Origin of the sequence: Variovorax sp. AB1(2024) (assembly GCF_037482385.2) — a bacterium.
Taxonomy (GTDB): Bacteria; Pseudomonadota; Gammaproteobacteria; order Burkholderiales; family Burkholderiaceae_C; genus Variovorax.
In genome coordinates this window covers 294,203-731,932 of sequence record NZ_JBBHKP020000001.1, presented here as the reverse complement: position 1 = coordinate 731,932, position 437,730 = coordinate 294,203, and the positions used below count along the sequence as shown (strand labels likewise).

The window sequence follows — 437,730 nt, the reverse complement described above, 5'->3', positions numbered from 1 at the left end:
TACTGGGCGCCGACCGTCGGGTATTCCACCGACAGCGCCAATGCCAGAGTCGGCTTGTCGCCGGACGTGGTGGCATAGAGCGGGTCGCTGGCCAGCGCAACGGGCTTGATGTTGGGGGCTGTGCTGGAGATGGCTGCGAAAGACAGCGCAATCGTTGCGGCCACCAGCGGGAAGGCAAGCCACGCGAGCGTGCGCGGCTGCGCGAACCATGGACGGGCTTTGGTGTTGGACGTTTTCATGGAAGGCGGTTCGCGTCAGTCGCGATAGATGATCTGGACGACGCCCTGGATGTCGTCCCGGGGGCCGAAGCCCATGGCTGTCACGCGGTAGATGTAGCTGGTCGTCGAGCCCGAGATATCGCGGTTGGCGGGATCCTCGATCGGCTCGATCACGTAGCGCGGCGGCTTGGAGGGCTGGATGCCGGTCGGCTGGCTGCCGGTCGAGCCTGACTGGAAGCTTCGACCCGTGAAGTCGCCATAGGCGGCCGTCTTGGCCCCGGTCGTCGCTGTGAAGTCCACGGTCAGCCATGCGGGCTTGGCCGTCGTTTCAAGTGCGCACAGGCCCTTGCTGTTGCCGGAGCTGCCGCACCCGCTGACGAAGGCATTGGTGTTGGCCATGCGGGTGAACACCGTCCGCCGGCTGGAGTCCACAGGGCCGTGGATGTCGAACTCGGCATCCATCAGCGCAGCTTCGGCCGACTGCCAGGCCACCTGCATGTCCCTGTCATTCCGTGAACTGCGTTCGCCCATGGTCGCGATCTGCGCTGCGCCCACGCCCAGTATGGAAACGATCACCAGCAGCAGCAGCACGATGATCAAGGACACGCCGCGCTGGCCTGCGGAACGGTAAGAAGAGCGTGTGTTTTTCATGTCAGAGCCCCTGGTCGTTGCGCAGGTGGATCGTGAAGGTCAGCGTCTGGCGAAGTCGACCGTCCGGCGTGGGCTGGAAGACCGTGTTGACGTCGTTACTGGAGGCGAAGGCGCTTCCGAGCGCGCCGTTCGCGCTGCTCTTGGTCGGGCCGAACGGGTAGAAGGTCTGCGACTGCGAATCCTGGGCGGCGCCCTTGGCGCTGCGCAGCACCATGCCGATGCGCACGCTGCGCACCCTGCGCCAGTTGGCGTTGGTGGCGGCACTGTTGCCGGTCACCGTGATCTGGTCCGCGCGCAGATAGGCGTTCGGAACGTTGGGCGCGAGGAGGCTCGCCGCCGGCGCCGCTCCGGCCGTGACGCCATCGACGCCATACAGCACCTGGAAATTCTCGACACCTTGCACGATGGGGCTGGACAGCCATGAGCTGGTCGCGGTGTCGTAGTAGGTGCACAGGAGCGAAGGTTCACCCTGGCTCAGGCCCACGGAGAAGATGCTTGCCAGAAGCGTGTCTCGCGCAGCGGCGGTGTTGATGTCCGCGACGGTGGCCTGCGCGTTGCCGGCACAGTCGATCATCGTCTTGTCCGCGTCCGTGGAGCCGGCGACCATGGTGTGGGCCTGCGCGGATTGGTAGCGCAGTATCAGCACATCGCTGCCGGTGCCCGCTTCGGTGCCGGGCCGCGTGGTGGACGTCGTCAGCGGGTTGGTCAGGTTCACCTTGGCGTTGTCGAACCCCATGATGCTCGGCGCCGGATCGGTCGCTGTCGCCTGGCGGGGGGTGGCCGCGAAGAACACGTCCCGGTAGCCGGTCTGCACACCGATGCGCTGGATCATGTCTGCGGCAAACCGGCCGTTGTCGCGCAGTTGCGAGGCTGCGTCGACCGTGGTGAAGCCACGGCGCGCGACCGTCAGGGCCGATACCGCCGCGGCCACCACGATCAGGCCGACGGCCATGGCAACGAGCAGTTCGATCAGGGTCAAGCCGCGAACACTGTCGCGGCTGCGTGAACGGACGATCACAGAGTGCTCCCAGGCGTGACCGGCAGGACGATGGACGGCTGCGCCGCCTGGTCGACCGTGGTGCCGGTCTTCGTGGAGGGGCGGCTCCAGCCGATCTTGACGAGGATCGGGTCGGTGGTATCGGTCGAGGTGCACGCCCACACGGCCCTGCCGTCCGACCCGTACGGCGCGCTGTCGCGGCAGATGCGCACGTGTGCACCCGGCAGCGCGTCATCCAGCCGTGCCAGCCAATCGGTGAGCTCGGCTTGCGCGACGGCGGTCGTGCTCGCGCAGTTCTGGCCGACGGACAGGCAGTAGGACGCGGTCGGGGCCACCAGGGGGCTGGTCAGCTCAGCCGTCAGGTACGGATTGTTCGTAGCAAGCAGCGCCTGGTCCTTGTTGCCCCGCATCATCTCGGCAAGCTCGCGCGCCAGCACCACGGCTGTCGACTGAAGCCGCGCATCGCGGTTCGCCTGCAGCGAAGCCGCCTGCAGGCCGACCATGCCGAGCAGCCCAAAGGACAGCACGACGATGGACACCAGGACTTCGAGCAGCGTGAAGCCGCTGGTTTTCTGGGCTTGCCGGATCCGGAAATTTGCAGAGTTCATCGTTCCAGTGCGCGGGCCGAGTTGTGAACAAGATTTTTCAAATGTGAACGGAGATGATGCCGGGGGCGCTCTTGCAAGGGCGCGCCGCCTGTCGGACCTGAGCAACCATTCGGAACATTTGTTACTCGATTGTTAGTGCCCATCGAACGGTCGCAGCCAGGTGACAAACGGCAATTGAGTACTTTCAAACTCACCTAGCATCCAGGACACATATAGAAACAGTGATGCAAGGGAGAGGTGCCACACATGGCTTGGAGGCGCAAAGCATTGCGTTGCGGCGGGTTCACGCTCGTCGAAATGGTGGTCGTCGTCGCGATGCTCGGGATACTGCTGGCGCTGGCCGTGCCGGGTTTTGTCGCGATGCAGCGGAACTCGGCAGCGGCGACGCTGGGCAATGAGTTCGTCATGGCGGTGGGCTTCGCGCGTTCCGAAGCCATCGCGACGAACAAGTGCGTCACCGTCTGCGTGCCGGCGGACATCACCGTCGCCGATCCCACCTGCGCCGGCAGAGGGGTCGAGTGGAGCGGCGGGTGGATCGTGTTCTCCAACCCCAAGTGCGACAGCGTTGCCGACGACGACACGGCGCGGCTGCTGAAGTTCTACATCGGCAAGGCCAACGGTCCCACGCTGACCGCGCCCACCGGCAAGGTCGCGGCGCTGCGCTTCGACGCGCGCGGGCGCTCGAGCCTCACCGCCCAGCAGTCGCTGGGGCTCGCGCCTGTGGGCGCCTCCGCCACCAAGGTGGTGTGCCTGGACGTGATGGGCCGCGCCCGCGTCGGCAACGTCGGCGGCATCAGCTGCGACGACAGCAATCGAAACTAGGCGGGAAGGCGAATGATGAATCGCGCTCGGCAGTCGGGTGTGGCGCTGATCGAGGCGCTGGCTGCTCTACTGATCTTCTCGTTCGGGCTGCTGGGCATCGCTGGCCTGATGGCCGCGGCGACCAGGTACCAGACCGGCAACGAAGCCCGGCTGAATGTTTCGGCGGTCATCGACGACCTGTCCGAAAGGATCCGCATCAACGTACCCGGGGCAAACGGCTATTCGGGCCTGGTCGGCGGTGTCGCCGCTTCCGGGTCGGGCTATCAGCTGACCGACGACTATTCGACGCAGGCCGCCGAGGCGGTGACCGTACCGTCGAAGAATTGCCTGACAGCGGTCTGCAGCCCGGCGGAACTGGCGGCCTACGACCTCGCGGCCTGGAAAAACATTCTTCGCACGGCTTTCCCGGGCGGGGCGGGCTACATCACCGGCAACATCTCGTCCGGCTTCGTCGTCAGCGTAATGTGGTTCGACAAGAGCGCGACAGACAAGGCCGGCGATGCGGTCGAACCGGCCGTCTGCACCGACGAGGCCGACGACCGGCAGACGGCGTCGGCCCGCTTCTGCTGCCCTGAGGGAGCCTCGGCGCCTGCCGGCGTGCGTTGCTACACCACGAGCGTTCTGCCATGAAGGCGCGTGCCCACAGGTCGCGCGGCCTCACATTGGTCGAGCTGCTGGTTGCGATCGCGCTCGGGCTGCTGCTGGCCGCCGTGGCCGGCTATCTGCTTGTTTCGACGAACCGGGTGGCTAGGGCCATCGACGCCCGCGCCGAGCAGCAGGAAGCCGCCAACATCGTGCTGGACATCATCGGCCGCGACCTGAAGAACGCGGGCTTCTATCCGGCCAGCTTCGCGGCCTCGGCCGGCTCTTCGCGCTTGCCCGGCGCCTACTCGAACATCGTGTCGAGCTCGAAGAACGCGTTCGACCAGGGCATCTTCGGCTGCAGCGCGTCGCTGTTCGACGTGGCCAGCGGAACCTGCCCGGCAGCCAGCACCTCGGCGCCTGATTCGCTCGTGGTCAATTACTTTTCCGCGGACAACTTCGGGATAGAAGGCGTCGGCACGCGGAAGGATTGCCTGCGCCAGGACGTGGAACTGGCCACTTTCGAGGGGGCCGAATACAACAAGGACCGCGCCGGCTCGGGCGACAAAGGCACCGGAACCGTGGTCTTGCCGCTGTTCATCAGCAACGTCTACGGCCTGGGCGACAGCTACACCCACACGCAGGACGGCAGGTCCATCTCCACCCGCAGCTTTCGCTGCGCGGGGAACGGGCCCAACACCAAACCGCACCAGCCCATCGTCCCGGGCGTCGTCGAATTGAGGTTTCGCTACGGGGTTGCCGAGGCGAACACGCTCGAGTCGCCCGCGCGCTTCTTCACCGCAACGGAGGTCAGCGCACAGCCGGCAGCCACCATCGACGGACAAAGCAAGACCGCCTGGCAGCGCGTGGTCGCCGTGCAGGTGTGCGTCGTGACCAAGACGCTCGATGCATCGGTGCGGCAGACCTCGAGCGGCAGCTATGTGGACTGCGACGGCGTCTCCCGCAGCTTCTCCGGCGCCGATCGCGCGATCTACAAGCAGCAGACCCGCGTCTTCGGCGTCCGCAACAATCTCACGAGGACGTTTTGAGCAGCTTGCACCGCCCCGCCGCCCAGCGCGGACTCGCATTGGTCATCGTGCTGGTGTTCATCGTGATCCTGTCCGGCGTGGCCGCCTTTGCCGTGCGGCGCGTGATGTTCGGCGAGCACATCGCACGCAACGTGCTCGACATGGAAGTTGCCAGGCAGGCCGCCGAGGCCGCGCTGCGCGACGCGGAGCGAGACATTTCGCTGGCGGACGACGTGACGGGCGCCGCCTGCCCACGCGGGGACGACCGCCCCATCAAGTCGGCCTACAGCGAGCCGAACTTCGGCACCGACTGCCCCCGCGGGCAGTGCCGCTTCGGCGAGCAGACGCCTGCTTCCTATTACGCGGACAGCAACGCCAAGTCGAAGACCAACCCCGAACCGTGGTGGCCCGCGGACAGCGGCGGCGTCGGCTGGAAGGCGAGCCCGCCTTCCGGCTGCGCTTTCACCGGGGGCGTCCCGCTGGGCACCTTCACCGGTACGCCGGGCGTCAAGGGCGTGTCTCGCCAGCCCGAATACCTGATCGAGTACATGCAGCGCGGCGAAGAAATCTATTTCAGGAACACCGCGCGCGGCTGGGGGCTCGACCCGAATACGGAAGTCGTGCTGCAAAGCTATTTCAAGCGAAGCTGAAAATGAAAAAAGCAATCATCGAATTTGCGGCAATGTTGTTTCTGGCCGTGGCGGGTGCTGCCAATGCCCAGATCCAGGCGGTTCCGCCCAATGTGAATCCGGATCCGAATCTGCCCATGGTGGTGTTGAACGTGTCCAAGGACTACAGCATGTTCAGCCGCGCCTATACGGATTACGAGGACCTGAATTTCGACGGCAGCATCGATTACTATTTTCTGCCGTATTTCAAATACTACGGATATTTCGATCCGACGAAATGCTACAGCTATGGCGGCACCGGAGTAGCCGGCAATTTCGTTCCGGAGAAATTGGCCGAAAAGGTGACTGTGGCCGGAGACCCGGCAGGTTCGCCGAGATACTACTGCGCCGAAGCGGGTGCCAGGTCATCCAGCCTCTGGAGCGGCAATTTCCTGAATTGGGCCACCATGTCCCGCATGGACGTGCTTCGCAAGATTCTTTACGGTGGATTGCGCTCCACCGACGAAGCCGGGTCTTCGCAGAATCCTGGAAAAACCGTGCTCGAAATGGCTTTCGTCCCGCGCAACAGCCAGGCCTACGCCAAGTACTACAACGGCCCCGACCTGATTCGCCTCACGCCGTTTTCATACGCTACAGGGCTCACGCTGTGCCGCCGGCACGAGAATCCGACCAATGCTGAAGAATCGCAGATATCGAAGTTGAACCCGGTGATTCGTGCGGCCGAAGGCAACTACGTTCTGTGGAACATGACGGAAGTCCGCAGCTGCAACTGGTTGAACGAGGAAAAATACGATTGGCAGGATTCGACCGTCGCATTCATGACCGCGAATTATGTGGGCGCTGGTGGCGCATCGGCGCACCAAGGCAGCAATCCGGCGAAGGCCAATGAATACATGGCCCGAGTGGAAGTCTGCCGAAAAGATCTGATCGGGGAAGAGCGTTGCAAGCAATATCCGAATTCAAATCTGAAGCCGATCGGCCTGCTGAATGAATTCGGAGAAAGCAGCAATTACGGGCACAGCGCAGCCAAGGCTGAATTTGCGATGTTCCTCGGCTCCTTCGACACCAATCTCGATGGCGGCGTGCTTCGCAAGAACATGTCCGAGATCAATGATGAAATCGATGCGCAAACAGGGGTGTTCAAGGTTTTCTCCAATGCAAACGATCGCGGCATCATCTATTCGCTGAATCGGCTGAGGCTTTTCGGATACGACCCTTCCTTGGGAAGATATTCGACGAGCTGCACTTCCGACACCATCAAGAACGGAGCTTGCCCGTCATGGGGCAATCCCATCGGAGAAATCATTCTGGAGGGGCTGCGTTATTACGCTTTCAAAGAGGCGCTCTACCGTGGCGGAGAAAAAGACGCAACGCTGGGCCTGCCGTCCCCCGCCTGGATCGATCCGCTCGAGGCAAATCCGCAGTACGCGGGTTCTGGAAAGTCGCGTGAGTCGCTCTACGGAAAGAGCATCTGCCGACCGCTCAACATGGTCACCATCTCCAGCGGCGTGGGCACGTTCGATGGCGACAGCATGGGCGCGCTGAACGACATCAAACTTGGGATCGGCGCAGCGCACGACGCGGCTTACTACACGAGGCTGATCGGCGACGCCGCGAATGAAGGTATCTCGGGCACGGTGCGCTTGGCCGGCTCCGTCGACGCGAGCACCGAGAGGGAAGGCATAAAAGGCATCTGCACCGGCAAGCTCATCGGAGACCTGAGCATGGTGTCGGGCCTGTGCCCCGAGGCGCCGAACATGCGGGGCACCTACCTCGGCGCCGGGGCCGCCTATTACGCCCACGTGAACCGCATCCGCCCCGAACTGACCGTGCCCAAGGACGCGAACGCCAACGTGCTGAAGGTCCGCCAGTACGCGGTGACGATGTCGGGCGGGTCCGCCTCCATCCGCATCCCGGTTCCGGGGTCCAGCCCGAAGCGCTATGTCTTCATCACCCCCGCCAGCATCGACTGGAACGGCAAGACGCCACTTCCAGGCAACATGGTGGACTTCAAGGTCCTGAGGCGCGCAGCGAACGGCGAATCCGGGACCTTTCTCGTGCTCTGGCAGCACCAGGCGCTCGGTGAAGACCAGGACCAGGACATGCTGGGCTCCATCCGGTACGAGACCGATGCGAGCACCACGCCGCCCACATTGCGCGTGTTCACGCAGACCCTGGAGTCGAACACCGGCAACGCCGGGCCGTTCGCCTTCGGCTACACGGTGGTGGGCAGCAACAGGGATGGAAGCCACTTCCACAGCGGCATCAACAACTACGCCTCCAGCGAGTCGACCGCGTCCTATGCCGCATCGAACGTGCAGCGCGAAGACCGGCCGACCGCAGCCAAGTGCTACCTGAACGACAACGGAAGCAAGCCGGAGGGGTGGAACCACAAGGTGGCGCCGCGCCTGTGCGTGAAGTTCGGCAATGTCTTCGTCAAGGGCGAGACCCGGCTCGACTACCAGATGCTCGGCTCCAGCGAGGCAGCGATCCAGGACCCGCTCTGGTACGTTGCCAAATACGGCGGCTTCAAGGACTCCGAGAAGACCCCGACCGGATTCCCCGACGCCGTTTCCAAGTGGGACACCAGGCGGGCCGACGGTGCCGCCTGCGGGGCCGCCGGCCAGCCCGACTGCAGCGATGGCATTCCGGACAACTATTTCCTCGCACGGCGTCCGGACCTGCTCGAGGAATCGCTGCGGCAGGTCTTCGCGGACATCACCGGAACTTCGAATTCCGCGCCGGCGGTGTCGCGGCCCGACCTGCGCGCCGGCGACTACAAGTACGTCGCCAACTTCTCCGCGTCCGACCTGCACGGCGAACTGCTGGCCTACCGGCTCGACGCGGCCGGCAATTTCGGCGCCACGCCTTCCGCGAAGGGGCATGCCAACCTGACCAGCGCAGCGACGCGCGCGATCATCACGAACCTCGGAACCACCGGGGTGCCGTTCACCCATGCGGGCCTGAACGTCCCCGCGGGCGCCACGTACCTGGCCGGCCTCGGCGCTTCCACGAGCGTGCAGCAGGACGTCATCGGCTACCTGCGCGGCACCCGCACCCACGAGAAGCTGTACGGCGGCACCTTCCGTGACCGGAACTCGGATTCGATCATGGGCGGCGTGGTGAACGCCAACCCCTGGCTGCAGGACCGGCCCTCGGCCAACTTCTTCGGCGCCGTCTTCGGCGGCTACGGCACATTCAAGACCGCCCAGAAGTCGCGCGCCAGGCTGGTATGGGTGGGCGCCGCGGACGGCATGCTCCACGCGTTCACCGCTAACGCGCTGACGCCTGTCATGTCCTATGTGCCGCAGGCGCTCTCCTCGCGCCTCAAGGAAATTCCGGATCCCACGGTCACCGATCTGCGCGCCTACATGGACGGCTCTCCATTCACCGCGGATGTGAAAACCTCCGCTGCCACGGCCGCGTGGCGCACGTACCTTTTCTCCAGCCTGGGGCGCGGCGCCAAGGCGATCTTCGCGCTGGACGTGACGTCGCCGGCAGCGCTGACCGAGGCCAATGCCGCCAGCGTCTTCAAATGGCAGTTCACCACCGCGGACGACGCCGACCTGGGCCATGTCATTTCCGACGGCGGTGTGCACCCGGCAAGCAACCAGGCCGCGCAGGTCGCGCGAATGGCCAACGGCAAGTTCGCCGTGCTGTTCGGCAACGGCGTGTCGAGCGCGTCGGGCAAGACCGTGCTCTACATCCTCTTCGTCGACGGGCCGGGCGCCGACGGCAGATGGGTGCACAACACCCACTACAAGCGCATCGAAGTCGGCACGGCGGGCGGCGGCGGCTTGATGCAGCCGACCTGGCTCGACACGAACGATGACGGCATCGCGGACGCCATATATGCCGGCGACCTCAAGGGCAACATGTGGAAGTTCGATGTTTCCAGTGATGACGCGAGCCGCTGGGCAGAGGCCTACGGCAAGCCGCTGTACGTCGCCGTGGACGCCTTGTCGAACGTGCTCCCGATCACGACAGCGCCGGTCACGCGCTTCCATCCCGGCGGCGGGCAGGTCGTGGTCTTCGGGACGGGGCAATCGATCTTTTCCGGCGACTTTCCCGACAAGGCGCGGCAGCATCGCGTCTTCGGCATCTGGGACAAGCCGAGCTATGCGGCAGACCCCGCCACCATTCCGTCGGGCGTGACCGAACTCGAGCAGCGCACGTGGAGCCTCGACACGAACAAGCCCGAGGCGATCGTCCAGAGTGCCACCGGCGCGATCGACTGGAGCCGCAAGAAGGGCTGGTACGTGAACATTCCGGGTTCGTTGGCTTCCGGCATGGTGCTGGGCAATCCGAAGGCCATGGGCAAGGACGTCAACATTCCCATCGTCTACAAGAAGGCGGCGGCGGAGGTCATGTGCGCCGACAGCGGCGCCGGGGCCGACGTGCAGGTGAACGGGGTCGCGGGCGTTGCCACGACACCGAATCTCTTCGGCATTGCCGGCGCCGCGGGCGAGGTGATCGGCATCGTCGGCCTCGACCAGCGCTTCGCCATTCCGGAAGACTCGACCGCCCGCTGCGCGGCGGGCCTGTCCTGCGCCCGGATCGTGGGGCCGAACACCGACATCACGATGAAGAAGAACACCGTCCAGGCGCGCATCTTCTGGCGCGAGATCCCCGGCCTGAAGACGACCGTGGAGAAGCACCGATGAGCGCCGGACAAGCACGCGCGCGGGGCTTCACGTTGATAGAGATGATGATCACCGTGGTCATCATCGCGATCCTCAGCGCCATCGCCTACCCGAACTACCGCGAGCACATCGCCAGAGGCAAGCGCGCCCAGGCGAAGGCCTCGCTCGCGCAGGCCCAGCAATGGCTGGAGCGGCACTACAGCGAAAACTACAGCTACGCCAAGACGGCGGACGGAACAGACATCAACGCGGCCGGCGGCGTGTTCAAGACCCAGTTCAGCACCTCACCCTTGCCGGGCGAAGGCGCCGCGAACTACAACATCGCGCTGACGCCAAACGACAAGGGCACCGGCTACACCCTGAAGGCAGTGCGCACGGGTTCCATGGGAGGCGACCGCTGCGGCGACTATGTCGTCACGCACACGGGCCGGAAATCCGTCGAGAACTACACGGGCTTCAACGCGGCACTGGCGGCTGCAAGCGCGTGCTGGAACTGAACCGGGCTACCCCGCCACCCAACTCCCCGACTTCCCCCCATGCTTCTCCAGCACGTGCACATCGGTGATCCGCATCCCCCGGTCCACCGCCTTGCACATGTCGTAGATCGTCAGTAGCGCCACCTGCACGGCCGTCAGCGCCTCCATCTCCACCCCGGTCGGCCCCACGGTCTCGACGGTGGCCGTGCAGGCCACCTGCGGCGCGTTGCCCGAGTCGGCGAGGGCGAACGCCACCGCCACCCGCGTCAGCGCCAGCGGATGGCACAGCGGGATCAGGTCGCTCGTCTTCTTCGCCGCCTGGATGCCCGCGATGCGGGCGATGCCCAGCACGTCGCCCTTCTTCGCCGTTCCCGATTCGATCAGCGCCAGCGTCGCCGCCTGCATCTCGATGCGGCCCGTGGCCACGGCCACGCGGTGGGTGGAGGCCTTGCCGGCCACGTCGACCATGTGGGCCTGGCCCTGGGCGTCAAAATGGGTGAGAGTGCTCATGGTGAACGTTCGATTTGAAGATGCATCATACGAGCCCGAGCCACAGACGAGGAATGCCGCGCTTGACTCCCACTCCCTTCAGAAGACGCCGCCTGACATCCGCCCTGCGGACGTTCTGCGCTACTTTCTTGATAGCGTCCCAGGCCCTGCTGCCGGCCCCCGCGCTGGCGCAGATGCAGATGCAGGTCCTGCCCGGCCTGGGCGACGGCGGCGAGATGACCGCCAGCGCCGAGCGCCACCTCGGCGACCAGATCGCCCGCGAGCTCTATCGCGACACCGACTACATCGACGACCCCGTGGTCGCGGCCTATGTGCAGGACATCTGGCAGCGCCTGCTGGCGGCGGCCCGCGCGCGCGGCGAGCTCACGCCCGAGCTCGACGAGCGCTTTGCCTGGACCATCCTGCTCGGACGCGACCGCAACATCAACGCCTTCGCGCTGCCCGGCGGTTATCTGGGCCTGAACCTGGGTCTCGTCGCCGCGGTCGGCAGCCGCGACGAGCTGGCGACGGTGCTGGGGCACGAGCTCTCGCACGTCACGCAGCGCCACATCTCGCGCATCATGAGCAAGCAGGGCAAGCAGATGCCGCTGATGATCGCGGGCCTGATCCTCGGGATGATCGCGGCTGGCAAGAGCCGCAACGGCGATGCCGGCCAGGCCGTGATGATGGGCAGCCAGGCGCTCTTTGCGCAGAACCAGCTGAACTTCTCTCGCGACATGGAGCGAGAGGCCGACCGCGTCGGCTTCGGCGTGATGACGCAGGCGGGCTTCGCGCCGCAGGGCGCCGCCGCGATGTTCGAGAAGCTGCAGTACGCCTCGCGCCTGAACGACAACGGCTCGTACCCCTACCTGCGCAGCCATCCGCTGACCACGGAGCGCATCTCCGACATGCAGGGCCGCTTCCAGTTCCGCATGGACGCCACGCCGCCGCTGCCGCTCGTCATGGACCACGCGATGATCGCTTCGCGCGCCCGCGTGCTGACGCGGCCGGGTGTCGACGTGCTGCGGCTGTGGGTCGATTCCGCGTCCTCCGGCGAATTCGCGAAAAGCTCGCCGGCACAGCAGGCCGGCACGCTCTACGCGGCGGCGTTGTCGGCGAAGGAACTGCGGGACTACAAGGCGGCACGCGCGCTGGCCGAGCGGCTGACGGCTCGCACGGCCGATGACCCCGCCGCGGCCAAGCAGGCGCGCTGGCTCGGCGCCGAGATCGAACTCGCCGCGGGCGCCCCGGCCAAGGCCGCCGCGCTGCTCGACGCCAAGTCGAAGGAGCGGCCGGAGATGATGCTCGCCGCCGAAGCCGCGACCGCCCTGCGCCAGCCCGCACCGATGATTCCCGTGCTGCGCGATTGGGTCGCCGCGAACCCGCGCGATGCGACGGCATGGCACACGCTGGCCAACCTCTACGGAGCGGAGAACGACACGCTGCGCGCGGTGCGCGCCGATGCCGAGGCCAACGTCGCGATCCTCGACTATCCGGCCGCGCGAGACCGTTTCAAGGCAGCGCAGGAGCTGATCCGCCAGTCCGGCAAGCCGGTCGATCACTACGAGGCGTCGATCATCGACACCCGTGCGCGGGCGGTGGACGTGCTGGTGAAAGAACAGGCGGCCGAGCCGCCGCTGAAGTAGCCCGCGCAGGTCTGTTGCTTCAGCGCCTGGACAGCAGCCCGCCCAGCGCGGACTCGATCAGCAGGCCCAGCAGCGAGTAAAGCAGCGAGCCGATCAGCGCGGCCAGGAAGCCGTTCACGTGGAAGCCGGCGAGCAGCCCCGAGGCGGCCCAGAACAGCAGCGCGTTGATCACGAACAGGAACAGCCCGAGCGTGACGATGGTGACGGGAAGCGTCAGCACCACCAGCACCGGCCGCACGATCATGTTGAGCAGTCCGATGACGGCCGCGGCAATCAGCGCGGAGCCGAAGCTGTTGACCTGGACGCCGCTGTAGAGATAAGCCACCGCCAGCAGCGCGACGGCGCTGAGCAGCCATTTGATGATGATGCGCATGCGGCGCAGGATACCCCAGGGTGCCCGGACAAAACAAACGAGCCCCGGTGCGTTGCCGCGCCGGGGCTCGTGGAAGAAGAGAACGCGAGCCGCTTACTCGGCCAGCTCGTTCGCCAGCACCAGCAGTGCGCCCATGCCCATCACCGCGCCCGGGAAGGCCCAGCCCGACTGGTGCGCCGGCTTCTGGTCCGGCGTCACCGGCTCCAGGTCGACGCCGATCTTCGGACGGCGCGCATCGACCACGTGCGCGGCACCGTGCTCGCGCTTCAACTGCGCGGTCAGCTCGGCCAGCGGGCCCTTGGCCAGCACCGGCGTCACCTGCCCGCCGTTGCGCTCCAGCAGGGGCAGCATCTGTGCCTGCACCTTGCTGAACCACTTGGCGCGCCAATTCTCGCGCGCGCTGTGGCTCACCCACTTGCTGATGCGATGCGTCATGCGCGGCGCGCAGGCCACCAGCACCCAATGGCGCGCCACGACGTTGTTCGCGTCGGGCGCGAGTTCGGCGAACTGTTCACAGGCGTAGGTGACGTCGTCGATATAAAGAATGATCTTTTCCATGGCGTGCTCCTTCAGATAGTTAGAGTGACAGAGGCTGGCTTGTGACGGAAGTTCGCGGTATCGATGTCCGGTGGCTGCGAGCGATGCTCAGCCGGTGGTCACCGGGGTCTGCGGCTTGTTGCGGGCCTGGCGGGCGGCAATCCACTTGCCGATCACCAGCACCAGCAGTGCGCCGCCAACGCCGGCCGCGTACTTGATGGTGTCGGTCTGCGGCACCTTCGGCACCCAGGTCCAGGCAGCGGCGTTGGCGAGCGCGGGGTCGGACACGGCCATCGTGCCGGCGATCCAGCCGAGCAGCATGCCGCCGGCGGTGATGATCATCGGGAACTTGTCCATCAGCTTGATGACGAGCTGGCTGCCCCAGACGATGATCGGGATGCTCACGAGCAGGCCGAAGATCACGAGCGGCATCTGGTGGCCTTCGCCCGCGCCTTGCGCGGCGCCGGCGATGGCGATCACGTTGTCCACGCTCATCACGAGGTCGGCAATGATCACGGTCTTGACCGCGCCCCACAGCTTGTCGCTGCCGGTGATGTTGCCGTGCGCGTCGTCATGCTCGGGTGCCAGCAGCTTCACGCCGATCCACACCAGCAGGATGGCGCCGACCAGCTTCAGGAACGGAATGGCCAGCAGCGTGAGCGCGAAGAAGATCAGGATGACGCGCAGGATGATGGCGCCGGCTGTGCCCCAGAGGATGCCCTTGGTGCGTTGGTGCGGCGGCAGCTTGCGGCAGGCCAGTGCGATCACGACGGCGTTGTCGCCGCCGAGCAGGATGTCGATCATGATGATCTGACCGACAGCGACCCAGAATTCCGGGGCCATGAACAGTTCCATAGGTTCCTCTTGGTTGTCGCGCCCCAGCCTCGCCCCTGGAAGGGCGACGACGAAGGCGCATGGCGATGCGTTTCGATTCATCCTGGGCGGATGGTCGAAAGCGAGGAAGAAAGGCCGGGTGATACCGGGGACTCGCGAACGCTTCGACCAAACCTGCACAGGTTCAAATCGAAGGTCTGGCTCGACGGCGCGCGCGCAAAAAACAATGCGCGTACGCTGCCCGGCAGGCCGGAAGTGTTTTGCTTCGTATTGACGACCTGACGATTCGCGCCGTCGTGGACGGCGGTCGGGAGCTACTCCCCTTCGTGGGCGGGATTAGAGCATCGAAGACATCGGCGGCGCAACCGAAAGTTTTCAGGGGTTTAAAAAGAATGCGCTGAAAATGCGCATGAACAGGGGCTCCGATGCTCCTTGTTTTGTAGCAATCATGGCCCTTCACGGCTTCGGGGCATTGCCGGTCTATGATCCCCGCTCGCTGGATTCTTCATTCTTCATGGCCGCCATACACATCACCGACATCGAGGCCGCCATCAATCACTGGCGCGAGAAATCGCCCTCGCCCGACGGGGTCACGCTGGGCCCCGAGCTGCGGGCGCTGGCCGAGGTCTACGCGCTCATGGTCTTTCATCACGAGGAGGAGGTCGACGAGGTCGGCTTTCCGCCCAAGGCCTGGGCCGCATGGATGGCCTGGTACGAAAGCACGCCCGACACCCCCTGCATCGCGATCTGCTCCACCAGCCAGGGCGACGACGAATGCAAGGGCTGCGGCCGCAGTTTCGACGAAGTGCAGCTCTGGCCCGCCATGACGCCGGTAGCGAAGCGCGCCACCTGGCGCCGCATCACCATGGAAGACTCGGCCTGGCGCTTCAACCGCTATGCGGAGCGCGCGCGCGAGGCAGAACCGCCGCCGTCCGCCGCCGAACCCGGGTTCGACCCAGACAACGAGCAGAACTGGGCGCCCTGACGATGCGCCGCCTCGCGCAAGCTCCCAACCTCGCCATCGCGACCGTGTGGGCGCATGCATTGCGCGAAGAGGGCGTGGCCGCCACCGTGCAGCGCGAGTTTCTCGGCGCGGTCATGGGCCAGCTGCCGCCCGACCAGTGCCTGCCCGAAATCTGGATCGACGACGAGACCCAGTTCGACCTTGCCAGGCGCCTGCTGCACGAGCTGCAGCATCGTCCGCAGCGCAGCTGGCAGTGCGTGTGCGGCGAGCACGTCGAAGGCGGCTTCGAGCAGTGCTGGCAGTGCGGCGAGATGATGCCGGCGGTCTAGCCGCGCGGTGTTACTTCCAGCGCAGCAGCTCGACGTCGATGCTGTTCGTGCCGTCGCCCAGCGTCAGCGTGTTTTCCTGGATCGTCGCCTGCAGCTGCATGCTGCGCTGCGCGAGCGCGGCCAGTGCCTGCGAGGCAGCGGTCGGCACGCGGTAGACCTTGAGGTTCTGCGGCCGCGTCAGCTTGTTCTCTATGCCTCGCCACCAGATCTCGGCCGCGTGGTTGAAGCAATAGACGATCACTTCGTCCGCCTTGCCGCAGGCCTTGATGATGGGCTTGTCCTCCGGCTGGCCGACCTCGATCCAGATCTTCACCTCGCCGGTGAAGTCGCGCAGCCACACGTCGGGCTCGTCGACGTTCGACAGGCCGGCGCCGAAGGCCAGCGTGCCGTCGCCGTTGCAGATGTCCTGCAGCTGGTGCGCGTTCAGCGCGAGCGCGACCAGCCGGATCATCATCCGCTCGTCGGTTTCGCTGGGGTGGCGCGCCAGCGTCAGCGCATGGTCGGCGTAGTAGCCGTGGTCGATGTCGGCCACCGCGAGAGTGGCCTTGAAGATGGTGGACTTGAGTGCCATCAGATGCGCTTGGCCAGCTCGGCAGCCTTGCCGACGTAGCTGGCCGGCGTCATCGCCAGCAGGCGGGCCTTTTCCTCTTCCGGAATTTCCAGCGAGCGGATCAGCCCGTGCAGCGCCTCGGCCGTCACGGTCTTGCCGCGCGTCACTTCCTTGAGCTGCTCGTAGGCGCCCTGCACGCCGAAGCGGCGCATCACGGTCTGGATCGGCTCGGCCAGCACTTCCCACGAGGCGTCGAGGTCTTCGGCCAGCGCTTCCTCGTTGAGTTCGAGCTTGCCCAGGCCGGTGGCCAGGCTGGCATAGGCCAGCGTGGCGTAGCCGAAGGCCACGCCGATGTTGCGCAGCACCGTGCTGTCGGTCAGGTCGCGCTGCCAGCGGCTGATGGGCAGCTTCTCGCTCAGGTGGCGCAGCACCGCGTTGGCCAGGCCCAGGTTGCCTTCGGCGTTCTCGAAGTCGATGGGGTTGACCTTGTGCGGCATGGTCGAGGAGCCGATCTCGCCCTTCTTCAGGCGCTGCTTGAAGTAGCCCAGGCTCACGTAGCCCCAGATGTCGCGCGAGAAGTCGATCAGGATGGTGTTGGCACGCGCCACCGCGTCGAACAGCTCGGCCATGTAGTCGTGCGGCTCGATCTGGATGCTGTAGGGCTGGAAGCTCAGGCCCAGGCCCAGCGGCGCGGGCGTCTCGATGACCTTGCGGCTGAAGGCTTCCCAGTCGAACTCCGGCCAGGCGGCGAGGTGGGCGTTGTAGTTGCCCACGGCGCCGTTCATCTTGCCCAGCAGCTGCACCGAGGCGATCTGCGCGCGCGCCTTCGACAGGCGCACCGCCACGTTGGCGATTTCCTTGCCCACGGTGGTCGGGCTGGCGGTCTGGCCGTGCGTGCGCGAGAGCATCGACACATCGGCGAACTGGTGCGCCATTTCGCGCAGCTTGGCGATCAGCCCGTCGATGGCCGGCAGCATGACCTTGTCGCGCGCGGCCTGGATCTGCAGGGCGTGGCTGGTGTTGTTGATGTCTTCGCTGGTGCAGGCGAAGTGCACGAACTCGGCGGCGGCCAGCAGCTCGGGCCGGGCCTCGAACTTGGACTTGATCCAGTATTCGACGGCCTTCACGTCGTGGTTGGTGGTTTTCTCGATTTCCTTGATGGCCAGCGCGTCGGCCTCGGAAAAGTGGGACACCAGGCCCAGCAGGTACTTGCGGGCGCCGCCCGTCAGGGGCTTGAATTCGGCGAAGCCGCAGTCGGACAGCGCAATGAACCACGCCACCTCGACTTGCACGCGCCGGTGCATATAGCCCTGTTCGCTCATCAGCGGGCGCAACGCCGCGAGTTTGGCCGCGTAACGGCCATCAAGGGGGGAAAGGGCGGAAACGGTGGAAAAGCTCATGCCTCAATTTTAGGCGGCCGGCGGTCCGTGGGGCCGGCCCGACACATCGGGGCCGATTCGGACCTCCGGTTTTCCCATTCACCTAAAATGACTATTAACTAATGTTGTCATAGTTTGGGGAGAGAGCCTTCATGAAACTGATCGGATCGGCCGCCAGCCCGTATGTGCGCAAGGTGCGTGTGGTGCTGGCCGAGAAACGGCTCGATTACCAGTTCCTGATCGAAGACGTCTGGGCTGCCGAAACCACCATCGCCAGCTCCAATCCCCTGGGGAAGGTGCCCTGCCTGATCATGGAAGGCGGCGAGGCGATGTTCGACTCGCGCGTGATCGTCGAATACCTCGACACCCTGTCTCCGGTCGGCAAGCTGATTCCCCAGCAAGGCCGCGAGCGCGCCGAGGTCAAGACCTGGGAAGCTCTGGCCGACGGCGTCATGGACGCCGGGGTGCTCTGGCGCCTGGAAGCCACCTGGTCCGGCCGCAACGACGGCGAACGCAGCGCGGCATGGATCGAGCGCCAGCGCACCAAGGTGCTGGACGGCGTCGCGGCCATGGCCAAGGGGCTGGGCGACAAGCCCTTCTGCAGCGGCATCCACCTGAGCCTGTCGGACATCGCGGTCGGCTGCACGCTCGGCTGGCTGGACCTGCGCTTCCCCGAGATCGAGTGGCGCGCCGACCACGCCAACCTCGCCAAGCTGTACGACAAGCTGATGCTGCGCCCCAGCTTCATCGACACGAAGCCTTGACTCTCCCCCAGGCTTCGCGCACTGCGTGTCGCTTCTCCTTCCCCCTCGCCGGGGGCGACACCGGTGGCCCGGCCAAGCCGGTTCCACGGCGTCTCGCGAAGAATCCTTCCGCTACCGTCACAAGCCGGTGAACCGCGCCACCGCCGGGAAGTACAGCCGATAGGGCAACAGCCGCATGAGCTTCATCCAGAAGGTGAAGCGGCGCGGGAAGTGGATCTCGAAATCGCCCCGGCGCCAGCCCTCGAGCATGGCCTCGGCCGCCTGGGCGGGGGTGATCAGCGCCGGCATCCTGAAATCGTTCTTCGCCGTGAGCGGAGTGTCGACGAAGCCCGGCTGCACCACGCTCACGCCGATGCCGCGCGCATGCAGGTCGACGTACAGCACCTCGGCCAGGTTGGTGAGCGCCGCCTTGGTCGGACCGTAGGCCAGGCTCTTGGGCAGCCCGCGAAAGCCGGCCACGCTGCCGGTGATCGACACATGCCCCGCACCGCCCGCCACGAAGCCGGGCAGCACCGCCGCCAGCACATTGAGCGCGCCGACGTAGTTGACCTGCTGGTGCGCCAGCATCTGCTCGAGCGAGAACGCATCGGCGCGCAGCGCGCCATAGGTGGCGGCGTTGAAGAGCACGAAATCGATGGCGCCCGTGGCCGCCAGCAGCTGCGCATGCGCGGCGGCCACCGCGGCGCTGTCGCGCACGTCGAGCGGCAGCACGATCACGCGCGGCGGCTGGCCTGCATGGTTGTGCAGCAGCGCCAGTTCTTCGAGCGCCTCGGCGTTGCGCGCCGACACGCCGACCCGCGCGCCGTGCTCGAGCAGCGCCAGCACCGTCGCCCGGCCGATGCCGGTGGACGCGCCGACGATCCACGCGGTCTTGCCCTTCCAGTCGGCGAGCGGAGGATTCAGCGGCTTCAAGGCGCGGCCTTCGAGACCGGCATGGGCTGCTGCGATGCCGCCGCCGGGCGAATCACCAGTGCCCACAGCGAGGCGCCCGCAAGCACCTTGAGCACGCAGGGCAGCAGGCAATAGGCCAGCGACAGCGCCTGCAGCGCGCCTGCCTCGCGCGCGCCGGGCACATAACCGGCCAGTCCGAGCAGCGGCAGCGCCAGTCCCGCCGCCAGCGCCAGGTTGAGCTTGGTCGCGAAATTCCACCAGCCGAAGTAGGCGCCGGCGTGCGGCTGGTCGCCGGCGTCGGCAATGATCCCGGCCAGCAGGGCGCCCGGCAGCACCAGGTCGGAGCCGATCGCGAAGCCCGACAGCGCGCACACCACCAGGAACGGCACAGCGTCGCCCGCGCCCATCGCGCCGGCCCAGGCGAACACCGCCACCGACATGCACATGCCGCCGAGCCACGAACGCGCCAGCCCGAAGCGTTTCACGATGCGCAGCCACGCCGGAATCGACGCCGCCGCCATCACGAAGTACAGGCCCAGGAAGGCCGGCTCCAGCGCGGCCGGGGCGCGCAGCCGGTCCTGCACGAAGAACAGCACCAGCGTGGCCGGCACCGCGCTCGCGATGCCGTTGAGCACGAACACCGCCAGCAGCCGGCGGAATGCCGGGCGGCGCAGCGGCAGCCGCAGGTCGACCTCTTGATGCGCAGCGCTGCCACGCACGGGCCGTGGCGCCCGCGTCCAGAGCACCCAGCCGATCACCAGCAGCACGCCGAACAGCGCCACCATCGCGGGCAGCCCCGCCAGCGTCGGGATCACCGAGGCGAGCACCACGCCGACCAGCCCCAGGCCTTCTCGCCAGCCGACGATGCGCCCGCGCTGCAGGGCGTCGCCGCCGAGCATCGCGCCCCACGACTGGTGCGCGATGCTCAGCATGCTGTAGCCCGCGTAGGTCAGCGCCAGCAGCACGGCCGCCGCCACCAGCAGCGCGCCATGGCTCGACGGATCGACCAGCGCCTGCGGAAAGAACAGCAGCCCGAAGCCCAGCAGCAGCACGCCGGCCGCGACGGCGCCGCCGCCCAGCACCGCGTGCGCCGAGCGCGCGTGCAGCCGGTCGCTGAGCCGCCCGAGCAGCGGATCGATCAGCGCATCGAGCAGCCGCGCGCCCAGCAGCACGGCGCCCAGCGTGGCCAGCGGCACGCCGAAGGCGCGCGCGTAGTGGTTGGGCAGCAGCACGTAGAGCGGCAGCGCGACAAAGGCGAGCGGCAGCCCGAGAAGGCCGTAGCGCAAGCCGGCCAGGGGTCCGAAGGAAGACGACACCAAGGTCCGCGCGATCTAGCGCTTGCGCAGCGTGTACTGCACCACGTCGATGTTGGCCTGCGAGAACGCGGCCTCGCAGTAGGCCAGGTAGAACTCCCAGATGCGCATGAAGCGCTCGTCGAAGCCCAGCTGCAGGATCTGCGCGCGCTGTCCCAGGAAGCTCTCGCGCCAGCGGCGCAGCGTCTCGGCGTAGTCGGCGCCGAAGGCGAACTCGTCCACCACCTCCAGCCCCGCGGCCTCGGCCTCGCGGCGGAACTCGCGCGGGCACGGCAGGCAGCCGCCCGGGAAGATGTACTGCTGGATGAAGTCGGTCGAGTCGATGTAGCGGTCGAACAGCTGGTCGTCGATCACGATGCTCTGCACGCAGGCGCGGCCGCCCGGCTTGAGTAGCCGGCTTACGCTGCGGAAGTAGGTCGGCCAGTACTCGCGGCCCACGGCCTCCACCATCTCGATGGAGCAGACCGCGTCGAAGGGCGCGTCCGAGATGTCGCGGTAGTCCTGCAGGCGCAGGTCCGCGCGCAGGCCGGCGGTGCGCTGCTGCGCGAAGGCCAGTTGCTCGGTCGAGAGCGTCACGCCCGTCACCGAGGCGCCGAAGTCGACGGCGGCCATCTCGGCCAGCGCGCCCCAGCCGCAGCCGATCTCGAGCACGCGGTCGCCGGGTTTCACGGCTGCGAGTTCGAGCGCGCGGCGCACCTTGGCGCGCTGCGCACCGGGCATCGGCTTGGAGAGGTCGCCCTCGAACCAGGCCGACGAGTAGTTCATCGTCTCGTCGAGCCAGAGCTTGTAGAACGCGTTGCCCAGGTCGTAGTGCGCATGGATGTTGCGCGAGCTGCCGGCCTTGCTGTTGCGGTTCATGAGGTGCCGCACCCGGTACACCAGGCGGCCGAACCAGTTGCCGTACACCACGTCTTCGATTGCGCGGCGGTTGGCGATGAACACCTTGATCAGCTCGGTGAGGTTGGGCGTGGTCCAGTCGCCCGCGATGTAGCTCTCGGCAAAGCCGATGTCGCCCGACTTGAGCGCGGCCTTGCACACGTTCCAGTTGCGCAGCGTGAGCGACGCGGTGGGCCCGCTGCCGGGCGTGGCGCCGAAGTGCCGCACGGAGTCGTCCGGCAGGCGCACGGTGAGCGAGCCGTAAGCCAGCCGCTGCAGCAGGCCGAGCACGGTGCGTGCGGCGCCGGGCGCATCCTGGGGCAGCGAGAAGCGGGAGGCAGTGGTGAGGGAGGAAGTCATTGAAGTACCTTCATGCTGCGCACTGCGGTGCGAGCTTGCTTGGGGCGGCCCGGCGCGGCGCTCATGGATTCGCCTGCTGCTGGTTGTCGCGTGAAACGAAATGGGTGGGCGGCGCCGGCTTGGCGACGAACGGCACGCGCTTGAGCCAGAGCCTGGCGGCCTGCCAGTGGATGCGCGCGATCAGCCCGAAGGTCATCGCCGGGTAGCGCCACAGCGCGCGCCGCACGCTGGCCGCGTCCATGGGGGCGAGCTGGCCGCTCACGCTGGTCTGCAGCAGCGGGCCTTCGGCGTCGTCGTGGTCGATGCGCACCACGGTCCGCGTCAGCTCGGCATCGACGAAGAAGCGGAACCGGTAGCCGCCGCTGACCTGGCAGAACGGCGAGACGTGGAAAGCCTTCGCGGCCTTGAGCTCGGCGCCGTACACCGGGCGGTCGAGCAGGTAGCAGTGGCGCTCGCCGAAGGTGTTGTTCACCTCGACCACGATCGCCCGCAGCACGCCTTCAGGCGTGTGGCAATACCAGAAGCTCACCGGCTTGAAGGTGTAGCCGAACACGCGTGGGTAGCAGTGCAGCCAGGCTTCGCCGGTGGCGTCGTGGATGCGGTGGGCGGCCAGCAGTTCGTCGAGCCAGGCCAGCGCGCCGCCTTGCTGCGGCGCTCGGCCGTCGCCGTGGTCGACGTCGTGGAAGGAAATCGCGGCCCGGCGATTGAGCGCCACGGCCTCGCTGCCATGCGCGCGCAGCGTGCGCATCGGCAGCATCAGGAAATAGGTCGGATAGGCGAAGGCGTTGCGCGCCGGGCGCAGGCGTGCATGGCGGACTTCCCCGAAGCCCATCAGCGGCACGGCCTGCGTCGGTGTCATGCCGCGCGCCTCGCGGTCGCGTCGCTGCCGGGGGACAACCGCGCGCGCAGGCCCGCGGCGGCGGCCAGGCCGGCCTTCAGGCCGTCCTCGTGGAAACCGTAGCCCATCCAGGCGCCCGCGAACCAGGTGTTGCGCTGGCCTTGCAGGGCCGGCACCTCGGCCTGCGCGCGGATCGCGGCAAGGTCGAGCACCGGGTGGTCGTAGTCGTATTCCGCCATGACCTGACTACGCTGGATCTCGCGAACCGGATTCAACGAAACGACGACCGGCTGCTCCCAGGGCAGCGGCTGCAGCTTGTTCAGCAGGTAGTGCAGGCAGACCCGGCCCGATTCGCGCTCGCCGACGGCGGCCCGCTCGTAGTTCCAGGCGGCCCAGGCCGAGCGGTGCCGCGGCAGCACGGCCGCGTCGGTGTGGAGCACGGCGTGGTTCGGCTGGTAGCGGATCGCGCCCAGCACGGCCGACTCGGCCGGGCTGGCGTCGCCCAGCATTGCCAGCGACTGGTCGGAGTGGGTGGCCAGCACGACGTGGTCGAAGCGCTCGGTGCCGGCGTCGGTCGCCAGCAGCACGCCGTTCTCGGTGCGGGTGATGCGCCGCACGAGGGTGTTCAGGCGCTTGTCGGGCAGGCCGGCGACGATTTTCTCGACGTAGTTGCGCGAACCGCCGCGCACTGTGCGCCACTGCGGCCGGTTGGCGATCTGGATCAGGCCGTGGTTGTGGCAGAACCGGATCATGGTGGCCACCGGGAACGCCAGCATCTGCGTGGTCGAGCAGCTCCAGATGCAGCCCATCATCGGCAGGAAATACCAGTCGCGGAACGCCGCGCCGAAGCAGTTGGCATCGAGGAATTCGCCGAGCGGCTGGGCCAGCTCGCCCTCGGTGCCGGCCTCGGCGATGCGGGTGGTCAGGCGGTTGAAGCGCAGCAGGTCGCGCAGCATGCCCAGGAAGCGGGCGTCGAACAGGTTGCGGCGCTGCGCGAACACGGTGTCGAGGTTGTTGCCGCTCCATTCGAGCGGGCGGCCGTCGTCACGCGTGGCCTGGACCGAGAACGACATGTCCGACTCGGCGGTCTCGACGCCTAGATCGGAGAAAAGCCGGATCAGGTGGGGATAGGTGCGGTCGTTGTAGACCAGGAAGCCGGTGTCCACGCCGTGCGCGACGCGGGTGGCATCGGCGGGCGAGCGCGCAAGCTCGATCGTCGCCGTGTGGGCGTGGCCACCGAAGTAGTCACTGGCTTCGAAGAGGGTGACGGCAGCCGCGTCACGCAACGTATGCGCCGCGGCCAGTCCCGAGATGCCGGCGCCGATGACGGCGATGCGGGTGGGCTGCGTCATCGCACAACCCCCGCCCGGCCAGAAGACAAAAATGCTGCGAGGCGCCCCGACGCGAAGGAGGGAGGGAGGGAGGAGGAGAAGAATCGCCTCGGGATTTCGACCGGACGGCAGGCGTCCGGAAGACCTCGCAACATGAAAACTGGTGGGCAATCACTGCCCACGCAAGTTAGGAGCGAAGCGGCTGCGGCACGGTTCCCGCCGCAGTGGTAAACGTTTGTTTCGCTCAGTTCACATTGATTTGGACGCATCGGTAAATAATATTACCGATCCGTCTTTCTGTGAACTGTGCAGTCTCAATTTGGTCCGAGCTGCTTCTCGATGACGCTCACGAAACCGTTTTCGTCTGGCGCGGTCATGCTCGACCACGCCTGCACGACCTTGCCGTCGCGCCCGATCAGATACTTGTAGAAATTCCACTTGGGCGTGGTGCCCGAGGCCTGCGCCAGCTGCTTGAACAGCGGATTCGCCTCCGTGCCGCGCACCGACGACTTGGCGAACATCGGGAATTTCACCCCGAAGGTGCTCTCGCAGAAGTCCGCGATTTCCTTGTTCGAGCCCGATTCCTGGGAGAAGTCGTTCGATGGGAAGCCCAGCACCACGAGGCCGCGCGAGCGGTATTTCATGTCCAGCGCCTCCAGGCCCTTGTATTGCGGCGTGAATCCGCAGAAGCTGGCCGTGTTGACCACCAGGACCACCTTGCCGGAGTACTGGCACAAGGTCTGGGGTTTTTCATCCTGCAGCCGCGGGAAGGTGTGCTGGAGGATGGCGGGGCATCCTGCAGCCTCCGCCGGGGCGATGGCTGCCGGCGGTGTCTGCGCACTGGCCGGAACGGCGGTAAACAGGCTCGCCAGCAGGGAGATAGCCGGTACGAGGCCCACTAGAGCCGACAATCGGGAACGGGTTCGCATGGCGGACTCCTGGTCAAAAAGGGGGAATGCGCATCCGCGCCGCGAGGGCGCGCGTATACGCATCATCGCGCGTCTGTCATGGTCGCGCCAAACGGGCCGACTAAAATCGACGGCCATAGAAAGACATTGATGCTCTATCCGGAACTTTTCAGACAACTCGAATCCGTCCGCTGGGACATGGACAAGGATATTCCCTGGCAGTCGTTCGACGCTTCTTTGCTGACGGAAGAGCAGGCGCAGACCATCAAGATGAACGCCATCACCGAGTGGGCTGCGTTGCCGGCCACCGAGATGTTCCTGCGCGACAACCGCCACGATAGCGATTTTTCGGCTTTCATGTCGATCTGGTTCTTCGAAGAGCAGAAGCACTCGCTGGTGCTCATGGAGTACCTGAAGCGCTTCAGCCCCAAGCACGCTCCCACCGAGGCCGAACTCCACGAGGTGCGCTTCGACTTCGACCCGGCGCCCCCGCTCGAAACCCTCATGCTGCACTTCTGCGGCGAGATCCGCCTCAACCACTGGTACCGCCGTGCCGCCCAGTGGCACACCGAGCCGGTCATCAAGCACATTTACACCACGCTGAGCCAGGACGAAGCCCGCCACGGCGGCGCCTACCTGCGCTACATGAAGCGCGCCATGGAAAAGTTCGGCGACGAGGCCCGTGCCGCGTTCACCAAGGTCGGCGTCCTCATGGCCAGCGCCCGCCGCACGGCGCAGGCGCTGCATCCGACGAACCTGCACGTCAACAAGGCGCTGTTCCCCAACGACACCATCCAGAGCCGCATGCCCGACCCTGACTGGCTCGAGCACTGGCTCGACAAGCAGATCAAGTTCGACGCCGTCTGGGAAACCAAGGTCGGCGAGCGCATCCTACACAACCTGAGCCTGCTCATGGACCGCAGCTTCAAGACGGTCCAGGAACTGAACCGCTACCGCAAGGAACTGGCCGCTTCGCTCGGCCCCAAGCCCGAATACCAGGGCGCATAAACGAAGAAAGAACTCGCCCCGCACCCCGGGGCGATTTTTTTGGGGCGGGTGTCACAAACCGCGTGTGCCAGCCGTCTAGCAGCCATGGACGACGCCACCCTCACCTTCAACCGCCACCGCCCTCGCCTGCAGGGCATCGCCTACCGCATGCTCGGCTCGGTTGCCGAGGCGGAAGAGGTCGTGCAAGACGCCTGGCTGCGCTGGCACGAAGCCGCCAAGGACGCCTTCGACAGCGCCGAGGCCTGGCTCGTGACCGTCGTCACCCGCCTGTCGATCGACCGCCTGCGCGCCGCCAAGGTCCAGCGCGAGCACTACATCGGCGCCTGGATGCCCGAGCCTACGCTCACCGGCGCGCCCCATTCCCCCGCGACCCCCGCGACCCCCGAGCAACTGCTCGAGCGCGCCGACAACATCTCCGTCGCCTTCCTGGCCGTGCTCGAGCGCCTCGCTCCGGAGGCCCGCGCGGCTTTCCTGCTGCGCGAGGTGTTTGATGCCGACTACGAAGAAGTCGCCCGCACCCTCGGCAAGAGCGAGGCCGCCTGCCGGCAACTGGTGCACCGCGCCAAGGCCCAGGTGCAGGAGGGGCGCCCGCGCTTCAGCGTGCCGCGCGAGACCCATGAGCGCCTGCTGCGCGCCTTTGCCGATGCCGCCGCGCGCGGCAGCCTGCATGAATTGAAGGCGCTGATGGCCGAGGACGCCGAGCTCATCGGCGACGGCGGCGGCAAGGTGCCGACCTTCGGCAAGAGCCTTCATGGCAGCCAGCGCGTGGCGCAGCTCTACTTTGCGCTCTGGCGCCGCATGGGGCCGGCGGTGCGCATGGAAATCGTCGACATCAACGGCGAGCCGGGCATGCTGCGCTTTCTCGGCGGCGAACTCGAATCGGCCCAGACCTTCGAGATCGAGGACGGCCGCATCGTGCGCATCCGCGCGCAGCGCAACCCCGACAAGCTGGCGCGCATCGCGCAGCTTTTTTCTTCGAAATAGTTCGCGCGGCGTGTCACAGGGCGTGGGGCCCGTCCGTCTTCAGTGGGTGAGCAGTCAGATTTCATTGCAACCCAACTGGAGAAACCCATGAACCCCACTTTGCGCCTCAACTGGTCCAAGCTCGCCCCGAAGTCCTTCGAGGCTTTTCTGTCGGTCAATGCCACGCTCGAGGCGAGCACGCTGGGCAAGGTGCTGATCGATCTCGTCTTCGCACGTGTCTCGCAGGTCAACGGCTGTGCCTACTGCCTCGACATGCACGTGCGCGACCTGCGCAAGCAGGGCGAGGAATGGCAGCGCATCAACAGCCTGCCGACATGGCGCGAGGTGAGCTTCTACAGCGACCGCGAGCGCGCCGCGCTGGCCTGGGCCGAGTCGCTCACGCGGCTGGCCGACCGCCATGACGAACGCGATGCCGAGTTCGCCGCGCTGAAGGCCAATTTCAACGACCAGGAAATCGCCGAACTCTCGGTGGCGATCGCGCAGATCAACAGCTGGAACCGCCTGGGTGTCGGCATGCGCCTGCCAGTCGCGGCCAAGGCGATCGCCTGAAGGCTCAGCGCCGCTCCACCACCATCGGCGAAATGCGCAGGCTGTCGCGCAACTGCGTGACGACCTCACTGGCCGCGCTGCGCGACGGGAACGGCCCGGCCTGCAGCCGGTGCGTGCCCGCCTCGCTGAACACGCGCAGTTGCGGCGCCAGCGAAGGCACGCCGTGCGCGGCCTGGTTCAGCATGCTTTCGGCGCCGTCCCGCTCACGGAAGGCGCCGAGCTGCACCCAGAAGCCCTGCAGCGCAGTGGAGGGCGCCGGTGCGCCCGCGGGCAACGGCGGCGGCGACGAAGGCGCGGCCTGCAGCGGCGCCAGGTCGGTCACCACGATGGCGGGGCGCGTCGGCGGAATGGATGGCGGCGACTGCGCCGATTCCGGCTCGGCCCCGGCCGGCGGCACGGTAGCGATCGGCGTCTGCGGCGCGACCGGCATCGTGGATGCGGGCGGCGGCAGGTCGTTGTAGCCGCTGCTGTTGCTCGCGGCGACGGGCGTCGTCCACTGGACGGGCACCGCCACGGGCTGCTGCGCATTCGACGCACGCGACAAGGACGAGGATGACGCCACGCGCACCGGAACGAACTGCGCAGCCGGTGCAGCCGGTGCAGCAGGTGCAGCAGGTGCAGCAGCAGGCGCTGCCGCCGCATAGGCCGTGCCCGAATCCCGCCGCCATGCGCCGGTGCGGATGTCCTCGTTGGTGATCCGCTCGATCTCCACCGGCGCCACGCCGCGCAGCAGGTCGAGCTTCAGCGCGGCGGTGTAGCTCAGGTCGATGACGCGGCCGTCGACGAAGGGGCCGCGGTCGTTCACCCGCACGATCACCTCGCGGCCGTTGGCCGGGTTGCGCACGCGCACATAGCTCGGCAGCGGCAGCGTCTTGTGCGCGGCCGTCATGGCGTACATGTCGTAGGGCTCGCCGCTCGACGTCGACTGCGCGTGGAACTTGGTCCCGTACCAGGAGGCCAGCCCCGATTCGCGGAACGGCTGGTCGTCGGTGATCGGCGCATAGCCGCGGCCCAGCACCGTGTAGGGCTTGGCGGTGCCGCCGCTGGTGCGTATGGGTTCGATGCGGGGCTCGGCGTCGGGCACGCGCGCCAGGTCGGGCGGAATATTGGTGCCGGGGCCGTCGCGGCCGCCGGTGGCGCCACCGCCGCCGGAACGCGGGCCGCTCGCGCAACCCGCGAGGAAGACGGCGACGGCCACCGTGCAGGCGGCCAGCGCGGTGCCCAGTGGGGTGCGGGTGCCGTCAGCCAAATACCGCCTTCCAGAGCGCCAGCATGGCGTCGCGCTCGGCGGCCAGTGCGGGCGGGGTGACTTGCGTCGGTTCTTCGTTCAGGCGCGCGCGATGCTGCACGCGGCGCAGCTCGCGGTAAGCCCGCGCCGCGCTGCGGCCCACGCCTTCGGGCAGCAGCCCGGCCAGTTCGGCGCGCAGCAGCAGCGCGATGTTGCCCACGTTGGGAATCAGCTCGGGATGCTCGCCCGAGGACGACAGCACCAGGAACTGCACCGCGAACTCGGCATCGACCATGCCGCCGGGGCTGTGCTTCACGTCGAATCGGCCGGCCTTCACCGGCCGCGCGCCGCGCAGCTTTTCGCGCATGGCGATGATCTCGGCCTTCAGCGCCTCGCGGTCGCGCGGCGACACCAGCACGGCCTCGCGCACCTGGTCGAAGCGCGCGCCGAGTTCGGCGCCGTGGTCGCTGCTGCCCAGCACGAATCGCGCGCGGGTCATGGCCTGGTGTTCCCAGGTCCAGGCGGTGTTGCTGCCGCGGCCGAGCTGGTACTTTTCGTAGGCCTCGAAGCTGGTGGTCAGCAGGCCGGAGTTGCCGTTGGGCCGCAGCGCGGTGTCGATCTCGAACAGGTCGCCCTCGCGCGTCTTCACCGTGAGCCAGTTGATGAGCTTGCGCACATAGGCCGCGTACACCTCGCCGGCCCGCTCGTCGTCATCGTCGTAGACGAACACGATGTCGAGGTCGCTGCCGTAGCCCAGCTCTTTGCCGCCCAGCTTGCCGTAGCCGATGATCGCGAACTGCGGCTCCTCGCGGTGGCGGTTGCGCACGTGCGGCCAGCACCAGCGGGCGGTCACGCGCAGCGTGGTGTCGGCCAGGGCGCTCAGGTCGTCGGCCACCTGCTCGACGGTGATGCGGCCGTCCACGTCGCGTGCCAGCGTGCGGAACACCTCGGCATGGTGGGCGTGGCGCAGCAGGTTCAGCAGGCGTTCCTCGTCGGCCTCGCCGGTGCGGGTCAGCGATGCGTGGCGTGCCTCCAGTTCGCGCTCGAACTCGGCGGCCACGAAGCGGCCGGAGAGCATCTCGTCGCTCGCCAGTTCGTCGATCACGCCGGGATGCTGCATCAGGTAGCGCGCGGGCCATCTGGCCGCGCCCAGCAGGCGCAGCAGGCGTTCCTGCACGGCGGGCCGTTCGACCAGCAATGCGAGGTAGCTCTCGCGGCGCATCAGCGGCTCGATCCAGTCGGCCCAGCGCATGGCGGCGTCGACGTGGCGCGGCGTCTGCCCCGGTCCGTCGCCGTCGGCCTCCTTGAGCCACACGCCGGTGCGCTGCACCAGCTGGCGCAGCCGCACGCGGGTTTCCTCGCGCAGGGCCAGCACGCGGGGCTGCTCGCACCAGTCGCGGATGCGTTCTGCAAAGACCTGCGGCAGGTCGCCGAGCAGGTCGGCCAGCTCGGCGGGCGCGGCGGCCTTCTTGCCGCTGCACTTGCCGTTGCAGGGCTTCTCGCCGCCGAGCAGCTTGTCGAACTCCTGCGCGACGAACTCGCGGTGCGTGTCGAGTTGCGCGAGGAAGGGGCAGCAATCGGCATAGCCCATGGTCTGGGCGATCCAGCGCAGGTCGTCGTCGGCCACCGGCAGCACGTGGGTCTGCTGGTCGTCGAGGTACTGGATGCGGTGCTCCACGCGGCGCAGGAACTCGTAGGCCGCGGCCAGCGCATCGGCGGTTTCCTGCGGCATCAGGTTGGCGCGCGCCAGGCGCTGCAGCGCATCGAGCGTGGGGCGCGTGCGCAACTCGGGGAACTGGCCGCCGCGCACCACCTGCAGCAGCTGCACGGTGAATTCGATCTCGCGGATGCCGCCGCGCGACAGCTTCACGTCGTTGGCGCGCTCGGGCCGGCCGGCGCTGCGGCGCGCCGACTGCTCGCGGATCTGACGGTGCAGCACGCGCAGCGAATCGAACACGCTGTAGTCGAGGTAGCGGCGGAACACGAATGGCAGCACCGCGCCGCGCAGCGACTGGGCCTGGCCTGCCTGCACCACGTCGCGCGGGGCCACCACGCGGCTCTTCATCCAGGCGAAGCGCTCCCACTCGCGGCCCTGCACCTGGAAATATTCTTCCAGCGCGTCGAGCGAGACCACGCTCGGGCCCGAGTTGCCGTTGGGCCGCAGCGCCAGGTCGACGCGGAACACGAAGCCGTGCTCGGTGGTGTCGCCCACCAGCGCGTAGATGCGCTTCACGGCACGCGCGAAGTACTCCTGGTTGGACAGCCGGCCGCGCCCGTCGGCGTCGCCGCGGGTCTCGCCGTCCAGGTCGTAGAGGTAGATGAGGTCGATGTCGCTCGACACGTTGAGCTCGCGCGCGCCGAGCTTGCCCATGCCGACGATCCACAGCTGCGCGCGCTGGCCGTCGGGGCCCAGCGGCGCGCCGTGCACGGCGTCGAGTTCGTGGCAGGCGTCCCGGCAGGCGATGTCGAGTGCCAGCTCGGCCAGCTCGGTGACCGCGGTGGTCACCACGGCCAGCGGCGCCTGCGCGTCGCAATCAAGAGTTACAAGCCGCTCCATCACGAGCTGCCGCACAATCCTCAGGGCATCGCCGACGCTGTCCCCACGCAGGCGCAATGCCTCGTAAGCCACCGTCATCGACTCGCGCCGCGGCGCGCCAGGGGGAAGCAATGAAAGCTCGGCCGCATACCTGCGACGCAGGCGCTGCACGAAGCGCGAGTAGGAGGAGAACGCTGTTTGCGTCGAAGTGGCTGGCAACTGGTTCACACTGATGCTGGTTTCCGTGGAACCCCTCTGAATGCTGGCGGTCATAATTCCCGACACAGCGCGATCCTCAATGAACGACACGGCGTCTACCCCTTCACGTCTGCTCAAAATAACCGCTGTGACGGCGCGCTGGCTGCTGGGTCTGTTGATCGCTGCATGGCTTCTGCTGGCGCTGTCAGTCGTTGTCCTACACGCGTGGATTGTGCCGCGAATCGGCGATTTTCGCGGGGCTCTGGAAGCACAGGCTAGCAAGGCCATCGGCGTGCCGGTCCGCATCGGATCGATCACCGCCCGCTCCGAAGGGCTTTTCCCGGCCTTCGAACTGCGCGACGTGGTGCTGCAGGATGCCGACAGGCGCGAGGCCCTTCGCCTCGTGCGCGTGGTGGCCAGCGTGTCGCCGCGCTCGCTGTGGCGCCTCAATTTCGAGCAGCTCTACATCGAGGGTCCGCAGCTCGACGTGCGCCGCGACACTCAGGGAAAACTCCATGTGGCTGGTTTGCACATGGAGACCGACACCACCGGAGAGACCCGCGGCGCCGATTGGTTTTTCGCGCAGCGCGAGCTGGTCATCGAAGGCGGCACGGTGCGCTGGACCGACGAGCAGCGCAAGGCCGAACCGCTCCTGCTGACCGACGTGCGCTTCGTCGCGCGCAACACCGGCCTGCGCCACGGCGTGCGGCTCGACGCCACGCCGCCGGCCGGCTGGGGCGAGCGCTTCACGCTGCGCGGCCAGTTCCGCCAGCCGCTGCTGTCCATGCGCAGCGGCCACTGGCAGACCTGGGACGGCCAGCTCTATGCCGACCTGCCCTACATCGACGTGACCCGCCTCGGGCAGTACGTGTCGCTCGACGCCCGCATCCGCGAAGGCAACGGCGCGCTGCGCGTGTGGGCCGACGTGGACGACGGCCAGATCGTCGGCGGCGCGGCCGACCTGGGGCTCGACAAGGTCGACGTGTCGCTCGACAAGGGGCTGCAGCCGCTGGTGCTTCGCGGCGTCACCGGCCGGCTGTCCGGCCGGCTCACCGCGGACACGCTCGAGTTCTCGACCACCGCGCTGCAGTTCGGCACCAGCGACGGCCTGCGCTGGCCCGGCGGCAACCTGTGGCTGCAGCACACGCCCGCCAGGGGTCGCACGCCCGAGCACGGCGCGCTGCGCGCCGACCGGCTCGACCTCGCGGCGCTGGCGCTCATCGCCGACCGGCTGCCGCTGGGCGAAGCCTCGCACCGCCTGCTCGAGGCCTATGCGCCGCGCGGGCTGGTCGAGCACATCGACTTCAACTGGCAGGGCACCCTGGGCGCACCCGACCGCTACCAGGCCAAGGGTCGCGTGAGCGGCTTGCGCGTGGCCTCGCAACCCGGCACGCCGTCGCCCGCCGCCGCCGCGGCACCTGCTCCGGCCGCCACCACCACGGCCACGGCCAATGCCGCGGCTGCTGCGCCGAAGGTCCATGCCGGCACCCCCGGCCTGAGCGGCGCCACGGTCGACTTCGACGCCACCCACGCCGGCGGCACCGCCACGCTGGCCATCGCGCAGGGCACGCTCGAATTCCCCGGTGTGTTCGAGGACCCCGTCATTCCGATCGACCGGCTCTCGACGCAGTTGCAGTGGAAGCTCGACAACGGCAATGCGCAGCTCCAGGTCTCCAGGCTGCGCTTCGCCAACGTCGACGCGGAAGGCGACGCCGAGGCCAGCTGGCGCACCAGCGACCCCGCCACCTCCAGCAGCAAGGGCCGCTACCCCGGCGTGCTCGACCTGCAGGGCAAGCTGACCCGTGCCGACGGCACGCGCGTGTTCCGCTACCTGCCGCTCGACATTCCCCAGCACACGCGCGACTACGTGCGCGAAGCCGTCACCAAGGGCACCGCGAGCAGCGTCGATTTCCGCGTGCGCGGCGACCTGCACGACATGCCCTTCCTGGACCCGAAGCAGGGCGACTTCCGCATCGCGGCCAAGGTGGCGGACGTCGACTACGCCTATTCGCCGCCCCACGTGCCGGCCACCGCGCCGCGCAACGGCAAGCCGCCGGCCGTGTGGCCGCCGCTCACCGCGCTGTCGGGCGAACTGGTGTTCGAGCGCGACAGCATGCTGGTGCGCAACGCGCGCGGCCGCCTGGCCGGCGCCGCCGGTGTCGAGGTGACCAGGGCCGAGGCGCAGATCCCGGAGCTGTCGCACCATGCGCCGCAACTGCGCGTCGATGCCCAGGCCAAGGGGCCGCTGGCCGAGGTGCTGCGCGTCGGCGCGCCGCTGGCCGGCACCGAGACGGGGGGTGTCGGCGAGGTCATGCAGCGCGCGCGCGCCACCGGCTCGGCCGACTACAAGCTGCATCTCGAACTGCCGCTCGCGGCCATGGACAACGCCAAGGTGCAGGCCAGCGTGACGCTGGCCGACAACGAGCTGCAGATCGTGCCCGAGGCCCCCTCGTTCTCCCAGACGCGCGGCACGCTCAACTTCACCGAAACCGGCTTCTCGCTGGCCGGCGTGCAGGCCAGGCTGCTGGGCGGAGACATCCGCATCGAAGGCCGCGGGCGCTTCTCCGGCCCCAACCGGGAGGTCGCGCTGAAGGCGCAGGGCACCGCCACGGCCGACGGCCTGCGCGGCGCGCGCGAGGTCGACTGGCTCGCCCGCCTCGCGAAGAACGCGAGCGGCAGCACGCCCTTCTCAGCCGCGTTCTCAATGCGCGACGGCACGCCCGAGTTCTCGCTTTCCAGCAGCCTGCAGGGCCTGGCGCTGCAATTGCCGCCGCCGCTCACGAAGTCCGCCGAGGAGCAGATGCCGCTGCGCGTCGAGAAGAAAGTGCTGGCGCGCGACAGCCGCCAGGGCGTCGCCACGCAAGACCAGCTCTCGTTCGAACTCGGCCGGGTCGGCTCGGCGCAATACGTGCGCGAGCTGGTGGGCGGCGAGGCGCGCGTGACGCGCGGCGGCATCGGCGTGGGCCTGGCGCCCGGCGAAACCGCCAGCCTGCCCGACAAGGGCGTGTTCGCGAACATCAACGTCGGCAAGCTCGACATGGGCGCGTGGCAGTCACTGGTGGGCGATGCCGCTGCAAGCACGGCCACGGCCACGGGCACGGAAGCCGCCGAGCGGTCCGACGACACCTCCCTGCTCGCCTACCTGCCCACGCGCATCGCGGTGCGCGCGCAGCAGCTGGGCGTTGCCGGGCGCACGCTGCACGACGTGGTGCTCGGCGGCACGCGCGACGGCGCCCTCTGGCGCGCCAACATCGACGCCGCCGAGCTCAGCGGCTACGCCGAATACAGCCATACGCAGGCCGGCCGCCTCTATGCACGGCTCGCGCGCCTGAAGATCGCGCCGTCCGAGGCCACGCAGGTCGAGACCCTGCTCGACGAACAGCCCGGCACCCTGCCCGCCCTGGACATCGTGGTGGACGACTTCGAGCTGCTCGGCAAGCGCCTGGGCCGGGCCGAGATCGATGCCGTCAACCGCGGCGGCGCCGGCCGCGAATGGGCGCTCAACAAGCTGGCCTTCAGCACGCCCGACGCCAACTTCTCGGCCAAGGGCAGCTGGGCCGCGATTCCCGGTGCCACGGCCGGCCAGCGCCGCACCGCCATGAGCTTCAAGCTGGAGATCGTCGACGCCGGCGAGCTGCTGACGCGCTTCGGCATGCCCGGCGTGCTGCGGCGCGGGCGCGGGCGGCTCGAAGGCGACGTCAACTGGCGCGGTTCGCCGTTCTCGCTCGACTACCCCAGCCTGGGCGGGCAGCTGCAGGTCGACGTCGAACAGGGCCAGTTCCTCAAGGCCGACCCCGGCCTGGCCAAGCTGCTCGGCGTGCTGAGCCTGCAGGCGCTGCCGAGGCGGCTCACGCTCGATTTCCGCGACGTGTTCAGCCAGGGCTTCGCCTTCGACTTCATCCGCGGCGACGCCAAGATCAGCAAGGGCATCGCCAGCACCAACAACCTGCAGATGAAGGGCGTGAACGCCGCGGTGCTGATGGACGGCTCGGCCGACATCGTGCGCGAGACGCAGAACCTGCGCGTGGTGGTGGTGCCCGAGATCAACGCCGGCACCGCCGCGCTGGTGGCCACCGCCATCAATCCGGCCGTCGGGCTCGGCACCTTCCTGGCCCAGTGGGTGCTGAGCAAGCCGCTCTCGGCCGCGGCCACGCAGGAGTTCCATATCGAAGGCACCTGGGCCGACCCCAAAATAGCGAAGGTGCCGCGCTCGCTGCAGCTGCTGCCCCAGGGCATTCCCAACATGCCGGGGCTGCCCAGCACGCCCACCGCGGACGACGGCAAGAAAACGGAGACCACGCAATGAAAGTCGCAGCCATCCAGATGGTGTCGGCCATCGCGCGCGAGGCCAACCTCGCGCGCGCCCACGACCTGCTCGCCCGGGCCGCCGAAGCCGGCGCCGAGCTCGCGGTGCTGCCCGAGTATTTCTGCATGATGGGCGCGCGCGACACCGACAAGCTCGGCCTGCGCGAGACCGCCGGCGCGGGCACGGTGCAGGGCTTCCTGGCCGACGCGGCGCGCGAGTTCGGCCTGTGGATCGTCGGCGGCACGCTGCCCATCGAGAGCACCGACGCCGAGCACGTGTTCAACAGCTCGCTCGCCTTCTCGCCCGAAGGCCGCTGCGTGGCGCGCTACGACAAGATCCATCTCTTCTTCTTCGACAACGGCACCGAGCGCTACGACGAGCGCCGCGTCATCGCGCCCGGCGCCGAGCCCGTGGTGTTCGACCTGCCCTCGCGCGACGGCCACGGCTGGCGCGTGGGCATGAGCGTCTGCTACGACCTGCGCTTTCCCGAGCTGTACCGCGCGCTGGCAAAGCAGGGCGCCGACCTGCTGCTGGTGCCCAGCGCCTTCACGCGCACCACCGGCGCGGCGCACTGGGAGGTGCTGCTGCGCGCCCGCGCCATCGAGAACCTCGCCTGGGTGGTCGCGCCCGCGCAGGGCGGCACGCACGAGAACGGCCGCCAGACCTGGGGTCAGTCGCTGGTCGTCGACCCCTGGGGCACGGTGGTGGCGCAACAGGCCACCGAAGAAGGCGTGGTGCTGTTCGACATCGACGCCGGGCAGGTCGCGCGCATGCGCATGCAGCTGCCCGTGCTTTCGCACAGCGTCCTGTAGCAATGTCCGATGCGCTGCTGACCGTCCCACCGAGGCGATGGGCGCTCATCGCGTTCGCTCGCCTGCGCTCGCTGTGGCAGCGCTGGTTCCTGTGGCTGCTGCTGGCGGTGCTGGTGTCGGCGCTGCTGGTCACGGTGGTGTGGCTCGCGGGCCGGCACGAGGTCGAACAGGTGCAGGCCTCGCTCGACCGCGACACCGCCGACGCCGTGTCCGACCTGCGCAGCGGCTTCCAGCGCAACGCGCAGAGCCTGCGCGCCACGCAGGCCCCGGGCGCCAACCTGGGGCAGTGGAGCGACATCGCCGCCTCGCTGCTGCGCGAGCACCGCGAGTGGCTGCGGCTCGAATGGCGCGACGCCGCGCTGCGCCCGCTGCAGGCCGTCAACACGCCCTACCGCATGCGCATCCTCGACGAGGCCAGCCGCGGGCCCGAGCAGTCCGACGTCACGCTGGCCTGCGCGGCCGCGCGCAAGCTGGGCGCGTCGGCCTACTCGCCGAGCCACTACGTGCCGGTGGCGGGCGGCGGCGGCGTCGAGGTGATGGAGCTGTGCGTGCCGATCGACGCGGGCGGCTACCTCGTGGCCAGCTACTCGCTGCGCGACGCGCTGATCGAGCTGGTCGGCCCCACGCTCACGCGCGGGCAGGAAGTGGCATTCACCGAGGCCGACGGCACGCGGCTGGTGGCGCTGGGCACCTCGCGGCGCACCGGCACGCGCGTGTTCACCTCGCAGCAGCTCATCGACCTGCCGGGCACCTCGCTGATGCTGCGCGTGGACGGCTGGCGCGCGGCGCCAGACCTGTTCCCGAACATGCTCACCGCGCTGGTCACGGCCATCTCGATCGCGCTGGTGTCGGTGCTGGTGCTGCTGGCGCGCGACACCCGCCGCCGCCTGCGCGCCGAACGCGACCTGGCGGACGCGCTGGCCTTTCGCAAGGCGATGGAAGACTCGGTCATCACCGGCTTGCGCGCGCGCGACCTGCAGGGCCGCATCACCTATGTGAACCCGGCCTTCTGCGAGATGGTGGGCTTCACGCCCGAAGAACTCATGGCCGGCAACGCGGAGGCGCCCGACGCGCCCTACTGGCCCACGGAACTGGCGCACGAATACCAGCAGCGCCAGGCGCGGCGTCTGGCGGGCGGCATGCCGCCGCGCGAGGGCTTCGAGTCGGTCTTCATGCGCAAGGACGGCACGCGTTTTCCGGTGCTGATCTTCGAGGCGCCGCTCATCAACGCCCACAAGGTGCAGACCGGCTGGATGAGCGCCTTCATCGACGTGAGCGAGCAGCGCCGCATCGAGGAGCTGTCGCGCGCCAGCCAGGAGCGCCTGCAGGCCAGCGCGCGCCTGGCCACGGTGGGCGAGATGGCGTCGCTGCTGAGCCACGAGCTCACGCAGCCGCTGGCCGCCATTGCCAGCTATGCCAGCGGCTCGCTCAACCTGCTCGGCCCGCATGCGCGCGGCGACCAGGGCGAAGTGGCGATGGCGGTGAGGCGCATCGCCGAGCAGGCCGACCGCGCCGGCCAGGTGATCCGCAGCGTGCACGACTTCGTGCGCCGGCGCGACCGCACGCGCGAGCCGGTCGCGCCGCAGGCGCTGATCGACGCGGTGCTGCCGCTGGTGCGGCTGCAGGCGCGCAAGCTCGGCGTGAGCATCGAGGTGGTGTTCGAAGACCGCCTGCCAGCGGCCATGTGCGACCGCACGCTGGTCGAGCAGGTGCTGCTGAACCTCGCGCGCAACGCGATGCAGGCCATGGACAGCCCCGACAACGTCGGCAGCCGCGTGCTGCGCCTGCGCGTGTCGCGCGCGGCGGCGGTGGGCGGCACGGTGCAGGAAGACGGCCGCCGCTGGCTCGAGTTCTCGGTGGCCGACCTGGGCTGCGGCATCAGCGAGGAAGTGGCCCAGCGGCTCTTCACGCCTTTCTTCACCACCCGCGCCGACGGCATGGGGCTCGGCCTGAGCCTGTGCCGCACGGTGGTGGAGCAGCATGGCGGCGCGCTGGTGTTCGAGCCGAACAAGCCGCGCGGCACCGTCTTCAGGTTTACGCTACCGGCGGCAGCCTGACGGCGCTCTTTTTCCTCAAGCAAACAATCTTCCGCTGGACCTCATGGCATGCAACCGCTGATCGATGGATTGATCTTTATCGTGGACGACGACGCCAGCGTGCGTGAAGCGCTCGCCTGGCTGCTGCGCTCGCGCCGGCTGGCCAGCGAGCATTTCGGCAGCGCGGAGGCCTTCGAGCAGTTCCTCGACCAGGGGCCGCTGCCCCAGCAGCCGCTGTGCCTGCTGCTGGACGTGCGCATGCCGGGCACGAGCGGGCTGGTGCTGTTCGACCGGCTCGTGGAGCGCGGCCTGCTGCCCGCCATGCCGGTGATCTTCCTGACCGGGCACGCCGACGTGCCGACGGCCGTCGACGCCGTGAAGCGCGGGGCGTTCGACTTCTGCGAGAAACCGTTCTCGGACAACGCGCTGGTCGACCGCATCGAGCATGCGCTGAATGCGTCGCTGCAGGCGCTCGAGCTGCAGCGCCAGCGCCGCGGCCTGTCGGAGCGCATCGCCGAGCTGACCGACCGCGAGCGCGACGTGATGCGGCTCGTGATCGAGGGCCTGCCCAACAAGCTCATCGCCGACCAGCTCGCGATCAGCGTGCGCACGGTGGAAGTCCACCGCGCGCGCGTGTTCGACAAGATGGAAGTGAAGTCGGCCGTGGAGCTGGCCAACCGCCTGCGGGACCTCTAGAGGCCCGTCAGACTTTCTCTGCGACGAAGATTTCGACGCGGCGGTTCTGTGCGCGGCCGGCGGCCGTGCCGTTGTCGGCCAGCGGTTCGCGCGAGCCGCGGCCGTCGGTGGTGATGGCGGTGGTCGACACACCGCGCGCCACCAGATGGTTGCGCACGCTGTCGGCACGGCTCACCGACAGGCGCTCGTTGCCTTCTTCGCTGCCGGTGTTGTCGGTGTGGCCCACCACGCGCACGCTGGCGGCAGTGGCGCTCTTCAGGCCGGCGGCGACCTTGTCGAGCACCTGCGCGAGGTTGCGCTTGACGTTGGCACGGCCGGTGTCGAACGACAGCTCGTTCGGGATCACCACGTGCAGCTGGTTGTCGGCGGTCTGCTCGATCACCACTCCGGTGCCCTTGGTCGAAGTTTCGAGGTCGGCCTTCAGCGTGGCCAGGCGCGCGGTCCAGCTGTTCGCCGGTGCGGGGGCCGGTGCCTCGGCGGTCGGCGGCGCGGGTGGCGGCGTCGACTGCGAAGCACAGCCCGCAATGAACAGCAAAGCGGCCGCGGCCGCACTCGAAACGACAAACTTCCTCATGAGATTCCCTCTTCTCTAAATGGACAAATGGCGGGTTCCGGCTTCTTGAAAGCGGCCGGTTCCCCGGTGGAGTGGTCAGGTGGCCGGCGCACCGAGGCGCGCCGGCACCCTGCCGGATCAGCCTTGCGGAGCGCGCTCGCCCACGAAGATCTCGACGCGGCGGTTCTGCGCGCGGCCCGCGTCGCTGTTGTTGTCGGCGATCGGTTCGCGCGAGCCGCGGCCTTCGATGCGGAATGCAGCCGGGTTCACGCCGCGCGCCACCAGGTAGTCGCGCGTGCTGGCTGCACGCTCGACCGACAGCGGGTTGTTGATGGCGTCGGAGCCGGTGCTGTCGGTGTGGCCGATGATGCGCACCTCGGCGTTCGGGTTGTTGCGCAGGCCGTTCGCGAACTGGTCGAGCACCGGCGCGAAGTTCGACTTGATGTTGGCGCGGCCCACGTCGAAGGACACGTCGCTCGGGATCTGCAGCTTCAGCTCGTTGTTGGGCGTTTGCGTGACGGCGATGCCGGTGCCCTGCGTGGCGGCTTCCATCTGGCGCTTCTGGTTTTCCATGCGCTGCGACCACAGGTAGCCGCCGAGCGCGCCGGCCGCGGCACCGACCACCGCGCCCGTGCCGATGGCACCGCGGTTGCCGCCGGTTGCGGAGCCGATCGCCGCGCCGCCCAGGGCGCCGATGCCGGCGCCGATGCCGGTGTTGCGCTGCGTGTCTGTCATGCCTCCGGCGCAGCCGGAGAGGACGAGGGCGGTGGCGGCGGTTGCGAGTACGAACTTTTTCATGGCGATACCTTTCAGGGTTGAGTCAAGCGGGCCACAGCTTAGCTCCCGGGTGCCACGGATGGTACGGCCTCAAAGCCCCACGGAAAATAAGAAAAGTTTCGCCATTGCCCATGAATGCTGCGATGATTGCTACGAAAGTAATAGCAATGGGGTACTTCTCCGACAAGTTGCGGCGGCAACGGACTGCACAAGCAATTCACGCTTCGGGCGGCGGCTTGCGGTCGGTGTCGTCCTCGTCGTGCAATTCACCCTTCTTGCGGCCGGAAAACATGGTCCACCAGATGATCAAGATGAACACAAGTCCCGCGGCGAGGGCTTCAAGCAGAATCAAACCCATGAGAAATGGACTCCAGTGGCTGGTCGGGCTCTTGATCGTAGCAACGCTCGCAGCCTGCTCCACCGGCCCGCGCGCACCCGAGCTGCCGACGCGCCCCCCCGTGATCACCCCGCCGCGCGACCTCGGCCCGCTCACCGGCTCGCTCGCGCATCCCAAGAGCCGCTGGGTGCCGGTCGGCTGGGCCGAGCTGCCGGGCTTCGGCGAAGACCCGCTGCACGAAGCCTGGATCGCGCTGCTGGCCAACTGCTCGCGCCCCAATGCCGCCTTCGCGCCGCTGTGCCGCGACGTGCGCCAGCTGACCATCGCCACGCCCGAAGAACAGCGCCAGTGGATGACCGACCGCCTGCAGCCCTACCGCGTCGAGGCGCTGAACGGCCAGAGCGAAGGCAAGCTCACCAGCTACTACGAGCCGGTGTACGAAGCCTCGCGCGTGCCCACCGCCACCTTCAACGTGCCGATCTACCAGGCCCCCGATGGCCTGGCACCGCGCCGCCCCTGGTACACGCGCCAGGAAATCGAGACCCTGCCCGAAGCCCAGGCCGCGCTGCGCGGCCGCGAGATCGCCTGGATGGCCGACCCCATCGACGCGCTGATGCTGCACATCCAGGGCTCCGGCCGGTTGCGCATCACCGAGGCCAACGGCTGGCAGCACACCGTGCGCATGGCTTTCTCGGCCACCAACGAGCAGCCCTACCGCAGCGTGCAGCAATGGCTCATGAGCCAGGGCGTGACCAAGGTCGGCAAGTGGCCCGACGACACCAAGGCCTGGGCCGCGCAGAACCCCCAGCGCGTGACGCAACTGCTGTGGAGCAACCCGCGCTACGTGTTCTTCCGCGAAGAAACCATGAGCGAGGTCGATGCCGCCTTCGGCCCGCGCGGCGCGCAGGGCGTGCCGCTGACGGCGGGGCGTTCCATCGCGGTCGACCGCGAGAGCATCCCCTACGGCACACCGGTGTGGCTGGCATCCAACGGACCGGCTGCGCAATTGCAGAAGCTGGTGGTGGCGCAGGACACCGGCAGCGCGATCCTGGGCGCCGTGCGGGCCGACTACTTCGCCGGCACCGGCGCCGACGCCGGGCGGCTTGCGGCAAGCATGAACCAGCCGCTGCGGCTGTGGGCGCTGTGGCCGAGGCAGTTGCCGGCGCCCTGATTTTTGCCGGCGCGGCGGGCCGCCAGGGAGATCGATTCAACCTGACGGGAAGCTGAGCAATTCACAGAAGCGTCATACGAAGTGCCTAACTTCGCGGGCTGGTTTCCTTTCCACCCCACGAAGAAAGACATTGCGCATGACCGCAAACACCCGCACCGACGATCCCTCGGTCGATCTCGACGACATCGGCACCAACCCCACGTCGAACCCCTCGTTCACCGACCTGATCGCCGCGCGCCTGAGCCGCCGGCGCCTGTTCGGCCTCGGCGCCGGCACCGCCGGCACGGCCCTGCTGCAAGCCTGCGGCGGCGGTGGTGGCGGCGCAGGCGCCGCACCCTTCCCGATCCTGCCGCCGGCACCCGCCCCAGCCCCCGCGCCGGCACCAGCACCGGCTCCCGCCGGCCCGATGAAGCTTGGCTTCAATGCCGTGGCCAAGAGCCTCGCCGACGTGGTCACCGTGCCCGCCGGCTACACCGCCAGCGTGCTGTACCGCCTGGGCGATCCGACCGCTGCAGGTGTCGCCGCCTACAAGAACGACGGCACCGACGACGCGACCACCTACGACCGCCGCGCCGGCGACCACCACGACGGCATGACCTTCTTCGGCATGAACGCGTCGAACAAGTGGGACGCCACCAGCGCCACGCGCGGCCTGCTCGTGATGAACCACGAAGCCATCACGCCCGTGTTCCTGCACCCCACGGGCCAGACCGCCGTCAGCGGCGTGCGCACCGTTGCCGATGAAGTGCTGCGCGAGTTCTACCTGCACGGCGTGAGCGTGATCGAGGTCAACAAGAGCGGCAGCACCTGGAGCTACAAGCAGGACTCGAGCTTCAACCGCCGCGTCCACACGCTGACCGAAATGACCTTCTCGGGCCCGGCCGCCAAGACCGACTACCTGAAGACCAAGTACTCGACCGACGGCAGCAAGACCCGCGGCACGGTCAACAACTGCGCCAACGGCACCACGCCGTGGGGCACGTACCTGACCTGCGAAGAGAACTGGGCCGGCTACTTCCGCCGCGTCACCGCCAACGACAACGCCAACCGCACCGCCAAGGAACTCGCTTCCTTCAGCCGCTACGGCGTCGCCGGCACCGGCCGCGAGCTCTGGGCCACCGTGACGCCCGACACCGCCGACAACCTGTACGGCCGCTGGAACACCGAAGTCACCGTCGTGGGCGGCACCGCCACCGACGACTACCGCAACGGCGCCAACACCTACGGCTGGGTGGTCGAGATCGACCCCTTCAACCCCACCAGCACGCCGAAGAAGCGCACCGCGCTCGGCCGCTTCGGCCACGAAGGCGCCTGCCTGGGCCCGGTCGTGGTCGGCAAGCCGCTGGTCTGGTACATGGGCGACGACTCGCAGAACGAGTACCTCTACAAGTTCGTGTCGACCAGGAACTGGGACGCGGCCGACATCGGCGGCGGCATTGCAGCCGGCGACAAGTACATGGACGACGGCAAGCTCTACGTCGCCAAGTTCAAGGCCGACGGCACGGGCGACTGGCTCGAACTGAAGCTCGGCGTCAACAACATCACCGCGAGCTACGCCAGCTACGCGTTCGCCGACGCGGCCGACGTGGTGATCAACGCGCGCCATGCGGCCGACGCCGCCGGCGCCACGAAAATGGACCGCCCGGAATGGACGGCCGTGAACCCGAAGAACGGCGAGGTGTACCTCACCCTGACCAACAACTCGGCTCGCGCGATCGGCACCACCGATGCCGCCAACCCGCGTTTCTACAACGACCCCAAGGGCACGAGCTCGCAGCGTGGCAACCCGAACGGCCACATCATCCGCTTCGCCGACACCGGCGGTGACCCGGCGGCCGTCAGCTTCAAGTGGGACGTGTACCTGTTCGGCGCGCGCTCGACCGCATCGGCCGACGTGAACGTGTCCGCCCTCGGCGCCGACAACGACTTCTCCAGCCCCGACGGCATGTGGTTCAGCCAGGCCGCGCCCGGCCTGCTGTGGATCGAGACCGACGACGTCAAGTACACCGACGTGACCAACTGCATGCTGCTCGGGGCGCTGCCTGGCAAGGTCGGCGACGGTGCGGCCAGGACCATCACCAACTTCGACGGCGCCACCGCCGCGCAGCAGGCGACTTTCGTCGGCAAGGCACCTGGCACCGACGGCCTGCGCCGCTTCCTCGTCGGGCCAAAGGAGTGCGAGATCACCGGCATCGCCGAATCGGGCGACGGCCGCGCGCTGTTCGTGAACATCCAGCACCCGGGCGAAGACACCAAGGTGGCCGACATCACGACCCCGGCCAAGTTCTCCAGCCACTGGCCCGAAGGCGGCAACGCCCGCCCGCGCTCGGCGACCATCGTCATCACGAAGAACGACGGCGGCCTGATCGGCCTCTGAACGAAGACCTCCCCCTTTCCGGGAACACCGTGGAACCGGCTTAGCCGGGCCACTGGCGTTGCCCCCGGCGAGGGGGTAGGCGCAGCGACACGAAGTGCGCGAAGCCTGGGGGAGTACCTAGTCCTTCGGCAGCGGCAGCGCCGTCTTGTATCTCACCTGCTTGAGCGCAAAGCTCGAGCGGATCTTCTCGATCCCCGGAATCGGCGTGAGCTGTTCCATGATGAATTTCTCCAGCGCCGCCATGTCGGCCACGGCGATGCGGATCAGGTAGTCGCTGTCGCCTGTCATCAGGTAGCACTCCATCACCTCGTCGTGCTCGGCAATGCGCTGTTCCAGGTCGGCGAGCGATTGCCGGTTCTGCGTCGCGAGGCTGATCGAGATGAACACGTTGAGCCCGAGGCCCAGCGCCTTGGGGTTCGCCAGCGCCACGTAGCGGTCGATCACGCCGTGGGTTTCGAGCGCCTTCACGCGGGCCAGGCAGGGCGACGGCGACAGGTGCACGCGGCGCGCGAGTTCCACGTTCGACAGCGCGCCGTCGCGTTGCAGTTCGTCAAGGATGCGCAGGTCGATGGTGTCCAGTTGCATGAAATGCCGCGTCTCCGTAATTTCGCGGAATTTTATGCCGCGAGGTGCGCATGGACTTGCACGCGCCGGTAGCTAATTCTTCGCATGCCGGCCTAAAGTGCCGCCATGAACGCCCCGATTTCCGCCGACCAGATGCGCGCGCTGCTGCTCGATACGCCGCTGTCGCACGACCCCGATCCCGCCGAGACCGCCGAATGGCGCGACGCCTTCCTGGCGCTGGCGCAGTCGCAGGGTCCGCAGCGCGCCAAGCAGATGCTGACCGAGCTGGCACGGCTGGCGCGCCAGCAGCGCATCGGCTGGCAGCCCGAACTGGCCACGCCGTACGTCAACACCATCGCCGCGCAGGACCAGCCGCCGTTTCCGGGCGACCTGGCCATCGAGGAAAAGCTTGCCTCGCTGATGCGCTGGAACGCGCTCGCGATGGTGGCCAAGGCGAACCAGGCGTATGGCGAACTCGGCGGCCACATCGCCAGCTATGCCAGCGCGGCCGACCTGTTCGAAACCGGCTTCAACCATTTCTTCCATGCGCGCAGCGACGCCCATCGCGGCGACCTGGTGTTCTTCCAGCCGCATAGCGCGCCCGGCGTCTATGCCCGTGCCTATCTCGAAGGCCGCCTGAGCGAGGAAGACCTGAAGCACTACCGCCAGGAACTCACCGCGCCCGCCTTCACCGACGGCAGCGGCGCGCGCGGCCTGTGCAGCTACCCGCATCCGTACCTGATGCCGGACTTCTGGCAGTTCCCCACCGGCTCGATGGGCATCGGCCCCATCAGCTCGATCTACCACGCGCGCTTCATGCGCTACCTCACGCACCGCAACCTGCTCGACTGCGAAGGCCGCAAGGTGTGGGGCGTGTTCGGCGACGGCGAGATGGACGAGCCCGAATCGATGAGCGCGCTGACGCTCGCCGCGCGCGAGAAGCTCGACAACCTCGTGTGGGTCGTCAACTGCAACCTGCAGCGCCTCGACGGCCCGGTGCGCGGCAACGGCCGCATCATCGACGAGCTCGAAAAGCTCTTTGCCGGCGCGGGCTGGAACGTCGTCAAGCTGGTGTGGGGCAGCGACTGGGACGGCCTCTTCGCACAGGACGTGAGCGGCGCACTGGCCCGCGTGTTCGCCAACACCGTCGACGGCCAGATGCAGACCTTCGCGGCCAAGGACGGCCGCTTCAACCGCGACAACTTCTTCGGCCAGAACCCCGAGCTCGCGCGCCTGGCCGAGGGCATGACCGACGAGCAGATCGACCGCCTGAAGCGCGGCGGCCACGACCTGGTGAAGATCCATGCCGCCTACGCGGCGGCGGCCCGGCACAAGGGCCAGCCCACCGTGATCCTCGCCCACACCAAGAAGGGCTACGGCATGGGCAGCGCCGCGCAGGGCAAGATGACCACGCACTCGCACAAGAAGATGGGCGACGTGGACCTGATCGAATTCCGCGACCGCTTCAACCTGCCGCTGACCGACGCGCAGGCCACGGCGATGGACTTCTACCGCCCGCCGGAAGACAGCGCCGAGATGCGCTACCTGCGCCAGCACCGCGAAGCGCTCGGCGGCGCGATGCCCCGGCGCGAGACCGCCTGCGACGTGGTGCCCAAGCCCGACATCGCAAGCTACGCGCAGTTCGCGACCGCGGCCGCCGGCAAGGAAATGAGCACCACCATGGCCTTCGTGCGCATGCTGGGCAACCTGCTGAAAGACCCGGCCCTGGGCCCGCGCATCGTGCCCATCGTGGCCGACGAGGCGCGCACCTTCGGCATGGCCAACCTGTTCAAGCAGGTCGGCATCTATTCGAGCGTGGGCCAGCGCTATGCGCCGGAAGACATCGGCTCGGTGCTGAGCTACCGCGAGGCCACCGACGGGCAGATCCTCGAGGAAGGCATCAGCGAGGCCGGCGCCATCGCGAGCTGGACGGCGGCTGCCACCAGCTACAGCGTGCACGGCCTGGCGATGCTGCCGTTCTACATCTACTACTCGATGTTCGGCTTCCAGCGCGTGGGCGATGCCATCTGGGCCGCGGCCGACCAGCGTGCGCGCGGCTTCCTGCTGGGCGCCACGTCGGGGCGCACCACGCTCGGCGGCGAAGGCCTGCAGCACCAGGACGGCAGCAGCCACCTGGTGGCCGCGACCATTCCCAACTGCAAGGCCTACGACCCGGCGTATGCGGGCGAGATGGCGGTGATCGTCGACGCGGGCATCCGCGAGATGATGGTCGAGCAGCAGGACGTGTTCTATTACGTCACGCTCATGAACGAGAACTACGCGCAGCCCGACGTGCCCGAGGGCGCGGAAGGCGACATCCTGCGCGGCTGCTACCGCTTCGGCACTTACGCGCCGGCATCGGGCAAGGCGAAGAAGAAGGTCACGCTGATGGGCTCGGGCGCGATCCTCACCGAAGTCGTCAAGGCGGCGCAGCTGCTGGCCGACGAAGGCATCGAGGCCGAGGTGTTCAGCGTCACGAGCTGGAGCGAACTCGCGCGCGACGGGCTGGCCTGCGAGCAGCGCGCGCTGGCTGGCGAGAAAGATGCCGGCGCTGCGTTCGTCGCGCGGCAGCTCGGCAAGGGCGGCAAGGCGCCCATCGTTGCCGCCACCGACTACGTGCGCGCCGTGCCCGAGAGCGTGCGCGCCTTCCTGCCCGAAGGCCGCCGCTACATCACGCTGGGCACCGACGGCTTCGGTCGCAGCGACACGCGCGCTGCGCTGCGCGGCTTCTTCGGGGTGGATGCGGCCAGCATCGCGAGCGCCGCGCGCCACGCGCTGGCCTGAGCAGGCCGGCGAGGGCGGCAAGGGCTGCGTTAGAGTCGCAGCCCATCGCCGCACCACGCCCATGACCGCCCGCTTCCAGTCCGTCGCCCCCACCGTCCGCCTGGCCGACCAAGTGGCCGATGCGTTGGCCGCCGAGGTGCGCAGCGGCCGCCTGTCCGAAGGCGACCGGCTTCCCACCGAGACCGCATTGGCCGCGCAGTTCGGCGTGAGCCGCACCGTGGTGCGCGAAGCCGTGTCGCGGCTCAAGTCGCTGGGCCTGGTCGATTCGCGCCAGGGCAGCGGCGTGTACGTGCGCGCCGCCGGCATCGAGCCGCTGCGCTTCGAGATGCCGCATGTCGCCTCGCGCGAGGCGGTGGTCCAGATGGTCGAGCTGCGCCGCGCGCTCGAAGCCGAGGTGGCCGCGCTGGCCGCCGAGCGGCGCACCAGGGCCGACCTGCGCCGCATCCGCGAAGCCATCAAGGCGCTCAAGGCGGCGGTGGCGGACGGCGGCAACGGGGCCGAAGAAGACGTGCGCTTCCACACCGCCATCGCCGAGGCCGCGCGCAACCCCTTCCTTCTTGGCACGCTGCAGTACCTGCGGCAGTTCCTGCATGGCGCCACCCGCGTCACGCGCGCCAACGAGGCACGCCGAGCCGACTTCGCCGCCCAGGTGGCGCAGGAGCATGCGCTGATCGTCGACGCCATCGACGCTGGCGACCCGGTGCGCGCGCGCGAAGCCGCCAAGTCGCACATGGACAACGCGATCCGCCGCATCGAGCAGGCCGACCCGGCGTTCTGGCAGCAGGAGGGCGCCCGGCTCGCGCGGCCGTTGGTCGAAGGCTGGCCCGCGCGCAACTGAGCCGCGCACGCCCCGGTGCGGGTTAGATCGGATCGGCTCGAGCGATGGGAATTTGTATGATGACCTTACAAATCGAGCCGCAGGCCATCGTGGCCTACGCTGTACCACCGTCCAAGGAAAGCGCGTCCATGACCTCTTCACCTGTCCCCGTCGTCGGCCTCGTGGGCCTTGGTGCCATGGGTGCCGGCATGGCGCAGTCGCTGCGCCGCGCCGGCCATGCGCCGCATGTGTTCGACGTGCGCCGCGAAGCCGCCGAGGCCTTCGCCCGAGACGGCGGCACGGCCTGCGCCACGCTCGAGGCGCTGGGCGCGCAGTGCGACATCGTGGTGTCCGTCGTCGTCAACGCCGCGCAGACCGAATCGGTGCTGTTCGGCGACGGCACCGCGCCCGGCTGCGCCGCATCGATGAAGCCCGGCAGCCTGTTCGTGATGTGCTCCACCGTCGATCCCAACTGGTCTGTCGCGCTCGAGGCGCGCCTCGCGACGCTCGGCATCCTGTACCTCGACGCGCCCATCTCCGGCGGCGCCGTCAAGGCCGCCAGCGGCCAGATGACGATGATGACCGCCGGCACGCCGGCCGCCTACGAGAAAGCCGGCGCGGTGCTCGACGCGATGGCCGCCAAGGTCTACCGCCTCGGCGACCGCGCGGGCGCGGGCAGCAAGGTGAAGGTCATCAACCAGCTGCTGGCGGGCGTGCACATCGCCGCCGCGGCCGAGGCGATGGCGCTGGGCCTGCGCGAAGGCGTGGACCCGGCCGCGCTCTACGAGGTCATCACGCACAGCGCCGGCAACAGCTGGATGTTCGAGAACCGCATGGCCCATGTGCTGGCAGGCGACTACACGCCGCTGTCGGCCGTCGACATCTTCGTGAAGGACCTGGGACTGGTGCTCGACGTGGCGCGGGCCAGCAAGTTTCCGCTGCCGCTGTCGTCCACCGCGCACCAGATGTTCATGCAGGCCTCGACCGCGGGCTACGCGCGCGAGGACGACAGCGCGGTCATCAAGATCTTCCCCGGCATCGAGGTGCCGGCCCCGAAAAAAGAAGCCTGAAAAGAAAGCACAGAGAGACACACACATGAACATCCTCATCACCGGCGGCTGCGGCTTTCTCGGCGCCCGCCTCGCCCGCACGCTGCTCGCCGGCGGCCATCTCGCGCTGGCCGGCGCCGCCGCGCAGCCCGTGTCGCGCATCACCCTGGCCGACCGCGTGCCGCCGCCCGCCGACTTGGCCGGCGATGCGCGCGTGCAGTTCGTGCAGGGCGACCTGCTCGAACAGCTCGCGAGCGGCGCGCTGCCCATGGCCGAGACGCAGCTCGTGTTCCACCTCGCCGCGGCAGTCAGCGGCGAGTGCGAAGCCGACTTCGACCTCGGCATGCGCAGCAATCTCGACGCCACGCGCGGCCTGCTCGAAGCCGCGCGCCGCGCCGGCCATGCGCCGGTGTTCGTGTTCTCCAGCTCGGTCGCGGTGTTCGGCGATTCGCCCGAGCAGCGCCTGCCTGCGGTGATCGAAGACACCACGCTGCCGACGCCGCAGAACAGCTACGGCATCCAGAAGTTCATCGGCGAGCAGCTGGTGGCCGACTTCACGCGCAAGGGCTTCGTGCAGGGCCGCAACGTGCGGCTCATGACGGTGTCGGTGCGCCCGGGCAAGCCCAACGGCGCGGCCTCCAGCTTCCTCAGCGGCATGCTGCGCGAGCCGCTGGCCGGCGAGCGCGCGCGCTGCCCCGTGCCGCCCGACACGCCGGTCGCGCTGGCTTCGCCCGGCAACACCGTCGCCGGCATCATCCGCGCGGCCACGGCCAGCGCCGCCGAGTGGGGCGCGCGCACGGCCGTCAACCTGCCCGCGCTCACCACCACCGTGCGCGACATGGCGCAGGCGCTCGAACGCATCGCGGGCAAGGAAGCCACCGGCCTGATCGACTGGGAGCCCGATGCCGCCGTCGCGAAGATCGTCACCAGCTGGCCCAGCCGCATCCAGGCAACGCGCGCCGAGGCGCTGGGCCTGAAGGCCGACGCCAGCTTCGACGCCATCCTGCGCGACTACGTGCGAGAGAACGCGCAGGCCGTGAAGCTGGCGCTGAAGGACTGAGCCATGGCCAAGCTCGTGCTCGGCTGCATCGCCGACGATTTCACCGGCGCCACCGACCTCGCCAACAACCTGGTGCGCGCCGGCATGCGCGTGGTGCAGGCCATCGGCGTGCCCGAAGCGCCGAGCGCGGGGGCCGAACGGCCGCCGCTCGACGCGGATGTCGATGCCGTCGTGGTCGCGCTCAAGTCGCGCACCGTCGCGCCGGCCGAGGCCATCGCGCAATCGCTGGATGCGCTGCGCTGGTTGCAGGCGCAGGGCGCGCAGCAGATCTACTTCAAGTACTGCTCCACCTTCGACAGCACGCCGCAGGGCAACATCGGCCCTGTCACGGAAGCGTTGATGGATGCGCTGAACTGCGACTTCACCATCGCCACCCCCGCTTTCCCCGACAACAAGCGCACCGTGTTCAAGGGCTACCTGTTCGCGGGCGACGTGCTGCTCAACGAAAGCGGCATGCAGAACCATCCGCTCACGCCGATGACCGACCCGAACCTGGTGCGCGTGCTGCAGGCGCAGTGCAAGCGCAGGGTGGGGCTGATCGACTACGCCGCGGTGGCGCGCGGTGCGGCGGCCATCGGCGAACGCATCGCGCAGCTGAAGGCCGAAGGAATCTCGATCGCCATCGTCGATGCGGTGTCGAACGACGACCTGGTGCGCATGGGCCCCGCGCTCGCGAAGATGCCGCTCGTCACCGCGGGCTCGGGCGTCGCCATCGGCCTGCCGGCCAACTTCGGCCTCGCGCCTTCCTCGCAGGCCAGCGCATTGCCGAAGGCCGGCGGCAAGACGGCGGTGGTCTCGGGCAGCTGCTCGCTCGCCACCAACCGGCAGGTGCAAGACTTCATCCAGCGCGGCGGCGCGGCCATGGCCGTCGACCCGCTGCGCATTGCGCAGGGCGTCGACGTCGCGGCAGAAGCGCTGGCATGGGCCGCGCCGTTGATCGACAAGGGCCCGGTGCTCGTCTATTCCACAGCCGATGCCGGTGCCGTGAAGTCGGTGCAGGGCAAGCTCGGCGTGGAGGAGGCCGGCGCGATGGTCGAGCGCACCATCGCCGCCATCGCGCGTGGCCTGGTCGAGCGCGGCGTGCGCCAGTTGGTGGTGGCCGGCGGCGAAACCTCCGGCGCATGCGTGCAGGCGCTGGGCATCGCGCAGATGCAGATCGGCCCTCAGATCGACCCCGGCGTGCCGTGGTGCCATGCGCGTTCCGACGCTGCGCCTGAAGGCGGCTTGCATATTGCGTTGAAGTCGGGCAACTTTGGCAGCGATGATTTTTTTACCAAGGCGTTTGCGGTGCTCGAATGACGGGCTCTTTTCGGGGGTTCGCTCACGCCGACGGGGTACCTTGCTCCGCGAATGTCTCCCGCCCTTCGGGCTCCTCCTTTATTTCGCTGCGCAAGGCACCCCATCGCCGTGAGCGTTGGACAGAGCGCCGGTCGATCGGCCGAGCACCAGCAGCGTGTCCACTGCACAGGGCGCCGGGTGCTCCCCGCAGCGAAATAAAGGAGGAGGCCGCAGGCCGGGGGACATTCGCGGAGGGGAGTACCCGGTGGCCTGTGCAAGCCCCCGAACAACAGCGTTAAAAGAAATGACCGAAACCCAAGCAAGAGAAGAAATCTGCCGCACAGGCCGCAGCCTGTTCGACAGAGGCTACGTGCACGCAACCGCAGGCAACATCAGCGTGCGGCTGGACGACGGCTTCCTCATCACGCCGACCGACGCCTGCCTCGGCTTCCTCGACCCCGCACGCCTTGCAAGGCTCGACGCGCAAGGCCGGCAGACGAGCGGCGACCGCGCCAGCAAGACCATCGCGCTGCACACCCGCATCTACGCCGCCGCGCGCAAATTCGACGCACACACCGCCTGCGTCATCCATACCCACAGCACCCACTGCGTCGCGCTCACATTGAACCCAACGGGCGACGAACTGCTCCCCGCGCTCACGCCCTACTTCGTGATGAAAGTCGGCCACGTGCCGGTCATTCCGTACCACCGTCCCGGTGCAGCCGAGGCGGCCGAACAAGTCGCTCAGGCCATCGAACGCATGGGCGTGGCCGGCACCCCGATCCGCGCCGTGATGCTCTCGCGCCTGGGCCCCAACGTCTGGCACGACAGCCCCGCCGCCGCCATGTCCGTGCTCGAGGAACTCGAGGAAACCGCCCGGCTCCGGATGCTCACCCAGGCTGCAAGCCCAGAGCCGCTGGATGCCGCACAGATCGATGAACTGCGCCGCACCTTCGGCGCGCGCTGGTAGTAAAAACACCCCATGCCCCAATTCGCCGCCAACCTCTCGATGCTCTACCCGGAGCTCGACTTCCTCGACCGCTTCGACGCCGCCGCGAAAGACGGCTTCCAGGGCGTCGAATACCTCTTCCCCTATGCCTTCCCGCAGAAAGAGATCGTGGCCCGCCTGCAGGCCAACGGCCTGAAGCAGGTGCTCTTCAACGGCCCGCCCGGCGACTGGGACGGCGGCGACCGCGGCCTCGCCTGCCTGCCGGGGCGCGACGCCGAATTCCGCGAAGGCATCGCCCGGGCCGTCGACTACGCCGTGGCGCTCGACTGCCCGCGCATCCACGTCATGGCCGGCCTCGTGCCCGAAGGCCTGGAGCGCGATGCAGTGCAGGCCGTGTACCTCGACAACCTGCGCTGGGCCGCCGCCGAAGCCGCCAAGGCCGGGCGCGACGTGCTGATCGAGCCGATCAACACGCGCGACATTCCGCGCTTCTTCCTCAACCGGCAAGACCATGCGCACGAGATCGTCGAAGCCGTCGGCGCGCCCAACCTCAAGGTGCAGATGGACCTGTACCACTGCCAGATCGTCGAAGGCGACGTGGCGATGAAGATCCGCAAATACCTGCCCACCGGCCGCGTCGGCCACCTGCAGATCGCGGGCGTGCCCGAGCGCCACGAGCCCGACATCGGCGAGCAGAACTACCCCTACCTGTTCGACGTGATCGACGAGGTGTCGGCGCAGTGCGGCTGGCAGGGCTGGGTCGGCTGCGAGTACCGGCCCGCCCGCGGCGCCGAGCCCGGCGGTACGTCGGCCGGCCTGGGCTGGCTGCGCGCCTGGCGGCAGCGCGCATGAAGCTCGAGGCCTTGCGCATTCCGGCGCCGCTGCGGGGCTTCGGTGCCGGCGACGCGGAGCTGTTCGACATCGTGCTGGCTGCCGGCAAGGTCGAATCGGTCACGCCGAGCGCCGATCAGAAGCACGCGCGCGGCACGCTGCTGAGCGCGCTGGTAGAGGCCCATGCGCACATCGACAAGAACTACACCGTGCAGGACGTGGGCGCCGCGCAGGGCAACCTGTTCGCGGCCATCGACCGCATGAACCGGCACCGCGACAGCTGGACCGGCGAGTCGCTGCGCCTGCGCATGGAGCGCGCGCTGCACGACGCATGGCAGTGCGGCACCCGCGCGCTGCGCACGCATCTCGACTGGGTGCAGGCCGGGCCGCCGGCCGCGCTGCCCGTGTTCGAAGCCTTGCGCGAGGAATGGCGCGGCCGCGTCGAGCTGCAGTTCGTTTCGCTCACGCCGCTCGACCTGTTCGCCGACCTCGCGGCCGGCGAGCGCATCGCGCGCGAGGTGAAGCGCGCGGGCGGCGTGCTGGGCGCCTTCGTCTACCGCAACGACGGCATCGTGCACAAGCTGGGGCGCGTGTTCGACCTGGCGCAGCAGCACGGGCTGGCGCTCGACTTCCACGTGGACGAAGGGCTCGACGCCGAAGCCGGCGGCCTGCGCAGCATCGCGCAACTGGTTCGCGCGCGCGACTTCAAGGGCGGCGTGGCCTGCGGCCATGCCTGCTCGCTGTCGGTGCAGGACGATGCGGTCGCCGGCGAAACCCTCGCGCTGTGCGCGGGCGCCGGGCTGCATCTCATCGCGCTGCCCACCACCAACCTCTACCTGCAGGGCGCATGGGACCGCACGCCGGTGCAGCGCGGCATCACGCGCATCCGCGAGGCGGCGGCACGGGGCTTGCGTGCGAGCCTGGCGACCGACAACGTGCAGGACGCCTTCTATCCCTACGGCAGCTACGACCTGCTGGAGACCTTCGGCCTCGGCGTGCAGGTGGCGCACCTGGCGCCGGCGGCCGACTGGCTCGACACCATCACCGTGAACCCCGCGAAGGCGCTGGGGCTCGCGTGGGACGGGCGCATTGCACCGGGCTGCCCGGCGGACCTGCTGGTGCTGTCGGCCACCGCTGAACACGAACTCATCGGCCCGCGCGGACGGCAACGCACCGTCATCCGCGCCGGCCGGATCATCGAGAAAAATCTGGAGAAAACCCAATGAGCATGGGCAAGCCAATGGCCAACTACGCCGCCGCCAAGCGCGTCGGCGATTTCGTCTTCATGAGCGGCGTGGTCGCGGTCGACCCGGCCACGCGCCGCGCCGTCGCCGGCTACGACGCCATTCCCGAAGAAGCGCGCACCGCGCTGCAGGGGGTGGGCTACGCCACCGGCCAGATGTCGGTGGACGTTTTCGAGGCGCCCATCGTGGCGCAGAGCTGGTTCGTGCTGGAGCGCATCCGCCAGATCGCCGCCGAGCACGGCGGCACCATGGAAGACGTGGTCAAGCTGGTGCAGTACTTCCGCCACCTGCCGCACTACGCCTTCTACAACCGCGTGCGCGGCCTGTTCTATCCGGGCGAGCCGCCGGTGAGCACGGTGGTCGAGGTGTCGCGCTTCCTGCCGGGCGACGAGGTGCTCGTCGAGGTGGAGGCCACGATGTACCTTCCCTCGAAGCGCTCTACCTGACTCCTGCGCCCTTGAGCAGGAAATCGGTCACCTGCTCGATCAGGTAGCGCCGGTCTTTCTCGTCGCCTTGCTGGGCCGTATCGCGGAAGTAGGCGGCCTGCGTGGCATGGTCGGCATAGAACTGCGTCACGGCCCAGATGTGGAACAGCACCAGCATCGGGTCGGCCTTGTCCATCAGGCCCTGGTTCATCCAGTTCCGGATCACGGCGGCGGCCTGGTCGGTGCGGGCCTTGCTCGTGGTCATCATGTCGTTGATGACCGGCGCGCCGCGCATCATCTCGGCCGTGAAGATGCGCGAGCGCAGCGGATGGTCGAACGAGAACACCATCTTGCGGTGGATCAGGTCGCCCAGCACCTTGCGCGGGCCGAAGGCTTCGTCGCTGAAGCCGAACACCACGATCCAGTCGGTCAGGATGTCCTGCAGCACCTGCCGGTACAGCGCTTCCTTGCTCTCGATGTAGTAGTGCAGCTGCGCCTTCGACAGGCCCGCCTTGTCGGCGATGGCCTGGGTCGACGCGCCGGCCAGCCCCTCGCTCGCGAACACCTCGATGGCGGCCTGGTTGATGAGGCCGAGCACCTGCGTGTACTTGCGCGAGCGTCCGCGCGTGGCGGGGGCCTCGCCGTCGCCCTCGTCGGCAGCGGCGGGGGGCTTGGTGGTGGTGTTGTTGGAAGCGCGCGCGTTCACAGCTGAAGCACCAGCTCCGTGCCCCTGGCGCGGGAGCAGCACAGCGCCACCTTGTGGCGGCGCTCGCTGCCGGTCAGGCAGAAGTCGCGGTGCTCGGCGCCTTCGCCGTCGCCCTCGACCACGCAGGTGCCGCACAGGCCCTGCTGGCACGACACCGGGATGTCGATGCCGACTTCGTGCAGCGCATCGACGGCGGTCTGGTCGGCCGCCACCGGCACGCTGATGCCGCGCCGCGCGAGCTTGAGCGTGAAGGGCAGGCCGGTGGCGGTGTTCGCGTCGGTGGGGGCGGCGAAGTACTCGGCATGCAGGGCGTCTTCGGGCCAATCCGTCTTTGCGGCTGCGTCGCGCACCGCCTGCATGAAGCCGCCCGGCCCGCACACGTAGAGATGCGTGCCCGGCGCGCGCTCGGCCAGCAGCGCGCGCAGGTCGATACGCTGCGAGGCGTCGCCCTGGTCGAGGTGCAGCCGCAGATGCGGCGCCAGCGCGGGTGCGTGCAGCGCATCGGCAAAGGCCAGGTGTTCCTCGCTGCGCGCGAACACGCACAGCGTGAAGGAGGCGCCGCGCGCGGCCAGCGCCTGCGCCATCGCCAGCAGCGGCGTCATGCCGATGCCGCCGGCCAGGAGCAGGTGATGCGCGGCTTCCTCGCGCAGCGGGAAGGTGTTGCGCGGGGCGCTGATCGGCAGCAGGTCGCCTTCGCGCACGCGCTCGTGCATCGAGGCCGAGCCGCCGCGGCTGCCGAGCTCGCGCTTCACGCCGATCACGTACGGCGCTGCATTGCCCGAAGGCGCCCGCGCCAGCGAGTACTGGCGCGAGAAGCCGCCGGGCATGTGCACGTCGATGTGCGCGCCGGCCTCGTAGGCCGGCAGCGGCCGGCCCCACGGATGGGCCAGTTCGAAGGCCAGGATTTCCGGCGTCTGCCGCGAGATGCGTTCGACGCGGACGGTGAGCGTGCGTTCGAGGCTCATGGTGCGAGCTCCCTATTCTTTCTGTTTGAAATGGCTCAGATGCTCTGCAGCTTGCGCGACACGCGCGCAATGAAATGGCTGCGGTCGTGCGCGGTCGCGGCGTTCATGTCGTGCAGCTGCAGCCACGTCACCTTGCAGCGCCATGCGAACAGCGCCCGCAGCGCGCGCGTGAACAGCCGCCGGCCCGGATCGCCGATCGCCATCACGAACCAGCGCGGCGAGCCACCCGTGGTCACCACCGTCAGCCGCTGGATGTGCCGCATGCCCGACTTCGCGAGCTGCCCTTTGCGCTCGGCCGGCAGGAAGGCCACGCCCGGCAGCCACACCCGCTCCAGCCAGCCCTTGAGCATCGACGGCGGCCCGTGGAACCAGGTGGGATAGACGAACACCAGGTGCTCGGCCCACAGCAGCGCATCGACGTGGGGTTTCACGCGTTCGCGGATCAGTTCGGGGTTGTCCAGGTAGGCCATGCGCTCCTCGCGTGTCAGCGTCGGGTCGAAGCCCTCGGCGTACAGGTCGATGGCCTTGACGGAGTGCCGGGGCTCGAGCGCCTCGAGGGCGGTGCGGTAGAGCGCGTGATTGAAGCTGTCAGGGTTCGGATGGCAGTGGACGACGAGCGTTTTCATTTGAGGGCCGGTTCGCCTGTTCGGCGAGACGGGGTCAGAGCCCAAGGACAAAAGGCCGCGCAGTGCCTTATGGCAACCCAGGCGCCGGCATCTGACCCCGGCGCAAGCCCCGCGCGACCCACGGGAAAAAACCGGCGTGCTTACTTGCCGGTGAGCTTCTTGCGGACGTCGACGCCGACGCCCTTGTTCACGAACTGCGTGGTCACGACCTTCGACAGGTCGACCTCGCCGGGCTTGTACAGGCCGGCCTTGACCATCTTGTCGTAGAAGTCCTTCACGCGGGCCTCGTCCATGGCGCCGATGCCCTTGGTGAGCGACTCGCCGCTGTCGACGATGCCCATCTTCTTCATCAGCTCGATGGAGCCCTGCAGCGCGGCGATGGGCGAGTCGGGGTTGGTCTTGGCGATGAGTTCGTTGGCGGCCTTGTTGTCGCCGTAGAGGTAGTTGTTCCAGCCGATGATCGAGGCCTCGACGAACTTGCGCACCGTCTCGGGCTTGTTCTTGATGAGGTCGGCGCGGGTTTCGATGGTGGTCGCGTAGGTCGAGAAGCCGTTGTCGGCCAGCAGCTGCACCACGGGGTCGAAGCCGGCCTGCGCCTTGATCGACAGCGGTTCCGAAATGGCATAGCCCTGCTGGATGGACTTCTTGTCCGCCAGGAACGGGCCGACGTTGAAGGTGTAGGGCTTGAGCTGCGAGTCCTTGAAGCCGTACTCCGACTTCATCCACTGCCAGAAGCTGAACTGGCCGTCCTTGCCGATGAAGGCCACGGGCGCCTTGGTCATGTCCTTGAAGGTGTCGAAGCCCTGGCCCGGGTGCGCGAACATGGCCTGCGGGTCTTTCTGGAAGAAGGCCGCGACGACCACGGTGGGCACGCCGTTCTTCACGTTGTCGAAGGACTGCAGCAGGTTGCCGGTCATGAGGAAGTCGACCTTGCCGGCCGGCAGCATCGGCCGGTTGTTGACCATCGGGCCACCCTGCTGGATCTCGACGTCGAGGCCGTACTTCTTGTAGGTGCCGTCCACCAGCGCCTGGTAGAAGCCGCCGTGGCCGGCCTGCGCTTTCCAGTTGGTGGCGAACACCACTTTTTCCTGCGCCTGCACGGCGAAGGCGGCAGCAGCGAGGGCGAGGCCGAGGGCAAGCGGACGGATTGTCAGAGCGGGAACGCGCATGGCAGTGGACTCCTGGGTTGAATGCGGTATGGGATTTTGGTGTCGGTCGAATTTTTTCGGGGCGCGTGCGCAGGTCGTCGGGTACTCCCCTCCGCGAATGTCCCCCGGCCTGCGGCCTCCTCCTTTATTTCGCTGCGGGGAGCACCCGACGCCCTGTGCACGGGGCACGCTGCTGGAGCGCGGCCGATCAACGACTGCTCTGTCCAACGATCACGGCGAAAAGGAAGAGGAGATTTCATTTCAGCGCTCGACAGCCATGTCGGCAGTCCAGCCGCGCGTCTTGCCCGGGTTCATCAACCCCATCGGATCGCTGCGCTTCTTGAACTCGATCTGCTGCGTGTCGATGGTCTTCATGCCGCCGTCCTCGATGGTCACGACGTGCGGGTTGAAGATCTTGCAGCCGCCCTGCGACTCGATCTCGCGGATCAGCTCGTACTGGTGGGCCTCGCCCTTCCAGCGCACCAGCAGGATGCCGAAGGTGCCGCATTCGCCGTTGGCGCGGGCGAAGTCCTGGTGCTGCAGCACGTCGTCCCCGAAGATCTGCAGATGGCGCTCGACCACTGCGGGGTCGAAGGGCTGGGCGTAAGCCACCTGCAGATAGGTCCAGCCACGGTCGGCCTTCAGTGCCTGCAGCGTGGTGTGGTTGAACGCGCATTCGTAGGCCGGCGGCAGGCCGTCGGCCAGCAACTCGGCCTCGGTGCCGGCGACCGAGATGGTGCCGCCGTGCGCCTCGGCGAGCGCGCGGAAGTCCGCCATCGAATCGGGCGAGACCATGGTGAACACCGCATGCCGGTCTGGCGGAAAGCGGTCGCGCATGGCCGTGTAGTAGGGCGAGAAGCGTGCCTCCACCGTGGACAGCAGGAAGATGTCGAGCGTTGGCGCCTGCGCCGCGATGCCGAAGTCGAGCGCGCCGCGGTAGGTGTCGAACAGCACCGTGCAGTGCACCCATTCGACCGCGGGGCTCAGCGCCACTTCCACGTCGAGGATCACGCCGTTGGTGCCGTAGGCGTGGTGCACCTGCTGGATCTCGTCGCCGTGCAGCTCGATGACGCGCGGCTCGCGCTCCACCGTCATCACGCGCGCGCGCAGCAGGTTGCCGGGGTCGCGCAGGATGCCGTGGCGGAACGAGCCGATGCCGCCGAAGCCGCCCGCGATGAAGCCGCCGATGGAAGCCACGTGCCAGGTCGACGGCCACATGCGCAGCGCCTGGCCGGTTTCGCGCGCGGCGAGGTCGATGTCGTGCATGCGCGCACCGGCTTCCACGCGCATGCGGCCTTCGCCGATGTCGAGCACGCGGCACATCTGCGTCACGTCGAGCACGATGCCGCCTTCGAGCGGCACGCACTGGCCATAGTTGCCGGTACCGCCGGCGCGCACCGTGAGCGGCAGCTTCCACCTGGCGGCCACGGCCGCGGCCTGGCGCACGTCGTCTTCCGTGCTGACCTTGACCACGAGGTCGGCCACGCAGCCCGCGAGCTGCGCGGTGAGGATGGGGCTGTACCAGTAGAAGTCCTTCGACAGCTGCTTGCGCTGGGCCGGCGCGGTGACGACGTTGAGGCCGCGCAGGTCGGCGCGTACCGCGTCCCAGTCAAAGTTTGTCGGGAAAGGGTGTTCGGAACTCATCGAGGCTCTGTCCGGGGGAACTCTTTGCAAGGGAACACCGCGGGACCGGCTTGGCCGGGCCGCAGGTGTTGCCCCCGGTAGGGGGTTGGCGAAGCGACACGAAGTGCGCGCAGCCTGGGGGCGAGCAAACTACCTTTCACGGCGCATCTCGCTTTCGTGCCAGTGGCCCAATACCAGGCGGGAGAGCGCGGCGAACACGATGAAGATCACGATGCCCAGCAACGAAACCAGCAGCAGCGCCGCGAACATCATCGGGATCTCGGTGCGGAAGCTCGATTCGAGAATGCGCGACGCCAGGCCCGTTTCCTTGCCGGCCGTGCCGGCCGTGAACTCGGCCACCACCGCGCCGATCAGGCTCAGGCCGCCCGCGATCTTCAGGCCCGCCATGAAGTACGGCAGCGCGCTGGGCGCGAGCAGGTAGCGGAAGGTCTGCCAGGGCGATGCCTTGTAGAGCTGGAACAGGTCGCGCAGGTTGCTGTCGGCGCTCTTCAAGCCGATGACGGTGTTCGACAGGATCGGGAAGAAGGCCACGATCCAGGCGCACAGCAGCAGCGCCGCCGTGGTGCTCGACACGTAGATCAGGATCAGCGGCGCGATCGCGATGATCGGCGTCACCTGCAGGATCACCGCGATGGGGAAGAGGCCGATCTCCACCCACTTGAACAGCGCGAACGCAATCGCCAGCAGCACGCCGCCGACGATGGCCGCCGTGAGCGCGAGCAGCGTGAGCTTCACCGTGAACCACAGCGCGCTGGAGAGCGAATCCCAGTTGTCGAACAGCGTGCGAAGAATGAGCGAGGGCGCGGGCAGGATGTAGTGCGGGATGTTGTTGGCGCGCACCGTCCATTCCCAGATCAGCAGCAGCGCGATGACGATGCCCGCGGGCACGACGATGCGCAGCAGCGACTCGCGGCGGCGCAGCCTGTCTTCGTGCGCGCGCAGCATGTCGGCGGACGGGGTGGCGTCGGTCGTGTCCATGGGCATCACGGGTTCAATGGTCGATGTCGAGGCCATGGAGCGCTCCGTGCAGGGATTGGGATACCGCCGTGCAATGCGCGTTGTAGCGGCTCGAGGTGCGGAACTCTTCGCCGCGCGGGTACGGCTCGTCGATGCGGATCTCGTCGATCACCCGGCCCGGGCGCGCCGCCATCACCACGATGCGGTTCGACAGGTACACCGACTCGTACACGCTGTGCGTGACGAACACGATGGAGAAGCGGTGCTCGCGCCAGATGGCCAGCAGGTCGTTGTTGAGCTTGATGCGCGTCATTTCGTCGAGCGCGGCAAAGGGCTCGTCCATGAGCAGCAGGCGCGGGTGCGTGACGAGTGCGCGCGCGATCGACACGCGCATCTTCATGCCGCCCGACAGCTCGCGCGGATACACGTCGGCAAAGCGCGAGAGGCCCACCAGCTCCAGCACCTGCTGCACCACCGGCGCGGCGGCGTCGCGGCTGGTGCCGGCCAGCTTGAGCGGCAGCCAGACGTTGTCGAACACCTTGGCCCATGGCATGAGCGTGGGCTCCTGGAACACGAAGCCCAGGTCGCGGTCGCTCTTGCTGTCCTTGGCCGAGCCGGTGTTGGCACCCGACCAGGCCATCTCGCCCGAGCTCAGGCGCGTGAGCCCCGCGATCAGCCGCAGCGCGGTGCTCTTGCCGCAGCCCGAGGGGCCGAGGAAGCTGATGAAGTCGTGCTCGCCGATGTCGAGCGACATGCCCTGCAATGCGAGCGTGCCGTTGGCGAAGCGCTTGCCTACGTTGCGCAGGCTGACCAGGGGAGGGGTCCGGGTGCTGTCCATGGCGTGCGAGCCTAGCGCCAGGCCGGCACGTTGGCCAGGCGGGAGAGCGGGAAGCGGTCGACTTCGTGCAGCAGCTCGACGAAGCGGCGGCCCACATGGTCGAGCACCGCCGCGCCCTTCTCGGCCGTGGCGCGCGTGGCGTCGCCGGCGGCGCCCGCGGGGTTGATGTCGTGCATCTGCCAGCCGAGCTTGCCGCTGGGCGTGATCGAGAGGAACTTGTTCTCGGCGGCCAGTTGCTCGGTCATGGAGCTGAAGTTCTGGAACTGGTCGCGGCGCACGTAGTCGGGCGTCAGGTGCAGCATCACCGAGCTTTCGAGGTCGCCGGCATGGATGCCGTGCCTGCCCTCGTGCGCGGTGAACAGGCCATCGGGCAGGCCCAGCGTGTACCAGTTGGCGGCCACGACCATCATGTCGTGCTCCTCGCGCAGGTCGCGCGCCACGATGTCCATGACGCTCATCTGCCCGCCGTGGCTGTTGTAGAGCACCAGCTTGCGCACGCCGGCTTTCGCAACGCAGGCGCCGATGTCTTTCCACATCGCGATCAGGGTGGCCGCCGACACGGTGAGCGTGCCCGGGTAGCGCGAGTGCTCGTTGCTCTTGCCGTAGGGCACGGTGGGCAGGAAGAGCACCGGCAGGTCGTCGGGCAGGTGGGGCAGCGTGGCGCGCACCATGCCGTCGATGGTCGCGGTGTCGGTCGACATCGGCAGGTGGGGGCCGTGCTGTTCGGTGGCGCCGACCGGCAGCACCGCGATGAGCCGTTCACGGTCGAGGCGGGAGAACTCTTCGCTGGTCAGGTCGGACCAGAAACGGCTGCGCAGGGGAGGTGTATTCATCGGGGCTGTACCTCGTGACGCCGGAGTTGGCGGTGGCTTAAATTATCCATATGGTCAAAAAAGACTGGCTATCCGTGGATACCCGGCGATTTTTCGCATGCAAGCGCCATGCCATCAAATTCACCCGTTTGGTCAAAAATTGACCCGCCGGGCGCCCCGAACCGGTGCGTCAGCGCCGCACCACGTAGCGCGTGATGACCGGCGCCGCCTCGCCGATGTGGAAGGCGAGCCTGCGTTCCCGCAGCGCCATGTCGCTCGCGGTGGCGCGGTTGAAGCGGCGCAGGTGGTCGGTCCACGAGTCGTCGACGATCTGCTCCACGTAGCGCTCGGGCTGCACGATGTCGTGCAGCAGCTCCCAGCCGATGGCGCCCTGGCTCAGGCGCGCGCGGCGCGTCTGCTGCATCACGAGGTGGAAGGCGGCGGCGCGGGCGGGGTCGATGATGTATTCGACCGTGATCACCACGCGGCCTTCTTCCTGCGGTGCCTCGGCCGGCGGGCCGGCGGCCCAGCCGGCCGCGGCGGGGCTGGTGTCGTCCTCGCCGCTCACGTCGGTCACCCAGCGCAGGGCCAGCAGCATCACCAGCGTGCCGCTGATGGCGCCGATGACCAGGCTCAGCTGCAGCGTCGTGACCGTGGCCACCTGGCCCCAGATGGCCGCGCCGATCGCGCTCGCACCCATGATCGCCATCTGGTACATCGACATGCCGCGCGCGCGCACCCAGTCGGGCAGCGCGAGCTGGGCCGACACCGAGAGCGAATTGGCCACCGTGATCCACGCCATGCCGCCGAAGAACATCGCCGGCACCGCCACCCAGGCATTGGGCGCGACGGCCATCACCGCCGTGGCGCCCGACTGCAGCAGCGTGCCGCGCAGCACCAGCTGGTCGCGCCCCAGCGCCTGGCGCAGCCGCGGCAGGAACAGCACCGCGATGATCGCGCCCGAACCCATGGCCGCCAGCAGCAGCGTGAAGGTGCCGGCGCCGCCGCCCTTCAGGTTGCGCGCCAGCAGCGGCAGCAGGGCCAGCAGGGCGGTGGAGTGGAAGAAGAAGATCGACACGCGCACCAGCACCGCGCGCATGCGCTGCGACTGCCGCACGAACTGCACGCCCACGCGCATCGCGCCGATGAGCTTCTCGCGGCCCAGCGGATTGGGCGTGTGCGCGCGCCGCCAGCGCAGCACCACGAAGCCCGAGGCCACCGACAGCACCGCGTTGAGCGCGAACACCCACACGGTGCCGGCGCTCGCGATCAGCACGCCGGCGGTGAGCGGGCCGACGATGCGCGATGCGTTCATGGCGATGCCGTTGAGCCCCAGCGCGGCCGGCAGCTGCGGCCGCGGCACCAGCTCGGGCACGATGGCCGCGAACACCGGCCAGCGCAGCGCCAGCCCGATGCCGTTGGCGAAGGTGAGCGCCAGCAGCAGCGGCGCCGTCATCACGTCGAGCGCCAGTGCCGCGCACAGCACGATGGCGGTGCCGGCCAGCCAGAACTGCGTGGCCACCAGCCAGCGCCTGCGGTCGAGGATGTCGGCCAGCGCGCCGCTGGGCAGGCCCAGCAGGAACACCGGCAGCGTGGAGGCCGACTGCACCAGCGCCACCCAGATGGGCGAGGAGGTGAGCGAGGTCATCATCCACGCCGCGGCCACATCGTTCATCCACATGCAGATGTTGGCGATGAGCCAGGTGCTCCACAGCATGCGGAACACGGGGAGCTTCAGGGGCTCGAGGGCCGCGAGCTTCGAGGGCTGCGGCCGCTTGGGCGGGATCGGTGTCTCTTCGGGGGATATGGGTGGCATGTGCCGTTATTGTGGCGCGCCCCTTTCCCGTCTCAGCCCCGATCGCTGCGGGCGAGACGGATTTCCAGGCGGCGCAGCATCGTCGTGAGCACCAGCGTCATCACCCAGTAGATCACCGAGATCGCAAGGTACGGCTCCCAGTAGCGCGCATAGGCGCCGGCCACGGTGCGGGCCGCGTAGGCCAGCTCGGCCAGGCCGATGGCGGACACCAGCGAGGTGTCTTTCAGCAGCGCGATCGCGTTGTTGCCCAGGGGCGGCAGCATGCGGCGGAAGGCCTGCGGCAGCACCACGTAGCGCATCACCTGCGCGGGCGAGAAGCCGAGCGAGCGGCCGGCATCGAACTGCCCGCGCGAGATCGACTGGATGCCGGCGCGGAACACCTCGGAGATGTAGGCCGCCGAGTTGAGCGTGAGCGCCACCACGCCCGAGATGAGCGCACCGTGCTCCTGCTTGAGCGTGCGCGCCAGTTCGCCGTCGATCAGCAGGCCGCTGGTCGGGTGGATGAACACCGGCATCACCGCGAAGTGGATCAGCAGGATCTGCACGAACAGCGGCGTGCCGCGAAAGAAGCTCACGTACACCGTGGCGGGCCAGCGCAGGAAGAAGCGCGCGACCCAGGTCCAGGGCGCGTGGCGCGGCTGCGCCAGCCGCGCGAGCGCGAGGCACAGGCCCCAGCTGGACCCCAGCAGCACGCAGACCACGGTCATGCGCAGCGTCATCCAGGCGCCCTGCCAGAACAGGTCCTTGTATTCGACCAGGATGTCCCATCGGAACCATCCGAACAGCAGCACCGGTTGTTCCATGTTTGCGTCCTCAAACTCTCTCGATCAGTCAACGGAAAACGAAACGGCCGCTTGGGGCGGCCGTATTCAATGAAATGCCGTGCGGCTCAGCGCACGTTCGGATCCTTGTTGAACCACTTCTTGTAGATGGTCACGTAGCTGCCGTCGGCGCGAATCGCAGCGAGGCCGGCGGTGAGCTTGTCGAGCAGGGCCTTGTCGCCCTTCTTCACGACGATGCCGAAGCCTTCCTCGGGGAAGGACTTGTCGTCGATGGTCTTGAGCTCGGGGTTCTGCGCCACGCGATAGGCGATGACGCCGTTGTCGCCCATGGCCGCATCGACGCCGCCGCCGGCCAGCTCGGAAATGATGAGCGGCGTGCTCTCGAAGCGGCGGATGTCGGGGTTGGTCTTGCCGAACTCGCGCGAGGCGATGTCGTCGGCGGTGGAGGCGCTGACCACGGCGATCTTCTTGCCGGCCAGGTCCTTCAGCGAGGCGACCTTGCTGTTCTTCGGCAGCGCGATCAGCTGGCGGGCCGCGAAGTAGGGCGGCGTGAAGTCGTAGCTCTGCTTGCGCTTCTCGTTGATGGTCACGCCCGAGATCACGAGGTCGACGTCGCCGTTGTTCAGCGCGCCGAAGATGCCGGTGAAGGGCGTGTTGACGACCTTGATCTTCAGGCCCTGCTGCTTGGCGATGGCATTGATGATGTCGATGTCGAAGCCGACGATCTGCTTGTCCTTGTTCTCGAAGGCGAACGGCGCGTAGGTGGCGCTGGAGGCCACGATCAGTTCGCGGTTCTGCGCCTGGGCGCCGAAGGCGAGCGTGGCGGCGGCAAGGCCGAGGGCCAGGGCGCGGCGGATGGGGTTCATTGAGGGTCCTCGTTTCCGCGGTTGGCGGGGTATGGTGGGCGACGATTTTAGGCGGCCGCCGGGCCGCGCCACGGCGCGATCAGCGCCCGAACAGGACGTACAGCACCACCAGGGCCGCCACGACGGCGCCGATCATCTTCCAGCGGGCGGGAACGAGGCCGGGCGAGGTGTTGACGGAAATCGTGGTCTTGGAGAAATACGCCGAGGTGGAAGAGGTCGAGGAAGACGCCGAGCTCGAAGTCGACGTGACGAACGACGTCGCCGTGCGCGAAGGCTTTCTGGCCTGTGCGACGCGGGCCGCCGCGTCGGCGACGATGTCGGCGTGTCCCGCGCGCCCGGCCAGCGCCGCCAGGTCGTCGTCGCTCAGGGCGCCCGATCCGAGCACTGTCCAGGCGAGCGTCGCGGGCAGCGAATCGGGCGCGGCCCAGGCTGCCTGGTGCGTGGGCAGCATCGTGAGGCTGTGCGCATGCTGCACCGCGTCGACGAGCCCGAGGGCGAGCAACCGGTCGAGCGCGTCGGCGCTCACGCCGTCCTGCATCCGGCGCTCCCGCAGGCGCAGCTGGAACTGCGCCCACGGCGGCAGCGGCAGCTCGCTGCTCACCAGGCCGGTCGCTTCCGACACGATCGCCTGCGCTTCGTTTGCGCGGCCGGCGGCCGCGCGGGCGGGCAGGTCGGCCAGCTGCGCGGTCGAGACGATCTCGCGCGCCACCACCCAGGCCAGGGCTTCGGCGGGCGTGCGCAGCGTGACCACGCTGAGCTCGGGGTCGCTGGCGGCGGCCGTGTGTTCGGCGTCGGTCAGCAAGCGCATTTCATGCAGCCAGGACAGTGCCCGGCGGCCGGTGTCGGGATTCATGGAGCAGCCCTTCCTCTTCGTTGTGATCGGCGCATGCTCGCACACCGCCGCGCGGCTACTTGCCCCGGGCGGCCAGGTGCCCCAGCGGCAGCGCGCTGCTGGCCTTCACCTCGCCCAGCGAGAAGCTGGTGTGCAGGTCTTTCACGTTCGGCAGGTTCATCAGGTGCTGGCGCGCGAAGGCCGAGAAGCTGTCCAGGTCCTGCGCCACCACCTGCAGCTCGAAGGTGCCGGTGCCGCTGATGTAGTGGCAGGCGACCACGTCGGGCAGCTTGCGGATGGCGTCTTCCAGCTTGCGGGTGGCCTCGTGCGTGACGCGCTCGGTGTCCACGCGCACGAAAGCGAGCACGCCCAGCCCTATCTTGTGGCGGTCGATCTCGGCGTGGTAGCCCTTGATGAAGCCGGCCTCCTCCAGCGCCCGCACCCGGCGCCAGCAGGGCGCGGCCGAGAGGCCCACGCGCTGCGCAAGCTCGGCGTTCGTGAGGCGTCCGTCGGCCTGCAGTTCTTGCAGGATTGCGAGGTCGAACTTGTCAATGCTTTCCATGGAGTCGAATCTTAAGCAAGATTCTTTCTGGAACAGGGTTTTTCAGGGCAAAGAACGCAAACACCTGTCGCGGACCCCGGCATACACTTTGCATGATCATGGGCTCGTGCCCTACCCGGGCGAAGACCCACAGCAATCAGCCAGGCCCACAAGGCCCTGCCATACGGAGACAGAAAAAATGAATGCACCGCTGCCCGCGCACATTCGCAAGGCCCTGGAAACGGTCACGCTCGACGACAAATACTCGCTCGACTACGGCCGGGCCTTCATGAGCGGCGTCCAGGCCCTCGTCAAGCTGCCCATGCTGCAGCGCCTGCGCGACCAGCAGGCCGGCAAGAACACCGCCGGCTTCATCAGCGGCTACCGCGGCTCCCCGCTCGGCGGCTATGACCAGGCCCTGTGGAAGGCCAGCAAGTTCCTGAAGGAACAGAACATCGTCTTCCAGCCCGGCGTGAACGAAGAGCTGGCCGCCACCGCGCTATGGGGCACCCAGCAACTGGGCTTCTCCCCGCAGGGCACCAACAAGTTCGACGGCGTCTTCGGCATCTGGTACGGCAAGGGCCCGGGCGTGGACCGCTGCTCCGACGTCTTCAAGCACGCCAACATGGCCGGCACCACCGAGTTCGGCGGCGTCATCGCGGTGGCGGGCGACGACCACATCTCCAAGAGCAGCACGGCCGCGCACCAGAGCGACCACATCTTCAAGGCCTGCGGCACGCCGGTGTTCTTTCCCGCGAACGTGCAGGAAATCCTCGACCTGGGCATCCACGCCTTCGCGCTGAGCCGTTTCTCGGGCGTGTGGTCGGGCATGAAGACGATCCAGGAGATCGTCGAGTCGAGCGCCACGGCCATGATCGACCCCGAGCGCGTCGAGATCGTCATTCCCACCGACTTCGAAATGCCGCCCGGCGGCCTGCACATCCGCTGGCCCGACCATGCGCTGGAGCAGGAAGCCCGGCTCATGCACTACAAGTGGTACGCCGCGCTGGCGTACATCCGCGCCAACCGGCTGAACCACAACGTCATTCAAGGCCCGAACGACCGCTTCGGCATCATGGCCAGCGGCAAGGCCTTCAACGACACCCGCCAGGCGCTGATCGACCTGGGCCTGGACGATGCGGCCTGCCGCCAGCTGGGCATCCGCCTGCACAAGGTGGGGGTGGTTTGGCCGCTGGAAGCGCAGCTCACGCGCGAGTTCGCCACCGGCCTGCAGGAGATCCTGGTGGTCGAGGAAAAGCGCCAGGTCATCGAATACCAGCTCAAGGAAGAGCTCTACAACTGGCGCTCCGATGTGCGGCCCAACGTGGTCGGCAAGTTCGACGAAGGCGAGGTGCACGCGGCGGAGGGCTACTCCGGCGGCGAATGGTCGATGCCCAACCCGACCGCGCACACCCTGCTGCGCGCCAACGCCGACCTGAACCCCGCCATGATCGCCAAGGCCATTGCCGGGCGGCTGCGCAAGACCGGCCTGCTGGCCGCCGCCGGCGCCGACATGGCCGCGCGCATCGACGCCCAGCTGGCCATCCTCGAGGCCAAGGAGCGCTCGATGGTGGTGCAGCAGGCCTCCACCAGCGTGGTCGACGCCACCCGCCAGCCCTGGTTCTGCTCGGGCTGCCCGCACAACACCAGCACCGTGGTGCCCGAAGGCTCGCGCGCGATGGGCGGCATCGGCTGCCACTTCATGGCGACCTGGATGGACCGCTCCACCATCGGCTTCACGCAGATGGGCGGCGAGGGCGTGCCGTGGGTGGGCCAGCAGCCCTTCACCACCGACCAGCACATCTTCGCGAACCTGGGCGACGGCACCTACTTCCACAGCGGCCTGCTCGCCATCCGCCAGAGCATCGCGGCGGGCGTGAACATCACCTACAAGATCCTCTACAACGACGCGGTCGCCATGACCGGCGGCCAGCAGGTCGGCGAGCGGCCCGAAGGCCACTCGGTGCTGCAGATCGCCGAGAGCCTGCATGCCGAAGGCGCGGTGAAGGTCGTGATCGTGACCGACGAGCCCGAGAAGTACGAGGGCGTGAACATCCCCGGCGACCATGTGCAGGTCAAGCACCGCGACCTGCTCGACGACGTGCAGCGCGAGTTCCGCAAGATCCCCGGCACCACGGCCATCATCTACGACCAGACCTGCGCCACCGAGAAGCGCCGCCGCCGCAAGCGGGGCACGGCCGTCGATCCGGCCAAGCGCGTGGTCATCAACGAGCTGGTGTGCGAGGGCTGCGGCGACTGCAGCGTGCAGAGCAACTGCCTGAGCGTGGAGCCGCTGGAAACCGAATTCGGCCGCAAGCGCACCATCAACCAGAGCAGCTGCAACAAGGACATGAGCTGCCTGAAGGGCTTCTGCCCGAGCTTCGTGACGGTCGAAGGCGGCCAGCTCAAGAAGAAGGGCAAGAACAAGGCGGCCACGCCGGCCGAGTTCGGCCTGCTGCCCGAGCCCGCGATTCCGTCGCTGGTCGGCGGCAAGGTCTGGGGCGTGGTGGTGGCGGGCGTCGGAGGTACCGGCGTCATCACCATCGGCCAGCTGCTGGGCATGGCCGCGCACATCGAGGCCAAGGGCATCGTCACGCAGGACGCGGCCGGCCTTGCGCAAAAGGGCGGCGCCACCTGGAGCCACGTGCTGATCGGCGACACGCAGGACGACATCCGCACCACGCGCGTCGGCACCGCGGCGGCCGACCTGATCCTGGCCTGCGACCCGCTGGTCACGGTCAACGGCGAAACCATGGCGCGCATGCGCGAAGGGCGCACGCACGTGGCGCTCAACAGCCACAGCTCGCCCACCGCCGCCTTCGTGCGCAACGCCAACTGGCAGAACCCGGAAGACGCCTGCGCCGCCGAGATCGCGCGCGCCGTGGGCATCGACGCCATGGGCACCTTCGACGCCGATGCAGCCGCCACCACGCTGATGGGCGACAGCATCTACGTCAACCCGATGATCCTGGGCTACGCCTGGCAGAAGGGCTGGATCCCGCTGGAGCACGAGTCGCTGATGCGCGCCATCGAGCTGAACGCCGTGGCCGTCGAGAACAACAAGACGGCCTTCGAATGGGGCCGCCAGGCGGCGGTGCGGCCCGAAGAGCTGCAAAAGCGCGTGCGCCCCGGCCAGGTCATCGAGTTCAAGAAGCGCGAATCGGTCGAGAGCCTGGTGGCGCGCCGCGTGGAGTTCCTGACGGGCTACCAGAACGCCGCCTACGCCGACGAATACAAGCAGTTCGTGGGCAAGGTGCAGCGGGCCGAGGCGGCCGTCGGCAAGAGCACCGCGCTGACCGAGACGGTCGCGCGCTACCTGTTCAAGCTGATGGCGTACAAGGACGAATACGAAGTCGCCCGCCTGCACACCGACCGCACGTTCCTCGACCGCGTCGAAGGCATGTTCGAGGGCGACTACAAGCTCAACTACCACCTGGCGCCGCCGCTCATCGCAAAGAAGAACAGCAAGGGCCAGCTGCAGAAGCAGAAGTTCGGTCCCTGGATGCTGACCGGCTTCAGGCTGCTCGCTAAGCTCAAGGGCGTGCGCGGCACGGCGCTCGACATCTTCGGGCGCACCGAGGAGCGCAAGGCCGAGCGCGCGCTGATCGGCGAGTACCGCGCCAGCATCGAGGAAGTGATCGGCGCGCTGCGGGCCGACAACTACGCGCTGGCGCTCGAAATTGCCGGCCTGCCCGAGCAGATCCGCGGCTACGGCCACGTCAAGGAGCGCAATCTCGCGGCCGCCCGCACACGCTGGAACGAGCTGCTGGCCAAGTGGCGCAACCCGCAGGCGCAGCGCGCGGCAGCCTGATTTTTCGACGGAATCCCACCGCAAAGAGCGCCCGACGGGCGCTTTTTGCTATTGAAAAGATAGCATCCGATGGGCGGAACGGATGGCCGGAAAGCCCTCCCCGCCGCGCCGGATAAGCCCGTGGAACGGCCATCCGCGCCGAATACAATGCCCGGTGCTGTGCGCGGCCAAGCCCCGCCGAGCTTTGACTTGCGGCCCCAATTCCGTTCGTGGCCGCGAAGCCATGAGAAGAGTCGGGACCGGCCCGCCTTCCTCTCGTTTTCTCTTCCCTCTGCTGGAGACTCTTTTGTTCATTTCCTCTGCTTTCGCCCAGACCGCGCCCGCTGCAGCCGGCGGCGGTGACATGTTGTCCTCGCTCGGCAGCATGCTGCCCCTGGTGCTGATGTTCGTGGTGCTGTATTTCGTCATGATCCGCCCGCAAATGAAGCGCCAGAAAGAAGCCCGCGCAATGATCGAGGCGCTGGCCAAGGGCGACGAAGTCGCCACCGCCGGCGGCGTGCTCGGCAAGATCACCTCGCTGAGCGACCAGTACCTGGGCCTGGAGATCGCCAACGGCGTCGAGATCAAGATCCAGCGCAGCGCCGTGGTGCAGGTCCTGCCCAAGGGCGCCGTCAAGCAATAAAAGCGTGAGCTGAACCTTGCGCTTTGCGGCGCAGGGCCCCAAGTCACGCGGTGTTCCATTTCTGAAAAGCTTGAGAAAAGCGCCCGCTCATGAACCGCTACCCGGTCTGGAAGTACACGATCATCGTGATCGTGTTGCTCGTGGGGCTCATCTACGCCCTGCCCAATTTCTTCGGTGAGGCGCCTGCGGTGCAGGTGTCGGCGGCCAAGACGGTCGTCAAGGTCGATGCCTCCACCCAGACCCGGGTCGAGGAGGCGCTCAAGGCCGCAGGCCTGACGCCCGACCTGATCACCCTGGACGCCACCTCGCTGCGCGCCCGCTTCGCAACCACCGACGACCAGCTCAAGGCGCGCGACGCCGTGCAGCGCGCGCTGGTGCCCGACGCGAACGACCCGCCGTACACGGTGGCGCTCAACCTGGTGTCGCGCTCGCCCAAGTGGCTGACCGCGCTGCACGCCTTCCCCATGTACCTGGGCCTCGACCTGCGCGGCGGCGTCGACTTCCTGCTGCAGGTGGACATGAAGGGCGCCATCGACAAGAAGGCCGAGTCCTTCGCCAGCGACCTGCGCACCACCTTCCGCGACAAGAGCATCCGCGGCACCGCGGTGAGCCGCAACGGCCAGACCGTCGAGGTGACCTTCCGCGACGCGGCCTCGCTCGACGCGGCCAAGCGCATCATCCAGGACCAGTTCCCCGACCTCGCCACCACCGACAGCCAGGACGGCGGCAACTGGCGCCTCGTGGCCACCATCAAGCCCGAGGCCGCGCGCCGCATGCAGGACGCCGCGCTCAAGCAGAACATCACCACGCTGCACAACCGGATCAACGAACTCGGCGTGGCCGAGCCCGTGATCCAGCAGCAGGGCCTGGACCGCATCGTCGTGCAGCTGCCCGGCGTGCAGGACACCGCCAAGGCCAAGGAAATCCTGGGCCGCACCGCCACGCTCGAAATGCGCATGGTCGACGAAAGCGCCGAGGGCCGCGCCGCCGAGCTGAGCGGCGGCCCCGTGCCCTTCGGCTCCGAGAAATTCCTCGACCGCCAGGGCCGGCCCGTGATCGTGAAGAAGCAGGTGCTCGTCACCGGCGAGAACCTCACCGACGCGCAGCCCGGCTTCGACCAGCAGAGCAACCAGCCCAAGGTCGACCTGACCATGGACGCCAAGGGCGGCCGCATCATGCGCGACGTCAGCCGCGAGAACTACAAGAAGCGCATGGCCATGCTGATCTTCGAGAAGGGCAAGGGCGAAGTGCTCACCGCCCCGTCGATCAACGGCGAACTCGGCAACCGCTTCCAGGTCTCGGGCTCCATGACCGTGGTCGAGGCCAACGACCTCGCGCTGCTGCTGCGCGCCGGCTCGCTGGCCGCGCCCATGGAAATCATCCAGGAACGCACCATCGGCCCGACGCTGGGCGCCGACAACATCGAGAAGGGCTTCAAGAGCGTGATGTACGGCTTCCTGGCGATCATGGTCTTCATGTGCGCGTACTACGCACTGTTCGGCCTGTTCTCCTCGATCGCGCTGGCCGTCAACCTGATGCTGCTGGTGGCCATCCTCTCGCTGCTGCAGGCCACGCTCACGCTGCCCGGCATCGCGGCCATGGCCCTGGCCATCGGCGTGGCGATCGACTCCAACGTGCTGATCAACGAACGCGTGCGCGAAGAGCTGCGCAACGGGGCGTCGCCGCAGGCGGCCATCCATGCCGGCTACGAACGCGCCTGGGGCACCATCCTGGACTCCAACGTGACCACCCTGATCGCGGGTATCGCGCTGCTGGCCTTCGGCTCGGGCCCGGTGCGCGGCTTCGCGGTGGTGCACTGCATCGGCATCGTCACCTCGATGTTCTCCGCCGTGTTCTTCTCGCGCGGCCTCGTGAACTTCTGGTACGGCCAGAAGAAGAAGCTCAAGACGGTGTCCATCGGCACGGTCTGGCGCCCCGCAACCGACGGCTCGGCCGTGGCAACCAAGTAAAGGGCGAGGACAAGCGTCATGGAATTCTTCCGCATCCACAGGACCATCCCGTTCATGCGCCACGCGGTGGTGCTGAACATCGTCTCCGTCGTCACCTTCGCGCTGGCGGTGTTCTTCCTGTTCCACCGCGGGCTGCACCTGTCGGTGGAGTTCACGGGCGGCACGGTGATCGAGGTCGCCTACGAGCAGTCCGCCGACATCGGCAAGGTGCGCGATGCCGTCACCAAGCTCGGCTACCCGGAGGTGCAGGTCCAGAACTACGGCACCTCGCGCGACGTGCAGATCCGCCTGCCGGCCCAGAAGGGCATGAGCTCCGACCAGCAGAGCGCGCAGGTCATGCAGGCGCTGAAGTCGGTCGACCCGTCGGCCACGCAGCGCGGCATCGAGGTCGTCGGGCCGCAGGTCGGCGAAGAGCTGACCACCAACGGCCTCAAGGCCCTGGGCATGGTGGTCGTGGGCATCATGATCTACCTGGCGTTTCGCTTCGAATGGAAGTTTGCGCTGGCTACCGTGCTGGCCAACCTGCACGACGTGGTGATCATCCTGGGCTTCTTCGCGTTCTTCCAGTGGGAGTTCTCGCTGGCGGTGCTGGCGGCGGTGCTGGCGGTGCTGGGCTACTCGGTGAACGAATCGGTGGTGATCTTCGACCGGATCCGCGAGAACTTCCGCCGCTACCGGAAGATGACGACCACCGAGATCATCGACAACGCGATCACCTCGACCATCAGCCGGACCATCATCACCCACGGCTCCACCCAGCTCGTGGTGCTGTCGATGTTCTTCTTCGGCGGGCCGACCCTGCACTACTTCGCCCTGGCGCTGACCATCGGCATCTGCTTCGGCATCTACTCTTCGTGCTTCGTGGCGGCGGCCATCGCCATGTGGCTCGGCATCAAGCGCGAAGACCTCGTCAAGGGCGGCCCGACCAAGCGCGACGGCGAATCGGGGGACGACCCGAACGCCGGGGCCGTGGTCTGACGGATACTTCAGGCTTAATTCAGGCGGCCAGGGCGGCGCCGCGGTATGCATGCAACGCCGCGCGCTCTCCACACTTGTGCGGTTGAGCATCCCGATGCAAGCTCGCGGTTGTCGCCGATAAACCGAACACCCTGGCCTTTCCGACTTTTCAATGAGCATTGCGCGGTCCGCTTCTTCCCTGCAGCTCGCTCGCGAGACGCGTGAGCGCTTCGTGGCGGCCACGGAAGGCGCGATCGTGCCGCTGGCCCGCGCAATCCGGGACCGGCTGACCGCGCTGGCCTCGGAAGCCGGCAACGCCCGCGCCATGCAGGAGCACCGCGACGATTTCGTGGCGTTCCAGGGGCAGGGCACCCGCTGGGTCTCGCTCGCGCAGACCGGCTGGCGCAAGGCGCTGGCGGGCTCGGGCGGCGGCGCGGCCGCGGCGTCTTCGGGTTTGCGCCTCGAGCTCATCGGCGACGAGGAGGTCGAGAGCAACATCCTCTCATCGCGCCTGGCGCAGGTGATCCACGACAAGGCCAGCTTCGAGCTGAGCGACCTGCGCCTGCGCATCCAGCACCTCGAAGGCACCTCCGAACTCGACGCCCACGACGTGCTCAAGCCCGAGACGCTGGCCAAGCTGCTGGTCGAGCAATGGCTCGGCGCGGGCCTGAGCCGCGGCATGTGGACCCGGGTGCAGGACACCGTGCAGCTGGCGCTGGTCGACGTGGTCGTCAAGGCCTACAAGGACGCCAACGTGTTCCTGGTCGCCAACGGGGTGATGCAGGAGATCGATCTCAAGAGCTTCGTGCGGCGCACGGGCAGCAGCGGCGGCGGCGCAGCGGGCGCAGGCGGCGGCTCCGGCGGCCCGACCACGTCGAGCGGCTCGATGGCCCGCGACAGCGGCATGTCCGGCGGCCCCCACAGCGCCCAGCGCCCCGGCTTCGGGTTCGCCGGCTCGCAGCAGGGCTCGGTGCCCTCGGCCGTGGCGCCTCCCGCAACCACCGGTGGATCGCCGTTGATGATCGCCCGGCAACGCGCGCAGACCGCCCTGCTCAGCCTCAAGCGGTTCGTGACCGCGCGCATCGGCGGCGACACGGGCGCAGGCGCGGGACAGCATTACCAGGCCGCGAATCCCGATGGACGCGCCACCGATGCCGGCGGCGGCGGGGGGCCGGCGGCTCCGCGCGTGTTCTCGCGCACCTTCGCCGGCGCCATCGCCGACGCCGAAGTCGCCTATCGCATGGCGGCCACCCAGTTCATGGACGGCCCGGGCGAGCAGGCCACGCTGATGCAGCAGACCGCCGTCGACCTGCGCAAGCGGACCACCGAGCTCAAGAAGCGTGCGCCGACCACCGCCGACAAGGCCACGGTCGAGATCGTGGCGCTGATGTTCCAGGCCATCCTGGCCGAGGAACGCATTCCTTTTTCGGCGCGCGTGTGGTTCGCGCGCCTGCAGATGCCGGTGCTGCGCGTGGCCATCGCCGAGCCCGAGTTCTTCGGCACCCTGCAGCACCCCGCGCGCATGCTGATCGACCGCATGGGCTCGTGCGTGATGGGCTTCGACGCGGCGGCCATCACCGGCAGCGCGCTCGAAGGCGAGATACGCCGCGTGGTGCAGGTCATCGAGCAATATCCCGAAACCGGCCAGCGCGTGTTCAAGCTGGTGTTCGATGAGTTCGTCGCCTTCCTCAACCGCTACCTGACCCAGAGCGACACCACGCAGCGCGTGATGAGCGTGGCGCAGCAGGTCGAGCAGAAGGAAACGATGGCGATCCAGTACACCATCGAGTTGCGCAAGATGCTGAACGACATGCCGGTGCGCGACGAGATCCGGGAGTTCCTCTTCAAGGTCTGGGCCGAGGTGCTGGCCATTGCCGCGCTGCGCTACGGCGCGCAGGGCGAGCAGACGGTCATGCTCAAGCGCGTGGCCTCCGACCTGGTGTGGGCCGCGAGCGCCAAGCCCAACCGCACCGACCGCGCCCGCGTCATACAAGACCTGCCGCAGCTGCTGCAGCGCCTGCGCCAGGGCATGGCGCTGCTGGGCATCGTCGACGAGCCGCAGGAAGCGCACATCAAGATCATCGGCGCCACGCTGTCCGACGCCTTCCTGTCGAAGACCGAGGCGATTCCGCAGGCCAAGATCGAAGCCATGGCCGAGCGGCTGACGCACCTGGAAGACTTCGTGACCGACGTCGGCGGCGCCTCCGACCTGCCGCTCGACGCCCACAGCATCGAGCTGCTGCTCGGCGTGGACGCCGCCTCGATCGAGGTCGTTCCCGATGCCGCCGGCGCCAAGGTGGCCGAGGACATGCTCGCCTGGGCGCATGAGTTGCAGGTGGGCAACTGGTTCATGCTCGACCACAACGACCGGGTGAGCCAGGTGCAGTTCGTGTGGCGCAGCGACCGCAAGCAACTGCACCTGTTCGCCTCCGCGGACGGCCGCAGCTTCCTGATCCAGGCCGGTCGCCTGGCCATGTACCTGCAGGCCGGCCTGCTGGTGCCGGCCGAAGAAGAAACACTCACCGTGCGCGCCACGCGCGAAGCGCTGGCCAAGCTCGACGCCAACCCCGAGCGCCTGCTGAACTAGCCGGGAGGCGAGCTCAGTGTGCGGTGCGGCCTTCGCGGCTTTCGCAAAGTTCGTCGAGCACCAGCGCATCGGGCTCGATGCCGGTGCTCCAGTGGACCATCAGCACGATGATCTTCAGCTCGTCGATCGCGACCGGATCGCCCGGTGCGGCCATCGCGCGCTCGATCACGATCTCACGCAGCCCGCAGGGCAGCACGTCCGATGATTCGAGGAAGCGGATGAAGCCCAGGCATTCGGCGCCGAGGTGCTCCTGCTCCGCCTGGGAGTAGATGCGCATGGCATCGGGGGATTGGGGCAGGGCCGCTTCGGGTGCGCCGCGCAGTGTGACGGTGGCCGAGGCCGCGTCGTCGGCGTGGTGCTCGATCTGCATGCCTTGCGTTGCCAGGCTCAGGCCATCGAGCCAGTGAAGGGCTTCGCGGATTTCTTCTGCCTCGAAGCCGTGCGCGCTGAGCTTGCGGCCCAGTTGTTCGGGTTCGGGGCATGCATCGCCGCGCCAGTAGTTCTCGTAGACAAAAACAAGTACTTCGAACATGCGCACCAATATAGCCCAGGAAGTGGCCGATCGCCCCCGGGCTTTGCGCACTTCGCATCACTTTTCCTTCCTGCATGCGCAGGCGTTCGCGCGGACCTCGATCAGCTGCTGGCAGATCGCTGGAAGAGCCCGCCGGGCAGGCGCGAGACATGGCCGTCCAGTTCGAGCGAGAGCAGCTTCGCCTGCAGCGCGGCGGCGCTCCAGCCGGTGCGGGCGCTCAGTGCGTCGAGGCTGACCGGGTCGAAGCCCAGGGCCTCCAGCAGCGGGGCCTCGGTCGATGACGGCGCCTGCTGCGCTTCGGCTGCGTCGCTGCTGCCGTTGCCGTTCTTGGGCGGCGATGCGGACGGTGTGTGCTGCAGCGGCGGCAGCTCTTCAAGGATGTCGTTGACCGATTCCACGAGCTTGGCGCCCTGCCGGATCAGCGCGTGGCAGCCGCGCGACTGGGGCGAGTGGATCGAACCCGGTATCGCGAACACTTCCTTGCCCTGCTCCGAGGTGAGCCGCGCGGTGATCAGCGAGCCCGACTGCAGCGCCGCCTCGACCACCAGCGTGCCGCGTGCCAGCCCGGCGATGAGCCGGTTGCGCTTCGGAAAGTTCTGCGTGAGCGGCGGCGTGCCCAGCGGCAACTCGCTGACGATCAGGCCTTGTTGGGTGATGCGGTGCGCCAGGTCGCGGTGCCGCGCCGGGTAGACGCGGTCGAGCCCGGTGCCGACCACGGCGACCGTGGCGAGGCAGGGCGTCTCGCCGGCGGCGTCCAGCGCGCCCTGGTGCGCGGCGCCGTCCACCCCCAGCGCCAGCCCCGAGACCACCGGCAGGCCGGCTTCGCCCAGCGCGCGCGCAAAGCTGCGCGCATTGCTGGCGCCTTGCGGTGTCGGGTTGCGGCTGCCCACGACCGCGATGCTGTGGCCGAGTTGCGTGAGGTCGTAGTCGGCGGCGCCGAGCACATAGAGCATGGGCGGCGGATCGGCCATTTCGAGCAGCGAGGCCGGGTAGCCTGCATCGCCGAGCGTGACGAGCCGGCGCGAGCTGCCGTTGTCGGTGTTGTGCAGCCATTGCCAGGTCTGGTCGACCTGGGCTTGGAGATTGGCGGGCGGCTGCCGCAGTGCCTCGGCCTGCGCGAGCGACACCACTTCGCGCAGCGCTTCTTCCGGCTGCGCGAACACGCGCTCGGGCAGGCCGAACGCCGCGAGGAGCCGGCGCACGGTGCCGTCACCGATGCCGGGGGTCAGTGAAAGTCGCAGCCAGCCTGCGAGTTCTGCGCGTTCCAAACGAATGTGCGAAAGAGCCGTAGCCGTGGGTCAGGGATTGACGAGGAAGTCGCCAGCGCGCGGAGTGTCGTTGATTTCCAGGACCAGCGCGTAGGACACTTTCGCGAAAGTGCGAAACACCATCAGCAGGCCGATGCGTTCATTGGGCAGCTTGATGGTTTCCTTGCGGGCGCCGGTGCGGTCGACGATGGTCTCGCCGTTCTTCAGGATGGCTAGCACGTGGCCGCTGTCGATGCCGTCGCGCGTGCCCTTGTTGATGGCCACCACCTGGTTCTGCGCGGCGAACTGCACCGCGTTGCCGTAGACCGAGATGATGCGGCCGTCGACCTGCGTCGAGGGCGCGCGCGGCACGTAGCTCAGCAGCTGGCGCGGCGGCTCGGGCAGCAGGCGGTCGCCGGCGCGGATTTCCTCGCGCGACGCGATGATGTCGACGGTCGCTGGCACCACCGTGATGACGTCCTTGTCCTCGACCGTCTCGACGGTGGTCGACTCGCCGCGCTGCAGCTGCGCCTTGCCCAGGTACTGCGCCTCGTAGCCGAGGATTTCGCCCGTGCCCGGGTCTTTCAGCGGGGTGGCGTTGCGGAACACGCGGAAATGCTGCACCGGGCCCGGGGCCTCGACCAGCGGCGAATTGGCGTTGCCGCGCGCATAGGCGCGGTCGCCGCGTGACAGCAGAACACGGTTGTCGTTGCCGGCCACGATGCGCGGCGCGCTTTCCAGCGTGTCGGCGTCGACCACGATGGGCTCGCTCAGGAACGGCTCGATGATGCTCGGATTGAGCGTGGGCAGCGCCATGCCGGCCAGCGAATCGAAGCGGGTGCGCGGCGACAGCTTGATGGTGCCGCCGTCGCCGCTGAAGCCGCCGCGGCGGGTGGTCGTGAGGCGGGCGCGGCCGCCGGTCTTGTCCAGGTAGAGCACCTGGCCGGGGTAGATGCGGTGCGGGTTCGCGATCTCGTCGAGGTTCATGCCCCACAGCTCGGGCCAGCGCCAGGGGCGCAGCAGGTACAGGCGGGAGATGGCCCAGAGCGTGTCGCCGGGCTTGACGGTGTATTCGTCGGGGGCGTTGGGGGAGAGTTCGCTCAGCGGCACGCCGGTCTGCGCGGTCTGCTGGGCCGTGGCGCGCTGCTGCGGCGTCACCGGGTAGTTCTGGGCCCAGGCCGTCGTGGCGCCGCAACTGCCGAGCACCGCCAGGGCGGTCAGTGTGGCAAGAAATGAGGGGCGCTGGCGTTCAGCTGATCTGAGCTTTTTCATGTCTGGATGGGTGAGCGCGCGAGGTATCGCCGCACATACGAATCTCACAATTTGCTACGAATTCTGCGCTGAAGCCCCTGGCAGGGCAACGTTTTCGGGCTCGTGGGGCCCGTCGCGTCGCGGAATTGGCGAAAATAGCCACAACTTCCCCCCGATTTCATGGCCAAACGAATCATTCTGAGTTACCCGGACAAGCGCCTGCACACGGTGGCCAAGCCGGTGCAGGGCGTCGACGCACGCGTCAAGGCGCTGGTGGCCGACATGCTGGAAACAATGTACGACGCCAACGGCATCGGCCTGGCAGCCACGCAGGTCGACGTGCATGAGCGGCTCGTCGTCATCGACGTGTCGGAAGAGCGCAACGAGCCCATCGTGCTCATCAACCCCGAGATCACCTGGGCCAGCGACGAGAAGGTGCTGAACGAGGAAGGCTGCCTTTCGGTGCCCGGCATCTACGACGGCGTGATGCGCTCGACCTCGGTCAAGGTGCAGGCGCTCGATGAGAACGGCGAAAGCCGCACCATCGAGGCCGACGGCCTGCTGGCCGTGTGCATCCAGCACGAACTCGACCACCTGCTGGGCAAGGTGTTCGTCGAATACCTCTCCCCCCTGAAGCGCAACCGCATCAAGAGCAAGCTGCTCAAGCAGCAGCGCGAAGAACTGCGGGAACGGGCCTGACATGACGATGCAGCGCGGCTTTCGCACCTTCGCCACGCTGGCGGTCTTCGCGGCCGCCGCCCTGGGGCTGGCGGGCTGCGTGAGCGAGCCCGCGCGCATCCGGCCCGGCACCTCCGCCGCCGAAACGCTGCAGCTGCTGGGCACGCCCACGGGCCGCTATCCGCTCAACGGCGGCGGCGAGCGGCTGCAATATTCGCGCATGCCCGCCGGCTTCGAGGTGACCGACATCGACGTCGACGCATCCGGCAAGGTCGTCTCGGTGACCCAGGTGCTCAGCGAAGCGCGCTTCGGCCAGGACATCAAGGTCAATCAGTGGCGCCAGGACGACGTCATGGCCTTCTACGGCCGTCCCTATGAAATCTCCCGCGTCAGTTCCTTCGACGGTGCCGTCTGGACCTGGCGCTACAAGGCCGTGAACGAGCGCCGCATGCTGTACATCTACATCGATCCGACCGGCGTGGTCCGGCGCTATCACACGGGGGACGATCTCGAGCTCGATCGGATCCGCGATTGAGCCGCCTGCGCGTCGTTTTCGCGGGCACGCCCGAGTTCGCTCGCGTCGCCCTGGAGGCCATCGCCGCCGCCGGCCATGACATCGTGCTGGTGATGAGCCAGCCGGACCGCCCCGCCGGCCGCGGCATGAAGCTGCAGGCCTCACCCGTCAAGCAGTGCGCAGTGGCCAACGGCTGGCCCGTGGCCCAGCCGCGCAGCCTGCGCCTGGACGGCAAGTACCCCGACGAAGCCTCGGCCGCGCGCGACACCCTGCTGGCCGCCAGGCCTGACGTGATGGTGGTCGCCGCCTACGGCCTGATCCTGCCGCAGTGGGTGCTCGACCTGCCGGCGCACGGCTGCCTGAACATCCACGCGAGCCTGCTGCCGCGCTGGCGCGGCGCGGCGCCGATCCACCGCGCCATCGAGGCCGGCGACGCGCAGACCGGTATCACCATCATGCAGATGGACGCGGGGCTCGATACCGGCGACATGCTGCTGCGCGAGTCGGTCGACATCGGCGACGACAACACCGCGCGCCTGCACGACCGGCTGGCCGGGCTGGGCGGCCGCATGATCGTCGAGGCGTTGGCGAACATCGGCGGCCTCACCCGCACGCCCCAGCCCGCCGAAGGCATCACCTACGCCCACAAGGTCGAGAAGCACGAAGCGCTGATCGACTGGGCCCAGGCCGCCGACGCCATCGTGCGTCGCATCCGCGCCTTCGACCCGTTTCCCGGCGCCAACAGCCCGCTCGACGGCGAGGCCATCAAGCTGTGGGCCGCCCACGCGACTGCGGCCACGGATGCGTCGGCTGCGCCGGGCACGATCCTGGCCGTCACCGACGCCGGCGTTGCCGTGGCGGCTTCCGGCTCGACCGTCACCATCACCGAACTGCAGCGCGCGGGCGGCAAGCGCCTGCCCGTGGCCGATTTCCTGCGCGGCTTCGACCTGAAGCCCGGGCAGGTGTTCGGCTGATGTTCCTGTCGACCGCCATCCGCTCGCGGCCCGAATTCCGGACGGGCGTGCGCGACATGTCTTCCGTGGCGCTGGGCATCGGCGCCTGGGGCCTCATGACCGGCGTGGCCATGGTCAAGTCGGACATGAGCGTGATCGAGGCGATTGCGATGACCCTGCTGGTCTACGCGGGCAGCTCGCAGCTGGCGGCCATTCCGCTGCTGGCCGCGGGCGCGCCGGCCTGGGTGATCCTGGCCACGGGCTTCTGCGTGAACCTGCGCTTCGTCGTGTTCAGCCTGCACCTGCGCCCCTACCTCATGCACATGCCGCGCTGGCGCCGCATGCTGCACGGCTACCTCACGGCCGACATGAGCTATGCGCTCTTCACCAGGAAGTACCCCAAGCCGCCGCTCACCATTGCCGAGGAGCAGTCGCAGGAGGCCTACCTCACCGGCAACTACTTCGTGACCTGGTGCGCCTGGATGGGTATGAGCATGCTGGGCGTGGCGCTCGCCAACTTCATTCCGCAGAACTGGGGCCTGGGCTTCGCGGGCGTGCTGAGCCTGGTGGCCATCGTCTGCTCGATGGCGACGACGCGGCTGCGCGTGCTGGCCGCGCTGATTGCCGGCGTCACCGCGGTGGCCGCCTATGCGCTGCCGCTGAAGCTCAACATCGTGGTCGCCATCGGCGTCGCGGTGCTGCTGTGCTTCTGGCTGGAGAAGCAGTTCGGGCTCGACCCCGCCGCGGAGGACGACAAATGAGTGGAACCACCGACCTGTGGACCATGGGCGTGATCGTCGGGCTGGCGCTCGTCACCGTGCTCACGCGCTGCTTCTTCTTCATCCTGGACCGCCCCTGGGGCCTGCCCGAGTGGGCGCACCGCGCGCTGCACTATGCGCCGGCCGCCGCGCTCGCGGCGGTGATCGCGCCCGAGATCGTCATGACGCAGGGCCACCTGATCGGCACGCTGCACGACGCCCGCCTCTATGCGGCGGTCGTCGGCGCGGCTTACTACTACTGGCGGCGCGGCGTGCTCGGCACCATGCTCGCGGGCATGGCGGTGTACCTGCCGCTGCACCTGGGCCTCGGCTGGTAGTTCGCGTCTTCAGTCGAGCTTCACGCCGGCTGTTCTGATGATGTTGCCCCAGCGCTCGCTCTCGGCGCGCGAGAGCTTGTAGAAGTCCTGCGGCGAGCCCGGCAGCGCCTCGAAGCCGAAGTCCGCGAACAGCTTCACCACCTTCGGCGCCTTCATGGCCTTGTGCAGTTCGGCGTTGAGCCGCGCCACCGCTTCCGGCTGCATGCCGGCCGGGCCGATCAGGCCGTGGAAGGCGTAGGCGTTGACGTCGGGAAAGCCGGCCTCGACGAAGGTCGGCACCTCGGGCAGCGCATTGGCGCGCTGCGGCAGCGCGATGGCCAGCACCCGCACCTTGCCCGACTTGATGATCGACAGGCCCGAGGCCAGGTCGAGCATCATCACCGGCACCTGTCCGCCCATCACGTCGGACATGGCGGGCGCGGCGCCCTTGTACGGCACGTGCACGATGCTCAGCCCGGCCTTCTGCTTGAACAGCTCCATCGCCATGTGATGCGGCGAGCCGTTGCCCGGCGAGGCATAGCTCACCTTCTCGGGGTTGGCCTTCACGTAGCGCACGAACTCCGCCACGTTCTTCGCGGGGAAGTCGGGGTGCACCACCAGCGCCACCGGAAAGCGGCCGATGGTGCCGATGTAGGTGAAGTCGCTCGCGGGCTTGTACGGCAGCTTGGTGAACATGTGTTCGTTGAAGAGCAGCGCAGCGTTCTCGGCCTGCATGATCGTGTAGCCGTCGGGCCTGGCCTGCATCATCACGGACACGCCGATGTTGGTCGACGCGCCGGGCCGGTTGTCGATGATCAGCGGCTGCCCCAGCGAAGGCTGCATGGCCTCGGCCAGCGAACGCGCCAGGTTGTCGGTGCCGCCGCCGGCCGAGTACGGCACGATCCACTTGACCGGCTGGTTCGGGTAGGCCGCCGGCTGCGCCGACGCGAAGGAAGCAGCCAGCGCGAGGGTCGCGGCCAGCAGGGGAAGGAAGCGTTTCATCATCGTCTCTTGTCTCCGTTGCCTGTTTTGAAATCGGTTCGGTTCAGTCGCCGCGCAGCACTTGCCACAGCTCGCGGTCGCGCTCGGCGGTCCACACCACGGGGTGTTCGATGCCGCGCAGTTCGTCATAGGCGCGCGACACGTCGAAGGGCAGCACATGCTGGAACACGGGCCAGCCGCCGAAGCGCGGCGTCATGGCCGCCTCGGCGCGCGCGAAGCAGCCCTTGAGCGTGTCGCCCGCCGCGATGCCGGCCTTCACGCTGTCGAGCAGCGTCGACAGGAATGACTTGGTCAGCCCGATCGCCTCGGCGCATGCGGCTTCGTCCTGCAGCACCGCGCCGCGGCCAGGCACCAGCACGCGCGGGTTCAGCGCGCGCACCGCGTCGAGCGTGCGGGCCCAGTCGCCGATATAGGCGTCGCCCGCGTACACCCCGCAGTGGTTCTCGACCACGTCGCCGGAGAACAGCACGCCGCAGTCGGGCAGCCAGGCGACGGTGTCGCCGCTCGAATGGCCGCGGCCCAGCGCCATCAGCCGCAGCTCGCGGCCGGTGCCCGGGCGGGGGCCGAGCCACAGGCTCATTTCGCCCTGGAAGCTCATCGTCGGGAAGGTCAGGCCCGGAATCTCTTCCACGCCCGCGAACAGGCGCGGGAAGCGGCCCACCTCCGAATCGAAGTCGGCCTGGCCGCGGGTGCGTATCCAGTCGAGCGTGCCGTTGCTCGCGATGATCTGCTCGACCTCGTCGAAGGCGCTCGCGCCCATCACGCGCACCGCGTGGTAGTGGGTGAGCACGATGGTCCGGATCGGCTTGTCGGTCACCGTGCGGATGGCCGCGAGGAAATCGCGCGCCATGCGCGGCGTGGGGCGCGTGTCGATCAGCACCACGTGGTCGTCGCCGACGACGAAGCCGCAGTTGGGATCGAAGTCGCTGATGTAGCCGTAGGCACCGGGCGCGAGCTCGCGCAGCTGCGGCTTCTGCTCGCGGGTGTCCGAGGCAGAAGCGAAAGAGACGTTGGCGGTCATGGGGTGTGGTGGGTCGTGGGGTTGTCTTCGGCGGCCGCGCGGATGCAGGCCAGCAGCACGTCCTGGTCGGCGCACTGGTTGGCCAGCAGCAGCACGAGGCGGGCATTGAGGTCGGCGCTGTGCGCCTCGCTCAGGCCTTCGTGCGCGGCAAGCAGGGCGGCGTAGAAGCCGTCGGGGTCGGGGATGCGGGGCGCTGTGTTCATGGGGCGGTGTCGTGGGCGAGGGCGGTGCGCAATGCTGCGGCGATGGCTTCGGGCGTGGCTTGCGTCAGCACGGCGGCGCGGTAGGCGTCGGGCCGCACGAGGACGAAGCCGCCCGCATGGCCGATGCCGAGATGGCGCGCCAGTTGTTCGTCGGCTTGCAGCGTGGGCAGGCCGCTGTCGCCGCCCACTGCCAGCAGGCGCAGCGGCAATGCGGCGCTGGCGTCAAGGGCGGCCAGTGCCTGTTCGCGCGTCGGCGCGAACCACAGGCCGATGCACTGCGTGCCCTCGTCCAGCAGCTGCATCAGCGTCGTCCCGCGGCCGTCGGCCCAGCGCAGCGGCAGGTTCTGCACCGTGCGGCCGCCTTCGGGCAGCGCGGGCGCGGGCGGGTAGTCGTTGGCGACCGACATGCGTCCGGTGTTCACCAGCGCCCGGGCGAACGGATGGCGCGCGGCCAGCGCCACCACGGCGCGGCGCAGCGTGTGCTCGGCCGGCGAACGCGGCGCCAGGAAGCGCGCCGAGCGGCTGGTCACCTGCAGGTTCTGCGCGGCGGCGGGCTGGCGCTCGGCGTCGTAGCTGTCGAGCAGCGCATCGCCGGCCTTGCCTTGCGCGACCAGCGCGAGCTTCCAGCCGAGGTTGGCCGCGTCCTGGATGCCGCTGTTGCCGCCGCGCGCGCCGAAGGGGCTCACCACGTGCGCCGCGTCGCCGATGAAGAACACGCGGCCGTGCCGGAAGCTGTCGAGCAGATGGTCGCGGTAGCCGTACGGCCCGATCCACACGAACTCGAACTCCACGTCCGGCCCCAGCTGCTCGCGCAGCCGCGCGCCGGCCACCTCGGGCTTGCTGATGTGGGCCGTGTCGCAGTCTTCGGGCATCTGGTAGTCGATGCGCCACACGCCGTCGGCCATCAGGTGCTGCCACACGCCGCGGCCTTCGTTGAAGGGCGCGTCGACCCAGGTCCAGCGCTCGGTGGGCAGCGGCTTCCTGAAGCGCACGTCGCTGATGCACCAGCGGTCGGTGCTGCGCGAGGCGTGCGCCTCGATGCCGAGCTGCGCGCGTATCGGGCTGTTGGCGCCGGTCGCGTCGATCAGCCGGTCGGCCTCGATGGTGTAGCTGCCCGCGGGCGTCTCGATGTCCAGGCGCACGCCGTCGGCCAGTTGCTCGACGCGCGTCACGCGGCTCTTCCAGCGCACGTCGGTGCGGCCGAGTTCGAGGATGCGCTCGACCAGGAACCACTCGACGTAGAACTGCTGCAGGTTGATGAACGGCGGCTGCCTGGAGACGCTGTTCGCCTGCAAGTTGAAGTTGTAGACCTCCTGCTCGCCCGAGAAGGTGCGCCCGAACGACCAGGTGATGCCCTTGGCCGCGATGCGCTCGTAGACGCCCAGGCGCTCGAAGATCTCCAGGCTCTTCTGCGCGTAGCAGATGCCGCGCGACGAGGCGCCGCGCACGCCGACGGTGTCGTCCTCGTCGAGCAGCACGGCATGCACGCCGCGCTGCGCGAGGTCGCAGGCCAGCGTGAGGCCCGAGGGGCCGGCGCCGACGATCACGATGGGGTGGCGCACGACCTTCGCGCTGTTCAGCTCGGGCGGGGGCGTGAAGGGCCAGACCGGCAGCTCGTAGGCCGGTGCGAATGCAAAGTTTTCCATGTCTCTTCTACAGCGCGTGGGCGAACTCGGCGATGGCGTCGGCCGCCTGCGGGATCAGGTGCGGCTGGCCCGCCAGGTAGTGGTTGCCGCCCACGATGTCGACGTTGCGGATGCGCGATCCGCCCGCCGCCATCCATGCGTCGCGCGTGCTCGGGAACGTCGACTGGTCGCCGGTGTAGGTCAGCAGCAGCTTCGGCACCGTGGTGCGCGCGAGGTTGGTCGGCCCGTCGGCCTGCGAGCGCGACGACCACTGCGACAGGAAGGCCGTGAGCGAGGTGGTGCGGCCCATCGCGTTGGCCGAGTAGTTCACCTGCCGCGCGTCGCCCCACACGCTGCCGGGCAGGCGGTCGTTGGGGTCGAGCGAGAGGTCGACGCAGCGCGGATCGGCATGCGTGCGGTAGACGATGAAGGTCTGGTCGCGCGGCGCGCCGGGCGTGTTGCGCAGCAGCGCGAGGCGGTCGAGGCACCACTGCTCGATGCGGTCCAGCCGCGCCTTCTGCGCGGTGCTGAAGCGGGCGAGGAAGTCGCTGTCGTAGGGCACGCGGTGGCGCGGGTCGTACATGTCGAGCTCGGGGTCCACCGAGAGCGGGTCGTGCTCGTCGGTGACGGAGGGGTCGATCCAGTCGCGCATCAGCCGGGTGCGGCCCAGGTGCGCGGCGCACAGCGCGATGCCGTCCACCGGGGGCAGGTCGCCCGGGTGCAGGTGCGTCGGGTCGCCGTCCGGGAGGTGCGTGGCGGTGAGCTTCTCGGCCTGCGCCTGGTAGAAGGCCGACAGCGCAGCGCCGCCGGAGTTGCCGACGAGGAACACCTTCTCGTAGCCCGCCGCGCGCAGGTACTGCACGCCGGCGCCCAGGTCTTGAATGGCGCGTTCCATCAGCAGCACCGTGTCGTTGCCCACGAAGCGCGAGTTCAGCCCCATGCAGCAGATGCCGCGCTCGGCCAGCGGGCCGATCAGGTAGTGGCCCATGAAGTTGCTGGTCGGGTGCATCACGATGGCCGCGACCTTCTTCGGCCCCTGCGGTGCCTGGCAGGCGCCATAGATGCGCGGGCGCAGCAGCTGCAGGCCCGACTGGCTCTCCATCGAGGCGCCGGGCTTCACGTCGATGACGGCGAGTTGCAGCTCAGGCATTCGACGCACTCCTCGCAGCGCGCAGCTCGGCCTTGCGCGCAGTCCAGGCGTCCAGGTCGGCACGGGCGCGCAGCGCATGCGCGTCCATCTCGGACTGAGGCACGGTCGGCGTGGTCAGCTCCACGCGGATGCCGTTGGGGTCGAAGAAGTAGATCGACTCGATGATGTGGTGGTCGGTCACGCCCAGCACCTCGACGCCCGCGCCCTCGAGGCGCGCCTTGGCGGCCAGCAGGTCGTCCACCGAATCGACGCGCAGCGCGATGTGGTTCACCCATGCGGGCGTGTTGGGCGAGGGCTGCGCCGCAATGTCGTCGCCCAGGTCGAAGAAGGCGATGTACGAGCCGTCGCGCATCTGGAAAAAGATGTGCACATAGGGGCAGTACTCGCCCGTGCTCGGCACGTGGTCGCTCTTGATGACGTGGGCCAGCGGCAGGCCCAGCAGGTCTTCGTAGAAGCGGCGGGTTTCCTCGCTGTCGCGGCAGCGCCAGGCGAAGTGGTGCAGCCCGCGCACGGGCGGTGGTGGGGTTGGCATGGCTCTGGTGTCTCCGTTGAGCCGGTATTGGGCGACGCCGGGTCTTATGATGCAATCGAAATTAATTCATCGATTGATGAAATAACCATATATATGAACCTGACCCTGCGCCAGTTGCGCGCCTTCGCCGCCGTGGCCGAGAGCGGCAGCTTCACCGCTGCGGCGCAGCAGCTGCACCTCACGCAGTCGGCGCTCAGCGTGCTGGTGCGCGAGCTCGAACGCGAAATGGGCGTGCAGCTGCTCGACCGCAACACCCGCAGCGTGCAGCTGTCGGAGGCGGGGCGCGAGTTCCTGCCGTCGGTGCACCGGCTGCTGGGCGACCTGGCGGGCGCGGTGGCTGGCGTCACCGACCTGCGTGACAAGAAGAAAGGCTTGTTGCGGCTTGCGGCGCCGCAGCTCATGGCCTGCACGCTGATGCCGCGCGTCATCGCGGTCTACCGCGAGGCCTATCCCGACGTGGACGTGCGGCTGGCCGACACCCTGCCGGAGCACCTGCTGTCGGGCGTGAGCGCCGGCGACGTGGAGCTGGCCGTGGGCCAGGACGTGGCGGTGGACGGCGCCATCGAGCGCCGCACGCTGTTCCGAGACCGGCACTGGCTGATCTGCCCGCCGGAACACGCCTTCGCCAACCGCCGCAAGGTGCGCTGGCACGAACTGGGCCCCTACACCTTCATCGCGCCCACGCGCGACTTCCGCCAGCGCGTGCTGCCCGAGCTGGCGCCGGCCGAGCGCGACTACATGCTGCGCCCCGGCACGCAGGAGGTTTCGTACATGACCACCGCGCTCGGCATGGTGGCCTCGGGGCTGGGGCTCACGGTGTGCCCGACCTATTCCGCGCCGCTGGTGCGCGCCCACGGGCTGCGCATGGTGCGGCTCGAGTCGCCCGACTTCCACCGCGAGGTTTGCGTCTACAGCGCGGCCCGGCGCAGCCTTTCGCCGGCTGCCGCGGGCTTCGTCGAGATCCTGGAGCAGTTCGCCAGCGCGCAGCAAAAGGCCTGAAAAGCATCGGCCCGCGGCAACAGGCGCTCAGGGCGGGCAAAGTGCAAAACCTACAATGCAGGCCGACCCGTCTTCCACCTCTTCCAGACCCATGAACGTCATTCGATTCACCGACCTCTGCGCACAGGGCAAAGCCGCCGGCCAGCGCGTCTTCATCCGTGCCGACCTCAACGTGCCGCAGGACGAAGCCGGCAACATCACCGAAGACACGCGCGTGCGCGCCTCGGTGCCCTGCATCCAGCTGGCGCTCGACGCCGGCGCGGCCGTGATGGTCACCTCGCACCTGGGCCGCCCGACCGAAGGCGAATTCAAGCCCGAAGACTCCCTGGCCCCCGTCGCCAGGCGCCTGGGCGAGCTGCTCGGCCGTGAAGTGCCGCTGGTCGCCAACTGGGTCGACGGCGTCGACGTCAAGCCCGGCCAGGTCGTGCTGCTCGAGAACTGCCGCGTCAACAAGGGCGAGAAGAAGAACGACGAGGCGCTGGCCCGCAAGCTGGCCGCGCTCACCGACATCTACGTGAACGACGCCTTCGGCACCGCCCACCGCGCCGAGGCCACCACCTACGGCATCGCGCAGTTCGCGAAGATCGCCGCCGCCGGCCCGCTGCTGGCCGCCGAGATCGACGCCATCACCAAGGCGCTGGCACAGCCCAAGCGGCCGCTGGTGGCCATCGTGGCGGGCTCGAAGGTCAGCACCAAGCTCACCATCCTCAAGAGCCTGTCGGCCAACGTCGACCAGCTGATCGTGGGCGGCGGCATCGCCAACACCTTCATGCTGGCCGCCGGCCTGAAGATCGGCAAGTCGCTGGCCGAGCCCGACCTGGTCGACCAGGCCAAGGCGGTGATCGACGCCATGCGCGCGCGCGGCGCCGACGTGCCGATTCCGGTGGACGTGGTCACGGCCAAGACCTTCGCGGCCGACGCGGCGGCCACCGTCAAGGACGCGAGCGACGTGGCCGACGACGACCTGATCCTGGACATCGGCCCCAAGACCGCCGCGATCCTGGCCGCGCAGCTGCGCGAAGCCGGCACCATCGTCTGGAACGGCCCGGTGGGCGTGTTCGAGTTCGACGCCTTCGCGGGCGGCACCAAGGCCATCGCGCAGGCGATTGCCGAAAGCAGCGCGTTCTCGATCGCCGGCGGCGGCGACACGCTGGCGGCCATCGCCAAGTACGGCATCGAGAAGCAGGTCGGCTACATCTCGACCGGCGGCGGTGCCTTCCTGGAAGTGCTGGAGGGCAAGACCCTGCCGGCCTTCGAGATCCTGTCCAGGCGCGCGGCCGGCTGATGCCGGCGGCGGGAAAGCCCGTGGGGTGACTTCCGTCAGACACACAAAGTGTATACAGTAGCGAATACAAAACGGAGACTACCCTCATGAGCACGGACCGCATTCCCCGCCACGCCACCAAGATCGTTGCCACGCTCGGTCCGGCGTCCAACACGCCGGAACTGCTGGAAAAGATGATCCTGGCCAAGGTCAGCGTGGTGCGGCTGAACTTCAGCCACGGCACGGCGCAGGACCACATCGACCGCGCGGCCATGGTGCGCGAAGCCGCCCGCAAGACGGGCCGCGAAGTGGCCATCATGGCCGACCTGCAGGGCCCCAAGATCCGCGTGGGCAAGTTCGCGCAGGGCAAGGTCTGGCTGGAGCCGGGCGCCAAGTTCGTGCTCGACGCCTCGCGCACCGAGCCCGGCGACGTCGATGCCGTGGGCCTCGACTACAAGGACCTGCCGCGCGACGTGAAGCCCGGCGACAAGCTGCTGCTGAACGACGGCCTCATCGTGCTCACGGTCGACGCCGTCAAGGGCGAGGCGGTGCACACCACCGTCAAGCTCGGCGGCGAGCTGTCGAACAACAAGGGCATCAACAAGCAGGGCGGCGGCCTCACGGCGCCCGCGCTGACGGCCAAGGACATGGAAGACATCAAGACCGCGATGAGCTTCCAGGCCGACTACGTGGCCGTGAGCTTCCCCAAGAACGCCACCGACATGGAAATGGCGCGCCAGCTGTGCAACGTGGCCGCGGCCGAGTACGGCCACAAGCCCGGCATGATCGCCAAGATCGAGCGGGCCGAAGCCATTCCCAAGCTGGAAGAGATCCTGCGCGCCAGCGACGGCATCATGGTCGCGCGCGGCGACCTCGCCGTGGAAGTGGGCAACGCGGCAGTGCCCGCGCTGCAGAAGAAGATGATCCGCATGGCGCGCGACATGGACAAGGTGGTCATCACCGCGACCCAGATGATGGAGTCGATGATCACCAACCCCGTGCCCACGCGCGCCGAGGTGAGCGACGTGGCCAACGCCGTGCTCGACGGCACCGACGCCGTGATGCTCTCCGCCGAGACCGCCTCGGGCCGCTACCCGCTCGAGACCGTGCAGGAGATGAGCCGCATCTGCGAAGCCGCGGAAGCGGCCGAAGACAAGACGCTCGACGCCGACTTCAGCGGCAAGACCTACAGCCGCATCGACCAGTCGATCGCCATGGGCGCGCTGTTCACGGCGCACCACCTGGGCGCCAAGGCCATCGTGGCGCTGACCGAGTCCGGCGCCACCATGCTGTGGATGAGCCGCCACCGCGCGCACATTCCCATGTACGCGCTGACCTCGCGGCTGGCCACGCAGCGCAAGCTGGCGCTGTACCGCAACGTGCGCCCGCTGCTGATGGACTCGGAAAGCGACCGCGACACCGCGCTGCTGCAGGCCGAGAACCACCTGAAGAAACGCGGCATCGTGCAGACCGGCGACGTCTACGCCATCACCTGCGGCGAGCCGATGGGTGCCCCCGGCGGCACCAACATGCTCAAGATCTGCAGGGCGAGCTGAACCCGCCCGGCTGAGCTTGCTCAGCCGTTGCGGAACAGGAAGCTGTAGGCGTTCAGCGCGGGCACCCCGCCCAGGTGCGCATACAGCACCTTCGAGCCGGCCGGGAATTCACCCAGCCGCACCTTCTCGATCATCCCGTGCATCGACTTGCCCTCGTACACGGGGTCGGTCAGCATGCCCTCGAAGCGCGCGCTCAGGCGAATGGCCTCCAGCGTGCCTTCGTTCGGCAGGCCGTATTCGGGGCCGCCGAAGCGGCGGTCGAGCACCACGTCTTTCTCGGTGATGTCGCGGCCCAGCTCGACCAGCTCGGCCGTGTTCTTCGCGATGCGCACGATCTGCTCGAAGGTCTGCTGCGGCTTGGCCGAGGCGTCGATGCCGATCACCCGGTCGGCCCGGCCGTCGGCCGCAAAGCCCACCACCATGCCGGCCTGCGTGCTGCCGGTGACCGAACAGACCACGATGTAGTCGAACTTGAAGCCCAGCTCGGCCTCCTGCTGGCGCACTTCCTCGGCAAAGCCCACGAAGCCGAGCCCGCCGCGCGGATGCTCCGAGCAGCCCGCCGGAATCGGGAACGGCTTGCCGCCGGCCTTGCGCACGCTCTCCATCGCGTCTTCCCAGCTCTTGCGGATGCCGATGTCGAAGCCGGAGGCATCGAGCCGAACGTCGGCGCCCATGATGCGCGACATCTCGATGTTGCCCACGCGGTCGTACACCGCGTCGGAGTAGTTGACCCAGTTCTCCTGCACCAGCACGCACTTCAGGCCCAGGTGCGCGGCCACCGCGGCCACCTGCCGCGTCTGGTTCGACTGGATGCCGCCGATCGACACCAGCGTGTCGTAGCCGCCTTCCAGCGCCTCGGGAATCAGGTATTCGAGCTTGCGCGTCTTGTTGCCGCCGAAGGCCAGGCCGCTGTTGCAGTCCTCGCGCTTGGCGTACAGGTCGACCTTGCCGCCCAGATGGGCGCTCAGCCGCTTCAGCGGGTGGATCGGCGTCGGGCCGAAGGTCAGGGCGTGGCGGGGAAATTTCTTCAGGTTCATGAGGCTGGCTCCGGTGCGTTGAAGCCATCGATCGTAGGAAGAAGGGTTCGCAACGTGCTTGCGAAGTTCAGTGGCTTTCCGTAAGAAAAAAAGGCAACATCGCCATCTTCAGGACTTTCAATCTGCAAAGCTGCCGATGAACACAACAAAGTTGCGTACCCCGCCGGAGCTGGACCGCATCGACCGTGCCATCCTGCGCGCCATGCAGCGCGACGCCTCGCTGTCGAACGTGGCGCTCGCGGCCAAGGTCAACCTCAGCGCCGCCGCCTGCCTGCGCCGGGTCGAGCGGCTCAAGGCGGCGGGGCTCATCAAGGGCGTGGTGGCGCTGCTCGATGCCGACGCGCTCGACCTCGGCATGCTGGTGATGATCGGCGTGGTGCTCGACCGCTCCACGCCCGACTCCTTCGCCGACTTCGAGAAGGCCGCGCAGAAGGTCCTGGGCTGCCTCGAATGCCACGTGGTGACCGGCGAGTTCGACTACTTCATGCTCGTGCGCACCCGCGACAACGACAGCTTCAACCGCCTGCACGCCGAGCAGCTGCTCTACCTGCCCGGGGTGCGCCAGATCCGCACCTTCGTCGTTCTAAAGCAGGTGATGTCAACCACGCAGCTTCCGATCTGACGAAACCGCTGCCCGCCTTCGTGCGTACTGGTGCGATGAGCTTTCCCACCTTCGCCACCTTCGAGTCCCTCCGCCGGCGCCGCAGCGCTTTCCTCACCGCCTTCACAGTCACCGCCGCCGCCGTGCTCTCGGCCTGTTCGCCGGTCAAGGTGCTCAACGGGCTGGTGCCCGGCGACACCTACCAGTTCCAGGGTGGCATCGCCTACGGCCAGGCGCCGCGCCAGCTGCTCGACGTGTACCAGCCGCTGCCGTCCACGCAACCGGCGCGGGGCTCCCGCCCGCTGGTGGTGTTCTTCTTCGGCGGCACCTGGACCAACGGCGACCGCGCCAGCTACAAGTTCGTCGGCGAGGCGCTGGCCGCGCGCGGCGCGGTGGTGGTGGTTCCCGACTACGGCCTGTCGCCCACCTTCACCTATCCGGTCTTCGTGCGCGACAGCGCGCTGGCCGTGAAATGGGCGCTCGACAACGCCGCGCAGCTGGGCGCCGACCCGAGGCAGGTCTACGTGATGGGCCACAGCTCGGGCGGCTACAACGCCGCGATGGTGGCGCTGGACGAGCGCTGGCTGGCCGAGGTGGGCGCCAGCCCCAGGCAGCTCGCGGGCTGGATCGGCCTGGCCGGGCCCTACGACTTCCTGCCCATCGGCGACCCGCAGGCGCAGGCCGCCTTCAACTGGCCGGACACCCCGCCCGACTCGCAGCCGCTGGCGCACGTCACGTCCGCATCGCCCCGCGCGCTGCTCCTGGCGGCCTCCAAGGACAACCTGGTCTATCCCGACCGCAACACCGGGCGGATGGCCCAGGCGCTGCGCGCGGCGGGCGTGCCGGTGCAGGTCAGGCTGTACGACAACCTGAGCCACGTGACGCTGATCGGCGCTTTCGCCAAGCCGATCCAGTGGCTGGGCGGGCCGGTGCTGCCGCCGGTCATGGAGTTCCTCGGGTTGGCGTCAGTGCCGTCCGACAAGGCCGCTCGGTAGAATTGGAGTAGTTTTTCTCGTCTTCCAGCCTTCTCTTTTTCCAATTTCCCGCGAGGTATTTCCCCATGGCACTCGTCTCGATGCGCGAACTGCTCGACCATGCCGCAGCCAATGGCTACGGCATTCCGGCCTTCAACGTCAACAACCTCGAACAGGTCCAGGCCGTGATGGAGGCCGCCAAGGAAACCGGCGCCCCCGTCATCCTGCAAGCCAGCGCAGGCGCGCGCAAATACGCCGGCGAAGCCTTCATCAAGCACCTGATCCAGGCCGCCATCGAGCAGTACCCGAACATCCCGCTGGTCATGCACCAGGACCACGGCCAGAACCCCGACGTCTGCAAGGGCGCCATCGACCTGGGCTTCAGCTCGGTCATGATGGACGGCTCGCTCGAGGCCGACGGCAAGACCATCGCCAGCTACGACTACAACGTCGACGTCACCAAGAAGGTGTCGGACATGGCCCACCGCCTGGGCGTGACGGTCGAAGGCGAGCTGGGCTGCCTCGGCTCGCTCGAGACCATGAAGGGCGACAAGGAAGACGGCCACGGCACCGACGACACCATGACGCGCGAACAGCTGCTCACCGACCCCGAGCAGGCCGCCGACTTCGTCAAGCGCACCCAGATCGACGCGCTGGCCATCGCCATCGGCACCAGCCACGGCGCCTACAAGTTCACGCGCGAGCCCACCGGCGACATCCTGGCCATCGACCGCATCAAGGAAATCCACCGCCGCATTCCCAACACCCACCTGGTGATGCACGGCTCGTCGAGCGTGCCGCAGGAGCTGCTGGCCATCATTCGCCAGTACGGCGGCAACATGAAGGAAACCTACGGCGTGCCCGTCAAGGAAATCCAGGAAGCCATCAAGCACGGCGTGCGCAAGATCAACATCGACACCGACATCCGCCTGGCCATGACCGGCGCGGTGCGCAAGTTCCTGTTCGAGAACCCCGAGAAGTTCGACGCCCGCGAATGGCTCAAGCCCGCGCGCGAAGCCGCCAAGCTGATCTGCAAGCAGCGCTACATCGAGTTCGGCTGCGAAGGCCAGGGCGCCAAGATCAAGGGCGACACACTGCAAGTGGTTGCCGCCAAGTACGCCAAGGGCGAACTCGCTCAGGAAGTCGTTTAAAAACCTCCCCGCGATTCGAAGGCCACCGTTCGCGGTGGCTTTTTTCTGCGCGCACAATCCGCTTTCACCGTCTTTCAGTTTCCGTCGTTTCCCCACCGCAATTGCCCATGACCACCGTCCACACCTCCTCCATCCAGAGCCTGCCCCTGCTTGCGCGCGGCAAGGTGCGCGACAACTACGCCGTCGGTGAAGACCGCATCCTGATGGTCGCGAGCGACCGGCTGAGCGCCTTCGACGTGATCATGGGCGAGCCGATTCCCGGCAAGGGCGAGATCCTGACCCAGATGGCGCTGTGGTGGTTCGAGCGGCTCGGCCAGCTGTGCCCCAACCACCTGACCGGCGATGCGCCCGAGAGCGTGGTCACCGAGGCCGAGGTGCCGCAGGTCACCGGCCGCTCGATGCTGGTCAAGCGCCTGAAGCCGATCCCGGTCGAGGCCGTGGTGCGTGGCTACCTGGCCGGCAGCGGCTGGAAGGAATACCAGGAAAGCCAGTCGGTCTGCGGCGTGCCGCTGCCCGAGGGCCTGACCAACGCCAGCAAGCTGCCGCGCCCCATCTTCACTCCCGCGGCCAAGGCCGCGGCCGGCGAGCACGACGAGAACATCAGCTACGAGCGCGTGGTCGAGATCGTCGGCCCCAAGCTGGCCCAGCAGATCCGCGAGACCAGCATCGCCATCTACGAAACCGCGGCGCAGATCGCCCTGGCCAAGGGGATGATCATTGCCGACACCAAGTTCGAGTTCGGCCTCGACGAAGCCGGCACGCTGGTGCTGATGGACGAGGTGCTCACGCCCGACAGCTCGCGCTACTGGCCGGTGGAGGGCTACCAGGCCGCGCTGGCCGCCGGCGCCAACCCGCCGAGCTACGACAAGCAGTTCGTGCGCGACTGGCTCGAAGCCACCAAGATCAACGGCAAGCCCTGGGACAAGACGCCTCCGGCGCCGCGCCTGCCGGCCGAGGTCATCGAGAAGACCGCCGCCAAGTACCGCGAGGCGCTCGAGCGCCTCACCGGCTGATCAGCGGCTGATCAGCGCGCTCCGGCCGAGCTGAAGGTCGCCACGGTCCGGCCGCCGGCGTCCAGCAGCGCCAGCCGGCCCGGCCCCGCGAGGCTGTAGCTCGCGGTGTTCTGCAGCGCCGAAATGAACTGCGCCTCGTTGGCGCCGCGCGCGGGGTCGAGGCAGGCCATGCGGGTCGAGGCCAGCTGGCCGATCTTCAGCGAGATGCCAGCGCGCGTGAACGAACCCGAAAGGCGGTTGCAGCCGCCCGATCCGCTGACCCGTCCGCTGCTGCGGTCGAACTGAACCTGCGCGCCGCTGTTGGGCGCGATGGTCTCGTCGCCCAGCTGCACCAGGCGCCAGGTCGGCCCCTCGATCGGTTCGTCCAGGCTGATGCCGCTCCCGCATCCGGCCAGGGTGGTCGACAGCGCCGCCGCCGCGAGGGCAAGCAGTGCGATGCGGCTGGTGGGGCGGGCGAATGAGCGCATGGCCGGTCTTTCCTTTTCAAATCTGCAACAAGTTGAATCGGGCGTGATCGTATGCGACGGCGCCAGCCGCGCCAATGCCGTCCCCGCGTGCGGCCGGGCCATGAAAAAAGCGACCCGGAGGCCGCTTTGGGGGATCAGCTCAGCACCACGCTGCTCAGGCGGCGGCGGTAGGTGGCCACCACCGGATCGTCCGGCGGGATCTGGCCGTCGGCCACCTTGACCTTCGGCGGCTCGATCAGGTCGAGGATCGCGATGTAGGTCTTGCGCGCGAGGTCTTCGCTCCAGGTCTTGTCGCGCATCAGGATGTCGAGCAGCTCGTCCATCGCGTCGGTCCAGCGCTGGGCGGCCATTAGCAGGCGGGCGCGGCCGAAGCGGGCGTCGAAGTCGCGCTTGTTGGCCGCGATCTTCGCGTCGAAATCGGCGGCGTCCGGCGCGGCACCGGTGGGCGGCGCTGCGAAATCGATAGCATCCATCCAGCGCTGCAGCGCGTCGAAGCGGCGCACCAGCGTGGTCTTGGCGATCACCGGGGCGAACGCGACCTTGGCGTCGTCGTGGCGGCCTTCCTGCAGCAGCAGCTTGACGTAGTCGAAGCGGGCGTCGTCGTTGGCGGGGTCGGTGGCCACGGCGTGCTGCAGCTTCTCGAGCGCGCCCTGGGTGTCGCCGCCGGCCAGCGCTTCCTGCGCGGCGGCTTCTTCCGAGGCAGCCTCGGCTTCGTCGGCGCCGGGCACATGCTTGTCGAGGAATTCGCGGATCTTCTCGGCCGGAATGGCGCCGACGAAGCCGTCCACGGGCTGGCCGTCCTTGAACATCACGCAGAACGGGATGCTGCGCACGCCGAACATCTCCGACAGCTGGGAGGAGATCTGCGGCACCTTGTCGGCGTCGAGCTTGGCCAGCGTGAAGCGTCCGCCGTACTCGACTTCGAGCTTTTCGAGCACCGGGCCGAGCTGTTTGCAGGGGCCGCACCATTCGGCCCAGATGTCCAGCAGCACCGGCGTGGCGACCGAGCCTTCGATCAGTTCGGCCTGGAAATTTTCGAGAGTGATGTCGATCATCGGAACCAACTGAGGGTGAAACGTAAAATTGAAACCATGAACGAAACCATTCAGGTCGGTGTAGTGATGGGCTCGAGCTCCGATTGGGAGACGATGCGCAACGCGGTCGAGATTCTCCAGCAATTCGGAATCAGCCACGAGGCAAAGGTGGTCTCGGCCCACCGCATGCCCGATGCGCTCTTCGCGTATGCCGAAAGCGCCGCCGGGCGCGGGCTCGCCGCGATCATCGCCGGGGCGGGCGGGGCGGCCCACCTGCCGGGCATGCTGGCGTCCAAGACCACGGTGCCGGTGCTCGGCGTGCCGGTGGCCAGCCGCCACCTGCAGGGCGTCGATTCGCTCTACAGCATCGTGCAGATGCCCAAGGGCGTGCCCGTGGCCACCTTTGCCATCGGCAACGCCGGCGCGGCCAACGCGGCGCTGTTCGCGGTGTCGATGCTGGCGGTGAACGACCCGGCGCTGCGCGCGAAGCTCGACGCCTTCCGCACGGCCCAGACCGCCGCCGCCGAAGCCATGACGCTGCCGCCGGCTCCCGCTGGCGAAGCACCCCCCGTGTCCCCCTTCTCGCCCCAGGGCGGAGGTGCCCTGTGAGCAATGCCGACCTGCCCATTCTTCCGGGCGCCACGCTCGGCGTGCTCGGCGGCGGACAGCTGGGGCGCATGTTCGTCCACGCTGCCCAGCGCATGGGCTACTTCACGGCGGTGCTCGACCCCGACACCGACAGCCCCGCCGGCCGCGTGAGCCACCACCACATCCACACCGACTACGACGACGTCGACGGCCTCGCACGCCTGGCCGGGCTGGCCGACGCGGTGACGACCGAGTTCGAGAACGTGCCCGCGCCTTCGCTGGAGCACCTGGCGGTGGCGCGGCCGGTGTCGCCGGGCGCCCCGGCCATCGCCATCGCGCAGGACCGCATCGCCGAGAAGGCGCACTTCACCCGCTGCGGCGTGCCCTGCGCGCCCTATGCGGCCATCGAGACGGCGGCCCAGCTGGCCGCGGTGGACGACAGCCTGCTGCCCGGCATCCTGAAGACCGCGCGCCTGGGCTACGACGGCAAAGGCCAGCAGCGCGTGAAGACGCGCGCCGAGCTGGTCGACGCCTGGCAGGCCACGGGCTGCGTGCCCTGCGTGCTCGAGAAGATGCTGCCGCTCGAATTCGAGTGCTCGGTGATCCTCGCGCGCGGCCGCGACGGGCAGGTCGTGCACTTTCCGCCGCAGCGCAACCTGCACCGCGACGGCATCCTCGCCGTCACCGAGGTGCATCCGCAGAACATGCCCAAGACGGTGGCGCAGGGCGCCATCAATTCGGCCAGGAGCATCGCCAACGGGCTGGGCTACGTGGGTGTGCTGTGCGTCGAGTTCTTCGCGCTGGCCGACGGCTCGCTCGTGGTGAACGAAATGGCGCCGCGCCCGCACAACAGCGGCCACTACACGATGGAAGCCTGCGACGTGTCGCAGTTCGAGCTGCAGGTGCGCACGCTCGCCGGCCTGCCGTTGGCCGCGCCGCGCCAGCACAGCCCGGCCATCATGCTCAACCTGCTGGGCGACCTGTGGTTCCCGGCCGATGCCGACAAGCCGGTCTCCCCCCGCTGGAGCGAAGTGCTGGCCCTGCCGGGCGTGCACCTGCACCTCTACGGAAAGATGGAACCGCGACGCGGCCGCAAGATGGGCCACCTCACGCTCACCGGCGCCACCCTTGAAGCGGTGCGCGCCACGGCCTCGCAGGCGGCGCTGCTGCTGGGCCTGCCGGCGGTGACCTCCACCGACCTCGCATGATCCTCGACGGCCGCTCCCCGGACGCCATCGCCGAAGCCGTGCGCGTGCTGCGCGCGGGCGGGCTGGTCGCCTTCCCGACCGAAACCGTCTACGGCCTGGGCGCCGACGCGAGCAGCGACACCGCCGTGGCCGGCATCTTCAAGGCCAAGGGGCGGCCCGCCGACCATCCGCTGATCGTGCACGTGGCGGCCGGCGTCAAGGGCACCGAATCGCTGTCGCGCTTCGCCCAGCCGCTGCCGGCTTTCGCGCAGAAGCTGGTGCAGGCCTTCTGGCCCGGCCCGCTCACGCTGATCGTCACGCGCCAGCCCGGCGTGGGCGCGGCGGCGGCCGGCGGGCAGGACACCATCGGCCTGCGCTGCCCCTCGCATCCGGTGGCGCAGGCGCTGCTGCAGGCCTGCGCCGAGCAGGGCGTGCCGGGGCTCGCAGGCCCCAGCGCCAACCGCTTCGGCCGCGTCAGCCCGACCACGGCGCAGCATGTGCAAGACGAATTCGGCGACGCGCTGCCGGTGGTCGACGGCGGGGCCTGCGAGGTCGGCATCGAGTCGACCATCGTCGACTGCAGCCGCGGCGCGCCCGTGCTGCTGCGCCCCGGCCTCATCACCCGCGCGCAGATCGAGGCGGCCTGCGGCGAGAAGCTGGCCGACCGCGAAGTGCTCGAAACACCCGACCCGCGCGCCTCGGGCACGCTGGAGGCGCACTACGCGCCCGACGCCAAGGTGCGCCTGATGGACGCCAAGGCCATCCAGACCGGGCTCGACGTGCTGGGCGCCAACGCCGCGCACATCGCCGTGTGGTCGCGCGCCGTGGTGCGCAGCCGTTCGCAGCGCGTGCTGCTGCGGCGCATGCCCGACGACGCAGCGGCCAGCGCGCAGCAGCTGTTCGCCGTGCTGCGCGCGTTCGACACCGAAGGCGTCAAGCTGATCTGGGTCGAGACCCCGCCCGACACGCCCGAGTGGGAAGGCGTCAAAGACCGCCTGCAGCGCGCAGCGGCCGCCTGATACCGCGTTCCGGTCAGCTTCCGGCGGCGAGCACGCCCTGGAAGAAGCCTCGGGCCGACGCCAGGCAGAACGGCGGCGCCAGCGTGCCGTGGTACGCCTGTGTGACGGCCGTGGCCTTGTCGGTCGCGCTGCCCGGCGTGTTCTGCGCGAGCAGGCTCTTGGCCTGCGCGAAGCCGGCGCGGGCGGCTGAATAAGCGTCGTTGGCGCCCGAATCCTCCAGGTCGACCACCGTGAGCGCGGCGGCGGGCATGCCCTTGGCGCGGAAGTAGCCCGCGGTGGCGCGGGTGCTGGCGAAGTTCACCGTCGGGTCGTTGGCGCCGCCGCACATCAGCACCGGCTTGGCCGGCACCCAGTTGCGCAGGTCGTTCGCCACCGCCGCCCTGCGAAAGCCCGTGGTCGGCTTGCAGTCCAGTGGCGTGGCCGTGCCCACCGAGGCCGCCGTGGTCGGCAGCGCGTTGCCGGCGCAGGGATTCGACTGGATGTCGCTCGCCGCCTGCGTCAGGTAGCTCTGGCGGATCAGGTTGTTGGCGCCGTAGAAGATCGACAGCTGCGGATTCAGCGGACCCGGCACCGCGTCGGCCGGGAACAGCGCCAGCTGCGGCAGCTTGCCGGTCTGGAACAGCGTGGCGATGGGCGTGTTGCTCGGCAGCAGGGTGTCGATGCCGCTGGCGTACTGGTTCTCGTAGACGTCGGTGGTGGCGTTGTAGACGTTGCCGAACTGCTGCTGCCAGCTGGTCGACAGCAGCGGCACGAACAGCGTGGCGCCCAGCGCCGGCCAGCCTTGGAAGGTGTAGTCGGTCAGCAGGCTGATGGCCGAGGGCGCCGACAGCGGCGCCGCCGCCGTCACCGTCTTGCCGGTGGCCTGCATCTCGCGGTGCGCCGCCATCGCGACGTAGCCGCCCTGCGAATAGCCGGTGATGAACAGCGAGCCCGCATCCGTGGCGCCGATGTCGCCGAAGGTCTTGCGCGCCGCCGTGAGCGCATCGACCATGTCCTTGCCCTGCTGGTCGCCGTTGAGATACGGGTGGTAGGGCAGGGTCGACTTGTCGTAGCCGGCGTAGTTGGGCGCCACCACGATGTAGCCCTGCGCCGCGAACATGGCCGCGACCAGCAGGCCCTCGCCGGCGGCCGGCTGGGTGGTGTCGGTCCATTTCGCCAGGTTGTAGTTGCGTGCCGGCGTGGTGCCGTGCGCATACAGCACCACCGGCCGCGCGCCGCTGCAGGCCGCGTCGCTGCCCGTGGGCACCATGATGGCGGCGGTGGCGTTGGTGGCTTCGTTCTTGCCGCCGATGGTGCGGTACTCGAGGTAGCGCAGGTCGATGCCGCATTTGGGCGCGCCGGCCACCTGCAGCAGCGCCTTGCCCTGGTCGCTGGCCTGCAGGCTGGCATTGAACTGGGAGGCGGTGAGGTTGGCCGTCTGCGCGGGCGGCCCCGAGACGACCGAGCCGCGCCCGGTGTCGCCGCCGCCGCCACCACCGATCGGCAGCCCGCCGAAGCCGATGCCTCCGCCGCCTCCACCACCACCGCCGCAGGCGGTCAACAGCAACGCGACGCCCGCCAGCGCGAACGCCGGTGCGGGAATGTGCAACGGTCTTTTCATCGGGAATGTCTCCTGCGTGGATGTTTGTTGTCGTGCCGGAAGGCCGAAACGAACGGTCGTTCGCATGACCCGCAGCGATTTTGCGCAGGGGCCGGGCTGCGCGCAAGCGGCGCACCCCGGTAGATTTTTTCAGTACACCGCTGTAGCGGCCTGGCCGCTGGGGCCGCAGGTCAGTCCTGCGAGGCCCAGTCGACCAGCGCGTCGAACGCGGCGCGCGCGGCCGCCGCGTTCTCGGCATTGGCGATGGCCACCAGCACGTAGCGCCGGCCGCTCGCGCCGTCCACGAAGCCGGCCACGCCCGAGGCGTCGCGCAGCGTGCCGGTCTTCAGGTGGGCCGAGCCGCCCGAGCGCAGCGTGCGCTTCTTCAGCGTGCCGTCCACGCCCATGGCCGGCAGCGAGGAGACCAGCTCCGGCATGACCGGCGAGCGCCACGCGACCTGCAGCATCTTGCCGAGCGCGGCGGCGCTGATGCGCTCGTCGCGCGACAGGCCCGAGCCGTTCTCGAACACCGGCTGCGCCTCGCCCGTGCCAATGCGGTCGCGCCACCACTGGCCCAGCGCGGTGCGCGAGGCCTCGAAGGTGCCGCGGTTCTTCTGCGTGAGCCCGATCGTGAGGAACAGCTGCTGCGCCATCACGTTGTTGCTGTACTTGTTGATGTCGCGCACCACCTCGCCCAGCGGCGGCGACTCGAACTCGAAGGCCGGCTTCAGCCCCGCCGGCACGCGCCCCTCGCGCATCTGCCCGCCGACGCGCCCGCCCATCTCGGCCCACATGCCGCCGATGGCGCGCAGGCTGTAGGTGCGCGGGTCGGCGTACGCCACGGCCCAGCTCTTCTCGCCGCAGCCGGCGGGAAAGCCGCCGTTGAAGCGGATGCGGTTCACGTCGGCGAAGTCGGCGCGCAGCGCGGTGCGCCAGTCGCCGCATTCGCCGGGCACCAGCGGCACCGTGGCCGGCATGACCACGCTGGCCAGCGGGGGCTCGTAGTTCACGCGGGCGAACTGCCCCGCGCGGTCGGGCGCGAAGCTCATGTTGACCGACTTGAAGTTGACCAGCAGCGCGTCCGGAGAGGCGTTGTACGGGCGCAGCGGCTCGCCGTCGAAGGCGGCCGGGTCGCCCTCGACCGTGTTCTCGAAGGCGCTGCGGTCGATGACGATGTCGCCGCTCACCGTGGTGATGCCCAGCCCCTGCACGTGGCGCAGCAGCAGCCACATGCGCTCGAGCACCAGCTTGGGGTCGCCCTGGCCCTTGATGTAGAGGTTGCCGTTGAGCACGCCGTTGCTCACCGTGCCGTCGGTGTAGACCGGGGTGGTCCAGTTGTAGGCCGGCCCGAGCAGGTCGAGCGCGGCGTAGGTCGTCACCAGCTTCATGATCGACGCCGGGTTCACCGGCACCTGCGTGCGCCAGGCCAGGCGCGGCGGGCGCGAGCCGTCGGCATCGGCCACCAGCATCGTCACCGCGTCGCGCGGCACCTTGGCGCGGGCGAGGGCGGCGTCGACCTGGGTCGGGAAGGCTTGCTGGGCGAGGGCGGCGCCGGCCGGGGCCAGCATCGCGACGAGGGTCAGTGCGCGCGCGGCGCGGCGGGAGGCAAGAGGCATGCGCCCATTATCCCGGCGCGAAAAGATGCAGCTTCGCGTGGTACAGCAGCATCACGGTCTTGGCGTCGGCGATGCGGCCGTCGGCCACCATGGCCAGCGCCTCGTCGATGTCCAGCTCCAGCACCTCGATGTCCTCGCCTTCCTCGGCCAGCCCGCCGCCCGCGCCGATGCGCATCGAGGCCTCGTAGGGCGCGACGAAGAAGTGCAGCTTCTCGGTCACCGAGCCGGGGCTCATGAAGCTCTCGAAGATCTTGCGCACCTCGCCGAGCCGGTAGCCGAGTTCTTCCTCGACCTCGGCGCGGATGCGCTCCTCGGGCGCCGCGTCATCGAGCAGGCCGGCGGCCGCCTCGATCAGCAGGTCGTCATGGCCGTTGACGAAGGCCGGGTAACGGAACTGGCGCACCAGCAGCACCGTGCGCCGCGCGAGGTTGTACGGCAGCAGCGTGGCGCCATTGCCGCGGTCGTAGGTCTCGCGGTGCATGCGCTGCCACCGGCCGTCGTTGCGCCGCCAGTCGAAGGCGGTGGTGCGCAGCGTGTACCAGTTGTCGGAAAGCAGGGTGACTTCGTGCACCCGGACGCGGTCTTGGAGTGTCATGGGCGGCGAGCATATGTGCATATTCGTGCAATAACAAGAAAATTCGTGCAGAAAGCGTGCAAGCCCGATACCATCGCCCGATGCTCACCAGCCAGCGCAAGCAACACATCCTTTCGGTCCTGCGGCGCGACGGCAACGTCGTCGCCAAGGCGCTCAGCGAAGAACTCGGCCTGTCGGAAGACACGCTGCGCCGCGACCTGCGCGAGATGGCCGCCGAGGGCCTGCTGCAGCGCGTGCACGGCGGTGCCTTGCCGCTGGCGCCGGCCGAGGCCGATTTCGCCGGTCGCCAGCAGCTGGCCTCCGGCGAGAAGGTCGCCATCGGCCGCGCCGCCGCGCGGCTGGTGAAGCCGGGGCAGGTGGTGTTCATCGACGGCGGCACCACCGCCGTGCAGCTCGCGCGCCACCTGCCGCTCACGCTGCAGGCCACGGTGGTCACGCACAGCCCGTCGGTGGCGGTCGAGCTGGTGTCGCATGCCGGCATCGAGGTGGTGCTGATCGGCGGGCGCCTCTTCAAGCACTCGGTGGTGGCCGTGGGCTCGGCGGCGATGGCGGCCATTTCTCGCATCCACGCCGACACGTATTTCATGGGCGTCACCGGCGTGCACGCCGAGGCCGGCCTGACCACCGGCGACCTCGAGGAAGCCGAGATCAAGCGCGCCCTGATGGCCGCGTCGGCCGAGACGGTGGTGCTGGCCTCGTCCGAGAAGCTGGGCGCGGCCTCGGCCTGGGTGGTCAACCCGGTCGCCTCGGCCGCCACGCTGCTGGTGTCGCCGGATGCGCCCGCCAAGGCGCTGGCGCCGTTGCGCAAGGCCGGGCTGGCCGTGCTGCTGAGCGAAAAGGCCTGATATCGCAGGGCGGCGACCGGGATTGGCCGCCCCTCGATAATCGGGGCATGCCTCTTTCGCCCCGTTTCCTTCTCCGCCCGCCCGCCGCGGGCGCGGCCCCGGGGTGTCCCGCCAATGCCTAGATTGCTGGCCTTCGACACGAGCACCGAGCACCTGTCGGTCGCGGTGCTGCACGGCGAGCGGCTGCTGGCCCACAACGGCGTGGGCGGCGCGCAGGCCTCGACCACGCTGCTGCCGCTGATCCAGCAACTGCTGGGCGAGGCCGGGCTGGCGCTGGCCGACCTGGACGCCATCGTCTTCGGCCGCGGCCCCGGCTCGTTCACCGGCTTGCGCACCGCCTGCTCGGTGGCGCAGGGGCTGGCCTTCGGTGCCGGCGTGCCGCTGCTGCCGGTCGACACCCTGCTGGCCGTGGCCGAGGAAGCGCGCCATGCCTTCGGCGCGCGGCAGGTGGTGGCGGTGCTCGACGCCCGCATGGACCAGGTCTACGCCGCGCGCTACGACTTCGCCGCCGGCCCCCTGGGTGGCCTGGCCGGCGAGGACGAGCTCCTGCTGCTGTCGCCCGAGGCCCTCGAAGTGCCCGCCGGCCATGCGCTGGCCGGCAACGCCTTCGCCGCCTACGGCCCGCGCCTGGCGCCGGCCGCCGCCCGCCACGAGGCCCTGCCGAGCGCCACCGCCATGCTGCGGCTCGCGCCCGCGCTGCTCGCGGCCGGCCGCACCGTGCCCGCGGCACAGGCCTGGCCGCTCTATGTTCGCGATAAAGTGGCGCAGACCACCGAAGAGCGCGCCGCCATCAAGGCGGCCGCGGCATCGGCGGCAGCAGCAGCCCCTTCCAGCCACGCATGAGCGCCGTCCTCCAGCCCGTCGAAGCCCGCCTCGAACCGCTCACCATCGAGCGGATCGACGCTGTCTGCGCGGTGGAGCAGACGGCCTACAGCCACCCCTGGACGCGCGCCAACTTCACCGACTCCATGGCCGTGGGCTACCACTGCCAGTGCCTGCTGGCGCCCGGCGTGGCGCAAGGAGTCGCCTCGCCCGTCACCAGCCTGGGCGAAACGCTCATCGGCTATTTCGTGGCCATGAAGGGCGTCGACGAGGTGCACCTGCTGAACATCACTGTGGCCCCGGCCTTCCAGCGCCAGGGCTGGGCGCCGCTCATGCTGGAGGCCCTCGGCGGCTGGTCGCGCAGCCAGGGCGCGCAGTGGCTGTGGCTCGAAGTGCGCCAGAGCAACCAGCGCGCGCTCGACATCTACGTGCGGCAGGGTTTCCGCAGCGTGGGCGTGCGCAAGGGCTACTACCCGGCCCATGACGGCAAGCGCGAGGACGCCGTCGTCATGAGCCTGCGATTGAACGAAACAGGCACCGCCTGGGGAGCCTTGCGATGAGCGCGGTGCAGACATTGAAGCTCGACGCGCGCCAGCGCGCGATGCTCGACGAAATGGGCGTGAAGGTCTGGTGGCCCGTGCCCCAGGTGGCGGAAGCCGAGCCCGAACCGGTACCGGTGCAAACCGCGCCCGAAGCCGGACCGCCCGACGACGAGGAATACATCCCGAGCGTCGAGGAGCGCATGGAGGCGGAAATGCCCGTCTCCGCGCCGCGCCCGCCGCGCGCGCCGGCCGCCCGCCCCGTGGCGGCACCCGCGCCGGCTGCGCGCCCCGCCCCCGCCGCCCCGGCGTCGATGGGCGCCGCGGTGCTGCTCGAGGCGCCCTGCCGCCTCTATGCCGATGCCGGCACGCCACACGACATGGCCGCGACGCAAGGCGGCTGGCTGGTCGTCGCCGACATGCCGCCCGAGGCCGACGGCCGCCACGGCGAGCCCTTCGCGGGCGACGCCGGCCGCCTGCTCGACAACATGCTGCGCGCCCTGAAGCTGCACGACGGCAAGACGCCTGTGCACCTCATGCGCACCCACCGCGGCGTGGCCGCCGGCCAGCCCGGCAGTCCGCGCCCCATGGCCGAAGCCTTCGGCGAGCACGCCGCCGCGCTCGCGCCCCGCGTCGTGCTGGCGATGGGCCCGCTGGCCGCGCAGAGCCTGATGCAGAGCGGCGACCCGCTGGGCAAGCTGCGTGGCCGCGCGGTGCCGCTGGCGACGAACGGGGAGTCCGGCGCGGCGGTCGTCGTGGCCACCTATCACCCGGCCTACCTGCTGCGCAACCCGGCCGACAAGGCCCGCGCCTGGGCCGACCTCTGCCTGGCGGCCGAGCAGCACACGCCCGCCTAAAATCCCGGCCCATGACTTTCCTCGACAAGCTGGCCGCCGCACAGCAAAAAAACGGTTCGTTGCTCTGCGTGGGGCTCGATCCCGAGCCAGCCAAATTCCCGGGGCAATTCAAGGGCGACGCCAGCCGCATCTTCGATTTCTGCGCGCGCATCGTCGACGCGACGGCCGACCTGGTCATCGCCTTCAAACCGCAGATCGCCTATTTCGCGGCCCACCGCGCCGAAGCGCAGCTCGAGCAGCTCATGGAGCACATGCGCCGCAACGCGCCCGACGTGCCCGTGATCCTGGACGCCAAGCGCGGCGACATCGGCTCCACCGCCGAGCAGTACGCGCTGGAAGCCTTCGAGCGCTACGGCGCCGACGCGGTCACGCTGTCGCCCTTCATGGGCTTCGATTCCGTGGCGCCCTACCTCAAGCACGAGGGCAAGGGCGCCTTCCTGCTGTGCCGCACCAGCAACCCCGGCGGCTCCGACCTGCAGGGCCAGCGCCTGGCCGACGTCGAGGGTCAGCCTTTCCTGTACGAGCATGTCGCCAGGCTGGCGCAGGGGCCGTGGAACCTCAACGGCCAGCTCGGGCTGGTGGTGGGCGCGACCTACCCGGCGGAAATCGAGCGCGTGCGCGAACTCGCGCCGACCGTGCCGCTGCTGATTCCGGGCGTCGGCGCCCAGGGCGGCGACGCCGTCGCCACCGTGCGCGCCGGCTGGCGTGCCGATGCGCCGATCATCGTGAACTCGTCGCGGGCCATCTGCTACGCGTCGCCGGGCGATGACTTCGCCGAAGCCGCGAAGAACGCCGCGCGCAGCACGCGCGACGCGCTGGAAGCCGCCAAGCCCTGAGCCCCGTCAGTTCCGGCGCAGCCGGGTGAAGAGCTCGAATTCCCAGTTGCGCATGCCCAGCAGCAGGGTGTAGCCCTCGCGGTCCTTGGCCGACAGCTTCTGGTCGGTCTGGTGCTGCTGCGCGAAGTCCTGCGCCACGCGCTGCAGGCGCTCCAGGAAGGCCGGCGCCAGCGAGCGGCTGATGGAGCCGTGCACCAGCAGCAGCCCCTCGGCCGGGCCGTCGAAGCCGCCGCGGTAGTAGTCGAGCACCACGTTCTCGCGAAAGAACTCCATCACCGGGCCGTGCGGGCGCCAGCGGAAGGTCTTGGCCAGCTTCAGGCGATACCGGTTCAGCGGCCGCAGCTCGATGATGCCGATGCGGTCCAGCTGCGCCAGGCAGCCGATGCACTCGGCCTCGCTGATGCGGTAGGCCGCCACGATCTGCTCCAGCGTCCACTGGCTCAGCACGCTGATGGCCACCAGCAGCAGCTTCTTGTCCTTGACCACGGCCTTTTCCTGCTCGTGCGTCAGCTCCTTCAGCAGCGGCTGGGCGTCGGCCACGCGGCGGGCCAGTTCGGCGAAATCGATCTTCAACGCGCGGCAGATGGCGTCGACGCGCGACAGCGGCATGTCGCTCTTGGCCAGCATCCGCTTGACGCTGGATTCGGCCATGTCGAGCGACCGCGCCAGGTCGGCGTAGGTCATGCGCGCACTTTTGAGTTCGTTCTTGAGGGCTTGGACGAGGTCGACGGTGGTGCTCATCGTTCGAGCGTACACGGGCACAGGCAAGTATCAATTGGAGATACCGCTGGGTGTGAATTAGTACCTCGTATCGATTCTCGATGCCTCCGGAGGGGGCCGGCCCCTAAATTCCGCGGCACGTACCGACCACCACCGAGAAACGCCATGCCTCTGCCCTCTCTCAGCCGCCGCGAACGCGGGTTGCTTTTCACCCTGGTCCTGCTCACGGCGATCGCCGTCTTCGGCCCGGCGCTGCCGGCGGCCGACGTCGCCATCGCCACCGTGTTCGCCGACGACCGCGCCTGGCACGGCCTGCCGAACGCCATGGACGTGCTGAGCAACATCCCTTTCGTGGTGATCGGCCTGTGGGGCCTGTACCGGCTCAACCGCATCGACCGCTCGCACCAGGAAGCGTTGTCGCGGTTTCCGCTGGCCCCGCCCGCCAGCGACCCGCCGGACAACACGCTCGACTGCGCCTGGCTCTTCTTCGCGGGCCTGATCGCCACCGCCGCGGGCTCCGCCTTCTTCCACCTCGTGCCCGACGCCCCGCGCCTCGCGGCCGACCGCGCCGGCATGGCGGTGGCCTTCGCCGGGCTGATCGGCGTGGCGGTCTGCGAGCGGGTGAGCCAGCGCGCCGGCTGGCCCGCGGCGTGGTTCGTGCTCACGGCCGGCCTGCTCTCGGCGGAGGTGTTCCAGGAGACCGGCAACGTCATGCCCTGGGCGCTGGTGCAGTTCGGCGGCATGGCGCTGGTGCTGACGCTGGCGCTGTCCACCCCGATGCGCAATTCGGTCGGCCTCAAGCTGGGCTGGGTGATCTTCTTCTACGTGGTGGCCAAGGCCTTCGAGATGGCCGATCACTCGATCTACGAGTTCACGCAGCACACGGTTTCGGGCCACACGCTCAAGCACCTGACGGCGTCGCTCGCGGGACTGCCGGTGGTGCTGGCGCTGCGCAAACTCGAGATGCGCTGGCAAGCCGCGCTGCGGCACAATCCGGGCGCAGCCGCCGTAGCGGCCTGAGGAAATCCTTCGCATGACAACCCCCGCCGCTGCAGCAGCCTCCGCGACATCCGCGCCCCACGAGGCCAACGCGCACGCCAACCAGTTCGCCCTTCTCGGGCAGCGGCGCTTCGCGCCTTTCTTCTGGACCCAGTTCGCGGGCGCCGCGAACGACAACCTCTTCAAGTTCGCCTTCACGGTCATGGTGACCTACCAGCTCCAGCTCAGCTGGATGCCGCCGGCCATGGCGGGCCTGGTGATCGGCGCGCTGTTCATCCTGCCGTTCCTGCTGTTCTCGGCCACCTCGGGCCAGCTGACCGACAAGTTCGACAAGACGAAGATGATCCGCTTCGTCAAGAACCTCGAGATCGCGATCATGCTGATCGCCGCCTGGGGCTTCGTCACGGCCAACGCCGTGGTGCTGCTGGGCTGCGTGTTCCTCATGGGGCTTCACTCCACGCTGTTCGGGCCGGTCAAGTTCGCCTACCTGCCGCAGGTGCTGGACCCGCGCGAGCTCACGGGCGGCAACGGCATGGTCGAGATGGGCACCTTCGTCGCCATCCTGCTGGGGCAGGTGGCGGGCGGGCTGCTGGTGGCGGTGCCGCAGATCGGCCACCTCACGGTGGCCGTGGCCTGCGTGCTGCTCGCGCTGGTGGGGCGCGGCGTGGCGCAGGCCATTCCGCGCACGCCGGCCACCGACCCCGGGCTGGTGATCAACTGGAACCCGGTCAGCGAGACCTGGCGCAACCTCAAGCTTGCGCGCGAGAACATCGTGGTGTTCCGCTCGCTGCTGGGCATTTCGTGGATGTGGTTCTTCGGCGCGGTGTTCCTGAGCCAGTTCCCGAGCTTCGCCAAGGAAGTGCTGCACGGCGACGAGCAGGTGGCCTCGCTGCTGCTGGTGGTGTTCTCGGTGGGCATCGGCGTGGGCTCGCTGCTGTGCGAGACGCTCAGCCGCCGGCAGGTGGAGATCGGCCTGGTGCCGCTGGGCGCCATCGGCATGAGCGTGTTCGCGATCGACCTGTACTTCGCCTCGCGCGGGCTGCCCAAGGTGGCCGAAATGGGCATCGGCAGCTTCGTGCGCCAGGGCGCCCACTGGCGCGTGATGGCCGACCTGGCGCTGCTGTCGCTGTTCGCGGGCCTGTACAGCGTGCCGATGTACGCGCTGATCCAGCTGCGCAGCCAGCCCACGCACCGCGCGCGCATCATCGCGGCCAACAACATCCTCAACGCGCTGTTCATGATCGGCAGCTCGGTCATCGCCGGCGCGCTGCTGGGCGCGGGCTTCAGCATTCCGCAGATCTTCCTGTTCACCGGCATCGCCAACGCGGTGGTGGCGTTCTACATCTTCATGCTGGTGCCCGAGTACATGCTGCGCTTCGTGGCCTGGGTGCTGTCGCGCTTCGTCTACCGCTTCGACATCAAGGGCGACGAGCACATTCCCACCGAGGGCGCGGCCGTGCTGGTGTGCAACCACGTGAGCTTCATCGACGCGGTGCTGCTGATGGCGGCGAGCCCGCGGCCCATCCGCTTCATCATGGACCACCGCATCTTCAAGGTGCCGGTGCTGGGGTGGCTGTTCAAGCTGGCCAAGGCCATTCCCATCGCGCCGCAGAAGGAAGACCCGGCCGCCTACGAAGCCGCCTTCGCCAGCGCGCTGGGCGTGCTGCGCGAAGGCGACCTGCTCGCCATCTTCCCCGAGGGCGCGATCACGCGTGACGGCACGCTGCAGCCCTTCAAGGGCGGCGTGATGAAGATCGTCGACAGCGCGCGCGCCGAAGGCATCGAGCCGCCGGTGATCCCGATGGCGCTGACCAACCTCTGGGGCTCGTACTTCAGCCGCATCGAGCTGCGCGGCGGCGAGCGCGTGGCCATGGCCAAGCCCTTCCGCCGCGGTTTCTTCAGCCGCGTGGGCCTGAACGTGGGCGCGGCCGTGCCGTCGTCCGAGGTGCAGCCCGAGTCGCTGCGCCAGCGCGTGGGCGGCCTGCTCGGCGCCTAAAAGTACCTCCCCGAGATACTGGCGGCGCTGTAAACCGCCACCGGTGCAAGCATTCGAGCCCCGCGGTGCGGGAGCGAACCATCATTCGCTCACCTTCACTACGCCGCGAGGCACACATGCAACCCCTTTCATCCTCGACCGTTTCCATCCAGCGCGACACGCGGGCCTGGCAGTTCCAGACCTGGGCCTCGTTCGCGATCGCCGTCTTCCTGTGCGCCACCGGCCTGAGCTGGCTGCCGGGGCAGGCGCTGGACCGGGCGTTCATGGTGATGGGCTACGTGTTCTGCCTGAGCACCGCCTTCATGCTGGCCAAGTTCATCCGCGACGGCGAGCAGGCCGCCGCCGGCCTCTCGGCAGGCCGCGACGTGCCCATGTGGCGCCTGGTCGTCTGGGGCAGCTTCTTCACCGCGATGGCCCTGACCGGCTGGGGCCTCGTGCGCATGGAGATCAACGACGCCTACAAGGCCTTCCTGGGCGTGAGCTGGCTGTTCCTCATCAGCTCGGCATTCACGCTGGCCAAGACGCTGCGTGACCGCCACGAAGCCGACATGGCCGAAGCCCGCCTGCAAGGCCGCCGGCTGGCCCGCGCCGAAGCCGCCGCCTCTGCTTCCTCCACCGCCGAATAACCTGTGCCCGACCAACGAAAGACCATCATGAAGAAGTCGATTGCCGCCGTCCTCGTCGCCGCATGCACCGCCTTCGCCGGCGTATCGGTCCCCTTGCAGGCACAGGCGCAGAGCGACGCCTCCACGGCCATCTCGCTGATGCCGGTGGCCTCCGTCCTCGTCACGGCCTCGGCCGTGGGTGCTTCGGCGGACGCTGCAGGTGGGATGGCCAAGGCATCGGTGACGCTGCCCGCTGCGTTGTCGGTGGCCGGCTCCGTGCTCACGGTGGTGGCTGTCGAAGCCTCGGCCGACGGCACGGTCTATGTGCTGGAGCGTGCTTCGGACGGCGCGCGCGCCAGCATCAGGGTGGCGGGGCGCGTCGCCAACGGCGTGTCGGCTGCCGTGGGCACCGGCGTCACCGTCAGCGTGATCGGCTCGGGCGTGGTGCTGTCGGCCGCCGGCGAGGTGCTGGCCTTCGTGCCCAACGCCATCGGCCGTGCGCTGCTCTACAACGAGAGGCTCTCGTGAAGCGCGCGCTCATGGCTTGCAGCGCGCTCGGGCTTGCCCTTGCAGCGGCCTTGCCGATGCAGGCCCGGGCGGGCCGTTCGTGCGAGCAGGCCAAGCCGACGCCCGCCGTGATCGTCAAGGGCATGGAGCTGGCCGAGCGCACCTCGCAGGCGCTCGACGCCAGCGGCGCGCGCGTGGTGTTCCTGGCGCGCGCCGGGCAGGACCTGGGCAAGTACGGCCTGCGCTACTCGCACCTGGGCATCGCCTACAAGACCGATGCCGGTCCGTGGCGCGTGGTGCACAAGCTCAACCAGTGCGGAACGGTGGTAGCGGCGGTGTACCGCCAGGGGCTCGGCGAGTTCTTCCTCGACGACCTGTGGCGCTACGAGGCGGCCTGGGTCGTGCCCACGCCGGCCGTGCAGGCGCGGCTGATGGCCGCGCTGGACGAGCCGCCCGCGCGCATCGTGCGGATGAACGTGGCGCCCTACAGCATCGTGAGCTACGCCTGGGGCCGGAAGTACCAGCAGTCGAACCAGTGGGCCGTCGAGACGCTGGCCGCCGCGATGGAGCCCGCCACCATCGGCAACCGCGCGCAGGCGCAGGCCTGGATGCAGTTCAAGGGCTACGAGCCCACCACGCTGAAGCTCGGGCCGCTCACGCGGCTGGGCGGGCGCGTGAGCTCGGCCAACGTGGCCTTCGACGACCACCCGAACGACAAGCGCTTCAGCGACCGCATCGAGACGGTGACCGTCGACTCCGTGTTCGCCTGGCTGCCGCGTGCCGGGCTGGGCGCCGCGCCGGTGACGCTGAAGTTCCAATGACCAGGAGCGGAACAACGACATGAGCAAATCCCTTCGCCTTTCCGAAAAATGGTTCCGCCGCGGCCTCTGGCTGGTGGCCTTCGTGTTCGCCAGCTTCCTCATCGGGCTGGGCAGCACCATCGTGGGCGACCTGCCGCAGGTCGAGCGCGTGCGCGGCATCGATGACTTCATCGACCTGCGCGCCGCGCAGCCGCTTCGCGCGACCATCGCGGCCTCTGAAGCCACGGAGCTGCAGGCCGCGCGCGACCTCGACCAGATCCGCCTGCAGCTGCAGGCCGCGCAGCAGGCCAACGCCAATGCGCGCGAGACCTTCGGCAACTGGCTCGCCACGCGCCGTGCCACCGCGCAGCCCGACCAGGACCCCGAGCTCATCGCGCGCACCAAGGCGCTCGACGCCTTCAAGCAGAAAGAAGAACAGGTGCAGCGCCAGGTCAGCGCGCAGCAGCAGATCACGCTCGACGCGCGCCAGGCCGAGCAGCGCGCGCGCACCGCGCTCGCCGAGCTGGAGCGCGACGCGCAGGTGAAGCTGGAGGCGGAGTACCGCCGCATCGAGCTGCGCGTGTTCCTGTACCGGCTGGCGCTCACGCTGCCGCTGCTGGTGGTGGCCGGCTGGCTGTTCGCGAAGAAGCGCAAGAGCACGTACTGGCCCTTCGTGTGGGGCTTCATCTTCTTCGCGCTGTTCGCGTTCTTCGTCGAGCTGGTGCCCTACCTGCCGAGCTACGGCGGCTATGTGCGCTACCTGGTGGGCATCGTGCTCACGGTGCTGGTGGGGCGCTACGCCATCGTCGCGCTCAACCGCTACCTGGCGCGCCAGAAACTCGCCGAGCAGCAGCCCGACCAGGTGCGGCGCGAAGAGCTCAGCTACGACACCGCGCTGGCCCGTTTGGGCAAGGGCGTGTGCCCCGGCTGCGAGCGGCCGGTGGACCTGAAGAACGACGCCATCGACTTCTGCCCGCACTGCGGCATCGGCCTGTTCGACCACTGCGGCGTGTGCGAGACGCGCAAGAGCGCGTTCTCCAGGTTCTGCCAAGCCTGCGGCACCCCGGCCGCGGCGCAGTCTGCGGATTCGGTCACGCCCCCGAGCGCCGATCGACACACCATGTAGCCGGCGCGCCGCGAGGCCGTGCTACAACGATGGATTCCCAACCCCAGACGGAGCTAAAGCATGAGCATTTTCGGCAGCATCCTTTCCAAGATCTTCCCGGGCGCCAAGGCAGCCGAGGCCCCGGCCCCAGCCCCGGCGCCCACCGCCGCGGCACCGGCCGATGCACCCGCACCCGCGGTGGCCGCGCCCCCGCCCGCCATTCCGCTGGGCGACGTGGCCGCCGTGCTCGACGGCATGCCGGGCGCGAAGAACCTCAACTGGCGCACCTCCATCGTCGACCTCATGAAGCTGCTGGGCCTGGACAGCAGCCTCGAGGCACGCAAGCAACTGGCCGCGGAACTGAGCTACGGCCAGGACACCAGCGACAGCGCCAAGATGAACATCTGGCTGCACCGCCAGGTCATGACCAAGCTGGCCGCCAACGGCGGCACGGTTCCGGCAGAGTTGCGGGACTGAGCTGGACAGTCGCTCGGAAGTTTTCGAGAACACCGAGGAACCGGCTCTGCCGGGCCTCAGGTGTTGCCCCCGGTAGGGGGTTGGCGAAGCGACACGAAGTGCGCGTAGCCTGGAGGCGAGACCATTTCAGGTCCAGCCGGCGTCGACGACGTAGTCTTGAGCGGTGCACATGCGCGAATCGTCGGCCGCCAGGAACAGCGCCATTGCCGCGATGTCCTCGGCCATCACGCGGCCCGGCAGGCACTGCGCCGCATCGATCTCCGCGCCCGATTCGGGCTTGACCCACAGCTTGATCTGCCGCTCGGTCATCACCCAGCCCGGCACGATCGAATTGACGCGGATGTTCTGCTTGCCCAGGTCGCGCGCCAGCGAACGCGTGAGGCCGCGCGCCGCCGCCTTGCAGGCCTGGTACACCGGATAGCCCTTGCCCTTGATCATCCAGCTGATGGAGCCGAAGTTGATGATCGAGCCGCCGCCCAGCGCGCGCATGTCGTCGGCAACCGCCTGCGCGGCGAAGAACTGGTGCTTGAAGTTGACGGCCACGAGGCGGTCGAAGTCGTCGCTGGTCACGTCGGCCATCTCGTGGCGGCGGTCGTTGGCGGCGTTGTTCAGCAGCACGGAAATTGGCCCGAAGCGCTGGCGCACCGCGTCGATGGCGGCGGCGAGCGCGGCGGTGTCGGTCACGTCGCAGGGCAAGAACAGCGCCGGATGCTCGCCCTGCAGTTGCGCCGCGAGCGCGCTGCCGGCAGCGGTGTCGAGGTCGCAGAAGCCGACCTTCGCGCCTTGCGCATGAAAGGCCCGCACCAGCGATTCGCCGATGCCGCTGGCGCCGCCGGAGATGAACACGGTGCGCCCGGCCAGCGAGGGGTAGCGGGCGGTGTAGGGCGAAAGTTGTGATGCGTCGGTCATGTGAATGCGGCAACAGCGATGGGGACGGACGGCAAGCGTAGCGGATAGCGGCCGGCCGGTGTATGGCTTCCGGCAAATGGGCGGCGCATCCGGGCGTGGCTACGCTCGCTCTCATGAACACGAAGACGCTGCCCCGCCGTCGAGAGGCTGGCCGCCCAGCTCGCGGCCAAGGGCCAGCTCACGCTGTGGCAGTACGCCTCCCACAAGGACGCGAGCGGTGCGCTGGTGCAGGCGCCGCTCAGGCAGATCGTCGTCTTCAGGAACGAGGCCTTGCGCATCGAGCCCTACGCCACGCCGCTGCCCGTACAGCCGCTGAAGTAGCGGCCGCTCTTCTTCAGACGCCTCTTGCGCGCTCCGACTTGAAGCGCGCGCGGAACTCCGTGAACGTGCCCGCGTCCAGCGACTCGCGGATCTCGCTCATCAGGTTCAGGTAGTAGTGCAGGTTGTGGATGGTCGTGAGCATCGGCCCGAGCATCTCGCCGCAGCGGTCGAGGTGATGCAGGTAGGCGCGGCTGAAGCCTTCGCGCCCGCCGTCGTTCCAGCTCACGCCGGAGGTGCCCGCGCAGGCGTGGCAGGTGCAGCTGGGGTCGATGGGCTGCGGGTCGCTCTTGTGGCGCGCGTTGCGCATCTTCAGGTCGCCGAAGCGCGTGAAGAGCGTGCCGTTGCGCGCATTGCGCGTGGGCATCACGCAGTCGAACATGTCGACGCCGTCGGCCACGCCCTGCACCAGGTCTTCGGGCGTGCCCACGCCCATCAGGTAGCGCGGCTTGTTCGCGGGCAGCCGGTGCGGCGTGTGGCCCATGATGTGCAGCATTTCTTCCTTGGGCTCGCCCACGCTCACGCCGCCGATGGCGTAGCCGGGGAAGTCCATGTCCACCAGCGCGGCGAGCGATTCCTCGCGCAGGTTCTCGAACATGCCGCCCTGCACGATGCCGAAGAGCGCGTTCGGGTTCTCCAGCCGGTTGAACTCCGACTGGCAGCGCTTCGCCCAGCGCAGGCTCAGTTCCATCGAGATGCGCGCCTCGGCCTCGGTCGTGATGTGGCCCTTGGTGTCGTAGGGCGTGCACTCGTCGAACTGCATCACGATGTCGCTGTTGAGGATGGTCTGGATCTGCATCGAGACCTCGGGCGTGAGGAACAGCTTGTCGCCGTTGACGGGCGACGCGAACTTCACGCCCTCTTCGCTGATCTTGCGCATCGCGCCCAGCGACCACACCTGGAAGCCGCCCGAGTCGGTGAGGATGGGCTTGTTCCACTTCTCGAAGCCGTGCAGCCCGCCAAAGCTGGCCATCACGTCGAGGCCGGGGCGCATCCACAGGTGGAAGGTGTTGCCCAGGATGATCTGCGCGCCCATTTCCTCCAGGCTGCGCGGCATCACGCCCTTGACCGTGCCGTAGGTGCCCACCGGCATGAAGATCGGCGTCTGCACCTTGCCGTGGTTGAGCGTGAGCGTGGCGCGGCGCGCGTGGCTGTCGGGGTCGGTCTTGAGGAGTTCGAAGTTCAGCATGGTGGTCGTCTCAATCTTGTTGCCGCTCCAGCAGCATGGCGTCGCCATAGCTGAAGAAGCGGTAGCGCTCGGCAATGGCGTGGGCATAAAGCCCCATCACCCGCTCGTAGCCCGCGAAGGCCGAGACCAGCATCATCAGCGTGCTCTTGGGCAGATGGAAGTTGGTCACCAGCAGGTCGACATGCGCGAAGGCGAAGCCCGGGGTGATGAAGATGCGCGTGTCGCCCGATGCCTCGCCGCTCTTGGCCCACGACTCGAGCGTGCGCACGGTGGTCGTGCCCACGGCCACGATGCGTCCGCCGCGCGCCTTGCATTCGGCAATGGCGCGCTGCGTGGCCTCGGGCACCTCGTAGCGCTCGGCGTGCATGGTGTGCTCGGCGATGTTCTCGGTCTTCACCGGCTGGAAGGTGCCGGCGCCCACATGCAGGGTGACGTTGGCGCGTTGCACGCCGCGCGCTTCGAGCTCGGCCAGCAGGCCTTCGTCGAAATGCAGCGCGGCGGTGGGTGCCGCCACCGCGCCGGGCACGCGCGCAAACACGGTCTGGTAGCGGCTCTCGTCCTCGGCCGAATCGGTGTGCGTGATGTAGGGCGGCAGCGGCACGTGGCCGCAGCGCTCCATGAGCATGTAGGGGTTCTCGCTGGTGTCGCTCTCGAAGGCGAAGCGGAACAGCGCGCCGTCTTCGTCGGGCCAGCGGCCCAGCAGCGTGGCGCGGAAGCCGCCGACCATGTCGAGCGTGGTGCCCACCGGCGGCTTCTTGCTGACCTTCATGTGCGCGACCACCTCTTGGCCCTGCAGCACGCGCTCGACCAGCAGTTCGAGCTTGCCGCCGGTCGGCTTCTCGCCGAACAGGCGCGCCTTGACCACGCGCGTGTCGTTGAAGACCAGCAGGTCGCCCGCGCGCAGCAGCGAGGGCAGGTTCCTGAAGATGCGGTCGACCGGCGCGGGCCCCGTGCCGTCGAGCAGGCGGGAGGAGGTGCGTTCGGTGGCCGGGTGTTGCGCCACCAGCTCGGGTGGCAGTGCGAAATCGAAATCGGAAAGCGTGAAGGCGCGCATGTTGCTTGAGGGCCGGACGGGCCCGTTCCAAGGAGGCATGGGAAAAGACAAGAGAAAGCCGGGAGGCGGGCGGAATTGTCCCATGCCCGGAAAACGGGGCGTCGAGGCGGGGCTATCGGCGGCGTTTTGCCAAGGCAGAATCGGCGCATGCCTGATTCACTTGCCGCGCGCGCCGCACCCCAGCCCGGGCCTTCCGAAGGCGAGCTCTTCAAGAAGATCCTGGGGAGCAAGTGGCAGGGCCTGCACCCCGACATCCGACGTCGCTTCGACAAGAACCCGTTGCCGGGCAGGGCGCTGCATTACCTCGGTGCGCTCAGCGAGCTGCGCTGCTCGCGCTTCGGCAAGCTGCTGGGGCACCTGACGCAGCCGATGATCCAGGGCGCGCTCATTCCGTACAGCGACGCCAATTTTCCGGTGGAGATACAGGTCTATGCCAAGCCCGAAGACCCGGCCATCTACAAGCAGCGCATCTACCGCCTGCATGGCCGCAAGCCGATCCAGTTCACCAGCTTCATGCGCGAGAGCGAGCGCGGCGAGGTGCTGGAGTACGTGGGCATGGGCCTGGGCATGAAGCTGGTGCTGAGCGTCGAAGAAAACGGCAGCCTGCATTTCCAGAGCGACGGCTACTTCTGGGACGTGCTGGGCTGGCGCATTCCGCTGCCCGGCGTGTTCACGCCCGGCAAGACTTTCCTGTGGCACCACAACGAGACGCCGGAGCGCTTCAACATCCGCATCGAGATCCGCCACTGGCTGATGGGCACCACCTTCACCCAGGTCGGCGTGTTCGAGGAAGTGACTGAACCCAAGGCGGTGACCGCATGACGATCGACACACACCTGCTGGCGCTGCAGCTCATGGCCGCACAGGGGCTGATGGGCGCATTCGACACGCTCTATCACCACGAAGGCACCGAGGCGCTGGCGCAGCGCAACACCGCGCGGCGCGAGCTGTCCATCCACGCGGTGCGCTCGTCGATCTACTGCGCCATGTTCATCGGGCTGTCGTCGTGGGCCTGGCACGGCGTGTGGGCCTGGGTGCTGCTCGCGGTGTTCGGCGTCGAGATCGTGCTCACGCTGTGGGACTTCGTGGTGGAAGACGGCAGCCGCCTGCTGCCGCCCACCGAGCGCGTCACGCACACGGTGCTGGCCATCAATGCCGGCGCGTTCATCGCGCTGCTGGCCATGAACGCGGTCGACTGGGCGGCGCAGCCCACGGCGCTGGTGTGGCAGTCGCAAGGCTGGCTCGGCGCGTTCCTCGCGCTGTGCGGCGTGGGCGTGGGCATCTCGGGGCTGCGCGACGGACTGGCGGCGCGCGCGCTGTTCCGCCGCACCGCGCAGGAAGAACAGCGCGCGGCCGATGCGCCGGTGCGTTTCGGCAGCAAGCCGCAGCGCGTGCTGGTGACTGGCGGCACTGGCTTCATCGGCCAGATCCTGGTGCGCCACCTGCTGGCCGACGGCCATGCGGTGACGGTGTGGACGCGCGATGCGCGCTCGGCGGCCTGGGGCTTCGGCGGCGCGGTGCGCTGCGTGCAGGCGCTCGAGCAGATCCCGGCGACGGACGATGTCGACGTGGTCATCAACCTGGCGGGCGCGCGCATCCTGGGCCAGCGCTGGAGCGAGCGGCGCCAGCGCCAGCTGATGCAAAGCCGCGCGGGCCTCACGAACACGCTGGTCGCGTGGATCGCCACGCGTGCGCGCAAGCCATGGCTGCTGCTGTCGGGCTCGGCCATCGGCTACTACGGCGTGCAGCCGCAGGGCGACACCGCCGAGCTGGCCGAAGACGCACCGCCGCAGGACATCTTCATGTCGGCGCTGTGCCAGGCCTGGGAGCAGGCCGCGCGGGGCGCGGTCGCGCACGGCGTGCACGTGGCCTGCATGCGCTTCGGCTTCGTGCTGGGCCACCAGGGCTCGCTGCCGCAGCTGCTGCTGCCGGTGGCGCTCGGCATGGGCGGCCGGCTGGGCAGCGGGCGGCAGTGGCTGTCGTGGGTGCATGTGCATGACGTGATCCGCGCGATGGCCCATGTGTGGAGCCTGGCCGAGCAGGCCGGCGGCAATGCGGCGGCAGCGCAGGCTTTCAACTTCACCGCGCCCGGTGCGCTCTCGCAGGAGGAATTCACCCGCGTGGCGGCCGGCGTGATGCACCGCCCCTTCTGGATGCCGACACCCGCCGCGCCGGTCAGGCTGCTGCTGGGCGAGCAGGCCGACCTGCTGCTCGAAGGGCAGCGCGTGGTGCCCGCGCACCTGCTGCAGACCGGGTTCCGCTTCGCGTTTCCCGATGCGCGCAGCGCCTTGACGGACCTTTGCCGCCCGCGCTAGAAGCTTCGCCCGTGCCGCCCAAGAAACAAGCTCCCCCGCCCACCGCCGACGCAGCCGCGGCACCGCCGCAGCCGCCCGGTGCCGGCCTGAGCCAGGTGCAGCGCGCGCTGCGCAAGCTGGGCCTGGTGCGCGACATCGACTTCGCGCTCTACCTGCCGATGCGCTACGAGGACGAGACCCGCATCGTGCGCCTGGTGGACACGCGCGACGGCGACATGGCGCAGGTCGAGGGCGTGGTCACCGAATGCGAGGTGGTGTACCGCCCGCGCCGGCAGCTCATCGCCACCATCGACGACGGCAGCGACACCTGCCGGCTGCGCTTCTTCAATTTCTATCCGTCGCAGCAGAAGCAGCTCGCGGTCGGCGCGCGGGTGCGCGTGCGCGGCGAGATGCGCGGCGGCTTCGTGGGGCGGCAGATCATGCATCCCACGGTGAAGGCGGCCGGCACTGCGCTGCCCAACGCGCTGACGCCCATCTACTCGACCGTGGCGGGGCTGCCGCAGCCGGTGCTGCGGCGCGAAGTGCGCTCGGGCCTGGCGCGGGCCGTGCTCGACGAGACCATTCCGGTGCAGATCGGCTTCCGCGGCGCCTGGGACCTGCGCGCCTCGCTGAGCTTCCTGCACTACCCGACGCCCGACGTGGCCATGGCCACGCTCGAAGACCACAGCCACCCGGCATGGCAGCGCATCAAGGCCGAGGAACTGCTGGCGCAGCAGCTGTCGCAATTGCAGGCACGGCTGGAGCGTGCCGCGCAGCGCGCGCCGGTGCTGCCCGCGCCGGCCGAGCCTGCGCCTGCCTCGCTGCATGCGCAGTTGCTCGCGGTGCTGCCCTTCGGCCTGACCGGCGCGCAGCAGCGGGTGGGCGAGGAAATCACGCGCGACCTCCGCCGCGAGATTCCCATGCACCGGCTGCTGCAGGGCGACGTGGGCTCGGGCAAGACGGTGGTGGCCGCGCTGGCGGCGGCACGCGCCATCGATGCGGGCTTCCAGTGCGCGCTGATGGCGCCGACCGAAATCCTCGCGGCGCAGCACTTCGGCAAGCTGGTCGGCTGGCTCGATCCGCTGCTGGCCGAACGCGGCCTGCGCGTGGCGTGGCTCACGGGCAGCCAGAAGAAGAAAGAGCGCGACGCGATGTCGGCGGCGGTGGAGAGCGGCGAGGCCGCGCTGGTCATCGGCACGCATGCCGTCATCTCGGAGAAGGTGCGCTTCAAGAACCTCGCGCTGGCCATCATCGACGAGCAGCACCGCTTCGGCGTGGCGCAGCGCCTGGCCTTGCGCGGCAAGGCCGAAGGGCACCTCGAGCCACATCTGCTGATGATGAGCGCCACGCCCATCCCGCGCACGCTGGCGATGAGCTACTACGCCGACCTGGACGTGTCCACGCTCGACGAGCTGCCGCCGGGCCGCACGCCCATCGTCACCAAGCTGGTGGCCGACCACCGGCGCGACGAGGTCATCGACCGCATCCATGCGCAGATCGCGCAGGGGCGGCAGGTGTACTGGGTGTGCCCGCTGATCGAGGAGAGCGAGGCGGTCGACCTGCGCAACGCCACCGAAACCCGCGACGAGCTGGCCGGCACGCTGGGCGAGCCGATCCAGGTCGGCCTGCTGCATTCGCGCATGCCCACGGCCGAGAAGCAGGCGGTGATGGCGGCGTTCACCGGCAACGAGATCCAGGTGCTGGTGAGCACCACGGTGATCGAAGTGGGCGTGGACGTGCCCAATGCCTCGCTGATGGTGATCGAGCATGCTGAGCGCTTCGGCCTCTCGCAGCTGCACCAGCTGCGCGGCCGGGTGGGGCGCGGCGCGGCGGCCTCGGCCTGCGTGCTGCTCTATGCGCCCGGCGACAGCGGCCGCGTGGGCGAGGCTGCGCGCGCCCGGCTCAAGGCCATGGCCGAGACCGGCGACGGCTTCGAGATCGCGCGGCGCGACCTCGAGATTCGCGGCCCCGGCGAGTTCCTGGGCGCGCGGCAGTCGGGCGCGCCGCTGCTGCGCTTTGCCGACCTGACGACCGACACGCTGCTGCTCGACTGGGCGCGCGAACTGGCGCCCGTGATGCTGCAGAAGCACCCCGACCTTGCGCAGCGCCACATCGACCGCTGGCTCGGCACCAAGGCCGAGTACCTCAAAGCCTGAGAGAACTCAGGCCGTCGGCCGGCGCGTGAAGGCGAGGATCAGCCCGAAGCCGACCATCATGCTGCCGCTGATGCGGTTGAACCAGCGCATCGCGCGGCTGCCGTTGGCCATGCGGCGCATGCGCGCGCCGAGCAGCGCGTAGAGCGCGATCGCGACCAGCTCGAACACCAGGAAGGTCGCGCCCAGCAGCAGGTAGCTGCTGGCGTAAGCGCCCGGCACCACGAACTGCGGAAAGAAGGCGGTGAACACCAGGATGGCCTTCGGGTTGCCGGCCGCCACGGTGAATTCCTGCCGCGCCAGCGCGCGCATGGACGGCGGCGCGGAGGCGTCGCGCGAACCCACGTCGGCCGTGGGCGCCGGGGCGCGCAGCAGGCGGATGCCGATCCACACGAGGTACGCCGCGCCGATGTACTTGATGACGTGGAAGGCCAGCTCCGACGCCACCAGCACCGCGCCCATGCCAAGGCCCGCGATGGCGATCATGATCGCGAAGGCCACGAGCCGTCCGCTGGCCGCGATGACGGCCGGCGACACGCCGTGCTTGGCGCCGTTGGTCACGGACAGCAGGTTGTTGGGGCCGAACGCCATGTTGATGGCGAAGCAGGCGGGCAGGAACAGCAGGTAGGCAGACAGTGTCATGGCGCGTCTCCGTCGGCGTTGCGTGGCGGGACCGCCATTATTTCAGCTCGCCGAGGAATGCCGCGACACCGGGGCGGCCCTTCCCGGAGCCCCGCCTAGCTGTCGACGCCGCCCTCGGGCATCTGCCGCGCATAAACCGCGAGCACGATGCGCTCGGAGTGGATCAGGTAGTCGTTCAGCGCCGCCGAGCCCTCGGCGAACTTGCCGGCCTCGATGAGTTCGAGCAGCTTGGTGTTCATGTCCACGTAGGGTGCGTGCAGGAACTCCGGGTCTTTCAGCAGTCCGAAGGCCAGCCGCAGCTCGACCAGGATGTGCGCGAACAGCACGTTCAGCCGCTCGCTGTCGGCCAGCTCCACGATGCCCTTGTGGAACTCCATGTTCGCCGTGCCCACGCCCAGCCAGTCGCCGGCCTCGCGGCACTTCAGCGCCAGTTCCACGGCTTCGCGCATGTGCTTCTTGGCCGGGTGGCGGGGGTAGGCCTGTGCCAGCGCCTGGCATTCGATGAGGCGGCGCACGCGGTAGATGTCGATGATCGACGCGATGCTGGGCACGGCCACGAACACGCCGCGGTTCGGCGCGTGCTTGAGCAGGCCTTCCTTGGTCAGCGTGCGGAACACCTCGCGCAGCGTGTTGCGCGAAATCTCGAAGCTGTCGGCCAGCGTGGCCTCCGACAGCCGCTGCCCGGGCGAGAACTCGCCCTTCACGATCTTCTGGCGGATGAGCTCCGCCACCCGGTCGTTGAGCGTCTGCGTGCCCGCGGCCGGCGAGGCGGGCGGTGTGGGGGAAACCTGTCGATTCATGCCGGGAGGTAGGTGGAGGGGGCGTCGGTGCCGCGCGTTTGTAGCAGATTTCCGCCGGCCGCCCGTGCACCAGATCGCAACGCGATCAGGGTTTCCATGGGGTCATCCAGGCACCTTTGTTGGGCACACTTGCATTGATTGTTCAACAATCTTAAGAAAATGAGTGGTTCAGGCAGTTTGAATTGCTCATTCATTGGCACGGCGCTTGCGTAGACCGACGTGCCGGCGCACATGCGCCAGGCGGCTGTGAACTCCAACACGAAAGACCCACATGACTCCTGACATCCCTCTCTGGCCGCTGATTGGCGTGGCCGTCATCATTGCGGGGTTCATCCTGCGCTTCAATCCGATGCTGGTGGTGATCGTCACGGCCATCGTGACGGCCGCCGCCGCGGGCTTCGGCCCCATGGCCATCCTCACGGCCATCGGCACCGGCTTCATCAAGACCCGCAACCTGCCGCTGATCATTCTTCTGCCGCTGGCGGTGATCGGGCTGCTGGAGCGCCACGGCCTGCGCCAGCATGCGCAGAACTGGATCGGGCGCATCAAGTCGGCCACCGCCGGGCGCCTGCTCATCGTCTACCTCGCCGCGCGCGAACTCACGGCGGCCATCGGCCTCACCAGCCTGGGCGGCCATCCGCAGATGGTTCGCCCGCTGCTCGCGCCCATGGCCGAAGGCGCCACCGAAACCCGCTACGGCAAGCTGCCGGAGCGCCTGCGCCACAAGCTGCGCGCCTATGCCGCGGCCACCGACAACGTGGGCCTGTTCTTCGGCGAAGACATCTTCGTGGCCTTCGGCGCCATCGTGCTGATGACCACCTTCCTGCATGAAGCGGGCATCGACGTCGAGCCGCTGCACATCGCGATGTGGGGCATTCCCACCGCGATTGCCGCGTTCGTCATCCATTCGTGGCGCCTGCGCCGCCTCGACCAGGCCATCGCCCGCGAGATGGAAGGCACCCCGGGCACCGACGCCCCGGCCGTTCCCGCCACGCAGGAGGGCCGCTGATCATGATTCTCTCGATCCAGCATCTCTACATCCTGGTCGGCCTGATCCTCGCGATCACGGCCATCATGACGCTGACCGACCGCCAGCACCCCAAGCGCTACACCAGCGGCCTGTTCTGGGCGCTCTATTCGCTGGTGTTCCTGGTGGGCGACGAGCTGCCGCCCGCGTGGGTGGGCGTGGGCGCCGTGGCCATGGCCGTCATTGCCGGCATGCGCGGCGTCGGCGCGGGCAAGCACCGCGAGCCCTCGCCCGAGCAATACCAGGCCAGCGCCGCGCGCCTGGGCAACAAGCTCTTCATGCCGGCGCTGGCGATTCCGCTGGTCACGGTGATCGGCACCGTGCTGATGAGCAAGGTCAAGATCGGCGACGCCTTCCTGCTCGACCCCAAGAACACCACGCTGGTGAGCCTGGGCGTGGGCTGCGTGGTGGCGCTGGCGCTGGCATGCTGGCTGACGCGCGAGACGCCGGTGCAGGGCATGCGCGAGTCGCGCCGCCTGACCGACGCGCTGGGCTGGGCCGTGGTGCTGCCGCAGATGCTGGGCATGCTGGGCCTGGTGTTTTCCGACGCCGGCGTGGGCAAGGCCGTGGCATACATCACCACCAGCTACATCAACATGGACATCCGCTTCGTCGCGGTGGTGGTGTACGTGCTGGGCATGGCGCTGTTCACCATCATCATGGGCAACGGCTTCGCGGCCTTCCCGGTGATGACGGGCGGCGTCGGCGTGCCGGTGCTGGTGGGCGTGTACCACGGCGACCCGGCGGTGATGGCGGCCATCGGCATGTTCTCGGGCTACTGCGGGACACTGATGACGCCGATGGCGGCCAACTTCAACATCGTGCCGGCGGCGCTGCTGGAGCTGCCCGACAAGAACGCGGTCATCAAGGTGCAGGTGCCCACGGCGGCCGCGCTGCTGGTGGTCAACATCTTCCTGCTGTACTTCCTGATGTTCCGCTGAGGCCCTGCAATGAAGAAGACGACCGGTACCGCCGCGCCCCGCGTGCTGCTCGCGGGCTTCGAGCCCTTCGAGAACGACCCCGTCAACCCCGCGTGGGAAATCGCCCGCGCCCTGGACGGCTGGGCCTGCGAAGGCGCCGCGGTGCAGGCGGTGCAGCTGCCCTGCGTGTTCGGCCGCGCCATCGACCGGCTCGACGAGGCGCTGGCGGCCGGCGCGCCACCCGTGCTGGTGCTGTGCATCGGCGCGGCGGGCGGGCGCACCGAGATATCGCTGGAGCGCGCCGCGCTGAACGTCGACGACGCGCGCATCCCCGACAACGCTGGCTACCAGCCCATCGACATTCCCGTGGTCGAGGGCGGGCCGGCGGCCTACTTCAGCACGCTGCCCATGAAGGCCATGGTGCGCGACATGCGCGCGGCCGGCCTGCCGGCGGCGGTGTCCAACAGCGCGGGCACCTTTGTCTGCAACCACATCTTCTATGCGCTGATGCACCGCATCGCGACGCAGCCCGCGCTCGCGCGCACGCGCGGTGGCTTCGTGCACGTGCCCTACCTGCCCGAGCAGGCGGCTTCCAAACCCGGTTTCGCCAGCATGGCGCTTGCGACGCAGGTCGAGGCCTTCCGCGTGGCGATCCGCACCGCATTGACCGTGCGCGACGACGTGCGCGAGACCGGCGGCCGCCTGCACTGACCCGATGACCCCCTGTGGCGTGCGCCCGCCGCGCGCCGGAAAAAACGAACGATGAACATCGACTTGAACAGTGACCTCGGCGAGAGCCTGGGCGTGTGGCGCATGGGCGACGACGCCGCCATGCTGGATATCGTGAGCAGCGCCAACGTGGCCTGCGGCTTCCATGCGGGCGACCCGGCCGGCATCCTGCGCACGCTGCGCCAGGCCGCGCAGCGCGGCGTGGTGGTCGGTGCCCATGTGGCCTACCGCGACCTGGTGGGGTTCGGGCGCCGCAACATGGACGTGGAAAGCGCCGACCTGCGCGCCGACGTGATCTATCAGATCGGCGCCCTCAAGGGCCTGGCCGCCGCCGCCGGCACCACCGTGCGCTACGTGAAGCCTCACGGCGCGCTCTACAACACCATCGCCCACGACGAGCGCCAGGCGCGCGACGTGATCGCCGCCATCCGCGAGATCGACCCCGGCCTGTGCCTGGTGGCGCTGGCCGGCTCGCCGCTGCTGGGCTGGGCCGAGGCGCAGGGCCTGCGCGCCGTGGCCGAGGCCTTTGCCGACCGCGCCTACACGCCGCAGGGCACGCTGGTGTCGCGCCGCGAACCCGGTGCCGTGCTGCACGACGCGCAGGACGTGGCCGAGCGCATGCTGCGGCTCGCCGAGGAGGGCGTGGTGACGGCCATCGACGGCAGCACCGTGCGCATCCGTGCCGAGTCGGTCTGCGTGCACGGCGACAGTCCGGGCGCGGTCGGCATGGCGCGGCAGGTACGCGAGCGGCTGTCGCAAGCCGGCGTGACCATCGCTTCGTTCGTGGGCACGGGCACCGGCGCATGACCATGCGCTGCCTGTCGGTCAACCTGAATGCCGTGCTGGTCGAGCTCGACGACCTGCCGCAGACGCTCGCGCTGCTGGCCTCGCTGCGCGCCGAGCCCATCGACGGCATCGAGGAACTGGTGCCCGCCGCGCGCACGCTGCTCATCACCTTCCGGCCCGCCGCGCTGACGGCGGTGGAGCTTGCGCGCCAGCTGCGGCTGCGCAACCTCGATGCCCGCGAGACGCGCGCGGAAAAGCGCATCGAGATCCCCGTGCGCTACGACGGCGAGGACCTGGCCGAAGTGGCCGGCCTGCTCGGCGTTTCGCCCGAAGACGTGGTGCGCCGCCACACCGGCAGCGACTACACCGTGGCCTTCACCGGCTTCGCGCCGGGCTTTGCCTATCTGTCGGGCGGCCATCCGAGCCTGGACGTGCCGCGCCGCAAGGTGCCACGCACCCGCATCCCGGCCGGCGCCGTGGGCCTGGCCGGCAGCTTCAGCGGCGTGTACCCGCAGGCCAGCCCCGGCGGCTGGCAGATCATCGGCGTGACCGACACGCCGATGTGGGACCTGTCGCGCGCAACGCCGGCGCTGCTGCAACCCGGCGACTCCGTGCGCTTCGTGGACGTCACCTCGTCGCCGGTGACGCCGCCCGTTCCCGCGAGCGAAGCGCCTTCCGCATTCGCGGCGGCCGCGCCCGGCGGCTGCGCGCTCGAGATCCGCGCCGCCGGCGTGCAGGCGCTGCTGCAGGACCGGGGCCGGCCCGGGCAGGCGCGCCAGGGCGTGTCGGTCTCCGGCGCGATGGACCAGCGCGCGCTGCAGGCGGCCAACCGGCTCGTCGGCAATGCCTCCGACAACGCCTGCATCGAAGTCGCCTACGGCGGCTTCCAGCTCGTCTGCCGCGGCGAGGCGGTGCTGGCCGTCACCGGCGCCGACGGCCCCCTCACGCTGACCCGTGCCGACGGCGCCAGGTGGCCGCTGCCGCGCTACCAGCCCTTCGCGCTGGCCGACGGCGACATGCTCTCGCTGGGCGAGCCCGTCGCCGGCATCCGCAGTTATGTGGCGGTGCGCGGCGGCTTCGCGGTGGCGCCGGTGCTGGGCAGCTGCTCGAGCGACACGCTGGCCCGCGTCGGCCCGCCCGCGCTGGCTGCCGGTGATGCGCTGCCGGTGCGTGCCGTGCATGTCGGCGCCGTCGTCGGCGGGCCCGAGACGCCGCCTGCGGACCTGCCCACCCTGCAGGAAGAAGTCGTGCTGGACATCGTGCCCGGCCCGCGCGCCGACTGGTTCACGCCCGAGGCCATCGCGCAGCTGTGCGGCCAGCCGTGGCAGGTCACGCCGCAGTCCAACCGCGTCGGGCTGCGCCTGGCCGGCGAGCGGCCGATGGAGCGCGCCAACCTGTCCGAGCTGCCCAGCGAGGGCACCGCGCGCGGCTCCATCCAGGTGCCGCCCAGCGGCCAGCCCGTGCTGTTCCTGGCCGACCATCCGCTGACCGGCGGCTATCCCGTGATCGCCTCGGTCGCCACCCATCACCTGGACCGCGCGGGGCAGATTCCCGTGAACGCCCGCGTCCGCTTCCAACCCGTGGCCGGACTCGGCCCGGTCGAACACTGATCGAGAGTCTTCCGATGAAAAAAGTCCTGATCGCCAACCGAGGCGAAATCGCCGTGCGCATCGCGCGCGCCTGCGCCGACTACGGTGTGCAATCGGTCGCCGTGTACGCCGATGCCGACATCGACGCGCTGCATGTGCGCATGGCCGACGAGGCCTACGGCCTGGAGGGCGACCGCCCCGCCGATACCTACCTGCACATCGCCAAGCTGCTGGCCGTGGCGGCGCGCAGCGGCGCCGACGCGGTGCACCCCGGCTACGGCTTCCTGTCGGAGAGCGCCGCGTTCGCGCAGGCCGTCATCGACGCCGGGCTGACCTGGATCGGCCCGTCGCCCGCCGCCATCGCGCGGCTGGGCGACAAGGTGCAGGCGCGCAAGCTCGCCATGAAGGTCGGCGCGCCGCTGGTCGCGGGCACCGCCGACCCGGTGCAGAGCGCAGCCGAGGTGCTGGCCTTCGCCGAGAAGCACGGCCTGCCGGTGGCCATCAAGGCCGCGTTCGGCGGCGGCGGGCGCGGCATCAAGGTCGCGTGGCGCATGGACGAGGTCGAGGGCCTGTACGAATCGGCCGTGCGCGAGGCCGTCACCGCCTTCGGCCGCGGCGAGTGCTATGTCGAGCAGTTCCTCGACCGGCCGCGCCATGTCGAGGCGCAGGTGCTGGGCGACACGCACGGCAACGTCGTGGTGCTGGGCACGCGCGACTGCTCGCTGCAGCGGCGCAACCAGAAGCTGGTGGAAGAAGCGCCCGCGCCCTTCCTGAGCGACGCGCAGCGCGAGCGCATCCACCAGTCGGCGCGCGACATCTGCGCCGAGGCCGGCTACACCGGCGCCGGCACGGTCGAGTTCATGCTCAGCGCGAGCGGCGCGATCTCGTTCCTCGAAGTCAACACGCGGCTGCAGGTCGAGCATCCGGTGACGGAAGAAACCACCGGCATCGACCTCGTGGTCGAGCAGCTGCGCATTGCCGACGGCCTGCCGCTGTCGGTCACCGAAACGCCGGCGCCGCGCGGCCACGCCTTCGAGTTCCGCATCAACGCCGAGGACGTCGGCCGCGGCTTCCTGCCGACGCCGGGCCCGGTGAAGGTGTTCGACGTGCCCTCGGGCCCGGGCGTGCGCATCGACACCGGCGTGGTGGCGGGCTCGAGCGTGCCGGGCACCTTCGACTCGCTGATGGCCAAGCTGATCGTCACCGGCGCCACGCGCGAACAGGCCGTCGCGCGGGCGCGCCGCGCGCTCGCCGAGTTCCGCATCGAAGGCGTGGCCTCGGTGCTGCCGTTCCATCGTGCCGCGATGGCGCACCCGGATTTCGTGTCCGGCGATGCCTTCAAGGTCCACACGCGCTGGATCGAGACCGACTTCGCCAACGACGAGACCGCCGCCGCGCGGCCCGAGCCGCGGCCCGACACCGCGCTGGTGCGCACCGCCATCGAGGTCGACGGCCGGCGCCTGTCGCTGGGCCTGCCGCCCGAGCTGCTGCGCGGGCTGTCGTCGGCCGATGCGGGGGGCGCCACCGCCGTGCCGGCCGAGGCCGCAGCGGTGCAGGACCCGGCCGCGGTGGCGGCGCCGGTGTCGGGCACGCTGCAGGGCTGGAAGGTCGCCGACGGCGACGAGGTTGCGCAGGGCGCCGTGATCGCCGTCATGGAGGCGATGAAGATGGAAATGCAGGTGCTCGCGCACCGCGCGGGACGCATCGCATTCGGCGTGGCGGCAGGCGGCTACGTGGCGGTGGGATCGGCGATCGCGACCATCGGCTGACGGGCCCCGTGACGCCCATGGCGGGCTGCCGCCTCACTCTTATTTATTCTTCTTATTCAAGTTAGTAGTAGTAGATAAGGGTAAACCCCCGCTGTGGACAGCAGGGGTTTTCTCTTGGCTGACAACGACTTGCCGCACGCGCGTCACTGTGTACACGTCCGTTTCTGGGTCGCCCCTGAAAAAGGACAACTCGCGGGCGAACGATGCCGCTGTGGACAAGTGGGGCCTTGTGCTGAAACTGTCCCCAGAGTTGTTCCGCCAAGGCCCCAGGCCCACCGGGTCGCGGGCGCTTGCGCATAATTGACGCAAGCTATGACTCTCACCGAACTCAAATACATCGTCGCAGTAGCCCGCGAACGGCACTTCGGCAAGGCGGCCGAGGCCTGCTACGTCTCCCAGCCGACCCTCTCGGTCGCCATCAAGAAACTGGAGGACGAACTCGAGGTCAAGCTCTTCGAGCGCAGCGCCGGCGAGGTGACCGTCACCCCGCTGGGCGAGCAGATCGTTCAGCAGGCGCAGAGCGTGCTCGACCAGGCGGCCAGCATCAAGGAAATCGCCAAGCGCGGCAAAGACCCGCTGGCCGGCCCGCTGAACCTCGGCGTGATCTACACGATCGGGCCGTACCTGCTGCCCGACCTGGTCCGCCAGGTGATCCAGCGCACGCCGCAGATGCCGCTGGTGCTGCAGGAGAACTTCACCGTCAAGCTGCTCGAGATGCTGCGCGCCGGCGAGATCGACTGCGCCATCATGGCCGAGCCCTTTCCCGACACCGGCCTGGCGATGGCGCCGCTGTACGACGAGCCCTTCATGGCAGCCCTGCCCGCGAAGCACAAGTTCGCCGACCGCGAATCGATCACGTCCGAGGAACTGCAGAGCGAGACCATGCTGCTGCTGGGCACCGGCCACTGCTTTCGCGACCACGTGCTCGAGGTCTGCCCCGAGTTCGCGCGCTTCTCCAGCAATGCCGAAGGCATCCGCAAGAGCTTCGAGGGCTCGTCGCTGGAGACCATCAAGCACATGGTGGCCTCCGGCATGGGCGTGACGCTGGTGCCGCGGCTGTCGGTGCCGGCCGAGGCGCTCAAGCCCAGGGTCAAAGGCCGCAAGGAGGCCGAGCAGATGGTGCGCTACCTGCCGGTGCGCGACGCGCACGACCGCGATCCGCCCACGCGCCGCGTGGTGCTCGCTTGGCGGCGCACCTTCACGCGCTACGAGGCCATCGCGGCCCTGCGCAACGCGATCTACGCGTGCGAGCTGCCGGGCGTCAAGCGGCTGTCCTGAAGGCGGCAATTCGGGGAATCGGCCTACGCCAGGGCCGTTTTGAATCGTTGATCGCTGAGATAGAGTGGCGCTGTTGCGAAGCCGCACGCCGGCTTCCAGAATCGAAGCGTTCCACCCAAACTTGAAGAAAGAGTTCCCGCCATGGCCAAAGCCTCGAAGAAATCATCGCCTGCTTCCTCCGCCGGCAAGGTGCCCAAGAAGGGCGGCACGGTGGTCGCGCAGGAGTCGGGCAGCCGCAATGCGCCGATCATCAACATCGGCATCGAACGCCAGGACCGCGCGGCCATCGCCGAAGGCCTGAGCCGCGTGCTGGCCGACACCTACACGCTGTACCTCACCACGCACAACTTCCACTGGAACGTGACGGGCCCGCACTTCAACTCGCTGCATGCGATGTTCATGGGCCAGTACACCGAGCTGTGGGGCGCCACCGACGTGCTGGCCGAGCGCATCCGCGCGCTGGGCCACTACGCACCGGGCTCCTATGCCGAATTCAGCAAGATCGCCACCGTGCCCGACGTGCCCCAGACCCCGCCCAAGGCGATGGAGATGGTGCGCATCCTGGTGAAGGGCCACGAGACCGTGTCGCGCATCGCGCGCGAATTCATCCCCGTGGCCGAGGAAGCCGGCGACGACCCGACGGCCGACATGCTGACCGCGCGCTGCACGGTGCACGACCAGACCGCCTGGATGCTGCGTTCGCTGCTCGAAGACTGAGCGCGCGCTTTCCTCGCACCAGCACAAGAGCGGCACAATGGCCGCTCTTTTTTTGCCCGTCTCTTTCCTTCGCATGCTCGCCCGTCGTTTCGCGCTCTACCTCGACCTGATCCGCTGGAACCGCCCCGCAGGCTGGCTGCTGCTGCTGTGGCCCACGCTGGGCGCGCTGTGGTTCGCGGCCGACGGCTGGCCGGGCTGGCACCTGGTGGTGGTGTTCACGCTCGGCACCTTCCTCATGCGCAGCGCGGGCTGCTGCGTCAACGACGTGGCCGACCGCGACTTCGACCGCCATGTCAAGCGCACGGCGCAACGGCCGGTGACCAGCGGCGCGATGTCGGTCAAGGAGGCGCTGGGGCTCGGCGCGGTGCTGGCGCTGATGTCCTTCGCCCTGGTGCTCACCACCAACCGCACGACGGTGCTGTGGTCGTTCGCGGCGCTGGCCATCACGCTGATCTACCCCTTCGCCAAGCGCTTCGTGTCGATCCCGCAGGCAGTGCTGGGCATTGCCTTCAGCTTCGGCATTCCGATGGCCTTTGCGGCGGTGCAGTCGCACGTGCCCGTGTTCGCCGCGTGGCTGCTGGCGGGCAACCTGTTCTGGGTGCTGGCCTACGACACCGAATACGCCATGGTCGACCGCGACGACGACCTCAAGATCGGCATGAAGACTTCGGCCATCACCTTCGGCCGCTTCGACGTGGCGGCGGTGATGGCGAGCTACGCGATCTTCCTCGCGGTGTGGATCTGGGCCGGCGCGAGCCGTTCGCTGGGCGTCCTGTTCTACGCCGGCATCGCCGTGGCCGCGGCGCAGGCGCTGTGGCACTGGCGGCTCATTCACGACCGTACGCGCGAGGGCTGCTTCAAGGCCTTCCGCCTGAACCACTGGCTGGGCTTCACCGTGTTCGCCGGCATCGTGGCCGGTTACGCGCTGCGCTGAACACCATGTCCGACGCCATGCTGGAGCAGCTGAAGCGGAAGATCGGCCAGGAGGGCTTCTCCGAATGGCACCGCATCACACAGGAGATGGTCGACCGCTACTCGGAGCTGTCGGGCGACGGCGAGGGTGAGTGGATCCACCTCGACCCCGAGCGCGCGGCGCGCGAGGCGGACTACGGCGGCACCATCGTGCAGGGCTTCTTCCAGGTGTCGCACCTGATCCGCCTGACCGGCGAGGCCATGCGCACGCTGCTGCCGTTCGACTCGAATCACGCGCTCAACTACGGCTTCGACCGCCTGCGCTTCGTGCGGCCGATGCCCGTGGGCGCGCGCTTCCGGGCGCGGGTGCGCATCGCGGAGGTGACGCCCAGGCCCGGCGACAGCTTCTTGCTGAAGGAGGAAGTCTGGCTCGAACTGGAAGACGGCACCGTCACGCTGGCGGCCGAGTGGCTCTTCCTGCTGGGGCCGCGCGCGCTGCCCGCGGCCTGAAATCAGTCCCGGCCGAATTCCTCGCCCAGCTCCGCGGCGCGCTTCTGCGCCGCGCGGATCGCGGTCTTGAACTGCGCCTTCACGTCGGCTTCTTCCAGCGAACTGATGGCGGCGTAAGTGGTGCCGCCCTTGGAGGTGACGCGCGCGCGCAGCACCGACGGCGGCTCGGTCGCGCTGTGCGCCAGCGCCGAGGCGCCGGTGAAGGTGCCGATGGCCAGGCGCTGGGCCTGCTCGGGCGTCAGGCCCATCTCGACGCCGGCCTCGGTCATGGCCTCGATGAAATAGAACACATAGGCCGGGCCCGAGCCCGACATGGCGGTCACGGCGTCGAGCGCGGGTTCGGCGTCGACCCAGATCAGCTCGCCGGTGGGTGCCAGCAGCTGGCCGACCAGCGAGCGGTCGGCGCCGGTGACGCCGGCGCGCGCGAACAGGCCGGTCATGCCCTTGCCGACCAGCGCGGGCGTGTTGGGCATGGCGCGCACCACGCGCTCGGTGCCAAGCCAACGGGCGATGCTGTCCGACGGAATGCCCGCGGCCACGCTGAGCTGCAACGCGCCATCGGCGAATTCGCGCACCGGGCGGGCGGCTTCGGCAAATGTCTGGGGCTTGACCGCCCACACCACCACCTCGCAGCGCGACAGCGCCTCGCCGGCCTCCGCCTTCGCGACGATGCCGTACGACTGGGACAGCTTGGCGCGGGCCTCCTCGAAGGGCTCGACCACCTCGAACGAATCGGCCGCGGAGCCTTGCTGGATCAAGCCGCCGATGATGGCGCTCGCCATGTTGCCGCCGCCGATGAAGGCGACGGGCGGCAGCGGCGCGGGGGCGGTACGGGGCAGGAAAGTGACGGCGATGGTCATGGTCGGTCGGGTTATTCGAAGGCGAAGGCTGCGAACTGGGTGATCTGCAGCGGATTGAAATTGTCGTCGCTCACGACCACCAGCATGCGTTTGCCGTCGGGCAGCGGCGGCCCCCAGCACATGCCTTCGGTGTTGTCGAGGCGCGACAGGCCCAGGGCGGCGAAGTCAGCCACCAGGGTCTTGGAGGCGGGGCGGTGGTTGCCCGGCACCAGCATGTCGATGGAGAGCACCTCGCCGGCGGCGCGGGTGTCGATTTCATACAGGCGCAGCGAGTTGCCCGCGCCGGTGGCGTAGGCGCGCTCCAGCACCAGCATGCGGTGGGCGTCGATCATCAGGATCTCGCTGACGCCGTTGTCGGCATAGGTGCCGGGCACCAGCGGGCGCAGCGGAATGGCGTCGGGCACGTAGGCGATCTGGCGCACGGCGCGGCCTGTGTCCAGGTCGACCTGGGTGAAGCGGCAGGGGCCGCCGGGCGCGCCGGTGGTGGGCTCGGGGCCGTCCTGGATCAGCGCGTTCTCCATGCCCAGCCAGGCGAAGCGGCCGTCCGGCGTGAGGGCGACGCCCTCGAACGTCAGGTTGTCACGCGGGCCGCGGCGCTTTGCCGGGTCGGGCTGGAACATCGGCGGCATGGCGAATTCGCGCAGGAAGCGCCCGTCGCGGGCCGATTCGTACAGCGCGGGGCCGAAACCGCGGGCGATGTCGCCTTCGCTGGTCCACAGGATGGTGTCGGTAGAGGGGCGCAGGCGCAGGGCTTCGGGGTCGGGTACCGGGAGGCCGTCGATGGCCTGGCGCCGGCTGGGCCAGGGGCCGCCGCCGGGGCGTTGCAGCTTTACCACGCCCATGGGCTCGGGCGGCGCGGCCTGTGGCAGCGGCCAGCGTGCGGTGTAGTAGCGCACCGGATCGAAGTCTGACCGGTCATCGCTGATGAGCAGGTACTCACCTCGCGCCGGGTCGTAGTCGATGCCCGAGAGGCCGCCCACCGTGGTGCCTTCCATATGAAGGCGATGCGCCCAGCGCGCCTCGCCCACCAGCCGCATCCTGCCGGGGTCCTGCTGCGGAGCGGCGCTGCGGCAGGCGCCAAGGCCCAGCGCCAGCAGGCCGGCAGCACCGGCCAGAACGCTGCGGCGGCCTGGATGCGGGGCTGAAAAGTGGGATTTCGCAGTGGTGCGCACCGTCGAGAGTCTAGTGCCAGCGCTTGGTGGTGTAATAGGGCTGTTGACATCGGCACAAGTGCGTGCAACAATCGCGGGCTTCGCTTCCAAAAGGCGAAGCTTTCAGCCCAAAGCGGAAGTGCCTCGAGTGGTTCGAGGTGCGGACGGCGGGCCCAAGACTGACCGCGGTGTTTCCCTCCTGGAGGCACATCGGTACAAGTTGGGAATATCAAGAAATGATCCAAACTGAATCCCGGCTCGAAGTGGCCGACAACACAGGCGCGAAATCCGTCCTGTGTATCAAGGTGCTCGGTGGCTCCAAGCGGCGTTACGCCAGCGTGGGCGACGTCATCAAGGTCAGCATCAAGGAAGCCGCTCCGCGTGGTCGCGTCAAGAAGGGCGAGATCTACAGCGCAGTGGTGGTCCGCACCGCCAAGGGCATCCGTCGCGCCGACGGCTCGCTCGTCAAGTTCGACGGCAATGCCGCCGTGCTGCTCAATGCCAAGCTGGAGCCCATCGGCACCCGCATCTTCGGACCGGTCACGCGCGAACTGCGCACCGAGAAGTTCATGAAGATCGTGTCGCTGGCACCCGAAGTTCTGTAAGGACAACAACGCCATGAACAAGATTCGCAAAGGCGACCAGGTCATCGTGTTGGCCGGCCGTGACAAGGGCAAGCGGGGCACCGTCTCGCTGCGCAAGGACGACTCGCACGTCGTCATCGAAGGCCTGAACCTCGTCAAGAAGCACACCAAGCCGAACCCCCTCAAGGGTACGACCGGTGGCATCGTCGAGAAGTCCATGCCCATCCACCAATCCAACGTGGCGATCTTCAATGCCGCGACCGGCAAGGCCGACCGCGTGGGCATCAAGATCACCCAGGGTGCTGACGGCAAGCGCGTGGCTGTTCGCGTCTTCAAGTCCAGCGGCGACGAAATCAAGTTCGCCTAAGAGGTACTCACATGGCACGTCTCCAACAACACTATCGCGAAAAGATCGCGAAAGACCTGACGGAAAAGTTCGGCTACACGTCGCCGATGCAGGTTCCGCGCCTCACCAAGATCACCCTGAACATGGGTGTGGGTGAAGCAGTCGCCGACAAGAAGGTTCTCGACAACGCTGTCGCCGACCTGACCAAGATCGCTGGCCAGAAGCCCGTGGTCACCAAGTCGAAGAAGGCTATCGCCGGTTTCAAGATCCGCGAAAACCAGCCTATCGGCTGCATGGTCACGCTGCGTGGCGTGCAGATGTATGAGTTCCTGGACCGTTTCGTGACCATCGCGCTGCCGCGTGTTCGCGACTTCCGCGGCATCTCCGGCCGTGCGTTCGACGGTCGTGGCAACTACAACATCGGCGTCAAGGAACAGATCATTTTCCCCGAGATCGAGTACGACAAGGTCGATGCCCTGCGCGGTCTGAATATCAGCATCACGACGACGGCCAAGACCGATGAAGAAGCCAAGGCGCTTCTCGCCGGCTTCCGTTTCCCGTTCAAGAACTGAGGTGATTCGTGGCTAAAGCATCTTTGATCCAGCGCGAACTCAAGCGCGACAAGCTGGTTGCCAAGTTCGCTGCGAAGCACGCGGAACTGAAGGCGGCTTCCAACGACGTGAAGAAGACCGACGAAGAGCGTGCAGCTGCCCGTCTGGCGCTGCAAAAGCTCCCGCGCAACGCGAACCCCACGCGTCAGCGCAACCGTTGCGAAATCACCGGTCGCCCCCGTGGCACCTTCCGTCAATTCGGTCTGGCCCGCGCCAAGATCCGCGAACTGGCTTTCAACGGCGACATCCCCGGTGTCACCAAGGCCAGCTGGTAAGCCAGGCAGGAGCAAACAACATGAGCATGAGTGATCCCATTGCCGACCTGCTGACGCGTATCCGTAACGCGCAGATGGTGGCGAAGCCCACCGTGTCGGTTCCGTCTTCCAAGGTGAAGATCGCAATCGCACAAGTCCTGAAGGACGAGGGCTACATCGACGGCTTCCAGGTCAAGACCGAAGCCGGCAAGAGCGAACTTGAAATCTCGCTGAAGTACTACGCTGGCCGTCCGGTCATCGAGCGCATTGAGCGCGTGAGCCGCCCCGGCCTGCGTGTCTACAAGGCCAGTGCTTCCATTCCGCAAGTCCAGAACGGCCTCGGCGTTGCGATCGTCACGACCCCAAAGGGCGTGATGACCGACCGCAAGGCTCGCGCCTCCGGTGTCGGCGGCGAAGTTCTGTGCTACGTCGCCTAACCGAGACATCGAGGAGTTACTGAAATGTCCCGAGTAGGAAAAATGCCGGTCACCATCCCCGCAGGCGTGGATGTGTCGATCAAGGAAGACCAGATCAGCGTCAAGGGCACGGGCGGTTCGCTCAGCCTGGCCCGCAATGCGCTGGTCAAGATCGTCAGCAATGACGGCAAGCTGAGCTTCGAGCCCGCCAACGAGTCGCGTGAAGCGAACGCGATGAGCGGCACGATCCGTCAGCTGGTGAACAACATGGTGGTTGGCGTGACCAAGGGCTTCGAGAAGAAGCTCAACCTGGTCGGCGTCGGCTACAAGGCTGCGGCTTCCAACAACAAGCTGAACCTGCAAGTCGGTTACTCGCACCCGGTCAACATCGACATGCCGCAAGGCATCACGGTGGCCACCGCGACCCCGACCGAAATCGTGATCAAGGGTGCTGACCGTCAGCGCGTTGGTCAAATCGCCGCTGAGATCCGCGCTGTTCGTCCGCCCGAGCCCTACAAGGGCAAGGGTATCCGTTATTCGGACGAGAAGATCGTGATCAAAGAGACCAAGAAGAAGTAAGGGGCAGCAAAATGATGTTGACCAAAAAAGCACAGCGTCTTCGCCGCTCGCGCCAGACCCGCATTCGCATCGCGACGCAGGGCGTGGCCCGTCTGACGGTGAACCGCACCAACCTGCACATCTATGCAACCGTCATCTCCGACGACGGCTCCAAGGTGATTGCAACCGCATCGACGGCAGAAGCCGAAGTGCGTACCTCGCTCGGCGGTTCGGGCAAGGGCGGCAATGCCGCCGCAGCCACCGCCGTCGGCAAGCGCATCGCTGAAAAGGCGAAGGCAGCCGGCGTCGAGAAGGTCGCTTTCGACCGCGCAGGTTTCGCTTACCACGGCCGCGTCAAGGCGCTGGCCGAGGCCGCCCGCGAAGCCGGCCTGCAGTTCTAACCGGACACGAGATTCAAAATGGCAAAGATTCAGGCAAGAACGCAGAACGAAGGCCCCGAGGACGGTTTGCGCGAGAAGATGATCGCGATCAACCGCGTCACCAAGGTGGTGAAGGGTGGTCGTATCCTCGGTTTCGCAGCACTCACCGTCGTTGGTGATGGCGATGGCCGCGTCGGCATGGGCAAGGGCAAGTCGAAGGAAGTGCCCGCTGCAGTGCAGAAGGCCATGGAAGAAGCGCGTCGCAACCTGCTGAAGGTTTCGATCAAGAACGGCACGCTGCACCACCAGGTGCAGGGCCACCATGGCGCTTCGACGGTCGTGATGTACCCGGCTCCCAAGGGTACCGGCATCATCGCCGGCGGCCCGATGCGCGCCGTGTTCGAAGTGATGGGTATCACCGACATCGTGGCCAAGAGCCATGGTTCGTCGAACCCCTACAACATGGTTCGCGCCACGCTCGACGGGTTGAAGAACTCGACGACCGCGGGTCAAGTGGCTGCCAAGCGCGGCCTCACCGTCGAAGAAATCTTCGCTTAAGCGCAAGCCGAAAGAAGCATTCAAATGACGCAACAACAAACCCTCAAGGTCCAATTGGTCAAGAGCCCGATCGGTACCAAGGAATCGCATCGCGCGACCGTGCGCGGCCTCGGCCTGCGCAAGCTCAACAGCGTGAGCGAGCTGCAAGACACGCCCGCTGTGCGCGGCATGATCAACAAGATCAGTTATCTGGTCAAAGTTCTGTAAGAGAGACTGATATGGAACTCAATGGCATCAAGCCGGCAGCCGGCGCCAAGCACGCCAAGCGTCGCGTTGGCCGTGGTATCGGCTCTGGCATCGGCAAGACCGCGGGTCGCGGCCACAAGGGCCAGAAGTCGCGTGCTGGCGGCTTCCACAAGGTGGGCTTCGAAGGCGGTCAAATGCCTCTGCAGCGTCGCCTGCCGAAGCGCGGCTTCAAGTCGCACCTGCTGAAGTTCAACGCCGAAGTCACGCTGACTGCTCTCGAGCAGCTCGGCTTGGCCGAAGTGGATGTCCTGGCGCTGAAGCAAGCCGGCCTCGTGGGCCAGCTGGCCAAGGTCGTCAAGGTCGTCAAGACCGGCGAACTGACCAAGGCCGTCAAGCTGACGGGCGTGGGCGCTACCGCTGGTGCCAAGGCTGCGATCGAAGCAGCCGGCGGCAGCATCGCCTGATCACCATCGGACTGAAAGAAGTTCTTCGTGGCAACTAACGCGGCAACGATCGCAAAAACAGGCAAGTTCGGCGACCTCCGTCGTCGGCTCGTCTTTTTGCTGCTCGCGCTCGTGGTCTACCGGATTGGCGCGCACATTCCTGTGCCGGGTATCAACCCGGACCAGCTGGCAGCGTTGTTCCAGGGCCAGCAGGGCGGCATTCTGAGCCTGTTCAACATGTTCTCGGGCGGGGCGCTGTCGCGCTTCACCGTGTTCGCGTTGGGGATCATGCCGTACATCTCGGCGTCGATCATCATGCAGCTGATGACCTACGTGCTTCCGACCTTCGAGCAATTGAAGAAGGAAGGCGAGGCCGGCCGCCGCAAGATCACGCAGTACACGCGCTACGGCGCGCTCGGTCTGGCACTGTTCCAATCGTTCAGCATCGCGGTGGCTCTCGAGTCGTCTGCCGGTCTGGTCATCGCCCCCGGTTTCGGCTTCCGCCTGACCGCCATGGTGAGCCTGACGGCAGGTTCGATGTTCCTGATGTGGCTCGGCGAGCAGATCACCGAACGCGGCCTGGGCAACGGCATCTCGATCCTGATCTTTGCAGGTATCGCGGCCGGCCTGCCGAACGCGATCGGCGGCCTCGCTTCGCTGGTGACGACCGGTGCAATGAATCCGATCATTGCGCTGTTCATCATCGCCGTCGTGGTGCTGGTCACCTACTTCGTGGTGTTCGTCGAACGCGGCCAGCGCAAGATCCTCGTGAACTATGCGCGGCGCCAGGTCGGCAACAAGGTCTATGGCGGCCAGTCGTCGCACCTGCCCTTGAAGCTGAACATGGCCGGCGTGATCCCGCCGATCTTCGCCTCGTCGATCATCCTGCTGCCCGCAACGGTGGTTGGCTGGTTCAGTACCGGTGAAGGCGGTTTCCGCTGGATCAAGGACGTTGCGGGCGCACTGCGTCCGGGCGAACCGATCTACGTGCTGCTGTATGCCGCTGCGATCGTTTTCTTCTGCTTCTTCTACACGGCACTCGTGTTCAACAGCAAGGAAACGGCCGACAACCTGAAGAAGAGTGGTGCTTTCATTCCTGGCATTCGCCCGGGTGACCAGACCGCTCGCTATATCGACAAGATTCTGGTTCGCTTGACGCTGGCCGGCGCGGTGTACATCACCTTCGTCTGCCTGCTGCCCGAGTTCCTGATCCTGAAGTACAACGTGCCGTTCTACTTCGGTGGTACCTCCCTGCTGATCATCGTGGTCGTCACGATGGACTTCATGGCCCAGGTGCAAAACTACATGATGTCCCAGCAGTACGAATCGCTGCTGAAGAAGGCGAACTTCAAGACATCGTAGGGCTGTGTTTCAGTATTGAGTCCGGGCGGTAGACCGCCACGTTAAACAGTTTTAGGAGAATGAAATGAGAGTTTCGGCTTCGGTCAAAACCATCTGCCGTAATTGCAAGGTCATCCGCCGTAAAGGTGTGGTGCGTGTGATTTGCACCGACCCGCGCCACAAGCAGCGCCAGGGTTGATTGAAGAGTATTAGAGGACGCACATGGCACGTATTGCTGGCATCAACATCCCGCCGCACAAGCACGCTGAAATCGGCCTGACCGCCATCTTCGGCATCGGTCGCACCCGCGCCCGTCAAATCTGCGAAGCGAGCGGCATCGAGTATTCGAAGAAGATCAAGGATCTGACCGACGCCGATCTCGAAAAGATCCGCGACCAGATCGCTCTGTTCACCATCGAAGGCGATCTGCGTCGCGAGACGACGATGAACATCAAGCGTTTGATGGACATCGGCTGCTATCGCGGCTTCCGTCACCGTCGCGGCCTGCCGATGCGCGGCCAGCGCACGCGCACCAACGCCCGCACCCGCAAGGGTCCGCGCAAGGCTGCGCAGTCCCTGAAGAAATAAGGATAGACCAGCATGGCTAAAGCACCTGCAAACAACGCCGCACAGCGCGTTCGCAAGAAGGTTCGCAAGAACGTTGCGGACGGTATCGCCCACGTGCATGCCTCGTTCAACAACACCATCATCACGATCACCGATCGCCAGGGCAACGCCCTGTCGTGGGCTTCGTCGGGTGGCCAGGGCTTCAAGGGCTCGCGCAAGTCGACCCCGTTCGCTGCGCAGGTCGCTTCCGAAGTTGCCGGCCGTGCTGCTGTCGAACAAGGTATCAAGAACCTCGACGTCGAGATCAAGGGCCCCGGTCCTGGTCGCGAATCGTCGGTGCGCGCACTGGCTGCGCTCGGCATCCGGATCAATTCCATTGCCGACGTGACGCCCGTTCCGCACAATGGCTGCCGTCCCCAGAAGCGTCGTCGCATCTGATCGTCAGTCCGCAAGGCGCAGCCGGCTTTTTCAAGCGGCTGCGCATTTGTTTTTTATCTAAGCCCACCGCCATCCGCGCTTCGCAGATGGCTCCCGCAGGCAACTGCGGCAGATGACACAAAGGAAAAATCGTGGCACGTTACCTCGGCCCCAAGGCCAAACTTTCCCGCCGTGAAGGCACCGACCTGTTCCTGAAGAGCGCCCGCCGCTCCATCCAGGACAAGGCCAAGTTCGACTCCAAGCCCGGCCAGCACGGTCGCACCTCGGGTCAGCGCACCTCCGACTACGGTCTGCAGTTGCGTGAAAAGCAGAAGGTCAAGCGCATGTACGGCGTGCTCGAAAAGCAATTCCGCCGCTACTTCGAAGAAGCCGACCGCCGCCGTGGCAACACCGGCGCCAACCTGCTGTTCATCCTCGAATCGCGCCTGGACAACGTCGTCTACCGCATGGGCTTCGGCTCGACCCGCGCCGAAGCGCGCCAGCTCGTGTCGCACAAGGCGATCACGGTGAACGGTCAGTCGGTCAACATCCCGTCGTACCTGGTCAAGACCGGTGACGTGATCGCCGTGCGCGACAAGTCGAAGAAGCAGAACCGCATTGTCGAAGCGCTGCAACTCGCCCAGCAAGTCGGTATTCCGGCCTGGGTCGACGTGAATGCCGACAAGGCCGAAGGCACGTTCAAGAAGGTGCCCGATCGCGACGAATTCGCAGCCGACATCAACGAATCGCTGATCGTCGAACTGTATTCGCGTTGATTTTTTCTACCCGCCTCGGCGCGTTCGCGCCGGCGGGAGATTGATATTGTTGTTCACGTTCCTGCTCCGCGCTTCGTCGCGGATCAGGTGCTTCACCAGCCTTACCGGTGTAACGAGCCGGGGGTATTGAGAGGAAGTCTGCATGCAAACCACCCTGCTGAAACCCAAGACCATCCAGGTCGAGCAACTTGCCGCCAACAAGGCCAAGGTCACGCTCGAGCCTTTCGAGCGCGGCTACGGCCACACGCTCGGCAACGCGCTGCGTCGCGTTCTGCTGTCGTCCATGGTCGGTTACTCGGCCACCGAAGTCACGATCGCTGGCGTTCTGCATGAGTACTCGTCGATCGACGGCGTGCAGGAAGATGTCGTCAACATCCTGCTGAATCTCAAGGGCGTGGTGTTCAAGCTCCACAACCGCGACGAAGTCACGCTGAGCCTGCGCAAGGACGGTGAAGGCCCGGTGCTCGCATCGGACATCCAGACCCCGCACGACGTCGAGATCATCAACCCCGACCACGTGATCGCGCACCTGTCGCAAGGCGGCAAGCTCGACATGCAGATCAAGGTCGAAAAGGGTCGCGGCTACGTGCCCGGCACGATGCGCCGCTACGCGGACGAGCCGACCAAGTCGATAGGCCGCATCGTTCTCGACGCTTCGTTCTCGCCCGTCAAGCGCGTGAGCTACACGGTCGAAAGCGCCCGTGTCGAACAGCGTACCGACCTGGACAAGCTGCTCGTCGAGATCGAAACCAACGGCGCGATCACCGCGGAAGACGCAGTTCGCGCTTCGGCTAAAATCCTGGTCGAGCAGCTCGCAGTGTTCGCGCAGCTCGAAGGCGGCGAACTCGCTGCATTCGACGCACCGGCACCGCGCAGCGCACAGCAGTTCGATCCGATCCTGCTGCGCCCTGTCGACGAGCTCGAACTCACCGTGCGTTCGGCGAACTGCCTGAAGGCCGAGAACATCTACTACATCGGTGATCTGATCCAGCGCACCGAAAACGAGCTGCTCAAGACCCCGAACCTGGGTCGCAAGTCGCTCAACGAAATCAAGGAAGTGCTTGCCTCCCGCGGCCTGACCTTGGGCATGAAGCTCGAAAGCTGGCCCCCGGCCGGTCTTGACAAGCGTTGATTTGAATTTTTGAAATTTGGCTCCCCAAAGAGCCAGTGCACCGGGCAGTACCTGATACGGCTGCCTGTTTTTATAAAGTAAAGGAAAGCACCATGCGTCACGGACACGGACTCCGCAAACTCAACCGCACCAGCTCGCACCGCCTCGCGATGCTGCAGAACATGATGAACTCGCTCATCGAGCATGAAGTCATCAAGACCACGGTCCCCAAGGCCAAGGAACTGCGCCGCGTCATCGAACCGATGATCACGCTCGCCAAGAAGCCCACGCTGGCCAACAAGCGCCTGGCTTTCGACCGCCTGCGCGACCGCGACAGCGTGGTGAAGCTCTTCGGTGAACTCGGCCCGCGTTTCGCAGCCCGCCCGGGCGGCTACACGCGCATCCTGAAGATGGGTTTCCGCGTGGGCGACAACGCGCCGATGGCGCTGGTCGAACTCGTGGACCGTCCTGAAATTAAAGAAGACGCAGCTGAGCAAAACGCTGCTGAATAAGCTATAATTTATTCTTGCCGCGCGATGGAGCAGCCTGGTAGCTCGTTGGGCTCATAACCCAAAGGTCGCAAGTTCAAATCTTGCTCGCGCAACCAATTTAAAAGGCCCTTTGAATTTCAAAGGGCCTTTTTTCTTGGCTGGTAAATGAATTGAAAAAGCCCTCGCAAAGAGGGCTTTTCTGTTTCTGGAATTTGCCTGACGCGGCGTCAGTCCGGAATGACCGCCGTTACCTCGATCTCGACCTTCGCGCGGTGCTCCACCAGCGCCGCGACCTGCACGCAAGTCATGGCCGGGAAGTTGCGCCCCATCGCATCACGATAGACCGGGCCCAGCTCTGAGAGCCGGCGGCTGTACTCATCGCGGTCCGTCACATACCAGGTCATGCGAACCATGTGCTCGGGGCCCGCGCCGCCGGCGCGGAGCACTTCGGCGATGTTGCGCAGCGCCTGGCCGCATTGGTCGATGAAGTCGTCCGATTCGAACTGTTGCTGCGCGTTCCAGCCGATCTGGCCGCCGACGAACAGCATCGTTCCGCGTGCGGCGACGCCGTTCGCATAGCCCTTGGGAGGCAACCAGCCTTCGGGCTGCAGGAGTTTGTTGATCATGATGTTGTGTTGGGTTGTCTCAGTTTGAATCGCTGGAGCTTGCCAGTCTCGGTGCGCGGAAGCGCCGTGACGAACTCGATCTCCCGGGGGTATTTGAAGGGCGCGATCGTCGCCTTCACATGGTCCTGCAGCGTCTTCACCAGGGCTGCATCGCCTTCATGGCCGGGCTTGAGCACGCAGAAGGCCTTGACGATCATGCCGCGGTCCGCGTCCGGCTTGCCGATCACGCCGCACTCCGCCACGGCGGGGTGCTTCAGCAGTGCATCTTCCACCTCCGGGCCGCCGACGTTGTAGCCGGCCGTGATGATCATGTCGTCGGCGCGCGCCTGGTAGAAGAAGTAGCCGTCGTCGTCCTGCACGAACGAATCGCCCGGGTAGTTCCAGCCGTTCTTCACGTAGTCGGCCTGGCGCGGATCGTCGAGGTAGCGGCAGCCCACGGGTCCCTGCAGCGCCAGCTTGCCGACGGTGCCGTGCGGCACCTCGTTGCCGGCGTCGTCCACCACCTTCGCAGTGAAGCCCGGCACCGCCTTGCCGACTGCGCCGCGGCGCACCTCGTCGCCTGCAGCCGAAATGTAGATGTGGAACACCTCGGTGCCGCCGATGCCGTCGAGCATCTCGATGCCCGTGGCCTCTTTCCATAGCTGACGCGTGGCGTCGGGCAGCGCCTCGCCGGCGCTCACGCTGATGCGAAGGCTCGGCATGCCGTGCTGCTTCACGAAGGGCGCCATCTGGCGATAGAACGTGGGCGCGGTGTAGCTGATGGTCGCGCCGACCTCGTTGATCAGCTTCACGAGCCCTTCGGGGGAGAACGGAGCATCGGGAAAGTACACCGAGGCACCGGCCCACATCGGAAACACCAGCAGCCCGCCGAGACCGAAGGTGAAGGCCAGCGGCGGCGAGCCCACCACGATGTCGTCGCTGCGCGCCTTCAGCACGTGGCGCGGCCAGGTCTGGCACATCGCGAGCACGTCGCGATGCGTGGTCACGGGCGCCTTCGGCTTGCCCGTGGTGCCCGACGTGAACGCGAGCAGCGCGATGTCGTCCGATGCCGTGGGGCATGCGGTGAACACGCCGCTCTTCTTCGCGGCGCGCGACGAGAGCGAGTCCGGTGCATCGGGCTGGTTGAATGCGATCACGGTGGCCAGCACTGGATGCTCCCGCTGCGCGATGGCGAGTTCATCGAGCAGCCGGCCATCGCACAGGGCGGCCACGGGCCGTGCCTTTTCGATGATCTCGCCCAGTTCCTTCGCGCGCAGCAGCGGCATCGTGGCGACCGCGATCAATCCCGCCTTCACCACCGCAAGCCAAGCCAGCGCCATCGCCACCGAGTTGCCGCCGCGCAGCAGCACACGGTTGCCCGGCACCAGCCCGAGGTCTTCCGTCAGCACCTGCGCGATGCGGTTGACCTCGACGGCCGCTTGCGAATAGGTGAGCGTGCCCTGCGGCGAACGAAGCATCGGGTTGTCGCCGAAGCCCTTGGCAGTTGCCTTGTCGAGCAGTTCCTCGACCAGGTTCAACTGGTCGGGCAGTTGCAACTCGGGCAGGTCGTAGCGAAAGACGGGCAGCTGCGCGGCTGGCGGCAGGCGGTCGTGAACGAAGCGGTCGACTTGGGCAGACACGGTATTTATCCCCGCAGAACGGATTTGCCAATGATCAGTTGTTGAACCTCCGTCGCGCCTTCGTAGATGCGCAGCGAGCGGATGTCGCGGTAGAGGCTCTCAATCTTCGTGCCAACCTTCACGCCGAGGCCGCCATGCATCTGCAGCGCCATGTCGATCACGCGGCTCGCGTTTTCCGTGGCGCACATCTTCGCCATCGCGGCGGCGGCCGACACGTCGCCGACAGCGGGCGCGCCGCGCCGTTCGGCGTCGTCGCGCATCCATGCCGCGCGATAGGTGAGCAATGCGGCGCTGTCGATCAGCGCGGCCATCTCGCCGAGCTTGGCTTGCGTGAGCTGGAAATCCGCGAGCGTCTGGCCGAACATGCGGCGGTTCTTCGAATGCGCGATGGCTTCGGCCAGTGCGCGTCGCCCCATGCCGAGCGCGGCCGCGGCCACCGATGCACGGAAGATGTCGAGCGTGCGCATCGCGAGCTTGAAGCCGCCGTTGAGCTCGCCGAGCTGGGCAGTGCGCGGCACCACGCAGTTCTCGAAGCGCAAGGTGGCGAGCGGATGCGGCGCCATCACGTCGATGTGCGCGGAGGTGTCGAGGCCCGGCGTCGTCGCGTCGACGATGAACGCGGTGATGCCGCGCGTGCCGCCTGCAGGATCGGTCTTCGCGAACACGCAATAGAAGTCGGCGATGCCGCCGTTGCTGATCCAGGTCTTCTCGCCGTTGAGCTTCCAGCCATCGGCGGTGGGCTCGGCGCGCATCGCCATCGCGCCCACGTCGGAGCCTGCTTCGGGTTCGCTGAGCGCGAAGGCTGCGATCTTGCTGCCCTTGGCCACGGCCGTCAGGTAATCGGCGTGCTGCCCGGGTGTGCCAGCGAGCGTGATGGCGCCGCTGCCCAGGCCCTGCATCGCGAATGCGAAGTCGGCGAGCGGCGAATGGAATGCGAGCGTCTCGCGCAGCAGCACGAGGGCGCGCGAGTCGAGCCGCTCGAGCGCGCCGCCCGATGTGCCCGGCACGCAGTAGCGCAGCCAGCCGCCGTCGCCGAGGCGGCGGACCCAGTCGCGGCAGGCGGCGCGGTCGTCGTGCTCGTCGACCTCCTGCGCAGCAGCCCAGGGCAAGAGGCCTTCGGCCAGCGCGCGATGCGCGTCGTCGAAGAACGGCAGCGCCAGGTGCACTGTCGATGGTGGAGCGGGTGCCTTGGTCATCATGGCTTCAGTCTCCGCCGAACACCGGCTTGCGTTTGGCCGCGAAGGCTTCGTACGCGCGCTTGAAGTCTTCGGTCTGCATGCAGATGGCCTGTGCCTGCGCTTCGGCCTCGATGGCCTGGTCGATGGTCATGGACCATTCCTGCGCGAGCATGGTCTTGGTCATGCCGTGCGCGAAGGTGGGGCCTTCGGCCAGTTCGCGCGCCACCTTGGTGGCGGCCTCGAGCAACGCATCGCTTTCGTGCAGCGCGTTGAAGAAGCCCCAGGCGTGGCCTTCCTGCGCGGTCATGGCGCGGCCGGTGAACAGGAGTTCCGAAGCACGGCCTTGGCCGATCACGCGCGGCAGCAGCGCGCAGGCGCCCATGTCCGCGCCAGCGAGGCCCACGCGGGTGAAGAGGAATGCGGTGCGCGTGGCGGGCGAGCCGTAGCGCAGGTCGCAGGCCAGCGCGATCATCGCGCCCGCACCGGCGCACACGCCGTCGATCGCACCGACGATGGGCTGCGGGCACGAACGGATGGCCTTCACCAGGTCGCCGGTCATGCGCGTGAACTCCAGCAGCTCTGGCATGCGCATGCCGGTCAGCGGGCCGATGATCTCGTGCACGTCGCCGCCCGAGCAGAAATTGCCGCCCGCGCCGGTGACCACGATCACCTTCACGTCGGTCGCATAGGCCAGCGCGCGGAACAGGTCGCGCAGCTCGGCATACGAGTCGAAGGTGAGCGGGTTCTTGCGCTCGGGCCGGTTCAGCGTGATGGTGCCGACGCCCGCTTCGTAGCTCCATGCGAAGTGCTCGGCCTTGTAGGCAGCCTTAGCTTCGAATTGCGCGCGCATGGGGTTGCCTGCGCCAATGTAGTGCTTCATTCCGTCTCCGCCATCGATTGGTTGTGTGAGTGTTGCTTGACCTTGCCGAGCAGCTTGTGCAGCTGCGCGATCTCTTTTCCGCTGAGGCCGGCGAAGGCCTCGACGATCCAGTCTTCGTGCTGCTGCGCCATCTCGTTGAAGAGCTTGCGGCCGCGCGCGGTGAGGCGCACGCGCCAGGCACGGCGGTCGCCCTCGACATTGATGCGCTCCACCAGCCCTTCGGTCACGAGCTGGTCGGTGATGCCGGTGACGTTGCCGCCCGTCACCATCATGCGGCGCGACAGCTCGTTCATCTTCAGGCCGTCGGGCGAGCGCTCGAGTTGAGACATCAGGTCGAAGCGCGGCAGCGTGGTCGCGAACTGCGAGCGCAGTTCGTTGCGCACCTGCTTCTCGATCAGCTGGGTGCAGGTGAGAAGCCGCAGCCAGAGCCGCAGGGCTTCGGGGTGTTCGCTGTGCGCGCGCGCTTCGAGGTCCATGTCAGTGCGTCTCCTCGGGGTTCGCCGCGGCTGCCGCAGCCATCTGCTGCTGCTTGGCGATCTCGCGGTACATCTGGTCGCGGCCGCTCAGGTATTGCTTCGGCCAGTCGACTTCGCGGCTCTGCAGCTTGGCGGCTTCGTGCAGCGTCCAGGCCGGGTCGGCGAGATGCGGGCGCGCGATGGCGCACAGGTCGGCGCGGCCGGCCGCGATGATGCTGTTGGCCTGGTCCGCGTCGGTGATGGCGCCCACGGCGATGGTCGCGATGCCCACTTCGTTGCGGATGCGGTCGGAGAAGGGCGTCTGGTACATGCGGCCGTACACCGGCTTGGCGGCGCGCGTCGTCTGCCCGGACGAAACGTCGATGAAGTCCGCACCCGCTTCCTTGAAGAGGCGCGCGACCACCACCGCGTCGGCGTCGGTGTTGCCGCCTGGCGCCCAGTCGTGCGCGGAGATGCGCACGCTCATGGGCTTGTCCGCGGGCCACACGGCGCGCATGGCGCGGAACACCTCGAGCGGATAGCGGCAGCGCGCTTCGATGTCGCCGCCGTACTCGTCGGTACGCAGGTTGGTGAGCGGGCTGATGAAGGCCGACAGCAGGTAGCCGTGCGCGCAGTGCAGCTCCAGCCAGTCGAAGCCGGCTTCCAGCGTGCGGCGCGTCGAGGCGACGAACTGGTCGCGCAGCGTGTCCATCTCGGCGCGCGTGATGGCGGCGGGCAGCTGGTTCTGTTCGCCGTACGGCACGGCGCTGGCGCCGAGCAGCGGCCAGTTGCCGCTTTCGAGCGGCTCGTCGGTGCCTTCCCAGCCCACGCGCGTGGAGCCCTTGGGGCCGCTGTGGCCGAGCTGCATCGCGATCTTCGCGCTCGACTGCGTGTGCACGAAATCGACGATGCGCTTGAACGCGGCCTGCTGGGCGTCGTTGTAAATGCCGGTGCAGGCCGGGGTGATGCGGCCTTCGGGCGTCGGGCTCGTCATTTCGACGAACACCATCGCGGCGCCGCCGAGCGCGCGCGCGCCCAGGTGCACCAGCAGGAAGTCCTGAGGCACGCCGTCGACCGCGCTGTAGGTGGCCATGGGCGACACGAGGATGCGGTTCTTCAGCGTGAGCCCGCGCACCTTGTAGGGCATGAGCATCGGCGGCACGGCCTTGCCGCCCGCGAGCCACTGCTCGTAGCCGCCGAGCCATTGCGTGTCGCGCACGCGCAGGTTCTCGTGGCTGATGCGCTGCGACCGCGTGAGCAGCGAATAGGCGAACTGCTCGATCTCCATGCCGGTGTAGCGCGGCACGTTCTCGAACCACTCGGTCGAGTTGCGCGCGGCGTTCTGGATCTTCAGCACCTCGACGCTGCGGCGTGCCTCGTAGCCTTCGAGCACATGGTCGACGGTGCCGCCCTGTGCGAATTCATTGGCCAGGTCGATGGCGTCTTCCAGCGCGAGCTTGGTGCCCGAGCCGATCGAGAAGTGCGCGGTGTGCGCGGCGTCGCCCATCAGCACGACGGGCACCGAGCGGCCGTCGACCTCGATGCGGTGGGTCCAGCGTTCGCACACCACGCGCGGAAAGCGGATCCAGTTGGCCGAGCCGCGCAGGTGCGTGGCATTGCTGATCAGCGAGTGGCCGCCCAGGTACTTGGCGAACAGCTTCTCGCAGAAGGCGATGGCCTCCGGCTGCTCCATCTGGTCGAGGCCGTGGGCCTTCCATACGGCCTCGGGCGTCTCGACGATGAAGGTCGAAGTCTTGTCGTCGAACTGGTAGGCATGCGCCTGGAACCAGCCGTGCTCGGTCTGTTCGAAGGCGAAGGTGAAGGCGTCGAAAGTCTGGTGCGTGCCCAGCCACACGAAGCGGCAGTTGCGCAGATCGATGTCGGGCTTGAACACGTCGGCATAGCGCTGGCGGATGCGGCTGTTGAGGCCGTCGCTGGCAATGACGAGATCGGCCTTGTACTTTGCGGCGATGGCCTGGTCGTCGGTGGCGTCGGTCTCGAACACCAGCTCGACGCCCAGCGCCAGGCAGCGTTCCTGCAGGATGTTCAGCAGCCGCTTGCGGCCGATGCCGCAGAAGCCGTGGCCGCCCGAGCGCACCTGGCGGCCCTTGAAGAACACCTGGATGTCGTCCCAGTGATGGAACTCGTTGCCGATGAGCGCCGCGGTTTCGGCGTCGGCCGCGCGCAGGTTGCCCAGCGTCTGGTCGCTCAGCACCACGCCCCAGCCGAAGGTGTCGAAGGGGCGGTTGCGTTCCACCACCGTGATCTGCAGCGCGGGGTTGCGCGCCTTCATCAGCAGGGCGAAGTACAGCCCGGCCGGACCGCCGCCGATGCACAGGATGCGTTGGAGATCCGCGGCTGGAGCGGGGCGGACGGATTGAACCGGGTTGAGGCTGTTCATGTTTCAATAGTTTAGACATAAACAATCTGCTGTCAATGCGGGTTGGCAACCAACGGCAGGGCGCACCGTTTCGAGGCTTCCGCCGACACGGGCAGCCATGCAAAAACCTGGAAAAATCAATACCATCGGCCCATGCAACACTTGATACCCAAGATCGAGTCGCAGCTGGCTTCGCTGCCTGTTCCAATCGCGCTGGAGTTGCCCGATGGCCGCCGCGTCGCCCAGGCCGGGGCCCGCGTCACGCTGGCCTTCAAGGAGTGGGCGGTGCTCGCCAAGCTGGCGGCCCGGCAGGTGGGCGCCATCGGCGAGGCATACGTCGAGGGCAAGGTGCAGATCGAAGGCGCCATGCGCGACCTCATCGACGCCACGGTGGGCATGCTGCCGGGCAACCCGGCCGAGACCGACACCGGCTGGTGGAGTCGCCTGCAGCACATGGCCAAGTCGCACGGCTCGCACTCGCTGCGCAAGGACGCGGCCCAGATCGAGTTCCACTACGACGTTTCCGACGACTTCTATGCGCTGTGGCTCGACCCGCGCCGGGTCTATTCGTGCGCGTACTACCGCACCCCCGACCTCACGCTGGCGCAGGCCCAGGAAGCCAAGCTCGACCACATCTGCCGCAAGCTCATGCTGCAGCCGGGCGAGCGCTACCTCGACATCGGCTCCGGCTGGGGCGCGCTGCTGCTGTGGGCCGCCGAGCACTACGGCGTGGATGCCACCGGCATCACGCTGTCGAAGAACCAGCATGCGCACGTGCAGCGGCTGATCGAGGAGAAGGGCCTGCAGGGCCGGGTGCGCGTCGAGCTGCGCGACTACCGCGAACTGTCGGTCGACCAGCCCTTCGACAAGATCTCATCGGTCGGCATGTTCGAGCACGTGGGCGCGGCCAACATGCCGACCTACTTCCGGAAGATTCATTCACTGCTCAAGCCCGGTGGCCTGGTCATGAACCACGGCATCACCTCGGGGGAGCTCAACTACCGCCAGCTGGGCGCTGGCATGGGCGACTTCATCGAGAAATACATCTTCCCCGGCGGCGAACTGCTGCACGTGACGCACGTGCTGCGCGAGACGGCCGCGGCCGGCCTGGAGATGGTCGACACCGAAAGCCTGCGCCCGCATTACGCGCGCACGCTGTGGGCCTGGTCGGACGCGCTCGAAGCGCAGCTCGACACCGCGCGCGAAGTGCTCAGGCGCAGCGGCGGCCGCCAGGGCGAGAACGCCGAACGCGTGCTGCGGGCCTACCGCCTGTACCTGGCGGGCTCGGCCATGAGCTTCGAGCAGGGCTGGATTTCGCTGCACCAGATGCTGTCGACCAAGCCCGACGGCAATGTCGAGCATGGCGTCTTGCGCGGTGCGCAATCGGTGTACCCTTTTGCCCGTGATTACATCTACAAATAAGTGAGAACACCATGCTCTATCGATTCCAGTCCCGGGCTTCCGCCGATTTCGTGATGCTCGAAGTGCACGCGCGCCAGTTGCTCGACATCGTCGGCAAGCCGGCCGCGCCGCAAGGCATCATCACCGTCGAGCAGATCCCGGGCGCCATTTCCGCGCTGGAGGCCGCACTGGCCCGCGAAGGCGGCAATGCCCACAACCACGACGACTACGCGGTCGAAGGCCATGCCAACGACGCCGAGAAGCAGCATGTGGGACTGCACCAGCGCGCTGCCCCCCTGCTTCACATGCTCAAGGATTCGCTGGCCGACAAGAAGGACGTGACCTGGAAGACCTGAGCGTCTTCAGCGGTTCAATCGACCTTAGCGCCGGAGTCCTTCACCACCTTCGCCCATTTCACGTGTTCGCTCGCGATGAGCTTCGTGAAGTCGGCCGGTGAATTTCCGCTCGGCAGCGCGCCCTGCGCGAGCATCTTCTCCTTGATGGCCGGCGTGCCCAGCGACTTGGCCACTTCCTGCTGAATGCGGTTCACGATCTCGGGCGGGGTGCCGGCTGGCGCCAGCAGCCCGAACCACGAGCTCGCCTCGTAGCCCTTGAGCATCGGGCCTCCCACCTCGGCCACCGTCGGAACGTCCGGCAGCGCCGGCGAACGCTGGGCGCTGGTGACGGCCAGCGCGGTGAGCTTGCCGGCCTTGATCTGCGCCATCGACGAGGGCAGGTTGTCGAACATCACGTCGGCGTTGCCGCCCACCATGTCCAGCAGCGCCGGGCCCGAGCCTTTGTACGGGATGTGCGCCATGAAGGTGCCCGTCATGCTCTTGAACAGCTCGCCCGCCAGGTGGATCGACGTGCCGCTGCCGCTGGACGCCATGTTCAGCTTGCCGGGGTTGGCCTTGGCGTACTTGATGAAGTCCTGCACGTTGTGGATGTTCAGCGCCTTGGCCTTGTCGGCGTTCATTTCCATCACGTTGGGCACGGCGGCCACCAGCGTGATGGGCGCGAAGTCCTTGATCGGGTCGAAGGCCAGCTTGGGATAGAGCGCGCGGTTGATGCCGTGCGTGCCCACGGTGCCCATCAGCAGTGTGTAGCCGTCGTTGGGCGCGCGCGCCACGATCTCGGCGCCCAGGTTGCCGCCCGCGCCGGCGCGGTTGTCGACGATGAACTGCTGGCCGAAGGCCTTGGAGAGCTCCGGCGCGATCGCGCGCGCCAGGATGTCGGTGGTGCCGCCCGCCGCGAACGGCACGACGATGCGCACCGGCTTGGTAGGCCAGTTGCTCTGGGCCCAGGACGGGGCGGCCATGAGGGCGAGTGCGGTGGCGACCGAGGCCGCGAGCGCGGTCCGGCGATTGGAAGGCGAGGAAAAGAAAGAGAAAGAAGTCATGCGCGCGTTTGTACATGGGGGCGCTGCCTGCGTCGCGGGTGAAAACCCCGTGGGCGCAACGGTCAGGCCACCTGCATGCGCTGGGCGAAGCGTTCGCTGCGAAAACGCTCGAGCACGAAGTCGACGAACACCCGCGTCTTCGGCGGCAGCAGCTTCTTGCTCGGGTAGTAGAGCCACACCGCGCCCGTGTCCTGGTACCACTCGGGCAGCAGCCGCACCAGCTCGCCGCCGCGCAGGCTGCGCTCGACGAAGGGCATCGGCAGCATCGCCACGCCCAGCCCCATGAGCGCGGCCTGCGCCAGGGCTTCGGGGTCGTTGAAGACGGCGCGCGGGCGGGGCAGCTCGACCGTGATCTCGGCCTCGCGGGCGTTGGCGCGCACGCGCCGCAGCGTCCAGCCGCGCACGCGGCCCGTGGGCGACGAGCGGCGCAGCAAGGCGTCGAGCGCCGCCAGGTCCGACGGCTGCCGGGGCATGTCGCGTCCTTCCATGTAGCGCGGCGACGCCACCGCCACCTGGTGGACGCGCGCCAGTTCGCGCGCCACCAGCCCCGCCGACAGTTCGATGCCGCCGCCGATGGCCGCGTCGAAGCCCTCGCCGACCAGGTCGACCTGCTGGTTGTCGAAATGCCAGTCCGGCACGATGGCCGGGTAGCGCGCGATGAAGTCGCCCAGCATCGGCAGCACATGCGCGCGCCCGAAAGCCTGGCCCATGCTCACCTTGAGCGTGCCGGCGGGCTGGCCGTCGTCGGTGTCGATGCCGGCCACGGCCTCGCGCAGCGTGGCGAGCGCGCCGCCGATCTGCGCGAGGAAACGCTCGCCGCCCTCGGTCAGCGTGAGGCTGCGCGTGCTGCGCTGGAACAGCCGCAGGCCCAGCCGCGCCTCGAGCCGCGCCACGTTCTTGCTGACCGCCGCCGGCGTGAGGCCCAGGCGCCGGGCCGCGGCCGAGAAGCTGCCGCCCTCCGCGCTCTGCACGAAGGATTCGAGGTGATTGAGCGGTTCCATGCGCGCATTTTCATGCCGATTTTCAACTTTCAGTTGAATTTGATTGACTCGATTGCCGGCTACCGGCAATGCAATGAAAGGCAGAGACTGGAGGCCTTCTTCCTCCAACAGATCGGAAAAAATCATGGCTTCCAGCAACGTCGCTTCTGCTTCTTCTTCTTCTTCTTCTTCTTCTTCTTCCCCCGTCCTGGCCGGCAAGGTCGCCTTTGTCACCGGCGGCTCGCGCGGCATCGGTGCCGCCATCGTTCGCCGGCTGGCGCGCGACGGTGCCGCCGTGGCCTTCAGCTATGCCAGTTCCGGCGCGCCGGCCGACGAACTGGTGCGCACCATCGAGGCCGAGGGCGGCCGCGCCCTCGCGCTGAAGATCGACAGTGCCGACGCCGACGCGCTCAAGGCCGGCATCGACCGGGCCGCCGGGCACTTCGGCGGGCGCATCGACATCCTGGTCAACAACGCGGGCGTGCTGCACCTCGGCCCCGTCGAGCAGTTCTCGCTGGCCGATTTCGACCGCACCATCGCGGTCAACGTGCGCGCCGTGTTCGTCGCGATCCAGGCGGCGCTGGCGCACATGGGCACGGGCGGGCGCATCGTCAACATCAGCAGCACCAACGCCGAGCGCATGCCCTTTGCCGGCGGCAGCGTGTATGCGATGAGCAAGTCGGCGCTGACCGGGCTGGTGCAGGGCCTGGCGCGCGACCTGGGCCCGCGCGGCATCACGGTCAACAACGTGCAGCCCGGCCCGGTCGACACCGACATGAACCCCGCCAGCGGCCCGATGGCCGCCACCATGCACGGCTTCATGGCCATCGACCGCCACGGCCATGCCGACGAGATCGCCGGCATGGTGGCTTACCTGGCCAGCCCCGAGGCCGCGTTCGTGACCGGCGCGGGCCTGAACATCGACGGCGGCTTTGCCGCTTGAATTTGGCTCGCCCCCAGGCTGCGCGCACTTCGTGTCGCTTCGCCTTCCCCCTACCGGGGGCAACACCTGAGGCCCGGCGGAGCCGGTTCCTCGGTGTTCTGGAAGGGGGCACGGCTGGCGTGCCTTCGTCAATTGCTGCGCTGGACGGCCTTGATGAGTTTGTCCAGGGTTGCGTCCAGCTGGGCCAGTTCGGTGGCATCGACTCCGGCGAACAGCGCGGCCTCGCGCTCGCGGCCCAGGGCGGCGACCTGCTCATGCAGCGCCTTGCCGGTCGCGGTCAGGTAGAGGCGGCTGCTGCGCTGGTCGGTCGGGTCTTCGTGGCGCTGCACGCGCTTGTGGCGCTTGAGGCCCGCCAGCGCGCGGCTCACCGCCATCTTGTCCAGGCCGGTCTGGTCGGCGACCTGCGTGGCGTTGAGCCCGGGCTGGGCGCCGAGCACGGCCATCGTGCGCCACTCGTTCAGCGTGAGCTGGTGCTCGCGGCCCACGCGCTCATGAAAAGGCCGCGCCGTGAGGTTGACCACCCGCACCAGCTTGAAGAAGAGCGGGTCCATCGCGCCTGCGCTGCGGCCGGACCTCAGCCGGCCAGCTTCTTCGCGGCGGCCACGATGGCCGGCACGCCCACGCGCGACTGCGCCTCCAGCACCGGCGCATAGCCGACCGGAATGCGCGGCGCGCCCAGCCGCGCGACGCGGCAGCCGGTGGCCTCCGCCGCGCTGGCCGCGATCTCGGCGCCGAAGCCCGCCGCCTGCACCGCCTCGTGCACCACCAGCAGACGGCCGGTGCGCGCGCACGACGACAGCACCGTCTCGCGGTCCCACGGCCACAGGGTGCGCAGGTCGATCAGGTCGATAGCGATGCCTTCGGCGGCCAGCGCGTCGCAGGCGTCCGCGCAGGCCTGCATCTGCCGGCTCCAGCTCACCAGCGTGAGCGCATCGCCCTCGCGCACACGCGCGGCCTTGCCCAACGGCACCTCGATGCTTTCGTCGACCTCGCCGCGCGCGCCCCACAGCGTCTTGTGCTCGATGTAGACCACCGGGTCGCCGCACTGCAGCGCCGCGCGCAGCAGGCCGTGGTTGTCCTGCGGCGTCGAGGGGCACACCACCACGACGCCCGGCAGGTGCGCGAACCACGCCTCCAGCGATTGCGAGTGCTGCGCCGCCGACGCATCCCAGATGCCGCCCGGCATGCGCGCCACCAGCGGCACGCGGCCCTGGCCGCCGAACATGAAGCGGTTCTTGGCGGCCTGGTTCACCAGTTCGTCCATGCCGCACAGCGCGAAGTCGACCACGCGCATCTCGACCACCGGCCGCAGCCCCGCGAGCGCCATGCCCACGCCGGCGCCCATGATCGCGGCCTCGCTGATCGGCGTGTCGATCACGCGGCCGGTGCCGAAGTGCTGCTGCAGCCCCTTGTACTGGCCGAAGATGCCGCCGCGGCCCACGTCCTCGCCGAGCACGACCACGCGCGGGTCGGCCTCCATCTCGCGCCGCAGCGCGAGCAGGGCGGCTTCGGAATAGCTCAGGTCCTGCTTCGTCAATGCCATTGGCCGGCTCCGGTGGTCTGCACGTCGGTGAAGGCGGCGCCGGGGTCGGGCCAGGGCGCGGCGTCGGCGACGGCCAGCGCGGTGTCGACCTCGTCGCGCGCGGCGTTCTCGATGGCGTCGAGCGTGGCGGCGGCGATGCCCGCTGAAAGAAGATGGCCGCGCGCCCGCGCGATCGGGTCCGTTTCCAGCGCCACCGCGAGTTCGGCCGGGTCGCGGTAGGCCGCGAGGTCGACCGACACGTGGCCCTTCACGCGGTAGGTCAGCGCGTGCAGCAGGCGCGGGCCGCCGCCGGCGCGCACCTCGCTCACCAGCCGCGCGGCGGTTTCGTGCACCGCGAACACGTCGTTGCCGTCGACCTGCGTGGCGGCGATACCGAGCGACTCGGCACGCACCGAAGCGCCGTCGCCCGCCGTCATCGGCCCGCTCGCGGTGGTCGCGCTCCAGCGGTTGTCTTCGCAGACGAAGAGCACCGGCAGCTCGTACACCTGCGCCCAGTTCAGCGCTTCGAGAAAGGGCCCGCGGTTGATGGCGCCGTCGCCGAAGAAGCAGGCCGTGATGTCGTCGCCCTTGCCGAGCAGCTTCTGCGCATGCGCCGCGCCCACGGCAATCGGCAGGCCCGCCGCCACCACGCCGTTGGCGCCCAGCATGCCGACCGAGAAGTCCGCGATGTGCATCGAGCCGCCCTTGCCGCCGTTGAAGCCGGTGGCCTTGCCGAACAGCTCGCACATCATCCGCGCGAGGTCCGCGCCCTTGGCCAGCGTGTGGCCGTGCCCGCGATGGGTGGAGGTGAGGTAGTCGCTGGCGCGCAGGTGGGCGCACACGCCGGCCGGCACCGCCTCCTGGCCGGTGGACAGGTGCAGCGGCCCGCGCACCTTGGCGGCACCCGCGGCCTGCTGGCCATAGGCGCTCACGCCGCCCTGGCTGGCCGCTTCGGCGGCGTTCTCGAAAGCGCGGATGCGCACCATGACGCGGTACAGCGCCTGCGCATCGGATGTGCTCGGGTCCATCTTGTCTCCAACGCGCTCGAGGTGGGCGCCTTGCGAAAAATCGTATCAAACGAGATCGAAGCGCTTCACCGGGCTTACCCCCGTCGCGGTGTTGAAGCCCGCCGCCCGGTTTGATATGATTCATATACATTTCGTATATAAAAACAGACCATGGGCATCGTCAAGATTTCAGACCTCATGCATGAGAACCTGCGCGTCGCGGGCAATGCGCTGAGCCGTTCCATCAACGCGCAGGCCGAGCACTGGATGCGCATCGGCATGCTGGCCGAGCTGCACCCCGAGCTCGATCACCGCGAGATCTGCCAGCTGCTCATCCGCGCCGAGCAGGCCGGCGGCTTCGACCTGGCCACCGTCTCCGGCCTCGTCGAACCGCCGCCGCCCGCGCCCGCTGCCGCTCCCGCCGCACGCAAGCTGGCCGGGGCGCGCGCATGAGGGCCGCCGCCGCACCGCTCAAGTCGCCCGACGAAATCGCGATGGCGCGCGCCGCGGGCCGGCTGGCCGCCGAGGTGCTGGCGATGATCGGCGAGCATGTGAAGCCCGGCGTCACCACCGAGGAGCTCGACCGCATCTGCCACGACCACATCGTCAATGTGCAGGGCGTGGTGCCCGCCAACGTCGGCTACCAGGGCTACACCAAGACGGTCTGCACCTCGGTCAACCACGTGGTCTGCCACGGCGTGCCTTCGGCGCAGAAGGTGCTGAAGAAGGGCGACATCATCAACATCGACGTGGCCGTCAACAAGGACGGCTGGTTCGGCGACTGCAGCCGCATGTACTTCGTCGGCGAGCCCAGCCCGCTGGCGCGGCGCCTGGTGGACACCACCTACGAGGCGATGCGCGCCGGCATCCTGCAGGTGCGTCCCGGCGCCACGCTGGGCGACGTGGGGCATGCGATCCAGAGCGTTGCGCACCGCGAGCGCTTCAGCGTCGTGCGCGAGTACTGCGGGCACGGCATCGGCCAGATCTACCACGACGATCCCCAGGTGCTGCACTACGGCCAGCCCGGCCAGGGCCTGCGGCTGGAGGCCGGCATGGTCTTCACCATCGAGCCGATGATCAACGCCGGCCGCCGCGAGACCCGCGAACTGCCCGACGGCTGGACGGTGGTCACGCGCGACCATTCGCTGTCGGCGCAGTGGGAGCACATGGTCGCGGTCACGGAAGACGGCTTCGAGGTGCTGACGCCCTGGCCCGAAGGCACGGGGCGCTATCCGGCCATTGCCTGAGAGGGCGGCGCTCCCGCGTCGTTTCCGTCCGACGCGGGCGACAGGCAATCCTGCATTGCCGTGCAGGACAACGCCGCGTCCTGCTTTTCGGGTGTCTTGCAGGCCGATGGCTGTGGCATCTTCGTTCCCCTGTCGCGCCGCCTCCTGGCGCGCATCGCTTCAAGCAGGAACAACACCATGATCAAGATCGGCATCGTCGACGACCACGCCGTCGTCCGCACAGGCCTCAAGGCGTTCTTCTCCACCTTCGTCGATTTCCGCGTGGTCGGCGAGGCCGGCTCCGGCCGCGAGGCCATCGACCTCGTTCGCACGGCCGACATCGACGTGCTCGTGATGGACCTTTCGATGCCCGGCCAGAGCGGCATCGACGCGCTCGCCATGGTGCGTGCCAAGGCGCCCGACCTGGGCGTGCTCATCCTCAGCGGCTATCCCGAGGAACACTACGCGGTGAACCTGATCCGCCAGGGCGCATCGGGCTATCTCAACAAGGAATGCGAGCCCGAGGAAATCGCCAAGGCGATCCGCACGGTGGCGCTGGGCCGCCGCTACATCTCTCCCTCGGTGGCGGAGCTGCTGGCCGGCCAGCTGGAGCGCAAGGACAACGCGCCGCCGCACAAGCACCTGTCGGAGCGCGAGTTCCAGGTGTTCCTGAAGCTCGCCAAGGGCGAATCGGTGGGCAGCATCGGAGAGGCGCTGTCGCTGTCGGTGAAGACCATCAGCACCTACCGCACGCGCCTCATGGAGAAGATGAACCTCTCCACCAACAGCGACCTGACGTACTACGCGATCAAGACGCAGCTGATCGACTGATCGCTTGAGCACGCAGCCTTCGCGTCCTCACGTGCAGCGCCGAGGGACGCTCAAGACCATCGTCTGGACTTTCGTCCTGACGCTGGCCGCCACGCTGCTGGTGCTCAACTTCACCAGCGGCGAGAAGAAGCTCGACGAGCAGGTCAAGCGCGAGTACGCGCTGCATGATGCGCAGTACCAGCGCGCGCTGGGCGTGATGCTCGGGCCGCCCATCACCGGCGGCAACCGCTTCGAGGCCTTCCAGAACGGCGACCGGATTTTTCCGCCGATGCTCGCCGCCATCCGCGGCGCCAGGCGCAGCATCACCTTCGAGACCTACATCTACTGGTCGGGCGACATCGGGCGCGAGTTTGCCGACGCGCTCTCGGAGCGCGCCCGCGCCGGCGTGAAGGTGCACGTGCTGCTCGACTGGGTGGGCAGCGCCAAGGTCGATGGCGACTTCATCCGCGAGATGGAAAGCGCCGGCGTGCAGATCCGCAAGTTCCACAAGCCGAGCTGGTACGACATCGCGCGCATGAACAACCGCACCCACCGCAAGCTGCTGGTGGTCGACGGCCGCACCGGCTTCACCGGCGGCGTGGGCATCGCGCCCGAATGGACCGGCCACGCACAGGACGCCGAGCACTGGCGCGACTCGCACTACAAGGTCGAAGGGCCGGTGGTGGCGCAGATGCAGGCCGTGTTCATGGACAACTGGGTGAAGGTGTCGGGCGACGTGCTGCACGGCGAAACCTACTTCCCGCCGATTCCCTCGATGGGCGACGGGCGCGCCCAGATGTTCAGCAGTTCGCCTTCCGGCGGCAGCGAGAGCATGCATCTCATGTACCTGCTGTCGATCGCGGCGGCCACCAGGACCATCGACCTGTCGAGCGCCTACTTCGTGCCCGACGACCTGACGGTGGGCGCGCTGGTCGCGGCCATGAAGCGCGGCGTGCGGCTGCGCATCATCACGCCGGGCCCGATCATCGATTCGCAGACCGTGCGCGGTGCCTCGCGCGCGGCGTGGGGTCCGCTGCTGGAGGCGGGCGCCGAGATCAGCGAATACCAGCCGACCATGTTCCATTGCAAGGTCTTCACGGTCGACGGCCTGCTGGTGTCGGTGGGCTCCACCAACTTCGACAACCGCTCGTTCCGCCTGAACGACGAGGCCAACCTCAACATCTACGACGAGGCCTTCGCCGCCGAGCAGACCGCGCAGTTCGAGGCCGACCTGCGCCAGTCGAAGCGCCTGACGTACGAGGCCTGGAAGGATCGCCCGCTGCACGAGAAGGCGATGGAGCACCTGGCGGCGCTGCTGTCGTCGCAGCTCTAGCTGCTGCGCGGGCGGCAGGCCGCGCGCACGATGCGCGCCGTCGGGTTGGGCTTCATGTCCAGGAAGCGCACCGGCTTGGGGGCGTTGCTGTAGTCCGCGCTGCGGTGGGGCTCGCCCTGCCACAGCGGCTGGGCGTAGAAGCGCGCCGCCACGTAGCTGGCGCGGCCCGCCTGGCAGTCGAACACCACGCGAGACTCGTACGAACGGTACGGAATGCCGTCCCAGTTGACGCGCTGCGCCGCGCGGCTCACGCGCAGATTCATGGCCTTGGCGGCGTCGCCCGGTGTGTCCTGGAGCGTCACACGGTCGGGGTCGACCTGGACCGTGTCTGCCAGCTTGTCCTGCGGATCTCCCGTCACCGTGAACCAGCCAGGCTGCGCATGCGCGATGCAGCCGACCATGCCGATAGCCAACAGCCAGTGCTTCACGACGGACTCCAGGAAAAGAAAAAAGGGGGAAACGATGAAACATGAATTTACATTGGCCGCTGGCCCTACGCGTGTCGGACGACGCCGAAGGTCCGCGCCGAACGACGGGGGCGCGGGGCACACTCGCGCGATGACCACCCTGCACAGACTTTCCATCGACGTGAGGCCCGGCATTGCGGTGTCGGCCCTTGCGATGTCGCCACCCTCGGCCGAGGCGTGCCTGGTGCTCGCGCACGGCGCCGGCGCGGGCATGGCGCATCCGTTCATGCAGGCCGTGGCCGAGGGCCTTGCCGAGCGGCGCATCGCCACGCTGCGCTACCAGTTCCCCTATATGGAGCAGGGCAGCAAGCGCACGGACGCACCGCCGCTGGCGCATGCCACGGTGCGCGCGGCCGTGGCATGCGCCTCGGCGCGCTTTGCGGGCGTGCGCCTCTTCGCGGGCGGCAAGTCGTTCGGCGGGCGCATGACGTCGCAGGCCCAGGCGCTGGAGCTGCTCGCGGCCGTCGAAGGGCTGGTCTTCCTGGGCTTTCCGCTGCACCCGTCGGGCGCGCCCGCAAAGGCTGCCGGGCGCGCGGCGCATCTGCGCGAGGTGGACGTGCCCATGCTCTTCGCGCACGGGCCGCGCGACACGCTGGCCGAGCCCGCGCCTTTCGACGACACCGTGCAGGCGCTGGGTCCGATCGCCACCGTGCTGGAGATCGAGGGTGCCGACCATTCCTTCCACGTGCTCAGGCGCACCGGCCGCACCGACGAGCAGGCGCTGGACGAAATGCTCGACGGCATCGCCGTGTGGATGCAGGCCTGGCGCATCGGCTGAAGCCGGGCGGCGCGGGTCGTCCTTCGCCTACGCCGTGTCGCCCGATGGGACGACGCCGCGGCATCGCGGATCTTTCAACGATGTGTGTTCGACAGACAGCAAACAGATCATCAATTGAAAGGATCACCGACATGGCATACACAGACGCATCCCTCGACACCCTGCAGGCAACCGGCCCCGCGCTCGCCAACGACGAAGTCGTGGACGTGCTCAACGACCTGCTCGAGAACTCGCGCGACGGCGAATACGGCTTCCGCGCCTGCGCCGACGAAGTGGAGAGCCCGGCGGCGAAGCAACTGTTCGCCAACCGCGCCGAAGAATGCCGCAAGGCCGGCAGCGAACTGATGGCGCTCATCACGGCCTACGGCGGCAAGCCGGCCGATGGCGGCACCGCCAGCGGCGCGCTGCATCGCGGCTGGGTGCACGTGAAGGGCTCGCTGGGCGCCAACAGCGAACTCTCGATCCTCGAATCGTGCGAGCGCGGCGAAGACACCGGTGTCGCGCGCTATCGCAAGGCCCTGAAGCAGAACCTGCCCGCCGACGTGCGCAGCGTGGTTGCTGCCCAGGCAGAAGGCGCCCAGCGCAACCACGACCAGATCCGCGACCTGCGCAACGCCGCGCGCGCCCGCGACTGATCGCCCACGCGCTCCAGCGCATGAAGGCCGGGCTTGCCCGGCCTTTTTTCATGGGCGCCCCGCGCTCCGGGAATTCCCGGATGCCCAGCACCTTGCCGCGATGGGATAGTTAGTTCGCCCTTCAAACTAACTAATTTCTTACACGGCTTATCCCTGTGGGGCGCACCAACTCAGGAGAGACATCGATGCAACTGAAACACACCCTGGCCGCCATGGCCTTCGGTCTCACGGCCGTGGGCGCGATGGCGCAGACCGTGGTCGGCGTGAGCTGGTCCAACTTCCAGGAAGAGCGCTGGAAGACCGACGAGGCCGCCATCAAGGCCGAACTCGAGAAGCTCGGCGCCAAGTACATCAGTGCCGATGCGGGCGGCTCTCCGGAGAAGCAACTGGGCGACATCGAGGGCCTGATGTCGAAGGGCGCCAAGGCGCTCATCGTGCTGGCGATGGACAAGGACGCCATCCTGCCGGCGGTGACCAAGGCCACGCGCCAGAAGGTGCCAGTGGTGGCGTACGACCGGCTGATCGAGGCGCCGGGCGTCTTCTACATCACCTTCGACAACGTCGAAGTCGGCCGCATGGAAGCGCGCGAGGTGCTCAAGGTCAAGCCCAAGGGCAACTACGTGATCATCAAGGGCTCGCCGAGCGACCCGAACGCCGACTTCCTGCGCGCCGGCCAGCAGGAGGTGCTCGACGCCTCCATCAAGAAGGGCGACATCAAGATCGTCGGCGACGAATACACCGAAGGCTGGAAGCCCGAAGTCGCGCAGAAGAACATGGAGCAGATCCTCACCAAGAACGGCAACAAGGTCGACGCGGTGGTGGCGGCCAACGACGGCACGGCGGGCGGCGCGGTGGCGGCGCTCACGGCCAAGGGCCTGCGCGGCATTCCGGTGTCGGGCCAGGACGCCGACTTCGCGGCGCTCAACCGCATCGCGCTGGGCACCCAGACCGCGACCATCTTCAAGGACTCGCGCGAACTCGGCCGCGAAGCCGCCGCCGCGGCCATCGCGCTGTCGCAGGGCAAGCCGGTCGACAAGGCCGGCACTTGGAACTCCGGTCCGAAGAAGGTCTCGCTGCAATCGCGCCTGCTGACGCCGGTGCCCGTGACACGCGACAACCTCGACGTCGTGGTCAAGGCCGGCTGGATCAAGAAGGACGAGCTGTGCAAGGGCGTGACGGGCGCCAGCGCGCCTGCGGCCTGCAAGTAGGCAAGCAAGCCAGCACGGATCACCCGCGCAACGCGCCATCGGCCGGCCGTCCACGGGCCCGGCCGGAGGTGGGCGCGCTCCTGTCTTTGTCCCGAAGGGGGTCTGAAAAATGAGCAATCCAACACCGGGCTGGTGGCGCCGCACGGGCATCGACCTGCGCCTCGTGCTGATGTGCGTGCTGCTGGTCGTGATGGCGGTGGTGTTCAGCGTCATGTCGGGCGGCGTGTTCCTGTCGCCCGAGAACCTTTACAACGTCGCGCAGCAGACGGCGGTGGTCGGCATCGTGTCGACCGTCATGGTGCTGATCATCGTGGCGCGCCACATCGACCTGTCGGTCGGCTCGGTGATGGGCTTCGTCGGTGTGCTCATCGCGTACCTGCAATACACCTCGGGCTGGTCGTGGCCCACGGCCTGCCTGGCGGGCCTGGCCGTGGCGCTGCTGGTGTCCATCTACCAGGGCTGGCTCACGGCGATGCTGGGCGTGCCTTCGTTCGTGGTCACGCTGGGCGGCCTGATGTCGTTCCGCGGCGCGGCCTTCCTGGTGGCCGACGGCAAGACGCAGCCGGTGAACGACGAATTCTTCCAGCGCCTGGGCGGCGGCTACGACGGCGGCATCGGCGTCACCGCGAGCTGGGTGATCGCCGGGCTGGTGGCGGTGGTGCTGTTCGCGCGCATGTTCCAGAAGCGCGCGGCGCGCGCGCGCCACGAGATGCCCAACGAGCCGCTGTGGCTGGAGCTGCTGCTCACGGCGGTGCCGGCGGCGGTGGTGATCGGCTTCGCGGCGGTCATGAACCACTACAAGATCGATTCGAAGGACGCGCCCCAGGGCATTCCGATTCCGGTGCTGATCTGGGCGGTGGTGGCCATCGTGCTGTCGTTCATCGTGCACCGCACGCGCTTCGGCCGCTACGTGTTCGCGATGGGCGGCAACCCCGACGCGGCGGCGCTGGTGGGCATTCCGGTCAAGCGCGTCACGCTGATGCTGTTCGCGCTGCTGGCGGTGCTGGTCACCATCGCGGCCATCGTGTCGATCGCGCGGCTCAACGCGGGCACCAATTCGCTGGGCACGGGCATGGAGCTGTACGTGATCGCGGCGGCCGTCATCGGCGGCACGGCGCTGGCGGGCGGCAGCGGCTCGATCTTCGGCTCGGTGCTGGGCGCGCTCATCATGCAGTCGCTCGACAGCGGCATGCTGCTGCTCGACGTGCCCATCGGCAAGCGCATGGTCATCATCGGGCAGGTGCTGATCGTGGCCGTGGTGTTCGACGTTCTCTACCGGCGCAAGTTTGGGGAGAACTAGGGATGAACTTGCATTGCTGTTCAGGGCGCGATCACGCCGACGGCGTGCTCCTTTTCGCGAATGTCCCCCGCCCTTCGGGCTCCTCCTTTATTTCGCGAAAAGGAGCCCCCCGCCGACGTGACCGTTCAGTGCGGTCGTTGATCGGCCGGACGCCGGCAGCGTGCCCTCTTGCGCAGGGCGCCGGGTGCTCCCCGCAGCGAAATAAAGGAGGAGGCCGCAGGCCGGGGGACATTCGCGGAGGGGAGTACCCGGTGGCCTGTGCAAGCACCCCGAACAGCAGCAAACGACCCACCCCGGAAACAGAATGAGCGACACCACCGACACAACCAAACCCCTCGTCGAACTGCGCGAGATCCGCAAGTCCTTCGGCGGCGTCAAGGCCGTGGACGGCGTGAGCGTCAACCTCTATCCCGGCGAAGTGGTCGCGCTGCTCGGCCACAACGGCGCGGGCAAGTCCACGCTCATGAAAATGCTCGCCGGCGCCTATCCCATCGACTCCGGCGACACCCTGATAGCCGGCGAGAAAGTCAACATCCGCACGCCCGCCGAAGCGCAGGCGCAAGGCATCGAGACCATCTACCAGACCCTTGCATTGGCCGACAACCTCGACTCCGTGTCGAACCTGTTCCTCGGCCGCGAGAAGATGACGCGCTGGAACACCCTGGACGACCACTTCATGGAAGTGCAGGCGCGCAAGGTGTTCCACCGGCTCAACAAGAACTTCACCAACATCCGCGTGCCCGTGCGTCGCCTCTCCGGCGGACAGCGGCAGGTGGTGGCCATTTCTCGCGCGCTGTACTTCAATGCGCGCATCCTCATCATGGACGAGCCCTGCGCCGCGCTCGGCCCCGAGGAGACCGCGATGGTCGGCGGCCTCGTGAAGCAGCTCAAGGCCGACGGCGTGGGCATCTTCCTCATCACGCACGACATGCCCGACGTGTTCTCGCTGAGCGACCGCCTCGCCGTGATGAAGAACGGCAAGCTGGTTGGCACCTACCGCACCGCCGACGTCACCGAGGACGAAGTGCTCGGCATGATCATTGCCGGCAAGCGGCCCGAAGGCAAAGAGCAGGCCCATCACGCCGACACCGCGGCCGCCTGATGTGACCACCATCGGCGACCAGCAGCTCGTGAAGCGCATGAACCGCAGCGTCCTGCTGCGGCTGCTGCGCGCGCAGCCCGGCCTCTCGCGCGCGCGGCTTGCCGGCGAGAGCGGCCTCACCAAGTCGACCGTGAGCCTGCTGGTGCGCGAGCTGATCGACGAGGGCTGGCTCAGCGAATCGGGCGCGGCCGTGGCCGACGGCCTGGGGCGGCCTTCGACGCCGCTGCGCATCAACGTGGGCGTGCGCGCGCTCATGGGCGTGGAGATCGCCGTGGAGACGGTGCGCCTCGTGTGCATGTCGCTGCAGGGCGAGGTGCTGTATTCGGACACCCGGGCTCTGGCCGACAGCGCGCCCGCCGGCGTCTGCGCGCAGGTCGCGCGCATGGCCTCGGTCGCGCATGCGCGGCTCGAGCAGCTCGGCCTGCGCCTGTCGAGCATCGGCGTGTGCATACCCGGCGCGGTGGACGACTGCACCGGCGTGGTCCGCTTCGCGCCCAACCTCGGCTGGCGCAACGTGAGCCTGCTGCCCGCGCTGGAGAAAGCCTTTGCCGCCGTGGGCCTGCCGCGCGTCACCGTGCAGCTGCAGAACGACGCCGATGCCGCCGTGCTGGGCGAATACGAGTTCGCGGCAATGGAAGGCCAGGAGGGCGAAGACCCGCTGATCTTCGTCAACTGCGACGTGGGCGTGGGTGCGGGCGTGGTGCTGAACGACCGGCTCTTCACCGGCGCGCAGGGCATGGCCGGAGAGATCGGCCACACCATCCTCGAGCTCGACGGGCCGCCGTGCTCATGCGGGCGGCGCGGCTGCGCCGAGGCCTTCTTCGGTTCGCGCGTGCTGCTGCGCGAGGGCCGCGACATGCAGCGCGCCGCCGCCTTCTTCGGCGTGATGCTGCAGAACCTGTGGGTCACCTTCAACCCGCGCGCGATCGTGCTGGGCGGCAAGGCCTGCACCGATCACCGCGACTTCGTGCAGGCGGCGTTCGAGAGCGTCCACCGGCACGCCGACCGCGCCGGCATGCCGGCACCCGAACTGCGCACCGCGCGCTACGACGCATTGGCGCCGGCGGTGGGCGCCGCCGCGCTGGCGCTTCACGAATACCTGCGGCCGCTGCAGCCCGACGCGAAGGCGCGGCGCGCGCGCGCGCTGGCCCGCGCCGCCGTCTGAACGTTCAGTCGTCCGCGGCGGCCTGCGCGGCGTCGTCATGCCAGCCGCGCAGCCGCCGGTACAGCGTGCCGCGCGACACGCGCAACTGCCGCGCCGCCTGCGAGACGTTGCCGCCGTGCGCGGCGAGCGTGTCCTCGATCAGCTTGCGGCTGTGCTCGCGCAGCGTGCCGGCGGGCCATGCGGCCTCCGCGGTGTCGGTGCCCGCCTGGCCTTCGGTGGCGGTGGTTGCAATGGCCGGTACCGCGATGCGTTCCAGGGCCGCTGGCGCCGTCTCTCCGGGCATCGCCACGGCATGGCGGAAGTCCGCGCCGTTCGCGCCCTTCAGCTGCGCCTGCACCCATACGCCGAGCCCGCTCGCCAGCCGCAGCGGCTGCGCCGCCTCGCGCCGGCCGAGCCGCATCAGGCTCGCGAGGTCGTGCCCCAGCAGGCATTCGACATCGCGTTCGTCCGCCGCCTCGGGCAGCCGGCCCAGCAGACGCGCGCCCGCGTTGTTGAGCCAGGCGATGGTGCCGTCCGGCGCGATGCCGGCCAGCGCCTCCAGCGGCGTGCCCAGCAGCGTGGGGCTCGCCTGGAAGCGCAGGATCAGGTGGTCGCGCGACTGCGCCTGCAGCAGCCGGTTCTCGATGGTGGTGGCGTAGAGCGCCACCATCGCCGCCGCATCGAAGCCGAAGCGCCGCGCCTCCACCGTGAGGTCGAGCACGCCGGCCAGCCGGCCCGTGACATCGCGGATCGGCGCGGCGGCGCATTGCATGTGGCACAGCACGTCGAAGTAATGCTCCGCGCCGTCCACCGTGCAGGCCTGCCCGGTGCTGGCCACGATGCCCGGCGCGGTGGTGCCCACCACGCGCTCCGAAATGTTCACGCCCACCCGCGCGGTCTTGCGCAGCACCGGCTGGTGCGCGGCGGCGGGCTGGTCGGTGACGTGCACCAGCACGCCGTCGCGGTCGGTCAGGATCACGCGGCAGTCGGTGCCCGCGAGCATGTTCTCCATCTGCGCGAGTTCCTGTCGTGCCACCTCCAGCAGCTCGCGGTTGCGCGCCAGCGTGGCGTGCAGCCGGCTCGGCGTGACCGCGTCGAAGGGCACGATGCGCTGGCGGTCGGTGTGCGTGCGGCTGCAGCGCAGCCACGACTGGATCACCGCCTCGCCCACCAGGCCCGAGGGCCGCACGCCTTCTTCGAAGAACTGCCGCCGCGCGAGCGCCACGCGCTGCGCCGGCGTGCTGGCAAAGAGCTGGCGCGGCGCATCCGCCGTGCCTAGCCTGCTGTCGAACTTGCCTTGGGACATGGGTTCGCCGCCTCCCTGTATTCGGGACCAGCAGCGAATGTGTTCCGCAATGGAACAGCGACGGATTGGGGAAATCCCGAAGGTGAACGCGAGGCCGGCGCGAACGATCCTTGCGGCACAAAGGAGACCTGCGATGAAAAGAACACACTCCGGGCTGCTCATGCTCGCCGGCGCGCTGCTGTGCCTGGGCGCATCGACGGCGGCCACGGCCCAGAACGCACAGGAGCGCGCAGCGGCCGCCACCGCGCGCGTCGACGGCAATTTCATACGCGCCAACGCGGCGCAGAAGAAAACCCCCGACTGGCCCAGCGTCGGCCTCGACTACTCGGAGTCGCGCTTCAGCAGGCTCGACCAGGTGAACACCGGCAACGTGAAGGACCTGGGGCTGGTCTGGTCGTACAACCTCGAGTCGACGCGCGGCGTGGAGGCTACGCCGCTGGTGGTGGACGGCATCATGTACGTCACCGCCTCGTGGAGCGTGGTGCACGCCATCGACACCCGCACCGGCCAGAAGCTGTGGACCTTCGATCCGCAGGTCGACAAGTCCAAGGGCTTCAAGGGTTGCTGCGACGTGGTGAACCGCGGCGTCGCCATCCATGAGGGCAAGGTCTACGTGGCCGCCTACGACGGGCGCCTGATCGCGCTCGACGCCGCCACCGGACAGAAGGTCTGGGAGAAGGACACGCTCGAAGGCCAGAAGGGCAGCTACACCATCACCGGCGCGCCGCGGGTGTTCAAGGGCAAGGTCATCATCGGCAACGGCGGCGCCGAATACGGCGTGCGCGGCTTCGTCACCGCCTACGACGCGAAGACCGGCGACCAGAAGTGGCGCTGGTTCGTGGTGCCCGGCGACCCGAGCAAGCCCTTCGAAGACGCTTCCATGGCCAAGGCCGCGAAGACCTGGGACCCGAGCGGCAAGTACTGGGAAGCCGGCGGCGGCGGCACCGCGTGGGACAGCTTCGCCTTCGACCCCGAGCTCAACCTGATGTACGTGGGCACCGGCAACGGCTCGCCGTGGTCGCACAAGGCGCGCAGCCCCAAGGGCGGCGACAACCTCTACCTGGGCTCGGTGGTGGCGCTCGACCCCGACACCGGCAAGTACAAGTGGCACTACCAGGAGACGCCCGGCGACAACTGGGACTACACCTCCACCCAGTCGATGATCCTGGCCGACATGAAGCTGGACGGCAAGCCGCGCAAGGTGCTGCTGCATGCGCCGAAGAACGGCTTCTTCTTCGTCATCGACCGCACCAACGGCAAGTTCATCTCGGCGAAGAACTTCACCGAAGTGAACTGGGCCACCGGCTACGACAAGAACGGCCGCCCGATCGGCGTGGCCGCCGCGCGCGACGGCACCAAGCCCAACGACGCCATCCCCGGCCCCTTCGGCGCGCACAACTGGCACCCGATGTCGTTCAACCCGCAGACCGGCTTCGCCTACCTGCCGGCGCAGCACGTGCCGATCAACCTGATGGACGACAAGGACTGGAAGTTCAACGAGGACGTGCCGGGCCGCCCGCATGCGGGCCTGGGCTGGAACCTGGCCAAGTTCGCCAACGTGGAGCCGCCCAAGAGCAAGCCCTTCGGCCGCCTCGTGGCCTGGGACCCGGTGGCGCAGAAGGAAGCCTGGGGCGTGGACTATGTGTCGCCCTGGAACGGCGGCACGCTCACCACCGCCGGCAACCTGGTGTTCCAGGGCACGGCCGACGGCCGCCTGCTGGCCTACAACGCCAAGACCGGCGAGAAGCTCTGGGAAACGCCCACCGGCACCGGCGTGGTGGCGGCACCCTCGACCTACATGGTGGACGGCAAGCAGTACGTGTCGGTGGCGGTGGGCTGGGGCGGCGTGTACGGCCTCGCGCAGCGCGCCACCGAGCGGCAGGGGCCGGGCACCGTCTACACCTTCGCGGTGGGCGGCACGGCCAAGATGCCGGACTTCGTGCAGTACCGCATGGACAAGCTGGTGCAGGGCGTCAAGTACGACCCCGCCAAGGTCCAGGCCGGCACCATGCTCTACGTGAGCAACTGCGTCTTCTGCCACGGCGTGCCGGGCGTGGACCGCGGCGGCAACATTCCCAACCTCGGCTACATGGACGCGGCCTACATCGAGAACCTCGACAAGTTCATCCTCAAGGGCCCGGCCATGTCGCGCGGCATGCCCGACTTCACGGGCAAGCTCTCGGGCGAGGAGATCGAGAGCATCAAGGCGTTCATCCAGGGGACGGCGGACGCGATCCGGCCCAAGTAGCGGGAAGGCTCAGCCCGCGAGCCGCAGCTCCTGGATCAGCCCGGCCACGTTGCTCACCTCCAGCTTGTCGTAGATCGACTGGATGTGATTGCGAACCGTGGCCGGCGAGCGGCTCAGGATGGTGGCGATGTCCTTGTGCGTGTCGCCGCGCGCCAGCAGCTCGGCAATGGTGCGCTCGCGCGGCGAGAGGCTGTCCGCGCGGCAGCGGGTGCGGCTCTTCAGGAACAGCAGGCGCTGCTCGACATGGTGCGTCACCACGATCCCGTGGCCGCCGTAGCGGGCGTGCCCTTCCAGGAAGTGCTTCAGCAGCGGCGCGGGCAGCGTGCGCCCGTGCCACGCGGGCCACTCCGCCTTCAGCGCGGCTTCGAAGAGGCCGTCAGCGTGATACAGCACGCCGCGCAGGTCGCCGATGGCCGAGCCGCACGCCGGCGGCCCGCCGGGCTCCAGCCGGTCCAGGTGCACGATGCGGTTGAGCGCCAGCGCCTGCATCACGTGCGGCATCAGGCTGGCGAGCAGCTGGCGTTCGTCTTCGGTGCCCTGGGCGTCGGGGTCCGCCCGGAACAGGCTGACCCAGTGCACGAAGTTGGTCTGCCGGTTCACGTCGGAGCTGATGAAGAAGTTGGCCTGCTCGAAACGCCGGCCGTAGTCGCGCAGTTGCGACTGGTCCGGCCGGTGGAACCATGCGTCGGCGTTGAACGCGAGCGTCGAGGTCGGCCGCTTCCCCACCTCCACCGCCGCGGTGTCGAGGTGCTTGACCTCTTCATAGGCGGTGAGCATTTCCGCCGGCTGGTTGTGCAGGTGGATGGTGTGGATGTCGATGCCGCTGGAAGTGCTGGTGGCCGTGCCCCACATCGACGAGTCGAATGGCAGCACCGGCTTGATGAGGTCGAGCGCGGCGTCCTGGAATGCGTCTATCGGCAACTCGTGCGATAGCCGGTAGAGCTGCAGCAGCAGCGTGCTGAAGTCTTGCAATGCGACCGGTTTTTTCATCTGGCCTTTTTTCCCTCGCCCCTGCGCAGCGCGCATCCCATGTTCTGGTGGTTTCCGTGGCCCGCTCGGAAGTTACCCCGTCGCGGCGTTTCAAGAATGGTGCATTTGCATCATTTGTTTCCACAAAAGTGAAAGCTATGGTTTGCGGAACCTCCGGTCAAGCGAGGTCCAACCCTTGGAGAAGAACCAGACATGCCCGCATTCATCCAGAAAATTCCCGTTGCCCTGTCCGCTGTGACGCTCGCGCTTCTCGGCGCGTGCGGCGGCGGTGGAGGGGGCGGCGGCGGCATCGGCGGCTTGCCGGTTTCGCTCGGCGGCGGCCAGCAGCCCGCCGCCCCTGCCGCCGACACCACGGCCCCTGCCACCACGCTGAGCGGCACGGTCGCCACCGGCGCCGCCTTCGCGGACGCGGCGCTCACCGTGTTCGACCAGACCGGCGCCAAGGTGTGCGAAGTGAAGGTCTCCGCCGAAGGCGCCTACAGCTGCACGCTGCCCGCCGGCACCAAGGCGCCGCTGGTGATCCAGGCCGTGCGCGACGACCTCACGCTCTACAGCACCACCGCCAGCGCCGCCACCGGCACGACCAACGTGACGCCGCTGACCACCATCGTGGTGGCACAGCTCGCGCCCAACGGCGACCCGTCGAAGCTGGCCGCCGCCATCCAGGCCGACCCCGGCGCTGTGACCGCGGGGGCGATCACCGACCAGGTGAAGAAGCTCGTGTCCGCGCTGCAGCCGCTGCTGGATGCGCTCAACATGAGCATCGACCCGATGAGCGGAGAGTTCAAGGCCAACGGCACCGGGCAGGACCGCGTGCTGGACACGATCAACGTGTCGGTGCGCCCCGACGGCGCGGCCGCCAACATCGAGATCACCGTCAAGGCGCAGCCGGCCGGGGACGACAGCCCGCCGGTGTCCATCGTGTTCCGCAGTGGTGACGCCACCATCGCGCCGCTGCCGGCGGTCGACGCCGCCGCGCTCGTGCAGCCGCCCACGCCGGCCATGGTGCAGGAGCTGCTCGAGCGCATCAACGCCTGCTATGCGCTGCCGCTCGCGCAGCGCGTGGACAGCACCATCAACGGCGACGGCAACGCCTTCGGCACGGCGGCCAACGTGGTCGCGCCGGCCTGCCGCAGCCTGTTCGTGGACGACAACCCGGCGAGCTACGTCTCGGCCGGCGGCGCGACCATCGGCCGCGACAGCAGCGGCGCGCGCCGCCCGTTCGAGAGCCTGTTCCGCACCGGCCCCACCAACCTGAAGCACGACCGCGGCAACTTCGAATACTTCTATCCCAACGGCGACATCGCACTGACCTACCGCTGGACCGACGTCGTGGGCAACACCGACAACGACGTCTTCAACGCGAAGATCGTGGGCGGCTCGCTCAAGCTCACCGGCAGCAGCAACCCCTACCGCGCCTCCGTGCGGCCGCTGCTCGAGATGAAGGATTTCCTGAAGCATCCGAGCCTGCTGTACCGCGCCTCCGGCTACACCCTGAACGTGGACAACGTGGTGGAGCAGGGCAGCTCGAAATTCTCTAAGGTGGTGGTGACCAGCAGCGTGCTGGGCGACCGCCAACTGGTGCTCGTGCCGCGTGCCGGCCTCAACACGCTCGTGCTCACCGCGGATGGCACGGCCACCGGCACGGCCATGAATTCCGCCATCTGGCGCATGGCGACCCGGTATGTCGAGCCGGCGCAGCAGCCCGAGCCGAAGACCTTCGAGACCGGCAACCTGTTCGCCTCGCCGCCGTACACGGACACCCAGCTGAGCGCGATCGCCGACCAGACGGTCTGGCGCATGGAGTTCTTCCACGCCGCCGGTGGCGACAACGTGGTGCAGTACGTGCGCACCTTCTCTCGCGCGCCGAGCATGGCGGAAGCAGCGCAAGTGCCGCTGGTGGAGATGACGCCTGCGCTGCGCGCCGAACTGTTCCAGGAAACCCAAGGCGTGGGCCGTGGCATCGTGTTTCCGGCCCCGGTTCCCTCGGATCCGGGCGCCAACAACATCGACTTCAGCGCCGAGGGCAACCTCGACGGCTGGCTCGTACCCGCCGGCGCGCTCGCCCCGACCACGTTCATCGTCAGCGGCCGCGGTCCCAACAACAACCGCTTCGCCGATTCGGTGACGCTGCGCAACACCGCGCGCAAGGCCGTCATCTATTGCCAGCCGGTGGCGAACTCATCCTCCGACAACCACTGCGCGCAGGTGGGGGCCAACGCCTACCAGTACGCGGAGGGCAGCTCGGTCAGCAGCTTCATCTTCACGGCGCGCAGCGCGCGCCAGGTCGACCAGCGCAAGAGCTTCGAAGTGTGGACGGTGACGCCGCAGCCCTGATCCTGCAGGTTGCCCGCGCATGAAAAAAAGCCGCCGGTCCCGAAGGGCCGGCGGCTTTTTCGTTGGCTATGGAAGGAAGCCGAAGGGCGATCAGTCGGCGTACACGCCGGCGGCCTTGATGATCGGGCCCCACTTGGCGATCTCGGCCGAGACGAACTTCTTGTGCTCGGCCGGCTCGGTGCGGCTGTCGGTGGTGATCACCGCGCCCAGCGCTTCTTCACGCTTGATGAAGCCCGGGTCCTTCATGGCGGCCTTGATGGCTTCGTTGAGCTTCTTCAGCACCGGCGCGGGCGTGCCCTTGGGGGCGTACACGCCGTGCCAGATCGTCACTTCGAAGCCCTTCAGGCCCGACTCGTCGAGCGTGGGCAGGTCTTTCAGCGCCGGGGTGGTCAGGCGCTTGGCCGTGGTCACCGCATAGGCCTTGACCTTCTTGGCCTCGATCTGCGACGTGGTGTTGGTGGTCTGGTCGCACAGCAGGTCGATCTGGCCGCCCAGCAGGTCGGCGATGGCCGGGGCCGTGCCCTTGTACGGCACGGGCGTCATCTCGACCTTGATCGCGCTCTGGAACAGCAGGCCGCACAGGTGCGACGCGGCGCCCAGGCCGGCGTTGCCCAGGTTGATCTTGCCCTTGTTGGCGGCGATCCAGGTCGTCAGTTCCTTGTAGTTGTTGGCGGGCAGGCCGGGCTTGCCGATCAGCGTCATCGGCACTTCGTTGACCATGCCGAGGTACTCGAAGTCGGTCTCGACGTTGAAGGGCAGCTTGCGGTAGAGCGCCGGCATCGTCGACATGCCGATGTGGTTCAGCAGCAGCGTGTAGCCGTCGGGGTTGGCGCGCGCCACCTTGGCGGTGCCGATGGAACTGCCCGCGCCCGCGGTGTTGTCCACCACGATGGTGGTGCCGAGCGTCTTCTGCATGGCTTCGGCGAGGTCGCGCGCCACCCGGTCGGTCGGGCCGCCGGCCGCGAAAGGCACCACGAGCGTGACGGTCTTGTTCCCGGGGAAGTCCTGGGCGTGAACACCGGCTGCTGCGGCGGCAATCGCCGCGAGGGCGAACAGTTTCTTCATTTCGTCTCCGAGAGGGGTAAAAAGGCCGCGATCTTAAGGGCTGACTGCAAGCTGACCTATACCCAATAGCCCTTATGCGAGAAGCACGATCCGCCCCTTGCCGGTGCATGCCGGGCACGGGTGCGCGGCTGAAATCGGCCGCCCGTCGAACTGTCCGACAGGCGGAGCCGGCGCCGGACGATGCGGCTGCCGCACGCAGGCCCTAGGGTGAACCTTCATTGCCGGTTTTTTTCACCCCAAAGGAGATTCACACATGCCCATCACCTCTTCTTCCCTCGACGGAATGAAGGTCGCCATCCTCGTGTCGGACGGCTTCGAGCAGGTCGAGATGACCGAGCCGCGCAAGGCGCTCGACCATGCCGGCGCGCAGACCCTGATCGTCTCGCCGGTCGAAGGCCGCGTGCGCGGCTGGAACCACCACGACCCCGCCGACAGCTTCGAGGTCGACGTACCGCTGAAGGGCGCGAAGCCCGAAGACTTCGATGCCCTGCTGCTGCCTGGCGGCGTGGTCAACCCCGACACCCTGCGCATCGACGAGAAGGCGGTCGCGTTCGTGCGCGCCTTCGTGGAGGCGGGCAAACCCATCGCGGCCATCTGCCACGGGCCCTGGACGCTGATCGACGCGGGCGGCGTGAAGGGCCGCAAGATGACCTCGTGGCCGTCGCTGCAGGCCGACCTGAAGAACGCGGGCGCCAGCTGGAGCGACAAGGAAGTGGTGGTCGACCAGAGCCTCGTCACCAGCCGCAAGCCCGACGATCTGCCGGCTTTCAACCGCGAGATGACGAAGGCATTCGAGATCGCGCACGAGGCGTCGATTCACTGAGCTCCTGCGTGGCCGCATCGGCCGTGGGGCCGGTGTAGCGCGCACGCGGGCGGATCAGCTGGCCGCTGGCCTGCTGCTCCAGCACGTGCGCCGTCCAGCCGACGGTGCGCGAAAGCGCGAACAGCATGAGCGGCGCGCCCGGCGGCAGCTTGTGTACCGCCGCCAGCGCTGCGAGCGCGAAGTCGACGTTCACCGCGTCGCCGAGCAGCTTCTCACCGACATCGCGCAACTCGCGGAATGCCGGCGGCAGTTCGATGTTGGCCAGCAGCGCGCGGCAACGTGCATCGCCGTCCGGATAGAGCGGATGCCCGAAGGCCGCCAGCGGCCGGTCGTGCGCGAGCCATTCGCGCACCGCCGCTTCGGTGCCGATGGCCGCCGCGCTGCGCATCAGCGCCTGTACCGCCGCGGAGGCGCCGCCGTGCAGCGGGCCCGTCAGGGTCGAGAGTCCGGTGAGCAGGCAAGCCGCCACCGAAGCGCCGGTCGACGCCGTCACGCGTGCCGCGAAGGTCGACGCATTGAGCTCGTGGTCGGCCAGCAGCACCAGCACGCGGCGCAGATCGTCGGCGGCGCGCGGGCGGCGCCATGCCGAGGCCAGCCGCATGTGCAGCGGCACGGCGCGCGCGGGTGCGGTGCCCAGCAATGCATCGGCCAGCGCGCCGATCGCCTCGGCGGCCTCGGCCTGCAGCACGTTGCGCGACCGGCCCCGCGCGGGCAGGTCGGTGGCGGCGCGCGCCGCCAGCGCGAGCAGGCCGGCCTGGAGCGGCGACGAATTGCCTTGCGAGGCAACCGGCACGGCGGAAGCCGGAAAGTGCGGCGGCGCGCTTTCCCAGAGCAGCGCCGCCACTTCCTCGAGCGTGGCGTGTTCCGACAGCGCGCAGGCGTCCTGCCCCCGGTACAGCAGCCGGCCTTCGGCCACGGTGGACACAGCCGAAGCCAGCACCGGTTCGCCCCACTGGATGGCTTCGCTCGCCACCGCCTCGCTGCTGCGGCGGCCCCGTGCGCGCGCGGCGATGCGTTGCACGTCGTCGCGGTGGTAGAGGCTGCGGCGCGGGTCGGCGGCATCGGGCTTGGCGCGGATGCGGCCGCGGCTCACGCTGGCGTAGAGCGTTTGCGGGCGCACCTGCATCAGTTCGAGGGCCTCGGCGGCCGGCAGCCACAGCGGCACGGTTCTCTTCGTTGTCATGTTGACAGAATAGATCAAGATTGACGTCAATATCCATCGGGCCAGAATCAATGTCATCGTGTCAACCCAGGAGTAAAGAGCGATGAACAATGACGATGGCAGCCTCGAAGGCGTGGTGGCCGCGCATACCGTGCTGTCCGAGGTGGACGGCGAGGCCGGCCGGCTCGTGATCCGCGGCCATGCGCTGGACGAGATCGCGCAGCGCTGGCGCTATGAAGACGTGGTGGGCCTGCTGTTCGAAGGCTTCTTCGACACGCTGCCCGCCGCCGAAGGCCTGCGCACCGCCATTGGCCGCGCGCGCCGCGAAGCCTTCGAGCGCCTGCAGCCCAACGACGACGCCGTGCTGCGCCGGCTGCCGCCCATCGAGGCGGTGCGCGCGCTGCTGGCACGGCTGCCGGACGGCGACGACCTGCCGACCGCGCTGCGCCTGGTGGCCGCGCCCGCCGTGTACACCGCCGCGGTGATGCGCTGGCGCCTGGGCGTGCAGGCGCTCGCACCCGACGAGGCACTGCCGCACGCCGCCGACATGTTGCGCATGCTGCATGGCCGCGCGCCCACGCCGGCGCAGAGCGCCGCGCTCGACACCTACCTCGTCACCGTGTGCGACCACGGCCTCAACGCCTCGACCTTCGCGGCGCGCGTGGTCGCATCCACCGGCGCCGGCCTGGCTTCCGCCGTGATCGCGGGCATCAGCGCGCTCAAGGGGCCGCTGCACGGTGGCGCGCCCGGCCCGGTGCTCGATGCGCTCGACGCCATCGGCAGCGCCGGCAATGCCCGCGCATGGCTGGAGCAGGCCGTGGCCGAGGGCCAGCGGCTGATGGGCTTCGGCCATCGCATCTACCGCGTGCGCGATCCACGCGCCGATGCGCTCAAGGGCGCGCTCGGGCGGCTCGGCAAGGAGGGCAGCGTCAATGCCGCGCGCTTCGCGCTGGCCGAGGCGGCGGAGCAGGCCGCGCTGGCCATCCTGCGCGAGAAGAAGCCGGGCCGCGCGCTGGAGACCAACGTCGAGTTCTACACCGCGCTGCTGCTGGAGGCGCTGGGCTTCGGCCGCGAGAGCTTCACCTGCGTGTTCGCGGCCGGCCGCGTGGGCGGCTGGGTGGCGCATGCGCGCGAGCAGGTGAAGAAGGGGCGGCTGATCCGTCCGCAGTCGGTCTACGTGGGGCCCGAGCCCGAGGAGGCGGGCGAAGCCGCACTCGCGCACTGAGCCTACAGGGCGCGGGCGCCGTCATCCGATACGCTCGCTTTGTTCCTCGCATGCCACGGCATGCGCAATGCAAAGCGAAAGTATTCCCCCATGACGGCGACCTCCCTCCATCCCCCGACGCACGAGTCCGCACGGCGACTGCCGCGCGACCTCGCGCTCGTCACCGTGGCCATCGATGCCGTCATGGTGCTCGTCAACCTGGCCGTGCAGCTCGCCCCCGATACGCCCGAGGGCGCGCAGATGCGCGGTACCTACGCGCTGCCGGGCGTGTGGATCCCGATGGTGTGCAGCATCGGCATGGCGTGGGTGCTGGCGGCGGCGCTGGCCTGGAGCCACGGGCGCAATGCGCTGGAGAAGCGCGGCGTCGACAGCGTCTCGCGGCTCGCGCGGCCGCGCCTGCGCTATGCCGCCGCCTACCTGGTGGTGCTGCTGCTCAACTTCTATGCGCTGAGCCCGCTGCTGTACGAGGTGCAATTGCTCTTCATGCCGGGCGGCCGCCTGCACGAGGCTGTCGAGCCGGCTTCCATTCGCACGGTGATGGCAGTGTTCGTGTTCCTGCAGTCCATCGCGCAGTTGATCATGCTCGTGCTGGGCGTGTGGGCCGCGGCGTGGGTCGCGCTGCGCGCCGGGCGTGCCGCGCAGCTGGAGCCCGCCGCCGAAGCACCGGGCAGTGTGGAAGACCTGGGCGGTGCGTCGCCGCGCCGCGCGGTGGCGCTGGTGGGCGCCGCGATGTTCGCGGCGCTGCAGATGTGGAGCGGCGTGGCCATGAGCCGCTGGAGCTCGATGGGGCGCGGCGTGGACGGCCCCGAGCTGCTCTTCGCCTGGATGGTGCCGCCGCTGGTGGTCTTCGCGCTCGCGTTCTGGGGCGGCTGGCTAGGCGCCGCGCCGGGGCTCGCCAGGGCGCGGCCGTTCAGGGCAGTGGCCGCTTCGGTGCTGGCCTTCGTGCTGGTGCAGGTGAGCTGCATCGTCATCGCCATCGCGTGGCTGTACATCGCGTCGAGCACCTCCGGACTCAACGGCCTTGGAGGGCTCATCGGCTTCGTGCTGGCGTTCGCGCTGGTCTATGCGATACACGTGGTGATGCTCATGCGCGCCGCCACGCGTTGGCTGTACCGCCGCTACTTGTAGCTGCGCGCGTCTTCGATCACCTTGCCGTCGTTGGGCAGCTCGCCTGCGCCCACCACCACGACTTCGCCGCGCAGCTTGGTCACTTCGCGTATCGCATCGCCAACGCGCGCCTGCAGCCCCTGGGGCACGGCACCGTCGCATTCGAGCTGCAGCGTCATGCGGTCGTCGCCCATCTCGCCGGACACCACCAGCCGCGCGCGCCGCGCCTCGGGAAAGCGCCGCAGTATCTCGGCCACCTGCGAGGGATGCACGAACATGCCGCGCACCTTGGTGGTCTGGTCGGCCCGGCCGAGCCACCCCTTGATGCGCTTGTTGGTGCGGCCCGTGGGGCATGTGCCCGCGAGCACCGCCGACAGGTCGCCGGTGCCGAAGCGCACCAGCGGATAGTCGGGGTTGAAGGTGGTGACGACGATTTCGCCGACTTCGCCGTCGGGCACCGGGTCTCCGGTGCCGGGCCGCACGATCTCGACCAGCACGCCCTCGTCGATCACCAGCCCTTCGCGCGCGCTGGTCTCGTAGGCGATGAGGCCCAGGTCGGCCGTGGCGTAGCACTGCGTGCCCTTCACGCCATGCGCGGCGATCCAGTCGCGCAGGCTCGGCGGAAAGGCTTCGCCGGAGACGAGTGCCTTGGTGAGCGAGGGCAGCTTCAGCCCTTTCTCTTCGGCTTTCTCCAGCAATATCTTCAGGAAGCTGGGCGTGCCTGCGTAGCCTTCGGGCTTGAGGTCGGCCATGGCTTCGAGCTGCTGTTCGGTCTGCCCGGTGCCGCCCGCGAAGACGCTGCAGCCCAATGCGTGCGCGCCGCTTTCCATGATGGAGCCGGCAGGCGTCATGTGATAGCTGAAGCTGTTGTGGATCAGCTCGCCGCCGCGAAAGCCCGCCGCATGCAATGCACGAGCGGTGCGCCAGTAGTCGCGCGCTTCGCCCTCGGGTTCGTAGATGGTGCCGGGGCTCGCGAACACGCGGGGCATGCGCGGGCCGCGTGCGATGGATGAGAATCCGCCGAAGGGGTCGTCGGCGCGGCGGGCTTTCTGCAGTTCGAGCAGTTCCGATTTGCGCGTGACGGGCAGTCTGGCGAGTGCTTCGCGCGTGGTGATGTCGGCGGGCTTGACGCCGTCGAGGATTTTCGCGAACGCGGGTGCGGCGCTCCGGGCTTGCGCGATCTGCCTGGGCAAGGCGGCCAGCAGGTCGCGTTCGCGTTCGGCGGGGTCACGGATTTCTAGCTTGTCGTAGTGGTCGGTCATGTCCGTACCCTTCAATCTGTTCAGTTCAGTTCTTTACCGAGCGGTGTTTGTTCGGGGTGTGTGCACAGGCCATCGGGTACTCCCCTCCGCGAATGTCCCCCGGGGCTGCGCCCCTCCTCCTTTATTTCGCTGCGGGGAGCACCCGACGCCCTGTGCACAGGGCACCCTGTTGGTTTGCGGCCGATCAACCCGTGCTCTGAACGATCAGGCCGATGGGGTGCCTTGCGCAGCGAAATAAAGGAGGAGGCCGCAGGCCGGGGGACATTCGCGGAGCAAGGTACCCCGTCGGCCTGATCGCGCGCCGAATGCACTCTCAAGCCAGCCACCTCTTGCGCCGCTTGTAGCTCTTCACGTCCCGGAAACTCTTGCGGTCCGCGCCACCCACGCCAAGGTAGAACTCCTTCACGTCCTCGTTCTCGCGCAGGCTCTTCGCCTCGCCGTCCATCACGATGCGTCCGTTCTCCAGGATGTAGCCGTAGTCGGCATAGCGCAGCGCCATGTTGGTGTTCTGCTCGGCCAGCAGGAAAGTCACGCGCTCCTTGGTGTTGAGGTCTTTCACGATCTCGAACACCTCCTCCACGATCTGCGGCGCGAGACCCATCGAGGGTTCGTCGAGCAGCACCATCGTCGGGTTGGCCATCAACGCGCGGCCGATGGCGCACATCTGCTGCTCGCCACCCGATGTGTAGGCCGCCTGCGAAGTACGCCGCGTCTTCAGCCGCGGGAAATACGCGTACACCTTCTCCAGCGTCTGCTGCACCGCGGCCTTGCCGTCGGTGCGCGTGTAGGCGCCGGTCATCAGGTTCTCCTCGATCGTCAGGTGCGCGAAGCAGTGCCGGCCTTCCATCACCTGGATCAGCCCGCGCTTGACCAGCTCCGCAGGCGAAAGCGCCTCGATGCGCTCGCCGCGCAGCTCGATGGTGCCCTTGGTGACCGCGCCGCGTTCGCCCGCGAGCAGGTTGCTCACCGCGCGCAGCGTGGTCGTCTTGCCCGCGCCGTTGCCGCCGAGCAGCGCCACGATGCCGCCGTCGGGCACCGTGAGCGAGACGCCCTTGAGCACCAGGATCACGTGGTTGTAGATGACCTCGATGCCGTTGACGTTGAGGAGGATGTTGGGTTCGCTCATGGTGTGGTCCGAAGCATTCGAAAGAACAACAGCGCAGTTCTTTCGGATGCCCGCTCGGCCATCCTCCCTCCAGGGAACACCGCGGAACCGGCTTTGCCGGGCCGCAGGTGTTGCCCCCTGGAAGGGGGTTGGCGAAGCGACACGAAGTGCGCGAAGACTGGGGGTCAGCTCAAGACTGGCAGTCGGCTGCCTCGCGGCGCGTCAGTTTCTTTTCGGTTGCGTACTTGTCGGCCGCTGCCTTGGCCATCGGCTTGATGATCTGGTCGTCGGCCTGGTACCAGTCGGGCGCGATGTTCCACTTGGCGCCGTCCCAGGTTTCCATGCGCGCCCAGGTCGAGCCGATGTGGTCCTGGCACGAGGTGCTCACCGGACGCATCACGCCCGCGAAGCCCAGCGCGTCGAGCTTCTTCTGGTCGAGCGCCAGGTTCTCCAGGCCCCAGCGCACCTGCTCGCCGGTCATGACCTTGCCCTTGCCGAAGCGCTCCTGCGCGCGCCGCACCGCCTCGACGCCGAGCATCGAGATGATCGCGCCGCGCGTGTACAGCACTGAGCCCACTTCTTCCTTCGGGCCCGTGCCCTGGCCCTTGTCGTGCACCTGCTTGAGGATGTCCTGGATCACCTTGTTGTCGGGACCGGAACCGTTCAGCGCCAGCGCGTTGTAGCCCTTGGCGTTGGCGCCCACGTCCTTCACGTCGGGCTCGGCGCCGGCCCACCACACGCCGTACATCTTCTCGCGCGGGTAGCCGGTGGCCACGGCCTCTTTCAGCGCGGTGGAGTTCATCACGCCCCAGCCCCACAGCAGCACGAAGTCGGGGCGCTGCTGGCGCACCTGCAGCCAGGCCGACTTCTGCTCGACGCCCGGCGCCGTCACCGGAATCAGCGACAGGTCGAAGCCGTGCATCTTCGCGCGCTCCTGCAGCAGCGGAATCGGTTCCTTGCCGAAGGGCGAGTCGTGGTAGACGAGGGCGATCTTCTTGCCCTTGAGCTTGTCCATGCCGCCTTCCTTCTTGCCCAGGTGCTGGATCAGGATGTCGGCCGCGGTCCAGTAGGAGCCCATCAGCGGGAAGTTCCACTTGAAGACGCCGCCGTCCTGCGAGGCCGCGAGGCCGTAGCCCAGCGTGACGAGCGGGATCTTGTCGGTGGGCACCTTGTCGGTCAGCGCGAAGGTGATGCCGGTGGCCTGCGGGTCGAACAACGCGACGCCGGGGCGGCCCTTCAGGCGTTCGTAGCATTCCACGCCCTTGTCGGTGGCGTAGCCCGTTTCGCATTCTTCAAACGTGATCTTCACGCCGTTGATGCCGCCTTGCGCGTTCACCAGCTTCAGGTAGTCCTGCTTGCCGTTGGCCCAGGGCGTGCCGTTGGGCGCGTAGGGGCCGGTGCGGTACACCAGCAGCGGGAAGAACTGTTCCTTGGCCTGCGCCTGGGCGACCGATGGCGCGAGCATGGCGCCGAGGGTGCTGGCCACCAGGGCGGCGGTCAGAGCGAGCGATTTCAGTTTCATGCCTGTCTCCTTTTGTGGGCACCTCGGTGCCGGGTTTTTACGAACGGGAACTTTCGAAACGGATCAATGCGGGAAGGGCCACAGCCGCAGCTTCTCCTTGGCCGTGGACCACAGCCGGGCCAGCCCGTGCGGCTCGACGATCAGGAAGAACACGATCAGCGCGCCGAAGATCATGGTCTCCAGGTGCGAGGCCAGCGCGGTCGAAATCGAGAAGCCCAGCCACGCCGGTAGCTGGTTCAGGAACAGCGGCAGCAGCACGATGAACGCGGCGCCGAAGAAGCTGCCCATGATCGAGCCGAGCCCGCCGATGATCACCATGAACAGCAGCTGGAACGAGCGGTCGATGCTGAAGGCCGCCGGCTCCCACGCCCCCAGGTGCACGAAGCCCCACAGCGCGCCCGCCACGCCGACGATAAAGCTGCTCACCGCAAAGGCCGTGAGCTTGGCGTACACCGGGCGGATGCCGATCACCGCTGCGGCCACGTCCATGTCGCGCATCGCCATCCACTCGCGGCCGATGGCGCTGCGCACCAGGTTCTTGGCCAGCAGCGCGAACACCACCACGAAGGCCAGGCAGAACAGATACTTCTGCACCGGCGATTCGATCGGCACGCCGAACACGTTGAGCCCCGCCACGCTCACCGAACCCGACGAAGAATTGTTGGTGAACCACTGGATGCGCAGGAAGGCCCAGTCGGTGAAGAACTGCGCCGCCAGCGTGGCCACCGCAAGGTACAGGCCCTTGATGCGCAGGCTCGGAATGCCGAACAGCACGCCGATCACCGTGGCGCACAGGCCGCCCAGCAGCAGCGACGCGATGAGCGGCATGCCCTCGATGCGCACCTGGAAGTTGTAGGCCGCATAGGCGCCCACCGCCATGAAGGCGCCGGTGCCCAGCGAAATCTGGCCGCAGTAGCCCACCAGGATGTTCAGCCCCAGCGCCGCGAGCGAAAGAATCAGGAAGGGCGTGAGGATGGCGCGCATCCAGTAGTCGGACACGCCCAGCGGCACCACCACGAACGCCACGAGCAGCAGCACCAGGATCGCGATGCGGTCCTGCGCGATCGGGAAGATCTGCTGGTCGGCCCTGTAGCTCGACTTGAACTGGCCGTTTTCTCTGTAGAACATCGCTCAGACCCGATCGATGATCTTCTCGCCGAACAGCCCCTGGGGCCGGACGAGCAGGAAGACCAGTGCAAGAACATAGGCAAACCAGATCTCGATGCCGCCACCGAGCATGGGGCCGAGATAGATTTCGGACAGCTTCTCGCCCACCCCGATCAGCAGGCCGCCGATGATGGCGCCCGGTATCGAGGTGAGCCCGCCGAGGATCACCACCGGCAGCGCCTTCAGCGCCACCAGCGACAGCGAGAACTGCACGCCCAGCTTCGACCCCCAGATGATCCCGGCCACCAGCGCCGAGAAGCCGGCCACCGACCACACGATCACCCAGATGCGCTTGAGCGGAATGCCGATCGACTGAGCGGCCTGGTGGTCGTCGGCTACCGCGCGCAGGGCGCGGCCGGTGGCCGTCTTCTGGAAGAAGATGGCCAGCACCACCACCAGCCCGGCCGCCACCAGCGCGGCGATCAGGTCTTCCTGGCTCAGCAGCAGGCCGCCCTGGAAGGTGCCTTCGAGCACCATCAGCGGTTCCTTGGGCATGCCCACGTCGATCTTGTAGATGTCGTTGCCGAACAGCGTCTGGCCCATGCCGTCGAGGAAGTAGGCGATGCCCAGCGTGGCCATCAGCAGCGTGATGCCTTCCTGGTTCACCAGCTTGCTGAGCGCGAGCCGCTCGATCAGCCAGGCGACCACCACCATCACGGCCATGGCCGCGACGAAGGCCAGGATGTTCGCGAGGATCTGGCTCTGGAAGCCGAACCACAGCGGGAACCACTCGGAGAAGCGCGCCATGGCCAGCGCGGCGAACAGCACCATCGCGCCCTGCGCGAAGTTGAAGACGCCGGAGGCCTTGTAGATCAGCACGAAGCCGATGGCGATCAGCGAATAGAGCATGCCGACCATGAGGCCGCCGAAAAGGGTTTCGAGGAAAAAGCCCATGGTCAGTTTCTTTCTTGTTTTTCTCCCTCCCCTTTCGGGGGAGGGTTGGGGTGGGGACACGCGGCATATCCAATGGGCGCTCCGCGTGCCCCCATCCCAGCCTTCCCCCGGAGGGGGAAGGAGCAATGCTTCAGGGCGAGGCTCGGCATGGCGTCAGTGCTCCACACCCAGGTATGCCCGGATCACGTCATCGTTGTTGCGCACCTCATCGGGCGTCCCGTCGCCGATCTTCTTGCCGTAGTCCAGCACCACCACGCGGTCGGAGATGTCCATCACCACGCCCATGTCGTGCTCGATCAGCACGATGGTTGCGCCGAACTCGTCGTTCACGTCGAGGATGAAGCGGCTCATGTCCTGCTTCTCTTCCACGTTCATGCCGGCCATGGGCTCGTCCAGCAGCAGCACCTGCGGCTCCATCGCGAGCGCGCGGCCCAGGTCGACGCGCTTCTGCAGGCCGTAGGGCAGGCGGCCCACGGGCGTCTTGCGGTGCGCCTGGATCTCCAGGAAGTCGATGATGTGCTCGACGAACTCGCGGTGCCGCAGCTCCTCGCGCTCGGCCGGGCCCCAGCGCAGCGCCTGGGCGAACAGGCCGCTCTTCATCTTGAGGTTGCGCCCGGTCATGATGTTGTCGAGCACGCTCATGCCCTTGAACAGCGCCAGGTTCTGGAAGGTGCGCGCCACGCCCATCTCCGCCACCTGGCGCGAGTTCATGTGCTTGAAGGTCTGGCCGCGGAAGGTGATGGAGCCCTGCTGCGGCCAGTAGACGCCGTTGATGCAGTTCAGCATCGAGCTCTTGCCCGCGCCGTTGGGGCCGATGATGGCCCGCACCTCGTGCTCGCGCACGTTGAAGCTGATGTCCGTCAGCGCCTTCACGCCGCCGAAGCTCAGGCTGATGTTCTGCACGTCGAGGATGACCTCGCCGGTCTTCCTGGTGCTCATGCCGCCGCCTTCACGATGATGGGGAAAGTCTTCGCATCGACGACCCTCAGCGTGGCGCTCACCGTGCCCGTGCGCCCGTCCTCGAACTTGACCTGGGTCTCGATGTACTGCTCGGTCTTGCGGCCATAGAGCGCATCGACCAGCACCGCGTATTTCTCGGCAATGAAGCCGCGGCGCACCTTGCGCGTGCGGGTCAGTTCGTCGTCGTCGGGGTCGAGCTCCTTGTGCAGCACCAGGAAGCGCGCGATCTGCGTCTCGCCCATGCCGTCCTCGGCCGCGAGGTCGGCGTTGACCTTGCCGATGCATTCGGCCACCAGCGCCAGCACGTCGGGCTTGCCGGCCAGGTCGACGTAGCCGCCGTAGGCCAGCCCGCGCCGCTCGGCCCAGTTGCCCACGGCCTCGTAGTCGATGTTGATGGCCGCGCACACTTCGTCGCGGCCGTTGCCGAAGCACACGGCCTCCTTGATCTGCGGGAAGAACTTAAGCTTGTTCTCGATGTAGTTGGGCGCGAAGATCGCGCCGCTCACGAGCCGGCCCACGTCCTTGGCGCGGTCGATGATGCGCAGGTGGCCTTCGCTGTCGAGCACGCCCGCGTCGCCGGTGTGGAAGTAGCCGTTGGCGTCAAGCACCTCGGCGGTGGCGTCGGGGCGCTTGTAGTACTCCTTGAGCACCGACACGCCGCGCACCAGCACCTCGCCGTCTTCCGCGATCTTCAGCTCGATGCCCGGCGCGGCCGTGCCCACGGTCTGCAGCTTGACCTTGCCGTCCTGCTGCAGGCACACGTAGGCGCAGGTCTCGGTCTGGCCGTAGAACTGCTTCAGGTTCACGCCGATGGAGCGGTAGAAGCGGAACAGGTCCGGCCCGATGGCCGCGCCCGCTGTGTAGGCCACGCGGATGCGGCTCATGCCCAGCACGTTGCGCAGCGGGCCGTAGATCAGCAGGTTGCCCAGGGCGTACATCAGCCGGTCACCGGCGCCCACCGGCGCGCCGTTGAGAATGTCCGCGCCCACGCGCTGTGCGAGCGCCATGAACCTGGCATACAGCCAGCGCTTGGGCGCGGCCGCGTCTTCCATGCGGATCGACACGGCGGTGAGCAGGCCTTCGAAGGTGCGCGGCGGGCCGAAGTAATAGCTCGGGCCGATCTCGCGCATGTCGTTCATCACCGTCTCGGCGGACTCGGGGCAGTTGAGCGTGAAGCCGCCCACCAGCCACTGCGCCACCGAGAACAGGTGGTCGCCCACCCAGGCCATCGGCAGGTAGCTCATGATGTTGTCGCCGGGGCCGAGCCGGTCGGTCTCCACGCCGCCGCGGCCCGCCGCGATGAAGCTCGCATGCGTCTGGCACACGCCCTTGGGGCGGCCGGTGGTGCCGGAGGTGTAGAGGATCACGCCCACGTCCGTCGCCTCGCCGCTGGCGACCGCGCGGTCGTAGTAGCCCACGTTGGCCTTGTCGAACTCGCGGCCCACCGCGCGCAGCTGCTCGTAGCTCAAGAGCCCGGGCTGGTCGTAGTGGCGCAGGCCCTTGGGGTCGTCGTAGATGATGTGGCGGATGGCCGGCAGCTTGCCCTGCTGGATCTCGCGGCACTCCAGCAGCTTGTCGACCTGCTCCTGGTCTTCGGCGATCACGAACTCGATGCCCGCGTCCTGCAGCATGAAGACCATCTCGCCGGCCACCGCGTCCTGGTACAGCGGCACCGGCACGCCGCGCAGGCTCTGCGCGGCGATCACCGCCATGTACAGGTGCGGCCGGTTGGCGCCGACGATGGCCAGGTTGTCGTTGGCCTTGAAGCCCAGGCTCGCCAGGCCGCAGGCCATTTCGCGCACTTCCTGCGCCACGGCGTTCCAGGTCCAGGTTTGCCAGATGCCGAGATCCTTCTCGCGCACGGCCGGCGACTCGGGTCGGGCCTCGGCATGCGCGAGCATCAGGCGGGGGAAGGTGGGGGCGGTTGTTTGCACAGTGGGCGGATCGTAGGTCTCACTTTGACGCCCGGTTGTCGTTCCAACGACAATCCTAGGGACACTACTCCCCGGAGTTTCCCGATGCCTCGCGGCAACCTCAACCACAACAACGTGCTCGGCGGTTCGATCAAGGACCGCGTCCGTCCGGCCAACGCCGCCGAGCTCGACGGCATTCCCTGGCTGCCCACGCTCACCCCCGCCGAACGCCGCCGCGCCGAGGCCACGCTGGTGGTCGGCGAAGCGGAGCCCGGCGACCTGGTGTGCCGCGTCGGCCGCTCGCCCACCTACTGGTTCGGCGTGGTCGAGGGGCTGCTGAAGATGAGCAACGACAACGCCGACGGCGGCTCCGTCACCTACACCGGCGTGCCGCCCGGCGGCTGGTTCGGCGAAGGCACGGTGATGAAGCGCGAGCCCTACCGCTACAACATCCAGGCGCTGCGCCGCAGCCTCATCGCGGGCCTGCCGACCGAGAGCTTCCACTGGCTGCTCGACCATTCCATCGGCTTCAACCGCTTCGTGATGAACCAGCTCAACGAGCGGCTCGGCCAGTTCATCGCGGCGCTGGAGATCGACCGGCTCAACAACCCCGACGCCCGCGTGGCGCGCAACCTGGTGTCGCTGTTCAACCCGGTGCTGTACCCCGGCGTGGGCGAGGTGTTGCGCATCACGCAGCAGGAGCTGGCCTACCTGGTCGGCCTGTCGCGCCAGCGGGTCAACGAGGCGCTCAACGGCCTGTCGGCGCAGGGGTTGATCCGCGTGGAGTACGGTGGCCTGCGCGTGCTCGACCTGCCGGGCCTGCGGGCCACCGCGATGTCGAACAAGAAGAACATCCAACCCTCCGCGGAAACGGAAACCTCATGACGCTCAAAGACCAGATACAGATCGTGCCCGCGAATGCGGAGGCCGCGTTCATCCCGCCCCCGGAGCAGCCGAAGAAGCCCGAGGCCGAAGCGGCCGGGCCGACGCTCGAAGAGGCGCTCGCGCGCAACGAGCAGCTGGCCGAAAAGCTCGAGGAACTCGATGCGGTGCTGGCCAAGCCGCTCAGCGAAATCCTCGCCGACCGAGAGAAGGCCGAGGAAACCGCGCTCGCATGGGACCGCTTCGGCGCCATGTGGATGCTCTCGCAGCGCGCCATGCGGCGCGTGGCGCTCGACCTTGCGGCGCAGCTCGGCGTGAGCGAGGAAGAGGTCGTGGCGCGCGCCATGGCCAACGCCAACGCGGTGCTCAACGGCGCGGACGAAGTCGACCTGGGCGGCACCGTCGCGCCCGCGCAGCTGCAGCACATCGCGCGGCACCGCAACTTCCTGCGCAAGCAGTTCCGGACCGGTTGAGCCGCGAGGCTTTTCAATACCCCTTAATCTCCCCGCCTCCTTTCCAGAAAGACCACTCTCCGATGACCGCTTCCCACCTCACCCTCATCACCGGCGCCTCGCGCGGCCTGGGCCAGGCCATGGCCATGCAGCTGCTGCAGGCCGGCCACACGGTGCTCGGCATCTCGCGCAAGCAGTCGCCCGAGCTGGCCGAAGCCGCCAAGGCCGCCGGCGCCGAACTCGTGCAATGGGAGCAGGACCTGTCCGACCCGGTGGCTGCATCGGAGCGCGTGTCGGCATGGCTCGAGACCGTCGACGCGCAGCGCTTCGACAGCGTCACGCTCATCAACAACGCCGGCACCGTCGGCAACCCGGCGCCGCTGTCGCGCGCCGTGGAGGCCGAGCTGTCGCTGGCCCTGCGCATCGGCCTGGAGGCGCCGATGCTGCTGACCGCCGCGTTCCTGGGCGCGACGCGCGAATGGCGCGGCGTGCGCAAGGTGCTCAACATCTCGTCGGGCCTGGGCCGCAACGCGATGGGCAGCCAGGCGCCCTACTGCGCGGCCAAGGCCGGCATGGACCACTTCTCGCGCGCCGTGGCGCTCGAAGAGGCGAACGCCCCGAACGGCGCGCGCATCGTCTCGCTCGCGCCCGGCGTGATCGACACCGACATGCAGGTGCAGCTGCGTGGCGCCTCGGCCGACAAGTTCCCCGACCGCACGCGCTTCGAGAAGATGAAGAACGAAGGCATGCTCGACAGCCCCGCCACGGCTGCTGCGAAGGTGCTGGGCTACCTGGCGCGCGAAGACTTCGGCGCCAAGCCCGTGGCCGACGTGCGCGATCCGGCCTGAAACCTGGGACACCCAAGCCATGGCCACCGCCAAGTCGATCGACACGCTCGAATACAAGCTCTTCCCCTCGCCGAGGAACGTGCACCGCATCGTCTTCGAGCACCAGGTCTTCGTGCCCTACCCGTACGCGCTGATCGTGATGGACGAGTTCTACTTCAAGGGCCGCTACAGCCTGTTCTCGGCCTGCAGGATGAGCGACGGGAAGATGGGGCAGGTGGCGACGTTCGAGCTCGAATCGGACGTGGCCATCTTCAACAGCAAGTTCGTGCCGGACTGAGTCTTCGGTATTTCTCCCTCCCCCGGAGGGGGAAGGAGCAAAGGCCCGCTCACTGCATCGCGAACCTGTCGCGCTGCGCCTGCGCGCACTCGCCCATCACGCGCAACGCCCGCTCCACCGTCGGCGTGCCCATCACGAAGGGGTTCGACGCGCCGGCCGGCTGGTTCCGCAGCGCGGCCATCTTGGCCTGCGAGCTGTCGACGTTCGAGTGGTTCGACAGCATCACGTCGATGTTCTGCGCCTTCACCAGCGAGTCCATGCGCCGCGTGGACGCGATGTAGCTGTCCAGCCGCTGCATGTCCTTGCCGAAGTTGAAGCCCGTGCCGCCCCAGAGCATGGCGCGGTGCTTCCTGCCGTTCTCGCTCACGTCGAACACCGGCGAGAGCGTGCCCATGGTGTGGCCCGGCGTGAGGTACAGCGTGACGGTGGTGTCGCCCAGGGTGATGCGTTCGCCGTCCTTCGCAGAGATGTCGCCCGCGCCGCGCCTGGGCGGCGCGCCCCAGATGGGCGTGGCGAATTCGAGCTTGGTCTCGGTCATCGTCCAGTCGGCGTCGCTCATCACCACGCGCGCGCGGTACTTCTGCGCGAGGTAGGGCGCGCCGCCATAGTGGTCGCCGTGGCCGTGCGTGACGACCACGTACTTGATCTGCGCCGGGTCCAGGCCCAGCTTGCGCATGCCGCCTTCTATGAGCGCGGCGGCTTCCACCTGGTTGTTGAGCGCATCGATGAGGATGATGCCGTCCGAGGTCTTGATGGCCCACGCGCTGACCCAGTCGGCGCCCACGAAGTACAGGTTGTCGAAGGCCTTGGCGGGCGGCGGTGCCGGCTTGTTGATGAGCAGGGGGAGGCCCCTGTCGAGCTCTTCCTGCGGCGGACGCGTGGCGGGGGCGGGCTTGCAGAGCGAGAGCAGGGGCCCGAGGTCGGTGCCCGCGGCCTGCGTGGCCGCCGTGACGTGCGCGGCCACTGTTGCGTCGGAAGGCTTCTGCGCGGGTGTCTGCGCGCAGCCCTGGACGAGGGCGACAACCGCCGCCAGGGCGGCTGTCTTCAGGGGAAAGGAAGGAACCATCGGTGTCTCCATGCCGTCGTTGCGGCTTGTTCCGGAGACACCATTCTGCGACGCCCAGTCTTATTCGATTGTCGCGCCCGAGGCTTGCACGATGCCCTTCCACTTTTCGTAGTCGGTCTTCAGCAGCTTGCCGAACTGCTCCGGCGTCATGCTTTGCGGCTCGGCGCCCTGGGCGATGATGGCTGCCTTCATTTCAGGCGTGGCCAGCAGCTTGTTGACTTCGGCATTGAGCGTGGCCACCACGTCCTTGGGCGTGCCGGCCGGCACGAACAGGCCGTACCAGGTGCTCACGTCGAAGTCCTTGTAGCCCAGCTCGGCCACGGTGGGCGTGTCGGGCAGCGAGGTGCTGCGCTTGGCCGAGGTCACTGCCAGCGGCCGCAGCTTGCCCGCCTTGATCTGCGCCATGGCCGAGGGCACCGACGACACCATCAGGTCGACGTTGCCCGCCAGCACGTCCATCATGGCCGCGTTGGAGCCCTTGTAGGGCACGTGACGCATCTTGATCTTGGCCGCGCCGTTGAAGATCTCGCCGGCCAGGTGGATGGTGGTGCCGTTGCCGGGCGAGCCGTAGGTGATGGTGTCGGGCGCGGCGCGCGCGGCCTTCACCACGTCGTCGAGCGTCTTGAACTTGGAGTTGGCCTGCGTGACGATCACCACCGGCGTGTAGGCCACGTGGGCCACGGCGGTCAGGTCTTTCACGGGGTTGTAGCTCAGGTTCTTGTAGAGCCAGGGCGCGACGACCATGTTGTCCTTCTGGCCCATCACGATGTCGTAGCCCGTGGGCGCGGCGCGCGCTGCCTCGGCGATGCCGATGGTGCCGCCGGCGCCCGCGCGGTTGTCGGGCACCACTGTCCAGTGGTTCACCTCGGTGAGCTTCTGCGCGACCAGGCGCGCCAGGATGTCGGTGCCGCCGCCGGGCGGGAAGGGCACGATCATGCGGATCGGCTTGGCGGGGTAGGCTGCGGTCTGTGCGTGGGCGAGGGGGGCCGTGAAGGCCAGCGGGAGTGCCAGCGCGATGGCCAGCGTGCCGAGGTGTCTGCGGATCATGGTTGTCTCTTTGTGGGGAGCGAAGCGGATCGGGGTTGCAGTCGCATTGTCTTCACTGCACCGGGGGTGCAGTGTGCCGGAAGCGGTGTGCCGGGGGTTTTCGCGATTCGCGATGGGACCCGTATCGGCTCGCGCTGGCTCGGAAATGGAGCGGCCCCCATGCCGAGGATGGCATGGGGGCCGCGTGCTTCAGGGGCCGGCCGGGCGGCCGGCGATGCGTCAGCCGAAGTTCTTCTCGGCGAATTCCCAGTTGGCCAGCTTGGCCAGGAAGGTCTCGACGAACTTCGGGCGCAGGTTGCGGTAGTCGATGTAGTAGGCGTGTTCCCAGACGTCCACCGTCAGCAGCGCGGTGTCCGCGGTGGTCAGCGGCGTGCCGGCGGCACCGGTGTTCACGATGTCCACCGAGCCGTCGGCCTTCTTCACCAGCCACGTCCAGCCCGAGCCGAAGTTGCCCACGGCCGACTTCACGAAGGCTTCCTTGAAGGCGTCGTAGCTGCCCCACTTGGCTTCGATGGCCTTGGCCAGCGCGCCGGTCGGTGCGCCGCCGCCTTGCGGCTTCATGCAGTTCCAGAAGAAGGTGTGGTTCCAGATCTGGGCTGCGTTGTTGTAGATGCCGCCGCTGGATTTCTTGACGATCTCCTCGAGCGTCATCGCTTCGAATTCGGTGCCCTTCTGCAGGTTGTTGAGGTTCACCACGTAGGCGTTGTGGTGCTTGCCGTAGTGGTACTCGAGGGTTTCCTGCGAGTACTCGGGTGCCAGCGCGTCCAGGGCGTAGGGCAGGGGTGGGAGCTTGTGTTCCATCGTGATTACCTTCGTGGTTGTTGAAAAAGAAAAAGCGGATTCACTCGTCGGCCGGCAACGCGCCCGGCTTGGGCACGACCCGGTAGGCACAGCGCCGCGCGCCCGCGAGCACATGCTCGACACGGCTCACGGTCACGTCGGGCCCCAGCACTTCGTCGAAGAGCTGCAGCTCGCTGCGGCAGAAGCCGCTGCAGGCCTGCGCCGCCGTGCAGATGGGGCAATGGTTCTCGATGAAGAGCCAGCCGTTGCCCTGGCCTTCCTCGTCTTCTGGCCGGAACTCGGCCATGTAGCCTTCGCGGCTGCGGATTTCCGCCAGCCGCGCAAGCCGCGTCTTCAGGCTGCGCGCGCCGCGCATGGCCTGCGTGTAGCTGGCGCGCATGGCGGCCTCGCGCGCCGTGATGAGCTGGTCCATGCCCTTCTCGCCGAACACGCTGATGACGGCGCTGATCATCTGCACCGTCATCTCGGCGTGCGTGTCGGGAAAGCGCTTGTGGCCTTCCCCGGTGAGCCGCCAGATCTGCGTGGGCCGGCCGCGGCCGATCGGGCGGCTCTCGGCGTCGACCAGGCCCTCGGCCTCCAGCTTGGCCATCTGCTGGCGCACCGCTTCCACGGTGACGTTCAGCACCTTGGCGATGTCGGGAATGCCGAGCGCGCCGCGGGTCTTGAGCGTTGAGAGGATGCGGTCTGCCGGCTGGTGCGGCATCCAGGTGGGCTTGGCGGCATCTGGGGCGGGCATGGCGGGTTCGGTCGTGGAGGAAAACGGGTCCATTGTCAGGTGGTTGGACCTCCCCTTGCCGCCGCGGGTGCTTGCCAGCCGCCGCCCAGCGCCTTGTAGAGCGCGACGAGGCTGGTGTACGAGGCGGTTTCGGCCTCGGCCACGGCATCCTGCGCGCGCAGCAGGGTGCGCTGGGCGTCGAGCACGCTCAGGTAGGGCGCGGCGCCTTCGCGGTAGCGCACCTCGATCAGTTCGGCGGCGCGGGCGCTGCGGGCCGAAGCCTCCACCAGCCGCTGCAGCCGCAGCTGGTTCTGGCCGTACCCGGTGAGGGCGTTCTCGACGTCCTCGATGGCGCGCAGCACGGTCTGCTCGTAGAGCGCGCGGTCGCCTTCGGCGCGGGCCTGGGCGCCGCGCACGCGGGCCTTCACGGAGCCCAGCCGAAGGGCGGTCCAACCCACGCCGGGCGTCACGCTGAAAGCCCGGCTCGACGAGCTTCCCAGGTCGGAACCGCGCAAGGCGATGAAACCGAGGAAGCCGCCGATGTCGAAGCGCGGATACAGCTCGGCCGTGACCGCGCCCACGTCCGCCGTGCTGGCCGCGAGGCGGCGCTCGGCGCGCAGCACGTCGGGCCGGCGGCGCAGCAGGTCGGCCAGGTCGCCGACGGGCAGGCGCCTGTCGAGTGCATGCAGCGGCCGGGGCTGCAGCATCGGTTCGAGCTCGGCGGGGCGCAGGCCGGCCAGCACCGCGACGCGGTAGGCGGCCTGGCGGCGCGTCGTCTCGAGCGCCGGCAGCTGGCTCTCGGTGCTCGCGAGGTTGGCCTGCGCGCTCGCCAGGTCGCCCTCGAGGCCGCGGCCGGTCCGCACCTGCGCATCGGTCACGCGCAGGCTCTGGCGCAGGCTGTCGAGCGTGCGGCGCGTCACGGCAATGCGCTGCTCCGCACCGCGCATCTCGTAGTAGTTGCGGGCCAGTTCGGCCACGGCCACGATGCGCACCTGCTCCAGGTCTGCGGCGCTGGCTTCGGCGCGTGCGGTCGCTGCTTCATCGAGCCGCTTCAGCCGGCCGAACAGGTCGATTTCCCACGAGGCGTCGAAGCCCGCGCGGCTGCTCTGCGCGAGCGATCGCACATCGGGCTGCAGGCCGTTGTTGCCTTGCGCGATGCTGCGCGTCTTGCTCGCGCCTGCGGTGACCACCGGCAGCCGGTCGAGCTCGGCTTCCGTCTGCGTGGCGCGGGCTTCGAGCAGCCGGGCCTGCGCGATGCGGATGTCGTGGTTGGCGGCCAGCGCGCGGTCGATCAGCGCATCGAGCTGCGGGTCGTCGAGCTGGCGCCACCAGTCGCGCTGCACCGCGTCGCCGGCGAACAGCGAGCGCTCGGGTGCGGAGATGGCAACCGGCGCATCCGAAGGCGCGGTGTACTCAGGCCCGACCGCGCAGCCCGCCAGCACGAGCAGGCTCAACGCAAAGGGTGCTGTGCATGAAAAAAGTCGGTTCATCGTCATGCTCCTTCGGCCAGCGCATCGAGTTCGGCCGTGCGCCGCGAGCGGCCCGCCGCGCGGTGGTCGCGCGCCAGCAGCGTGTACATGGTGGGCAGCACGAACAGCGTGAACAGCGTGCCCACCAGCATGCCGACCACGATCACCAGGCCGATGCTGAATCGGCTGTTGGCGCCCGCACCGCTCGCGAACAGCAGCGGCACCAGGCCCATCACCATCGCGGCCGTGGTCATCAGGATGGGGCGCAGCCGTATGCGCGCGGCCTCTTCGATCGATGCGCGCCGGTCGAGGCCCTTGTGCATCTGGATCTCGTTGGCAAACTCCACCATCAGGATGCCGTGCTTGCTGATGAGCCCGATCAGCGTCACCAGCCCGATCTGCGTGTAGATGTTGATGGTGCCGAAGCCCAGCGCCAGCGGCACCAGCGCGCCGCAGATCGACATCGGCCCGCTGATCAGGATGATCAGCGGGTCGCGCAGGCTCTCGTACTGCGCGGCCAGCACCAGGTAGATCACCACGATGGCAAACACGAAGGCCATCACCAGGGCGGAACCCTCCTGCGTGAACTGCCGCGCGTCCGACTGCCAGTCGTAGCTGAAGCCGGCCGGCAGCTTCTTCGCCTCTTCGCTCAGGAAGGCCACCGCGTCGCCCATGGTCACGCCCGGCGCCGGAATGGCCTGGAAGGTGGAGGCGTTGAGCTGGTTGAACTGCGTGAGCTTGTTGGGGCCCACGCTGGTCGACAGCTGCACCAGATTGGCCAGCGGCACGGGCTGGCCGCTCGCGCTCTTCACGAAATAGCGCGAGAGCGCCTCTGCCGTCAGCCGCTGCTCGCGCGGCGACTGCGGAATCACGTCATACGAGCGGCCGTCCATGCCGAAGCGGTTGACGTAGTTCTCGCCCACCAGCACCGCCAGCGTGTCGCCGATGGACTTCATCGTCACGCCCAAGCTGTTGGCCTTGGCGCGGTCCACGCGGAGCTCGACCGTGGGACTGTTGAACTCCAGGTCGCTGTCGACCACGGCGAACTTGCCGCTGTCGCGCGCCGACTTCTTCAGCGCTTCCATGGCCTCGAAGACGGTGCGGTGGTCGCCCGCGCTGCGGATGACCATCTGCACCGGCAGCCCGCCGGTGGAGCCTGGCAGCGAGGGCAGCTGGAACGCGAAGACGCTGCTGCCTTCCACCTCGTTCATGCGGCCCTGCGTGTCGCCCTGGATCTGGTCGGCGTTGCGCTTGCGGTCTTTCCAGTCGGACAGCTGCACGCCGCCGATGCTGTTCGACACGCCGTCGGAGCCGTTGATGAGCCAGCGGCCGGTGTTCTCGGGCAGCGTGGCAAACACCTCGTCCCACTTCTTGCCGAACTTCTCGACGTAGTCGATGTTGGCGTGCTGTGGCGACTTGATGGCCGTGAGCACCATGGCCTGGTCTTCGCCCGGAGCCAACTCGCGCTGCGCCGCGTTGTAGAGGAAGGGCAGGCTGGCCAGCACCAGTGCTGCGAACGCGCCGGTCACCCAGCGGTGGTGCAGCGACACTTCGAGCAGCCGGCCGTAGCCTGTGGCGAGCCGATGGAAGAACGACTCCGCCGCGCGCGCCATGCGGCTGCCGGTGGTGTCCTGCGGCAGCAGGAACGAACTCATCACCGGCGACAGCGTGAGCGCGATCACGCCCGACACCACCACCGCGCCCGCCAGCGTGAAGGCGAACTCCTTGAAGAGCGAACCCGTGAGCCCGCCCATGAGGCCGATGGGCGCGTACACCGCGGCCAGCGTGAGCGTCATCGCGATCACCGGGCCTGCCACTTCGCGCGCGCCGATCAGCGCGGCCTGCACGCGCGACTTGCCTTCCTCGATGTGGCGGTGCACGTTCTCGACCACCACGATGGCGTCGTCCACCACCAGCCCGATGGCCAGCACCATCGCCAGCAGGGTCAGCAGGTTGATGCTGAAGCCGAACAGCAGCATCAGCGCGGCGGCGCCCAGCATCGACAGCGGAATGGTCACCACCGGAATCAGCACCGCGCGCACCGAGCCCAGGCACAGGAAGATCACGATCACCACGATGGCGATGGCTTCGAGCAGCGTCTTGCGCACCTCGTCGATGGAAGCCTCGATGAAGCGAGCCAGCTCGAAGGGCAGCTGCACTTCCACGCCCGGCGGCAGGTTCTGCCTGATGCCGGGCAGCAGCTCGCGGATGCGCTTCACGATCACCAGCGGGTTGCCGTTGGGTGCCGCCTGCAGGCCGAGGTAGATGGCGGGCACGCCGTCCATCGTGGCGCTGCTGTCGGCGCTTGCGGCGCCCAGCTCCACGGTGGCCACGTCGCCAAGGCGCACGATGGCATCACCGTCGCGCTTGACCACCATGTCGCGGAACTCGGCCACGTTCACCAGGTCGGTGTTCACGCGGATGTTCGACACCACGTACAAGCCCTTCACCTGCCCGGGTGCGGCCTGCACGTTGTTCTGGCGCAGCGCGTCGGCCAGCTCGCCGGCCGAGATGCCGCGCGCGGCCATGCGGTTGGGGTCGAGCCACACGCGCATCGCCAGCGTCTGCCCGCCCGAGACCTCGACGCCCGACACGCCGGTGATGGACGCGAACTGCGGCTGCACCACGCGCGAGAGGTAGTCGGTGAGCGCCGGCATCGGCATCGTCTTGCTCGAGAAGCCGACGTAGGCCACCGCAGTGGCCTCGCCCGATGACTTCAGGATCACCGGGTCGAAGGCCTCGGCCGGCAGCCGGTACTTGACCTGGCTGACCTGCGCCATCGCCTGAGTGAGCGCCTGGTTGGCGTCGGCGTTGAGCTTCATGCGCACGCTGATCACGCTGCGGCCCAGCGTGGAGGACGACGACAGGTAGTCGACGTTCTCCATGGTCGCCACCGCCTGCGCGATCGGCTGCGTGACGAAGCCCTGCATCAGCTCCGGCGAGGCGCCGGGGTACTGCGTGGTGATGGTGAGCGTGGTGCTCTCGGTCAGCGGGTATTGCCGCACCGGCAGGTCGCCCAGCGCACCCGCGCCAAGCAGCAGGATGAGCGTGCTCACCACCAGCGCCAGCACGGGCCGGCGCACGAAGAGGTCGGTGAACTTCATGGCCTGGCTTCCTGTGCGAGGGCCAGCGTGTCCTTGGCCGCCGGCATCACGGCCGCGCCGGTGTACAGGCGCAGCTGGCCTGAGGTGACGACCTTGTCGCCGGGCGCGAGGCCCGTCTCGATCACCACCAGCCCATCCTGCCGTTCGCCGGCTTTCACGAACACCTGCTGCGCGGTGAAGCCATCGCCCTTTTCCGCGGGCCGCACCACGAACACCGAGTCGCCGTGCGTGCTGTAGGTGATGGCCGTCTCGGGCACGGTGATGGCGTCGGTGCGTGCAGGCAGCGCGACCTTGCCATTGACGAACATGCCGGGCGTGAGCGTGCCGTCTGCGTTGTCGATGGTGGCCTGCAGGCGCACGGTGCGTGTGTCGCTGCCGATCTGCGGCTCGATGGTGCTGAGCCTGCCCTGGAACACCCGGCCCGGATACGCATCGACCGACAGCGCCACCTGCTGGTTGCGCTGGAGCATGGGCAGCGCCGTCTCGGGCAGCGTGAGGTTGGCGAACAGCGTGCGGCTGTCGGTGAGCGATACCAGCGCATCGCCGGCCCGCACGAACTGGCCGAGGTTGACGCGGCGGATGCCGAGCACGCCGTCGAACGGCGCCTTGACGCGCTTCTGCTCCAGTACGGCGTGGGCGCGCCGCAGGTCGCCGCTGGCCTGGTCGAAGGCGGCCTGCGCCTGTTCGAGCTGTTCCTGCGTGGCGGCCTGCTGCGGCAGCAGGCGGCGCGTGCGTTCCAGCAGCGCCTTCGCATTGGCGCGCTGGGCCGTCAGGCGCTCCAGGTCGCCTTGCTCGGGCGCGTCGTTGAGCTGCACCAGCAGCTGCCCTGCGCGCACCTGGCCGCCGGGCGTGAAGAGGATCTTCGCGACGCGGCCCTCCAACTCGGCCGGCACCTCGACCTGCCGGTTGGCCTCCAGCGTGCCGATGCCGCTGAGGAAGCGCGCCACCTCCGTCTTCCGCGCGGTGGCAACGGCCACCTTGGCCGGCGGCATGCCAGCGTCCTGCGCGTGTGCCGGCTCGAGCTTCGTGACGAGCCCGTAGCCGGCTCCCCCCAGTACCAATGTCGCCAGGCCAGCGCCCAGCCACGCCCTTGATTGCTTGTTCATTACGACGCCCATTATTAATCAAAGAAAGTGCTTGGATTATTTGATGGCGCCGGCTGCCTGTCGAGGAAGGCCCGGCAATGGCCGTCATAGGCTGGGGCTATTCGAGCGAACACCTGAAGCCACGTCGGCACCGCGAGGCGACGGCCGTTTTTTTACGCTTTCTTTACGGCCGTACCTTCACTCTTTCCCCCGTTTTGACGCACGACTGCCGAGACTGAAGCCCATCTTTTCTCGTTTGCAGGAGTGATGCATGGACATCGTCTGGATGGGCGCCTTGCTGGCGCTTTGGGCCGTGGTGGGGGCCATGGTGGTGGGGCTGAACAGGCTCGACGCACCGAAGCCATCGAACAAGACCGACGGAGCGCCGTCATGATCAGCCTCGAAGTTCTCTATGGCTTCGGCGCGCTGATCGCCGTGGTGCTTTTCGCCTACCTCGTGTTCGCGCTGATCTGCGCGGAGGAATTCTGAAATGACTTCCTCCGCCTGGGGCCTGCTGGCCCTTTTCCTGGCCGCGCTGCTGGTGCTGGCCTGGCCCGTCGGCAAGTTCCTTGCCGCGCTGTGCGACGAGCGCGTGCCGCGCTGGATGCAGCGCGTCGAGGCGCCGCTGTACAAGCTCGCCGGCACGCAGCCCGGGCAGTCGATGCACTGGCTGCGCTACGCGCTCGCGCTGCTGGCCTTCAACGCCGTGGGCGCGATCTTTCTCTACGGCCTGCAGCGCCTGCAGGGCTGGCTGCCGCTGAACCCCGCGGGCATGACGGCCGTGTCGCCCGACTCGGCCTTCAACACCGCGGTGAGCTTCGTCTCCAACACCAACTGGCAGGGCTACGCCGGCGAGTCGACCATGAGCTATCTCACGCAGATGCTCGGCCTGACGGTGCAGAACTTCCTGTCCGCCGCCACCGGCATCGCGGTGGCCTTCGCGCTGGTGCGCGGCTTTGCGCGGCGCGGCGACGGCAAGGGCCTGGTCGGCAACTTCTGGGCCGACGTCACGCGCATCACGCTGTGGGTCCTGGGGCCGATCTCGTTCGTGCTCGCGATGATCTTCGCGGGCCAGGGCGTGATCCAGAACCTCGACGCCTACAAGGAAGTGAGCACGCTGGAGACCACCGCCTTCCAGCAGCCGAAGAACGGCGCCGACGGCCAGCCCCTGAAGGACGAGAAGGGCCAGCCGGTGATGGAAGACGCCACCACCAAGACGCAGACCCTGGCCATGGGCCCGGTGGCTTCGCAGGAAGCCATCAAGATGCTGGGCACCAACGGCGGCGGCTTCTTCAACGCCAACTCGGCGCATCCTTATGAAAACCCGACGGCGCTGGTGAACCTGCTGCAGATGATCGCGATCTTCCTGATCCCGGCCGCGCTGTGCTTCACCTTCGGCCGCGTGGTCGGCGACATGCGCCAGGGCTGGGCCGTGCTCGCGGCGATGACGATCATGTTCGTCATCGCGGTGATGGTCATCACGCCCGCCGAGCAGGCCGGCAACCCGCTGTTCGCCTCGCTGGGCGTGGACCAGGTGTCGAGCGCGCTGCAGGCCGGCGGCAACATGGAAGGCAAGGAAGTGCGCTTCGGCATCGATGCCTCGTCGCTGTTCGCCGCCATCACCACGGCCGCTTCGTGCGGCGCGGTCAACGGCATGCACGACTCGCTCACCCCGCTGGGCGGCATGGTGCCGATGGTGCTGATGCAGCTGGGCGAGGTGGTGTTCGGCGGCGTGGGCTCGGGCCTGTACGGCATGCTGATCTTCGCGATGCTCGCGGTGTTCATCGCCGGGCTGATGATCGGCCGCACGCCCGAGTACCTCGGCAAGAAGATCGAGGTGCGCGAGATGAAGCTGATCTCCATCGCCATCCTGGTCACGCCGGTGCTGGTGCTGGCGGGCACGGCGGTGGCGGTGATCGCGGGCGCCGGCAAGGCCGGCATCGCGAACCCGGGCGCGCACGGCTTCTCCGAAATCCTGTACGCGCTGACCTCGGCCGCCAACAACAACGGCAGCGCCTTCGCGGGCCTGTCGGCCAACACGCCCTTCTACAACGGCCTGCTCGCGCTGGCGATGTGGCTCGGCCGCTTCGCGATGATCGTGCCGGTGCTGGCCGTGGCCGGCGCGCTGGCCGCCAAGAAGCGCCTGCCCGTCACCAGCGGCACGCTGCCCACGCACGGTCCGCTGTTCGTCTCCCTGCTGATCGGCACGGTGCTGCTGGTCGGCCTGCTCAACTATGTGCCGGCGCTGGCCCTGGGCCCGATCGTCGAACACCTCGTGCTCTGGAAATGAGAAGGAGCGCAACATGACTACTGCCAATACCAAGACATCTCTCTCGCTGTTCGACGCGGCGCTGGTCAAGCCCGCGCTGTGGGCCGCCTTCGCCAAGCTCGACCCGCGCACCCAGTGGCGCAACCCGGTGATGTTCATCGTGTACATCGGGAGCATCCTGACCACGGTGCTCTGGGTGCATGCGCTGAGCTTCCCGGGCGACACCGGCATGAAGCCCGCCTTCGTGCTGGCCGTGACCATCTGGCTGTGGTTCACCGTGCTGTTCGCCAATTTCGCCGAGGCCCTGGCCGAGGGCCGCAGCAAGGCGCAGGCCGCTTCGCTGCGCGGCCTGCGCAAGGACACCTGGGCCAAGAAGCTGCAGGAGCCGCACCACGGCGCCCAGTGGCTGCCGGAGCAGGCGCCCAACCTGCGCAAGGGCGACGTCGTGCTGGTGGAGACCGGCGACGTCATCCCGCTCGACGGCGAAGTGATCGAAGGCGTGGCCTCGGTCGACGAAAGCGCCATCACCGGCGAATCGGCGCCCGTGGTGCGCGAATCGGGCGGCGACTTCTCTGCCGTGACCGGCGGCACCCGCGTGCTGTCCGACTGGCTGGTGGTGCGCATCTCGGTGAATCCGGGCGAGTCTTTCCTCGACCGCATGATCGGCATGGTCGAGGCCGCCAAGCGCCAGAAGACGCCCAACGAGATCGCGCTGACCATCCTGCTGGTGGCGCTGACCATCGTGTTCCTGATGGTCACGGTCACGCTGCTGCCGTTCTCGATCTTCAGCGTGGAAGCCGCCGGCGCCGGCACCGTGGTGTCGCTCACCGCGCTGGTCGCGCTGCTGGTGTGCCTCATTCCGACCACCATCGGCGGGCTGCTGTCGGCCGTGGGCGTGGCCGGCATGAGCCGCATGATGCAGGCCAACGTGATCGCCACCTCGGGCCGCGCGGTGGAAGCCGCCGGCGACGTCGACGTGCTGCTGCTCGACAAGACCGGCACCATCACGCACGGCAACCGCCAGGCCACGGCCTTCCTGCCCGCGCCCGGCATCACCAAGGCCCGGCTGGCACGCGCCGCCATGTTCTCGTCGCTGGCCGACGAGACGCCCGAAGGCCGCAGCATCGTCGAACTGGCCCGCCGCGACGGGCTGGACACCACTGCCGTGGAGGGCGCGCGCTTCGTGCCCTTCACCGCGCAGACCCGCATGAGCGGCGTCGACCTGCCGGCCGCGCCCAACAGCCTGGACACCGACGACATCCTGCTGCGCAAGGGCGCGGTCGAGGCGGTGCGCCGCCACGTGGAAGCGCTCGGCGGCAGCATGGCGCCCGAGGTGCTGCGCGCGGCCGAGGAAACCGCGCGCCGCGGCAGCACGCCGCTGGCCGTGGCCGAAGGCGACCGCGTGCTCGGCGTGGTCGAGCTCAAGGACATCGTCAAGACCGACATCAAGGAGCGCTTTGCCGAGCTGCGCCGCATGGGCATCAAGACGGTGATGATCACCGGCGACAACAAGCTCACGGCGGCGGCCATCGCGGCCGAAGCCGGCGTGGACGACTTCCTGGCCGAAGCCACGCCCGAGGACAAGCTGGCGCTCATCCGCCAGTACCAGTCCGAAGGCCGCCTGGTGGCCATGACCGGCGACGGCACCAACGACGCTCCCGCGCTCGCGCAGGCCGACGTGGCCGTGGCCATGGGCAGCGGCACGCAGGCGGCCAAGGAGGCCGGCAACATGGTCGACCTGGACTCCAACCCGACCAAGCTGCTGGAAGTGGTGGAGACCGGCAAGGCGCTGCTCATGACGCGCGGCTCGCTCACCACCTTCTCCATTGCCAACGACGTGGCGAAGTACTTCGCCATCATTCCGGCGATCTTCGTGTCGACCTATCCGCAGCTGGGCGCGCTGAACGTGATGCGCCTGGCGAGCCCGTCCTCGGCCATCCTGAGCGCGGTGATCTTCAACGCGCTGGTCATCGTGTTCCTGATTCCGCTGGCACTGAAGGGCGTGCGCTACCGGCCCGTGGGCGCCGCGTCGCTGCTGCGCCGCAACCTGGCCATCTACGGCCTGGGCGGCCTGCTGGTGCCCTTCATCGGCATCAAGCTGATCGACTGGCTTCTTGTCGTCGTCCATCTCGTCTGAGGAGTCTTCCATCATGAACAACAACAGCGGCAACATCGCCCGCCCCGCGCTCGTGCTCTTCGTGCTGCTGAGCGCGCTCACCGGCCTGATCTATCCGATGGCCGTCACCGGCGCCGCCAAGGCGGTGTTCCCCGCGCAGGCGGCCGGCAGCCTGGTCGTGCTCGACGGCACCACGGTGGGCTCGAAGCTCATCGGCCAGAACTTCAGCGATCCGAAGCACTTCTGGGGCCGCCCGTCGGCCACCGCGCCGCAGCCCTACAACGGCGTGGCCTCCGGCGGCTCGAACCAGGGCCCGCTCAACCCCGCGCTGACCGACGCCGTGAAGGCGCGCGTCGAGGCGCTGCGCGCGGCCGACCCGGGCAACACCGCGCCGGTGCCGGTCGACCTGGTCACCGCATCGGCCAGCGGCCTCGACCCCGACATCAGCCCGGCCGCCGCGCGCTATCAGGCTGCGCGCGTGGCGCGCGTGCGCGGCATTCCGGTGGACCGCGTCAACACGCTGATCGCCGACAACACCGAGGGCCCCAAGTGGGGCTTCCTGGGCGAGCCGCGCGTCAACGTGCTCGCGCTGAACATCGCGCTCGACGCTTTTTCAGGTTCCTTCAGTCCTTCGACGCCCCGTTGAGGAGAAACAAGCCATGGCCTATGCCGCCTACCGAGAACACCCCGGCGTGCCGCGAACGCACGCACTCATGAGCAAGCCGAACAGCAGGCAGGGCGCAAAAGGCCCGTACTACGTGCTCGACGTCACCGTCTGCTGCGCCGACGCCCTGCGCGTGCGCCGCAGCATGGCCGGCTGCCCCGACGCGGGCGTGGTGCGCTGCGAACCGCTGCTGCACGCCTGCAGCACGCAGGAAAGCGATGCGCCCTGCGTGCGCCTGATGATCCGCCTGCCCATCGGCAGCTATGCGGACGTGCTGCACCGCCTGATCGAGTGCGTGCCTTCGGGCGAGATCGGCCGGCTCGTGAGCTGGCGCGATCACCTCGCGCGCTGCGGCCTCGGCCATGGTCACTGACCTGTTGCTGGCACTGCTGGCCATGGCGGCGCTGTTCGTGCCGCTGGGCTTTGCCTGGTGGGTGCTCTCGCGCACCGCGCGGCGGCACGCGGACCGCCGCAAGGACCCTCCGATGCGATAACCTGCGCGCCACCCATGCTCGACGACCGCCCCGACCCCGACGCCCTGCTCGCGCAACTGCGCAGCGACGAGGCGCGCGCGCAGCGCGGCAAGCTGCGCATCTACTTCGGCGCCAGCGCGGGCGTCGGCAAGACCTGGGCCATGCTGAGCGCCGCGCAGCGCGAGCGCGCCGCCGGCCGCGACGTGCTCATCGGCGTGGTCGAGACCCACGGCCGCAGCGAGACCGCCGCGCTGCTCGCGGGGCTCGACGCGCTGCCGCTGCGCGAACTGGCCCACCGGGGCCGCACCCTCGCCGAGTTCGACCTCGACGCCGCGCTGGCCCGCAAGCCCGCCGTGCTGCTGGTCGACGAGCTGGCCCACACCAACGCGCCCGGCTCGCGGCACGCCAAGCGCTGGCAGGACGTGCAGGAGCTGCTGGCCGCCGGCATCGAGGTGTGGTCGGCGCTCAACGTGCAGCACCTGGAGAGCCTGAACGGCACCGTCGGCGCCATCACCGGCGTGCGGGTGCACGAGACCGTGCCCGACACCGTGCTCGACGAGGCCGACGAGGTGGTGCTGGTCGACGTCACGCCCGACGAGCTCACGGCGCGGCTCGCGGCCGGCAAGGTCTACCTGCCGCAGCAGGCCGAGCGCGCGGCGCAGAACTTCTTCCGCAAGGGCAACCTCATCGCGCTGCGCGAGATTGCGCTGCGGCGCACCGCCGAGCACGTGGAAGACGACGTGCGCGGCTGGCGCGTGGAGCAGTCGGGGCCGGGCGCCGGCGGCAACGGAAAAGGGCGCGGCCTGCAGGCCTGGAACACCTCGGGCGCGATCCTCGCCTGCGTCGGTCCGCACGAAGGCGCTGCGCAGACGGTGCGCACCGCCGCGCGGCTCGCGGGCCAGCTCAATGTGCGGTGGCATGCGGTGTATGTCGAGACGCCCCGCCTGCAAAGGCTGGCGGCCGCCGAGCGCGACCGCATCCTCGCCGTGCTCAAGCTGGCCGAGGAACTGGGCGCCGCCACGGCGGTGCTCACCGGCTCCGACGTGGCGGAGCAGCTCGCCGAACAGGCGCGGCGCCTGAACTGCGCAACGCTGGTGCTCGGGCGCCCGGAGCCGGCCGCGGGCTGGCGGCGCTGGTGGCCGGCGGCCGCGTCGCCGACGCTGTCGCGCGCGCTGGCGCAACGCGCGCCCACGCTCGACATCATGGAAGTCGCGCCGGCCGACAGCTCGCGCCGCCTGTCGCGCGCGCCGCTGGAAGGCGCGCGCATCGACAGCGACGACCACGAGAAGGCACCCACCTACTGGCCGGCCTACGCCTGGGCCACCGCCACCAGCATTGCGCTGACGCTGGTGTGCACGCCGCTGGCCCGCGTGCTGGAGCTGTCGAACATCGTCATGCTGTTCCTGCTGGGCGTGGTGGGCGTGGCAATGCGCTTCGGGCGCGGGCCTTCGGCGCTGGCGGCATTGCTCAACGTCGCAGCCTTCGACTATTTCTTCGTGCCGCCGCGCATGTCGTTCGCGGTCAGCGACGTGCAGTACGTGCTGACCTTCGCCATCATGCTGGGCGTCGGCCTGCTGGTGGGGCAGCTCACGGCCGGGCTGCGCTTCGCGGCCGGTGTGTCGACCAGCCGCGAACGGCGCGCGCGTTCGCTGTTCGAGCTGACGCGGGAGCTCTCCGCCGCGCTCGAAAGCTCGCAGGTGGTCACGCTCGGCACGGCCGCCGTGCAGGGGCATTTCGGCGGCCATGCGCTGGTGCTGGTGACCGACGCTGCCGACCAGCTCGTGATGCCGGACCACGCGCCCGAGGGCTTCGATCCGCAGGTGGCCGACTGGGCCTTCCGCCACGGCCAGCCGGCCGGCCTGGCGACCGCCACGCTGGCCGCGCAGCCCTGGCACTACGTGCCGCTGCGCGCGCCGATGCGCGTGCGCGGCGTGCTGGCGCTGTCGCCCGCGCAGCCGCGCTGGCTGCTCATTCCCGAGCAGGCGCAGCAGCTCGACACGCTGGCGCGGCAGATCGCCATCGCGCTGGAGCGGGTGCACTACGTCGAGGTGGCGCAGCAGGCCGTGGTGGAGATGGAATCTGAGCGGCTGCGCAACGCGCTGCTGGGCGCCATCTCGCACGACGTGCGCACGCCGCTCACCGCGCTGATCGCGCTGGCCGAGTCGCTGCAGACCCTGCCGCCCGAGGAGCATGACAACGCCGCGCGCGCCATCGTCGCGCAGGCGCACGAGCTGCATGCGCTGGTCAACAACCTGCTGGACATGGCGCGGCTCGAAAGCGGCATCGCCGGCGGCGCGGTCAACCTGCGGCGCGACTGGCAGTCGGTGGAAGAGGTCGTGGGCTCTGCCATCCGCGCGGCGCGCACCTCGCTGGGCGACACCGTCGTGCGCACCGCGCTCGACGCCGGGCTGCCGCTGGTCGAGTTCGACGCGGTCCTGATCGAACGCGTGCTCGTCAACCTGCTCGAAAACGCCACCAAGTACGGCGCGCCGCCCATCGAAGTCGGCGCGCGGGCCGAGCCCGGCACGCTGGTGCTCACCGTGCGCGACCACGGCCCGGGCCTGCCCGCCGCGCTGCTCGGCCACGAGCAGAAGCTGTTCGACAAGTTCACGCGCGGCGAGGCCGAATCGGCGACGCCGGGCGTCGGCCTGGGCCTGGCCATCTGCAAGGCGGTGGTGAGCGCGCACGGCGGCGAGATCACTGCCGCGAATGCGCGCGGCGGCGGTGCAGAATTCACGGTCACGCTGCCGCGCCGCGAGCCGCCCGAATCCGCCGAAGCCCAACTCTGAAGCCATGCCAGCCCCTACCGCCATCGTGATCGAAGACGAGCCGCAGATCCGCCGCTTCGTGCGCGGCGCGCTCGAGGCCGAAGGCTGGTTGGTGCACGAAGCCGGCACCCTTCGCGACGGCCTGGCGGCGGCCGGCACGCGCCAGCCCGACCTGCTGGTGCTCGACCTCGGCCTGCCCGACGGCGACGGCGTCTCGCTGATCCGCGACGTGCGCGGCTGGTCGGCGGTGCCGATCATCGTGCTGTCGGCGCGCACCGACGAGGCCGACAAGATCGCCGCCCTCGACGCCGGCGCCGACGACTACCTGACCAAGCCCTTCGGCACCGGCGAACTGCTGGCGCGCGTGCGGGCCAACCTCAGGCGCCCCCGCGCCGCGGGCGGCGGCAACGACGAACCGGCTGACGCGCTGTTCCGCTTCGGCGAGATCGAGTTCGACCGCGCGGCGCGGCTCGTGCGGCGTTCAGGCGTCGAGGTGCACCTGACGCCCACCGAATACCGGCTGCTGTCGGTGCTGGTCGCAAACGCCGGCCGCGTGCTGACGCAGCGCCAACTGCTGCGCGAAGTGTGGGGACCGTCACACACCGACCAGAGCCACTACCTGCGCATCTACATGGGGCACCTGCGGCAGAAGCTGGAGGCCGATCCGGCGCAGCCGCGTCATCTGCTGACGGAGACGGCGGTGGGGTATCGGCTGGTGGCGTAGTGCTATCGGTACCCTGCGTTGGCGTTGTCCGCTAGAAGACTATGGTGAGGCAGCCGGCCTCAAGCTCCCGACCGCGCCGTACCGTTTACCGGGCGCTCTACCCGGAGACCACGATCACTTGTTCGGATTCAGCAGGAACTTCTCACCGGTAGCCTGCTTGCCATAAACCCCGATCGCATCAAGCTGCAGCATTTCCACCAGCGACACCTCGCGCGTGTACTTGCTGGCAAACGTCGTCTTCAATTCGGCGACGACCCGTGCCTTCAGGCGCTTCGTGCCTTCGTCGCCGAGCTTGCCGAGGAACGGGAACAGCAGCCACCCGCCCATGCCCCACGCCATGCCGAAGTTGCGCACGAATTCGGTGGGAGAGCGATCAAGGCCGCCGTAGATGTACACCTGCTTGTGCGTGGTCGAGCCGTAGCGGCTGTATTCCTTGGCGGTGCGGTTCAGCGCCGCTTCCATGCAGCCGAGGATCTGCCCGGCCAGCTTGCCGCCGCCTGTGGCGTCGAAGGCCAGCGTGGCGCCGGTCTCCACCAGTGCCTGCGTGAGGTCTTCCAGGAAGGTGGGCGAGGTCGCGTTGCACACGTATTTCGCGCCCAGGCCGCGCAGCAGGTCTTCCTGCTCCTGCTTGCGCACGATGTTGACGAGCGCGATGCCGTCCTTCTGGCAGATCTTGTTGAGCATCTGGCCCAGGTTGGACGCGGCGGCCGTGTGCACCAGCGCCTTGTGGCCCTCCATGCGCATGGTCTCGACCATGCTCAGCGAGGTCAGCGGGTTGACGAAGCACGAGGCGCCTTCGGCCGGCGTGGTGCCGTCCGGCAGTTCCAGGCACTGGGCGGCGGCGAGGCAGCGGTACTGCGAGTACATCGCGCCGCCGATGGCCGCCACGGTCTTGCCGAGCAGCGCCTGCGCGGCCGGCGACGATCCGGCCTTGACCACCACGCCCGCGCCTTCGTTGCCGACCGGCATCGACTGGTCGAGCCGCGCCGCCATCGCGGGGAGCGCGCGCTCGGGCACGGTGGCGGTGACGACCGGGCGATCGGGCGTGCCCGAGGCCTTGGCGGTGCTCATGTCGGCGGCGCCGAACAGCAGGCCCAGGTCCGACGGATTCAGGGGCGACGCCTCGACGCGGATCACCACTTCGTGGGCCTGCGGCTCGGGGATCGGATCGTCGTGCAGAGAGAGTTCGAGTTCGCCGTTCGCGCGAACGAGGGAGCGGATTTGGAGTGCCATGGAAGAGCCCTTCGTGAAGCTTCGCAGATGGCCATCGGCCACGGGGCGGCCAGTATAGGAGCGGGGTACGGAAGCCGCTGGCGCCTTCAGGACACCACGGGGATCACGGGGGCATGCGCCAGCGCGTGGCGCATCTTCGCGGGGTCGAGCCGCTCGATGTAGCGCGGGATGTTGCGCCACAGCGTGTGATAGCCGTAGCCGCCGCGCAGCATCTCGTGGCGTGCGCTGTCCTTGTCCCAGTCCTGCACGGCCATGCGGTAGACCGCTGCGATCACGCCGGTGCGGTCGGCCCCGTGCATGCAGTGGATCAGCACCGGGCCCTGCTTCTGCGCCTCGCGGATGGCGAGCAGCGCGCGCAGCACCTTGGCGTCGTCGATGGACCAGGTGTTGATCGGCACGCGCACCAGCCGCATGCCGGTGCCGGCGAACACCTTCTTGTCGTCGTTGAACGAGCGCAGGCTCACCACGGTGCGGATGCCGAGCGACCGCAGCGCGGCCATGTCGGCGCGCCGGGGCTGCGCGCTGCGGTACAGCGTGGGCGTGATGCGGTGCAGGTTCTCCACCCGCAGCTCGTCGAGCGGGTCGGCCCAGTGGCCGGGGCGCGTTTCGTGGTCGTCGCTGCCAGCCGCGCTCATGGCTTGCGCTTCCAGTGCCGCACCGTGAGGATCAGCAGCGCCACCGCGAGGCCGCCCCAGTAGTCGACCGGCGCGCCCCACAGCCAGTGCTTGTGCCAGAACGCGTCGACCGGGTTGAAGCGCGCCCAGCCGAAGGCCGGGTTGATGATGAACCAGAGAAAGTCCTCGCAGACCCAGAACACGATCAGCCCCGCCACCGCGAGCCCGACGTTGCGCCACGTCCAGCGGCCGTTGAAGGCCAGCGGCGAGAAGAACACCAGCGCCATGAAGGTGAACACCCATGCGTGGTAGCCCGTCATCGCGCGGCCGCCCCAGAAGATGTCGAGCCAGATGCTGTTCTCGATGCGCCAGGTCGGCAGCGACGTGGCCCAGCCGGCACCGCCTTCGATCTGGATCTCGGCATTGGCGAAGAAGAAGGCCATGACGGCCACCCAGGCGAGATAGCCGAGCGTGCGGCCCACGCCGGTGTTTTCGGTTTCGCGGCTCATGCGGCGCTGCCCGACAGAACGTGTTGCAGCACCGCGCGCGCCGCCTGCGGCTTGCCCAGCGCGCGGCTGCGGGCCGCCATGTTCGCGAGCTTTGCGGTGTCGGCCATCAGGCGCGCCACCTTGTAGTCGAGGCCGATGGCGTCGTAGGCCAGCCACGCGGCGCCTTCTTCCATCAGGAAGCCGGCGTTGTGCTCTTCCTGCCCGGGGATGGGCGAGATCAGCAGCATCGGCTTGCCCAGCGCCAGGCATTCCGACACCGTGAGCCCGCCGGGCTTGGTGACGACGAGGTCGGACGCGGCCATCATCTTGTGCATTTCGTTGGTGAAGCCGACGGCGACCACGCGCCCCGGGTGGCGCCTGGCCAGCGCCTCTAGCTTGCCGTATGCCTCCACGTTGCGGCCCGCCACGGCAATGACCTGGAAGTTGCCTTCCCCGCCGAGGCCGAGCACGCGCTCGACCATGCTGGGCAGGTCGCCCACGCCCGCACCGCCCGAGGCCATCAGCAGCACCGGCCGCGAAGGATCGAGGCCCAGCTCGGCCGCGCAGGCATTGCGCGTGAGCGCCGGTGCATCGGGCTCGGAGAAGGCCGGCATCACGGGGATGCCGGTGACGTGGATGCGGTCCGCCGGAATGCCGCGCGCCCGCAGGCGGAACGCCACTTCTTCCGTGGCGGCCAGGTAGCCGGTCATGCCCGGCACGAGCCACATGTTGTGCAGGTCGTAATCGGTGATCTGCAGCCACACGGGGTAGTCGATGCGGCCGCGGTTGCGTTCGCGCATCAGCAGTTCCGCGGGCAGGAAGTGGGTGCAGATGACGGCGTCGGGCTGCTCGCGGCGGATTTCCTTCACGAGCGCGCCGGTGCTCAGCCGCTCGATGCCGCGGCGCAGGCGTTGCGATGGTGCGTGGTGCGGCGTGGTGTCGGTGCGCTGGTGCAGGTACGACCACAGCTCGGGGGCCCGGTTCACGAGCTGGATGTACCAGTCGGTGTAGACCTTGCGAAAGCCGCCGGCCACATGGGCCATCGCATCGATGTGGACCGCCGTGCAGGGCGGGGCGAGGGTCTGGGCGGTGGCGGCAAGCGCCTGTGCTGCACGCACGTGGCCGTTGCCGGCGCTCACGCTGAGGATCAGGAGTTTGGTCATGAAATCCGGGATTTGCGCGGATTATGGCGATGCCTTGTGGCAGTCCTTTTCCAGCTGTTGTTCAGGGCTCGCTCACGCCGACGGGGTGCCTTGCTCCGCGAATGTCCCCCGCCCTTCGGGCTCCTCCTTTATTTCGCTGCGCAAGGCACCCCGCCGTCGTGAGCGTTCAGAGCACTTGTTGATCGAGTGGAACAACGGCAGCGCTCGTTGTGCGCAGGGCGCCGGGTGCTCCCCGCAGCGAAATAAAGGAGGAGGGGCGCAGCCCCGGGGGACATTCGCGGAGGGGAGTACCCGGTGGCCTGCGCACGCATCCCGAACGCCTGAACCGAAAGCCTAAAGAGGCGCCCGAGAAGTGATGAACTGATTCACCCCCGCAGCAGCCCGCTCGCGAACAGCATCGAAAGTGGTGCTCTCCACGATGTGCCCGTTCTCGAACACCGTCTGCAGCAAGTCGGCCTGGCCTGCCGCCAGCGTCTCTTCACGCACAGTGCTTTCGACACCGTTCGCACCGCGCACCAGCGCAAGACGCCCCTTCTTCGAAGCCTTGCCCATGTCCCCCACGGGCGACTTGTACACGTCGCGCCACTCGCCGTTCACCTGCATCGCCGAGCACTTCATCGCCCACTGCATCGTGTCGCGGTTGACCTGCTGCAGCAGCCCGCCGCCCATGCCGAAGGAGATGTTCTCCGTCGAGAAACCGTTGTGGAAGAAGTTCGACAGGCACAGCCGCAGCGAATCGAGATTCACGCCGTCGCCCTGGATGATGCGCACGTTGTTCAGCACGCGGAAGCCCTTGGCGTTGGTCGTCGTGCCGAAGCGCTCGGCCAGGATCTGCGCCACCTTCAGCGTGGTCTCGGCCGGGTCGCCCGAGTCCGGGCGCACCACCAGCGTCGCGCCCGAGGCCACCACCTTCGCCTTCAGCTCGCCACCCCAGATGCGCGCGCAGGCATTGAAGATGTCGTAGCTGTCGCTCACCACCGCAAAAGTGGCGCCGGGCTTGCCGAACTGGTCCACCATGTTGCTGTACGCATCGGCTTCATGCTCGCGGCCCCAGCCCGTGATGGTGCTGTGCTCCGCCGCGGGAATCGAGAAGCCCGCCACGTCGCAATCGTAGTACCGGCGCGCCGCGACCAGCGCAGCGAGCGTGTCGGTGCCCATGAAGTTCACCAGGTGGGCCATGCCGCCGAGCGCGGCCGATTCGAGGCTCGACACGCCGCGCGCGCCGAAGTCGTGCAGCCGGAAGGCGATCTGCCCCTGCGGGTCGTCGCAGGTCGCTTCCAGGTAGCGCAGCAGCGTGGTGCGCGCGGCCGCCGACAGCGTGGCCACCGTGGTCGGGTACCAGATGGCGCGCAGCAGCTCGGTTTCCAGAAAGCTCGTCACCCAGAAGAACTCGGGGTCGGTGTTCTCGATGGTCGCCAGCACGTTGTGCACCGGCGTCACGCTGCCTTCGGGCACGGCGCGGATGCGCACCGGCATCAGCCCGCCGTGCTTCTCGATCAGCCGCAGCCAGCCTTCGCGGTTGAAGGGCTCGCCGTGCGCGGCCATCAGCAGGGCGGCTTCTTCCACGTCGTCGCGCGTCACCGGCGTCTGCAGGTATTCGCGCAGGTAGGCCTGCAGCCCGAAGAACAGCGAGTGGCTGAAGATGCCGCCGCGCGACTCGATGTAGCTGTACACCGTCTGCGTGCCGGGCGGGTACTGCATCCAGTGCGACACCTTGTAGGAGTCGGTGCGAAGCAGCAGGTTGTTGCCCAGGGGCGAGGAGGTGAGATTGCGGTTCATGTGAAAGCTCCTTTCACTGTGGCACCCGTCAACCGGGGCCGTTCTTGCTGACAAAGCCTGGTCGTTCAGTTCTTGCCCAGGCCACCCAAAAAATGATTCGCGATGAAGAAGTGGTCTTCGTAGATGCGGTCCTGCATGTCGAGGAACTCGGCAATGGGCACCCAGCGCACCTCGGCCGCGTCGTCGTCGGCGCGCACTTCCGAAAGGCCGGTCCACTGGTTGTGCGCCAGCTCGAAGAAGAAGCCGTGCGTGATGGTGCGCCCGCGCTGCGAGCGGTCGGGCGCGTCGAACACGTGGCTGGCCTTCATGCTGCCGTTGAGCACGGGCACGGGCACCTTGAGGCGGGTTTCTTCCTTCAGCTCGCGGATGGCCGCGTCCTGCAGCCGCTCCTGCTGGCCGACGAAGCCGCCGGGCAGCGCCCATGTGCCCTTGCCGGGATGGAACTTGCGCTGCACCAGCAGGATGTGGCCGGCCTCGACCACGACGGCGTCGACCGTGGTGTAGATGGGCGGAAAGTCGCTGCCCGCGTAGCGGTACTTGTCGCGGTAGTCGACGAGGAAGGCGCGCTCTTCGCAGAGCTCGGCGTAGTCGGCGGTGCGGGTGAACTGGTCGAGGAACGCGGCCGTGCCGTCGGGCAGGTCGGCGCGCGCGAGCTGGCCGCGGTTCTCGGGGTCGAAGTAGAGGCTGCGCACGTCGGTGGCGTTGAGGCTCTCCACGCTGTTCTGCCCGACGAACTCCCAGTGCGGGAACATCTTCAGGTAGTAGCTCGATGCGTCCTTCAGGTGTCCCACCAGCGCCACCCTGGCCTTGGCCGGTGCATGGCCGTCCTGCGCGATGAGCCGCTCGACAGCCGACTGGATCGACGCGATCCAGATCTGGTCGTTGTAGGGCGAGTCGCCCACGCCGACCACGCTCACGCGCATCTGGTCGCTGCTGCGCAGGCAGGCGCGCACCATGCGTTCGCGTTCGTCGAAGGTGAAGGGATTCTTGACGCTGCGCGGCTGCCGGTCGGAGCCGACCACCACGATGACCCGATCGGCGGCGCGCGAGGCCTCTTCGATGAGTCGTTGATGTCCGAAATGAACGGGCTGGAAGCGCCCGATGACGATGGCGTACTGGTACTTGCGTGCGTTTTGCGTGTTCACTTGGGAATCCCCCAAAAAGGGCGCGATCAACTCGCGCTTGCGTTCAGGATAGCATCGGTGCCGCACATTGATCAAGCCTTCCGATGACCGAGCCCTCTTCTCCCCCCGCCGATGCCGTGCGCCTGAACAAGCGCATGGCCGAACTGAAAATGTGCTCGCGCCGCGAGGCCGACGAATGGATCGCCAACGGCTGGGTGAAGGTCAACGGCAGGCCGGCCGAGATGGGCGTGAAGGTCACGCCCTCCGACCGCATCGAGATCGACAAGGCGGCCAAGGGCCAGCAGGCGAACCAGGTCACCATCCTCATCAACAAGCCCATCGGGTACGTGAGCGGGCAGGCCGAGGACGGCCATGAACCGGCGGTCACGCTGTTCACGCCGCAGAACCGCTGGGCCGAAGACAACGCGCGCTTCTTCTTCAGCCCGCAGCAGCTGCGCGGCCTCGCGCCGTGCGGCCGGCTCGACATCGACTCCATCGGCCTGCTGGTCATGACGCAGGACGGCCGCATCGCGCGCCAGCTCATCGGCGAAGACTCGGTGATGGAGAAGGAATACCTGGTGCGCGTGGCCTACCACGGCCTGGGCCAGCCCGCGCCCACCGGCCAGCTGGTGCGCATGGACGACGACGATCCCGTCACGACCAACGTGCAGGCGGTGTTTCCGCCGGCCATGCTCGCGAAGCTGCGCCACGGCCTGAGCCTCGACGGCCAGGCGCTGAAGCCCGCGCGGGTCGAATGGCAGAACCCCGAGCAGCTGCGCTTCGTGCTCACCGAAGGCAAGAAGCGGCAGATCCGCCGCATGTGCGAACTGGTCGGCCTGAAGGTGGTGGGCCTGAAGCGGGTGCGCATCGGCAAGGTCATGCTGGGCAACCTGCCGGTGGGGCAATGGCGATACCTGGCGCCGCACGAGAAGTTCTGAGCCTGCGCGCGCTGAACCGCGCCACGCTGGCGCGGCAGATGCTGCTGGCGCGGCGCAGCCTCGCGGCGACGCAGGCCGTCGAGCGGCTGGCCGGTCTGCAGGCGCAGGCGCCCAACCCGCCCTACATCGGCCTCTGGAGCCGGCTCGAAGGCTTCCGGCGCGAGCAGCTGACCGATGCATTGCACAAGCGGCGCATCGTGCGCATGTCGACCCTGCGTGGCACCCTGCACCTGATGAGCGCGCGCGACGCGCTGGCATGGCGCCCGCTGCTGGAGCCGGTGCATCAGCGCGGCCTGCAGGGCAGCAACCACAGGAAGGCGCTCGACGGCATCGACCGCGCGGCGGTGGTCGAGGCCGGACGCACGCTGCTCGCCGAGCGGCCGCGCACCGGCGCCGAACTCGGGCAGGCCCTCGGGCTGCGCTGGCCGGGCCGCGAGAGCGCCTCGCTCGCCGCGCTGATCCGCAACAGCCTGCCGCTCGCGCACCTGCCGCCGGCGGGCACCTGGAACTCGCACCAGAGCGCGCTGCTGCAGCCCCTTGGCGAATGGCTCGGGGATGCGGCAGCCGATGCCGCCCCCGCCACCCAGGACGACCTGCTGCTGCGCTACCTCGCCGCCTTCGGCCCCGCCACGCTGGCCGATGCCGGCGCATGGTCGGGCCTCACCGGCTGGAAGGCCGTGGCCGAGCGCCTGCGGCCCCGGCTGCGCGTGTTCGTGGGAGAAGACGGGCAGGAGCTCTTCGACCTGCCCCGCGCGCCCCTGCCCGACCCCGACACGCCCGCGCCGCCGCGCCTCGTGGCCGAGTGGGACAACCTGCTGCTCTCGCATGCCGACCGCGCCCGCGTGCTGAGCGAGGCGAACCGTGCGCGCGTGTTCACCGCCAACGGCATCGTGCGCGGCACGGTGCTGCTCGACGGCTTCGTGGCGGGCGTCTGGAAGATCGAGCGCGAGAAGAAAAAGAACATCGCCACCGTGCTGCTGGAGCCCTTCGCACGCTGGTCGAAGGCCGACCGCGCCGCGGTGGAGAGCGAGGCCCTCGGCCTGCTGGCCTTCGCGTCGGAAGGCGAGGGCGAACGCCACGCCGTGCGCATGGCCTGAGCATTGCCGCGGCGCGCCGTTGCCCCGCGCGATTGCCCCCGCGATGCACCCGCCGCCTAAGCTGCGTCTAAGTATTCCCACCTACTCTGCGCCACGGCGCAGGCTCTTCCGATCATCCCGGTCGCGTGCTACCTTGCGGCCGAAGGAGTCGCCGCGATGCGCGTTCTGCTGGTGGAAGATGACGAAATGATCGGGCGCAGCCTCAAGCAGGCGCTCGAGGGCGCGGGCTGGTCCGCGGATTGGGTGCGCGACGGCGAGCTCGCGCAAAGTGCCCTGGGCGACGGCGGCTACACCTGCGTGCTGCTCGACCTCGGCCTGCCCAGGCAGGACGGCACCGAGGTGCTGCGCCGCGCCCGCGAACGCGGCGACGCCACGCCGGTGCTGGTGCTCACCGCCCGCGACGGCCTCGACGACCGCATCCACAGCCTCGACCTCGGCGCCGACGACTACCTGCTCAAGCCCTTCGAATTCCGCGAGCTGCTCGCGCGCATGCGCGCCGTCGTGCGGCGGCGCGACGGCGCCGCGCATTCGCTGGTCGGCAGCGCCACGCTGCAGCTGGACCTCACCACGCGCGAGGTGGTGGTCAACGGCGAGCGCGAAGCGCTCACCGCGCGCGAGTTCGCGCTGCTGCACGCGCTGCTGGAGCGCCCCGGCGCCATCCTCTCGCGCGAACAGCTGGAGAACCGCATCTATGGCTGGGGAGAAGAGGTCACCAGCAATGCGATCGACGTGCTGATCCACGGCATGCGCCGCAAGCTGGGCGCGGACGCGATCCGCAACGTCCGCGGCCTGGGCTGGCGCGTGGTTGCATGATGAGGCGCGCCCCCAGGCTTCGCGCACTTCGTATCGCTGCCGCGTTTCGCGAACGGACCCGGGGCCCATGACCGGCGCAGACCGTGGCAGCGGCCGCTGGTGGCGGCCGCATTCGCTGCGCACGCAGCTGCTGCTGTGGCTCATCACGCTGCACCTGGGCGCCGCGGTGCTGACCGCGTGGTTCTCCTTCGTGGCCTACGGCAACCTCGTGCACAACGCGCTGGACGACCAGATGCGCCTGGTGGCCGAGTCGTACGCGGGCAGCGACCCGCTCAAGATCCCGCGCCCCATGGACGGCGAGGCGGCGTTCTCGCGCGGCGCCTTCATCGTGCAGATATGGAGCCCCGACGGCCACACGCTGCGCGCCAGTTCGTGGCCGGTGCTGGCGGTGCCGCTGCAGTCGCGCGCGGGCTTCGGCGACGTGAGCACGGGCGCGCATTCGCAGTCGAGCTGGCGCGTGTTCACCGCCGAGCCCGGCCCGCGCGCCGACCAGCCGCGCGTGCAGGTGCTGCAGAACGAGGACTACCGCCGCCGCCGCGCCCTGCGCCGCGCATTGCTCGAAGGCCTGCCGATCACGCTGCTGCTGCCGCTGGCGCTGCTGATCCTGTGGATCATCGTGTCGGCCGCCTCGCGCTCGCTGCGCGCGGTGGCGCGCGACGTGGCCTCGCAGGACGAGCGCAGCCCCACCGAGCTGTCGCTGGCGCGCGTGCCCGAAGAGATCGCACCGCTGGTGGGCGCCTTCAACAACCTGCTGTCGCGCGTGCGCAGCGCCTTCGCCACGCAGCGCCGCTTCGTGCAGGACGCGGCACATGAGCTGCGCACGCCGATGGCCGCCATCGGCCTGCAGATCGAGAACCTGCGCGCCCACGTGCCGGCCGGCGAGGCGACCGAGCGTTTCAACCAGCTCGAAGCCGGCGTCACGCGCGCGCAGCACCTGATCGAGCAGCTGCTCAACCTGTCGCGCCAGGACGCGCCGCAGCGCAGCACCGCCGGCGAGCGTGTCGACATCGAGGTGCTGCTGCGCGAGAGCGTGAGCCAGCTCATGGTGCTGGCCGATGCGCGGCGCGTGGACATCGGCTTCGAGGGCGGCATCGCGGCAGTGGTGGTGGCGCCCGCGGCCGAGCTGCGCAGCGTGTTCGACAACCTGATCGACAACGCGCTGCGCTATGCGCCCGAAGGCGGCGTGGTCGACGTGAAGCTGCACCAGTTCGGCGGCCATGCGGTGGTCGACGTGCTCGACAACGGCCCCGGCATTCCGAAGGCCATGATGGGCCGCGTGTTCGACCGCTTCTTCCGCGTGCCGGGCGCGGCGGCGGGCGGCAGCGGCCTGGGGCTGGCCATTGCCCGCACGGCGGCGGAGCGGCACGGCTTGCGCATCGAGCTGCACAACCGCGAAGACGGCCCGGGATTGAGGGCGCGCGTGCATCTGCCGCCGTCGCCGGCCGCGCCTATTTCGCACTGAGTGCGAAGGCCGGCGCGCGGCGCGCTCACTCATCCGCGCCTAACTCTTCGCTCACGTCCAACTCAGATGGCGTGCCTAGAGTGCGTTCAGGTCCTGCCACGCGCAGTTCGCGCGATGGCACGAGGCCGGAGACAACATGCCCTCAGGAGAACACACCATGCGTACTTCCCTCAAGCTTCTCGCCGTCGGTTCCCTTGCTGCGCTGGCAGCGATGGGCGCGGTCACCGCATCGGCCGAAACCACCGATGGTTCGGACTTCCATCCGCTGCAGATGAACTCGCCCACTAACCCCGATGTGCAGGCCGGCGCGATGGCTGCGGCCCGCCCGAGCGGCACCGAGCCGATCGGCCAGTCGACCAGCGCACCCGCGATGAATTCGACGATGCCGGTGGCCGACATCCAGGCCGGCGCCTATGCGGCGTCGCACCCGACCGGCACCGAGCCGATCGGGCAATCGACCTCGCTGCCGATGGTGAAGTCGGGCAGCGGCAGCTGAGCGCCGTCGCGCCGATGATGGCGCCGCGACGGGCGCCTGTTCGCGTTCGCTGCGGCTTCGTGTATCTGCAGCAGGATGCCGCGTTTGCGGGCTGCGCGTTCCGTCACGTTTTCAGGGCGTGACCACGATCTTTCCGAACGGTCCGCGCGCGAGGTGGTCGAGCGCGGCGGGCAGCGCATCGAAGTCGTAGCGCGCCGCGATGACCGGCCTGAGCGCGTTCACGTCGATGGCGCGCACCAGGTCTTCCAGCGCGCGGCGGTGGCCCACGCCGATGCCTTGCACCGTGGCGCGGCCCAGCACCATGGCGTAGAACGACGCGCTCAGGGTCTCGCCTTCGAGCATGCCGATGATCGACACGCGCCCACCCTGCCTCAGCGCCTGCAGAGAGCGGTCGAGGTTGGGTCCGCTCGCGAGTTCGAGCACATGGTCGGCGCCGCGGCCTTGCGTGAGCCTGCGCACTTCGGCCGGCCAGTCGCCGTCGCGCGCCAGCACGTGCGAGGCGCCCAGCGCCTGCACCTGCGCGCGCTTGCTCTCGCTGCCCGTGACCACGATGGCCTGCGCGCCATGCAGCCGCGCGATCTGCAGGCCGAACAGCGCGACGCCGCCGGTGCCGTGGATGAGCACCGTCTCGCCCGCGCGCAGCCCCCCGGTCTCCGCCAGCGCGAACCAGGCGGTGAGGCCGGCGCAGGGCAGGGTGCTGGCTTCGGCCAGGCTCAGCGTGGCGGGCGCGGCCACGGCCCAGTCCGCGTCGATGCACACGTGCGAGGCCAGCATGCCCGGCCCCGGACCGCCGAACAGCGTGGCGCCGGCCTGCCAGTGGCTGTCGATCCAGCCGCCCCAGAAAGTGTTGACCACGCGGTCGCCCACCGCGAAGCGCGTCACGCCCTCGCCGACGGCCACCACGGTGCCCGCCATGTCGGAGCCGGGCGTGAAGGGCAATGCGAGCGGCATGCCCATGCCGTCGCGCACCATCAGCAGGTCGCGGTAGTTGAGCGCCACCGCGCCGACCTGCACCAGGATCTGGTTCGCGCCCGGCGCGGGCAGGGGCGCTTCGGCCTGTTCGAGGTTGGCGTGGCCGAGCACCGGCAGTTGCCAGCGGCGCAGCATTCGAGCTTCTTGCATGAGGGGACTCCGGGAAAAAAGAGCGCCCATGCTATTGACGATTGCTGATATCCAGTGGTGGATAATTTTCGCTTTGATGGTGCTTGAAAGTATCCAATGGGTCAGCGTCTTCAGGGCATCGAAGAATTCGTGGCGGCGGTGGAAGCGGGCAGCTTTGCGCTGGCCGCGCAGCGCCTGCACGTCACGCGCTCGGCCGTGGCCAAGAGCATCGGGCGGCTCGAGGCGCGGCTGAACACGCGGCTCTTCCTGCGCACCACGCGCAGCCAGAGCCTCACCGAGGAAGGCCACGGTTACTACGAGCGCTGCCGCCGCGTGCTGGCCGAACTCGAGGCGGCCGAGGCCATGGCCGACTCGGCGCGCAGCACCGCCTCCGGCCTGGTGCGCCTGAGCATGCCGGCGATGCTGGGCCGGCTGAAGGTGGGGCCGCTGCTGCTGGCGCTGGCGCGGCGGCATCCGCAGCTGTCGCTCGAACTCTCGTTCAACGACCGGCGGGTGGACCTGGTGGAAGAAGGGCTCGACCTGGCCATTCGCAGCGGCGAACTGGCCGATACCGACGAGCTCGTCGCGCGGCCCGTCGGCACGCAATGGATGACGCTGTGCGCCGCGCCCGCGTACCTGGCCGAGCGGGGGCATCCGCGCGGCGTGGCCGAGCTCGTGGCGCCGCACGAGGCGGTGTTCTATGCGCGCGACGGGCAGGTATCGACCTGGCGCTTCCATGCGGGCGAAGGCGGCCTCGCGGACATGGTCGAGGTGACGCTGCCGTCGCGCCTGCGCTGCGACAGCGCCGAGGTGCTGCTCGAGGCGGCCATCGGCGGCATGGGCCTGGCGCGCCTGCCGGCCTGGCTGGCGGCCGATGCGCTCGCGGCCGGCACGCTGGTGCGGGTGTTCGACGAGCCGCGGCCCTTCGGCTTTGCGCTGAACGTGATCCGCTCGCGCAGCCGCTACCTGCCGCTGAAGACCCGCGTGGTGATCGACTGGCTGGCCGAGCACCTGCCGCCGCTGCTGGCCGCACGCTGAAAACCCTGCGCCGCCGTGCGACGCGGCGCTATCCTGCGGCTTCCTGCCATCGCACACCGAGGAGACCCGCCGCATGCGCCCATTCGCCATTCCACACACCGCAGCCGCCGTCGCATGCACGGCCCTCGTGGCCACGGCGGCGCTGCTGGGCGCGTCGAACGCGGCCGCGCAGGGCACCGTCAACGCGCTGTGCAGCACCGACGCTGGCTGGTGCGAGGCCGCCGCCGCGGCCTTCACGCGCGAGACCGGCATCAAGGTGCAGCAGGCCCACAAGGGCACCGGCGAAATCGGTGCGCAGCTGCGCGCGGAAGCTGCCAACCCCAAGACCGACATCTGGTGGGGCGGCACCGGCGACCCGTTCCTGCAGGCCGCCGAGCAGGGCCTGCTGGAGCCCTACCGGCCGGCCTACATCAACGACCTGTACGACTGGTCGGTGCGCCAGTACGCGATGTCGCAGAACATGGTGGGCGGCTTCTACACCAGCGCCATCGGCTTCGGCTTCAACACCGACCTGCTGAAGAGAAAGAAGCTGCACGAGCCCAGGTGCTGGGCCGACCTGGTCAAGCCCGAATACAAGGGCGAGATAGAAATATCGCACCCCGCCTCCAGCGGCACGGCCTACACCATCATCGCGGGCCTGGTGCAGCAGATGGGCGAGGACCAGGCCTTCGAATACCTCAGGAAGCTGCACCGCAACGTGACCAGCTACACCCGCAGCGGCCAGGCGCAGGCGCCCAACGTGGCCAAGGGCGAAGTGGCCATCGGCGTGAGCTTCATTTTCGGCTTCGAGCGCTGGCGCTACGACAAATTTCCCGTGAAGACCGCCGCGCCCTGCGAGGGCACCGGCTACGAGATCGGCGGCATCGCCCTGGTGAAGGGCGCGCGCAACAAGGAGAACGCCAAGCGCTACTACGACTGGCTCATGAGCCCCGCGGGCCAGTCCATCGGCGGCAAGGCAGGCAGCCTGCAGTCGCCGGCCAACAAGACCTTCAAGCCCGACCCGCGCATCCCGTCGATGGCCGACGTGAAGCTCATCAAGTACGACTTCGAGAAATACGGCAAGGCGGCCGAGCGCAAGCGGCTGATCGACCGCTGGACCCGGGAAGTGGAATCCCAGCCGAAGTGACGAAGGAGCCTACGAGCAGGTCTTGTTGTGGGAGGCGTGCATGCCCTTGGCCTTGGCATCGGCCTCGCTCAGGTATTCGCCCTTCTTGGTCTTGCCGTAGTAGCGGTCGCCCATGCAGTGGTAGACCTTGGTCTCGTCGTTGGCCCACACCTTGCCGGCACCGCCGCCGGGCGCGGCGGCCATCTTCGTGGGGTCGGGCGCGCCGGGGGTCTTGGTGGCCGTGCCGGTGCTCGGCGCGACGCCGGTCTTGCCGACATCGGCCGACTGCGTCTGCACGGCCGGAGCCGCGGCGGCAGCAGGCGCTGCAGGCGCCGCGGCCGCGCCCTTGCCGAACCACGTCTTGATGCCCTTGTGCCCGCGGCAGGCGCCTGACCTGGTGTCGGGCGACGCATAGCTGCCGTCCTTGCATTGCACGGTGGTGCCGGCCGGCGCGTCGGCCGGCACCTGGGCCTGCGCCGCGAAGGCGGCCAGGCCGAGGCAGGCGGCGATCCACAGCGTCCGGGGATTCTTGTTGTTCATGGAAAGCTCCTGGTGGGTTGGAAACGAGGGCAACCCCGCAGCTTTGGCGATCAATCCCAGCGGGAGCTGACCTGGCGCAGCCCTGCTGCGCACCTCGACCGGCAGAATTGCCGTTCGACGCCATGCCCGGCGCATCGGGAATCGATTTTTCTGGAGATGCCGGGTGCGGTACTCTTTTGTGTTCCATGAGGCGCCGTGCGCCTACGTGTGGAGGCCATTCGTTTTAATAAAAATACGAAGTGCATCAGTCCTGAGGCTCGGGATGTTGAAGAAGCACACGAACGCCTTACCTTAGAAAGTCGGCACGCCGTCACCTTGCGGGCACCGTGCCGATTTAGAATTTTTTTGACTCGATATTTCTCTTTCCATGGCTGATTCCTCCAACACCAAACTCCCGTTCCAGGCTGAAGTCGCGCAACTGCTGCACCTCGTCACGCATGCGCTTTATTCGAACAAGGAAATCTTCCTGCGCGAGCTGATCTCGAACGCCTCCGACGCGTGCGACAAGCTGCGCTTCGAGGCGCTCGACCACCCCGAGCTGTACGAGGGCCAGTCCGATCTCGACGTGCGCCTGTCCTTCGACAAGGCCGCGCGCACCATCACCATCACCGACAAGGGCATCGGCCTGTCGCGCCAGGAAGCCATCGACAACCTCGGCACCATCGCCAAGAGCGGCACCAAGGACTTCATGAGCAAGCTCAGCGGCGACCAGAAGGCCGACGCTCAGCTCATCGGCCAGTTCGGCGTGGGCTTCTACTCGGGCTTCATCGTGGCCGACAGGATCACGGTCGAATCGCGCCGCGCCGGCCTGCCGGCCGACCAGGGCGTGCGCTGGGTCAGCGGCGGCGCCGGCGACTTCGAGGTGGCCGACATCACCCGCCCCGAGCGCGGCACCAGCATCACGCTGCACCTGCGCGACGACGCCGACGAATACCTCAACGCCTGGAAGCTCAAGCAGATCGTCGGCAAGTACTCCGACCACATCTCCCTGCCCATCCTGATGGAAAAGGAAGAGTGGAAGGAAGGCGAGAACGACCAGCCCGGCGACATGGTGAAGACCGGCGAATGGGAAACCGTCAACAAGGCCAACGCCCTGTGGAGCCGCCCCAAGAAGGACATCACCGCCGAGCAGTACGAAGAGTTCTACAAGAGCATCAGCCACGACTACGAGGCGCCGCTCGCCTGGAGCCACAACCGCGTGGAAGGCAGCACCGAATACACGCAGCTGCTCTACATCCCGGCCAAGGCCCCGTTCGACCTGTGGAACCGCGACAAGAGTGCGGGCGTCAAGCTGTACGTCAAGCGCGTCTTCATCATGGACGACGCCGAGGCCCTGCTGCCCAGCTACCTGCGCTTCGTGAAGGGCGTGATCGACTCTGCCGACCTGCCGCTGAACGTGAGCCGCGAGCTGCTGCAGGAAAGCCGCGACGTGAAGGCCATCCGCGAAGGCAGCACCAAGCGCGTGCTCGGCATGCTCGAAGACCTGGCGAAGAAGCAGAAGACCGGCCCCGAGAGCACCGAAGGCCGCATCGACGTGGGCTCGGGCGAATCGGTGCCCGCACCCGAGCCGACCGAAGCCGTGACCGACGTGGTCGACAAGAACGCGCCCACCGCCGCCGAAGCCGCCGCGAGCGCGGCCGACGAATCGGGCAAGTACGCCAAGTTCTACGCCGAGTTCGGCGCCGTGCTCAAGGAAGGCCTGGGCGAGGACTTCGGCAACCGCGACCGCATCGCCAAGCTGCTGCGCTACGCCTCCACCACCACCGACACGGTGAGCGTGAGCTTCGCGGACTACAAGGCCCGCATGAAGGAAGGCCAGGACGCGATCTACTACATCACCGCCGACACCCTCGCCGCCGCCAAGAACAGCCCGCAGCTCGAAGTCTTCAAGAAGAAGGGCATCGAGGTGCTGCTCATGACCGACCGTGTGGACGAGTGGGCGCTGAACTACCTCAACGAGTTCGACGGCACCCCGCTGCAAAGCGTGGCCAAGGGCGCGGTCGACCTCGGCAAGCTGCAGGACGAGGCCGAGAAGAAGGCCGCCGAGGAGGCCGCCGAGTCGTTCAAGCCGCTGCTGGAGAAGCTCAAGGAAGCGCTCAAGGACAAGGCCGAAGACGTGCGCGTGACCACCCGCCTGGTCGACTCGCCCGCCTGCCTCGTGGTGCAGGACGGCGGCATGAGCACGCAGTTGGCGCGCATGCTCAAGCAGGCCGGCCAGCCCGCGCCCGAGCTGAAGCCGGTGCTCGAGGTGAACGCCGAGCATCCGCTGGTGAAGAAGCTCGAAGGCTCGGCGCACTTCGACGACCTCGCGAACATCCTGTTCGACCAGGCGCTGCTGGCCGAAGGCGGCCTGCCCGCCGATCCGGCGGCCTATGTGAGGCGCGTGAACGCGCTGCTGGTGTGACCGGCCGGCCGCGCACCGTCCGGACAACGGCCGCCGCGGTTCCCGCGGCGCTGCTGCTCCTCATGGTGGGCGGCTGCTCGCACTATCACGTCGGCATTCCGCTGGTGCCGGGGCTCTCGCTGGGGCTCGGCGCCACGAAGGACGGCAACTTCTCGGTGGGGCTCAACACGGGCTTCGGCCCACTCAGCGCGGGCGTGGCGGTGAACAACGGCGGGCAGGTGTCGGGCTCGGCCGGCGTCGGTGTCGGCGTGGGGCCGGTGGCCACGGGGATCAGCAAGGGCGCGGTGCTCTACGACCCGAAGGCCGCGCCCGCAACACCCGCCGCAGCCGCCTCGACCGTGGCCCCGGCCGCCGTCACCGTGACGGCCGCGCCGGGAACGCCCGCCCCCATCCTGTATTCGACGCCAGCGGCGCCTTTCACGCCTATAGCGTCTACTGCGCCTTCAGCGCCGGTCGCGCCCGCGGCCCGGACTGCCGCCGCTCCGGCTGCCCCCGCCAGGCCGCCTCTCTTCAAGATCACGCGCCCGCCGCCGGAGCCTGCGGTGAACGTGAGCTACCGCACGCCGGCCGTCGCGGCCGCGGCGGCCTCGGCCCGCGAGGCCGGCACGCCGGGCAATCCCGTCGCGCCTTGATGGCCGCGTCCTTTCAATCATCCGCGCCGCGGAGCGGCGCGAGGGTGCCCCGATGAGTCTCAGCACAGAAGCCGTCCTGGCGCTCGCCCCCGACGACGCGTCGGCCAAGGCCGCCAAGGGTTTGCTCGCACCGGCCAAGTGGCCCACGCTCGCGTTCTCCGACACCGCCGTGTGGGGCGAATGCCAGGGCAGCGGCAGCAAGCCTTACCAGACGCAGGTCGACCTCACGGGCCCGGTGTTCCGGTGCTCGTGCCCGAGCCGCAAATTCCCTTGCAAGCACGGCCTGGCGCTGATGCTGCTGCGCGCGCAGAACGAAGCCGGCTTCACCCAGGGCGACCCGCCGCCGTGGGTGGCCGAGTGGCTCGCCTCGCGCCGCGAAAAAGCCGAGAAGAAAGAAGCCCGCGCCGCCGAACCGCCGGCCGCGGCCGACCCCGCCGCTGCCGCCAGGCGCGACGCGCAACGCTGGAAGCGCATCGAGGCAGGCGCGCAGGAGCTTGCACTCTGGCTCGACGACCAGACCCAGCGCGGCCTGGCATCGCTCGGCAGCGAGCAGCAGCAAGCCTGGAGCGCGATGGCCGCGCGCATGGTCGATGCCCAGGCGCCAGGGCTCGGCCAGCGCATCACGCAGGCGGCCGAACTCATCGGCGTGGGCGAAGGCTGGCCCGCGCGGCTGCTCGACCGGCTCGGGCGGCTGCAGCTGATCGTCGATGCGGTCCCGCGCCGCGAATCGCTGTCGCCCGCCACGCTGGCCGATTTGCGCACCGCGCTCGGCTGGCCCCAGGACCGCGAGGCGCTGCTCGCCGAGGGCGAACGCGTCAGCGACCACTGGCTGGTGCTGGGCCAGTGCATCGACGAGCGCGACACCAAGCTGGTCGAGCGCCACGTGTGGCTGCAGGGCCGCGCGAGCAGGCGCCGCGCGCTGCTGCTCGACTACGCCCACGGCGGGCGCGGCTTCGAGACCGGCTGGGTCAGCGGCAGCGAACGCGCGGCGGTGCTGTGCTTCTATCCGGGCCATGCCTCGCAGCGCGCGCTGGTGGCCGAGCTGCCGTCCGACGCGCCCGCCACGGCCGTACCTGCCGTCCCCGCCGTCCCTGCGGATGGCGCGCCCGACGAATGGCAGCGCATGGCGCAGCAGATCGCCGCCAACCCCTGGCAGCCGCTGCTGCCGATGGTGTGGGCCGACGCCGTGCCCAGCCGCGATGGCGACCGCTGGTGGCTGCGCCTTGGCGGCGCGCCGCAGGCGCTGCCGATGCAGGTCGCCGCGCAGGAGGCATGGCAGCTGCTGGCGCATTCCGGCGGTGCGCCGCTGCGCGTGTTCGGCGAATGGGACGGCGAGCAGTTCGCGCCGCTCACCGCATGGCCGATGGGTGCCGTGGCGGGCAGTGCGCCGGTCTGGACGCTGACGGGAGTGCGGACATGAGCGCAGCGCCGGGCCGCCCCAAGCAAGCTCGCACCGCAGTGCGAAGCACGGAGGTCATCGAATGAGCCACTGGAACCAACTGCTGCAGGCCGCGCTGGTCGGCACCTCGCGCCAGCCCGTGCCGCCGGCCGAAGGCATGGCGGGCGAATTCGCCGGGCTGCTGCAGGCGCTGCAAGGCGGCGAGGCGCAAGGCCGGTTGCTGCGCATGGCGGGTGCCGTCGCGGTCGGGCGGCGCGCGGGCTTCGTCGCGCCGAAGCTGTCGCCGTCCGACGCGCCCGTCGCCGCCGAAGACGAACGCCCCGAACTCAAGGACGCCGCGCTGCAGGCCGCCATCGCCGATGCCCTGTCGAGCGGCCCGCTGCGCCTTCAGCATGAAGGCCTGGCCGCGCTCGCGGCCGCCGGCCTGCGCCTGCCGCACAGCCTGCTGCCCCTGGCGCTCGACGCCGGCCGCCGCGCCATCGACCTGCGGCCCGCCGTGGCGCCCGCGCTCGGCGAACGCGGCCTCTGGCTCGCGGCGCGCAACGACGACTGGCGCTATGCCATCGGCGCCAGCGAACAGGCCGACGCGCAGACACGCTGGGACGAAGGCAGCCTCGACCAACGCGTCGCGGTGCTGCGCGAACAGCGCCAGGCCGACCCGGCCGGCGCGCGCGAACGCCTTGCCGCCGAGCTGCAGCAACTGCCCGCCAAGGACCGCGCCGCGCTGCTCGGCGCGCTCGCCGAAAACCTCGGCCCCGACGACGAGGCACTGATCGACGCCCAGCTCAAGGACCGCGCCCGCGACGTCCGCCAGGCCGCCGTCGAACTGCTGCAGCGCCTGCCGCAGAGCGCGCATGCGCAGCGCATCGCCGCCTTCCTCGAACCGCTGCTGAAGCACGACGGCGCCACATGGCGCATCGACGCTCCCGAAGCCGCCGACGCGCGCTGGAAGGACGACGCCATCGACCCCGCACGCCCCACGCACGAGGGCCTCGGCGAGCGCGCATGGTGGCTCTACCAGCTCGTGCGCCAGGCGCCGCTGTCTTGGTGGACCGCGCGCACCGGCATGACGCCGGCGGCCTTGCTCGACTGGGCCGCCGCCGGCGACTGGAAGGACGCGCTGCTGCGCGGCTGGAACGACGCCGTCATCGCCGCCCCCGACCACGACTGGTGCGACGCCATGCTCGACCGTCCGCGCGCCCAGCGCGCCTGGATCGGCCAGCTGCTCGCGCTGCTGCCGCGCGCGCGCCGCGAGCGCCACTGGCTCGCCGAGCTGGGCGCCGAAGGCAACGGCGCGCAGGAAGTCGTGGGCTTCGCCGACCAGGCCTGCGCGCCCGGCGAAACGCCGTCGGCCGAGCTGTCCGCCAGGCTGGCCGCCGCGCTGCGCCTGCGCGTGGAGCGCGGCAGCCTCGCCAACGACTACATGCTGCGCCAGGTGCTCACCAGCGCCGCGGCGCTGCTGCATCCCTCGGCGCTGCCTGCGCTGGCCGACCTGCCGCGCACCGCCGACGAAACACCCGGCACCGCCAACGCACTGGCCGAGACCGCGCGCATCGTGCGCGCGCGCCGGCTGTTCCTCACCCTTTCATCTACTTCTTCTTCTCCATCCCAAGGCCGTCCATGAGCAATGTCCTGCGCCAGCATGCCGAACAGCAATTCGCCGAAGAACTCGATGCGCTCCAGAAGGTCGACGACCGCCAGCGTCCGGCCAACTGGAAGCTCTCGCCCTGGGCGGTGCTCACCTACCTGATGGGCGGCAAGCTCGCCAGCGGCTTCGAGGTCAGCCCCAAGTACATCGGCAATCCGCGACTGATGGAAATCGCGGTCTCCACGCTCGCCACCGACCGCGCGCTGCTGCTGTACGGCGTGCCGGGCACGGCCAAGTCGTGGGTATCCGAGCACCTGGCCGCCGCCGTGAGCGGCGACTCCACCATGCTGATCCAGGGCACCGCCGGCACCAGCGAAGAGCAGCTGCGCTACGGCTGGAACTACGCCGAGCTGCTGGCCCACGGCCCGTCCGACAAGGCGCTGGTGCCCAGCCCGCTGGTGCACGCCATGCGCCTGGGCAAGATCGCGCGCGTCGAGGAACTCACCCGCATCCCGGCCGACGTGCAGGACACGCTGATCACCGTGCTGTCCGAAAAGACACTGCCCATTCCCGAACTCGGCAGCGAGGTGCAGGCGGTGCGCGGTTTCTCGGTCATTGCCACCGCCAACAACCGCGACAAGGGCGTGAACGAGCTGTCGAGCGCGCTCAAGCGCCGCTTCAACACCGTGGTGCTGCCGGTGCCGTCGAGCGAGGCGGAGGAAGTGCAGATCGTGGTCAAGCGCGTGGGCGAACTGGGCCGCGCGCTCGCGCTGCCGGCCGAGCCGCCGGCGCTGCAGGAAGTGCGCCGCGTGGTGCAGATCTTCCGCGAGCTGCGCAACGGCCAGACCGAGGACGGCAAGACGCGCATCAAGTCGCCCAGCTCCACGCTCTCCACCGCCGAGGCCATCTCCGTCATCAACAGCGGCATGGCGCTGGCCGGCCACTTCGGCGACGGCGTGCTGCGTTCGGCCGACGTGGCCTCGGGCCTGATCGGCGCGGTCATCAAGGACCCGGTGCAGGACCAGGTGGTGTGGAAGGAGTACCTGGAGACGGTGGTGAAGGAGCGCAGCGACTGGAAGGACCTGTACCGCGCCTGCCGCGAGCAGCTGTGAGCGCGCCGATGTCGGACTCCCCACAGCCAGACCTCCCTTCGCAGACGCCGGCGCTGCAGACCACCCAGGTGCACCTGGACGGCCTGTTCGACGTGCTGGCCAAGCACCTGTATTCCACGCCCGTGGTGGCGATCCGCGAGCTGATCCAGAACGCGCACGACTCCATCTCGCGCCGCCGGCTCGAAGACCCGTCCTTCACCGAGGCCGGCCGCATCGACGTGCTGGCCGACGAGGCCGCGCAGACCATCGTCATCCGCGACAACGGTTCCGGCCTCACCGAGCAGGAGCTGCACCGCTACCTCGCCACGCTGGGCAACGGCTACACGCGGCAGCTGCGCGCGTCCGACAAGGACGGCAGCGACGAGCTCATCGGCCTGTTCGGGCTGGGCTTTCTCTCCGCCTTCGTGGTGGCCGAGCAGGTTGTGGTGAACAGCACCTCGTTCCAGTCGCCCGGCGAAGGCTGGCGCTACCGCTCGTCGGACGGCCGGCGCTACGCGGTGCAGGCCATCGACGCGCGGCCGGTGGGCACCGAGATCCACCTCGCGATGCGCAGCGACTTCAACCACCTGTGCTCGGCCGGCGTGCTGAAGAAAGTGCTCGGGCGCTATTGCGCGCTGCTGCGCGAGCCGCTGTGGTTCGACGACGAATGCGTCAACGCCGACCCGCCGCCTTGGCGCGCCGCCGCCGACGGCGTGGTGCTGCACCCCGCGGTGCTGCAGCGCCAGCGCATGGCCTTCGCCGCACGCATGGAGCGGCACTTCGAGCCCATCTGCGTGATTCCCGTGGAGCCCGAGGGCGAGAGCGACGCGCGCGGCCTGCTGTGGGTGCAGGACGGCGCCACCTACGGCACCAGCGACAACCGCCACCTGAGCGTCTACGTGCGCGGCATGCTGCTCGACGACGAGGCGCGCGACCTGCTGCCGGTGTGGGCCGGCTTCATCGGCGGCGTGATCGAGTCGAACGCGCTCACGCCCACCGCCAGCCGCGAAGACCTGCAGCGCGACGCCGCCTACCAGGCCACGCGCGCTCACATCCAGGACGCGCTGATCCGCGGCCTGGCCGATCTTTCGCGGTCGCAGGCACCGGCCTGGAGCCGGCTGCTCACGCGCCACAACGAGGCGCTGCTGGGCGCCGCGCTGTGCGAGGACGAACTCTTCGCCATGCTGGCCGACGCCGTGCGCCTGCCCACCAGCCAGGGCGACCTGCCGGTGCGCAGCCTGGTGCGCGAAGGCCGCATCCACCTGAGCCTGGGCCAGAGCGGCGGCTTCGAGGACGTGCTGTTCCGCGCGCTGCAGGTGCCCGTGGCGCGCGGCGACCGCTACGCGGTGGCCGGCTTCCTGCGCCAGTGGGTGCGCGATCGCGGCGTGCAGCTCATCGAGATCGGCACCGCCGCCGGCAACGCCCGCATGTTCCGCGGCGAAGACCTGCCCGAGAGCGAACTCGCCTGGCTGCGCGAACACCTCGCATGGGGCGAGCTGGTGGTGCCCGCGCGCTTCGTGTCGCCCGAGCTGCCGCTGATCGCCGTGCCCGACCGCGAGGCGCAGCTGAAGGCGCGGCTGGAGACCGACGAGGCCAGGAAGCGCATGGCCGGCGCCGCGCTCAGCCTGGCGCGCGCGTTCACCCAGCGCATCGACGCGAGCGTGTCGGCGCGGCTGTACGTGAACCTCGACAACCCGGCCATCCAGGCGCTGCTGCAAAGCCACCGCGAGGGCCGCGCCGTGCCCGCGCATGCGGTCGCGCTGCTGCGCAGCTTCAAGGCCATCATGGCGCCGGGCGGCGAGGAACTGAAGGGCCAGCCGCCGCTGGTCGAACTGCTGGCCGATTTCAGCCGGGCCGTGGCCGCGCTCTGCGCGCCGCGCTCGGCTTCCTAGAAAACCAAAGAGAGAGGATCAACACGATGGACAGCTTTGCCTGGGTCAACGACCTGTCGGACCGGCTCGAGGAAGAAGGCCAGCAGCGCCTGGCCTACCTGATTCACGACGTGCCGCACCAGCAGTTCCAGGGCAACCATGCGCTGGTCGAGGCGCTGGTGCCCGAGGCGCTCGCCAGCGCGCGCGGACTCGACATTCCGTGGCTCGACGTGTACTTCAAGCACTGGCTGTGCGCCTCGCGCGTGGCGCGCCACCACGGCGAGTCGCAGCTCGGCGAAGTGGTCGATGCCTACGAGCGGGCGCACCAGGAAAAGACCCAGGGCTGCCCGCAGAGCGTGTGCGTCACGCAGGACCTGGTGGCCACCTACGCGAACGTCGACGGCCCCGGCTGGGCCGGCGAGCGCCTCGCGGCCTGCGACGAGACGCTGGCGCGCATCGACCCCAGCTGGGGCTGCTTCGGCTGCCTGAGCATCGAGCGCGCCAATGCCATGGGCGACCAGGGCCAGCCGCGCGAGGCCGTGCTCTACCTGAAGAGTCAGCGCGACGCTCAGCGCCGCGCCGGCGAGGAAGTGACCACGCTGTTCGTCACCACCGAGGTCGAGCAATGGCTCGCGGCCGGCGACCCGCACACCGCGCTCAAGCTGCTCGACGACTCCGAGGACGAAGCCGACGAGGACGACCGCCGCGAGCAGTCGACCCGCCTGCTGCAGCGCAGCCGCGCGCTCGTGCTGGCCGGCCAGCCGCAGGCCGGGTGGGACCTGCTGCCGGAATTCGGCGACATCGAGGTGGCCGACCATGTGTCGTGGTGCCGCGCCGCCGTCGCGGCCGCGCGCGCGCTGCCGGAGCTCAACACGCCCGCGCTGGGCCACGCGCTGTGGACCACCATCGAGCACCTGCACACCGTCGGCAGCCACCGGCTGCTGATCGACCTTGCGCTGGCCCAGGCCGAGCTGGCCGGCGCGCGGCAGGTGCCGTGGCTGGCCGCGCAGGCCGTGGCGCGTGCGCGCCACCACGTGCCGTTGCTGCGCGAGGACTTCGGTGCCGCCGACAAGGTGCGGCGTGCCGAGCAGGCGCTCGCCGCCGTGGCACCGAAGCCCGCGCCGAGCGCGCCCGAATCGCTTCCCGACTGGCTGCGTTCGCCCGAGGCCGAGGGCCTGTCGAACGAGACCGTCATCCAGTGGCTGGAGCAGGCGCACCAGGCGCTGCCCGGCGACGAGGGGCTGGCGATGATGCTGGCCTCCGCGCTGTCGAACTACGGCTGCCACGACGAGGCGCGCAGCCGGCTGCAGGCCATGGTGCTGGCGGCGCCGCAATCGGTGGCGCTGCAGAACCACTGGTTCGGCCTGTGCTTCAGCGCCGGCGACCTGGGCGCCATCGAGGAACAGGCGCGACGCATCGAGGCCGCGCAGCCGGCCATGGCCGCCTGGTACCGCGCGCGCATCGCCTTCCGCGAAGGGCGCTACACGCAGGTCGGGCCGCTGGTCGAGCAGGTGCTGGCGCACGACCCCGAGGCCACGGCCACGCGCCGGCTGTGGGCCGACGCGGCCATGGAACTGAAGGACTTCGACACGGCCGTGGCCCAGCGCCGCATGGTGCTGGCCGCCGACGATGCGCCCGAGCCTGGCCGCCGCTGGGAGCTGCTAATCGCCGCCACCGCGGCGCGCCAGTGGGCCGACGTGCGCGCGCAGGCCCGCGCGCTCGAGATGGAACTCGAAGCCGGCCAGCCCGACGATGCCGAGGTCGAGGAAGACTGGGGCCTGGTCTACCTGCGCTGCGAGGAAAACGGCCGCGAGCGCGACGTGCTCGCGCGCCGCACCGGCCCGGCCACCGCGCGCATCGTGCAGCCCTCGCCGCGCGGCCTCGAGCAGCGCCTGGGCGACTGGGTGGTGTTCGAGCCCAGGCTGGCGGAGCAGCCGCCCGAGGACGAGGAAGAACTGCGCACCTACACCCGCGTCTTCACCGCGCCCGTGCACCTGCTGGAGAAGGGCCCCTACGGCCCGAGCTACATGATCGACGGCGTGCACCCCGGCGAGGAAAGCGTGAGCGCCCTGCGCGACGCGCTCCACGAGGCGGGCTGGAGCACCTGGCAGTACAGCAACGACAACTATCGCGTGAGCGACGCCGAAGCGGATGACGCGGACGAAGAAGACGAACACGACGAAGACGACGACCTCCCCGGCCTCTACCTCGCCGTGACCGCGCCCGCCAGCGTGCCGCCGCGCGCCATTGCCGCGCGCGTGGCTGCGCTGTGCAAGGGCCATCAGCTGTGCTGGACCGAGCTGGCCCGCGCGGCCGGCGAGCCGACCGAATGGCACGAGGCCATGGAAGCGCGCTACGGTCTCTGAGCCCCTGCAACTCCACTTTTTCGACGCACTGAACAGATGGGCTCTCCGCTGCACTACTTCGGCATCCGCCACCACGGGCCCGGCTGCGCGCGCAGCCTGCTGCGCGCCTTCGAGTCGCTGCAGCCCGACTGCATCCTGGTCGAAGGCCCGCCCGACGCGGAAGGCCTGCTGTCCTTCATGGCGCACGCCGACCTGCGCCCGCCGGTCGCGATGCTGATCCACGCGGGCGAGGACACGGGGCTCGCCGCCTTCTACCCCTTCGCCGAGTTCTCGCCCGAATGGCAGGCGCTGCAATGGGGCGTGTCGCGCAACCTGCCGGTGCGCTTCATCGACCTGCCGCAGTCGCACCGCATGGCGATCGAGCAGGCCGCGCGCGCCGCCGACGAAGCCGAGGCCGCGAAGGCACAGGAAGCCCCCGGGGCCGAAGCCGGCGAGCCGCCGGGCGATGACGAACACGACGAAGCACCGGCCTCCGGCGAGGAAGCGGCGCTGCGGCGGATCCCCGACGACCCCTTCGACTGGCTCGCCCATGCCGCCGGCTATGCCGACGGCGAGAGCTGGTGGAACCACATGGTCGAGGAGCGCGGCGACGGCGAAGACCTGTTCGGCGCCATCGCCGAGGCCATGACGGCCGTGCGCGCCGAAACACCCGAAGACCGCCGCGGCCCGCGCGCCGCGAAGCGCGAGCAGCTGCGCGAGGCCTTCATGCGGCAATCGATACGCGAAGCCGTCAAGGCCGGCCACCAGCGCATCGCCGTGGTCTGCGGCGCCTGGCATGTGCCGGCCCTTCAGGGCGCGGCCACCGCCAAGGCCGACGCCGCGCTGCTCAAGGGCCTGCCCAGGCTCAAGGTGCTGGCCACCTGGGTGCCGTGGACCTATCGCCACCTCACCAGCGCCAGCGGCTACGGCGCGGGCATCGATTCGCCGGGCTGGTACGAGCACCTGTGGCAGCAGGGCCAGCAGGTGGCGGGCCGCAGCACCGGCTGGCTCGCGCGCGTGGCGCGGCTGCTGCGCGAGCACGACCTCGACTGCTCTTCCGCCCACCTGATCGAGGCCACGCGCCTGGCCGACACCCTCGCCGCCCTGCGCGAACGCCCCGCGCCCGGCCTGCCCGAACTCGACGAGGCCGTGCGCAGCGTGATCTGCATGGGCGAGCAGGCGCCGCTCACGCTGATCCGCGAGCGCCTGACCGTCGGCGACCGCATGGGCCAGGTGCCGGCAGAAGTGCCGACCGTGCCGCTGCAGCGCGACATCGAGCAGCAGCAAAAAAGCCTGCGCCTGAAGCCGGAAGCCACCGCGCGCACGCTCGACCTCGACCTGCGCCAGCCCAACGACCTCGCGCGCAGCCACCTGCTGCACCGGCTGCGCCTGCTCGACCTGCCCTGGGGCGCGCCCACCGTCGGCCAGCGTTCCAGCCGCGGCACCTTCCACGAGGTGTGGCAGCTGCAGTGGCAGCCCGAATTCGCGCTGCGCATCATCGAGGCCAGCCGCTTCGGCGCGACCCTGGCGCACGCCGCCACCTCGCGCGTGATGGAGCAGCTGGCCGGCGAAAGCTCGCTCACCGCGCTGGCCGGGCAGGTCGACACCGTGCTGCTGGCCGACCTGCCAGCGGCGGTGCAGGCCGTGACCCGCGCGCTCGAAGACCGCGCCGCGCTCACCGGCGACGCGGTGCAGCTCATCGGCGCGGTGCCGCCGCTGGCCAACGTGTTCCGCTACGGCAGCGTGCGCCAGACCGACAGCGCGCTGCTGTCGCACGTGCTCGACAGCCTCATCGTGCGCGGCGCCATCGGCCTGCCCATTGCCTGCGGCGCGCTCGACGCCGAAGCGGCCGAATCGCTGCGCACCAGCCTCATCGCCGCACACGACGCGGTGCGCCTGCGCGACGGCGAGGAAACCACCGCCGCATGGCGCGGTGCGCTGCGCGCCATCGCCTTCGGCGAGAGCGCGGCGCCGCTGCTGCGCGGCGTGGCCTGCCGGTTGCTGCTCGACGATGCGCAGATCGACAGCGAAGGTGCCTCGCAGCAGCTCGCGCGCAATCTCTCGGCCGGCGCTCCGCCGACCGAGGCGGCAGCGTGGCTCGAAGGTTTTCTCAACCGCAACGCGATGGTGCTGCTGCACGACGAGGCCGTGTGGCCGCTGGTCGACGGCTGGCTGTCGGCGCTCGGCGAAGAACACTTCCTGCAGGTGCTGCCGCTGGTGCGCCGCAGCTTCGCCGACTTCTCGGGCGCCGACCGGCGCGCGCTGGGCGAGCGCGCGAAGCGGGGCGCGACGGGTGGAAAAGGCGGCACGGCGGTGGTCGCCACAGCCGCCGCCGAGTGGGACGAATCTCGCGCGGTGCTCGCGCTGCCGCTGCTGCGGGAACTGCTGGGAGTGAAGGCATGAACACCGACGACACCGTTGCCGCGTCCGCGGACGAGACGCCGCCCTCCACCGACCGCCTGCAGCGCTGGCGCCTGGTGCTCGGCAGCGAGGCCACGCCCAGCTGCGGCGCCGTGGAAGGCCGGGTCCGCGAGATCGACATGGCGCTCGCCGCGCTCTACGAGGCCGACGGCCGGCGCGGCCTGGGCCAGGGCGGCCAGCGCGGCGGCCGGGGCGATTCGGCGCCCAGCGTGGCGCGCTGGCTCGGCGACATCCGCAAGTACTTTCCAAGCCAGGTGGTGCAGGTGATGCAGCGCGACGCGATGGAGCGGCTCAACCTGCGCCAGATGCTGCTGCAGCCCGAGATGCTCGAGAACGCCCAGCCCGACGTGCACCTGGTGGCCAGCCTCGTGGCGCTGGCCAGCGTGATTCCCGCGGGCACCAAGGACACCGCGCGCGCCGTGGTGCGCAAGGTGGTCGAAGAGCTCATGAAGAAGCTCGAGGAGCCGATGCGCAGCGCCGTGAGCGGTGCGCTCAACCGCAGCCAGCGCAACCGCCGCCCGCGCCATTCGGAGATCGACTGGAACCGCACCATCCGCGCCAACCTGCGCCACTGGCAGCCCGAGTACCGCACGGTAGTGCCGCAGTCGCTGGTCGGCTACGGCCGCAAGGCGCGGCAGCCGCAGCGCGAGGTGATCCTGTGCATCGACCAGAGCGGCTCCATGGCCGCGTCGGTGGTCTATTCGAGCATCTTCGGCGCCGTCATGGCCAGCCTGCCGGCGGTGGCGACCAGGCTGGTGGTGTTCGACACCAGCGTGGTCGACATGACCGAGCAGCTGCAGGACCCGGTCGACCTGCTGTTCGGCGTGCAGCTGGGCGGCGGCACCGACATCAACGGCGCCGTGGGCTACTGCCAGGGCCTCATACGCGAGCCGCGCAACACCATCCTGGTGCTGATCTCCGACCTGTACGAAGGCGGCGTGGAAGAAAAGCTGCTGCACCGCGCCAACGAGCTGGTCGAGGCCGGCGTGCAGTTCATCGCGCTGCTGGCGCTCAGCGACGAGGGCGCGCCGGCCTACGACCGCGACCTGGCCGCCAAGCTGGCCGCGCTGGGCGTGCCCTCGTTCGCATGCACGCCCGACGCGTTCCCGGGCCTCATGGCCGCCGCCATCAAGCGCGAGGACGTGGCGGGCTGGGCCGCTGCACAAGGCCTGAGGACCAGCAGGGCTGGATGAACAGGCCCTAACATGGAGGCGGAGACGCCCGCCCATGCCGCCCATGATCCGCCGCCGACCGCTTCTGCTGCAGCTCCTGTCCACGGCCGCCCTCGCGGCCGGCACGCTGCCCCGCGCCGCGACGGCGCAGCCGCTCTATCCCGCCAGGCCCTTCCGCTGGATCGTGCCGTACCCGGCCGGTGCCGGCGCCGACATCGTCGCGCGCACCGTGGGCGCCCAACTCGCCATCGACACCGGGCAGCCGGTGACCATAGAGAACCGTGCCGGAGGCAACACCGCGCTCGGCGCCATCGAGGCGGCGCGCGCGCCGGCCGACGGCTACACGCTGCTGTCGGCCGACAACGGCATGCTGGTGTTCAACCCCGCGATCTACCGCAACCTCAGCTACAACCCCGTGCGCGACTTCGCGCCGGTCACGCTGATGGGCCGGCTGCCGATGGTGCTGCTGGTCGGCCCGGCCACCGGCGAGAAAGACGCGCGCGCGTTCATCGCCGACGCGCGCGCCTTTCCCGGCAAGGTCAGCTTCGCTTCCGCCGGCACCGGCAGCCCGCAGCACCTGGCCATGGAACTGCTCGAGCGCGAGGCCGGGCTGAAGATGGTGCACGTGCCGTATCGCAGCGCGGCGCCCGCGCTGGCCGACGTGGCCGGCGGCCAGCTGCCGGCCATGATGTGCGACCTGGCGGCGGCCCGCCGCTTCATCCAGAGCGGCAGGCTGCGCGCGCTGGCGGTGGCCCATCCGCGCCGGCTGGCGCAACTGCCGGCGGTGCCGACCTTCGCCGAGCTCGGCATGCCGCGCGTCGAGGCCGCCACGCTCATGGGGCTCGTGGTGCCCGTGAACACGCCCGGCGAGCTGGTGGCGCGGCTGCAGCAGGCGGTGGCCAGCGCCATCCACAACCCGGCGGTGCTGGCCCGGTTCGCCGAGCTCGGCATCGAGGCCGCAGGCGACGGGCCCGGCAAGTTCGCTTCGCTGCTGCAGGCCGAAGCGGCGCGCTGGCACCCGCTCATCCGCGACCTCAACCTGGTGCTCGACTGAGCGGCCCGCGCCTTTACGGCAACTTTGCGCGCAGGCCGCGAAGTTCTCATCCCCGGCTAAGAGTCGCTGCCTAGATTGGCGCATCGCCAGAAAGGGTTGGCGGGGCGGTGTGCACGGGCAGGCCGGCCTGCCCGGAAAAACAATGAAAACTCGCCGGTTCCACCACGTCGTCTTTGCGGACGATTTTTTTCGCTCCGCGGCCAACGGCCTGACCTACCACGTCGCGAACCGGCGATTCCTGCGTGCTTTCTTCGACACCGCTCTCGGCCGCCTGGGCCTGCCGGTGCAGGAGGTCGCGCCGCTGTCCGACGGCGGGCGCATCGACGTCGCGCGCCTCATGGCCCGGCTCGACCTGCCCTGCACCCCGGCCGGCTGGGCCCGCGCCTGCATCGCCGACCTGGCGCCGCTGGCGGGGCGCGACGGCATGCCGGCGTTCGACCCCGGCTGCCTGGTGATCGGCTGGGGGCTGACGCCAGCGCTGCAGCACTGCATCGACCGCGGCGGCGCCAGCTACCTCGACATCGAGATCGACCCGCGCCGCTTCACCGAGCACCTGCACTTCTGCGCCCGCACCAACGACCCCGCCATCGAGGCCGCGCTGCGCGCGCGCCGGGTGGACGAGGAGCTGTTCTGGAACCACGCGAGCGTGCTCAAGGGCTACTTCGCCAGGCGCGGCGCCGCTTCGCTGTTCGACCCGCGCCTGCGCGTGGGGCTGTTCTTCGGCCAGAGCCTGGTTGACCTGTCGCTGGTGGGCGGCGGGCGCACCATGCATCCGGCCAGCGTGATCGCGCCGCTGCGCGAACTGGCGCGCGGGGTCGACCTGCTGGTCATCAAGCCGCACCCGTACGAGCCCGCGCTGCACGACCTCGCGCCCATCGCACGGGCCATTCCCAACGTCGCGTGGACGCAGGAGAACACGTATGCGCTGCTGTCGGCGAACAACGTGCACTTCGCGTCGGCGCTGTCGTCCAGCGTGCTGGCCGAGGCGCGCTATTTCCGCAAGCCCGCGCACGCGCTGATCCATGCGGACCGCAATGCGCGCTCGCAGCTGCCGGCGGCATGCTCGGGCTGGATGCCGATCGGCGCCGGGCTCGGCGCGATGGACTTCATGGCCGAGGCCTGCGGCGACATCTCGCCTTTGTCAGCCAATGCCGCCGCCAGCGCATCGGCGTGGCCGGCCGCCGCCATCGAGCAGGCATTCGCGCTGCGCTGGGGCTTCGACGACAAGAGCCAGGGCCTGCGCGACGTGGCCGAGCTGCGCCTGGACCGGCCCTACATGTTCCATCCCGGCAGCCCCGCGGCCGGCTGGCTCAGCCACGGCTGGGCCGGCTTCGACGGGGAGGGCGCGCGCAGCGAGGGCGAACTGGCCAGCCTGGTCATACCGCTGCCCGCGCTGGCGCCTTCGCAATCGCTTGCGGTTTCGCACCAGAGCCCGCACCGCATCGAGGTGCGGGTGGACTACCGCAGCAATGCCAAGGCCACGAGCGTGCACGCCATGTTCGACGGCGTGGTGCTGCCGGCCCGGCGCGTCACGGGGGCGCGGCGCCGCAGCCTCGTGTTCGACATCGAGGCCGCGGCGGCGCGCAAGTGCCTGGTGCTGCAGTTCGTGGTGGCGGACACCGGGCGCTCCCTGCCGCGCCGTGCGCTGGCGCGGCCGTCTTTCACGATCAAGCGGCTGCAGGTGTCGCTGCGCATGGGCCGGGGCGTGGTCTCGGCGCCGCCGAAGGCCACGTCGATGCGATGGGCCGAGATGCATCCGCTGCGCGCGGCGGCCCGCGTGTTCCGCGCGGTGGTCGATTCGGCGCGCGGGGTCATGGGCTAGCCGGCGCGCCGCCCGCAAGGCGCAGCAGCAGCGTGACCCATTGCTGGCGGCGGTCGATGGCGGCCTGCCTGCCTTCGACGCCGTCCGTGGTGTTGCCGGCATTCATGGCGAGCAGTTCGCCCGCCGCGGTTGCCACGGCCCGCGCGAACTTCGCCGCGTCGCCGCGCCACACCACCACCCGGTGCTCGAGCCCGAGCTGCGCGGCGCGCCCGGCGTTGATCGCCTGTTCGGGCTGGTCGGTCAGCAGCAGCAGGATCGGCTTGCGGTACACCGCCGCGATCGACAGCGCCGCCATGCCCGGCGCGGAGACGATGAAGGCGCTGCGCGCTGCGGCCTCGATCCAGTGCTCGTCGCGCGCATGCCAGCGGGGACGCCGCGCATAGCCTTCGCCCACCAGGTGCGCCGGCAGGCCCGCGTCGGCCAGGCCCTGCTCCAGGCCTTCGGCCAGGGCCGGTTCCTCGAAGTGGGGGTTCAGGTAGACAGCGGCGGCGCGCGGCGCGGCCTCCTGTGCATGGGCCACCGCATCCACCACCGCGACCGGCGTCGGCAGCCGCCAGCCGCCGCGCCCGTCGTGGGCCGGCTCGCCGTGCGCGAAGTCATGCGCGATGCGCGCGAGGCTGCGGTCGATCTGCCACGCCACGATGCCGCCGAACAGCCGCGCCACGGCGCCCGGCATGCGGCCCTCGAAGTTGGTCTGCAGCGCATGCCGCAGGCTCGCGCCGTACACGTGCACGACCTTGCGGCGCCAGAACGGCAGCCAGCCCATCAGCAGCAGCGCGGGGTGGAAGGAGTCGTTCACCACCAGGTCCGCGTCGCGGAAGCGGCGGCTCAGCCGCAGCACGTCGCGCAGCATGCGCGTGGGGCGGAACATGTAGTGCGCCACGTTGCGGTCGGTCTCGCGGCGCAGCATGTTCTGCTCCTTGTCGAACTGCACCGCGTAGTGGCGCGAAAGCACGGGCGCGTCGATGCCGAAGCCGGCCAGGAAGCGCGCGCCTTCGTCCGAGGTGGTGAGCACCTGCACCCGCGCGCCGGCGTCGCGCAGCGCGTGCGTCAGCAGCTGCGCGCGCATCAGGTGGCCGCGCGCGTCCGCGGTCGCGAGGTAGAGGATGCGCGGCGGCATCGCTCAGGCGTGATGCCGGTGCCGCAGCGGCCGCGTGGCGCCAGGGCGCAGCCGCAGGGCCACGCCCGCCAGCCACATCCCGGCCGCGCCGGTGATGCCGAAGCCGCGTTCGGTGTCTCGCACCTCGCGCATCAGCTGTGCGAGCCGGGCCTGCTCGTGCGGCGCCACGCAGCGCTGCAGCGTGTGGCTGCACAGGCGGATGTGGCGGTCTTCGTCGGCCAGCACGCGCGACAGCAGCGGATGCAGCGGATGCTGCTGGCCGATCAGCGCGCAGTGGCGCTGCAATATGCGCGAGGCCATCTGCTCCGCGCTCAGGCCGATGGCATAGGCAGGCACCAGCCCGCCGTGCGCGAAGTGCGGCGCATGCCGGCGGATCAGCTGCTGCCAGCGCGCCAGCTTGCGGCGGCTGAACCAGTCGGGCCGGGGTGCTTCCTCGGGCGAGGCGGCGGCCTGGGCGGTGCCGCCGCGCAGGTTGATGGCTTCCGCGAAAAGGCGCGCGTGCAACTGCTCGTCGGCCAGGTGCTGGTCGAGCTGGCGCGCGAGCCAGTCGGGCGGGTCGATGCGCAGCTCACGCTGCAGCGCCTGCTCGGACGATTCCTCGCCCACCAGGTAGAAGCGCAGCAGCAGCATCTCGCCCGCATTGCTCGCATGCAGCTGCCGCAGCGCGGCGCGCTTGACGTGGTGCACGATGCGCGCCTGCAGCGCGGGCCAGCCGCTAAGCCGCGGCGGGGCGAGGCAGTCGAAGCCGGCTGCCGCGTCTGGTGTCTGGTCAGCGGGCATCGGCCTTGGCCTGCACGGGCTGCGGCTGTTGCTGCTGCTGCCAGCCCAGCACGAGCCCGATGAAGCTGTCCTGCAGGAACGCGCGCGCGGCCGCGTCGGCGCCCGCGAACTCGCGCTGCTGTCCGTCGTAGCGCACGAAGCCCTTGCCGCCGGCCGCGCCGAGCACCAGCTTCTCGTTCTTGCGGAAGCCGCGCTGCAGCAGCGGCTGCAACAGCGACTGCGACTCGAGCCCGTACAGGAACAGGTCGCGCTGCACCACCTGGCGCGGGATCTTGCCGCTGAGCGCCTGCAGCTCCAGCGTCCAGTTGCCTTGTCGCATCGCTTCGGCCAGTTCGCGGCCCTTGGCGGCCGGCGCGTGGAAGCGCGCGCGCGCCACCGACTTCGACGCCTTGCCCAGCCCCAGGCCGATGGTGATGTCGGCGTCTCTTGCGCCATCGGTGCGGTTGTCGTCCACCTGCACCAGCACATTGGCCAGGCGCGCCGTGAGCGAGGGCCTGGCCAGCGCTTCGATGACCTGGTCGGCCGTGAGCACCACGCGGTCGGTGTTCGCCTCGTTCACCACGACCTGGTACGGGTCGATGCGGATGTCGTTGAACTCCCCGCCGATAGGCGAGTGCGCGTGGCTGCTCACCGACCAGTCGGTGCCCGAGCGGCTCAGCAGCGCGTGGAAGGTCAGCGGCACGCGCTGGCCGCCGCGCGCCTGGCCCGAGCCCTGCAGCAGCACGTCGCCGACGATGGTCTTCTCGGCGTAGCTGCGGGTGTTGGTGAAGCGGATGGTGTGCGCGGCGCCGTCGAGCGCAGCGCGCGTTTCGGGGTCGTCGAGGGCGAGGCGGTTGCAGTCGTTGCCCGCGCCGGCCAGCGCCGCGAAGGGGCAGCCGGCATCGGACTTGAAGTTGAAGACGCCGCGGCCGGCGAAGTCGGCAGCGCTGGCCAGCGTGAAGGCGCCTGCGAGCGCGAGGCCGAGCGCGGCGCGGCGCGCCGGAAACGAAGAGCGGATGTGCATGGTCTTTGTCGTTTGTTGTTCTTGTGTCGAGTGCCGCTCAGGGCAGGCGATTCAGGGCCGGTGATAGGAGAGCGCCTGCGCGTCCGCGTTGGTGCGGCCCGTGGTGTGCCAGCCGATGCCGCGCGCGAACGCGCCCAGCATGTCGACGGCCGAGAAACCCAGGATCAGCGCCACGCCCGCGAGCCAGCGCAGGCCGCGCAGCGGCGGCAGGTCTTGATGGTTCAGCGCCTTCACGCTGAAGCCCAGCCGCGTGAACAGCACGCACAGCGGGCCGATGGGGCCGCTCTTGGCCAGCCACTGCCAGCGCGGCGACACGTAGCTGCGCAGCAGGTGCGGCGTGAGCGAGTAAGTGTCCTGCCCGCGCATCCAGCGCAGCTTGAGCGCCTCCAGGCGCGTGTCGGGCAGGCGGTGTTCGGTGTGGGCCGTGGCCGCGTAGCGAATGGGCACGCCCGCCGCCTTCAGCCGCATGCCCAGCACCTGGCAGTGCGCGCGGTACACGCCGTCGAGCGCCTGGTAGCTGTGCCGCTCGAACACCTCGCGGCGGAAGGCCACGTTGTTCGCGTAGAAGTTGCTCGTGGCGCCGGCATGGCCGGCGTTGGGGAAGTACATGAAGTCGATGGTCGTCAGCGCGGTGCCGACCACGTTGGCCGCGTAGCTGGTGCGCCCGGCCACCACGGCGGGCGCATCGGCGCCTTGCGTGAACGGCAGCAGCATCTGCAGCAGCCAGTCGTCGTCGGGCAGGCAGTCGGCATCGGCGAACACCACGTGCGTGCAGCGCTGCGCATCGGTGGCCGCGAAGCCGGCGTTCTTGGCGTCGTAGTACCCGGTGGCCGCGTCGATGCGCACGAAGTCGACCGGGCGGCCCGCGAGCGCGCTCACTGCATCGCAGGTGGCGGGGCTCAGCCCGTCGTGCGTGATGACCACCTGCGCGAGCGCCGTGAGCGGCAGCTTCTGTTTCGCGAGCAGTGCCACCAGGCGCTGCAGGCTGGCGCCGGCCCTAGCCTCGGCATCCGCTCCGCCGCGCAGGTTGTTGGTCTCCAGGACCAGCGCGCAACGCGCGGCAACTTGATCGGGCATCATCGAATTTTCCTGTCCGGACATTGTTTTGAAGGCTTGCACCCTGCTTTTATCGCACAACCGCGCCAGCCACCAGTGCAGCGCGCCGCCGGGCCGGCCATGAAGGTCGGCATCTTCGGCGCCGGCTACGTGGGCCTGAGCTTCGCGGCCTGCCTGGCCGAGGCCGGGCACGAGGTGCTCTGCACCGACGCCGACCTGCCGCGCATCGAAGGCCTGCAGCGTGGCCTGATGCCCTTGCACGAACCGGACCTGGAGCCCCTGGTGGCCGAGGGCCTGGCCGCCGGCACGCTGCGCTTCACCGCCGACGCGCAGGCCGCCTGCGGGCACGGCGACGTGCTCTTCATCGTGGTCAACACGCCGGCGGATGCGCAAGGGCGCGTCGACCTGCGGCAAGTGATGGCGGTGGCGGCGGGCATCGGGCGGCACCGCGAGCGCGAGGCGCTGGTGGTGTGCAAGTCGACCGCGCCGGTGGGCACGGCCGACCAGATCGAGGCCGTGCTGAGCGGCGAGCTTTCGCGGCGTGGCGCCTCGCTGCGCGTCGCGGTGGCCGCCAACCCCGAGTTCCTGCGCGAAGGCGCGGCGGTGCGCGACTGCCGCCGGCCCGACCGCGTGGTGATCGGCACGCGGGACCCGTGGGCCATCGACCTGCTGGCCCGGCTCTACGCGCCGTTCGTGAGCGAACCCGAAAGGCCGCTGCTGGTGATGGACCGCCGCTCGGCCGAGCTCACCAAGTACGCAGCCAACGCGATGCTCGCCACCCGCATCAGCTTCATGAACGAGATGGCGCGCGTGGCCGGGCACGCGGGCGCCGACATCGAGATGGTGCGGCGCGGCATTGGCGCCGACCACCGCATCGGGCCCGACTTCCTGCAGGCGGGCGCGGGCTACGGCGGCTCCTGCCTTGCCAAGGACGTGCGCGCGCTGACCCGCATGGCCGAGCGCGACGGCCATGCGTTGCGCATTCTCTCGGCGGTCGAGGCCGCGAACCACGAGCAGAAGGGCCGGTTGTTCGACCTGATGACCCACCACTTCGAAGGCCGCATCGCGGGCAAGACCGTCGCCGTGTGGGGCCTGGCCTTCAAGCCCGACACCGACGACATGCGCGACGCGCCCAGCCTGGTGCTGCTTGAGCGGCTGCTGGCGGCCGGCGCGCGCGTGCAGGTGCACGACCCGGCCGCGATGGCGAATGCGCGCGCCATCGTCGGCGAGCGCGACGGCCTGCTCTGGTGCGCCACCGCGCAAGAGGCGCTGCACGGCGCCGACGTGCTGGCGCTGGTGACCGAGTGGCCGGTGTTCCGCGAGGCCGGCCTTGCGCAGATCGCGCGAGAACTGCGCATGCCGGCGATCTTCGACGGCCGCAATGTCTATGACGCGGCGCAAGTGGAGGCCGCGGGCATCGCGTACTACGGCATCGGGCGCGGGCGCGCGGTGCCGCGCTGAGGCGGTCGCCCGGTCAGTCCTGCGGCAGGAAGGCGTCGCCCGGCGTGAGCGGCGCATGCCGGTAGCTGGCCGGCGTGCGGCTCAGCTTCACCGGCGCGCCGATGCCGCGGTAGCCGCCGGGCATCTCGACCACCATCTCGCGGTGCAGCGTGTGCGGGTGCTGCAGCGCGGCGTCGACCGGCAGGACCGGCGCGGCGGGCACGCCGGCGGCCATGAGCTGCTCGACGAGTTGGCGGCCGTCGAAAGCGGCCATGGCCGCCTCGAGCCGCTGCTTGAGCTCGCCGCGGTTCACCGAGCGCGCACCGGCGGAGCGGTAGAGCGGATCTTCGGCAAGCCCGGGCAGGCCGATGCAGCGGCACAGGCTGGCGAACTGGCGGTCGTTGCCCACGGCGATGAACACGGGGTCGGTGCCGGTGGCGAGTGCGTCGTAGGGGTAGATGTTGGGATGCGCGTTGCCGGTGCGGCGCGGCGCGGTGCCGTCCATGAACCAGTTGGCCGCATGCGGATGCAGCAGCGACAGGCCGCTGTCGTACAGCGCCGCTTCCACGAACTGGCCGCGTCCGCTGCGGTTGCGTTCCTGCAGCGCGAGCAGCACGCCGATGACCGCGTTGAGGCCGGTCACCATGTCGACCACGGGCAGACCGACGCGCAGCGGGCCGCCATCGGCTTCGCCGTTGATGCTCATGATGCCGGTCATGGCCTGCACGGCGGCGTCGTAGCCGGGCAGCGCGCCGAGCGGACCATCGGCGCCGAAGCCGGAGACGCGGCACCACACGAGGCGCGGGAAGCGTTGCGACAGGGTCTCGTAGCCGATGCCCCAGCGTTCCATGGTGCCGGTCTTGAAGTTCTCGATGAGCACATCGGCCTCTGCGACCAGGGCGAGCAGCGATTCGCGGCCTTCTTCTGTCGAGAAGTCGAGGTGCTGCACGCGCTTGTTGCGGTTGAGGCCGTGGTAGTACGAGGCCACGCCTTCCTTGAACGGCGGGCCCCAGGTGCGGGTGTCGTCGCCTTGTGGCGGCTCGACCTTGAGCACATCGGCACCGTGGTCACCGAGGATCTGTCCGCAGTAGGGACCGCCGAGGATGCGGGAGATGTCCAGCACCCGGATGCCTGCGAGGGCGCCTTGGGGTTGTGTCATTTCTGTCTTTCGTTTGTTCTTTCTTTCTTTCGGGGCACGCTCACGCCGACGGGGTACCTTGCTCCGCGAATGTCCCCCGGCCTTCGGCCTCCTCCTTTATTTCGCTGCGCAAGGCACCCCGCCGTCGTGAGCGTTCAGAGCACTGGTTGATCGGCCCGCACGAGCGCGGCGTCCATCGTGCACAGGGCGTCGGGTGCTCCCCGCAGCGAAATAAAGGAGGAGGGGCGCAGCCCCGGGGGACATTCGCGGAGGGGAGTACCCGATGGCCTGTGCACACGCCACGAACGAAGCGGCTGAATCAGTCCAGCTGCGCCCCGGACTTCTGAACCACGTCCTTCCACTTGACCGACTCCGCGGCGATGAACTGCCCCAGCTTCTGTGGCGATGTGTCGGCCGATGCTTCCAGGCCTTGGGCAGAGAACATCTGCTTCACCTTGGGTGAGTTGAGCACCTCGGCAAACGCATGATTCAGCTTGGCCACGCGGTCCGCCGGCGTGCCGGCCGGCGCGACGATGCCGAAGAACACGCTCACGTCATAACCCTTGTAGCCCTGCTCCGCGATCGTCGGCACGTCGGGCAGCGCCTGCGAGCGCGCCGACGTGGCAACGCCCAGCGCGCGCAGCTTGCCCGCCTTCACATAAGGCAGCGCGGTGAGGATGTCGGTGAACGTCATGCTCACCTGGTTGCCCAGCAAATCATTGAGCGCCGGCCCCGTGCCCTTGTACGGAATGTGCTGCAGGTCGGTACCCGCCACCGAGTTGAAGAGCACGCCCGCCAGGTGCGACGACGCACCGTTCCCCGACGACGCATAGCTCAGCTTGCCGGGGTTGGCCTTGGCGTAGGCCACGAGCTCCGGCACGGTCTTCACCGGCAGGGCGGGGTTCACCACCAGGATGTTGGGCAGGTAGCCGACCTGGATCACCGGCGCGAAGCTCTTCACCGGGTCGTAGTTGATCTTGCGGTACAGGCTCTTGTTGATGGCCAGCGGGCCCGAGGTGCCGAACATCAGCGTGTGGCCGTCGGCCTCGGCGCGCGCCACGTATTCGGCGCCGATGTTGCCGCCCGCGCCCGCGCGGTTCTCCACGATCATCGGCTGGCCGAGGCGGTCCTTCATCTCGGCGGCGAGCGTGCGCGCCATCGCGTCGGTCGGGCCGCCGGGCGGGAAGGGCACGACCAGCGTCAAGGGCTTGGCGGGAAAGGCGTCGGCCGCATGCGCGGCGGGCACGGCGGCCACGAGCGTGGCGCATGCGGTCAGCAGGAAGATGAAGCGTTTCAAAGGGATGTCTCCGTTTTTGTGTGTTGGGGAAAGCAGGTTCAGGCGATGGCCTGCGCGGTGCGTGCGGCGGGTGCGCCGTTCCAGTCGGCGGGCATCGCATCGGGCGAGAGCGGGTCGCGCGGCAGCACGCGGTGCAGCAGCACCAGCTGCGCCCAGCGCAGGCGCGGCGCGGAGCCGCCGTGCGCGGCCTCCCAGGCCATCGCGATGGCGCTGGTGCAGTGGTAGAGCGCCGATGCCGCCTGGCGCGCGAGCACGTCGCCGCCTTCGCGCGCGGCGGTCTCGGTCAGCGCGGCGGCGCGGTCCAGCGCGTCGCGCAGGGCCTTGGCGAAAGCCGGGGCCAGCGCCGCGTCGTCGAGCAGCTTGCGGCAGTGCGCGCGCAGCACGGGCAGCGAGCCTTCGCGCTTGACCGCGCGGATCACGTCGAGCGCCACGATGTTGCTCGTGCCTTCCCAGATCGAGCCCAGGTGCGCGTCGCGCACCAGGCGCGCATCGCTCCATTCCTCGATGTAGCCGCAGCCGCCGCGCACTTCCATTGCATCGCCCGTCACCTTGCGCGCATCGCGGCAGGCGCGGAACTTGATGAGCGGCGTGAGGATGCGCAGCAGCGCATAGGCGTCGCGCTCGCCGGCGTCGGAGCGGGCGAGCGCCAGAGCGGTCTGGCACACCATCGTGCGGGCCTGCTCGGCCGGCAGGCGCAGCTTGTCGAGCTGGCGCTGCATCAGCGGCATCTGATCGAGCGTGCGGCCGAAGGCGCGGCGCTCGGAAGCGATGAACTCGGCCTCGGCCACCGCACGGCGCATCAGGCCGGCGGCGCGCACGCCGTTCGACAGGCGCGAGTTGTTGACCATGTCGGCCATCTGCACGAAGCCGCGGCCGGCCTCGCCCACGAGGTACGCGACCGCGCCTTCGAGGCGGATCTCGCCGCTGGCCATCGAGCGCGTGCCCAGCTTGTCCTTCAGCCGGATGATGCGGTAGTGGTTGAGGCTGCCGTCGTCCAGCCGGCGCGGCAGCAGGAACAGCGACACGCCCTTCATGCCGGGCTGGCCGCCCGATTCGTCGTCGGCGCGCGCCAGCACCATCGCGAAATCGGCGTCGGGGTTGGAGCAGAACCACTTGTCGCCGCTCAGGCGCCAGCTGCCGTCGGCTTCCTGATAGTGGGCCAGCGTGGCGGTGGCGGCGATGTCGGAGCCGGCGGCCTGCTCGGTCATGAACATCGCGCCCTGCGCGAGTTCGTCGAAGTCGAGCGAGGTCAGGCGCGGCAGAAATTTGGCGACCAGCTCAGGGTGGCCGAATTTCTTGAGCGTGCGCGTGAGCGAATCGGTCATCGACACCGGGCAGCACAGGCCGAACTCGGCCTGCACGAACAGGTAGGTCAGCACGTATTTGACGAGCGGCGGCATCCTGCCCTGCCAGCCCAGCGTCTCGTCGCGGTGCGAGATGGCGGCCAGGCCGAACTCGGCGAGCGCCAGGCGTTCCATCTCGACGTAAGCGGGGTGCTTGAGGATCTTCTGGTCGTCCAGCCCGGTGCGGGTGCGCTGCTTCAGCACGGGCGGGTTGCGGTCGGCGGTGCCGGCCAGTTCGTCGAGCAGGCCGCCCGCGAGGCCGCCCAGGCGCTCGAAGTGCGGCTGCATGTGCCGGCGCAGGTCTTCGGGCAGGTAGAGCGCGAGCAGCGCGTGCAGCTCGGCGTCGGTGGTGAACAGGTTCTGGCCGTGCCGGTCGGGAATCGGATGGGCTTGCTCTGCGGACATGCGCTTTGTCTCCATGGGTCCTTTGGTCTGGCGCATTGTTGGAGCCGCGACGATCCGTGTCTAATATCGATTTGGTCTTGTTCGATTCGATCTGACTATCCATGGAACTGCGGCACCTGCGCTACTTCTCCGTGCTCGCCGAAGAACTGCACTTCGGCCGGGCGGCGCGGCGCCTGTCGATCTCGCAGCCGCCGCTGTCGGTGGCGATCCGCCAGCTCGAGGACACGGTGGGCGCGCGGCTCTTCGAGCGCAACAGCAAGGAGGTGCGGCTCACGCCGGCCGGCGAGGCGCTGCGCGTGTCGGCGCGGCGCGTGCTGCTGCAGGCGGAAGAGGCGGCCGCGGAGGCGCGCGACGTGGCGCTGGGTTCGGCGGGGCGGCTGCGCATCGGCTTCGTCGGCGCGATGCTGTACCGGGGACTGCCGCAGGCGCTGCGGGCTTTCCAGGCGAAGCACCCGGCGGTGCGCATCACCCTGAGCGAACTCAATTCCGGCGTGCAGATCACCGAGCTGCTGAACGACCGGCTCGACCTGGGCTTTGCCCACACGCGGCGCGTGCCGCTCGAACTGCAGCACCGGCTGCTGCTGTCGGAGCCCTTCGTGGCCTGCCTGCCGGCGGAGCATGCGCTCGCGCGCAAGCGGGTGCTGGCGCCGGCCGACCTGCGCGCGCAGCCGTTCGTGCTGTTCTCGCGCGAGGCCTCGCCCGACTATCACGAGCGCATCCTGTCGATCTGCGCCGACGCCGGCTTCCTGCCCGAGGTGCGGCATGAAGTGCGCCACTGGCTGGCCGTGGTCTCGCTGGTGTCGCAGGGGCTGGGCGTGGCGCTGGTGCCGCAGGCGATGCGCAATTCAGCCTTGCGCGGCGCTGTGTTCAGGCCGCTCGACCGCGCGGTGGCGCAGTCGGAGGCCTATGGCATCTGGCGCAACGGACCGGCCAACGTGCTGGTCGAGCGCCTGCTGCAGGGCGTGGCGGACAGCATTGCCGCCGACCAGAGTCAGGCGTAGAGGGGCTCCTCGGCCATTTGCTCGCACTGGTCTTCCAGCACCAGGATCTGCCCCTTCCAGTAGTCGCTGGAGCCGAACCACGGGAAGTTGATCGGGAAGATCGGGTCTTCCCAGCGCCGCGCCAGCCATGCGCTGTAGTGGATGAGCCGCAGGGTGCGCAGGGGCTCGATCAGCGCCAGCTCGCGCCGGTCGAATTCGCGGAACTGCTCGTAGCCGTCGAGCAGGCCCGACAGCTGCGCGGTGCGCTGGGCGCGGTCGCCCGACAGCAGCATCCACAGGTCCTGCACGGCGAAGCCGGTGCGCGCGTCGTCGAGGTCGACGAAGTGCGGGCCGCCGCCGGGGCGGTCGGTAGGCGTCCACAGAATGTTGCCGGGGTGCACGTCGCCGTGCAGGCGCAGCTTGCGCGGCTTGAAGTCGGAGGCCGGCGGCTGCAGCGCCAGCGCGGTGGCGCGGACCATGTCCAGCGCGTCGTTGCAGGCCTTTTCCCAGTCGCGCTGCACGTCCAGCGGGATCTTGTCGTTCTCCAGCAGCCAGTCGCGCGAGTCCAGGCCGAAGGTCTGCAGGTCGAGCGCGGGGCGGGCCTCGAAGGGCTTCGCGCTGCCCACGGTGTGGATGCGCGCGAGGAAGCGGCCGACCCATTCGAGCACCTCGAAGTCGTCGAGCTCGGGCGCGCGCCCTCCGCGGTACGGGCTCACGCTGAAAGCGAAGCCGGCGTGGTGGTGCAGGGTCTTGCCGTCGAAGGCCAGGGGCGGCACGGCGGGCACTTCGCCGGCGGCCAGTTCGAGCGAGAAGCCGTGCTCTTCGAGGATCTCGGCCTCGCTCCAGCGCCCGGGACGGTAGAACTTGACGACGACCGCGGAGCGGTCTTCCAGGTAGACCTGGTAGACCCGGTTCTCATAGGAATTCAGGCCGGTGAGCCGGCCGTCGCCGTGCAGGCCGAGCGTCGCGAGCGCGTCGAGCACCACGTCGGGCGTGAGGCTCTCGTAAGGATGTGTGTTCGCGGGCGCCGCGGAAGAAGGAGTCATGCGGCCATTGTCGCCACACGCGCGCTCCAGGGGTCAGGCGTCGCCGGGTTGTTTGTAAAGAGAAAGGACATGGCCCGCGCGCGGGTCGCCCTTGCCGGCCAGCACTTGCGCGTAGGCGGCCTGCACCGCCTCGCCGCCGTGGTGGCGCTCGGCGCGCAGCCAGGGCTTGTTCGCATCGGTCGCGGTGGCGATGAAGTCGCGCCAGGCGGCCACCATGCGGCGCCCGAACTCTTCCGCGCCCCATTCGGCGGTGCGCTTCTTGATCTGCGCGGGCGCGAAGAACAGCGTGGCGCGCGGGCCGGCCAGGTCCTTGCCGGCGCCCTTGGCGGCGAGCTGCTCGACGTGCGTGCCGCCGATGGAGCTGCTGTACTTCAGTTGGGTGAACCGGCCGTGGATGGCGTTGCGCAGCGCGCCGTTGCCCGCGAAGTCGATGTACACGCAAGGCGTGTCGGCCGCGATGGTGTCGAGCGCCTCGTAGGTCACGACGCGGTCGTAGCAGCCCAGGCTTTCGCAGAAGGCCACGTTGGCCGGCGAAGTCAGGCCGATCACCTCGATGCCTTCGCGCCGGTGCAGCTGGAACGCGGTGCCGTAGGCCGTCTTGCTCGATGCGCTGGACAGCAGCATGGTCCTTGCGCCGAAGAAATCGTTGTCGCCCATGAAGTCGTCGATCAGCCACGAGGTGATGAACAGCGGGCGCAGCAGCGACTGCGTGTCTTCCGAATCCGCGGTGTAGAGCGGGTCGCGCGCGCAGCGGAAATACTGGTTGTAGACGGCGGGCAGCTCGGCGCGGTGCGCCGCCGTGTCGGTGAAGCGCTCGGGCGACAGCCGCCCGGGGCTCAGCACCGCGCCGGTGGCCATCGGCCAGTAGCCGTAGAGCCGCTCGCCCACCGCCACGCCCGGGTGCAGCGACTGCACCACGCTCGCGAAGCCCCACACGGGAATGCTGCCCCAGCCTTCTTCGCCGGTCGGGTAGAACTGCCAGTAGCTCATCGCGTCGCCGAAGGCGGCATAGGTGATGTTGTTCGACGTGAGCGCAAAGCTGTCGATGCGCACGCGCACCTGGCCGTCGGCCAGCGGCGCGTCGGTGGCGGTGTGCAGCCGCGTGGTCGCGAGCTGGTCTTTGCGGATGAGAAGGCTGGTGGTGCTCATGGGCGAAGCTCCGGCAGTGGATCGTGCCCGCGACCTTAGCCAAGCGCCATGAAAGGCGCCATCGCGCGCAGCGTTTTGGCGTCGCGCGCGAGACATGCCGTGCCTGCCCTGCCGCTCTGCCGCTCTGGCGCTCTTCCGCTCAGTCCGAGCGCCCGTGCCGCAGCACGCGGCCCGCATGCACGTCGGCCGTGCGGCCCTCGCGGCAGGCGAGCCGGCCGTTGACGAACACCGCGTCGATGCCCGCGCTGGGCTCGGTGGGGTGGTCGAAGGTGGCGCGGTCGGCCACACGCTGCGCGTCGAACACCACGATGTCGGCATGGTGGCCGCTTGCCAGCAGGCCGCGTTCGTGCAGGCCGCAGCGGCGCGCGCTCAGGCCCGTCATCTTGTGTACCGCCGTCTCCAGCGAGAACAGCTTGCGCTCGCGCACGTAGTGGCCCAGCACGCGCGGGAAGGTGCCCCACAGGCGCGGGTGCGGGCTGGTGTCGTGCGCCAGGCCGTCGGAGCCGACCATGGACATCGGGTGGCCGAGGATGCGGCTCACGTCGTCCTCGCTCATCGCGAAGTAGATCGCGCCGGCGGGCTGCAGCTCCGCGGCCAGCTGCTCGGGCGGGCGGCCGCGCTCGCGCGCCAGTTCGAGCAGCGAGCGGCCGGCCGCGCTGGCGTCGGCCTTCGACCAAGTCACGCGCACGTCGTCGGACTGCGCCACGCGCCCGGGCAGCAGCATGGTCGACGAGGCGTTGTAGGGATAGCAGTCGAAGCACACGCGCTGTGTTTGCGCGGCCTCCTCGATGGCCGCGAGCGTCTGCACCGAGCGGCCGTGGTTGGCCTTGCCGACCAGCTTGTGGTGCGACAGCACCGTGTCCACGCCCAGCGCGCGGCCGATGTACAGCGCCTCGCGCAGCGCCTCGTCGATGGCGTCGGCCTCGTCGCGGATGTGCATGGTGACGATGCCGCGCGCGCCGGCCAGCGCGACGCCCACGGCAATCACCTCCTGCGCGCTGGCGGCGCGCGCCGGCGGGTAGTAGAGGCCGGTCGACAGGCCGATGGCGCCGCTGTCCAGCGCTTGTGCCAGGTCGTCCGCCATGCGCCGCGTCTCGTCGCCGTCGGCCACGCGGTCCAGCCGCGCCATGTGCCGCACGCGCAGCGTCGAATGGCCGACCAGGCAGGCGGCATTGAGCGCGGGCCGTGCCTGTTCGAGCGCGTCGAGGTAGTCGCCGAAGCGCTCGAAGCGCCAGGCGTCGCTGCCCAGCAGGTCGAGCGGCGCGGGCGGCGTGACCGACGAGCACAGCGGCGCCAGGCTCACGCCGCAGTTGCCGGTGACCACGGTGGTCACGCCCTGCGACAGCTTGGGGTGGGCGCCCTGCGGCGCGTCGAGCAGCAGCCGGTCGTCGTGCGTGTGCACGTCGATGAAGCCCGGCGCCACGATGCGCCCGCGCGCGTCGAAGCGCTCGCGCGCCGCCACGCCGGCCAGCTCGCCCAGGCGCACGATGCGCCCCTGTTGCACGCCCACGTCGGCGCGCACGCGCGGCGCGCCGCTGCCGTCGATCACCTCGCCGCCTTCGATCACCAGGTCGAGCATCGCCATGCCTTCAATCGACCTGCGCGCCGGAGCGCTTCACCACGTCGGCCCACAGCGGCGTTTCGCGGGCCACGCGCTCCCACAGCCGCTGCGGCGGTCCGGTGAGCGTTTCGAAGCCGATGGCCGCGTACCTCTCGCGCATGGCCGGCGTGGCGAGGATGGCGTTGACGGCCGCGTTCAGCCGCTCGACCACGGCGGGGGGTGTCCTCGCGGGCGCCACGATGCCGCCCCAGGCCACCACGTCGTAGCCCGGCACGCCCGACTCGGCCACGGTGGGAATGGCCGGAAACAGGGCGCTGCGCTGCGCGCCCGTGACGGCCAGCACCGCGAGCCGCCCGGCCTGGATGTGCGGCGCGATCGAACTCAGGTTGTCGAACATCAGGTCCACCTGGCCGCCCATCAGGTCCTGGATGGCCTGGGGGCTGCCGCGGTAGGGCACGTGCGCCATGGACGTGCCCGTCAGGGTCTTGAACAGTTCGCCGCTCAGGTGGCCGGTGGTGCCGTTGCCGGCCGAGGCCATGGTGAGCTTGCCGGGACGGGCCTTCGCCAGCGCGACCAGTTCGCCCACGCTGTGCACGCCCAGGTCCTTGCGCACCACCAGCGCGTTCTGCACGTAGCCCAGCAGCGCGACGGGCACCAGCTGGCGGTCGGGGTCGTAGGGGAGCTTCGAGAACAGCGCCTTGTTGATGGCCAGCGTGCCCACGTTGCCGTAGCCCAGCGTGTAGCCGTCGGGCGCGGCGCGCGTCACGTCGACCATGCCGATGTTGCCGCTGGCGCCTGGCTTGTTGTCGATGACGATCGCCTGGCCCAGCGACTTCGACAGCTCGTTGGCCAGCAGGCGGCAGACCGCGTCGGGCGAGCCGCCCGCGGCCGAGGGCACGACCAGGCGCACCGCGCGCTCGGGCCAGTCGCCCGCGCGGGACGCCAGCGGCAGCGCCGCCAGCGCGGTGGCCGAAGCCAGCCGCAACAGCGCGCGGCGGGTGGGAATCTGCGGTGTCATGGAAAGCCTTTCATCGTCGAAGCCATCAAGGAATGGCCGCGATGTTGCGCGGCGCGCTCTCCGTGGACAAACCATGTTTGCTGCGTCTAGCATGAGGTTTTCGCATGCACTTTCGCGGTGCTGCACTGGCAAACGCCCACAGCGGCATGCACCGAAAGAGCGCTTTCCTCATGAACACCAACATCCGTGCCCCTTCGACGATGTCGCTGCTGTGCCTGGAGGCCAGCGCGCGGCTGCGCTCGTTCACCGCCGCCGCGCACGAGCTGCGGCTCACACAGGGCGCGGTGAGCCGCCAGGTGCAGAGGCTCGAGGACCGGCTCGGCGTGCGGCTGTTCACGCGCCGCCGCGAGGCGCTCGCGCTGACCGAGGCGGGGACGTACTACCTGGGCGAGGTGGCGCCCTTGCTGCGCCGGCTGGAGCGCGCCACCGCCACCGTCATGGCCCTGAAGGGGCGCGGCGGCGAACTGTCGCTGTCGGTGGGCGCGTCGGTCGGCAGCTACTGGCTCATTCCGCGGCTGCCGGCCTTCACCCGCGCGCACGGCGAGATCACGCTGAACCTGGGCACGCGCGTGGGCCAGGTCGACTTCCGCACCACGCCGGTCGATGCGTCGCTCGAGTTCAGCGACGGCCAGCGCGCCGGGCTGCACAGCGAGTTCGTGCTGCCGCTGGTGCTGTCACCCTACGCCTCGCCGTCGTGGGTCAAGGTGCACGGCAAGACGGTCGATGCCGGCACGCCGCGCTCGGCGCTCATCCACCATCACACGCTGCCCGACGGCTGGGACGAATGGTTCCGCCGCGAGGGCATCGCCGATGCGGCGCCGCGCGAGGGGCCGCGCTACGAGATCATGTCGATGGCGCTCAACGCGGCTGTCGCCGGCATGGGCGTGGCGCTGCTGCCGCCCTACATGGGCGAGGACATGGTGGCCTCCGGGCGGTTGAAGCGCCTGAGCCGCCACGCGCACCGCTACGCCAAGGGCTACTACCTCGTGTACCCGGAAGAGTCGGCGCGCATGCAGTCGCTGCAGGTCTTCAAGGCGTGGCTGCTCGCGCAGGCAGGCGCATGAAAAAAGGCGGCACCGTGGCCGGTGCCGCCTTCAATTGCGAGCTCGCCGAGCGCGCCAGCTGCGCTGGAGCTCTCAGGCGATGGTCAGTTCCACGTCAATGTTGCCGCGGGTCGCGTTCGAGTACGGGCAGACCTGGTGAGCCGTGTCGACCAGCTTCTGCTTGGCTTCGGCGTCCAGGCCGGGCAGCGTGATCGCCAGCTTCACGGCGATGCCGTAGGCGGCGCCGCCGTTCGTCGGGCCGAGGGAAACGCTGGAGTCGATGGCGACGTCTTCCGGCACCTTCACGCCGATCTTCGGGCCGACGGCCTTCATGGCGCCGATGAAGCAGGCGGCGTAGCCGACCGCGAACAGCTGTTCGGGGTTGGTGCCGGGCTTGCCGGAACCGGGCGAGCTCAGCTTGACGTCGATGGCGCCGTCGCTGGACTTGCCTGCGCCGTCACGGCCGCCGACCGTGTGGGCTTCTGCGGTGTAGAGCACTTTGTCGAGCTTGGTGGTCATGGTGATTCCTTTGATGATGGAGTGGAGGGAGGGTGGAAAAGCCTCGGCCGCAAGCAGCCTCGGCGGGGAGAAACGGAGAACAAAAACGGGCGCTGCGTCAGGCGGCTTTCCTGATGCGGTCGCGCAGCGCCTGGATCTGCTGGGTGAGCGAAACCAGCTCGGGCACCGAGCACTGGGCAGCAGCCATCAGGCACTCGGGCACGTCGGCCGCGCGGGTCTTGAGCTTGCGGCCGACGGCCGTCAGCGTGATGTGCACCCGGCGCTCGTCGGCCACGTCGCGCACGCGGGTCACGTAACCGTTGGCTTCCAGCCGCTTGAGCAGCGGGGTGAGCGTGCCGGAGTCGAGCGACAGGCGGTCGCCCAGCGCGGAGACCGTCGGGCCGTCCTGCTCCCACAGCGAGAGCATCACGAGGTATTGCGGGTAGGTGAGCTGCAGCTTTTCCAGCACCGGCTTGTAGAGCCGGGTCATGGCCAGCGAGGCGGAATACACGGCAAAGCACAGCTGGTTGTCCAGCTTGAGCATTTCGTCGGCGGAGACGGGTGTGGAGCGCATGGGTCGAATTGTAGCGAGCAATTGAATTGTGTGCAATGTAAAGTTAAGGTAAACGTCGTGCCACACTTGGGACTTTGGTTTTCATCCCGCCTTCCGTTTCGCCCGACCCCGTATGCGACTCTCCCCGATTCCCTCGACAGGAAACGCCACGCCCCTGGCCGTCCCGCCTCCTGCCCTGCAGCGCAACATCCTGTGGGCCCTGGCGGCGATGCTGCTGCTGTGGACCCTGTCCTTCAGCTGGTTCTATCCGACCCCGCCCTGGGACAACGTCGAGGAGCTGTTCTGGGGCAGCAGCTTCGAATGGAGCTACTACAAGCATCCGCCGCTGCCGAGCTGGCTGATGGGCGCCCTGATGCTGCTGGGCGGGCGCCAGCCCTGGCTGACCTACGCGGCCGGTGTCGGCTGCGGCGTGGGCGCGCTCTGCCTGGTGTGGCGCTGGTCGCTCGAAATGGTCCACCCGGCGCGCGCGGCGCTGGCCGTGCTGCTCGGCTCGCTGGTGGCCTACCACGTGCAGCGCGCGGTCATCTACAACCACAACACCGTGCAACTGCTGCCGCTGGCCGGCTACTGGTGGATGCTGTGGCGCGTGCTGCACGCGCCTTCGTCGTCGAAGCTGCGTGACTGGGCCTGGCTGGGCGTCTTCGCGGCGCTGTCGATGCTCACCAAGTACAGCGCGGTGGTGCAGTTCGCGGTGGGCGCGGCCTTCATCGTGCGGCAGGGCCTGTGGCGCGATGCGCATGTGCGGCGCGGCCTGCTGCTGGCGGCCGGCGTCGCGCTGGTGCTGATGGCGCCGCACCTGTGGTGGGTGCTGGAGCACTCCGGCCGCAGCATCGACTACGCGCGCCATTCCGTCCACCCCGGCACGCACGGGCACGGCTTTCGCCACCTGGTGCATGTGTTCCTGGTGCAGGTATCCCGCCTGTTGCCGATGCTGCTGCTGGTCGGCTGGGCCTGGTTCACCCGGGCTGCCGTCGCGCCCGCGCCCTCATCGGCCGCCACGCCGGGGCTGAACGCGTTCGACCGGCGCTTCCTGGCCTGGGCCACGCTGGGGCCCATGTGCCTCGTGTTTCCCGCGGCGGTGCTGCTGAAGGTTCCGCTGGTTCCCTCGTGGCTCGGCACCTTCTTCCTGCCGGCCGCGCTGTGGGCCGTGGCCGTGCTGCCCGGCCTCGAGGCGGAGCGCTGGAGCCGCCGCCGGTGGCGCGGCGTGATCGTCACGGTGGCGGTGCTGCATGTGGCCGGCGCGCTCGGCCAGGCCTGGGTCGACGGCGTGCTCAGCAAGCGCCTCGGCTACATCACGCGTGCCAACCTGCCGGCGCAGGAAGTCGCGGACGCTGTTCGTGACATCTGGCGCGACCGCGTCGGCGACCGCCCGCTCACGCTGCTGGTGGGCGACACCTGGTTCGCGGGCGCGGTGGCGCTGAGGATGGACCCGTCGACGCAGTTGCTGATCGACGGCGACGAGCGCAATTCGCCGTGGCTGCCTCCAGGCACGCTGGCGCGCGAAGGCGGCATGGTGCTGATCCTCGACACGCACGAGTTCCGCTCCGAAGGCGCGCTGCTCCAACCCCGGCTGGCCCTGGCCGACTGCCGCGGCACGCTGGACATTCCGTGGGCCGGAACCGACGAGCACAACAGGCTGCGCATGCGCTGGGGCATCGTGCTGCCGCAGGGAGAGCGCGCAGCGAAGAACTGCGCGGCGGATGCGAAGAAGTAGCGCGGCCTCAGCCCCTGAACCGCTTGCGCGTCAGCGCCAGCGCGATCCAGAAGGAGACGACCGCGTACACCGCCAGCACCGCCGCATGCACCCACCAGCCTGCCGGCCACTGGTCCATGAACAGCGGCCGCACCAGTGCCACCGCATTCGTCAGCGGCAGCCAGGCCGCCACGGCCTTGACCGCGGAGGGCAGCTGTTCGAGCGGAAAGAACACGCCGCTCAGGAACATCATCGGCGTCATGAACAGCGTGAAGTAGTAGGTGAAGAAGTCGTAGCCCTTGGCCAGCGCGTTGAAGATCAGCGCGATCGACGAGAAGGTGATGCCCGCGCCCACCAGCACCATCCACGCGACGATGAGCTTCGGGCTTTGGCTGATGCCCAGCCCGAGCATCACGAACAGGATGGCCGTGACCGTGAAGATCGACTTGAACGCGGCCCACAGCATCTCCGCCAGCACGATGTCGTCGAGCCCGACCGGCGCGTTCATGATGCCGTCCCAGGTCTTCTGCACATGCATGCGCGAGAACGCCGAGTACAGCGCCTCGAAGCTCGCCGCGTTCATCGCGCTCATGCAGATCGACCCGCTCGCCAGGAACAGGATGTACGGCACCTTCACGCCGTCGACCGACACCTGCCCCACCAGCGCGCCCATGCCGTAGCCGAAGGCCACCAGCCAGATCAGCGGCTCGGCGATGTTGCCGATCAGGCTGGGAATGGCCAGCTTGCGCCACACCAGCAGGTTACGCAGGAACACCGGCCACCAGCGCAGCGAGATTTCGGGTGCGCGCCAGACCGAGGGCGCAGCGGGCGCGTTCGTTTTTGTTGTTGCGGCGGTTGTCGTGTCCATGGCCTAGCCGTCCTCGCGAATCTGGCGGCCGGTGAGCTTGAGGAACAGGTCCTCCAGGTTCGCCGGCCGGTGAAAGGTGCGCAGCCCGCCGTGCCGCGTCAAGGCGTCGAGCAGCCGTCGCGCGTCCTGCGTGTAGAAGAACACCGTCTCGCCGCTCACTTCCACGCGCGCGGCCATCGCCTTCAGTTCGGCCGATTCGGCCAGCGACAGCGCGCCGTTGCCGTATACCTCGACCACGTCGGGCTCCAGGTGCTCGGCGATCAGGTCGCGCGGTCGGCCTTCGGCGATCTTGCGGCCGTGGTCGAGCACCAGCAGGCGCGAGCACAGGCGCTCGGCCTCGTCCATGAAGTGCGTGGTCAGCAAGATCGACTTGCCCTGCTGCAGCAGCACCTGCAGCCGCTCCCACATCAGGTGGCGCGCCTGCGGGTCGAGCCCGGTGGTGGGCTCGTCGAGCAGCAGCAGCTTGGGGTCGTTGACCAGCGCGCGCGCCAGCGACAGCCGCCTGCGCATGCCGCCCGACAGTTCGCCCGGCTTGGCATCGGCCTTGTGCGACAGCGCCGCGAACTCCAGCAGCTGCGGCACGCGCTCGCGCACCTGCGCCTTGCCGAAGCCGAAGTAGCGGCCGTACACCACCAGGTTCTCGGCGCAGCTGAAGTCGGGGTCGAGCGTGTCGAACTGCGACACCACGCCCAGCTGCGCCTTGATGGCCAGCGCGTCGCGCGGCATCTGCAGGCCCAGCGCGGATATCTCGCCGCCGTCGGGCGCGGTGAGGCCCAGGCACATGCGGATGGTGGTGGTCTTGCCGGCGCCGTTCGGGCCGATCACGCCCAGGCATTCGCCGGGCGCGATCTCGAACGACAGGTCGTCGACCACGGTGGTCTCGCCATAGCGCTTGCGCAGCCGGCTGACCTGGAAGAGGGGCGGGGGGGACGGGGTTGTTGTGGGCTGCACGCGGCGATTCTGACGCAGGCGTGCGCAATCCGCCCCCGCGGCTTGCCCGGGCCACGGCACAATCGCTGCCAAATGCATTTCACGGGGGGAGGCCCAAAGATGCTGCGTTTCCTGTTGGCGCTGTCTCTCCTGATGGCGCTCGGCGCCTGCGCGCCGTTTCATCGGCCGCTGTCGTCCGCGGACCGGGGCAAGGTCCGGGAGGTGGACGTGCGCGTGGTCGTCGCCCAGGAGAGCTTCATGTTCTCCGCGCAATCGCCCGGCGTGAGCGCTGCCACCGGCGGCGGGCTGATCGGCGCGCTGATCGACTCGTCGGTGCAGCAGTCGCGCCAGAAAGACATGAGCGCCGAGGTGCAGGCCATCGTCGGCCCGCTGCTCGACTACGACTACCGCGCCGAAGCGGCCCGCGCGCTCGAGGCGCAACTGGCCGATCCGAGCTCCTTTCCGCTGAAGATCCGCTCGGCGCAATTGCTTGCCGCCATGCCGGTCAAGGCCGCGCACGAAGCCCGCATCGCCGCCACCCGGGACGGTCCCGCGTACATGGTGGTGTGGCTGCAATACGCGCTCGAGCCCGGACTCGGCGCTTTCACCACGCGCGCCTCCGCGCTGCTGTGGCAGGACGGCAAGAGCGAGCCCAGCTACCGCACCGCTGCCATTTTCCAGACGCCCATCGGCGGCACCGCGCGCGCCACCGTCATCCGCCGACTCACGGCCGACGACGGACAGGTGCTGCGCGGCGTGATGCGCGACTCGATGACGCAGACGCTGCGCGCGGTGGCGATGGACATCGCCGGCGCGCGCTCCGGCGCGGTGAAGACCGCGCGCTTCAATGTCAACGGCTCGTGGGTGACCGTGGCCGGCGCGAGCTTCGACGAGCAGCCGGGACGCGTGCTGTTCCGCGACCAGGACGGTGCCCTCTACTCCGTCAGGAGCGCAGCCCCATGATGCAAATACGCGCGCGGAGTGCCGCCGCCCTGTGTGTCCTTTCGGCGCTCTGCGCCATGCCGGGCCTGTCGCATGCGCTGACCGAGACCGAGCCGCTTTCCATGGTGTTCGAGCCGGCGCCCGAGGCGGCGGAGCGGCCCAACAGCCCGCCGGTCGCGCGGCTGCACGTCGCCAATGGCTGCACCCTGTACCTGCCGGCCATCGACGACCTGCGCCTGAACAAGGCCAACGTGGGCAACCTGACCGTGATGCTGCCCACCTTGCACGCCACGCCGGTGTCGGTGCAGTCCATCCAGGGCGGCGACGCCGGCCCGTGGATTCGCGGGGCGCTGCAGTCGGCCGGCCGCTACGGGCTGCAGGTGGTGGCCGCCGCGCCGCCGTCGCCCGGTGCCGCACGGCAGGTGACGGCCGATGTGGCGCTGCGCCTTGCGCATGCGTGGTCCGCCGGGCTGAACCTGGTCTCTCATGTCGTGCTGCAGGCCACCTACCGCAGACCCGGCGCCGAGCCCGTGGTGCGCCAGTACCACGGCATGGGCACGCGCACCAACTGGGCCAACGGCAACGGCGAATTCATGTCGGTGCTGAACCTCGGCATCGAGGAAGCCGTGCGCGGCATGGCCACCGATGCCGCGGCGCTGTGCGATGGCAGGCCCTTGCCCGAACGGGCGGCCGTGCCATGAAGCCCATGCTGAAGCTGCACCTGACCTGCGGCGCGCTGCACGCGTCGCAGATTCCTTTCTTCGTCGCGGTGTGCGAGCAGGCCGGGCTGCGGCCGCTGCTGATCGACCATCACCACCATCGCGGCGGCAACGATCATGGTGGCGGTGATCGCAAGCAGCAGCCTTCGGCCATCGCCTGGCTGCGTGCCGACTTCGAAGAAGCCAAGGCCGAGGCCATGGCGCTGGCGCAATGGCTGGCGCGCGCGGGCATGGCCGTGCTGGGCGTGAAGGTCGATGCGCAGGTGCATGACGCCGACAGGCTGGGCCGCGCCGGACGGTACTTCGAGTGGCGCGGCAAGCTGCGCCAGCTGCACGACCTCTCCGCGCTGCAGCAGCTGTGCGAGGCGCACGGCGCACAGCTGTCGCGCGACAGCCTGCGCGAAGAAGCCGACACCTGCTTCCTCACGCTGCGCAGCCGCGAGCCACTGGATGCGTTCAGCGTGCGCGTGGTGGCGCTGTGCGAGCAACTCCACCGCGACGGCTGGTCTCTGCTGGCGCAGGACTCCGAGATCTGCCTGCACGACAGCCGGGAGACACCCGAGATGCCCGGAGCCGACTGGCTCGCACCTTACCTGGGGTCTGCTAGAGCCTGAGTTCGCTGAACTCCATCTTCATCCAGTCGATGAAAGCCCGCGTGCGCGCCGGCAGCAACCGCGCGTTCGGGTAGATCACGCTCACGGGCCGCGGCTGCGGCTCGAAGTCTTCCAGCACCAGCGCGAGCCGCCCCTGCGCCACGTGCGGCATCACCTGGTAGGAGAAGAAGGTGCCGAAGCCCATGCCCGCCGCGCAGGCTTCGATGGCCGGTGCGATGTGGTTGAACTCCAGCCGGTTGTCCGGCGTCACGCCGATGGTCTTGCCGCCGTCGCGGAACAGCCATTGCGGCGGCGCATCGACCCGGCCGCGCACGCAGGGCGCGCCGTTCAGCTCGCGCGGATGTTGCGGCGTGCCGTGCGCTGCCAGGTAGGCGGGGCTGGCCGCCACCACGCGGCGGATGGTGCCCAGCGTCTGCGCCACCAGCGACGAGTCTTCCAGCGGGCTGATGCGGATGCCCACGTCGACGCCCTCTTCGAGCAGGCTCACCGTGCGGTCGTACAGGCGCACGCTGCAGCGCACCTTTTCATAGCGCTTCATGAAGCGCACGATGGCCGGCGCCACGTACATGTGGCCGAACAGCACCGGCGCGGTGATGGTGAGCTGCCCGGCCGGCTCGCGTGCCTCGGCCTTCAGCGCGAGGTCGGCGGCGTCGGCCGCCAGCAGCACTTCGCGCGCGCTCGGCAGGTAGTGGCGGCCCTCCTCGGTCAGCGAAAGGCGGCGCGTGGTGCGGTGGAACAGGCGCACGCCCAGGTGCGCCTCCAGCGACGCCAGCGAGCGCACCACCGCGGGCAGCGAAGTGCCGAGCGCCTCGGCGGCGCGGGTCAGGCTGCCCTGGTCGGCAATCTGCACGAAAGTCTGCATGGCCTTGAAACGATCCATGGCGCGATTAAACCGGAAATCGCAGCAGTCAAATACAGAAGTGGCTATTCATTCATCCGGCGCAAGAGAGAAGAATCGGCACCGTACCCGCTCAAAGACATCCCAGAAGGACCCTCGCCATGAACGCCACCCGACCCATTCGCCCCATCAAGCTCTACGGCGCCGCCATTTCGGGCCACGTGCACAGAGTGCGCCTCTTCCTCACGATGCTCGGCCTGCCCTTCGAGAACATCGAACTCGACATGCGCAAGCGCGAGAACCGCACGCCGGAGTTCCTGGCGCGCAACCTCTTCGGCCAGGTGCCGGTGATCGAAGACGGCGATCTGACGCTGGCCGACTCCAACGCCATCCTGGTCTACCTCAACGCGCGCTATTCGCCCGACCCCGCCCGCTGGATGCCGCAGGACGCGGTGGGCGCGGCGCAGGTGCAGCGCTGGTTCTCGGTGGCCGCCGGTCCGCTGGCGTACGGGCCCGCCGCCGCGCGCGTCATGGCGCTGTTCGGGCTGGCCACCGATCCGGCGGAGACGGTGACGCGCTCGCATGCATTGCTGGCGGTGATGGAGGCGCACCTGCGGCAACAGCCCTTCCTCGCGGGCCCGGCCGCCACCCTGGCAGATATCGCGAACTACGCCTACGTGGCGCACGCACCCGAAGGCAGGGTGTCGCTCGACGGCTACGCGCATGTGCGCGAATGGCTCGCGCGGGTGGAGGCGCTGCCCAGCTTCGTGCCAATGGTGCGCACGCCCGTCGGGCTCGCGGCGGCCGCATGATCGCCGCACCGTTCCATGCGGGCGAACGCGCGCTGCAGACGCTTGCGGGATCGCGCGAGCAGATGGAGGCCGCGGGCCCGCGCATCATCCGCGACTTCATGCCCGACCAGCACCGCGAGTTCTTCTCGCTGCTGCCCTTCATCGTGGCGGGCAGCATCGACGACGGGCTGCAGCCCTGGGCCAGCGTGCTCGCGGCGCCCGCCGGCTTCGTGCATTCGCCCGATGCCACGCACCTGCGCATCGACGCGCTGCCCGCGGCGGGCGATCCGCTCGCGGGCCAGCTGAAGCAGGGCGCGACGCTGGGCCTGCTCGGCATCCAGCCGCACACGCGGCGGCGCAACCGCATGAACGGCACCGTCGAGGCCATCGACGCGGCGGGCTTCATGGTCGAGGTGCAGCAGAGCTTCGGCAACTGCCCGCGCTACATCCAGGCACGCGAGCCGGTGTTCGCACCGCCGCGCGGTGATGCGGCGCCCGCGCAATGGCTCGACAAGCTCGACCTGGCGGCGCATCGGCTCATCGGCAGCGCCGACACGCTGTTCATTGCCACTGCGTATCCGAACGAAGTGGCGGTGGGCGACGATGCCGATGCGAGTTCGCACGGCGTCGATGTGTCGCATCGCGGCGGCCGGCCGGGCTTCGTGCGCATCGACGGCGACGACACGCTGACCGTGCCCGACTTCAACGGCAACCGCTTCTTCAACACGCTCGGCAACCTGGCGGCGCATCCGCGCGCGGGTCTGCTGTTCGTCGACTTCGACAGCGGCGACCTGCTGCATGTGGCGGTCACGGCCGAGATCGTCTGGAACGGCCCCGAGGTGGCCGCGTTCGAAGGCGCTGAACGGCTGATGCGCTTCCGTGTGACCCACGCCTTGCGCCGCCCGGCGGCACTGCCGTTGCGCTGGGGAGATGCGCAGCTGTCTGCGCATCTCGCGCACACCGGTCAGTGGAACACCGGCACGCGCGCCGCGACTGACGGCCGGTAGTGCCAGCCGCGCAGGAGCTGCGCGTCGACGTCGGGTGCGCGCTGCAGCAGGGCTTCGAGGCCGGCCGCCGCCAGCGTGCAGGCCAGGGTCTGCCCCGGGCAGGCGTGCGTGCCGTGGCCGAAGCCGAGCATGCGGCGCTTCGCACGCACGAGGACGAAGCTGTCGGGGTCGGGGTTGAACGCCGGATCACGGTTGGCCGAGGCCAGCAGCACCAGCACCGTGTCGCCCGCCGCGAGCGGCGTGCCCGCGATGGTGACGGGCGTTGCCACGAAGCGCCGCGTGTTGTGCACCGAAGGGTCGTGCCGCGCCGTCTCTTCGACGATGGCCTGCAGCCCGTCGCGCGTGCGTGCGGCCGTGCGCAGCGAGGGTTCGCGCAGCAGGGCGATGAGGCTGTTGCCCAGCAGGCCGGCCGTGGCGTCGCAGGTCTGTGAGAGCAGGCCGACCAGGTTGGCGAGCAGCGAGCGCGACGGTGCGGCGCTTTCGGCCATCACGGCCGCCAGCAGCGTGCCCCGGCGCGGCGGCGTGCCCGCGACCAGGTCTTCGAAGCGTGCCATCAATTCGCCTGCCGCCGTGCTTGCGCCCTGCAGTTGGCTCGCCGTCGACAGCGGCGACAGGCAGGCCACGAAGTCGCGCGTCCACAGGTCGACCTGCGGCAGCGCCTCGTCGGCAAAACCCAGCAGGTGCGCGACGGACCGCACCGGCATCGAGAACAACGTGTCGGACAGCGGCTGCTGCTGCGGCACTTGCCGCGCCACCTGCAGGGCAGCTTCGCGCACGGCGTTCAGATCGAGCCCGGCCAACGCCCGCTGCAGCGCGGGCCGTTGGACCTCGTGCGCTGTGCCGTCGTTCATGCGCACCAGGTGGCCGAACACCTCGCCGGCCGGGCTGCCCGCGATGGCGCTCGGCACCGGCTCGGCGGCCGGCCGAACGCGCAGAGCGCCGTGCGCCTGCAGCACTTCTTCGATCACCTCGGCACGGCTGGCCACCCAGAGGCGCAGCTTTTCGTTCCACGCCAGCGGTGGGCCGTTGCGCAGGCTGGCGTAGAAGGGGTAGGGGTCGGCATGCGTCGCGGCCGCGACCGGGTCGAGAGTCGCGTCGGGAGGGGTGGGGCTGTTGTTCCGGTCCATGGCCGCAGTGTGCGATCGGCGGCGCCGCCACACTTCGTCCGCGGCCGAAGTGTCGGATGCCGAGCCGTCTTACGATGAGGCGCATGGACACCCTCGATTCGACCGCCGATTTCCAGCTGGCCCGCGTAGCCGGCGCCATCGCCGAGCCGGCGCGCGCCCGCATGCTCAGCTGCCTGATGGACGGCCACGCACGCACCGCCACCGAACTCGCCACCGTGGCCGAGGTGGCCGCGTCCACCGCGAGCGCGCATCTTGCGCGGCTGAAGGAAGAGCGGCTGGTCGAACTGCTGGTGCAGGGCAAGCACCGCTACTTTCGCCTGGCCAACGACGACGTGGCCGCCGCGCTCGAAAGCCTGATGGTGATCGCCGGCACGCCGCGCGCGGCGGAGTTCAAGCCCAACACGCCGAGCCGCCTGCGCAGCGCGCGCACCTGCTACGACCACATGGCGGGCACGGCCGGCGTCGCACTGCACGACCGGTTGCATGCGCAAGGCTGGCTCAGCGGCTTGCAGAGCGGTTCCTACGAGCTCACGCCCGACGGCGCGATCGCGCTCGAAAGCCTGGGCGTGGAGGTGGACGCGGTGCGCCGCTCGCGCCGGCGCTTCGCCTGTGCCTGCCTCGACTGGAGCGAACGCCGGCCGCACCTGGGCGGCGCGCTCGGGGCCGCGTGGCTGCAGCTGTCGCTGCGGCGCGGATGGGTGCGGCAGGAACTGGACGGCCGCGCGCTCACGCTCACGCCGAAGGCGCAGCGCGAGATGCCGGAGCTTTTCGCCTGAGCGCCGGCAGGGTCCGACTTCAGGCCTTCAGCTTGAGCAGGTAGATCAGCGGGCCGGCCATCGCGGTGTCCAGCTCCAGGAAGCTCTCGAAGTCCTTGCCCGCCATCCAGTACGGGTCCCAGTTGTTGCGCTTGATGGTCTTCGCCCACAGGTCATGCGTGGTCGCGCGGCGCACCGCGTCGAGCAGCACGGCCTTGCGGTAGGGCGGCACCTTCTTGCCGGTCATCACGCCGCGCCAGTTGGCGAGGTCGGCGTCCACGCCCTGCTCGCGCACCGATGCGATGCCCTGGAACGGCTGCTTCGACGACACGCCGATGGCGCGCAGCCGGCCGCTGGCCAGGCTGTCGCTGAATTCGCTGAAGCCCGAGATGCCCGCCACCGCCTTGCCGCTCTCCAACGCCTCCACCACCTGCGCGCCGCCTGGGTGCGGCTGGTAGACCAGCGAGGAGGAAGCGCCCGCCACGCGCGCCAGCATGCCGGCGTACATGTGGTCCACGCCGCCGGCGGAGCCGCCCGCGACCACTGTATTGGCCGCGTCCGTGCGCAGCTGGGCGATCAGGTCCTTCGGCGTCTTGATGGGAGAGTCGGCCTTGACCGCCACCACTTCATAGTCGCTGGTGAGGCGTGCCACCGGCGACACGTTGCTCAGGGTCACGGCCGGCTTCTGCAGCGCCACGGCACCGACCATCACCATGCCGCTGACGAGCAGGGCCTCCGGGTCGGCGTCGTATTTCTCGACGTACTTGGCCAGGCCGATGGTGCCGCCCTTGCCGCCGATGTTCTCGTAGACCACGTTGCCCACCGCGCCCGAGGCCAGCAGCGCGGCGCCGAGCGCGCGGCCGGTCTGGTCCCAGCCGCCGCCTTCGTTCGCGGGAATCACGATGCGCAGCTTGCTGCCCGCCGGTGCGTCGGCCGCCCTGGCGACGCCGGGCCACAGCGCGGCGCCCCCTGTGCCTGCAGCTGCGGCCGATGCCGCGATCCATGCCGAGAAGTTGCGGCGCGAGAGAGTGACGGAAGGCGACTGGGGCATCTTGTTTCCGGTTTTCTGTGGGGAAACCGAATGATGTCCGCGAAAAGCGCCGATCCCGCCCGTGCGCGGGCAGGGACAAACCCGGATGCACGCCGGGCGCCCTTGCTTTACTGGAAGGCCACCTCGGCAAAGCTGCGCAGCTTGCGGCTGTGCAGGCGCGTGGAGCCTTCCTCGCGCAGGATGTCGATGGCCCGCATGCCGATGCGCAGGTGCTGTTCCACCCGTTCGCGATAGAAGTGGTTGGCCATGCCGGGCAGCTTGATCTCGCCGTGCAGCGGCTTGTCGCTCACGCACAGCAAGGTGCCGTAGGGCACGCGGAAGCGGAAGCCGTTGGCCGCGATGGTGGCGCTTTCCATGTCCAGCGCCACCGCGCGGCTCTGGCTGAAGCGGCGCTGCGGCTGGTTGCCGGGCAGCAGCTCCCAGTTGCGGTTGTCGGTGCTGGCCACCGTGCCGGTGCGCATGATCTTCTTGAGGTCGGGGCCCTCGTAGCGCGTGACGTCGGCCACGGCCTTCTCGAGCGCGAGCTGGATCTCCGACAGCGCCGGAATGGGCACCCACAGCGGCAACTCTTCGTCGAGCACGTGGTCCTCGCGCACGTAGGCGTGGGCCAGCACGTAGTCGCCCAGCTGCTGCGTGTTGCGCAGGCCGGCGCAGTGGCCCAGCATCATCCAGGCGTGCGGGCGCAGCACGGCGATGTGGTCGGTGATGGTCTTGGCATTGGCCGGGCCGACGCCGATGTTGACCATGCTGGTGCCGCTGCAGTCCTCGCGCACCAGGTGGTAGGCCGGCATCTGCGGCAGCCGCGGCGGTGCCGTGCCCTGGCTGCCGTCGAGCAGGTGGCCGAAGTTCTGGCTGCCGCCAGCGGCCAGGCCGCGGCGGCGCGTGACCACGTTGCCGGGCTCGATGAAGGCGATGTACTCGCTGTTCTCGTCGGCCATGGCCTCGTGGCCCAGCCGCACGAATTCGTCGATGTAGAACTGGTAGTTGGTGAACAGCACGAAGTTCTGGAACCAGTCGGGCGCGGTGCCGGTGTAGTGGCGAAGGCGGTGCAGCGAGTAGTCCACCCGCGCGGCCGTGAACAGCGACAGCGGTTGCGCCTCGCCGTCGCGCGCCTCGAAGGTGCCGTTGGCAATGCCGTCGTCCATCACGCCCAGGTCGGGCAGGTCGAACACGTCGCGCATGAGGGCGCGGCGCTCGGCGCTCATGGTGCCTTCGATGTGGTCGTTCTCGGCAAACGAGAAGTGGATGGGAATGGGCTGCGTGCTGGTGCCGATCTCCAGCTCGACCTGGTGGTTTTCCAGCAGCAGGCGGAACTGGTCGAAGTAGTAGCGCGAGAACAGGTCGGGCCGCGTCAGCGTGGTCTCGTAGCGGCCGGGGCCGGCCACGAAGCCGTAGCTCAGGCCGGCGTTGGCCGGCGGCGTGTGGCGCGAGACGGTGTGGGTATGCACCCGCACGAAGGGGTAGCAGGCCCGCACCCGGCCCGGCAGCGCCTCGCCGGCAACGAAGCGCAGCATCGATTCGCGAAGATGGGCCAGGCCGCCGTTGTAGATGGCCTTGACCTGTTCGAGTGCGGCGGCGGCATCGGCGAAGCGGGCGGGAGCGACGAAGGTGGGCATGTAGGGCATGGCGTCATTGTGCAATGCTTGTTTGAGGGCGTTGTTCGGGGTGCGCTCACGCCGCCGTCGTGAGCGTTCAGAGCACTTGTTGATCGAGCGGCACAACGGCAGCGCTCGTCGTGCACAGGGCGCCGGGTGCTCCCCGCAGCGAAATAAAGGAGGAGGCCGCAGGCCGGGGGACATTCGCGGAGGGGAGTACCCGGTGGCCTGTGCACGCACCCTGAACGAAAGCACCCAAACCTCAGCCCAGCAAGCACTCCAGCACCTTCGCAAGCATGTCGTTCACATCGACAGCCTGCACAGCCCCGGGCAGCGCCACATCGCCGTGCATCACGAACACCGGCTTGCCCCACTTCAGCCCCATCGCCATCTCCGACAGCGTGCCCATGTTGCCGCCGATGGCCACCAGGCACACGCCGCTGCGCGCGATGATGCCGTTGCGCATCTCGCCCATGCCCGTGGGAATGGCCACGCTGAGCCACTCGTTGGCGTTGCGGTCGTCGTCCTCCGGCAGGATGCCCACGGCGATGCCGCCTGCTTCCACCGCGCCGCGCGAGGCCGCGGCCATCACGCCGCCGCGCCCGCCGCACACCACCGACATGCCCGCGCGGGCCAGCGCATGCGCCACCGCATGGGCGGCCTCGCACTCGGCCGGGCCGCCGTCGCCGGGGCCGATCATCGCCACCGGCTGGCGGTGGCGCGACGGCCCCCGCTGCTTCTGCGCCAGGCGCGCCAGCGCCTCAGTGACCGGCGCCGACAGCACCGCGCTCGCGCCTTCGCGTAAAGACATCACCCACTCCCATCACGATCACACACACCACCATCAGCACCAGCGACAACGCCGCCGCCACCGCGAAATCGGAACCGCCGTCGCCCACCTGCGCCAGCAGCATCAGCGGCAGGATGTTGAGCTGCGTGCCCACCAGCGCCAGCGCCGTGCCGTAGGTGCCCATGGCAATCGCGGCGACCATGCAGGCGTTCGACAGCACCGAAGGCAGCACCTCGGGCACCACCGTGTCCCGGAAGGCGCGGGCTTTCGACGCGCCCAGCGTGCGCGCCGCCTGCGCCGGGCGCAGGTCGAGGTTCGCGAACACCGGGTACAGCGACAGCGCCACGCGCGGGATCAGGTAATAGGCATAGGCGAAGCCCAGGCCCGACACGCTGTAGATCCAGCTGCCCAGGGCCGCCGGGTCCGCGCCCAGCCCCGCGAGCAGCTGCGTCACGAAGCCGGCGCGCCCGAAGGCCAGGATGAAGCCGTAGGCGATCACCAGCCCCGAGAAAGCCAGCGGCAGGCCCAGCAGCGTCATCATCCACTGGCGCCGCGACGCCGGCTGGCGCGCCAGCTCGATCGCGATGCAGGTGCCCACCAGCGCCGACACCGCGCCCGCCGCCAGCCCGAGCGCCAGCGTGTTGCGCAGCGCGCCGAAGAACAGCGGGTTGCCGAACAGCCGCCCGAAGGCGCTGCCGCCTTCGCCGAAGGCCTCGGGCAGCAGCGCCGCCAGCGGCACCGCGAAGAACAGCGCCATGAAGGCCCAGGCGGGCCAGGCGCCAAAGCGTCGCATCACGGCTGACCGATCACTTGCCCAGGGCAGCCTGTGCCCACAGCTTGTCGATCTCGGCCTTGCGCTCCGAGGCCTTCACCACGTCCAGCGGCTTGATCTGCGGCGCGGGCGGCATCTTGGCGGCCACGTCGGCGCTCAGCTGCGTGCCCGGCACGGCCGGCCGCACGAAGCCCTGCGCGAACAGCGACTGGCCGGCCTCGCTCATGATGAAGTTCAGCCACAGCTTGCCGGCGTTCGGGTTCGGGCCGTTCTTCACCAGGCTGATGGCGTAGGGCGCGGCCACGCTGGCTTCCTTCGGAATGACGACTTCCATCGCGTCGCCCATGCCGTCGACGTGCTTGGCCTTCAGGCCGTCGTTCTCGTAGCTGATCCACACGGGAATCTCGCCCTTGAGGAACTTGGCGTAGGGCGTGGTGCCTTCCACGCGCAGCACGTTGCCGGCCGAATGCAGCTTGCCCAGGTAGTCGATGCCGGGCTGCACGTTGTCGACGCTGCCGCCGTTGGCGTAGGCCGCGGCGAAAGTCAGCACCTGGCCGATGCCGGTGGAGCGCGGGTCGAGGTAGACCACCGTGTTCTTGAACTCGGGCTTGAGCAGGTCGGCCCAGCCCGTGGGCACGTTCTTCACCAGCTTCTTGTTGACCAGGAAGGCGATGTTCAGCGTGTGGATGGTGAACCAGCGGCCTTCGGCCTCGCGGAACACGGGCGGCAGCTTGTCGAAGTTGACGGGCTTGAAGGGCGCGACCACGTCCTTCTTCGCGGCGTCGACGGCCGAGGCGGCGAAGTAGTAGGCGGTGTCGGCCTGCGGGCGGCGCCTGGTCTTCTCGAGCGCGACCACGGTGGCGGCGGAACCGATGTCGTTGTAGGTCAGCTCGATCTCGGGGTAGCGCTTCTTGAAGTCGCGGAACAGCGACTTCCAGTTGGCCCATTCGGGGCCGGTGTCGAAGGAGACGCACAGGCCTTCCTTCTGCGCCTCGGCGTACAGCGCCTTCTCGCCCGCATACAGCTCGGGGCCGTCGAAGGCGAAGGCGGTGCGGGCCGCGAGGGTGGCCAGCGGCAGTGCGCCGGCGGCTTGGATCAGTTGTCTGCGTTGCATGGTGGCTCCTTGAGGAAAGGGTTCAGTGGTCGAGTAAACGGATGTGCCCGGGCGCGATGGCGATGGCCTCCACGGCCGGCGCGGGCGATTCGGCAAGGAAGGGCCTGGCCGCGCCCGGCACCTCGAAGTCGTAGCGCGTGAGCGCACCCAGGTAGCGCTGCGCGCGGGTGCTGCCCGCGAGACGGTTCACGGCGTCGGCTGCCGGGTCGGCGCGGATGTGCTCGGGGCGCACCAGCACGTGCACCGCGGTGCCGAAGGCGCGCTGGCCGGTGTCGGCGAAGAGTTCGGCAAAGCCCAGGTCCAGCCGGCCCGGCGCGGCCACCTTGGCGGGCAGGATCGTCGAGAGCCCGACGAACTCGGCCACCGCGCGGCTCGCGGGGTTCTCGTAGATGTCGCGCGGCGTGGCGATCTGCAGCAGCCGGCCGTCCTTGAGCATGGCGACGCGGTCGGCCATGACCAGTGCTTCTTCCTGGTCGTGCGTGACCAGCAGCGTGGTGGCGTTGAAGCGCTGCTGTATGGCGCGGATCTGGTCGCGCAGGTGGCCGCGCACGCTGGCGTCGAGCGCCGACAGCGGCTCGTCGAGCAGCAGGGCGCGCGGGTCGATGGCCAGGGCGCGCGCCAAGGCCACGCGCTGCTGCTGGCCGCCCGAAAGCTGCGCCACGGCGCGCTGCGCAAAGTCGCCCAGCCCCACGATGTCGAGCAGCTCCTGCGCGCGCTGGCGTCGTTCGGTGGCCGCCACCTTGCGCAGCTTGAGCCCGTAGGCCACGTTGTCGAGCACGCTCAGGTGCGGGAACAGCGCGTAGCTCTGGAACACCATGCCGATGTTGCGCTGGTGCACGGGCGTGCGCGACATGTCTTCGCCGTCGAGCGCGATGCGGCCGGTGTGGCCCGTCTCCAGGCCCGACACCAGCTTCAGCAGCGTCGACTTGCCGGAGCCGCTGGGGCCGATCACCGCGACCAGCTCGCCGGTGCGCACGTCGAGCGACACGTCGTGCAGGCCGTGCGTGCTGCCGGGATAGTTGTAGTTGACGTTGTCGAGTAGGAGGCTCATGGCGTATCGGTCAGGCGCGTTGCTTCACGAGGGAAGAGGAAAGAAGCGCCGACGCGCTCGCCAGCACAAGAAGGATCACCGTGGCCGCGCAGGCGAAGCCCGTGGCGCCGTAGAAGGCCTGCAGCAGCACCACGGGGTAGGTGCGGTTCTGGAAGCTCGTGAGCAGGTTCGACACGCCGAACTCGCCCACCGAGATGGCCGCCACCATCACCAGCCCGCTGATCAGGCTCTGGCGCAGGCTCGGCAGCACGATGCCGGTGAACTGCTGCCAGCCCGAGGCGCCGAGCGTGGCCGCCGCCTGCTCGAGCCGGCCGAGGTCGAGGTGGCGCAGGTCGGTCAGCAGCGTGTTGGTGAGGTAGGGCAGGGTGAGGATCGCGTGCGCGGCTATCAGCAGCGGCATCGAGCCCAGCCAGGGCGCGAGATCGGTGTTGAACACGATCATGTAGCCGAAGGCCAGCGTGATGGCCGGCACCGCCACCGGCGTGGCGCTCACGATGCGCGCCGCCAGGCTGCCGCCGCGCTGCGCGCCGTGGTACAGCGCATAGGCCAGCGGCAAGGCCAGCACGGTGTTGATGGCGCAGGCCGACATGGCGACCACGAGGCTGCTGACGAAAGCCTTGCGGAACGAGGTGTCGAGCCACAGGTCGACGTACCACTGTCCGGTGATGCCGGTGGGCAGCAGCGTGTTGGTCCAGTTGCCGCCCACGCTGCCGATCATCAGCAGGGCGATGGGCAGCAGCAGGTACAGGCCGTAGATGAGCGAAATGCCGCGAACCAAGGTTGTCTCCAATGTCATGGACACCCGGCATACTTTCCGGATGCGCTACTGTCAGCGCCGGGCATGCCGCCGCGTTGCCCCGAATTCTAGGAACCGCGTGCGTACTTATGGGTGAAAGTTGGATGACGACACTTGAGCAATCAGAAAGCGTTTTTCACGCAGCTTTCATGAAGCGGAGCGATGCATGAAGCGCGACTGCCCCACCATCCAGGAGCTGCTGGCCTTCGACGCGGTGGCGCGCCACCAGAGCATCACGCTCGCGGCGGGCGCCCTGTGCATCACCGTGAGCGCGGTCAGCAAGCAGATCGCCGGGCTCGAGGCTTTCCTGGGCCGCGAGCTGCTGCAGAAGAACGGACGCGGCGTGCAGCTCACGCCGCAGGGCCGCGTGTACTGGCAGAAGATCTCGGGCGGGCTGCGCGCCATCGAGACCGCGACCTTCGAGGCCCGCTCGGGCGACGCGGGCGCGGGGCTCCTCACGCTGGCCAGCGTGCCCACCTTTCTCACCAAGTGGCTCATTCCGCGGCTGCCCGCCTTCAGCCAGAAGAGCCGCCACGTGATGCTGAGCTTCAGCCGCCACCTGGAGCCCAGCGACGGCATTCCGGCGGGCGTGGACGCCGCCATCCGCTACGGCCCCGACGGCTGGCCCGGCGTGGTGTCCGAGTACATCGCGGGGCGCGAGTTCGTGCTGATCGTGGCGCGCTCGCTGGTCGAGGGGCGCCACCGCATCGCGCAGCCCGCCGACATCACCGGCCACACGCTGCTGCATCACGAAGGCGCGCCCGGCGCGTGGCGGCAATGGGCCGCGCAGCACGGCGTGCCGGAAGTGCAGACGGTGGCGGGGCCGCGCTTCGCGCAGTATTCGGCGCTGATCCAGGCGGCGCTCAACGGACTGGGCATCGGCCTCGTGCCCAGGCTGCTGGTGCAGGAAGAGCTGGCCGAAGGCGCGCTGCTGAGCCCCTGCGGCACGCCGGTGAGCGTGAACCAGGGCCACTACCTCTGCTACCGGCCCGACCGGCTCGACCTGCCGGCCTTCGTGGCGTTCCGCGAATGGCTGCTGGCCGAGGGCGCGGCCTCGCGCGGCGCCGAGGCCGAGGCATGATCCCCGCAACATCCAAGGAGTCGCATCGATGAAAGTCGCAGTCATGGGCGCCGGCGCGGTCGGTTGCTACTACGGCGCCATGCTGGCGCGCGCGGGCCACGAGGTGGTGCTGATCGGCCGGCCCGCGCATGTGGAGGCCGTCAACGCCAACGGGCTGCGGCTGGAGACCCGGGCCTTCGACGAGCAGGTGCGAATGGCCGCGAGCACCGAACCCGGCGCGGTGCAGGGTGCCGACCTGGTGCTGTTCTGCGTCAAATCCACCGACAGCGAATCGGCCGCCGCGCAGATCGGGCCGCACCTGGCGCCGGGCGCGCTTGTGCTCACGCTGCAGAACGGCGTGGACAACGACGAGCGCGTGCGCGCGGTGCTGCCGGCGTCGAACGAAGTGGCCGCCGCCGTCGTCTACGTGGCCACCGGCATGGCCGGCCCCGGCCACGTGAAGCACAACGGCCGCGGCGAGCTGGTGATCGCGCCGTCGCGCCGCAGCGAAGAAGTCGCGCGGCATCTGGCGGCGGCCGGCGTGCCCACGCAGATCTCGGGCAACGTGCGCGGCTCGCTCTGGGCCAAGCTGATCCTCAACTGCGCCTACAACGCGCTCTCGGCCATCACGCAGCTGCCCTACGGCGTGCTCGTGCAAGGCACGGGCGTGAGCGACGTGATCCGCGACGTGGTGGCCGAGTGCCTCGCGGTGGCGAAGGCCGAAGGCGTCGAAGTGCCGGGCGACACCGACGCCGCCCTGCGCGGCATCGCGCAGACCATGCCCGCGCAGTATTCGTCGACCGCTCAGGACCTGGCGCGCGGCAAGCTCAGCGAGATCGACCACCTCAACGGGCTGGTCGTGCGGCGCGGCGAGGCGCTGGGCGTGCCCACGCCGGCCAACCGGGTGCTGTTCGTGCTGGTGAAGCTGCTGGAGGGCAAGCCGCAGCAGGCGGCACAGGCCTGATCAGCCGGGCATCGGCTCGCGCATGGTCACGAACTCTTCGGCGGCCGTGGGGTGGATGCCGATGGTGCTGTCGAACAGCGCCTTCGTCGCGCCCGCGCGCATCGCCACGGCAAAGCCCTGCACCACTTCCCCGGCATCCGCGCCCACCATGTGCAGGCCCACCACGCGGTCGGTGGCCTTGTCGACCACCAGCTTCATGAAGGTGCGCTCGTTGCGGCCCGACAGCGTGTGGCGCAGCGACTTGAACTCGCTCGAGAACACGGTCACTTCGCCGAACTTCGCGCGCGCTTCGATCTCGCCGTAGCCGCAGGTGCCGATGTTCGGGTGCGTGAACACGGCGGTGGGAATGAACTCGTAGTCGAGCCGGCGCTTGCCCTTGCCGAAGAGCTCGTCGACCACCACCATCGCCTCGGCCAGCGCCACCGGCGTGAGCTGCACGCGCGTGGAGACGTCGCCCACCGCGTAGATCGACGGCACCGAGCTGCGGTAGTGCGCATCGACCGCGATCGCGCCTTTCTCGTCGAGCTTCACGCCCGCGGCCTCCAGGCCCAGGCCCTGCGTGTTGGGCACGCGCCCGGTCGCGAAGAGCACCGTGTCGGCCTCGATCTGCTGGCCGCGTGCCAGCGTGACGGTGAGGCCGCCTGCGCCGCGCGCGACGGAAACGGCCTCGCAGTTGAGCCGCAGGTCGACACCCGCCTTGCCCATCTCGCTGGCGAGGAACTGCCGCACGTCGTCGTCGAAGCCGGTGAGCAGGTGCGCGCGGCGATGCAGCTGCGTCACCTTGGCGCCCAGGCCGTTGAAGATGGAGGCGAACTCGCAGGCGATGTAGCCGCCGCCCACCACCAGCAGGCGCCTGGGGAACGGGTCGAGGTCGAACATCGCGTCGGAGGTCACGATGTGCTCGCGGCCCGGAATGTCGGGCACGAAGGGCGTGCCGCCGGTGGCTACCAGCAGGTGGCGCGCCGTGTGGCGCTTGCCGTCGATCTCGACCGTGTGGGCATCGACCAGCTGGGCCCAGCCGGTGACGAGCGTCACGCCGGCGTTCTTCAGCAGCGAGCCGTAGATGCCGTTGAGCCGGCCGATCTCTTTCGCGCGCTGCGACTTGAGATGCGCCCAGTCGAACTGCGGGGCCTGCGGCAGCTTCCAGCCGTAGCCCGCGGCCTCCTCGAAGGATTCGGCGTAGCCGGCCGCGTAGCTGTAGAGCTTCTTGGGTATGCAGCCCACGTTGACGCAGGTGCCGCCGAGATCGGCGGCCTCGGCCAGCCCGACGCGCGCGCCGGTTTGCGCCGCCATGCGCGCGGCGCGCACGCCGCCGCTGCCGCCGCCGATGACGAAGAGATCGAAGTCGAATGTGGGCATGAAAAGCTCCTTGGCCGCCGACTTTAGCGGCCGGTGGATTGGCGGAGCTTTCGGCGGGGCTTCCGGCGCCCCGTGCCCGGAAGAGTCAGCGAGAGTCCGGCGAGGTCCAGAGCCGCTTCAGGTCTTCGCCCTGGCCTTGTTGCTGCTGCGGCGTTGCGGCAGGGCCGCGTTGCTGTTGCTGCTGTATCGCACGAAGCTGCGCTTCCTGGGCCTGGCGCAGTGCGTTCTGCTGCGCCGCCTGCTGGGCCTGCACCTGCTGCTGCATCTGTACGGCGCGCAGTTGCATCTCCTGCTGCTGGCGAAGCTGCAGTTGCTGCTGCTGGACTTGCGCCGCCTGCTGCGCCGCGCGCTGTTGCTGTTGAAGCAGCTGCTGTTGCTGCTGGGCCTGCGCCTGCGCGGCGCGCAGCTGCATTTCCTGTTGCTGGCGCAGGGCCTGCTGTTGCTGCTGCTGGAGCTGCAACTGCATCTGCTGTTGTTGCTGCTGTTGCCGCCAGCGGTCCTGCTCGGCGCGATCGTGCCACTCGCGGCGCTGCTGCCATTCGCGCTGCTGGCGCCATTCCTGGTCGCGGCCCCAATCTTCCTGCTGGCGGAGTTCCTCCTGCTGCTGGCGCCACTCCTGCTCGCGCTGCCAGGCCAGCTGTTGCTCCTGCTGCGCCCTGTAGTCGGGCTCGTAGCGCACCTGCGGCGGCGGCACGGCCACCACCGCCGGTTGCACCAGCAGGCCGGGCGGCTCGAAGTGTGCGGTGCCGGAGTAGCGGTCCTCGTTCCGGTCGCGCTCGGCCACCCAGGCGTCGAAGCCGGCGTTCTGCACCCGCTGGGTCTGCACGACCGCCAGGTCGCGTCCGGACACGGTCGTCTGCTGGCGGTCGGTCAGCAACTGCGAGGCGCCGTTCCTTCCGTACAGCGTGAGCCGGCCCGACGCCACCGCCACCCAGGTGGTGGAAGTGGCGGTGTCCGCGGCAAAGCGGTATTCGCCCGGCGCGGTGATCACAGCCTGCAGGTTGCCGGTGTGGATCTTCAGGCGCTGGCCCGCCAGGCCGTCGCGCACGCGCAGCTGCAGCTCGCCCTGGGTGGTGGTGATGTCCACGAAGTTGCCGTCGAGTCCCGAGAACTCCACCTGCGTCTGGCTGCCCAGCCGCAGCGCCACCGGGCCGATGTAGAACTCGGCGCGCGCGTTGCGGTCGGTCCAGACGCGGTCGCCGACCGACAGCGTGCTGCCTTGCCGGGCCGCCTGCCAGCGGTCCTGGCCGGCGGGCGCGATGCTCACGGTGCCCTGTTGCTGGTTCAGGCGTGCGATCTGGCCCTGTGGGCCGGGCTGGGCGCCGGCCGCGATGCCGGCGCCCAGGAGCGCCAGGCCGAGCAGCCACTGTTGCAGCGGGCGACGAATGCGCCCGGGTGTCTTGCGGTTCATGTGTTTCCTCTGATCCCCGGATGTACGAAGCGGTCCGGTCGCTTGGTTTGCCTGTTTGTAACGCGCGAGAATCCGCTGCCGCTGTCAGCGCCGTCCCCTTGCTTGGTGAAGCGCAGGTGCATTCGGCAACCAGCTGTAAGGAGGGAACAGAGGTGAAGAACGAAAACAACGCGCGCCTTGAGGGCGAAATGTGCTTCCACAAGAGATGGCCGGCGCTGCTGGCGCTGTGCATCGCCGCCACCGCGGCGGTGCCGGCCGCCGCCCAGCTCGCGCGCAAGCCTTCTTACTATCAGCAACAGAACCAGCAGGGCCCGGTCCAGCCGCAGGGGGCGCGTCCGGCGGTGCCGTCGTCGCTGCCGGCGCTGCGCAGCCAGGGCGACTTCGACCAGCTCGCGCGCGTCTACGACGCCGGCACGCCGATGCAGCTGGCTCACGTGCTGTTCGTCGTCGACCTGAAGGCGAAGCCGGCGCCGCGCATGTACTACATCGACACGCCGCGCTACCAGCTGCACGTGCGGTTCCTGCGCGGCACGCGGCTGGCGCCCGACACCGCCAAGCGCGAGATCGATCGCAACTACCTCGTGCCCGACCGCCGCTTCCTGTTCGGCACGCTGAGCTGGCAGCAGAACATCGGCGCCTTCAGCTACGAATTCTGGGAAGGCGACCGGCTCACCGCGCCGCTGCTGCGGCAGGCCGATGCGCAGGTGAAGGCCAGCTTCTTCGCGCCCGTGAAGTTCAAGACCAACTCCACGCTGCACGAGCGAATTGCCATGGAAACCGGCATCGACTATGTGAGCCAGGAGGCGCTGATCCGCGAGCAGCCCTATCTGCCGATGAACGTCGGCACCGCCACCGGCCGCGTGCGCGTGGTGGAAGACGAGTCGGGCATCAACGCACTGCTGCCCGACGACATCGCGGTGCTGCGGCAGGTGCCCCTGAGCCTGCCGCCGGTGGCGGGCGTGCTGACCGAGCGGCCGTCCACGGCGCTGTCGCACGTCAACCTGCTGGCCAAGGGCTGGGGCATTCCGAACGCCTATGTGCGCGACGCGGCGACGGTGCTGAAGGAGCACGCGGGCCAGTGGGTGGCGCTGAAGGTCGCGGCCTCGGGCTACCAAGTGCGCCGCCTCACGGCCGATGAGATCGCGGCGCTGCCGCCGCGCGCGGTGCGCACCGCGTCCGCCGGCGCCACGCCCGGCGGTGCGAAGGCCATCAACCCCGACCTGCGCGAGACCCGCCTGCTGCCGCTGGCCTCGCTGCGCGCCCGCAACAGCGCGCAGTGCGGCACCAAGGCCGCCAACCTCGGCGCCATGCAGGCCGCACGCATTCCGGGCACGTCGGTGCCCGACGGCTTCTGCGTGCCCTTTGCCCACTACGACCGCTTCATGCGTGCCAACGGCCTGGGCGAGCGCATCGCGCGCATGCAGCAGCAACCCGGCTTCGCGAGCGACCCCAAGGTCCGCCAGAAGGCGCTGGCGCAGCTGCGCGACGAGATCGTTCAATGGCCGGTCGATGCGGCCACTGCCGCTTCATGGCGCGCGGCATGGCAGTCGCAATTGGGCGGGGGGGGCGTGTTCGTGCGCAGCTCGTCCAACTCCGAAGACCTGCCCGGCTTCAGCGGCGCGGGGCTCTACACCACCGTGCCCAACGTCAAGACCGGCGACGCGCTCGAGGCCGCGGTCAAGAAGGTCTGGGCTTCGGTCTTCAACCCCGAGGCATGGGAGGCGCGCGGCGCCGCGGGCTTCGGCGCCGAGTCGGTGCTGATGGGCGTGTTCGTGCAGACCGCCATCGACTCCACCAACGCCGGCGTGCTGATCACCCGCGACCCCTTCGACGCGGGGCATGCGCATGTCACCTACATCTCGGCCAAGCGCGGCATCGGCATCCGCGTGGTCGAGGGGCAGCGGGTGGCGGAGCAGGTGATGTATTCGAGCTGGTCCAAGGCCATCCAGGTGCTGAGCCGCTCGGCCGAAGACACGGCGTTGCAGCTCGACAAGGACGGCGGCGTGAAGGAAGTGCCGCTGCAGGCCGGGCGCAACGTGCTGACCGACGAACTGGTGGTGCGCCTGGCCAATGTGGGCGCGGCGGTGAAGCGCACCTTCAACGCGGTCGACCAGGACATCGAATGGGCGACGGTGGGCGACAGGATCGTGCTGCTGCAGGCGCGGCCTTATGTGGAGCGGCGGCGCTGAGACAGGGCCGCGAACCTTCAACCCTTTGCCTTGCCAGCTCAGCACAACGGGTAATAGATAAAAAAACGCCACCCCCAAACCGCGAGCAAGGCAATGGCAATCCAAAGGGAGTAATGTATTTTTCTTTCTCTGATTGACTGGATTGCTGCAAAGACAAAGAGTGGAATTAAAAAGGCGGCAGAGAAAAATCTGGTGCTGATGTCATTGTCAATAGGCAATCCACAAAAAGTCAGCCCGTCGGATTTTGCACTCGGCTCGTCCAACATCCATTCATACTTGTTCATGGGCATGAGAAGCATCAGGGCAATGCAAAATAATGCATACGCCGATACAACTGCCAGGCCTATTCTTTTCATCGTCAGACTTTTTCGAGAAGCATTGAGATATGGTCACGCTGCTCCAGCATTCTGCGCCCATATTCGGAAAATTGCCTGCCTTGGCTCCCAGGGGGGAGCTTTATTGAATCTATAAATTCATTCAACGCACGCTCGATGCCTCGGTTATAGCGAGAGCCTGCGACGATGAATTGTTCATCAGTGAGATTTGAAGTATCGGTGCCTGGGTAGTCGTACAGGATCAGATTTTTCAGATGCAGGGCAACGACGTTCAAATTGAACGTGTCGGTCTCAAGGCACGCAATCAGGTTCATTCGATCGGAGTACGACAACAGTTCGATCGGTATGCCTAGCTCTTTGGAGGCAACCCGCAGCTGGATGCTGACCGCGCCAACCGATGTTTCTTCGGGCGGCTTTCCAAATTTGACGGGTCTGCCAGCCAGTGTTCGCTGCAACGTGCGTCCTTGGAATACCGGTCTTTTAATGCCGTCGGGTTTGCCGCCCACTTCGGCCCAAGCGACGCAGCCGAGCATCGCAGGAGGGATTCGGTATTGCTCCGCCGCATCTTTTATACGGAATTTATTGTAAACGACCCAACCGTCTTTGTACGCTTGCAGATATGCTCGCCCGCCACCCATTTTTTCCGATAATACGCGCCATTTGAAAACGTCCCAACTTTTCCATTTGGGATGATTTGAATTGTCCGGCGCGCAAAACTCCCTGCCGCTCATGTGCCACTCCCTTTTTAATTTGAGGCATCATGGTAGGGGCGCTCGGCTCAGTCTGCTATGTCTCAAGTAGCAGCCTGAGAATTTCTGCACGCTTGAGCATATATTTGCTCATAGGAATGCGGTTCATGCGGGAGCAGGTCGCAAAGGCGGCTCGGCTCTTTATCGTCAATGGAACCGCGCCGGAGTGGACGCAGAGCGCGACGACATTGCTCTACTTGTAGAGCAGCTGCGGCAGCCACAACCCGATCTGCGGCCATGTGTACAGCAGCACGATCGCCAGCACCTGGATGCCCATGAAGGGCAACATGCCCAGGAAGATCTGGTTGAGCGTCACGTGCGGCGGGCTCACGCCCTTCAGGTAGAAGGCCGCCATGGCCACTGGAGGCGACAGGAAGGCCGTCTGCAGGTTCAGCGCCACCAGCAGCCCGAAGAACAGCGGGTCGACGCCGAAGTTGTCGAGCAGCGGGATGAAGATGGGCATGAAGATCACGATGATCTCGGTCCACTCTAGCGGCCAGCCCAGCAGGAAGATGATGACCTGGCTCAGGATCAGGAACTCCACCTTCGTGAGGTTCATGCCCAGCACCCACTCTTCCACCAGCGCCTGCCCGCCCAGCAGCGCGAATGCGGCCGAGAAGATGGCCGAGCCCACGAAGAGCCAGCACACCATGGCCGATGTCTTGGCCGTGAGGAACACCGACTCCTTCAGCACCGTGAGGTTCAGCCGCCGGTAGGCCGCGGCCAGCAGCATGCCGCCGAGCGCGCCCATGGCGGCCGCCTCGGTCGGCGTGGCAAGGCCCAGCACGATGGAGCCCAGCACCGAAAGGATCAGCAGCACCAGCGGGAAGAACGACGCCAGCAGCATCTTGAAGATCTCGAGCCGCGCGAAGCTCAGGAACAGGTAGAACAGCGTGACGATGGCGCCGAAGATCGCGAAGGTGACCCACCACCAGGTGGGCGCGGGGCGCTCGGTGGCGGCTTCGGCGGCACTTTCGGCGGCGCCTCGTGCTGCTTCTGCCGGCTCGGCCAGCGGCGCGGAGGCCGCGGCGGGCTCCGGCGCCTGTTCACCGCCGGGGGGCTCCTGCAGGCCTTCTTCGCGCGGCGGCTCCTGCAGCCCGCCCTCGGACGGCGGTTCCTGCAAGCCGCCCGCGGCGGGTGCGCTGCGCACGGCGCCGATCTCCTCGATGTCGTAGCGCGCCTGCGCCTCCACTGTGGTCACGGCCTTGTAGCTGAAGGCCGCCAGCAGCAGGAAGATCACGCCGGGCATCGCGACGATGCCGAGCTGCTTCAGTACATGCGAGAGCGGCACGCCGGCGTTGCGCCGCCCCTTGACCAAGCCCACCAGCGCATGCGCGGCGGGGCTTTCGGCCAGCCGCTGCGACAGCGGCGGCAGCGGCACCACGCGCTCGGCCTGCGACAGCGGCGGCGCCCACTGCGGCTTGATCCACGCGATGATGATCACGTACAGCACATAGAGCGAAGCCAGCATCAGCCCCGGAAAGAATGCGCCCGCATACAGCTGCACCACCGAGACCCCGGCCGTCGCGCCGTAAACGATCAGCAGCACCGACGGCGGAATCAGGATGCCCAGGCAGCCGCCCGCCGTGATCGCGCCCGCGGCCAGCGGCACGCTGTAGCCCGCGCGCAGCATGGCCGGCAGCGCCAGCAGGCCCATCAGCGTGACCACCGCGCCCACGATGCCGGTGGCCGTCGCGAATATGGTGCAGGTGACCAGCGTCGCCACCGCGAGCGCGCCCGGCAGCCGCGCGAGCGCCAGGTGCAGGCTCTTGAACAGCGATTCGATGAGGTTCGCGCGCTCCACCAGGTAGCCCATGAACACGAACAGCGGCACCGCGATGAGCACGTCGTTGGCCATGGTCTTGAAGGCCGACTGCACCATCAGGTCGAGCGTTCGGTGCCAGTCGCGGTCGTAGGCGAGCCAGGTGAAGATCATGCCCATGCCCATCAGCGTGAACGCCGTGGGAAAGCCCAGCATGATGGCCACGACCACCAGCGACAGCATCAGCAGCCCGAGGTGGCCGTTGGTGATGGTGGGCGCATTGGCCAGCACGGTGCCGGCGCCGATCACGATCAGCGCCATGAACGACAGGCCGAACCAGAGTTCGCGGCGGATCATCGCGCGCCCCCGGTGGCTGTCTGCCCCACCACCACGCGGTCGAGCGCGGCGATGTCCTCGTCTTTCACGTGCACCATTTCCTTGAGCTTCTCGACGTCGACCTCTTCCACGTCCTGCTCGCGCGAAGGCCATGCGCCCTGCCGGATGCACTGCACGCAGCGGATGATCTCGACGATGCCCTGCAGCAGCAGCGTGAAGCCCGCGAGCGGGATGATGTACTTGAAGGGGTACAGCGGCAGCGGCTCGGCCGAGAAGGTCTGCTCGCGGATGGCGAGCGACTCGCCCGCGTAGATCCAGCCGGCCCAGGTGAGCGCGACGATGCCCGGCAGGAAGAACACGATGTACAGCGCCAAGTCGACCGTCGCCTGCGTGCGCGGACGAAAGAAGCCGTAGAGCACGTCGCCGCGCACGTGGCCGTTCTTCGAGAGCGTGTAGGCGCCGGCGGTCATGAACATCGCGCCGTACAGCATGATCTGCGCGTCCAGCACCCAGGCGTGCGGCTTGTTGAGCGCATAGCGCGAGAACACCTCCCAGCTGATGAGCAGCGTGAGCAGCAGCGCGCACCAGGCGAAGGTCTTGCCGATCCATGTGGAGAACCGGTCGACCGCCAGCAGGAAAGATTGCATCGGAACGAACTCCTCGCCGCGACCCGTGCGCGGCATGCGTGCAGGCATGAAAAAGAGGGCGCCGCCCGGGCGCCCTCGCGTCACATGAATCGCATCAGGCCTTCCTGGCCTGTCGTCCGAAATAGTGGTTGTAGGCCATCTTGAAATCGACCGAGTAGTCGTTCTGCCACTGGCCGGCGCGTTCGGCAAAGGCACGCTGCGAGTCGAGCACCTTCTTGAACATCGGGTTCTCGGCCGACTTCTTCGCGATGGTCTTGTCCCATGAGGCGAGCTGCGCGCGCAGCACCGCGTCGGGCGTCTTGTAGAACTTGATGCCGGACTTCTTCAGCTCTTCGTAGTCCTTCGAGTTGCGGTCGATGGCCTTCCAGCTCATGTCGGCGCTGGCCGCCTGCGTGGCGTATTCGATGATGGACTTGAGCTCGGGCGGCAGCGACTTCAGCTTGCTGCCGTTGAACAGCACCTCGAACTGTTCGCCGCTCTGGTGGAAGCTCTGCAGCATGCAGTTCTTCGCCACGTCGGGAAAGCCCAGCACGCGGTCGCTCGATGCGTTGTTGAACTCGGCCGCGTCGATCAGGCCGCGGTCCAGCGCGGGCACGATCTCGCCGCCGGGCAGCGGGTTCACGGCGGCGCCCATGTCGGTGAACACGTCCACGGCCAGGCCCACGGTGCGGAACTTCAGGCCCTTCATGTCCTCGGCCTTGGCCACCGGTTTCTTGAACCAGCCCAGCGGCTGCGTGGGCATGGGGCCGTAGAGGTAGGAGGCCACGTCGAGGTTCAGGCCCTTGTAGATCTCGTCCATCAGCGCCTTGCCGCCACCGTAGGTGTGCCAGGCCAGGATCATGTTGGCGTCCATGCCGTAGCCGGGGCCCGAGCCCCACAGCGCGAGCGCGGAGTTCTTGCCGTACCAGTACGCGACCACGCCGTGGCCGCCGTCGAGCGTGCCCTTGGCCACCGCGTCGAGCAGCTGGAATGCGGGCACCACCGAGCCGGCCGGCAGCACCTCGATCTTCAGGCGGTTGCCCGCCATGTCATTGACCTTCTTGGCGTAGTCCTGCGCGTACTCGTGGAAGATGTCTTTCGCGGGCCAGGTGCTCTGGAAGCGCAAGGATGCGGTCTGGGCCATGCTGACCATCGGCACGGACATGGCACCGGCGGCCACGGCGGCGCCCTTGAGCAGCCCGCGGCGGCGGGGCAGTTTGCTGTCTGTCATTTGTCTCTCTCCAATTGGCTGTTCTGACTGGGGGAACCCAGGCTGCCGTCTTGGAGTTATGGTTTGACAGGCCCAAGCCGCCATCTTTGGCGCACAGGAACACGCAACAAACAGGGTTTTCACGAAGCGGTGAAAAATTCCGGTCATTGAAAACCCGCATTCCAAGGAAGAAAGCAGATGACTGATCCCGTCGAGAACAAGGGCTACGCCGGCGACGTGACGCCCGAGCAGGCCGCGCAATGGATGGCCGGCGGCCAGGCCGTGATGGTCGACGTGCGCACCGACGCCGAGCGCGAGTGGGTCGGCTACGTGCCCGGCGCCGTGCCGCTGGCCTGGAAGCAATGGCCGGGCATGGCGATGAACCCGGCCTTCGACGACGGCGTGCGCGCGGCGGCCGAGGGCGGCAGGAAACTGGTGATGCTGTGCCGCAGCGGCGTGCGCTCCATCGCTGCCGCGAAGCGCGCGACCGAACTGGGCGTGGAGGCATACAACATCCTCGAAGGTTTCGAGGGCAATCCGGACGAGAACGGCCACCGTGGCCTGACCGGCGGCTGGCGCAAGCGCGGGCTGCCCTGGAAGCAGAACTAGGCGTCGGGGAGGGCGCGCACCGCGCCCCACAAGCCGCAAGCGCGATGAGGTAAACCCCGATGGCCGTGCGGCCAGTGCCTCAATACGATTGCGCAGCGGCGCACAATCGATTGTGCGCCCCGCATCGGCTCACTCCCTGCATTCCCTCTTCTCGTCCCCATGAAGCACGCATTGCTCGGCATCGACGTCGGAACCTACAGCAGCAAGGCCACCCTGACGACGTTCGACGGACGCATCCTCAACACCGCCACGATCCCCCACGACATCAGCCTGCCGCACCCCGGGCACGTGGAGCAGGACGCCGACAAGGTCTGGTGGCACGACGTCGGCGCGCTGTGCAGGAAGGTGATGGAAGGCACCGGCCTGAGCGGGCAGGACGTCGCCGCGCTGGCCGTGAGTGCGATCGGCCCCTGCGTGGTGCCGCTGGATGCCCGGATGCGCCCGCTGCGCCCCGCCATCCTGTACGGCGTGGACGTGCGCGCGCAGGCGGAGATCGCCGAGATCGAGGCGGAGTTCGGCGCCGCGGCCATTCGCGAGTTCTCGCTGATGGACCTCACCAGCCAGGCCATCGGGCCGAAGATCCGCTGGCTTCGCAAGCATGAGCCCGATGTCTGGGCGGCAACCGCGCATCTGGCCACGGCCAGCTCCTACCTGGGCTGGCGCCTCACGGGGCAGCATCGCATCGACCGGCACACGGCCAGTCACTACATGCCCCTCTACAACCCCCGCACGGGCATGTGGGACGAGCGCTTCAATCGCGCCTTCGTGCCGTTGCATGCGCTGCCCCGGCCCGCCTGGTCCGACGAGATCGCCGGCGAGATCACCGCGCAGGCCGCGCAAGCCACCGGCCTTTCCGCGGGAACTCCGGTGGCCGTGGGCGCGGTCGACGCATTGAGCGAGGCGATCAGCGTGGGTGCGGTCGCCCCCGGCGACCTGATGGTGATGTATGGAAGCACCACCTTCTTCGTGCTGGTGCAGGACAGCCCGACGCCCGATCCGCGGGTCTGGACTGTGGCGGGCGCCTACGAAGGGCAATTCAACCTGGCCGCCGGCATGAGCACCACGGGCAGCCTGACGCGCTGGTTCAAGGACGAGCTTGCGCGCGACCTCGCCGAGCCCGGTGGCTACGCCGCGCTTTTCGACGGCGCCGCCAATGTGGCGCCGGGCGCTGGCGGATTGCTGGTGCTGCCGTATTTCAGCGGCGAGCGCACGCCCATCAACGACACGCGGGCCAGCGGCGTGATCGCGGGGCTGAGCCTGTCGCATTCCAGGGAGCAGCTTTTCAGGGCCGTGCTGGAAGGGGTGGGCTTCGGTGTGCGCCACAACCTCGAAGCCTTCGCCGACATCGGCGCGAAGGTCGATCGCGTGGTGGCCGTCGGCGGCGGCGCACAAGGCAACACCTGGCTGCAGATCGTCTCCGACATCGCGCAGGTGGAGCAGGAAGTGCCGGCCGTGACCGTCGGCGCGAGCTTCGGCAATGCCTTCCTGGCGGGCTGCGCGGCGGGCCTCGTGCAGCGCGGCGACATCGGCCGGTGGGTCCGGCCCGGGCGTCGCATCGTGCCGGACCCTTCGCGGCGCGCGCTCTACGACGACATGTACGCCCAGTACCGCAAGCTCTACGACGGCACCCGCGACGTGATGCATGCATTGAAATCCATCGCGGCGGGCCAGGCGGATTCGAGGCCGCAATAGCCGGTCGCCAGGGCTGCACCTCCAACGCTCGAAGGCTCCCCGTGGAAGATCCGTCCCAGGCCCGGTGCGATGCCGTGTTCGAGAGCGAACTGGCGCGGCGCGTCGAGCTGGGCATCGAGCCATCGGGCGGCATCAGTTGCCATACCCATGCAACGCCCTCGCCGCTGGAGCGATGGCACTATCACGACGACTATGAACTCCAGCTCGTCCTCCGGACCTCGGGGCGCACCTACGTCGGAAACCATGTCGGAGAGTTCAAGCCGGGGTCCATCGTCCTGATCGGTCCTCGGGTTCCGCACAACCTGGTCTCCCTCGATGCGCCGGCCAGCGGAACGCGCGAGCGCAGCGTCGTGATCCATTTCCCGGGGGACCTGATGCCCAAGGCGGTGGAGCTCTTCCCGGATCTGCACGACGTGGTGTCGCTGCTGGACCGCGACCGCTGCGGAATCGAGTTCATGGATGCTGGCCGTGAACTGCAGGACGGTTTTCGCCTGGTACAAAACACTTTCGGCGTTGCCCGCTTCAGCGCCCTGGCCGAATTGCTGCAATGCCTGGGGCGGTGGCCCAGGTTTCGGTTGCTCTCCTCGACCTCCATTCCGGGCGCACGAGACGAGCGCAAGACCGTCCTGGACCGGCGGGTCGACAAGGTGCTCGAGCTTGTCTATCAAAACTATGCCGACAGCCTGTCGCTGGCCGACGCCAGCCATTGCGCCGGCGTCGGCCTCAACGGCTTCTCCAGGCTGTTCAAGAGGGCGACCGGCAGTACCTTCACCGACTTCCTGATCAGCGTGCGGATCGCCAGGGCCTGCGAGTTGCTGAGCAGGAAAGACCCGCAGGTCTCCAGCATCTGCTACCTGGTGGGCTTCAACAACATTTCCAATTTCAACCGGCACTTCCGGCGACTGAAAGGCATGACGCCGAGCGAATACCGGATGCACATGTCGGGCCGGTTCGGCGGCGCGCAGCGACTCAGGCTTCGACCAGCTCAGGGCGGATCCGGATGACCTCGGCGGGATCGAAGCGGCCCGAATCGATGATCTCGAAGGCCCTTCCGAGCAGGCCCGGGATGTCCTGCCGCACCATGAGCAATGGAAAGCTCAGGCAGGTCGCAAAAGGATCCCAGTCGTAGCTGCCGATGGCGCATTGGCGGACCTCGTCGAGCGGGACGGTCTTGAGAAACCGCACCACGCCCTCCAGCGCGATGGTCGAGTTCACGAACAGCCCGCGCGGCAGGCCTCCCATGCGCTGGCAGAGCGATCGCACCGAGGCTTCCGCCTGGTCCGCTTCGTAGCCGCAGGCATCGATGTCCGCACGGTCCAGGCTGCCGAACGCGTCGGCGATGGCTTCGGAAAATCCCTCGATCCGCTGCACCGTGTTGTGCTCGCCCGGAATGCCGCCCACGAAACAGAAGCGGTCGCGCCGCCCGGCACGCGGCGCCTTCGATCGCTCGATGAGCTTCGCCGTGAGTTCACGCGCGCCCCAACGGTTGTCTGAAACCACCGAAGGCGCGAGCGTGCCCGGCAGGTCGACATTCAGGTGTGCAATGCCGTGGTGCGCGCAGATCCTGCTCACCGCGTCGGGGTCGGAGGCGCCGGTCACCAGCAGGTATTCGACCTGGTAGGAGATCAGGGTGTGTGCCGTCTCTGCTTCCAGCTCCGGGTCGCGCAGCGTGCTGACCACGATGGGATAGAGATGCCGCTCGCGCGCCAGCCGCTCGAAGGTCTGCGACATGGCGCTGAAGAAGCGGTTGTCGTGCATCGGAATGAGCATGCCGATCAGCCCGGAGCGCTTGCGCCGCAGGCCGCTGGCCTGCCGGTTGAGCGTGTATTTCAGGTCTTTCGCGAGTGCGAGGACGCGTGCCGCAGTTTCCTCGCCGATGCGCCGGCTCTTCCAGGTGCCATTGAGGATCGCGCTGACCGTGGATGCGGAAGTCTCGGCAAGCCGAGCCAGATCGTAGATGGTCGGTTCGCGACGGCTCATCGGTGCCGCCCGGCGGGGCGATCGCACGGCGCCCCGGCTGCGGGGGTGGACGATCGGTTGGCGTCAGGCTTCCACTTCATCGATGGAAGTTTACGCGCCCGTGTACAGCGCCGAGCCTGTCGAGCCGCGGCCCGGCACGTGCCCTTGCCGCGTATGCGACGCACGCGCCAGCATGCCTGGACACAAAGTCGCAATAATCCGGCGCATGGCATCCCCCTTCCTCGCTATCGATATCGGCAACACCCGCCTCAAGTGGGCGCTCTACGATGCGGCCCGCCCCGGCGCCGTGTTGCAGGCGCAGGGAGCGGAATTCCTGGACCACATCGAGCGGCTGGCCGACGGCCCGTGGGCCGACCTGCCCGCGCCCGGCGCCATGCTGGGCTGCGTGGTGGCCGGCGACGCGGTGCGCCGCCGCGCCGAGGAGCAGATCGTCGAGCGCTTCGACTGCACGCCGCGCTGGGTCATGCCGAGCGCGGGCGAGGCCGGCATCGTCAACGGCTACGACCACCCGACCCGGCTGGGCGCCGACCGCTTCGTGGCGATGATCGGCGCGCGCCACCGCATGCTGGCCGAGCAGCCGGGCGAGCCGCCGCGGCCGATGGTGGTGGTGCTGATCGGCACGGCCGTGACGGTCGAGGCGATCGATGCCGAAGGCAAGTTCCTCGGCGGCCTGATCCTGCCGGGCCACGGCATCATGCTGCGCGCGCTGGAGTCGGGCACGGCCGGGCTGCATGTGCCGACCGGCGAAGTGCGCGAATTTCCCACCAACACCAGCGACGCGCTCACCAGCGGCGGCACCTACGCCATCGCCGGCGCCGTCGAGCGGATGGTGCAGCACGTGCGCTCGCACTGCGGCGCCGAGCCGGCCTGCTACATGACCGGCGGCGCGGGCTGGAAGATGGCGCCCGTCATGAACGGGCATTTCGAGCTGGTCGAGAGCCTGATCATGGACGGGCTGCTGGTCATCGCTGAAGCACGCGGCTGAGCCTCGCCGGGCTCAGCGGCGCATCAGCGCCTCGCCCATCGCCTGGAACGCGGGCAGCGTCAGCGGGTCGTTCGCGCCGTTGGCCGCCACCGGATGCGCCGCATAGCGCACGATGACCATCTCGGCCTTCGGGTCCACATAGATGCTCTGGCCGTGGATGCCGCGCGCCATGTAGGCGCCATGCGGGTTGTGCGAGACCCACCACATGTCGCGGTAAGACCAGCCCTGCAGCAGCGGGTAGCCGGCCTTGACGAACTTGGCCGGGTCGCCGCCGCGGCGGATGTCTTCCACCACCGCCTTCGGAATGGCCTGCTGGCCGTTGGACGCGCGGCCGTCGTTGCGCATGGTCTCGCCGAAGCGGGCCAGGTCGCGCAGCACGGTGTTCAGGCCGCCGCCGCCCGACTCGGTGCCGATGCGGTCGACCATGAAGTAGGCGTCCTGCTCGGCGCCGATGCGCCGCCAGATCTTCTCGCTCAGCAGGTCGGCCAGCGACTGGTTGCTGGCGCGGCGAAGAATCCAGGCCAGCACCTCGGCGTTGACGGTCTTGTAGGCGAAGGCATCGCCATGCTCGCCTTCCTTCTTCAGCGTGACCAGGAATTCGTAGAACGACTTCGGTCCGGTGTAGTTCTGGCCCTGGGTGAGCATGCCGCCGGCGCGGGCGTAGTCCCAGATCTCGGCCTTGGGGTCGGCGTAGTTCTCGGAGTAGTGCACGCCCACGGTCATGTCCATCACCTGGCGCACGGTGGCGTCGCCGTATGCCGTGTCCTTCAGCTCGGGGATGTATCTGGTGACGGGCGCGGCCGGATCCAGCCTGCCTTCGTCCGCGAGGATGGCGGCCAGCGTGCCCACGAAGGACTTGGTGACCGACATCGCGATGTGCGGACGCTCGGGCGTGAGCGCGCCGAAGTACTTTGCGTAGACCACCTTGCCGCGGTGCATCACGAGGATGCCGTCGGTGTAGGTGCCGGAGATCATCTGGGCGAAGTTGAGCGTCTGGTCGCTGCCCAGGGGTTTGAACGTGACGGCCTCGATCTGGACCGGCGAGGTCCCCGACGGCAGCGGGCTGGCCGCGCCGGCGCCGCGCCACACGTTGACGGTGGGCACGGTCTCGCGCACGTGCGAGAAGCTCCAGCGGGTGCGCGGAAACACGCCGCCGGCCGGGTTGTCGAAGGTGATGAGCTTGTCGGGCGGGGGCGGGAAGCCCTTCATCCAGCCCATCGCGTCGACCGAAGTGGCCGCGGGGTCCGGCAGCGCGGCGGGCGTGGAGGTCTGGGCGGAAGTGGTGTTCACGGCGAGCAGGGTGAATGCAGCGGCAAGCGCCGTGCGAATGAAGACGGACATGTTGTTTGTTGTTCTGGGTGAAGACGGGGGAATCAGCGGCCGCTGAAGCGCGCGGGCCGGCGTTCGACGAAAGAGCGCACGCCTTCGACCGCGTCCTCGCTGTTCGACAGGCGCTTCTGCGTCTCGATGAATTCCGACACCGCCGCCAGCGGACCTTGCTCCACCGCCTTGATCACGTTGAGCCGCGTGGCCACCACCGCCAGCGGCGCCTGCGCCGCGATGCGCTGGGCGATGGCCAGCGCCGCATCGAGCTCCTGCCCGGCCGGCACCACCTTCTGCACGAAGTTGAGGCGATAGGCCTCGGCGCTGTCGAACTCGTCGGCCGTGAGCAGGTGCAGCATCGCGTTGCCCACGCCCGCGCGCTCGGCCATGCGCAGCGTGGCGCCGCCCGTGGCCATGATGCCGCGCTGCACTTCCATCTGCGAGAAGCGGCAGTTGTCTGCCGCCACCACGATGTCCGCGCCCAGCATCAGTTCGATGCCCACCGTGAAGCAGATGCCCTTGACGGCCACCACCATCGGCTTGGTGCGGCGGCGGTAGCCGGGCAGGCCGAAGTCGTGCGGCTCCACCAGGCCGGCGGGAATGGCCTTCTCGCCACGCTTCATGTACTCGGTGACCGCAGGCAGGTCGAGGCCCGCCGTGAAGTGGTCGCCGAACGCATGCAGCACGCCCACGCGCAGGTCCGGGTCGTCGTCGAGCCGGGTGTAGGCCTCGGCCAGCTGCCTGAACATCGGCGGCGTCCAGCCGTTGCGCTTGGCCGGGCGGTTGATGCCGATCAGCAGCACGTGGCCGAGCACCTGGGTGTCGATGCAGCCTTCTGCGGGCGGGGTGGTGGGGGTCGCGGTCATCGGTGTTGTCTCCGTGTTGTCGTTATGGCTGCGCGGCTCAGTACGTGTACACGCCGCGGCCGGTCTTGCGGCCCAGCTGGCCCGCCGCCACCATTTCCTTGAGCAGCGGGCAGGGGCGGTACTTGGAGTCGCCGAACTGCTCGAGGTAGACCTCCATCACCGCCAGGCACACGTCCAGGCCGATCATGTCCGCCAGCGCGAGCGGGCCGATGGGCTGGTTGCAGCCCAGCTTCATGCCGGCGTCGATGTCTTCCGCCGTGGCGATGCCTTCGGCCAGCACGAAGAAAGCCTCGTTGATCATCGGCACCAGGATGCGGTTGACCACGAAGCCCGGCGCGTTCTTCACCGTGATCGGCGACTTGCCCAGGCGCTCGGCCAGTTCCTTCACCGTGTCGTGCGTGGCGTCGCTCGTGAGGTAGCCGCGGATCAGCTCCACCAGCGCCATCATCGGCACCGGGTTGAAGAAGTGCATGCCGATGAAGCGGTCGGCGCGCGAGGTGGCGGCGGCCAGCTGCGTGATCGAGATCGACGAGGTGTTCGAGGCGATGATGACCTCGGGCGCCAGCATCTCGTCGACCTGCTTGAGGATCTTGAGCTTGAGCGCGTGGTTCTCGGTGGCCGCCTCGATGACCAGTTGCGCGCTCTTCAGGTCTTCGTAGCTGGTGGAGCCCTGGATGAGGGCCAGCGCGGCGGTCTTCTGCTCGGTGGTGAGCTTTTCCTTCTTGATGAGGCGGTCGAGGCTGCCCGACACCGTGGCCAGGCCCTTGTCGACCGCCGCCTGGGCGATGTCGACCATCACCACCTTCACGCCGGCCACCGCGCAGGCCTGCGCGATGCCGTTGCCCATTGTTCCGGCGCCGATGATGCCGACAGTCTGGATAGCCATGAGAGAACTCCTTGAAGAAACGAAAAAGTGGGGTGCACGGGGCGGTCGCCGCGGCAGGAACATCGATTGTGAATCAGCCCCACGGCCCCGCCGTTGCCGCGTGTGACACCTGCGCCGCGCGGGTGGCTTACAGTGCTGCGGTTGCTTTTTTCCCCTCTTTTCCCGATCCCCGACCATGACCACCCTCGGCACCCCCCTTTCCCCCTCCGCCACCCGCGTGATGCTGCTCGGCTCCGGTGAACTCGGCAAGGAGGTGCTGATCGCCCTGCAGCGCCTCGGCGTCGAGACCATCGCCGTCGACCGCTACGAGAACGCCCCCGGCCAGCAGGTGGCCCACCATGCCCGCACCATCACCATGAGCGACCCCGAGCAGCTCAAGGCGCTGATCGAGGCCGAGAAGCCCGCGCTGGTGGTGCCCGAGATCGAGGCCATCGCCACGCCCATGCTGCAGCAGCTCGAAGACGCCGGCGTGGTGCGCGTCATTCCCACCGCCCGCGCCGCCCGCCTCACGATGGACCGCGAAGGCATCCGCCGCCTGGCCGCCGAGACGCTGGGCGTGCCCACCAGCCCCTACAAGTTCTGCGACTCGCTGGCCGAGCTGCAGGCCGCCATCGACGAGGGCATCGGCTACCCCTGCATCGTCAAGCCCGTGATGAGCAGCTCCGGCAAGGGCCAGAGCAAGATCGACGGCCCCGCCGACGTGCAGAAGGCCTGGGACTACGCCATGGCCGGCGGCCGCGTGAGCCATGGCCGCGTGATCGTCGAAGGCTTCATCGACTTCGACTACGAGATCACCCTGCTGACCGTGCGCGCCAAGGATGCCTCCGGCGCCTTGGAAACGAAGTTCTGCGACCCCATCGGCCACGTGCAGGTGAGCGGCGACTACGTCGAAAGCTGGCAGCCCCACCCCATGGCCCCCGCCGCGCTGCAGAAGGCGCAGCAGATCGCGCAGGCCGTCACCGCCGACCTGGGCGGCCAGGGCCTCTTCGGCGTGGAGCTGTTCGTGAAGGGCGACGAGGTGTGGTTCAGCGAAGTGAGCCCGCGCCCGCACGACACCGGCATGGTCACCATGGCCACCCAGTGGCAGAACGAATTCGAGCTGCATGCGCGCGCCATCCTCGGCCTGCCGGTGGACACCTCGCTCAAGAGCCCGGGCGCCAGCGCGGTGATCTACGGCGGCGTGGACGCCACCGGCATCGCCTTCGACGGCGTGGCCGACGCATTGCAAGTGCCCGGCAGCGACATCCGCCTCTTCGGCAAGCCGGAGAGCTTCACCAAGCGCCGCATGGGCGTGGCGCTGGTGCACGCAGGCGACACCGACACGGCCCGCAAGCTCGCCAAGGAAGCCGCCTCGCGCGTGAAGCCGCGCAAGGCCTGAGCGGGGCGTAGCCAGTTTCCGCAAGCCGCGCCGCGATGGCGCGGGCATGGTCGGGCGAATCCACCGGAGACACCATGCTGCATCCCCAGGCTCGCGCCTTGCTCGACCTCATCGAGGCGCGCGGCATTCCGCCGACGCACACCCTCTCGCCCGCCGATGCGCGGGCCTTCTACCGCGATCGCCGCACCGCCACCCAGCCGCTGCCGGCCGAAGTGGCCGAAGTGCGCGACCTCGCGGCCGACGGCCCGCACGGCACCATCCCGGTGCGCCTGTACCGGCCGCTGGGTTCGGGCGCCGGCCCGCTGCCGGTGCTGGTGTACTACCACGGCGGCGGCTGGGTCATCGGCGACCTCGACACGCACGACGTGCTGTGCCGCGAGCTGGCCAACGGCGCCGGCTGCGCGGTGGTCGCGGTCGACTACCGCATGGCGCCGGAGCACCGCTTCCCCGCCGCCTTCGACGACGCGCTGGCCGCCGCCCGCTGGGTGCGCCGCGAGGCCGCGACGCTGGGGCTCGATGCGAGCCGCCTGGCCGTGGGCGGCGACAGCGCGGGCGGCAACCTCGCGGCCGTGGTGGCGATCGCCGCGCGCGATGCGGGGGACCTGTCCATCGCCTTCCAGCTGCTGATCTACCCGGCCACCGACATGCGCCGCGTGCACCCCTCGCACCAGAGCAACGGGCAGGGCTATCTGCTGACCAGCGACACCATGAGCTACTTCCACGACCACTACATCACCGACCCGGCGCACGACGTCGACTGGCGCGCCTCGCCGCTGCTGCACCCCGACCTGTCGAAGCTGCCGCCGGCCCTGGTGATCACCGCCGGCTACGACCCGCTGCGCGACGAAGGCGCCGCGTATGCCGATGCGCTCACCGCCGCCGGCAACCGCGCGGTGTACGTGTGCTTCGAGCGGCAGATCCACGGCTTCGTGCCGATGGGCAAGGTGCTCGACGAGGCCAACACCGCGGTGGCGCTGTGCGCGGGCGAACTGCGCCGCGCCTTTGCCGCGGCGTAGCGGTGGCCTAGGGAAAGTCCCCGCGCAAATCGATGCCGCGCAGACGGCCCGCGCCGCTACGATCCAGCCAACAAAGACGCCACCACAGAGTGGCAGTCCACCGATGCAGGAGACAAACACCATGCAGCGAACGAGGACGCCGCCGCCAGCGCACACCAGCCTGAGCGGCGCCGCACGGCAGGGCGAACGCCTGATGTGGCTCACGCCGCACCGCGTGTTCTATGCCGGCCTGCTCGGCGCCGCCGCCGAGCGCACGATGGGCGGGCACGGCGTGTACGTGTCGCCTGCCGGCGCGCCGCCGAACCGCATCCGCGTGGGTGGCGGCGCATGGCTCACCGGTGAATTCATCGTCGTGCCGCCGCACGTGCCGCACCAGGTCGAGAGCGCGCATCCGCTGATCTTCAACCTGCTGGTCGAGTCGGAGTCGGTCGACCCCGCGCGCCTGCCGGCGTTCATGCAGCACTGCGGCCCGGTCGATGCGCCGGCCTTCGTGCAGCGCGTGCGCGAGGGCCATGCGCACCTGCTGGCGGCTTCGGCGCGCGGCATGAACTTCGAGGGCTTCGACTTCGACGCGCTGTTCTTCGGCGAGGCGCTCGCGCCGCGCGCGCTCGATGCGCGCATCCGCAAGGTGGCCGACGCCATCAACGCAGACCCCGCCGCCGCGATGTCGGCCGAGGAGTGCGCGGCCTCGGTGCACCTGTCGTTCTCACGCTTCCTGCACCTGTTCAAGCAGGAGACCGGCATGGCCTTTCGGGCATTCCGCGCCTGGAAGCGCGCGCGAAGCCTGCTGCGCTACGTGCAGCAGGGCAGCACGCTCACCGACATCGCACTCGACACCGGCTACCCCGACTCCACCCACTTCAGCCATTCGATCCGCCAGGTCTACGGCCTCAAGCCCAGCGACATCGTGGCAGGCTCGCGCCGCCTCGCGCTGCACGACCTGGCCGGCGGGTTCCGGCAGTAGCGCGGGCGACGGGCATGCAGATCCTTCAACTGCTGCTGTCGGGCATTGCGCAAGGCTGCATCTACGGCCTGATCGCGCTGGGCTTCGTGCTGATCTACAAGGCCACGGAGACGGTGAGCTTTGCGCAGGGCGACCTGATGATGCTCGGCGCCTTCGGTGCGTTCGCGGGCATGTCGCTGTTCGGCATGCCGTTCTGGCTGGCGGCCATCCTCGCGGTGGTGGCGATGGCGGCCTTCGGCGTGCTGCTGGAACTGGTGGTGATCCGGCCGATCCTCGGGCAGCCGCAGTTCTCGATCGTCATGCTGACCATCGGCATCGCCTACGTGGCGCGCGGCGTCGTCACCATGGTGCCCGGCATCGGCACCGAGACGCACACGCTGGCCGTGCCCTACAAGGACCAGATCTGGAAGCTGGGCGAGCTGGTGGTCAACCTGGAACAGCTCGCGATCATCATCGCCACCGCCGTGCTGTGCGGCCTGCTGTTCGCGATGTTCCGCTACAGCAAGCTCGGCATCGCGATGCAGGCCTCGTCGCAGAACCAGCTGGCCGCCTACTACATGGGCATTCCGGTGAAGCGGCTCAACGGGCTGGTGTGGGGCCTGGCGGCGGCGGTCGCGGCCATCGCGGGCATGCTGCTCGCGCCCATCACCTTCGTGCACGCCAACATGGGCTTCATCGGGCTGAAGGCCTTTCCGGCGGCGGTGGTGGGCGGCTTCGGCAGCCTGCCGGGCGCGATCGTCGGCGGGCTGGTCATCGGCATCGTCGAGTCCTTCGCGGGCTTCTACCTGCCCGACGGTTTCAAGGACACGGCGCCGTACATCGTGGTGCTGCTGATGCTGATGATCAAGCCGAACGGCCTGTTCGGCGAGAAGCTGCGCAAGAAGGTTTAAAGAAAATGCGCCCCCACGCTCGTCACTTCGTGTACTCGCTGCCCCCCGAGGGGGCGCAGGTCCGCCTTGGGGCGGCCCGGCGGCGGACCTGAACCATGCGCTTCATCTTCAAAACGAGCTACGACCAGGACATCCGCCTCGCGCGGCACGGCGGCCATGTGTTCTGGTACGGCCTGCTCGTTGCGTTCCTCATCGCCGCGCCGTGGGTCATCGACGAGTACTGGCTCGCACAGCTGACCTTCGTGCTGATCTACGGCATCGTCGGCCTGGGGCTGATGCTGCTGGCCGGGTTCACGGGGCAGTTCTCCATCGGGCATGCGGCGTTCCTGGGCGCGGGGGCGTACACGCAGGGCGTGCTGACGAACCTGGGCGTGCCGTTTCCGTTGGCGCTGGTGGCCGCCGCGGGGCTGTCGGCCGCGGTGGGCGTCGTGGTCGCGCTGCCGGCGCTGCGCGTGAAGGGGATCTACCTGGGCATTGCGACGCTGTCCTTCGGCTTCATCGTGGAAGAAGTGTTCGCGCGCTGGGAGAGCGTGACGGGCGGCAACGCGGGGCTGCACGTGAAGTCGCCGCAGCTCTTCGGCTGGTCGCTGGGCTCGGGCGACGGCTTCTACTTTCTTTGCCTGGTGGTGGCGGTGCTGGCCACGCTCGGCATCCTGAACCTGCTGCGCTCGCCGACCGGGCGAGCCTTCGTCGCCATCCGCGATTCGGAAATTTCCGCGCAGAGCATGGGCATTCACCTGGCGCGCTACAAGACGATGTCGTTCGCGATCTCGGCCGCGCTGGCGGGGCTGGGCGGCGCGCTGTACGCGCACAAGCTGAGCTTCATCTCGCCAGACCAGTTCAGCATCCTGCAGTCGATTGACCTGCTGCTGATGGTGGTGATCGGCGGGCTGGGCTCGGTGCACGGCGCGTTCCTGGGCGCGATCTTCCTGATCGCGATGCCGCAGCTGATCTCCATCGGCAAGGACTGGCTGCCGGAGGCCATCGGACAGGCGCCGGGGTTGCAGGGGCTGGTGTATGGGCTGGTGCTGATCGCGTTCGTGCTGTTCGAGCCGCTGGGCTTGTACGGGCGCTGGCTGAAGATCCGGACCTGGCTGCAGCTCTTTCCGTTCTACCGCAAGGGGTTGTTCAAGCGGCAGAAGTCGTTCACCAAGTCGGACCGGTTGAGATGAGCAGCGGCGACATTCTTCTCTCCGCGAAGGAGCTGAGCGTGCGCTTCGGCGGGGTGCTGGCGGTCAACAAGGTGAGCTTCGATGTGCGCCGCGGCGAGGTGTTCACGCTGATCGGGCCTAACGGCGCGGGCAAGACGACGGTGTTCAACCTGATCAGCCGCATCTACACGCCGACGACGGGCGAAATCACGTGGCATGGCGAGGAGGGCGGCCCGTTGCCGCTGACGCAGCAGGCGCCGCATGCGATTGCGGCGCTCGGTATTGCGCGGACCTTCCAGAACATCGAGTTGTTCGAGCATGCGACGGTGTTGCACAACCTGCTGATCGGCCGGCACACGCATCGGCAGACGGGGTTCTGGAGCGAGGTGTTCTTCACGCCTGCGACGCGGCGTGCGGAGATTGCCGCGCGGGAGAAGGCGGAGCAGGTGATCGAGCTGCTGGACCTGCAGCACCATCGCGATTCGATGGTGGCGGGGTTGCCCTATGGCGTTCGCAAGGTCGTCGAACTGGCGCGTGCGTTGTGCACGGAGCCCAAGCTGCTGCTGCTCGACGAGCCGTCGTCGGGGCTCAATGTCGAAGAGACGGCGGACATGGCTTTCTGGATCCAGGACATCCAGCATGAGCTGGGGGTGTCGGTGCTGATGGTCGAGCACGACATGTCGCTTGTTTCCAAGGTGTCCGACCGGGTGCTTGCGATGAACATGGGGGAGGTGCTGGCTACTGGAACGCCCGGTGAGGTGCAGGCTGATCCGCGTGTTGTCGAGGCCTACCTTGGGACTGTGGACGACGTGAGCAGCTTGAGGAGGGTGGCGGCGTGAATGCCTTGTTCGTTGCCTCTTTGGGGACGCCCGGTATGCGGTGCGGGGCGGGCGCCCCCGCTATGCCGGCCCTTCGGGCTCCCTTCCGGTGCTCGCTTTCCGCGGGGTCCCGCCCAAACTCGCTTCGCTCAAACAAGGGCGGGCCCTTATCCGCGGAAAGCTGCGCTCCTCAGCGGCACAGAGGGGGCGCCCGCCCCGCACCGCACACCGGGCTTGGCCGGCGTTGGAAACTACTTGAGCGTGTCCACGGCGTTGGGGCCCCTGTCTCCGGTGGGCCGTTGAGGCACCGCCGAGCAGCGCAGCGGCGGGCGGATCAGGGCTCGCAGCTGTCTGAGCGAAGCGAGTTCTGCGAGACCCCGCCCGTCGCGAGCAGCGCAGGGAAGCCCGAAGGGCCGGTGACGTCGGCCCGCCGGAGACAGGGGCCCCAACGCCGCTCCCCGAACGAAAGCGCAAAAAAATGAGCGACGCCGTCCTCCAGCTCCTCAATGTAGAGAGCGCCTACGGCCCCATCAAGGCCATCAGAGGCGTGAGCCTGAAAGTAAGGCAGGGCGAGATCGCAACGGTATTGGGTTCGAACGGCGCAGGCAAGACGACGATCCTGAAGACGATCTCCGGAATCATCGACCCGAGAAAAGGCAGCATCGAATTCCAGGGCAAGGACATCACCGCCAAGGACCCGGCCTACATCGTCGAGCAAGGCCTGAGTCACGTGCCCGAAGGCCGCGAAGTGTTTCCGCTGCTGTCGGTGAAGGACAACCTGCTGATGGGCGCCTACACCCGCAAGGACCGCGACGGCGTGGCGCGCGACATGGAAACCGTCTATGCCTACTTTCCGATCCTGCGCGAACGCGCGACGCAGGACGCGGGCCTTCTTTCCGGCGGGCAGCAGCAGATGCTGGCCATCTCGCGCGCCATCATGGCCGCGCCGCATCTCATTCTTCTGGATGAACCCAGCCTCGGCCTGAGCCCCAAGCTGACGAAGGAAATCTTCGAGATCGTCGTGCGCATCAACCGCGAGCGCGGCACCACCATCCTGCTGGTCGAGCAGAACGCCAACATGGCGCTCAATGCGGCCGACCACGGCTACGTGCTGGAGAACGGCCGCATCGTGATGGAAGACGCCTGCGAACGCCTGAGGGAAAAGGAAGACATCAAGGAGTTCTATCTCGGCGTGAAAGACGACGGCGTGCGCGGCGAGCGGCGCTGGAAAAAGAAGAAGACCTGGAGGTAGCCGCCGCCATGCAAGGACTCTGGGACCTCAATACCTTCGAACCCCGGCTCGACGTCGTCGTGCCCGGCGACACCATTCCCGCGATGTTCTGGAATGCCGTCAAGCAGCGTGGCGACACCGTCTGGATGCGGCAGAAAGAGCTCGGCATCTGGCGCAGCTGGAGCTGGCACCAGACCGCCGACGCGGTGCGCGAGATCGCGGCCGGCCTGCAGGCCATCGGCTTCGCGCCCGGCGAGTGCGCGTCCATCCTGTCGAACACCGTCATCGAATGGGTGCTGGCCGACCTGGCCGTGCTCAGCTGCGGCGGCGTGTCCAACGGCATCTACCCGACCGACGCCGCCTCGCAGGTGCACTACCTGTGCGAAGACTCGCGCACCACCGTGCTCTTCGTGGAAGACGACGAGCAGCTCGACAAGGCGCTCGAAGTGCGCGCCGGCCTGCCGGGCCTGCGCCGCATCGTGGTGTTCGACATGGAAGGCCTGCGCGACCTCGACGACCCGGGCGTGATGAGCCTCGATGCGCTGCGCGAACTCGGGCGCGCGCGCCTGTCGGCCGATCCGCAGGCGGTGGAGCGCACCGTGGCCGCCTGCCGGCCCGAAGACCTCGCCATCCTCGTCTACACATCGGGCACCACCGGCAAGCCCAAGGGCGCCATGCACAGCCACGCGGGGCTGGTGTACACCGCGCGCGGCTACAACACGCTCATCGCGCAGGACGAGAAAGACGAGCGCATGTGCTTCCTGCCGCTGTGCCACATCGCCGAGCGCATGGGCGGCGAGTACTTCGCGATGTACACCGGCTCCATCCTCAACTTCGTCGAGAACCCCGAGACCGTGCCGGAGAACGTGCGCGAGATCGCGCCCACCGTGTTCACCGCGGTGCCGCGCGTGTGGGAGAAGTTCTATTCGGGCGTGATGATCGCGCTGAAGGAAGCGAGCCCGCTGCAGCAGGCTGCCTACAGGTGGAGCATCGGCGTGGGCGAAGCCATTGCGGCGAAAGTGCTGGCCGGCGAGCCGGTCGGCGCGGGGCTCAAGCTCAAGTTCAGGCTCGCGCGGCTGCTGGCGCTGGACAACGCGCGCAAGCTCATCGGCATCCATCGCTCGCGTTTTCTCGTGACGGGCGCGGCGCCGATTTCGCCCGAGCTGGTCAAGTGGTACCTGGCGCTCGGCGTGCCGATGCTGGAGGTGTGGGGCATGACGGAGTCCTGCGGCGCTTCCACCGCGGTGCCGGCCACGCGCATCAAGCCCGGCTCCATCGGGCCGGCCACGGGCTACAACGAGGTGCGCATCGACCCGGCCACCGGCGAGATCCTGGTGCGCGGCCCCAATGTCTTCATGGGTTACCTCAACCTGCCGGAGAAAACGGCCGAGACGATCGACGCCGAAGGCTGGCTGCACACGGGCGACGTCGGCGTGATGGACGAGGACGGGTATTTCCGCATCACCGACCGGATGAAAGACATCATCATCACGGCAGGTGGCAAGAACGTCACGCCGAGCGAGCTGGAGAACGAACTCAAGTTCAGCCTCTACATCACCGACGCCGTGGTGATCGGCGACAAGAAGCCCTACCTCACGGTGATCGTCATGATCGACCAGGAGAACGTCGAGAAGTTTGCGCAGGACAACGACGTGCCGTTCAGCAACTACGAGAGCCTGACGCGCACGAAGGAAGTGCTGGACCTGATACAGGGCGAGATCGACCGCGTCAACGCCAAGTTCGCGCGCGTGGAGCAGATCAAGAAATTCTTCCTGCTCGAGACGCAGCTCAGCGCCGAGGACGAGGAGCTCACGCCCACGATGAAGCTCAAGCGCAAGCTGGTGCAGACCAAGTACGCCGAGCGCATAGAAGCCATGTACCGGTGATCCGTTTTTTTCGTCAACCCGAGGAGACAACCGCATGAAGCTCAAGACACTGACGACGCTGGCCGTGCTGGGCCTGGCCGCGACGCTTGCGTCCGCGCAACAGCAGCAGGGCGTGACCAAGGACGAGATCCGCATCGGCACCATCCAGGACCTGTCGGGCCCGCTGGCGGGCTTCGGCAAGCAGGCGCGCAACGGCATGCAGCTGCGCGTGGACGAACTCAACGAGCAGGGCAACGTCAACGGGCGCAAGCTCAAGCTGTTCGTGGAAGATTCGGGCTACGACCCGAAGAAGGCCGTGCTGGCCGCGCAGAAGCTGGTGAACCAGGAAAAGATCTTCATCATGGCCGGCCACATCGGCACGGCGCAGAACATGGCGGCCATGCCGGTGCAGTTCGACAAGAACGTCATCAACTACATGCCCATCACCGCGGCGCGCGAAATGTACGAGCCGCTGAACCGGCTGAAGTATTCGTTCGCCGCCACCTACTACGACCAGATCCGCCTGGCCCTTCCGAAGATGATCAAGGACAAGGCCGCCAAGAAGGTCTGCACCATCTACCAGGACGACGAGTTCGGCCTGGAGGTGCAGCGCGGCGCCGAGGCGGGCCTGAAGGCCGCGGGCATGGAGCTGGCCGAGAAGACTTCGTTCAAGCGCGGCGCCACCGACTTCAGCTCGCAGGTCGCGAAGATGAAGGCCGCCAACTGCGACCTCGTTGTGCTCGGCACCATCATCCGCGAGACCATCGGCACCGTGGGCGAGGCGCGCAAGACCGGCTTCAACCCGACCTTCCTGGGCTCCAGCGCGGCCTACACCGACCTGATCCACAAGCTCGGCGGCAAGGCGATGGACGGCGTCTACGCCACCATGACGGTGCAGAACCCCTACACCGACGAGCAATCGCAGCCGCTGCGCTTCTGGGCCAACAAGTACAAGACCAAGTTCAACGAAGACCCGACCGTGTTCTCGGTGTACGGCTACGTGATCATCGACTCGTTCATCAAGGCCGCGACCAAGGCCGGCCCGAACCTCACGACCGACAGCTTCATCAAGGCGATGGACAGCATCACCTTCGAGCCCGACATGTTCGGCAGCCCGAAGAGCACCTACACGGCCACCAAGCGCCTGGGCAACGACCAGTCGCGCTTGTCGCAGATCAAGGACGGCAAGTGGGTGGTGGTGTCGGACTATGTGACACCATGACGGGACCATGCCCACCCATTCCCCCAGTTTCTGGTTGATGAAATCCGAGCCCGACGAGGTCTCGATCGACGATGCGCTCGCCGCGCCCGACGCCACCGTGGCGTGGACCGGCGTGCGCAACTATCAGGCACGCAACTTCATGCGCGACGGCATGAAGGTCGGCGACGGCGTGCTCTTCTATCACTCGAGCTGCCCGGAGCCGGGCATTGCCGGCATCGCGCGGGTGGCCTCGGGCATCAAGCCCGACCCGACGCAGTTCGACCCGAAGTCGCCCTATTACGACGCGGGCGCCAAGCCGGAAGATCCGCGCTGGCTGCTGGTGGACGTGCAGGCGCTGCGCAAGACGCGGCTGCTGGCGCTGCCCGAGCTGCGCGCCAGGCCCGAGCTGGCCGACCTGGTGGTGCTGCGCAAGGGCAACCGGCTGTCGATCACGCCGGTGGAGCCGGTGCACTGGAAGATCATCGAGAAGATGCTGGCCTGAAGGCTCAGCCGATCTTGTTCAGGATCGGGAACAGCTTGCCCAGGCCGTCGGCCATCACCTCGACCGCGAGCGCCGCGAGGATCAGGCCCATCAGCCGCGTCATGATGTTGATGCCGGTCTTGCCGAGCACGCGCGCGATCGGCTGCGCGAGCGAAAACGCCAGGGCGGTCGCCAGCGCCACCACCACGCCGTAGCCCACCAGGATGGCAAGCTCCCACAGGTGCTGCGCCTTGTCGGCGTAGATCACCACGGTGGAAATGGTGGCCGGCCCGGTGAGCAGCGGAATGGTGAGCGGCACCACGGCAATCGACGCGCCCATCGACGCCTTGACCTCGGTGGCGCGCAGCTCTTCGACGTTGGTCTTGCTCTCGGCCGGCTTGGCGTTGAGCATCGACAGCGAACTCATGAGCAGCAGCAGCCCGCCGCCGACCTGGAAGCTCGCGATCGAGATGCCGAAGAACGACAGCAGCTGCAGCCCCAGCAGCGCGCTCACGGCAATGACCACGAACGCGCTGAAGGCCGACATGCGCACCGTGTGGCGGCGCTGCGCGTCGCTGTAGCCCTGGGTGTAGTGGATGAAGAAAGGCACGATGGCCAGCGGGTTGACGATGGCCACCAGCGTGACCAGCGGCTTGATCAGGTCCATCGATGTGCTCATGGCTCAGCGGCCTCCGGTGACGTCGAGCAATGCCATCGTGGTGTAGCTGGCCTCTGCCGACAGCAGCCATAGGATGGCGCCGGCAATCTCGTGGGCGGTGCCGGCGCGCTTCATCGGGATCTGCGGGCCCAGCGCGGCGGCGCGGTCGGGCAGGCCGCCGGAGGCGTGGATCTCGGTGTCGATCACGCCGGGGCGCACCGCGTTCACCCGGATGCCTTCGTCCGCCACTTCCTTGGCCAGGCCGACGGTGAAGGTGTCGATGGCGCCCTTGCTCGCGGCGTAGTCGACGTACTGGCCCGGCGAGCCCAGGCGCGAGGCGCCGCTGGAAACGTTGACGATGGCCCCGCCCGTGCCGCCGTGCCTCGTGCTCATGCGGCGCACGGCCTCGCGCGCGCACAGGAAGCTGCCGATCACGTTGATGCGGAACATGCGCTCCAGGCGCGCCACGCTCATTTCGTCGACGCGGGCCGTCACGTCGACGATGCCCGCGTTGTTCACCAGCGCGGTGAGGCGGCCCAGTTTGGCGTCGACCTGCTCGAACATGGCGAGCACCTGGGCCTCGTCGCCCACGTCGGCCCGCACCGCCATGGCCGTGCCGCCTTCCGCGCGGATGGCGCGCACCACTTCGTCGGCGGCCAGCGAATTGCTGGCGTAGTTGACGGCGACCGCATAGCCGCGCTTCGCGGCGAGCCGCGCGGTGGCGGCGCCGATGCCGCGCCCGCCGCCCGTGATCAAGAGCACCTGGTCCAAAACCTACCTCCTGCAGAGAAACTGCGCGTCAGTTAAAACCGTCGGCTGATTACATCACCGGGGGCATGCGAATGAGCACGAGCAAGACGATCGACTATTACTTTCCTCCGCAGAGCCCGTGGACGTATCTGGGACATTCCCGCTTCGTGGCGATCGCCAAGGCCGCGGGCGCCACGGTGCGGGTGCGGCCCATCGACATGGGCAGCGTGTTCCCGGTGTCGGGCGGGCTGCCGCTGGGCAAGCGGGCACCGCAGCGGCAGGCCTACCGGCTGGTCGAACTCGAGCGCTTCTCGCGCCACCTGGGACTGCCGCTGAATCCGAAGCCGAAGTTCTTTCCGGTCGCCGGGGACGACGCGGCCCGGCTGATCATCGCGGTCGACCTGCACGACGGCACCGACGCCGCCCTGCGCATGTGCGCGGCGGTGTTCGAAGCGGTGTGGGTGCAGGAGCGGAACATCGGCGACCCGAACGTGCTCGAAGCGCTGGTCGCCGAGTGCGGCCTGCCGGCCAAGCGCGCCGAGCAGTCGCAGAGCCAGGCGGTGCAGGAGCGCTACGAGGCCTACACGCAGGAGGCCATCGACATCCAGGTCTTCGGCGCGCCGAGCTACGTGATCGATGGCGAAATATTCTGGGGGCAGGATCGCCTCGACTTCGTCGAACGGGCGCTGCGCGCGTAGCCCGGCGTCCGTTCATTCATTCATTTATCTGTTTCGATTCACCATCCAGGAGTAACAGCACATGGGCCAATTCATCGATCTCACCGCCAAGGACGGCTTCACTTTTCCCGCCTACGTGGCCGAACCCGCGGGCAAGCCGCGCGGCGCGGTGGTCGTGGTGCAGGAGATCTTCGGCGTGAACTCGCACATCCGCTCGGTGGCCGACGGCTATGCGGCCGAGGGCTACCTCGCCGTGGCGCCGTCGACCTTCCATCGCGTCAAGCCGGGCGTGGAGCTGGGCTATTCGGACGATGACATGAAGAACGGCTTCGGCCTGAAGACGGCGGTCGAGGCGTTGCCCGCGCCCGGCGTGCTGCAGGACATCGAGGCGTCGATCGCCTATGCGTCGAAGGCCGGCAAGGTCGGCATCGTCGGCTACTGCTGGGGCGGCCTGCTGGTGTGGCGCGCGGCCGCGCTGCTGCCGGGCCTGTCGGCGGCGGCGCCGTACTACGGCGGCGGCATGACCACGCCGGAAGAAACCGCTCGCCAGCCCAAGGTGCCGGTGCTCGCGCACTTCGGCAACCAGGACCACTGGATTCCGCTGGACACCATCGAGACCTTCAAGAAGGCGCATCCCGAAGTGGAAGTGCATGTGTACCCGGTCGGCCACGGCTTCAACTGCGACCAGCGCGGTTCGTACGACGCGGACGCTGCCAAGCTGGCGCGCGAGCGCACGCTGGCGTTCTTCGCCAAGCATCTCGGCTGAGCGGGTTGCCGCGCTGAATGAAAAAACCCGGCGCTGCCGGGTTTTTCAATGGCTCTTGCGCGGCGTGCTGCCGGGGCCCACGCGGGTCTGCAGGAAGTCGAGCAGCGCGCGCAGCGCGGCGCTGTTGTGGCGCCGCTGCAGGTAGGCGGCCGAAAGCCACATGTCCTTGCGGGCGTAGTCCTGCAGCACCGGCACCAGTTCGCCGTGGTCCAGGTGCGACTGCACCAGGATCGACGGCAGGTAGATGACGCCGAAACCATGCATCGCCACGCGGATGAGCGGCGCGCCTTCGGTGCAGTCCATGCGGCTTTTCACCGGCACGTCGAGCGGCGTGCCGTTGTCGTCGAAGCGCCAGACCGGCTGCTGGCCCAGCAGCGAGAACGTCAGGGCTTCGTGGCTGGAAAGATCGCGCGGATGCTCGGGCTTGCCGTGCTTCTTCCAGTAGACCGGGGAAGCGCAGACCACCATGTTCATGAGCCGCAGCTTGCGCACGATGAGGTTGGCGTCCTCGACCGGACCGCTGCGCAGCTCGACGTCGATGCCTTCCTCGGCGAGGTCGACGGTGCGGTTGGTCAGCTGCAGGCTGATCGTCACGTCGGGGTAGTAGCGCATGAAATCGGCCAGCAGGTTCGGGAATTCGCCGCTGCCCATGCCGTGCGGGGCCGAGATGCGCAGCCGTCCGCTGGGCTGGCTGGCGCGCTCCTGCAGTTCCGACTGGGTGAGCTCGACCATCTCCAGCATCGGCGTGCTGCGCTCCAGCAGCAGCTGGCCGGCGTCGGTGAGGCTCACGGAGCGCGTGGAGCGGTTGAGGAGACGCACGCCGAAGCGGGTTTCCAGCTCGGCCACATACTTGCTGACCGTGGCCTTCGACATGTCGAGCCTCTTGGCTGCCTGGGAAAAGCTGCCGTGGGAGGCGACTTCCCGGAAGGTTCTGATCAGATCGAGACTGTCCATGTGAATGAGCCCATTGTTTCCGTTTTGGGAACGCGATGGTTCGATTCTCCCGGGTTTTTCCTAGCCGGATTGGGCGACACTTCGGTTACACGCCGCCGCTTGACCGAAGGAACCGACATGAAGACCTCGAACATCATTGCCGCAGCAGCCCTGTCGATGCTGGCCGCCGCCGGTGTGCGGGCCCAGGGCTACGCGCCGGTTCAGCCGCTTCAGGCCACGACCAGCCGGGCCGACGTGGCGGCGGGGGCGGACGCCGCGGCGCGCGCCGGCAACATCTATGGCGACGTGGTGCCGGAGCCCCTGCGCTCGCGGCCCGGCGTGCGGGACCGGGCGTCGGTTCGGGCCGAAGCCGTGGCCGCCGCCCATGCGCCGAACCAGAACCTCGACCGCCGCGCCTTCTTCAACAGTGAAGTGCCGCCGCAGATCGGCACCGGGCGTCCGTAGCCACTGGCGTAGAGGCATTTGCAAGGGGCCGGACCGGTGCGAACCGGTCCGGCCTTTTTGCTTGCATGCCTTCATGTCGTCATTGTTTCAATAGAGGAAACACGGTGTCTCTGATTGGCGCGTTTCGGCCATGTGATTCGCCCCGAAACTCGCTGCACAGGCAAGCGACCATGCAAGCCTGGTGGACAAACGATCCAACGAACATCCAGGAGAAATGAATATGAAGACCTCGCAAATCCTCGCAGCTGCCGCCCTGACCCTGTTCGCCGCCGCCGGCGCGCAAGCAGAAACCTACGAAGGCGTGAACACCGCCGTCTCGACCAAGAGCCGTGCCGACGTGAACGCCGAAGCCGTGCGCACCGCATCGGCGCCGAACCAGAACGTGACCCGCGGTTCGCGCGGCCCGGAAACGGTCGCCGTGTCGAAGGACCGTTCGATCGTCCAGGCAGAAGCCGTTCGCACCGCCTACGCTCCCGACCAGAACGTGACCGGCGGCTCGCGCGTCAACAGCAAGGTCATCTCGACCATGCAGCACCCGATGGACGTTCGCGTTCAAGCCCAGCAAGGTGCTGGCGCAACCGCCAAGTAAGACGGACTAGACGGCCGCCCTTCGGGGCCGCCGGATTGAAAAAGGGGCCACGCGCGCAGCGTGGCCCCTTTTTTCATGGGCGCGGCGATCAGCGCGTGCGGGCGAGGTAGCGCTTGCGCCAGAAAATCAGCACCAGCAGCACGGCGATGACGAGCATCGACGTCATCGCGATCCAGAAGCCGTCCGCCTTGTGTACCAGCGGGATGAACTCGAAGTTCATGCCGAAGATGCCCGCGATCAGGTTCAGCGGCAGGAACACGGCGGTCAGCACCGTCAGCACCCGCATGATGTCGTTGGCGCGGTGGCCCTGGACGCTGAAATGCATCTGCACCGCCGTCTCGGCGTTCTGCTCGAGCCGGTGCACGTGGTGCACCACCCGCTCGATGTGCTCGAGCACGTCGCGGCTGCGGATCATGATGAGTTCGCGCTCGCGCTGCTCCGCCTCGCCCTTGGGCACGGGCAGGGTCTCCAGAGAGTCGATCCAGTCCTGCATGGCGGCGCGCTGGTCCTCGCAGATCTCGTCCAGGTGGTGCAGCGACTGGCGTGCCTCCATCAGCGCGCTCCAGTTGGTGAAGCGGCTGCGCGGGTCGATCAGCTCGGTCTGCCAGTGGTCCAGCTGCTTGGTGAGCTCGCGCCGCAGATCCAGGTAGCTGTCGACGATCTGGTTGATGACGCGAAGCATCAGGTCCGAGGGGCTCGTCGGCAGCCGCGCCGAGGTGGAGCGCACGTCGAGCGCGGGGGCGCCCTGGCCGTCGGGCGAGGCGGCGGCCAGCAGGCGGGCGGCGAAGGCGTCGCGCACCGCGCCGTCTTCCGGGTGCACCGACAGCAGCACGCGGTCGAACACGGCAAAGCCGACCGGGCGGGTGTCGACCCGGCGCAGCACCGGCGGGCCGCTGCGGGGTGCTGGCGGCGGCGCCTCGGTCCCCTTGGCGTTGCCGTTGCCGCTGGCCAGGCGCCGGAACACCAGCACGTCGTACTTCGAGGTGTAGTCGTAGTGCGAGGGCAACTGCTCGTTGAGCAGGTCGGCCACGTGCAGGTCGACCAGCTGCGTCAGGCAGAGGGTCTGCAGGATCTGCTGCACTTCGGCCAGCGAGGCCTTGAATTCCTCGCGCGTGAGCGAGATCCAGAGATAGCCGCCGGCGCCGCACGCGCCCGGCACGGCCAGCGGCGCCAGCGCCGCGTGTTCGCTGACCCGCGAACGGTCGATTTCGAAAATGCGCATGCCCGGTGCCGGCGGGCCGTTACTTCTTCAGGAGGCGCGCGGCGTCGAGCGCGAAGTACGTGAGCACGCCGTCGGCGCCGGCGCGCTTGAAGGCCAAGAGGCTTTCGAGCACCACGGCGTCGTGGTCGAGCCAGCCGTTCTGGGCGGCGGCCTTGAGCATGGCGTATTCGCCGCTCACCTGGTAGGCGAAGGTGGGCACGCGGAACTCGTCTTTCACGCGGCGCACGATGTCGAGGTACGGCATGCCGGGCTTCACCATCACCATGTCGGCGCCTTCGGCGATGTCGAGCGCCACTTCGCGCAGTGCCTCGTCGCTGTTGCCGGGGTCCATCTGGTAGACCTTCTTGTTGCTCTTGCCGAGCGTCGAGGCCGAGCCGACGGCGTCGCGGAAGGGGCCGTAGAAGGCGCTGGCGTACTTGGCGCTGTAGGCCATGATGCGCGTGTGGATGTCGCCCCGGGCTTCGAGCGCCTGGCGGACGGCGCCGATGCGGCCGTCCATCATGTCGCTGGGGGCCACGATGTCCACGCCGGCTTGCGATTGTGTGAGTGCCTGCTTCACCAGGAGCTCGACAGTTTCCTCGTTGAGGATGTAGCCGGTGTCGTCGAGCACGCCATCCTGGCCGTGGCTGGTGTAGGGGTCGAGGGCGACGTCGGTCATCACGCCCAGTTCCGGGAAGCGCGCCTTCAGGGCGGCGACAACACGGGGAATCAGCCCGTCGGGGTTGAAGGCCTCGCTGCCGTCGGGCGTCTTGAGGCCGGCGTCGATCACCGGGAACAGCGCCATCACCGGAATGCCGGCCTCGACGCATTGCTCGGCAACCGGCAGCAGCAGGTCGAGGCTCAGGCGATCCACGCCGGGCATCGACGGCACCGCCTCGCGCCGCTTCTCGCCTTCCTGCACGAAGACCGGGTAGATCAGGTCATTGACCGTCAGGGCATGTTCGCGCACCAGATTGCGGGTGAATGCGTCGCGGCGCAGGCGTCGTGGCCGGCCGGCGGGGAACATGGCCAAAGGTAAATTTGATGACTTCATATGCCCAAAATTGTGCCTGAAGCCACCTTTCGCAGTACTGGCGCTGCGGAGTCGGTTGTCTGACAACTACGGTAATTCGTAGGCCGAAGGTTTTCAAATTTTTGGTTTAAATGTCAAAGAAAGTGCCACAGTCGCTTGAAACCTTGTTTCGTCTTTGTTAAATTCTGAGGCGGGCGGCTTGCCGCTCCCCGCTTTTCCTCCCTGAGCGGGTGCCTTGATGTGTGACAGCAAAAGGGCTTCCCAGCCCGACGTGAAGACGTCGGGCTTTTTTTTGCCCGAAGGTCTTCCAGAGCCTTGTTTCAGAGGGGCAAGAGAGGTGCGCCACTAAACTGCCGCCATGCTCTGGGTCAAATCTCTCCACATCGTTTTCATCGCAAGCTGGTTCGCCGGGTTGTTCTACCTGCCGCGCATCTTTGTTAATTTGGCCATGGTGCCGCCGGAGTCGAAGGCCGAGCGCGATCGGCTTCTGCTGATGGCTCGCAAGCTCCTGCGGTTCACGACCTTCCTGGCGGTCCCGGCGCTCGGCTTCGGCCTTTGGCTCTGGCTTGGCTACGGCATCGGACGCGGCCCGGGCAACGGCTGGATGCATGCCAAGCTGGCGCTGGTGCTGGTGGCCATCGGCTATCACCACGGTTGCGGTGTGCTGCTGCGCCGCTTCGTGGCGGGAGAAAACCGGCGCAACGACCGCTGGTTCCGCTGGTTCAACGAACTGCCGGTGCTGCTGCTGCTGGGCATCGTGATCCTGGTGGTGGTCAAGCCGTTCTGACACCGGCAGGCATGGTGGCCATGGTGGAGAAGCCGCACAAGTCCGCCGCGTTGCCGCTGGCGCTCGCTTATGCGGCGTTGATCGTCTACGCCAGCCTGTATCCGTTCGCCGACTGGCGCGACCAGGGCATCGCCCCCTGGGCCTACCTTTGGGCGCCCTGGCCCAAGTACTGGACGGGCTTCGACTTCGCGGTCAATGTCGCGGGCTACGTGCCCTTCGGGTTCCTGTGCGCGCTGGCGGTGCTTCGAACGCGCGGCGGCGCCAGCGCGTGGCGGGTGGTGCTGCGTGCCACGGCGGCCGGCGCGGCCATCGCCTTTTCGATGGAGACGCTGCAGAGTTATCTGCCGGTGCGGATTCCTTCGAACGTGGACCTGGCCCTGAACACGGCGGGCACGGTCATCGGCGCCGTGCTGGCGGCGGGGCTGGAGCGGCTCGGCGCCATTGCGCACTGGAGCCGCGCGCGGTCGCAGTGGTTCGTCGAGGAATCCCGCGGCGGGTTGGTGCTGCTGGCGCTCTGGCCGTTTGCGCTGCTGTTCCCGGCGGCTGTCACCTTCGGGCTCGGGCAGGTGTTCGAGCGGCTGGAGGTCGCGATCTCCGAGTGGCTGCTCGACACGCCCTTCATCGACTGGCTGCCGCTGCGCCAGTTCGAACTCGAGCCTCTGGTTCCCGCGGTGGAGCTGCTGTGCGTGATGCTCGGGGCGCTGGTGCCTTGCCTGCTGGGCTACCTGGTGGCGCGCTCCGTCGTGCAGCGCGTGGTCATGCTGCCGCTGATCCTGCTGACCGGCGTGGCGGCCTCGGCGTTGTCGGCGGCGCTGAGCTACGGGCCCACGCACGCCTGGGCCTGGCTGGACCTGCCGGTGCAGGTCGGCATGGCGGCCGCGCTCTTTGCCGGCATGCTGCTGCTGCTGGCGCCGCGCCGGCTGTGCGCGGCCTTGCTGCTCGCCGGGCTGGTGCTGCAGCTCAGCCTGCTCAACCAGGCGCCGGAGAGCGCGTATTTCGCGCAGACCCTGGCCACGTGGGAGCAGGGGCGCTTCATCCGCTTCCATGGACTGGCCCAATGGCTGGGCTGGGCGTGGCCCTTTGCCGTGCTGGCCTACGTGGTGGCGGCGCTCTCGCGGCGAGGGCGCGGCAGCGGCGATGGCGGGCTGGCCGCAAGGGGCGGTCACTAAAATCGGCGGATGCCCAACTCCTCAACCGCCGCGCCGTCCGGCTATTACGGTCGCCACATCTTCTTCTGCCTCAACGAGCGCAAGAACGGCGAGGACTCCTGTGCCTTGCACAACGCGCAAGAGGGCTTCGACCGCTGCAAGGCCAAGGTCAAGGAAGCGGGGCTTTCCGGGCCCGGCAAGGTCCGCGTGAACAAGGCCGGGTGCCTCGACCGCTGCGCGGGCGGGCCGGTCGCGGTGGTGTATCCGGAGGCCGTCTGGTACACCTTCGTCGACGGCGACGACATCGACGAGATCGTCGAATCCCACCTCAAGAACGGCGAAGTCGTCGAGCGGCTGCTGCTGCCGCCCGATATAGGGCGCTGAACTTTCCGCCGCTCCCTCTGCTCGTACTTTGTGCCAATGAATTCCCAGACCGAAAAGATCACCCTCCAGGGCGCCGCCGGCCGCATCGAAGTGCAGCGCGATCAGCCCGCCGAGACGCCGCGCGGCGTTGCCGTCATCGCCCATCCCCATCCGCTTTTCAGCGGCACCATGGACAACAAGGTGGTGCAGACGCTGGCCAGGGCTTTCGTCGCCGGCGGCTGGACCGCGGTGCGCTTCAATTTCCGCGGCGTGGGTGCCAGCGAGGGCGTGCACGACGAGGGGCGCGGCGAACTGGAAGACATGCTGGATGTCGTCCGCCAGTTGGCGCCCGAAGGCCCCTTGGCAATTGCCGGTTTCTCGTTCGGGGCCTTTGTCGCGAGCGGCGCCGTTTCCAGGCTGTGGGCCGAGCGCGACGTGCGGCAGATCGTGCTGGTCGGCACCGCCGCCGCGCGCAATGTGGTGGCGCCGCTGCCGGTCGAGGCGCACGAGCGCGCGCTGGTCATCCATGGCGAGGCCGACGACACCGTGGCCCTGTCCGCCGTGATGGACTGGGCGCGGCCGCAGTCACTTCCCGTCACAGTCATCCCCGGGGGCGGCCATTTCTTTCACGGACAATTGCCGCTGCTCAAAAGTCTTGTTGCCCGCCATCTTCGCGCGGGCGCTGCGTGAAGGCCTTGCAGGCCTGTCTTCGTCTCTCTCCGAACTCCCGATGAATCGTTTCCTTGGTGCGCTTCGCGCGCTGGTCATTACCGCCGCCGCATCCATCAGCCTGATTGCCGCCGCCCAGGTGCCGGCCCCGCCCGAAATTGCCGCCCGCAGCTACCTGCTGCTCGACGTGACCGCGAACCAGATCCTCGCGCAGAAGGACATCGACAGCCCGATCGAGCCGGCGTCTCTGACCAAGCTGATGACGGCCTACGTCGTGTTCGACGCGCTGCGCGCCAAGAAGATTTCGCTGACGCAGACGCTGCCGGTCAGCCCGCGCGCCTGGAAGATGCCCGGCTCGCGCATGTTCATCGACCCCAAGATGCAGGTGCCTGTGGAAGACCTGATCAAGGGGCTGATCGTGCAGTCGGGCAACGACGCCACGGTGGCGCTGGCCGAAGGCGTGGGCGGCACCGTGGAGCACTTCGTCGAAATGATGAACGCCCAGGCCAAGGTGCTGGGCATGAAGAACACGGTCTACAAGAACCCCGAAGGCCTGACGACGCCCGGCCACACCACCACGGCCCGGGACCTGAGCACCCTGGCCACCCGCCTGGTGCGTGACTTCCCCGAGGAGGCCAAGTACTACGCCATCAAGAAGTACCGCTACCCAGGTGCGCCGTCGACCAACGACACCAACCGCAACATGCTGTTGTTCCGCGACCCCACCGTCGACGGCCTGAAGACCGGCCATACCGATGCGGCGGGCTACTGCATGATCGCCACCGCCAAGCGCGACTTCCCCAACCTGACCGGCGGCCGCCGCCTGCTGTCGATCGTGCTGGGGGCCGCGAGCGAGACCGTGCGCGCCAACGAGTCGCAGAAGCTGCTGAACTGGGGCTACACGGCCTACGACGCCGTCCGCCTGTTCGACGCCGGCCAGCCGGCCGCCACCCCTGCCGTCTGGAAGGGCAAGGACAACACCCTGAAGCTGGGGCGTCCCGAAGCCATCGTCGTGGCCGTGCCTGCGGGCAGCGCCAGCAAGATCAAGACGCAGGTGTCGCGGCCCGATCCGCTGGTGGCGCCTTTCACCAAGTTCCAGCCGGTCGGCTCGCTCAAGGTCACGCTGGACGACCAGCCCGTGGCCGACGTGCCGCTGGTGGCCCTGGAGGCGGTCGAGCAGGCCGGCGTCTTCGGCCGCGCCTGGGACGCGCTGCGGCTCTGGATCAAGTAAGCCGCATTTATGTAAGAGAAGGTCAAGACAAGGCGGCTGGCGGGGTGTCCGCGGCGCCTGAACTTGCCGTTTCAAGCTCGTTTGCTATACTCGTGGGCTTTTCGGAATTTTCCGAAGGGTTTCACGTTTTCGTTATTCCCGGCTCCTTTGTGTCACGAACAAGGGTGGTTTCACAGCCAAGGCCGGGTCGTTTTGGGACTAATTCATTCATGCCAACCATCAATCAACTGGTGCGTCAGGGTCGAACGGTCGAGAAGATCAATTCGAAGAGCCCTGCCATGCAGAACTCGCCGCAACGTCGCGGTGTCTGCACCCGCGTCTACACCACGACGCCCAAGAAGCCCAACTCGGCGCTTCGTAAAGTTGCCAAGGTCCGTCTGACCAACGGCTTCGAAGTCATCTCCTACATCGGCGGCGAAGGCCACAACCTCCAGGAACACAGCGTCGTGCTGGTTCGCGGCGGTCGTGTCAAGGACTTGCCCGGTGTGCGTTACCACATCGTGCGCGGTTCGCTGGACCTGCAAGGCGTGAAAGACCGCAAGCAGTCGCGTTCCAAGTACGGCGCGAAGCGTCCCAAGAAGGCTTAAGCCTTCCTGTCGTCAAAAACAAACGGTGTTCGGTTACCTTGGCGGGTACATCGAACGAAGTGACCCAGTGTCGGGTCGAGTAAGTGAGAGTTCCAGCTGGCTCTCGCGGTGCCGGAAACGGTGCCAACTGAAGCAAAGAGGTTAAGAAAATGCCACGTCGTCGCGAAGTCCCCAAACGTGAAATCCTGCCGGATCCCAAGTACGGCAATGTCGAGCTGTCCAAATTCATGAACGTGATCATGGAAGGCGGCAAGAAGGCTGTTGCCGAGCGCATCATCTACGGTGCACTCGACTTCATCGAAAAGAAGAACCCGGACAAGGACCCCCTCGAAGCCTTCACCGTTGCCATCAACAACGTGAAGCCGATGGTCGAAGTGAAGTCGCGCCGCGTTGGCGGTGCGAACTACCAAGTGCCGGTCGAAGTCCGTCCCGTCCGCCGCCTCGCCCTGTCGATGCGCTGGATCAAGGAAGCCGCCCGCAAGCGCGGCGAGAAGTCGATGGCCCTGCGTCTGGCCAACGAGCTGATGGAAGCCACGGAAGGCCGTGGCGGTGCCATGAAGAAGCGCGACGAAGTGCACCGCATGGCAGAAGCCAACCGGGCTTTCAGCCACTTCCGCTTCTAAAAATCAAACTTCGCTTGGGCGTTGGGTGTCGGGTTTCGGGCGTTGTGCCCGTGCCCGGGGCCCAGCGCTCAACGCATTTCAACCCGAAAGTAAATCATGTCCCGCAAGACCCCCATCGAGCGCTACCGCAACATCGGCATCTCCGCGCACATCGACGCTGGCAAGACCACGACGACCGAACGTATCCTGTTCTACACCGGTGTGAACCACAAGATCGGTGAAGTGCACGACGGTGCCGCCACGATGGACTGGATGGAGCAAGAGCAAGAGCGCGGTATCACGATCACGTCCGCCGCCACCACCTGCTTCTGGAAGGGCATGGCCGGCAAGTTCGACGAACACCGCATCAACATCATCGACACCCCCGGCCACGTGGACTTCACCATTGAAGTCGAGCGCTCGATGCGCGTGCTGGACGGCGCCGTGATGGTGTACGACGCCGTCGGCGGTGTGCAGCCCCAGTCGGAAACCGTCTGGCGCCAGGCCAACAAGTACAAGGTGCCCCGTCTCGCGTTCGTCAACAAGATGGACCGTACGGGTGCCGACTTCCTGCGCGTTCGCCAGATGATGGTCGATCGCCTGAAGGCCAACCCCGTCGTGATCCAGATCCCGATCGGTGCCGAAGAGCACTTCCAGGGCATCGTCGACCTCGTGAAGATGAAGGCGATCATCTGGGACGAAGACAAGGGCGTGACCTTCCAGTACGGCGAGATTCCCGCCAACCTGGTCGACGTCTGCAACGAATACCGCGAAAAGCTCGTCGAAGCGGCTGCCGAAGCCAGCGAAGAGCTGATGAACAAGTACCTCGAAGGCGGCGAGCTGAGCGAGGAAGAAATCAAGAAGGCCCTGCGCCAGCGCACCATCGCCGGCGAAATCCAGCCGATGCTGTGCGGCTCGGCCTTCAAGAACAAGGGCGTGCAGGCCATGCTCGACGCCGTCGTCGAATACATGCCCTCGCCGCTGGACATCCCGCCGGTGGCCGGCCTGGACGAAGACGAAGCGCCTGTCGTTCGCAAGGCTGACGACAACGAGAAGTTCTCGGCCCTCGCATTCAAGCTGATGACCGACCCGTTCGTGGGCCAGCTGACCTTCGTGCGCGTCTATTCGGGCGTGCTGACCAAGGGCGACAGCGTCTACAACCCGGTGCGCGGCAAGAAGGAACGTATCGGCCGTATCGTGCAGATGCACGCGAACAACCGCGAAGAAGTGAACGAAATCCGCGCCGGCGACATCGCCGCCTGCGTGGGCCTGAAGGAAGTGACCACCGGCGAAACGCTGTGCGATCCCGAAGCCATCGTCACGCTCGAGCGCATGGTGTTCCCGGAATCGGTGATCTCGCAGGCCGTCGAGCCGAAGACCAAGGCCGACCAGGAAAAGATGGGCATCGCGCTGCAGCGCCTTGCACAGGAAGACCCCTCGTTCCGCGTTCGCACGGACGAAGAGTCGGGCCAGACCATCATCGCCGGCATGGGCGAGCTCCACCTTGAAATCATCGTGGACCGCATGAAGCGCGAATTCGGCGTGGAAGCCAACGTCGGCAAGCCGCAAGTGGCCTACCGCGAAACGATCCGCAAGACCGTCGAAGAAGCCGAAGGCAAGTTCGTTCGCCAGTCGGGCGGCAAGGGCCAGTACGGTCACGTGGTCCTGAAGCTCGAGCCGCAGGAAGCTGGCAAGGGCTTCGAGTTCGTCGACGCCATCAAGGGCGGTGTGGTTCCTCGCGAATACATCCCTGCCGTGGAAAAGGGCGTTGTCGAAGCGCTGACGCAAGGCGTGCTGGCGGGCTACCCCGTCGTGGACGTCAAGGTCACGCTGCACTTCGGTTCGTACCACGACGTGGACTCGAACGAAATGGCCTTCAAGATGGCTGCCATCTTCGGCTTCAAGGAAGGCGCACGCAAGGCCAACCCCGTGATCCTCGAGCCGATGATGGCCGTGGAAGTCGAAACGCCTGAAGACTATGCCGGCAATGTGATGGGCGACCTGTCGTCCCGTCGCGGCATGGTGCAGGGCATGGACGACATGGTCGGTGGCGGCAAGGCCATCAAGGCCGAAGTGCCGCTGTCGGAAATGTTCGGCTACTCGACCACGCTGCGTTCGATGTCGCAAGGCCGTGCCACGTACACGATGGAGTTCAAGCACTACGCTGAAGCTCCGCGCAACGTTGCCGAAGCCATCGTGGCCGCTCGCGCCAAGTAAGTTTTTCAAGAATGCGGGGCCGCGCAGTGCGCGGCCCTCGTTGTCTGCGATCCGGTGCCGCCGCGTTCCCGTGCGAGGCGAACCAGCAATCGGGTGCAGACATAAAACCAATACACGGGAACTGCTCTTTCAAGGATTGAAAAATGGCAAAAGGTAAATTCACCCGCACCAAGCCTCACGTCAACGTGGGCACGATCGGTCACGTCGACCACGGCAAGACCACGCTGACGGCTGCGATCGCAACGGTGCTGTCGGCCAAGTTCGGCGGCGAAGCCAAGGCCTACGACCAGATCGACGCTGCGCCTGAAGAAAAGGCCCGCGGCATCACGATCAACACCGCGCACGTCGAGTACGAAACGGCCAACCGCCACTACGCACACGTCGACTGCCCCGGCCACGCCGACTACGTGAAGAACATGATCACCGGCGCTGCCCAGATGGACGGCGCGATCCTGGTGTGCTCGGCCGCCGACGGCCCGATGCCCCAGACCCGTGAACACATCCTGCTGGCTCGCCAGGTGGGCGTGGGCTACATCATCGTGTTCCTGAACAAGTGCGACATGGTCGACGACAAGGAACTGCTCGAGCTGGTCGAAATGGAAGTTCGCGAACTCCTCGACAAGTACGAATTCCCCGGCGACGACACCCCCATCATCCATGGCTCGGCCAAGCTCGCCCTGGAAGGCGACAAGGGCGAACTGGGCGAAGGCGCCATCATGAAGCTGGCCGAAGCCCTGGACACGTACATCCCGACGCCCGAGCGCGCCGTGGACGGCACGTTCCTGATGCCCGTGGAAGACGTGTTCTCGATCTCGGGTCGCGGCACCGTGGTGACCGGCGCCGTCGAGCGCGGCGTGATCAAGGTTGGTGAAGAAATCGAAATCGTGGGCATCCGCCCGACGGTCAAGACCACCTGCACCGGCGTGGAAATGTTCCGCAAGCTGCTGGACCAGGGTCAAGCCGGCGACAACGTGGGCGTGCTGCTGCGCGGCACGAAGCGCGAAGAAGTCGAGCGCGGCCAGGTGCTGTGCAAGCCCGGCTCGATCAAGCCGCACACGCACTTCACCGCCGAGGTGTATGTCCTGTCGAAGGACGAAGGCGGCCGTCACACGCCGTTCTTCAACAACTATCGCCCGCAGTTCTACTTCCGCACGACGGACGTGACCGGCGCGATCGAGCTGCCCAAGGACAAGGAAATGGTCATGCCTGGCGACAACGTCAGCATCACCGTGAAGCTGATCAACCCGATCGCGATGGAAGAAGGCCTGCGTTTCGCCATCCGTGAAGGCGGCCGCACCGTGGGTTCGGGCGTCGTTGCCAAGATCCTCGACATCTAAGCCGGACGCAAAGGAATCACCATGGCAACCAAGCAAAAAATCCGCATCCGCCTGAAGGCGTTCGACTACAAGCTGATCGACCAGTCGGCAGCCGAAATCGTTGACACCGCCAAGCGTACCGGCGCGATCGTCAAGGGTCCTGTGCCCCTGCCGACCCGCATGAAGCGTTTCGACATCCTGCGTTCGCCGCACGTCAACAAGACGTCGCGCGACCAGCTGGAAATCCGCACGCACCAGCGCCTGATGGACATCGTCGACCCGACCGACAAGACCGTGGACGCGCTGATGAAGCTCGACCTGCCGGCCGGCGTGGACGTCGAGATCAAGCTGCAGTAAGAAAAGCACCACACTCGTCGTGTTTTAACAAGGCCCGCCCGCAGAAATGCAGGCGGGCTTTGTGCTTTTCTGCCCAGGTATGGCATCCTCGCGCGGCGGCAACTCCGGCGTATCGACCGGAGGCTGAAACGAGGGCAGCACCAGTCATGAACTACAAGTTCTTTTTTGCGTTTGCGTCGGCATGCGTTGCAGCGGCGTTGCTGGCTGGCTGCGGCGGGGGAGGCGGTGGAGGAGGGGGAGGCGGTGGCGTGGGCGTGTTGCCTTTTCTGCCGCCGGCGAGCGCGGGGCCAGTTACCCTGACGGGCACGGCCACCTACGAATCCGTTCCCAATCCGAACGGCAACCTCGTGTATGCATCCACGTCCGTCAAGCCGGTGCGAGGCGCGTCGCTGGAGGTGGTCGATGCCGCCACTTCCGCGCAACTCGCGGTCGCCACGACCGACGACAACGGTGCGTATTCGGTGAGCGTGCCGGCGAATGCAACCGTGATCGTGCGCGTGAGGGCCCAGTTGACCCGCACCGCACCGGGCGCGGCCTGGGATGTCAGCGTACGCGACAACACCCAGGGCAACGCCTTGTATTCGATGCAGACGGCGGCGTTCTCGTCGGGCACTGCGTCATCGACCCGTGACCTGCGGGCGGCAACCGGCTGGGACGGTTCCAGGTATGCCTCGCAGCGTGTGGCGGCGCCCTTTGCAATCCTCGACACGGTCTACACGGCAATGCAGAAGGTGCTGTCGGTCGCGCCCGCCACGTCTTTCCCATCGTTGCGCGTGTACTGGAGCCCCAACAACGCACCATCGCCCGGCAACCCGGCGCTGGGCCAGATCACCACCACCTACTTCGTCAACGAGAGCACCGGCCGCGAGATCTACGTGCTGGGCAAGGAGGGCGTCGACACCGACGAATTCGACTCGCCGGTGATCGCGCACGAATGGGGGCACTACTACCAGTCGTCCTTCAGCCGCGACGACTCGCCGGGCGGGGAGCATTCGGGCAGCGACCGGGTCGACCGCCGGCTGGCGTTCTCGGAAGGGTGGGGCAATGCCTGGTCGGGCATTGCGCTGGACCGAAGCACCTACGTGGATTCCCGCGGCCCCGGCCAGGCGACCGATTCCATATCGGTGGACCTGAGGGCCGGTCCATCGACCAACCCCGGCTGGTACCGGGAGGTTTCGATCCAGTCCATTCTCTGGAACCTGAACCAGCAGGTCGGATTCAAGCCGATCAACGACGCGATGACGAGCTTCCAGTTCCGAAGCGCGACGCCCGTCACGTCGATCCACCTGTTCTCCTCGGTGTTCAATGCCGTTGCCCCGGGGAGCGCGCCCGCGCTGAAAACCCTGCTCGCGGGGCAGGGCATCACGTCCACCGATGCCTACGGCGTCGGTGAAACGAGCGATGACAGTGCTGCCGCCACGCCGGTTCCCGACGTGCTGCCGTTGTATACGCCCGTAGCGGTCGGCGTTCTGGCGTCCAACGTTGCCTGCATCTCCAACGTGGCAGGTACCGTCAACAAGCTCGGCAATATTTCTTACCTTGCCTTCAGCGTCAACCCATCCCCGAGCCGCGACTACACGATCCAGGTCTCCGGAGGGAGCGGCCTGCCGAACTTCGACCTCTTCAAGGGCGGATTGATCGCGAGAAGCAGCAACAAGGTCAGCCTGGGCGCCGGTGACTACGTTCTTGCGGTGCGCGACGATGCGCCGGTGTCCGGCGCGAACAATCTGCCGCCAAGGTGTTTCTCCGTTCTCGTTCAATAGGAAGGCTCGCCATGAACATCCGCACCCAATCGACGATGGCGCTGGCATGGCTTGCGCTGGCAACGGCGTCGGCGCCAGTCCTGGCCGATGGCATGCCGGGGTCGCGAGGCGCCAGGCAGTCGGCGGCCCAGCCCGTGGTGACCGCGTCCAGAAAGTCCAACGACTCCGGCGTTACGTTGCAGTACCAATTCAGCGGCAATCCCCAGGTGGGCAAGCCGACGGCCATCACCCTGCAGTTCGATGGCGTCGCCAGCCCCGACGGCGCGACCGTGCGCCTGAGCCCGGACGCCGGGCTGACGTTGTCGGGCAGCAACACGCTGACTTTGTCGCCAGGCGCACGTACCAGCGCCACCGTCACGGTGGTGAGCGACCGCGAAGGCATCGCCTATCTGAATGTCTTCATCGCGCAGGGCAATGCGCGCAGCGCCATCTCCATTCCTGTGCAGACCGGCTCGGACGCGCCCTCCATGAAGCCGGCGGGCGAGGTGAAGGCCGTGCCCGGTGGCGAAAAGATCATCTCGCTGCCCGCTCAATAAGCGGGAAACCTGCGCTCGAGGCCCTGAACAAGGGGCCTGAGCGGCCGCTTGCATGGCCTGCGCATCGCGGGCTATAATCGCTGGCTCTGCCCTTGTTGCGTCCGCAAGGCGCCATGCGGGCAGAGATTTATCAACCTTCTTCCGTAGCCGGAGAAATCTGGCAAACGCTGTTGCCAATTGAAGTGGCAGTGGCGGAAGAGGATTTCCATTTTTGGAGAAAACATATGAGTCTGAGCAACTCCCTCGGGTTGCTGGGCCGCAAGGTGGGGATGATGCGTCTCTTCACCGATGACGGGGACGCAGTTCCTGTCACGGTGGTGGATGTGTCCAACAACCGTGTGACCCAGATCAAGTCCCAAGAGACCGATGGCTACGTCGCCCTGCAAGTGACGTTCGGTTCGCGCAAAGCATCGCGCGTGACCAAGCCCGAAGCCGGCCACCTCGCCAAGGCGGGTGTCGAAGCAGGCGAAATCATCCAGGAATTCCGCGTTACCGCCGATACCGCAGGTCAGCACAAGGCTGGCGGCGTGATCGCCGTGAACAGCGTTTTCACCGTGGGCCAGAAGGTGGACGTGCAAGGCACCTCCATCGGCAAGGGCTACGCTGGCACGATCAAGCGTCACAACATGAGCTCGCAACGCGCGTCGCACGGTAACAGCCGTTCGCACAACGTTCCCGGCTCGATCGGTATGGCGCAAGACCCCGGTCGCGTGTTCCCCGGCAAGCGCATGACGGGCCACCTCGGCGACGTCACCCGCACGACGCAAAACCTCGACGTGTTCCGCATCGACGAAGCACGCCAACTGCTGCTCATCAAGGGCGCGATCCCGGGTTCGAAGGGTGGCTTCGTCACCGTGCGTCCCGCCATCAAGGCCAAGCCGCAAGCGGCTGAAGGAGCGAAGTAATGCAACTCGAACTCCTGAACGAGCAAGGCCAGGCCGCGTCGAAGTACGACGCCCCCGAGACCGTGTTCGGCCGTGACTACAACGAAGACTTGGTCCACCAGATCGTCGTTGCATTCCAGGCCAACGCCCGCCAAGGCACGCGCGCCCAGAAGGACCGCGAACAGGTCAAGCACTCGACCAAGAAGCCTTTCAAGCAAAAGGGAACGGGCCGTGCCCGCGCCGGTATGACGTCCTCGCCGCTGTGGCGCGGGGGTGGTCGCATCTTCCCGAACATGCCTGACGAAAACTTCTCGCAGAAGATCAACAAGAAGATGTACCGCGCCGGCATGGCGTCCATCTTCTCGCAACTCGCTCGCGAAGGCCGTCTGGCCGTGGTCGACTCGATCAAGGTCGATTCGCCCAAGACCAAGCCGCTGGCTGCCCGTTTCAAGGCGATGAATCTCGAGTCCGTGCTCGTGATCGCCGAAGAAGTCGACGAAAACCTGTACCTTGCCTCGCGCAATCTGGTGAACGTTCTCGTGGTCGAACCCCGCTACGCCGATCCGGTGTCGCTGGTTCACTACAAGAAGGTGCTGGTCACCAAGGGTGCCGTCGACAAGCTCAAGGAGATGTTCGCATGAGCCGCGTGAACCCTACCGCCGCTGAACGTACGTTCGAAGAAGGCCGCCTGATGGCGGTGCTGGTCGCTCCGATCGTGTCCGAAAAGGCCACGATGGTCGGCGAGAAGTCGAACGCTGTCACTTTCAAGGTGCTGCAAGACGCCACCAAGCCCGAGATCAAGGCCGCTGTCGAACTGATGTTCAAGGTCGAAGTCCAGGGCGTGTCGGTGCTCAACACCAAGGGCAAGACCAAGCGCTTTGGCAAGTCCATCGGCCGCCGCGACAACGTGCGCAAGGCCTATGTGACCCTGAAGCCGGGTCAAGAGCTCAACCTCGTCGGGGAAGGCGCTTAATCATGGCCGTCATCAAGATGAAACCCACTTCGCCGGGCCAACGCGGCGCGGTGAAGATCTCGCGTGACCACCTGTTCAAGGGTGCTCCTCACGCTCCCCTGCTGGAACCCCAGTTCCAGAAGGCCGGCCGTAACAACAACGGTCACATCACGATCCGTCATCGTGGCGGCGGTGCCAAGCACCACTACCGCGTCGTCGACTTCGTGCGCAACAAGGACGGCATCCCGGCCAAGGTCGAACGCATCGAATACGACCCGAACCGTACCGCCCACATCGCTCTGGTCTGCTACGCCGACGGCGAGCGCCGCTACATCATCGCCCCGCGCGGTCTGGAAGCCGGTGCAACGCTGCTGTCGGGCTCCGAAGCGCCGATCCGCGCCGGCAACACCCTGCCGATCCGCAACATCCCGGTCGGCTCGACGATCCACTGCATCGAACTGCAACCCGGCAAGGGCGCGCAGATCGCTCGTTCGGCCGGTACGTCGGCCACGCTGCTGGCCCGTGAAGGCGTCTACGCCCAGGTCCGCATGCGTTCGGGCGAAGTTCGCCGCATTCACATCGAATGCCGCGCGACCATCGGTGAAGTTGCCAACGAAGAACACAGCCTGCGCCAGCTCGGCAAGGCCGGTGTGAAGCGTCACATGGGTATTCGCCCGACCGTTCGCGGCGTGGTGATGAACCCGGTCGACCACCCGCACGGTGGTGGCGAAGGCAAGACTGGCGAAGGCCGCCATCCTGTCGACCCATGGGGCAACCTGACCAAGGGCTATCGCACCCGTAACAACAAGCGCACGCAGGTCTTCATCGTGTCGCGTCGCAAGAAGTAAGGGATAGCCAATGACTCGCTCTCTCAAAAAGGGTCCTTTCGTCGACCACCACCTCGTGGCCAAGGCCGACAAGGCCGTGACGACCAAGGACAAGAAGCCGATCAAGACCTGGTCGCGCCGCTCGATGGTTCTGCCCGAGTTCATCGGTCTGACCATCGCCGTGCACAACGGCAAGCAACACGTGCCCGTGTACATCACCGACCAGATGGTCGGCCACAAGCTCGGCGAATTTGCGCTCACGCGCACGTTCAAGGGGCACCCCGCGGACAAAAAAGTCCAGAAGAAGTAAGGAACGACCATGTCTGAAACACGTGCAGTCCTCCGCGGTGTCCGCCTGTCGGTCGACAAGGGCCGTCTGGTCGCTGACCTGATCCGCGGCAAGAAGGTCGATCAAGCGCTCAACGTTCTGCAGTTCACGCAGAAGAAGGCCGCTGTGATCATCAAGAAGGTGCTGGAGTCGGCTATCGCCAACGCCGAGCACAACGACGGTGCCGACATCGACGAGCTGAAGGTCAAGACCATCTACGTCGAGCAAGGTGCAACGCTCAAGCGCTTCACCGCGCGGGCCAAGGGTCGCGGCAATCGCATCAGCAAGCCCACGTGCCATGTGTACGTGACGGTTGGCAACTAAGAAGGCCTGGAAGAAATATGGGACAGAAAATCCACCCAACCGGGTTCCGCCTTGCGGTTACCCGTAACTGGTCCAGCCGCTGGTACGCAAGCGACCGCGATTTCGCGGGCATGCTGGCCGAAGACATCAAGGTTCGCGAATACCTGAAGAAGAAGCTGAAGAACGCTTCGGTGTCGCGCGTCATGATCGAACGTCCCGCCAAGAACGCACGCATCACGATCTACTCGGCACGTCCGGGCGTCGTGATCGGCAAGAAGGGCGAAGACATCGAGAACCTCAAGCGCGAACTGGGCAAGCAGCTCGGCGTGCCGGTTGCGGTCAACATCGAAGAAGTGCGCAAGCCCGAAATCGATGCGCAGCTGATCGCCGACAGCATCACGCAGCAGCTCGAAAAGCGGATCATGTTCCGCCGCGCCATGAAGCGCGCCATGCAGAACGCCATGCGTCTGGGTGCCCTGGGCATCAAGATCATGTCGGCTGGCCGCCTGAACGGCATCGAAATCGCTCGTACCGAGTGGTACCGCGAAGGCCGCGTGCCGCTTCACACCCTGCGCGCCGACATCGACTACGGCACCTCGGAAGCCAAGACCACCTACGGCGTCATCGGCGTCAAGGTCTGGGTCTACAAGGGCGACACGCTGGGTCGTAACGACCTGCCGGCCGTCGAAACGCCGCGTCCCGAAGAAGAACGTCGTCCGCGCGGTCCGCGCCGTGACGGTCGCCCTGGCGATCGTCCGGGTGGCGACCGTCGTGGTCCCGGCCCCCGTGCCGGCGGCCGCGGCCCGATCGGTGGCAACACCGCTCCGGCCGATGGCAGCGACAAGCCCGCAGAAGCAACCGGCGGTGCCGGTGCAGACTCGAAACCCGCCGTTAAGCGCGTCCGCAAAGCCGCGCCCGCTGCAGCAGCGGACGGTGCCAAGACCGAGTAATCGGTCGCTCCCGGGCACGCAAGTGCCTGGGGCCCTCACGGAGTAATAAAACATGCTGCAACCTGCACGCAGAAAGTTCCGCAAGGAACAAAAGGGCCGCAACACCGGCATCGCAACCACGGGTAACTCGGTTGCGTTCGGTGACTTCGGTCTCAAATGCACCGACCGCGGCCGCCTCACGGCGCGCCAGATCGAAGCCGCTCGTCGCGCGATTTCGCGTCACGTGAAGCGCGGTGGCCGTATCTGGATCCGCGTGTTCCCGGACAAGCCGATCTCGACCAAGCCCGCAGAAGTGCGGATGGGTAACGGTAAGGGCAACCCCGAGTACTACGTCGCTGAAATCCAGCCCGGCAAGATCGTGTTCGAGATCGTCGGCGTGCCCGAAGAACTCGCCCGCGAAGCGTTCCGCCTGGCCGCCGCCAAGCTTCCGCTGCGTACGACTTTCGTCGCTCGCCAGCTCGGCGCCTGAGAGGAGAACACTTATGGCAACCCGTAAGAAGAAAGAAACCGCGGCTCCGGCCAAGGTGACGAAGGCCGCAACCCTGCGCACGAAGGACGTCGCAGGCCTGCAAGCCGAAATCAAGGATCTGCAGAAGGCCCATTTCGGCCTGCGCATGCAGAAGGCCACGCAACAGCTGTCGAACACCTCGACGCTGCGCGTGACGCGTCGCGACATCGCACGCGCCAAGACCATTCTTGCGCAGAAGCAGCAAGAAACCCAAGCCGCCAAGTAAGGAGTGAACATGACGGAAGCTAAAAAATCCCTCAAGCGCACCTTGATCGGCAAGGTGGTCAGCGACAAGCGTGCCAAGACCGTGACCGTGCTGGTCGAGCGCCGTGTCAAGCACGAGCTCTACGGCAAGATCGTGGCCAAGACGAGCAAGTACCACGCCCATGACGAAAAGGGCGAGTACAAGCTGGGCGACACCATCGAGATCACGGAAAGCCGTCCGATCTCGAAGACCAAGAACTGGGTCGTGACCCGTCTGGTCGAGAAGGCCGTCCTGGTCTGATCAATCATTGGGGCCCCCTGGGGCAACCAATCCGGAAACGGCCCACAATGTGGGCCGTTTTTCTTTTTCTGGAGCACATCGAATGATCAAAGTCGGCGACACCCTTCCCGCGGCCACCCTGCAGGAATATTCCGAAGTCGAGGGCGAGGGCTGCAGCATCGGCCCGAACGCCGTGGACGTGGCCAAGGCTTCGGCCGGCAAGACCATCGCGCTGTTCGCGCTGCCAGGCGCCTTCACGCCCACCTGCTCGGCCAAGCACGTGCCGGGCTACGTGCAGCACTTCGACGACTTCAAGGCTGCCGGCGTGGACGAGATCTGGTGCGTGAGCGTGAACGATGCTTTCGTGATGGGCGCCTGGGCGCGCGACCAGAAGACCGGCGCCAAGGTGCGCATGCTGGCCGACGGCAGCGCCGATTTCGCCAAGGCCACCGGCCTCACGCTCGACCTGACCGGCCGCGGCATGGGTCTGCGCAGCAACCGTTATTCGATGCTGGTGAAGGACGGCAAGGTCGCGACGCTGAACGTCGAAGCGCCGGGCAAGTTCGAAGTGAGCAACGCCGAGACGCTGCTGGCGCAAGCCCGCGGCTGATCCGGCTAGAGATCCACCTTCAGGTAGTGGGCCCCGGCGACGGGGTTGTGATAGTAGGGCGGCACCTCCGCGAAGCCCAGGTCTTCGTAGAGGGCCCGCGCCGACTCCATGTCGTCGAGGGTGTCGAGCAGCACGCAGCCGTAGCCAGAGCTGCGCGCGGCATCGAGGATCGCCTCGGCCAGCTGCCGGCCCAGGCCCAGTCCGCGGAAACCAGGGCGCACGTACAGGCGCTTCATCTCGGCCGCGTTGGCGTAGTCCGCGCTGTCCAGCGGACGCAGCGCGCAGCATCCCGCCACGTGCGCCAGCGTGCCGTCGGCGCGTTTCAGGGTCGGCGCCTGGCGGCCGGCGTCTTCCTTCACGTTGACCGGATCGACCAGCGCCAGCAGCAGCGTGCCGCGCGGCTCGGCGTATTCGCCCGGCAGGCCGGCCAGTTCGCCTTCGAAATCCTGGAAGTCGAGGTCGATGCCGAGCGAATTCGCATAGTCGCGGAAGATCGCGCGTACGGCATCGATCTCGTGCGCCTCCTCGGGCGTCAGCAGCACGACGGCGGGCATGGCCGCCAGCGGCAGTGGGCGTGAAACGGAAAAGCTCATATGCGCAACGAAGAAATCCAGTAAGCCACGCCCGCGCAAAGCGCGAACACCACGAGGGCAAACGCGCGCGAGGCCGCATCGTCGCGGCTCGGTGCGACATTGCCTCCGGCGCCGGCGGCGATCAGCTTGTCGCCCGTCACCATCGGCCGCACCAGCCGGTGCCGCTTGACGAGTGCATGGAACAGCACGGCCAGCACGTGCAGGCTCGCGAACGCGATCACGATCCACTTGCCCCAGGCCTTGTGCCAGCTCGTGGCCAAGCTCACCGTCTCGCTCGAGACAAAGCGCGTGAGCGGTCCGGAGGCCGCGATCTCGTCGTCCGCCGTCAGCCCGGTCGCCACCTGGAGCGCAAGGATGGCCAGCACGGCGAAAACCGACAGGGCGCCCAGCGGGTTGTGCCCGATCAGATGGTCCGGATGAGCCTTCCCGCGCAGATAGGCGACCACGGAGCCTGGCCCGTAGACGAAGGCCGCGAAGCGCGACCAGCGCCCGCCGACGAAGCCCCAGGCCAGCCGGAAAAGCAGCAGCGCGAGCACCGCGTAGCCCAGGCGGAAGTGCCATTCCATGATGCCGTTCAGGCCGGTGCCGATCAGGCCGATCACGGCAATGGCCAGCGCCCAGTGGAAAAGGCGCGTCGGCAGGTCCCAGACCCGGGTGGCCGTGCCGGTGCCGAAGGCCGTTCGAGGGGCGGCCACGGAGGAGTCGGTCATCGAAGGAGGCGCGGAGGGCGCAATGCTGCGGAAGGCGCAGATTAGCAAAGTCCGGACCCTCATTCGCTTCGGGTTGTTGCTATGAGCCCGGCGCCGGCGCGACCTACACTCGCGCGGCGCCGCGCCAGACGGCGTTTCCCCAACGAGGAGCCCCGATGACCCGATTTGCTTCATTCGCCGTTGCAGCCGCCTGCGCTGCGATGTCCCTGCCCGCCGCAGCCCAGTTCGCCAAGCCCGAGGACGCCATCAAGTACCGCCAGAGCGGGCTGTTCGTGATGAGCCAGCATTTCAGCCGTCTCGGCGCCATGGCCAACGGCCGTGCGCCCTACGACGCCGCCGTGGCCGCCGCCAACGCCGAAGTGGTCGCCGACATGGCGAAGCTGCCCTGGGCGGCCTTCGGCCCCGGCACCGAGGGCGGCAAGGCCAGGCCCGACGTGTGGAAGGAAGACGCCAAGTTCAAGGAACGCCAGCAGAAGCTGGTCGAAGAGACCGGCAAGCTGCTGGTGGCAGCCAAGGCCGGCAACATCGACGCGCTGAAGACCCAGTTCGGCCCGACCGCCGCGAGCTGCAAGTCGTGCCACGACAGCTTCCGCAACCAGTAAAAACAAAAGGCGCTCCTCGGAGCGCCTTTTTCCTTGTCGCCGGCCGAAGGATCAGGCTTCGGCCAGGAGTTTCTCGATCAGCTTGTGCAGCTCGGCGAAATCAGGCTCGCCCACATAGCGCTTCACGATCTCGCCGCGCTTGTTGACCAGGTAGGTGGTCGGCGTGAGCTTCACGTCGCCCCAGGCCTGCGCCACGCTGCCGGTGTTGTCGATCGCCACCTTGAACGGCAGCTTGCGCGTTTCGGCGAAATTGACGACGTAGCTCGGCGGGTCGTAGCTCATGGCCACTGCCAGCGTGTCGTAGCCCCGGGCCTTGTATTTGTCGTAGGTGGCGATGACCTTGGGCATCTCGCCGACGCAGGTCACGCAGCTCGTGGCCCAGAAGTTGACCAGCGTGACCTTGCCCTTCAGGTCGGCCGTGCTCTTTTTCGTGCCGTCGAGCAGCACGAAGGTCGAGGCCGGGGCGGCGGTGGCGCCGGAGCCGAGGTACACGCCCACGCCGGTGGCCAATGCGATGACGACGGCGGCAGCGGCGATGTATTTTTTCATGGCAGCGTAGAGAGGAGGGCGGCGCGATTTTAGTTCCGCCCGCCCGATCGTGCTTGCGACGCCCCGCCGGCCCCGGGCGGCTCGATAATCGCTCCCCCATGCCGTCGTCGCCCTTTCCATCTTCCTGGCTTGCGTTGGTCGCGGCGGCCCTGCTCGCCGCCTGCAGCCCCACCTTCAACTGGCGCGACGTGCCGGTCGGCGACGCCGGGCTGATCGCGATGCTGCCCTGCAAGGCCGACAAGGCGAACCGTGCCGTGCCGCTCGGTGCCGAATCGGTTCAGGTCGACATGACGGGCTGCGAAGCCGGTGGCGCGACTTTCGCCATCGCGCACGCTTCGGCCAGCGGGCCGGCCCAGGCCGAAGCCTGGCTCAATGCGTGGCGCACCGCCACCCGCGCCCAGCTCGGCGGCATGCAGGTGACCGAAACCAGCGCCAGCGTGCAGCGCGCGACCGCCGTGCCGCCGCCGCTGCGGCTGGATGCCCGACCGGCGCAGGCCGGCGCCCCCGTGCAGGTGCTGTGGTTCGCCCAATCGCAGAAGGACGGCACCGTGGCGCTCTACCAGGCCACCGTGCTCGGCAAGCCCTCCGCGGCCGATGCCTCGCAAACCTTCTTCGAAGGCCTGCGCTTCCCGTGAAGCGAGGCTGCTATTGTTTTGATAGCCGCGCGTGCCGCTCGCCCTGGGGCGGCACTGTCCGGTTTGCCGCGCTGCCGCGTTGTGTCATATATCTACATCCACTGGGCGCCCCCGCATAATCGGCGCGTCGTCCTCCGTCCCGCATGAACAGCATCCTCATCATCGCCCACTCACCGTTCGCACATGCGCTGCGGCAGTGCGCGCTGCATGTGTTCCCAGATTGCGAGCAGGCCATCGTCGCGCTCGACGTGTTGCCCAACGTGTCGCCCGAAGAAACGCTGGCCGCCGCGCGCATCACGCTCGCGCAGCAGCTGCACGCGCCCCGCGCGCAGGTGCTGGTGCTGGCCGACGTGTTCGGCGCCACGCCCTGCAACGTGGCGCAGAAGCTGGTGGACGGCGTCCGGTCGCGGCTGGTGGCGGGGGTCAATCTCCCGATGCTGCTGCGCGCCGTCACCTACCGGCACGAACCGCTCGAGACTCTGGTGCAACGGGCCCTGGCCGGCGGCACCGCGGGTGTCATGCAGGTGGCGGCGGCCGCTCCCCAGAACCAGGCGAAGAGAAAGCACAGTGATCAAGAAATCCGTGACCATCAGCAATAAGCTGGGCCTGCACGCACGCGCATCGGCCAAGTTGACCAAGCTCGCAGGCAGCTTTCCCTGCGAGGTCTGGCTCTCGCGCGGCGACCGCCGCATCAATGCCAAGAGCATCATGGGCGTCATGATGCTGGCCGCCGGGCTCGGCTCCACCGTGGAGCTCGAAACCAACGGCCCGCAGGAAGAAGAAGCGATGAACGCCATCGTCCATCTCATGGACGACAAGTTCGGCGAAGGAGAATAAGGACTCTCCCATGACCTTCGCAGTCCACGGCCTCCCTGTCGCCCGTGGCATTGCCATCGGGCGCGCTGTGCTGGTGGTGTCGAGCCGCATCGACGTGGCCCACTACTTCATCAAGCCCGAAGAGATCGAGACCGAGATCGACCGCGTGCGCACCGCGCGCAACGCGGTGGCCGACGAGCTCACCAAGCTGCAGGCCAACGTGGCCCAGATGGGCCCCAACGACGCGCCGCACGAGCTGGCGGCGCTGCTCGAGGTGCACCAGATGCTACTGCAGGACGAGGCCCTGAGCGGCGGCGTCAAGCACTGGATCAGCGAGCGGCTCTACAACGCCGAATGGGCGCTGACCACGCAGCTGGAAATCATCGCGCGCCAGTTCGACGAGATGGAAGACGCCTACCTGCGCGAACGCAAGGCCGACCTCGAGCAGGTGGTCGAGCGCCTGCTGCACCGCATGAAGGGCACGGCCGCCGTGCTCGCGCCGAGCCCGCCGCGCCGCAAGCGCGCCGCCGCGCCGGTCGACGACAACGACGAGCACGACGACCCCACCGCGGGCGACGGCATCGACGTGCCGCTGGTGCTGATCGCGCACGACCTGTCGCCGGCCGACATGCTGCAGTTCAAGAAGAGCGTGTTCGCCGGCTTCGTGACCGACGTGGGCGGGCGCACCTCGCACACCGCCATCGTCGCGCGCAGCATGGACATCCCGGCCGTGGTGGGCGCGCGCACCGCGAGCCAGCTGGTGCGCCAGGACGACTGGGTCATCATCGACGGCGATGCCGGCGTGGTCATCGTCGACCCCTCGCCGATCATCCTGGCCGAGTACGGCTTCAAGCAGCGCCAGGGCGACCTGGAGCGCGGGCGCCTCGCGCGGCTGCGCCACAAGCCGGCCGTCACGCTCGACGGCCAGCGCGTCGAGCTGCTGGCCAACATCGAGATGCCCGAGGACACCGTGGGCGCCGTCAAGGCCGGCGCGGTGGGCGTCGGGCTGTTCCGCAGCGAATTCCTCTTCATGGGCCGCGAATCTTCGGCCCGCCAGACGCGCCTGCCCGACGAGGAAGAGCAATACCAGGCCTACAAGCGCGCGGTCGAGGGCATGCAGGGCATGCCGGTCACCATCCGCACCATCGACGTGGGCGCCGACAAGCCGCTGGACAGCAAGTCGGCCAACAAGCAGGAGCACCTGAACCCCGCGCTCGGCCTGCGCGCCATACGCTGGAGCCTGGCCGACCCGGCGATGTTCCTCACGCAGCTGCGCGCCATCCTGCGGGCCGCCGCGCACGGCGAGATCCACCTGCTGATTCCCATGCTCGCGCATGCCAGCGAGATCCGCCAGACCATGTCGCTGATCGACTTCGCGCGGGCCGAGCTCGACAACCGCGGCGCGGTGTACGGCCCGGTCAAGCTCGGCGCCATGATCGAGATACCGGCCGCGGCGCTCACGCTGCGCATCTTCCTGAAGCACTTCGACTTCCTGTCGATCGGCACCAACGACCTGATCCAGTACACGCTGGCCATCGACCGCGCCGACGAGTCGGTGGCGCACCTCTACGACCCGGCGCACCCGGCCGTGCTCAAGCTCGTGGCCGACACCATCGCCGAGTGCCGCCGGCAGGGCAAGGGCGTGTCGGTGTGCGGCGAGATGGCAGGCGACGTGGCGTTCACGCGGCTGCTGCTCGGGCTGGGCCTGCGCAGCTTCTCGATGCACCCCTCGCGCATCCTCGCGGTCAAGCAGGAAGTGCTGCGCGCCGACACCGGCAAGCTCGAGGCGTGGGCCAGGGGCGTGCTCGAATCCGACGACCCGGCCGCCGCGCTCGCGGGCTGAGTCTTTTCGTGGCGCGCGGCACCGCGCATTGCCAAGGGACATCGCTCGCATGACTTCGCCTTCGTCCACGCCCGCCGCGCCCGCCGCGCCCGCCGCGCCCGCCGCCCACGCTGCCGACGTGGCGCCCGTCGATCCTCCCGGCCACGGCATGCTGCTCGCCTTCACCGGCGGCTTCGTCGACACGCTCGGCTTCGTCGCGCTGTTCGGCCTCTTCACCGCGCACGTCACCGGCAACTTCGTGCTCATCGGCGCGGCGATGGCGGGCGACGGCCATGCGGATGTGGTCGGCAAGCTGCTGGCGCTGCCGACCTTCGTCATCGGCGTCGCGGCCACGCGCCTGTTCCAGCTGCGGCGCGAACGGCAAGGGCGCGACACCGCCGCGCCGCTGGTCGCCATCCAGCTCGCGGGCCTCGCGGCCTTCATGCTTGCGGGCGTGTGGGCCGGGCCCTTCGCACACGGCGGCGGCATGCACGCCATCGGCGTCGGGCTGATGGGCGTGCTGGCGATGTCGGTGCAGAACACCGCCGCGCGCAGCGTGTTCTCGCGCCTGACGCCCAGCACCGTGATGACAGGCAACGTCACGCAGCTGGTGATGGACCTGGTCGACATCGCCACGCGCGCGCCCGGCATGGCGGCGGCCGGTGCCCGCCTGCACAAGGCGTGGCCGCCGGTGGCCACGTTCGCCGCCGGCTCGCTGGCGGGCGGGTTGGGCTATGCGCATGCGGGCTTCTGGGCGCTGCTCGCGCCCTGCATCGCGCTCGCGGTGCTGCTGCGGCTGCTGCGAAAGCACTAGCGCCGCAATAAAACGAAACACGCCGAAACTGCGGCGAAAGGACTTGCGGCGGCCCCGCAAGCACGATCAGGCCTTCTCTTCCAACCCTGAAAGAAAGGCCTGCCAAATGAAGCAATCTCTCTCCCTGACCCAGATCATCGCCGTCGGTTCGTTCGCCATGCTCGCGGCGGCCGGTGCCAAGGCTGAAAGCTACGAGGGCGTGCTGCCCGCCGTGTCGGCCAAGAGCCGCGCCGAAGTCAGCGCCGAAGCCGTGCGTACCGCCTCGGCGCCCAACCAGAACGTGGTGCGCGGCTCGCGCGGTCCGGAGACCGTGGCCGTGTCGACCGAGCGCGCCCGCGTCGTCGCCGAAGCCGTGCGCACCGCGGCGGCGCCCGATCAGAACGTGTCCTCGGGCTCGCGCGTGAACAGCCAGGTCATCTCGACCATGCAGAACCCGGTGGACGCACGCGCCTCGGCGGCCAACGCCAAGAGCAGCCGCCTGTAATCCCTCCAATCAACGATGCCCCTTTTTCAGGGACACCGTGGAACCGGCTTTGCCGGGCCACGGGTGTCGCCCCCGGTAGGGGGGTGGCGGCCACACGAAGTGGGCAAGCCTGGGGGCGAGCAAGGAACAATCATGAAGCACTGGATCAAACGTACTCTCTTCGGTTTTGCCGGCCTGGCAGTGGTGGCCGGCAGCATCGCCGGCTGCGCCGGCCACCGCCACGGCTGGAGCGGCAACAGTGCCGAGTTCCGCGCCAAGATGGTCGAACGCGTGGGCAGCAAGCTCGAGCTCGACGCCAACCAGAAACAGAAGCTCACCGTGCTGGCCGAGAAGATGCAGGCGCAGCGTGAAGCCATGCGCGGCGCAGGCGGCTCGGGCGACCCGCGCTCGCAGTTCAAGGCGCTGTTCGCGGGCAACAAGCTCGACCAGGCCGGTGCCGCACGACTCGTCGACGAGAAGACCGCGGCGGTGCGCGCCGGCAGCCCCGAGATCATCGCGGCCGCCGCCGACTTCTACGACAACCTGAACGCCGCGCAGCAGCAGAAGGTGCGCGACTTCATGGAGCGCGGCGGCCGCCGCTGGAACTGAGCATGGGCTCGCCCCCAGTCTTCGCGCACTTCGTGTCGCTTCGCCTTCCCCCTCTCCGGGGGCGATACCTGCGGCCCGGCGAAGCCGGTTCCGCGGTATCCCGCGAACAGGCCTCTGGCGCCGCGGCCGCGGGTGGCGTGCGTGCGCTGCTGCGCCTCGAGGGCGCGGTGGTGCTTGGCGTGGCGCTTGCCGCGTACGCGCAGTACGGGCTGGGCTGGGGCGTGTTCGCGCTCTGGCTGCTGGCGCCCGACCTCGCGATGCTCGGCTACCTTGCCGGGCCGCGCGTGGGCGCGGCGCTGTACAACGCGACGCACTCGTACGTCGGCCCCTCACTTTTGCTCGCGCTCGGCGTGCTCGCGGCCACGCCGTGGGCGGTGGCCGGCGGGTTGATCTGGTTCGCCCACATCGGCTTCGACCGCGCGCTCGGCTACGGGCTCAAGTACGCCGCCGGTTTCGGGCTCACGCATCTCGGCCGCATCGGCCGGGCCGATCCGTGGTGAGCGCGATGGCCGCCCCCGTCATGCGCCCGCGTATCGCGCGCGCATGGATGCTGGCCGAGGCGCTCACGCTCGGTGTCGCGTCGACGGTGCATGCCGGCTACCTCGTGCCGGGCCATGCGCACGCACCGGCGCGCATCGCCGAGGCGGTGATCGCGACGGTGCTGGTGCTGGCTGCGGTCGAGACCTGGCTGCGTCCCGCGCATGCGCGGCGCGCCGCGATCTTCGGCCAGGGCTTCGCGCTGCTGGGCACGCTGGTCGGGCTGGGCACCATCGTGGCCGGCATCGGCCCCGGCTCCACGGGCGACGTGGTCTACCACGCGCTGCTGCTCGCAATTCTGGTGGCAGGCCTGACCTGGGCGGTGCGATGCCGGCGGGTCTGATGGTGAGCGAAGTCATCCGCCACATGCTTGCCAGGAGGCACAATCCCGCCATGCCGCGCATCCTGCTGATCGACGACGACGAACACCTCGCCGCGCCGCTGACCACCTACTTCGCACGCTTCGGCTGCACGCTCGAAAGCGCCGTGCGCCCGAGCGAAGGCCTCGCCAAGCTGCGCGCCGGCCAATACGACGCCGCCATCCTCGACGTCATGCTGCCCGAGATGGACGGCTTCGAGCTGTGCCGCGAGATCCGCAAGGAAAGCGACATCCCCATCGTGATGCTCACCGCGCGCGGCGAAGTGATGGACCGCGTGGTCGGCCTCGAACTGGGCGCCGACGACTACGTGCCCAAGCCCTTCGAGCCGCGCGAGCTGGTGGCGCGCGTGCAGACCATCCTGCGCCGCCAGCGCAGCGCGCCGCCGGCCGCAAGCAGCACGCAGCAGCGCGTGTTCGACGGCCTGTCGATCGACCTCGACCGCCGACAGGTGCTGCGCCACGGCGAGCGCGTGGAGCTCACCGGCACCGAGTTCGAGCTGCTTGCGCTGCTGGCCGGCGAACCCGGCAAGGTCTTCAGCCGCGACGACATCCTCAACCGCCTGCGCGGCCACGAGGCCGAGCTTTACACGCGCGCGGTCGACATCGTGGTGAGCCGCCTGCGCAAGAAGCTGGAGCCGCTGGACTGCATCAAGACGCTGCGCAATGCCGGCTACGCACTGGCCGTGGCGCGCAGCGAGACTGCATGAGCTTCAACCGCAGGTTCCCCCGCGAGATGCGGCGGCGCATGGAATGCCGCGACGAAGAATGGCGCCAGGAGTGGCACAAGCAGTGGCATGCGCGCTGGAACGAGAAGGTGCAGGGCAAGCGCCGCTGGCGCCGTTCGCTGCGCGTGCGGCTGGTACTGATGTTCGTGCTGCTGGCCATGGTGATGGCGGTGGTCTTCATGGGCGGCATGAAGCGGGCTTTTTCCACCGGCTGGGCCGAGGCCGCCAGGCCGATGCTGACCGACTACACCGACCGCCTGGTCGCCGACATCGGCACGCCGCCGGACGTGGCGCGCGCGCAGGCGCTGGTGGCGCGCCTTCCCATCACCATCCGCATCGTCGGCCCCACGGTCAACTGGGACTCCAACCCCGGCGGCGCGAACAGCCCCGGCGGCTGGATGCACGACCGCGACGACAGGCCCGGCGGCGACAAGTGGTTCATCCGCTCCACCGCCGATGGGCACCGCGTGATCTTCGGCTGGTCGCCCAAGCTCTGGGAACTGGCGCCGCGCGTCATCGGCTGGGCCACGCTCGGCGTGCTGCTGTCGTGCGTGCTGCTGGCCTATGCCTATGTGAGCCGGCTGCTGCGGCCGCTGATCGACATCCGCGAAGGCGCGCAGCGCTTCGGCCGCGGCGAGTTCTCGCAGCCCATTCCGGTCCGCCGCAACGACGACCTCGGCGATCTCGCGCAACGCGTCAACACCATGGCCGACGACATCCAGGCCATGCTCGACGCCAAGCGCGGCCTGCTGCTCGCGCTGAGCCACGAGCTGCGCTCGCCGCTCACCCGTGCCCGCCTCAACGCCGAGCTGCTGCCGGCCACGCCCGAAGGCCAGGCCGAGCGCGAGGCGCTGCTGCGCGACCTGAACGAGATGCGCGACCTCATCAGCGACCTGCTCGAAAGCGAACGGCTGGCGAGCCCGCACGTGGCGCTGCAGCGCGAGCCGGTCGACCTGGCCGTGCTGATCCGCGAGACCGTGGCCGAGATGCCCGGCGCGCAGCAGGTGCACCTGGACCTGGCCGACGGCCTGCCGCCGCATGCCGTCGACCGCATGCGCATCCGCCTGCTGGTGCGCAACCTGCTGGACAACGCGCTGCGCTACAGCAACGACGCGCCGCGCCCGCCATGCGTGTCGCTGCGCGCGGTGCTCGACGGCAAGCAGCAGGGCGTCGAGATCGAGGTGCGCGACCACGGCCCCGGCGTCGACGATGCACAGCTGGAGCGGCTCACCGAGCCCTTCTACCGCACCGACGGCGCGCGGGCGCGGGCCACCGGCGGCGTCGGCCTGGGCATGTACCTGTGCCGGCTGATCGCCGAGGCGCACGGCGGCGAACTCATGGTGCGCAACGCCTCGCCGGGGCTGCAGATCATCGTGCGGCTGGTGTAGCGCGCGGCCGCGCCTGGCTGTCGCCTGCGCTACAGGCGGGGCTACGGAGGGCGCGCGGTGCGCGGCTACGATGCGCCTCCGTGCCCACGCGGCGCCCGGCCCGTCATTCAAGGAGACACCATGAGCAGCCCCCTCACCAACCACCAGGTCCGCCTTGCCAAGCGCCCCGAAGGCGCCGCCACCCGCGAGAACTGGAAGTTCACCACCGAGCCCGTCGGCGAGCCGGCCGAGGGCGGCGTGCTGGTCAAGACGCTGTCGCTGTCGCTCGACCCGGCCATGCGCGGCTGGCTCAACGACGCCAAGAGCTACATCCCGCCCGTGGCCATCGACGAGGTGATGCGCGCCGGCGGCGTCGGCCGCGTGGTGGCCTCGAAGAACCCGAAGTTCGCCGTCGGCGACACGGTGTACGGCACGCTCGGCGTGCAGGAATACATCCTCATCGCGCAGGACGACCTCAAGCGCAACGGTCTGGTGAAGATCGACCTGAGCGTCGGCAGCATCACCCAGTGGCTCAACGTGCTGGGCATGCCCGGCATGACCGGCTACTTCGGGCTGATGGACGTGGGCCAGCCGAAGCCGGGCGAGACGGTGGTGGTCTCCGGCGCGGCGGGCGCCGTGGGCCAGACCGTGGGCCAGCTGGCCAAGATCAAGGGCTGCCGCGTGGTCGGCATCGCCGGCGGCGCCGCCAAGTGCGACTGGGTGGTCAAGGAGCTCGGCTTCGACGCCTGCATCGACTACAAGGCCGGCGCGGGCGCTGTGCGCGAAGGCCTCAAGGCGCATTGCCCGAAGGGCGTGGACGTCTACTTCGACAACGTCGGCGGCGAGATCCTCGACATGGTGCTGGCGCGGCTCGCGCGCAAGGCCCGCATCATCATCTGCGGCGCCATCAGCCAGTACAACAACGCCAACAGCATGCCCTCGGCCGGGCCGAAGAACTACCTGAGCCTGCTGGTGAACCGCGCGCGCATGGAGGGCATCGTGGTGTTCGACTACGCCGACCGGTATCACATCGCCATCGCCGAGATGGCCGGCTACCTGAAGGACGGCCGCATGAAGAGCAAGGAAGACGTCGTCAAGGGCCTGGACACCTTCCCCGAGTCGCTCAACAAGCTCTTTGCGGGCGAGAACTTCGGCAAGCTGGTGCTGCAGGTCGCCGAAGCCTGATCGACTGACTGATCGACGGGCGGGGGACGCTTCAGTCGTTTTCGGGGCGCATGGGAATGTCGCCCATCGCCTCGTCGTCCCGCAGGCCGCGCGCGGCCTTCAGCAGTTCGATCGACAGGCCGTCGCCCCGGCCTGCGAAGCCCTTGGCGATGCCTTCGAGCACCGTCGACAGGCCGGCTTCGCCGTCGTCGCGGGCATCCATGCTGATGTTCAGAACGCGGGCCGCCATCTGGCGGTAGGTGACGGCGCCCGCGGTTTCCAGTGCGGCGACCAGGTCGAGGTACAGCGCAAGGTTCATGTCGAACACGAGCTTGGGCGTGATCTCGAAATCACCGTTCTTTTCGTTCATGCGTGGCTCCTTTGTTCCTGAGCCGCCACTCTGCCAGAAAACGCGCGGCGCGCCGTCGGACGCAGGCGCATTCAGCGCGCGCGGGTGCCCATCAGCGCGGCCGAGATGATCAGGATCGCCGCGAGCGCGATGCTCCAGGTCAGCGGCCGGCCGGTGACGGCGAGCAGCAGCGCGGTCGAGGCCAGCGGCGTGATGTAGCTCAGGATGCCGATCTGCCGCGCGTCGCCGCGCTTGAGCGCCATGTCCCACAGGAAGAAGGCCGCGCCCAGCGGGCCGAGGCCGCACAGCACCAGCAGCAGCCAGTCGCGGCCCGACAACACGGCCGGTGTTTCCAGCAGGGCGTGGCAGGCCAGCGCCAGCAGGCCCGAGACCAGCCCGAACAGGCCGATGGCGGAAGTGGGGAAGGCTGGCACGCGCTTCGTCCACAGCGAGTAGCTGGCCCAGATCACGGCCGAGGCCAGCGCGGGCAGGAAGCCCCAGTACGTGGTTGCCGGCCCGGAGGCCACGGCCCCCCGCGCCCCGAGGATCGCCGCCGCCGCGCCCGCGAACCCCAGCAGCGCCGCCACCACGTGCACCGGCCGCAGCGACATGCCGGTCAGCAGCACCGGCGCCAGCACCACCATGAGCAGCGGCCACAGGTAGTTGACGAGGTTGGCTTCCACCGGCGGCGCGATCCGCAGCGCCATGAACAGCAGGAAGTGATAGCCGAACAGGCCGTAGATGCCCAGCGCCAGCGTGCGCGGCGGCACCTTCCATGCGCTGCGGTCGCGCAGCACCAGCGGCCAGCTCGGCACGCTGCCGACGATCAGCGCGATACCGGTCGTGAGGAACGGGGGCAGGTGCGACAGCGAGGTGCCCAGCGAGGCGAGCGTCGCCCAGAGCGCAATGGCGAGCAGTGCAAAGAAAGTGGACGGCATGGCCGGCGAGGCTACGCGATGCGAGCGTCGCGCAATGACGGACTGTCGTCGCGCAACGACGGTTTGCGGCGGGATCGGCGGTGAAATCAGCGGCGCAGCGCGGCGGTCAGCGCCGACGGCGAGCGGTAGCCCGTGCGGCGCGCCGTCTCGGCCACGCCCATGCCGCCGAGCCGCAGTTCGCGCGCATGCGCCAGCCGCAGCGAGCGCAGCCAGTGCATCGGGCTCATGCCCTGTTCTTCGCGGCAGCGCTGCGCGAACTGGCTCGCGCTCAGGCAGGCGACATCGGCCAGGTCGGCCACGCCCAGCGGCTCGTGCCAGCGGGCCCGGGCCCAGTCGGTGAGCAGGGGCCAGTCGATGCGGCGACGGCGCGAGTCCGAAGACGCCGGCCCTGGGCTCCAGGCCTCCAGCAGCAGCGCGGGGCCGTGCAGCAGGGCCAGCGCCGAGGCCTGCGGCTGGCTGATGCATTGCGCCAGGTAGCGCGCCAGCGTGTGCAGTTGCGGCGCGCCGGTCGGTGCGCGCTCGGCGCAGCGCGCCCATGCCGGCTGCGTGGTGTCGAGCACCAGGCACAGGCTGCCGTGCTTGCGCGCGTTGAAGTCGTGCCGCTCGCCCGGGGCGATCACCTGCGCTTGGCCTGCGCCGATGCCGCGGCCCCGGCCCTCCACTTCGATCTCGAGCACGCCGCCCAGGCCGATCAGCACCTGGAAGTGGTCGTGCGCGTGGCTGCCGTGCGAGTCGCCATAGTCGCGCAGGGCGAGTTCATGGCGGGGCTGGTGGGGCGGCTGGGAGGAAGCGGGGGCATGCATGGGCTGCAGCGGATTGTCCGCGCAGCCCCGGCCTTGCCACAAGCGGGATCGATCAGCCCTCGTCGGCGTCGTCCCGCACGGGCTGTCCGTTGACCCGCACGGCCTCGACCACGCGCCCGTTGCCGGTCGCCAGCGGCTGCGTGCGGCCCTCGGCCCGCACCTTGTCGCCCACTTTCAGGCCCAGGCGCGCCATGCCGTCGGGCTTGGTGTGGACGAAGTCGCCGGTGTCCAGCACCACGCCGTTGGCCTCGCCGTGGCGCGCGTAGTTGAAGCGCACCACCTGGCCGTCGATGCTTGCGGCGGCCTCCGCCTGGCGCGGGGCCTTGCCGTCGACCGAGGCCAGCCGTTCGAAGCGGTAGACCGTGTGTTGCGCCTCGCCCTTGGGCGAGGGGCCTTCCTCGATGCCTTCGATCACCAGTGCCTGGCCGGACTTCAGGCCGGCGAACGCAGCCGCGGCGTCTTCGTCGTGGCGCTCGAACACGAACTGCGTGGGCACGCCGTCGGTGTCGATCAGCACGCCTTCGATGCCGCCCTTGGGGCTGTAGATCAGATGCTGGAACCGGCCTTCGACCGACCAGACGTCGAGGGTGTCGTGGGGATGTGGCATGGAATGTCCTTTTTTGAGTGTGGTTGTGGAACGGAAAACGCGATCAAGCGAGCCGCAGCAGCAGCGCCGATGCCGCGCACACGACCAGGAAGGGAATGCTGATGCGATGGAACTCGCGCAGCCCGTGCGGCACCTTGGCCAGCCGCAGGGCGATGAGGTTGGCCAGCGAGCCCAGCACGCAGCCGAAGCCGCCCACGCTCACGCCCGCCGCCAGCGCGGGCAGGTCGTGCACGTAGCGGTCCAGCAGGATGGTGGCCGGCACGTTGCTGATGAACTGCGAGGTGGCGATGGCCGCGAGGTACGCGCGCCAGCCCTCGGCGATCGGCCACTGGCCCACCAGCGAAGCCACCGCCGGCAGTTCGGCGAGCTGTCGCAGGTCGACGAACATCAGCGCGATGATGGCGAGCAGCGCCCAGTCGACGCCCAGCAGCACGTGGCGCTGGAACAGCAGGTAGGCGACGAACACCACCGCCAGGCCCGCCAGCAGCCAGTGCCGGTCGAGCGCGATGACGAAGCCCACGAACAGCACGCCCGACAGCGCCAGCAGCCTCGGCTGCACCGGCGCGGCCTCGGCCGCCGGCTTGAGCGCGATGGCCGTGCGCGGCACCAGCAGCCAAACGGCCACGAACAGCCAGAACAGCATGACCAGCACGGTGGGCGCCATCATCAGCATGAAGCCGCCGAAGCTCTCGCCGGTGCGGTGCCACAGGTACAGGTTCTGCGGATTGCCGATGGGCGTGAGCGCGGAGCCCGCGTTCACCGCCAGCGCCTGCAGCACAACCAGACGCGCCAGGGGCAGGTGCGCCTGCGTGGCCAGCACGCGGGTGAGCGGCACCAGCAGGAACAGGCTCACGTCGTTGGTGACCAGCGCCGACAGCACGGCCGCCGTGGCGGTCAGCAGCAGCGCCAGCTGGCGCAGGTCGGTGGTGCGCGCCAGCAGCCGCTGGGCGGCCGACTGGAGCATGCCGCTCTTCTCCACGCCCTGCGTGATGGCGAGCAGTCCGGCCAGCGCGCCCACGGTCTGCCAGTCGACCAGCTTGAGCCAGTCCATCGGCGCGCGCGGGCGCAAGAAGGCGAACAGCACCGCCACCGCCACCAGCACCCAGAGCAGGCCGTTGCCGCCGCCTTCGTGGGTTGCGGGCGCGTCGGCGCCGGAAGCGGCGGGCGAGGAGGGTGCGAGGGCGGACACGGTGTCTTTGGTCATGGAGCGGCGATGGTCAGTGCGGAGGCGGCCGGCGCGTTCGCCATCGAACGGCGCCGCTCGCGAGTTTCCGGCATCGCGAGCGCGAACAGCGTCAGCGCAGCAGCCGCGATGCCCGCCAGCATCACGAAGGCCGTGCCGTAGCCGGCCAGGTGCGCGACCGTGCCCGCCACCAGGTTGCTGAGCGCCGCGCCCAGCCCCACGCAGGCCGCGCCGATGCCCAGCGCGAAGTTGAAGTGGCCGCTGCCGCGCGTGAGGTCGCCGATCATCAGGGTCAGCATCACGCCGAAGATGCCCGCGCCGATGCCGTCCAGCACCTGCAGCGACAGCAGCGCGGCCGGGCTGTCGGCCAGCAGGTACAGCAGCCCGCGCACCGGCAGCACCGCGAAGCCGACCAGGAAGATCGGCTTGCGCGGCAGCCGCGGCGCCCAGCGCCCGACCGCCAGGGCGATCGGGATGGTGACCAGCTGCGTGACGATGACCCCGCCCGAAAGCCATAGCGTGGCCGAGGTGCCGGCCTGCGTGCCGACCTTCTGCGCGACCAGCGTGAGCATGGCGGCATTGGCCAGGTGGAACAGGAAGGCGCAGGTCAGCAGCACGATGAAGCGGCGGTCGTACCACCGTGCGGTGGAGTGCGGCGCACCGGCCTCGTCGTGATCGGCATCGGCGCCGCGCGCCAGCTTCGGATCGACGTCGCGCTTGCGGATCAGCATGGCCGCCGCGATGGTCGGCAGCGCCATCGCCACCGCGTAGAAGAACATGGCACGCGGGCCGAACGCGTGGCCCACCCAGCCGGTGCCCAGCGCCCACAGCACCGTGCCCGCCGCCGTGATCGCGGCGTTGCGGCCGACCCGCGCGTCCAGCCCGGCGCGGCCCACCATGCCCAGGCTGACGGCCGCGATGGCGGGCGCCACCAGCGTGCCCGCCGCGCCGATGAGCGACTGCCCCGCCAGGATCACGCCGTAGCCCGGCCAGTGCGCCATGACCACCAGGCACGCCGCGATGAGCGAAATGGCGCCGGCGATCCAGCGCGGCTTGTGGCGCGCGCTGTCGATCAGCGCCCCGGCCGGCGCCTGCACCAGCAGCCCGACCAGCGCCGAGACGAACATCACGGTGCCGATGCGCTGCGGGTCCCAGGCCAGCGTGCCGGCCATGAAGACGATCAGGAACGGGCCGACGCCGCCCTGGATGTCGGGTGCGAAGAAGGCCAGTGCGTCGAGTGCGCGCAGGCTGCGGCGAGAAGGTGCGGCGGTGGTGGTCATGGCGGGCCGGACAGCAAGATCAGGAGGCCGGTACCGGGGCCGGCGGAGCCATCAGCGGTGCGGGCGGCGTGGGGCCCGCGCCCCTCGGACCGCGGGGACCGCCGGGACCGCGCGGTGCGGGTTCCAGGCCCGGCCCGCCGAAAACCTCGCGCACCGTGTCCGCGGTCGGGCCGAGGCTGGTGGCTTCCAGCGCCGTGCCCTGCGCGCTGCGCGTACCCCAGCCGCGTGCATGGAGCTGTGCGCCGGGTTGCAGCTGCGCGCCGTACATGGCGCCGATGTGCGGGGGAAAGCGCACCGTGGTCTTGTCGGCGAGCACCACGCCGCGCACGTCGCCGCGGTCGGTGTAGAGCAGGCGTTCGATGCGACCGCCCGCCGACAGCGCGACGAGCGCGCCCGGGTCGCGCGGCGGCGGCGGGGCCATGCCGGGCGCCGGAGGCTGGTCGGTCAGGCTGCGGCCGTTGGCGACGAGGGCCTGCATGCGCACCACTGGCACGTTGGGCGCGCGCCAGCCGCTGACCTGCACCGTGTCGCCGGGCTTGAGCATCTGCATCACGGCCGCCGAGAGGTGCGGCGGAAATGCGACCTGCGTGCCGTCGCTCAGCAGCAGGCCGTCGGCCTCGCCGTTAGGGTTGATGAGCCACTGCTGCACGCGGCCGCTGGCGACGGTGCCCGCTTCCGGCGCGGCGGGCGGCATGGGGGCGGTGGCGCCGAGCGGCGGCGGGGGCACCGGGCCGCCGGGTGGCGGCGGCACCTGGGCGAAGGCGGCGCTGCTCGCCAGCAGGCAGGCGGCAGCGAGGTAGGTGATGCGATGTGTCATGGATGGCTCCTTGAAGGGTGGATGCCCAAAGACATCTCACACAACGTGCCAGCCCATGAATCCTTTCAAATCAACAACTTGCGAGCATCACGCTGCTTGGCGCCGCATGATCCGGAGACACCGGGTGTCCGGTTTGCGGACACCCGTGGCTCATTCGAGGCCGTACTGCGCCAGTTTTCGATACAGCAGCTGCCGGTGGATGCCCAGCCGGCGTGCCGTTTCGGCGCGATTGCCCTGCGTCTGCGCCAGCGCGTGCGCGATCAGCAGGCGCTCCAGCCGCTCGACGGCGGTTGGCAGCTCGCCCTCGAGCCAGTCGGCAGGCAGCGTAGCGGGTGCTTCGCCAGGAGCCGGGGCTCCGAGCGCGAGGTCCAGGTCCGCGCCGCCGATCACGCGGTGCCGCACCAGCGCATGGCAGCGCTCCATCACGTTGCGCAGCTCCCGCACGTTGCCCGGCCACGGGTGGCTCAGCAGCCGCTGCGCCGCCTCGGCCGACAGCGCCTTGGACACGGCATCGGGTGCGCCTTGCAGCGCGGCGCGGCGCAGGAAGTGCTCCGCCAGCGGAATGATGTCCGCCAGCCGTTCGCGCAGCGGCGGCATGCGGATCGACAGCACGTCGAGCCGGTACAGCAGGTCTTCCCGGAAGCGTCCTTCGCGCACGGCGGCGGCCAGGTCGCGGTGGGTGGCCGCGACCACGCGCACGTCGACCTTCACCGTCCTGTGGCTGCCCAGCGGCGTGACCTCGCCCTCCTGCAGGGCGCGCAGGATCTTGGCCTGCACGTCCAGCGCCATGTCGCCGATCTCGTCGAGCAGCAGCACGCCGCCGTCGGCCGCGCGAAAGCACCCGGGCCGCTCGCCGGTGGCGCCCGTGAAGGCGCCGCGCACATGGCCGAAGAGCTCGCTTTCGAGCAGCTCCTTCGGAATGGCCGAGCAGTTGACGGCCACGAAAGGCTGCCCGGCGCGGGCCGAATGGCGGTGCAGGGCGCGCGCCACCATTTCCTTGCCGGTGCCCGTTTCGCCGAGCACCAGCACCGGCATCGAATTGGCGGCCGCCAGGCCGATGCGCTTGTGTACCTCGCGCATGGCCTGGCTCGGGCCGATCAGGTCGCTGTCGTCGTCCGCTGCCGCCGCGGCGGACGGCAGGGCCGCCGTTTGCTGCTGCAGCGCGCGTTCCAGCACCTCGCGCACCGCCTCGCGGCTGATGGGCTTGGCCAGGTGGTCGAAGGCGCCCAGGCGCATCGCCTCGATGGTGTTGCCCGCGCTCGAAAAGGCCGTGAGCACGATCACCGGCGGCAGCCGCGCCAGGCGCGCCTGCAGGGCGGCGAGCGTCTGCAGGCCGTCCATGCCGGGCATGCGGTGGTCGAGGAACACGGCGTCGAAGCGTTCGCGCGACGCCGTCTCGATGGCCTCGGCGCCGCTGGCGACCGGGACCGTTTCATGGCCCAGGCCCTGCAGCGTCTCGGCCAGCGTGTCGCGGAAGGCGTCGTCGTCGTCGACGATCAGGAGATGCGCCATGGAAGCTCCAGTTCGAATCGGGCGCCCGGCGTCAGCGGCACGTGGCGCAGATCGCCGCCGTGCGCCAGCGCCACCTCGCGCGCCAGCGCCAGGCCCAGCCCGGTGCCGTCGGCGCGCCCGGTGGCAAAGGGCTCGAACAGGCTGGCCTGCAGCGATTCGGGCACGCCGGGGCCGTCGTCGTCCACGCGGATGGCCAGCGTGCGCGCGTCGGGCTGCAGGGCCGAAAGCACCACGTGGCCGCCGCGCGGCGCATGGCGCACCGCGTTGTCGAGCAGGTTGTCGACCGCGCGCGCCAGGTGCACCGGGTCGAAGGTGGCGCTGGTGGGCTGGTCGTGATGCAGCGTGACCTGCACGCCGGCGGCATCGGCCTTGGGCGCCACGGCGGCCACGCGCTCGTCGAGCCAGCGGTGCAGCACCACTTCCACCGGCGCCAGCGCCACCGGCTGCACCAGCGCCAGCAGGCTCTGCACCAGGCCGTCGAGCCGGTCGATCTGCCCGACGATGGCCTGCAGCGCGGCGCCCTGCCGCTCGGGCGTGGCGGCCAGGGCGTTCTCGGCCTTCAGCCGCATGGTGGCGATGGGGTTGCGGATCTCGTGGGCGATGCCGCCCGTCATGCGGCCCAGCGCGGCCAGGCGCTGGTCGCGGCTGCGCTGCTGGGCGGCCGCGCGCAGATGCGTGCGGGCCTCCTCGAAGCGCAGCCGGTAGTGGTTGAAGCCGTCGACGATGCGGTCGAGCTCGCGCACGCCGGTGCGGGGGAGTTCGGGCACGGCGCCGCCGTCGGCGTCGGCCTGGGCCAGCCGGCTTTCCAGGCGCTGCACATGGCGCAGCCCGCGCAGCAGGATGAAGCCCAGCCACAGGCCCGAGGCCAGCACCAGCACCAGCAACACGCCCAGGCCGGTGCGCAGGCTGTCCTGCGCGGCCAGCGCGCCGCCGCTGGTGCGGGTCATGGTCCAGGCCGCCAGGTCATTGCGCGGGGTTGCCAGCGGGCAGGCCGAGACGATCAGCGCCTCGCGGCTGCCGCGCACCACGTCGGTCTGCGGCTGCTGCGTGCGCGCCGCGAGCTGCGCCAGCTCGGCGATCAGCGGCTGCTCGGCGGCGGGCACGTCCCGCTTGACGCCGCTGCCTTCGTAGGTGGGGTAGGCGTAGGCCAGGTGGCCGCCGCCGGCCTGCCATACGCCGCCCTCGACATGCGGCGCCTCTATCAGCACCAGCTGCAGCAGCACCTGCAGCAGGTCGACCTGCGGCTGGGCGGTCGGGGGGGCGGTGGCCGAGCGGGCATAGCGCGCCGCGATGGACCGGCACGACTGTTCGGTGGCGGTGCGCCCCGCCGCCACCTGCGCGCCCGCGCTGCTGCGGTACAGCGTGAGCATGACCACCGCCAGCGTGGCGCACATGCCGAACAACAGCACCCAGAAAAAGAGCAACTGACCGCGTAGAGATTTCATCTGCCGCAATCGTGCCCTGTTTTCAGGGCGGCGACGCGTCAGCCGTGATCGCGTTCACGCAATTCGCGCTTCAGTACCTTGCCGATCGCGCTGCGCGGCAGCTCGTCGATGAAGCTCAGCCGCGCCAGCCGCTGGGTCTTGCCGAGCTGGTCGTTGGTCCATTGGAGCAGCGCGGCCTCGGTGGTGGCGTCGCCCTCCCGGCGCACCACGAAGGCCACCGGGGTCTCGCCCCACTGCTGCGACGGCACGCCGACCACGGCCGCGTCGGCCACCGCCGCATGGCCGCGCAGCACCGCCTCGAGGTCGCTCGGATAGATGTTGAAGCCGCCGCTGATGATCATGTCCTTCTTGCGGTCGAACAGCGTGAGGAAGCCCTCGGCGTCGAAGCGGCCCACGTCGCCGGTGCGGATGAAGCGCTTGCCCGCGGCGTCGAACCACTCGGCCTCGCGCGTCTTCTCGGGCTGGCGGTGGTAGCCGATCATCATGCCGGCCGAATGGCCCACCACCTCGCCGGCCACCTCGGTGTTGCCGCGCGGCAGTTCGTTGCCCTGCTCGTCGATCAGGCGGATGTCGCTGCCCTCGGCGGGCCGGCCCACGGTGTGCAGCTTGGCCGGGTTCAGGTGCGCTTCCAGGATGCAGGTGCCGCCGCCTTCGGTCATGCCGTAGAACTCGACCAGCCCGCCGGGCCAGCGCTTGAGCACGTCGGCCTTGAGCGCGGCGCTGAAGGGCGCACTGGTGCTGAACTTGTGGCGGAAGGCGGACAGGTCGTGCTCGTCGAAGCGCGGGTGCGCCATCAGCCGCTGGTACTGCACCGGCACGAGCATGGTGTGCGTCACGCGACGCTGCGAGGCCAGCTGCAGGTAGCCGAGCGCGTCGAACTTGGGCATCAGCACCACGCAGCCGCCGAAGGCGATGGTGGGGAAGAACACCACCAGCGTGGTGTTGGAGTAGAGCGGCGTCGACAGCAGCGTGACGGTGTCGGGGCTGTACTCGTACTTGGCGCCGCGCTGCACATGGGCCCAGCGCATGCCGTGGCCCTGCACGATGCCCTTGGGCTCGCCGGTGGTGCCCGACGAATAGATGATGTTGAACGCCCACGCGGGCTGCGCCTCCACGGGCGCGGGCTGCGTGCCCGCCGGCGCGAGCCAGCCCTCGAGGCCGCGGCCCACGGCGGAGCCGTCGAGCGCGACACGGGCGATGCCGCCTTCTCTGGCGGGGCCGATCACCTCGGCCGCCGATGCGTCGCTGAACAGGATGCGCGCCTCGGCGTCCTCGATCATGCGAGACAGGCTCGCCGGCGTGGAGCCGGGCGCCAGCGGTGCCACCGCCACGCCCGCGCGCAGCGCGCCCAGGAACACCGCCGCATAGTTGACCGACGAAGACGCGCATATCGCGATGGCGTCGCCGGGCTTGAGGCCGTCGCGCTGCAGGCTGGCCGCGATGCGGTCCATGAGCGCATCCAGCGCGCGGTAGTCCAGCGTGTGCTGGGCGTCGGCCAGCGCGGCGTTCCCGGGCGTGTGTTGCGCATGGAGACGGACCAGGTCGGCGATGGCGCCGAAGTTGCGCTCCATCGCGGCTTGAACGGCAGGGTGCGTTTGCAAAGTCATTCCTTCTTCTTGACCAACCAAAGGGCAGGATAGCGAAATGTTCACGCTTTCGGCCAGCGCCTTGGCGACCTCGAGCCTGCAGGGCGCAGCCGTCAGCCAGCGCTCAGGATGGCCGGTCCACGATGCCCTCGTCACCATCAGCAAACAGGGAGCTTCTCGTGCACATCATCTGGACGATCCTGATCGGTTTCATCGCGGGGCTGATCGCCCGCGCGGTCCTGCCGGGCAACAACTCGATGGGGTTCATCCTCACGGTCATCCTGGGCATCGCCGGTTCGCTGGTGGCGACCTATGCAGGACAGGCCCTGGGGCTGTACGCTGCGGGCGCGGGCGCCGGCTTCATCGCCTCGGTGATTGGCGCGGCCCTGCTGCTCGGGGTCTGGCATCTCGTGACCCGCTGACAAGGAGTTCCACATGGGTCTACTAGACATCCTCCAGCAGGCCATCGGCGGCAACAGCAGCCCCGAGGCCCACCTCGACCAGGTCACGCAGCACGCTTCCACCGGCGAGGTCGGCGCGGGGCTCGCGGCGGCCATGCGCTCCGACCAGACGCCGCCATTCGGCGACATGGTCGGGCAGCTGTTCGGCCAGTCGTCGCCGCAGCAGCAGGCCGGCGTGCTCAACCAGATCCTGGCCACGCTCGGGCCGGCGGCCGCCTCGGCGCTGGCGGGCGGCGTGCTCGGCCGCATGCTGCAGCCGGGCCAGACGCAGGTCACGCCCGACCAGGCCTCGCAGCTGTCACCCGCGCAGGTGACCGAAATCGCCGCGCATGCCGAGCAGCAGCACGCGGGCATCATCGACGAGGTGAGCCAGTTCTATGCGCAGCACTCGGGTCTGATCAAGACGCTGGGCGGCGCGGCGATTGCCATCGCGCTGGCGAAGATGAAAGAGAACGCCACGCGCGGCTGAGGGCCGCGCGGGCTGCCGGCTCACGCCTGGTGAGTCACGGCCTGCTGGGCCGCATGCGCCTGCTGGTCGGCGTGGTAGCTCGACCGCACCATCGCGCCCACGGCGGCGTGGCTGAAGCCCATCTTGTAGGCCTCTTCCTCGAACATCTTGAAGGTGTCGGGGTGCACGTAGCGGCGCACCGGCAGGTGCGAGCCCGACGGCGACAGGTACTGGCCGATGGTCAGCATGTCGATGTCGTGCGCGCGCATGTCGCGCATGACCTGCAGGATTTCCTCGTCGGTCTCGCCCAGGCCGACCATGATGCCGCTCTTGGTCGGCACGCCGGGGTGCAGCGCCTTGAACTTCTTCAGCAGGTTCAGGCTGAACTGGTAGTCGCTGCCCGGGCGCGCTTCCTTGTAGAGGCGCGGCGCGGTTTCCAGGTTGTGGTTCATCACGTCCGGCGGCGCGGCCTTGAGGATTTCCAGCGCGCGGTCGTCGCGGCCGCGGAAGTCGGGCACGAGGATCTCGATCTGCGTCATCGGCGAGAGTTCGCGGATGTTCCTGATGCAGTCGACGAAGTGCTGGCTGCCGCCGTCGCGCAGGTCGTCGCGGTCGACGCTGGTGATCACCACGTACTTCAGGCGCAGCTTGGCGATGGTCTTGGCAAGGTTGAGCGGCTCGTCCTTGTCGAGCGGGTCGGGGCGGCCGTGGCCCACGTCGCAGAACGGGCAGCGGCGCGTGCACTTGTCGCCCATGATCATGAAGGTGGCGGTGCCGTTGCCGAAGCATTCGCCGATGTTCGGGCAAGAGGCTTCTTCGCACACGGTGTGCAGGTTGCTTTCGCGCAGGATCTGCTTGATCTCGTAGAAGCGCGTGGTCGGGCTGCCGGCCTTGACGCGGATCCAGTCGGGCTTCTTGAGCACCTCGCCGCCGTGCACCACCTTGACGGGGATGCGCGAGAGCTTGGCCGCCGCTTTCTGCTTGGCCAGGGGGTTGTAGTTTTCGGCGCTTTGCGCGTCGCGGACGACTTCTGTGGTGCTCATTGGTATGTCAAGGCGCCAGGAAGGCGCGGAGCTTCTGGCTCAGCACCGTGGCGGCTTCTTCCCATGTGGTTTGAATGCCGATTGTAGAAAGGTCGACCGTTTGCAGCCCCGCGTAGCCGCAAGGGTTGATGCGCGAGAAGGGTTCGAGGTCCATTTCGACGTTGAGCGCCACGCCGTGGTAGGTGGCGTGGCGGCTCACCTTGATGCCCAGCGCGGCGATCTTGCCGAGGCCCCGGAACGGGTCGGCGGCGGGCGGCGGGCCGGCCAGGGCTGAACCAGGCAAAGGCGCTGCTTTCAGCATCGCGTGCGAAAACGGGTCGTCCAGGCGCACGTAGATGCCCGGCGCTCCCGGCACGCGGTGGCCGGTCACGCCGAAGTGGGCGAGGGTGCGCAGCACCGATTCCTCGATGCGGTAGACGTATTCCTTCACGAAATAGCCGGCGCGCCGCAGGTCGATCAGCGGATAGGCCACCACCTGGCCGGGGCCGTGGAAGGTGACCTGGCCGCCGCGGTCGGTCTGCACGACGGGAATGGCGCCGGGGTTCAGGAGGTGGTCCTGCCTGCCGGCAATGCCCTGGGTGAACACCGGCGCGTGCTCGCAGATCCACAACGCGTCGGGCGTCTCGGGCGTGCGCTCGAGCGTGAACTGCTTCATGGCCGCGAAAGTGGTCGCGTAGTCGACGCGGCCCATCGGATGCAGCTCGATGGCGGGAACGGTGGCGGCGGTGTCTGTCATGGCGTGGCCTGCCGCGCGGGCAGCTTGCGGGTCTCGCCGATGGCGAGCGTGAAGAAGGCGTCGTCCGCCACGCCCTGGGCCTTGCGGGCTGCGGCAAGGTCCTTGGGCGGCTGGTCGAGCGCTTCGTCGGTGAGCGAGAAGGTGCCCCAGTGCACGCCCAGGCTGCGCCTGGCGTGCAGCTCGCGGTGGATGCGCACGCTTTCGTCGGGGTTGACGTGCTGGTCCTTCATGAACCAGCGGGGCTCGTAGGCGCCGACGGGCAGCAGCGCGAGGTCGAAGCCGCCGCCCTGCGCGTCGGCCTGGCGCGGCGCGAGACGGGTCTGGATGTCGGCGAAATCCTTCGAGTAGCCGGTGTCGCCGGAATAGAACACGTGCAGCTTCGGCGAAAGCAGCGCGAAGCCGCCCCAGAGCGTCTTCATGCGGTCGCCGAGACCGCGGGCGCTCCAGTGCTGCGCGGGTGTCAGGAACACCTGCACCGCGTCGCTGTTGGCGCCAGCGTCGATGCCCGCGCCGTTGCGCTGGACGAGCGGCTGTGCGGAAGCTGCCGAAGGCGTGGCAGGCAGCGTGACGCTGTCCCACCAGTCGAGTTCGACCGCGTTCGTGACGCCGCGCTCCGCGAGCCACGGCTTGATGCCCAGCGGCACCACGAACAGCGGCGGGCCGCCGGCCTGAGCATTCAGCGCCTTCACGCTGTCCTCGTCGAGGTGGTCGTAGTGGTTGTGGCTGATCAGCACGAGGTCGATGCGCGGCAGGTCCTTCAGGGCCACGCCGGGCGGCTGGAAGCGCTTCGGTCCCGCGAAAGAGACGGGCGAGGCGCGCTCGCCGAACACCGGATCGGTCAGCACGTTGAGGCTGCCGTTCGCGGTCGGCACCTGCACCAGTACGGTGGCGTGGCCGATGAAGGTGGCGGCGGGCCGGGCCTGTGCGCCGGTGTTCGACGCAATGAAGGCGAGGTCTGGCGCGACCACCAGCGGTGGCGCTTCGGGCGCGGGCGGCAGGCCCTTGAACCACGAAGGAATCTGCCAGCCCAGCAGCACGTCGGTGAAGAAATTCTTCGGCTTGAACTCGACGTAGTTGTCCTGGAAGCCGTCGGGCCGGTGGTGTCTGCGGCTGGCGTCGTAGTACGGGTTCGGCGGCGTCGAGCAGGCGGCCAGCAGGCCACCCGCGCAGAGCGCCGCCGCGACGTGCCGCAGGCGGGTCAAAGCACGACCTTGACCTGCGGGTGCGACGACAGCGCGCGGTACAGGTCGTCGAGCTGTTCGCGGCTGGTGGCCGTGACGGTGATGGTCACGCCGAGGTAGTTGCCGGCCTTGCTGTCGCGCAGCTCGACGGTGGTGGCGTCGAAGGTGGGGTCGAAGCGCTCGGCGATCTGCGTGACGGCGTGCACGAAGCCGTCGACCTTGGCGCCCATCACCTTGATCGGGAACTGCGAGGGGTACTCGATCAGCGACTCCTTGCGCGGGTCGGGGATCGAGGTGGTTTCGGTGGTGGTCGTGTTGTCGGTCATGCCGGGACTCCGTGCTTCTGTGCGTTGCGTAGCTTGGCCTCCTGGTAGGCCGCGTACAAGCTCTTGTAGATGGGGCCGGGGCGGCCGTTGCCAATAGCCTTGCCGTCGAGCGTGACCACGGGCAGCAGCTCCTTGCTGGCCGAGGAGATCAGCAGCTCGTCGGCGGCGAACACCTCGTCGCGCGAGATTCGGCGCAGCGTGAAAGGAATGCCATGCTCCTCGCACAGGCGCTCCAGCAGGCCGTAGCGGATGCCGGTCAGCACGAGGTTGTCCCTGGGTGGGCCGGCGAGGACACCGTCCTTCACGATCCACACATTGCTCGACGAGGCTTCGCTGAGCGAATCGCCGCGGAACATGATGGTCTCGGCCGCGCCGGCTTCCACGCTGATCTGCCGCGCGAGCACGGCGCCCAGCAGGCTGGTGCTCTTGATGTGGGCCTTCTGCCAGCGGAAGTCTTCCGCCGTCACGCAGGCCACGCCCTTGGCGCGCACGGCCTCGGAGATGGGCGGCAGCGGGTTCACCATCACGAACACCGTGGGGCGAATGCCGCGCACCATGGCGTGGTCGCGCGGCGCCACGCCGCGTGTCACCTGAAAGTAAACGGATTGTGGTGCTTCGCCGCCGGGAGCGACCAGTCGCATCACGATCTCGCGCCACTGCGCGAGCGAGAGCGGGTTCTCGATCTGCAGCTCGGCGAGCGAGCGGTCGAGCCGGGCCATGTGCTCCTCGAAACAGAAGGGCCGGCCGAAGTAGACGGGGACGTATTCGTAGATGCCGTCGCCGAAAATGAAGCCGCGGTCCAGGACGCTGATCTTCGCGTCGCGCAGCGCGGTGTACTCGCCATCGAGGTAACAAAGCGTGGCGGGCAGGGCGTCGGTGATAGGGTGCATGCAGGAATTATGGTTGCGTGCGCCGGGTCGGGCTCGCGTCAGGGAATGCAGGAGCGATTTGCATGCGCGACACGTGGGGTGGCGGGATGGGTTGGGTTTTTACTTATAATCAATGGCTTTGTAGAAATTCTGGGTCGTCATCCGGGCTTCATTCAAAATGAAAACAATCGCCCGACAAGACTCGGAGGTCGCTGAAGACCTCGACGCGGAATTCAAGCCGTTGACCGCCGAGGAGGCGCGTGAACTGCGTGCAAAGAACCCTTCGATCTCCCCCTGGCGGGTGGTCGCGGGGCAGTTGGTTGTCGGTCTGCTGGTGGCTCTGGCCATCTGGGGGCTGACGGGGAGGCAAAATCTGGGTTGGTCCGCCGCTTACGGTGCGATCGCGGTGGTCATTCCATCGGCGGTGTTCGCACGGGGGCTGACCGGTCGGTTTTCTTCCCTGAATCCGGGCACTGCGGTGTTCGGGTTCTTCCTGTGGGAAATGGTCAAGATGGCCTTGTCTGTGGCGATGCTGATCGCTGCGCCAAGGCTGATTACGGCGCTGAGCTGGCCAGCAATGCTGGTCGGCCTGGTGGTGACAATGAAGGCGGCCTGGTTGGCGGTGATGTTCTCGCCCCGGCGCCGGAAACAGAGAGACGAGTAACGGAATGGCTGCTGAAAACGCTGCGGAACATAGTCAGACCGCGGGTGAATACATCGTTCACCACTTGACGCACCTGCAAAGCTCCAAGCCTGGAGGTGTGGCTGACTTTACGGTTTTCAATTTCGACTCGCTCTTCTTCTCGATCTCGCTCGGCATCCTGGGCTGCTGGCTGCTGTGGCTTGCCGCCCGCAAGGCCACTTCGGGCGTTCCCGGCCGTTTTCAAGCGGCGGTCGAGCTGCTGGTCGAAATGGTCGACCAGCAGGCCAAGGGCATCGTCCACAACGCCACGAGCCGCAAGTTCGTGGCCCCGCTGGCACTCACGATCTTCGTCTGGATCTTCCTGCTGAACGCGATGGACCTGTTCCCGGTCGATCTGTTCCCGGCCATCTGGGCCAAGATCTTCGGCCTCGCCGGCGAAGACCCGCACCACGCCTACCTGCGCGTCGTGCCCACGGCCGACCTCTCGGTGACGATGGGCATGTCGGTGGCCGTGCTGCTGATCTGCATCTACTACAACATCAAGATCAAGGGCGCTGGCGGCTGGGTGCACGAGCTGTTCACCGCCCCCTTCGGCAACCACTGGGCGCTGTACCCCTTCAACTTCGCCATGCAGATGATCGAGTTCGTCGCCAAGACGGTCTCGCACGGCATGCGGTTGTTCGGCAACATGTACGCCGGTGAACTGATCTTCCTGCTGATCGCCCTGATGGGCGGTGCCTGGTCCATGTCGGCCACCGGCATCGGCCTGGCCATCGGCCACATCATCGCGGGCACGGCCTGGGCCATCTTCCACATCCTGATCATCACGTTGCAAGCCTTCGTGTTCATGATGCTGACGCTGGTCTACATCGGCCAGGCCCACGATCACCACTGATCATCAGTTTTCGTTTCTGTTTTTGTTTTTCTCTTCAACCAAAGTCCTCTAGGAGTCATCATGGAAGTTATTAGCTTTGTTGCACTGGCCGCCGGCCTGATCATCGGTCTGGGCGCTGTTGGCGCATGTATCGGCATCGGCATCATGGGCAGCAAGTACCTCGAGTCGGCCGCACGTCAGCCCGAACTCATGGGTGAACTCCAAACCAAGATGTTCCTGCTGGCTGGTCTGATCGACGCTGCTTTCATTATCGGTACCGGTATCGCCCTGTGGTTCGCAACGGCCAACCCGTTCCTGTCGCAAATCGCCAACCTGCCGAAGTAAGTCTTTCTCGTCGGACCTGCGTCGTCGTTCTCTAGAGCCCCTAGCGAATGGCTTCGATTCAATCCCATAGAGAGGGTGAAAAGTGAGCATTACCGGTACCCTGATCGTTCAGATGATCGTGTTCCTGATCCTGGTCGGGTTCACGATGAAGTACGTGTGGCCGCCGATCGCGAAGGCGTTGGACGACCGCGCTGCGAAGATCGCCGAAGGCCTCGCTGCAGCCGACAAGGCCAAGTCCGAGCTGACCGCCGCCAACAAGCGCGTGGAAGCCGAACTGGGCCAGGCACGCAACGAGTCCGCACAGCGTCTTGCCGACGCCGAACGTCGCGCCCAGGCCATCGTTGAAGAGGCCAAGGCCCGCGCGACCGAGGAAGGCAACAAGATCGTTGCAGCCGCACGCGTCGAAGCCGACCAGCAGGCACTGAAGGCCCGTGAGGCCCTGCGCGAGCAGGTCGCCGCGCTGGCCGTCAAGGGCGCGGAGCAGATTCTGCGCAAGGAAGTGAATGCAGGCGTTCACGCCGATTTGCTCGCCCGTCTGCAGACCGAACTCTGATAGAAGCCATGGCAGAACTCGCCACCATTGCACGCCCCTACGCCGAGGCGCTCTTCAAGGCGTCGTCGTCCGACCTCGCCGGCACCAGCGCCTGGCTCGAAAAGGTTGCCGCCATCGCGGCCAGCCCGGAGCTCAAGCAGTTCGCCGAGAACCCCAAGGCCACGGCCGAACAGGTGATCGGCGTGGTCGCCGGTGCATTCGGTGCACCGCTTGCCGCTCCCGCCCAGAACTTCCTGGGTGCGCTCCTCGAGAACGGACGTTTTTCGGTGCTGCCGGAAATTGCGAAGCAGTTCCGGGCACTGGCCAACGCGAAGAGCGGTTCGTCCGACGCCGTTGTCTACAGCGCCTTCCCGATCGATGCCGCGGCCCTCGCCAACGTGTCGGCCGCGCTCGAAAAGCGTTTCGGTCGCAAGCTCCAGGTCACGGTCCAGCAAGAGCCGGAACTGATCGGTGGCATTCGTGTGGTGGTCGGCGACGAGGTGCTCGACACCTCCGTCAAAGCGCGCCTTGAACAAATGAAAGTTGCGCTGGCGGCCTGACGGTCTCCATCGCCTTACAAAGAAAGAAGGAAAGAGTCATGCAACTCAATCCCGCAGAAATTTCCGAACTGATCAAGAGCCGCATCGAGGGCCTCGGGGTCAGCGCCAACATCCGCAACGAAGGCACCGTGGTTTCGGTGACTGACGGCATCGTGCGCGTGCACGGCCTGTCGGACGCGATGCAGGGCGAAATGCTCGAATTCCCGCCGAGCGCAGACGGCACGCCGTCGTTCGGCCTCGCACTGAACCTCGAGCGCGACTCCGTCGGCGCCGTGATTCTGGGCGAATACGAGCACATCTCCGAAGGCGACACCGTCAAGTGCACGGGCCGCATCCTGGAAGTGCCGGTCGGCCCCGAGCTCATCGGCCGCGTGGTGAACGCACTGGGCCAGCCGATCGACGGCAAGGGTCCCATCAACGCCAAGATGACCGACGTGATCGAGAAGGTCGCTCCGGGCGTGATCGCACGGAAGTCCGTCGACCAGCCGATGCAGACCGGCCTGAAGTCCGTCGACTCGATGGTGCCCGTTGGCCGCGGCCAGCGCGAGCTGATCATCGGCGACCGCCAGACCGGCAAGACCGCGGTGGCCATCGACGCGATCATCAACCAGAAGGGTCAGAACATGACCTGCGTCTACGTTGCGATCGGCCAGAAGGCTTCGTCGATCAAGAACGTGGTGCGCGCTCTCGAACAAGCCGGCGCGATGGACTACACCATCGTGGTGGCGGCATCGGCTTCCGAATCGGCAGCCATGCAATACGTGTCGGCCTACTCGGGCTGCACGATGGGCGAATACTTCCGCGACCGCGGCCAGGACGCACTGATCGTCTATGACGACCTGTCCAAGCAAGCCGTGGCATACCGCCAGGTCTCGCTGCTGCTGCGCCGCCCGCCAGGCCGCGAAGCCTACCCCGGCGACGTGTTCTATCTCCACAGCCGCCTGCTCGAACGCGCAGCCCGCGTGAACGCCGACTACGTCGAAGCCTTCACCAAGGGTGAAGTCAAGGGCAAGACCGGTTCGCTGACCGCACTGCCGATCATCGAAACGCAAGCCGGCGACGTGTCCGCCTTCGTTCCGACCAACGTGATCTCGATCACCGACGGCCAGATCTTCCTGGAAACCAACCTGTTCAACGCCGGTATCCGCCCCGCCATCAACGCCGGTATCTCGGTGTCGCGCGTGGGTTCGTCGGCCCAGACCAACCTGGTGAAGAACCAGTCCGGCGGTATCCGTACCGACCTGGCGCAGTACCGCGAACTCGCGGCCTTCGCCCAGTTCGCATCGGACCTGGACGAAGCCACCCGCAAGCAGCTCGACCGCGGTGCCCGCGTGACCGAACTGCTGAAGCAGACCCAGTACAGCCCGCTGCCCATCTCGCTGATGAGCGCCACGCTGTTCGCGGTGAACAAGGGCTTCATGGACGACATCGACGTCAAGAAGGTGCTCTCGTTCGAACACGGCTTCCACCAGTACCTGAAGTCGAGCCACGCCTCGCTGCTGGAAACGATGGAAAAGCACGGCGCCAAGTGGGACGTCAAGCCCGCCAAGGCCGACGACAGCGACGCCAAGAAGGCACTCAAGAAGACCTGCCAGGACGCCGAAGCCGAACTGCTGGCCGCCGCCACTTCGTTCAAGAAGTCGTTCGCCTGATCGACGCAAGAAGGAGCTCTCATGGCAGCTGGTAAGGAAATCCGCGGCAAGATCAAATCGGTGGAAAACACCAAGAAGATCACCAAGGCCATGGAAATGGTCTCGGTTTCCAAGATGCGCAAGGCGCAGGAACGCATGCGCGCCGCTCGCCCCTACAGCGAAAAGATCCGCAACATCGCGGCCAATCTCGGCAAGGCGAATCCGGAGTACACCCACGCGTTCATGAAGACGACCGAAGCCAAGGGCGTCGGTTTCATCATCGTGACCAGCGACAAGGGCCTGTGCGGCGGCTTGAACACCAACCTGCTGCGTGCAGTGACGGCCAAGCTGCGCGAAGCGCAGTCGGCCGGCAACGTGGTGGAGTCGGTGGCCATCGGCAGCAAGGGCCTGGGTTTCCTGAACCGCATCGGCGCCCGCGTGGTGGCCCATGTGACGCAGCTGGGCGACACGCCGCATCTCGACAAGCTCATCGGGCCGGTCAAGACGCTGCTCGACGCCTATGCGGAAGGCAAGCTGTCGGCCGTGTACCTGTGCTACACGAAGTTCATCAACACCATCAAGCAAGAGCCGATGGTGGAGCAGTTGCTGCCGCTCAAGGCCGAAACGCTGCAGACCGAGTCGGGACACCATTCGTGGGACTACATCTACGAACCCGACGCGCAAAGCGTGATCGACGAACTGCTGGTGCGCTACGTGGAATCGCTGGTGTACCAGGCCGTGGCCGAGAACATGGCGTCCGAGCATTCGGCGCGCATGGTGGCCATGAAGGCTGCAACGGACAACGCGGGCAACGTGATCAGCGAACTGAAGCTGGTCTACAACAAGACCCGCCAGGCCGGCATCACCAAGGAACTGTCGGAGATCGTGTCCGGCGCTGCAGCCGCCGCGGGCGTTTGATGGTTGGCGGGGCAATGGAACGGGCCACATTGCCTGCCGTGCGCGCTTCGCGTGCACAGTGACTCAAGGCCTTCTTTCAAGGGGACTACGCGCAAATGAAGAAAATTCTTGCTCTGGTGGCGGTTGCTGCCGCTCTGACCGCCTGCTCCAAAAAGGAAGAGGCGCCCGCGCCTGCACCGGCTCCGGCTGCTGCACCCGCGGCGCCCGCGCCCGCTCCCGCCGCCGCAGCACCTGCAGCCCCCGCAGCGGCATCGACGGCTTCGGCCGACCTGCCGCAAGAGTGCAACGACTACCTGGCCAAGGTGCAGACCTGCGTTTCCGCGCAAAGCGGTGCAGCCGCCGACGCGATGAAGGCGAGCCTCGACCAGACCAAGGCCACCTGGGCTTCCATGGGTGCCGACAAGGCTGCGCTGGGTCAGGCCTGCAAGGCCGCCTCGGACGCATTCGCGGCGCAAGCCACGGCAATGAAGTGCTGACCTGAACTGAACCAATCAAGGGTGCCGGCCCGTCCGGCATTCTTGCAAAAGCGGCCCGTTTCGGCACCAGGACGCTTCTGCAAGAACCTGTCGCAAATTTATTGAGATCCATCCAGAAGGAAACGCCATGGCTGAAGGAAAAATTGTCCAATGTATCGGCGCCGTGGTCGACGTGGAGTTCCCGCGTGACCAGATGCCCAAGGTGTACGACGCCTTGAAATTCGAAGGCAGCGCGCTGACTCTCGAAGTCCAGCAACAGCTCGGCGACGGCGTGGTGCGCACGATTGCACTGGGCTCGTCCGACGGCCTGCGCCGCGGCCTGATCGTCACGAACACCGGCGCACCCATCACGGTGCCCGTCGGCAAGGCCACGCTCGGCCGCATCATGGACGTGCTGGGCGCGCCCATCGACGAACGCGGCCCGGTCGGCCAGGAGCTCACCGCTTCGATCCACCGCAAGGCTCCCGCGTACGACGAACTGTCGCCCTCGCAAGACCTGCTGGAAACCGGCATCAAGGTGATCGACCTGGTGTGCCCGTTCGCCAAGGGCGGCAAGGTGGGCCTGTTCGGTGGCGCCGGCGTGGGCAAGACCGTGAACATGATGGAACTCATCAACAACATCGCCAAGGCTCACTCGGGTCTGTCGGTGTTCGCCGGTGTGGGTGAACGTACCCGCGAAGGCAACGACTTCTATCACGAGATGGCCGACTCCGGCGTCGTGAACCTCGAGAAACTCGAGGACTCGAAGGTGGCCATGGTCTACGGCCAGATGAACGAACCCCCGGGCAACCGTCTGCGCGTGGCGCTGACCGGCCTGACCATCGCCGAGTCGTTCCGCGACGAAGGCCGTGACGTTCTGTTCTTCGTGGACAACATCTACCGCTACACGCTGGCCGGTACCGAAGTGTCGGCTCTGCTGGGCCGCATGCCTTCCGCCGTGGGCTACCAGCCGACGCTGGCCGAGGAAATGGGCCGCCTGCAGGAGCGGATCACGTCGACCAAGGTCGGCTCGATCACCTCGATCCAGGCCGTTTACGTTCCCGCCGACGACTTGACCGACCCGTCGCCCGCCACCACCTTCGCCCACTTGGACTCGACCGTGGTGCTGTCGCGTGACATCGCTTCGCTCGGTATCTACCCCGCCGTGGACCCGCTGGACTCGACCTCGCGCCAGCTCGACCCGAACGTGGTCGGCGAAGAGCACTACAACGTGGCCCGCGCCGTGCAAGGCACGCTGCAGCGCTACAAGGAACTGCGCGACATCATCGCGATTCTGGGCATGGACGAACTGGCTCCCGACGACAAGCTCGCCGTGGCCCGCGCCCGCAAGATCCAGCGTTTCCTGTCGCAGCCGTTCCACGTGGCCGAAGTGTTCACGGGCTCGCCCGGCAAGTACGTGCCGCTGGCCGAAACCATCCGTGGCTTCAAGATGATCGTGAACGGCGAAGCCGACCACCTGCCGGAACAAGCGTTCTACATGGTGGGCGGCATCGACGAAGCGTTCGAAAAGGCCAAGAAGGTCGCTTAAGAAGGAATCACCATGGCAGGCACCATTCATGTGGACGTGGTCAGCGCGGAAGAGTCGATCTTCTCGGGCGAAGCCAGGTTCGTCGCGCTGCCCGGTGAAGCCGGTGAGCTCGGCATCTACCCGCGCCACACCCCGCTGATCACGCGCATCCGCCCCGGCGCCGTGCGCATCGAAATGGCCGATGGCGGCGAAGAGTTCGTCTTCGTGGCCGGTGGCATTCTCGAAGTGCAGCCCAACGCCGTGACCGTGCTGTCCGACACCGCGATCCGCGGCAAGGACCTCGACGACGAGAAGGCCAACCAGGCCAAGGCCGCGGCTGAGGAAGCACTGAAGAACGCGAAGAGCGACATCGACATCGCGATGGCGCAATCGGAGCTGGCCGTGATGGCCGCCCAGATCGCGGCGCTGCGCAAGTACCGCCAGAAGAAGTAAGTAAGCAAGCAATCAAGCGGAGCCTCTGGGGCTCTCTTCCTGAAAAGCCGCCTGCGGGCGGCTTTTTTGCGTCCGGCGTTTCCCTACCTAAGTCGACTTTGGTTTGAACTTGGCCGAAGTTCGGCCTTGTCCGGCTGAAGCCGTGCACCTAGTATTCGCCTTCGCCCGGCAGCCGAAGGTTGCGGGCGGCGACTTCAAAAGAAAGAACACGGAGACAAACGCGTGGCACCCTGGAGCGGCATCACCGCCGATGAAATGCGGCTGCTGGAAGCGACCTTCTGGTCGGCCGGCGGATCGCGCCATGCCATGGCCGAGCAACTCGGCTTCTCCAAGAGCAAGGCCAATGCGCTCATCGCCGGCCTCGTCGAACAGGGGCTGCTGGCCGAAGCGGGCCTGCAGCGTTCGTCGGGCGGGCGGCGTGCCGAAAACCTCCAGCTGCACTTCGGGCTCGGCGTGCTGGTCGGTATCGACATCGGCGCGACCAGCCTCGGCGTGGCCGTGCTGCGGCCCGACCTCACCGTGCTCGCGCAACATGAAGAGCCCGCCGACGTGCGCGAGGGCCCGGCCGTGGTGCTGGCCCGGGTACGGGTGCTGATGCGCGAATTGCTGGCGCAAGGCGGCCATGCCGCGCGCGACGTGCTCGGCATCGGCATCGGCGTGCCCGGCCCCGTCAACTTCGAGATCGGCCAGCTCGTGAACCCGCCGCTGATGCCCGCGTGGGACAGCTTCTCGATCCGCGACTACCTGCGCGAGGACTACGCCGCGCCGGTCTTCGTCGACAACGACGTGAACCTCATGGCGCTCGGCGAGCTGTGGAGACTCAAGCGTTCGCTGACCAATTTCCTCGTCATCAAGATCGGCACCGGCATCGGCTGCGGCATCGTCTGCCACGGCGAGGTGTACCGGGGCGCGGCCGGCTCCGCGGGCGACGTGGGCCACATCTGCGTCGACCAGGAAGGCCCGCGCTGCCACTGCGGCAACCTGGGCTGCGTCGAGGCCATGGCCGCCGGCCCCGCGATCACGCGCATGGCCGTGCAGGCGGCCGAGGCCGGCGAAAGCGAACTGCTGGCGGAGTGCCTGCGCGTGCATGGCCGCATCGACGCGATCGACGTCGGCCAGGCCAGCCGCGGCGGCGACACCGCGGCCAACGGCATCATCCAGCGCGCGGGCAGCCTCATCGGCCAGATGCTCGCGTCGGTCGTCAACTTCTTCAATCCGTCGCATGTGTTCATCGGCGGCGGCATCACGCGCATCGGGCCGCTGTTCCTCGCGGCGGTGCGCCAGAGCGTGTACCAGCGCTCGCTCGCGCTCTCCACGCGGCACCTGGAAATCCAGTACACGCCGCTGGGCATGCAGGGCGGACTGATAGGCGCCGGCGTGCTCGCGATGCACGAGACCCTGAAGGTCCGCGGAGTGGCGCCATGAGCAGCAGTACGCCAAGCAACAAGGGCAGCGTCGCCGTCGAGTTCGACGGCGTGGTCAAGGCCTTCGGCCCGGTGCAGGTGCTGCACGGCGTGAGCTTAGCGCTCGCGCCCGGCCGCGTGTACGGCCTGCTCGGCGAGAACGGCGCGGGCAAGTCGACGCTGATGAAGATTCTTGCCGGCTACGAGCAGCTCACCGGCGGCACGCTGCGCATCAACGGCCAGCCGCAGCAGTTCGGCAGCTCGCGCGATGCCGAGGCGCTGGGCATCGTGCTGATCCACCAGGAGTTCAACCTCGCGGAAGACCTGAGCGTGGCGCAGAACATCTTCCTGGGCCATGAAAAGAAGAAGGGCTGGCTGCTGGACGACGCCTCGATGGAGCGCGAAGCCGCCGCCGCGCTGGCGGCCGTCGGCCTGAACATCGATCCGCGCACCAAGGTGCGAAAGCTCATCGTCGCCGAGAAGCAGCTCGTCGAGATCGCGAAGGCCATCGCCCGGCGCGCGCGCCTGCTCGTGATGGACGAACCCACCGCCACGCTCACGCCCGGCGAGACCGAGCGGCTGTTCAAGCTCATCGCGCAGCTGCGCGCCGATGGCGTGACCATCGTCTACATCTCGCACAAGCTCGACGAGGTGGAGCAGGTGACCGACGAGGTGATCGTCATGCGCGACGGCCGCTTCGTCGCGCGCGCGCCCACGCCCGAGGTCACGCGCCAGCAGATGGCCAACCTCATGGTGGGCCGCGAGCTGGCCGACCTGTACCCGCCGCGCGACGTGGTGGTGGCCGCCGATGCGCCCGCCATGCGCGTGCGCAATTTCAATGTGCCCGGCTGGGCGCAAGACGCGAGCTTCGAGGTGCGCCCCGGCGAGATCCTCGGTTTCGCGGGCCTCGTGGGCGCTGGCCGCACCGAGCTCTTCGAAGGCCTGCTCGGCCTGCGCCCCGCGAGCGGCAGCGTCGAGATGCTCGGCAGGCCCGTGCCCGGCGGCAAGGGCTGGCGCAACCCGCGCGACGCGGCGAAGCACGGCCTCACCTATCTGAGCGAAGACCGCAAGGGCAAGGGCCTGCACGTCAACTTCGGCCTGCGGCAGAACCTCACGCTGATGGCGCTGGAGCGCTATGCGCAGCCCTGGCTCAAGCCCGAAGCCGAACGCGGCGCGCTGGCCGGGGCGGTGAAGGACTACGGCATCCGCACCGGCTCGCTCGAGGTCAAGGCCTCGTCGCTGTCGGGCGGCAACCAGCAGAAGCTCGCGCTCGCCAAGGTGCTGCAGCCGCAGCCGAAGGTGGTGGTGCTCGACGAGCCCACGCGCGGCGTGGACGTGGGCGCCAAGCGCGACATCTATTTCCTGATCCAGCGACTGGCCCGCGAAGGGCTCGCGGTGATCGTCGTCTCGTCGGAACTGATGGAGCTGATCGGCCTGTGCCACCGCGTGGCGGTGATGCGCGCCGGAAAGCTGGTCGCCACGCTCGACGCGGACCATTTGACAGAAGAGGAGCTCATCGCTCATGCCACCGGAACAGCAGACACCACCGCCGCGCACGCTTGAAGCCGCGCAGCAGCAGCACCGCAGCGAGGCAAAGCCGCGCTGGACCGAGCGCCTGCACGGCCTCGGCCCGGTCATCGGCCTGGTGCTGCTTTGCATTGCCGGCACGCTGCTCAACAGCGACTTCGCGACCGTCGACAACGCGATGAACGTGCTCACGCGCACGGCCTTCATCGGCATCATCGCGGTGGGCATGTGCTTCGTGATCATCTCGGGCGGCATCGACCTGTCGGTGGGCTCGATGGCCGCGCTCATCGCGGGCAGCGTGATCATGTTCATCAACTGGGCCGGCCCGGCATCGGGCTCGCCGCTGCTGGCGGTGGTGATGGGCGCGGTGCTGGCCATCGTGCTGGGTGCCGTGTTCGGCCTTGCGCACGGCCTGCTCATCACCAAGGGGCGCATCGAGCCCTTCATCGTGACGCTGGGCACGCTGGGCATCTTCCGCGCGTACCTCACCTACTTTGCGGACGGCGGCGCGCTTACGCTCGACAACGAACTGTCGGACCTCTACGCGCCGGTGTACTACGCCAGCCTCGCGGGCATTCCGGTGCCGGTGTGGGTGTTCGTGATCGTCGCGATCATCGGCGGCGTCATATTGAACCGCACGGCCTACGGGCGCTACGTGCAGGCCATCGGCTCGAACGAGCAGGTGGCGCGCTACGCGGCCGTGGACGTCGACCGCGTGAAGATCATGACCTACGTGCTGCTCGGCGTGTGCGTGGGCATCGCCACGCTGCTCTACGTGCCGCGCCTGGGCTCGGCCTCGCCGACCACCGGCCTGCTCTGGGAGCTGGAAGCCATTGCCGCGGTGATCGTCGGCGGCACCGCGCTCAAGGGCGGCGCGGGCAGCATCACCGGCACGGTGGTGGGCGCGATCCTGCTCTCGGTCATCAGCAACATCCTGAACCTCACCAGCATCATCAGCGTGTACCTGAATGCCGCGGTGCAGGGCTTCGTGATCATCATCGTCGCGTTCCTGCAGCGCGGCCGGCGCTAGTTCCCTTCCCGTTCCGTTCAATCCACCAAGAGGAGACATCCAGCATGACAACTTTCACCAGACGCCTCGCGCTCACGGCCGTTGCCGCCGCAGCCTTCGCCAGCCTGCCCGCGCTCGCCGCAGAGAAGGTCAACCTCGGCGTTTCGATTCCCGCGGCCACGCACAGCTTCATGGGCGGCATCAACTACTGGGCCAACCAGGCGAAGAAGGACCTCGAGAAGGAACACAAGGACCTGAAGATCACCATCAAGACGGCCGCCAACGCGCCCGAGCAGGCCAACCAGCTGCAGGACCTGTCGACGGTGACCAAGATCAATGCGCTGGTCGTGTTCCCGTTCGAATCCGCCGCGCTGACCAAGCCGGTCGCGCAGGTCAAGGCCAAGGGCGCGTACGTGACCGTGGTCGACCGCGGCCTGACCGACACCAGCGCGCAGGATGCCTACGTGGCCGGCGACAACACCGCCTTCGGCAAGATCCCGGCCGAGTACATCGTGAAGCAGCTCAACGGCAAGGGCAACGTGGTCGCGCTGCGCGGCATTGCGACCACGCTCGACAACGAGCGCATGGACGCCTTCAACGCCGTGCTCAAGGGCAGCCCCGACATCAAGCTGCTGGACGCCAAGTACGCCAACTGGAACCGCGACGACGCCTTCAAGGTCACGCAGGACTACCTCACGCGCTTCAAGAACATCGACGCCATCTGGGCCGCCGACGACGACATGGCCGTGGGCGTGCTCAAGGCCATCTCGCAGGCCAAGCGCGACGACATCAAGATCGTGTTCGGCGGCGCCGGCGCGAAGGACATGGTCAAGACCATCATGGACGGCAAGGACCCGCGCATCACGGCCGACGTGAGCTATTCGCCCAAGTTCATCTACGACGCGATCAAGCTCACGGCGGAAGCGCGCCTGAAGGGCGAGAAGCTGCCGGCGACGACGATCATTCCTTCGGTGCTGATCACGAAGGAAAACGCCAAAGAGTTCTACCACCCCAACTCGCCGTTCTGAGGTGATCGAGATCGCTCCTCGCAAGCTCCGCTACGCCATGGTCGGCGGCGGCCGCGACGCCTTCATCGGCGCCGTGCACCGCAAGGCCATGGCGCTCGACGGCCAGATCGAGCTCGTGGCGGGGGCGCTGTCGTCGAGCCCCGACAAGGCGCGCGCCTCGGGCCGCGACCTCGGCCTGGCCGACGGCCGCAACCACGGCGACTGGCAGTCGCTGCTGGCCGACGAGCTGAAGCGGCCCGCTGACGAACGCATCGACTTCGTGTCGATCGTCACGCCCAACCACGTGCACTTTCCGGTGGCGCAGGCTTTTGCCGACGCCGGCTTCCACGTGGTGTGCGACAAGCCGCTGGTGCACACGCGCGAGCAGGCCGATGCGCTGGTCGCCACGGTCGCTAAGCGGGGCACGGTGTTCGGCGTCACCTACAACTACACCGGCTACCCGATGGTGCGGCAGGCCCGCGAGATGGTGCGATCGGGCCAGATCGGCGAAGTGCGCAAGGTCGTCGTCGAATACAACCAGGGCTGGCTTGCCAGCCATGTCGAAGGCGGCACCAACAAGCAGGCCGACTGGCGCACCGACCCCGCGCGCAGCGGCGCGGCCGGGGCCATCGGCGACATCGGCTCGCATGCCGAGAACCTCGTGGCCAGCGTCACCGGCCTGGAGATCGAAAGCCTCTGCGCCGACCTCAGCGCGCTGGTGCCGGGCCGCATGCTCGACGACGACGGCAGCCTGCTGCTGCGCTTCAAGGGCGGCGCGCGCGGCGTGCTGGTGGCCTCGCAGATCAGCACGGGGCTGGAGAACGACCTGCGCCTGCGCATCTCCGGCACGCGGGGCACGCTCGAATGGCACCAGGAGCAGCCCAGCCAGTTGCAGCACCTGCCGCACGACGGACCCAGGCGCGTGCTGACGCGCGGCGCGCCCTGGCTGTGCGAGGCCGCGCAACGCGCGAGCCGGCTGCCGGCGGGGCACCCCGAAGGCTTCATCGAGGCCTTCGCCAACGTGTATGCCGGCGTGGCGGCGGACATCCGCGCCCGGCTCGAAGGCCGTGCGGCCGACCCGCTGGCCGCCGACTATCCGCGCGTGGAAGACGGCGCGCGTGGCGTGCGCTTCATCGAACGCACGGTGGCTTCCGCGCAAAGCGAATTAAAGTGGACGCCCTGGTAGCGCATGCGCGCTGCCGCGGGCTTCCATGACATCGACCATCACCGACAACACCGGCGCCTCGCACCCGGCCACGCAGACCTGGCCCGCGGCGCTCTGGCGGCGCTGCATCACGCTGTTCCCGCTGAAGCTGGTGGGCAACACGGTCGCCACGCTCGGCTTCTTCCCGCTGTACTTCTGGATCGCGAAGAACGCGGGCCAGGCCTGGGTGCTGCCGCTCACCGCCTTCGACCGCGCCATCGCCTTCTGGCCGGCGCTGCTGCCGGTGTATCTCTCGCTGTGGGGCTACATCGCGCTGCCGGTGCTGCTGGCCAAGGACATGCGCGAGCTGACGCGCTTCTCCCTCGGCTGCGCGGCGATGACCTTGCTGGCGCTGCTCGTGTTCTGGTTCATGCCCACGGCCATTCCCAATTTCGCGGTCGCCACCACGCCGGGCACTTCGCTGCAGTTCCTGAAGATGGTCGATTCGGCGGGCAATGCCTTTCCGTCGCTGCATGTGTCGTTCTCGGTGTTCGCCTGCGTCATGCTCGCGCGGCAGTTGCGCGATGCGGGCGCGCCGGCGTGGCTGCGCTTCGTCAACGTGGCGTGGGCGGCGGGCATCGTCTATTCGACGATGGCGGTGCGCCAGCATGTGCTGGTCGACGTGCTGGGCGGCCTTGCGCTGGGTGTCGCGCTCGGCGTGGCCACGCGGCAGCGGGAGCCGGCCGCGGCGGCGGCGCATGCGCGTGCGGCGTAGGCCGATCGCGGTATTCCGCCGCCCCCGGGCGCGCGGTACAAATCCGGCATCGTCGCCGTCCAGGCGATGCGGAGCCCGCCATGAAGATTCACCCGTCCGCCGCCGCTGCAGCCTGCCTTGCCGCGGCTGCCATCGCCATGCCCGCGTTCGCGCTCGACTACCCGGCGCGCAAGCCCGGCCTGTGGGAGATCCAGACCGGCGACGGCGGCAAGGGCCAGGGCCACACCATGCAGCAGTGCATCGACGCGGCCAGCGACAAGTCGCTGCGCGAAATGGGCCAGGGCATGGGCAAGGAAATGTGCTCGAAGCAGGAGCTGCGGCTCGACGGCGGCAAGCTGGTGATGGACTCCGTGTGCAAGATCGGCAACACCACCGCCACCTCGCATGCGGTGATGAGCGGCGACTTCAACTCGGCCTACCGCATGGAAAGCAAATCGAGCTACAACCCGCCGCTGATGGGCCGCGCCGAAGGCACCAGCGTGATCGAGGCCCGGTGGGTCGGCCCCTGCAAGGCCGACCAGAAGCCCGGCGACATGGTCATGCCCAACGGCATGAAGATGAACGTCATCGACATGATGAACAACCGGCCCAAGCGGCCCTGACTGGGCCTGCGGGGCAGGCCGGCGGGTAGGCGCCGGCCCACAGCGCTTCGCGGCTGACGTTCGGCGCCGGGCAGCGCCGGCTGCGCCTACGATGGCGTGCCATGCCCGCAACGCAGCAAGAAGATCTCGTCGTCGCCCGGCCCGAGGGCCTGTACTGCCCGCCGGGCGATTTCTACATCGACCCCTGGCGGCCGGTGGCGCGCGCCGTCATCACCCACGCCCATTCGGACCACGCACGCACGGGGCATGGGCATTACCTGGCCCACACCGACAGCGCCGGCACCCTGCGCACCCGGCTGGGCGCCGACATCGACCTGCAGACGCTGCCCTACGGCGAAGCCATCACGCACCACGGCGTGCGCGTCTCCCTGCATCCGGCCGGGCACGTGCTGGGCTCGGCGCAGGTGCGGCTCGAGCACGGCGGGCGCGTCTGGGTGGCCTCGGGCGACTACAAGACCGAGCCCGACGGCACCTGCACCCCCTTCGAGCCGGTGCCTTGCGACACCTTCATCACCGAATCCACCTTCGGCCTGCCGATCTACCGCTGGCCCACGCAGGCCGCGCTCTTCGCGGAGATCGATGCATGGTGGCGCGCCAATGCGGAGGCGGGGCGCGCGTCGGTGCTGTTCTGCTATGCCTTCGGCAAGGCGCAGCGCATCCTGCACGGGGTGGACGCGAGCATCGGGCCGATCGTGGTGCACGGGGCGGTGGAGCCGCTCAATGCCGTGTACCGCGCGGCGGGCGTGGCGCTGCCGCCGACGCTGCGCGTGAGCGACGAAGGTGTAGACGCCGCGCTGCTGAAGCGCGCGCTGGTGCTGGCCCCGCCGTCGGCGCAGGGCACGCCGTGGATGCGCCGCTTCGGCAACTATGCCGATGCGTTTGCCAGCGGATGGATGCAGCTGCGTGGCACGCGCAGGCGGCGCGGCGTGGACCGCGGCTTCGTGATGTCGGACCACGCGGACTGGCCCGGGCTGCAGAAGGCGATCGCTGGCACGGGCGCGCAGCGCGTGTTCGTCACGCATGGCAGCGTGCAGGTGATGGTGCGGTGGCTGACGGAGAACGGGCTGGATGCGCAGGGCTTCAAGACCGAGTACGGCGATGAAGACGACCAGGCGGCACCCGATGGAGCCGCCGACAGCCCCCCCTCCGGTCTTCCCCCGGCGGGGGAGGGAGCGAACGCATGAAAGCCTTTGCCGCGCTCTACCGCGAGCTCGACGCCAGCACCTCGAACCTCGCCAAGCAGGCCGCGCTGCAGCGCTACCTGCGCGAGGCCGACGCGGCCGATGCCGCATGGGCCGTGTACTTCCTGGCCGGCGGCAAGCCGCGCCAGCTGGTGCCCACCAAGCTGCTGCGCCTGCTCGCGCAGGAAGCCGCGGGCCTGCCGGAATGGCTGTTCGACGAAAGCTACGACGCGGTTGGCGACCTCGCGGAAACCATCGCGCTGCTGCTGCCGCCCCCCAGCGAGGTGCATGACCTCGGGCTCGCGGGCTGGGTCGAGCAGCACCTGCTGCCGCTGCGCGATGCGGCGAAGACTTCGCCCGAGCAACTGGCCGACCGCCTGCGCGCGCAGTGGCGCCAGCTCGCGGCCGAAGAGCGGCTGGTGTACTTCAAGCTCATCACCGGCGCGTTCCGCGTGGGCGTGTCGAAGCTGCAGGTCACGCAGGCGCTGGCGGCCGTCGGCGGCATCGACCCCAAGCGCGTCGCGCAGCGGCTCATGGGCTACACGCACATCGGCGCGCGGCCGCATCCGGACGACTACCAGGCGCTCATCGCACCCGAGTCGGGCATGGAGCAGGTGCAGAAGACCAGCGGGCAGCCGTACCCGTTCTTCCTTGCGCATCCGTTCAACCTGCCGCTGGAGCAGTTCGATGCCGTGCTCGGCCCGCCTTCCGGCTGGATCGTGGAATGGAAGTGGGACGGCATCCGTGCGCAACTGGTCAAGCGTGCGGGCGTGCCATGGGTGTGGTCGCGCGGCGAAGAGCTGGTGACGGAGCGATTCCCCGAACTCGCGGTGCTCGGCGAAGCCCTGCCCGACGGCACCGTGCTCGACGGCGAGATCGCGGTGTGGCGCGACGGCAAGGTGCAGCCCTTTGCCGAACTGCAGAAGCGCATCGGCCGCAAGACGCTCGGCGCCAAGCTGCTGCGCGACATTCCGGTCGTGCTGCTGGCCTACGACCTTCTCGAATGGGAAGGCCAGGACCTGCGCGCGCTGCCGCAGTCGGAACGCCGGGCGCTGCTCGACGAACTGGTCGCGCGCATGCAGCACCCTTCGCTGCTGCCCAGCCCGATGCTCACGGGCGTCGACTGGAACGATCTGTCCACGCAGCGCGAAGCCGCGCGCGCCATGGGTGTCGAAGGCATGATGCTCAAGCGCCGCGACGCGCAGTACGGCGTGGGCCGCACCAAGGATGTCGGCGTGTGGTGGAAGTGGAAGATCGACCCATTGAGCATCGATGCCGTGCTAATCTACGCGCAGCGCGGCCACGGCCGCAGGGCGAGCCTGTACAGCGACTACACCTTCGCTGTGTGGGACGGCCCGCCCGGTCAGGAGGACCGCAGGCTCGTGCCCTTTGCCAAGGCTTACTCGGGCCTCACCGACGCCGAAATGGCGCGCGTGGACGCGATCATCCGCAAAACCACGGTGGAAACCTTCGGCCCGGTGAAGAGCGTGAAGCCGACGCTGGTGTTCGAACTGGGCTTCGAGGGCATTGCGCGAAGCACGCGCCACAAGAGCGGCATCGCGGTGCGCTTTCCGCGCATGCTGCGGTGGCGGGAAGACAAGCCGGTGGAGGAGGCCGATACCTTGCAGACGCTTGCCGCGTTGCTGCCGGCATGAGCACCAGGCCGGACCCCGAGGATTTTCTCCCTTCCCCCAGCGGGGGAAGGAGCAAGACAAAGGTCAAGGCTGCGCTCGATGCATGGTTCACCGCGCGTGGCTGGAAGCCTTTCAAGTTCCAGCGCGACGTCTGGAAGGCGATCGCACAAGGCCAGTCCGGCCTGCTGCACGCCACCACCGGCGCGGGCAAGACCTACGCCGTCTGGCTCGGCGCGCTGCAGGCCTTCTCGCAGCCCCGAAAGGAAGCAGCCCGCCCCGCGCCCCTGCCGCTCACGGTGCTGTGGCTCACCCCGATGCGCGCGCTCGCGGCCGACACGCTGCGCGCGCTGCAGCAGCCGCTCGAAGCACTGGGCGCCGAGGTGCATCCCTGGAGCACCGGAGCGCGCAGCGGCGACACGTCTTCCAGCGAGCGCAGCGCGCAGAACCAGCGCCTGCCCAGCGTGCTCGTCACCACGCCCGAAAGCCTCTCGCTGCTGCTGGCGCGCGCCGATGCGGGCCAGGTGCTGGGCGGCGTGCGGATGGCGGTGGTCGATGAATGGCACGAGCTGCTCGGCAACAAGCGCGGCGTGCAGGTGCAGCTTGCGCTCGCCCGGCTCAGGCGCTGGAACCCGGGCATCGCGATCTGGGGCATGTCGGCCACGCTGGGCAACCTGCGCGAGGCCATGCACGTGCTGCTGGGCCATGACGAAGGCGTGCTGGTGCAGGGCCAGGTGCCCAAGAAGCTCGTCATCGATTCGCTGCTGCCCGGCCGCGCGGAGCGCTTTCCGTGGGGCGGCCACCTGGGCCTCACGATGCTGCCGCAGGTGATAGAGGAAATCGCCGCGAGCAAGACCACGCTGGTCTTCACCAACACGCGCTCGCAGTCGGAGATCTGGTACCAGGCCCTGCTGGAGGCCCGGCCCGATTGGGCGGGCCTGATCGCGCTGCACCACGGCTCGCTCGACCGCGAGGTGCGCGAGTGGGTCGAGCTGGGCCTGAAGAGCGGCGAGCTGAAGGCGGTGGTCTGCACATCGAGCCTCGACCTGGGCGTGGACTTCCTTCCGGTCGAGCGCGTGCTGCAGATCGGCTCGCCCAAGGGCGTGGCGCGGCTGCTGCAGCGCGCGGGGCGCTCGGGCCATGCGCCGGGGCGGCCGTCGCGCATCACGCTCGTGCCCACGCACAGCATCGAGATGGTCGAGGGCGCGGCCGCGCGCGCGGCCATTGCCGAGGGGCACATCGAGTCGCGCCGTTCGCCCGACCAGCCGCTGGACGTGCTGGTGCAGCACCTGGTGACGGTGGCGCTCGGCGGCGGCTTCGTGCCCGACGACCTGTACGCCGAAGTGCGCGGCACGGCCGCCTACGAAGAGCTTTCGCGGGAGAACTGGCAGTGGTGCCTCGACTTCGTCTCGCAGGGCGGCGCTTCGCTCTCGGCCTACCCCGACTACCGCCGCGCCGTGCCCGACGCCGAGGGCGTGTGGCGCGTGCCCGATGCGCGGCTCGCGCGGCGGCACCGCATGAACATCGGCACCATCGTGAGCGACGCGAGCATGTCGGTGCAGTTCGTCGGCGGCGCGAAGATCGGCAGCGTCGAAGAGGGTTTCGTCGCGCGCATGAAGCCCGGCGACTGCTTCCTGTTCGGCGGCCGGCTGCTCGAACTCGTGCGCATCCACGACATGACGGCCTGGGTGCGGCGTGCCAGCGGCAAGCGGCCTGCCGTGCCGCGCTGGAACGGCGGACGCATGCCGCTGTCGAACACGCTGGCCGACGCGGTGGTGCAGCAGCTGGCGCTGGCCGGCGACGGCGCCTACGGCTCGCCCGAACTGCAATGCGTGCGCCCGCTGCTGGAGATCCAGCAGCAGTGGTCCGCGCTGCCCACGCCGCAGACGCTGCTGGCCGAGACGCTGACCACGCGCGAGGGCTCGCACCTTTTCCTGTATCCGTTCGCCGGGCGGCATGTGCACCTGGGGCTCGCGAGCCTGCTGGCCTGGCGCGTCGCGCAGCACGAGGCGCGCACCTTTTCCATCGCGGTCAACGACTACGGCTTCGAGTTGCTGAGCGCGACCGAGGTCGACTGGCCCACGCTGCTGCCGCAGGTGCTGCGCCTGCCCGAAGGCAATGACGACGGTGAAGACGCGCGCGCGGTGTTGCTGCACGAAGTGCTCGCATCGCTCAACGCCGGCGAGCTCGCGCAGCGCCGCTTTCGCGAGATCGCGCGCGTGTCGGGCCTGATCTTCCAGGGCTACCCGGGCGAGAAGCGCAGCAGCAGGCAGCTGCAGGCCTCGTCCTCGCTGTTCTGGGAGGTGTTCCGCAAGTACGACCCCGGCAACCGGCTGCTGCAGCAGGCCGAACAGGAACTGCTGGCGCAGGAGCTGGAGATCGGCCGTCTGCGCGCCAGCCTCACCCGCATGGCCGGGCAGCAGCTGGTGCTCAAGCCGATCGCGCGGCCCACGCCGTTCTCGTTCCCGCTGATGGTCGAGCTGTTCCGCGAGAAGCTGTCGAACGAGAACGTGGCCGACCGCATCGCGCGCATGGTCGAGCAACTGGAGAAAGCCGCGGGCGGCGCGGTGACGGCCGGCGGCGTCGATCGCGTGAGGCGCACGATGGCGTTCGGTCAGGAAGGCGCGGGCAAGCCGCCGGCGCCGCGGCGCGAACGCAGGCGGCCTTCACGCCCGCTGCCGCCGCTGTGAGGGCCTGGTGAAAGGCCGTTGCCTAGCCGGCGCCGTGCGCCTTCACCCAGCGCACGATGTCCGCCGCGCTCATGGCGCCGGCCTGCCGCGCGACCTCTCGGCCGCCCTTGAACAGCGCCAGCGTGGGGATGCTGCGGATGTTGAAGCGCGCGCCCAGCGAGCGCACCGCCTCGGTGTCGACCTTGGCCAGCCGCACCTTCGGCTCGAGCTGGGCCGCGGCCTGCTCGTAGCCCGGCGCCATCTGGCGGCACGGACCGCACCACGGCGCCCAGAAGTCGACCAGCACCGGGATCTCGTTGCGCGCGATGTGGCGATCGAAGGTGGCTTCGTCGGGCAGCGCGGTCGAATGGCCGGCGAACAGCGGGCGGTGGCAGCTGCCGCAGTCGGGCGCGCTGCCCAGCTGGTCCGCGCGCACGCGGTTGGTCGTGTGACAGTGCGGGCAGACGATGTGCAGCGAAGTCGATTCGGTCATGCGCAAGAACTGGGGGCCGCAGGGGCCAATTGCAAGGCGCGCGCCGGGCAAGGCGTCTTTTGCGAAACTTGCCGGCCGTGACGCTCGCAGAATCCTCCGAATCGACCACCTCCGCTGTCCGCTGGGCAGGTGAACTGCTCCACCTGCTGCCCGAACGGGCGCTGTGGTGGCCCGCCGCGGGCGTGCTCTTCGTGGCCGACCTGCACCTTGGCAAGGCCGCGACCTACCGCGCGCTGGGCCAGCCGGTGCCGGGCGGCACCACGCAAGAGAACCTCGCGCGGCTCGATGCGCTGGTCGCGCGGTGGAGCCCCCGGCGCATCGTGTTCCTGGGCGACTTCCTGCATGCGGCGCAGGCGCGCACGGTGCTTGCCGGCGTGCAGGCCTGGCGCGAAGGCCATGCGGGCATCGCGATGACGCTGGTGCGCGGCAACCACGACAGCCGCGCTGGAGACCCGCCCGAAGCGCTGGGCATCGAGGTGGTCGACGAACCGCACCTGATGGGCCCGTTTGCCTGCTGCCACCATCCGCAGCCGCATGCCACGCATTTCGTGCTCGCGGGGCACCTGCACCCGGTGTGCCGGCTGCATGGGCCAGGGCGCGACAGGGTGCGGCTGCCTTGCTTCGTGAGCGAGGCGGGGCAGGCGGTGCTGCCTGCCTTTGGCGAGTTCACAGGCGGATGGCTGATGGAGCGTGCGCCGGGGCGGCGCTTCCACGTGGTGGGCGGTTCGGCCGTCTGGGCCCTGCCCGCGTCGGAGTGATCTTTGCTCCTTCCCCTCTGGGGGAAGGTTGGGATGGGGGCAGGCAGAGCGCCACAACGAGCGCCGCTTGCCCCCACCCCGGCCCTCCCCCAGAGGGGGAGGGAGGAATACTCAGAGCACGACCGGCTCGTCCGGCAACTCGTTCACGTCGAGTTCGCCTTCGACCAGCGGAAAGTGCTCGACCAGCAGCGCCGAAATCTCCTCGAGCGCCTGCGTGAGCCCGTCCTCGAAGCGTCCTTCGCGGAAGGCCGCGCTCATGCGCTGCATCATCGCGGTCCACGCCGCGGCGTCGACGCGCGAATGGATGCCCCGGTCGGCCACGATCTCGATCGCATGCTCGGCCAGCAGCAGGTAGATCAGCACGCCGTTGTTGTGCGCGGTGTCCCAAACGCGCAGCTTGCCGAACAGCATGACGGCGCGCTCGCGCACCGAGGCGTGGCGCCACAGGTACGACATCGGCAGGCCGGCTTCGATGCAGATGCGGATCTCGCCGCTGTGGCGGCGCTCGCTCGCGGCCACGCGGCCCGTGAGGCGCTGCATGGCCTCGTCGGGCAGGGCGCGGCGAACCTCGGCTTCGTCGATCCAGCGATGGCGCCAGATGCGGCCGAGCTTGGTGAACAGGTTTGCTTCGGTCGTCATCGTGTTCACCAGTTGCCCGACGCGCCGCCGCCGCCGAAGTTGCCGCCGCCGCCGGAGCTGAAGCCACCGCCTCCGCCGCCACGGCTGAAGCCGCCGCCGCCGCCACCGCCACCCAGACCACCGCCCCAGCCGCCACCCCCGCCGCCGCCCGGACGTCCGGCGCCGGCGACGAGCGAGAACACCAGCGCGACAAGCGCGGCGATCACCGCGATGGCGATGCTGGCGGTGATGAAGAACACCACCACGCCCACGCCGCCGCCCACGACCATCGTGCCCAGCTTCTTGCCGAGGACGGCGCGCGCGATGGGCGCGCCGACGAACACGCCCACGAACAGGAAGATCGCGAGGTTCTCCCAGTCGAAGCCGCCGCCTCGGCCGGAGCCGCCCGTGTCCTGCACCGGTGCCGGCAGCGGCTCGCCGTCGACCAGCCCGATGATCCGGTCGACCGCCGCGTTCAGGCCGCCGGAGAAGTCGTTGTTGCGAAAGCGCGGCTTCATCTCCTCGTCGATGATGCGGCTGGCCGCGAGGTCGGGCACAACACCTTCGAGCGTCTTGGCGGGCGCGATGCGCATGCGGCGGTCGTTCTTGGCCACGACCACCAGCAGGCCGTCGCCGACGCCCTTGCGGCCGATCTTCCAGGTGTCGCCCACGCGCTGGGTGTAGCTCTCGATGTCCTCGGGCGCGGTGGTCGGCACCATCAGCACCACGATCTGCGAGCCCTTGCGCTGCTCGAAGGCGGCGAGCTTGGTCTCCAGGCCGCTGCGCTGCGGGCCGTCGAGCGTGCCGGTCTGGTCGATCACGCGCGCGGTGAGCGCGGGCACCGGCAGCAGGCCTTGCGCGAATGCGCCGCCCATCGTCAGCAGCATGAGTGCCGCAAGGAGGCGTGCGGCCCATTCCAGAAACACCACGGAACCGGCTTTGCCGGGACGCCGGTGTTGCCCCCGGTGAGGGGGAAGGCGCAGTGACACGAAGTGCACGAAGACTAGGGGAGGTTACTTTTTCGGGTTACTGAAATCGACCGTTGGTGGCACGGAGATCTGCGCCTCGTTCTGCACCGTGAAGGTCGGCTTCGGCGCGTAGCTGAAGATCTTTGCGGTGATGTTGGTCGGGAAGCTGCGCGCGAGCACGTTGTACTCCTGCACGGTCTCAATGTAGCGGTTGCGCGCCACGGTGATGCGGTTCTCGGTGCCCTCGAGCGTCACGCGCAGGTCGCGGAAGGCCTGGTTGGCCTTGAGGTCGGGGTAGCGCTCCGACACCACCATGAGCCGCGACAGCGCGGAAGACAGCTCGCCCTGTGCCTGCTGGAACTTGGCGAAGGCTTCGGGGTTGTTCAGCGTTTCCGGCGTGACCTGGATCGAGGTGGCCTTGGCGCGTGCCTCGACCACCTTGGTGAGCGTGTCCTGCTCGAAGGAGGCCTCTCCCTTGACGGTGGCGACGATGTTGGGCACCAGGTCGGCGCGGCGCTGGTACTGGTTGAGCACCTCGCTCCAGGCCGACTTGCTGGCCTCGTCGAGGGACTGGAACTGGTTGTAGCCGCAGCCGCTCAGGGACACGACCGCCGCAAGGATCAGGAACCAGCGCTTCATCATCATTTGCATTACCTCCGCAGAAGAGGCGGAAGTTAGCATAGATGCCCCATGGCCCTAGACCCGCTCCACGCCCTCCAGGCCGCGAACCGCGCGGCATTGCCGTTGGCGTCCGCCGCGTTCGGCACCTTGCTGGTCGCAGGCGCGACAGGCGCGCTGGGCGCCGAACTGCTGCGGCGGCTGGCGGGCAGCCACCGGCATGCCCACACCCGCGTGCTGGCGCGCGAGCCGATCCGCGACGGCGTGCGCGGCGTGGAAGCGTGCCTGACCCCGCCGCGCACGAGCACTCCTATCGGCCAATGGCCGCTCACGTCGGCGCACACCGCCATCATCGCGTTCGACCCGCCGCGCCTGTACCACGACCGCGAGCGCGCGCTGTGGGTGCCCGAGCCGTCTGACCTTCCCGAACTCGCCCGCTGGCTGCGCGCCTGCGGCGTGCAGACGCTGGCCATCGTGCAGCCGCACGACCAGGGCCGGCTGCCCGAGGCGCTGAAGCGCGGCCTCGCCAGCCTCGACGAGCAGGCGGTGGTGGCCCACGGTTTCGAGCGCGTGATCCTGGTGCGCTCGGCGCGCAAGCCGGCCGATGCGAAGCTCGCCAACCCCTTCGAGCGGGTGGCCGCGTGGATGCTGTCCATCGTGCGCTTCATGGTGCCGAGCAGCGAACAGCCGGTGCGCGCTTCGAAGGTGGCGGAGCTGGTCGACATCGCCCTGCGCATCGCGCCGCCGGGCGTGCATGTGGCCGCGCCGGAGCTGGTGTGGCAGGCCGCGCAGGGCGACATGCACGCGGTGGCGCGCGCGTGGCTGCAGCCCTAGCCCCGGGCCCGGCCTCTGCGGCCTGCTAGCCGAAGCGCAGCGAGCGCAGCCCCACGGTGCGGTCGACCCAGACCACCGCCACCAGCGTGACCACGATGCTCACCGTCGACACGGCCGCTGCGGTCGGGTCGAAGTCCCAGCGCAGGTAGTCGAATAGCTGCAGCGGCAGCGTCGTCATGCCGATGCCCTTGAGCAGCAGCGACATGTTGAACAGGTCGAACGAGATCACGAACGCGAACAGCGCGCCGGTGATGATGCCCGGCTTGACCAGCGGCAGCGTCACGCGAACGAAGGCGCGCCACGGTGACGCGCCGAGGCTGCGCGCGGCCTGCTCCAGCGTGCCGTCCTGGTTGTAGAGCGCCGACGCCACGTTGGTGAACACGTACGGCAGCGTGACCAGCACGTGGCCCACCACCAGCCCGAACATCGTGCGCGTGCCGATGCCGCTCGCGTACAGGAAGAACAGCAGCGCGATCGCCGTGAGGATCTCCGGCAGCATGAGCGGAAGCATCAGCATCATGCGCAGCCCCTCGCGCAGCCGCGTGGCATGGCGCACCACGTAGAGCGCGCCGGCCACGCCGATGATGGTGGAGCACACCGTCGCGATGGCCGCCACCTGCAGCGAGGTGCCGATGGCGCGCATGAAGGCTTCGTTGGCGAACAGCGCGCCGAACCAGCGCAGCGAGATCCCCTGCGGCGGGAAGGTGAGGAACTCGCCCGCGTTGAGCGACATCAGCACGATCACCGCGATCGGCAGCAGCAGGAACACGTACACCGCGCCGACGTACGCCAGCCCCATGGCATTGGCCGCGCGCGTGGCCAGGGGAGTGCGCTTGCGCTTCATTGCAGGCCTTTCATGAAGCGCCCGGTGAGGCGGGCGTAGAGCCACACGGCCACCATGCCGCAGGCCGAGAGCACCAGTGCCTGCGCCGCGCCGGCCGGCCACTGGAAGTTGTCGATCAGGTTCTGCACCACCAGCACCGACATCGTCTTGACCTGCGCGCCGCCGAGCATCACGGGCGTGACGTAGGCGCTCAGCGTGAGCACGAACACGAGGATGGTGCCGGCCTGTATGCCGGGCCACGACATCGGAAGCACCAGCCGCCAGAACACCTTCAGCCGCGAAGCGCCGAGCGATCGCGCGGCCTGCTCCAGCGTCGGGTCGATGCTCTGGATCACCCCCACCAGCGGCAGGATCATGAAGGGCAGGAACACATGCACCAGCGCGATCGTCACGCCCAGGCGGTTGTTCATGAGCTGCAGGCCGGTGGCGAGCAGCCCCAGGTCGATCAGCGTGCGGTTGATGACGCCGTTGCCCGACAGCAGGATCAGCCAGCCGAAGCTGCGCACCACCACGCCCACCAGCAATGGCGACAGCACCAGCACGTACAGCAGGCTGCCCCAGCGGGAGCGCGTGCGCGCGAGGTGGTAGGCGACCGGGTAGCCCAGCAGCAGGCAGATGGGCACCGTGGTGACGCCGAGCAGCAGCGTGTCGGCCAGCACGCCGAGGACGTAGCGGTCGCCCAGCGCGCTGGCGTAGTTGGCCAGCGTGAAGCCGGCGCCGTAGGGCGCGCCCACGGCCGTGGGCCGCAGGCTCATGCCGATGATGTTGAGATAGGGCAGCACCAGGAACACGCCGATCAGCACCAGCGCGGGCGCGATCAGCCAGAACGCGCCGCTACCCGGGCCCCGCTTGCCTGCCTTGCGGGGCTTGCTGCCGTCGCGCCGCGCGGCGGCGCCGGGTGCGTCGGCCGTCATCACCGCGCTCATGGCGCCGCCGCGATGATCCAGGCGTGGCCCGGATCGAAGGCGAAGGCCGCCTGTGCGCCGGCCTCCGCGCGCTGGCCCGGCGAGGTCTGCACCAGCAGGCTCTGGCCGCCGGCGCACTGCACCGTGTGCTCCACCGTGCTGCCGAGGAAATAGGCCGACTGCACCAGCCCCGTGTAGGGTCCGTCGTTGCGCCAGCGGATCGCCTCGGGGCGGATCGTCACGTGCACCGGATGTCCCGTTGCCAGCGGCTGGTCGTGGCTCGCCGGCACGCTGCCCAGCGCGGTGCTCACGCGGTAGGTCGGGTACGGGCCGGGCTCGTCGGTGAGCCCTTCGACGCGGCCTTCGATGAGGTTCGAGCGGCCGATGAAGCGCGCCACCTCCACGCTGCGCGGGCGCATGTAGATCGCCTCGGGCACGTCGAACTGCAGCAGCCGGCCGCCCAGCATCACGGCCACGCGGTCGGACATCACCATCGCCTCCGACTGGTCGTGCGTGACATACAGCGTGGTGATGCCTACGCGCTTCTGCAGTTCGCGAATGAACACGCGCATGTCTTCGCGCAGCACGGCGTCCAGGTTGGCGAGCGGCTCGTCGAGCAGCAGCAGCCGCGGCTCCACGACCAGCGCGCGCGCCAGCGCCACGCGCTGCTGCTGGCCGCCGGAGAGCTGGCGCGGGTAGCGCTCGGCCATGGCGGTGAGCTGCACCATCGCGAGCACGTCGTCGATGCGGCGCTTGCACTCGGCCTTGCCGATGCCGCGCATCTCCAGGCCGAACGCCAGGTTGCGCCACACCGTGAGGTGCGGAAACAGCGCGTAGTTCTGGAACACCATGCCGATGTCGCGCTTCTCCGGCGGCAGGTCGGTGATGTCCTCGTCGTTCAGGCGCACGCGGCCTTCGTCGGGAAACTCGAAACCCGCCACGCAGCGCAGCGTGGTGGTCTTGCCGCAGCCGCTCGGGCCCAGCAGCGAGATGAACTCGCCTTCCTCGGTCTTCAGGTCGAGGTGCGCGATGGCCGACGCCGGCGCGTTGTCGAAACGCTTGCGCAGGCCGTCGAGCGACACCCTCGTGGTGCGGCGCGCGGGCGCCGTGCGTGCGGGGCTGGCTGCGCTCACTTCATCTCCCGGTTCCAGCGGTCGGTGATGGCCGCCACCTGCGGATTGACCTTGGTCCAGTCGAACTGGAAGATCGACTTCATGCGCTCGCCGCTCACCGGCACGTCCCTGGCGAGATCGGGCGGCAGCTTCGAGCCCACGTGGGTCGGCGAGGTGAAGAATTCCCTGGCCATCATTTCCTGCACGTCGCCGCGCAGGATGAAGTCGAGGTACTTGTAGGCCTCTTCCTTGGCCGGCGCATTCTTCAGCACGTTGAACGACTGCTCGAAGGCCAGCACGCCTTCGGTGGGCGCCACCATTTCCACCGGCACGCCTTTTTTCTGCAGCGCCACGATCTCGGGGAAGTCGATCACCGCCACGGTCACGTCGCCGCGCGTGAGCATGGTAGACAGCGTGCCGCTCCAGTCGGCCTGCGTGAACGGCAGCAGCTTCTTGATCTCGGCGAAGGCGCGGTCGATGGCGTCCTGCGAGCCGCCGTAGAGCTTGGCCGTCATCAGCAGGAACAGCATCGCGGCGGTGTTGCCTATCTGGTAGAGGCCGATCTTGCCCTTGAACTCGGGGTTGCTCCACAGGTCCGACCACGACTTGGGCGGCGTCTTCACCAGGTCCTTGCGGTAGCCGATGCCGATGGTCGAGACGATGCCGCGCACGCCGTTGTCGCCTGGGTTGCGCAGGATCGGATATACGTTCGCGAGGTTGGGCACCTTGGCTGCGGGAATGGGCTCGAAGTAGCCTTCGGCGCGCACCAGGCTTGCGATGTTCTCGTTGACCATCAGGATGCTGTAGGGCGGCTTCTCGACGCCGGCGGCGCGCAGGTTGGCGACGAAGTTCTTGCCCAGGCCCACGTCGAGCGTGGTCTGCACGCCGGCCGTTTTCATGAACATCGGCATCAGGTCGGAGCGCCAGAACTTTTCCCAGCGGCCTCCGTAGGTGTTGACGACGAGGTTCTGCGCGGCGAGCGACATGCCGGGCATGGCCAGCGCGGACATGCCGGCCGCTGCGGCCATGGCTTGCAGGCAGTCGCGGCGGGAGAAGTTTTTCATGATGGAGATCCTGGGGAAGATGGGAAAAGGAGGCGCTGTCAGGGCTGGGCCTGCTTGCGGTAGGCGTAGTTCTTGTCGAGGCGCTCGAGCAGGTAGTGGCCGTAGGTGACGGGGTCGTAGCGCGGCGGATGCTGCGCATCGGTGCACGTGGGCAGGCACTCGATCAGCGCGTCCATGGCGGGATCGAGAAAGTACGGCAGCGAGTAGCGGTCGCCGCCCGAGCGGTTGATGACGCGGTGCGGCGTGGACACGAAGCGGTCGTTGGTCCAGCGCGCCAGCATGTCGCCGACGTTGAGCACGTAGGTGTCCGCGATCGGCGGCGCCTCGATCCAGTCGCCGCCGCGCGGCCGCACCTGCAGGCCGCCGGAGTCGTCCTGCGCGAGCAGGGTGATGATTCCGTAGTCGGTGTGCGGCGCCGAGCCCATCTGGTCGTCGTCGACGGGCGGCTGCGGCGGATAGTGCAGCGCGCGCAGGAAGGTGGTGGGGTGCTCGAAGTGGTGGTCGAGCGCATGCGCCTCCAGGCCGAGGCTCATTGCAATCAGACGCACGATGTAGCGCCCGAGCGCGTCCACCTCGCTCACGTACTGCGTCATGGCGGGTTTGAAGCCCGGCAGCCATTCGGGCCACTGGTTGGGGCCCTGCATCGGCAGGCCGGCGAGCAGGCCCTTGTCGTCGGGCGGCAGCTCGTGCATGAGCATCAGCGATTCGCTCATGTTCGGGCGCGTGACCTTGGCGACCGACGAGGTCACGATGGTCGACGAGGCCATGCCCATGTAGCCGCGATGGAAGGCGTTGATCGCGAGCGACTGCTTCTGTTCGAGCGTGGAGGCGTGGAACTCGCGCGAAGCCGCAAAGGCCGCATCGCGCGTGGCGCGGCGCACCGTGTGGCCCGAGATGTAGGCGAAGCCGATGGTGCTCAGCGCCTCGTGCAGCTGCAGGGCGGAAGTCTTGGCGGCGGCGGTGCTCGGGTCGAGGTTGCCGCCGAGATCGACGAGGGGAATGGAGTTCGGCATCGGGCGTCGGGGTTCAGCAGGAAGACGGAGGGCGGATCAGGAAAGAGAAGACGGGGAAGGCTGGCCGCCGGCCAGGCCGCGCCACTTGCGCAGCAGCTCGCGCGAATCCATCACCAGCCCCAGGTGCAGCGACACCATCGCCAGCGCCGCGCCTTCCAGGTGCGCGTCGGTGCCCCGCACCAGGTCGCGCAGCACGATCACGCGGTAGTTGTGGTTGTTGGCGTCGAAGGCGGTGTTGAGCACGCAGCAGTCGGTGAAGCCGCCGTCGAGCACCACCGTCTCGATGCGCTGGTTGCGCAGCAGAAAGTCCAGGTCGGTCGGATAGAACGCCGAGAGCCGGCGCTTGCTGTCCACGCGCATGTCGCCGGGCTCCACGCGCGTGACCCACTCGGTCCACTTGGTGCCTTCGATGGCATGCGCATGGGCGTTCGGAATCTCGCCCACGTGCAGCGGGAAGGTGCGCCGCCATGCGGCCGGAATGCCGCGCGTGTCGTCCTCGCCGCCGGGCCGCAGCACCGACCTGACGTGCACGATGCGCACGCCCAGCGCGCGCACTTCGTCGTGGAAGCTGTCGATGGGCGCCACCACGTCGCGTGCGCGCGGCGCGGGGCAGGGGCAGTCGGGGTCGTCGTCGAGATGGCCCCGGTGCATGTCGATGGAGACCACGGCCGTGGTGGCCGGGTTCAGGTAGTCGGCGAACTGCGCCGCGTCGAGCTCGCGCTCCTCGTTGTAGACCCAGGCCTTCATCGGCGTTCTTCCCGCACATAGGGTTGGCCCAGCGCACCGGGCTCTTCATCGGCGCCGCGCCTGGAGAGCGCGACCCACACCATCACGCCCAGCGTCACCGCATAGGGCGTCATCATCACGAAGTACTGCGGCAGCTGAACGCCGGCGGCGGCCAGCTGCGGAATCAGCGCCTCGATGCAGCCGAAAAGCAGCGCGCCCACCAGCGCCTTCCACGGCGACCAGCGCGCGAAGATCACGAGGCCCACGGCGATCCAGCCGCGCCCGCCGGTCATGCCCGCGATCCACAGCTTGGTGCTGACCACCGAGATGTACGCGCCCGCCAGCCCCACCAGCGCCGAGCCCGCGAGCACCGCCGCGAAGCGCCATGCCGCCACGCGGATGCCGGCGGCGTCGGCGGCCTGCGGGTTCTCGCCCACCGCGCGCAGCCGCAGGCCGGTGGAGGTGCGCGCGAAGAACCAAGCCACCGCGCAGAAGATCGGCAGCGTGAGCCACACCATCGCGTTCTGCTCGAAGAGCCTGCCCACGCCCGGCAGCATCGACAGCGGCCACAGGCCCATCGCGCCGATGCCTTCGGTCGCGTGGTTGGTCCACTCGGCCATGGAGCCGACCAGCGCCGTGAGCCCCTGGCAGAAGAACACCAGCGCGAGCCCGGCAATCACCTGGTTCACGCGCAGCCAGATCACCATCACCGCGAACAGCACCGACACCACGCTGGCCGCGAGCATGGCCAGCACCAGCGACACCGCCGGCTGCCCGATGGCGATCTGCGCGCCGATGCCGGCCAATGCGCCGACCAGCATCAGCCCCTCGGCACCGAGCGCCAGCACGCCCGCGCGCTCGCAGATGATGAGGCCGAGCGCCGCGAGCGCATAGGGCACCGCGAAGTCCGGCGTGCTCGCCAGCCAGTTGAGAACGATGCCGCCGCTCATGCCGAAGCCTCCGCGCCCACGCGGCGCAGCCGGTGGCGGATGAAGAAATCGCTCGACGCCACGCACACCACGATGATGGCCTGTATGAGCTGCACCATCGAGAACGGCACCTGGTAGAACACCTGCAGGCTGCGCCCGGTGACGAACAGCGCCGCCACCAGCAGCGCCACCACCGTGGCCGCCAGCGGGTTGTTGCGCGCGAGGAAGGCAATGAGGATGCCCGAGAAGCCGTAGCCCTGGTAGAAGGCCTGCGTGAGCCTGCCTTCCTGCCCCGCCGCAACGGCGAAGCCCGCGAGCCCGGCCATCGCACCCGACAGCAGCACCGCGCCGTAGATGGTGCGCCGCACCGGCACGCCGTTGGCATGCGCGACGCGCGGGTTGGCGTCGACGAAGCGCAGGTACAGGCCCGCGCGGCTCACGCTCACCAGCCACCATGCGAGCAGCGCGACCACGCCCGCCAGCAGGATCGAGCTGCCCACGCCGCCGCCGAGTTCGGGCAGCCGCTCGAACGCGCGGAACTGCGGCGAATAGGGAAAGTTGTCCTTCGGGTCCTTCCAGCTTCCGTACACCAGGTGCAGCAGGAAGTTGGCCGCCATGTAGTTGAGCATCAGCGTCGAGATGATCTCGTTCACGCCCAGCTTCAGCTTCAGCCACGCCGGGCCCAGCACCCACAGCAGGCCGCAGCCGACGGCCGCGATGAACATCAGCGGCAGGCGCAGGTTCTCGGGGCCGATCTGCCACATCGACACCGCCGTGGCGCCGATGGCGCCCCAGATCATCTGGCCCTCGAGCCCGAGGTTCCAGAAGCGCGCGCGGAACGCGATGGCGCCGGCCAGGCCGACGAGGATCATCGGCGCGGCCTGGAACAGCACCGCGCGGAAGTTCTGGCCATCGAGGAAGGTCTGCGTGACGAACTCGTTGGCCAGTTCGTCGGCGGGCACGCCGGCCGCCACCAGGATGGCGGCGGAGATGGCGAAGCCCGCCAGCAGCGCCGCCGCGAGGATCAGCGCCTGCCAGCGCCATGCCATGTGCTGGCGGATCTCCAGCGCGTAGCGGCGGCGCGCCAGCGGCTGTGGCTGCGGCGGCTTTGCCGCGACGGTGTTCGGTGCGCTTGCCATGCTTGCGGAGAGGGATGCTTCAACCATGGTCCACCATCGCCTGCCCTATCGCCTGCCGGTCGGCGGGCTGCGCGAACTCGCCGGCGATGCGCCCGCGCGTCATCACGCCCACGCGGTCCGCGAGCTGCAGCACTTCGTCGAGGTCTTCGCTGATCAGCAGCACCGCAGCGCCGCCGTCGCGCGCGGCGCGCAGCCGCGCATGCACCTCGGCGCTGGCGCGCACGTCGAGGCCGCGGCTCGGGCTGTGCGCGAGCACCAGCGTCGGCGACTTGCCGAACTCGCGCGCCAGCACCAGCTTTTGCGCATTGCCGCCCGACAGCAGCGCCGCCTTCTGCGCGACGGAGCGCACGCCCTGCACGTCAAAGGCGCGTACCGCCTCCTGCGTGTCTGCCTGGATGCGGCCCCGGCGCAGGCGCCACACGGGTCCGTAGCGGCCGGTGTGCACGCGGCCGATGGCGTAGTTCTCGGCCACCGACAGGCCGCCCGCGAGCGCGAGGCCGTAGCGGTCGGCCGGAATCGCGGCAATGCCGATGCCGCGCCGCGCGGATGCGGCCATCGTCTTCAGGTCGCCGTGGCCTTCGAGCCGGATCTCGCCTTCGGTGGCTTCGCCCGGCAGCCCCATGATGGCGCCCGCCAGTTCGCCTTGCCCGTTGCCGCCCACGCCGGCAAGCCCGTAGATCTCGCCGGCATGCAGTTCGAGGTCGACACCGTCGAGCACCCGCCGGCCTTCGGGCGAAGCAGGCGTGCGCAGCCCGCGCACCGTCAGCCGCACCGGGCCGCGCGATGCGGCCGGGGCCTGGAAGCCCTGCGCGGCGATCGACTCGCCCACCGTGAGCTTGACCAGCTCGGCGGTCGTGGCCTCGGCCGGCTTCAGCGTGGCTACCGTGCGGCCGCCGCGCATCACCGTCACGCGGTCGGCGTACGTTTTCACGTCGGCCATCTTGTGCGTGACCAGCACCACCGCGGCGCCCTTGCGCGCCAGCCCCTGCACGGTCTGCAGCAGGCGCGCGGCTTCCTGGTCGGTCAGCACGGCGGTGGGCTCGTCGAGGATCAGGATGCGCGCGCCCGCCAGCAGCACCTTGAGGATCTCCACGCGCTGCTGCTCGGCGATCGACAGCGCATCGACGCGCTTCGACGGATCGATGTCGAAGCCCAGCTCCGAGGCCTTGTTGCGGATGTCGCGCTCTATTTCGCGCAGCCTTTCGCCGTGGCTCTGGAAGCCGACAGGCGGCGGCGCGGTGAGCAGGATGTTCTGCGCCACGGTGAACGGCCGCACCAGCTTGAAATGCTGGTGGACCATGCCGATGCGCTGCCTGGCCGCATCGCGCGGGCCGGCGAAGCGCACCGCGTTGTCATCCACCAGCAGCTGGCCCGCCTCGGGCGCATAGAGCCCGGCCGCGATGTTCATGAGCGACGACTTGCCCGCGCCGTTCTCGCCGAGCAGGGCATGCACCTCGCCCCAGCGCGCGGTGAAGTGGGCGTCGGTCAGTGCCGCGAAGCCGTCGAAGGACTTGCGGATGCCGGTGAGTTCCAGCGCATTGGGCATGGCTTACTTCTGCGTGACCACGCCCTTGACGAACCAGTCCATCTTCCAGAGGTCGGCATCGGACAGCACCGCGCCCTTGGCGACGCGCTCCTTGCCGTCGCGGTCGGCGAGCGGGCCGGCGTAGATCTGCTTGCCCTTCATGATCGCGTCGCGCTCGGCGGTGATGAGCGCGGCCTTGTCCTTGGGCACGGCCGGGCCGAAGCCGGCGATGTCGGTGCCGCCGTCCTTCATCTCGATGAAGGCGCCGTACTGGGCTGGCTTCCAGTTGCCGGCCATGATCTTCTTGAGTTCCGGCGTGAGGAAGCGGTCCCACACCCACACCGACGAGCACAGCGTGGCCTTGGGCGCGAACTGGCGCAGGTCGCGGTGGTGGCCGGTGCCGTACACGCCGCGCTCCTGCGCCACGATCTGCGGCGTGGGGCTGTCGACGTGCTGGCCGATCACGTCGGCGCCCTGGTCGATCAATGCCGCCGCTGCCGCGCGTTCCTTCACCGGGTCGTTCCACGCGCCGGTGTAGATCACGTTGACGGTGGCGTTCGGGTTCATCTTCTGCGCGCCGAGCGCGAAGGCGTTGATGGTCCAGTTCACCACGCCGAAGGGGTTGGCCGCGACGAAGCCGAGCTTGCCGGTCTTCGACGCCGCGCCTGCGGCCATGCCGCAGAGGTACTGGCTCTCGTAGGTGCGGCCGTAGAACGACTCGAGGTTGCTGCCGTTGGTGGTGCCCGAGCCGTTGAGGAAGGCCACGTCGGGGTACTTGGCGGCCAGGTCCTTGAAGCTGTCGGAGTATCCGAAGGCGGTGCCGATGACGATGTTGGCGCCGCGCTGGATGAACTTCTCCGCGGCGGGCTTGATGGCCGATGCGTCTTCGGGCACGTTCTCGACGAACTGGATCTTCTGGCCGATTTCCTTCTCGATCTTCACGCGGGCTTCGTCGAAGGCCTGCGTCCAGCCGCCGTCGTTCTTGGGGCCGAAGTAGAGCATCGCGATCTTCGGCTTGTCCTTGAGCGTGAAGCCGTCGGCCGCAGCGGCGGGCAGCGTGGTGAAGAGCGCGCCGCCGGCTGCGAGGGTCATGGCAAGCCCGAGGACGGGGCCGTGGGAGGGAGTGCGCGGCATGAAGCAACCTTTCGTGGGAAGCATGGGATGAGAGGAGAAAAAGGAGGGGAGGTCGCGTGCGGCTACATCATGAAATTGATGCGGAACACGTTGCCTTCGGGGTCGAGCAGCACCGACTGGTACCAGTTGTAGTAAGTGACGTAGGGCGCCTTCACCAGCCTGGCGCCGGCCTCCAGGGCAACGGGCACCATGCGGTCGACGTCGGCCTGGCTGTCGACGTCGATGTTCAGCAGGAACTTGACGCCGCGCGTGTCGGAGTACTCGCTCAGGTGCAGCAGCTCGTAGGCGTCGAGCGCGTTGAAGCCGAGGCTCGACTTGCCGGTGTCCAGGCCGCGGAAGATGGGGGAGCGGATGGCTTCTATCTCTGTGAAGCCGAACACGCGCTGGTAGAAGCCGCTGAGCGCGACCACGTCTTTGGCGAAGACGTTGACGTAGGAGAGGTGTGCCATGTCTGTGCTTTTTTGATGTGGTGTTTTTCAGGGCGCGTGCACAGGCCGTCGGGTACTCCCCTCCGCGAATGTCCCCCGGCCTGCGGCCTCCTCCTTTATTTCGCTGCGGGGAGCACCCGACGCCCTGTGCACAGGGCACGCTGCTGGTGCTCGGCTGATCAACAACTGCTCGGCGTGAGCGCGCCCCGAAGAACAGCGGTAAGTCATCTCAAGCCACCGCCTTGGTCCCGCCAAAGGTCGTCTGCTTGACGAACTTTGACGTCAGGTGGTCTCCGGAGGAAATGGGTGCGTACTTGGCAACCTCGCCGGGCGCGAGGCAGCTCGGCAGGCACTCGACCATCGCGTCGTAGTTCGGCTGGTGGAAGAACACCAGCGACTGGCGGCGGTTGGTGCTCGCCACCTCGAACGGCGGGTTGATCACGCGGTGCAGTGTGGACACCCACTGGTCGTTGGTCCACTGCATCATCAGGTCGGCAATGTTGACGACCAGGCCGCCCTCGACCTGCGGCACGTCGACCCACTGGCCTGCCTTGTTGAACACCTGCAGGCCCTTGTCGTCGGGCAGCACGATGGTGAGGCTGCCGTAGTCGCTGTGCGCGCCCGCGCGCAACTGGCCCGGCAGCGGCTGCTCGCGCTGCGGCGGATAGCTCAGCACGCGGAACATGCTGATGTGCTCGTCGATCTTGTCGTCGAAGAAGGTCTCGGGCAGGGAAAGGCCGAGCGCGAAGATGCGCATCAGCGAGCGCGAGAGATCGCTCATGGCCTCGAAGTAGCCTTCGTAGGCTTCGCGGAAACCGTCGATGGGCGGCCAGCTGTTGGGCTCGAAGTGCGGGCCGGCGGCGGGGCCGCGGTGATAGTCGTCGTCGGGCACGTTCGACGGGCCGATGGAGAACGACTCCTTCAGGTCGCCGGGCGCTGCCTCTTCCAGGCTGTAGGAGAGCCCCTCTTCGCCGACCGCGCTGTAGCCGCGCACCGCGTCTTCGCGCGGCCGGTCGACCTTGCGCTTCTCGGCCAGCGGCATGTCGAAGAACTGGCGCGAGAGCGACGACACGCGCTCTATCAGCTCGGGCGCGATGCCGTGGTTGGTGATGACGAGAAAGCCGATGCTTCGGCAGGCTTCGTCGACTTTTCTCGCAACCGCCGACTTGCCTTCGGCGGTGCCGTCGAAGTAGGGCGCGAGATCGATGATGGGAACGGACAGCAGGGTCATGGCGGCTTCCTCATTCGGTCGGTCATGCAGTCGTGCATGCGTTGGCATGCCTTTCGCCATGCAACGTCTGTGCCAGTTGGACCAAATGGACAAATCGCATTCGCCGCGTCAGCATGGTGCGCAACACCGCGTCGTGCCGCCGGTCGTGACGCAAGGCGATGCACCGTGGCCTTACAGTGGTGCGCCGTTTGAAAACCGATGAACGTGAAGAGAAGAGCGAGGGAAGATGCCGAAGACCAAGGCGCTGGCCGCAGCCAGCAGCAGTACCGACAAACCGGCGCGCAAGCGTGCCAAGCCGGCCGTGCGCAGTGCGTCGGCCGTGAACCGGCGGCTGCGCCAGATCGAGGACAAGCGCAGCGCGATCCTCGGCGCGGCGCTGGGGCTGTTCTCGCGCTTCGGCCTGCACGGCACGTCGATCGACCAGGTGGCGGCGCGTGCCGACGTGTCGAAGAGCAACCTGCTCTATTACTTCGCGAACAAGGAAGAGCTCTACGTCAACGTGCTGCGCGACCTGCTCGCGCTGTGGCTCGAACCTCTGCGCGGCTTCAGCGCCGAGCAGGACCCGGCGGAGGCCATCGGCGGGTACATACGCCGCAAGCTGGTGGTGTCGCGCGACCGGCCCGATGCATCGCGGCTGTTCTGCCTTGAAATGATCCAGGGCGCGCCGCTGCTGCGCGACGAACTGGACCGCGAGCTGCGCTCGCTGGTGGAGAAGAAATCGGAAGTGATCCGCGCCTGGGTCGAGTCCGGCAAGCTGGCGCCGGTCGATCCGCACCACCTGATCTTCGCGCTGTGGGCGGTGACGCAGCACTACGCGGATTTCGGCGTGCAGGTGCAGGCGCTGACGGGGCACACGCTGGAAGATGCGGCGTTCTTCGAGGAGACGGTGGAGAACGTTCAGCGCATCGTGCTGCAGGGCATCGCGCCGCGCTGACTCTTATCCATCGAGCGCTCTGCCCGCCCCCCTCCCGGCCTTCCCCCAAAGGGGGAGGAAGCAATTCAGTGCTGGGGCGGCGCCGCGATCTCGTGATAGCGCCGGTCGAAGTAGATCAAGCCCTGCGCCGCGCCGCCGATCGCAATCGCCACGGCCTCGCAGAACAGCACGTCGTGCGTGCCCGCGCTCGTCGCGTGCACCACGCGGCAGTCGAAGGACACCGCCGCATCGTCGAGCATCGGCGAGCCGGTGGTCTTGCGGCTCCAGCGGCCGGCGGCGAAGCGCTCGTCCATCGGCGTCTTGCCGCCGAACAACGCGGACAGCGACTGGTGGCCCGCTGCCAGCACGTTCACGCACAGCACGCCGTTGGCTTTGAACGCCGGGTACACGGAAGCGGACCGGTTCAGGCACACCAGCAGCGTCGGCGGCTCGTCGGTCACGCTGCACACGGCCGATGCGGTGAAGCCGGCGCGGCCCGCCGGGCCGTCGGTGGTGATGATGTTCACCGCCGCGCCCAGCCGCGCCATCGCGTTGCGGTAGTCGGCCTTCTGCAAGCCCGCGGGCAAGCCGGCGGGGTTCGATGACGAAGGGGCGTGGGAGGCCATGGCGTTCAACATGGAGAGTGACTCCTTCAGGCCAGCACGCAGGCTTCGTCGAAGGGCAGCCGCGGCAGGCGGCCGAACACCTTCGACGCATCGCCGTGGCCGAGGTTGATGAGGAAATTGACGGTCCAGTCGGTGCCCTCGAAAAAGGCCGCGTCGACCTTCGCCTTGTCGAAGCCCGACATCGGGCCGGCGTCCAGGCCCACCGCGCGCGCGGCCAGCAGCAGATAGCCGGCCTGCAGGCTCGCGTTGCGGAAGGCGGTCTCGTGCGCGGCCTCGGGGCTGCCGGTGAACCAGCTGCGCGCGTCGGCATGCGGGAACAGCGTGGGCAGCTTGTCGTAGAACTTGCGGTCCCATGCGGCAATGACGGTGACCGGCGCGCTCATGGTCTTGTCGAGGTTGCCCTTGGAGAGCGCGGGCGCCAGGCGCTGCTTGCCTTCGGGCGTGCGCACGAACACGAAGCGCGCGGGCGAGCAGTTGGCCGAGGTCGGGCCCAGGCTCGCGAGCGAATAGATCTGCCGCAGTTGCGCGTCGGTGACGGGCTCGTCGGTCCAGCCGTTGTGGCTGCGTGCGGCGGTGAACAGCAGCGACAGCGCTGCGTCGTCGAGTGTGGATGCAAGAGTGGTCATGCTGGAACTGCGGGTGCGGTGACCCGCGAAAGAAAGTCGAGCAGGCTGCGGTTGAAGGCCTCGGCCTCGGTCACGCTGTGGGCGTGGCCGCCGTGCGGCATGAAGTCGAGCGTGACGTCGCGCAGGCCATCGGCCAGGCGCTGGGAGCAGGTCCAGGGCACGAGTGCGTCGTCCTTGGCCGCGGCCACCAATGCGGGCGCGGTGATGTCGCCCAGCCGTGCGTCGATGTCGAAGGCGCGCAGGGCGGCGATGCGCGCGCGCATGTTGGCCTCGCCGGGAAAATGGGCGAAGGCGTGATCGACTTCGTCGGCCACGCGCTGCGCGTGCTCGTCGGCCCAGGCTGCGGGGTAGAGGAAGATCGGCTGCGCTTCCACGTAGGCGCGCGCACCGCATGCGCCGAGCAGCGCGAGCCGGGCATCGAAGCAGCGCGCCGAATGCGGGTTGGGCTTCGACCATGCGTTGATGAGAACGAGGCTCGCAATGCGCGAGGGTGCATCCAGCGCGAGCTGCAAGCCCACGAGGCCGCCGAGCGCATGGCCCGCGAAGTGGCACCGCGAAGTGTTCGTGGCGTCGAGGATTTCCAGCACGTCCTGCGCCATGTCCTCGATGGCATAGGCAGCGGGCAGCGCGCCGGGGCTGCGGCCCGTGCCGCGCTGGTCGTAGGCGACGACGCGGTGCCCGGCGTCGACCAGCGCGCCGAGCTGCGGCTGCCAGAAACCGGCCGAGCCGCCGAGGCCGGACGACAGCAGCACAGTGGAGGGCGCCTCGGACGGCCCGTGCACCTCGTAGTGCAGCGAAGGCATGCGGCGCCTCAGCCCTTGTTGCCGATGTGCGCGATCGAGGCGATCTCGATCAGCGCATCGGGCTTCACCAGGCCGCACTGGATGCAGTAGCGCGCGGGCTTGGTGCCGGGAAAGAACTCGGCATATACCGCGTTGATCTTCGCGTAGTCGGCCCAGTCCTTGAGCATGATCTGGTTGAAGGTCACGTCGTCCATGGTGCCGCCGGCGGCCTCGACCACGCCCTTGATGATGGTGAGCACATGCCGGGCCTGCGCGCTCGCGTCGCCGACGTGCACCACGTTGTTGTCCTTGTCGAAGGGCAGCGTGCCCGACACGTAGAGCACGCCGTCGGCGAGCGTGCCGGGAACATAGGGGGCGAGCGGCACGCCGGTGCCGGGAGGGATGATGGCTTGCTTGGGCATGGGGGAACTCCTCGATGAAGGTGAATCAGGCGACGGCCGCTTCGGCCGACGCGGGTTGGGAAACGGCTTGCGGCGCGGCGAAGGTGGCGCAGAACTGGTCCACCGTGGAGACCCATCCGAAGAAGGTCTCGACGTTGTAGACCGATGCCTTCTGGATGGCCGGGCCGCCGAGTTCGTGCGTGGCGTCTTCCAGCATCACCGCGAAGTACTCGAGGTGGAAGGCGTCGCGCAGCGTCGACTCCACGCACACGTTGGTCGCGATGCCGGTGAAGGCCAGGTGCCGGATGCCGCGCGCGCGCAGCGTACTGTCGAGCGTGCTGTTGAAGAAGCCGCTGTAGCGCGTCTTGGGCACGACGATGTCGCCGGCCTGCGGCTTCATCTGGTCGATGAGTTCGTAGTCCCAGCCGCCCTTGGCGAGGAACTTGCCCTGCAGCTCGGGTTTGGCGCGCATGGTCTTGAGCGCGTTCGACTTGTGCCAGTTGGGCGAGCCGGGCCCGCCGGCTTCCACGTAGTCGGCGTCCCAGCCGTTCTGCAGGAACACGACCAGCATGCCGGCCGCGCGCGCCGCGGCAATGGCGCGCACGATGTTGGCGATGGTGCCCTGCGCGCCGGAGATGTCGAAGCCGGCCGAGTCGACATACCCGCCAATGGATGCATAGGCGTTCTGCATGTCGACGACGATCAGCGCCGAATCGCTGGCGTGCATCGCAAGCGGCTCGGGGCGTGCCGGCAGCACCAGCGGTGTGGGTGCGCCGGGCAGGCGGGGCGCGCCGACGGGCGTGGTCGAGGTGAGGGTGGTGTTGCGTGCGGGTGCGCTCACGTGGGTGCTCCTGTTCAGGCCGCGAGGCGCTGGGGCTCGACCTGCGACGGCACGGGGCTCTGCACGTGCGCGCGGCTCTTCATGAGCGGCTGGATGCGCTCGCCGAAGGCTTCCACGCCCTGCACGAAGTCGTCGAAGGTCAGCAGCACGCCTTCGGTGCCGGGCACCTCGGCCACTTCGTCGAGCATGCGTGCGACGCTTGCGTAGGAGCCCACCAGCGTGCCCATGTTGATGTTCACGGCCGAGGTCGGGTCGGCCATCTGCCGCACGTTGGTGTCGGCGCCCGACTTGGTGTCGGCCGCGCCCTGCTGGCCCAGCCATGCAATGGCTTCGTGGTCGGCGCCGGCCTTGTAGTGCTCCCACTTGGCGCGCGCGGCTTCGTCGGTCTCGTCGGCGATCACCATCATCAGCACGTAGGTGGTGACGTGGCGGCCAGTCTTGGCGGTGGCCTCGATGAGCTTCTGGGCCGCGGGCGCGAAGGCCTTGGGCGTGTTCACGCCCTTGCCGAAGCAGAAGTTGTAGTCGGCGTACCTGGCGGAGAACTCCATGCCCGCGTCGCTCTGGCCGGCGCAGATCACCTTCATGTCGGCCTGCGGCTGCGGGCTCATGCGGCAGTCGTCCATCTTGAAGTGCTCGCCCTTGAAGTCCGACCGGCCGGTGCCCCACAGGTCGCGCAGCACCTGGATGTATTCGCTGAGGTACTGGTAGCGCGTGCCAAAGAACTGGTCGCCGGGCCACATGCCCATCTGCGAGTACTCGGGGCGCTGCCAGCCGGTGACGAGGTTCAGGCCGAAGCGGCCGTTGGAGATGGAGTCGATGGTCGACGACATGCGAGCGACGATGGCCGGCGGCATGACCAGCGATGCGGCCGTGGCAAACAGCTTGATCTTGCTGGTGACGGCCGCGAGGCCGGCCATGAGCGTGAACGACTCCAGGTTGTGGTCCCAGAACTCCGTCTTGCCGCCGAAGCCGCGCAGCTTGATCATGGACAGCGCGAAGTCCACGCCGTAGCGCTCGGCCTTCAGCGTGATCTGCTTGTTGAGCTCGAAGCTGGGCTTGTACTGGGGCGCGTTTTCGGAAAGCAGCCAGCCGTTGTTGCCGATGGGAATGAAGATGCCGACGTTCATGGAAGGACTCCTGTTGCGTGATTGCGCAGCTCCTTGCATGCGGCGTGCCAGTTTGAAAAATTCTTTTAAATCAATGGCTTAGTTGTATTTTCCGGTTTGCTTTTGACCATTTGGTCCAAAACGGAGCAGGCGATTCGCCAGGATTGCGGCACCGCGGTGCGGACCGTGCCAAAGCGGTGCAGTGCCCCCGTCACCGACTGCGCGGCAGAATCACGCCATGCCCAAGACTCCACTCCGCGCCGCCGCGGCCATCGGCGGCACTGCCGACGACGTCGAAGCGGCCTTCTACGAAGCGCTGCAACGCGGCGACATCGATGCACTGATGGCCTGCTGGGCCGACGAGGACGAGGTGTTCTGCGTGCACCCCGGTGGTCCGCGGCTGGTGGGCGCGGTCGCGATCCGCGCGGCCTTCGAGCAGATGTTCGGCAACGGCGCCATCCACGCCACGCCCGCGCGGGTGCGCAAGATCGAATCGCTCGCCAGCGCGGTGCACAACGTGCTGGAGCGCATCGAGGTGCTCACGGCCGAGGGCCCGCGCCACGCTTTCGTGCTGGCCACCAACGTCTATCACAAGACCGCGCAGGGCTGGCGCCTGGTGGCGCACCATGCGAGCCCCGGCAGCGCGCGCGAACCCGACGACGCCAACGATCCGCCCCAGACCCTGCATTGATCGATGCCGTCCTTCGTTCCTTCCGCTCCCTCGTCATCCGCTTCGGGCCCTTCCCCCTCGACGGCCATGGGCTACATGGCGCCGCGCTGGCTGCCCGGCGGCAACCTGCAGACGATCTGGCCCGCGCTCTATGCACGCCGCTTCGACGGGCCGGCGCCGGTCTACCGGCGCGAGCGCTGGCAGACGCCCGACGGCGACTTCATCGACGTCGACTTCGTCGATGCGCCCCGGCAGCCGGTGCCGCTGCTGGTGCTGTTCCACGGCTTGGAGGGCTCATCGCGCAGCCATTACGCCGAAGCCTTCGCCGCATTCGCCGCGTCGCAGGGCATGGCCTTCGCGGTGCCGCATTTCCGCGGCTGCAGCGGCGAGCTGAACCTGGCGCCGCGCGCCTATCACTCGGGCGACTTCGAGGAGATCGGCTGGATCCTCTCGCGCATGCGCGAGCAGCATGCGCGCAAGGGCGGCGGCCCGGTGCTGGCCGCGGGCGTGTCGCTCGGCGGCAATGCGCTGATGCGATGGGCCTCTGAGGCCGGTGAAACGGCCGCCGGCGTGGTGAACGCGGTGGCCTCGGTGTGTGCGCCGCTCGACCTGGCGGCGGGCGGCGAGGCCATCGGCAGGGGCTTCAACAAGCTGGTCTACACGCGCATGTTCCTCGCGACCATGAAGCCCAAGGCCATGGCCAAGCTGGCGCAGTTCCCTGGCCTGTTCGACCGCGACCGCCTGCTGGCCGCGCGCGACCTCTATACCTTCGACGACATCTTCACCGCGCCCCTGCACGGCTTTCGCGATGCCGACGACTACTGGGCCCGGGGCTCGGCCAAGCCGCACCTGGCATCCATCCGCGTGCCCGCGCTGGTGGTGAACGCGCGCAACGACCCTTTCATTCCCGCCAGCAGCCTGCCGCTGCCCGGCGAGGTGGGTGCGCACGTCACGCTGTGGCAGCCCGCGCATGGCGGCCACGTGGGCTTTCCCATGGGGCTGCCGCCGGGGCACGTGCGCGGCATGCCGGAGCGCGTAGGCGGCTGGCTGGCCCGCCACGCCTGACGGCGAGCACAATAGCTTCATGGATGACATCGTCAAACAGGCACTCGCCAAATGGCCCAACGTGCCGCACTGCTACGGCTGGCTCGGTCTGGACGCGCGCGGCAACTGGTACATGCGCGACGACCGCACGCAGGCCGAAGGCCCCTTTCCAGCAGCGAAGGGATCGATGCTCAGGCACGACAAGCTGATCGAGTTCATTCACCGCAACTACGAGCACGACGGCGAAGGCCAGTGGTTCTTCCAGAACGGGCCGCAGCGCGTGTACGTGGAACTGGAGGCGGCGCCCCTGGTGTGGCGCGTGGCCGAGCAGGGCGACGGCTTCACCGTCACCGCGCACACCGGCCAGCCCGCCGAGGTGACCGGCTGCCTGCTCGACGAAGAGGGCAGGCTCTACCTGTCGTCGCCGGCCGGGCTGGGGCTGGTGCACACGCAGGACGTCGGCATTGCGGCGGATGCCATCGAACGCGGGCTCTGGACGCCGGAGGAAGTGCGTGCCGCACAACTGCCCGGCCGCTTCGGGCACGTGCTGAGCCCGGCGCAACACCACGCGGAAGCCGCTGCTGTAGCAGAGGCCACCCGCCCATGAAAAAAGCCGGCGCTGGGCCGGCTTCGTTCCTGAGACTAGGGTAAACGCCTAGTTGGCGGCGGGAGCGCTCGCCGCGGGAGCAGGGGCTGCTGCCGCCGCAGCAGGGGCCGCGGGTGCGGCAGCAGCGCCGGGTGCAGCAGCTGCGGGAGCCGCTCCAGCAGCGGGTGCATCGGCGGAGGCGGCCGGAGCCGGGCGATCCGGCACCGGGAACTTGGCGCCGCCGGCATTGGCCATGTAGACCACGGCACGGCCCACTTCGAGGTCTTCGAAGTCGCCGCCGCCCTGGGCAGGCATGGCGCCCTTGCCCTTCAGGGCGTGTTCGAGAAGCGTGGCGTAGCCCTGTCCGATGCGCGGGCCCCAGGCTGCGGCGTCCTGGAAGTGCGGCGCGCCAGGGATGCCGGGCGAGCCGTGGCAGGTGGCGCACTGGGCCTTGAAGACGGTCTCGCCGGTGGCCAGCGGACGGTTGGCGTCGCGGATCTCGATGGCGCCGACCTTCTTGAGGCGCTCGGCCACTTCGCGGTCGCGCGCTTCCTTGGTCACGCCATAGAGGGACATGTTGTCGCCCTGCGCGGTGCCCGAGGGCTTGTCGCCCGAGACCACATAGGAAACAAGACCCACGATGATCAGGATCGGGGCGATGAAGGAGAAAAATACCGCGAGAAGCAGCTGCTTCGGGTTCTTGATCGGCCCGGTGTGGGCTTCTTCTGTGGCCTGGTAATGCGGGTCTGCGCTCATTGGCGTCCTCAATATCGGGGGCTCGTCGGGGGGCTTTTCCTAACCAACCGGCGATTATAGAGAGACCCCTTGCCCAAGCGGGCAAGGGACCTACCCTTAGCGGACGCCAAAGTTTCTCAACGCATCAGCCGTTGTTGCCGTCGCGCGTGGCCCAGCCGCCACCCAGCGTCTTGTACAGCGTGACCTGGTTCTGCAACTGCAGCAGCTGCGTGGTCACGGCCGACTGCTGTGCCGAGAACAGCGAGCGCTGCGCGTCGAGCAGGTCGAGCGCGCTGGCGATGCCGTTGCGGTAGCGCAGGTCGGACAGCTTGAAGCGCACCGCCTCCGCATCGGCCTGCGCACGCAGCGCGCGCACCTGTTCGCCCAGCGTGGCGCGGCCCGCGAGCGCATCGGCCACTTCGCGGAACGCCGTCTGGATCGACTTCTCGTATTGCGCCACCGCGATCTCGCGCCCGGCCTTGGCCGACTCGAGCGTCGCGCGGTTGCTGCCCGCGTTGAAGATCGGCAGCGTCACCGTCGGCGCGAACGACCAGGCCTTGGAGCCGCGGTCGAACAGGCCCGAGAACTCGGTGCTCGCGGTACCGATGGAGCTTGTCAGCGACACGCGCGGGAAGAAGTTCGCGCGCGCCGCGCCGATGTTGGCGTTGGCCGCTATCAGCTGCTGCTCCGCCGCGCGGATGTCCGGGCGCTCGGCCAGCAGGTCGGAGGGCAGGCCGGCCGGCACGTCGGGCATCGGCTTGATGCCGGCGAGGCCCTTGGCGCCGCCCGCCGTGGCTTCGGCGGGCACCGGCGCGCCCAGCAGCAGGGCGAGGGCGTTCTCGTCCTCCGCGCGGGTGCGCAGTTGCTGCGCATACGCGGCGCGCGCGCTTTCGAGCTGGCCGTTCGACGCCTGGAAGTCGAGCTCGGAAGACACGCCGTTGTCGAAGCGCAGCTTCGTGAGGCGCACCGACTCTTCGCGCGTGACCAGCGTCTGGCGCGTGATCTCGAGCAGCTCGTCGTCGGCCAGCAGCGTGAGCCAGCCGTTCGCGACCGACGCGATCAGGCTGATCTGCACCGCCTTGCGCGTCTCGTCGGTGGCCAGGTACTGCGCCAGGGCCTGGTCCTTCAGCGCGCGGATGCGGCCGAAGAAGTCCAGCTCCCAGGCCGTGAAGCCGAAGTTGACGCTGTACTGCGAGGCCACGCTGCCCGCGCCGGGCTCGATGCCCTGGTACGGGTTGGGGCCGGAGCGCGAGCCCGAGCCCGTCAGGCCCAGCGCCGGGAACAGCGCCGAGCGCTGGATCTGGAACTGCGCGCGCGCCTGCTCGATGTTGAGCACCGACACCCGCAGGTCGCGGTTGTTCGAGAGCGCCGTCTGGATCAGGCCCGCCAGGCGCGGGTCGGTGAAGAAGTCCTGCCAGGCCAGGTTGGCCGCGGCCTGTCCGGGCGGCTGCGCCGGGTCGCCCGGGAAGGTGGTCGGCACCGGCGCCGCGGGGCGCTCGTAGGTCGGGATCAGCGAGCAGCCGGCCAGCAGCATTGCCGCTGCCAGGGCTGTTGGAATGAATTTCGTCATTGTCATAGCGACTCCATGGCCGTTCGCGCTGCATGCGCGGCGCGGCCTGTTCGGAAAACACCGCGGAACCGGCTCTGCCGGGCCGCTGGTGTTGCCCCCTGCAAGGGGGTGGGCGTAGCGACACGCAGTGCGCGCGGCCTGGGGGTGTGCCCGAGTTCAGTCATGTTTCGGTTCCTCCGTGATGCCGGCTGCTTCCGCATGCCGCTTGTCGGCCTCGCGCTGGCGCGCGCTGCCCTTGAACAGGCTGCGCACCACCACGAAGAACACCGGCACGAAGATCACGGCCAGCGCCGTGCCCGTCACCATGCCGCCCAGCACGCCGGTGCCGATGGCACGCTGGCTGGCCGAGCCGGCGCCCGAGGCGAGCACCAGCGGCAGCACGCCCAGGCCGAAGGCCAGCGAGGTCATCACGATCGGGCGGAAGCGCAGGTGCGCGGCGGCCAGTGCCGATTCGATGACGCCCTTGCCCTGCGCCTGCAGGTCCTTGGCGAACTCGATGATCAGAATCGCGTTCTTCGCGGAGAGGCCGATGATGGTGATCAGCCCCACCTGGAAGTACACGTCGTTCGAATAGGCGCGCAGCATGGTTGCCAGCAGCACGCCCAGCACGCCGAGCGGCACCACCAGGATCACCGACAGCGGGATCGACCAGCTCTCGTACAGCGCGGCCAGGCACAGGAACACCGCCAGGATCGCGAAGCCGTACAGCACGATGGCCTGCGAACCCGCGAGCTTTTCTTCGCGCGACTGGCCGGTCCATTCGAAGCCGAAGCCCTGCGGCAGCTGCGAGGCGAGCTTTTCCATCTCGGCCATCGCGGCGCCGGTGCTGTAGCCGGCCGCCGCGTCGCCGCTGATGCGGATCGCGGGGTAGCCGTTGTAGCGCACCGTCTGCGTGGCGCCCGTGACCCACTTGGTGGTCGCGAAGGCCGACAGCGGCACTGGCAGGCCCTGCGTGTTGCTGGCGTTCAGCTTGAGCAGGTCGTCGGGCTGCATGCGCGCCGGCGCATCGGCCTGCACCACCACGCGCTGCAGGCGGCCGCGGTTCGGGAAGTCGTTGATGTAGCTCGAACCCAGCGCGGTCGACAGCGTGGCATTGATCGCGTCGAAGGTCACGCCCAGTGCGTTCGCCTTGTCGCGGTCGATGTCGATCTGCAGTTGCGGCGCGTCTTCCAGGCCGTCAGGGCGCACCTGCGACAGGATCTTGCTCTGCGAGGCCATGCCCAGCAGCTGGTTGCGTGCGTTGATCAGCGCCTCGTGGCCTGCGCCCGAGCGGTCCTGCAGGCGGAAGCTGAAGCCGCTGGCGTTGCCCAGTTCGGGAATGGGCGGCGGGCTCAGCGGGTAGATGAAGGCGTCGCGGATGCCCGACAGCGCACCGAAGGCACGGCCGGCCAGCGCGCTGGCCGAGTGGGCCGGGTCCTTGCGTTCGTCCCAGTCCTTCAGCGTCACGAAGGCGAGGCCCGCGTTCTGGCCCTGGCCAGAGAAGCTGAAGCCCATCACGCCGACCATGCTCTGCACTTCGGGCTGCTTCAGGATGAAGCCCTCGACCTGCTGCATGACCGACAGCGCGCGTTCCTGCGTGGCGCCCGGGGGCAGCTGCACGTTCACGATGATGTTGCCCTGGTCTTCCTGCGGCAGGAACGAGCTGGGCAGGCGGGTGTAGGTGAACACCACCGCGGCGATGATCGCGGCGTAGATCACGAGGTAGCGCGCGGCGCGGCGCAGCACGCGGGCGACGAGGCTCTCGTAGCCCTTGGCCGTGCGCGTGAAACCGCGGTTGAACCAGCCGAAGAAGCCGGTCTTCTCGTGGTGGTGGCCTGCTTCGACCGGCTTGAGCAGCGTGGCGCACAGCGCCGGCGTGAGCGACAGCGCCATGAACGCCGAGAAGGCGATCGACGCCACCATCACCGCCGAGAACTGGCGGTAGATGTTGCCGGTGGAGCCCGCAAAGAAAGCGAGCGGCACGAACACCGACACCAGCACCACGGTCACGCCGATGATGGCGCCGGAGATCTGGCGCATGGCCTTGCGCGTGGCTTCGAGCGGCGACAGCCCCTCTTCGCTCATGATGCGCTCGACGTTCTCCACCACCACGATGGCGTCGTCCACCACGATACCGATCACCAGCACCATGCCGAACATGGTCAGCACGTTGATCGAAAAGCCCAGCGCCAGCAGCGAGGCGAAGGTACCCAGCAGCGCGATGGGCACCACGATGGTCGGGATGATCGTGTAGCGCCAGTTCTGCAGGAACAGGAACATCACCACGAACACCAGCGCCACGGCTTCCAGCAGCGTCTTGACCACCTCGGTGATCGAGATCTGCACGAAGCGCGAGCTGTCGTACGGAATGGCCCACTTCACGCCCTGCGGGAAGTAGCGCTCGAGTTCGGCCATCTTGGCGCGGATCGCCTTGGCCGACTGCAGCGCGTTGCCGTTGGGCGTGGGCTGCACGCCCACGCCGACCGCCGGCACGCCGTTCAGGCGCGCCGAGGTGGCGTACGACTGGCCGCCGAGCTCGACGCGGGCCACGTCCTTCAGCCGCACGGTCGAGCCGTCGGTGTTGGCGCGCAGCACGATTTCCTTGAACTGGTCGACGTTGGCGAGCTGGCCGTTCACCACCACCGTGGCCGCGATGGCCTGGCCGGGGATGTTGGGCAGGTCGCCGATGGTGCCGGAGGACACCTGCGCGTTCTGTGCGCGGATCGCGTTGTTGACGTCGGTGGCCGACAGGTTGAAGCCCTGCAGCTTGGCCGGGTCGATCCAGATGCGCATCGCGTTCTCGGAGCCGAACAGCTGGGCCTGGCCCACGCCGACCACGCGCTGCAACTCGGGCACCACGTTGCGCGCGGCATAGTCGCCGAGCGCCACCGGGTCGATGTTCGGGTTGTCGGAGGACAGCATCACGAACATCAGGAAGTTGTTGCGCGACTTGTCCACGCGCACGCCCTGCTGCGTCACGGCGGAGGGCAGGCGCGGCGTTGCCCGCGACAGCCGGTTCTGCACGTCCACCTGCGCGAGGTCGTCGTTGGTGCCGGCCTCGAAGCTGATCGTGATGGAGCCGGTGCCGTCGGCCTGGGCCACCGATTCCATGTAGATCATGCCCGGCGAGCCGTTCATTTCACGCTCGATGACGGACAGCACGCTGTCCTCGAGCGTCTGGGCCGAGGCGCCGGGGTAGGCGACGTTGATCACGATGGCGGGAGGCGCCACCGGCGGGTACTGCGAGATCGGCAGCTGGGTGATTGCCACGCCGCCCACCACGAGGATGAACAGTGCGATCACCCACGCGAAGATCGGGCGGTCGATAAAAAATTTGGCCATTTGCGGGCGCGCTCCTGATTACTTCTTCTCGGCCGTGGCCGCCGGTTCGGCGGCGGCAGGCGCCGCCGCAGCCGGCTTGGCCGCTGCGGCGGGGTTCGGCTTGGTCCACGGCACCGCCTTCACGGGCGTGCCCGGCGGCATCATCTGCAGCTTCTGGAAGCCGTCGACCATCACCTGTTCGCCGGCCTTCAGGCCGTCGAGCACCACCCACTGGTTGTCCTTGGCGGCGCTGATCTTCACGTTGCGCTTGGACAGCTTGCCGTCCTTGTCGACCACCGTGACGGTGTCGCCCTGCTGCGTGCGCGTGACCGCCTGCTGCGGCAGCGCGATCGCATTGGTGGCCTTGGCCTGCTCCAGCCTCACGCGAACGTACAGGCCGGGCAGCAGCTCGCCCTTGGGGTTGGGCACTTCGGCGCGCAGCGTGATCTGGCCGGTGGTCGAGTCGACCGTGAGGTCGGAGAACAGCAGCTTGCCTTCCTGTGCGTACTCGCTGCCGTCTTCCAGCACCACGCGCACGCTGGCGGCTTCCTCGCCGCCCGCGCGCTTGTACTGGCCGTCGGCCAGCGCGCGGCGCAGCTTCAGCACGTCGGTGGCCGACTGCGTGAAGTTGACGTACACGGGGTTGATCTGCTGCACCACGGCCAGTTCGGTGGCGTCGCCCTGGCCCACCAGCGCGCCTTCGGTCACGAGGGCGCGGCCGATGCGACCGGCGATGGGCGAGGTCACGTCGGCATAGCCGAGGTTGATCTTGGCGGTCTGCACGGCGGCGCGGCCGGAAGCCACGTCGGCTTCGGCGGTCTTCTGCGAGGCCACGGCCGTCGCGTATTCCTGCTTGCTCACGGCGTTGGCCTCGACCAGCGGCTTGTAGCGGTCGGCCAGGGCCTTGGCCTGTACGGCGTTGGCTTCGGCGCGGGCCAGCGTGGCCTGTGCGTTCTGCAGGGAGGCCACCAGCGGCGCTGGGTCGATGCGGAACAGCAGCTGGCCGGCCTTCACGTCGCTGCCTTCGCGGAATTCGCGCTTCAGCAGGATGCCCGATGCGCGGGCGCGGACCTGCGCGACGCGCGAGGCCTCGAGGCGGCCGGGCAGTTCGGTGACGAGGCCGACATCGCCCGGCGCCGCAACCACCACGCCGACCTCGGGCGCCGGGTGGCCGCCGCCGCCGGGTGCGCCTGCGCCGGCGGGCGCATCGCTCTTGCCACAGCCCGCGAGGACCAGCAGGGCAACGGCGGCCACGGTCGCGAGACGCGGCGAAAAGGACGATTGGCGCGAAACATGCAGGAGAGGCATGCGATTCCTTTGAAGCGAAGACGGGAGATGGCGCGTTCTCGGGCGAACCGGAAACCTGTACGGGCAGGCGGGCCATCGGGGAAGCCCGGTAGTTTACATACATTCATGGATGTATAGTGACGGTCGTGCAATGGCCCCACGACCGGGAAAGGGCGTTGCTTTACAAATCAGGAGACTTGGTGGCACGTCGTACGAAGGAAGAAGCAATGGCCACGCGGCATCGGTTGCTCGATGCCGCGGAGCTGCTGTTTCAGGCGCAGGGCGTCTCGCAGACCACGCTGCAGCAGATCGCGCAGCAGGCCGGCGCCACGCGCGGCGCCATCTATTGGCATTTCAAGGACAAGGCCGACTTGTTCAACGCCATGATGGAGCGCGTCATCCTTCCGCTCGAAGCAGGGCCCAGGGCCTCCAGCGCCAGCGGCGTCGACGATCCGCTGGCCGAGATCGAAGAGGGCATGGTCCACGCGCTGACCCTCATGGCCACCGACCCGCAGGTGCGCCGCGTGTTCGACGTGGCGACCCACAAGGTCGAATACACGCACGACATGGCTTCCGTGCAGCAGCGCCACCTCGACGCCCGCAACGCCTGCGTCGCCGATTTCGAAAAGGCCCTGCGGCTGGCCGCCCGCCGTGCCCGCATCAAGCTGCCGGTGCCCGGCGCCATGGCCGCGCAGGGGCTGCATGCGCTCATCAGCGGGCTCATCCAGAACTGGCTGCTCGACCCGGAGGCCTTCGATCTCGTGCCCACGGGAAGGCGCACCTTCAGGGTCTATCTGGCGGGGTTGGGCTTCGGTCCGCTGCTGTCCGCGGCGGCGGTTGCGGACGAAGCCGAAACAGAGGCCGCCTGATAGGCCATAATGTCTGGCTCCGGTGCTTGCCGGAGCCCTCTCTCGCTGTATTTCAACGGATAGAATTCGGCCCTCCGAAGGCTGAGATCCAGGTTCGATTCCTGGCGGCGGGACCACATACCAGACCGGAAGCTCCCAAAAGCTTCCGGTTTTTCTTTTTCCCACCCATGACGGAGTTGACTGATCTGGACGAGGCCAGCCTGGCAGCGCATGCCGCCGAATGGCGGCGGCGCGCGTTGCGCGGCGAGAAAAAGGCGCGCGGCATCGCACATGCGCTCGAAACCGAAATGCGGCGCCGCTCGGGCGACACCATCGCGCCGCAGAATACCGACGACCTCGACACCCGCCCGCTGGCGTTGCGGCAGGCGCCGCGGCCATGGTGGAAGTTCTGGTGAGCCTGCGCTCCGGCCCTCGACGCGCCTCTACGCCATCGTGAAATGCGAGGGCGGGCGCCCCAGCGTCTTGCGGAACATCGTCGAGAACGCGCCCGGGCTGTCGTAGCCCATGTCCAGCGCCACCACCGTCACCGGCTCGCCCGCCGCGAGCCGTGACAGCGCCACCAGCACGCAGGCGCGCTGACGCCACTTGCCGAAAGCCATGCCCGTCTCGAGGCCGAAGCGGCGGTTGAAGGTGCGTTCGCTGACGTTCAACTGCGCCGCCCATGTCGACGGCGCCACGTGGATGCCGGGCCGCCTGAGAAATTCCACGCAGAGCCCCGCCAGCGCCGGGTCGCGCGGCAGCGGCACATGCAGCAGCGGCAAGGCCTCGGCGCGCGCCACCTCGTGCAGCACGAGGCGCATCAGCACACCATCGCGGCCCTGTCGGTCGTATTTGGGCGGCACCTCGATCGCTTCCATCAGCAGCTGGCGCAGCAGCGGCGACACGTTCAGCACCTCGCACTGGTCGCCCTTGCGCGGCACGTCGCGCGGCTCGATGTAGAGGCTGCGCGTGCTCACCCCGAGCATGCGCACCCGGTGCGGCTTGCCGGCCGGGATCCACACGCCGCGCTGCGGCGGCACGACCCAGGCGCCGTCGTCGGTGCCGACCTCCATCACCCCGGTCGCCCCGTAGAGGAACTGCGCGCGCCGGTGGCTGTGCGTGTGCAGCATCGTGCCCGGCGGGTAGTCGGTGCCTATGGCCAACACCGCGCGGGCGATGGCATCCACGGAGTCGAGCGGAATGTTGCGCATCGGGTCGGTAAAAAAAGCGGGTTGGCCGGAACGCGAACATTATTGGCCCACATGCGCAAGCGCGCCAAGCCTCGCCAACCTATCGTGACGGTCTTGTCCTCAATGCCCAGGAGCGTTTCGTGTCGATCCATCTCATGCTTGCCGGCTTCGGTTGCCTGGCAGGCGCCACCACCGTGCTGTTCGGCTTTGGCGGCGGCTTCGTCGTCGTTCCCTTGCTTTACCGTGCGCTGATTGCGGAACACGGCGCGGGCAGCGCCACCGGCCAGTCCGCCATGCACATCGCCGTGGCCACTTCGACCTGCGTGATGATCGTCAGCGCCATGCTCGCCACGCGGCGACACCAGCGCGCGGGCACGCTCGACTGGGCGCAGGTGCGTCCGCTGCTGCGGCCCATCGGCGCAGGCGCCGTGGTGGGAGCTGCGGCGGCCGTTGCGGCCGATGGCGAGTTCGTGCGCTGGGCCTTCATCGCGTACCTCGGCGCGACCATCCTCGATTGCGTGTTCCGCCCTGGTTTTCTCAAGCACACCGCACCCGCCGCAGCACGCCCGCTGTCGGGCCGGGTCGCGAGCTTCGGCAGCTTCGTCATCGGGCTGATCGCCGCGTTCCTCGGCGTGGGCGGCAGCGTCATGACCGTGCCGCTGATGCGCCGCCGGGGCGCCGCCATGACGCATGCCACCGCCATGGCCAACCCGTTGTCGCTGCCTGTTGCGCTGGCCGGCACCGCGACCTACATGGGGCTCGCATGGAACTCGGCCTCGTCGCTGGAAGGGTGGCACATCGGCTACGTGGACGTGCCTGCGTTCGCTGCGCTGGTTGCGGGTTCGCTGGTTGGCGTGCGCATGGCCGCGCCGCTGATCGGCCGCATTCCGGACCGCATCCACACCTGGGTGTACCTGGGCCTGCTGGTGGCGGTGCTGGCGGGCATGGTGCTGCGCTGAGTGTGCATGTCAGCCGAAGCCGATGCTTCGCGCCAAAGCCTTGCAGCGGCCCGCCGAGCCATGACACCATGGCCGCATGCCATACCAACTCCATTACTGGCCCACCATCCAGGGCCGCGGTGAATTCGTGCGGCTCGCGCTCGAGGCGGCCGGCGCCGACTACGTCGACGTGGCGCGGCTGCCCGAGTCGAAAGGCGGTGGAGAGTCCGCGCTGGGCCGCCGCCTCGGGGACGCGGGCAACGCGCGCCCGGCTTTCGCGCCGCCCTTCCTGGTCGACGGCGACATCGTGGTCGGCCAGACCGCCGCGATCCTGCTGTACCTCGGGCCACGGCTGGGCCTGTCGGGCGTGGGCGAGTCCGACGGGCTGTGGACGCACCAACTGCAGCTCACCATTGCCGATGCGGTGGCGGAGGCGCACGACACGCACCATCCCATATCGACCGGCGCCTACTACGAAGACCAGCGCGACGCCGCCATGCAGCGCGCGAAGGCCTTTCGCGAAGAGCGCATCCCCAAGTTCCTCGACTGGTTCGAAGAGGTGCTGCAGCGCAACCCGGCGGGCAGCCTGCACCTGGTCGGCGACACGCTGACCTACGCGGACCTGTCGCTGTTCCAGCTGGTGGATGGCCTGCGCTATGCATTCCCCAAGGCCACGGCGCGCGCGCTGGCTGCAACGCCGGCGGTCGAGAAGCTGCATGGCAACGTCAAGCGCCGCCAGCGGGTGCACGACTACCTGCAGAGCCCGCGGCGCATCGCATTCAATGAAGACGGGATCTTCAGGCGCTATGCGGAGCTGGACGGCTGACGGCGCCTGAACCTTCAGGCCACGATTGCAGCCGCATCGTTCCACGACGGCAGCAGCACCAGTCCTGCGACTGTCACCGGCTTGCTCTGCGGGCCGAAGAGATACCGTTTCGGCACGATGCCCTCCAGATGGCGCAGCACGTCGGTGCGGTCGTCGATGAAGTGCGTGATGCGCAGGTCGCGGCAGTGATCGGCCTTTTGCGGCCTTTGAAGGCAGAAGCGCAGGTTGGCGGGTGCGATGCCGGTGCGTTCGAAAAAGCGGTGGTGCTGCAGCCACGCACGGCTCTTTGCCTGAACGCTGGGGCCGCACTTCGAGACCAGCCAGACGCGGCCTTCGAACCTTTCGACCAGCGGCGCGACGGCGTCGAACATGCCTTCGTACGGCGGCGTCGCCAGTGCGTCTTGCAGCGAGCCGCCGATGAACGAGGTGTCCGCGCCGCCAGCGCCTTCGGCGGCGATGAGCACCCGGCCGATGTCGATGCCGAGCCGGGGGAGATGAGTGGAGTCTTGCATTTCTGATTCCCTTTGTGTTTGAAGCAGGCGAATCGTAGAAATGAAGCCAATCATCAGGAACTACTGATATTGGATGTGCTATCCATAAAATGGATAGATGGATGTTCCTCGCACCAATCTCGACGCCCTTCAGTCTTTCGCAGTGTTCGCGGACACGCTGAACTTCAGCGAGTCGGCGCGCCTGCTTCACATCAGCCAGCCGGCCCTGCATGCGAAAGTGCGAAAATTGGCCGAACAGCTTGATGCAAGGCTGTACATGCGGATCGGTGGCGCGCTCGAGCTCACCAGTGCGGGTGAGCAGGTCGCACGGCATGCGCGGGAGCTGCTCGCGCTCAACCAACGCTTCGTCAAAGGCCTTGCCGCTGGGCGAGACCAGCCGGTCGTCACGCTGGCTGCGGGCGAGGGGGCTTATCTCTATCTGCTGGGCAAGGCTCTGTCGCAGTTCTCGGGTCCTGGCGCCTCGCCGCACCTGCAATTGCTCACGCGCAACCGGGACGAAGCAATACAGGCGGTGCGGGCCGGACAGGCGCAACTCGGCATTGCGCCCCTGGGCACTGCGCCTGAAGACCTGGCGGCGGTGCGCCTCACGGTCGTGGGCCAGGTACTGGTCGTACCGCGCGCGCATGCCCTGGCTTCACGCAAATCGGTGCGCCTGCGCGACTTGAAGGACGCTCAACTGATCGTGCCGCCGGAAGGGCGGCCGCACCGCGAAATGCTGGGCCGGCTGCTTCAGGCGGAGTCGGTGCCGTGGCAGCCGTCGCTCGAAGCCAATGGCTGGGAACTGATGCTGCGTTTCGCTCAGCTGGGTTTCGGACTTGCCGTGGTCAACGCTTGCTGCCGCATTCCAAAGGGTCTGGTGGCGATTCCGTTGCAGGGCTATCCGCCGCTCGAATATCACATGTTCCACGGTGCCGATCGCCCTCCGACACCGCACGCACAGAGGCTCATGGACGCGCTGCTGACGCATCGAGATCACTGGAAGGCCGCGCCATGACGCCCGAGAGCGCCAGCAAGTTCATCGCCTACGTGCTGCGTCATGCGCCGGAATCGGTCGGCCTGCGGCTCGATGCGGAAGGCTGGGCCGATATCGATGCGCTGGTGGCGGGCGCCGCGGCCGGAGGGCGCGACCTCGCGCGCGCGGACGTCGTGCAGGCGGTCGACTCGGGCACGAAGAAGCGCTATGAGCTGTCCGCCGACGGGCGCCGCATCCGCGCCCTGCAAGGCCATTCGACGCAGCAAGTCAGCCGTGGCTTCGAAGCGTTGGCACCGCCAGCATTGCTTTTTCATGGCACGGCCACTCGTTTTCTCGACGCGATCCGCGCGCATGGTCTCCTGCCGGGAGCCCGGCAGCATGTACATCTGTCGGCCGATGAAGCCACCGCGGTGCAGGTTGGGCGCCGGCATGGCAAAGCGCATGTGCTCGTGGTTGACGCAGGCCGCATGCATGCACTGGGCCACGCCTTTCATTGCGCCGAGAACGGTGTCTGGCTGACGGCGGCCGTGCCGCCGGAGTTTCTGTCGGGCTAGGCGTCTTCCGCCCCGTTGCGAATGCGCAGTGCCAGTTCATACAAGGTATTGCGCGGCGCACCGCTGATTTCCGCGGCCAGCTTCACCGCCGTCTTCACCGGCAGTTCCGCCAGCAACAGCCGCAGCACCCGCTCGCCCTCGGCACCGCCGTCGCCGCTCACCGCCACCGGATGCAGCACCAGCGCGAACTCGCCGCGCGTGCGGTCGCGGTCGGCGCCGAACCAGTCGGGCAGGGTGCTGGCCGCGACGGTCGCGATTTCCTCGAACTGCTTGGTAAGCTCGCGGCCCACGGTGATGCGGCGTTCGCCCAGCGTGGCGAGGGCGCGCGCCAGGCTCTCGATGCGGTGCGGCGCCTCCAGCAGCACCACGGCGCGGGGTTCCTGCGACAGCGCCTGCACCGCGGTGTCGCGCTCGCCGGCCTTGCTCGGCAGGAAGCCGGCGAACACGAAGGCGCTGCTGGCATTGCCGTCGCCGCCGTCGGCCACCAGGCCCGCCGCGCCGACCAGCGTGGTCACGCTGCTGGCCCCGGGCAGCGGCAGCACGCGCTGGCCCGCCGCGCGCACGGCGGCGGCCAGCCGCGCGCCGGGGTCGCTCACGCCGGGCGTGCCGGCGTCGCTGACATAGGCGATGCGCTCGCCCTGCGCAAGCCGCGCGACCACGGCCTGCGCGGCCTCGGCCTCGTTGTGCTGGTGCACCGCGAGCAGCCGCGCGCCGGGGCGGTCGATGCCGTAGGCGCGCAGCAGGCTCTGGGTGTGGCGCGTGTCCTCGCAGGCGATCGCGTCGACCAGCTGCAGCACATGCAGTGCGCGCAAGGTGATGTCGGCCAGGTTGCCGATCGGCGTGGCGACCACGTAGAGGGTGCCTTGCGGATAATGCTGCGCACCCGCGGCGTCGTGCGCGGCCGCGAGGGCGGCGCCGAAAGAAGCAGGGGCGAGTGAAGCCAAGAGGTTTCTCCGTCAGATCGAACAAGAAGATTGCAGGCAGGGAGCCATGAAGACCGACACCACAACGAAGCATCGCGGCGATGCGGCGGAAGACGCCGCGCTCGACCATCTGCAGGACGCCGGCCTGGTGCTGGTCGCGCGCAATTATCGGACGCCCGGGCGCGGCGGCGGCGAGATCGACCTGATCATGCGCGATCCGCGCGACCACACGCTGGTCTTCGTCGAGGTCCGACAGCGCAGCAGCGGCACGCACGGCGGCGCGGGCGGCAGCATCACCGGCCTGAAGCAGCGGCGCATCGTGTTCGCGGCGCGGCACTACCTGAACCAGCTGCGCACGCTGCCGCCGTGCCGCTTCGACGTGGTGCTGGTCGAGGAGAAAATCACCTGGTTGCAGGCGGCCTTCGATGCCGGCTGATACCTCTTTCGCGGGAACTGAAGCCCTCTTGAAGGCTCCACAACTCACACGTCTTGTTTCACAGCCCCCAGTTATCATCCCGCCTCATGCTCGAGCAACGGATTCAGCAGCACTTCATCGATAGTGCCGACCTCAAATACCAGACCGGACCGGTCCTCAGCAAACCCATCTCTCAGGCAATGCAGGCCATCCTGGCCTGCGTGACCAGCGGCGGCAAGGTGCTCGCCTGCGGTGCCGGCGTGTCGGGGCTGCTGGCGGCCCAGTTCGCCGCGCAGTTCGTGGGCCGCTTCGAACGCGAGCGGCCCGAGCTCGGCGCCATCGCGCTGCCCGGCGACACCACCGACCCCAATGCCGACAGCGCCAACGCCATCGACGCCGACCGCTTCGCCCGCCAGGTGCGCGCGCTCGGCCAGGCCGGCGACGTGCTGCTCGCGCTGAGCGCCAGCGGCCAATCGGCCGCAGTGCTCGCGGCCGTGACGGCCGCGCACGAACGCGACATGACCGTGGTCGCGCTGCTGGGCAATGCCGCCTCGGGCGCACCGTCGGCGCCGGGCGCCGGCAGCAGCGGCACCGGCGGCGCCATCGGCCGCGCGCTGCGCGAAACCGACGTCCAGATCAGCGTGCCGCACGAGCGTGCGGCACGCATCCACGAAGTCCATCTGCTCGCGCTGCATTGCCTGTGCGACGGCGTGGATGCCCAGTTACTCGGAGAACAGGAAGTTTCCCCATGACCCTCGCAACCATGAAGACGACACCAGCCCGACGTTTCGCCATCGCGCTCACCCTGGGGGGCGCGCTGGTCGCGGGCCTTTCCGCCTGCGTGCCGCTGGTGGTGGGCGGCGCCGCGGTAGTGGGCGTGGGCATGGTGGCGACCGACCGCCGCAGCTCGGGCGCCCAGCTCGACGACCAGGGCATCGAGCTGCGCGCCGCTGCCCGGGTGCGCGACATCGCCAACGACCAGATGTACGTGAGCGTCACCAGCTACAACCGCCAGGTGCTGCTGACCGGCGCCGTCGGCAGCGACGCCGACCGCCGACGCGTCGAGGACGAGGTGAGCCGCATCGTCAATGTGCGCTCGGTGGTCAACGAGCTGACCGTGGGCAGCTCGAGCACCTTCCAGGACCGCTCGAACGACCTGTACATCACCGGCAAGGTGAAGGCCTCGCTGCTCGACGCCAAGGACATCTTCGCCAACTCGTTCAAGGTGGTGACGGAGCGTGGCGTGGTCTACCTGATGGGCATCGCCACCCGCCGCGAAACCGACCGCGCCACCGAAATCACGCGTGGCGTGACGGGCGTGGTGAAGGTGGTGCGCGTGGTCGAGGTCGTCTCCGAAGCCGACCTGGCCGCCAGCCAGGCGGCGAACCAGGCCGCGGCGCAGCGCGGCGGCCAGGGCCCCGCGCCGGTGACGTCGGCTACGCCGTCGGCGCCTTCGTCGACGGTGGTGCCGGCTTCTTCTTCATCGTCCCGCGTGCCGCTGCCGCCGATGGAGCCGCTGCCGGCCAGCGGCGCGACGACCGCGCCGGTTCGCTGAAAGAAAGTCCCCGAATTGAAAAAGCCCGCTGAGCGGGCTTTTCTTATTTGAGGCGGGTGATGAGGCTGGAAGTGTCCCAGCGCCGCCCGCCAGCCCGCTGCACGTCGGCATAGAACTGGTCGACCAGCGCCGTCACCGGCACCCGCGCGCCGTTGCGCTTGGCTTCGTCGAGCACCAGGCCCAGGTCCTTGCGCATCCAGTCGACCGCGAAGCCGTAGTCGAACTTGCCCTCGATCATGGTCTTTCCGCGGTTTTCCATCTGCCAGCTCTGGGCCGCGCCCTTGCTGATGACGCCCAGCACGGCTTCCATGTCGAGCCCGGCGCGCTGGCCGAAGGCGATGGCTTCGGACAGGCCCTGCACCAGCCCCGCGATGGCGATCTGGTTCACCATCTTCGCGAGCTGGCCGGCACCGCTTTCGCCCAGCAGCGTGACCGCGCGAGAGAACGCCATGGCCACCGGCTTGATGCGCTCGAACACGGCCGCGTCGCCGCCGCACATGACGGTGAGCGCGCCGTTCTGCGCACCGGCCTGGCCGCCCGAGACGGGGGCGTCGATGAAATGCAGGCCCAGCGCCTGTGCCGCCTTCGCCAGCTCGCGCGCCACGTCGGCCGAGGCGGTCGTGTGGTCGACGAATGCCGCGCCCTTCTTCATGCCGGCGAAGGCGCCGTCGTCGCCCAGCACCACCGAGCGCAGGTCGTCGTCGTTGCCGACGCAGCAGAACACGATGTCGGCGCCCGCGGCGGCCTCGCGCGGGGTCGGTGCATGGCGGCCCGGCGCGCCGAATTCGGCGACCCAGGCCTGGGCCTTGGCGGGCGTGCGGTTGTAGACCGTGACGCTGTGGCCGGCCTTGGCCAGGTGGCCGGCCATGGGGCCGCCCATGACGCCGAGGCCCAGGAAGGCGACGGTCTGCGCGGGGACGGATTCGTAGGTGCGGGGGTTGATGCTGCTCATGGGGCGACAGCTTAAAGCCATTCCGCGACCGGTGCGATGACCCAAACCTGTACGTGTACGTACAGGTTTGGGTAGAATGGAGCCATCATGACCACGCCGAACCCCGCCAGGACCATCACCGTGCGCGACGCCGCGGCCCGGCTCGAGGTCACGCCGCGCACGCTCAAGTACTACGAAGAGCTGGGCATCGTGGTGCCGGAACGCAGCGAAGGCGGCTACCGCCTCTACGAGCAAGCCGACCTCGACAAGCTCGCGCGCGTGCTGCGCATGCGTTCGCTGGGCTTCTCGCTCACGGCCATCACCACGATGCTGCAGCAGCCGATGGAAGCGCCGGCCGAAGGCGGCCGTCCGCGCCTGTCGAACGCATCGCTCAAGACCCTGCGCGAAACCTTGACCGGGCAGCTCTCGACGCTCGATGCGCGCGTGGCCCAGGTTCGCCGCGAACTCAAGGAAGCCGCGGCGCTGCAGGCGCAATTGCGGCGCGACCTCGACTACGTGGAGCGCCGCCTTGCCGGCGAGCCGGTGGAAGAAGCGCTGGAGCAGCGCCGCAAGGAGCGGCCGGCGCCATGAGCTCCCCGGCCCTGGCGCGGCCTTCGCGCGGCAATGCCGCGGTCGCGCTGCTGCCCTGGGCCATCGGCCTCGTCACGGCCATCGACTACTTCGACAACGCGCTGTTCGCCTTCTTCGCGAGCTACATTGCCGGCGGCGTCAACGCCTCGCCCGACGAGCTGGTGTGGGCCTCCAGCGCCTATGCGCTGGGCGCGGTGCTGGGCATCCTGCACCAGCATGCGTGGGTCGAGCGGCTGGGCTACCGGCGCTACCTCGCGGTCTGCATGTTCGCCTTCGCGCTGGGCGGCGTGGGTGCCGCGCTTTGCGACAGCTCGATGCAGCTCACGGCCGCGCGCGCGGTGCAGGGCTACTTCGTCGGGCCGATGCTCGGCGCCTGCCGCATCCTGATCCAGATCGGCATCGCGCCCGCGCGACGCGGCCAGGCGCTGAAGGCCTTCATGGTGCTCATCGTGTTCGGCGGCGCGCTGGCGCCCATTGCCGGCGCCTTTCTCGTCACCAACTTCGACTGGCGCTGGCTGTTCGCCAGCACCGCGCCGGTTGCGGTGCTGATCGGCCTGCTGGTGCTCTGGACGCTGCCCGACATCGGCGACGTCGCGCCGCACGAACGCACCGAGCCGCACTACATCGCCTACGTCGTGTTCGCGCTCGCGCAGGCCGCGTTGCAGGTGGTGCTCACGCGCTCGCACTTCGAGCTGTTCACAGGCTCGCCCGCGCTGATCGGACTCACGCTCGCCGGCGTCGCGGGGCTTGCATGGTTCGGCTGGCAGCAGTGGCGGCACCCCGCGCCGCTGGTGCGGCTGCATGCGCTGCGCAATGCGTCGTTCCGCGTGGGGCTTGCGCTCTACGTCGTCTATTACTACCTGTCGACGGGCTTCAGCTACCTGCTGCCGCGCCTGATGGAAGGCGGGCTCGGCTTCACGGTGGGCAATACAGGCTACTTCACCGGCGCCGCCTCGCTCGCCACCGGGCTGCTGGTGTTCGTCTACCTGCGCTATTCGGCGCGGCTGACGCGCAAGAAGTGGCTCATCGTCGCGGGCTTCGGTATCGCGGCGCTGGCGGCGTGGTGGCTGTCGCAGGTCACGCCGCAGGCGGGGCGAGAGGCCCTGCTGGCCCCTCTGCTGCTGCGCGGCCTGCTGATGCTGTTCGTGGTGCTGCCCGTGGCCAACCTCACCTTCAGGCCCTTCGCGGCGGAAGAATTCGCGCACGGCTACCGGCTCAAGAACCTCGTGCGCCAGCTGGCGATTTCATTCGCGACGTCGAGCGTGATCGCGCTGCAGCAGCACCGCTTGGCGCTGCACGAAGTGCGCCTGAGCGAGTCGGCCAACCCCGCGAACGCCGCCTTCATGCAGGCGCTGGAGTCGCTGACCCACGGTTTCGCCGCGGCCGGCCATGCGGCGGGCGAGGCCCATGCAATGGCGCTGGGCACGCTCTGGCGAACGCTCGAGCAACAGGCCACCTTCATGGCTTCGCTCGACGGCTTCACCGCGATGGCGGTCATTGCGCTGGCGGCGGGCGCGTTCGCCGCGTGGCAGAAGACGATCGACTGAGTCGGCGGGCTGCTGTTTCAGACGATCGCGAAATGCTCCGTGCCGGCGGCCAGGTCGGTGCTGCGCGCGCGCTGGCTGTTGAGCTTGATCTGCAGCCGCAGGTCGTTGGCGGAGTCGGCGTTGCGGATCGCGTCCTCGAAGGTGATCGAGTGGCTCTCGAACAGGTCGAACAGCGCCTGGTCGAAGGTCTGCATGCCCAGGTTGCGGCTCTTCTTCATGATCTCCTTGATCTCGCCCACCTCGCCCTTGAAGATCAGGTCGGAAATCAGCGGCGTGTTCAGCAGCACCTCGACCGCCGCCACGCGGCCCAGGCCGTCCTCGGTGGGCACCAGCCGCTGCGACACCAGCGAACGCAGGTTCAGCGACAGGTCCATCAGCAACTGCGCGCGGCGCTCTTCGGGGAAGAAATTGATGATGCGGTCCAGCGCCTGGTTGGCGCTGTTGGCGTGCAGCGTCGCCATGCAAAGGTGGCCGGTCTCGGCGAAGGCCACCGCGTGTTCCATGGTCTCGCGGTCGCGGATCTCGCCCATCAGGATCACGTCGGGCGCCTGGCGCAGCGTGTTCTTCAGCGCGGCTTCCCAGCTGTCGGTGTCGATGCCCACTTCGCGCTGCGTCACCACGCAGTTCTTGTGCGGGTGCACGAATTCCACCGGGTCCTCCACCGTCACGATGTGGCCGAACGAGTTCTCGTTGCGCCAGTCGATCATCGCGGCCAGCGTGGTCGATTTGCCCGAGCCCGTGGCACCCACCAGGATGCACAGGCCGCGCTTGCTCATCGTCACTTCCTTAAGCACCTGGGGCATGCCCAGGCTGTCGATGGTGGGCAGCTTGGCGGGAATGGTCCGCAGCACCATGCCGACCTTGCCCTGCTGCACGAACGCGTTCACGCGGAAGCGGCCGATGCCGGTGGGCGAGATCGCGAAGTTGCACTCCTTGGTGCGCTCGAACTCCGCCGTCTGGCGGTCGTTCATGATCGAGCGCGTGAGCGCCAGCGTGTGCTGCGCGCCCAGCGCCTGCTGCGACACCTTGGTCACCTTGCCGTCGACCTTGATGGCCGGCGGGAAGTCGGCGGTGATGAACAGGTCGCTGCCGGCGCGGCTCACCATGAGCTTGAGCAGGTCGTTGATGAACTGGCTGGCTTGATCGCGTTCCATGAGAGCGCTCCTTGATCTGTTTAGATTGAACCCGCTGGCGGCCGACCGCCGGGCCGCCCCAAGGCGGCCGCGCCTCCCCCTGGGGGGTGGAGTTACACGCAGCGCAGCGAAGTGAAAAGCCGGGGGGCCTCATGACTAGCCGGGGAAGTTTTCGGGGATCTTGGCTTTGCCGCGGGCTTCCGCAGCCGAGATGGTATTGCGCCGCACCAGATCCGTCAGGTTCTGGTCGAGCGTCTGCATGCCCTGGCCCTGGCCGGTCTGGATGGTGGAGTACATCTGCGCCACCTTGGCCTCGCGAATCAGGTTCCGGATGGCCGGCGTCCCCAGCATGATCTCGTGCGCCGCCACGCGGCCCTGGCCGTCCTTGGTCTTGCACAGCGTCTGCGAGATCACCGCCTGCAGCGACTCCGACAGCATGGCGCGGATCATTTCCTTTTCCTCTCCCGGGAACACGTCGATGATCCGGTCGATGGTCTTGGCGGCCGACGAGGTGTGCAGCGTGCCGAACACCAGGTGGCCCGTTTCGGCCGCGGTCATGGCCAGGCGAATGGTTTCCAGGTCGCGCAGCTCGCCCACCAGGATCGCGTCCGGGTCTTCGCGCAGTGCGGAGCGCAGCGCGTTCGAGAACGACAGCGTCATCGGTCCCACTTCGCGCTGGTTGATCAGGCACTTCTTCGATTCGTGCACGAACTCGATCGGGTCTTCCACCGTGAGGATGTGGCCGTACTCGTTTTCATTGAGGTAGTTGACCATCGCCGCCAGCGTGGTCGACTTGCCCGAGCCCGTGGGACCCGTCACCAGCACCAGCCCGCGCGGCTTGAGCGCCAGTTCACCGAAAATCTTGGGCGCGTTCAGCTGCTCCAGCGTCAGGATCTTCGAGGGAATGGTCCGGAACACCGCCGCCGCGCCGCGTGCCTGGTTGAAGGCGTTGACGCGGAAGCGCGCCAGGCCGTCGATCTCGAACGAGAAGTCGACCTCGAGGAACTCTTCGTAGTGCTTGCGGTGCGTGTCGCTCATGATGTCGTACACCATGGCATGCACGCCCTTGTGGTCGAGCGCGTCGACGTTGATGCGGCGCACGTCGCCGTTCACGCGGATCATGGGCGGCAGGCCCGCGGAAAGATGCAGGTCGGAGGCTTTGTTCTTGACGCTGAATGCCAGCAGTTGGGTGATGTCCACGGGGCTCCTCGAATCGAGTTCGGTGACGTTTTGATACGATTTTGGACGATTATGACGATGATTGGCGACGACCTCCAGCAAGTAAACAACCGGATCGCACAGGCGTGTGTAACGGCCGGCCGCGACCCGGCCGAGGTGCGGTTGCTGGCGGTGTCCAAGACCTTCGGGCCGGAGGCGGTGCGCGAGGCGCATGCGGCAGGCCAGTCGGCCTTCGGCGAGAACTACGTGCAGGAAGGGCTGGACAAGATCGAGGCATTGGCCGACCTGCGCGCCCAGCTCGAATGGCACTGCATCGGCCCCTTGCAGAGCAACAAGACACGGCCCGTGGCCGAGCATTTCGACTGGGTCCACAGCATCGACCGGCTCAAGATTGCAGAGCGCCTGTCGGCCCAGCGGCCGGCGCACCTGCCGCCGCTGAATGTATGCCTTCAGGTTAATGTGGACGGCGGCGCCAACAAGTCCGGCGTGACGCCCGAAGAGGCACTGCCGCTGGCGCAGGCTGTGGCGGCCTTGCCACAGCTGCGGCTGCGCGGGCTCATGGCGATCCCCGAGCCGGCGCCCGACTTCACTTCACAGCGCGCGCTGTTCCTGCGGGCGCATGCCATCTTCGAATCGATCCGCGACGCGGGCATCGCGCTCGACACGCTCTCGCTGGGCATGAGCGCCGACCTCGAAGCCGCCATCAGCGCCGGCAGCACGATGGTGCGCGTGGGCACGGCCATCTTCGGCGGCCGGGCGCGCAAGCCCGCCGGCTCCGCCTGAAAGCTCAGATCCCGAGCGGCAGCCGTGCGCTGCTCTTGACCTCTTCCATCACCGCGTAGGTCCGCGTCTCGCGCACGCCGGGCAACTGCCACAGCACGGTGCCCGCGAACTCCCGATAGGCGGCCATGTCGGCCATGCGGGTCTTGAGCAGGTAGTCGAAGCCGCCGGCGACCATGTGGCATTCCATGATCTCGTCGCGCACCTGCACGGCGGCCTTGAACTGGTCGAACACGTTGGGCGTGGTGCGGTCGAGCAGCACCTCGACGAACACGGTGAAGCCGCGCCCCAGCTTCTGCGGATCGAGCCGCGCCTCGTAGCCCTGGATGAAGCCGTCGCGCGTCAGGCGCTGCACGCGCGCCAGCACCGCGGTAGGGGACAGCGCCACCGCCTCGGCCAGCTTGAGGTTGGTGATGCGGCCATCCTCCTGAAGAATCTTCAGCAGGCGCAGATCGATGCGGTCCAGGTCGAGCATCGGAGGATTATCCGGCTCGCCCATCGATCACTTGAAGAAAATGCGGCCTGCGAGTGCCGGCCATAGGAGATAGAACCAAGGAAATGCCTTGGCCTACCCATTGCCTACCCTTGCCGCGAAAGCAGGGGCATTTTTTTGCCGCCGCTCAGCGCAGCGTGGTGCCCGGTTGTGCCTGGGCCTGCGCCGCCGTCTTGCGGCTGCTGTAGTCCGCGGCGGCCTGGCGGTAGCCCGGCTGCGCTGCATCGGCGCCGGCTTCGCCGTTCTGCTTGGCCGCGAGCCCCGACTGCAGCCACAGCCGCGTGTCGGCCGCCACGGCGGCGCGCGTGTTCGTCGAGACCACGGCCGGCGCCTGCGCGATGGCGTCGGTGTAGCCCTGCGTCGGCGCGGCCTTCAGCCACTGCTGCGCGTCGGCGGCCACCGCGGCGCGCGTGGTGGACGACGTCATCGGCACCGGGCGCGGATCGCCTTCCGCATAGTTGCCGGCAAGGCTGGGCGCGGCGGCTGCGCCGAGCAGGGCCGCGACGGCGGTGGTGGCCAGCAGGCGGGCGGTGGACGAGGGCTTCTTCATGCGTAACTCCTTGATGTGGTTGCTTGTGTGTTGATCGGTGGAGACAACTCTAAGAAGTGGATCCGCCGGATCGATAACCCGTCGATGACGGTTCTGTCATCTGCGCCGCTCATCACTCGCGCGAGGCGGCCTAACGTCTCTTGCATAACCGCCAGCGCGGCGCGCATAAGCCATGGCGCAACGCGCGGTGGAGGTCTATCGTTGCGGCCACCCGTTCAACCAAGGGATCTCTCATGAGCGAAAAACTCTCCTTCGTCAGCCCTACCGCCAACAGCCCGTGGGGCACCTATCTTTCGCAGGTCGACCGCGTCGTGCCGTACCTCGGCCCGCTGGCCCGCTGGGTCGAAACCTTGAAGCGCCCCAAGCGCGCGCTCATCGTCGACGTGCCCATCGAGATGGACGACGGCACCATCGCCCACTTCGAGGGCTACCGCGTGCAGCACAACATGAGCCGCGGCCCGGGCAAGGGCGGCGTGCGCTTCCACCCCGACGTCACGCTCGAGGAAGTGATGGCCCTGTCGGCCTGGATGACCATCAAGACCGCGGCCGTCAACCTGCCCTACGGCGGCGCCAAGGGCGGCATCCGCGTCGACCCCAAGAAGCTGTCGCTGCAGGAGCTGGAGAAGGTCACGCGCCGCTACACCAGCGAGATCGGCATCATCATCGGCCCGCACACCGACATCCCCGCGCCCGACGTCAACACCAACGCGCAGATCATGGCGTGGATGATGGACACCTACTCGATGAACGTCGGCGGCACCGCCACCGGCGTCGTCACCGGCAAGCCGCTGCACCTGGGCGGCTCGCTCGGCCGCGTCAAGGCCACCGGCCGCGGCGTGTTCGTCACCGGCCGTGAAGCGGCGCGGCGCCTGGGCATGGACCTGCGCGGCGCGCGCATCGCGGTGCAGGGCTTCGGCAACGTGGGCTCCGTCGCTGCCGAACTCTTCGCCGAAGCGGGCGCCAAGATCGTCGCGGTGCAGGACCACACCGGCACCATCGTCAACAGCAACGGCCTCGACCTGGCCAAGCTGATTCCTGTGGCCAACAAGGAAGGCGTGGTCGCCTTCAAGGCCGGCGGCGACATCGTGCCGAACGAAGACTTCTGGAACGTCGCCTGCGACATCCTGATCCCGGCCGCCCTCGAAGGCCAGATCACCGCCGAGCGCGCGCAGAAGACCACCGCCAAGCTGGTGCTCGAAGGCGCCAACGGCCCCACGGTGCCGACCGCCGACGACATCCTCGCCGAGCGCGGCGTGCTGGTGGTGCCCGACGTGATCTGCAACGCCGGCGGCGTGACCGTGAGCTACTTCGAATGGGTGCAGGACTTCTCGTCCTTCTTCTGGGACGAGGACGAGATCAACGTGCGCCTCGACCGCATCATGATGAACGCGCTCAACCAGATCTGGGACACGGCGGACAAGCACAAGATCACGCTGCGCACCGCGACGTACGCGGTTGCTTGCGAGCGCATCCTGATGGCGCGCCAGGAACGCGGCCTGTATCCCTGATCTCCCTGATCGCAGGGCGCCGGTCCTTGTATGCTGCGGACCCATGAGCGGTCCGCCAATTCACCTCGATCCCGCGTTCGTCGCGTCGCCCGATGCCCTTCTCGAATGGCTCCGGTCCGCGGTGACGTGGGACGAGCGCATGCGCGCACGCCAGACCGCCAGCTTCGGCGTGCCCTACGATTATTCGCAGATCGCCTACGAGGCCGTGCCGATCCCCACGCAGCTCGAAGCGCTGTGCGACCGGATCGAAGCCGCGCTCGGCTTTCGTCCCAACAACTGCCTGCTTAACCGCTATGCCGACGGCGCGTCGTCGATGGGATTTCATTCGGACGCGCTCGACGCACTGGCGCCCGGCACGGGCGTGGCCATCGTGTCCGTCGGCGCTACGCGGTCGATCGCGTATCGCAGCAAGTCCGACAGCAGCGCCCGATTCGACTACCCGCTGCCGCACGGATCGATGCTCTACATGTCGGCGGCCGTACAGCAGGAATGGCTGCACGCGATTCCCAAGGCCGATGGCGCGGGGGAGCGTATCAGCCTGACGTTCCGCGAGATTCTGAAATAGCGCCGCGGGACGCTACGCTCCGGCAATGACTACCCATTCCGCGCAGATCCTTCCTCCCCTTCCCGCGGACAGCGCCGCCCGCCTGCAAGCCCTGCTGGCCGGCGGCCGGCGCAAGCTCCTGGGCCTGGTCGGCGCGCCCGGCGCGGGCAAGTCCACGCTCGCTGCGGCGCTGCTCGCGCTGGTGGGCGCCGACCGTGCGCAGGTCGTGCCCATGGACGGCTTCCACCTGGCCAACGTCGAGCTGCAGCGGCTCGGCCGCGCCGGCCGCAAGGGCGCGCCCGACACCTTCGACAGCGCCGGCTACGTCGCGCTGCTGCAGCGCCTGCGCGAGCAGCGGCCCGACGGCGACATCGTCTATGCGCCGGAATTCCGCCGCGAGATCGAGGAGCCGGTGGCCGGCGCCATCGCGGTGCTGCCGACGACGCAGCTCGTCATCACCGAAGGCAACTACCTGCTGCACGACGTGGGCCCATGGGCCGGCGCGGCGGCGATGCTCGACGAGGTCTGGTACGTGGACATCGACGACGCGCTGCGCGAAGAGCGGCTGGTGCGGCGCCACCAGCAGTTCGGCCGCAGCCTCGAAGAGGCGCGCGCTTGGGTGGCCGGCACCGACGCGCCCAATGCGCGGCTGATCGCGGCCACGCGGGTGCGCGCGCACCACGTGCTGCCCCGGGGCTGAGTCCGCCAGGAAAACTTTCATGCCGGACAGGGAACGCCGGCGCCCCGCTGCGCTCGAAGCCTTGCCGGCAAATGCGCCGGTTAGCATTCGCCGCTCCATGCCGTCCATGCACCCCATGCACTTCCGTTCTCTTCGCGCACCGATCCTCTTGCTGGGCCTTTCGTCCGCACTCGTACTGGCCGGCTGCGGCGGTGTCGCCCAGCGCAAGGTCAACTACGAGCCCGAGGCCTTCGGCTCCACCACCACCCACACCCGCGACTACCAGGCCACCGAGGCCGAGACCTGCGAAGCCGCGCGCCGCGCGCTGCTGAGCCAGGGCTACATGATCACCGCGGCCAACGCCGACCTCGTGACCGGGCGCAAGAGCTTCCAGCCGGCGGCCGAGGTGCATGTGGAGGTCGAGTTCCGCGTGGTCTGCGCGCGCGAGAGCACGCGGGGCGGCGGCAAGGCCAGCAAGAACACCGTGGCCTTCGCGACGGCCCTGCAGGACCGCTACGGCATCAAGAAGGTCAACAACTCGGCCAGCCTCGGCGTGGGCGCGATCGGCTCGCTCTCGCTGCCGTTCTCGGGCAGCGACGACGCCATGGTCAAGGTCGCGAGCGAGACGCTGACCGACGAGCGCTTCTACGACCGTTTCTTCGCGCTGCTCGACCGCTTCCTCGACGGGCCCCAAGACGAGGCCGATGCCCCCCAGGAAGAAAAGCCCGAGAAACCGGCCGCGGCCCCGGTGCCCGCCGAAGGGCCCGCCACCACCTACCCCGTGAACTCGTCGCCGAACCGGGGCTGACGCCAGCCGCCAGATAATAAGATGAGTCTTACAATCCGGGCATGGCTTCGACCTCCCCGGATCCGGTGCAGTGCGCCACGCGTCTTCGCAACTCCGTCGCGCTGCTGTCGCGGCAACTGCGCAGCGGCAGCGCCACGCCCGACGGCCCGAGCGTGGCCAAGCTCAGCGTGCTCGGCCAGTTGCACCGCCATGGCCCCAGCACCTCGACCGCGCTGGCTGCGCTGGAGCGCGTCAAGCCGCAGTCGCTGACGCGGCTGCTGGCCGAGCTCGAAGCCGAAGACTGGATCGCGCGCGCGCCGCATGCCAGCGACGGGCGGCAGTCGGTGCTGTCGCTCACGCCCGAAGGCACGAAGCGGCTGAGGGCGATCATGCGGTCGCGCGAATCGGCGCTGGCCGAGGCGATCGGCGCCACGCTGGATGCGCAGCAACGCGCCGTGCTGCTGCAGGCCTGCGAACTGATCGACGGCCTCGGCGCCACGCTGGCCGTAGATGCCGTCGATGCCGCCGGAGCGACGAAGCCATGAACGCGATGCCGGCGCTGCAGCACTTCGCCGGACTCTGGCGCCACGGCCGCTGGCGTCCCGGCGTGCAGCTGGCCGGTGCGGTGGCACTTGCCTGGATCGTGTCCGTCGCGCTGCGCCTGCCGGAGAGCTTCTGGGCCGTGATGAGCGTGCTGATCGTCATGCGGCCGAGCGCGGGCTCCACGCTCGATGCCGGCTGGGACCGGGTGCGCGGCACCGCGGCCGGCGCGCTCTGCGGCCTGGCGGGTGTCTACCTGCATCACCACGGCGCGCCCGTGCTGCCGGTCACGCTGGCGGTCGTCATGCTGCTGGCCTTTGCCGGCGCGGCGGTGCCGGGCCTGCGCAGCGCGCCGGTGGCGGCGCTGATCATCCTGTCGGCCGGCGGCATCCCCGGCCACTCGGTGTTGCAGGTGGCGCTGCTGCGCATGGTGCAGATCGGCATCGGCGTGGGCGTGGCCCTGGCGGTCTCGACGGTGATGTCCGAATACCACGCGGGCGTGCGCTTCGATGAAGGCTGCGCCGCCTTGCTGCGCGGCATCGCCAGGCGAATGGCGGCTGCTACCCGGCCCGCGGATGCGGAGAGG

The 437,730-nt window shown here is 68.5% G+C and carries 440 protein-coding genes and 2 tRNA genes (2 of these 442 only partly in view); 254 read left to right on the top strand and 188 right to left on the bottom strand.

Annotated elements, in window-relative coordinates; translation table 11 throughout:
- The 4 genes in view from WIX39_RS03575 to pilV (WIX39_RS03560) are tightly spaced (at most 15 nt apart) and all read right to left on the bottom strand, a layout consistent with a single transcriptional unit that may run on beyond the window.
- Positions 1-239, bottom strand: the beginning of a protein-coding gene (locus WIX39_RS03575; protein WP_409194524.1) for a pilus assembly protein. The gene continues 4,150 nt to the left of window position 1, outside the view; only the first 239 of its 4,389 coding nucleotides appear in the window; the start codon lies at positions 237-239; its stop codon lies beyond the left edge, outside the window.
- Positions 240-254: 15 nt separating this feature from the next.
- A complete protein-coding gene (locus WIX39_RS03570) occupies positions 255-869 on the bottom strand; it encodes a pilus assembly PilX family protein (RefSeq protein ID WP_409194523.1) in 615 nt (204 codons plus the stop codon).
- 1 nt (position 870) lies between these two features.
- Complete coding sequence (locus tag WIX39_RS03565) at positions 871-1,887, bottom strand: PilW family protein (protein ID WP_409194522.1); 1,017 nt, start codon at positions 1,885-1,887, stop codon at positions 871-873.
- Positions 1,884-2,474 (bottom strand): type IV pilus modification protein PilV, encoded by a 591-nt coding sequence (gene pilV, locus WIX39_RS03560; protein ID WP_081268729.1) that lies wholly within the window; start codon positions 2,472-2,474, stop codon positions 1,884-1,886. The genes WIX39_RS03565 and pilV (WIX39_RS03560) overlap by 4 nt, the downstream gene beginning before the upstream one ends.
- Before the next feature lie 246 nt (positions 2,475-2,720).
- Here pilV (WIX39_RS03560) and WIX39_RS03555 point away from each other — a divergent pair, with 246 nt between their 5' ends.
- The 6 genes from WIX39_RS03555 to WIX39_RS03530 are packed head-to-tail and all read left to right on the top strand — an operon-like array spanning position 2,721 to position 10,675.
- Positions 2,721-3,296, top strand: a complete 576-nt coding sequence (locus WIX39_RS03555; protein ID WP_409194521.1) for a GspH/FimT family pseudopilin — start codon at positions 2,721-2,723, stop codon at positions 3,294-3,296.
- A 12-nt stretch (positions 3,297-3,308) separates the two neighbouring features.
- Positions 3,309-3,926: a type IV pilus modification protein PilV gene (gene pilV, locus WIX39_RS03550; RefSeq protein WP_409194520.1), complete on the top strand. Its 618-nt coding sequence runs from the start codon at positions 3,309-3,311 to the stop codon at positions 3,924-3,926.
- Complete coding sequence (locus tag WIX39_RS03545; protein WP_409194519.1) at positions 3,923-4,927, top strand: PilW family protein; 1,005 nt, start codon at positions 3,923-3,925, stop codon at positions 4,925-4,927. Before pilV (WIX39_RS03550) ends, WIX39_RS03545 begins: the two co-directional genes overlap by 4 nt.
- Positions 4,924-5,556 carry a pilus assembly PilX family protein gene (locus WIX39_RS03540; RefSeq protein ID WP_409194518.1) on the top strand — a complete coding sequence of 211 codons (633 nt, stop codon included), beginning with the start codon at positions 4,924-4,926 and terminating at the stop codon, positions 5,554-5,556. Before WIX39_RS03545 ends, WIX39_RS03540 begins: the two co-directional genes overlap by 4 nt.
- A gap of 2 nt (positions 5,557-5,558) precedes the next feature.
- Positions 5,559-10,199 carry a pilus assembly protein gene (locus WIX39_RS03535; RefSeq protein ID WP_409194517.1) on the top strand — a complete coding sequence of 1,547 codons (4,641 nt, stop codon included), beginning with the start codon at positions 5,559-5,561 and terminating at the stop codon, positions 10,197-10,199.
- Positions 10,196-10,675, top strand: a complete 480-nt coding sequence (locus WIX39_RS03530; protein WP_409194516.1) for a type IV pilin protein — start codon at positions 10,196-10,198, stop codon at positions 10,673-10,675. The genes WIX39_RS03535 and WIX39_RS03530 overlap by 4 nt, the downstream gene beginning before the upstream one ends.
- Positions 10,676-10,681: 6 nt before the next feature.
- Here WIX39_RS03530 and moaC read toward each other — a convergent pair whose 3' ends face one another.
- A complete protein-coding gene (gene moaC, locus WIX39_RS03525; protein ID WP_081268733.1) occupies positions 10,682-11,164 on the bottom strand; it encodes a cyclic pyranopterin monophosphate synthase MoaC in 483 nt (160 codons plus the stop codon).
- Positions 11,165-11,217: 53 nt separating this feature from the next.
- Here moaC and WIX39_RS03520 point away from each other — a divergent pair, with 53 nt between their 5' ends.
- Complete coding sequence (locus WIX39_RS03520) at positions 11,218-12,789, top strand: M48 family metalloprotease (protein WP_409194515.1); 1,572 nt, start codon at positions 11,218-11,220, stop codon at positions 12,787-12,789.
- Positions 12,790-12,808: 19 nt separating this feature from the next.
- Here the strand turns inward: WIX39_RS03520 and WIX39_RS03515 are convergent, their stop codons facing one another.
- From WIX39_RS03515 to WIX39_RS03505, 3 genes are all read right to left on the bottom strand, one after another.
- Positions 12,809-13,162 (bottom strand): phage holin family protein, encoded by a 354-nt coding sequence (locus tag WIX39_RS03515; RefSeq protein ID WP_081268735.1) that lies wholly within the window; start codon positions 13,160-13,162, stop codon positions 12,809-12,811.
- Between the two features lie 93 nt (positions 13,163-13,255).
- On the bottom strand, positions 13,256-13,720 hold the full coding sequence (locus WIX39_RS03510) for a hypothetical protein (protein WP_081268736.1): 465 nt from the start codon (positions 13,718-13,720) through the stop codon (positions 13,256-13,258).
- Positions 13,721-13,807: 87 nt separating this feature from the next.
- A complete protein-coding gene (locus WIX39_RS03505; RefSeq protein WP_081268822.1) occupies positions 13,808-14,554 on the bottom strand; it encodes a TerC family protein in 747 nt (248 codons plus the stop codon).
- 493 nt (positions 14,555-15,047) lie between these two features.
- On the opposite strand from WIX39_RS03505, the gene WIX39_RS03500 reads away from it, so the two are divergent.
- The gene (locus WIX39_RS03500) at positions 15,048-15,518 is read left to right on the top strand and encodes a DUF3717 domain-containing protein (protein ID WP_409194514.1); all 471 of its coding nucleotides are present in this window, start codon (positions 15,048-15,050) and stop codon (positions 15,516-15,518) included.
- A 2-nt stretch (positions 15,519-15,520) separates the two neighbouring features.
- A complete protein-coding gene (locus WIX39_RS03495) occupies positions 15,521-15,826 on the top strand; it encodes a putative signal transducing protein (RefSeq protein ID WP_081268738.1) in 306 nt (101 codons plus the stop codon).
- Between the two features lie 10 nt (positions 15,827-15,836).
- Here the strand turns inward: WIX39_RS03495 and WIX39_RS03490 are convergent, their stop codons facing one another.
- Together WIX39_RS03490 and purB are read right to left on the bottom strand one after the other, a co-directional pair.
- Positions 15,837-16,397 (bottom strand): YaeQ family protein, encoded by a 561-nt coding sequence (locus tag WIX39_RS03490; RefSeq protein ID WP_106936385.1) that lies wholly within the window; start codon positions 16,395-16,397, stop codon positions 15,837-15,839.
- Entirely contained in the window at positions 16,397-17,776 is a 1,380-nt protein-coding gene (gene purB / locus WIX39_RS03485) for an adenylosuccinate lyase (RefSeq protein WP_081268740.1), read from the bottom strand. Before purB ends, WIX39_RS03490 begins: the two co-directional genes overlap by 1 nt.
- 131 nt (positions 17,777-17,907) lie before the next feature.
- Here purB and WIX39_RS03480 point away from each other — a divergent pair, with 131 nt between their 5' ends.
- Positions 17,908-18,519 carry a glutathione S-transferase N-terminal domain-containing protein gene (locus WIX39_RS03480; RefSeq protein WP_081268741.1) on the top strand — a complete coding sequence of 204 codons (612 nt, stop codon included), beginning with the start codon at positions 17,908-17,910 and terminating at the stop codon, positions 18,517-18,519.
- A gap of 117 nt (positions 18,520-18,636) precedes the next feature.
- Here WIX39_RS03480 and WIX39_RS03475 read toward each other — a convergent pair whose 3' ends face one another.
- The 6 genes from WIX39_RS03475 to WIX39_RS03450 all read right to left on the bottom strand — a co-directional run bounded on the left by WIX39_RS03475 (position 18,637) and on the right by WIX39_RS03450 (position 25,057).
- Entirely contained in the window at positions 18,637-19,431 is a 795-nt protein-coding gene (locus WIX39_RS03475) for an SDR family NAD(P)-dependent oxidoreductase (protein WP_409194513.1), read from the bottom strand.
- Positions 19,428-20,729 carry an MFS transporter gene (locus WIX39_RS03470; RefSeq protein ID WP_409194512.1) on the bottom strand — a complete coding sequence of 434 codons (1,302 nt, stop codon included), beginning with the start codon at positions 20,727-20,729 and terminating at the stop codon, positions 19,428-19,430. Before WIX39_RS03470 ends, WIX39_RS03475 begins: the two co-directional genes overlap by 4 nt.
- Positions 20,730-20,741: 12 nt before the next feature.
- A complete protein-coding gene (locus tag WIX39_RS03465; protein WP_409194511.1) occupies positions 20,742-21,959 on the bottom strand; it encodes a class I SAM-dependent methyltransferase in 1,218 nt (405 codons plus the stop codon).
- Between the two features lie 61 nt (positions 21,960-22,020).
- On the bottom strand, positions 22,021-22,818 hold the full coding sequence (locus WIX39_RS03460) for a DUF1365 domain-containing protein (RefSeq protein WP_081268744.1): 798 nt from the start codon (positions 22,816-22,818) through the stop codon (positions 22,021-22,023).
- Positions 22,815-24,149 (bottom strand): NAD(P)/FAD-dependent oxidoreductase, encoded by a 1,335-nt coding sequence (locus WIX39_RS03455; RefSeq protein ID WP_409194510.1) that lies wholly within the window; start codon positions 24,147-24,149, stop codon positions 22,815-22,817. Before WIX39_RS03455 ends, WIX39_RS03460 begins: the two co-directional genes overlap by 4 nt.
- Before the next feature lie 293 nt (positions 24,150-24,442).
- Positions 24,443-25,057 carry a glutathione peroxidase gene (locus WIX39_RS03450; protein WP_409196315.1) on the bottom strand — a complete coding sequence of 205 codons (615 nt, stop codon included), beginning with the start codon at positions 25,055-25,057 and terminating at the stop codon, positions 24,443-24,445.
- A 129-nt stretch (positions 25,058-25,186) separates the two neighbouring features.
- On the opposite strand from WIX39_RS03450, the gene WIX39_RS03445 reads away from it, so the two are divergent.
- The 3 genes from WIX39_RS03445 (at position 25,187) to WIX39_RS03435 (ending at position 27,577) form a co-directional block, all read left to right on the top strand.
- On the top strand, positions 25,187-26,044 hold the full coding sequence (locus WIX39_RS03445) for a ferritin (RefSeq protein ID WP_081268747.1): 858 nt from the start codon (positions 25,187-25,189) through the stop codon (positions 26,042-26,044).
- An 84-nt stretch (positions 26,045-26,128) separates the two neighbouring features.
- Positions 26,129-27,028, top strand: coding sequence for an RNA polymerase sigma-70 factor (locus tag WIX39_RS03440; RefSeq protein WP_409194509.1), 900 nt, complete (start codon positions 26,129-26,131; stop codon positions 27,026-27,028).
- 87 nt (positions 27,029-27,115) lie between these two features.
- A complete protein-coding gene (locus tag WIX39_RS03435) occupies positions 27,116-27,577 on the top strand; it encodes a carboxymuconolactone decarboxylase family protein (protein WP_081268749.1) in 462 nt (153 codons plus the stop codon).
- A gap of 4 nt (positions 27,578-27,581) precedes the next feature.
- Here the strand turns inward: WIX39_RS03435 and WIX39_RS03430 are convergent, their stop codons facing one another.
- Positions 27,582-28,826, bottom strand: a complete 1,245-nt coding sequence (locus tag WIX39_RS03430; RefSeq protein WP_409194508.1) for a septal ring lytic transglycosylase RlpA family protein — start codon at positions 28,824-28,826, stop codon at positions 27,582-27,584.
- On the bottom strand, positions 28,819-31,614 hold the full coding sequence (gene glnE, locus WIX39_RS03425; protein ID WP_285413937.1) for a bifunctional [glutamate--ammonia ligase]-adenylyl-L-tyrosine phosphorylase/[glutamate--ammonia-ligase] adenylyltransferase: 2,796 nt from the start codon (positions 31,612-31,614) through the stop codon (positions 28,819-28,821). Before glnE ends, WIX39_RS03430 begins: the two co-directional genes overlap by 8 nt.
- Before the next feature lie 25 nt (positions 31,615-31,639).
- Between glnE and WIX39_RS03420 the strand changes: the two genes are divergently transcribed.
- From WIX39_RS03420 to WIX39_RS03405, 4 genes are read left to right on the top strand one after another with little or no spacing between them, the layout of a single operon-like run.
- A complete protein-coding gene (locus WIX39_RS03420) occupies positions 31,640-35,845 on the top strand; it encodes a YhdP family protein (protein WP_409194507.1) in 4,206 nt (1,401 codons plus the stop codon).
- Positions 35,842-36,657, top strand: a complete 816-nt coding sequence (locus WIX39_RS03415) for a carbon-nitrogen hydrolase family protein (RefSeq protein WP_081268753.1) — start codon at positions 35,842-35,844, stop codon at positions 36,655-36,657. The genes WIX39_RS03420 and WIX39_RS03415 overlap by 4 nt, the downstream gene beginning before the upstream one ends.
- Positions 36,658-36,659: 2 nt before the next feature.
- On the top strand, positions 36,660-38,714 hold the full coding sequence (locus WIX39_RS03410) for a two-component system sensor histidine kinase NtrB (RefSeq protein ID WP_106936402.1): 2,055 nt from the start codon (positions 36,660-36,662) through the stop codon (positions 38,712-38,714).
- Positions 38,715-38,762: 48 nt separating this feature from the next.
- A complete protein-coding gene (locus WIX39_RS03405) occupies positions 38,763-39,389 on the top strand; it encodes a response regulator transcription factor (RefSeq protein WP_081268755.1) in 627 nt (208 codons plus the stop codon).
- A gap of 7 nt (positions 39,390-39,396) precedes the next feature.
- Here WIX39_RS03405 and WIX39_RS03400 read toward each other — a convergent pair whose 3' ends face one another.
- The 3 genes from WIX39_RS03400 to WIX39_RS03390 all read right to left on the bottom strand — a co-directional run bounded on the left by WIX39_RS03400 (position 39,397) and on the right by WIX39_RS03390 (position 41,077).
- A complete protein-coding gene (locus WIX39_RS03400) occupies positions 39,397-39,963 on the bottom strand; it encodes an OmpA family protein (protein WP_106936404.1) in 567 nt (188 codons plus the stop codon).
- 117 nt (positions 39,964-40,080) lie between these two features.
- Positions 40,081-40,740 carry an OmpA family protein gene (locus WIX39_RS03395; RefSeq protein ID WP_106936406.1) on the bottom strand — a complete coding sequence of 220 codons (660 nt, stop codon included), beginning with the start codon at positions 40,738-40,740 and terminating at the stop codon, positions 40,081-40,083.
- Between the two features lie 196 nt (positions 40,741-40,936).
- The gene (locus tag WIX39_RS03390; RefSeq protein WP_172839868.1) at positions 40,937-41,077 is read right to left on the bottom strand and encodes a hypothetical protein; all 141 of its coding nucleotides are present in this window, start codon (positions 41,075-41,077) and stop codon (positions 40,937-40,939) included.
- Between WIX39_RS03390 and mltA the strand changes: the two genes are divergently transcribed.
- Both mltA and WIX39_RS03380 read left to right on the top strand, forming a co-directional pair.
- Entirely contained in the window at positions 41,076-42,227 is a 1,152-nt protein-coding gene (mltA, locus tag WIX39_RS03385; RefSeq protein ID WP_106936407.1) for a murein transglycosylase A, read from the top strand. The two genes, WIX39_RS03390 and mltA, sit on opposite strands and share 2 nt — an antisense overlap.
- Positions 42,228-42,363: 136 nt before the next feature.
- Positions 42,364-44,604 (top strand): PhoX family protein, encoded by a 2,241-nt coding sequence (locus WIX39_RS03380; protein ID WP_409194506.1) that lies wholly within the window; start codon positions 42,364-42,366, stop codon positions 44,602-44,604.
- Positions 44,605-44,721: 117 nt separating this feature from the next.
- Here WIX39_RS03380 and WIX39_RS03375 read toward each other — a convergent pair whose 3' ends face one another.
- Positions 44,722-45,189 carry an Lrp/AsnC family transcriptional regulator gene (locus tag WIX39_RS03375; RefSeq protein ID WP_081268760.1) on the bottom strand — a complete coding sequence of 156 codons (468 nt, stop codon included), beginning with the start codon at positions 45,187-45,189 and terminating at the stop codon, positions 44,722-44,724.
- A 105-nt stretch (positions 45,190-45,294) separates the two neighbouring features.
- On the opposite strand from WIX39_RS03375, the gene mdeB reads away from it, so the two are divergent.
- The 9 genes from mdeB to WIX39_RS03330 all read left to right on the top strand — a co-directional run bounded on the left by mdeB (position 45,295) and on the right by WIX39_RS03330 (position 55,626).
- Positions 45,295-47,952, top strand: a complete 2,658-nt coding sequence (gene mdeB, locus WIX39_RS03370) for an alpha-ketoglutarate dehydrogenase (protein ID WP_409194505.1) — start codon at positions 45,295-45,297, stop codon at positions 47,950-47,952.
- Between the two features lie 61 nt (positions 47,953-48,013).
- A complete protein-coding gene (locus WIX39_RS03365) occupies positions 48,014-48,790 on the top strand; it encodes a FadR/GntR family transcriptional regulator (protein ID WP_409194504.1) in 777 nt (258 codons plus the stop codon).
- Between the two features lie 128 nt (positions 48,791-48,918).
- On the top strand, positions 48,919-49,839 hold the full coding sequence (gene ltnD, locus WIX39_RS03360; protein ID WP_106937623.1) for an L-threonate dehydrogenase: 921 nt from the start codon (positions 48,919-48,921) through the stop codon (positions 49,837-49,839).
- A gap of 25 nt (positions 49,840-49,864) precedes the next feature.
- Complete coding sequence (denD, locus tag WIX39_RS03355) at positions 49,865-50,878, top strand: D-erythronate dehydrogenase (protein ID WP_409194503.1); 1,014 nt, start codon at positions 49,865-49,867, stop codon at positions 50,876-50,878.
- 3 nt (positions 50,879-50,881) lie between these two features.
- A complete protein-coding gene (gene otnK / locus WIX39_RS03350; RefSeq protein ID WP_409194502.1) occupies positions 50,882-52,177 on the top strand; it encodes a 3-oxo-tetronate kinase in 1,296 nt (431 codons plus the stop codon).
- Between the two features lie 283 nt (positions 52,178-52,460).
- Entirely contained in the window at positions 52,461-53,126 is a 666-nt protein-coding gene (locus tag WIX39_RS03345; RefSeq protein WP_409194501.1) for an aldolase, read from the top strand.
- 12 nt (positions 53,127-53,138) lie between these two features.
- Complete coding sequence (gene otnI / locus WIX39_RS03340) at positions 53,139-53,957, top strand: 2-oxo-tetronate isomerase (protein ID WP_409194500.1); 819 nt, start codon at positions 53,139-53,141, stop codon at positions 53,955-53,957.
- Positions 53,954-55,162, top strand: a complete 1,209-nt coding sequence (locus WIX39_RS03335) for an amidohydrolase family protein (RefSeq protein WP_409194499.1) — start codon at positions 53,954-53,956, stop codon at positions 55,160-55,162. Before otnI ends, WIX39_RS03335 begins: the two co-directional genes overlap by 4 nt.
- On the top strand, positions 55,159-55,626 hold the full coding sequence (locus tag WIX39_RS03330; RefSeq protein ID WP_081268768.1) for a RidA family protein: 468 nt from the start codon (positions 55,159-55,161) through the stop codon (positions 55,624-55,626). Before WIX39_RS03335 ends, WIX39_RS03330 begins: the two co-directional genes overlap by 4 nt.
- On the opposite strand, the gene WIX39_RS03325 is transcribed toward WIX39_RS03330, so the two are convergent.
- The 13 genes from WIX39_RS03325 to WIX39_RS03265 all read right to left on the bottom strand — a co-directional run bounded on the left by WIX39_RS03325 (position 55,619) and on the right by WIX39_RS03265 (position 68,159).
- Positions 55,619-56,311, bottom strand: a complete 693-nt coding sequence (locus tag WIX39_RS03325) for a TetR family transcriptional regulator C-terminal domain-containing protein (RefSeq protein ID WP_106936418.1) — start codon at positions 56,309-56,311, stop codon at positions 55,619-55,621. The two genes, WIX39_RS03330 and WIX39_RS03325, sit on opposite strands and share 8 nt — an antisense overlap.
- The gene (locus tag WIX39_RS03320; RefSeq protein WP_409194498.1) at positions 56,308-57,276 is read right to left on the bottom strand and encodes a PDR/VanB family oxidoreductase; all 969 of its coding nucleotides are present in this window, start codon (positions 57,274-57,276) and stop codon (positions 56,308-56,310) included. The genes WIX39_RS03325 and WIX39_RS03320 overlap by 4 nt, the downstream gene beginning before the upstream one ends.
- 35 nt (positions 57,277-57,311) lie before the next feature.
- Positions 57,312-57,902 carry an NAD(P)H-dependent oxidoreductase gene (locus WIX39_RS03315; RefSeq protein ID WP_081268771.1) on the bottom strand — a complete coding sequence of 197 codons (591 nt, stop codon included), beginning with the start codon at positions 57,900-57,902 and terminating at the stop codon, positions 57,312-57,314.
- Positions 57,903-58,042: 140 nt separating this feature from the next.
- Positions 58,043-59,071: an ABC transporter substrate-binding protein gene (locus WIX39_RS03310; protein WP_081268772.1), complete on the bottom strand. Its 1,029-nt coding sequence runs from the start codon at positions 59,069-59,071 to the stop codon at positions 58,043-58,045.
- Positions 59,072-59,311: 240 nt separating this feature from the next.
- On the bottom strand, positions 59,312-60,694 hold the full coding sequence (locus WIX39_RS03305; RefSeq protein ID WP_409194497.1) for an FAD-binding oxidoreductase: 1,383 nt from the start codon (positions 60,692-60,694) through the stop codon (positions 59,312-59,314).
- Positions 60,695-60,823: 129 nt separating this feature from the next.
- Positions 60,824-61,708, bottom strand: a complete 885-nt coding sequence (locus WIX39_RS03300) for an ABC transporter permease (RefSeq protein ID WP_199851872.1) — start codon at positions 61,706-61,708, stop codon at positions 60,824-60,826.
- Positions 61,686-62,489 (bottom strand): ABC transporter ATP-binding protein, encoded by an 804-nt coding sequence (locus WIX39_RS03295; RefSeq protein WP_081268775.1) that lies wholly within the window; start codon positions 62,487-62,489, stop codon positions 61,686-61,688. The genes WIX39_RS03300 and WIX39_RS03295 overlap by 23 nt, the downstream gene beginning before the upstream one ends.
- Positions 62,490-62,500: 11 nt before the next feature.
- Positions 62,501-63,322 (bottom strand): creatininase family protein, encoded by an 822-nt coding sequence (locus WIX39_RS03290; protein ID WP_106936424.1) that lies wholly within the window; start codon positions 63,320-63,322, stop codon positions 62,501-62,503.
- Positions 63,323-63,491: 169 nt separating this feature from the next.
- The gene (locus WIX39_RS03285; protein WP_106936426.1) at positions 63,492-65,117 is read right to left on the bottom strand and encodes an MFS transporter; all 1,626 of its coding nucleotides are present in this window, start codon (positions 65,115-65,117) and stop codon (positions 63,492-63,494) included.
- Positions 65,118-65,149: 32 nt separating this feature from the next.
- Entirely contained in the window at positions 65,150-65,920 is a 771-nt protein-coding gene (locus WIX39_RS03280) for an amino acid ABC transporter permease (RefSeq protein WP_081268778.1), read from the bottom strand.
- Between the two features lie 86 nt (positions 65,921-66,006).
- A complete protein-coding gene (locus WIX39_RS03275) occupies positions 66,007-66,765 on the bottom strand; it encodes a basic amino acid ABC transporter substrate-binding protein (protein WP_081268779.1) in 759 nt (252 codons plus the stop codon).
- A gap of 79 nt (positions 66,766-66,844) precedes the next feature.
- Positions 66,845-67,618 carry a hypothetical protein gene (locus WIX39_RS03270; protein ID WP_106936428.1) on the bottom strand — a complete coding sequence of 258 codons (774 nt, stop codon included), beginning with the start codon at positions 67,616-67,618 and terminating at the stop codon, positions 66,845-66,847.
- Positions 67,619-67,673: 55 nt separating this feature from the next.
- A complete protein-coding gene (locus WIX39_RS03265; RefSeq protein ID WP_081268781.1) occupies positions 67,674-68,159 on the bottom strand; it encodes an Lrp/AsnC family transcriptional regulator in 486 nt (161 codons plus the stop codon).
- 178 nt (positions 68,160-68,337) lie between these two features.
- On the opposite strand from WIX39_RS03265, the gene WIX39_RS03260 reads away from it, so the two are divergent.
- From WIX39_RS03260 to WIX39_RS03240, 5 genes are all read left to right on the top strand, one after another.
- Positions 68,338-71,949, top strand: coding sequence for an indolepyruvate ferredoxin oxidoreductase family protein (locus WIX39_RS03260; RefSeq protein WP_106936429.1), 3,612 nt, complete (start codon positions 68,338-68,340; stop codon positions 71,947-71,949).
- A 286-nt stretch (positions 71,950-72,235) separates the two neighbouring features.
- Positions 72,236-72,571: a preprotein translocase subunit YajC gene (yajC, locus tag WIX39_RS03255; protein ID WP_081268783.1), complete on the top strand. Its 336-nt coding sequence runs from the start codon at positions 72,236-72,238 to the stop codon at positions 72,569-72,571.
- A gap of 89 nt (positions 72,572-72,660) precedes the next feature.
- A complete protein-coding gene (gene secD / locus WIX39_RS03250) occupies positions 72,661-74,541 on the top strand; it encodes a protein translocase subunit SecD (RefSeq protein ID WP_081268784.1) in 1,881 nt (626 codons plus the stop codon).
- A gap of 18 nt (positions 74,542-74,559) precedes the next feature.
- Complete coding sequence (gene secF, locus WIX39_RS03245; protein WP_081268785.1) at positions 74,560-75,519, top strand: protein translocase subunit SecF; 960 nt, start codon at positions 74,560-74,562, stop codon at positions 75,517-75,519.
- 151 nt (positions 75,520-75,670) lie between these two features.
- The gene (locus tag WIX39_RS03240) at positions 75,671-78,085 is read left to right on the top strand and encodes a DUF1631 family protein (protein WP_409194496.1); all 2,415 of its coding nucleotides are present in this window, start codon (positions 75,671-75,673) and stop codon (positions 78,083-78,085) included.
- 13 nt (positions 78,086-78,098) lie between these two features.
- On the opposite strand, the gene WIX39_RS03235 is transcribed toward WIX39_RS03240, so the two are convergent.
- The 3 genes from WIX39_RS03235 to WIX39_RS03225 form a co-directional block, all read right to left on the bottom strand.
- On the bottom strand, positions 78,099-78,617 hold the full coding sequence (locus WIX39_RS03235) for a DUF494 family protein (protein WP_081268824.1): 519 nt from the start codon (positions 78,615-78,617) through the stop codon (positions 78,099-78,101).
- Between the two features lie 101 nt (positions 78,618-78,718).
- The gene (gene dprA, locus WIX39_RS03230) at positions 78,719-79,885 is read right to left on the bottom strand and encodes a DNA-processing protein DprA (RefSeq protein ID WP_106936432.1); all 1,167 of its coding nucleotides are present in this window, start codon (positions 79,883-79,885) and stop codon (positions 78,719-78,721) included.
- Between the two features lie 30 nt (positions 79,886-79,915).
- Positions 79,916-81,136 (bottom strand): LysM peptidoglycan-binding domain-containing protein, encoded by a 1,221-nt coding sequence (locus WIX39_RS03225; RefSeq protein WP_409194495.1) that lies wholly within the window; start codon positions 81,134-81,136, stop codon positions 79,916-79,918.
- A gap of 159 nt (positions 81,137-81,295) precedes the next feature.
- Here WIX39_RS03225 and def point away from each other — a divergent pair, with 159 nt between their 5' ends.
- From def to WIX39_RS03200, 5 genes are read left to right on the top strand one after another with little or no spacing between them, the layout of a single operon-like run.
- Entirely contained in the window at positions 81,296-81,814 is a 519-nt protein-coding gene (gene def, locus WIX39_RS03220) for a peptide deformylase (RefSeq protein ID WP_409194494.1), read from the top strand.
- Position 81,815: 1 nt separating this feature from the next.
- Complete coding sequence (locus tag WIX39_RS03215; RefSeq protein WP_409194493.1) at positions 81,816-82,328, top strand: hypothetical protein; 513 nt, start codon at positions 81,816-81,818, stop codon at positions 82,326-82,328.
- The gene (gene fmt, locus WIX39_RS03210; RefSeq protein WP_409194492.1) at positions 82,325-83,281 is read left to right on the top strand and encodes a methionyl-tRNA formyltransferase; all 957 of its coding nucleotides are present in this window, start codon (positions 82,325-82,327) and stop codon (positions 83,279-83,281) included. Before WIX39_RS03215 ends, fmt begins: the two co-directional genes overlap by 4 nt.
- Positions 83,281-84,021, top strand: a complete 741-nt coding sequence (locus tag WIX39_RS03205; RefSeq protein WP_106936439.1) for an AzlC family ABC transporter permease — start codon at positions 83,281-83,283, stop codon at positions 84,019-84,021. Before fmt ends, WIX39_RS03205 begins: the two co-directional genes overlap by 1 nt.
- Positions 84,018-84,356: an AzlD domain-containing protein gene (locus WIX39_RS03200; protein WP_409194491.1), complete on the top strand. Its 339-nt coding sequence runs from the start codon at positions 84,018-84,020 to the stop codon at positions 84,354-84,356. The genes WIX39_RS03205 and WIX39_RS03200 overlap by 4 nt, the downstream gene beginning before the upstream one ends.
- A gap of 9 nt (positions 84,357-84,365) precedes the next feature.
- On the opposite strand, the gene WIX39_RS03195 is transcribed toward WIX39_RS03200, so the two are convergent.
- Genes WIX39_RS03195 through WIX39_RS03170 form a run of 6 tightly spaced genes read right to left on the bottom strand, consistent with a single transcriptional unit; the run spans position 84,366 to position 89,868 of the window.
- Complete coding sequence (locus WIX39_RS03195) at positions 84,366-85,337, bottom strand: Bug family tripartite tricarboxylate transporter substrate binding protein (RefSeq protein ID WP_409196314.1); 972 nt, start codon at positions 85,335-85,337, stop codon at positions 84,366-84,368.
- Between the two features lie 43 nt (positions 85,338-85,380).
- Complete coding sequence (locus WIX39_RS03190; RefSeq protein WP_409194490.1) at positions 85,381-86,358, bottom strand: MBL fold metallo-hydrolase; 978 nt, start codon at positions 86,356-86,358, stop codon at positions 85,381-85,383.
- A complete protein-coding gene (locus tag WIX39_RS03185; protein WP_409194489.1) occupies positions 86,355-86,561 on the bottom strand; it encodes a DUF2783 domain-containing protein in 207 nt (68 codons plus the stop codon). The genes WIX39_RS03190 and WIX39_RS03185 overlap by 4 nt, the downstream gene beginning before the upstream one ends.
- Complete coding sequence (locus WIX39_RS03180) at positions 86,558-88,207, bottom strand: FAD-dependent monooxygenase (protein WP_409194488.1); 1,650 nt, start codon at positions 88,205-88,207, stop codon at positions 86,558-86,560. Before WIX39_RS03180 ends, WIX39_RS03185 begins: the two co-directional genes overlap by 4 nt.
- A 7-nt stretch (positions 88,208-88,214) precedes the next feature.
- Positions 88,215-89,336, bottom strand: a complete 1,122-nt coding sequence (locus WIX39_RS03175) for an alpha/beta hydrolase family protein (protein WP_409194487.1) — start codon at positions 89,334-89,336, stop codon at positions 88,215-88,217.
- Positions 89,329-89,868 (bottom strand): VOC family protein, encoded by a 540-nt coding sequence (locus tag WIX39_RS03170; RefSeq protein ID WP_409194486.1) that lies wholly within the window; start codon positions 89,866-89,868, stop codon positions 89,329-89,331. The genes WIX39_RS03175 and WIX39_RS03170 overlap by 8 nt, the downstream gene beginning before the upstream one ends.
- 93 nt (positions 89,869-89,961) lie before the next feature.
- Here WIX39_RS03170 and WIX39_RS03165 point away from each other — a divergent pair, with 93 nt between their 5' ends.
- The 3 genes from WIX39_RS03165 to pyk all read left to right on the top strand — a co-directional run bounded on the left by WIX39_RS03165 (position 89,962) and on the right by pyk (position 93,687).
- Positions 89,962-90,867, top strand: a complete 906-nt coding sequence (locus WIX39_RS03165; protein ID WP_409194485.1) for a LysR family transcriptional regulator — start codon at positions 89,962-89,964, stop codon at positions 90,865-90,867.
- Between the two features lie 91 nt (positions 90,868-90,958).
- Entirely contained in the window at positions 90,959-92,152 is a 1,194-nt protein-coding gene (locus WIX39_RS03160; RefSeq protein WP_409194484.1) for a phosphoglycerate kinase, read from the top strand.
- 86 nt (positions 92,153-92,238) lie between these two features.
- Positions 92,239-93,687 carry a pyruvate kinase gene (gene pyk / locus WIX39_RS03155; protein WP_081268800.1) on the top strand — a complete coding sequence of 483 codons (1,449 nt, stop codon included), beginning with the start codon at positions 92,239-92,241 and terminating at the stop codon, positions 93,685-93,687.
- Between the two features lie 20 nt (positions 93,688-93,707).
- On the opposite strand, the gene WIX39_RS03150 is transcribed toward pyk, so the two are convergent.
- Positions 93,708-94,724, bottom strand: coding sequence for a 1-aminocyclopropane-1-carboxylate deaminase (locus tag WIX39_RS03150; protein WP_106936453.1), 1,017 nt, complete (start codon positions 94,722-94,724; stop codon positions 93,708-93,710).
- 136 nt (positions 94,725-94,860) lie between these two features.
- Between WIX39_RS03150 and WIX39_RS03145 the strand changes: the two genes are divergently transcribed.
- The 4 genes from WIX39_RS03145 (at position 94,861) to WIX39_RS03130 (ending at position 98,463) form a co-directional block, all read left to right on the top strand.
- Positions 94,861-95,346, top strand: coding sequence for an Lrp/AsnC family transcriptional regulator (locus tag WIX39_RS03145; protein ID WP_409194483.1), 486 nt, complete (start codon positions 94,861-94,863; stop codon positions 95,344-95,346).
- 35 nt (positions 95,347-95,381) lie between these two features.
- A complete protein-coding gene (locus WIX39_RS03140; RefSeq protein WP_409194482.1) occupies positions 95,382-96,320 on the top strand; it encodes an alpha/beta hydrolase in 939 nt (312 codons plus the stop codon).
- 65 nt (positions 96,321-96,385) lie between these two features.
- Entirely contained in the window at positions 96,386-97,450 is a 1,065-nt protein-coding gene (gene fba / locus WIX39_RS03135) for a class II fructose-bisphosphate aldolase (protein ID WP_081268804.1), read from the top strand.
- Positions 97,451-97,557: 107 nt separating this feature from the next.
- Positions 97,558-98,463 (top strand): phosphoribosylaminoimidazolesuccinocarboxamide synthase, encoded by a 906-nt coding sequence (locus tag WIX39_RS03130; protein WP_081268805.1) that lies wholly within the window; start codon positions 97,558-97,560, stop codon positions 98,461-98,463.
- 11 nt (positions 98,464-98,474) lie between these two features.
- Here the strand turns inward: WIX39_RS03130 and WIX39_RS03125 are convergent, their stop codons facing one another.
- Both WIX39_RS03125 and WIX39_RS03120 read right to left on the bottom strand, forming a co-directional pair.
- Entirely contained in the window at positions 98,475-98,930 is a 456-nt protein-coding gene (locus WIX39_RS03125) for an META domain-containing protein (RefSeq protein WP_409194481.1), read from the bottom strand.
- A 134-nt stretch (positions 98,931-99,064) separates the two neighbouring features.
- Positions 99,065-99,985, bottom strand: a complete 921-nt coding sequence (locus tag WIX39_RS03120) for a tetratricopeptide repeat protein (RefSeq protein WP_409194480.1) — start codon at positions 99,983-99,985, stop codon at positions 99,065-99,067.
- Between the two features lie 36 nt (positions 99,986-100,021).
- Here WIX39_RS03120 and purE point away from each other — a divergent pair, with 36 nt between their 5' ends.
- The 3 genes from purE to WIX39_RS03105 are packed head-to-tail and all read left to right on the top strand — an operon-like array spanning position 100,022 to position 102,758.
- Positions 100,022-100,573, top strand: a complete 552-nt coding sequence (gene purE, locus WIX39_RS03115) for a 5-(carboxyamino)imidazole ribonucleotide mutase (RefSeq protein ID WP_106936457.1) — start codon at positions 100,022-100,024, stop codon at positions 100,571-100,573.
- Complete coding sequence (locus WIX39_RS03110) at positions 100,570-101,760, top strand: 5-(carboxyamino)imidazole ribonucleotide synthase (protein WP_409194479.1); 1,191 nt, start codon at positions 100,570-100,572, stop codon at positions 101,758-101,760. The genes purE and WIX39_RS03110 overlap by 4 nt, the downstream gene beginning before the upstream one ends.
- Entirely contained in the window at positions 101,757-102,758 is a 1,002-nt protein-coding gene (locus WIX39_RS03105; RefSeq protein WP_409194478.1) for an L-threonylcarbamoyladenylate synthase, read from the top strand. The genes WIX39_RS03110 and WIX39_RS03105 overlap by 4 nt, the downstream gene beginning before the upstream one ends.
- Positions 102,759-102,771: 13 nt before the next feature.
- On the opposite strand, the gene WIX39_RS03100 is transcribed toward WIX39_RS03105, so the two are convergent.
- From WIX39_RS03100 to WIX39_RS03090, 3 genes are all read right to left on the bottom strand, one after another.
- Complete coding sequence (locus tag WIX39_RS03100; RefSeq protein ID WP_409194477.1) at positions 102,772-104,358, bottom strand: alpha/beta hydrolase family protein; 1,587 nt, start codon at positions 104,356-104,358, stop codon at positions 102,772-102,774.
- Between the two features lie 170 nt (positions 104,359-104,528).
- Positions 104,529-105,953 carry a D-alanyl-D-alanine carboxypeptidase/D-alanyl-D-alanine endopeptidase gene (gene dacB, locus WIX39_RS03095; RefSeq protein ID WP_409194476.1) on the bottom strand — a complete coding sequence of 475 codons (1,425 nt, stop codon included), beginning with the start codon at positions 105,951-105,953 and terminating at the stop codon, positions 104,529-104,531.
- 7 nt (positions 105,954-105,960) lie between these two features.
- Entirely contained in the window at positions 105,961-106,548 is a 588-nt protein-coding gene (locus WIX39_RS03090) for an NUDIX domain-containing protein (protein ID WP_409194475.1), read from the bottom strand.
- A gap of 80 nt (positions 106,549-106,628) precedes the next feature.
- Here WIX39_RS03090 and WIX39_RS03085 point away from each other — a divergent pair, with 80 nt between their 5' ends.
- The 5 genes from WIX39_RS03085 (at position 106,629) to pyrF (ending at position 110,447) form a co-directional block, all read left to right on the top strand.
- Entirely contained in the window at positions 106,629-107,393 is a 765-nt protein-coding gene (locus tag WIX39_RS03085) for a DeoR/GlpR family DNA-binding transcription regulator (protein ID WP_409194474.1), read from the top strand.
- A gap of 114 nt (positions 107,394-107,507) precedes the next feature.
- The gene (gene tsaB / locus WIX39_RS03080; protein WP_106936463.1) at positions 107,508-108,236 is read left to right on the top strand and encodes a tRNA (adenosine(37)-N6)-threonylcarbamoyltransferase complex dimerization subunit type 1 TsaB; all 729 of its coding nucleotides are present in this window, start codon (positions 107,508-107,510) and stop codon (positions 108,234-108,236) included.
- Positions 108,233-108,775: a ribosomal protein S18-alanine N-acetyltransferase gene (gene rimI, locus WIX39_RS03075; protein WP_081266028.1), complete on the top strand. Its 543-nt coding sequence runs from the start codon at positions 108,233-108,235 to the stop codon at positions 108,773-108,775. Before tsaB ends, rimI begins: the two co-directional genes overlap by 4 nt.
- Entirely contained in the window at positions 108,772-109,611 is an 840-nt protein-coding gene (locus WIX39_RS03070; protein WP_409194473.1) for a uracil-DNA glycosylase family protein, read from the top strand. The genes rimI and WIX39_RS03070 overlap by 4 nt, the downstream gene beginning before the upstream one ends.
- An 11-nt stretch (positions 109,612-109,622) precedes the next feature.
- Positions 109,623-110,447, top strand: a complete 825-nt coding sequence (gene pyrF, locus WIX39_RS03065) for an orotidine-5'-phosphate decarboxylase (protein ID WP_409194472.1) — start codon at positions 109,623-109,625, stop codon at positions 110,445-110,447.
- A gap of 6 nt (positions 110,448-110,453) precedes the next feature.
- On the opposite strand, the gene WIX39_RS03060 is transcribed toward pyrF, so the two are convergent.
- On the bottom strand, positions 110,454-111,188 hold the full coding sequence (locus tag WIX39_RS03060; protein WP_081267402.1) for a helix-turn-helix domain-containing protein: 735 nt from the start codon (positions 111,186-111,188) through the stop codon (positions 110,454-110,456).
- Positions 111,189-111,332: 144 nt separating this feature from the next.
- On the opposite strand from WIX39_RS03060, the gene WIX39_RS03055 reads away from it, so the two are divergent.
- The 7 genes from WIX39_RS03055 to WIX39_RS03025 all read left to right on the top strand — a co-directional run bounded on the left by WIX39_RS03055 (position 111,333) and on the right by WIX39_RS03025 (position 117,656).
- Positions 111,333-112,187, top strand: a complete 855-nt coding sequence (locus WIX39_RS03055) for a hypothetical protein (RefSeq protein ID WP_409194471.1) — start codon at positions 111,333-111,335, stop codon at positions 112,185-112,187.
- A 13-nt stretch (positions 112,188-112,200) separates the two neighbouring features.
- Positions 112,201-114,162, top strand: coding sequence for an MFS transporter (locus WIX39_RS03050; protein WP_409194470.1), 1,962 nt, complete (start codon positions 112,201-112,203; stop codon positions 114,160-114,162).
- Between the two features lie 116 nt (positions 114,163-114,278).
- A complete protein-coding gene (locus tag WIX39_RS03045; RefSeq protein WP_285413989.1) occupies positions 114,279-114,788 on the top strand; it encodes a YiaA/YiaB family inner membrane protein in 510 nt (169 codons plus the stop codon).
- A gap of 27 nt (positions 114,789-114,815) precedes the next feature.
- Positions 114,816-115,295 (top strand): hypothetical protein, encoded by a 480-nt coding sequence (locus WIX39_RS03040; RefSeq protein ID WP_409194469.1) that lies wholly within the window; start codon positions 114,816-114,818, stop codon positions 115,293-115,295.
- 11 nt (positions 115,296-115,306) lie between these two features.
- On the top strand, positions 115,307-116,095 hold the full coding sequence (locus WIX39_RS03035; RefSeq protein WP_409196313.1) for a DUF2145 domain-containing protein: 789 nt from the start codon (positions 115,307-115,309) through the stop codon (positions 116,093-116,095).
- Positions 116,096-116,114: 19 nt separating this feature from the next.
- Positions 116,115-117,200 (top strand): serine endopeptidase, encoded by a 1,086-nt coding sequence (locus WIX39_RS03030; RefSeq protein ID WP_409194468.1) that lies wholly within the window; start codon positions 116,115-116,117, stop codon positions 117,198-117,200.
- 60 nt (positions 117,201-117,260) lie between these two features.
- Complete coding sequence (locus tag WIX39_RS03025; RefSeq protein ID WP_081267408.1) at positions 117,261-117,656, top strand: DUF3597 domain-containing protein; 396 nt, start codon at positions 117,261-117,263, stop codon at positions 117,654-117,656.
- Between the two features lie 126 nt (positions 117,657-117,782).
- Here WIX39_RS03025 and WIX39_RS03020 read toward each other — a convergent pair whose 3' ends face one another.
- The 3 genes from WIX39_RS03020 to queA form a co-directional block, all read right to left on the bottom strand.
- Entirely contained in the window at positions 117,783-118,565 is a 783-nt protein-coding gene (locus WIX39_RS03020; protein WP_081267409.1) for an SDR family NAD(P)-dependent oxidoreductase, read from the bottom strand.
- Between the two features lie 334 nt (positions 118,566-118,899).
- Positions 118,900-120,072, bottom strand: a complete 1,173-nt coding sequence (gene tgt, locus WIX39_RS03015; RefSeq protein ID WP_285413993.1) for a tRNA guanosine(34) transglycosylase Tgt — start codon at positions 120,070-120,072, stop codon at positions 118,900-118,902.
- 10 nt (positions 120,073-120,082) lie between these two features.
- Positions 120,083-121,126: a tRNA preQ1(34) S-adenosylmethionine ribosyltransferase-isomerase QueA gene (queA, locus tag WIX39_RS03010; RefSeq protein WP_409194467.1), complete on the bottom strand. Its 1,044-nt coding sequence runs from the start codon at positions 121,124-121,126 to the stop codon at positions 120,083-120,085.
- A 147-nt stretch (positions 121,127-121,273) separates the two neighbouring features.
- On the opposite strand from queA, the gene WIX39_RS03005 reads away from it, so the two are divergent.
- From WIX39_RS03005 to recG, 3 genes are read left to right on the top strand one after another with little or no spacing between them, the layout of a single operon-like run.
- Positions 121,274-121,948, top strand: a complete 675-nt coding sequence (locus WIX39_RS03005) for a DUF4166 domain-containing protein (protein ID WP_081267411.1) — start codon at positions 121,274-121,276, stop codon at positions 121,946-121,948.
- The gene (locus WIX39_RS03000) at positions 121,945-123,441 is read left to right on the top strand and encodes a TIGR01777 family oxidoreductase (protein ID WP_106936471.1); all 1,497 of its coding nucleotides are present in this window, start codon (positions 121,945-121,947) and stop codon (positions 123,439-123,441) included. Before WIX39_RS03005 ends, WIX39_RS03000 begins: the two co-directional genes overlap by 4 nt.
- 11 nt (positions 123,442-123,452) lie before the next feature.
- Positions 123,453-125,576, top strand: a complete 2,124-nt coding sequence (recG, locus tag WIX39_RS02995) for an ATP-dependent DNA helicase RecG (RefSeq protein WP_409194466.1) — start codon at positions 123,453-123,455, stop codon at positions 125,574-125,576.
- A 6-nt stretch (positions 125,577-125,582) separates the two neighbouring features.
- Here the strand turns inward: recG and WIX39_RS02990 are convergent, their stop codons facing one another.
- The gene (locus WIX39_RS02990; RefSeq protein ID WP_409194465.1) at positions 125,583-126,215 is read right to left on the bottom strand and encodes a LysE family translocator; all 633 of its coding nucleotides are present in this window, start codon (positions 126,213-126,215) and stop codon (positions 125,583-125,585) included.
- 95 nt (positions 126,216-126,310) lie between these two features.
- Positions 126,311-127,015, bottom strand: coding sequence for a GntR family transcriptional regulator (locus WIX39_RS02985; protein ID WP_081267415.1), 705 nt, complete (start codon positions 127,013-127,015; stop codon positions 126,311-126,313).
- A gap of 271 nt (positions 127,016-127,286) precedes the next feature.
- Here WIX39_RS02985 and WIX39_RS02980 point away from each other — a divergent pair, with 271 nt between their 5' ends.
- The 10 genes from WIX39_RS02980 to WIX39_RS02935 all read left to right on the top strand — a co-directional run bounded on the left by WIX39_RS02980 (position 127,287) and on the right by WIX39_RS02935 (position 137,252).
- A complete protein-coding gene (locus WIX39_RS02980; protein WP_081267416.1) occupies positions 127,287-128,024 on the top strand; it encodes a DUF969 domain-containing protein in 738 nt (245 codons plus the stop codon).
- Positions 128,025-128,026: 2 nt separating this feature from the next.
- A complete protein-coding gene (locus WIX39_RS02975) occupies positions 128,027-128,983 on the top strand; it encodes a DUF979 domain-containing protein (RefSeq protein WP_409194464.1) in 957 nt (318 codons plus the stop codon).
- A gap of 9 nt (positions 128,984-128,992) precedes the next feature.
- Positions 128,993-129,673, top strand: coding sequence for a pyroglutamyl-peptidase I (pcp, locus tag WIX39_RS02970; RefSeq protein WP_409194463.1), 681 nt, complete (start codon positions 128,993-128,995; stop codon positions 129,671-129,673).
- Positions 129,674-129,724: 51 nt separating this feature from the next.
- On the top strand, positions 129,725-130,498 hold the full coding sequence (locus WIX39_RS02965; protein WP_106936472.1) for a LamB/YcsF family protein: 774 nt from the start codon (positions 129,725-129,727) through the stop codon (positions 130,496-130,498).
- A 2-nt stretch (positions 130,499-130,500) separates the two neighbouring features.
- Positions 130,501-132,087, top strand: coding sequence for a 5-oxoprolinase/urea amidolyase family protein (locus WIX39_RS02960; protein ID WP_409196312.1), 1,587 nt, complete (start codon positions 130,501-130,503; stop codon positions 132,085-132,087).
- A 14-nt stretch (positions 132,088-132,101) separates the two neighbouring features.
- The gene (locus WIX39_RS02955; RefSeq protein ID WP_409194462.1) at positions 132,102-133,835 is read left to right on the top strand and encodes an acetyl/propionyl/methylcrotonyl-CoA carboxylase subunit alpha; all 1,734 of its coding nucleotides are present in this window, start codon (positions 132,102-132,104) and stop codon (positions 133,833-133,835) included.
- Positions 133,836-134,147: 312 nt separating this feature from the next.
- Positions 134,148-135,113 (top strand): LysR substrate-binding domain-containing protein, encoded by a 966-nt coding sequence (locus WIX39_RS02950; protein ID WP_081267421.1) that lies wholly within the window; start codon positions 134,148-134,150, stop codon positions 135,111-135,113.
- A 141-nt stretch (positions 135,114-135,254) separates the two neighbouring features.
- Positions 135,255-135,830 (top strand): Dps family protein, encoded by a 576-nt coding sequence (locus tag WIX39_RS02945; RefSeq protein WP_081267422.1) that lies wholly within the window; start codon positions 135,255-135,257, stop codon positions 135,828-135,830.
- A gap of 73 nt (positions 135,831-135,903) precedes the next feature.
- Positions 135,904-136,764, top strand: coding sequence for a 4-hydroxybenzoate octaprenyltransferase (gene ubiA / locus WIX39_RS02940; RefSeq protein ID WP_409194461.1), 861 nt, complete (start codon positions 135,904-135,906; stop codon positions 136,762-136,764).
- Between the two features lie 5 nt (positions 136,765-136,769).
- The gene (locus WIX39_RS02935; protein ID WP_409194460.1) at positions 136,770-137,252 is read left to right on the top strand and encodes a MaoC/PaaZ C-terminal domain-containing protein; all 483 of its coding nucleotides are present in this window, start codon (positions 136,770-136,772) and stop codon (positions 137,250-137,252) included.
- Positions 137,253-137,254: 2 nt separating this feature from the next.
- Here WIX39_RS02935 and proC read toward each other — a convergent pair whose 3' ends face one another.
- Positions 137,255-138,112, bottom strand: coding sequence for a pyrroline-5-carboxylate reductase (gene proC / locus WIX39_RS02930; RefSeq protein ID WP_409194459.1), 858 nt, complete (start codon positions 138,110-138,112; stop codon positions 137,255-137,257).
- 11 nt (positions 138,113-138,123) lie between these two features.
- Positions 138,124-139,284, bottom strand: a complete 1,161-nt coding sequence (locus tag WIX39_RS02925; protein WP_106936474.1) for an esterase-like activity of phytase family protein — start codon at positions 139,282-139,284, stop codon at positions 138,124-138,126.
- A 215-nt stretch (positions 139,285-139,499) separates the two neighbouring features.
- On the opposite strand from WIX39_RS02925, the gene rplN reads away from it, so the two are divergent.
- From rplN to WIX39_RS02835, 18 genes are all read left to right on the top strand, one after another.
- Positions 139,500-139,868 carry a 50S ribosomal protein L14 gene (gene rplN / locus WIX39_RS02920; RefSeq protein ID WP_009124801.1) on the top strand — a complete coding sequence of 123 codons (369 nt, stop codon included), beginning with the start codon at positions 139,500-139,502 and terminating at the stop codon, positions 139,866-139,868.
- A 13-nt stretch (positions 139,869-139,881) separates the two neighbouring features.
- Positions 139,882-140,214, top strand: coding sequence for a 50S ribosomal protein L24 (gene rplX / locus WIX39_RS02915; protein ID WP_056592808.1), 333 nt, complete (start codon positions 139,882-139,884; stop codon positions 140,212-140,214).
- A gap of 11 nt (positions 140,215-140,225) precedes the next feature.
- A complete protein-coding gene (rplE, locus tag WIX39_RS02910) occupies positions 140,226-140,765 on the top strand; it encodes a 50S ribosomal protein L5 (RefSeq protein WP_081267426.1) in 540 nt (179 codons plus the stop codon).
- An 8-nt stretch (positions 140,766-140,773) separates the two neighbouring features.
- Positions 140,774-141,079, top strand: coding sequence for a 30S ribosomal protein S14 (gene rpsN / locus WIX39_RS02905; protein WP_081267427.1), 306 nt, complete (start codon positions 140,774-140,776; stop codon positions 141,077-141,079).
- A 20-nt stretch (positions 141,080-141,099) separates the two neighbouring features.
- A complete protein-coding gene (gene rpsH / locus WIX39_RS02900; protein ID WP_081267428.1) occupies positions 141,100-141,495 on the top strand; it encodes a 30S ribosomal protein S8 in 396 nt (131 codons plus the stop codon).
- 24 nt (positions 141,496-141,519) lie between these two features.
- On the top strand, positions 141,520-142,053 hold the full coding sequence (gene rplF, locus WIX39_RS02895) for a 50S ribosomal protein L6 (protein ID WP_081267429.1): 534 nt from the start codon (positions 141,520-141,522) through the stop codon (positions 142,051-142,053).
- Positions 142,054-142,067: 14 nt separating this feature from the next.
- Positions 142,068-142,433: a 50S ribosomal protein L18 gene (gene rplR, locus WIX39_RS02890; RefSeq protein WP_081267539.1), complete on the top strand. Its 366-nt coding sequence runs from the start codon at positions 142,068-142,070 to the stop codon at positions 142,431-142,433.
- Between the two features lie 18 nt (positions 142,434-142,451).
- Positions 142,452-142,970 (top strand): 30S ribosomal protein S5, encoded by a 519-nt coding sequence (gene rpsE, locus WIX39_RS02885; RefSeq protein ID WP_081267430.1) that lies wholly within the window; start codon positions 142,452-142,454, stop codon positions 142,968-142,970.
- A 24-nt stretch (positions 142,971-142,994) separates the two neighbouring features.
- Complete coding sequence (rpmD, locus tag WIX39_RS02880; protein WP_019653974.1) at positions 142,995-143,177, top strand: 50S ribosomal protein L30; 183 nt, start codon at positions 142,995-142,997, stop codon at positions 143,175-143,177.
- Between the two features lie 11 nt (positions 143,178-143,188).
- Positions 143,189-143,620: a 50S ribosomal protein L15 gene (rplO, locus tag WIX39_RS02875; RefSeq protein WP_009124820.1), complete on the top strand. Its 432-nt coding sequence runs from the start codon at positions 143,189-143,191 to the stop codon at positions 143,618-143,620.
- Between the two features lie 27 nt (positions 143,621-143,647).
- Positions 143,648-144,961 carry a preprotein translocase subunit SecY gene (gene secY, locus WIX39_RS02870; RefSeq protein ID WP_009124822.1) on the top strand — a complete coding sequence of 438 codons (1,314 nt, stop codon included), beginning with the start codon at positions 143,648-143,650 and terminating at the stop codon, positions 144,959-144,961.
- A gap of 64 nt (positions 144,962-145,025) precedes the next feature.
- Entirely contained in the window at positions 145,026-145,139 is a 114-nt protein-coding gene (gene rpmJ / locus WIX39_RS02865) for a 50S ribosomal protein L36 (protein ID WP_013544106.1), read from the top strand.
- Between the two features lie 23 nt (positions 145,140-145,162).
- A complete protein-coding gene (gene rpsM, locus WIX39_RS02860; RefSeq protein ID WP_013544105.1) occupies positions 145,163-145,528 on the top strand; it encodes a 30S ribosomal protein S13 in 366 nt (121 codons plus the stop codon).
- A 12-nt stretch (positions 145,529-145,540) separates the two neighbouring features.
- Positions 145,541-145,945 carry a 30S ribosomal protein S11 gene (gene rpsK / locus WIX39_RS02855; RefSeq protein ID WP_009124825.1) on the top strand — a complete coding sequence of 135 codons (405 nt, stop codon included), beginning with the start codon at positions 145,541-145,543 and terminating at the stop codon, positions 145,943-145,945.
- A 131-nt stretch (positions 145,946-146,076) separates the two neighbouring features.
- Positions 146,077-146,700 carry a 30S ribosomal protein S4 gene (rpsD, locus tag WIX39_RS02850; protein WP_009124826.1) on the top strand — a complete coding sequence of 208 codons (624 nt, stop codon included), beginning with the start codon at positions 146,077-146,079 and terminating at the stop codon, positions 146,698-146,700.
- A 142-nt stretch (positions 146,701-146,842) separates the two neighbouring features.
- The gene (locus WIX39_RS02845) at positions 146,843-147,832 is read left to right on the top strand and encodes a DNA-directed RNA polymerase subunit alpha (protein WP_009124827.1); all 990 of its coding nucleotides are present in this window, start codon (positions 146,843-146,845) and stop codon (positions 147,830-147,832) included.
- A gap of 92 nt (positions 147,833-147,924) precedes the next feature.
- On the top strand, positions 147,925-148,323 hold the full coding sequence (rplQ, locus tag WIX39_RS02840) for a 50S ribosomal protein L17 (protein ID WP_081267431.1): 399 nt from the start codon (positions 147,925-147,927) through the stop codon (positions 148,321-148,323).
- A gap of 18 nt (positions 148,324-148,341) precedes the next feature.
- Positions 148,342-148,418, top strand: a tRNA-Met gene (locus WIX39_RS02835).
- 111 nt (positions 148,419-148,529) lie between these two features.
- Here WIX39_RS02835 and WIX39_RS02830 read toward each other — a convergent pair.
- The 6 genes from WIX39_RS02830 to WIX39_RS02805 are packed head-to-tail and all read right to left on the bottom strand — an operon-like array spanning position 148,530 to position 155,461.
- On the bottom strand, positions 148,530-148,928 hold the full coding sequence (locus tag WIX39_RS02830; protein WP_081267432.1) for a RidA family protein: 399 nt from the start codon (positions 148,926-148,928) through the stop codon (positions 148,530-148,532).
- Entirely contained in the window at positions 148,925-150,547 is a 1,623-nt protein-coding gene (locus WIX39_RS02825) for an AMP-binding protein (protein ID WP_409194458.1), read from the bottom strand. The genes WIX39_RS02830 and WIX39_RS02825 overlap by 4 nt, the downstream gene beginning before the upstream one ends.
- A gap of 5 nt (positions 150,548-150,552) precedes the next feature.
- Positions 150,553-151,746, bottom strand: a complete 1,194-nt coding sequence (locus tag WIX39_RS02820) for an acyl-CoA dehydrogenase family protein (RefSeq protein WP_081267434.1) — start codon at positions 151,744-151,746, stop codon at positions 150,553-150,555.
- Positions 151,747-151,750: 4 nt separating this feature from the next.
- Positions 151,751-152,605, bottom strand: coding sequence for an enoyl-CoA hydratase family protein (locus tag WIX39_RS02815; protein ID WP_081267435.1), 855 nt, complete (start codon positions 152,603-152,605; stop codon positions 151,751-151,753).
- Positions 152,602-153,081, bottom strand: a complete 480-nt coding sequence (locus WIX39_RS02810; protein ID WP_081267436.1) for a MarR family winged helix-turn-helix transcriptional regulator — start codon at positions 153,079-153,081, stop codon at positions 152,602-152,604. Before WIX39_RS02810 ends, WIX39_RS02815 begins: the two co-directional genes overlap by 4 nt.
- A gap of 1 nt (position 153,082) precedes the next feature.
- Complete coding sequence (locus tag WIX39_RS02805) at positions 153,083-155,461, bottom strand: bifunctional salicylyl-CoA 5-hydroxylase/oxidoreductase (protein ID WP_106936478.1); 2,379 nt, start codon at positions 155,459-155,461, stop codon at positions 153,083-153,085.
- A gap of 132 nt (positions 155,462-155,593) precedes the next feature.
- On the opposite strand from WIX39_RS02805, the gene WIX39_RS02800 reads away from it, so the two are divergent.
- Both WIX39_RS02800 and WIX39_RS02795 read left to right on the top strand, forming a co-directional pair.
- Positions 155,594-156,862 (top strand): SAM-dependent methyltransferase, encoded by a 1,269-nt coding sequence (locus WIX39_RS02800; protein ID WP_106936479.1) that lies wholly within the window; start codon positions 155,594-155,596, stop codon positions 156,860-156,862.
- Positions 156,863-156,873: 11 nt separating this feature from the next.
- Entirely contained in the window at positions 156,874-157,197 is a 324-nt protein-coding gene (locus WIX39_RS02795) for a DUF1840 domain-containing protein (RefSeq protein WP_106936480.1), read from the top strand.
- Positions 157,198-157,211: 14 nt separating this feature from the next.
- Here WIX39_RS02795 and WIX39_RS02790 read toward each other — a convergent pair whose 3' ends face one another.
- The gene (locus tag WIX39_RS02790; protein ID WP_081267440.1) at positions 157,212-158,240 is read right to left on the bottom strand and encodes a Bug family tripartite tricarboxylate transporter substrate binding protein; all 1,029 of its coding nucleotides are present in this window, start codon (positions 158,238-158,240) and stop codon (positions 157,212-157,214) included.
- Positions 158,241-158,302: 62 nt separating this feature from the next.
- Complete coding sequence (locus WIX39_RS02785; RefSeq protein ID WP_409194457.1) at positions 158,303-159,241, bottom strand: LysR family transcriptional regulator; 939 nt, start codon at positions 159,239-159,241, stop codon at positions 158,303-158,305.
- Positions 159,242-159,365: 124 nt separating this feature from the next.
- On the opposite strand from WIX39_RS02785, the gene WIX39_RS02780 reads away from it, so the two are divergent.
- Positions 159,366-160,163 (top strand): SDR family oxidoreductase, encoded by a 798-nt coding sequence (locus tag WIX39_RS02780; RefSeq protein WP_409194456.1) that lies wholly within the window; start codon positions 159,366-159,368, stop codon positions 160,161-160,163.
- A 128-nt stretch (positions 160,164-160,291) separates the two neighbouring features.
- Here WIX39_RS02780 and WIX39_RS02775 read toward each other — a convergent pair whose 3' ends face one another.
- From WIX39_RS02775 to WIX39_RS02765, 3 genes are read right to left on the bottom strand one after another with little or no spacing between them, the layout of a single operon-like run.
- A complete protein-coding gene (locus tag WIX39_RS02775; RefSeq protein WP_409194455.1) occupies positions 160,292-160,714 on the bottom strand; it encodes a MarR family winged helix-turn-helix transcriptional regulator in 423 nt (140 codons plus the stop codon).
- A 23-nt stretch (positions 160,715-160,737) separates the two neighbouring features.
- Positions 160,738-161,706, bottom strand: coding sequence for an alpha-ketoacid dehydrogenase subunit beta (locus tag WIX39_RS02770; RefSeq protein WP_409194454.1), 969 nt, complete (start codon positions 161,704-161,706; stop codon positions 160,738-160,740).
- Positions 161,697-162,713 carry a thiamine pyrophosphate-dependent dehydrogenase E1 component subunit alpha gene (locus WIX39_RS02765; RefSeq protein ID WP_409194453.1) on the bottom strand — a complete coding sequence of 339 codons (1,017 nt, stop codon included), beginning with the start codon at positions 162,711-162,713 and terminating at the stop codon, positions 161,697-161,699. The genes WIX39_RS02770 and WIX39_RS02765 overlap by 10 nt, the downstream gene beginning before the upstream one ends.
- A 150-nt stretch (positions 162,714-162,863) precedes the next feature.
- On the opposite strand from WIX39_RS02765, the gene WIX39_RS02760 reads away from it, so the two are divergent.
- From WIX39_RS02760 to WIX39_RS02745, 4 genes are all read left to right on the top strand, one after another.
- Positions 162,864-163,145, top strand: coding sequence for a ParD-like family protein (locus WIX39_RS02760; RefSeq protein ID WP_409194452.1), 282 nt, complete (start codon positions 162,864-162,866; stop codon positions 163,143-163,145).
- A complete protein-coding gene (map, locus tag WIX39_RS02755) occupies positions 163,142-163,939 on the top strand; it encodes a type I methionyl aminopeptidase (RefSeq protein WP_409194451.1) in 798 nt (265 codons plus the stop codon). The genes WIX39_RS02760 and map overlap by 4 nt, the downstream gene beginning before the upstream one ends.
- Positions 163,940-164,116: 177 nt before the next feature.
- Positions 164,117-164,749, top strand: coding sequence for a response regulator (locus tag WIX39_RS02750; RefSeq protein WP_081267540.1), 633 nt, complete (start codon positions 164,117-164,119; stop codon positions 164,747-164,749).
- Between the two features lie 31 nt (positions 164,750-164,780).
- The gene (locus WIX39_RS02745) at positions 164,781-166,061 is read left to right on the top strand and encodes a phospholipase D-like domain-containing protein (RefSeq protein ID WP_285414063.1); all 1,281 of its coding nucleotides are present in this window, start codon (positions 164,781-164,783) and stop codon (positions 166,059-166,061) included.
- On the opposite strand, the gene WIX39_RS02740 is transcribed toward WIX39_RS02745, so the two are convergent.
- Positions 166,058-166,489 carry a surface-adhesin E family protein gene (locus WIX39_RS02740; RefSeq protein ID WP_234382235.1) on the bottom strand — a complete coding sequence of 144 codons (432 nt, stop codon included), beginning with the start codon at positions 166,487-166,489 and terminating at the stop codon, positions 166,058-166,060. The genes WIX39_RS02745 and WIX39_RS02740 overlap by 4 nt on opposite strands.
- 130 nt (positions 166,490-166,619) lie before the next feature.
- Between WIX39_RS02740 and WIX39_RS02735 the strand changes: the two genes are divergently transcribed.
- The 6 genes from WIX39_RS02735 to WIX39_RS02710 all read left to right on the top strand — a co-directional run bounded on the left by WIX39_RS02735 (position 166,620) and on the right by WIX39_RS02710 (position 172,716).
- Entirely contained in the window at positions 166,620-167,306 is a 687-nt protein-coding gene (locus tag WIX39_RS02735) for an alpha/beta hydrolase family protein (RefSeq protein ID WP_409194450.1), read from the top strand.
- A 131-nt stretch (positions 167,307-167,437) separates the two neighbouring features.
- The gene (locus tag WIX39_RS02730; RefSeq protein WP_081267450.1) at positions 167,438-167,941 is read left to right on the top strand and encodes a ferritin-like domain-containing protein; all 504 of its coding nucleotides are present in this window, start codon (positions 167,438-167,440) and stop codon (positions 167,939-167,941) included.
- Between the two features lie 185 nt (positions 167,942-168,126).
- Positions 168,127-169,149 (top strand): D-xylose ABC transporter substrate-binding protein, encoded by a 1,023-nt coding sequence (gene xylF, locus WIX39_RS02725; RefSeq protein WP_081267451.1) that lies wholly within the window; start codon positions 168,127-168,129, stop codon positions 169,147-169,149.
- A 109-nt stretch (positions 169,150-169,258) separates the two neighbouring features.
- Positions 169,259-170,449: a sugar ABC transporter permease gene (locus tag WIX39_RS02720; protein WP_106936488.1), complete on the top strand. Its 1,191-nt coding sequence runs from the start codon at positions 169,259-169,261 to the stop codon at positions 170,447-170,449.
- A 304-nt stretch (positions 170,450-170,753) separates the two neighbouring features.
- On the top strand, positions 170,754-171,551 hold the full coding sequence (locus WIX39_RS02715; protein ID WP_409194449.1) for an ATP-binding cassette domain-containing protein: 798 nt from the start codon (positions 170,754-170,756) through the stop codon (positions 171,549-171,551).
- 1 nt (position 171,552) lies between these two features.
- Positions 171,553-172,716 (top strand): ROK family transcriptional regulator, encoded by a 1,164-nt coding sequence (locus tag WIX39_RS02710; RefSeq protein ID WP_106936490.1) that lies wholly within the window; start codon positions 171,553-171,555, stop codon positions 172,714-172,716.
- Between the two features lie 4 nt (positions 172,717-172,720).
- On the opposite strand, the gene WIX39_RS02705 is transcribed toward WIX39_RS02710, so the two are convergent.
- Positions 172,721-174,001: a helix-turn-helix domain-containing protein gene (locus WIX39_RS02705; RefSeq protein WP_106936491.1), complete on the bottom strand. Its 1,281-nt coding sequence runs from the start codon at positions 173,999-174,001 to the stop codon at positions 172,721-172,723.
- A 133-nt stretch (positions 174,002-174,134) separates the two neighbouring features.
- Here WIX39_RS02705 and WIX39_RS02700 point away from each other — a divergent pair, with 133 nt between their 5' ends.
- On the top strand, positions 174,135-176,249 hold the full coding sequence (locus WIX39_RS02700) for a PQQ-dependent dehydrogenase, methanol/ethanol family (protein WP_106936492.1): 2,115 nt from the start codon (positions 174,135-174,137) through the stop codon (positions 176,247-176,249).
- Positions 176,250-176,258: 9 nt separating this feature from the next.
- On the opposite strand, the gene WIX39_RS02695 is transcribed toward WIX39_RS02700, so the two are convergent.
- A complete protein-coding gene (locus tag WIX39_RS02695; RefSeq protein WP_106936493.1) occupies positions 176,259-177,239 on the bottom strand; it encodes a helix-turn-helix transcriptional regulator in 981 nt (326 codons plus the stop codon).
- Positions 177,240-177,431: 192 nt separating this feature from the next.
- Here WIX39_RS02695 and WIX39_RS02690 point away from each other — a divergent pair, with 192 nt between their 5' ends.
- A complete protein-coding gene (locus WIX39_RS02690; RefSeq protein WP_106936494.1) occupies positions 177,432-179,576 on the top strand; it encodes a hypothetical protein in 2,145 nt (714 codons plus the stop codon).
- Between the two features lie 90 nt (positions 179,577-179,666).
- On the opposite strand, the gene WIX39_RS02685 is transcribed toward WIX39_RS02690, so the two are convergent.
- On the bottom strand, positions 179,667-180,641 hold the full coding sequence (locus tag WIX39_RS02685; RefSeq protein WP_081267459.1) for a tripartite tricarboxylate transporter substrate-binding protein: 975 nt from the start codon (positions 180,639-180,641) through the stop codon (positions 179,667-179,669).
- A 253-nt stretch (positions 180,642-180,894) separates the two neighbouring features.
- On the opposite strand from WIX39_RS02685, the gene WIX39_RS02680 reads away from it, so the two are divergent.
- Entirely contained in the window at positions 180,895-181,464 is a 570-nt protein-coding gene (locus WIX39_RS02680; protein WP_409194448.1) for a type 1 glutamine amidotransferase domain-containing protein, read from the top strand.
- Here WIX39_RS02680 and WIX39_RS02675 read toward each other — a convergent pair.
- On the bottom strand, positions 181,409-182,647 hold the full coding sequence (locus WIX39_RS02675) for a citrate synthase (RefSeq protein ID WP_409194447.1): 1,239 nt from the start codon (positions 182,645-182,647) through the stop codon (positions 181,409-181,411). The genes WIX39_RS02680 and WIX39_RS02675 overlap by 56 nt on opposite strands.
- Before the next feature lie 82 nt (positions 182,648-182,729).
- On the opposite strand from WIX39_RS02675, the gene WIX39_RS02670 reads away from it, so the two are divergent.
- Complete coding sequence (locus WIX39_RS02670; protein ID WP_409194446.1) at positions 182,730-183,851, top strand: citrate synthase/methylcitrate synthase; 1,122 nt, start codon at positions 182,730-182,732, stop codon at positions 183,849-183,851.
- 90 nt (positions 183,852-183,941) lie between these two features.
- Positions 183,942-184,979: a hypothetical protein gene (locus WIX39_RS02665; RefSeq protein WP_106936496.1), complete on the top strand. Its 1,038-nt coding sequence runs from the start codon at positions 183,942-183,944 to the stop codon at positions 184,977-184,979.
- On the opposite strand, the gene WIX39_RS02660 is transcribed toward WIX39_RS02665, so the two are convergent.
- From WIX39_RS02660 to WIX39_RS02630, 7 genes are all read right to left on the bottom strand, one after another.
- A complete protein-coding gene (locus WIX39_RS02660; RefSeq protein ID WP_106936497.1) occupies positions 184,970-186,220 on the bottom strand; it encodes a phenylacetate--CoA ligase family protein in 1,251 nt (416 codons plus the stop codon). The genes WIX39_RS02665 and WIX39_RS02660 overlap by 10 nt on opposite strands.
- Before the next feature lie 313 nt (positions 186,221-186,533).
- On the bottom strand, positions 186,534-187,346 hold the full coding sequence (locus WIX39_RS02655; RefSeq protein WP_081267464.1) for an ABC transporter ATP-binding protein: 813 nt from the start codon (positions 187,344-187,346) through the stop codon (positions 186,534-186,536).
- A 169-nt stretch (positions 187,347-187,515) separates the two neighbouring features.
- Entirely contained in the window at positions 187,516-188,847 is a 1,332-nt protein-coding gene (locus WIX39_RS02650; protein ID WP_081267465.1) for an ABC transporter substrate-binding protein, read from the bottom strand.
- Between the two features lie 63 nt (positions 188,848-188,910).
- A complete protein-coding gene (locus WIX39_RS02645) occupies positions 188,911-189,975 on the bottom strand; it encodes a branched-chain amino acid ABC transporter permease (protein ID WP_081267466.1) in 1,065 nt (354 codons plus the stop codon).
- A gap of 3 nt (positions 189,976-189,978) precedes the next feature.
- Positions 189,979-190,908 carry a branched-chain amino acid ABC transporter permease gene (locus tag WIX39_RS02640; RefSeq protein WP_106936498.1) on the bottom strand — a complete coding sequence of 310 codons (930 nt, stop codon included), beginning with the start codon at positions 190,906-190,908 and terminating at the stop codon, positions 189,979-189,981.
- A 153-nt stretch (positions 190,909-191,061) separates the two neighbouring features.
- Complete coding sequence (locus tag WIX39_RS02635; protein ID WP_081267468.1) at positions 191,062-191,847, bottom strand: ABC transporter ATP-binding protein; 786 nt, start codon at positions 191,845-191,847, stop codon at positions 191,062-191,064.
- Positions 191,844-193,802, bottom strand: a complete 1,959-nt coding sequence (locus WIX39_RS02630) for an AMP-dependent synthetase/ligase (RefSeq protein WP_106936499.1) — start codon at positions 193,800-193,802, stop codon at positions 191,844-191,846. Before WIX39_RS02630 ends, WIX39_RS02635 begins: the two co-directional genes overlap by 4 nt.
- An 84-nt stretch (positions 193,803-193,886) precedes the next feature.
- On the opposite strand from WIX39_RS02630, the gene WIX39_RS02625 reads away from it, so the two are divergent.
- From WIX39_RS02625 to WIX39_RS02610, 4 genes are all read left to right on the top strand, one after another.
- On the top strand, positions 193,887-194,666 hold the full coding sequence (locus WIX39_RS02625; protein WP_081267470.1) for a Crp/Fnr family transcriptional regulator: 780 nt from the start codon (positions 193,887-193,889) through the stop codon (positions 194,664-194,666).
- Positions 194,663-195,136 carry a hypothetical protein gene (locus tag WIX39_RS02620; protein ID WP_106936500.1) on the top strand — a complete coding sequence of 158 codons (474 nt, stop codon included), beginning with the start codon at positions 194,663-194,665 and terminating at the stop codon, positions 195,134-195,136. Before WIX39_RS02625 ends, WIX39_RS02620 begins: the two co-directional genes overlap by 4 nt.
- Before the next feature lie 62 nt (positions 195,137-195,198).
- Entirely contained in the window at positions 195,199-195,963 is a 765-nt protein-coding gene (locus WIX39_RS02615; protein ID WP_106936501.1) for an SDR family NAD(P)-dependent oxidoreductase, read from the top strand.
- Between the two features lie 19 nt (positions 195,964-195,982).
- On the top strand, positions 195,983-196,240 hold the full coding sequence (locus tag WIX39_RS02610; RefSeq protein WP_081267473.1) for a hypothetical protein: 258 nt from the start codon (positions 195,983-195,985) through the stop codon (positions 196,238-196,240).
- 49 nt (positions 196,241-196,289) lie between these two features.
- Here WIX39_RS02610 and WIX39_RS02605 read toward each other — a convergent pair whose 3' ends face one another.
- The 7 genes from WIX39_RS02605 to WIX39_RS02575 form a co-directional block, all read right to left on the bottom strand.
- Positions 196,290-197,306, bottom strand: a complete 1,017-nt coding sequence (locus WIX39_RS02605; RefSeq protein ID WP_106937630.1) for an MBL fold metallo-hydrolase — start codon at positions 197,304-197,306, stop codon at positions 196,290-196,292.
- Between the two features lie 60 nt (positions 197,307-197,366).
- A complete protein-coding gene (locus WIX39_RS02600) occupies positions 197,367-198,353 on the bottom strand; it encodes a Bug family tripartite tricarboxylate transporter substrate binding protein (protein WP_081267475.1) in 987 nt (328 codons plus the stop codon).
- 219 nt (positions 198,354-198,572) lie between these two features.
- Positions 198,573-199,154: a superoxide dismutase gene (locus tag WIX39_RS02595; RefSeq protein WP_081267476.1), complete on the bottom strand. Its 582-nt coding sequence runs from the start codon at positions 199,152-199,154 to the stop codon at positions 198,573-198,575.
- 40 nt (positions 199,155-199,194) lie between these two features.
- On the bottom strand, positions 199,195-199,890 hold the full coding sequence (locus WIX39_RS02590) for a helix-turn-helix transcriptional regulator (RefSeq protein WP_081267477.1): 696 nt from the start codon (positions 199,888-199,890) through the stop codon (positions 199,195-199,197).
- Positions 199,891-199,925: 35 nt separating this feature from the next.
- The gene (locus WIX39_RS02585) at positions 199,926-201,365 is read right to left on the bottom strand and encodes an efflux transporter outer membrane subunit (RefSeq protein WP_106936502.1); all 1,440 of its coding nucleotides are present in this window, start codon (positions 201,363-201,365) and stop codon (positions 199,926-199,928) included.
- Entirely contained in the window at positions 201,362-204,442 is a 3,081-nt protein-coding gene (locus WIX39_RS02580) for a MexW/MexI family multidrug efflux RND transporter permease subunit (RefSeq protein ID WP_409194445.1), read from the bottom strand. Before WIX39_RS02580 ends, WIX39_RS02585 begins: the two co-directional genes overlap by 4 nt.
- Entirely contained in the window at positions 204,439-205,548 is a 1,110-nt protein-coding gene (locus WIX39_RS02575) for an efflux RND transporter periplasmic adaptor subunit (RefSeq protein ID WP_409194444.1), read from the bottom strand. Before WIX39_RS02575 ends, WIX39_RS02580 begins: the two co-directional genes overlap by 4 nt.
- A gap of 250 nt (positions 205,549-205,798) precedes the next feature.
- Here WIX39_RS02575 and WIX39_RS02570 point away from each other — a divergent pair, with 250 nt between their 5' ends.
- From WIX39_RS02570 to kdpE, 9 genes are read left to right on the top strand one after another with little or no spacing between them, the layout of a single operon-like run.
- Positions 205,799-205,921, top strand: coding sequence for a hypothetical protein (locus WIX39_RS02570; protein ID WP_267898696.1), 123 nt, complete (start codon positions 205,799-205,801; stop codon positions 205,919-205,921).
- Positions 205,918-206,016: a K(+)-transporting ATPase subunit F gene (gene kdpF, locus WIX39_RS02565; protein WP_019657711.1), complete on the top strand. Its 99-nt coding sequence runs from the start codon at positions 205,918-205,920 to the stop codon at positions 206,014-206,016. The genes WIX39_RS02570 and kdpF overlap by 4 nt, the downstream gene beginning before the upstream one ends.
- 1 nt (position 206,017) lies before the next feature.
- Complete coding sequence (gene kdpA / locus WIX39_RS02560) at positions 206,018-207,817, top strand: potassium-transporting ATPase subunit KdpA (protein ID WP_106936505.1); 1,800 nt, start codon at positions 206,018-206,020, stop codon at positions 207,815-207,817.
- A 13-nt stretch (positions 207,818-207,830) separates the two neighbouring features.
- On the top strand, positions 207,831-209,933 hold the full coding sequence (gene kdpB / locus WIX39_RS02555; protein ID WP_106936506.1) for a potassium-transporting ATPase subunit KdpB: 2,103 nt from the start codon (positions 207,831-207,833) through the stop codon (positions 209,931-209,933).
- Between the two features lie 13 nt (positions 209,934-209,946).
- Positions 209,947-210,558 carry a potassium-transporting ATPase subunit KdpC gene (gene kdpC / locus WIX39_RS02550; protein ID WP_106936507.1) on the top strand — a complete coding sequence of 204 codons (612 nt, stop codon included), beginning with the start codon at positions 209,947-209,949 and terminating at the stop codon, positions 210,556-210,558.
- Between the two features lie 13 nt (positions 210,559-210,571).
- Entirely contained in the window at positions 210,572-210,949 is a 378-nt protein-coding gene (locus WIX39_RS02545; RefSeq protein WP_081267484.1) for a hypothetical protein, read from the top strand.
- Positions 210,939-211,070, top strand: a complete 132-nt coding sequence (locus tag WIX39_RS02540; protein ID WP_267898697.1) for a hypothetical protein — start codon at positions 210,939-210,941, stop codon at positions 211,068-211,070. The genes WIX39_RS02545 and WIX39_RS02540 overlap by 11 nt, the downstream gene beginning before the upstream one ends.
- A 14-nt stretch (positions 211,071-211,084) precedes the next feature.
- Positions 211,085-213,838 (top strand): DUF4118 domain-containing protein, encoded by a 2,754-nt coding sequence (locus WIX39_RS02535; RefSeq protein WP_106936508.1) that lies wholly within the window; start codon positions 211,085-211,087, stop codon positions 213,836-213,838.
- Between the two features lie 4 nt (positions 213,839-213,842).
- Positions 213,843-214,541, top strand: coding sequence for a two-component system response regulator KdpE (gene kdpE, locus WIX39_RS02530; protein ID WP_106936509.1), 699 nt, complete (start codon positions 213,843-213,845; stop codon positions 214,539-214,541).
- Positions 214,542-214,655: 114 nt separating this feature from the next.
- On the opposite strand, the gene WIX39_RS02525 is transcribed toward kdpE, so the two are convergent.
- The 6 genes from WIX39_RS02525 to WIX39_RS02500 all read right to left on the bottom strand — a co-directional run bounded on the left by WIX39_RS02525 (position 214,656) and on the right by WIX39_RS02500 (position 220,963).
- On the bottom strand, positions 214,656-215,774 hold the full coding sequence (locus tag WIX39_RS02525; RefSeq protein ID WP_409194443.1) for a zinc-binding dehydrogenase: 1,119 nt from the start codon (positions 215,772-215,774) through the stop codon (positions 214,656-214,658).
- 86 nt (positions 215,775-215,860) lie between these two features.
- Positions 215,861-216,409 carry a dual specificity protein phosphatase family protein gene (locus tag WIX39_RS02520; protein ID WP_409194442.1) on the bottom strand — a complete coding sequence of 183 codons (549 nt, stop codon included), beginning with the start codon at positions 216,407-216,409 and terminating at the stop codon, positions 215,861-215,863.
- Positions 216,406-216,897, bottom strand: a complete 492-nt coding sequence (locus WIX39_RS02515) for a hypothetical protein (protein WP_409194441.1) — start codon at positions 216,895-216,897, stop codon at positions 216,406-216,408. Before WIX39_RS02515 ends, WIX39_RS02520 begins: the two co-directional genes overlap by 4 nt.
- On the bottom strand, positions 216,894-218,039 hold the full coding sequence (locus tag WIX39_RS02510) for an MGDG synthase family glycosyltransferase (protein ID WP_106936511.1): 1,146 nt from the start codon (positions 218,037-218,039) through the stop codon (positions 216,894-216,896). The genes WIX39_RS02515 and WIX39_RS02510 overlap by 4 nt, the downstream gene beginning before the upstream one ends.
- 333 nt (positions 218,040-218,372) lie before the next feature.
- Positions 218,373-219,818 carry a nicotinate phosphoribosyltransferase gene (locus WIX39_RS02505; protein WP_285414876.1) on the bottom strand — a complete coding sequence of 482 codons (1,446 nt, stop codon included), beginning with the start codon at positions 219,816-219,818 and terminating at the stop codon, positions 218,373-218,375.
- A gap of 65 nt (positions 219,819-219,883) precedes the next feature.
- Positions 219,884-220,963, bottom strand: a complete 1,080-nt coding sequence (locus tag WIX39_RS02500) for a bifunctional nicotinamide-nucleotide adenylyltransferase/Nudix hydroxylase (RefSeq protein WP_106936512.1) — start codon at positions 220,961-220,963, stop codon at positions 219,884-219,886.
- 83 nt (positions 220,964-221,046) lie between these two features.
- Between WIX39_RS02500 and WIX39_RS02495 the strand changes: the two genes are divergently transcribed.
- From WIX39_RS02495 to WIX39_RS02475, 5 genes are all read left to right on the top strand, one after another.
- On the top strand, positions 221,047-221,880 hold the full coding sequence (locus WIX39_RS02495; protein WP_106936513.1) for a pseudouridine synthase: 834 nt from the start codon (positions 221,047-221,049) through the stop codon (positions 221,878-221,880).
- On the top strand, positions 221,847-222,977 hold the full coding sequence (locus WIX39_RS02490) for a winged helix DNA-binding domain-containing protein (RefSeq protein ID WP_409194440.1): 1,131 nt from the start codon (positions 221,847-221,849) through the stop codon (positions 222,975-222,977). The genes WIX39_RS02495 and WIX39_RS02490 overlap by 34 nt, the downstream gene beginning before the upstream one ends.
- Positions 222,978-223,133: 156 nt before the next feature.
- Positions 223,134-223,790 (top strand): response regulator, encoded by a 657-nt coding sequence (locus tag WIX39_RS02485; RefSeq protein ID WP_081267495.1) that lies wholly within the window; start codon positions 223,134-223,136, stop codon positions 223,788-223,790.
- 67 nt (positions 223,791-223,857) lie between these two features.
- On the top strand, positions 223,858-225,252 hold the full coding sequence (locus WIX39_RS02480) for a sensor histidine kinase (protein ID WP_409194439.1): 1,395 nt from the start codon (positions 223,858-223,860) through the stop codon (positions 225,250-225,252).
- 157 nt (positions 225,253-225,409) lie between these two features.
- On the top strand, positions 225,410-225,748 hold the full coding sequence (locus tag WIX39_RS02475; protein ID WP_106936516.1) for a hypothetical protein: 339 nt from the start codon (positions 225,410-225,412) through the stop codon (positions 225,746-225,748).
- A 111-nt stretch (positions 225,749-225,859) separates the two neighbouring features.
- Here the strand turns inward: WIX39_RS02475 and WIX39_RS02470 are convergent, their stop codons facing one another.
- Positions 225,860-226,870 carry a zinc-dependent alcohol dehydrogenase family protein gene (locus WIX39_RS02470; RefSeq protein WP_106936517.1) on the bottom strand — a complete coding sequence of 337 codons (1,011 nt, stop codon included), beginning with the start codon at positions 226,868-226,870 and terminating at the stop codon, positions 225,860-225,862.
- Between the two features lie 96 nt (positions 226,871-226,966).
- Here WIX39_RS02470 and WIX39_RS02465 point away from each other — a divergent pair, with 96 nt between their 5' ends.
- On the top strand, positions 226,967-227,887 hold the full coding sequence (locus WIX39_RS02465; protein ID WP_106936518.1) for a LysR family transcriptional regulator: 921 nt from the start codon (positions 226,967-226,969) through the stop codon (positions 227,885-227,887).
- Positions 227,888-227,960: 73 nt separating this feature from the next.
- Positions 227,961-229,013: an ABC transporter substrate-binding protein gene (locus WIX39_RS02460; protein WP_106936519.1), complete on the top strand. Its 1,053-nt coding sequence runs from the start codon at positions 227,961-227,963 to the stop codon at positions 229,011-229,013.
- Positions 229,014-229,022: 9 nt separating this feature from the next.
- Here WIX39_RS02460 and WIX39_RS02455 read toward each other — a convergent pair whose 3' ends face one another.
- Entirely contained in the window at positions 229,023-229,532 is a 510-nt protein-coding gene (locus WIX39_RS02455) for a DUF3761 domain-containing protein (protein ID WP_106936520.1), read from the bottom strand.
- Between the two features lie 367 nt (positions 229,533-229,899).
- Between WIX39_RS02455 and htpG the strand changes: the two genes are divergently transcribed.
- From htpG to WIX39_RS02400, 11 genes are all read left to right on the top strand, one after another.
- The gene (gene htpG / locus WIX39_RS02450) at positions 229,900-231,936 is read left to right on the top strand and encodes a molecular chaperone HtpG (RefSeq protein ID WP_106936521.1); all 2,037 of its coding nucleotides are present in this window, start codon (positions 229,900-229,902) and stop codon (positions 231,934-231,936) included.
- Entirely contained in the window at positions 231,933-232,568 is a 636-nt protein-coding gene (locus WIX39_RS02445; RefSeq protein ID WP_409194438.1) for a hypothetical protein, read from the top strand. The genes htpG and WIX39_RS02445 overlap by 4 nt, the downstream gene beginning before the upstream one ends.
- Positions 232,569-232,620: 52 nt before the next feature.
- Positions 232,621-233,988, top strand: coding sequence for an SWIM zinc finger family protein (locus WIX39_RS02440; protein WP_409194437.1), 1,368 nt, complete (start codon positions 232,621-232,623; stop codon positions 233,986-233,988).
- A gap of 61 nt (positions 233,989-234,049) precedes the next feature.
- Positions 234,050-235,591, top strand: a complete 1,542-nt coding sequence (locus WIX39_RS02435) for a DUF5691 domain-containing protein (RefSeq protein ID WP_409194436.1) — start codon at positions 234,050-234,052, stop codon at positions 235,589-235,591.
- Entirely contained in the window at positions 235,588-236,667 is a 1,080-nt protein-coding gene (locus WIX39_RS02430) for an ATP-binding protein (protein ID WP_081267506.1), read from the top strand. Before WIX39_RS02435 ends, WIX39_RS02430 begins: the two co-directional genes overlap by 4 nt.
- Positions 236,668-236,675: 8 nt before the next feature.
- On the top strand, positions 236,676-238,538 hold the full coding sequence (locus tag WIX39_RS02425; protein ID WP_409194435.1) for an ATP-binding protein: 1,863 nt from the start codon (positions 236,676-236,678) through the stop codon (positions 238,536-238,538).
- A 26-nt stretch (positions 238,539-238,564) separates the two neighbouring features.
- The gene (locus WIX39_RS02420; RefSeq protein ID WP_409194434.1) at positions 238,565-240,883 is read left to right on the top strand and encodes a tetratricopeptide repeat protein; all 2,319 of its coding nucleotides are present in this window, start codon (positions 238,565-238,567) and stop codon (positions 240,881-240,883) included.
- Positions 240,884-240,919: 36 nt separating this feature from the next.
- On the top strand, positions 240,920-243,265 hold the full coding sequence (locus WIX39_RS02415) for a DUF5682 family protein (protein WP_106936527.1): 2,346 nt from the start codon (positions 240,920-240,922) through the stop codon (positions 243,263-243,265).
- Entirely contained in the window at positions 243,262-244,476 is a 1,215-nt protein-coding gene (locus tag WIX39_RS02410; protein WP_106936528.1) for a VWA domain-containing protein, read from the top strand. The genes WIX39_RS02415 and WIX39_RS02410 overlap by 4 nt, the downstream gene beginning before the upstream one ends.
- 43 nt (positions 244,477-244,519) lie before the next feature.
- On the top strand, positions 244,520-245,509 hold the full coding sequence (locus WIX39_RS02405; protein WP_106937632.1) for a Bug family tripartite tricarboxylate transporter substrate binding protein: 990 nt from the start codon (positions 244,520-244,522) through the stop codon (positions 245,507-245,509).
- A gap of 142 nt (positions 245,510-245,651) precedes the next feature.
- The gene (locus WIX39_RS02400; RefSeq protein ID WP_106936529.1) at positions 245,652-247,331 is read left to right on the top strand and encodes a hypothetical protein; all 1,680 of its coding nucleotides are present in this window, start codon (positions 245,652-245,654) and stop codon (positions 247,329-247,331) included.
- Here the strand turns inward: WIX39_RS02400 and WIX39_RS02395 are convergent.
- The 4 genes from WIX39_RS02395 to WIX39_RS02380 are packed head-to-tail and all read right to left on the bottom strand — an operon-like array spanning position 247,321 to position 251,314.
- The gene (locus tag WIX39_RS02395) at positions 247,321-248,451 is read right to left on the bottom strand and encodes a hypothetical protein (protein WP_106936530.1); all 1,131 of its coding nucleotides are present in this window, start codon (positions 248,449-248,451) and stop codon (positions 247,321-247,323) included. The two genes, WIX39_RS02400 and WIX39_RS02395, sit on opposite strands and share 11 nt — an antisense overlap.
- 3 nt (positions 248,452-248,454) lie before the next feature.
- The gene (locus tag WIX39_RS02390) at positions 248,455-249,231 is read right to left on the bottom strand and encodes a diiron oxygenase (protein ID WP_106936531.1); all 777 of its coding nucleotides are present in this window, start codon (positions 249,229-249,231) and stop codon (positions 248,455-248,457) included.
- The gene (locus WIX39_RS02385) at positions 249,221-250,234 is read right to left on the bottom strand and encodes a hypothetical protein (protein WP_106936532.1); all 1,014 of its coding nucleotides are present in this window, start codon (positions 250,232-250,234) and stop codon (positions 249,221-249,223) included. The genes WIX39_RS02390 and WIX39_RS02385 overlap by 11 nt, the downstream gene beginning before the upstream one ends.
- A gap of 51 nt (positions 250,235-250,285) precedes the next feature.
- A complete protein-coding gene (locus tag WIX39_RS02380) occupies positions 250,286-251,314 on the bottom strand; it encodes a glycosyltransferase (protein WP_106936533.1) in 1,029 nt (342 codons plus the stop codon).
- A 96-nt stretch (positions 251,315-251,410) separates the two neighbouring features.
- Here WIX39_RS02380 and WIX39_RS02375 point away from each other — a divergent pair, with 96 nt between their 5' ends.
- Positions 251,411-252,751: a UDP-glucose dehydrogenase family protein gene (locus WIX39_RS02375; protein ID WP_106937633.1), complete on the top strand. Its 1,341-nt coding sequence runs from the start codon at positions 251,411-251,413 to the stop codon at positions 252,749-252,751.
- 13 nt (positions 252,752-252,764) lie between these two features.
- Here the strand turns inward: WIX39_RS02375 and WIX39_RS02370 are convergent, their stop codons facing one another.
- The 3 genes from WIX39_RS02370 to WIX39_RS02360 form a co-directional block, all read right to left on the bottom strand.
- On the bottom strand, positions 252,765-253,889 hold the full coding sequence (locus tag WIX39_RS02370) for a CaiB/BaiF CoA transferase family protein (RefSeq protein WP_106936534.1): 1,125 nt from the start codon (positions 253,887-253,889) through the stop codon (positions 252,765-252,767).
- 298 nt (positions 253,890-254,187) lie between these two features.
- Positions 254,188-255,165, bottom strand: a complete 978-nt coding sequence (locus WIX39_RS02365; protein ID WP_081267517.1) for a Bug family tripartite tricarboxylate transporter substrate binding protein — start codon at positions 255,163-255,165, stop codon at positions 254,188-254,190.
- Between the two features lie 38 nt (positions 255,166-255,203).
- Positions 255,204-256,913: an acyl-CoA dehydrogenase family protein gene (locus WIX39_RS02360; protein WP_106937634.1), complete on the bottom strand. Its 1,710-nt coding sequence runs from the start codon at positions 256,911-256,913 to the stop codon at positions 255,204-255,206.
- 101 nt (positions 256,914-257,014) lie between these two features.
- On the opposite strand from WIX39_RS02360, the gene WIX39_RS02355 reads away from it, so the two are divergent.
- On the top strand, positions 257,015-257,914 hold the full coding sequence (locus tag WIX39_RS02355) for a LysR family transcriptional regulator (RefSeq protein ID WP_106936535.1): 900 nt from the start codon (positions 257,015-257,017) through the stop codon (positions 257,912-257,914).
- Here the strand turns inward: WIX39_RS02355 and WIX39_RS02350 are convergent.
- The 4 genes from WIX39_RS02350 to WIX39_RS02335 all read right to left on the bottom strand — a co-directional run bounded on the left by WIX39_RS02350 (position 257,905) and on the right by WIX39_RS02335 (position 262,667).
- The gene (locus tag WIX39_RS02350) at positions 257,905-258,939 is read right to left on the bottom strand and encodes a serine/threonine protein kinase (RefSeq protein ID WP_081267519.1); all 1,035 of its coding nucleotides are present in this window, start codon (positions 258,937-258,939) and stop codon (positions 257,905-257,907) included. The genes WIX39_RS02355 and WIX39_RS02350 overlap by 10 nt on opposite strands.
- 33 nt (positions 258,940-258,972) lie before the next feature.
- A complete protein-coding gene (locus WIX39_RS02345; protein ID WP_106936536.1) occupies positions 258,973-260,088 on the bottom strand; it encodes a DUF2855 family protein in 1,116 nt (371 codons plus the stop codon).
- Between the two features lie 139 nt (positions 260,089-260,227).
- Positions 260,228-261,667, bottom strand: a complete 1,440-nt coding sequence (locus WIX39_RS02340; RefSeq protein WP_409196311.1) for an N-acyl-D-amino-acid deacylase family protein — start codon at positions 261,665-261,667, stop codon at positions 260,228-260,230.
- A gap of 10 nt (positions 261,668-261,677) precedes the next feature.
- Complete coding sequence (locus WIX39_RS02335) at positions 261,678-262,667, bottom strand: Bug family tripartite tricarboxylate transporter substrate binding protein (protein WP_106936537.1); 990 nt, start codon at positions 262,665-262,667, stop codon at positions 261,678-261,680.
- 170 nt (positions 262,668-262,837) lie between these two features.
- On the opposite strand from WIX39_RS02335, the gene WIX39_RS02330 reads away from it, so the two are divergent.
- Positions 262,838-263,731 carry a LysR substrate-binding domain-containing protein gene (locus WIX39_RS02330; RefSeq protein ID WP_234382248.1) on the top strand — a complete coding sequence of 298 codons (894 nt, stop codon included), beginning with the start codon at positions 262,838-262,840 and terminating at the stop codon, positions 263,729-263,731.
- A gap of 72 nt (positions 263,732-263,803) precedes the next feature.
- Here the strand turns inward: WIX39_RS02330 and WIX39_RS02325 are convergent, their stop codons facing one another.
- The gene (locus tag WIX39_RS02325) at positions 263,804-264,229 is read right to left on the bottom strand and encodes an organic hydroperoxide resistance protein (protein WP_019657755.1); all 426 of its coding nucleotides are present in this window, start codon (positions 264,227-264,229) and stop codon (positions 263,804-263,806) included.
- Positions 264,230-264,326: 97 nt separating this feature from the next.
- The gene (locus WIX39_RS02320; RefSeq protein WP_106936538.1) at positions 264,327-264,782 is read right to left on the bottom strand and encodes a MarR family winged helix-turn-helix transcriptional regulator; all 456 of its coding nucleotides are present in this window, start codon (positions 264,780-264,782) and stop codon (positions 264,327-264,329) included.
- A gap of 112 nt (positions 264,783-264,894) precedes the next feature.
- Between WIX39_RS02320 and WIX39_RS02315 the strand changes: the two genes are divergently transcribed.
- Positions 264,895-266,496: a glycosyltransferase family 39 protein gene (locus tag WIX39_RS02315; protein ID WP_240204936.1), complete on the top strand. Its 1,602-nt coding sequence runs from the start codon at positions 264,895-264,897 to the stop codon at positions 266,494-266,496.
- 7 nt (positions 266,497-266,503) lie between these two features.
- Here WIX39_RS02315 and WIX39_RS02310 read toward each other — a convergent pair whose 3' ends face one another.
- On the bottom strand, positions 266,504-267,343 hold the full coding sequence (locus tag WIX39_RS02310; protein ID WP_409194433.1) for an ABC transporter permease: 840 nt from the start codon (positions 267,341-267,343) through the stop codon (positions 266,504-266,506).
- Between the two features lie 3 nt (positions 267,344-267,346).
- Complete coding sequence (locus tag WIX39_RS02305; protein WP_253819824.1) at positions 267,347-268,372, bottom strand: ATP-binding cassette domain-containing protein; 1,026 nt, start codon at positions 268,370-268,372, stop codon at positions 267,347-267,349.
- A gap of 21 nt (positions 268,373-268,393) precedes the next feature.
- Between WIX39_RS02305 and WIX39_RS02300 the strand changes: the two genes are divergently transcribed.
- The 3 genes from WIX39_RS02300 to WIX39_RS02290 are packed head-to-tail and all read left to right on the top strand — an operon-like array spanning position 268,394 to position 270,548.
- Positions 268,394-269,236, top strand: a complete 843-nt coding sequence (locus tag WIX39_RS02300) for a hypothetical protein (protein ID WP_081267526.1) — start codon at positions 268,394-268,396, stop codon at positions 269,234-269,236.
- A complete protein-coding gene (locus WIX39_RS02295) occupies positions 269,233-269,916 on the top strand; it encodes a hypothetical protein (RefSeq protein ID WP_106936541.1) in 684 nt (227 codons plus the stop codon). Before WIX39_RS02300 ends, WIX39_RS02295 begins: the two co-directional genes overlap by 4 nt.
- A complete protein-coding gene (locus WIX39_RS02290) occupies positions 269,913-270,548 on the top strand; it encodes a hypothetical protein (RefSeq protein WP_234382262.1) in 636 nt (211 codons plus the stop codon). The genes WIX39_RS02295 and WIX39_RS02290 overlap by 4 nt, the downstream gene beginning before the upstream one ends.
- On the opposite strand, the gene WIX39_RS02285 is transcribed toward WIX39_RS02290, so the two are convergent.
- The gene (locus WIX39_RS02285; RefSeq protein WP_106936542.1) at positions 270,538-271,428 is read right to left on the bottom strand and encodes a LysR family transcriptional regulator; all 891 of its coding nucleotides are present in this window, start codon (positions 271,426-271,428) and stop codon (positions 270,538-270,540) included. The two genes, WIX39_RS02290 and WIX39_RS02285, sit on opposite strands and share 11 nt — an antisense overlap.
- A 119-nt stretch (positions 271,429-271,547) precedes the next feature.
- Here WIX39_RS02285 and WIX39_RS02280 point away from each other — a divergent pair, with 119 nt between their 5' ends.
- Together WIX39_RS02280 and WIX39_RS02275 are read left to right on the top strand one after the other, a co-directional pair.
- Positions 271,548-272,198 carry a glutathione S-transferase family protein gene (locus tag WIX39_RS02280; RefSeq protein ID WP_106936543.1) on the top strand — a complete coding sequence of 217 codons (651 nt, stop codon included), beginning with the start codon at positions 271,548-271,550 and terminating at the stop codon, positions 272,196-272,198.
- Entirely contained in the window at positions 272,195-273,184 is a 990-nt protein-coding gene (locus tag WIX39_RS02275; protein ID WP_106936544.1) for a pyridoxamine 5'-phosphate oxidase family protein, read from the top strand. Before WIX39_RS02280 ends, WIX39_RS02275 begins: the two co-directional genes overlap by 4 nt.
- On the opposite strand, the gene WIX39_RS02270 is transcribed toward WIX39_RS02275, so the two are convergent.
- A complete protein-coding gene (locus WIX39_RS02270; RefSeq protein WP_106936545.1) occupies positions 273,142-274,311 on the bottom strand; it encodes a cytochrome P450 in 1,170 nt (389 codons plus the stop codon). The two genes, WIX39_RS02275 and WIX39_RS02270, sit on opposite strands and share 43 nt — an antisense overlap.
- Positions 274,312-274,394: 83 nt before the next feature.
- Between WIX39_RS02270 and WIX39_RS02265 the strand changes: the two genes are divergently transcribed.
- Positions 274,395-275,087 (top strand): ArsR/SmtB family transcription factor, encoded by a 693-nt coding sequence (locus WIX39_RS02265; protein WP_106936546.1) that lies wholly within the window; start codon positions 274,395-274,397, stop codon positions 275,085-275,087.
- Positions 275,088-275,106: 19 nt separating this feature from the next.
- Here WIX39_RS02265 and WIX39_RS02260 read toward each other — a convergent pair whose 3' ends face one another.
- From WIX39_RS02260 to WIX39_RS02230, 7 genes are all read right to left on the bottom strand, one after another.
- Positions 275,107-276,117, bottom strand: a complete 1,011-nt coding sequence (locus WIX39_RS02260) for a Bug family tripartite tricarboxylate transporter substrate binding protein (RefSeq protein WP_172839819.1) — start codon at positions 276,115-276,117, stop codon at positions 275,107-275,109.
- 107 nt (positions 276,118-276,224) lie between these two features.
- On the bottom strand, positions 276,225-277,742 hold the full coding sequence (locus WIX39_RS02255; RefSeq protein ID WP_106936547.1) for an AMP nucleosidase: 1,518 nt from the start codon (positions 277,740-277,742) through the stop codon (positions 276,225-276,227).
- 232 nt (positions 277,743-277,974) lie between these two features.
- On the bottom strand, positions 277,975-278,523 hold the full coding sequence (locus WIX39_RS02250) for a TIGR00725 family protein (RefSeq protein ID WP_106936548.1): 549 nt from the start codon (positions 278,521-278,523) through the stop codon (positions 277,975-277,977).
- Positions 278,474-279,295: an ABC transporter permease gene (locus WIX39_RS02245; protein WP_106936549.1), complete on the bottom strand. Its 822-nt coding sequence runs from the start codon at positions 279,293-279,295 to the stop codon at positions 278,474-278,476. The genes WIX39_RS02250 and WIX39_RS02245 overlap by 50 nt, the downstream gene beginning before the upstream one ends.
- Before the next feature lie 13 nt (positions 279,296-279,308).
- Positions 279,309-280,388 carry an extracellular solute-binding protein gene (locus WIX39_RS02240; RefSeq protein WP_106936550.1) on the bottom strand — a complete coding sequence of 360 codons (1,080 nt, stop codon included), beginning with the start codon at positions 280,386-280,388 and terminating at the stop codon, positions 279,309-279,311.
- A gap of 22 nt (positions 280,389-280,410) precedes the next feature.
- Positions 280,411-281,439, bottom strand: a complete 1,029-nt coding sequence (locus WIX39_RS02235) for an ABC transporter ATP-binding protein (RefSeq protein WP_106936551.1) — start codon at positions 281,437-281,439, stop codon at positions 280,411-280,413.
- A gap of 10 nt (positions 281,440-281,449) precedes the next feature.
- A complete protein-coding gene (locus WIX39_RS02230; RefSeq protein ID WP_081270425.1) occupies positions 281,450-282,235 on the bottom strand; it encodes an ABC transporter permease in 786 nt (261 codons plus the stop codon).
- Positions 282,236-282,401: 166 nt separating this feature from the next.
- Between WIX39_RS02230 and WIX39_RS02225 the strand changes: the two genes are divergently transcribed.
- Both WIX39_RS02225 and WIX39_RS02220 read left to right on the top strand, forming a co-directional pair.
- Positions 282,402-283,316, top strand: coding sequence for a LysR substrate-binding domain-containing protein (locus tag WIX39_RS02225; RefSeq protein WP_106936552.1), 915 nt, complete (start codon positions 282,402-282,404; stop codon positions 283,314-283,316).
- Between the two features lie 28 nt (positions 283,317-283,344).
- Positions 283,345-284,259 carry a ketopantoate reductase family protein gene (locus WIX39_RS02220; RefSeq protein ID WP_106936553.1) on the top strand — a complete coding sequence of 305 codons (915 nt, stop codon included), beginning with the start codon at positions 283,345-283,347 and terminating at the stop codon, positions 284,257-284,259.
- Here the strand turns inward: WIX39_RS02220 and gorA are convergent, their stop codons facing one another.
- Positions 284,260-285,618: a glutathione-disulfide reductase gene (gene gorA, locus WIX39_RS02215; RefSeq protein WP_081270422.1), complete on the bottom strand. Its 1,359-nt coding sequence runs from the start codon at positions 285,616-285,618 to the stop codon at positions 284,260-284,262.
- An 85-nt stretch (positions 285,619-285,703) separates the two neighbouring features.
- Positions 285,704-287,029, bottom strand: coding sequence for a hypothetical protein (locus WIX39_RS02210; protein ID WP_159053682.1), 1,326 nt, complete (start codon positions 287,027-287,029; stop codon positions 285,704-285,706).
- Positions 287,030-287,217: 188 nt separating this feature from the next.
- On the opposite strand from WIX39_RS02210, the gene WIX39_RS02205 reads away from it, so the two are divergent.
- Complete coding sequence (locus WIX39_RS02205; RefSeq protein ID WP_106937639.1) at positions 287,218-289,218, top strand: PEP/pyruvate-binding domain-containing protein; 2,001 nt, start codon at positions 287,218-287,220, stop codon at positions 289,216-289,218.
- A 38-nt stretch (positions 289,219-289,256) separates the two neighbouring features.
- On the opposite strand, the gene WIX39_RS02200 is transcribed toward WIX39_RS02205, so the two are convergent.
- The 5 genes from WIX39_RS02200 to WIX39_RS02180 form a co-directional block, all read right to left on the bottom strand.
- Positions 289,257-289,574: a DUF2645 family protein gene (locus WIX39_RS02200; protein ID WP_106936554.1), complete on the bottom strand. Its 318-nt coding sequence runs from the start codon at positions 289,572-289,574 to the stop codon at positions 289,257-289,259.
- Positions 289,575-289,576: 2 nt separating this feature from the next.
- A complete protein-coding gene (locus WIX39_RS02195; protein WP_159053683.1) occupies positions 289,577-290,284 on the bottom strand; it encodes a hypothetical protein in 708 nt (235 codons plus the stop codon).
- A 211-nt stretch (positions 290,285-290,495) separates the two neighbouring features.
- Positions 290,496-292,421: a TRAP transporter large permease gene (locus WIX39_RS02190; RefSeq protein WP_106936555.1), complete on the bottom strand. Its 1,926-nt coding sequence runs from the start codon at positions 292,419-292,421 to the stop codon at positions 290,496-290,498.
- Complete coding sequence (locus WIX39_RS02185; RefSeq protein WP_106937640.1) at positions 292,418-293,047, bottom strand: TRAP transporter small permease subunit; 630 nt, start codon at positions 293,045-293,047, stop codon at positions 292,418-292,420. Before WIX39_RS02185 ends, WIX39_RS02190 begins: the two co-directional genes overlap by 4 nt.
- 94 nt (positions 293,048-293,141) lie before the next feature.
- A complete protein-coding gene (locus tag WIX39_RS02180; protein ID WP_106936556.1) occupies positions 293,142-294,257 on the bottom strand; it encodes a TRAP transporter substrate-binding protein in 1,116 nt (371 codons plus the stop codon).
- A 177-nt stretch (positions 294,258-294,434) separates the two neighbouring features.
- Between WIX39_RS02180 and WIX39_RS02175 the strand changes: the two genes are divergently transcribed.
- From WIX39_RS02175 to WIX39_RS02165, 3 genes are all read left to right on the top strand, one after another.
- Positions 294,435-294,845, top strand: a complete 411-nt coding sequence (locus WIX39_RS02175) for a rhodanese-like domain-containing protein (RefSeq protein ID WP_106936557.1) — start codon at positions 294,435-294,437, stop codon at positions 294,843-294,845.
- Between the two features lie 159 nt (positions 294,846-295,004).
- Entirely contained in the window at positions 295,005-296,537 is a 1,533-nt protein-coding gene (locus WIX39_RS02170; RefSeq protein ID WP_106936558.1) for an FGGY-family carbohydrate kinase, read from the top strand.
- Positions 296,538-296,578: 41 nt separating this feature from the next.
- Positions 296,579-297,541 carry a helix-turn-helix domain-containing protein gene (locus WIX39_RS02165; protein WP_159053684.1) on the top strand — a complete coding sequence of 321 codons (963 nt, stop codon included), beginning with the start codon at positions 296,579-296,581 and terminating at the stop codon, positions 297,539-297,541.
- Here the strand turns inward: WIX39_RS02165 and WIX39_RS02160 are convergent.
- Entirely contained in the window at positions 297,507-298,517 is a 1,011-nt protein-coding gene (locus WIX39_RS02160) for a LacI family DNA-binding transcriptional regulator (RefSeq protein ID WP_106936560.1), read from the bottom strand. The two genes, WIX39_RS02165 and WIX39_RS02160, sit on opposite strands and share 35 nt — an antisense overlap.
- A 205-nt stretch (positions 298,518-298,722) precedes the next feature.
- On the opposite strand from WIX39_RS02160, the gene WIX39_RS02155 reads away from it, so the two are divergent.
- The gene (locus WIX39_RS02155; protein ID WP_081270411.1) at positions 298,723-299,502 is read left to right on the top strand and encodes a type III pantothenate kinase; all 780 of its coding nucleotides are present in this window, start codon (positions 298,723-298,725) and stop codon (positions 299,500-299,502) included.
- Between the two features lie 12 nt (positions 299,503-299,514).
- On the opposite strand, the gene WIX39_RS02150 is transcribed toward WIX39_RS02155, so the two are convergent.
- From WIX39_RS02150 to WIX39_RS02140, 3 genes are read right to left on the bottom strand one after another with little or no spacing between them, the layout of a single operon-like run.
- Positions 299,515-300,843 (bottom strand): serine hydrolase domain-containing protein, encoded by a 1,329-nt coding sequence (locus tag WIX39_RS02150; protein ID WP_409194432.1) that lies wholly within the window; start codon positions 300,841-300,843, stop codon positions 299,515-299,517.
- A 32-nt stretch (positions 300,844-300,875) separates the two neighbouring features.
- Complete coding sequence (locus WIX39_RS02145) at positions 300,876-301,691, bottom strand: crotonase/enoyl-CoA hydratase family protein (protein ID WP_106936562.1); 816 nt, start codon at positions 301,689-301,691, stop codon at positions 300,876-300,878.
- Between the two features lie 37 nt (positions 301,692-301,728).
- Positions 301,729-302,577 carry a 3-hydroxybutyryl-CoA dehydrogenase gene (locus WIX39_RS02140; protein WP_106936563.1) on the bottom strand — a complete coding sequence of 283 codons (849 nt, stop codon included), beginning with the start codon at positions 302,575-302,577 and terminating at the stop codon, positions 301,729-301,731.
- Between the two features lie 175 nt (positions 302,578-302,752).
- Here WIX39_RS02140 and purT point away from each other — a divergent pair, with 175 nt between their 5' ends.
- The 10 genes from purT (at position 302,753) to WIX39_RS02090 (ending at position 313,593) form a co-directional block, all read left to right on the top strand.
- Positions 302,753-303,955, top strand: a complete 1,203-nt coding sequence (purT, locus tag WIX39_RS02135) for a formate-dependent phosphoribosylglycinamide formyltransferase (RefSeq protein WP_106936564.1) — start codon at positions 302,753-302,755, stop codon at positions 303,953-303,955.
- 74 nt (positions 303,956-304,029) lie between these two features.
- Complete coding sequence (locus tag WIX39_RS02130; RefSeq protein ID WP_081270433.1) at positions 304,030-304,971, top strand: alpha/beta hydrolase; 942 nt, start codon at positions 304,030-304,032, stop codon at positions 304,969-304,971.
- Between the two features lie 121 nt (positions 304,972-305,092).
- Positions 305,093-305,935 (top strand): helix-turn-helix domain-containing protein, encoded by an 843-nt coding sequence (locus WIX39_RS02125; protein WP_409194431.1) that lies wholly within the window; start codon positions 305,093-305,095, stop codon positions 305,933-305,935.
- 14 nt (positions 305,936-305,949) lie between these two features.
- The gene (locus WIX39_RS02120; RefSeq protein ID WP_106936565.1) at positions 305,950-306,825 is read left to right on the top strand and encodes a branched-chain amino acid ABC transporter permease; all 876 of its coding nucleotides are present in this window, start codon (positions 305,950-305,952) and stop codon (positions 306,823-306,825) included.
- 95 nt (positions 306,826-306,920) lie between these two features.
- Positions 306,921-307,997, top strand: a complete 1,077-nt coding sequence (locus WIX39_RS02115) for a branched-chain amino acid ABC transporter permease (RefSeq protein ID WP_081270405.1) — start codon at positions 306,921-306,923, stop codon at positions 307,995-307,997.
- The gene (locus WIX39_RS02110) at positions 307,994-308,815 is read left to right on the top strand and encodes an ABC transporter ATP-binding protein (RefSeq protein ID WP_285415086.1); all 822 of its coding nucleotides are present in this window, start codon (positions 307,994-307,996) and stop codon (positions 308,813-308,815) included. Before WIX39_RS02115 ends, WIX39_RS02110 begins: the two co-directional genes overlap by 4 nt.
- 457 nt (positions 308,816-309,272) lie before the next feature.
- A complete protein-coding gene (locus tag WIX39_RS02105; RefSeq protein ID WP_409194430.1) occupies positions 309,273-310,046 on the top strand; it encodes an ABC transporter ATP-binding protein in 774 nt (257 codons plus the stop codon).
- Between the two features lie 8 nt (positions 310,047-310,054).
- Positions 310,055-311,911 carry an AMP-dependent synthetase/ligase gene (locus WIX39_RS02100; RefSeq protein WP_409194429.1) on the top strand — a complete coding sequence of 619 codons (1,857 nt, stop codon included), beginning with the start codon at positions 310,055-310,057 and terminating at the stop codon, positions 311,909-311,911.
- A gap of 34 nt (positions 311,912-311,945) precedes the next feature.
- Positions 311,946-313,112 (top strand): ABC transporter substrate-binding protein, encoded by a 1,167-nt coding sequence (locus WIX39_RS02095; protein WP_409194428.1) that lies wholly within the window; start codon positions 311,946-311,948, stop codon positions 313,110-313,112.
- Between the two features lie 7 nt (positions 313,113-313,119).
- Positions 313,120-313,593, top strand: a complete 474-nt coding sequence (locus WIX39_RS02090) for an EVE domain-containing protein (RefSeq protein ID WP_106936570.1) — start codon at positions 313,120-313,122, stop codon at positions 313,591-313,593.
- 4 nt (positions 313,594-313,597) lie between these two features.
- On the opposite strand, the gene WIX39_RS02085 is transcribed toward WIX39_RS02090, so the two are convergent.
- Both WIX39_RS02085 and WIX39_RS02080 read right to left on the bottom strand, forming a co-directional pair.
- Positions 313,598-314,251, bottom strand: a complete 654-nt coding sequence (locus WIX39_RS02085; protein ID WP_081270399.1) for a MarC family protein — start codon at positions 314,249-314,251, stop codon at positions 313,598-313,600.
- 3 nt (positions 314,252-314,254) lie between these two features.
- The gene (locus tag WIX39_RS02080) at positions 314,255-315,001 is read right to left on the bottom strand and encodes an SDR family oxidoreductase (RefSeq protein ID WP_106936571.1); all 747 of its coding nucleotides are present in this window, start codon (positions 314,999-315,001) and stop codon (positions 314,255-314,257) included.
- Positions 315,002-315,072: 71 nt separating this feature from the next.
- On the opposite strand from WIX39_RS02080, the gene WIX39_RS02075 reads away from it, so the two are divergent.
- Both WIX39_RS02075 and WIX39_RS02070 read left to right on the top strand, forming a co-directional pair.
- The gene (locus WIX39_RS02075) at positions 315,073-315,678 is read left to right on the top strand and encodes a 2-hydroxychromene-2-carboxylate isomerase (RefSeq protein ID WP_106936572.1); all 606 of its coding nucleotides are present in this window, start codon (positions 315,073-315,075) and stop codon (positions 315,676-315,678) included.
- Between the two features lie 61 nt (positions 315,679-315,739).
- Entirely contained in the window at positions 315,740-316,423 is a 684-nt protein-coding gene (locus tag WIX39_RS02070) for a dienelactone hydrolase family protein (RefSeq protein ID WP_106936573.1), read from the top strand.
- Between the two features lie 45 nt (positions 316,424-316,468).
- On the opposite strand, the gene WIX39_RS02065 is transcribed toward WIX39_RS02070, so the two are convergent.
- Positions 316,469-317,377 (bottom strand): LysR family transcriptional regulator, encoded by a 909-nt coding sequence (locus tag WIX39_RS02065; RefSeq protein ID WP_081270395.1) that lies wholly within the window; start codon positions 317,375-317,377, stop codon positions 316,469-316,471.
- Between the two features lie 117 nt (positions 317,378-317,494).
- On the opposite strand from WIX39_RS02065, the gene WIX39_RS02060 reads away from it, so the two are divergent.
- Entirely contained in the window at positions 317,495-317,821 is a 327-nt protein-coding gene (locus tag WIX39_RS02060; RefSeq protein WP_106937643.1) for an alpha/beta hydrolase, read from the top strand.
- Positions 317,822-318,041: 220 nt separating this feature from the next.
- Complete coding sequence (locus tag WIX39_RS02055; RefSeq protein WP_081270394.1) at positions 318,042-318,410, top strand: DUF4148 domain-containing protein; 369 nt, start codon at positions 318,042-318,044, stop codon at positions 318,408-318,410.
- An 88-nt stretch (positions 318,411-318,498) separates the two neighbouring features.
- Here WIX39_RS02055 and WIX39_RS02050 read toward each other — a convergent pair whose 3' ends face one another.
- Together WIX39_RS02050 and hemB are read right to left on the bottom strand one after the other, a co-directional pair.
- Positions 318,499-319,632 carry a magnesium transporter CorA family protein gene (locus WIX39_RS02050; RefSeq protein WP_081270393.1) on the bottom strand — a complete coding sequence of 378 codons (1,134 nt, stop codon included), beginning with the start codon at positions 319,630-319,632 and terminating at the stop codon, positions 318,499-318,501.
- Positions 319,633-319,651: 19 nt separating this feature from the next.
- Positions 319,652-320,638 (bottom strand): porphobilinogen synthase, encoded by a 987-nt coding sequence (gene hemB, locus WIX39_RS02045; RefSeq protein WP_285415124.1) that lies wholly within the window; start codon positions 320,636-320,638, stop codon positions 319,652-319,654.
- 364 nt (positions 320,639-321,002) lie between these two features.
- On the opposite strand from hemB, the gene WIX39_RS02040 reads away from it, so the two are divergent.
- The 23 genes from WIX39_RS02040 (at position 321,003) to WIX39_RS01930 (ending at position 338,066) form a co-directional block, all read left to right on the top strand.
- Positions 321,003-321,431: a CopD family protein gene (locus tag WIX39_RS02040; protein WP_106936575.1), complete on the top strand. Its 429-nt coding sequence runs from the start codon at positions 321,003-321,005 to the stop codon at positions 321,429-321,431.
- 20 nt (positions 321,432-321,451) lie between these two features.
- A complete protein-coding gene (locus tag WIX39_RS02035) occupies positions 321,452-322,600 on the top strand; it encodes a VanZ family protein (protein ID WP_172839937.1) in 1,149 nt (382 codons plus the stop codon).
- Positions 322,601-322,609: 9 nt separating this feature from the next.
- Positions 322,610-322,963 (top strand): (2Fe-2S) ferredoxin domain-containing protein, encoded by a 354-nt coding sequence (locus WIX39_RS02030; RefSeq protein WP_081270390.1) that lies wholly within the window; start codon positions 322,610-322,612, stop codon positions 322,961-322,963.
- A gap of 36 nt (positions 322,964-322,999) precedes the next feature.
- The gene (locus tag WIX39_RS02025; RefSeq protein WP_081270389.1) at positions 323,000-323,632 is read left to right on the top strand and encodes an alpha/beta hydrolase; all 633 of its coding nucleotides are present in this window, start codon (positions 323,000-323,002) and stop codon (positions 323,630-323,632) included.
- 40 nt (positions 323,633-323,672) lie between these two features.
- On the top strand, positions 323,673-324,842 hold the full coding sequence (locus WIX39_RS02020; RefSeq protein ID WP_409194427.1) for a D-alanyl-D-alanine carboxypeptidase family protein: 1,170 nt from the start codon (positions 323,673-323,675) through the stop codon (positions 324,840-324,842).
- Positions 324,843-325,051: 209 nt separating this feature from the next.
- Positions 325,052-325,429, top strand: coding sequence for a 30S ribosomal protein S12 (rpsL, locus tag WIX39_RS02015; RefSeq protein ID WP_013543948.1), 378 nt, complete (start codon positions 325,052-325,054; stop codon positions 325,427-325,429).
- 149 nt (positions 325,430-325,578) lie between these two features.
- Positions 325,579-326,052 carry a 30S ribosomal protein S7 gene (rpsG, locus tag WIX39_RS02010; RefSeq protein ID WP_007829591.1) on the top strand — a complete coding sequence of 158 codons (474 nt, stop codon included), beginning with the start codon at positions 325,579-325,581 and terminating at the stop codon, positions 326,050-326,052.
- A 96-nt stretch (positions 326,053-326,148) separates the two neighbouring features.
- The gene (fusA, locus tag WIX39_RS02005) at positions 326,149-328,248 is read left to right on the top strand and encodes an elongation factor G (RefSeq protein WP_081270388.1); all 2,100 of its coding nucleotides are present in this window, start codon (positions 326,149-326,151) and stop codon (positions 328,246-328,248) included.
- A gap of 143 nt (positions 328,249-328,391) precedes the next feature.
- Complete coding sequence (tuf, locus tag WIX39_RS02000) at positions 328,392-329,585, top strand: elongation factor Tu (protein ID WP_093060175.1); 1,194 nt, start codon at positions 328,392-328,394, stop codon at positions 329,583-329,585.
- A gap of 21 nt (positions 329,586-329,606) precedes the next feature.
- On the top strand, positions 329,607-329,921 hold the full coding sequence (gene rpsJ / locus WIX39_RS01995; RefSeq protein WP_007838118.1) for a 30S ribosomal protein S10: 315 nt from the start codon (positions 329,607-329,609) through the stop codon (positions 329,919-329,921).
- Positions 329,922-330,067: 146 nt separating this feature from the next.
- Positions 330,068-331,684 (top strand): hypothetical protein, encoded by a 1,617-nt coding sequence (locus WIX39_RS01990; protein ID WP_106936577.1) that lies wholly within the window; start codon positions 330,068-330,070, stop codon positions 331,682-331,684.
- Between the two features lie 11 nt (positions 331,685-331,695).
- Positions 331,696-332,220, top strand: coding sequence for a hypothetical protein (locus WIX39_RS01985; RefSeq protein ID WP_106936578.1), 525 nt, complete (start codon positions 331,696-331,698; stop codon positions 332,218-332,220).
- A gap of 224 nt (positions 332,221-332,444) precedes the next feature.
- The gene (rplC, locus tag WIX39_RS01980) at positions 332,445-333,125 is read left to right on the top strand and encodes a 50S ribosomal protein L3 (protein WP_081266124.1); all 681 of its coding nucleotides are present in this window, start codon (positions 332,445-332,447) and stop codon (positions 333,123-333,125) included.
- Positions 333,125-333,745, top strand: a complete 621-nt coding sequence (gene rplD, locus WIX39_RS01975; RefSeq protein WP_081266125.1) for a 50S ribosomal protein L4 — start codon at positions 333,125-333,127, stop codon at positions 333,743-333,745. The genes rplC and rplD overlap by 1 nt, the downstream gene beginning before the upstream one ends.
- Complete coding sequence (rplW, locus tag WIX39_RS01970; protein WP_007838129.1) at positions 333,742-334,077, top strand: 50S ribosomal protein L23; 336 nt, start codon at positions 333,742-333,744, stop codon at positions 334,075-334,077. The genes rplD and rplW overlap by 4 nt, the downstream gene beginning before the upstream one ends.
- 2 nt (positions 334,078-334,079) lie before the next feature.
- Complete coding sequence (gene rplB, locus WIX39_RS01965; RefSeq protein WP_015867666.1) at positions 334,080-334,904, top strand: 50S ribosomal protein L2; 825 nt, start codon at positions 334,080-334,082, stop codon at positions 334,902-334,904.
- A gap of 10 nt (positions 334,905-334,914) precedes the next feature.
- Positions 334,915-335,193, top strand: a complete 279-nt coding sequence (gene rpsS, locus WIX39_RS01960; protein ID WP_007838132.1) for a 30S ribosomal protein S19 — start codon at positions 334,915-334,917, stop codon at positions 335,191-335,193.
- A gap of 9 nt (positions 335,194-335,202) precedes the next feature.
- Positions 335,203-335,535: a 50S ribosomal protein L22 gene (gene rplV, locus WIX39_RS01955; RefSeq protein WP_007838134.1), complete on the top strand. Its 333-nt coding sequence runs from the start codon at positions 335,203-335,205 to the stop codon at positions 335,533-335,535.
- A gap of 17 nt (positions 335,536-335,552) precedes the next feature.
- Entirely contained in the window at positions 335,553-336,464 is a 912-nt protein-coding gene (gene rpsC, locus WIX39_RS01950) for a 30S ribosomal protein S3 (RefSeq protein ID WP_081266126.1), read from the top strand.
- Between the two features lie 52 nt (positions 336,465-336,516).
- A complete protein-coding gene (gene rplP, locus WIX39_RS01945; RefSeq protein WP_007838137.1) occupies positions 336,517-336,933 on the top strand; it encodes a 50S ribosomal protein L16 in 417 nt (138 codons plus the stop codon).
- Positions 336,934-336,988: 55 nt separating this feature from the next.
- The gene (rpmC, locus tag WIX39_RS01940; protein ID WP_026284221.1) at positions 336,989-337,198 is read left to right on the top strand and encodes a 50S ribosomal protein L29; all 210 of its coding nucleotides are present in this window, start codon (positions 336,989-336,991) and stop codon (positions 337,196-337,198) included.
- 9 nt (positions 337,199-337,207) lie between these two features.
- Positions 337,208-337,477, top strand: coding sequence for a 30S ribosomal protein S17 (gene rpsQ / locus WIX39_RS01935; protein ID WP_015867662.1), 270 nt, complete (start codon positions 337,208-337,210; stop codon positions 337,475-337,477).
- An 82-nt stretch (positions 337,478-337,559) separates the two neighbouring features.
- On the top strand, positions 337,560-338,066 hold the full coding sequence (locus WIX39_RS01930; RefSeq protein WP_081266127.1) for a peroxiredoxin: 507 nt from the start codon (positions 337,560-337,562) through the stop codon (positions 338,064-338,066).
- Between the two features lie 5 nt (positions 338,067-338,071).
- On the opposite strand, the gene WIX39_RS01925 is transcribed toward WIX39_RS01930, so the two are convergent.
- Positions 338,072-338,659 (bottom strand): GNAT family N-acetyltransferase, encoded by a 588-nt coding sequence (locus WIX39_RS01925; protein WP_106936580.1) that lies wholly within the window; start codon positions 338,657-338,659, stop codon positions 338,072-338,074.
- Complete coding sequence (locus tag WIX39_RS01920; RefSeq protein WP_409194426.1) at positions 338,656-339,369, bottom strand: cytochrome b/b6 domain-containing protein; 714 nt, start codon at positions 339,367-339,369, stop codon at positions 338,656-338,658. Before WIX39_RS01920 ends, WIX39_RS01925 begins: the two co-directional genes overlap by 4 nt.
- Positions 339,370-339,524: 155 nt before the next feature.
- On the opposite strand from WIX39_RS01920, the gene WIX39_RS01915 reads away from it, so the two are divergent.
- Positions 339,525-339,971, top strand: a complete 447-nt coding sequence (locus WIX39_RS01915; RefSeq protein WP_409194425.1) for a c-type cytochrome — start codon at positions 339,525-339,527, stop codon at positions 339,969-339,971.
- A 51-nt stretch (positions 339,972-340,022) separates the two neighbouring features.
- On the opposite strand, the gene WIX39_RS01910 is transcribed toward WIX39_RS01915, so the two are convergent.
- Positions 340,023-340,520: a TlpA family protein disulfide reductase gene (locus tag WIX39_RS01910; protein ID WP_106936583.1), complete on the bottom strand. Its 498-nt coding sequence runs from the start codon at positions 340,518-340,520 to the stop codon at positions 340,023-340,025.
- A gap of 98 nt (positions 340,521-340,618) precedes the next feature.
- Here WIX39_RS01910 and WIX39_RS01905 point away from each other — a divergent pair, with 98 nt between their 5' ends.
- From WIX39_RS01905 to WIX39_RS01850, 12 genes are all read left to right on the top strand, one after another.
- Positions 340,619-341,155: a hypothetical protein gene (locus WIX39_RS01905; protein ID WP_409194424.1), complete on the top strand. Its 537-nt coding sequence runs from the start codon at positions 340,619-340,621 to the stop codon at positions 341,153-341,155.
- 143 nt (positions 341,156-341,298) lie between these two features.
- A complete protein-coding gene (locus WIX39_RS01900; protein ID WP_081266133.1) occupies positions 341,299-341,754 on the top strand; it encodes a PTS sugar transporter subunit IIA in 456 nt (151 codons plus the stop codon).
- A complete protein-coding gene (locus WIX39_RS01895) occupies positions 341,723-341,992 on the top strand; it encodes an HPr family phosphocarrier protein (RefSeq protein WP_081266134.1) in 270 nt (89 codons plus the stop codon). The genes WIX39_RS01900 and WIX39_RS01895 overlap by 32 nt, the downstream gene beginning before the upstream one ends.
- 10 nt (positions 341,993-342,002) lie before the next feature.
- Positions 342,003-343,814 carry a phosphoenolpyruvate--protein phosphotransferase gene (gene ptsP, locus WIX39_RS01890; protein ID WP_081266135.1) on the top strand — a complete coding sequence of 604 codons (1,812 nt, stop codon included), beginning with the start codon at positions 342,003-342,005 and terminating at the stop codon, positions 343,812-343,814.
- A gap of 49 nt (positions 343,815-343,863) precedes the next feature.
- Positions 343,864-344,607: a YoaK family protein gene (locus WIX39_RS01885; protein WP_409194423.1), complete on the top strand. Its 744-nt coding sequence runs from the start codon at positions 343,864-343,866 to the stop codon at positions 344,605-344,607.
- A gap of 106 nt (positions 344,608-344,713) precedes the next feature.
- Entirely contained in the window at positions 344,714-345,091 is a 378-nt protein-coding gene (locus WIX39_RS01880; RefSeq protein ID WP_205367667.1) for a DUF4148 domain-containing protein, read from the top strand.
- Positions 345,092-345,223: 132 nt separating this feature from the next.
- Positions 345,224-345,679: a Spy/CpxP family protein refolding chaperone gene (locus tag WIX39_RS01875; RefSeq protein WP_205367666.1), complete on the top strand. Its 456-nt coding sequence runs from the start codon at positions 345,224-345,226 to the stop codon at positions 345,677-345,679.
- 2 nt (positions 345,680-345,681) lie between these two features.
- Entirely contained in the window at positions 345,682-346,179 is a 498-nt protein-coding gene (locus WIX39_RS01870) for a DUF4260 domain-containing protein (RefSeq protein ID WP_409194422.1), read from the top strand.
- 5 nt (positions 346,180-346,184) lie between these two features.
- Positions 346,185-346,559: a hypothetical protein gene (locus WIX39_RS01865; RefSeq protein ID WP_409194421.1), complete on the top strand. Its 375-nt coding sequence runs from the start codon at positions 346,185-346,187 to the stop codon at positions 346,557-346,559.
- A 50-nt stretch (positions 346,560-346,609) separates the two neighbouring features.
- A complete protein-coding gene (locus WIX39_RS01860; protein ID WP_172839771.1) occupies positions 346,610-347,302 on the top strand; it encodes a response regulator transcription factor in 693 nt (230 codons plus the stop codon).
- 26 nt (positions 347,303-347,328) lie between these two features.
- A complete protein-coding gene (locus tag WIX39_RS01855) occupies positions 347,329-348,708 on the top strand; it encodes a HAMP domain-containing sensor histidine kinase (RefSeq protein ID WP_205367927.1) in 1,380 nt (459 codons plus the stop codon).
- 120 nt (positions 348,709-348,828) lie between these two features.
- A complete protein-coding gene (locus WIX39_RS01850; RefSeq protein WP_081266142.1) occupies positions 348,829-349,872 on the top strand; it encodes an NADP-dependent oxidoreductase in 1,044 nt (347 codons plus the stop codon).
- Positions 349,873-349,903: 31 nt separating this feature from the next.
- Here WIX39_RS01850 and WIX39_RS01845 read toward each other — a convergent pair whose 3' ends face one another.
- The 10 genes from WIX39_RS01845 to WIX39_RS01800 all read right to left on the bottom strand — a co-directional run bounded on the left by WIX39_RS01845 (position 349,904) and on the right by WIX39_RS01800 (position 360,356).
- Positions 349,904-350,221: a hypothetical protein gene (locus WIX39_RS01845; protein WP_081266143.1), complete on the bottom strand. Its 318-nt coding sequence runs from the start codon at positions 350,219-350,221 to the stop codon at positions 349,904-349,906.
- A 71-nt stretch (positions 350,222-350,292) separates the two neighbouring features.
- Positions 350,293-351,138 (bottom strand): DMT family transporter, encoded by an 846-nt coding sequence (locus WIX39_RS01840; RefSeq protein ID WP_081266144.1) that lies wholly within the window; start codon positions 351,136-351,138, stop codon positions 350,293-350,295.
- A gap of 86 nt (positions 351,139-351,224) precedes the next feature.
- Positions 351,225-351,941, bottom strand: coding sequence for an AraC family transcriptional regulator (locus tag WIX39_RS01835; RefSeq protein ID WP_409194420.1), 717 nt, complete (start codon positions 351,939-351,941; stop codon positions 351,225-351,227).
- 52 nt (positions 351,942-351,993) lie between these two features.
- The gene (locus tag WIX39_RS01830) at positions 351,994-352,548 is read right to left on the bottom strand and encodes a hypothetical protein (RefSeq protein WP_409194419.1); all 555 of its coding nucleotides are present in this window, start codon (positions 352,546-352,548) and stop codon (positions 351,994-351,996) included.
- 43 nt (positions 352,549-352,591) lie between these two features.
- A complete protein-coding gene (locus tag WIX39_RS01825; RefSeq protein WP_409194418.1) occupies positions 352,592-353,752 on the bottom strand; it encodes an SLC13 family permease in 1,161 nt (386 codons plus the stop codon).
- On the bottom strand, positions 353,749-355,011 hold the full coding sequence (locus tag WIX39_RS01820) for an MFS transporter (protein WP_409194417.1): 1,263 nt from the start codon (positions 355,009-355,011) through the stop codon (positions 353,749-353,751). Before WIX39_RS01820 ends, WIX39_RS01825 begins: the two co-directional genes overlap by 4 nt.
- 19 nt (positions 355,012-355,030) lie before the next feature.
- Positions 355,031-355,828, bottom strand: a complete 798-nt coding sequence (locus tag WIX39_RS01815; RefSeq protein WP_409194416.1) for a hypothetical protein — start codon at positions 355,826-355,828, stop codon at positions 355,031-355,033.
- A 150-nt stretch (positions 355,829-355,978) separates the two neighbouring features.
- Entirely contained in the window at positions 355,979-357,340 is a 1,362-nt protein-coding gene (locus WIX39_RS01810; protein ID WP_409194415.1) for a sigma-54-dependent transcriptional regulator, read from the bottom strand.
- Positions 357,325-358,785, bottom strand: coding sequence for a sensor histidine kinase (locus WIX39_RS01805; RefSeq protein ID WP_081266109.1), 1,461 nt, complete (start codon positions 358,783-358,785; stop codon positions 357,325-357,327). The genes WIX39_RS01810 and WIX39_RS01805 overlap by 16 nt, the downstream gene beginning before the upstream one ends.
- Before the next feature lie 38 nt (positions 358,786-358,823).
- Positions 358,824-360,356 carry a class I adenylate-forming enzyme family protein gene (locus WIX39_RS01800; RefSeq protein ID WP_409196310.1) on the bottom strand — a complete coding sequence of 511 codons (1,533 nt, stop codon included), beginning with the start codon at positions 360,354-360,356 and terminating at the stop codon, positions 358,824-358,826.
- Positions 360,357-360,550: 194 nt separating this feature from the next.
- On the opposite strand from WIX39_RS01800, the gene WIX39_RS01795 reads away from it, so the two are divergent.
- Positions 360,551-360,793 carry a GlsB/YeaQ/YmgE family stress response membrane protein gene (locus tag WIX39_RS01795; RefSeq protein WP_081266107.1) on the top strand — a complete coding sequence of 81 codons (243 nt, stop codon included), beginning with the start codon at positions 360,551-360,553 and terminating at the stop codon, positions 360,791-360,793.
- A 13-nt stretch (positions 360,794-360,806) separates the two neighbouring features.
- Positions 360,807-361,301 carry a hypothetical protein gene (locus tag WIX39_RS01790; protein ID WP_285413160.1) on the top strand — a complete coding sequence of 165 codons (495 nt, stop codon included), beginning with the start codon at positions 360,807-360,809 and terminating at the stop codon, positions 361,299-361,301.
- A gap of 20 nt (positions 361,302-361,321) precedes the next feature.
- Here the strand turns inward: WIX39_RS01790 and lipA are convergent, their stop codons facing one another.
- The 5 genes from lipA to WIX39_RS01765 are packed head-to-tail and all read right to left on the bottom strand — an operon-like array spanning position 361,322 to position 365,456.
- Complete coding sequence (lipA, locus tag WIX39_RS01785) at positions 361,322-362,323, bottom strand: lipoyl synthase (protein ID WP_409194414.1); 1,002 nt, start codon at positions 362,321-362,323, stop codon at positions 361,322-361,324.
- A gap of 7 nt (positions 362,324-362,330) precedes the next feature.
- A complete protein-coding gene (lipB, locus tag WIX39_RS01780; protein ID WP_106936599.1) occupies positions 362,331-363,059 on the bottom strand; it encodes a lipoyl(octanoyl) transferase LipB in 729 nt (242 codons plus the stop codon).
- Complete coding sequence (locus WIX39_RS01775; RefSeq protein ID WP_409194413.1) at positions 363,056-364,261, bottom strand: MBL fold metallo-hydrolase; 1,206 nt, start codon at positions 364,259-364,261, stop codon at positions 363,056-363,058. Before WIX39_RS01775 ends, lipB begins: the two co-directional genes overlap by 4 nt.
- Positions 364,258-364,566: a YbeD family protein gene (locus tag WIX39_RS01770; protein ID WP_081266103.1), complete on the bottom strand. Its 309-nt coding sequence runs from the start codon at positions 364,564-364,566 to the stop codon at positions 364,258-364,260. The genes WIX39_RS01775 and WIX39_RS01770 overlap by 4 nt, the downstream gene beginning before the upstream one ends.
- Complete coding sequence (locus WIX39_RS01765) at positions 364,563-365,456, bottom strand: D-amino acid aminotransferase (protein WP_409194412.1); 894 nt, start codon at positions 365,454-365,456, stop codon at positions 364,563-364,565. The genes WIX39_RS01770 and WIX39_RS01765 overlap by 4 nt, the downstream gene beginning before the upstream one ends.
- A gap of 157 nt (positions 365,457-365,613) precedes the next feature.
- Here WIX39_RS01765 and WIX39_RS01760 point away from each other — a divergent pair, with 157 nt between their 5' ends.
- From WIX39_RS01760 to WIX39_RS01665, 20 genes are all read left to right on the top strand, one after another.
- The gene (locus tag WIX39_RS01760; protein ID WP_081266101.1) at positions 365,614-366,099 is read left to right on the top strand and encodes an ATP synthase subunit I; all 486 of its coding nucleotides are present in this window, start codon (positions 365,614-365,616) and stop codon (positions 366,097-366,099) included.
- A 4-nt stretch (positions 366,100-366,103) separates the two neighbouring features.
- The gene (gene atpB, locus WIX39_RS01755; RefSeq protein ID WP_081266100.1) at positions 366,104-366,973 is read left to right on the top strand and encodes a F0F1 ATP synthase subunit A; all 870 of its coding nucleotides are present in this window, start codon (positions 366,104-366,106) and stop codon (positions 366,971-366,973) included.
- A 60-nt stretch (positions 366,974-367,033) separates the two neighbouring features.
- On the top strand, positions 367,034-367,297 hold the full coding sequence (atpE, locus tag WIX39_RS01750) for a F0F1 ATP synthase subunit C (protein ID WP_019657641.1): 264 nt from the start codon (positions 367,034-367,036) through the stop codon (positions 367,295-367,297).
- Positions 367,298-367,379: 82 nt separating this feature from the next.
- Positions 367,380-367,850, top strand: coding sequence for a F0F1 ATP synthase subunit B (locus tag WIX39_RS01745; protein WP_081266099.1), 471 nt, complete (start codon positions 367,380-367,382; stop codon positions 367,848-367,850).
- Positions 367,851-367,858: 8 nt separating this feature from the next.
- Positions 367,859-368,389: a F0F1 ATP synthase subunit delta gene (locus WIX39_RS01740; RefSeq protein WP_081266098.1), complete on the top strand. Its 531-nt coding sequence runs from the start codon at positions 367,859-367,861 to the stop codon at positions 368,387-368,389.
- A 38-nt stretch (positions 368,390-368,427) separates the two neighbouring features.
- Complete coding sequence (gene atpA, locus WIX39_RS01735) at positions 368,428-370,041, top strand: F0F1 ATP synthase subunit alpha (RefSeq protein WP_106936601.1); 1,614 nt, start codon at positions 368,428-368,430, stop codon at positions 370,039-370,041.
- A gap of 21 nt (positions 370,042-370,062) precedes the next feature.
- Entirely contained in the window at positions 370,063-370,938 is an 876-nt protein-coding gene (gene atpG / locus WIX39_RS01730; protein WP_081266096.1) for a F0F1 ATP synthase subunit gamma, read from the top strand.
- Positions 370,939-371,033: 95 nt separating this feature from the next.
- Positions 371,034-371,414, top strand: a complete 381-nt coding sequence (locus WIX39_RS01725; RefSeq protein WP_409194411.1) for a hypothetical protein — start codon at positions 371,034-371,036, stop codon at positions 371,412-371,414.
- Positions 371,415-371,541: 127 nt separating this feature from the next.
- Complete coding sequence (gene atpD / locus WIX39_RS01720; protein WP_081266094.1) at positions 371,542-372,942, top strand: F0F1 ATP synthase subunit beta; 1,401 nt, start codon at positions 371,542-371,544, stop codon at positions 372,940-372,942.
- A 12-nt stretch (positions 372,943-372,954) separates the two neighbouring features.
- Positions 372,955-373,374, top strand: coding sequence for a F0F1 ATP synthase subunit epsilon (locus WIX39_RS01715; RefSeq protein WP_081266093.1), 420 nt, complete (start codon positions 372,955-372,957; stop codon positions 373,372-373,374).
- A 255-nt stretch (positions 373,375-373,629) separates the two neighbouring features.
- Entirely contained in the window at positions 373,630-374,799 is a 1,170-nt protein-coding gene (locus WIX39_RS01710) for an ROK family protein (RefSeq protein ID WP_409196309.1), read from the top strand.
- Positions 374,796-376,340 (top strand): sugar ABC transporter ATP-binding protein, encoded by a 1,545-nt coding sequence (locus WIX39_RS01705; RefSeq protein WP_409194410.1) that lies wholly within the window; start codon positions 374,796-374,798, stop codon positions 376,338-376,340. The genes WIX39_RS01710 and WIX39_RS01705 overlap by 4 nt, the downstream gene beginning before the upstream one ends.
- Positions 376,300-377,334, top strand: coding sequence for an ABC transporter permease (locus tag WIX39_RS01700; protein WP_106936604.1), 1,035 nt, complete (start codon positions 376,300-376,302; stop codon positions 377,332-377,334). The genes WIX39_RS01705 and WIX39_RS01700 overlap by 41 nt, the downstream gene beginning before the upstream one ends.
- Before the next feature lie 44 nt (positions 377,335-377,378).
- Entirely contained in the window at positions 377,379-378,341 is a 963-nt protein-coding gene (locus tag WIX39_RS01695; protein ID WP_106936605.1) for a substrate-binding domain-containing protein, read from the top strand.
- 37 nt (positions 378,342-378,378) lie between these two features.
- Positions 378,379-379,506 carry a Gfo/Idh/MocA family protein gene (locus tag WIX39_RS01690; protein ID WP_409196308.1) on the top strand — a complete coding sequence of 376 codons (1,128 nt, stop codon included), beginning with the start codon at positions 378,379-378,381 and terminating at the stop codon, positions 379,504-379,506.
- Between the two features lie 25 nt (positions 379,507-379,531).
- Positions 379,532-380,239 (top strand): phosphatase PAP2 family protein, encoded by a 708-nt coding sequence (locus WIX39_RS01685; protein WP_409194409.1) that lies wholly within the window; start codon positions 379,532-379,534, stop codon positions 380,237-380,239.
- 80 nt (positions 380,240-380,319) lie between these two features.
- The gene (locus WIX39_RS01680; RefSeq protein WP_409194408.1) at positions 380,320-380,841 is read left to right on the top strand and encodes a DUF3617 domain-containing protein; all 522 of its coding nucleotides are present in this window, start codon (positions 380,320-380,322) and stop codon (positions 380,839-380,841) included.
- Positions 380,842-380,942: 101 nt separating this feature from the next.
- Positions 380,943-382,025, top strand: a complete 1,083-nt coding sequence (locus WIX39_RS01675) for a ligase-associated DNA damage response exonuclease (RefSeq protein WP_409194407.1) — start codon at positions 380,943-380,945, stop codon at positions 382,023-382,025.
- The gene (locus tag WIX39_RS01670; protein WP_409194406.1) at positions 382,022-383,677 is read left to right on the top strand and encodes an ATP-dependent DNA ligase; all 1,656 of its coding nucleotides are present in this window, start codon (positions 382,022-382,024) and stop codon (positions 383,675-383,677) included. Before WIX39_RS01675 ends, WIX39_RS01670 begins: the two co-directional genes overlap by 4 nt.
- Positions 383,674-386,343 (top strand): ligase-associated DNA damage response DEXH box helicase, encoded by a 2,670-nt coding sequence (locus WIX39_RS01665; protein ID WP_409194405.1) that lies wholly within the window; start codon positions 383,674-383,676, stop codon positions 386,341-386,343. Before WIX39_RS01670 ends, WIX39_RS01665 begins: the two co-directional genes overlap by 4 nt.
- 22 nt (positions 386,344-386,365) lie before the next feature.
- On the opposite strand, the gene trxC is transcribed toward WIX39_RS01665, so the two are convergent.
- Complete coding sequence (gene trxC, locus WIX39_RS01660; protein ID WP_409194404.1) at positions 386,366-386,815, bottom strand: thioredoxin TrxC; 450 nt, start codon at positions 386,813-386,815, stop codon at positions 386,366-386,368.
- A gap of 77 nt (positions 386,816-386,892) precedes the next feature.
- Here trxC and pdeM point away from each other — a divergent pair, with 77 nt between their 5' ends.
- The gene (pdeM, locus tag WIX39_RS01655; RefSeq protein ID WP_409194403.1) at positions 386,893-387,573 is read left to right on the top strand and encodes a ligase-associated DNA damage response endonuclease PdeM; all 681 of its coding nucleotides are present in this window, start codon (positions 386,893-386,895) and stop codon (positions 387,571-387,573) included.
- A 111-nt stretch (positions 387,574-387,684) separates the two neighbouring features.
- Here the strand turns inward: pdeM and WIX39_RS01650 are convergent, their stop codons facing one another.
- The 3 genes from WIX39_RS01650 to WIX39_RS01640 all read right to left on the bottom strand — a co-directional run bounded on the left by WIX39_RS01650 (position 387,685) and on the right by WIX39_RS01640 (position 389,804).
- The gene (locus WIX39_RS01650) at positions 387,685-388,212 is read right to left on the bottom strand and encodes a TPM domain-containing protein (RefSeq protein ID WP_409194402.1); all 528 of its coding nucleotides are present in this window, start codon (positions 388,210-388,212) and stop codon (positions 387,685-387,687) included.
- A 5-nt stretch (positions 388,213-388,217) separates the two neighbouring features.
- On the bottom strand, positions 388,218-389,117 hold the full coding sequence (locus WIX39_RS01645; protein ID WP_409196307.1) for a TPM domain-containing protein: 900 nt from the start codon (positions 389,115-389,117) through the stop codon (positions 388,218-388,220).
- Positions 389,118-389,204: 87 nt separating this feature from the next.
- Complete coding sequence (locus WIX39_RS01640; RefSeq protein WP_172839768.1) at positions 389,205-389,804, bottom strand: LemA family protein; 600 nt, start codon at positions 389,802-389,804, stop codon at positions 389,205-389,207.
- 45 nt (positions 389,805-389,849) lie between these two features.
- Between WIX39_RS01640 and WIX39_RS01635 the strand changes: the two genes are divergently transcribed.
- Positions 389,850-390,611, top strand: coding sequence for a hypothetical protein (locus WIX39_RS01635; RefSeq protein WP_409194401.1), 762 nt, complete (start codon positions 389,850-389,852; stop codon positions 390,609-390,611).
- Between the two features lie 25 nt (positions 390,612-390,636).
- On the opposite strand, the gene WIX39_RS01630 is transcribed toward WIX39_RS01635, so the two are convergent.
- The 12 genes from WIX39_RS01630 to WIX39_RS01575 all read right to left on the bottom strand — a co-directional run bounded on the left by WIX39_RS01630 (position 390,637) and on the right by WIX39_RS01575 (position 402,661).
- Positions 390,637-391,455 carry an ABC transporter permease gene (locus WIX39_RS01630; RefSeq protein ID WP_216639191.1) on the bottom strand — a complete coding sequence of 273 codons (819 nt, stop codon included), beginning with the start codon at positions 391,453-391,455 and terminating at the stop codon, positions 390,637-390,639.
- On the bottom strand, positions 391,452-392,369 hold the full coding sequence (locus tag WIX39_RS01625) for an ABC transporter permease (protein ID WP_409194400.1): 918 nt from the start codon (positions 392,367-392,369) through the stop codon (positions 391,452-391,454). The genes WIX39_RS01630 and WIX39_RS01625 overlap by 4 nt, the downstream gene beginning before the upstream one ends.
- Before the next feature lie 8 nt (positions 392,370-392,377).
- Complete coding sequence (locus tag WIX39_RS01620) at positions 392,378-393,493, bottom strand: ABC transporter ATP-binding protein (RefSeq protein ID WP_409194399.1); 1,116 nt, start codon at positions 393,491-393,493, stop codon at positions 392,378-392,380.
- Positions 393,490-394,536 (bottom strand): ABC transporter substrate-binding protein, encoded by a 1,047-nt coding sequence (locus tag WIX39_RS01615; protein WP_409194398.1) that lies wholly within the window; start codon positions 394,534-394,536, stop codon positions 393,490-393,492. The genes WIX39_RS01620 and WIX39_RS01615 overlap by 4 nt, the downstream gene beginning before the upstream one ends.
- Before the next feature lie 38 nt (positions 394,537-394,574).
- On the bottom strand, positions 394,575-395,549 hold the full coding sequence (locus WIX39_RS01610) for an isopenicillin N synthase family dioxygenase (RefSeq protein WP_106936616.1): 975 nt from the start codon (positions 395,547-395,549) through the stop codon (positions 394,575-394,577).
- Between the two features lie 36 nt (positions 395,550-395,585).
- Complete coding sequence (locus WIX39_RS01605; protein ID WP_081266078.1) at positions 395,586-396,296, bottom strand: cysteine hydrolase family protein; 711 nt, start codon at positions 396,294-396,296, stop codon at positions 395,586-395,588.
- Positions 396,293-397,225, bottom strand: a complete 933-nt coding sequence (locus WIX39_RS01600; RefSeq protein WP_081266077.1) for an ABC transporter permease — start codon at positions 397,223-397,225, stop codon at positions 396,293-396,295. Before WIX39_RS01600 ends, WIX39_RS01605 begins: the two co-directional genes overlap by 4 nt.
- Positions 397,222-398,370 (bottom strand): ABC transporter permease, encoded by a 1,149-nt coding sequence (locus tag WIX39_RS01595; RefSeq protein ID WP_409194397.1) that lies wholly within the window; start codon positions 398,368-398,370, stop codon positions 397,222-397,224. Before WIX39_RS01595 ends, WIX39_RS01600 begins: the two co-directional genes overlap by 4 nt.
- Entirely contained in the window at positions 398,363-399,889 is a 1,527-nt protein-coding gene (locus WIX39_RS01590) for an ABC transporter ATP-binding protein (RefSeq protein WP_285413134.1), read from the bottom strand. Before WIX39_RS01590 ends, WIX39_RS01595 begins: the two co-directional genes overlap by 8 nt.
- A gap of 3 nt (positions 399,890-399,892) precedes the next feature.
- A complete protein-coding gene (locus WIX39_RS01585; RefSeq protein WP_081266074.1) occupies positions 399,893-400,960 on the bottom strand; it encodes a BMP family ABC transporter substrate-binding protein in 1,068 nt (355 codons plus the stop codon).
- Positions 400,961-401,064: 104 nt separating this feature from the next.
- Complete coding sequence (locus WIX39_RS01580) at positions 401,065-401,451, bottom strand: VOC family protein (protein WP_409194396.1); 387 nt, start codon at positions 401,449-401,451, stop codon at positions 401,065-401,067.
- A 208-nt stretch (positions 401,452-401,659) separates the two neighbouring features.
- Complete coding sequence (locus WIX39_RS01575) at positions 401,660-402,661, bottom strand: isopenicillin N synthase family dioxygenase (RefSeq protein ID WP_409194395.1); 1,002 nt, start codon at positions 402,659-402,661, stop codon at positions 401,660-401,662.
- Positions 402,662-402,887: 226 nt separating this feature from the next.
- On the opposite strand from WIX39_RS01575, the gene rutR reads away from it, so the two are divergent.
- Positions 402,888-403,595, top strand: coding sequence for an HTH-type transcriptional regulator RutR (gene rutR / locus WIX39_RS01570; RefSeq protein WP_409194394.1), 708 nt, complete (start codon positions 402,888-402,890; stop codon positions 403,593-403,595).
- A gap of 65 nt (positions 403,596-403,660) precedes the next feature.
- On the opposite strand, the gene rutF is transcribed toward rutR, so the two are convergent.
- From rutF to rutA, 6 genes are read right to left on the bottom strand one after another with little or no spacing between them, the layout of a single operon-like run.
- Positions 403,661-404,212, bottom strand: a complete 552-nt coding sequence (gene rutF, locus WIX39_RS01565) for an NADH-dependent FMN reductase RutF (RefSeq protein ID WP_081266070.1) — start codon at positions 404,210-404,212, stop codon at positions 403,661-403,663.
- A 14-nt stretch (positions 404,213-404,226) separates the two neighbouring features.
- The gene (locus WIX39_RS01560; protein ID WP_409194393.1) at positions 404,227-404,826 is read right to left on the bottom strand and encodes a malonic semialdehyde reductase; all 600 of its coding nucleotides are present in this window, start codon (positions 404,824-404,826) and stop codon (positions 404,227-404,229) included.
- Positions 404,823-405,629: a pyrimidine utilization protein D gene (gene rutD, locus WIX39_RS01555; protein WP_409194392.1), complete on the bottom strand. Its 807-nt coding sequence runs from the start codon at positions 405,627-405,629 to the stop codon at positions 404,823-404,825. Before rutD ends, WIX39_RS01560 begins: the two co-directional genes overlap by 4 nt.
- Before the next feature lie 8 nt (positions 405,630-405,637).
- Positions 405,638-406,030, bottom strand: a complete 393-nt coding sequence (gene rutC / locus WIX39_RS01550) for a pyrimidine utilization protein C (protein WP_081266067.1) — start codon at positions 406,028-406,030, stop codon at positions 405,638-405,640.
- 25 nt (positions 406,031-406,055) lie between these two features.
- Complete coding sequence (gene rutB, locus WIX39_RS01545; RefSeq protein ID WP_409194391.1) at positions 406,056-406,850, bottom strand: pyrimidine utilization protein B; 795 nt, start codon at positions 406,848-406,850, stop codon at positions 406,056-406,058.
- A gap of 14 nt (positions 406,851-406,864) precedes the next feature.
- Positions 406,865-407,977, bottom strand: a complete 1,113-nt coding sequence (rutA, locus tag WIX39_RS01540) for a pyrimidine utilization protein A (protein ID WP_409194390.1) — start codon at positions 407,975-407,977, stop codon at positions 406,865-406,867.
- Between the two features lie 217 nt (positions 407,978-408,194).
- On the opposite strand from rutA, the gene WIX39_RS01535 reads away from it, so the two are divergent.
- From WIX39_RS01535 to WIX39_RS01525, 3 genes are all read left to right on the top strand, one after another.
- A complete protein-coding gene (locus WIX39_RS01535) occupies positions 408,195-408,647 on the top strand; it encodes a YybH family protein (protein ID WP_081266065.1) in 453 nt (150 codons plus the stop codon).
- A 66-nt stretch (positions 408,648-408,713) separates the two neighbouring features.
- Entirely contained in the window at positions 408,714-409,691 is a 978-nt protein-coding gene (locus WIX39_RS01530) for a YheT family hydrolase (protein ID WP_409196306.1), read from the top strand.
- Between the two features lie 19 nt (positions 409,692-409,710).
- On the top strand, positions 409,711-410,277 hold the full coding sequence (locus WIX39_RS01525) for a DUF2946 family protein (RefSeq protein WP_409194389.1): 567 nt from the start codon (positions 409,711-409,713) through the stop codon (positions 410,275-410,277).
- Positions 410,278-410,325: 48 nt separating this feature from the next.
- Here WIX39_RS01525 and WIX39_RS01520 read toward each other — a convergent pair whose 3' ends face one another.
- The 4 genes from WIX39_RS01520 to WIX39_RS01505 all read right to left on the bottom strand — a co-directional run bounded on the left by WIX39_RS01520 (position 410,326) and on the right by WIX39_RS01505 (position 417,169).
- Positions 410,326-411,012: a c-type cytochrome gene (locus tag WIX39_RS01520; RefSeq protein WP_409194388.1), complete on the bottom strand. Its 687-nt coding sequence runs from the start codon at positions 411,010-411,012 to the stop codon at positions 410,326-410,328.
- Positions 411,013-411,136: 124 nt separating this feature from the next.
- Positions 411,137-412,561 (bottom strand): efflux transporter outer membrane subunit, encoded by a 1,425-nt coding sequence (locus WIX39_RS01515; protein WP_081266061.1) that lies wholly within the window; start codon positions 412,559-412,561, stop codon positions 411,137-411,139.
- 156 nt (positions 412,562-412,717) lie between these two features.
- Entirely contained in the window at positions 412,718-415,882 is a 3,165-nt protein-coding gene (locus WIX39_RS01510) for an efflux RND transporter permease subunit (RefSeq protein WP_081266060.1), read from the bottom strand.
- Between the two features lie 18 nt (positions 415,883-415,900).
- Entirely contained in the window at positions 415,901-417,169 is a 1,269-nt protein-coding gene (locus tag WIX39_RS01505) for an efflux RND transporter periplasmic adaptor subunit (RefSeq protein WP_409194387.1), read from the bottom strand.
- 176 nt (positions 417,170-417,345) lie between these two features.
- On the opposite strand from WIX39_RS01505, the gene WIX39_RS01500 reads away from it, so the two are divergent.
- The 3 genes from WIX39_RS01500 to WIX39_RS01490 all read left to right on the top strand — a co-directional run bounded on the left by WIX39_RS01500 (position 417,346) and on the right by WIX39_RS01490 (position 418,412).
- Positions 417,346-418,017 carry a TetR family transcriptional regulator gene (locus tag WIX39_RS01500; RefSeq protein WP_081266058.1) on the top strand — a complete coding sequence of 224 codons (672 nt, stop codon included), beginning with the start codon at positions 417,346-417,348 and terminating at the stop codon, positions 418,015-418,017.
- 41 nt (positions 418,018-418,058) lie between these two features.
- Positions 418,059-418,133: transfer RNA gene (locus WIX39_RS01495), tRNA-Arg, on the top strand.
- A 51-nt stretch (positions 418,134-418,184) separates the two neighbouring features.
- A complete protein-coding gene (locus WIX39_RS01490; protein ID WP_081266057.1) occupies positions 418,185-418,412 on the top strand; it encodes a hypothetical protein in 228 nt (75 codons plus the stop codon).
- A gap of 27 nt (positions 418,413-418,439) precedes the next feature.
- Here WIX39_RS01490 and WIX39_RS01485 read toward each other — a convergent pair whose 3' ends face one another.
- Positions 418,440-419,207 (bottom strand): AraC family transcriptional regulator, encoded by a 768-nt coding sequence (locus tag WIX39_RS01485; protein ID WP_106936630.1) that lies wholly within the window; start codon positions 419,205-419,207, stop codon positions 418,440-418,442.
- A gap of 134 nt (positions 419,208-419,341) precedes the next feature.
- Here WIX39_RS01485 and WIX39_RS01480 point away from each other — a divergent pair, with 134 nt between their 5' ends.
- Positions 419,342-420,145, top strand: a complete 804-nt coding sequence (locus tag WIX39_RS01480; protein WP_106936631.1) for a sulfite exporter TauE/SafE family protein — start codon at positions 419,342-419,344, stop codon at positions 420,143-420,145.
- Between the two features lie 76 nt (positions 420,146-420,221).
- The gene (locus WIX39_RS01475; protein WP_106936632.1) at positions 420,222-420,950 is read left to right on the top strand and encodes a glutathione S-transferase; all 729 of its coding nucleotides are present in this window, start codon (positions 420,222-420,224) and stop codon (positions 420,948-420,950) included.
- A gap of 14 nt (positions 420,951-420,964) precedes the next feature.
- Here WIX39_RS01475 and WIX39_RS01470 read toward each other — a convergent pair whose 3' ends face one another.
- A complete protein-coding gene (locus tag WIX39_RS01470) occupies positions 420,965-421,516 on the bottom strand; it encodes a hypothetical protein (protein ID WP_409194386.1) in 552 nt (183 codons plus the stop codon).
- Between the two features lie 43 nt (positions 421,517-421,559).
- On the opposite strand from WIX39_RS01470, the gene WIX39_RS01465 reads away from it, so the two are divergent.
- Together WIX39_RS01465 and WIX39_RS01460 are read left to right on the top strand one after the other, a co-directional pair.
- Positions 421,560-422,456 (top strand): LysR family transcriptional regulator, encoded by an 897-nt coding sequence (locus WIX39_RS01465; RefSeq protein WP_106936633.1) that lies wholly within the window; start codon positions 421,560-421,562, stop codon positions 422,454-422,456.
- Positions 422,453-422,989, top strand: a complete 537-nt coding sequence (locus WIX39_RS01460) for an RNA 2'-phosphotransferase (RefSeq protein WP_106936634.1) — start codon at positions 422,453-422,455, stop codon at positions 422,987-422,989. Before WIX39_RS01465 ends, WIX39_RS01460 begins: the two co-directional genes overlap by 4 nt.
- Here the strand turns inward: WIX39_RS01460 and rsmI are convergent.
- Positions 422,986-423,933, bottom strand: a complete 948-nt coding sequence (gene rsmI, locus WIX39_RS01455; RefSeq protein WP_106936635.1) for a 16S rRNA (cytidine(1402)-2'-O)-methyltransferase — start codon at positions 423,931-423,933, stop codon at positions 422,986-422,988. The genes WIX39_RS01460 and rsmI overlap by 4 nt on opposite strands.
- A gap of 46 nt (positions 423,934-423,979) precedes the next feature.
- On the opposite strand from rsmI, the gene WIX39_RS01450 reads away from it, so the two are divergent.
- From WIX39_RS01450 to WIX39_RS01440, 3 genes are all read left to right on the top strand, one after another.
- A complete protein-coding gene (locus WIX39_RS01450) occupies positions 423,980-424,348 on the top strand; it encodes a YraN family protein (RefSeq protein ID WP_081266049.1) in 369 nt (122 codons plus the stop codon).
- An 86-nt stretch (positions 424,349-424,434) separates the two neighbouring features.
- Positions 424,435-425,079 (top strand): SIS domain-containing protein, encoded by a 645-nt coding sequence (locus WIX39_RS01445; RefSeq protein ID WP_081266048.1) that lies wholly within the window; start codon positions 424,435-424,437, stop codon positions 425,077-425,079.
- Complete coding sequence (locus WIX39_RS01440; protein WP_106936636.1) at positions 425,076-425,882, top strand: BON domain-containing protein; 807 nt, start codon at positions 425,076-425,078, stop codon at positions 425,880-425,882. The genes WIX39_RS01445 and WIX39_RS01440 overlap by 4 nt, the downstream gene beginning before the upstream one ends.
- A 43-nt stretch (positions 425,883-425,925) precedes the next feature.
- On the opposite strand, the gene WIX39_RS01435 is transcribed toward WIX39_RS01440, so the two are convergent.
- Positions 425,926-426,834: an NAD(P)-dependent oxidoreductase gene (locus WIX39_RS01435; protein WP_106936637.1), complete on the bottom strand. Its 909-nt coding sequence runs from the start codon at positions 426,832-426,834 to the stop codon at positions 425,926-425,928.
- A gap of 87 nt (positions 426,835-426,921) precedes the next feature.
- On the opposite strand from WIX39_RS01435, the gene WIX39_RS01430 reads away from it, so the two are divergent.
- Together WIX39_RS01430 and WIX39_RS01425 are read left to right on the top strand one after the other, a co-directional pair.
- Positions 426,922-427,404, top strand: a complete 483-nt coding sequence (locus WIX39_RS01430) for a MerR family transcriptional regulator (protein WP_106936638.1) — start codon at positions 426,922-426,924, stop codon at positions 427,402-427,404.
- Complete coding sequence (locus tag WIX39_RS01425) at positions 427,401-428,951, top strand: MFS transporter (RefSeq protein ID WP_106936639.1); 1,551 nt, start codon at positions 427,401-427,403, stop codon at positions 428,949-428,951. The genes WIX39_RS01430 and WIX39_RS01425 overlap by 4 nt, the downstream gene beginning before the upstream one ends.
- A gap of 17 nt (positions 428,952-428,968) precedes the next feature.
- Here the strand turns inward: WIX39_RS01425 and WIX39_RS01420 are convergent, their stop codons facing one another.
- Complete coding sequence (locus WIX39_RS01420; protein WP_081266043.1) at positions 428,969-430,105, bottom strand: PilT/PilU family type 4a pilus ATPase; 1,137 nt, start codon at positions 430,103-430,105, stop codon at positions 428,969-428,971.
- A 135-nt stretch (positions 430,106-430,240) separates the two neighbouring features.
- The gene (locus WIX39_RS01415; protein ID WP_081266042.1) at positions 430,241-431,284 is read right to left on the bottom strand and encodes a type IV pilus twitching motility protein PilT; all 1,044 of its coding nucleotides are present in this window, start codon (positions 431,282-431,284) and stop codon (positions 430,241-430,243) included.
- 51 nt (positions 431,285-431,335) lie between these two features.
- On the opposite strand from WIX39_RS01415, the gene WIX39_RS01410 reads away from it, so the two are divergent.
- The gene (locus WIX39_RS01410) at positions 431,336-432,046 is read left to right on the top strand and encodes a YggS family pyridoxal phosphate-dependent enzyme (protein WP_409194385.1); all 711 of its coding nucleotides are present in this window, start codon (positions 431,336-431,338) and stop codon (positions 432,044-432,046) included.
- 4 nt (positions 432,047-432,050) lie between these two features.
- On the opposite strand, the gene WIX39_RS01405 is transcribed toward WIX39_RS01410, so the two are convergent.
- Both WIX39_RS01405 and WIX39_RS01400 read right to left on the bottom strand, forming a co-directional pair.
- On the bottom strand, positions 432,051-432,518 hold the full coding sequence (locus tag WIX39_RS01405) for an Lrp/AsnC ligand binding domain-containing protein (protein ID WP_081266040.1): 468 nt from the start codon (positions 432,516-432,518) through the stop codon (positions 432,051-432,053).
- A gap of 145 nt (positions 432,519-432,663) precedes the next feature.
- Positions 432,664-433,086, bottom strand: a complete 423-nt coding sequence (locus WIX39_RS01400; RefSeq protein ID WP_409194384.1) for a hypothetical protein — start codon at positions 433,084-433,086, stop codon at positions 432,664-432,666.
- 233 nt (positions 433,087-433,319) lie between these two features.
- On the opposite strand from WIX39_RS01400, the gene WIX39_RS01395 reads away from it, so the two are divergent.
- The 6 genes from WIX39_RS01395 to WIX39_RS01370 form a co-directional block, all read left to right on the top strand.
- Positions 433,320-434,594 carry a Glu/Leu/Phe/Val family dehydrogenase gene (locus WIX39_RS01395; RefSeq protein WP_409194383.1) on the top strand — a complete coding sequence of 425 codons (1,275 nt, stop codon included), beginning with the start codon at positions 433,320-433,322 and terminating at the stop codon, positions 434,592-434,594.
- Between the two features lie 43 nt (positions 434,595-434,637).
- The gene (locus tag WIX39_RS01390) at positions 434,638-435,159 is read left to right on the top strand and encodes an alpha-ketoglutarate-dependent dioxygenase AlkB family protein (RefSeq protein ID WP_409194382.1); all 522 of its coding nucleotides are present in this window, start codon (positions 434,638-434,640) and stop codon (positions 435,157-435,159) included.
- A gap of 25 nt (positions 435,160-435,184) precedes the next feature.
- A complete protein-coding gene (locus WIX39_RS01385; RefSeq protein ID WP_409194381.1) occupies positions 435,185-435,838 on the top strand; it encodes a nucleoside/nucleotide kinase family protein in 654 nt (217 codons plus the stop codon).
- A gap of 97 nt (positions 435,839-435,935) precedes the next feature.
- Entirely contained in the window at positions 435,936-436,625 is a 690-nt protein-coding gene (locus WIX39_RS01380) for a DUF2242 domain-containing protein (protein ID WP_081266036.1), read from the top strand.
- 41 nt (positions 436,626-436,666) lie between these two features.
- Entirely contained in the window at positions 436,667-437,149 is a 483-nt protein-coding gene (locus tag WIX39_RS01375; protein WP_409194380.1) for a MarR family winged helix-turn-helix transcriptional regulator, read from the top strand.
- Positions 437,146-437,730 carry the 5' portion of an FUSC family protein gene (locus tag WIX39_RS01370; protein ID WP_409194379.1) on the top strand. It continues 453 nt past the right edge of the window, so the window shows 585 of its 1,038 coding nt (coding positions 1-585); its start codon is at positions 437,146-437,148; the stop codon falls past the right edge of the window. Before WIX39_RS01375 ends, WIX39_RS01370 begins: the two co-directional genes overlap by 4 nt.

What these genes read in the sequence shown, in the direction of transcription:
- WIX39_RS03570 (WP_409194523.1), bottom strand. Translation starts at nt 869, where the DNA reads ATGAAAAACACACGCTCTTCTTACCGTTCCGCAGGCCAGCGCGGCGTG.
- pilV (WP_081268729.1), bottom strand. Translation starts at nt 2,474, where the DNA reads ATGAACTCTGCAAATTTCCGGATCCGGCAAGCCCAGAAAACCAGCGGC.
- WIX39_RS03555 (WP_409194521.1), top strand. Translation starts at nt 2,721, where the DNA reads ATGGCTTGGAGGCGCAAAGCATTGCGTTGCGGCGGGTTCACGCTCGTC.
- pilV (WP_409194520.1), top strand. Translation starts at nt 3,309, where the DNA reads ATGATGAATCGCGCTCGGCAGTCGGGTGTGGCGCTGATCGAGGCGCTG.
- WIX39_RS03545 (WP_409194519.1), top strand. Translation starts at nt 3,923, where the DNA reads ATGAAGGCGCGTGCCCACAGGTCGCGCGGCCTCACATTGGTCGAGCTG.
- WIX39_RS03535 (WP_409194517.1), top strand. Translation starts at nt 5,559, where the DNA reads ATGAAAAAAGCAATCATCGAATTTGCGGCAATGTTGTTTCTGGCCGTG.
- WIX39_RS03530 (WP_409194516.1), top strand. Translation starts at nt 10,196, where the DNA reads ATGAGCGCCGGACAAGCACGCGCGCGGGGCTTCACGTTGATAGAGATG.
- moaC (WP_081268733.1), bottom strand. Translation starts at nt 11,164, where the DNA reads ATGAGCACTCTCACCCATTTTGACGCCCAGGGCCAGGCCCACATGGTC.
- WIX39_RS03520 (WP_409194515.1), top strand. Translation starts at nt 11,218, where the DNA reads ATGCCGCGCTTGACTCCCACTCCCTTCAGAAGACGCCGCCTGACATCC.
- WIX39_RS03515 (WP_081268735.1), bottom strand. Translation starts at nt 13,162, where the DNA reads ATGCGCATCATCATCAAATGGCTGCTCAGCGCCGTCGCGCTGCTGGCG.
- WIX39_RS03510 (WP_081268736.1), bottom strand. Translation starts at nt 13,720, where the DNA reads ATGGAAAAGATCATTCTTTATATCGACGACGTCACCTACGCCTGTGAA.
- WIX39_RS03505 (WP_081268822.1), bottom strand. Translation starts at nt 14,554, where the DNA reads ATGGAACTGTTCATGGCCCCGGAATTCTGGGTCGCTGTCGGTCAGATC.
- WIX39_RS03500 (WP_409194514.1), top strand. Translation starts at nt 15,048, where the DNA reads ATGGCCGCCATACACATCACCGACATCGAGGCCGCCATCAATCACTGG.
- WIX39_RS03495 (WP_081268738.1), top strand. Translation starts at nt 15,521, where the DNA reads ATGCGCCGCCTCGCGCAAGCTCCCAACCTCGCCATCGCGACCGTGTGG.
- WIX39_RS03490 (WP_106936385.1), bottom strand. Translation starts at nt 16,397, where the DNA reads ATGGCACTCAAGTCCACCATCTTCAAGGCCACTCTCGCGGTGGCCGAC.
- purB (WP_081268740.1), bottom strand. Translation starts at nt 17,776, where the DNA reads ATGAGCTTTTCCACCGTTTCCGCCCTTTCCCCCCTTGATGGCCGTTAC.
- WIX39_RS03480 (WP_081268741.1), top strand. Translation starts at nt 17,908, where the DNA reads ATGAAACTGATCGGATCGGCCGCCAGCCCGTATGTGCGCAAGGTGCGT.
- WIX39_RS03465 (WP_409194511.1), bottom strand. Translation starts at nt 21,959, where the DNA reads ATGACTTCCTCCCTCACCACTGCCTCCCGCTTCTCGCTGCCCCAGGAT.
- WIX39_RS03460 (WP_081268744.1), bottom strand. Translation starts at nt 22,818, where the DNA reads ATGACACCGACGCAGGCCGTGCCGCTGATGGGCTTCGGGGAAGTCCGC.
- WIX39_RS03455 (WP_409194510.1), bottom strand. Translation starts at nt 24,149, where the DNA reads ATGACGCAGCCCACCCGCATCGCCGTCATCGGCGCCGGCATCTCGGGA.
- WIX39_RS03450 (WP_409196315.1), bottom strand. Translation starts at nt 25,057, where the DNA reads ATGCGAACCCGTTCCCGATTGTCGGCTCTAGTGGGCCTCGTACCGGCT.
- WIX39_RS03445 (WP_081268747.1), top strand. Translation starts at nt 25,187, where the DNA reads ATGCTCTATCCGGAACTTTTCAGACAACTCGAATCCGTCCGCTGGGAC.
- WIX39_RS03440 (WP_409194509.1), top strand. Translation starts at nt 26,129, where the DNA reads ATGGACGACGCCACCCTCACCTTCAACCGCCACCGCCCTCGCCTGCAG.
- WIX39_RS03435 (WP_081268749.1), top strand. Translation starts at nt 27,116, where the DNA reads ATGAACCCCACTTTGCGCCTCAACTGGTCCAAGCTCGCCCCGAAGTCC.
- glnE (WP_285413937.1), bottom strand. Translation starts at nt 31,614, where the DNA reads ATGACCGCCAGCATTCAGAGGGGTTCCACGGAAACCAGCATCAGTGTG.
- WIX39_RS03420 (WP_409194507.1), top strand. Translation starts at nt 31,640, where the DNA reads ATGAACGACACGGCGTCTACCCCTTCACGTCTGCTCAAAATAACCGCT.
- WIX39_RS03415 (WP_081268753.1), top strand. Translation starts at nt 35,842, where the DNA reads ATGAAAGTCGCAGCCATCCAGATGGTGTCGGCCATCGCGCGCGAGGCC.
- WIX39_RS03410 (WP_106936402.1), top strand. Translation starts at nt 36,660, where the DNA reads ATGTCCGATGCGCTGCTGACCGTCCCACCGAGGCGATGGGCGCTCATC.
- WIX39_RS03405 (WP_081268755.1), top strand. Translation starts at nt 38,763, where the DNA reads ATGCAACCGCTGATCGATGGATTGATCTTTATCGTGGACGACGACGCC.
- WIX39_RS03400 (WP_106936404.1), bottom strand. Translation starts at nt 39,963, where the DNA reads ATGAGGAAGTTTGTCGTTTCGAGTGCGGCCGCGGCCGCTTTGCTGTTC.
- WIX39_RS03395 (WP_106936406.1), bottom strand. Translation starts at nt 40,740, where the DNA reads ATGAAAAAGTTCGTACTCGCAACCGCCGCCACCGCCCTCGTCCTCTCC.
- mltA (WP_106936407.1), top strand. Translation starts at nt 41,076, where the DNA reads ATGAGAAATGGACTCCAGTGGCTGGTCGGGCTCTTGATCGTAGCAACG.
- WIX39_RS03390 (WP_172839868.1), bottom strand. Translation starts at nt 41,077, where the DNA reads ATGGGTTTGATTCTGCTTGAAGCCCTCGCCGCGGGACTTGTGTTCATC.
- WIX39_RS03380 (WP_409194506.1), top strand. Translation starts at nt 42,364, where the DNA reads ATGACCGCAAACACCCGCACCGACGATCCCTCGGTCGATCTCGACGAC.
- WIX39_RS03375 (WP_081268760.1), bottom strand. Translation starts at nt 45,189, where the DNA reads ATGCAACTGGACACCATCGACCTGCGCATCCTTGACGAACTGCAACGC.
- mdeB (WP_409194505.1), top strand. Translation starts at nt 45,295, where the DNA reads ATGAACGCCCCGATTTCCGCCGACCAGATGCGCGCGCTGCTGCTCGAT.
- WIX39_RS03365 (WP_409194504.1), top strand. Translation starts at nt 48,014, where the DNA reads ATGACCGCCCGCTTCCAGTCCGTCGCCCCCACCGTCCGCCTGGCCGAC.
- ltnD (WP_106937623.1), top strand. Translation starts at nt 48,919, where the DNA reads ATGACCTCTTCACCTGTCCCCGTCGTCGGCCTCGTGGGCCTTGGTGCC.
- denD (WP_409194503.1), top strand. Translation starts at nt 49,865, where the DNA reads ATGAACATCCTCATCACCGGCGGCTGCGGCTTTCTCGGCGCCCGCCTC.
- otnK (WP_409194502.1), top strand. Translation starts at nt 50,882, where the DNA reads ATGGCCAAGCTCGTGCTCGGCTGCATCGCCGACGATTTCACCGGCGCC.
- WIX39_RS03345 (WP_409194501.1), top strand. Translation starts at nt 52,461, where the DNA reads ATGACCGAAACCCAAGCAAGAGAAGAAATCTGCCGCACAGGCCGCAGC.
- otnI (WP_409194500.1), top strand. Translation starts at nt 53,139, where the DNA reads ATGCCCCAATTCGCCGCCAACCTCTCGATGCTCTACCCGGAGCTCGAC.
- WIX39_RS03335 (WP_409194499.1), top strand. Translation starts at nt 53,954, where the DNA reads ATGAAGCTCGAGGCCTTGCGCATTCCGGCGCCGCTGCGGGGCTTCGGT.
- WIX39_RS03330 (WP_081268768.1), top strand. Translation starts at nt 55,159, where the DNA reads ATGAGCATGGGCAAGCCAATGGCCAACTACGCCGCCGCCAAGCGCGTC.
- WIX39_RS03320 (WP_409194498.1), bottom strand. Translation starts at nt 57,276, where the DNA reads ATGAGCCTCGAACGCACGCTCACCGTCCGCGTCGAACGCATCTCGCGG.
- WIX39_RS03315 (WP_081268771.1), bottom strand. Translation starts at nt 57,902, where the DNA reads ATGAAAACGCTCGTCGTCCACTGCCATCCGAACCCTGACAGCTTCAAT.
- WIX39_RS03310 (WP_081268772.1), bottom strand. Translation starts at nt 59,071, where the DNA reads ATGCGCGTTCCCGCTCTGACAATCCGTCCGCTTGCCCTCGGCCTCGCC.
- WIX39_RS03305 (WP_409194497.1), bottom strand. Translation starts at nt 60,694, where the DNA reads ATGAGTTCCGAACACCCTTTCCCGACAAACTTTGACTGGGACGCGGTA.
- WIX39_RS03300 (WP_199851872.1), bottom strand. Translation starts at nt 61,708, where the DNA reads ATGGCCTCGACATCGACCATTGAACCCGTGATGCCCATGGACACGACC.
- WIX39_RS03295 (WP_081268775.1), bottom strand. Translation starts at nt 62,489, where the DNA reads ATGGACAGCACCCGGACCCCTCCCCTGGTCAGCCTGCGCAACGTAGGC.
- WIX39_RS03290 (WP_106936424.1), bottom strand. Translation starts at nt 63,322, where the DNA reads ATGAATACACCTCCCCTGCGCAGCCGTTTCTGGTCCGACCTGACCAGC.
- WIX39_RS03285 (WP_106936426.1), bottom strand. Translation starts at nt 65,117, where the DNA reads ATGCCACCCATATCCCCCGAAGAGACACCGATCCCGCCCAAGCGGCCG.
- WIX39_RS03280 (WP_081268778.1), bottom strand. Translation starts at nt 65,920, where the DNA reads ATGGAACAACCGGTGCTGCTGTTCGGATGGTTCCGATGGGACATCCTG.
- WIX39_RS03275 (WP_081268779.1), bottom strand. Translation starts at nt 66,765, where the DNA reads ATGAACCCCATCCGCCGCGCCCTGGCCCTCGGCCTTGCCGCCGCCACG.
- WIX39_RS03270 (WP_106936428.1), bottom strand. Translation starts at nt 67,618, where the DNA reads ATGAATCCCGACACCGGCCGCCGGGCACTGTCCTGGCTGCATGAAATG.
- WIX39_RS03265 (WP_081268781.1), bottom strand. Translation starts at nt 68,159, where the DNA reads ATGGAAAGCATTGACAAGTTCGACCTCGCAATCCTGCAAGAACTGCAG.
- WIX39_RS03260 (WP_106936429.1), top strand. Translation starts at nt 68,338, where the DNA reads ATGAATGCACCGCTGCCCGCGCACATTCGCAAGGCCCTGGAAACGGTC.
- secD (WP_081268784.1), top strand. Translation starts at nt 72,661, where the DNA reads ATGAACCGCTACCCGGTCTGGAAGTACACGATCATCGTGATCGTGTTG.
- secF (WP_081268785.1), top strand. Translation starts at nt 74,560, where the DNA reads ATGGAATTCTTCCGCATCCACAGGACCATCCCGTTCATGCGCCACGCG.
- WIX39_RS03240 (WP_409194496.1), top strand. Translation starts at nt 75,671, where the DNA reads ATGAGCATTGCGCGGTCCGCTTCTTCCCTGCAGCTCGCTCGCGAGACG.
- WIX39_RS03235 (WP_081268824.1), bottom strand. Translation starts at nt 78,617, where the DNA reads ATGTTCGAAGTACTTGTTTTTGTCTACGAGAACTACTGGCGCGGCGAT.
- WIX39_RS03225 (WP_409194495.1), bottom strand. Translation starts at nt 81,136, where the DNA reads ATGAAAAAGCTCAGATCAGCTGAACGCCAGCGCCCCTCATTTCTTGCC.
- def (WP_409194494.1), top strand. Translation starts at nt 81,296, where the DNA reads ATGGCCAAACGAATCATTCTGAGTTACCCGGACAAGCGCCTGCACACG.
- WIX39_RS03215 (WP_409194493.1), top strand. Translation starts at nt 81,816, where the DNA reads ATGACGATGCAGCGCGGCTTTCGCACCTTCGCCACGCTGGCGGTCTTC.
- WIX39_RS03205 (WP_106936439.1), top strand. Translation starts at nt 83,281, where the DNA reads ATGTTCCTGTCGACCGCCATCCGCTCGCGGCCCGAATTCCGGACGGGC.
- WIX39_RS03200 (WP_409194491.1), top strand. Translation starts at nt 84,018, where the DNA reads ATGAGTGGAACCACCGACCTGTGGACCATGGGCGTGATCGTCGGGCTG.
- WIX39_RS03195 (WP_409196314.1), bottom strand. Translation starts at nt 85,337, where the DNA reads ATGAAACGCTTCCTTCCCCTGCTGGCCGCGACCCTCGCGCTGGCTGCT.
- WIX39_RS03190 (WP_409194490.1), bottom strand. Translation starts at nt 86,358, where the DNA reads ATGACCGCCAACGTCTCTTTCGCTTCTGCCTCGGACACCCGCGAGCAG.
- WIX39_RS03185 (WP_409194489.1), bottom strand. Translation starts at nt 86,561, where the DNA reads ATGAACACAGCGCCCCGCATCCCCGACCCCGACGGCTTCTACGCCGCC.
- WIX39_RS03180 (WP_409194488.1), bottom strand. Translation starts at nt 88,207, where the DNA reads ATGGAAAACTTTGCATTCGCACCGGCCTACGAGCTGCCGGTCTGGCCC.
- WIX39_RS03175 (WP_409194487.1), bottom strand. Translation starts at nt 89,336, where the DNA reads ATGCCTGAGCTGCAACTCGCCGTCATCGACGTGAAGCCCGGCGCCTCG.
- WIX39_RS03170 (WP_409194486.1), bottom strand. Translation starts at nt 89,868, where the DNA reads ATGCCAACCCCACCACCGCCCGTGCGCGGGCTGCACCACTTCGCCTGG.
- WIX39_RS03165 (WP_409194485.1), top strand. Translation starts at nt 89,962, where the DNA reads ATGAACCTGACCCTGCGCCAGTTGCGCGCCTTCGCCGCCGTGGCCGAG.
- WIX39_RS03160 (WP_409194484.1), top strand. Translation starts at nt 90,959, where the DNA reads ATGAACGTCATTCGATTCACCGACCTCTGCGCACAGGGCAAAGCCGCC.
- pyk (WP_081268800.1), top strand. Translation starts at nt 92,239, where the DNA reads ATGAGCACGGACCGCATTCCCCGCCACGCCACCAAGATCGTTGCCACG.
- WIX39_RS03150 (WP_106936453.1), bottom strand. Translation starts at nt 94,724, where the DNA reads ATGAACCTGAAGAAATTTCCCCGCCACGCCCTGACCTTCGGCCCGACG.
- WIX39_RS03145 (WP_409194483.1), top strand. Translation starts at nt 94,861, where the DNA reads ATGAACACAACAAAGTTGCGTACCCCGCCGGAGCTGGACCGCATCGAC.
- WIX39_RS03140 (WP_409194482.1), top strand. Translation starts at nt 95,382, where the DNA reads ATGAGCTTTCCCACCTTCGCCACCTTCGAGTCCCTCCGCCGGCGCCGC.
- fba (WP_081268804.1), top strand. Translation starts at nt 96,386, where the DNA reads ATGGCACTCGTCTCGATGCGCGAACTGCTCGACCATGCCGCAGCCAAT.
- WIX39_RS03130 (WP_081268805.1), top strand. Translation starts at nt 97,558, where the DNA reads ATGACCACCGTCCACACCTCCTCCATCCAGAGCCTGCCCCTGCTTGCG.
- WIX39_RS03125 (WP_409194481.1), bottom strand. Translation starts at nt 98,930, where the DNA reads ATGCGCTCATTCGCCCGCCCCACCAGCCGCATCGCACTGCTTGCCCTC.
- WIX39_RS03120 (WP_409194480.1), bottom strand. Translation starts at nt 99,985, where the DNA reads ATGATCGACATCACTCTCGAAAATTTCCAGGCCGAACTGATCGAAGGC.
- purE (WP_106936457.1), top strand. Translation starts at nt 100,022, where the DNA reads ATGAACGAAACCATTCAGGTCGGTGTAGTGATGGGCTCGAGCTCCGAT.
- WIX39_RS03105 (WP_409194478.1), top strand. Translation starts at nt 101,757, where the DNA reads ATGATCCTCGACGGCCGCTCCCCGGACGCCATCGCCGAAGCCGTGCGC.
- WIX39_RS03100 (WP_409194477.1), bottom strand. Translation starts at nt 104,358, where the DNA reads ATGAAAAGACCGTTGCACATTCCCGCACCGGCGTTCGCGCTGGCGGGC.
- dacB (WP_409194476.1), bottom strand. Translation starts at nt 105,953, where the DNA reads ATGCCTCTTGCCTCCCGCCGCGCCGCGCGCGCACTGACCCTCGTCGCG.
- WIX39_RS03090 (WP_409194475.1), bottom strand. Translation starts at nt 106,548, where the DNA reads ATGACACTCCAAGACCGCGTCCGGGTGCACGAAGTCACCCTGCTTTCC.
- WIX39_RS03085 (WP_409194474.1), top strand. Translation starts at nt 106,629, where the DNA reads ATGCTCACCAGCCAGCGCAAGCAACACATCCTTTCGGTCCTGCGGCGC.
- tsaB (WP_106936463.1), top strand. Translation starts at nt 107,508, where the DNA reads ATGCCTAGATTGCTGGCCTTCGACACGAGCACCGAGCACCTGTCGGTC.
- rimI (WP_081266028.1), top strand. Translation starts at nt 108,233, where the DNA reads ATGAGCGCCGTCCTCCAGCCCGTCGAAGCCCGCCTCGAACCGCTCACC.
- WIX39_RS03070 (WP_409194473.1), top strand. Translation starts at nt 108,772, where the DNA reads ATGAGCGCGGTGCAGACATTGAAGCTCGACGCGCGCCAGCGCGCGATG.
- pyrF (WP_409194472.1), top strand. Translation starts at nt 109,623, where the DNA reads ATGACTTTCCTCGACAAGCTGGCCGCCGCACAGCAAAAAAACGGTTCG.
- WIX39_RS03060 (WP_081267402.1), bottom strand. Translation starts at nt 111,188, where the DNA reads ATGAGCACCACCGTCGACCTCGTCCAAGCCCTCAAGAACGAACTCAAA.
- WIX39_RS03055 (WP_409194471.1), top strand. Translation starts at nt 111,333, where the DNA reads ATGCCTCTGCCCTCTCTCAGCCGCCGCGAACGCGGGTTGCTTTTCACC.
- WIX39_RS03050 (WP_409194470.1), top strand. Translation starts at nt 112,201, where the DNA reads ATGACAACCCCCGCCGCTGCAGCAGCCTCCGCGACATCCGCGCCCCAC.
- WIX39_RS03045 (WP_285413989.1), top strand. Translation starts at nt 114,279, where the DNA reads ATGCAACCCCTTTCATCCTCGACCGTTTCCATCCAGCGCGACACGCGG.
- WIX39_RS03040 (WP_409194469.1), top strand. Translation starts at nt 114,816, where the DNA reads ATGAAGAAGTCGATTGCCGCCGTCCTCGTCGCCGCATGCACCGCCTTC.
- WIX39_RS03035 (WP_409196313.1), top strand. Translation starts at nt 115,307, where the DNA reads ATGGCTTGCAGCGCGCTCGGGCTTGCCCTTGCAGCGGCCTTGCCGATG.
- WIX39_RS03030 (WP_409194468.1), top strand. Translation starts at nt 116,115, where the DNA reads ATGAGCAAATCCCTTCGCCTTTCCGAAAAATGGTTCCGCCGCGGCCTC.
- WIX39_RS03025 (WP_081267408.1), top strand. Translation starts at nt 117,261, where the DNA reads ATGAGCATTTTCGGCAGCATCCTTTCCAAGATCTTCCCGGGCGCCAAG.
- WIX39_RS03020 (WP_081267409.1), bottom strand. Translation starts at nt 118,565, where the DNA reads ATGACCGACGCATCACAACTTTCGCCCTACACCGCCCGCTACCCCTCG.
- tgt (WP_285413993.1), bottom strand. Translation starts at nt 120,072, where the DNA reads ATGCTGAACTTCGAACTCCTCAAGACCGACCCCGACAGCCACGCGCGC.
- queA (WP_409194467.1), bottom strand. Translation starts at nt 121,126, where the DNA reads ATGCGCGCCTTCACGCTTTCCGATTTCGATTTCGCACTGCCACCCGAG.
- WIX39_RS03005 (WP_081267411.1), top strand. Translation starts at nt 121,274, where the DNA reads ATGCCTGATTCACTTGCCGCGCGCGCCGCACCCCAGCCCGGGCCTTCC.
- WIX39_RS03000 (WP_106936471.1), top strand. Translation starts at nt 121,945, where the DNA reads ATGACGATCGACACACACCTGCTGGCGCTGCAGCTCATGGCCGCACAG.
- WIX39_RS02990 (WP_409194465.1), bottom strand. Translation starts at nt 126,215, where the DNA reads ATGACACTGTCTGCCTACCTGCTGTTCCTGCCCGCCTGCTTCGCCATC.
- WIX39_RS02985 (WP_081267415.1), bottom strand. Translation starts at nt 127,015, where the DNA reads ATGAATCGACAGGTTTCCCCCACACCGCCCGCCTCGCCGGCCGCGGGC.
- WIX39_RS02980 (WP_081267416.1), top strand. Translation starts at nt 127,287, where the DNA reads ATGACTCCTGACATCCCTCTCTGGCCGCTGATTGGCGTGGCCGTCATC.
- WIX39_RS02975 (WP_409194464.1), top strand. Translation starts at nt 128,027, where the DNA reads ATGATTCTCTCGATCCAGCATCTCTACATCCTGGTCGGCCTGATCCTC.
- pcp (WP_409194463.1), top strand. Translation starts at nt 128,993, where the DNA reads ATGAAGAAGACGACCGGTACCGCCGCGCCCCGCGTGCTGCTCGCGGGC.
- WIX39_RS02965 (WP_106936472.1), top strand. Translation starts at nt 129,725, where the DNA reads ATGAACATCGACTTGAACAGTGACCTCGGCGAGAGCCTGGGCGTGTGG.
- WIX39_RS02960 (WP_409196312.1), top strand. Translation starts at nt 130,501, where the DNA reads ATGCGCTGCCTGTCGGTCAACCTGAATGCCGTGCTGGTCGAGCTCGAC.
- WIX39_RS02955 (WP_409194462.1), top strand. Translation starts at nt 132,102, where the DNA reads ATGAAAAAAGTCCTGATCGCCAACCGAGGCGAAATCGCCGTGCGCATC.
- WIX39_RS02950 (WP_081267421.1), top strand. Translation starts at nt 134,148, where the DNA reads ATGACTCTCACCGAACTCAAATACATCGTCGCAGTAGCCCGCGAACGG.
- WIX39_RS02945 (WP_081267422.1), top strand. Translation starts at nt 135,255, where the DNA reads ATGGCCAAAGCCTCGAAGAAATCATCGCCTGCTTCCTCCGCCGGCAAG.
- ubiA (WP_409194461.1), top strand. Translation starts at nt 135,904, where the DNA reads ATGCTCGCCCGTCGTTTCGCGCTCTACCTCGACCTGATCCGCTGGAAC.
- WIX39_RS02935 (WP_409194460.1), top strand. Translation starts at nt 136,770, where the DNA reads ATGTCCGACGCCATGCTGGAGCAGCTGAAGCGGAAGATCGGCCAGGAG.
- proC (WP_409194459.1), bottom strand. Translation starts at nt 138,112, where the DNA reads ATGACCATCGCCGTCACTTTCCTGCCCCGTACCGCCCCCGCGCCGCTG.
- rplN (WP_009124801.1), top strand. Translation starts at nt 139,500, where the DNA reads ATGATCCAAACTGAATCCCGGCTCGAAGTGGCCGACAACACAGGCGCG.
- rplX (WP_056592808.1), top strand. Translation starts at nt 139,882, where the DNA reads ATGAACAAGATTCGCAAAGGCGACCAGGTCATCGTGTTGGCCGGCCGT.
- rplE (WP_081267426.1), top strand. Translation starts at nt 140,226, where the DNA reads ATGGCACGTCTCCAACAACACTATCGCGAAAAGATCGCGAAAGACCTG.
- rpsH (WP_081267428.1), top strand. Translation starts at nt 141,100, where the DNA reads ATGAGCATGAGTGATCCCATTGCCGACCTGCTGACGCGTATCCGTAAC.
- rplF (WP_081267429.1), top strand. Translation starts at nt 141,520, where the DNA reads ATGTCCCGAGTAGGAAAAATGCCGGTCACCATCCCCGCAGGCGTGGAT.
- rplR (WP_081267539.1), top strand. Translation starts at nt 142,068, where the DNA reads ATGTTGACCAAAAAAGCACAGCGTCTTCGCCGCTCGCGCCAGACCCGC.
- rpsE (WP_081267430.1), top strand. Translation starts at nt 142,452, where the DNA reads ATGGCAAAGATTCAGGCAAGAACGCAGAACGAAGGCCCCGAGGACGGT.
- rpmD (WP_019653974.1), top strand. Translation starts at nt 142,995, where the DNA reads ATGACGCAACAACAAACCCTCAAGGTCCAATTGGTCAAGAGCCCGATC.
- rplO (WP_009124820.1), top strand. Translation starts at nt 143,189, where the DNA reads ATGGAACTCAATGGCATCAAGCCGGCAGCCGGCGCCAAGCACGCCAAG.
- rpmJ (WP_013544106.1), top strand. Translation starts at nt 145,026, where the DNA reads ATGAGAGTTTCGGCTTCGGTCAAAACCATCTGCCGTAATTGCAAGGTC.
- rpsM (WP_013544105.1), top strand. Translation starts at nt 145,163, where the DNA reads ATGGCACGTATTGCTGGCATCAACATCCCGCCGCACAAGCACGCTGAA.
- rpsK (WP_009124825.1), top strand. Translation starts at nt 145,541, where the DNA reads ATGGCTAAAGCACCTGCAAACAACGCCGCACAGCGCGTTCGCAAGAAG.
- WIX39_RS02845 (WP_009124827.1), top strand. Translation starts at nt 146,843, where the DNA reads ATGCAAACCACCCTGCTGAAACCCAAGACCATCCAGGTCGAGCAACTT.
- rplQ (WP_081267431.1), top strand. Translation starts at nt 147,925, where the DNA reads ATGCGTCACGGACACGGACTCCGCAAACTCAACCGCACCAGCTCGCAC.
- WIX39_RS02830 (WP_081267432.1), bottom strand. Translation starts at nt 148,928, where the DNA reads ATGATCAACAAACTCCTGCAGCCCGAAGGCTGGTTGCCTCCCAAGGGC.
- WIX39_RS02820 (WP_081267434.1), bottom strand. Translation starts at nt 151,746, where the DNA reads ATGATGACCAAGGCACCCGCTCCACCATCGACAGTGCACCTGGCGCTG.
- WIX39_RS02815 (WP_081267435.1), bottom strand. Translation starts at nt 152,605, where the DNA reads ATGAAGCACTACATTGGCGCAGGCAACCCCATGCGCGCGCAATTCGAA.
- WIX39_RS02810 (WP_081267436.1), bottom strand. Translation starts at nt 153,081, where the DNA reads ATGGACCTCGAAGCGCGCGCGCACAGCGAACACCCCGAAGCCCTGCGG.
- WIX39_RS02805 (WP_106936478.1), bottom strand. Translation starts at nt 155,461, where the DNA reads ATGAACAGCCTCAACCCGGTTCAATCCGTCCGCCCCGCTCCAGCCGCG.
- WIX39_RS02800 (WP_106936479.1), top strand. Translation starts at nt 155,594, where the DNA reads ATGCAACACTTGATACCCAAGATCGAGTCGCAGCTGGCTTCGCTGCCT.
- WIX39_RS02795 (WP_106936480.1), top strand. Translation starts at nt 156,874, where the DNA reads ATGCTCTATCGATTCCAGTCCCGGGCTTCCGCCGATTTCGTGATGCTC.
- WIX39_RS02790 (WP_081267440.1), bottom strand. Translation starts at nt 158,240, where the DNA reads ATGACTTCTTTCTCTTTCTTTTCCTCGCCTTCCAATCGCCGGACCGCG.
- WIX39_RS02785 (WP_409194457.1), bottom strand. Translation starts at nt 159,241, where the DNA reads ATGGAACCGCTCAATCACCTCGAATCCTTCGTGCAGAGCGCGGAGGGC.
- WIX39_RS02780 (WP_409194456.1), top strand. Translation starts at nt 159,366, where the DNA reads ATGGCTTCCAGCAACGTCGCTTCTGCTTCTTCTTCTTCTTCTTCTTCT.
- WIX39_RS02775 (WP_409194455.1), bottom strand. Translation starts at nt 160,714, where the DNA reads ATGGACCCGCTCTTCTTCAAGCTGGTGCGGGTGGTCAACCTCACGGCG.
- WIX39_RS02770 (WP_409194454.1), bottom strand. Translation starts at nt 161,706, where the DNA reads ATGGCATTGACGAAGCAGGACCTGAGCTATTCCGAAGCCGCCCTGCTC.
- WIX39_RS02765 (WP_409194453.1), bottom strand. Translation starts at nt 162,713, where the DNA reads ATGGACCCGAGCACATCCGATGCGCAGGCGCTGTACCGCGTCATGGTG.
- WIX39_RS02760 (WP_409194452.1), top strand. Translation starts at nt 162,864, where the DNA reads ATGGGCATCGTCAAGATTTCAGACCTCATGCATGAGAACCTGCGCGTC.
- map (WP_409194451.1), top strand. Translation starts at nt 163,142, where the DNA reads ATGAGGGCCGCCGCCGCACCGCTCAAGTCGCCCGACGAAATCGCGATG.
- WIX39_RS02750 (WP_081267540.1), top strand. Translation starts at nt 164,117, where the DNA reads ATGATCAAGATCGGCATCGTCGACGACCACGCCGTCGTCCGCACAGGC.
- WIX39_RS02735 (WP_409194450.1), top strand. Translation starts at nt 166,620, where the DNA reads ATGACCACCCTGCACAGACTTTCCATCGACGTGAGGCCCGGCATTGCG.
- WIX39_RS02730 (WP_081267450.1), top strand. Translation starts at nt 167,438, where the DNA reads ATGGCATACACAGACGCATCCCTCGACACCCTGCAGGCAACCGGCCCC.
- xylF (WP_081267451.1), top strand. Translation starts at nt 168,127, where the DNA reads ATGCAACTGAAACACACCCTGGCCGCCATGGCCTTCGGTCTCACGGCC.
- WIX39_RS02720 (WP_106936488.1), top strand. Translation starts at nt 169,259, where the DNA reads ATGAGCAATCCAACACCGGGCTGGTGGCGCCGCACGGGCATCGACCTG.
- WIX39_RS02715 (WP_409194449.1), top strand. Translation starts at nt 170,754, where the DNA reads ATGAGCGACACCACCGACACAACCAAACCCCTCGTCGAACTGCGCGAG.
- WIX39_RS02705 (WP_106936491.1), bottom strand. Translation starts at nt 174,001, where the DNA reads ATGTCCCAAGGCAAGTTCGACAGCAGGCTAGGCACGGCGGATGCGCCG.
- WIX39_RS02700 (WP_106936492.1), top strand. Translation starts at nt 174,135, where the DNA reads ATGAAAAGAACACACTCCGGGCTGCTCATGCTCGCCGGCGCGCTGCTG.
- WIX39_RS02695 (WP_106936493.1), bottom strand. Translation starts at nt 177,239, where the DNA reads ATGAAAAAACCGGTCGCATTGCAAGACTTCAGCACGCTGCTGCTGCAG.
- WIX39_RS02690 (WP_106936494.1), top strand. Translation starts at nt 177,432, where the DNA reads ATGCCCGCATTCATCCAGAAAATTCCCGTTGCCCTGTCCGCTGTGACG.
- WIX39_RS02685 (WP_081267459.1), bottom strand. Translation starts at nt 180,641, where the DNA reads ATGAAGAAACTGTTCGCCCTCGCGGCGATTGCCGCCGCAGCAGCCGGT.
- WIX39_RS02680 (WP_409194448.1), top strand. Translation starts at nt 180,895, where the DNA reads ATGCCCATCACCTCTTCTTCCCTCGACGGAATGAAGGTCGCCATCCTC.
- WIX39_RS02675 (WP_409194447.1), bottom strand. Translation starts at nt 182,647, where the DNA reads ATGACAACGAAGAGAACCGTGCCGCTGTGGCTGCCGGCCGCCGAGGCC.
- WIX39_RS02670 (WP_409194446.1), top strand. Translation starts at nt 182,730, where the DNA reads ATGAACAATGACGATGGCAGCCTCGAAGGCGTGGTGGCCGCGCATACC.
- WIX39_RS02665 (WP_106936496.1), top strand. Translation starts at nt 183,942, where the DNA reads ATGACGGCGACCTCCCTCCATCCCCCGACGCACGAGTCCGCACGGCGA.
- WIX39_RS02660 (WP_106936497.1), bottom strand. Translation starts at nt 186,220, where the DNA reads ATGACCGACCACTACGACAAGCTAGAAATCCGTGACCCCGCCGAACGC.
- WIX39_RS02655 (WP_081267464.1), bottom strand. Translation starts at nt 187,346, where the DNA reads ATGAGCGAACCCAACATCCTCCTCAACGTCAACGGCATCGAGGTCATC.
- WIX39_RS02650 (WP_081267465.1), bottom strand. Translation starts at nt 188,847, where the DNA reads ATGAAACTGAAATCGCTCGCTCTGACCGCCGCCCTGGTGGCCAGCACC.
- WIX39_RS02645 (WP_081267466.1), bottom strand. Translation starts at nt 189,975, where the DNA reads ATGTTCTACAGAGAAAACGGCCAGTTCAAGTCGAGCTACAGGGCCGAC.
- WIX39_RS02640 (WP_106936498.1), bottom strand. Translation starts at nt 190,908, where the DNA reads ATGGGCTTTTTCCTCGAAACCCTTTTCGGCGGCCTCATGGTCGGCATG.
- WIX39_RS02635 (WP_081267468.1), bottom strand. Translation starts at nt 191,847, where the DNA reads ATGAGCACCAGGAAGACCGGCGAGGTCATCCTCGACGTGCAGAACATC.
- WIX39_RS02625 (WP_081267470.1), top strand. Translation starts at nt 193,887, where the DNA reads ATGCCTCGCGGCAACCTCAACCACAACAACGTGCTCGGCGGTTCGATC.
- WIX39_RS02620 (WP_106936500.1), top strand. Translation starts at nt 194,663, where the DNA reads ATGACGCTCAAAGACCAGATACAGATCGTGCCCGCGAATGCGGAGGCC.
- WIX39_RS02615 (WP_106936501.1), top strand. Translation starts at nt 195,199, where the DNA reads ATGACCGCTTCCCACCTCACCCTCATCACCGGCGCCTCGCGCGGCCTG.
- WIX39_RS02610 (WP_081267473.1), top strand. Translation starts at nt 195,983, where the DNA reads ATGGCCACCGCCAAGTCGATCGACACGCTCGAATACAAGCTCTTCCCC.
- WIX39_RS02605 (WP_106937630.1), bottom strand. Translation starts at nt 197,306, where the DNA reads ATGGTTCCTTCCTTTCCCCTGAAGACAGCCGCCCTGGCGGCGGTTGTC.
- WIX39_RS02600 (WP_081267475.1), bottom strand. Translation starts at nt 198,353, where the DNA reads ATGATCCGCAGACACCTCGGCACGCTGGCCATCGCGCTGGCACTCCCG.
- WIX39_RS02595 (WP_081267476.1), bottom strand. Translation starts at nt 199,154, where the DNA reads ATGGAACACAAGCTCCCACCCCTGCCCTACGCCCTGGACGCGCTGGCA.
- WIX39_RS02590 (WP_081267477.1), bottom strand. Translation starts at nt 199,890, where the DNA reads ATGCCCGCCCCAGATGCCGCCAAGCCCACCTGGATGCCGCACCAGCCG.
- WIX39_RS02585 (WP_106936502.1), bottom strand. Translation starts at nt 201,365, where the DNA reads ATGACGATGAACCGACTTTTTTCATGCACAGCACCCTTTGCGTTGAGC.
- WIX39_RS02580 (WP_409194445.1), bottom strand. Translation starts at nt 204,442, where the DNA reads ATGAAGTTCACCGACCTCTTCGTGCGCCGGCCCGTGCTGGCGCTGGTG.
- WIX39_RS02575 (WP_409194444.1), bottom strand. Translation starts at nt 205,548, where the DNA reads ATGAACAAGCAATCAAGGGCGTGGCTGGGCGCTGGCCTGGCGACATTG.
- WIX39_RS02570 (WP_267898696.1), top strand. Translation starts at nt 205,799, where the DNA reads ATGGACATCGTCTGGATGGGCGCCTTGCTGGCGCTTTGGGCCGTGGTG.
- kdpF (WP_019657711.1), top strand. Translation starts at nt 205,918, where the DNA reads ATGATCAGCCTCGAAGTTCTCTATGGCTTCGGCGCGCTGATCGCCGTG.
- kdpA (WP_106936505.1), top strand. Translation starts at nt 206,018, where the DNA reads ATGACTTCCTCCGCCTGGGGCCTGCTGGCCCTTTTCCTGGCCGCGCTG.
- kdpB (WP_106936506.1), top strand. Translation starts at nt 207,831, where the DNA reads ATGACTACTGCCAATACCAAGACATCTCTCTCGCTGTTCGACGCGGCG.
- kdpC (WP_106936507.1), top strand. Translation starts at nt 209,947, where the DNA reads ATGAACAACAACAGCGGCAACATCGCCCGCCCCGCGCTCGTGCTCTTC.
- WIX39_RS02545 (WP_081267484.1), top strand. Translation starts at nt 210,572, where the DNA reads ATGGCCTATGCCGCCTACCGAGAACACCCCGGCGTGCCGCGAACGCAC.
- WIX39_RS02540 (WP_267898697.1), top strand. Translation starts at nt 210,939, where the DNA reads ATGGTCACTGACCTGTTGCTGGCACTGCTGGCCATGGCGGCGCTGTTC.
- WIX39_RS02535 (WP_106936508.1), top strand. Translation starts at nt 211,085, where the DNA reads ATGCTCGACGACCGCCCCGACCCCGACGCCCTGCTCGCGCAACTGCGC.
- kdpE (WP_106936509.1), top strand. Translation starts at nt 213,843, where the DNA reads ATGCCAGCCCCTACCGCCATCGTGATCGAAGACGAGCCGCAGATCCGC.
- WIX39_RS02525 (WP_409194443.1), bottom strand. Translation starts at nt 215,774, where the DNA reads ATGGCACTCCAAATCCGCTCCCTCGTTCGCGCGAACGGCGAACTCGAA.
- WIX39_RS02520 (WP_409194442.1), bottom strand. Translation starts at nt 216,409, where the DNA reads ATGAGCGCGGCTGGCAGCGACGACCACGAAACGCGCCCCGGCCACTGG.
- WIX39_RS02515 (WP_409194441.1), bottom strand. Translation starts at nt 216,897, where the DNA reads ATGAGCCGCGAAACCGAAAACACCGGCGTGGGCCGCACGCTCGGCTAT.
- WIX39_RS02510 (WP_106936511.1), bottom strand. Translation starts at nt 218,039, where the DNA reads ATGACCAAACTCCTGATCCTCAGCGTGAGCGCCGGCAACGGCCACGTG.
- WIX39_RS02505 (WP_285414876.1), bottom strand. Translation starts at nt 219,818, where the DNA reads ATGAACCGCAATCTCACCTCCTCGCCCCTGGGCAACAACCTGCTGCTT.
- WIX39_RS02495 (WP_106936513.1), top strand. Translation starts at nt 221,047, where the DNA reads ATGACCGAGCCCTCTTCTCCCCCCGCCGATGCCGTGCGCCTGAACAAG.
- WIX39_RS02490 (WP_409194440.1), top strand. Translation starts at nt 221,847, where the DNA reads ATGGCGATACCTGGCGCCGCACGAGAAGTTCTGAGCCTGCGCGCGCTG.
- WIX39_RS02485 (WP_081267495.1), top strand. Translation starts at nt 223,134, where the DNA reads ATGCGCGTTCTGCTGGTGGAAGATGACGAAATGATCGGGCGCAGCCTC.
- WIX39_RS02480 (WP_409194439.1), top strand. Translation starts at nt 223,858, where the DNA reads ATGACCGGCGCAGACCGTGGCAGCGGCCGCTGGTGGCGGCCGCATTCG.
- WIX39_RS02475 (WP_106936516.1), top strand. Translation starts at nt 225,410, where the DNA reads ATGCGTACTTCCCTCAAGCTTCTCGCCGTCGGTTCCCTTGCTGCGCTG.
- WIX39_RS02470 (WP_106936517.1), bottom strand. Translation starts at nt 226,870, where the DNA reads ATGCAAGAAGCTCGAATGCTGCGCCGCTGGCAACTGCCGGTGCTCGGC.
- WIX39_RS02465 (WP_106936518.1), top strand. Translation starts at nt 226,967, where the DNA reads ATGGGTCAGCGTCTTCAGGGCATCGAAGAATTCGTGGCGGCGGTGGAA.
- WIX39_RS02460 (WP_106936519.1), top strand. Translation starts at nt 227,961, where the DNA reads ATGCGCCCATTCGCCATTCCACACACCGCAGCCGCCGTCGCATGCACG.
- WIX39_RS02455 (WP_106936520.1), bottom strand. Translation starts at nt 229,532, where the DNA reads ATGAACAACAAGAATCCCCGGACGCTGTGGATCGCCGCCTGCCTCGGC.
- htpG (WP_106936521.1), top strand. Translation starts at nt 229,900, where the DNA reads ATGGCTGATTCCTCCAACACCAAACTCCCGTTCCAGGCTGAAGTCGCG.
- WIX39_RS02440 (WP_409194437.1), top strand. Translation starts at nt 232,621, where the DNA reads ATGAGTCTCAGCACAGAAGCCGTCCTGGCGCTCGCCCCCGACGACGCG.
- WIX39_RS02435 (WP_409194436.1), top strand. Translation starts at nt 234,050, where the DNA reads ATGAGCCACTGGAACCAACTGCTGCAGGCCGCGCTGGTCGGCACCTCG.
- WIX39_RS02430 (WP_081267506.1), top strand. Translation starts at nt 235,588, where the DNA reads ATGAGCAATGTCCTGCGCCAGCATGCCGAACAGCAATTCGCCGAAGAA.
- WIX39_RS02425 (WP_409194435.1), top strand. Translation starts at nt 236,676, where the DNA reads ATGTCGGACTCCCCACAGCCAGACCTCCCTTCGCAGACGCCGGCGCTG.
- WIX39_RS02420 (WP_409194434.1), top strand. Translation starts at nt 238,565, where the DNA reads ATGGACAGCTTTGCCTGGGTCAACGACCTGTCGGACCGGCTCGAGGAA.
- WIX39_RS02415 (WP_106936527.1), top strand. Translation starts at nt 240,920, where the DNA reads ATGGGCTCTCCGCTGCACTACTTCGGCATCCGCCACCACGGGCCCGGC.
- WIX39_RS02410 (WP_106936528.1), top strand. Translation starts at nt 243,262, where the DNA reads ATGAACACCGACGACACCGTTGCCGCGTCCGCGGACGAGACGCCGCCC.
- WIX39_RS02405 (WP_106937632.1), top strand. Translation starts at nt 244,520, where the DNA reads ATGATCCGCCGCCGACCGCTTCTGCTGCAGCTCCTGTCCACGGCCGCC.
- WIX39_RS02400 (WP_106936529.1), top strand. Translation starts at nt 245,652, where the DNA reads ATGAAAACTCGCCGGTTCCACCACGTCGTCTTTGCGGACGATTTTTTT.
- WIX39_RS02395 (WP_106936530.1), bottom strand. Translation starts at nt 248,451, where the DNA reads ATGCCGCCGCGCATCCTCTACCTCGCGACCGCGGACGCGCGCGGCCAC.
- WIX39_RS02390 (WP_106936531.1), bottom strand. Translation starts at nt 249,231, where the DNA reads ATGCCCGCTGACCAGACACCAGACGCGGCAGCCGGCTTCGACTGCCTC.
- WIX39_RS02385 (WP_106936532.1), bottom strand. Translation starts at nt 250,234, where the DNA reads ATGCACATCCGCTCTTCGTTTCCGGCGCGCCGCGCCGCGCTCGGCCTC.
- WIX39_RS02380 (WP_106936533.1), bottom strand. Translation starts at nt 251,314, where the DNA reads ATGATGCCCGATCAAGTTGCCGCGCGTTGCGCGCTGGTCCTGGAGACC.
- WIX39_RS02375 (WP_106937633.1), top strand. Translation starts at nt 251,411, where the DNA reads ATGAAGGTCGGCATCTTCGGCGCCGGCTACGTGGGCCTGAGCTTCGCG.
- WIX39_RS02370 (WP_106936534.1), bottom strand. Translation starts at nt 253,889, where the DNA reads ATGACACAACCCCAAGGCGCCCTCGCAGGCATCCGGGTGCTGGACATC.
- WIX39_RS02360 (WP_106937634.1), bottom strand. Translation starts at nt 256,913, where the DNA reads ATGTCCGCAGAGCAAGCCCATCCGATTCCCGACCGGCACGGCCAGAAC.
- WIX39_RS02355 (WP_106936535.1), top strand. Translation starts at nt 257,015, where the DNA reads ATGGAACTGCGGCACCTGCGCTACTTCTCCGTGCTCGCCGAAGAACTG.
- WIX39_RS02350 (WP_081267519.1), bottom strand. Translation starts at nt 258,939, where the DNA reads ATGACTCCTTCTTCCGCGGCGCCCGCGAACACACATCCTTACGAGAGC.
- WIX39_RS02345 (WP_106936536.1), bottom strand. Translation starts at nt 260,088, where the DNA reads ATGAGCACCACCAGCCTTCTCATCCGCAAAGACCAGCTCGCGACCACG.
- WIX39_RS02340 (WP_409196311.1), bottom strand. Translation starts at nt 261,667, where the DNA reads ATGCTCGACCTGGTGATCGAAGGCGGCGAGGTGATCGACGGCAGCGGC.
- WIX39_RS02335 (WP_106936537.1), bottom strand. Translation starts at nt 262,667, where the DNA reads ATGACACCGCAGATTCCCACCCGCCGCGCGCTGTTGCGGCTGGCTTCG.
- WIX39_RS02330 (WP_234382248.1), top strand. Translation starts at nt 262,838, where the DNA reads ATGAACACCAACATCCGTGCCCCTTCGACGATGTCGCTGCTGTGCCTG.
- WIX39_RS02325 (WP_019657755.1), bottom strand. Translation starts at nt 264,229, where the DNA reads ATGACCACCAAGCTCGACAAAGTGCTCTACACCGCAGAAGCCCACACG.
- WIX39_RS02320 (WP_106936538.1), bottom strand. Translation starts at nt 264,782, where the DNA reads ATGCGCTCCACACCCGTCTCCGCCGACGAAATGCTCAAGCTGGACAAC.
- WIX39_RS02315 (WP_240204936.1), top strand. Translation starts at nt 264,895, where the DNA reads ATGCGACTCTCCCCGATTCCCTCGACAGGAAACGCCACGCCCCTGGCC.
- WIX39_RS02310 (WP_409194433.1), bottom strand. Translation starts at nt 267,343, where the DNA reads ATGGACACGACAACCGCCGCAACAACAAAAACGAACGCGCCCGCTGCG.
- WIX39_RS02305 (WP_253819824.1), bottom strand. Translation starts at nt 268,372, where the DNA reads ATGCATTTGGCAGCGATTGTGCCGTGGCCCGGGCAAGCCGCGGGGGCG.
- WIX39_RS02300 (WP_081267526.1), top strand. Translation starts at nt 268,394, where the DNA reads ATGCTGCGTTTCCTGTTGGCGCTGTCTCTCCTGATGGCGCTCGGCGCC.
- WIX39_RS02295 (WP_106936541.1), top strand. Translation starts at nt 269,233, where the DNA reads ATGATGCAAATACGCGCGCGGAGTGCCGCCGCCCTGTGTGTCCTTTCG.
- WIX39_RS02290 (WP_234382262.1), top strand. Translation starts at nt 269,913, where the DNA reads ATGAAGCCCATGCTGAAGCTGCACCTGACCTGCGGCGCGCTGCACGCG.
- WIX39_RS02285 (WP_106936542.1), bottom strand. Translation starts at nt 271,428, where the DNA reads ATGGATCGTTTCAAGGCCATGCAGACTTTCGTGCAGATTGCCGACCAG.
- WIX39_RS02280 (WP_106936543.1), top strand. Translation starts at nt 271,548, where the DNA reads ATGAACGCCACCCGACCCATTCGCCCCATCAAGCTCTACGGCGCCGCC.
- WIX39_RS02275 (WP_106936544.1), top strand. Translation starts at nt 272,195, where the DNA reads ATGATCGCCGCACCGTTCCATGCGGGCGAACGCGCGCTGCAGACGCTT.
- WIX39_RS02270 (WP_106936545.1), bottom strand. Translation starts at nt 274,311, where the DNA reads ATGGACCGGAACAACAGCCCCACCCCTCCCGACGCGACTCTCGACCCG.
- WIX39_RS02265 (WP_106936546.1), top strand. Translation starts at nt 274,395, where the DNA reads ATGGACACCCTCGATTCGACCGCCGATTTCCAGCTGGCCCGCGTAGCC.
- WIX39_RS02260 (WP_172839819.1), bottom strand. Translation starts at nt 276,117, where the DNA reads ATGCCCCAGTCGCCTTCCGTCACTCTCTCGCGCCGCAACTTCTCGGCA.
- WIX39_RS02255 (WP_106936547.1), bottom strand. Translation starts at nt 277,742, where the DNA reads ATGCCCTACATGCCCACCTTCGTCGCTCCCGCCCGCTTCGCCGATGCC.
- WIX39_RS02250 (WP_106936548.1), bottom strand. Translation starts at nt 278,523, where the DNA reads ATGTCTTTACGCGAAGGCGCGAGCGCGGTGCTGTCGGCGCCGGTCACT.
- WIX39_RS02245 (WP_106936549.1), bottom strand. Translation starts at nt 279,295, where the DNA reads ATGCGACGCTTTGGCGCCTGGCCCGCCTGGGCCTTCATGGCGCTGTTC.
- WIX39_RS02240 (WP_106936550.1), bottom strand. Translation starts at nt 280,388, where the DNA reads ATGCAACGCAGACAACTGATCCAAGCCGCCGGCGCACTGCCGCTGGCC.
- WIX39_RS02235 (WP_106936551.1), bottom strand. Translation starts at nt 281,439, where the DNA reads ATGAGCCTCCTACTCGACAACGTCAACTACAACTATCCCGGCAGCACG.
- WIX39_RS02230 (WP_081270425.1), bottom strand. Translation starts at nt 282,235, where the DNA reads ATGACATTGGAGACAACCTTGGTTCGCGGCATTTCGCTCATCTACGGC.
- WIX39_RS02225 (WP_106936552.1), top strand. Translation starts at nt 282,402, where the DNA reads ATGAAGCGCGACTGCCCCACCATCCAGGAGCTGCTGGCCTTCGACGCG.
- WIX39_RS02220 (WP_106936553.1), top strand. Translation starts at nt 283,345, where the DNA reads ATGAAAGTCGCAGTCATGGGCGCCGGCGCGGTCGGTTGCTACTACGGC.
- gorA (WP_081270422.1), bottom strand. Translation starts at nt 285,618, where the DNA reads ATGCCCACATTCGACTTCGATCTCTTCGTCATCGGCGGCGGCAGCGGC.
- WIX39_RS02210 (WP_159053682.1), bottom strand. Translation starts at nt 287,029, where the DNA reads ATGAACCGCAAGACACCCGGGCGCATTCGTCGCCCGCTGCAACAGTGG.
- WIX39_RS02205 (WP_106937639.1), top strand. Translation starts at nt 287,218, where the DNA reads ATGTGCTTCCACAAGAGATGGCCGGCGCTGCTGGCGCTGTGCATCGCC.
- WIX39_RS02200 (WP_106936554.1), bottom strand. Translation starts at nt 289,574, where the DNA reads ATGAAAAGAATAGGCCTGGCAGTTGTATCGGCGTATGCATTATTTTGC.
- WIX39_RS02195 (WP_159053683.1), bottom strand. Translation starts at nt 290,284, where the DNA reads ATGAGCGGCAGGGAGTTTTGCGCGCCGGACAATTCAAATCATCCCAAA.
- WIX39_RS02190 (WP_106936555.1), bottom strand. Translation starts at nt 292,421, where the DNA reads ATGATCCGCCGCGAACTCTGGTTCGGCCTGTCGTTCATGGCGCTGATC.
- WIX39_RS02185 (WP_106937640.1), bottom strand. Translation starts at nt 293,047, where the DNA reads ATGCAATCTTTCCTGCTGGCGGTCGACCGGTTCTCCACATGGATCGGC.
- WIX39_RS02180 (WP_106936556.1), bottom strand. Translation starts at nt 294,257, where the DNA reads ATGACAGACAGCAAACTGCCCCGCCGCCGCGGGCTGCTCAAGGGCGCC.
- WIX39_RS02175 (WP_106936557.1), top strand. Translation starts at nt 294,435, where the DNA reads ATGACTGATCCCGTCGAGAACAAGGGCTACGCCGGCGACGTGACGCCC.
- WIX39_RS02170 (WP_106936558.1), top strand. Translation starts at nt 295,005, where the DNA reads ATGAAGCACGCATTGCTCGGCATCGACGTCGGAACCTACAGCAGCAAG.
- WIX39_RS02160 (WP_106936560.1), bottom strand. Translation starts at nt 298,517, where the DNA reads ATGAGCCGTCGCGAACCGACCATCTACGATCTGGCTCGGCTTGCCGAG.
- WIX39_RS02155 (WP_081270411.1), top strand. Translation starts at nt 298,723, where the DNA reads ATGGCATCCCCCTTCCTCGCTATCGATATCGGCAACACCCGCCTCAAG.
- WIX39_RS02150 (WP_409194432.1), bottom strand. Translation starts at nt 300,843, where the DNA reads ATGTCCGTCTTCATTCGCACGGCGCTTGCCGCTGCATTCACCCTGCTC.
- WIX39_RS02145 (WP_106936562.1), bottom strand. Translation starts at nt 301,691, where the DNA reads ATGACCGCGACCCCCACCACCCCGCCCGCAGAAGGCTGCATCGACACC.
- WIX39_RS02140 (WP_106936563.1), bottom strand. Translation starts at nt 302,577, where the DNA reads ATGGCTATCCAGACTGTCGGCATCATCGGCGCCGGAACAATGGGCAAC.
- purT (WP_106936564.1), top strand. Translation starts at nt 302,753, where the DNA reads ATGACCACCCTCGGCACCCCCCTTTCCCCCTCCGCCACCCGCGTGATG.
- WIX39_RS02130 (WP_081270433.1), top strand. Translation starts at nt 304,030, where the DNA reads ATGCTGCATCCCCAGGCTCGCGCCTTGCTCGACCTCATCGAGGCGCGC.
- WIX39_RS02125 (WP_409194431.1), top strand. Translation starts at nt 305,093, where the DNA reads ATGCAGCGAACGAGGACGCCGCCGCCAGCGCACACCAGCCTGAGCGGC.
- WIX39_RS02120 (WP_106936565.1), top strand. Translation starts at nt 305,950, where the DNA reads ATGCAGATCCTTCAACTGCTGCTGTCGGGCATTGCGCAAGGCTGCATC.
- WIX39_RS02115 (WP_081270405.1), top strand. Translation starts at nt 306,921, where the DNA reads ATGCGCTTCATCTTCAAAACGAGCTACGACCAGGACATCCGCCTCGCG.
- WIX39_RS02110 (WP_285415086.1), top strand. Translation starts at nt 307,994, where the DNA reads ATGAGCAGCGGCGACATTCTTCTCTCCGCGAAGGAGCTGAGCGTGCGC.
- WIX39_RS02105 (WP_409194430.1), top strand. Translation starts at nt 309,273, where the DNA reads ATGAGCGACGCCGTCCTCCAGCTCCTCAATGTAGAGAGCGCCTACGGC.
- WIX39_RS02100 (WP_409194429.1), top strand. Translation starts at nt 310,055, where the DNA reads ATGCAAGGACTCTGGGACCTCAATACCTTCGAACCCCGGCTCGACGTC.
- WIX39_RS02095 (WP_409194428.1), top strand. Translation starts at nt 311,946, where the DNA reads ATGAAGCTCAAGACACTGACGACGCTGGCCGTGCTGGGCCTGGCCGCG.
- WIX39_RS02090 (WP_106936570.1), top strand. Translation starts at nt 313,120, where the DNA reads ATGCCCACCCATTCCCCCAGTTTCTGGTTGATGAAATCCGAGCCCGAC.
- WIX39_RS02085 (WP_081270399.1), bottom strand. Translation starts at nt 314,251, where the DNA reads ATGAGCACATCGATGGACCTGATCAAGCCGCTGGTCACGCTGGTGGCC.
- WIX39_RS02075 (WP_106936572.1), top strand. Translation starts at nt 315,073, where the DNA reads ATGAGCACGAGCAAGACGATCGACTATTACTTTCCTCCGCAGAGCCCG.
- WIX39_RS02070 (WP_106936573.1), top strand. Translation starts at nt 315,740, where the DNA reads ATGGGCCAATTCATCGATCTCACCGCCAAGGACGGCTTCACTTTTCCC.
- WIX39_RS02065 (WP_081270395.1), bottom strand. Translation starts at nt 317,377, where the DNA reads ATGGACAGTCTCGATCTGATCAGAACCTTCCGGGAAGTCGCCTCCCAC.
- WIX39_RS02060 (WP_106937643.1), top strand. Translation starts at nt 317,495, where the DNA reads ATGAAGACCTCGAACATCATTGCCGCAGCAGCCCTGTCGATGCTGGCC.
- WIX39_RS02055 (WP_081270394.1), top strand. Translation starts at nt 318,042, where the DNA reads ATGAAGACCTCGCAAATCCTCGCAGCTGCCGCCCTGACCCTGTTCGCC.
- WIX39_RS02050 (WP_081270393.1), bottom strand. Translation starts at nt 319,632, where the DNA reads ATGCGCATTTTCGAAATCGACCGTTCGCGGGTCAGCGAACACGCGGCG.
- hemB (WP_285415124.1), bottom strand. Translation starts at nt 320,638, where the DNA reads ATGTTCCCCGCCGGCCGGCCACGACGCCTGCGCCGCGACGCATTCACC.
- WIX39_RS02040 (WP_106936575.1), top strand. Translation starts at nt 321,003, where the DNA reads ATGCTCTGGGTCAAATCTCTCCACATCGTTTTCATCGCAAGCTGGTTC.
- WIX39_RS02035 (WP_172839937.1), top strand. Translation starts at nt 321,452, where the DNA reads ATGGTGGAGAAGCCGCACAAGTCCGCCGCGTTGCCGCTGGCGCTCGCT.
- WIX39_RS02030 (WP_081270390.1), top strand. Translation starts at nt 322,610, where the DNA reads ATGCCCAACTCCTCAACCGCCGCGCCGTCCGGCTATTACGGTCGCCAC.
- WIX39_RS02025 (WP_081270389.1), top strand. Translation starts at nt 323,000, where the DNA reads ATGAATTCCCAGACCGAAAAGATCACCCTCCAGGGCGCCGCCGGCCGC.
- WIX39_RS02020 (WP_409194427.1), top strand. Translation starts at nt 323,673, where the DNA reads ATGAATCGTTTCCTTGGTGCGCTTCGCGCGCTGGTCATTACCGCCGCC.
- rpsL (WP_013543948.1), top strand. Translation starts at nt 325,052, where the DNA reads ATGCCAACCATCAATCAACTGGTGCGTCAGGGTCGAACGGTCGAGAAG.
- rpsG (WP_007829591.1), top strand. Translation starts at nt 325,579, where the DNA reads ATGCCACGTCGTCGCGAAGTCCCCAAACGTGAAATCCTGCCGGATCCC.
- fusA (WP_081270388.1), top strand. Translation starts at nt 326,149, where the DNA reads ATGTCCCGCAAGACCCCCATCGAGCGCTACCGCAACATCGGCATCTCC.
- tuf (WP_093060175.1), top strand. Translation starts at nt 328,392, where the DNA reads ATGGCAAAAGGTAAATTCACCCGCACCAAGCCTCACGTCAACGTGGGC.
- rpsJ (WP_007838118.1), top strand. Translation starts at nt 329,607, where the DNA reads ATGGCAACCAAGCAAAAAATCCGCATCCGCCTGAAGGCGTTCGACTAC.
- WIX39_RS01990 (WP_106936577.1), top strand. Translation starts at nt 330,068, where the DNA reads ATGAACTACAAGTTCTTTTTTGCGTTTGCGTCGGCATGCGTTGCAGCG.
- WIX39_RS01985 (WP_106936578.1), top strand. Translation starts at nt 331,696, where the DNA reads ATGAACATCCGCACCCAATCGACGATGGCGCTGGCATGGCTTGCGCTG.
- rplC (WP_081266124.1), top strand. Translation starts at nt 332,445, where the DNA reads ATGAGTCTGAGCAACTCCCTCGGGTTGCTGGGCCGCAAGGTGGGGATG.
- rplD (WP_081266125.1), top strand. Translation starts at nt 333,125, where the DNA reads ATGCAACTCGAACTCCTGAACGAGCAAGGCCAGGCCGCGTCGAAGTAC.
- rplW (WP_007838129.1), top strand. Translation starts at nt 333,742, where the DNA reads ATGAGCCGCGTGAACCCTACCGCCGCTGAACGTACGTTCGAAGAAGGC.
- rplB (WP_015867666.1), top strand. Translation starts at nt 334,080, where the DNA reads ATGGCCGTCATCAAGATGAAACCCACTTCGCCGGGCCAACGCGGCGCG.
- rpsS (WP_007838132.1), top strand. Translation starts at nt 334,915, where the DNA reads ATGACTCGCTCTCTCAAAAAGGGTCCTTTCGTCGACCACCACCTCGTG.
- rplV (WP_007838134.1), top strand. Translation starts at nt 335,203, where the DNA reads ATGTCTGAAACACGTGCAGTCCTCCGCGGTGTCCGCCTGTCGGTCGAC.
- rpsC (WP_081266126.1), top strand. Translation starts at nt 335,553, where the DNA reads ATGGGACAGAAAATCCACCCAACCGGGTTCCGCCTTGCGGTTACCCGT.
- rplP (WP_007838137.1), top strand. Translation starts at nt 336,517, where the DNA reads ATGCTGCAACCTGCACGCAGAAAGTTCCGCAAGGAACAAAAGGGCCGC.
- rpsQ (WP_015867662.1), top strand. Translation starts at nt 337,208, where the DNA reads ATGACGGAAGCTAAAAAATCCCTCAAGCGCACCTTGATCGGCAAGGTG.
- WIX39_RS01930 (WP_081266127.1), top strand. Translation starts at nt 337,560, where the DNA reads ATGATCAAAGTCGGCGACACCCTTCCCGCGGCCACCCTGCAGGAATAT.
- WIX39_RS01925 (WP_106936580.1), bottom strand. Translation starts at nt 338,659, where the DNA reads ATGAGCTTTTCCGTTTCACGCCCACTGCCGCTGGCGGCCATGCCCGCC.
- WIX39_RS01920 (WP_409194426.1), bottom strand. Translation starts at nt 339,369, where the DNA reads ATGACCGACTCCTCCGTGGCCGCCCCTCGAACGGCCTTCGGCACCGGC.
- WIX39_RS01915 (WP_409194425.1), top strand. Translation starts at nt 339,525, where the DNA reads ATGACCCGATTTGCTTCATTCGCCGTTGCAGCCGCCTGCGCTGCGATG.
- WIX39_RS01910 (WP_106936583.1), bottom strand. Translation starts at nt 340,520, where the DNA reads ATGAAAAAATACATCGCCGCTGCCGCCGTCGTCATCGCATTGGCCACC.
- WIX39_RS01905 (WP_409194424.1), top strand. Translation starts at nt 340,619, where the DNA reads ATGCCGTCGTCGCCCTTTCCATCTTCCTGGCTTGCGTTGGTCGCGGCG.
- WIX39_RS01900 (WP_081266133.1), top strand. Translation starts at nt 341,299, where the DNA reads ATGAACAGCATCCTCATCATCGCCCACTCACCGTTCGCACATGCGCTG.
- ptsP (WP_081266135.1), top strand. Translation starts at nt 342,003, where the DNA reads ATGACCTTCGCAGTCCACGGCCTCCCTGTCGCCCGTGGCATTGCCATC.
- WIX39_RS01885 (WP_409194423.1), top strand. Translation starts at nt 343,864, where the DNA reads ATGACTTCGCCTTCGTCCACGCCCGCCGCGCCCGCCGCGCCCGCCGCG.
- WIX39_RS01880 (WP_205367667.1), top strand. Translation starts at nt 344,714, where the DNA reads ATGAAGCAATCTCTCTCCCTGACCCAGATCATCGCCGTCGGTTCGTTC.
- WIX39_RS01875 (WP_205367666.1), top strand. Translation starts at nt 345,224, where the DNA reads ATGAAGCACTGGATCAAACGTACTCTCTTCGGTTTTGCCGGCCTGGCA.
- WIX39_RS01870 (WP_409194422.1), top strand. Translation starts at nt 345,682, where the DNA reads ATGGGCTCGCCCCCAGTCTTCGCGCACTTCGTGTCGCTTCGCCTTCCC.
- WIX39_RS01865 (WP_409194421.1), top strand. Translation starts at nt 346,185, where the DNA reads ATGGCCGCCCCCGTCATGCGCCCGCGTATCGCGCGCGCATGGATGCTG.
- WIX39_RS01860 (WP_172839771.1), top strand. Translation starts at nt 346,610, where the DNA reads ATGCCGCGCATCCTGCTGATCGACGACGACGAACACCTCGCCGCGCCG.
- WIX39_RS01855 (WP_205367927.1), top strand. Translation starts at nt 347,329, where the DNA reads ATGCGGCGGCGCATGGAATGCCGCGACGAAGAATGGCGCCAGGAGTGG.
- WIX39_RS01850 (WP_081266142.1), top strand. Translation starts at nt 348,829, where the DNA reads ATGAGCAGCCCCCTCACCAACCACCAGGTCCGCCTTGCCAAGCGCCCC.
- WIX39_RS01845 (WP_081266143.1), bottom strand. Translation starts at nt 350,221, where the DNA reads ATGAACGAAAAGAACGGTGATTTCGAGATCACGCCCAAGCTCGTGTTC.
- WIX39_RS01840 (WP_081266144.1), bottom strand. Translation starts at nt 351,138, where the DNA reads ATGCCGTCCACTTTCTTTGCACTGCTCGCCATTGCGCTCTGGGCGACG.
- WIX39_RS01835 (WP_409194420.1), bottom strand. Translation starts at nt 351,941, where the DNA reads ATGCATGCCCCCGCTTCCTCCCAGCCGCCCCACCAGCCCCGCCATGAA.
- WIX39_RS01830 (WP_409194419.1), bottom strand. Translation starts at nt 352,548, where the DNA reads ATGCCACATCCCCACGACACCCTCGACGTCTGGTCGGTCGAAGGCCGG.
- WIX39_RS01825 (WP_409194418.1), bottom strand. Translation starts at nt 353,752, where the DNA reads ATGACCAAAGACACCGTGTCCGCCCTCGCACCCTCCTCGCCCGCCGCT.
- WIX39_RS01820 (WP_409194417.1), bottom strand. Translation starts at nt 355,011, where the DNA reads ATGACCACCACCGCCGCACCTTCTCGCCGCAGCCTGCGCGCACTCGAC.
- WIX39_RS01815 (WP_409194416.1), bottom strand. Translation starts at nt 355,828, where the DNA reads ATGACACATCGCATCACCTACCTCGCTGCCGCCTGCCTGCTGGCGAGC.
- WIX39_RS01810 (WP_409194415.1), bottom strand. Translation starts at nt 357,340, where the DNA reads ATGGCGCATCTCCTGATCGTCGACGACGACGACGCCTTCCGCGACACG.
- WIX39_RS01805 (WP_081266109.1), bottom strand. Translation starts at nt 358,785, where the DNA reads ATGAAATCTCTACGCGGTCAGTTGCTCTTTTTCTGGGTGCTGTTGTTC.
- WIX39_RS01800 (WP_409196310.1), bottom strand. Translation starts at nt 360,356, where the DNA reads ATGGAGCGCAACTTCGGCGCCATCGCCGACCTGGTCCGTCTCCATGCG.
- WIX39_RS01790 (WP_285413160.1), top strand. Translation starts at nt 360,807, where the DNA reads ATGGGTCTACTAGACATCCTCCAGCAGGCCATCGGCGGCAACAGCAGC.
- lipA (WP_409194414.1), bottom strand. Translation starts at nt 362,323, where the DNA reads ATGAGCACCACAGAAGTCGTCCGCGACGCGCAAAGCGCCGAAAACTAC.
- lipB (WP_106936599.1), bottom strand. Translation starts at nt 363,059, where the DNA reads ATGACAGACACCGCCGCCACCGTTCCCGCCATCGAGCTGCATCCGATG.
- WIX39_RS01770 (WP_081266103.1), bottom strand. Translation starts at nt 364,566, where the DNA reads ATGACCGACAACACGACCACCACCGAAACCACCTCGATCCCCGACCCG.
- WIX39_RS01765 (WP_409194412.1), bottom strand. Translation starts at nt 365,456, where the DNA reads ATGCACCCTATCACCGACGCCCTGCCCGCCACGCTTTGTTACCTCGAT.
- WIX39_RS01760 (WP_081266101.1), top strand. Translation starts at nt 365,614, where the DNA reads ATGAAAACAATCGCCCGACAAGACTCGGAGGTCGCTGAAGACCTCGAC.
- atpB (WP_081266100.1), top strand. Translation starts at nt 366,104, where the DNA reads ATGGCTGCTGAAAACGCTGCGGAACATAGTCAGACCGCGGGTGAATAC.
- atpE (WP_019657641.1), top strand. Translation starts at nt 367,034, where the DNA reads ATGGAAGTTATTAGCTTTGTTGCACTGGCCGCCGGCCTGATCATCGGT.
- WIX39_RS01740 (WP_081266098.1), top strand. Translation starts at nt 367,859, where the DNA reads ATGGCAGAACTCGCCACCATTGCACGCCCCTACGCCGAGGCGCTCTTC.
- atpA (WP_106936601.1), top strand. Translation starts at nt 368,428, where the DNA reads ATGCAACTCAATCCCGCAGAAATTTCCGAACTGATCAAGAGCCGCATC.
- atpG (WP_081266096.1), top strand. Translation starts at nt 370,063, where the DNA reads ATGGCAGCTGGTAAGGAAATCCGCGGCAAGATCAAATCGGTGGAAAAC.
- WIX39_RS01725 (WP_409194411.1), top strand. Translation starts at nt 371,034, where the DNA reads ATGAAGAAAATTCTTGCTCTGGTGGCGGTTGCTGCCGCTCTGACCGCC.
- atpD (WP_081266094.1), top strand. Translation starts at nt 371,542, where the DNA reads ATGGCTGAAGGAAAAATTGTCCAATGTATCGGCGCCGTGGTCGACGTG.
- WIX39_RS01715 (WP_081266093.1), top strand. Translation starts at nt 372,955, where the DNA reads ATGGCAGGCACCATTCATGTGGACGTGGTCAGCGCGGAAGAGTCGATC.
- WIX39_RS01710 (WP_409196309.1), top strand. Translation starts at nt 373,630, where the DNA reads ATGCGGCTGCTGGAAGCGACCTTCTGGTCGGCCGGCGGATCGCGCCAT.
- WIX39_RS01705 (WP_409194410.1), top strand. Translation starts at nt 374,796, where the DNA reads ATGAGCAGCAGTACGCCAAGCAACAAGGGCAGCGTCGCCGTCGAGTTC.
- WIX39_RS01700 (WP_106936604.1), top strand. Translation starts at nt 376,300, where the DNA reads ATGCCACCGGAACAGCAGACACCACCGCCGCGCACGCTTGAAGCCGCG.
- WIX39_RS01695 (WP_106936605.1), top strand. Translation starts at nt 377,379, where the DNA reads ATGACAACTTTCACCAGACGCCTCGCGCTCACGGCCGTTGCCGCCGCA.
- WIX39_RS01690 (WP_409196308.1), top strand. Translation starts at nt 378,379, where the DNA reads ATGGTCGGCGGCGGCCGCGACGCCTTCATCGGCGCCGTGCACCGCAAG.
- WIX39_RS01685 (WP_409194409.1), top strand. Translation starts at nt 379,532, where the DNA reads ATGACATCGACCATCACCGACAACACCGGCGCCTCGCACCCGGCCACG.
- WIX39_RS01680 (WP_409194408.1), top strand. Translation starts at nt 380,320, where the DNA reads ATGAAGATTCACCCGTCCGCCGCCGCTGCAGCCTGCCTTGCCGCGGCT.
- WIX39_RS01675 (WP_409194407.1), top strand. Translation starts at nt 380,943, where the DNA reads ATGCCCGCAACGCAGCAAGAAGATCTCGTCGTCGCCCGGCCCGAGGGC.
- WIX39_RS01670 (WP_409194406.1), top strand. Translation starts at nt 382,022, where the DNA reads ATGAAAGCCTTTGCCGCGCTCTACCGCGAGCTCGACGCCAGCACCTCG.
- WIX39_RS01665 (WP_409194405.1), top strand. Translation starts at nt 383,674, where the DNA reads ATGAGCACCAGGCCGGACCCCGAGGATTTTCTCCCTTCCCCCAGCGGG.
- trxC (WP_409194404.1), bottom strand. Translation starts at nt 386,815, where the DNA reads ATGACCGAATCGACTTCGCTGCACATCGTCTGCCCGCACTGTCACACG.
- WIX39_RS01650 (WP_409194402.1), bottom strand. Translation starts at nt 388,212, where the DNA reads ATGACGACCGAAGCAAACCTGTTCACCAAGCTCGGCCGCATCTGGCGC.
- WIX39_RS01640 (WP_172839768.1), bottom strand. Translation starts at nt 389,804, where the DNA reads ATGATGATGAAGCGCTGGTTCCTGATCCTTGCGGCGGTCGTGTCCCTG.
- WIX39_RS01635 (WP_409194401.1), top strand. Translation starts at nt 389,850, where the DNA reads ATGGCCCTAGACCCGCTCCACGCCCTCCAGGCCGCGAACCGCGCGGCA.
- WIX39_RS01630 (WP_216639191.1), bottom strand. Translation starts at nt 391,455, where the DNA reads ATGAAGCGCAAGCGCACTCCCCTGGCCACGCGCGCGGCCAATGCCATG.
- WIX39_RS01625 (WP_409194400.1), bottom strand. Translation starts at nt 392,369, where the DNA reads ATGACGGCCGACGCACCCGGCGCCGCCGCGCGGCGCGACGGCAGCAAG.
- WIX39_RS01615 (WP_409194398.1), bottom strand. Translation starts at nt 394,536, where the DNA reads ATGAAAAACTTCTCCCGCCGCGACTGCCTGCAAGCCATGGCCGCAGCG.
- WIX39_RS01610 (WP_106936616.1), bottom strand. Translation starts at nt 395,549, where the DNA reads ATGCCGAACTCCATTCCCCTCGTCGATCTCGGCGGCAACCTCGACCCG.
- WIX39_RS01605 (WP_081266078.1), bottom strand. Translation starts at nt 396,296, where the DNA reads ATGAAGGCCTGGGTCTACAACGAGGAGCGCGAGCTCGACGCGGCGCAG.
- WIX39_RS01600 (WP_081266077.1), bottom strand. Translation starts at nt 397,225, where the DNA reads ATGAGCGGCGGCATCGTTCTCAACTGGCTGGCGAGCACGCCGGACTTC.
- WIX39_RS01595 (WP_409194397.1), bottom strand. Translation starts at nt 398,370, where the DNA reads ATGGTTGAAGCATCCCTCTCCGCAAGCATGGCAAGCGCACCGAACACC.
- WIX39_RS01590 (WP_285413134.1), bottom strand. Translation starts at nt 399,889, where the DNA reads ATGCCCAATGCGCTGGAACTCACCGGCATCCGCAAGTCCTTCGACGGC.
- WIX39_RS01585 (WP_081266074.1), bottom strand. Translation starts at nt 400,960, where the DNA reads ATGACCCTCGCAGCCGGCGGCGCGCTCTTCACCACGCTGCCCGCCGCT.
- WIX39_RS01580 (WP_409194396.1), bottom strand. Translation starts at nt 401,451, where the DNA reads ATGGCACACCTCTCCTACGTCAACGTCTTCGCCAAAGACGTGGTCGCG.
- WIX39_RS01575 (WP_409194395.1), bottom strand. Translation starts at nt 402,661, where the DNA reads ATGACCCTGCTGTCCGTTCCCATCATCGATCTCGCGCCCTACTTCGAC.
- rutR (WP_409194394.1), top strand. Translation starts at nt 402,888, where the DNA reads ATGCCGAAGACCAAGGCGCTGGCCGCAGCCAGCAGCAGTACCGACAAA.
- rutF (WP_081266070.1), bottom strand. Translation starts at nt 404,212, where the DNA reads ATGTTGAACGCCATGGCCTCCCACGCCCCTTCGTCATCGAACCCCGCC.
- WIX39_RS01560 (WP_409194393.1), bottom strand. Translation starts at nt 404,826, where the DNA reads ATGACCACTCTTGCATCCACACTCGACGACGCAGCGCTGTCGCTGCTG.
- rutD (WP_409194392.1), bottom strand. Translation starts at nt 405,629, where the DNA reads ATGCCTTCGCTGCACTACGAGGTGCACGGGCCGTCCGAGGCGCCCTCC.
- rutC (WP_081266067.1), bottom strand. Translation starts at nt 406,030, where the DNA reads ATGCCCAAGCAAGCCATCATCCCTCCCGGCACCGGCGTGCCGCTCGCC.
- rutA (WP_409194390.1), bottom strand. Translation starts at nt 407,977, where the DNA reads ATGAACGTCGGCATCTTCATTCCCATCGGCAACAACGGCTGGCTGCTT.
- WIX39_RS01535 (WP_081266065.1), top strand. Translation starts at nt 408,195, where the DNA reads ATGCCCAAGACTCCACTCCGCGCCGCCGCGGCCATCGGCGGCACTGCC.
- WIX39_RS01530 (WP_409196306.1), top strand. Translation starts at nt 408,714, where the DNA reads ATGGGCTACATGGCGCCGCGCTGGCTGCCCGGCGGCAACCTGCAGACG.
- WIX39_RS01525 (WP_409194389.1), top strand. Translation starts at nt 409,711, where the DNA reads ATGGATGACATCGTCAAACAGGCACTCGCCAAATGGCCCAACGTGCCG.
- WIX39_RS01520 (WP_409194388.1), bottom strand. Translation starts at nt 411,012, where the DNA reads ATGAGCGCAGACCCGCATTACCAGGCCACAGAAGAAGCCCACACCGGG.
- WIX39_RS01515 (WP_081266061.1), bottom strand. Translation starts at nt 412,561, where the DNA reads ATGACGAAATTCATTCCAACAGCCCTGGCAGCGGCAATGCTGCTGGCC.
- WIX39_RS01510 (WP_081266060.1), bottom strand. Translation starts at nt 415,882, where the DNA reads ATGGCCAAATTTTTTATCGACCGCCCGATCTTCGCGTGGGTGATCGCA.
- WIX39_RS01505 (WP_409194387.1), bottom strand. Translation starts at nt 417,169, where the DNA reads ATGCCTCTCCTGCATGTTTCGCGCCAATCGTCCTTTTCGCCGCGTCTC.
- WIX39_RS01490 (WP_081266057.1), top strand. Translation starts at nt 418,185, where the DNA reads ATGACGGAGTTGACTGATCTGGACGAGGCCAGCCTGGCAGCGCATGCC.
- WIX39_RS01485 (WP_106936630.1), bottom strand. Translation starts at nt 419,207, where the DNA reads ATGCGCAACATTCCGCTCGACTCCGTGGATGCCATCGCCCGCGCGGTG.
- WIX39_RS01480 (WP_106936631.1), top strand. Translation starts at nt 419,342, where the DNA reads ATGCTTGCCGGCTTCGGTTGCCTGGCAGGCGCCACCACCGTGCTGTTC.
- WIX39_RS01475 (WP_106936632.1), top strand. Translation starts at nt 420,222, where the DNA reads ATGCCATACCAACTCCATTACTGGCCCACCATCCAGGGCCGCGGTGAA.
- WIX39_RS01470 (WP_409194386.1), bottom strand. Translation starts at nt 421,516, where the DNA reads ATGATTGGCTTCATTTCTACGATTCGCCTGCTTCAAACACAAAGGGAA.
- WIX39_RS01465 (WP_106936633.1), top strand. Translation starts at nt 421,560, where the DNA reads ATGGATGTTCCTCGCACCAATCTCGACGCCCTTCAGTCTTTCGCAGTG.
- WIX39_RS01460 (WP_106936634.1), top strand. Translation starts at nt 422,453, where the DNA reads ATGACGCCCGAGAGCGCCAGCAAGTTCATCGCCTACGTGCTGCGTCAT.
- WIX39_RS01450 (WP_081266049.1), top strand. Translation starts at nt 423,980, where the DNA reads ATGAAGACCGACACCACAACGAAGCATCGCGGCGATGCGGCGGAAGAC.
- WIX39_RS01445 (WP_081266048.1), top strand. Translation starts at nt 424,435, where the DNA reads ATGCTCGAGCAACGGATTCAGCAGCACTTCATCGATAGTGCCGACCTC.
- WIX39_RS01440 (WP_106936636.1), top strand. Translation starts at nt 425,076, where the DNA reads ATGACCCTCGCAACCATGAAGACGACACCAGCCCGACGTTTCGCCATC.
- WIX39_RS01435 (WP_106936637.1), bottom strand. Translation starts at nt 426,834, where the DNA reads ATGAGCAGCATCAACCCCCGCACCTACGAATCCGTCCCCGCGCAGACC.
- WIX39_RS01430 (WP_106936638.1), top strand. Translation starts at nt 426,922, where the DNA reads ATGACCACGCCGAACCCCGCCAGGACCATCACCGTGCGCGACGCCGCG.
- WIX39_RS01425 (WP_106936639.1), top strand. Translation starts at nt 427,401, where the DNA reads ATGAGCTCCCCGGCCCTGGCGCGGCCTTCGCGCGGCAATGCCGCGGTC.
- WIX39_RS01420 (WP_081266043.1), bottom strand. Translation starts at nt 430,105, where the DNA reads ATGGAACGCGATCAAGCCAGCCAGTTCATCAACGACCTGCTCAAGCTC.
- WIX39_RS01410 (WP_409194385.1), top strand. Translation starts at nt 431,336, where the DNA reads ATGACGATGATTGGCGACGACCTCCAGCAAGTAAACAACCGGATCGCA.
- WIX39_RS01405 (WP_081266040.1), bottom strand. Translation starts at nt 432,518, where the DNA reads ATGCTCGACCTGGACCGCATCGATCTGCGCCTGCTGAAGATTCTTCAG.
- WIX39_RS01400 (WP_409194384.1), bottom strand. Translation starts at nt 433,086, where the DNA reads ATGAAGAAGCCCTCGTCCACCGCCCGCCTGCTGGCCACCACCGCCGTC.
- WIX39_RS01395 (WP_409194383.1), top strand. Translation starts at nt 433,320, where the DNA reads ATGAGCGAAAAACTCTCCTTCGTCAGCCCTACCGCCAACAGCCCGTGG.
- WIX39_RS01390 (WP_409194382.1), top strand. Translation starts at nt 434,638, where the DNA reads ATGAGCGGTCCGCCAATTCACCTCGATCCCGCGTTCGTCGCGTCGCCC.
- WIX39_RS01385 (WP_409194381.1), top strand. Translation starts at nt 435,185, where the DNA reads ATGACTACCCATTCCGCGCAGATCCTTCCTCCCCTTCCCGCGGACAGC.
- WIX39_RS01380 (WP_081266036.1), top strand. Translation starts at nt 435,936, where the DNA reads ATGCCGTCCATGCACCCCATGCACTTCCGTTCTCTTCGCGCACCGATC.
- WIX39_RS01375 (WP_409194380.1), top strand. Translation starts at nt 436,667, where the DNA reads ATGGCTTCGACCTCCCCGGATCCGGTGCAGTGCGCCACGCGTCTTCGC.